Origin of the sequence: Pseudoalteromonas sp. B131b, from assembly GCF_037162545.1 — a bacterium.
Classification (GTDB): Bacteria; Pseudomonadota; Gammaproteobacteria; order Enterobacterales; family Alteromonadaceae; genus Pseudoalteromonas; species Pseudoalteromonas fuliginea.
In genome coordinates this window covers 1,499,458-1,960,830 of record NZ_JARLUZ010000001.1, presented here as the reverse complement: position 1 = coordinate 1,960,830, position 461,373 = coordinate 1,499,458, and the positions used below count along the sequence as shown (strand labels likewise).

The 461,373-nt window shown below is 38.7% G+C and carries 363 protein-coding genes, 1 tRNA gene, 4 rRNA genes, 43 pseudogenes and 1 riboswitch (2 of these 412 cut by a window edge); of the genes and pseudogenes, 138 read left to right on the top strand and 273 right to left on the bottom strand.

All coding sequences use genetic code 11. The features are described from left to right. The 3 genes and pseudogenes from fliE to P4S65_RS08905 all read right to left on the bottom strand — a co-directional run. Positions 1-316: the 5' portion of a flagellar hook-basal body complex protein FliE gene (fliE, locus tag P4S65_RS08915; RefSeq protein ID WP_008136717.1), read on the bottom strand. Its footprint begins 17 nt before the window's first position; only the first 316 of its 333 coding nucleotides appear in the window; it begins with the start codon at positions 314-316; the stop codon falls past the left edge of the window. Positions 317-471: 155 nt separating this feature from the next. Continuing rightward, positions 472-1,911, bottom strand: coding sequence for a sigma-54-dependent transcriptional regulator (locus P4S65_RS08910; RefSeq protein ID WP_337119982.1), 1,440 nt, complete (start codon positions 1,909-1,911; stop codon positions 472-474). Next, positions 1,908-3,019, bottom strand: a pseudogene (locus P4S65_RS08905) (sensor histidine kinase). Before P4S65_RS08905 ends, P4S65_RS08910 begins: the two are co-directional and overlap by 4 nt. Before the next feature lie 130 nt (positions 3,020-3,149). Between P4S65_RS08905 and P4S65_RS08900 the strand changes: the two are divergent. Beyond that, positions 3,150-3,746, top strand: coding sequence for a DNA-3-methyladenine glycosylase I (locus P4S65_RS08900; protein ID WP_337119981.1), 597 nt, complete (start codon positions 3,150-3,152; stop codon positions 3,744-3,746). 246 nt (positions 3,747-3,992) lie between these two features. Here P4S65_RS08900 and P4S65_RS08895 read toward each other — a convergent pair whose 3' ends face one another. Both P4S65_RS08895 and P4S65_RS08890 read right to left on the bottom strand, forming a co-directional pair. Next, complete coding sequence (locus tag P4S65_RS08895; RefSeq protein WP_337119980.1) at positions 3,993-5,429, bottom strand: sigma-54 dependent transcriptional regulator; 1,437 nt, start codon at positions 5,427-5,429, stop codon at positions 3,993-3,995. Between the two features lie 161 nt (positions 5,430-5,590). Further along, positions 5,591-6,376, bottom strand: a pseudogene (locus P4S65_RS08890) (flagellin N-terminal helical domain-containing protein). A gap of 186 nt (positions 6,377-6,562) precedes the next feature. Here P4S65_RS08890 and pseB point away from each other — a divergent pair. The 3 genes from pseB (at position 6,563) to P4S65_RS08875 (ending at position 9,584) form a co-directional block, all read left to right on the top strand. Further along, positions 6,563-7,564: a UDP-N-acetylglucosamine 4,6-dehydratase (inverting) gene (pseB, locus tag P4S65_RS08885; protein ID WP_008135978.1), complete on the top strand. Its 1,002-nt coding sequence runs from the start codon at positions 6,563-6,565 to the stop codon at positions 7,562-7,564. 15 nt (positions 7,565-7,579) lie between these two features. Beyond that, positions 7,580-8,731: a UDP-4-amino-4,6-dideoxy-N-acetyl-beta-L-altrosamine transaminase gene (pseC, locus tag P4S65_RS08880; RefSeq protein ID WP_337119979.1), complete on the top strand. Its 1,152-nt coding sequence runs from the start codon at positions 7,580-7,582 to the stop codon at positions 8,729-8,731. A gap of 85 nt (positions 8,732-8,816) precedes the next feature. After that, positions 8,817-9,584: an aldo/keto reductase gene (locus P4S65_RS08875; RefSeq protein WP_337120748.1), complete on the top strand. Its 768-nt coding sequence runs from the start codon at positions 8,817-8,819 to the stop codon at positions 9,582-9,584. Here the strand turns inward: P4S65_RS08875 and P4S65_RS08870 are convergent. The 31 genes and pseudogenes from P4S65_RS08870 to P4S65_RS08720 all read right to left on the bottom strand — a co-directional run bounded on the left by P4S65_RS08870 (position 9,576) and on the right by P4S65_RS08720 (position 40,074). Beyond that, the gene (locus P4S65_RS08870; RefSeq protein WP_337119978.1) at positions 9,576-10,319 is read right to left on the bottom strand and encodes a WbqC family protein; all 744 of its coding nucleotides are present in this window, start codon (positions 10,317-10,319) and stop codon (positions 9,576-9,578) included. The genes P4S65_RS08875 and P4S65_RS08870 overlap by 9 nt on opposite strands. 121 nt (positions 10,320-10,440) lie before the next feature. Beyond that, positions 10,441-10,953 carry a class I SAM-dependent methyltransferase gene (locus P4S65_RS08865; RefSeq protein WP_337119977.1) on the bottom strand — a complete coding sequence of 171 codons (513 nt, stop codon included), beginning with the start codon at positions 10,951-10,953 and terminating at the stop codon, positions 10,441-10,443. After that, positions 10,934-11,869, bottom strand: coding sequence for a DegT/DnrJ/EryC1/StrS family aminotransferase (locus P4S65_RS08860; protein WP_008135970.1), 936 nt, complete (start codon positions 11,867-11,869; stop codon positions 10,934-10,936). The genes P4S65_RS08865 and P4S65_RS08860 overlap by 20 nt, the downstream gene beginning before the upstream one ends. A 91-nt stretch (positions 11,870-11,960) precedes the next feature. After that, the gene (locus P4S65_RS08855) at positions 11,961-12,527 is read right to left on the bottom strand and encodes a class I SAM-dependent methyltransferase (RefSeq protein ID WP_337119976.1); all 567 of its coding nucleotides are present in this window, start codon (positions 12,525-12,527) and stop codon (positions 11,961-11,963) included. Then, complete coding sequence (locus P4S65_RS08850; RefSeq protein ID WP_337119975.1) at positions 12,520-13,149, bottom strand: glycosyl transferase; 630 nt, start codon at positions 13,147-13,149, stop codon at positions 12,520-12,522. Before P4S65_RS08850 ends, P4S65_RS08855 begins: the two co-directional genes overlap by 8 nt. 323 nt (positions 13,150-13,472) lie before the next feature. Continuing rightward, the gene (locus P4S65_RS08845; protein ID WP_337119974.1) at positions 13,473-14,843 is read right to left on the bottom strand and encodes an NAD(P)-binding protein; all 1,371 of its coding nucleotides are present in this window, start codon (positions 14,841-14,843) and stop codon (positions 13,473-13,475) included. A gap of 2 nt (positions 14,844-14,845) precedes the next feature. After that, positions 14,846-15,901, bottom strand: a complete 1,056-nt coding sequence (pseI, locus tag P4S65_RS08840) for a pseudaminic acid synthase (RefSeq protein WP_008135962.1) — start codon at positions 15,899-15,901, stop codon at positions 14,846-14,848. Positions 15,902-15,918: 17 nt separating this feature from the next. After that, entirely contained in the window at positions 15,919-16,671 is a 753-nt protein-coding gene (locus P4S65_RS08835) for a glycosyltransferase family protein (protein ID WP_306724112.1), read from the bottom strand. Further along, positions 16,671-17,972: an aminotransferase class III-fold pyridoxal phosphate-dependent enzyme gene (locus tag P4S65_RS08830; protein ID WP_337119972.1), complete on the bottom strand. Its 1,302-nt coding sequence runs from the start codon at positions 17,970-17,972 to the stop codon at positions 16,671-16,673. Before P4S65_RS08830 ends, P4S65_RS08835 begins: the two co-directional genes overlap by 1 nt. 141 nt (positions 17,973-18,113) lie before the next feature. Beyond that, positions 18,114-18,593 (bottom strand): GNAT family N-acetyltransferase, encoded by a 480-nt coding sequence (locus tag P4S65_RS08825; RefSeq protein WP_008135957.1) that lies wholly within the window; start codon positions 18,591-18,593, stop codon positions 18,114-18,116. A 5-nt stretch (positions 18,594-18,598) separates the two neighbouring features. Beyond that, positions 18,599-20,794, bottom strand: coding sequence for a motility associated factor glycosyltransferase family protein (locus tag P4S65_RS08820; RefSeq protein ID WP_337119971.1), 2,196 nt, complete (start codon positions 20,792-20,794; stop codon positions 18,599-18,601). Continuing rightward, complete coding sequence (locus P4S65_RS08815) at positions 20,712-20,987, bottom strand: hypothetical protein (protein WP_306724115.1); 276 nt, start codon at positions 20,985-20,987, stop codon at positions 20,712-20,714. The genes P4S65_RS08820 and P4S65_RS08815 overlap by 83 nt, the downstream gene beginning before the upstream one ends. After that, positions 20,977-21,405: a flagellar export chaperone FliS gene (gene fliS / locus P4S65_RS08810; protein ID WP_008135950.1), complete on the bottom strand. Its 429-nt coding sequence runs from the start codon at positions 21,403-21,405 to the stop codon at positions 20,977-20,979. The genes P4S65_RS08815 and fliS overlap by 11 nt, the downstream gene beginning before the upstream one ends. A 44-nt stretch (positions 21,406-21,449) precedes the next feature. Next, positions 21,450-22,856: a flagellar filament capping protein FliD gene (gene fliD, locus P4S65_RS08805; protein ID WP_008135948.1), complete on the bottom strand. Its 1,407-nt coding sequence runs from the start codon at positions 22,854-22,856 to the stop codon at positions 21,450-21,452. A 26-nt stretch (positions 22,857-22,882) separates the two neighbouring features. Then, on the bottom strand, positions 22,883-23,299 hold the full coding sequence (locus P4S65_RS08800) for a flagellar protein FlaG (RefSeq protein WP_008135947.1): 417 nt from the start codon (positions 23,297-23,299) through the stop codon (positions 22,883-22,885). A gap of 85 nt (positions 23,300-23,384) precedes the next feature. After that, positions 23,385-24,353 carry a flagellin N-terminal helical domain-containing protein gene (locus P4S65_RS08795; protein WP_008135945.1) on the bottom strand — a complete coding sequence of 323 codons (969 nt, stop codon included), beginning with the start codon at positions 24,351-24,353 and terminating at the stop codon, positions 23,385-23,387. Between the two features lie 164 nt (positions 24,354-24,517). Further along, positions 24,518-25,489: a flagellin N-terminal helical domain-containing protein gene (locus P4S65_RS08790; protein WP_008135943.1), complete on the bottom strand. Its 972-nt coding sequence runs from the start codon at positions 25,487-25,489 to the stop codon at positions 24,518-24,520. Between the two features lie 505 nt (positions 25,490-25,994). Next, positions 25,995-26,963: a flagellin N-terminal helical domain-containing protein gene (locus tag P4S65_RS08785; RefSeq protein WP_008135941.1), complete on the bottom strand. Its 969-nt coding sequence runs from the start codon at positions 26,961-26,963 to the stop codon at positions 25,995-25,997. 320 nt (positions 26,964-27,283) lie between these two features. Further along, complete coding sequence (flgL, locus tag P4S65_RS08780) at positions 27,284-28,516, bottom strand: flagellar hook-associated protein FlgL (protein ID WP_008135936.1); 1,233 nt, start codon at positions 28,514-28,516, stop codon at positions 27,284-27,286. A 2-nt stretch (positions 28,517-28,518) separates the two neighbouring features. Further along, on the bottom strand, positions 28,519-30,522 hold the full coding sequence (locus P4S65_RS08775; RefSeq protein ID WP_008135934.1) for a FlgK family flagellar hook-associated protein: 2,004 nt from the start codon (positions 30,520-30,522) through the stop codon (positions 28,519-28,521). Between the two features lies 1 nt (position 30,523). After that, positions 30,524-31,519: a flagellar assembly peptidoglycan hydrolase FlgJ gene (gene flgJ, locus P4S65_RS08770; protein ID WP_008135932.1), complete on the bottom strand. Its 996-nt coding sequence runs from the start codon at positions 31,517-31,519 to the stop codon at positions 30,524-30,526. Positions 31,520-31,651: 132 nt separating this feature from the next. Then, positions 31,652-32,746: a flagellar basal body P-ring protein FlgI gene (locus tag P4S65_RS08765; RefSeq protein WP_007378703.1), complete on the bottom strand. Its 1,095-nt coding sequence runs from the start codon at positions 32,744-32,746 to the stop codon at positions 31,652-31,654. 12 nt (positions 32,747-32,758) lie between these two features. Then, on the bottom strand, positions 32,759-33,442 hold the full coding sequence (gene flgH, locus P4S65_RS08760) for a flagellar basal body L-ring protein FlgH (RefSeq protein ID WP_007378704.1): 684 nt from the start codon (positions 33,440-33,442) through the stop codon (positions 32,759-32,761). Between the two features lie 16 nt (positions 33,443-33,458). Beyond that, positions 33,459-34,246: pseudogene (gene flgG / locus P4S65_RS08755) on the bottom strand (flagellar basal-body rod protein FlgG). 21 nt (positions 34,247-34,267) lie between these two features. Then, positions 34,268-35,011 (bottom strand): flagellar basal body rod protein FlgF, encoded by a 744-nt coding sequence (locus P4S65_RS08750; RefSeq protein ID WP_008135926.1) that lies wholly within the window; start codon positions 35,009-35,011, stop codon positions 34,268-34,270. A gap of 176 nt (positions 35,012-35,187) precedes the next feature. Next, positions 35,188-36,549, bottom strand: a complete 1,362-nt coding sequence (flgE, locus tag P4S65_RS08745; RefSeq protein WP_008136000.1) for a flagellar hook protein FlgE — start codon at positions 36,547-36,549, stop codon at positions 35,188-35,190. A gap of 60 nt (positions 36,550-36,609) precedes the next feature. Next, entirely contained in the window at positions 36,610-37,287 is a 678-nt protein-coding gene (locus P4S65_RS08740; protein WP_306724120.1) for a flagellar hook assembly protein FlgD, read from the bottom strand. A gap of 13 nt (positions 37,288-37,300) precedes the next feature. After that, positions 37,301-37,732 (bottom strand): flagellar basal body rod protein FlgC, encoded by a 432-nt coding sequence (gene flgC / locus P4S65_RS08735; RefSeq protein ID WP_306724121.1) that lies wholly within the window; start codon positions 37,730-37,732, stop codon positions 37,301-37,303. Between the two features lie 5 nt (positions 37,733-37,737). Then, a complete protein-coding gene (gene flgB / locus P4S65_RS08730; protein WP_337119969.1) occupies positions 37,738-38,145 on the bottom strand; it encodes a flagellar basal body rod protein FlgB in 408 nt (135 codons plus the stop codon). Between the two features lie 142 nt (positions 38,146-38,287). Then, positions 38,288-39,121 (bottom strand): CheR family methyltransferase, encoded by an 834-nt coding sequence (locus tag P4S65_RS08725; RefSeq protein ID WP_007378711.1) that lies wholly within the window; start codon positions 39,119-39,121, stop codon positions 38,288-38,290. A 20-nt stretch (positions 39,122-39,141) separates the two neighbouring features. Then, a complete protein-coding gene (locus P4S65_RS08720) occupies positions 39,142-40,074 on the bottom strand; it encodes a chemotaxis protein (protein WP_007378712.1) in 933 nt (310 codons plus the stop codon). Between the two features lie 141 nt (positions 40,075-40,215). Between P4S65_RS08720 and flgA the strand changes: the two genes are divergently transcribed. From flgA to P4S65_RS08705, 3 genes are all read left to right on the top strand, one after another. Then, positions 40,216-40,923 (top strand): flagellar basal body P-ring formation chaperone FlgA, encoded by a 708-nt coding sequence (gene flgA / locus P4S65_RS08715; RefSeq protein ID WP_337119968.1) that lies wholly within the window; start codon positions 40,216-40,218, stop codon positions 40,921-40,923. A 76-nt stretch (positions 40,924-40,999) separates the two neighbouring features. Continuing rightward, entirely contained in the window at positions 41,000-41,320 is a 321-nt protein-coding gene (gene flgM / locus P4S65_RS08710; RefSeq protein WP_306724124.1) for a flagellar biosynthesis anti-sigma factor FlgM, read from the top strand. Next, positions 41,313-41,744: a flagellar protein FlgN gene (locus tag P4S65_RS08705; protein WP_337119966.1), complete on the top strand. Its 432-nt coding sequence runs from the start codon at positions 41,313-41,315 to the stop codon at positions 41,742-41,744. The genes flgM and P4S65_RS08705 overlap by 8 nt, the downstream gene beginning before the upstream one ends. A 50-nt stretch (positions 41,745-41,794) precedes the next feature. Here the strand turns inward: P4S65_RS08705 and P4S65_RS08700 are convergent, their stop codons facing one another. Next, a complete protein-coding gene (locus P4S65_RS08700) occupies positions 41,795-42,253 on the bottom strand; it encodes an LPP20 family lipoprotein (RefSeq protein WP_033032085.1) in 459 nt (152 codons plus the stop codon). A gap of 130 nt (positions 42,254-42,383) precedes the next feature. On the opposite strand from P4S65_RS08700, the gene P4S65_RS08695 reads away from it, so the two are divergent. Continuing rightward, positions 42,384-43,577, top strand: coding sequence for a flagellar assembly protein FlgT (locus P4S65_RS08695; RefSeq protein ID WP_337119965.1), 1,194 nt, complete (start codon positions 42,384-42,386; stop codon positions 43,575-43,577). On the opposite strand, the gene P4S65_RS08690 is transcribed toward P4S65_RS08695, so the two are convergent. Further along, complete coding sequence (locus tag P4S65_RS08690) at positions 43,574-44,476, bottom strand: LysR substrate-binding domain-containing protein (RefSeq protein ID WP_007378718.1); 903 nt, start codon at positions 44,474-44,476, stop codon at positions 43,574-43,576. The two genes, P4S65_RS08695 and P4S65_RS08690, sit on opposite strands and share 4 nt — an antisense overlap. 112 nt (positions 44,477-44,588) lie before the next feature. On the opposite strand from P4S65_RS08690, the gene P4S65_RS08685 reads away from it, so the two are divergent. The 3 genes from P4S65_RS08685 to P4S65_RS08675 all read left to right on the top strand — a co-directional run bounded on the left by P4S65_RS08685 (position 44,589) and on the right by P4S65_RS08675 (position 47,900). Then, positions 44,589-45,317, top strand: coding sequence for a glutathione peroxidase (locus P4S65_RS08685; protein ID WP_033040958.1), 729 nt, complete (start codon positions 44,589-44,591; stop codon positions 45,315-45,317). A gap of 54 nt (positions 45,318-45,371) precedes the next feature. Then, the gene (locus P4S65_RS08680; protein ID WP_337119964.1) at positions 45,372-46,820 is read left to right on the top strand and encodes a dihydrolipoyl dehydrogenase; all 1,449 of its coding nucleotides are present in this window, start codon (positions 45,372-45,374) and stop codon (positions 46,818-46,820) included. A gap of 147 nt (positions 46,821-46,967) precedes the next feature. Next, positions 46,968-47,900 (top strand): exopolyphosphatase, encoded by a 933-nt coding sequence (locus tag P4S65_RS08675; RefSeq protein WP_337119963.1) that lies wholly within the window; start codon positions 46,968-46,970, stop codon positions 47,898-47,900. A gap of 358 nt (positions 47,901-48,258) precedes the next feature. Here P4S65_RS08675 and P4S65_RS08670 read toward each other — a convergent pair whose 3' ends face one another. From P4S65_RS08670 to rppH, 14 genes and pseudogenes are all read right to left on the bottom strand, one after another. Beyond that, a complete protein-coding gene (locus P4S65_RS08670) occupies positions 48,259-49,233 on the bottom strand; it encodes a transposase (RefSeq protein WP_007377502.1) in 975 nt (324 codons plus the stop codon). A gap of 561 nt (positions 49,234-49,794) precedes the next feature. Further along, complete coding sequence (locus P4S65_RS08665; RefSeq protein WP_337119962.1) at positions 49,795-50,382, bottom strand: hypothetical protein; 588 nt, start codon at positions 50,380-50,382, stop codon at positions 49,795-49,797. 134 nt (positions 50,383-50,516) lie between these two features. Then, positions 50,517-52,088 carry a P-loop NTPase fold protein gene (locus tag P4S65_RS08660; RefSeq protein WP_337119961.1) on the bottom strand — a complete coding sequence of 524 codons (1,572 nt, stop codon included), beginning with the start codon at positions 52,086-52,088 and terminating at the stop codon, positions 50,517-50,519. A gap of 367 nt (positions 52,089-52,455) precedes the next feature. Continuing rightward, positions 52,456-52,530 (bottom strand) — tRNA-Arg (locus tag P4S65_RS08655). Positions 52,531-52,602: 72 nt separating this feature from the next. Next, positions 52,603-53,274 (bottom strand): FlgO family outer membrane protein, encoded by a 672-nt coding sequence (locus tag P4S65_RS08650; RefSeq protein ID WP_007377505.1) that lies wholly within the window; start codon positions 53,272-53,274, stop codon positions 52,603-52,605. 7 nt (positions 53,275-53,281) lie between these two features. Continuing rightward, positions 53,282-53,975, bottom strand: a pseudogene (locus P4S65_RS08645) (FlgO family outer membrane protein). Positions 53,976-53,988: 13 nt separating this feature from the next. Then, positions 53,989-54,582, bottom strand: coding sequence for a FlgO family outer membrane protein (locus P4S65_RS08640; RefSeq protein WP_007377507.1), 594 nt, complete (start codon positions 54,580-54,582; stop codon positions 53,989-53,991). A 139-nt stretch (positions 54,583-54,721) separates the two neighbouring features. Then, positions 54,722-55,397 (bottom strand): annotated as a pseudogene (locus tag P4S65_RS08635) (SPOR domain-containing protein). A 551-nt stretch (positions 55,398-55,948) separates the two neighbouring features. Continuing rightward, positions 55,949-56,827, bottom strand: a complete 879-nt coding sequence (gene galU / locus P4S65_RS08630; RefSeq protein ID WP_007377510.1) for a UTP--glucose-1-phosphate uridylyltransferase GalU — start codon at positions 56,825-56,827, stop codon at positions 55,949-55,951. Positions 56,828-56,848: 21 nt separating this feature from the next. After that, positions 56,849-57,700, bottom strand: a complete 852-nt coding sequence (locus P4S65_RS08625) for a thymidylate synthase (protein ID WP_007377511.1) — start codon at positions 57,698-57,700, stop codon at positions 56,849-56,851. A 10-nt stretch (positions 57,701-57,710) separates the two neighbouring features. Beyond that, positions 57,711-58,514: a prolipoprotein diacylglyceryl transferase gene (gene lgt, locus P4S65_RS08620; RefSeq protein WP_007377512.1), complete on the bottom strand. Its 804-nt coding sequence runs from the start codon at positions 58,512-58,514 to the stop codon at positions 57,711-57,713. A gap of 12 nt (positions 58,515-58,526) precedes the next feature. Next, positions 58,527-59,336: a sulfite exporter TauE/SafE family protein gene (locus tag P4S65_RS08615; RefSeq protein ID WP_337119960.1), complete on the bottom strand. Its 810-nt coding sequence runs from the start codon at positions 59,334-59,336 to the stop codon at positions 58,527-58,529. 90 nt (positions 59,337-59,426) lie between these two features. After that, positions 59,427-61,690, bottom strand: a pseudogene (ptsP, locus tag P4S65_RS08610) (phosphoenolpyruvate--protein phosphotransferase). 230 nt (positions 61,691-61,920) lie between these two features. After that, positions 61,921-62,439: an RNA pyrophosphohydrolase gene (gene rppH, locus P4S65_RS08605; RefSeq protein WP_002958704.1), complete on the bottom strand. Its 519-nt coding sequence runs from the start codon at positions 62,437-62,439 to the stop codon at positions 61,921-61,923. 426 nt (positions 62,440-62,865) lie between these two features. Between rppH and mutH the strand changes: the two genes are divergently transcribed. Next, positions 62,866-63,537, top strand: a complete 672-nt coding sequence (gene mutH, locus P4S65_RS08600; protein WP_007377516.1) for a DNA mismatch repair endonuclease MutH — start codon at positions 62,866-62,868, stop codon at positions 63,535-63,537. A gap of 534 nt (positions 63,538-64,071) precedes the next feature. Here mutH and eno read toward each other — a convergent pair. The 5 genes and pseudogenes from eno to rlmD all read right to left on the bottom strand — a co-directional run bounded on the left by eno (position 64,072) and on the right by rlmD (position 71,722). Then, positions 64,072-65,370, bottom strand: coding sequence for a phosphopyruvate hydratase (gene eno, locus P4S65_RS08595; RefSeq protein ID WP_007377517.1), 1,299 nt, complete (start codon positions 65,368-65,370; stop codon positions 64,072-64,074). 276 nt (positions 65,371-65,646) lie between these two features. Beyond that, entirely contained in the window at positions 65,647-67,281 is a 1,635-nt protein-coding gene (locus tag P4S65_RS08590; protein ID WP_033015319.1) for a CTP synthase, read from the bottom strand. Between the two features lie 154 nt (positions 67,282-67,435). Then, entirely contained in the window at positions 67,436-68,230 is a 795-nt protein-coding gene (gene mazG / locus P4S65_RS08585; RefSeq protein WP_008134813.1) for a nucleoside triphosphate pyrophosphohydrolase, read from the bottom strand. Positions 68,231-68,232: 2 nt separating this feature from the next. Next, positions 68,233-70,389: a GTP diphosphokinase gene (gene relA, locus P4S65_RS08580; protein ID WP_008134814.1), complete on the bottom strand. Its 2,157-nt coding sequence runs from the start codon at positions 70,387-70,389 to the stop codon at positions 68,233-68,235. An 8-nt stretch (positions 70,390-70,397) separates the two neighbouring features. After that, positions 70,398-71,722: pseudogene (rlmD, locus tag P4S65_RS08575) on the bottom strand (23S rRNA (uracil(1939)-C(5))-methyltransferase RlmD). A gap of 124 nt (positions 71,723-71,846) precedes the next feature. On the opposite strand from rlmD, the pseudogene barA reads away from it, so the two are divergent. Further along, positions 71,847-74,632, top strand: a pseudogene (gene barA / locus P4S65_RS08570) (two-component sensor histidine kinase BarA). A 27-nt stretch (positions 74,633-74,659) separates the two neighbouring features. Here the strand turns inward: barA and pdxJ are convergent. From pdxJ to rpoE, 10 genes and pseudogenes are all read right to left on the bottom strand, one after another. Continuing rightward, the gene (gene pdxJ / locus P4S65_RS08565) at positions 74,660-75,391 is read right to left on the bottom strand and encodes a pyridoxine 5'-phosphate synthase (RefSeq protein WP_007377524.1); all 732 of its coding nucleotides are present in this window, start codon (positions 75,389-75,391) and stop codon (positions 74,660-74,662) included. A 22-nt stretch (positions 75,392-75,413) separates the two neighbouring features. Continuing rightward, positions 75,414-76,105 (bottom strand): annotated as a pseudogene (gene recO, locus P4S65_RS08560) (DNA repair protein RecO). A gap of 20 nt (positions 76,106-76,125) precedes the next feature. Next, positions 76,126-77,058, bottom strand: coding sequence for a GTPase Era (gene era, locus P4S65_RS08555; protein ID WP_007377526.1), 933 nt, complete (start codon positions 77,056-77,058; stop codon positions 76,126-76,128). After that, positions 77,048-77,725 carry a ribonuclease III gene (rnc, locus tag P4S65_RS08550; protein ID WP_007377527.1) on the bottom strand — a complete coding sequence of 226 codons (678 nt, stop codon included), beginning with the start codon at positions 77,723-77,725 and terminating at the stop codon, positions 77,048-77,050. The genes era and rnc overlap by 11 nt, the downstream gene beginning before the upstream one ends. A 2-nt stretch (positions 77,726-77,727) precedes the next feature. Continuing rightward, a pseudogene (lepB, locus tag P4S65_RS08545) lies at positions 77,728-78,664 on the bottom strand (signal peptidase I). 16 nt (positions 78,665-78,680) lie between these two features. Further along, a complete protein-coding gene (lepA, locus tag P4S65_RS08540; RefSeq protein WP_007377529.1) occupies positions 78,681-80,468 on the bottom strand; it encodes a translation elongation factor 4 in 1,788 nt (595 codons plus the stop codon). A 275-nt stretch (positions 80,469-80,743) separates the two neighbouring features. After that, positions 80,744-81,192 (bottom strand): annotated as a pseudogene (locus P4S65_RS08535) (SoxR reducing system RseC family protein). A gap of 20 nt (positions 81,193-81,212) precedes the next feature. Then, positions 81,213-82,163 (bottom strand): MucB/RseB C-terminal domain-containing protein, encoded by a 951-nt coding sequence (locus tag P4S65_RS08530; RefSeq protein ID WP_033040040.1) that lies wholly within the window; start codon positions 82,161-82,163, stop codon positions 81,213-81,215. Positions 82,164-82,167: 4 nt separating this feature from the next. Beyond that, the gene (locus tag P4S65_RS08525) at positions 82,168-82,782 is read right to left on the bottom strand and encodes a sigma-E factor negative regulatory protein (RefSeq protein WP_033028990.1); all 615 of its coding nucleotides are present in this window, start codon (positions 82,780-82,782) and stop codon (positions 82,168-82,170) included. A 1-nt stretch (position 82,783) separates the two neighbouring features. Beyond that, the gene (gene rpoE / locus P4S65_RS08520; RefSeq protein ID WP_007377533.1) at positions 82,784-83,365 is read right to left on the bottom strand and encodes an RNA polymerase sigma factor RpoE; all 582 of its coding nucleotides are present in this window, start codon (positions 83,363-83,365) and stop codon (positions 82,784-82,786) included. A gap of 246 nt (positions 83,366-83,611) precedes the next feature. On the opposite strand from rpoE, the gene nadB reads away from it, so the two are divergent. Next, the gene (nadB, locus tag P4S65_RS08515; RefSeq protein WP_008134820.1) at positions 83,612-85,222 is read left to right on the top strand and encodes an L-aspartate oxidase; all 1,611 of its coding nucleotides are present in this window, start codon (positions 83,612-83,614) and stop codon (positions 85,220-85,222) included. Here the strand turns inward: nadB and P4S65_RS08510 are convergent. Both P4S65_RS08510 and P4S65_RS08505 read right to left on the bottom strand, forming a co-directional pair. Next, positions 85,197-85,553 (bottom strand): hypothetical protein, encoded by a 357-nt coding sequence (locus P4S65_RS08510; RefSeq protein ID WP_007377535.1) that lies wholly within the window; start codon positions 85,551-85,553, stop codon positions 85,197-85,199. The genes nadB and P4S65_RS08510 overlap by 26 nt on opposite strands. A 55-nt stretch (positions 85,554-85,608) precedes the next feature. Continuing rightward, positions 85,609-85,860: an FAD assembly factor SdhE gene (locus P4S65_RS08505; RefSeq protein WP_008134821.1), complete on the bottom strand. Its 252-nt coding sequence runs from the start codon at positions 85,858-85,860 to the stop codon at positions 85,609-85,611. Positions 85,861-86,024: 164 nt separating this feature from the next. Here P4S65_RS08505 and ygfZ point away from each other — a divergent pair, with 164 nt between their 5' ends. Next, positions 86,025-86,936, top strand: coding sequence for a tRNA-modifying protein YgfZ (gene ygfZ, locus P4S65_RS08500; protein WP_337119957.1), 912 nt, complete (start codon positions 86,025-86,027; stop codon positions 86,934-86,936). A gap of 12 nt (positions 86,937-86,948) precedes the next feature. Further along, positions 86,949-87,434: an FKBP-type peptidyl-prolyl cis-trans isomerase gene (locus P4S65_RS08495; RefSeq protein WP_007377538.1), complete on the top strand. Its 486-nt coding sequence runs from the start codon at positions 86,949-86,951 to the stop codon at positions 87,432-87,434. 41 nt (positions 87,435-87,475) lie between these two features. Here P4S65_RS08495 and P4S65_RS08490 read toward each other — a convergent pair. The 3 genes and pseudogenes from P4S65_RS08490 to P4S65_RS08480 form a co-directional block, all read right to left on the bottom strand. Beyond that, positions 87,476-87,963, bottom strand: a pseudogene (locus tag P4S65_RS08490) (hypothetical protein). A gap of 26 nt (positions 87,964-87,989) precedes the next feature. Then, positions 87,990-88,802: a DUF481 domain-containing protein gene (locus tag P4S65_RS08485; protein ID WP_007377540.1), complete on the bottom strand. Its 813-nt coding sequence runs from the start codon at positions 88,800-88,802 to the stop codon at positions 87,990-87,992. A gap of 47 nt (positions 88,803-88,849) precedes the next feature. Next, positions 88,850-89,170 carry an HI1450 family dsDNA-mimic protein gene (locus P4S65_RS08480; RefSeq protein WP_007377541.1) on the bottom strand — a complete coding sequence of 107 codons (321 nt, stop codon included), beginning with the start codon at positions 89,168-89,170 and terminating at the stop codon, positions 88,850-88,852. 254 nt (positions 89,171-89,424) lie between these two features. Between P4S65_RS08480 and P4S65_RS08475 the strand changes: the two are divergent. The 4 genes and pseudogenes from P4S65_RS08475 to P4S65_RS08460 all read left to right on the top strand — a co-directional run bounded on the left by P4S65_RS08475 (position 89,425) and on the right by P4S65_RS08460 (position 92,242). Then, a pseudogene (locus P4S65_RS08475) lies at positions 89,425-90,214 on the top strand (crotonase/enoyl-CoA hydratase family protein). A 63-nt stretch (positions 90,215-90,277) separates the two neighbouring features. Then, the gene (locus tag P4S65_RS08470; RefSeq protein WP_076923569.1) at positions 90,278-90,631 is read left to right on the top strand and encodes a CidA/LrgA family protein; all 354 of its coding nucleotides are present in this window, start codon (positions 90,278-90,280) and stop codon (positions 90,629-90,631) included. Continuing rightward, a complete protein-coding gene (locus P4S65_RS08465) occupies positions 90,624-91,367 on the top strand; it encodes an LrgB family protein (RefSeq protein WP_096792615.1) in 744 nt (247 codons plus the stop codon). The genes P4S65_RS08470 and P4S65_RS08465 overlap by 8 nt, the downstream gene beginning before the upstream one ends. Before the next feature lie 38 nt (positions 91,368-91,405). Continuing rightward, positions 91,406-92,242 (top strand): mechanosensitive ion channel family protein, encoded by an 837-nt coding sequence (locus P4S65_RS08460; protein ID WP_007377545.1) that lies wholly within the window; start codon positions 91,406-91,408, stop codon positions 92,240-92,242. Between the two features lie 54 nt (positions 92,243-92,296). Here P4S65_RS08460 and P4S65_RS08455 read toward each other — a convergent pair whose 3' ends face one another. Continuing rightward, positions 92,297-92,779, bottom strand: a complete 483-nt coding sequence (locus P4S65_RS08455) for a winged helix-turn-helix transcriptional regulator (RefSeq protein ID WP_033015324.1) — start codon at positions 92,777-92,779, stop codon at positions 92,297-92,299. A gap of 170 nt (positions 92,780-92,949) precedes the next feature. Here P4S65_RS08455 and putA point away from each other — a divergent pair, with 170 nt between their 5' ends. Both putA and P4S65_RS08445 read left to right on the top strand, forming a co-directional pair. Continuing rightward, positions 92,950-96,753: a bifunctional proline dehydrogenase/L-glutamate gamma-semialdehyde dehydrogenase PutA gene (putA, locus tag P4S65_RS08450; RefSeq protein ID WP_337119956.1), complete on the top strand. Its 3,804-nt coding sequence runs from the start codon at positions 92,950-92,952 to the stop codon at positions 96,751-96,753. Positions 96,754-96,866: 113 nt separating this feature from the next. After that, on the top strand, positions 96,867-98,060 hold the full coding sequence (locus tag P4S65_RS08445; protein ID WP_337119955.1) for an HD-GYP domain-containing protein: 1,194 nt from the start codon (positions 96,867-96,869) through the stop codon (positions 98,058-98,060). A 9-nt stretch (positions 98,061-98,069) separates the two neighbouring features. Here the strand turns inward: P4S65_RS08445 and P4S65_RS08440 are convergent, their stop codons facing one another. The 6 genes from P4S65_RS08440 to P4S65_RS08415 all read right to left on the bottom strand — a co-directional run bounded on the left by P4S65_RS08440 (position 98,070) and on the right by P4S65_RS08415 (position 103,506). Continuing rightward, positions 98,070-99,107: a general secretion pathway protein GspB gene (locus P4S65_RS08440; RefSeq protein ID WP_337119954.1), complete on the bottom strand. Its 1,038-nt coding sequence runs from the start codon at positions 99,105-99,107 to the stop codon at positions 98,070-98,072. A gap of 11 nt (positions 99,108-99,118) precedes the next feature. Further along, positions 99,119-100,036, bottom strand: a complete 918-nt coding sequence (locus tag P4S65_RS08435; protein ID WP_007377550.1) for an ExeA family protein — start codon at positions 100,034-100,036, stop codon at positions 99,119-99,121. Positions 100,037-100,198: 162 nt separating this feature from the next. Continuing rightward, entirely contained in the window at positions 100,199-100,717 is a 519-nt protein-coding gene (locus tag P4S65_RS08430) for an Lcl C-terminal domain-containing protein (RefSeq protein ID WP_096792612.1), read from the bottom strand. Between the two features lie 9 nt (positions 100,718-100,726). After that, positions 100,727-102,367 carry an Lcl C-terminal domain-containing protein gene (locus tag P4S65_RS08425; RefSeq protein WP_337119953.1) on the bottom strand — a complete coding sequence of 547 codons (1,641 nt, stop codon included), beginning with the start codon at positions 102,365-102,367 and terminating at the stop codon, positions 100,727-100,729. Positions 102,368-102,435: 68 nt separating this feature from the next. Beyond that, positions 102,436-102,768, bottom strand: coding sequence for a hypothetical protein (locus tag P4S65_RS08420; protein WP_007377553.1), 333 nt, complete (start codon positions 102,766-102,768; stop codon positions 102,436-102,438). 33 nt (positions 102,769-102,801) lie between these two features. Beyond that, positions 102,802-103,506, bottom strand: coding sequence for a DUF2982 domain-containing protein (locus P4S65_RS08415; protein ID WP_337119952.1), 705 nt, complete (start codon positions 103,504-103,506; stop codon positions 102,802-102,804). A 247-nt stretch (positions 103,507-103,753) separates the two neighbouring features. Between P4S65_RS08415 and P4S65_RS08410 the strand changes: the two genes are divergently transcribed. The 3 genes from P4S65_RS08410 to msrA all read left to right on the top strand — a co-directional run bounded on the left by P4S65_RS08410 (position 103,754) and on the right by msrA (position 108,531). Then, positions 103,754-104,806 (top strand): efflux RND transporter periplasmic adaptor subunit, encoded by a 1,053-nt coding sequence (locus P4S65_RS08410; protein WP_007377555.1) that lies wholly within the window; start codon positions 103,754-103,756, stop codon positions 104,804-104,806. A 3-nt stretch (positions 104,807-104,809) separates the two neighbouring features. Next, positions 104,810-107,908, top strand: coding sequence for an efflux RND transporter permease subunit (locus tag P4S65_RS08405; protein ID WP_337119951.1), 3,099 nt, complete (start codon positions 104,810-104,812; stop codon positions 107,906-107,908). Positions 107,909-107,994: 86 nt separating this feature from the next. Further along, positions 107,995-108,531: a peptide-methionine (S)-S-oxide reductase MsrA gene (gene msrA / locus P4S65_RS08400; protein WP_337119949.1), complete on the top strand. Its 537-nt coding sequence runs from the start codon at positions 107,995-107,997 to the stop codon at positions 108,529-108,531. A gap of 77 nt (positions 108,532-108,608) precedes the next feature. Here msrA and P4S65_RS08395 read toward each other — a convergent pair whose 3' ends face one another. Together P4S65_RS08395 and P4S65_RS08390 are read right to left on the bottom strand one after the other, a co-directional pair. Next, a complete protein-coding gene (locus tag P4S65_RS08395; RefSeq protein WP_337119948.1) occupies positions 108,609-110,438 on the bottom strand; it encodes a TonB-dependent receptor domain-containing protein in 1,830 nt (609 codons plus the stop codon). 37 nt (positions 110,439-110,475) lie between these two features. Further along, a riboswitch (cobalamin riboswitch) is annotated at positions 110,476-110,658 on the bottom strand. 164 nt (positions 110,659-110,822) lie between these two features. Further along, a complete protein-coding gene (locus tag P4S65_RS08390) occupies positions 110,823-111,305 on the bottom strand; it encodes a YajQ family cyclic di-GMP-binding protein (RefSeq protein WP_007377833.1) in 483 nt (160 codons plus the stop codon). A 151-nt stretch (positions 111,306-111,456) separates the two neighbouring features. Here P4S65_RS08390 and P4S65_RS08385 point away from each other — a divergent pair. Together P4S65_RS08385 and P4S65_RS08380 are read left to right on the top strand one after the other, a co-directional pair. Further along, a pseudogene (locus tag P4S65_RS08385) lies at positions 111,457-111,809 on the top strand (VanZ family protein). Beyond that, complete coding sequence (locus tag P4S65_RS08380; protein ID WP_337119947.1) at positions 111,802-112,788, top strand: ketopantoate reductase family protein; 987 nt, start codon at positions 111,802-111,804, stop codon at positions 112,786-112,788. Before P4S65_RS08385 ends, P4S65_RS08380 begins: the two are co-directional and overlap by 8 nt. Here the strand turns inward: P4S65_RS08380 and thiI are convergent. Together thiI and P4S65_RS08370 are read right to left on the bottom strand one after the other, a co-directional pair. Then, complete coding sequence (thiI, locus tag P4S65_RS08375; protein WP_008134855.1) at positions 112,729-114,186, bottom strand: tRNA uracil 4-sulfurtransferase ThiI; 1,458 nt, start codon at positions 114,184-114,186, stop codon at positions 112,729-112,731. The genes P4S65_RS08380 and thiI overlap by 60 nt on opposite strands. Before the next feature lie 97 nt (positions 114,187-114,283). Next, positions 114,284-114,936 (bottom strand): annotated as a pseudogene (locus P4S65_RS08370) (TetR/AcrR family transcriptional regulator). A 194-nt stretch (positions 114,937-115,130) separates the two neighbouring features. Between P4S65_RS08370 and coaD the strand changes: the two are divergent. Continuing rightward, on the top strand, positions 115,131-115,622 hold the full coding sequence (coaD, locus tag P4S65_RS08365) for a pantetheine-phosphate adenylyltransferase (protein ID WP_007377838.1): 492 nt from the start codon (positions 115,131-115,133) through the stop codon (positions 115,620-115,622). A 33-nt stretch (positions 115,623-115,655) separates the two neighbouring features. Here coaD and P4S65_RS21895 read toward each other — a convergent pair. Then, a pseudogene (locus P4S65_RS21895) lies at positions 115,656-116,152 on the bottom strand (hypothetical protein). A 254-nt stretch (positions 116,153-116,406) separates the two neighbouring features. Next, positions 116,407-117,666 carry an IS4 family transposase gene (locus tag P4S65_RS08350; protein WP_337119945.1) on the bottom strand — a complete coding sequence of 420 codons (1,260 nt, stop codon included), beginning with the start codon at positions 117,664-117,666 and terminating at the stop codon, positions 116,407-116,409. Positions 117,667-118,470: 804 nt separating this feature from the next. Here P4S65_RS08350 and P4S65_RS08345 point away from each other — a divergent pair. Together P4S65_RS08345 and P4S65_RS08340 are read left to right on the top strand one after the other, a co-directional pair. Beyond that, complete coding sequence (locus P4S65_RS08345; protein ID WP_096792602.1) at positions 118,471-119,568, top strand: ISAs1-like element ISPsesp1 family transposase; 1,098 nt, start codon at positions 118,471-118,473, stop codon at positions 119,566-119,568. A gap of 578 nt (positions 119,569-120,146) precedes the next feature. Then, positions 120,147-121,235: pseudogene (locus P4S65_RS08340) on the top strand (ISAs1-like element ISPsesp1 family transposase); the annotation flags it as partial. A gap of 777 nt (positions 121,236-122,012) precedes the next feature. Here the strand turns inward: P4S65_RS08340 and P4S65_RS08335 are convergent. The 7 genes from P4S65_RS08335 to argC all read right to left on the bottom strand — a co-directional run bounded on the left by P4S65_RS08335 (position 122,013) and on the right by argC (position 128,821). Then, positions 122,013-122,546, bottom strand: coding sequence for a hypothetical protein (locus P4S65_RS08335; protein WP_033015339.1), 534 nt, complete (start codon positions 122,544-122,546; stop codon positions 122,013-122,015). A gap of 16 nt (positions 122,547-122,562) precedes the next feature. Beyond that, entirely contained in the window at positions 122,563-122,763 is a 201-nt protein-coding gene (locus tag P4S65_RS08330; RefSeq protein ID WP_096792599.1) for a hypothetical protein, read from the bottom strand. A 229-nt stretch (positions 122,764-122,992) separates the two neighbouring features. Continuing rightward, positions 122,993-124,855 carry an argininosuccinate lyase gene (argH, locus tag P4S65_RS08325; protein ID WP_337119943.1) on the bottom strand — a complete coding sequence of 621 codons (1,863 nt, stop codon included), beginning with the start codon at positions 124,853-124,855 and terminating at the stop codon, positions 122,993-122,995. A 48-nt stretch (positions 124,856-124,903) separates the two neighbouring features. Next, complete coding sequence (locus tag P4S65_RS08320) at positions 124,904-126,106, bottom strand: argininosuccinate synthase (protein ID WP_008166173.1); 1,203 nt, start codon at positions 126,104-126,106, stop codon at positions 124,904-124,906. Further along, on the bottom strand, positions 126,103-127,035 hold the full coding sequence (locus tag P4S65_RS08315; RefSeq protein ID WP_007377845.1) for an ornithine carbamoyltransferase: 933 nt from the start codon (positions 127,033-127,035) through the stop codon (positions 126,103-126,105). Before P4S65_RS08315 ends, P4S65_RS08320 begins: the two co-directional genes overlap by 4 nt. Before the next feature lie 7 nt (positions 127,036-127,042). Continuing rightward, positions 127,043-127,810 (bottom strand): acetylglutamate kinase, encoded by a 768-nt coding sequence (gene argB, locus P4S65_RS08310; protein WP_337119941.1) that lies wholly within the window; start codon positions 127,808-127,810, stop codon positions 127,043-127,045. Further along, positions 127,811-128,821, bottom strand: coding sequence for an N-acetyl-gamma-glutamyl-phosphate reductase (argC, locus tag P4S65_RS08305; protein WP_337119940.1), 1,011 nt, complete (start codon positions 128,819-128,821; stop codon positions 127,811-127,813). A 220-nt stretch (positions 128,822-129,041) separates the two neighbouring features. Here argC and argE point away from each other — a divergent pair, with 220 nt between their 5' ends. Beyond that, positions 129,042-130,196 (top strand): acetylornithine deacetylase, encoded by a 1,155-nt coding sequence (gene argE / locus P4S65_RS08300; protein ID WP_096792597.1) that lies wholly within the window; start codon positions 129,042-129,044, stop codon positions 130,194-130,196. Between the two features lie 276 nt (positions 130,197-130,472). Here the strand turns inward: argE and panP are convergent, their stop codons facing one another. Then, complete coding sequence (gene panP, locus P4S65_RS08295; RefSeq protein ID WP_007377849.1) at positions 130,473-132,098, bottom strand: pyridoxal-dependent aspartate 1-decarboxylase PanP; 1,626 nt, start codon at positions 132,096-132,098, stop codon at positions 130,473-130,475. Between the two features lie 334 nt (positions 132,099-132,432). Continuing rightward, positions 132,433-133,530 carry an ISAs1-like element ISPsesp1 family transposase gene (locus P4S65_RS08290; RefSeq protein ID WP_337119939.1) on the bottom strand — a complete coding sequence of 366 codons (1,098 nt, stop codon included), beginning with the start codon at positions 133,528-133,530 and terminating at the stop codon, positions 132,433-132,435. Positions 133,531-133,617: 87 nt separating this feature from the next. Here P4S65_RS08290 and P4S65_RS08285 point away from each other — a divergent pair. Continuing rightward, positions 133,618-135,467 (top strand): annotated as a pseudogene (locus P4S65_RS08285) (bifunctional diguanylate cyclase/phosphodiesterase). Between the two features lie 13 nt (positions 135,468-135,480). Here the strand turns inward: P4S65_RS08285 and trmB are convergent. The 8 genes from trmB to folB form a co-directional block, all read right to left on the bottom strand. Continuing rightward, complete coding sequence (gene trmB / locus P4S65_RS08280) at positions 135,481-136,149, bottom strand: tRNA (guanine(46)-N(7))-methyltransferase TrmB (RefSeq protein ID WP_149606123.1); 669 nt, start codon at positions 136,147-136,149, stop codon at positions 135,481-135,483. After that, positions 136,149-136,916 (bottom strand): ABC transporter permease, encoded by a 768-nt coding sequence (locus P4S65_RS08275; RefSeq protein ID WP_007377852.1) that lies wholly within the window; start codon positions 136,914-136,916, stop codon positions 136,149-136,151. The genes trmB and P4S65_RS08275 overlap by 1 nt, the downstream gene beginning before the upstream one ends. Continuing rightward, positions 136,917-137,846 (bottom strand): ABC transporter ATP-binding protein, encoded by a 930-nt coding sequence (locus P4S65_RS08270; RefSeq protein WP_024595485.1) that lies wholly within the window; start codon positions 137,844-137,846, stop codon positions 136,917-136,919. It abuts the gene before it with no gap. Then, on the bottom strand, positions 137,846-138,466 hold the full coding sequence (locus P4S65_RS08265) for a flavin prenyltransferase UbiX (RefSeq protein WP_033030926.1): 621 nt from the start codon (positions 138,464-138,466) through the stop codon (positions 137,846-137,848). The genes P4S65_RS08270 and P4S65_RS08265 overlap by 1 nt, the downstream gene beginning before the upstream one ends. Position 138,467: 1 nt before the next feature. Then, complete coding sequence (gene mpl, locus P4S65_RS08260; RefSeq protein WP_096792591.1) at positions 138,468-139,823, bottom strand: UDP-N-acetylmuramate:L-alanyl-gamma-D-glutamyl-meso-diaminopimelate ligase; 1,356 nt, start codon at positions 139,821-139,823, stop codon at positions 138,468-138,470. 179 nt (positions 139,824-140,002) lie between these two features. Then, positions 140,003-140,803: an undecaprenyl-diphosphate phosphatase gene (locus tag P4S65_RS08255; RefSeq protein WP_007377856.1), complete on the bottom strand. Its 801-nt coding sequence runs from the start codon at positions 140,801-140,803 to the stop codon at positions 140,003-140,005. Continuing rightward, positions 140,800-141,288, bottom strand: a complete 489-nt coding sequence (gene folK, locus P4S65_RS08250) for a 2-amino-4-hydroxy-6-hydroxymethyldihydropteridine diphosphokinase (RefSeq protein ID WP_033040089.1) — start codon at positions 141,286-141,288, stop codon at positions 140,800-140,802. Before folK (P4S65_RS08250) ends, P4S65_RS08255 begins: the two co-directional genes overlap by 4 nt. After that, positions 141,289-141,648, bottom strand: a complete 360-nt coding sequence (folB, locus tag P4S65_RS08245) for a dihydroneopterin aldolase (RefSeq protein WP_033030921.1) — start codon at positions 141,646-141,648, stop codon at positions 141,289-141,291. A gap of 247 nt (positions 141,649-141,895) precedes the next feature. Here folB and plsY point away from each other — a divergent pair, with 247 nt between their 5' ends. Next, a complete protein-coding gene (gene plsY, locus P4S65_RS08240; protein WP_337119937.1) occupies positions 141,896-142,498 on the top strand; it encodes a glycerol-3-phosphate 1-O-acyltransferase PlsY in 603 nt (200 codons plus the stop codon). Positions 142,499-142,518: 20 nt separating this feature from the next. On the opposite strand, the gene tsaD is transcribed toward plsY, so the two are convergent. Genes tsaD through P4S65_RS08225 form a run of 3 tightly spaced genes read right to left on the bottom strand, consistent with a single transcriptional unit; the run spans position 142,519 to position 144,509 of the window. After that, on the bottom strand, positions 142,519-143,532 hold the full coding sequence (gene tsaD, locus P4S65_RS08235) for a tRNA (adenosine(37)-N6)-threonylcarbamoyltransferase complex transferase subunit TsaD (protein ID WP_337119935.1): 1,014 nt from the start codon (positions 143,530-143,532) through the stop codon (positions 142,519-142,521). Between the two features lie 40 nt (positions 143,533-143,572). Beyond that, positions 143,573-144,163: a YjaG family protein gene (locus P4S65_RS08230; RefSeq protein WP_008134889.1), complete on the bottom strand. Its 591-nt coding sequence runs from the start codon at positions 144,161-144,163 to the stop codon at positions 143,573-143,575. Beyond that, positions 144,156-144,509 (bottom strand): putative signal transducing protein, encoded by a 354-nt coding sequence (locus P4S65_RS08225; protein ID WP_008134890.1) that lies wholly within the window; start codon positions 144,507-144,509, stop codon positions 144,156-144,158. Before P4S65_RS08225 ends, P4S65_RS08230 begins: the two co-directional genes overlap by 8 nt. 84 nt (positions 144,510-144,593) lie before the next feature. Here P4S65_RS08225 and P4S65_RS08220 point away from each other — a divergent pair, with 84 nt between their 5' ends. The 3 genes from P4S65_RS08220 (at position 144,594) to P4S65_RS08210 (ending at position 147,001) form a co-directional block, all read left to right on the top strand. Next, a complete protein-coding gene (locus P4S65_RS08220) occupies positions 144,594-145,016 on the top strand; it encodes a DUF2721 domain-containing protein (protein WP_007377863.1) in 423 nt (140 codons plus the stop codon). 385 nt (positions 145,017-145,401) lie between these two features. Continuing rightward, positions 145,402-146,286 carry a LysR family transcriptional regulator gene (locus P4S65_RS08215; RefSeq protein ID WP_337119933.1) on the top strand — a complete coding sequence of 295 codons (885 nt, stop codon included), beginning with the start codon at positions 145,402-145,404 and terminating at the stop codon, positions 146,284-146,286. Positions 146,287-146,380: 94 nt separating this feature from the next. After that, positions 146,381-147,001, top strand: coding sequence for a 2OG-Fe(II) oxygenase (locus P4S65_RS08210; protein ID WP_007377865.1), 621 nt, complete (start codon positions 146,381-146,383; stop codon positions 146,999-147,001). A gap of 12 nt (positions 147,002-147,013) precedes the next feature. Here the strand turns inward: P4S65_RS08210 and ubiA are convergent, their stop codons facing one another. The 13 genes from ubiA to P4S65_RS21885 form a co-directional block, all read right to left on the bottom strand. Beyond that, positions 147,014-147,892 carry a 4-hydroxybenzoate octaprenyltransferase gene (gene ubiA / locus P4S65_RS08205; protein WP_007377866.1) on the bottom strand — a complete coding sequence of 293 codons (879 nt, stop codon included), beginning with the start codon at positions 147,890-147,892 and terminating at the stop codon, positions 147,014-147,016. After that, positions 147,889-148,440, bottom strand: coding sequence for a chorismate--pyruvate lyase family protein (locus P4S65_RS08200; protein ID WP_096792587.1), 552 nt, complete (start codon positions 148,438-148,440; stop codon positions 147,889-147,891). Before P4S65_RS08200 ends, ubiA begins: the two co-directional genes overlap by 4 nt. 165 nt (positions 148,441-148,605) lie before the next feature. Beyond that, positions 148,606-148,710: a transposase gene (locus P4S65_RS21890; protein ID WP_096794080.1), complete on the bottom strand. Its 105-nt coding sequence runs from the start codon at positions 148,708-148,710 to the stop codon at positions 148,606-148,608. Between the two features lie 242 nt (positions 148,711-148,952). Next, positions 148,953-151,121: a PKD domain-containing protein gene (locus P4S65_RS08195; RefSeq protein ID WP_337119932.1), complete on the bottom strand. Its 2,169-nt coding sequence runs from the start codon at positions 151,119-151,121 to the stop codon at positions 148,953-148,955. A gap of 294 nt (positions 151,122-151,415) precedes the next feature. Further along, the gene (locus tag P4S65_RS08190) at positions 151,416-151,895 is read right to left on the bottom strand and encodes a hypothetical protein (protein ID WP_337119930.1); all 480 of its coding nucleotides are present in this window, start codon (positions 151,893-151,895) and stop codon (positions 151,416-151,418) included. 82 nt (positions 151,896-151,977) lie between these two features. Then, positions 151,978-152,550, bottom strand: coding sequence for a hypothetical protein (locus P4S65_RS08185; RefSeq protein ID WP_337119929.1), 573 nt, complete (start codon positions 152,548-152,550; stop codon positions 151,978-151,980). Positions 152,551-152,674: 124 nt separating this feature from the next. Beyond that, entirely contained in the window at positions 152,675-153,331 is a 657-nt protein-coding gene (locus tag P4S65_RS08180; protein ID WP_232525507.1) for a hypothetical protein, read from the bottom strand. 85 nt (positions 153,332-153,416) lie between these two features. Continuing rightward, positions 153,417-154,181, bottom strand: a complete 765-nt coding sequence (locus P4S65_RS08175) for a hypothetical protein (protein ID WP_337119928.1) — start codon at positions 154,179-154,181, stop codon at positions 153,417-153,419. Positions 154,182-154,192: 11 nt separating this feature from the next. Beyond that, the gene (locus tag P4S65_RS08170; protein WP_096792585.1) at positions 154,193-155,032 is read right to left on the bottom strand and encodes a GEVED domain-containing protein; all 840 of its coding nucleotides are present in this window, start codon (positions 155,030-155,032) and stop codon (positions 154,193-154,195) included. An 11-nt stretch (positions 155,033-155,043) separates the two neighbouring features. After that, positions 155,044-156,060: an internalin gene (locus tag P4S65_RS08165; RefSeq protein ID WP_337119927.1), complete on the bottom strand. Its 1,017-nt coding sequence runs from the start codon at positions 156,058-156,060 to the stop codon at positions 155,044-155,046. 286 nt (positions 156,061-156,346) lie between these two features. After that, positions 156,347-158,272, bottom strand: coding sequence for a Hint domain-containing protein (locus P4S65_RS08160; RefSeq protein ID WP_232525503.1), 1,926 nt, complete (start codon positions 158,270-158,272; stop codon positions 156,347-156,349). Positions 158,273-158,309: 37 nt separating this feature from the next. Continuing rightward, positions 158,310-161,966: a PKD domain-containing protein gene (locus P4S65_RS08155; protein ID WP_337119926.1), complete on the bottom strand. Its 3,657-nt coding sequence runs from the start codon at positions 161,964-161,966 to the stop codon at positions 158,310-158,312. Positions 161,967-163,192: 1,226 nt separating this feature from the next. After that, complete coding sequence (locus P4S65_RS21885) at positions 163,193-163,420, bottom strand: transposase (RefSeq protein ID WP_420892175.1); 228 nt, start codon at positions 163,418-163,420, stop codon at positions 163,193-163,195. A gap of 206 nt (positions 163,421-163,626) precedes the next feature. On the opposite strand from P4S65_RS21885, the gene P4S65_RS08150 reads away from it, so the two are divergent. After that, entirely contained in the window at positions 163,627-164,025 is a 399-nt protein-coding gene (locus tag P4S65_RS08150) for a flagellar basal body-associated protein FliL (RefSeq protein ID WP_007378947.1), read from the top strand. Between the two features lie 3 nt (positions 164,026-164,028). Here P4S65_RS08150 and glpG read toward each other — a convergent pair whose 3' ends face one another. From glpG to P4S65_RS08120, 6 genes are all read right to left on the bottom strand, one after another. Then, the gene (gene glpG, locus P4S65_RS08145; RefSeq protein WP_096792582.1) at positions 164,029-164,847 is read right to left on the bottom strand and encodes a rhomboid family intramembrane serine protease GlpG; all 819 of its coding nucleotides are present in this window, start codon (positions 164,845-164,847) and stop codon (positions 164,029-164,031) included. Further along, positions 164,844-165,161, bottom strand: a complete 318-nt coding sequence (gene glpE / locus P4S65_RS08140) for a thiosulfate sulfurtransferase GlpE (protein ID WP_002961051.1) — start codon at positions 165,159-165,161, stop codon at positions 164,844-164,846. The genes glpG and glpE overlap by 4 nt, the downstream gene beginning before the upstream one ends. 334 nt (positions 165,162-165,495) lie before the next feature. Beyond that, entirely contained in the window at positions 165,496-166,521 is a 1,026-nt protein-coding gene (gene tdh, locus P4S65_RS08135) for an L-threonine 3-dehydrogenase (protein ID WP_149594112.1), read from the bottom strand. A 50-nt stretch (positions 166,522-166,571) separates the two neighbouring features. Continuing rightward, entirely contained in the window at positions 166,572-167,765 is a 1,194-nt protein-coding gene (locus P4S65_RS08130) for a glycine C-acetyltransferase (RefSeq protein ID WP_337119924.1), read from the bottom strand. Positions 167,766-167,934: 169 nt separating this feature from the next. Continuing rightward, the gene (gene gmhB, locus P4S65_RS08125) at positions 167,935-168,498 is read right to left on the bottom strand and encodes a D-glycero-beta-D-manno-heptose 1,7-bisphosphate 7-phosphatase (RefSeq protein WP_337119923.1); all 564 of its coding nucleotides are present in this window, start codon (positions 168,496-168,498) and stop codon (positions 167,935-167,937) included. Next, positions 168,498-169,556 carry a glycosyltransferase family 9 protein gene (locus P4S65_RS08120; protein ID WP_096792579.1) on the bottom strand — a complete coding sequence of 353 codons (1,059 nt, stop codon included), beginning with the start codon at positions 169,554-169,556 and terminating at the stop codon, positions 168,498-168,500. Before P4S65_RS08120 ends, gmhB begins: the two co-directional genes overlap by 1 nt. 122 nt (positions 169,557-169,678) lie before the next feature. On the opposite strand from P4S65_RS08120, the gene P4S65_RS08115 reads away from it, so the two are divergent. Continuing rightward, on the top strand, positions 169,679-170,407 hold the full coding sequence (locus tag P4S65_RS08115; RefSeq protein WP_149613459.1) for a 3-deoxy-D-manno-octulosonic acid kinase: 729 nt from the start codon (positions 169,679-169,681) through the stop codon (positions 170,405-170,407). A gap of 11 nt (positions 170,408-170,418) precedes the next feature. On the opposite strand, the pseudogene P4S65_RS08110 reads toward P4S65_RS08115, so the two are convergent. Next, positions 170,419-171,503, bottom strand: a pseudogene (locus P4S65_RS08110) (glycosyltransferase). Continuing rightward, on the bottom strand, positions 171,500-172,573 hold the full coding sequence (locus tag P4S65_RS08105; protein WP_337119922.1) for a glycosyltransferase family 1 protein: 1,074 nt from the start codon (positions 172,571-172,573) through the stop codon (positions 171,500-171,502). Before P4S65_RS08105 ends, P4S65_RS08110 begins: the two are co-directional and overlap by 4 nt. Before the next feature lie 211 nt (positions 172,574-172,784). Between P4S65_RS08105 and P4S65_RS08100 the strand changes: the two genes are divergently transcribed. Beyond that, positions 172,785-174,290: a capsule assembly Wzi family protein gene (locus P4S65_RS08100; protein ID WP_337120747.1), complete on the top strand. Its 1,506-nt coding sequence runs from the start codon at positions 172,785-172,787 to the stop codon at positions 174,288-174,290. 263 nt (positions 174,291-174,553) lie between these two features. On the opposite strand, the gene hldE is transcribed toward P4S65_RS08100, so the two are convergent. Beyond that, positions 174,554-175,993 carry a bifunctional D-glycero-beta-D-manno-heptose-7-phosphate kinase/D-glycero-beta-D-manno-heptose 1-phosphate adenylyltransferase HldE gene (gene hldE / locus P4S65_RS08095; RefSeq protein WP_337119921.1) on the bottom strand — a complete coding sequence of 480 codons (1,440 nt, stop codon included), beginning with the start codon at positions 175,991-175,993 and terminating at the stop codon, positions 174,554-174,556. Then, complete coding sequence (locus P4S65_RS08090; protein ID WP_002961065.1) at positions 175,993-176,583, bottom strand: SIS domain-containing protein; 591 nt, start codon at positions 176,581-176,583, stop codon at positions 175,993-175,995. Before P4S65_RS08090 ends, hldE begins: the two co-directional genes overlap by 1 nt. A gap of 182 nt (positions 176,584-176,765) precedes the next feature. Here P4S65_RS08090 and waaA point away from each other — a divergent pair. Then, a pseudogene (gene waaA / locus P4S65_RS08085) lies at positions 176,766-178,047 on the top strand (lipid IV(A) 3-deoxy-D-manno-octulosonic acid transferase). Further along, on the top strand, positions 178,044-178,592 hold the full coding sequence (locus P4S65_RS08080; RefSeq protein ID WP_337119920.1) for a DUF1415 domain-containing protein: 549 nt from the start codon (positions 178,044-178,046) through the stop codon (positions 178,590-178,592). Before waaA ends, P4S65_RS08080 begins: the two are co-directional and overlap by 4 nt. Before the next feature lie 60 nt (positions 178,593-178,652). Here P4S65_RS08080 and P4S65_RS08075 read toward each other — a convergent pair whose 3' ends face one another. The 4 genes and pseudogenes from P4S65_RS08075 to purL form a co-directional block, all read right to left on the bottom strand. Next, positions 178,653-178,931 (bottom strand): YdbL family protein, encoded by a 279-nt coding sequence (locus tag P4S65_RS08075; RefSeq protein ID WP_337120746.1) that lies wholly within the window; start codon positions 178,929-178,931, stop codon positions 178,653-178,655. A 61-nt stretch (positions 178,932-178,992) separates the two neighbouring features. Then, the gene (locus P4S65_RS08070) at positions 178,993-179,190 is read right to left on the bottom strand and encodes a YnbE family lipoprotein (RefSeq protein ID WP_007378800.1); all 198 of its coding nucleotides are present in this window, start codon (positions 179,188-179,190) and stop codon (positions 178,993-178,995) included. A 2-nt stretch (positions 179,191-179,192) separates the two neighbouring features. Further along, positions 179,193-181,643 (bottom strand): YdbH domain-containing protein, encoded by a 2,451-nt coding sequence (locus tag P4S65_RS08065; RefSeq protein WP_337119919.1) that lies wholly within the window; start codon positions 181,641-181,643, stop codon positions 179,193-179,195. Between the two features lie 277 nt (positions 181,644-181,920). Beyond that, positions 181,921-185,810, bottom strand: a pseudogene (purL, locus tag P4S65_RS08060) (phosphoribosylformylglycinamidine synthase). 211 nt (positions 185,811-186,021) lie between these two features. On the opposite strand from purL, the pseudogene mltF reads away from it, so the two are divergent. Next, a pseudogene (mltF, locus tag P4S65_RS08055) lies at positions 186,022-187,523 on the top strand (membrane-bound lytic murein transglycosylase MltF). A 163-nt stretch (positions 187,524-187,686) separates the two neighbouring features. Continuing rightward, positions 187,687-187,854, top strand: coding sequence for a hypothetical protein (locus P4S65_RS08050; protein ID WP_007378795.1), 168 nt, complete (start codon positions 187,687-187,689; stop codon positions 187,852-187,854). Here P4S65_RS08050 and tadA read toward each other — a convergent pair. Continuing rightward, positions 187,851-188,357 carry a tRNA adenosine(34) deaminase TadA gene (gene tadA / locus P4S65_RS08045; protein WP_007378794.1) on the bottom strand — a complete coding sequence of 169 codons (507 nt, stop codon included), beginning with the start codon at positions 188,355-188,357 and terminating at the stop codon, positions 187,851-187,853. The two genes, P4S65_RS08050 and tadA, sit on opposite strands and share 4 nt — an antisense overlap. Before the next feature lie 178 nt (positions 188,358-188,535). Here tadA and P4S65_RS08040 point away from each other — a divergent pair, with 178 nt between their 5' ends. Next, positions 188,536-189,840, top strand: a complete 1,305-nt coding sequence (locus tag P4S65_RS08040) for an inosine/guanosine kinase (RefSeq protein WP_337119918.1) — start codon at positions 188,536-188,538, stop codon at positions 189,838-189,840. A 37-nt stretch (positions 189,841-189,877) separates the two neighbouring features. Here the strand turns inward: P4S65_RS08040 and glsB are convergent, their stop codons facing one another. The 6 genes from glsB to P4S65_RS08010 form a co-directional block, all read right to left on the bottom strand. Beyond that, positions 189,878-190,801 carry a glutaminase B gene (glsB, locus tag P4S65_RS08035; protein WP_096792570.1) on the bottom strand — a complete coding sequence of 308 codons (924 nt, stop codon included), beginning with the start codon at positions 190,799-190,801 and terminating at the stop codon, positions 189,878-189,880. Positions 190,802-190,956: 155 nt separating this feature from the next. Continuing rightward, a 5S ribosomal RNA gene (gene rrf, locus P4S65_RS08030) occupies positions 190,957-191,071 on the bottom strand. A 62-nt stretch (positions 191,072-191,133) separates the two neighbouring features. Then, positions 191,134-191,248, bottom strand: a 5S ribosomal RNA gene (gene rrf, locus P4S65_RS08025). Positions 191,249-191,459: 211 nt separating this feature from the next. Then, positions 191,460-194,350: ribosomal RNA gene (locus tag P4S65_RS08020) — 23S ribosomal RNA — on the bottom strand. A 299-nt stretch (positions 194,351-194,649) separates the two neighbouring features. Next, positions 194,650-196,185 (bottom strand): 16S ribosomal RNA (locus tag P4S65_RS08015). Together the 16S, 23S and 5S rRNA genes form the textbook arrangement of a ribosomal RNA operon. A gap of 621 nt (positions 196,186-196,806) precedes the next feature. Further along, on the bottom strand, positions 196,807-197,664 hold the full coding sequence (locus P4S65_RS08010; protein ID WP_337119916.1) for a tetratricopeptide repeat protein: 858 nt from the start codon (positions 197,662-197,664) through the stop codon (positions 196,807-196,809). A gap of 111 nt (positions 197,665-197,775) precedes the next feature. On the opposite strand from P4S65_RS08010, the gene P4S65_RS08005 reads away from it, so the two are divergent. Further along, entirely contained in the window at positions 197,776-199,086 is a 1,311-nt protein-coding gene (locus P4S65_RS08005) for a M20 metallopeptidase family protein (protein ID WP_337119915.1), read from the top strand. A 67-nt stretch (positions 199,087-199,153) separates the two neighbouring features. Here P4S65_RS08005 and P4S65_RS08000 read toward each other — a convergent pair whose 3' ends face one another. The 4 genes from P4S65_RS08000 to pomA all read right to left on the bottom strand — a co-directional run bounded on the left by P4S65_RS08000 (position 199,154) and on the right by pomA (position 203,486). After that, a complete protein-coding gene (locus P4S65_RS08000; protein WP_337119914.1) occupies positions 199,154-201,094 on the bottom strand; it encodes a DNA topoisomerase III in 1,941 nt (646 codons plus the stop codon). Positions 201,095-201,136: 42 nt separating this feature from the next. After that, complete coding sequence (locus tag P4S65_RS07995; protein WP_337119913.1) at positions 201,137-201,652, bottom strand: hypothetical protein; 516 nt, start codon at positions 201,650-201,652, stop codon at positions 201,137-201,139. 143 nt (positions 201,653-201,795) lie between these two features. Continuing rightward, the gene (locus P4S65_RS07990; protein WP_096792565.1) at positions 201,796-202,716 is read right to left on the bottom strand and encodes a flagellar motor protein MotB; all 921 of its coding nucleotides are present in this window, start codon (positions 202,714-202,716) and stop codon (positions 201,796-201,798) included. Positions 202,717-202,718: 2 nt separating this feature from the next. Next, positions 202,719-203,486: a flagellar motor protein PomA gene (gene pomA / locus P4S65_RS07985; RefSeq protein ID WP_007377461.1), complete on the bottom strand. Its 768-nt coding sequence runs from the start codon at positions 203,484-203,486 to the stop codon at positions 202,719-202,721. A gap of 322 nt (positions 203,487-203,808) precedes the next feature. Between pomA and P4S65_RS07980 the strand changes: the two genes are divergently transcribed. From P4S65_RS07980 to dxs, 3 genes are all read left to right on the top strand, one after another. Continuing rightward, positions 203,809-204,051 (top strand): exodeoxyribonuclease VII small subunit, encoded by a 243-nt coding sequence (locus P4S65_RS07980; RefSeq protein ID WP_008137959.1) that lies wholly within the window; start codon positions 203,809-203,811, stop codon positions 204,049-204,051. Between the two features lie 2 nt (positions 204,052-204,053). After that, complete coding sequence (ispA, locus tag P4S65_RS07975; protein ID WP_096792564.1) at positions 204,054-204,941, top strand: (2E,6E)-farnesyl diphosphate synthase; 888 nt, start codon at positions 204,054-204,056, stop codon at positions 204,939-204,941. A 105-nt stretch (positions 204,942-205,046) separates the two neighbouring features. Beyond that, positions 205,047-206,909, top strand: coding sequence for a 1-deoxy-D-xylulose-5-phosphate synthase (dxs, locus tag P4S65_RS07970; protein WP_096792563.1), 1,863 nt, complete (start codon positions 205,047-205,049; stop codon positions 206,907-206,909). A gap of 81 nt (positions 206,910-206,990) precedes the next feature. Here the strand turns inward: dxs and P4S65_RS07965 are convergent. The 14 genes and pseudogenes from P4S65_RS07965 to P4S65_RS07900 form a co-directional block, all read right to left on the bottom strand. Further along, positions 206,991-210,076 (bottom strand): annotated as a pseudogene (locus P4S65_RS07965) (diguanylate cyclase domain-containing protein). A 37-nt stretch (positions 210,077-210,113) separates the two neighbouring features. After that, positions 210,114-210,599 (bottom strand): phosphatidylglycerophosphatase A family protein, encoded by a 486-nt coding sequence (locus P4S65_RS07960; RefSeq protein ID WP_096792561.1) that lies wholly within the window; start codon positions 210,597-210,599, stop codon positions 210,114-210,116. Then, on the bottom strand, positions 210,596-211,570 hold the full coding sequence (gene thiL / locus P4S65_RS07955) for a thiamine-phosphate kinase (protein ID WP_008137965.1): 975 nt from the start codon (positions 211,568-211,570) through the stop codon (positions 210,596-210,598). The genes P4S65_RS07960 and thiL overlap by 4 nt, the downstream gene beginning before the upstream one ends. Before the next feature lie 87 nt (positions 211,571-211,657). Further along, a complete protein-coding gene (gene nusB / locus P4S65_RS07950; protein ID WP_002961751.1) occupies positions 211,658-212,068 on the bottom strand; it encodes a transcription antitermination factor NusB in 411 nt (136 codons plus the stop codon). A gap of 15 nt (positions 212,069-212,083) precedes the next feature. Continuing rightward, positions 212,084-212,548, bottom strand: a complete 465-nt coding sequence (gene ribH / locus P4S65_RS07945; protein WP_002961753.1) for a 6,7-dimethyl-8-ribityllumazine synthase — start codon at positions 212,546-212,548, stop codon at positions 212,084-212,086. Positions 212,549-212,648: 100 nt separating this feature from the next. Next, positions 212,649-213,761 (bottom strand): bifunctional 3,4-dihydroxy-2-butanone-4-phosphate synthase/GTP cyclohydrolase II, encoded by a 1,113-nt coding sequence (gene ribBA, locus P4S65_RS07940; RefSeq protein WP_306724760.1) that lies wholly within the window; start codon positions 213,759-213,761, stop codon positions 212,649-212,651. A gap of 29 nt (positions 213,762-213,790) precedes the next feature. Beyond that, positions 213,791-214,443 (bottom strand): annotated as a pseudogene (locus P4S65_RS07935) (riboflavin synthase). Between the two features lie 26 nt (positions 214,444-214,469). Beyond that, positions 214,470-215,594 (bottom strand): bifunctional diaminohydroxyphosphoribosylaminopyrimidine deaminase/5-amino-6-(5-phosphoribosylamino)uracil reductase RibD, encoded by a 1,125-nt coding sequence (gene ribD, locus P4S65_RS07930; protein ID WP_033032242.1) that lies wholly within the window; start codon positions 215,592-215,594, stop codon positions 214,470-214,472. Positions 215,595-215,759: 165 nt separating this feature from the next. After that, positions 215,760-216,209, bottom strand: coding sequence for a transcriptional regulator NrdR (gene nrdR, locus P4S65_RS07925; RefSeq protein WP_002961761.1), 450 nt, complete (start codon positions 216,207-216,209; stop codon positions 215,760-215,762). A 368-nt stretch (positions 216,210-216,577) separates the two neighbouring features. Then, complete coding sequence (gene glyA, locus P4S65_RS07920) at positions 216,578-217,834, bottom strand: serine hydroxymethyltransferase (RefSeq protein ID WP_007377471.1); 1,257 nt, start codon at positions 217,832-217,834, stop codon at positions 216,578-216,580. A 268-nt stretch (positions 217,835-218,102) separates the two neighbouring features. After that, on the bottom strand, positions 218,103-219,386 hold the full coding sequence (gene thrC / locus P4S65_RS07915) for a threonine synthase (protein ID WP_096792559.1): 1,284 nt from the start codon (positions 219,384-219,386) through the stop codon (positions 218,103-218,105). A gap of 11 nt (positions 219,387-219,397) precedes the next feature. Further along, complete coding sequence (gene thrB / locus P4S65_RS07910; RefSeq protein WP_096792558.1) at positions 219,398-220,333, bottom strand: homoserine kinase; 936 nt, start codon at positions 220,331-220,333, stop codon at positions 219,398-219,400. Positions 220,334-220,342: 9 nt separating this feature from the next. After that, positions 220,343-222,760 carry a bifunctional aspartate kinase/homoserine dehydrogenase I gene (thrA, locus tag P4S65_RS07905; RefSeq protein WP_337119908.1) on the bottom strand — a complete coding sequence of 806 codons (2,418 nt, stop codon included), beginning with the start codon at positions 222,758-222,760 and terminating at the stop codon, positions 220,343-220,345. A gap of 228 nt (positions 222,761-222,988) precedes the next feature. Beyond that, the gene (locus P4S65_RS07900) at positions 222,989-223,354 is read right to left on the bottom strand and encodes a response regulator (RefSeq protein WP_188085272.1); all 366 of its coding nucleotides are present in this window, start codon (positions 223,352-223,354) and stop codon (positions 222,989-222,991) included. A 512-nt stretch (positions 223,355-223,866) separates the two neighbouring features. Here P4S65_RS07900 and P4S65_RS07895 point away from each other — a divergent pair. Both P4S65_RS07895 and rdgC read left to right on the top strand, forming a co-directional pair. Then, positions 223,867-225,632: pseudogene (locus P4S65_RS07895) on the top strand (ATP-binding protein). Between the two features lie 84 nt (positions 225,633-225,716). Further along, the gene (rdgC, locus tag P4S65_RS07890) at positions 225,717-226,640 is read left to right on the top strand and encodes a recombination-associated protein RdgC (RefSeq protein WP_007377477.1); all 924 of its coding nucleotides are present in this window, start codon (positions 225,717-225,719) and stop codon (positions 226,638-226,640) included. Between the two features lie 286 nt (positions 226,641-226,926). Here rdgC and P4S65_RS07885 read toward each other — a convergent pair whose 3' ends face one another. Both P4S65_RS07885 and pepB read right to left on the bottom strand, forming a co-directional pair. After that, a complete protein-coding gene (locus tag P4S65_RS07885) occupies positions 226,927-227,493 on the bottom strand; it encodes a phosphoribosyltransferase (RefSeq protein WP_007377478.1) in 567 nt (188 codons plus the stop codon). Positions 227,494-227,682: 189 nt separating this feature from the next. After that, positions 227,683-228,978 (bottom strand): aminopeptidase PepB, encoded by a 1,296-nt coding sequence (gene pepB / locus P4S65_RS07880; RefSeq protein WP_007377479.1) that lies wholly within the window; start codon positions 228,976-228,978, stop codon positions 227,683-227,685. Between the two features lie 123 nt (positions 228,979-229,101). Between pepB and sfsA the strand changes: the two genes are divergently transcribed. The 8 genes from sfsA to P4S65_RS07840 all read left to right on the top strand — a co-directional run bounded on the left by sfsA (position 229,102) and on the right by P4S65_RS07840 (position 235,534). Next, positions 229,102-229,821 carry a DNA/RNA nuclease SfsA gene (gene sfsA / locus P4S65_RS07875; RefSeq protein WP_007377480.1) on the top strand — a complete coding sequence of 240 codons (720 nt, stop codon included), beginning with the start codon at positions 229,102-229,104 and terminating at the stop codon, positions 229,819-229,821. A gap of 304 nt (positions 229,822-230,125) precedes the next feature. Beyond that, positions 230,126-230,569 carry an RNA polymerase-binding protein DksA gene (gene dksA / locus P4S65_RS07870; protein ID WP_007377481.1) on the top strand — a complete coding sequence of 148 codons (444 nt, stop codon included), beginning with the start codon at positions 230,126-230,128 and terminating at the stop codon, positions 230,567-230,569. 20 nt (positions 230,570-230,589) lie between these two features. Then, positions 230,590-231,534, top strand: coding sequence for a tRNA glutamyl-Q(34) synthetase GluQRS (gluQRS, locus tag P4S65_RS07865; protein ID WP_337119907.1), 945 nt, complete (start codon positions 230,590-230,592; stop codon positions 231,532-231,534). 146 nt (positions 231,535-231,680) lie between these two features. Continuing rightward, positions 231,681-233,102 (top strand): polynucleotide adenylyltransferase PcnB, encoded by a 1,422-nt coding sequence (pcnB, locus tag P4S65_RS07860; protein WP_007377484.1) that lies wholly within the window; start codon positions 231,681-231,683, stop codon positions 233,100-233,102. 4 nt (positions 233,103-233,106) lie between these two features. After that, a complete protein-coding gene (gene folK / locus P4S65_RS07855; protein WP_033040306.1) occupies positions 233,107-233,592 on the top strand; it encodes a 2-amino-4-hydroxy-6-hydroxymethyldihydropteridine diphosphokinase in 486 nt (161 codons plus the stop codon). Between the two features lie 30 nt (positions 233,593-233,622). Beyond that, complete coding sequence (gene panB / locus P4S65_RS07850; RefSeq protein ID WP_008137984.1) at positions 233,623-234,417, top strand: 3-methyl-2-oxobutanoate hydroxymethyltransferase; 795 nt, start codon at positions 233,623-233,625, stop codon at positions 234,415-234,417. Further along, positions 234,417-235,265: a pantoate--beta-alanine ligase gene (gene panC, locus P4S65_RS07845; RefSeq protein ID WP_096792552.1), complete on the top strand. Its 849-nt coding sequence runs from the start codon at positions 234,417-234,419 to the stop codon at positions 235,263-235,265. The genes panB and panC overlap by 1 nt, the downstream gene beginning before the upstream one ends. A 32-nt stretch (positions 235,266-235,297) precedes the next feature. Next, a complete protein-coding gene (locus tag P4S65_RS07840; protein ID WP_007377488.1) occupies positions 235,298-235,534 on the top strand; it encodes a hypothetical protein in 237 nt (78 codons plus the stop codon). A 96-nt stretch (positions 235,535-235,630) separates the two neighbouring features. Here P4S65_RS07840 and P4S65_RS07835 read toward each other — a convergent pair whose 3' ends face one another. The 6 genes from P4S65_RS07835 to epd form a co-directional block, all read right to left on the bottom strand. Then, positions 235,631-236,599 (bottom strand): PstS family phosphate ABC transporter substrate-binding protein, encoded by a 969-nt coding sequence (locus tag P4S65_RS07835; protein ID WP_007377489.1) that lies wholly within the window; start codon positions 236,597-236,599, stop codon positions 235,631-235,633. Between the two features lie 542 nt (positions 236,600-237,141). Beyond that, on the bottom strand, positions 237,142-238,449 hold the full coding sequence (gene phoR, locus P4S65_RS07830) for a phosphate regulon sensor histidine kinase PhoR (protein WP_337119906.1): 1,308 nt from the start codon (positions 238,447-238,449) through the stop codon (positions 237,142-237,144). A gap of 199 nt (positions 238,450-238,648) precedes the next feature. Beyond that, positions 238,649-239,338 carry a phosphate regulon transcriptional regulator PhoB gene (gene phoB / locus P4S65_RS07825; RefSeq protein WP_006791869.1) on the bottom strand — a complete coding sequence of 230 codons (690 nt, stop codon included), beginning with the start codon at positions 239,336-239,338 and terminating at the stop codon, positions 238,649-238,651. 864 nt (positions 239,339-240,202) lie between these two features. Further along, positions 240,203-241,267, bottom strand: a complete 1,065-nt coding sequence (fba, locus tag P4S65_RS07820; RefSeq protein ID WP_337119905.1) for a class II fructose-bisphosphate aldolase — start codon at positions 241,265-241,267, stop codon at positions 240,203-240,205. Positions 241,268-241,467: 200 nt separating this feature from the next. Continuing rightward, positions 241,468-242,643 (bottom strand): phosphoglycerate kinase, encoded by a 1,176-nt coding sequence (locus tag P4S65_RS07815; protein ID WP_007377492.1) that lies wholly within the window; start codon positions 242,641-242,643, stop codon positions 241,468-241,470. Between the two features lie 64 nt (positions 242,644-242,707). Continuing rightward, positions 242,708-243,724, bottom strand: a complete 1,017-nt coding sequence (gene epd / locus P4S65_RS07810) for an erythrose-4-phosphate dehydrogenase (protein WP_096792549.1) — start codon at positions 243,722-243,724, stop codon at positions 242,708-242,710. A gap of 524 nt (positions 243,725-244,248) precedes the next feature. Between epd and P4S65_RS07805 the strand changes: the two genes are divergently transcribed. The 3 genes from P4S65_RS07805 to P4S65_RS07795 all read left to right on the top strand — a co-directional run bounded on the left by P4S65_RS07805 (position 244,249) and on the right by P4S65_RS07795 (position 247,275). Next, the gene (locus tag P4S65_RS07805; protein ID WP_337119904.1) at positions 244,249-245,520 is read left to right on the top strand and encodes a diguanylate cyclase domain-containing protein; all 1,272 of its coding nucleotides are present in this window, start codon (positions 244,249-244,251) and stop codon (positions 245,518-245,520) included. After that, positions 245,517-246,011 (top strand): EAL domain-containing protein, encoded by a 495-nt coding sequence (locus tag P4S65_RS07800; RefSeq protein WP_337119903.1) that lies wholly within the window; start codon positions 245,517-245,519, stop codon positions 246,009-246,011. Before P4S65_RS07805 ends, P4S65_RS07800 begins: the two co-directional genes overlap by 4 nt. Before the next feature lie 145 nt (positions 246,012-246,156). Further along, on the top strand, positions 246,157-247,275 hold the full coding sequence (locus P4S65_RS07795) for an ISAs1 family transposase (RefSeq protein ID WP_337119902.1): 1,119 nt from the start codon (positions 246,157-246,159) through the stop codon (positions 247,273-247,275). A 45-nt stretch (positions 247,276-247,320) separates the two neighbouring features. Here the strand turns inward: P4S65_RS07795 and P4S65_RS07790 are convergent, their stop codons facing one another. The 5 genes from P4S65_RS07790 to P4S65_RS07770 all read right to left on the bottom strand — a co-directional run bounded on the left by P4S65_RS07790 (position 247,321) and on the right by P4S65_RS07770 (position 252,782). Next, positions 247,321-248,043, bottom strand: coding sequence for an SIMPL domain-containing protein (locus P4S65_RS07790; protein WP_337119901.1), 723 nt, complete (start codon positions 248,041-248,043; stop codon positions 247,321-247,323). 139 nt (positions 248,044-248,182) lie between these two features. Then, complete coding sequence (locus P4S65_RS07785) at positions 248,183-248,806, bottom strand: 3'-5' exonuclease (RefSeq protein ID WP_337119900.1); 624 nt, start codon at positions 248,804-248,806, stop codon at positions 248,183-248,185. A gap of 15 nt (positions 248,807-248,821) precedes the next feature. After that, on the bottom strand, positions 248,822-250,660 hold the full coding sequence (locus P4S65_RS07780; RefSeq protein ID WP_337119899.1) for a DUF294 nucleotidyltransferase-like domain-containing protein: 1,839 nt from the start codon (positions 250,658-250,660) through the stop codon (positions 248,822-248,824). A gap of 123 nt (positions 250,661-250,783) precedes the next feature. Next, the gene (locus tag P4S65_RS07775; protein WP_169045071.1) at positions 250,784-252,508 is read right to left on the bottom strand and encodes a sodium:solute symporter family protein; all 1,725 of its coding nucleotides are present in this window, start codon (positions 252,506-252,508) and stop codon (positions 250,784-250,786) included. A gap of 10 nt (positions 252,509-252,518) precedes the next feature. Beyond that, complete coding sequence (locus P4S65_RS07770; protein ID WP_007377498.1) at positions 252,519-252,782, bottom strand: DUF4212 domain-containing protein; 264 nt, start codon at positions 252,780-252,782, stop codon at positions 252,519-252,521. 414 nt (positions 252,783-253,196) lie between these two features. Between P4S65_RS07770 and P4S65_RS07765 the strand changes: the two genes are divergently transcribed. Continuing rightward, positions 253,197-256,637, top strand: coding sequence for a PAS domain-containing hybrid sensor histidine kinase/response regulator (locus tag P4S65_RS07765; RefSeq protein WP_337119898.1), 3,441 nt, complete (start codon positions 253,197-253,199; stop codon positions 256,635-256,637). Between the two features lie 89 nt (positions 256,638-256,726). On the opposite strand, the gene P4S65_RS07760 is transcribed toward P4S65_RS07765, so the two are convergent. The 6 genes and pseudogenes from P4S65_RS07760 to P4S65_RS07735 form a co-directional block, all read right to left on the bottom strand. Then, a complete protein-coding gene (locus P4S65_RS07760; protein ID WP_442961859.1) occupies positions 256,727-259,282 on the bottom strand; it encodes a DUF2339 domain-containing protein in 2,556 nt (851 codons plus the stop codon). A 439-nt stretch (positions 259,283-259,721) separates the two neighbouring features. After that, positions 259,722-261,013 (bottom strand): annotated as a pseudogene (locus tag P4S65_RS07755) (metallophosphoesterase). A gap of 57 nt (positions 261,014-261,070) precedes the next feature. Then, positions 261,071-263,857, bottom strand: a complete 2,787-nt coding sequence (locus P4S65_RS07750; protein WP_337119897.1) for a TonB-dependent receptor — start codon at positions 263,855-263,857, stop codon at positions 261,071-261,073. 396 nt (positions 263,858-264,253) lie between these two features. Then, the gene (locus P4S65_RS07745; protein WP_337119896.1) at positions 264,254-265,615 is read right to left on the bottom strand and encodes a hypothetical protein; all 1,362 of its coding nucleotides are present in this window, start codon (positions 265,613-265,615) and stop codon (positions 264,254-264,256) included. A 222-nt stretch (positions 265,616-265,837) separates the two neighbouring features. Then, positions 265,838-266,666: pseudogene (locus P4S65_RS07740) on the bottom strand (GGDEF domain-containing protein). Positions 266,667-266,832: 166 nt separating this feature from the next. Continuing rightward, positions 266,833-267,345, bottom strand: coding sequence for a YqaA family protein (locus P4S65_RS07735; protein WP_337119895.1), 513 nt, complete (start codon positions 267,343-267,345; stop codon positions 266,833-266,835). A gap of 725 nt (positions 267,346-268,070) precedes the next feature. Between P4S65_RS07735 and P4S65_RS07730 the strand changes: the two genes are divergently transcribed. The 5 genes from P4S65_RS07730 to P4S65_RS07710 all read left to right on the top strand — a co-directional run bounded on the left by P4S65_RS07730 (position 268,071) and on the right by P4S65_RS07710 (position 275,137). Beyond that, positions 268,071-268,862 (top strand): DUF4198 domain-containing protein, encoded by a 792-nt coding sequence (locus tag P4S65_RS07730; protein ID WP_007378240.1) that lies wholly within the window; start codon positions 268,071-268,073, stop codon positions 268,860-268,862. 12 nt (positions 268,863-268,874) lie between these two features. Next, the gene (locus P4S65_RS07725; protein WP_337119894.1) at positions 268,875-269,768 is read left to right on the top strand and encodes a hypothetical protein; all 894 of its coding nucleotides are present in this window, start codon (positions 268,875-268,877) and stop codon (positions 269,766-269,768) included. Between the two features lie 101 nt (positions 269,769-269,869). Continuing rightward, positions 269,870-271,375, top strand: a complete 1,506-nt coding sequence (locus P4S65_RS07720) for a DUF2271 domain-containing protein (RefSeq protein ID WP_337119893.1) — start codon at positions 269,870-269,872, stop codon at positions 271,373-271,375. 105 nt (positions 271,376-271,480) lie between these two features. Beyond that, positions 271,481-273,733, top strand: a complete 2,253-nt coding sequence (locus P4S65_RS07715) for a TonB-dependent hemoglobin/transferrin/lactoferrin family receptor (RefSeq protein WP_337119892.1) — start codon at positions 271,481-271,483, stop codon at positions 273,731-273,733. 168 nt (positions 273,734-273,901) lie between these two features. After that, positions 273,902-275,137 carry a TMEM143 family protein gene (locus tag P4S65_RS07710; RefSeq protein WP_337119891.1) on the top strand — a complete coding sequence of 412 codons (1,236 nt, stop codon included), beginning with the start codon at positions 273,902-273,904 and terminating at the stop codon, positions 275,135-275,137. Positions 275,138-275,222: 85 nt separating this feature from the next. Here the strand turns inward: P4S65_RS07710 and P4S65_RS07705 are convergent. From P4S65_RS07705 to P4S65_RS07685, 5 genes and pseudogenes are all read right to left on the bottom strand, one after another. Further along, positions 275,223-278,368, bottom strand: a pseudogene (locus tag P4S65_RS07705) (efflux RND transporter permease subunit). Between the two features lie 8 nt (positions 278,369-278,376). Beyond that, a complete protein-coding gene (locus P4S65_RS07700) occupies positions 278,377-279,624 on the bottom strand; it encodes an efflux RND transporter periplasmic adaptor subunit (protein ID WP_337119890.1) in 1,248 nt (415 codons plus the stop codon). After that, complete coding sequence (locus P4S65_RS07695) at positions 279,621-280,874, bottom strand: TolC family protein (protein ID WP_337119889.1); 1,254 nt, start codon at positions 280,872-280,874, stop codon at positions 279,621-279,623. The genes P4S65_RS07700 and P4S65_RS07695 overlap by 4 nt, the downstream gene beginning before the upstream one ends. Positions 280,875-281,024: 150 nt before the next feature. Further along, positions 281,025-281,345, bottom strand: a complete 321-nt coding sequence (locus tag P4S65_RS07690) for a hypothetical protein (RefSeq protein WP_033028709.1) — start codon at positions 281,343-281,345, stop codon at positions 281,025-281,027. A gap of 80 nt (positions 281,346-281,425) precedes the next feature. Then, complete coding sequence (locus tag P4S65_RS07685) at positions 281,426-282,244, bottom strand: AraC family transcriptional regulator (RefSeq protein WP_337120745.1); 819 nt, start codon at positions 282,242-282,244, stop codon at positions 281,426-281,428. A 112-nt stretch (positions 282,245-282,356) separates the two neighbouring features. Between P4S65_RS07685 and P4S65_RS07680 the strand changes: the two genes are divergently transcribed. Further along, positions 282,357-285,443, top strand: a complete 3,087-nt coding sequence (locus P4S65_RS07680) for a beta-galactosidase (protein ID WP_096792531.1) — start codon at positions 282,357-282,359, stop codon at positions 285,441-285,443. A gap of 51 nt (positions 285,444-285,494) precedes the next feature. Here P4S65_RS07680 and P4S65_RS07675 read toward each other — a convergent pair whose 3' ends face one another. Continuing rightward, positions 285,495-285,941 carry a DoxX family protein gene (locus tag P4S65_RS07675; protein WP_007378229.1) on the bottom strand — a complete coding sequence of 149 codons (447 nt, stop codon included), beginning with the start codon at positions 285,939-285,941 and terminating at the stop codon, positions 285,495-285,497. A gap of 218 nt (positions 285,942-286,159) precedes the next feature. Beyond that, entirely contained in the window at positions 286,160-287,305 is a 1,146-nt protein-coding gene (locus P4S65_RS07670; protein WP_337119888.1) for an iron-containing alcohol dehydrogenase, read from the bottom strand. A 181-nt stretch (positions 287,306-287,486) separates the two neighbouring features. Here P4S65_RS07670 and P4S65_RS07665 point away from each other — a divergent pair. Further along, a pseudogene (locus P4S65_RS07665) lies at positions 287,487-288,382 on the top strand (AraC family transcriptional regulator). 51 nt (positions 288,383-288,433) lie between these two features. Here the strand turns inward: P4S65_RS07665 and P4S65_RS07660 are convergent. Next, positions 288,434-288,853 (bottom strand): VOC family protein, encoded by a 420-nt coding sequence (locus tag P4S65_RS07660; RefSeq protein ID WP_007378226.1) that lies wholly within the window; start codon positions 288,851-288,853, stop codon positions 288,434-288,436. A 276-nt stretch (positions 288,854-289,129) separates the two neighbouring features. Here P4S65_RS07660 and P4S65_RS07655 point away from each other — a divergent pair, with 276 nt between their 5' ends. After that, positions 289,130-289,435, top strand: a complete 306-nt coding sequence (locus P4S65_RS07655; RefSeq protein ID WP_007378225.1) for a hypothetical protein — start codon at positions 289,130-289,132, stop codon at positions 289,433-289,435. Beyond that, positions 289,432-289,805, top strand: a pseudogene (locus tag P4S65_RS07650) (hypothetical protein). The gene P4S65_RS07655 and the pseudogene P4S65_RS07650 overlap by 4 nt, the downstream one beginning before the upstream one ends. Here P4S65_RS07650 and P4S65_RS07645 read toward each other — a convergent pair. Further along, positions 289,806-290,624 (bottom strand): sterol desaturase family protein, encoded by an 819-nt coding sequence (locus P4S65_RS07645; protein WP_337119887.1) that lies wholly within the window; start codon positions 290,622-290,624, stop codon positions 289,806-289,808. Beyond that, on the bottom strand, positions 290,621-291,067 hold the full coding sequence (locus P4S65_RS07640) for an SRPBCC family protein (protein ID WP_337119886.1): 447 nt from the start codon (positions 291,065-291,067) through the stop codon (positions 290,621-290,623). The genes P4S65_RS07645 and P4S65_RS07640 overlap by 4 nt, the downstream gene beginning before the upstream one ends. A gap of 398 nt (positions 291,068-291,465) precedes the next feature. On the opposite strand from P4S65_RS07640, the gene P4S65_RS07635 reads away from it, so the two are divergent. From P4S65_RS07635 to P4S65_RS07615, 4 genes and pseudogenes are all read left to right on the top strand, one after another. Next, the gene (locus P4S65_RS07635) at positions 291,466-292,470 is read left to right on the top strand and encodes an AraC family transcriptional regulator (RefSeq protein ID WP_337119885.1); all 1,005 of its coding nucleotides are present in this window, start codon (positions 291,466-291,468) and stop codon (positions 292,468-292,470) included. Between the two features lie 97 nt (positions 292,471-292,567). Next, positions 292,568-293,325 (top strand): annotated as a pseudogene (locus P4S65_RS21880) (substrate-binding periplasmic protein). A 59-nt stretch (positions 293,326-293,384) separates the two neighbouring features. Continuing rightward, positions 293,385-294,342: pseudogene (locus P4S65_RS07620) on the top strand (alpha/beta fold hydrolase). A gap of 116 nt (positions 294,343-294,458) precedes the next feature. Beyond that, a pseudogene (locus P4S65_RS07615) lies at positions 294,459-295,555 on the top strand (polysaccharide lyase family 7 protein). Positions 295,556-295,564: 9 nt separating this feature from the next. Here P4S65_RS07615 and P4S65_RS07610 read toward each other — a convergent pair. After that, positions 295,565-295,960, bottom strand: coding sequence for a nucleotide triphosphate diphosphatase NUDT15 (locus P4S65_RS07610; RefSeq protein ID WP_198403019.1), 396 nt, complete (start codon positions 295,958-295,960; stop codon positions 295,565-295,567). Positions 295,961-296,146: 186 nt separating this feature from the next. On the opposite strand from P4S65_RS07610, the gene P4S65_RS07605 reads away from it, so the two are divergent. The 3 genes from P4S65_RS07605 (at position 296,147) to P4S65_RS07595 (ending at position 300,225) form a co-directional block, all read left to right on the top strand. Continuing rightward, complete coding sequence (locus P4S65_RS07605) at positions 296,147-298,030, top strand: propionyl-CoA synthetase (protein ID WP_337119883.1); 1,884 nt, start codon at positions 296,147-296,149, stop codon at positions 298,028-298,030. 135 nt (positions 298,031-298,165) lie between these two features. Further along, positions 298,166-299,248: a methyl-accepting chemotaxis protein gene (locus tag P4S65_RS07600; RefSeq protein WP_337119882.1), complete on the top strand. Its 1,083-nt coding sequence runs from the start codon at positions 298,166-298,168 to the stop codon at positions 299,246-299,248. A 119-nt stretch (positions 299,249-299,367) separates the two neighbouring features. Next, the gene (locus tag P4S65_RS07595) at positions 299,368-300,225 is read left to right on the top strand and encodes an MBL fold metallo-hydrolase (RefSeq protein ID WP_337119881.1); all 858 of its coding nucleotides are present in this window, start codon (positions 299,368-299,370) and stop codon (positions 300,223-300,225) included. Positions 300,226-300,495: 270 nt separating this feature from the next. On the opposite strand, the gene P4S65_RS07590 is transcribed toward P4S65_RS07595, so the two are convergent. The 5 genes from P4S65_RS07590 to P4S65_RS07570 form a co-directional block, all read right to left on the bottom strand. Then, on the bottom strand, positions 300,496-300,840 hold the full coding sequence (locus tag P4S65_RS07590) for a PDZ domain-containing protein (protein ID WP_337119880.1): 345 nt from the start codon (positions 300,838-300,840) through the stop codon (positions 300,496-300,498). A 157-nt stretch (positions 300,841-300,997) separates the two neighbouring features. Next, positions 300,998-301,192: a hypothetical protein gene (locus tag P4S65_RS07585; protein ID WP_337119879.1), complete on the bottom strand. Its 195-nt coding sequence runs from the start codon at positions 301,190-301,192 to the stop codon at positions 300,998-301,000. Between the two features lie 533 nt (positions 301,193-301,725). Further along, positions 301,726-302,871 carry an ABC transporter permease gene (locus tag P4S65_RS07580; protein ID WP_096792519.1) on the bottom strand — a complete coding sequence of 382 codons (1,146 nt, stop codon included), beginning with the start codon at positions 302,869-302,871 and terminating at the stop codon, positions 301,726-301,728. Continuing rightward, complete coding sequence (locus P4S65_RS07575) at positions 302,868-303,602, bottom strand: ABC transporter ATP-binding protein (protein WP_008135099.1); 735 nt, start codon at positions 303,600-303,602, stop codon at positions 302,868-302,870. The genes P4S65_RS07580 and P4S65_RS07575 overlap by 4 nt, the downstream gene beginning before the upstream one ends. A 4-nt stretch (positions 303,603-303,606) precedes the next feature. Next, entirely contained in the window at positions 303,607-305,112 is a 1,506-nt protein-coding gene (locus P4S65_RS07570; protein ID WP_337119878.1) for an alpha/beta fold hydrolase, read from the bottom strand. A 92-nt stretch (positions 305,113-305,204) separates the two neighbouring features. On the opposite strand from P4S65_RS07570, the gene P4S65_RS07565 reads away from it, so the two are divergent. From P4S65_RS07565 to P4S65_RS07520, 9 genes and pseudogenes are all read left to right on the top strand, one after another. Continuing rightward, positions 305,205-305,576, top strand: coding sequence for a GntR family transcriptional regulator (locus P4S65_RS07565; protein WP_007376926.1), 372 nt, complete (start codon positions 305,205-305,207; stop codon positions 305,574-305,576). A 5-nt stretch (positions 305,577-305,581) separates the two neighbouring features. After that, complete coding sequence (locus P4S65_RS07560) at positions 305,582-306,418, top strand: ABC transporter ATP-binding protein (protein ID WP_337119877.1); 837 nt, start codon at positions 305,582-305,584, stop codon at positions 306,416-306,418. A gap of 151 nt (positions 306,419-306,569) precedes the next feature. Further along, entirely contained in the window at positions 306,570-307,658 is a 1,089-nt protein-coding gene (locus tag P4S65_RS07555; protein ID WP_337119876.1) for an ABC transporter permease, read from the top strand. Positions 307,659-307,889: 231 nt separating this feature from the next. Continuing rightward, entirely contained in the window at positions 307,890-308,147 is a 258-nt protein-coding gene (locus P4S65_RS07550; protein ID WP_337119875.1) for a hypothetical protein, read from the top strand. A 26-nt stretch (positions 308,148-308,173) separates the two neighbouring features. Beyond that, positions 308,174-308,383: a hypothetical protein gene (locus P4S65_RS07545; protein WP_033029946.1), complete on the top strand. Its 210-nt coding sequence runs from the start codon at positions 308,174-308,176 to the stop codon at positions 308,381-308,383. Between the two features lie 201 nt (positions 308,384-308,584). Beyond that, positions 308,585-309,709, top strand: a complete 1,125-nt coding sequence (locus tag P4S65_RS07540; RefSeq protein WP_337119874.1) for an Ig-like domain-containing protein — start codon at positions 308,585-308,587, stop codon at positions 309,707-309,709. Continuing rightward, a complete protein-coding gene (locus tag P4S65_RS07535) occupies positions 309,672-311,327 on the top strand; it encodes a hypothetical protein (protein ID WP_337119873.1) in 1,656 nt (551 codons plus the stop codon). The genes P4S65_RS07540 and P4S65_RS07535 overlap by 38 nt, the downstream gene beginning before the upstream one ends. A gap of 16 nt (positions 311,328-311,343) precedes the next feature. Then, positions 311,344-314,022, top strand: a complete 2,679-nt coding sequence (locus tag P4S65_RS07530) for a porin (RefSeq protein WP_337119872.1) — start codon at positions 311,344-311,346, stop codon at positions 314,020-314,022. Further along, positions 314,015-315,084: pseudogene (locus tag P4S65_RS07520) on the top strand (cytochrome-c peroxidase). Before P4S65_RS07530 ends, P4S65_RS07520 begins: the two are co-directional and overlap by 8 nt. Here P4S65_RS07520 and P4S65_RS07515 read toward each other — a convergent pair. Then, entirely contained in the window at positions 315,079-315,996 is a 918-nt protein-coding gene (locus P4S65_RS07515; RefSeq protein ID WP_337119869.1) for a LysR family transcriptional regulator, read from the bottom strand. The pseudogene P4S65_RS07520 and the gene P4S65_RS07515 overlap by 6 nt on opposite strands. 80 nt (positions 315,997-316,076) lie before the next feature. Between P4S65_RS07515 and P4S65_RS07510 the strand changes: the two genes are divergently transcribed. Both P4S65_RS07510 and P4S65_RS07505 read left to right on the top strand, forming a co-directional pair. Continuing rightward, complete coding sequence (locus tag P4S65_RS07510; RefSeq protein ID WP_033029938.1) at positions 316,077-317,216, top strand: alkene reductase; 1,140 nt, start codon at positions 316,077-316,079, stop codon at positions 317,214-317,216. Between the two features lie 368 nt (positions 317,217-317,584). After that, positions 317,585-318,349, top strand: coding sequence for a DUF6515 family protein (locus tag P4S65_RS07505; RefSeq protein ID WP_096792513.1), 765 nt, complete (start codon positions 317,585-317,587; stop codon positions 318,347-318,349). A 158-nt stretch (positions 318,350-318,507) separates the two neighbouring features. Here P4S65_RS07505 and P4S65_RS07500 read toward each other — a convergent pair whose 3' ends face one another. The 3 genes from P4S65_RS07500 to P4S65_RS07490 form a co-directional block, all read right to left on the bottom strand. Next, positions 318,508-318,978, bottom strand: coding sequence for a GFA family protein (locus P4S65_RS07500; protein WP_096794075.1), 471 nt, complete (start codon positions 318,976-318,978; stop codon positions 318,508-318,510). A gap of 102 nt (positions 318,979-319,080) precedes the next feature. Then, entirely contained in the window at positions 319,081-321,153 is a 2,073-nt protein-coding gene (locus P4S65_RS07495; protein ID WP_337119868.1) for a catalase, read from the bottom strand. Between the two features lie 247 nt (positions 321,154-321,400). Continuing rightward, positions 321,401-322,234, bottom strand: a complete 834-nt coding sequence (locus P4S65_RS07490; RefSeq protein WP_007376939.1) for a mechanosensitive ion channel family protein — start codon at positions 322,232-322,234, stop codon at positions 321,401-321,403. Positions 322,235-322,614: 380 nt separating this feature from the next. Here P4S65_RS07490 and P4S65_RS07485 point away from each other — a divergent pair, with 380 nt between their 5' ends. The 13 genes from P4S65_RS07485 (at position 322,615) to P4S65_RS07430 (ending at position 337,625) form a co-directional block, all read left to right on the top strand. Then, on the top strand, positions 322,615-323,001 hold the full coding sequence (locus tag P4S65_RS07485; protein WP_007376940.1) for a hypothetical protein: 387 nt from the start codon (positions 322,615-322,617) through the stop codon (positions 322,999-323,001). A 330-nt stretch (positions 323,002-323,331) separates the two neighbouring features. After that, positions 323,332-325,200, top strand: a complete 1,869-nt coding sequence (gene gss, locus P4S65_RS07480) for a bifunctional glutathionylspermidine amidase/synthase (protein ID WP_337119867.1) — start codon at positions 323,332-323,334, stop codon at positions 325,198-325,200. A 135-nt stretch (positions 325,201-325,335) separates the two neighbouring features. Then, a complete protein-coding gene (locus P4S65_RS07475) occupies positions 325,336-325,704 on the top strand; it encodes a DUF2237 family protein (RefSeq protein WP_149606479.1) in 369 nt (122 codons plus the stop codon). 234 nt (positions 325,705-325,938) lie between these two features. Next, positions 325,939-326,463 carry a DNA starvation/stationary phase protection protein Dps gene (gene dps / locus P4S65_RS07470; RefSeq protein ID WP_096792511.1) on the top strand — a complete coding sequence of 175 codons (525 nt, stop codon included), beginning with the start codon at positions 325,939-325,941 and terminating at the stop codon, positions 326,461-326,463. A gap of 621 nt (positions 326,464-327,084) precedes the next feature. Further along, positions 327,085-330,024, top strand: a complete 2,940-nt coding sequence (locus P4S65_RS07465; RefSeq protein WP_337119866.1) for a TonB-dependent receptor — start codon at positions 327,085-327,087, stop codon at positions 330,022-330,024. A gap of 288 nt (positions 330,025-330,312) precedes the next feature. Then, positions 330,313-332,031 (top strand): SulP family inorganic anion transporter, encoded by a 1,719-nt coding sequence (locus tag P4S65_RS07460; protein ID WP_337119865.1) that lies wholly within the window; start codon positions 330,313-330,315, stop codon positions 332,029-332,031. 697 nt (positions 332,032-332,728) lie between these two features. Next, positions 332,729-332,908, top strand: a complete 180-nt coding sequence (locus P4S65_RS07455; RefSeq protein WP_337119864.1) for a hypothetical protein — start codon at positions 332,729-332,731, stop codon at positions 332,906-332,908. A 166-nt stretch (positions 332,909-333,074) separates the two neighbouring features. Beyond that, on the top strand, positions 333,075-334,052 hold the full coding sequence (locus tag P4S65_RS07450; protein ID WP_337119863.1) for an MvdC/MvdD family ATP grasp protein: 978 nt from the start codon (positions 333,075-333,077) through the stop codon (positions 334,050-334,052). Between the two features lie 2 nt (positions 334,053-334,054). Continuing rightward, entirely contained in the window at positions 334,055-334,948 is an 894-nt protein-coding gene (locus tag P4S65_RS07445) for an SDH family Clp fold serine proteinase (RefSeq protein ID WP_337120743.1), read from the top strand. Next, positions 334,949-335,449, top strand: coding sequence for a MauE/DoxX family redox-associated membrane protein (locus tag P4S65_RS21875; protein WP_442961858.1), 501 nt, complete (start codon positions 334,949-334,951; stop codon positions 335,447-335,449). A 19-nt stretch (positions 335,450-335,468) separates the two neighbouring features. Then, positions 335,469-336,020, top strand: a complete 552-nt coding sequence (locus P4S65_RS07440; RefSeq protein WP_337119862.1) for a hypothetical protein — start codon at positions 335,469-335,471, stop codon at positions 336,018-336,020. Continuing rightward, complete coding sequence (locus P4S65_RS07435; protein WP_337119861.1) at positions 335,989-336,312, top strand: hypothetical protein; 324 nt, start codon at positions 335,989-335,991, stop codon at positions 336,310-336,312. The genes P4S65_RS07440 and P4S65_RS07435 overlap by 32 nt, the downstream gene beginning before the upstream one ends. Then, on the top strand, positions 336,261-337,625 hold the full coding sequence (locus tag P4S65_RS07430) for an ABC transporter ATP-binding protein (protein ID WP_337120742.1): 1,365 nt from the start codon (positions 336,261-336,263) through the stop codon (positions 337,623-337,625). Before P4S65_RS07435 ends, P4S65_RS07430 begins: the two co-directional genes overlap by 52 nt. A gap of 106 nt (positions 337,626-337,731) precedes the next feature. Here P4S65_RS07430 and P4S65_RS07425 read toward each other — a convergent pair whose 3' ends face one another. Further along, positions 337,732-338,346, bottom strand: coding sequence for a response regulator transcription factor (locus P4S65_RS07425; protein ID WP_337119860.1), 615 nt, complete (start codon positions 338,344-338,346; stop codon positions 337,732-337,734). A 33-nt stretch (positions 338,347-338,379) separates the two neighbouring features. Further along, positions 338,380-339,468, bottom strand: a complete 1,089-nt coding sequence (locus tag P4S65_RS07420) for a sensor histidine kinase (RefSeq protein ID WP_033029928.1) — start codon at positions 339,466-339,468, stop codon at positions 338,380-338,382. A gap of 326 nt (positions 339,469-339,794) precedes the next feature. Here P4S65_RS07420 and P4S65_RS07415 point away from each other — a divergent pair. From P4S65_RS07415 to queG, 4 genes and pseudogenes are all read left to right on the top strand, one after another. Continuing rightward, a pseudogene (locus P4S65_RS07415) lies at positions 339,795-340,659 on the top strand (DMT family transporter). Beyond that, entirely contained in the window at positions 340,656-341,360 is a 705-nt protein-coding gene (locus tag P4S65_RS07410; protein WP_337119859.1) for a glycerophosphodiester phosphodiesterase, read from the top strand. The pseudogene P4S65_RS07415 and the gene P4S65_RS07410 overlap by 4 nt, the downstream one beginning before the upstream one ends. A gap of 60 nt (positions 341,361-341,420) precedes the next feature. Beyond that, complete coding sequence (locus P4S65_RS07405; RefSeq protein WP_007376955.1) at positions 341,421-342,638, top strand: methyl-accepting chemotaxis protein; 1,218 nt, start codon at positions 341,421-341,423, stop codon at positions 342,636-342,638. 239 nt (positions 342,639-342,877) lie between these two features. Further along, positions 342,878-344,010 (top strand): annotated as a pseudogene (gene queG / locus P4S65_RS07400) (tRNA epoxyqueuosine(34) reductase QueG). A 243-nt stretch (positions 344,011-344,253) separates the two neighbouring features. Here queG and P4S65_RS07395 read toward each other — a convergent pair. From P4S65_RS07395 to P4S65_RS07385, 3 genes are all read right to left on the bottom strand, one after another. Next, entirely contained in the window at positions 344,254-345,381 is a 1,128-nt protein-coding gene (locus tag P4S65_RS07395) for a response regulator (RefSeq protein ID WP_337120741.1), read from the bottom strand. 55 nt (positions 345,382-345,436) lie between these two features. Beyond that, positions 345,437-347,416: an ATP-binding protein gene (locus P4S65_RS07390; RefSeq protein WP_337119858.1), complete on the bottom strand. Its 1,980-nt coding sequence runs from the start codon at positions 347,414-347,416 to the stop codon at positions 345,437-345,439. 120 nt (positions 347,417-347,536) lie between these two features. Continuing rightward, positions 347,537-348,025: a GNAT family N-acetyltransferase gene (locus P4S65_RS07385; RefSeq protein WP_337119857.1), complete on the bottom strand. Its 489-nt coding sequence runs from the start codon at positions 348,023-348,025 to the stop codon at positions 347,537-347,539. Positions 348,026-348,146: 121 nt separating this feature from the next. Between P4S65_RS07385 and P4S65_RS07380 the strand changes: the two genes are divergently transcribed. From P4S65_RS07380 to P4S65_RS07360, 5 genes are all read left to right on the top strand, one after another. Continuing rightward, positions 348,147-348,680 (top strand): glutathione peroxidase, encoded by a 534-nt coding sequence (locus tag P4S65_RS07380; protein ID WP_442961875.1) that lies wholly within the window; start codon positions 348,147-348,149, stop codon positions 348,678-348,680. Positions 348,681-348,766: 86 nt separating this feature from the next. After that, the gene (locus P4S65_RS07375) at positions 348,767-349,048 is read left to right on the top strand and encodes a peptidylprolyl isomerase (RefSeq protein ID WP_007376961.1); all 282 of its coding nucleotides are present in this window, start codon (positions 348,767-348,769) and stop codon (positions 349,046-349,048) included. A gap of 851 nt (positions 349,049-349,899) precedes the next feature. After that, a complete protein-coding gene (locus P4S65_RS07370) occupies positions 349,900-350,250 on the top strand; it encodes a DUF2750 domain-containing protein (protein WP_007376962.1) in 351 nt (116 codons plus the stop codon). A gap of 146 nt (positions 350,251-350,396) precedes the next feature. Further along, positions 350,397-351,077: a hypothetical protein gene (locus P4S65_RS07365; protein ID WP_007376963.1), complete on the top strand. Its 681-nt coding sequence runs from the start codon at positions 350,397-350,399 to the stop codon at positions 351,075-351,077. A gap of 148 nt (positions 351,078-351,225) precedes the next feature. Next, entirely contained in the window at positions 351,226-353,799 is a 2,574-nt protein-coding gene (locus P4S65_RS07360; protein ID WP_337119856.1) for a M1 family metallopeptidase, read from the top strand. 94 nt (positions 353,800-353,893) lie between these two features. On the opposite strand, the gene P4S65_RS07355 is transcribed toward P4S65_RS07360, so the two are convergent. Both P4S65_RS07355 and P4S65_RS07350 read right to left on the bottom strand, forming a co-directional pair. Then, positions 353,894-354,259, bottom strand: a complete 366-nt coding sequence (locus P4S65_RS07355) for a hypothetical protein (protein ID WP_007376965.1) — start codon at positions 354,257-354,259, stop codon at positions 353,894-353,896. Between the two features lie 75 nt (positions 354,260-354,334). Continuing rightward, entirely contained in the window at positions 354,335-355,210 is an 876-nt protein-coding gene (locus tag P4S65_RS07350; protein ID WP_337119855.1) for a hypothetical protein, read from the bottom strand. A 157-nt stretch (positions 355,211-355,367) separates the two neighbouring features. On the opposite strand from P4S65_RS07350, the gene P4S65_RS07345 reads away from it, so the two are divergent. The 3 genes from P4S65_RS07345 to yjjG all read left to right on the top strand — a co-directional run bounded on the left by P4S65_RS07345 (position 355,368) and on the right by yjjG (position 357,568). Then, on the top strand, positions 355,368-356,267 hold the full coding sequence (locus P4S65_RS07345) for a phosphoribulokinase (protein WP_007376967.1): 900 nt from the start codon (positions 355,368-355,370) through the stop codon (positions 356,265-356,267). Positions 356,268-356,331: 64 nt separating this feature from the next. Beyond that, positions 356,332-356,877, top strand: a complete 546-nt coding sequence (gene yjjX / locus P4S65_RS07340) for an inosine/xanthosine triphosphatase (RefSeq protein WP_096792501.1) — start codon at positions 356,332-356,334, stop codon at positions 356,875-356,877. 13 nt (positions 356,878-356,890) lie between these two features. Continuing rightward, positions 356,891-357,568, top strand: a complete 678-nt coding sequence (gene yjjG, locus P4S65_RS07335) for a pyrimidine 5'-nucleotidase (RefSeq protein WP_337119854.1) — start codon at positions 356,891-356,893, stop codon at positions 357,566-357,568. Positions 357,569-357,645: 77 nt separating this feature from the next. On the opposite strand, the gene lpxC is transcribed toward yjjG, so the two are convergent. From lpxC to mraZ, 16 genes and pseudogenes are all read right to left on the bottom strand, one after another. Further along, the gene (gene lpxC / locus P4S65_RS07330; protein WP_007376970.1) at positions 357,646-358,557 is read right to left on the bottom strand and encodes a UDP-3-O-acyl-N-acetylglucosamine deacetylase; all 912 of its coding nucleotides are present in this window, start codon (positions 358,555-358,557) and stop codon (positions 357,646-357,648) included. A 106-nt stretch (positions 358,558-358,663) separates the two neighbouring features. Beyond that, positions 358,664-359,908, bottom strand: coding sequence for a cell division protein FtsZ (ftsZ, locus tag P4S65_RS07325; RefSeq protein ID WP_007376971.1), 1,245 nt, complete (start codon positions 359,906-359,908; stop codon positions 358,664-358,666). A gap of 21 nt (positions 359,909-359,929) precedes the next feature. Beyond that, positions 359,930-361,162: a cell division protein FtsA gene (gene ftsA / locus P4S65_RS07320; protein WP_096792498.1), complete on the bottom strand. Its 1,233-nt coding sequence runs from the start codon at positions 361,160-361,162 to the stop codon at positions 359,930-359,932. Next, positions 361,159-361,881: a cell division protein FtsQ/DivIB gene (locus P4S65_RS07315; RefSeq protein WP_442961874.1), complete on the bottom strand. Its 723-nt coding sequence runs from the start codon at positions 361,879-361,881 to the stop codon at positions 361,159-361,161. Before P4S65_RS07315 ends, ftsA begins: the two co-directional genes overlap by 4 nt. 57 nt (positions 361,882-361,938) lie before the next feature. Continuing rightward, on the bottom strand, positions 361,939-362,859 hold the full coding sequence (locus tag P4S65_RS07310; protein ID WP_337119853.1) for a D-alanine--D-alanine ligase: 921 nt from the start codon (positions 362,857-362,859) through the stop codon (positions 361,939-361,941). After that, the gene (gene murC, locus P4S65_RS07305) at positions 362,856-364,307 is read right to left on the bottom strand and encodes a UDP-N-acetylmuramate--L-alanine ligase (RefSeq protein WP_337119852.1); all 1,452 of its coding nucleotides are present in this window, start codon (positions 364,305-364,307) and stop codon (positions 362,856-362,858) included. Before murC ends, P4S65_RS07310 begins: the two co-directional genes overlap by 4 nt. Then, positions 364,308-365,384 carry an undecaprenyldiphospho-muramoylpentapeptide beta-N-acetylglucosaminyltransferase gene (gene murG, locus P4S65_RS07300; protein WP_337119851.1) on the bottom strand — a complete coding sequence of 359 codons (1,077 nt, stop codon included), beginning with the start codon at positions 365,382-365,384 and terminating at the stop codon, positions 364,308-364,310. Beyond that, positions 365,381-366,556, bottom strand: a complete 1,176-nt coding sequence (ftsW, locus tag P4S65_RS07295; RefSeq protein WP_007376977.1) for a cell division protein FtsW — start codon at positions 366,554-366,556, stop codon at positions 365,381-365,383. Before ftsW ends, murG begins: the two co-directional genes overlap by 4 nt. Continuing rightward, positions 366,553-367,885 (bottom strand): annotated as a pseudogene (murD, locus tag P4S65_RS07290) (UDP-N-acetylmuramoyl-L-alanine--D-glutamate ligase). Before murD ends, ftsW begins: the two are co-directional and overlap by 4 nt. Beyond that, a complete protein-coding gene (gene mraY / locus P4S65_RS07285) occupies positions 367,886-368,968 on the bottom strand; it encodes a phospho-N-acetylmuramoyl-pentapeptide-transferase (RefSeq protein ID WP_096792492.1) in 1,083 nt (360 codons plus the stop codon). Continuing rightward, entirely contained in the window at positions 368,968-370,350 is a 1,383-nt protein-coding gene (locus P4S65_RS07280) for a UDP-N-acetylmuramoyl-tripeptide--D-alanyl-D-alanine ligase (RefSeq protein ID WP_096792491.1), read from the bottom strand. The genes mraY and P4S65_RS07280 overlap by 1 nt, the downstream gene beginning before the upstream one ends. Beyond that, positions 370,347-371,825: a UDP-N-acetylmuramoyl-L-alanyl-D-glutamate--2,6-diaminopimelate ligase gene (gene murE / locus P4S65_RS07275; protein WP_337119850.1), complete on the bottom strand. Its 1,479-nt coding sequence runs from the start codon at positions 371,823-371,825 to the stop codon at positions 370,347-370,349. The genes P4S65_RS07280 and murE overlap by 4 nt, the downstream gene beginning before the upstream one ends. Further along, positions 371,818-373,634 (bottom strand): annotated as a pseudogene (locus P4S65_RS07270) (penicillin-binding transpeptidase domain-containing protein). Before P4S65_RS07270 ends, murE begins: the two are co-directional and overlap by 8 nt. Next, positions 373,631-373,960, bottom strand: a complete 330-nt coding sequence (gene ftsL, locus P4S65_RS07265) for a cell division protein FtsL (protein ID WP_007376983.1) — start codon at positions 373,958-373,960, stop codon at positions 373,631-373,633. The pseudogene P4S65_RS07270 and the gene ftsL overlap by 4 nt, the downstream one beginning before the upstream one ends. Beyond that, positions 373,957-374,895 carry a 16S rRNA (cytosine(1402)-N(4))-methyltransferase RsmH gene (rsmH, locus tag P4S65_RS07260; protein WP_007376984.1) on the bottom strand — a complete coding sequence of 313 codons (939 nt, stop codon included), beginning with the start codon at positions 374,893-374,895 and terminating at the stop codon, positions 373,957-373,959. Before rsmH ends, ftsL begins: the two co-directional genes overlap by 4 nt. Positions 374,896-374,923: 28 nt before the next feature. Beyond that, complete coding sequence (gene mraZ / locus P4S65_RS07255; RefSeq protein WP_007376985.1) at positions 374,924-375,382, bottom strand: division/cell wall cluster transcriptional repressor MraZ; 459 nt, start codon at positions 375,380-375,382, stop codon at positions 374,924-374,926. A 491-nt stretch (positions 375,383-375,873) separates the two neighbouring features. On the opposite strand from mraZ, the gene P4S65_RS07250 reads away from it, so the two are divergent. Genes P4S65_RS07250 through P4S65_RS07240 form a run of 3 tightly spaced genes read left to right on the top strand, consistent with a single transcriptional unit; the run spans position 375,874 to position 376,918 of the window. Next, a complete protein-coding gene (locus tag P4S65_RS07250; RefSeq protein WP_007376986.1) occupies positions 375,874-376,212 on the top strand; it encodes a hypothetical protein in 339 nt (112 codons plus the stop codon). A gap of 6 nt (positions 376,213-376,218) precedes the next feature. After that, positions 376,219-376,674 carry a hypothetical protein gene (locus P4S65_RS07245; RefSeq protein ID WP_096792489.1) on the top strand — a complete coding sequence of 152 codons (456 nt, stop codon included), beginning with the start codon at positions 376,219-376,221 and terminating at the stop codon, positions 376,672-376,674. Between the two features lies 1 nt (position 376,675). Then, positions 376,676-376,918, top strand: a complete 243-nt coding sequence (locus P4S65_RS07240) for a hypothetical protein (RefSeq protein ID WP_007376988.1) — start codon at positions 376,676-376,678, stop codon at positions 376,916-376,918. Here the strand turns inward: P4S65_RS07240 and P4S65_RS07235 are convergent. Next, positions 376,915-377,895 carry a glutathione S-transferase family protein gene (locus P4S65_RS07235; protein WP_337119849.1) on the bottom strand — a complete coding sequence of 327 codons (981 nt, stop codon included), beginning with the start codon at positions 377,893-377,895 and terminating at the stop codon, positions 376,915-376,917. The two genes, P4S65_RS07240 and P4S65_RS07235, sit on opposite strands and share 4 nt — an antisense overlap. Positions 377,896-377,916: 21 nt before the next feature. Further along, positions 377,917-378,759 carry a pirin family protein gene (locus tag P4S65_RS07230; RefSeq protein WP_337119848.1) on the bottom strand — a complete coding sequence of 281 codons (843 nt, stop codon included), beginning with the start codon at positions 378,757-378,759 and terminating at the stop codon, positions 377,917-377,919. A 491-nt stretch (positions 378,760-379,250) separates the two neighbouring features. On the opposite strand from P4S65_RS07230, the gene P4S65_RS07225 reads away from it, so the two are divergent. After that, a complete protein-coding gene (locus P4S65_RS07225) occupies positions 379,251-380,132 on the top strand; it encodes a LysR family transcriptional regulator (protein ID WP_337119847.1) in 882 nt (293 codons plus the stop codon). A 39-nt stretch (positions 380,133-380,171) separates the two neighbouring features. Here P4S65_RS07225 and P4S65_RS07220 read toward each other — a convergent pair. Further along, positions 380,172-381,124: pseudogene (locus P4S65_RS07220) on the bottom strand (YihY/virulence factor BrkB family protein). 116 nt (positions 381,125-381,240) lie between these two features. On the opposite strand from P4S65_RS07220, the gene P4S65_RS07215 reads away from it, so the two are divergent. Both P4S65_RS07215 and P4S65_RS07210 read left to right on the top strand, forming a co-directional pair. Next, positions 381,241-382,320: a mechanosensitive ion channel family protein gene (locus tag P4S65_RS07215; RefSeq protein WP_008135008.1), complete on the top strand. Its 1,080-nt coding sequence runs from the start codon at positions 381,241-381,243 to the stop codon at positions 382,318-382,320. Between the two features lie 210 nt (positions 382,321-382,530). Further along, on the top strand, positions 382,531-382,998 hold the full coding sequence (locus P4S65_RS07210) for a YcxB family protein (protein ID WP_058230561.1): 468 nt from the start codon (positions 382,531-382,533) through the stop codon (positions 382,996-382,998). Positions 382,999-383,210: 212 nt separating this feature from the next. Here P4S65_RS07210 and csrA read toward each other — a convergent pair whose 3' ends face one another. The 6 genes from csrA to P4S65_RS07180 all read right to left on the bottom strand — a co-directional run bounded on the left by csrA (position 383,211) and on the right by P4S65_RS07180 (position 389,282). After that, positions 383,211-383,402, bottom strand: a complete 192-nt coding sequence (gene csrA, locus P4S65_RS07205) for a carbon storage regulator CsrA (RefSeq protein WP_011327236.1) — start codon at positions 383,400-383,402, stop codon at positions 383,211-383,213. Positions 383,403-383,493: 91 nt separating this feature from the next. Next, complete coding sequence (locus tag P4S65_RS07200; RefSeq protein ID WP_008138924.1) at positions 383,494-384,711, bottom strand: aspartate kinase; 1,218 nt, start codon at positions 384,709-384,711, stop codon at positions 383,494-383,496. Between the two features lie 6 nt (positions 384,712-384,717). Beyond that, positions 384,718-387,318: an alanine--tRNA ligase gene (gene alaS, locus P4S65_RS07195; protein ID WP_096792485.1), complete on the bottom strand. Its 2,601-nt coding sequence runs from the start codon at positions 387,316-387,318 to the stop codon at positions 384,718-384,720. Between the two features lie 19 nt (positions 387,319-387,337). After that, on the bottom strand, positions 387,338-387,790 hold the full coding sequence (locus tag P4S65_RS07190; protein ID WP_337119846.1) for a regulatory protein RecX: 453 nt from the start codon (positions 387,788-387,790) through the stop codon (positions 387,338-387,340). After that, positions 387,790-388,578, bottom strand: coding sequence for a BPSS1780 family membrane protein (locus P4S65_RS07185; protein WP_337119845.1), 789 nt, complete (start codon positions 388,576-388,578; stop codon positions 387,790-387,792). The genes P4S65_RS07190 and P4S65_RS07185 overlap by 1 nt, the downstream gene beginning before the upstream one ends. Positions 388,579-388,658: 80 nt before the next feature. Beyond that, positions 388,659-389,282: a GTP cyclohydrolase II gene (locus P4S65_RS07180; RefSeq protein ID WP_096792482.1), complete on the bottom strand. Its 624-nt coding sequence runs from the start codon at positions 389,280-389,282 to the stop codon at positions 388,659-388,661. A 248-nt stretch (positions 389,283-389,530) separates the two neighbouring features. Here P4S65_RS07180 and P4S65_RS07175 point away from each other — a divergent pair, with 248 nt between their 5' ends. After that, a complete protein-coding gene (locus tag P4S65_RS07175) occupies positions 389,531-390,646 on the top strand; it encodes an energy transducer TonB (RefSeq protein ID WP_033031911.1) in 1,116 nt (371 codons plus the stop codon). A 67-nt stretch (positions 390,647-390,713) separates the two neighbouring features. Here P4S65_RS07175 and P4S65_RS07170 read toward each other — a convergent pair whose 3' ends face one another. Further along, positions 390,714-391,223, bottom strand: a complete 510-nt coding sequence (locus tag P4S65_RS07170; protein ID WP_337119844.1) for a hypothetical protein — start codon at positions 391,221-391,223, stop codon at positions 390,714-390,716. Between the two features lie 419 nt (positions 391,224-391,642). Here P4S65_RS07170 and galE point away from each other — a divergent pair, with 419 nt between their 5' ends. Then, positions 391,643-392,659, top strand: a complete 1,017-nt coding sequence (gene galE, locus P4S65_RS07165) for a UDP-glucose 4-epimerase GalE (RefSeq protein ID WP_096792479.1) — start codon at positions 391,643-391,645, stop codon at positions 392,657-392,659. Between the two features lie 758 nt (positions 392,660-393,417). Here the strand turns inward: galE and P4S65_RS07160 are convergent. Together P4S65_RS07160 and P4S65_RS07155 are read right to left on the bottom strand one after the other, a co-directional pair. Further along, a complete protein-coding gene (locus tag P4S65_RS07160) occupies positions 393,418-394,098 on the bottom strand; it encodes a Fe2+-dependent dioxygenase (RefSeq protein WP_337119843.1) in 681 nt (226 codons plus the stop codon). Between the two features lie 53 nt (positions 394,099-394,151). Then, positions 394,152-396,353, bottom strand: coding sequence for a TonB-dependent receptor (locus P4S65_RS07155; protein WP_337119842.1), 2,202 nt, complete (start codon positions 396,351-396,353; stop codon positions 394,152-394,154). A gap of 196 nt (positions 396,354-396,549) precedes the next feature. Between P4S65_RS07155 and P4S65_RS07150 the strand changes: the two genes are divergently transcribed. The 7 genes and pseudogenes from P4S65_RS07150 (at position 396,550) to P4S65_RS07120 (ending at position 401,514) form a co-directional block, all read left to right on the top strand. Then, on the top strand, positions 396,550-396,828 hold the full coding sequence (locus tag P4S65_RS07150; protein WP_337119841.1) for a hypothetical protein: 279 nt from the start codon (positions 396,550-396,552) through the stop codon (positions 396,826-396,828). Next, positions 396,740-397,321 (top strand): DUF3450 family protein, encoded by a 582-nt coding sequence (locus P4S65_RS07145; RefSeq protein ID WP_337119840.1) that lies wholly within the window; start codon positions 396,740-396,742, stop codon positions 397,319-397,321. Before P4S65_RS07150 ends, P4S65_RS07145 begins: the two co-directional genes overlap by 89 nt. Beyond that, positions 397,321-398,622, top strand: a pseudogene (locus P4S65_RS07140) (MotA/TolQ/ExbB proton channel family protein); the annotation flags it as partial. The gene P4S65_RS07145 and the pseudogene P4S65_RS07140, both read left to right, overlap by 1 nt. Before the next feature lie 3 nt (positions 398,623-398,625). Further along, a complete protein-coding gene (locus tag P4S65_RS07135) occupies positions 398,626-399,006 on the top strand; it encodes a MotA/TolQ/ExbB proton channel family protein (RefSeq protein WP_007378976.1) in 381 nt (126 codons plus the stop codon). A gap of 5 nt (positions 399,007-399,011) precedes the next feature. Then, on the top strand, positions 399,012-399,416 hold the full coding sequence (locus P4S65_RS07130; protein WP_007378977.1) for an ExbD/TolR family protein: 405 nt from the start codon (positions 399,012-399,014) through the stop codon (positions 399,414-399,416). Between the two features lies 1 nt (position 399,417). Next, positions 399,418-400,074, top strand: a complete 657-nt coding sequence (locus P4S65_RS07125) for an energy transducer TonB (protein ID WP_337119839.1) — start codon at positions 399,418-399,420, stop codon at positions 400,072-400,074. Positions 400,075-400,101: 27 nt separating this feature from the next. Next, positions 400,102-401,514, top strand: coding sequence for a tetratricopeptide repeat protein (locus tag P4S65_RS07120; protein ID WP_337120738.1), 1,413 nt, complete (start codon positions 400,102-400,104; stop codon positions 401,512-401,514). Positions 401,515-402,738: 1,224 nt separating this feature from the next. Here P4S65_RS07120 and zapE read toward each other — a convergent pair. Then, positions 402,739-403,848 (bottom strand): cell division protein ZapE, encoded by a 1,110-nt coding sequence (gene zapE, locus P4S65_RS07115; RefSeq protein ID WP_337119838.1) that lies wholly within the window; start codon positions 403,846-403,848, stop codon positions 402,739-402,741. Between the two features lie 59 nt (positions 403,849-403,907). On the opposite strand from zapE, the gene rsuA reads away from it, so the two are divergent. After that, positions 403,908-404,606, top strand: coding sequence for a 16S rRNA pseudouridine(516) synthase RsuA (rsuA, locus tag P4S65_RS07110; protein ID WP_337119837.1), 699 nt, complete (start codon positions 403,908-403,910; stop codon positions 404,604-404,606). A 607-nt stretch (positions 404,607-405,213) separates the two neighbouring features. Here rsuA and P4S65_RS07105 read toward each other — a convergent pair. Beyond that, on the bottom strand, positions 405,214-405,987 hold the full coding sequence (locus P4S65_RS07105; RefSeq protein ID WP_007376785.1) for a YggN family protein: 774 nt from the start codon (positions 405,985-405,987) through the stop codon (positions 405,214-405,216). 465 nt (positions 405,988-406,452) lie between these two features. Beyond that, positions 406,453-408,882, bottom strand: coding sequence for a zinc-dependent metalloprotease (locus P4S65_RS07100; protein ID WP_337119836.1), 2,430 nt, complete (start codon positions 408,880-408,882; stop codon positions 406,453-406,455). 154 nt (positions 408,883-409,036) lie between these two features. On the opposite strand from P4S65_RS07100, the gene P4S65_RS07095 reads away from it, so the two are divergent. After that, positions 409,037-410,005 carry a class 1 fructose-bisphosphatase gene (locus P4S65_RS07095; RefSeq protein ID WP_033032267.1) on the top strand — a complete coding sequence of 323 codons (969 nt, stop codon included), beginning with the start codon at positions 409,037-409,039 and terminating at the stop codon, positions 410,003-410,005. 542 nt (positions 410,006-410,547) lie between these two features. Here the strand turns inward: P4S65_RS07095 and P4S65_RS07090 are convergent. Continuing rightward, positions 410,548-410,874 carry a hypothetical protein gene (locus tag P4S65_RS07090; protein ID WP_337119835.1) on the bottom strand — a complete coding sequence of 109 codons (327 nt, stop codon included), beginning with the start codon at positions 410,872-410,874 and terminating at the stop codon, positions 410,548-410,550. 43 nt (positions 410,875-410,917) lie between these two features. On the opposite strand from P4S65_RS07090, the pseudogene P4S65_RS07085 reads away from it, so the two are divergent. Then, positions 410,918-411,276 (top strand): annotated as a pseudogene (locus P4S65_RS07085) (DUF5522 domain-containing protein). Positions 411,277-411,566: 290 nt separating this feature from the next. Here the strand turns inward: P4S65_RS07085 and P4S65_RS07080 are convergent. The 8 genes from P4S65_RS07080 to P4S65_RS07045 all read right to left on the bottom strand — a co-directional run bounded on the left by P4S65_RS07080 (position 411,567) and on the right by P4S65_RS07045 (position 419,457). Further along, positions 411,567-412,400: a sulfurtransferase gene (locus tag P4S65_RS07080; protein WP_337119834.1), complete on the bottom strand. Its 834-nt coding sequence runs from the start codon at positions 412,398-412,400 to the stop codon at positions 411,567-411,569. A 3-nt stretch (positions 412,401-412,403) separates the two neighbouring features. Next, on the bottom strand, positions 412,404-412,835 hold the full coding sequence (locus P4S65_RS07075) for an adenylyltransferase/cytidyltransferase family protein (RefSeq protein ID WP_337119833.1): 432 nt from the start codon (positions 412,833-412,835) through the stop codon (positions 412,404-412,406). Positions 412,836-412,898: 63 nt separating this feature from the next. Next, the gene (locus tag P4S65_RS07070) at positions 412,899-413,963 is read right to left on the bottom strand and encodes a CDP-glycerol glycerophosphotransferase family protein (protein ID WP_033038682.1); all 1,065 of its coding nucleotides are present in this window, start codon (positions 413,961-413,963) and stop codon (positions 412,899-412,901) included. 64 nt (positions 413,964-414,027) lie between these two features. Beyond that, on the bottom strand, positions 414,028-414,447 hold the full coding sequence (locus P4S65_RS07065; RefSeq protein ID WP_033031584.1) for a group I truncated hemoglobin: 420 nt from the start codon (positions 414,445-414,447) through the stop codon (positions 414,028-414,030). After that, positions 414,447-415,280: a DUF3034 family protein gene (locus P4S65_RS07060; RefSeq protein WP_337119832.1), complete on the bottom strand. Its 834-nt coding sequence runs from the start codon at positions 415,278-415,280 to the stop codon at positions 414,447-414,449. Before P4S65_RS07060 ends, P4S65_RS07065 begins: the two co-directional genes overlap by 1 nt. Next, positions 415,267-417,582: a bifunctional diguanylate cyclase/phosphodiesterase gene (locus tag P4S65_RS07055; RefSeq protein WP_008137361.1), complete on the bottom strand. Its 2,316-nt coding sequence runs from the start codon at positions 417,580-417,582 to the stop codon at positions 415,267-415,269. The genes P4S65_RS07060 and P4S65_RS07055 overlap by 14 nt, the downstream gene beginning before the upstream one ends. Continuing rightward, positions 417,575-418,231, bottom strand: a complete 657-nt coding sequence (locus P4S65_RS07050) for a methylamine utilization protein (RefSeq protein WP_337119831.1) — start codon at positions 418,229-418,231, stop codon at positions 417,575-417,577. The genes P4S65_RS07055 and P4S65_RS07050 overlap by 8 nt, the downstream gene beginning before the upstream one ends. Positions 418,232-418,353: 122 nt before the next feature. Next, positions 418,354-419,457 (bottom strand): phosphoribosylaminoimidazolesuccinocarboxamide synthase, encoded by a 1,104-nt coding sequence (locus P4S65_RS07045; RefSeq protein WP_096792462.1) that lies wholly within the window; start codon positions 419,455-419,457, stop codon positions 418,354-418,356. A gap of 390 nt (positions 419,458-419,847) precedes the next feature. On the opposite strand from P4S65_RS07045, the gene P4S65_RS07040 reads away from it, so the two are divergent. From P4S65_RS07040 to P4S65_RS07025, 4 genes are all read left to right on the top strand, one after another. Then, complete coding sequence (locus P4S65_RS07040) at positions 419,848-420,534, top strand: ABC transporter ATP-binding protein (protein ID WP_337119830.1); 687 nt, start codon at positions 419,848-419,850, stop codon at positions 420,532-420,534. Beyond that, positions 420,531-421,844 (top strand): ABC transporter permease, encoded by a 1,314-nt coding sequence (locus tag P4S65_RS07035; RefSeq protein WP_337119829.1) that lies wholly within the window; start codon positions 420,531-420,533, stop codon positions 421,842-421,844. Before P4S65_RS07040 ends, P4S65_RS07035 begins: the two co-directional genes overlap by 4 nt. A gap of 14 nt (positions 421,845-421,858) precedes the next feature. Continuing rightward, the gene (locus P4S65_RS07030) at positions 421,859-422,359 is read left to right on the top strand and encodes a DUF3299 domain-containing protein (protein ID WP_096792459.1); all 501 of its coding nucleotides are present in this window, start codon (positions 421,859-421,861) and stop codon (positions 422,357-422,359) included. Positions 422,360-422,768: 409 nt separating this feature from the next. After that, positions 422,769-423,833 (top strand): CDP-glycerol glycerophosphotransferase family protein, encoded by a 1,065-nt coding sequence (locus P4S65_RS07025; protein ID WP_096792458.1) that lies wholly within the window; start codon positions 422,769-422,771, stop codon positions 423,831-423,833. Positions 423,834-424,240: 407 nt separating this feature from the next. Here the strand turns inward: P4S65_RS07025 and P4S65_RS07020 are convergent, their stop codons facing one another. From P4S65_RS07020 to P4S65_RS07010, 3 genes are all read right to left on the bottom strand, one after another. Continuing rightward, positions 424,241-424,654, bottom strand: coding sequence for an adenylyltransferase/cytidyltransferase family protein (locus P4S65_RS07020; protein ID WP_007376768.1), 414 nt, complete (start codon positions 424,652-424,654; stop codon positions 424,241-424,243). 346 nt (positions 424,655-425,000) lie between these two features. Further along, on the bottom strand, positions 425,001-425,474 hold the full coding sequence (locus P4S65_RS07015) for a peroxiredoxin (protein WP_033041057.1): 474 nt from the start codon (positions 425,472-425,474) through the stop codon (positions 425,001-425,003). 75 nt (positions 425,475-425,549) lie between these two features. Then, positions 425,550-427,481, bottom strand: coding sequence for a methyl-accepting chemotaxis protein (locus tag P4S65_RS07010; protein ID WP_337119828.1), 1,932 nt, complete (start codon positions 427,479-427,481; stop codon positions 425,550-425,552). Between the two features lie 326 nt (positions 427,482-427,807). Between P4S65_RS07010 and P4S65_RS07005 the strand changes: the two genes are divergently transcribed. Together P4S65_RS07005 and P4S65_RS07000 are read left to right on the top strand one after the other, a co-directional pair. Then, positions 427,808-429,214, top strand: coding sequence for a capsule assembly Wzi family protein (locus P4S65_RS07005; protein WP_337119827.1), 1,407 nt, complete (start codon positions 427,808-427,810; stop codon positions 429,212-429,214). Positions 429,215-429,861: 647 nt separating this feature from the next. Continuing rightward, positions 429,862-430,314 carry an REP-associated tyrosine transposase gene (locus P4S65_RS07000; RefSeq protein ID WP_337119826.1) on the top strand — a complete coding sequence of 151 codons (453 nt, stop codon included), beginning with the start codon at positions 429,862-429,864 and terminating at the stop codon, positions 430,312-430,314. Between the two features lie 1,005 nt (positions 430,315-431,319). On the opposite strand, the gene galU (P4S65_RS06995) is transcribed toward P4S65_RS07000, so the two are convergent. The 27 genes and pseudogenes from galU (P4S65_RS06995) to P4S65_RS06865 all read right to left on the bottom strand — a co-directional run. Then, complete coding sequence (gene galU, locus P4S65_RS06995; RefSeq protein ID WP_337119825.1) at positions 431,320-432,210, bottom strand: UTP--glucose-1-phosphate uridylyltransferase GalU; 891 nt, start codon at positions 432,208-432,210, stop codon at positions 431,320-431,322. A gap of 289 nt (positions 432,211-432,499) precedes the next feature. Then, positions 432,500-433,666 (bottom strand): nucleotide sugar dehydrogenase, encoded by a 1,167-nt coding sequence (locus tag P4S65_RS06990; protein ID WP_337119824.1) that lies wholly within the window; start codon positions 433,664-433,666, stop codon positions 432,500-432,502. A gap of 287 nt (positions 433,667-433,953) precedes the next feature. Then, positions 433,954-435,909 carry a polysaccharide biosynthesis protein gene (locus tag P4S65_RS06985; protein ID WP_337119823.1) on the bottom strand — a complete coding sequence of 652 codons (1,956 nt, stop codon included), beginning with the start codon at positions 435,907-435,909 and terminating at the stop codon, positions 433,954-433,956. 205 nt (positions 435,910-436,114) lie between these two features. Further along, positions 436,115-437,290, bottom strand: coding sequence for a DegT/DnrJ/EryC1/StrS family aminotransferase (locus P4S65_RS06980; protein ID WP_337119822.1), 1,176 nt, complete (start codon positions 437,288-437,290; stop codon positions 436,115-436,117). Further along, positions 437,284-437,937, bottom strand: a complete 654-nt coding sequence (locus P4S65_RS06975; RefSeq protein WP_337119821.1) for an HAD family hydrolase — start codon at positions 437,935-437,937, stop codon at positions 437,284-437,286. The genes P4S65_RS06980 and P4S65_RS06975 overlap by 7 nt, the downstream gene beginning before the upstream one ends. Continuing rightward, a complete protein-coding gene (locus P4S65_RS06970; RefSeq protein ID WP_337120737.1) occupies positions 437,930-438,892 on the bottom strand; it encodes an ATP-grasp domain-containing protein in 963 nt (320 codons plus the stop codon). Before P4S65_RS06970 ends, P4S65_RS06975 begins: the two co-directional genes overlap by 8 nt. Before the next feature lie 33 nt (positions 438,893-438,925). Next, a pseudogene (locus P4S65_RS06965) lies at positions 438,926-439,501 on the bottom strand (sugar transferase); the annotation flags it as partial. Beyond that, entirely contained in the window at positions 439,494-440,726 is a 1,233-nt protein-coding gene (locus P4S65_RS06960) for a glycosyltransferase family 4 protein (protein WP_337119820.1), read from the bottom strand. The gene P4S65_RS06960 and the pseudogene P4S65_RS06965, both read right to left, overlap by 8 nt. 43 nt (positions 440,727-440,769) lie before the next feature. After that, positions 440,770-441,576, bottom strand: a complete 807-nt coding sequence (locus P4S65_RS06955) for a hypothetical protein (protein ID WP_337119819.1) — start codon at positions 441,574-441,576, stop codon at positions 440,770-440,772. Between the two features lie 309 nt (positions 441,577-441,885). After that, positions 441,886-442,590: a hypothetical protein gene (locus P4S65_RS06950; protein WP_337119818.1), complete on the bottom strand. Its 705-nt coding sequence runs from the start codon at positions 442,588-442,590 to the stop codon at positions 441,886-441,888. Next, positions 442,590-443,450 carry a DUF6492 family protein gene (locus P4S65_RS06945; RefSeq protein WP_337119817.1) on the bottom strand — a complete coding sequence of 287 codons (861 nt, stop codon included), beginning with the start codon at positions 443,448-443,450 and terminating at the stop codon, positions 442,590-442,592. Before P4S65_RS06945 ends, P4S65_RS06950 begins: the two co-directional genes overlap by 1 nt. A gap of 8 nt (positions 443,451-443,458) precedes the next feature. After that, the gene (locus P4S65_RS06940; RefSeq protein ID WP_337119816.1) at positions 443,459-443,842 is read right to left on the bottom strand and encodes an acyltransferase; all 384 of its coding nucleotides are present in this window, start codon (positions 443,840-443,842) and stop codon (positions 443,459-443,461) included. A gap of 144 nt (positions 443,843-443,986) precedes the next feature. Further along, entirely contained in the window at positions 443,987-444,700 is a 714-nt protein-coding gene (locus P4S65_RS06935) for an alpha-1,2-fucosyltransferase (RefSeq protein WP_337119815.1), read from the bottom strand. A 150-nt stretch (positions 444,701-444,850) separates the two neighbouring features. Next, complete coding sequence (gene fcl, locus P4S65_RS06930) at positions 444,851-445,822, bottom strand: GDP-L-fucose synthase (RefSeq protein WP_337119814.1); 972 nt, start codon at positions 445,820-445,822, stop codon at positions 444,851-444,853. A 4-nt stretch (positions 445,823-445,826) separates the two neighbouring features. Next, positions 445,827-446,960 carry a GDP-mannose 4,6-dehydratase gene (gene gmd, locus P4S65_RS06925; protein ID WP_337119813.1) on the bottom strand — a complete coding sequence of 378 codons (1,134 nt, stop codon included), beginning with the start codon at positions 446,958-446,960 and terminating at the stop codon, positions 445,827-445,829. Between the two features lie 63 nt (positions 446,961-447,023). Continuing rightward, a pseudogene (locus tag P4S65_RS06920) lies at positions 447,024-448,435 on the bottom strand (phosphomannomutase). Positions 448,436-448,438: 3 nt separating this feature from the next. Continuing rightward, a complete protein-coding gene (locus P4S65_RS06915) occupies positions 448,439-449,848 on the bottom strand; it encodes a mannose-1-phosphate guanylyltransferase/mannose-6-phosphate isomerase (RefSeq protein WP_337119812.1) in 1,410 nt (469 codons plus the stop codon). A gap of 38 nt (positions 449,849-449,886) precedes the next feature. After that, positions 449,887-450,207, bottom strand: a complete 321-nt coding sequence (locus tag P4S65_RS06910; protein ID WP_337119811.1) for an NUDIX domain-containing protein — start codon at positions 450,205-450,207, stop codon at positions 449,887-449,889. 460 nt (positions 450,208-450,667) lie between these two features. Beyond that, positions 450,668-452,920 carry a polysaccharide biosynthesis tyrosine autokinase gene (locus P4S65_RS06905; protein ID WP_337119810.1) on the bottom strand — a complete coding sequence of 751 codons (2,253 nt, stop codon included), beginning with the start codon at positions 452,918-452,920 and terminating at the stop codon, positions 450,668-450,670. Between the two features lie 15 nt (positions 452,921-452,935). Continuing rightward, complete coding sequence (locus P4S65_RS06900; protein ID WP_033038741.1) at positions 452,936-453,370, bottom strand: low molecular weight protein-tyrosine-phosphatase; 435 nt, start codon at positions 453,368-453,370, stop codon at positions 452,936-452,938. Between the two features lie 12 nt (positions 453,371-453,382). After that, positions 453,383-454,495 (bottom strand): polysaccharide export protein, encoded by a 1,113-nt coding sequence (locus P4S65_RS06895; protein WP_337119809.1) that lies wholly within the window; start codon positions 454,493-454,495, stop codon positions 453,383-453,385. A gap of 753 nt (positions 454,496-455,248) precedes the next feature. After that, positions 455,249-456,661, bottom strand: a complete 1,413-nt coding sequence (locus tag P4S65_RS06890; RefSeq protein WP_306725113.1) for a phosphomannomutase — start codon at positions 456,659-456,661, stop codon at positions 455,249-455,251. Positions 456,662-456,664: 3 nt separating this feature from the next. Then, positions 456,665-458,077, bottom strand: coding sequence for a mannose-1-phosphate guanylyltransferase/mannose-6-phosphate isomerase (locus tag P4S65_RS06885; RefSeq protein ID WP_337119808.1), 1,413 nt, complete (start codon positions 458,075-458,077; stop codon positions 456,665-456,667). 13 nt (positions 458,078-458,090) lie between these two features. After that, positions 458,091-459,092: a hypothetical protein gene (locus P4S65_RS06880; protein ID WP_337119807.1), complete on the bottom strand. Its 1,002-nt coding sequence runs from the start codon at positions 459,090-459,092 to the stop codon at positions 458,091-458,093. 6 nt (positions 459,093-459,098) lie between these two features. Then, positions 459,099-459,683: a DapH/DapD/GlmU-related protein gene (locus P4S65_RS06875; RefSeq protein WP_337119806.1), complete on the bottom strand. Its 585-nt coding sequence runs from the start codon at positions 459,681-459,683 to the stop codon at positions 459,099-459,101. An 11-nt stretch (positions 459,684-459,694) separates the two neighbouring features. Further along, entirely contained in the window at positions 459,695-460,735 is a 1,041-nt protein-coding gene (locus tag P4S65_RS06870; protein WP_337119805.1) for a glycosyltransferase family 4 protein, read from the bottom strand. Next, on the bottom strand, positions 460,719-461,373 hold the 3' portion of the coding sequence (locus P4S65_RS06865) for a hypothetical protein (RefSeq protein ID WP_337119804.1). The gene runs 611 nt beyond the window's last position; 655 of the gene's 1,266 nt are visible here — the last part of the coding sequence; its start codon lies beyond the right edge, outside the window; it ends in the stop codon at positions 460,719-460,721. The genes P4S65_RS06870 and P4S65_RS06865 overlap by 17 nt, the downstream gene beginning before the upstream one ends.

Genomic DNA, 461,373 nt, shown 5'->3' with positions numbered 1-461,373 from the left:
TGATTTCTTTGTAAGCTTCTACAAGTTTATTACGAACCTGTACTGTAGCTTCAAATGCAACCGAAGATTTCTGAGAAGCAATCATCGCCTCAGCAAGCGATACACTTCGGTCACCCATTTCAACTGCTTTTACTTTTTGGCCTGTATCTTGTTGTAACTCATGCACTGTATTTAGTGCATTACTTAGCATATCGCCAAATTGTGCAGTAGAAGTAGACTGTACTTGAGTTGGCAATTTATTAATTTGATTACTACGGCCAGCTTCAAGGGCCATTGATTGCATTTCTTGAAAGACAGCGCTATTTTGAATTTTCATAATTTTTCTCTGACAATGCAGTTAAGCTTATAAATATAACAAAGCACAAAGCATGCCAACTAAAAGTCATTTAAAAACAAATGGTTAAGAATTACTTATGAGTCAGAGTTTTGACAACCCCAAATTAAATTAATTAAATTTGGGGTTTAGAGGGATTATGCAGGAAGTGAAATACCTAAATCGCGCATTTGCGCTAGCTTATAACGTAATGTTCGAGGGCTAATACCTAATGTTTCTGCTACATCTTTGCGCTTACCTTGACAGCGGGCTAATGTTTCTAAAATAATACTATGCTCTTTGTCTTTAAGTTCATCTTTATAGCTCCCCGTGTCAACCGCAAGTAAATCTTGCTTTGGCTCACCAGCCATAGGCACTTTTTCATCGTAATATGCCGTGCTTAAGCTATTTATAGCTTCGTTTGCCGTTACTGTTTCCAACACTTCAGTTGGTGTAATTACAAAATCGCTTGCTACTGAGTTTTCGATAAAAATAGCATGTTCATTTATTGTATTACCACTTCGTAGTATCAGTGCTCGCTGAATTACGTTATCCAGTTCACGAACATTACCAGGCCATGCATGAGCAAGTAGTTTTTGCTCTGCTGCTTTATCTAAGTAGGCCATAGGCTCTTTACTTTTATTTATATGGCGTTCTATTAAATGCTTTGCGAGTATAATTATATCACCAGGGCGCTGGCAAAGAGGTCGCCACATTAATGGAAAAACATTAAGTCGGTAATATAAGTCCTCTCTAAATTGGTTCTTAGCGACCGCTTCTTTTAAGTCACGATTACTCGTTGCTAACACACGAACATCTAGTTGGATTGTCTTACGAGCACCTAAACGCTCTACTTCCCGCTCTTGTAGCACTCGTAGTAGCTTTGCCTGTAATCCTAAATCCATTTCAGTGATTTCATCTAGTAAAATTGTTCCGCCTTGCGCTTGTTCAAATTTACCAGGGCATGCTTGAATAGCACCTGTAAACGCCCCCTTTTCGTAACCAAATAAAGTGGCCTCAAGCATATTTTCAGGGATCGCAGCACAATTTATAGCAACAAAGAGTTCATTGCATCGACTCGATTTATCGTGAATATAACGCGCGAGCACTTCTTTACCTGAACCACTAGGCCCGAGCACCATTACACTCGCATCAGAGCGTGCAACTTTACTTGCAAGTTCGAGTAATTGAATGCTACTAGGGTCGGCAACAATAGGGCCATCTGTCTCTTTCGCTTTTTCAGGCAAATAGCGACTCACCATATTTAGCAGCACTTCAGGTGCAAATGGTTTAGCCATATAATCAATAGCACCTAAACGCATAGCTTCAACAGCATCATCAATCGTGGCATAGGCCGTCATCATCAATACAGGTAAGTCGGGATAATTTAATTTAATACTTCGCAGTAAGTCCAAACCACTCATGGTTCCCATTTGCACATCACTTACGACTAATGAAAATTGCTCTTTTTTAAGCAATAACATCGCTTGCTCTGCGCTATTAGCTGAAACGCATTCAATACCTGACATCTCCAGCGTATCAATTAAAGCTTCACGGAGCCCCGCATCATCTTCTACGACTAAAATAATATTACTCATAATGATTCCTCTAATTTAGATGTCGCGCGTATTGGCAACAGTAAACTAAAACAAGCTCCACCATGAGCATTGTTACTAACGTCAACACGTCCTTGGTGCGCATTAACCACCGAACTTACAACAGCAAGCCCTAGACCAGTGCCTTGGCTTTTTGTAGTAAAAAGGGTTCAAACATTTTATCAGCCTGACTTAAATCAATACCGGGACCATTATCGCTTACACTAATACGCACAAAGTCGTGATCTTCTAAATCAGTCGCGGCACTCAAATGTACTTTAGCCCCAGAACCAATCACTTGAATGCTATTGTGAATAAGGTTTTGAACAGCACTGGCTAGCGCTGTCTTATTCCCCACTATTACAATATCTGGTTCAGGAAGACTTACATCCAGCTCGCTTTCATTAAGTGCGACCATGGCATCAGCACCGGTTTTCACTTCTGTTAATAATTGCTGCATAGAGACTTGTTCAACGACTTGCTGCTCACCGCTTTTAGCAAATAACAGCATGTCATTAACCTGCGTTTCTAAATCTTTTAATCGTGACATCAATTTAGTTTGGAAATTATCGCGAGATGCTTCTGGCAAGCGCTTTGAGCCTAAGTTAGCAGCATAAAGCATTGCTGCAGATAGAGGCGTGCGTACTTGATGCGCAAGAGACGCCACCATTTTACCCAGCGCACTTAATCGCTGCATATGTGCAACACGTTTTTGTAAACGTCGCGTCTCAGTTAAGTCCGTCATTAAAATAAGTTGTCCGGGTTCTGGAGCCAAAGCGGTAATGTCGAGCTTAATTAAACGCCCGTCTTTTAATGATACTTCGTGTCCATCATCTTGATGTGGTTTGAAAGACCGCTGAATAACATAAAACCACTTTTCACCTTCAAGTGGTTCACCAAGCATATCAATCGCAATTTGGTTCGCTTTAGCAACCATGCCTTTACCATCAAGTACAACAACACCTGTGGGCATTGTATCAACCAAGTGCGAAAGCCAACTTGCCTGCTTACGAAGATCACTTAGCTCACCAATGTACTCCTCTTGAAGTAAACATGGGTTATACTTATTTGCAGAAATAAACTGTGGTTTTAGCACGCTTGCAAGGGCCATAATCAAATCTCAAACTAATGTAGATACAGAGTTAAATGCACAATTTGTACCAAAGTTTATTTATATATTTATCATTAAGTTACATAAGAAAAACAAGCGACATAAAAATGACGCACGCTAAGGAATAATAATGAGTGAACAAATAGAATGCCGTTGTCCATGGCTAGACACGACTAAACCTGACTACGTTACTTACCATGATGAAGAATGGGGGGTGCCACTTTATGATGACCAAAAACTATTCGAATTTATAACTCTTGAATCAGCACAGGCGGGGTTGAGTTGGTACACCATATTAAAAAAACGCCAAGGTTATAAAAAGGCATTTGCTAATTTTGATGTAAAAAAAGTAGCTGAATTTACATCAGATGACATTGAGCGTCTAATGTTAAATAAAGAGATTGTTCGTAACCGTTTAAAAATTGCAGCAACTGTTAATAACGCAAAATGTTTTATCGGTATTCAAAAAGAGTTTGGTAGCTTTAGCAATTATCAATGGCAATTTGTGAGTAATAGGCCGCTTGTTAGTCACTTGAATAATATTGAGGACTACCCTGCTATAACTGAACAATCAACTGCATTCGCTAAAGACTTAAAAAAGCGAGGATTTAAGTTTTTAGGCCCAACAACAGTCTATGCACACATGCAAGCCTGCGGTATGGTTAACGATCACAGTAATGACTGTTTTAGAAAAGAAGAAATTATTAAGGCTTTTAGTGGTGAGTAAGCAGGTAAATAGGTAGGTAATTAAAAGCTTCGCTTTTCACGCGAGCAAGCTCAGCGTCTACGCCAAAGTTTTGATTTGAGGTTGCTTTGTAGACGCGCTGCTTACAGGCGTTCAAAAACGTAGTTTTTTGGATGGGTGTTTAAATAACTAAAAGCTTCGCTTTTCACGTGAGCAAGCTAGACGTCTACCGCCAAAGTTTTGATTTGAGGTTGTTTTGTAGACGCGCTGCTTGCAGGCGTTCAAAAACTAATCTCTTGAAAGGTTATACTTTTTCATTTTTTCAACTAGCGTGGTTCTGCGTACACCTAATATTTCTGCCGCGCGAGCCACAACGTAATCAAAGCGCTCTAACGCTTGCGTTATTAAGCTAATTTCAAGCTCGGCTAAGTAATCTTTAAGTTCAATACCATCATCGGGCAACAACCCACTTCTAACTTGGTTAAACTCTGCTTCAGGTTCGTTTTCGTAATCACTGAATCCTGTGCTAAATATATCGTTAAACGCGTCTTTTTCCATTAACTCTTCTGGGTACTCAGGCTCATATGCTTCTACCTCAATATAGCGGTATTTATTAGGTAAATCGGGAATATCGACTACCTTTTCAGGAAACATAATAACCATTCGTTCCACTAAATTAGCTAGCTCACGAATGTTACCAGGCCAAGCATGCTCTTTTAAGCTCTCCACTGCTCGCTCAGTAAACTTAGCGGTAGAACCTGTTTGATCGTTAACACGGCGCATCAGTTCTTTTAAAAGCAGTGGAATATCATCTGCGCGCTCACTTAATGACGGGTTTTCAATAGGAAATACATTTAATCGATAGTACAAATCTTCACGAAAACTACCTTCTTCAATCATATTTTCTAAATTTCGGTGCGTTGCAGCAATAACACGTACATCAGCTTGAATCGCCTTTGTACCGCCAACTCGCTCGTAACTGCGTTCTTGTAATACGCGCAGCAACTTAACCTGCATTTGCAACGGCATATCACCTATTTCATCTAAAAACAGCGTACCACCTTGTGCAAGTTCAAAGCGTCCTTTACGAGCGGATATTGCTCCTGTAAATGCCCCTTTTTCATGGCCAAATAGCTCACTTTCTAATAACTCCGCCGGAATAGCACCACAGTTAACAGGCACAAATGGCCCATTGTTACGCTTAGAAAGCAAGTGTACATTACGAGCAACAACTTCTTTACCGGTTCCTGACTCACCTAAAATTAAAACATTAGCGTCCGTTTTTGCCACTTGCTCAATTAAAAAGCGTACATCTTTTACTGCATCTGTTTCACCCACTAGCCCGTCAAAGGTTTTAAGGGGTCTGGTATGTTTATGTCCATTTGGTAACATTCGCTGATATTGCTGACAATCGTGAAGCAACTGTGTTGTTACTTCATGACTAAACGGTTCGCAAATGAGGCCAACCACATTAGCAATGCTTAGTAATGGTTTAAGGGTTTCGCCTATTAATAAAAAAGGTAAGGTTGGGTAGCGCTTAATTAAACCTTCGTGATCAAGAGACTGCAATGCACCTAAAATGATCATGCATTCTTTTTGTTGGTACTTTTCACACTCTTGTTCAAAATTTGTTTCATTTAACAATTGTACTGCTTCACCAATAAAAGTAAGCGATACATTTAAACCTATTGCGCGATTGTTATTATTATCTAAAATCAAGATCATATTTAGCGAGCCGTACTTTCACTCATTTATTTAATTACCTAAATTGTAAGCCAGTTCGCCATGGATGCAAGCGATAGCGGCATTTTTTTGACATAAACGCCAAAAAACAGACAGCTAGTTAAAATAACAATACTTAAGAATTAATCATTAAGTATCAAAAATTAAAGTAATACTAAAATAGCCTCAGCGGATTGGTTAGCTTGTCCACGAAGCGTAATTGACGCTTGCGTTAGAAAATCGTTAGATATCTGCTAAGAAATTGCCTTTGCGTAGTCAGTATCTTGAATTCGGTTTTTACTAGCGGAAATATTTTCATTTTTCTCATCTAAACCACGGATTGTATTTGATAGCGTATTTTCAAATGCCCCCAGTTCAACACGCTGATTATTTATTTCAGCACCCACTTTATCGCTAATATCAATTGCTGCCCGCGCACCATCTTGAGTCGAAATATTGATGCCAGAAATAACACTTGCAATACTACGATCAATAGCTGTGAGAAACTATGTACTGTATTTACATCTTGTCCAATTTGAAATGACACAGATTGCCCATCAAAAAGAGTTTTGCCGGCGAATGATGCATTCTCAAACGTGTCTGTTATCTGGCTTTGTAATTGCGCTACTTCATCTTGTAAAGCATCACTGTCATTATTAAATGCACCATTACCCGCTTGAATAGACAACTCACGTATACGTGAAACCGCATTATTAACCCCCAATAGATTAGATTCAGTAACCTGCGAATTAAGAAATCCCATCGTGAGCATTGCTTACTGCTTGCCCGTAACCATTTTGTTGGGAGATCAATCTAGCTATAATTTGCAATGTTGCAACGTTATCTGCCCCGGAATTTACTTTTTTACCAGAGGCAAGTTGCTCAGACCGCTTATTACTCGCTTCCAGTGCTTGGTTTAAAAAACTAGCTGTGGGCAATTCAATCCTCATAATAGGCTCCGACAAACTTATTGATTAAAATTATAGCTTAATTTGCGAAATTTTGCGCTTTGTACCATGGTTAGACTAAATTAACTTGGCACTTTGCTTGCTTAGTGGTTAAAGTATTGAAGTGTGTATTAAAAGATCACGTTTGCGTGTCATAAAACGCTAATAATAAATAATTTGGGTAGCACTATGTTCGATAACAAAACAATTTTAATCACCGGTGGTACCGGTTCATTCGGAAAAAAATACGTAAAAACGCTACTTGAGCGTTATAATCCTAAAAAGATTATTATTTTTTCGCGCGATGAACTAAAGCAATTTGAAATGCAACAAGAGTTCGACCAGCCTTGTATGCGTTATTTTATTGGCGATGTAAGAGATAAAGACAGATTAATACGTGCCATGCGAGGGGTGAATTTCGTTATTCACGCTGCGGCATTAAAGCAGGTACCGGCCGCTGAATACAACCCTATGGAATGTATAAAAACAAATATTAACGGCGCTGAAAACGTGATTGATGCAGCCCTTGATAACGACGTAGAAAAAGTGATTGCTTTGTCTACTGATAAAGCCGCGAACCCCATTAACTTGTATGGCGCCACTAAATTGGCGTCAGACAAACTTTTTGTTGCCGCTAATAATATTGCAGGTGGCAACCGCACTACTTTTTCTGTTGTGCGCTATGGTAATGTGGTTTGTTCTCGAGGTTCTGTTGTGCCAGTTTTTCAAAAATTTATTGATGAAGGGCGCGACCATATTCCAATAACACACAATGAAATGACTCGTTTTTGGATAAACCTTCAACAAGGCGTCGATTTTGTACTAACCAATTTTGAACGTATGTTAGGCGGTGAAATTTTCGTTCCTAAAATCCCTTCAATCCGTATTACAGACCTTGCAAAAGCGATGGCTCCTGACTTACCACTAAAAATAATTGGTATTCGTCCTGGTGAAAAACTTCATGAGGTTATGTGTCCTGCCGATTTATGTTTTGAAACCTACGAGTACAACGACCACTTTGTTATTGCTCCTGGCATTAAATTTAGTAGCCGTAGTAATGACTTTACCGTTAACGCAATTGGCGAAAAAGGCAAAAAGGTAGAGCAAGGATTTGAATATAACTCTCTTCATAACTCGCATTACATGACGATTGATGAGATTAAAGAATTTAACACTCAGGCATTAAGTTAAAGCTGAATAAAATAAATGATTCCATATGGTAAACAACTAATAAGCCAAGCAGATATTGATAGCGTTGTGGCTGTTTTACAGTCTGATTGGCTAACTCAAGGGCCAAAAGTACCCGCTTTTGAGGCTGCTATTGCAAAATACTGTAATGCTCAATACGGTATTGCTGTTAATAGCGCGACTTCTGCTCTACATATTGCATGTTTAGCATTAAATGTAAGCGAAGGCGATACTGTTTGGACATCGCCAATTTCATTCGTAGCCTCAGCCAATTGTGCGCTTTACTGTGGTGCTGCAGTGGACTTTGTAGATATTGACTTGGCAACTGGCAATATGTCAGTGTATGCCCTTGCTGATAAGCTTATTAGCGCAAAACAAAATAATTGCTTACCTAAAGTCGTTATCCCTGTTCACTTGGCAGGTCAATCGTGTGATATGGAAGCTATTTACGATTTATCAAAGCAGTATGGTTTTAAAATCATTGAAGATGCATCGCATGCTATTGGCGCACAATATAATGGCAATAAAGTCGGTTGCTGTGAATTTTCAGATATCACTGTATTTAGTTTTCACCCGGTAAAAATAATTACCTCTGCCGAAGGCGGTATGGCGGTTACTAATAATCAACAGCTTGCAAAAAAATTACAACGCTTAAGAAGTCATGGGATCACTAATGATCCAAATGAAATGACTGAGCAAAGCCATGGTCCTTGGTATTACCAGCAAGTAGAGCTTGGCTTTAATTACCGAATGACAGAGCTACAAGCTGCACTTGGCCTCAGCCAACTTGATAAACTTGATGAATTTGTGACTACCAGAAACGCACTCGCTATTTCATATTCTAATGCGTTTGAAACTATGCCTCTTTCGCATTTAACACAACTCACAAAATGCTATTCAAGTTACCATTTATACGTAGTTAAACTTGCTGACGAACATAGCTACCTTCATAGGCATATTATTGAGCAATTGAGAAATAAAGGGATTATTAGTCACCTTCACTATATTCCAATACACACTCAACCTTTTTATAAAAAAATGGGCTTTAAAGACAGCGACTTCCCCAACGCAATGAAATATTATAAAACAGCATTCACTATCCCTTTACATCCTCAACTTACAGAGCAAGAGCAAAGCTATATTATTGATGAGATTGGTAAATTACTGTGAAGCTAGCACTAGGTACTGTTCAATTTGGTGTTGACTACGGAATAAGCAACACACTAGGCAAAACACATCAGAAAGAAATAAAAAAATACTTAACCTTGCCAAAAGCGAAAATATAACGACCATTGATACTGCATCAGCCTATGGTAATGCTGAAAAAGAATTAGGCCAGTGCCCACTAAGTTCATTCAATATAGTTAGTAAAATTCCTCCTATATCTAATTTAAGCAATGTTAATGATTTTATAACAGAAACTGTTAAACAGTCTCTTCGCGACTTAAATTGTGACGCTTTATATGGATTACTACTTCATCGCTTTGAAGATTTTAGTCAATTCCCTATTGCACTTGACTGCTTAAAGCAAATTAAAGCAGATAATAAAGTAAAAAAAGTGGGAGTATCTTTATATTCCCCCGAGCAGATCAATAATGATGTATTAGCATTTGTAGATCTAATTCAGTTACCACTTAATATTCTTGATCAACGCTTCGTTCAATCAAATTCATTAAAACAACTAAAAGCTGCAGGTATAGAGATTCATACTCGTTCAGCCTTTCTTCAGGGATTATTGCTAATGCAAAGTGGCACTTTCCCAGATTATTTTAAACCTATTGCTCCTTTATTAGAAAAGCTTACCACGCTGAGTAATCACTTAAATGTCTCAAAGTTATCGCTAGCATTAAATTACGTGGTTAATATTAATGAAGTAGACAAAGTGGTTGTAGGTGTCAACAACGAACAACAGCTTAATGAAATTTTAAGCTGCTTAACTTCAAGCTTATCCAATATTGATTTATCTGAGTTTAACCTACCTGATGAGCGCTTTATTAATCCAGTACTTTGGCAATCAAACTGATAGAGATTGATAGTGAGTATGTGCTCTCGTGCATGTATTAATTAATTTAACTGTTTCAACAGGCCCAACGTTAAATAAGCAGTCAATCACACTCAAATGAGAGATAAACTCCCCCTTAACTTGTGAGTATTTAGGGTGGATAAAGTTTTGATAAAAAACATCAATGCCATTTTTAACTAATGCCCCGCCTGGGGTCTCTTGTTCAATGTAAGCCTGCGCGCCTACTGGTGATAAATAAGTATTACATTCTAGCTCATTACAAATAGATACTAGCCGAGCATCTTTAACACCAGACACGTCTTTAAGCTGAGAAGCTATAAATGTTGGTGTGGTTATATTCATGAACAGCATCAATACTCTAATGATTTTAATATTCATTTGAGCCAAGCAAGTAATGCTCTCATCTTTATAAATGGAATCTAATAGGGGAAATAACGAACTAAAAAACGGCGCTTTTGCGTAGCTTTCAGCAATGCTTTTAAGGTGCTTTCTTCGCCAAGGATTTTCACTAACAAATTGAGTATTTTCAATTGTTGCTGTCATTCTTCCTTTAGGGGTACTTACCGGACAAGTCAGCATAAGTTCTTGCTTACCCGATTTAATTTTATTTCTAACATGCCAATCACTTTTTTCAAGCTTTACGTTGTCTAAAAATACGAATCTATCGGCGCTATTAATTAACCCAAAATAACCTAACCAAGGTAAGTAAGTAGGCTGCATTATACTCAGTAACATGTTATTTCGCTTTTACTTAATTGCATTGTAAATTCATAAGGGTAACCACCTGGCTTAGTAACGTAGTCATGCTTTAGGGAAACAAAAGGTGTCATTGTTGTTTTGCATAATTCAAATAATTCTAGGGGGAGACATAAAAAAGAGCCTCATTTTTAAATTCTACAAATGTCGATAACGCATTAAAAATAACCGACTGCTTACACTGCTGAATACTTTTTTGTAGGGTAAGTGTTAGAAAGCCCATGTTATCAGTCATTTTATTATTGAACACACCGCTAATAAGCACATGGTCATAGCCTTGTGCTATCTCATCCTCATATATATCAAACACTTTGAACTGAGCTTTTGTATCAGAGCTAAACTTGGCATTTGCGGCGTCTATAAACTCTGGCACAAAGTCATAACCTAAATACTCACCGGTAAAACCGTTATTTCTTAGATACAAAAGCATATCACCCAGCCCACAGCCTAAATCAATAACTCGGCTACTTGATGAAATCATATTCAGAAATATCGCAAATCTTACATTTTGTGATTCTTTTGATACATGCTGTACTGATTTGTGGCTGTCACCATACTCTTTATACAGAGACTGATAATACGACTTTAAAGTATTACTTGTCTTGGAAGTCATTTATAAACATTACCATATTGGTTAATTGCTCTTGAGGTGTTTCGGGACGGACAAATAAATTTATAATTTGATCATCAATCAATGACGCATTTGGATAATGTCCATTGGTTTGTAATTCACCTAACGATTTATAATGCTTAGTAAAAATAATGCCATTCTCTTTTGCCTTAGCTAAAAAGTGAGTTCTATTTTTTATGAGTAAAGGGTAGCGCCAATACGTTACTTCAGCATCAAAACTTGCTTTTACAAAAAGCGAATTAGTGATGTGATTTTGCAGGTAATCTACATTCTCTTTTCGCACTTGCATTTGCTTATTTAAATTTAAAAAGCGCTCATTTAATATTTCTAACTGTTTTACGTCACTAAATTGAGCCATTTTATTCTCGTTTAAAAACCCCTTAGCGCATTCAAATAACCGCTCAGAGTTAGTTAAAATAGCTCCACCATATTGATTATCAATAGGTTTATCATACCCAAAACTTAAAATAGAGAAGTCGCCAAAGCTACCTAACGGTTTGCCTTTGTATTTACTGCCATACGCCAAACATGCATCTTCTATTAGTGTAATGTTGTTGTGTTTTGCAAACTTTGCTATTTCATCAATTTTACAATAGTGTCCGTAACCATGAACGGCCACTATTACTGATACAGAATCATTAAAAACAGCCTCTATATTAGTGACCTCCATAGACAAAGAGCACAACGAAACATCAGCCAAAATAACGTTGTAACCTGCCATTTGAATAGCAAACAAAACAATCGGGCAACAGCTTGCTGGCATTATTACTGAGCTACCCTTTGGAGCCGGTGAGGCGTTGAGTGCAGTTATAAGCGCAAAGCTGCCAGAACTAGTCAATAATGCATGCTGGCGGTCAAATGCAGTAGCAATAAGGCACTGTAATTGAGTTAAACCCATAACCTCAAATCCTTGCGATAACGAGATAAAGGAAAGTCTTCTGGTTGAATAAGTATTTCTACTTTCTTAACACAGTGCTGTAAATCGGTTTTTAATTGCTCAAAAGAAAAAAGCGCCACTGAGAATACCGATGTATTAACGGGATCGTTTTTTCATATTCTAGATCACTTGCACTTTTTATATCATGCTCAAAGTGTTTATCGAGTATATCGCCAATCAAAATTACACCACCTGGCTTGCATACCCGTATCATTTCTTTAATCACATCAAGTGCATATTGATAGCTTGGGAAGTAATGAAAAATACTGTAACTGAGTACTCTTTCAAACTCATTGTTGTCAAACTGAAGAACACTCGCTTGTGATTGATAAAAAACGCCTTGAGGAAGTAATTTTTTTGCTTCATCTATCATTGCTTGAGAGTAGTCAACACCTGCATACTGCGAGCATTTGTGTAATTTTGATAATAGTAAGCCGTTGCCACACCCTACATCTAAAATACTATTACCTTGCGCTGAAAACATGAGTTTTTGCTCAACATCATCGATGAGCGCCTGCCAAAGTGTATCGTCAAAGGGGCGCCCGACCTGTGCTTTAAAATCACTGTTTATACGAGCAATTTCATCCCACTCTACTTGTTTAGAATTAAACTCACTCATTTGATACCTTTATAATTTCTTGTGCGAATTGCTCGGTCGAATCGAGATAATATGATGATAACATTGCGTCTCTTTGCGCTAGAACACCGGTGTGTAAAAACCCCTCAATGTTTAATGTTAAGCTTTCTATCGTTGCATCTTCAGCAAGACCCAAATCAAAGGTTAAATGTGCTCTGGCAAGTTCTAAAGTGTCTGTATGTTGTTCTCTCGTTTGTGAAATAGCACAGTTAGGTATAAGGCAAAAACCAGCTTCATACTTTGTTAATCCCCCACCATTAATGATTAAATCGGCTTGTTTGTAAACAGCAGACATATCATCAACAAACTCTAATGCTTGGTAAGTATTATTTTTTAAACTAATAGAAGGGGCTTTTTGATCTAATAAAATAATTTTCTTACCTACCACTAGCTTATCTAAGGCATTTACAACATGCGTAGCGACATCAAATCGATCATTACCGCCAATAAAAACCAAAATAGTATTAATACTATTTTGAAAGTGCTCCTGTGAGCGACTTCGCCTTAATGATAATAACTCTTGGGCAAATGAAAAGTAACGCAGCCCTAATCTATGTTTGGTTGTTGAGCGAAAAAACGCCTCTGCGTTAAATCTAAAATTCACAATAAGATCTATAAAATTGTAATTGTATTGATCAAAATCGTCGATGATGCATAGCTTCAACCCTATTTTTTTAACTCAAATAATTGCTCACAGGTAAAATGATAGCTATCAGCAAGCACCGTCATATTTGGCTCAAAAATAAAGTCACTGCCTGCTACGGTGAACCCAAAATGATTAATTCGCTGGGTAGAAAATTGGTCAAAGTCGCCAAAAAAACAATATTACTATAAGGCTGTAATGCAAAAGTCGCCCTTGCAACATTTAAACACCTTGATAAATGCCCAAAGCCTGTTTTTATAGTTCCATTGCAATAGAAAATAAAATTAGCCAACAGTGCAATACTCTTTTAATTCTTTATGAGCAAGAACAAGCACATCAGATAACAACCAGCAACGACCACTAAACCTACCCGACACAATAATATTTTTAAAAGAATTTGTTAATGTTTCATAATTAATCTGTGTTGTAGTACAAAAATCATGTGTAGGCACAGGAAAAGTATTATCAATTATTTGTACACATCCACTTTTCATTTTGGTACTAGACGTTATGATTCCCATATTTTTTAGATCAATAACACCCTGCTCTAATGTGTATGTAGGATCTGCTTTGTACCTTAATACCTCTGCTGATACTTGATACTTATCGCTTTGCCTTAAATTGTTATACAGTGTAACCCTGAAAATATCCGAACATGGGTCCCAGTTCCAAAGGTAATGCGATTCTTTATTTAAAGGCTGCTTATCAAACGTAAAATGTAAGATATTTGCGGTCCTAAATATCGGTTTATAATTTGCGATCGGTAAATTAGCGGCCTTTAGTGCAAATACGGGCGGCGCACTCCAAAATAACAAGTCACACTTAATATGTGAGCCATCATTAAGGCTAAACGCAGTAACTAAATCATCTTGATATTCAATATCTAACACTTGACTATTACAGCGAATTTCAATCCCTAAAGACTCAGCTTTTGCCTGTAATTGATCAATCCAAGTCTGCGCGCCTTTAGAGCTATTTGGGTAGTAATAATTAGGAAGGTATGAACCTTGCTCTGCTAGTAATGCTTCAAATTCAGCAGCACTATGATAGCCAAGCTTTTTGTCAAACTCTGGATGTTGCTTTAACACTCGTGACAAAGATGCATTGAATGCTTTTATTCTTGTAGTACCAAAATAATTAATGCTGGTATTTTTAGCTAAATCAGTAAATGCTACATCACTGCCATAAAGCTTATTAATAACCGGTTTTGCAAGGTACTGATAAAACACTACACCTAAAGTTTCACATAAATATTGCTCAATATTATCGGCCTCAGACCCTGATACGAGTGACATAAACTCACCAATACCTTGTTTATAAAGTGCTGAATCTAATTTTCTTGCATCAATTGTTTGTGTTTCTAAATCCCACTTACCTGCAAAGTAATTCCCTGTTTTGAGTTGTTTAAATGTATGCCAATTTTTAGAAAAGTGAGGGTAGTTGAATAGTATCTCGTCTATTTCAGTAATACCGGTGCTAGCTGGAATATGTGTGCCTTGGTCGTAAAAATTACCAGCATCGTCAGTGACTGAGTTCAACAAGCCACCTAACGATTCAGACTGCTCGATTAATACAACGCGATCGTAATGCTTGCGCAACAAAATACTTGCCGTTATACCACAAATTCCACCACCGACCACTGCACATGTTTTCATAGCTAGCCTCTTAACTCATTTGTTAACGCAAAACTAACTCTATCACCCAGCTCTACATCGCTTGTTAAACGCAGCCCTAGAACATCGTCAAAATGCTTAGTGTGTAAGCCAAAGCCTGGCCTAACCGATTTAATATCGTGTTTTGTAATAACATGGCCCTTTGGTAAATCTTTAGCAAAATAGAGTGAGCGCCTAGCTAACATATTTTTTTTCGCTGAATCTGTTATGTCATAGCTCACAGTACCTATCGCTTTTTCTGCGTCTCTTACTGACTTAACGAGTGATGAAAATTCGTATTTATCTAATGAGAAAAAGGCATCTACTGAGTCGTCAGATTTATCAATAATAAAATGTTTTTCAATTATTTTTGCACCCAATGTAACACTTACTATCGGTGAAATAATCCCTTGTGTATGATCAGACAAACCAGAAATACAATTAAATCGTTTAGCTATATCGGAAATTGTTGCTAAGTTGCATTCTTCTAATGGGGTTGGATAGGCTGTCGTACACTTCAAAATTGCAATACTGTCACACCCATTATTGCGCAATGTAGTAACCGCAAGTTCAATGTCAGCTAACTCCGCAATCCCTGTAGAAAGAATCACAGGTTTGCCTGTTGCCGCAACATATTTCAAAAGGGGAATATCTGTTATTTCCGGCGAGGCTATTTTATATACCGGTGTATTTAATGATTCGAGTAAATCAACGGAAGATTCATCAAATGGGGAAGAGAATATATCAATTTCGCAACGTTTGGCCTCTTCGAACAGCGCCTGATGCCATTCCCAAGGTGTAAACGCTTTTTGATAAAGTGAGTGCAAAGACACATGTTCTTGCCAAGGGTTGTCGCTAGGCAAACAAAAATCTGGCTTTGAACAATTTAGTGTAATTGTATCTGCCGTGTAAGTTTGTAGCTTTACAGCATCTGCCCCGGCCAACTTAGCTTCAGCGATTAATTTTTTAGCTTTATTAATGTCTCCACCATGATTAGCAGACATTTCAGCTATGATGTAACACGGACTATTTTCATCGATTGTTTTATTGTTAATTTTCATAATAAGTCCAAAGCTAATTAATGTTGTTCATTTTGTAATGAAATAGCTAACCCTTCGTTACGAATAACTTGGCTATTAATCTGTTTAATGTGAGGATGAGCATCAAGTATATTTTTTATATTTTGATAGTTAATGTTAACAGTATCGTTGGTAAAACGTGCTAATTCTATGATAACTTGCCAATCTTCAGGTGTATCTAATGTAAACCGATAGCTGCTGTCATCTGTTGTGTTTTGCATTTCATAGGTAGAGAATTGGTTTAGTTTATTTTCGTAAAAATGTAACGTCACGTGTTCACGTTCAGACTCTCTGAGTTCAGCCGTGTTTAATGATGATAACGCGCTCGTTTTAAAAACTTCACAATCAACGCCTTCGGCAAATTGTTCACTCAAAAAAGCATAATCAACCTGTTTTTCAAAATATGTCCGCAATAATAAATCACAAACGCCAGCATCCACAAAAGGTGAATCGCCTGTTATTCTCACAATATGGTCTGAGGGATACGCCTGACTAGCTTGCTGAAAACGCGCTAAAACATTTTCCTCTGAACCTCTAAACACGTTGATATTATGGCGTTTGGCTAACTCAACCAACTCATCATTTTCTTCGTTAAAAGAAGTAAGAAGAACAATATTATCAATGTACCTTGATTGTTTTAAACGCATAACAATGTGCAAAATAACGGGGATCCCATTTACTTCTTTTAACACCTTGCCTGGTAATCTAGACGATCCCATTCTTGCTTGAATAAAGGCGGCAACTGATTTCATTAATTTAACCTTTGAAAGCCACTGTGGCATACTGGGCCATTAATTAGGCTTTCTATATCTGCATTGCTGTCTAGCGACTGCTGAAGAAAATAAAAAACATCTCTCATTGCATCAATATATTTATCGCAAAGCTCATCGGTATGGGCGATCGAAAGGTAAATAACATTACTCGCTAAAAACCCTCTTTTAAGCATTTCTTGAGTAAATAGTGTTTTTAATGCCAATGCATGCTCACCTGGAAATATAAATATAGGGACACTATCAATACCTATAATTTTTAGGTTAAAGCCTGTTTGAGTGACAACTTCTTCAATACGAGATTTTAGTCTTGCGCCAGTTTCATTTAAGCGTTTGGGAATATTATCTCGTTGAAATATTTCTAATGTTTTTAACGCAGCTGTAAAGCCAACTCGTTCGGTCCAATAAGAACTACTAATGAAGGATTGCTGCGCTGCATCCATCACTTCAGAGCGACCTATTATAGCCCCTATTGGATGGCCGTTACCCAGTGCCTTTCCTAACACACAAATATCTGGCTCTATCGATGTTAAAAGATGAGACGCCCCTGTGTTAAGTCTAAACCCTGATGATATTTCATCAAAAATTACAACAATGTTATGTTCAACAGCTAAATCTTTCACAGCTTGAAGAAAAGCAACATCCGGCAATCCATGGCGAAAAACTTCCATCATAACAACGCCAAGGTTATCACCGTGAACATCTATGATTGCCTTAAAGCCATCAATATCACCTTCCTTAAATGGCAGCACAGTATTTTGTAATTGCTTAGGTACACCAGCAGGCCTTAAACCAGGTAATAATTGCTCATCTAAATTTTCAGCGTCAGTTATATTTGTTGCTAAGTACCAATCATGCCAACCATGGTAGCCGCAAAAGGCAACAACATCTTTTTTACTATAAGCACGGGCAATTCGCACTGCTAACGCACACGATTCGCCACCAGTACGTGTAAAGCGAACCGCTCCCGCCCAAGGGTGTATTTCAATAAGTTTTTCTGCTAATTCAACTTCTTCATGGCAATTCAAACTACTCATACTTCCGTTAGAAATCGAACTTATCACTGCATCGTTAATTTCATCATTAGCATAACCTAAAGAACTCGTACCAATCCCCATAATAGAGAAGTCATAGTAATGATTATTATCTAAATCCCAAACTTCACAGCCTTTAGACTTTTTATAATATGCAGGCCATTGATCGGGTAAAAACATTTCGGCACGCTTAGAAAGTAGTTGGTTTCCGCCAGGAATAATTTTTTGCTTTTTGCCAAAGCTCAGCACCCGAATTGCTTTTTAATGACATGTAGTATCCTTAGGAATAATAAGTTTAAATTATTTATTAGCCATTATAATGAAATTTTGTTTACGCCCTAGTAACTTATCGGCAATTTTAAAAAAAGACTTAGGAAGAATAGATGTTTTTTATAGAAGTGACTTTTTCATAAGCAAACCTTTATCAGTTTGCTGACTAATTTCAAAACCCAGTTTTTTATATGCAGTAAGTGCTGGGAAATTACCTTTATCTACTCCAAGCAAAATAGATTCAATGCCTTGGCTTTTAACTAAAAACTCAGCGCTAGCAGAAATGACCTCGGCAGCTACGCCTTTCCCACGCCACTGAATTTCTCCCAACAAGATGCCCATGGTTGCAGTTTTATTAACTAAATCGATAGGCTCGTACTTTATATTACCTATATGCTCATCACCAGCAAAAATACCCAACAAAAGACATGTTGAGTCGGCATTTTTGGTTGCTATATAGTCTTTTAATTCACTTAAAGAAGACGATGTATAACTAATAAACTCTTTAGTTTTACTGTCTTTAAACCAACTGAGATAACGGCGCGAAGCGCACTGCTCGGTTAAGAGCCTAAGTGTAAACCTTTCACTCTTAATAATCATAGAAATTAACTTACAGATGGCTTTGAATAATCGAAGCTGTAATCGCTTAGCTCATTCCAGCGTTGTCTATATTGCTGTGGTGCATCAGCAATAAAATCGATCCAAAGTTTTTTAGCTTTTTCGTAGTAAGGGATAATACTTGTTTCATCACCGAAGTTATAAAGTAACGAAATAAGCACAGATGTAACATAAAGTGATTCACCTTCAAGCAGTAAGAACAAATGTGTGTATCGAGGATGATTTTTAAATGAAAACAAATACCTTAAGCTCTCGAGTAACTGCTTCAAAGCCTCTTTTCTATTTGAAGTCGGTTTATTAAGAATATCAGCCATTGTATTACAAAGTTGCTCAAATTCGTCAAAATCCAAATAATCTGTTAAACAGACATTTTCATCTAAACCAGAAAATGCCTGCTGTTTTATATGCCCAATAACTTCGTTTTTAGAAAAGCTAAACTCTTCCAACAAAATATCATCCGATTTCAAAGGCATGCTGCCCTTAATCGCACTACCATCACTGCAGTTAAAACAGTTCATTCCAATATCAGACTTAGACTCTAAAAAACGCTCCATTTGCACTTTACCTGTATGCATAAAGTGGTCAGTAATGATATTTCCACCAAAGTTACCTGGCACTACCAGCTCTCCACCCATTTTTAATGGCGCATGAATAGTTTCGCCTTCACCAGAATAATAATAACTACCTTTTGAATGATGGTGATTCGGATCTTTGTAGCCATTATCTGTACCAAATAAGTAAATGTTTTTAAACTCCATACTGCCAAAAAAGCTAAGCGCTGTATTACCAACTAGCGGGTTGCTGTACCCTATTGTTGTTGTGATACGATTGTTTTTCAAAAATTCTGAAATATGAAATAGCGATGTACCAGCTTCATTACCTTTAAGCGCAACACCGCACCAACCAAATAAATCTAAGACCTTAGGGTACATAACATTCAAAACAAGTAAATTTATTTTCTGTCGTGTTTGTTCGGGTATAAAAGCTGTTAAAAAGTCCTCTGTTGCTTTTGTTCTTTCAAGTGCAACATGGAAGTCAGGGGTTATGCCTTGCTTTAACAATGCTGTAGTCGCCGAATTACACGCAACAATTATAACCTTTTCTTTAAATTTTTTAATATTTTCAATATCATTATCCAAAGAAGGTCCATTTGCGACAATAAAAATAGGATAATGGTTATATTTTTCTACAATTTTTTGCGAGGGTTTTAGAAGATTAATACTCTTTTGAGAGTTGTTTACCGTGTGAGCGATACTGAGCAATGCATCATCAAAAAAACCCCAGCCCATGAAAAACTGATGGAAGTTATCTTTAAATTCAGCAATTAGTTTATTTACTGCTTCAGAAGGATAGTGTTGAAAGAACAATGCACTAGCAACACTGAATGCGCCAATATCATTTGCTCTACTGTAAAGAGCCTCGTACATCTCTTGTTCTGGAACGCCAATTGAAAAATATAAATAACTACCTGCTTCATCAACTTTACTAAGAAAATCAACCCAGTCAAAAGTAAATAAACTAGCAAAAAAGTAATCTTCATTAGGCTCAAATACACTAATGTAAGCTGCATTGAAATTATCAAAAAAATTATCTAAATAATACCCCAAACCAACCCCAAAAATAATAGCACTAGGGACATATTCTGCAAGACTACTTGCTTTCTCTAGACCTCGCTGGGCCTCATTATAAATAGAACCAATACCTGCCATCAAATCGATATGGATAAAGTTTGTCTCGTTTTTTATAAATTCTAACTGGGTATGATCGACTTTCCCTAAAATAGGGTTTTTAAGCATACTTTTAATCTGCTCTTTAGACTGAGTATGGGGGTCATCGCTATATATTGGTACCCCTGTATCATAATCAACAAAGTTAGCTGTACCATTTGGGTTCAGGAACAAATTGAATTTATTATCTGGTTCATGTGAAATAAACTTATCAGCTATCTCAGGAAAGTATTTTCTAAATGCATGAATATTATTTTCAAAAATAACATTCGCTTTTTCTACAAAAGCATCTTCATTTTGCTGTTTTTTAGAAATCGAATTCAGGGTTTCTTCAATCTCGTTTATAGACTTTTGAGCTTTGTGCAGATCATTTTTAGACATGTGTATATTTCTTAAGGTTTTTTTGATTTTTATTAAACTGGGTAATATTTTTATGAACCTGTTTTTTACTGACATCGACTTTATTGACTATAAAACGATGTCTTTCAACAAGAGACTGCAAATAAACTATATTTTCATTTAAAAGAGCTTTATCCATGCTATTCATGTTTTCTAATAACTGTTTATCTAATTTTGTTGCAAGTTCTAAATTTTCATTATCAATCGCAATCTCTAACTGTTTGATTAATGATTCAAACTTATCCTGCATGTGCGTCAATACCATTCTCAGACAACGTTTTTTCTCTTACGTCATATGGAATTTCATCCCATGCTGATTTTATCTCTTTTAATAAGTTAGAAACCTCCGTCACAATCTCAGGATCGTTTTTTATGCTTGCATCTAAGAGGCGATCAACCATGTAGCTATACAAAGAATATAAGTTATCAGAGACATCACCACCTGCGTCAAAATCAAGACAGCCGCGTAAAGCACTAATAATTGCCGACGCCCTTGAAATATGCTCGCTCTTAGCTTCTAAATGTTTTTTTTCAATGGCAACTTTTGCTAAAACCATCTTTTCTATCGCACCAGACATCAACATTTGAATAATTTCATATCTATCTGCACCTGCGACTCTCGTTTTTAGGGCTTCTTTTTGATAGTTTTTTACTTTAGCGTTATACATAATTCACCTATTTTATATGAATGCTTATTCAATTCTTAAAATGTTTAGTTATCTGAACGAGTAAATCCAGGAAGGCTCGCCAATTGAGCACTTAAGTAGGTTTGAGTTGATTGCATTTGAGCAAGTAACACATCTAAGCCAGCATACTGTTCACGTAGCCTTGCCTCCAAAGACTCCATCCTATACTGATGATTCTCAACATCATCTTCTAATTCCGATATTTGCCCGTTCAAACTATCTTCACGCTGCTTCATGATGCCGTCTGAATCTATGTAGTTATTAAGCAACGTTTCAAACTTTGTGGCTATACCGTTCTCACCTGCAAAAGCCTTGCCAATATCATCAAAATTATTATCTAATGCATCATTCAAACTGCGAACTAAAGATGACTTTTCTAAATAACCCTCTTTGTCAACGCCAATGCCTATATCAAAAATACTCTCAAATGGGCCTGCATCGGTCAAATTAGTAGACAAAGCATTAACGAGTTGTGAACTCAAAGATCGAATAGTAGAATCGCTATTTAGTGGTTTACCTACGCGCGACTGAAACCCTAATTGGCCAATAACATTGTTATAATTAGTAATAAGCTCATCAACTAGCGTCGTTGCGCTATCTCTATCAAAATCAACAGATAGCTTAGCTACTTCACCACCAACGCTTGCACGCTTAGCTGTAATAGTCATATCTTGCACAGCATCTTTAAAGGTATTTGTGTCATTCGTTATAGTGATACCGTCAACTTTTATTACCGCATCCTTTGCGGTATTCTCTGCTGCAATGCCAATACCACCTGCACCGCCTGCGTTACCTATAGTTGAAACATTATCAAGTTCAGCGTTATCATTAGTAATAACAAGATCGTTTCCTGTACCCGTTACTGTTGAAGTTAGGACAAGCTTTGCTTCTGTACCGGTGTTAATTATATTCGCAGTAACGCCAAAATTATTATCTGAGTCATTAATCGCATCACGTAAGTCAGAAAGCGTCGCGCCCGCGTCTAGCGTTAAATCAAAGGCTTTATCAGGCCCTGCCGAAAAAGACAATGTCCCGCCAGAAGCACTAACTACTTCTTCATTAGACGCAAATAATCCATCTTCAGATAATGCACGGCTGCCTTGAGCAATCTCAATAACTTCAATTTTAAAATCACCAGGCGTAATGTTTGAAGTAGGTGTGACAGAAATTAAATCTCCATCATCACTGGTTGGTTGAGTTATATTAGCAACTCGCTTATTAAAATTGTCAGGATCTGCTAGTTTTTCTATAGTGTCTTGTAACTGAGACAATGCAGATTTAACTTCACCGATAGCTGATAACTCAACTTGAAGCGCCTCATCCTTTGCAGCAAAGGCATTCATCTTAGGCACATTTTCAGCATCCACCGAAGCTGAAATAATACTTTCTAAATCAAGGCCTGAGCCAATACCCGCAGATGTAATAAGAGGCATAATATAATCCTAAATAGCTGAATGGCTTAGACTGTTTTATTAAACAGTAAACCCTTATTAATTAGTTTATCGGCAAATTCATCTAAAGCTTTAGCTATTTCCCTGAACTCTTCTGTAGGGATTTCTCTTATTATTTCATCGTTACTTTTATCAAGTACTTTGATAATAGGAAAATCCCCTCGTTCATCAAACTCAAATTTTAAATTAGTTGATGTTAAAGGGATATACTCATTTAGCTTTTCTAAATTTTCTTTTACTTCAACAAATAAATCATTATCTTTTTTCTCTTCAAGCTTTTGTGCAGTTTTAATATCAACAGCTTCTCTAGCTGTTAAATCAGTACCTTTTTCAAGCTTTTCTTTCTTTACTGCTTCTTTGGTAACAAAATTACTCGCAGTATGTAATCCATCTGTTGTTTTTTGTGTAGAGTTTAAATCAATCATTTCGGCACCCTCGAAACATTTATAAGTACTATAAGCCACATTTGGACAATTTGCTTAATCTAAAGTGGCCTATAGTTCAAATCAGTTAGCCTAAAAGAGATAGAGCAGCCTGTGGACGCTGATTTGCTTGGCTTAAAATTGTTTGACTAGCTTGTTGTAAGATTTGCATCTTAGTTAAGTTAGCTGTTTCTTGCGCGAAATCTGTATCCTGAATACGTGACTTAGCCGCTGATAAGTTTTCAGAGATATTTGATTGGTTGCGAATCGTTGATTGGAAACGGTTTTGAACCGCACCTAACTCAGCACGCTTTTTATCAACTACAGCGATAAGAGAATCCATACCTGCGAATATTACTTGTGCATTTGCTTGGCTAGATACACTAATAGCTGTTGCTATGAATGACGCGGCAAATGTATCTGTAGCGAGTGCTGCACCACCGATATCAGAAGCACCTTCAGCGAGTCCTGATAAGCGATTACCTGTAACAGCACTTGCCACAACAGCAATACCAGACATTGTAAAACCACCATTAGCTGACACACTGTTTACACCTGCAGTAGCACCTACATTTTGCATACTAAAACCAATAGTTTGCACTGCATCAGCACCAACTTGAAATTGAGCGTCATAGCTACCATCTAACAGGTTTTGACCACCGAACGTTGTATCTTCTGCAACACGGTTAACTTCTGATGATAGTGAACGAATCTCTTCTTGGATAGCTAAACGGTCTTCATCAGTATTCGAGCCATTTGATGCTTGTTGAGCAAGTGTACGGATACGCTGGAACATTGATGTTACTTCGTCAAGCGCTCCCTCAGCAGTTTGCGCAAGTGAAATACCATCGTTAGCATTTCGATTCCCTTGGTCCAAACCATTAACTTGCGATGTTAGACGGTTTGAAATCTGCATACCTGCAGCATCATCTTTTGCACTATTGATACGCATACCAGACGATAAACGTTGAAATGATGTATCTAACGCATTACTAGAGTTACTTAGTTGTCTTTGTGCGTTCAAAGAACTCACATTACTATTTACATATAAAGCCATAATAGCCTCCGCTTCAAAGTTCGATGGATTATAACGGGATACCCCTACCCTGTTATAATCCGAGATTTAGAGTACTGGATTTTTAGTCCTCTAAATCATTTATCGCCCATTAAAGCAAAAGCTTTAGCTTTATTTGTATTTAATTTTTATTTACGCCTATATTGTTAACCTTGAAGTAAACTAAGCGCCGCTTGAGGACGTTGGTTAGCCTGCCCTAAAATAGTTTGACTTGCTTGTTGTAATATTTGGTTTTTGGTTAAATTAGCCGTTTCCATCGCAAAATCAGCATCTTTAATACGCGATTTAGCTGCAGATAAGTTTTCAGAAATATTAGCTTGGTTACGAATAGTTGACTGGAATCTGTTTTGCACAGCACCTAACTCTGAACGTTTTTTATCAACAACTGCAATAAGTGCATCCATACCGGCGAAAACTAATTGCGCGTTAACTTGGCTTGAAACACTTATATTACTTGCGATAAATGTTGCCGCAAAAGTATCTGTTGTTAAAGCGGCCCCACCGATATCAGATACACCTTCAGCTAACCCCGATAAGCGCTGTCCTGAAACCGCACTTGCGATACCTGCGATACCTGACAAAGTAAACCCACCATTAGCTGACACACTATTAACTGCTGCAGTAGCACCAACATTTTGCATGCTAAAACCTATAGTTTGCACTGCATCAGCACCAATTTGAAAGCTTGCTGAGTAACTACCATCAAGTAAACTTTGGCCGCCAAATGTCGTATCTGTAGCAATACGGTTTACTTCATCAGATAATTGACGTATTTCTTCTTGAATTGCTAAGCGGTCTTCATCTGTATTCGAACCATTCGAAGCTTGTTGTGCAAGAGTACGGACACGCTGAAAGGTAGACGTAATTTCATCCATTGCACCTTCTGCCGTTTGGGCTAAAGATATACCATCATTCGCATTTCGGTTCCCTTGATTAAGGCCAAGTATTTGCGATTGTAAACGGTCTGAAATTTGTAATCCAGCAGCATCATCAGCTGCACTATTTATGCGAAGACCCGAAGAAAGGCGTTTAAAAGACGTGTCTAAATCTCCACCGCTTCTATCAAGTTGTCTCTGTGCATTTAGTGCGCTCACATTGGTATTTACATATAAAGCCATAATATACTCTCTTCTTATCTGTCAAAGTTAAGTCACTATCTCATTCGAAAGAAAGTGGATATTTGACAAAGTGACTAGATATGTACGCATAACTCATGCCTAGGGGCAACTATCTGCCACTTTGTAAGTTAATAATAAACTTACAAATACATAAGCAAACATTAGGCCAACTTTAGTTAACTAAAATAAAGAAGTATACAAGCAGCCATTAGACAACGCTTGGTTTGTGATTGGGCAGGCTAAAATAGTAGTATTATAATAAAAAAGAGTAATAAGGCCCTTACGGGCCTTATGATTTGATAAGTTTGAGAGTGGGTTAACTTTCATAAACTAATGGCATAGTTTATGCTTATGTTTATGTGTTCTGCAAATGTAAGAACTGTTGGGATTTAAAGCCTCCGCTTGAGAAATCCTGTAGCGCCTTTGTTAATACCCCATTAAACAAAGGCGCTTTTATTCTTCTTCGTCAATACTTTGACTAATCTTTCTGTTAAACCTTCACCGATTAACCTAGTAAGCTTAATGCAGCCTGTGGACGCTGATTTGCTTGACCTAAAATTGTTTGGCTAGCCTGTTGTAAAATCTGCATCTTGGTTAAATTAGCTGTTTCTGCAGCAAAGTCAGTATCTTTAATACGAGAACGTGCCGCTGATAAGTTTTCTGATATATTCGATTGGTTACGAATCGTTGATTGAAAACGGTTTTGAACCGCACCTAACTCAGCGCGTTTTTTATCTACTACCGCAATTAAAGAATCCATGCCTGCAAATACTACTTGTGCATTTGCTTGGCTAGATACACTAATAGCTGTAGCTACGAATGACGCGGCAAATGTATCTGTAGTTAGTGCTGCACCACCGATATCAGAAGCACCTTCAGCAAGTCCTGATAAGCGATTACCTGTAACAGCACTTGCCACAACAGCAATACCAGACATTGTAAAACCACCATTAGCTGATACACTGTTTACACCTGCAGTAGCACCTACATTTTGCATACTAAAACCAATAGTTTGCACTGCATCAGCACCGACTTGGAAATTAGCATCATAACTACCATCAAGTAAGTTCTGACCACCAAACGTCGTATCTTCTGCAACACGGTTCACCTCTGATGATAAAGAGCGAATCTCTTCTTGTATCGCTAATCTATCTTCATCTGTATTAGAACCATTTGATGCTTGTTGAGCAAGTGTACGAATACGTTGAAACATTGATGTTACTTCATCAAGTGCTCCCTCAGCAGTTTGTGCTAAAGAAATACCATCGTTTGCGTTACGGTTACCTTGATTTAAGCCATTAACTTGTGCGGTTAGACGGTCTGAAATTTGAAGTCCCGCTGCATCATCTTTTGCGCTATTGATGCGCATACCAGATGATAAACGTTGGAATGATGTATCTAATGCGTTACCAGAATTGCTTAATTGTCTTTGTGCGTTTAATGCACTAACATTTGTATTTACATATAAAGCCATAATATCTCTCCCGAAGTAAACTTATCATTTACTCTCAAACTTACTAGATTAAGCAGTAGTTGTTATTTCAACGCTTTGCTTGGTTAATTAAGTTATCGGTCCCTTTAAAAAATCCTTTAGCTTTTTTTAATTTTTTTATTCTTTATTTTTAACTAACTGTAATTTAATGGTTTTACCTATTTCAGTAAATTAAATAACACGATAGAAAACACTTGTTTATTTTTAATAATAAAAACCAAGTAGCTAAATTTAAAGGGGATAATCTTAAAAAGAAGGGAAAGATTCGAATAAGGCAAGTTGTTGCCTTATTCTTTGTAAAATTATAGATAATCAAATAATGAAAGGTTGGCTAAACGGCCAAAGGTTGCCTGAGATGCTTGAAGAGCTGTTTCTTGCTTTGTAAGTTCTGTAATAGCTTCAGTTATATCAATATCAACTAAGCCAGATCTTGACGATTTGTTATTGATATCTAAATCAGTATTTGACTGCTGTACTTTGTCTGCTGTATTAATTCGACCTCCAAGACCTGCTTGAGTAAGCGATACATTGTTCTTTGCATTATTTATCTGTACTAGTGAGTCAGCAAGAACTTCCTTAAATTCTTCTTGTGTTAGGCTAGGGTTCGTTAATCCTGCAATTAATTCATTCATTGAATTTAACACATTCTCTTTTTTAGGAGCTTCTAACGCAAAATCAACTTGTCCGCTGGCAACTGGAGATATACTAATTTCTAGACCTGCAAAACTAATCTTGGAACCACCAAAGTCACCTGCCGCCAATATTGTTCCACTCTGTTCAATTTGATAAGTATTTGGAGTACCCACAGTTGTTATAACATTTATTGTATTTGAGCCAATAGGAGCCGCGGGATCTGGGTCAAAATTAGATTTATGAAATAAGTCAAATTGCCCTTGTTCTGTTACAAAGACTTTAGCACTCGTTATACCACCAATCACAGTTCCGTCATTTGATGTAACATTTAATCGAGCGTCCACTTTTTCAAATGCATCAAAACCATTATCGCTCGATTTTATATCAACACCTTCAGCTATTTTTATCTTGTGTTCACCTTGATCCCCACCATATACATATATACCTGTTGATGACTCAAGTGCATAAGTCTGAGTATTATCTTGATAGCCTGAAAATATATATTTTCCATCTTCTGTTTTAGAATTCATTAAATCTAGCACGCTACTTTGAAGTGCTTTTATTTCTTCAGCTATAGACTCTCTGTCGACATCATCATATGCGCCATTACCTGCTTGAATAGTCAATGTATGTGCTTTTTCAAGTGCACTTTTAATTCCTTTGAGAGCTGCTTCCTCTATATTTAAACGGCTAGTGAGCATTGTAATATTTTTAGTGTATTGCTCATTACTTTGTATACGATCTGTATACTGCAAAGCACGAGCCGAAGCCGACGGATCATCCGAAGCTGTTAAAACTCGCTTTTGTGTATTAACTTGCTCTTGCGCTTTGTTTACGCTTTGTTGATTATTTAAAATTGAATTCAAACTATTTTGATACATTAAATTATTTGATAAGCGCATAACTACCTCGCAGCACTAAGTAAAGTGTCAAAAATGGTACGGGCCGTCGCTAAAACTTGTGCTGAGGCTGCATAAGATTGTTGAAAACGTAATAAATTAGCAGCCTCCTCATCTAGATTCACTCCCGAGAGTGATTCGTACCATGCTTCTGATTGTTGAGCGAGTGCTTCAAACGCCTCACCATTTGTTTTCGCCTGGCTGGTTACCACACCAATATCACTTACTAATCCCGCGTAAGCTTGATTAAATGTTTTATGGTTATCTGCATTCGTACCCGAAACCACATTTTGACGAACTAACTCTCCACTTTGTAATTCAGCAAGCTTTAAACCATTTCGATTATCATCAAAGCCACCTTCGTTAAATTCTAATGTGAAGGTATCACCCGTAGCAGTTGTGCCTTCTAAATCAAAATCGAAACCATATAATTCAAATCCATTACCTGCTTGCTGTAACATATTCTCTGCCGGAGGCGTTATCGTAAATGTACTGGTATTAACTCCATCTGATACTGTATATTCATCCAAGTTGGCTGTTTTAACTATCGAAATAGGCCCATTTGTAAGCCCAACTGGAGAAGAACTAAAACTGCCTGTTGTAACATCCGTAACTTCACCCACAGTAATTGTTGCTGAACCTGTATTATTAATATCGTTGGCGGTTCTAATTGGTGCGGCTAATGCTAAATCTTCACCACGCCCTGTTGTCAAAGACATACTTGCAGCAGCTTCTGAATTAAGCTTTATTTGAAACTGATCACCTGTATTTCCGGTCCCCGACACATTAATCTGTAACCCATATGACTCACCACTGGTAATAGTAGATGAATCTATAACTCCAGCAACTATATTTGCTGTTGAAGGGTTACCCAGCGGTTCACCTTTATTATCAACCGGCTGAATTTCTACTGTTGTGCCACTAGTATATGTAACTATGAAATCACTTGCCGGCAATTCACTACTTTTACCTGGCTCGAGCGTTGCTGTCATGGTTGAACCACCAGTATTGGCTGCATAAGCATAACCGCCGACTGCAGGTATATTAAATATATTGCCACCTAACTCACCATTAGCATCCATACCAAGCTTATTTTGCTCATTAAAAGAATCTGCAATAGCCAATCCCATTTGACCAATTTGATTTTGTGCTGGTACTAAAATATCGTCTCTAAATGCAAGTAAGCCGCCAATTTTTCCTTTCAATTTACTTGTATCAACTTCGAGAGGCACAACTTTACCACCATTAACATCAAGCTTAAGCTCTTTAAAATTAGGATCTGGGTCACCTCGCATGGAAAATAAATTAAAAGACCCATTCTGCATAACTACTGCTTCACCTGTACCCATAAAAACAAGCTTTTCACCGTTGGGGCCATCAAGTGTTTCTATATCTATAAGTTCTGACAGGTCACGAATAGCTTTATCGCGCTCATTATATGTAGAGCTAGCATCAGCTGCATTGTTAGTACCATTTACAGCAGCAATATCTTGATTCAACGTGCTTATTTTCTGAACTAACCCATTAGCTTCATCAGTGAAAATTTCGAGCTGTTCGTTTACTATATTTTTTTGATCGAACACAATTCCTGAAAGCCTATCCATTTGATTTATTAAATTTTCAGCATCAGTCATCACTAGCGAACGCGAAACCGTTGAAGATGGCTGGTTAAGTGCTCCTTGAACATTGTTAAATAAAGAGTTAACGCTTGTAGATAAACTATTCGATTCTTCAGAAAATAAAGTATCAACACGATTAGCTTCTACCACAAATTGCTCAAAGAAAGTTTTATTCGATGTATCTCGGTTTAATTGTTCCTGAGCAAACTGATTCAGTAATCGGTAAGTTTCACCTCGACCAACCTGATTATCAATCATGGTTGAATGCTCCGTTCGTTCACGAACATAACCTTCAGTATTTACATTTGCGATATTTTTGCTTGTCGTCTGCAGTAGCTCTGAGTTAGCCCTAACTCCAGAACTGGCAATACTTAATAAATTAAACGACATATTACTTTACTCCTTGGCGAATAACGTTTGCCGCAATATCTTTTAATTCAGTACTTTTCAGTACTTGTTTTATTTTGCTAGCATAATTTGGATCGGTTGCATAACCCGCTTTTTGTAACGAATCTAAAAAGTCGCTTGGCTTTGCTGTATTTTTTAATGCCTCTTGATAGCGTGGGTTTTGTGTCAAAAAATCAACAAAGTCATTTACACTTTCTTTTATTGAGTCGTACGCCCTAAAGCTTGCTTTCTTTTTGACCGCTGTACCTTGCTCAAATTCGAGTGTGACTTTACTGGCTTTTTCACCTTCCCAGCTTTTATCTGATTTAATATTAAATAAGTTATTTGAACTGTTACCATCACTTTTATTAATGATATGTTTACCCCAACCAGTCTCAAGCGCTGCTTGCGCAACCATTACAGCCGGGTTTAAACCAATTTTCTTTGCTGCCGTTTTAGCGTGTTCCCACACAGAGCTAACAAACTCTTCAGCCGATTCAAATACCGGAGTCTCTATTTTTGATTCTGTAATATCCATGTTCATGTTCGTACTTACAGGCTCTACTGATTTATTATTATTTTCATGAGGAAGTTCTGAACCCACTCGCTTATCACTTAAAAAGTCCGCTGTTGTTCTCAAAACAGATCCGGGCATAAAGTTTTTACCATCAGGGGATAACTGTTGAACGATTAAGTCTGCAAGGCCTAAAGAACCATTTGATGATAGTTCTGTCGATAATTGTTGATCGTGCATTTCTTCAAAGAACTTAACCCCACTAGAATTAAATGGGCTTTCTTTGTCCTCAAATGCTTCGTTTGCCTTGCGCATACTTTTAAGTAACATTTGAGTGAAAATTGCTTCAAATTGTGCAGCGGCTTTTTTTAGCGCAGCCTTTGATGCATCAGTCGATGAATCACCACTGGTTAAGGCTTCTTTACGAAGTGAATCTAAGTTGCCTAAATCAAAAAAGTTTTGCTTATCGAGATGATTTGTTTCCATCAGCTTTTTGACACAATAATGAGTAATGCAATTAAAATGCAAAAATTGAGCCAGTTGACTAACTTTAAATTAGATATATTGCGAGGGGATGATTTTGCCCTAGTAAAAATGTTACTAGGGCGTATTTAAATACTAAATAACAACTAGTTGACCGTTTATTGCACCAGCCTCTTTTAGCGCTTCAAGAATTGCCATCAAATCACCTGGTGCAGCACCAACTTCATTGATCGCTCTGACTAAATCGTCCAAGCTAACACCTGGATTAAATACAAATGCACGTGAATCATCCTGATTCACATCGATAATACTTTGATTAGTAACGGCGGTTTCACCTTCACTTAATGCATTAGGCTGAGATACATTTTGTTGCTCTGTAATCGTCACAGTTAAACCACCATGAGTAATTGCGGCAGGCTGTAGCTTTACATTTTTCCCGATTACAATCGTACCCGTACGAGAGTTAACAATAATTTTTGCTGCGTTATCCGCAGGGGTAAACTCTAAGTTTTCAAGTGTTGATAAATACGATACACGTTGTGATGCATCTCTTGGGGCAATAACACGAATAGATGCAGCATCAATTGCCTGTGCGCTATTGGGACCAACTAAGTCGTTTATCGTACTTTCTAAACGTTTCGCTGTTGTAAAATCTGGGCGATTTAAATTAAAAGTAATATAGTCGCTTTGCATAAATGGACTTTTAACGGCACGTTCAACAGTAGCACCATTGGGAATTCGACCGACGGTGGGTGTATTTATAACAACCTTGCTGCCATCCAACCCCTCAGCTCCTAAGCCGCCAACAATAAGGCTACCTTGTGCTATAGCGTATACATTCCCATCAACACCTTTTAAAAATGTTTGAATTAAAGTACCACCGCGCAAACTACCGGCACTGCCAATAGACGACACGGTAATATCAATTGTTTGTCCTGGTTTTCTGAACGCAGGTAACTCTGCATGCACAGCAACAGCAGCCACATTTTTAATTTTAGGGCTTAAATTAGCCGGCAGTGTAATACCAAAATTACTTAACATGCCCTTGAAACTCTGTTGGGTAAACTTACTTTGCTCGCCAGTCCCAGGTAAGCCAACAACTAACCCGTAACCCACTAATTGGTTAGAACGCACACCTTCAACCATAGAGATATCTTTAATACGCTCTGCATGTGCCGAAAATTGGCATCCCAGCAAAACAATTAAACAAAAAAACTTAAATACATTCATATTGAATGTCCTCTAAAAAGGAAAGAGCGAGCTACTAAAAAAGCGCGTTAACCAACCAGCACTTTGTGCCTCTTGGGTTTGCCCTTTTCCTGAATATTGAATCCGTGCATTGGCTATTCGGTTTGACTCAACCGTATTATCTGAGCCAACATCTTGCGGGCGCACTAACCCTTCTAAGCGAATAAACTCTTCGCCTGTATTAAGAGTTAACCATTTTTCACCTCGAATAACTAAGTTACCGTTTGGTAAAACACGCATCACATTAACCGATATATTGCCAAATAAACTATTTGATTGATTTGATTTAGAGTCACCAGAAAACGATGAATCACTGCCAATTCCAAATTGAATACTGTCGCCACCGATATTAACCGGAAGTCCCCCCAAACCAATTACAGGGTCAAGGCTCGTGTCAGATTGCTTATCTGTTTCTGTTTTTGCCGCTTTTGTAGCTTGGGTAGATTCTTGCAATTTAACCGTAATGATATCGCCGGTACGCAGAGCTTTTCTGTCCGCGTATAAATCGTTCGACACATTCGTGTTAAATAAAGAGCCAGTTGCTACAACAGGTTCTATATTTGGTTCTGGGTACATTGGCGCATAGTAAGGATCGTCTTGCACTATTTCACTATTTTGTGTTGATACACACCCACTTAAAAATAGAGTGCCTGCCGCAAATAACATAATATTACGCATATTCTGCCCCTAAACCTTATAGTTGCTGATTGATATAACTCATCATTTCGTCGACGGCTGAAATTACTTTTGAATTCATTTCATAAATACGTTGAGTTTCGATAAGATTTACCAGCTCTTCTGTGACATTTACGTTTGATGTTTCAAGAGAGCCTTGAATTATAGTACCTAACCCCTCAACCCCAGGGTTACCCTGCACTGGAGCACCACTCACTGCTGTCTCGGTATATAAGTTTTGCCCGATAGGCTCAAGACCCGATGGATTAATAAAGTCACTAATGGTGATCTGACCAATTACTACGTTATCGGCTTGACCTGCAACACGCACAGATACTTCTCCGTCTTGCGAAACAGTAATTGACTGTGCATCATCAGGTACATTCATTTCAGGTTGGACAACATAGCCAGCACCCGATGTAACAACTCGCCCGTCACCGTCCGTAGTAAATTGGCCATTACGTGAGTAAGCAATATTACCATCTGGTTGTAATACTTCAAAAAAACCAGGGCCTGAAATCATCCAGTCAAGTGAATTTTCAGTAGTTAGCATATTACCTTGCGAAAAGTTTTTTGATTCGCTACAACTTTGGCACCCGCCCCTAGCATTAAGCCCGATGGCATTTCGGTATCTTGCGATGAACGACCGCCAGGCTGATTAATATTTTGATAAAGTAAATCTTCAAATATAGCGCGGCTTTTTTTATAGCCCACCGTACTGGCATTTGCTAAATTATTTGAAATAACCGAAATATCAGTTTGTTGGGCATCAAGCCCTGTTTTACTAATCCATAATGCAGGATTCATAATAATGTCCTCATTTTAAAGTTAAACTATGCGTAACAACTGATCTTGACGTTCGTCAATTTCTTCAGCTGTCTTCATCAGTTTGACTTGTAGTTCAAATTGGCGTTGATGACTTATCATATCGACCATTTCATGAACTGGGTTCACATTCGACATTTCTAAGGTTCCACTCAATACTTTTACATTAGCAGAAGTATCAACAACTTGATTTGGTTTTGGTCTAAATAAGCCATCATTACCTTTTTCAAGTTGTGAGTTATTTGCTTCAACTACTTTTAAGCGATCAACCTCTTCTAAAAAATTCGCTGGTGCGCCTTGCGGACGAACCTGGATAGCACCATCTTGGCTAAATTCAATTTTTTCAATCGGTACAGGCAGTATAATCGGACCACCTTCGCCAATAACTTGGCGGCCATGACTTGTTACCAGCATACCTTCTGCCGTGATATTAAGCGTACCTACTTTAGTGTAAGCTTCATTACCCGACGCATCTTGCACACTCAGCCATGCGTTATCGCTCATTGCAATATCTAAATCTCTGCCTGTTTCAACTATGCCACCCGATGTCATATTTGAACCTGGACGTTCTTGCATCGAAAATACACGGGTTGGCAGCCCTTCACCAAACGCTTGCATAGAACGCGCTTGAGCAAAGTCTGATTTAAAGCCTGTAGTATTAGCATTCGCCAAATTATTGGCTTTAAGGGCAAGCCCCTGTAGGCTCTGCTTAGCACCAGAGGCCGCAATGTAGACCATTTTGTCCATAACATCGACTCACATAAAAAATCTATAACTATACAAATGCAAAATAGATGCCAGATCACGATTGACGTAAAATTAAGGTAATAAAATAAACATTTCTTGCAGTAGATGACTCACAGACTAAAAATAAAAAGGCTGCAAAATGCAGCCTTTTTATTTTTAGTTTAATGAATCTTAGCTTATCGAATCTGCAGAATACTTTGCTGAATTGTTGAGTTAACTTCAAGCGCTCGAGAGTTAGCTTGGAAATTACGCTGAGCACTTATTAAATCAACAAGTTCATTTGTTAAATTAACATTTGATTGCTCTAATGCGGATGAATTGATAGAACCTAATGTACCAGAGCCAGGCTCACCAGCAATAGGCTCTCCCGATGTTAAGCTCTTTTTCCAAGCTGTATCACCAACTTGTTGTAAGCCTTGTGAATTTGAAAAACGCACCATAGCAACCTGTCCTAAGAAAGTTGAATCACCATTACTATAAGAAGCAACAACTTTCCCATCAGAACCAATATCAATACCCGCTAAACGACCTACAGTTGCACCATCTTGTTCTAAAGCTTTCACCTCAAAGCGGCTTGCATACTGAGTTGGTACTTTATTTGCTGTACCTGCTTCGTCGCGCCAGTTCAGCTCAACACCTGTATCTGGAAAAGATGCACCATTAGTTAATAACGTAGATAATCCAGTTGTGGCACCTGCTGGTAAAACTAGTTCATCAAAAGTAGTAGCGCTTGTGTTAGCAACTCCATTTGTAGTTTCAGGTAAACCATTTGAACTAAAGCCAATCGTCGTTAAAGCGGTGTACGGGGTTGTAGTTTGCTCTCCACCAGAGGTGGGATCAATAACTTTACCATCTAAGGTAGCATGTATATCCCATTCGTTAGGGTTGGTTGTAGGGTCTTTTTTTACAAAAAAGTATTGCAAAACATGTGCCTCACCTAGCGAATCATACACAGTCGTCGAAGTCGATGAATTATACGTAGCACTTTCTGCTGGATCAAAAGCAAGTGTAGGTGCATCAACACGCGAATCTAAATTAAATGAGCTGTAGACGCTCGAAGTTGCACGAGGCGATCCAGAAGAATCTGGTATTTGCAATGCTGATGAAGTACTCAAACTTACTGAAGTCGTATCACCTGTGGCCTCATCGACTGGAAAACCCTGTAAAAAGTTTCCTTTAGCATCAACGACAAAGTTATCTTTATTTAGCTTGAACGCACCAGCACGTGTGTAAGTAAAATCTTGTGCTCCAAGATCTTGACTCATTGCGAAATAGCCTTCACCTGTAATAGCCAAATCGAGAGAATTATTTGTGAATTGCAATGAGCCTTGGTGAAACTGCTGAGCAACCATGGTAGTTTGCACACCGTCGCCATTCTTAGTTTTCCCCGAACTGAAAACTGATGATGCATATACATCAGCGAACTCTGCTCGCGATTCTTTAAAACCAGTTGTATTTACGTTTGCTATATTATTTGCTGTAACGTCTAAATCTTTTTGAGCGGCAGCTAGGCCGGTTAGTGCAATATTGAAGCTCATAATTCACCTTTAACCTGTTAATCTTTAGCCTGCTGGCAGGCGAAGTATACTTAAAATCTATTACGCGATTTCTGCAACATCTGTCAGCCTAACCGCACCTTCTTTAGTGTTAATTATGATGCCATTTGCACCATTGATATTTACACTCTCAATATTTTTAAAAGTGGCAATTGGTAAGCTAGAGAATTCACCATTAGTACTACCTTCAGCTTTTATAGTGTACTCACCTTCAGGCAAACGCTCACCATCCTCATTTTTTCCATCCCAAGCAAAGCGAACAGCTCCAGCAGATTGTGCACCTAACTCAATACTTCTCACTAATTGCCCTGATTCATCAGTAATTCGGAGCGTTAAATTTTCAACCGCATTTTCGGCAACAACAGAACCTCTCGCATCACCTACTGCATTTAAATCTAACGTATCTGATTCTAATAATGCCTGCTTACCCACCAAAGTAGATGCCTGTAAAGCTGAATTTGAAGTCATTGACGCCGCAAGTGACTCAAAATTACTATTGAGATTCGAAATTCCTTCGGCCATAGTAAAGCTAGTCATTTGCGCAATCATTTGATCATTGTCCGCAGGTTTACTGGGATCTTGAAACGATAATTGCTGAGTTAACAACGAGAAAAAATCTTCTTGTGTTAACTCATCACTTTTTTCTTCTGTTGCAACTTGACTATCTTGCCAGCGCAAAGAATCTAAATAGGATGAAGATGTATTTATATCGTTGTTCATAACCTACCCTCCGTTACCGCTGCCCTAGCAGAAGCGTTTTACTTAACATTTGCTTTGCTGCATCAGCAACTTGCACGTTTGTTTGATAAGAACGAGAAGCAGAAATCATATTAGCCATCTCCTCAACAACATTAACGTTGGGTTTATAAATATAGCCATTTTCATCCGCACTGGGATGATTTGGATTATACTCAATCTGTAATGGAGCACTGCTTTCAACAATGCCTAAAACTTTAACACCAACGGAGGAGCCCTGTGGATTACTTGCTGACGCTGAAGCTTTGGTAAGTTCAGCTGCAAAAACAGGTTGTCGCGCTCGATATGTTTTGTCTTGAGAAGAACTAATCGTATTTGCATTGGAGATATTGCTCGCAGTGGTATTTAAGCGTACATTTTGTGCGCTCATACCTGAACCAGCAATATCAAATACATTGTATAAACTCATAATTTTTATCCTTGACTACCGAGTGCTTTTTTCAGACCTTTAAATCTACCGCTTAAAAACTGCAAGCTGGCCTGATACTCCATAGCATTCTGTGTATACAAGTTTCGTTCCACTTGTATATCAACCGAGTTACCATCACCCGTATCCGCTTGATTTGGTAGGCGAAACAATTCTGAATCACCCATACTACGAGTACCACCACCGATGTGTTTATCGTTAGTTCGTACCATTGTATTGCCGCTTTGCTGGTTTGATCTTGCCGCTTTTAATGCAGAGGCAAAATCAATATCTTTTGCTTTGTAGCCCGGCGTATCAGCATTCGCAATATTAGTTGCAATTACTTCTGCTCGTTGTGAACGGAGCAACATAGCTTGCGGATGCACACCTAATGCCTTATCAAAACTGATAGCCATAACCATCTCCAAAAAATTGACTTACCTTGAATAAAGCAAAAAATACGCCATTAATACTAGAGTGGCGATTATTTATATAAGGTTATGTATTTAAAAGAAAAATGACGCTAGGCGCGTCATTTATATAGGGAAGGAGTTACTATTACAGCTTTTTTTGATAAATAATGCCAGGGTTGCATCGTACCATGTCAAATTCACTGCTTAAGCCTGTCATTGACTCTGATGCACCCAAAAATAAGTAACCTTTAGGATTCAGTGCTTGAGCAAATTGACTAATAATTTTAGCTTTGACTTCTGGGGCAAAATATATAAGTACATTTCGACAAAATATAATATCGAATTTGCCCATAAGTGCGTAAGAATCAAGTAGATTTAAATGCCTAAAGCTAACTTGCTTTTTTATTGAATCATTTACTTGGGCCATACCATTGCCGCTATCTTTAAAAAACTTTTTACGGCGCTCCGCAGAAAGACCTCGTGCTAAAGCCAATGCATCGTATTCACCATTTTTACACATATCAAGCATCGTATTAGAGATATCGGTGCCAATAATTTGCGCCCCCATCCGTAACACATTAGGCTGCTTTGCTTGAAACTCAGCAACAGACATTGAAATAGAGTATGGTTCTTGACCAGAAGAACTCGCTGCCGACCAAATTTTTAGTGGTCTTCTTAGCTCCTTAAATTCCGGGAAAAGCTTATTTTGAAGCAATTCAAACGGGTATTGATCTCTAAACCACAACGTTTCATTCGTAGTCATTGCGTCTACAACCGCAGCTCGAAGCTGTCGCTCATGAGGACCCAGCGTTTTGCTAACCAGCTCTGATAAAGATTCTACATTAAATCGAGTCATTAACGGCGCAAGTCGGCTTTTCACCAAATATTGTTTATTTTCACCTAAAACGATCCCGCATTGCTGCTCCAAAAACGAACGAAACTGATCGTATTCACTTTGCTGCAAATCTTTATTATTCAAATTAGTAACACCTATTTTTATTAATCACAATGAACCCATTTTTTCACAGCAGTTGCTAGTTCATCTGGGTTAAATTTTGCAATAAAGTCATCAGCCCCTACTTTTTCAATCATCGCCTGATTAAAAACACCACTCAATGAAGTATGTAAAATAACATGTAAAGGGGCGAGTTTAGGATCTGCTTTAATTTCTGCCGTTAACGTATAGCCATCCATTTCAGGCATTTCAACATCAGATATAAGTAAAGCGACACGTTCGGTAATATTGTCTTTACAATCTAGTTCAGCTATTTCTTTTAACCTTATTAATGCTTCTTTACCATTTTTAGCTAACTCAGTTTGAACACCAAGTGGCTCTAGCGCACGTTTAACTTGGTTACGCGCAACAGCTGAATCATCAGCAATAAACACAATTCGCTCACCTAAGTCTTTTTGAATATCACCGCTAGCTGCTACATCAGCACTTACTTCTGTGTTTACAGGGCAAATTTCGTTAAGAATTTTTTCTACGTCTAATATTTCGACCAGTTCATTTTCGATTTCGGTTACAGCGGTTAAATATGAATATCGGCCAGCACCTGATGGAGGCGGCATTATTTTTTCCCAATTCATATTAACAATACGCTCTACCCCACCCACTAAAAAACCTTGCACTGAGCGGTTATATTCAGCAATGATAATAAAACTGTCTGTTATGTTTTCTATTGGTCGCCCACCCACGGCCATAGAAAGGTCTATCACCGAAATAGTCTGGCCGCGAATATGTGCAACACCACGAATATAGGCGTTTGATTTTGGCATACTTGTTAGTGGAGGGCATTGCAATACTTCCCTCACCTTAAATACGTTTATACCAAAACGCTGCCGACCCCTGAGCTTAAATAATAGTAATTCTAGGCGGTTCTGCCCAACCAACTGGGTGCGCTGGTTTACTGAGTCTAAAATGCCTGCCATTCAAATCTCCTAAAGAAAACAAAAAATACGGAATGATAATTGCTTTCTATTTATAAAGCTTACATAACATCACGGGAGCGTCTTCTTTTTGACGCAAAATATTTATACCCTGTTTGAAACCATAAGCATAGTCGAAACATTATGAGTTTGTTAAAAAAAGTCAGAAGATACAGTGTTTTTTATTTTGTTGCTAGCCTCAGCTTCGCTTTACCCCTGCACGCAAAAGTCTTTAATAAAGATTTATTACAAGAGATCGCAATAAGTTATGTCGCCGATCAGATTGGTTCTACAGAAAATACTAAAATACAATTAAGTGCTTTACCACTTGATAGTCGTATTCCTGATCGAACCTGTCAAAATGCACTCGAGTTACTAATCCCAAGTGAGCCACCATTTAATCGACAAGTTACATTACAAATAAAATGTAACGATACTCAAAATTGGTCTCAGTACGTGCATGTAAGAATAGTTGAAATGGCACCTGTTGTGATCGCTAACGCAAATTTAGTGCGAGGTGAAGTTATAACAAGTTCTCACTTAAGTATTGAAATGAAACCAACACATTTTGTTAGAATGCAGTATTTAGATAACCCAGAGGTGCTTATTGGTAGTAGGAGCAAACGCAACATAAGAAGCGGGATGCCTATATTACTTAGCCAAATATGTATGGTGTGCAAAGGCGATTCTGTAAATATTTTAGCCAACCTTAGAGGGTTGAAAATAAAGACAACAGGAGTTGCATTGGAGGACGGAACAATTGGAGAACAAATACGCGTTGAAAACAAAAAAACAGGTAAAGTTTTAAATGCACGAGTAGATGGTGTAGAGTCAGTGCAGGTAAACATTTAATTCAAAATTATGCTAAAGTATTCTACGTAGATGCCGATATATTGGTATAAGTTGGGTAATATACAGGTTTATTATTATGGTCAGTCAAGTTAATTCAGGTAATCAACAAACTGCAGCTTTAGCTAATACTAAGCAACAAAAAGTTGATTTACAAAGAGATAATGCTAATACGCAAGCAACTCAGTCGGCTTCACCTAAGGCGGCCAGTGACTCAGTAAGTCTAACGCCGCAAGCGAAGCAATTAAAAACGCTGCAAGAAAAAGCGCAGCAATCATCTGGTTTCGACAGTGATAAAGTTTCAGAACTAAAAAAAGCAATTACTGAAGGTAAGTACCAAATTGACAATGAAAAGTTAGCTCAAAATTTAGCTAACTTTGAGTTTGACGTATATGGCTGATCATAACAGTTTAATTATCGTCAAGCTGAACGAGCAAGAAAAATGCTTAGATTCATTAGACACCTTATTAAACGATGAGCTGACCGCGATTGCGTCTCGACGTGGCGAAGGTTTGAAAGAAATTGCTCAACAAAAAATGTCTTTCTTAATTAAATTAAATTCTCTTGATAAAGAATTAAATAAACTTATTGCTAATAACGACGAACAGTCAGATGAAGTTCCTGATTTAATTTCAGTTGTACGTAGCAAGCTTGAAAAATGTAAAAAACAAAATGATGTAAATGCACATGCTGCGCACCAAGCACAATTGAGCGTTAAACAATTGAAAGAGATTTTAATTGGTGCTCCTTCTTCAATGACATACGATCAAGCCGGTAGCGAAGTAAACACCAACAGCCAACTTGTACGTAACCTAAAAGCCTAAATTGATTGGGTATAATAAAAAGTCATCATCCCTAATTAAATTAAATAAATTTAGTAATACGTTACCTTCTTTACTTCTCGAGGCTTAACTTCACCTATATACAAATCGTGAACACGTTTCATATTTAATTCAAGTTCAGTTACATAAGTATCATCTACAGCATACGTTTTAATTACTTGCGCCCCTTTTATAATCCCCTGCACTTTACTTTGTAAATAGTCATCTTGCGCTATTGAGCCTGCAACACTAGTTCCGGCGGTAATTTTTTGCCCGTAAACTTGTTCTGTTAATTCTCGATAAGCCTCCAGCTTTGACGCTTTAATAGCCATTAGTTGCTTTTGCGAACGGTTAGCGCCCTTTTGCAAGCTGATAGGCGCATAGCCAATCGCTTTTATAATAGGGTAATTATTTGGCGCTACATATTTATATTCAACATGTTTATCAAACACGCTACTGCAACCACTTAGTGCTAAGCACCCCAGTGTGATAGATAATGATATTGCTCGCATTGTACATCGTCCTAATAAACTAATTAAGCAACTATATGCACGTTTAATGCCATTTATAGTATTCAAAACAACGTTGGTATAGTCCTTGCTCTAAACACACTACTAGCTAAAGTTTAATTGGAGTAAGTGTATGAAATCGTTTTTATCATCAGTATTTGTAGGATTAAGCGCAACTGCTTTATTAACGTTTTCACCTTTTACAAAAGCGCAGTGGTATGAATCGACTGGGCACGCACTTGTTCAAAATGGGGATATGAGCGCAGCCAAATCTGCTGCTGTAAAAGACGCAATAACCCAAGCTTTAGTATTTTCAGGCGCAAGAGTAAGCTCAGTGCAAACCTTGGTAGATGGCGTGTTAATGCAAGATCAACTTAAAATTAGCAGTCACGGTGAAATTCAAAAAATTGAGCTTATAAGCGAAAATAAATACGACGATAAATTTGCAATCACACTGCGCTTAGACATTTTCGCTCAAACAGAACAATGCCCGCAAAACAGCTTTAATAAATTTTTAGCTGTAACCCAAAGCCAGCTTAATCATCGCGAGCAAGCAAAAATGGGTCAAATTTTTGACATAGATAAAGCGGTTAGCAAAAATATTTTTTCGGCGCTGCAAAAATCAAAAATGAGTGCAATACCTGTTGCCTATTACAAAAACGCTATCAAAGTTGATAAATATTTTACTCAACAACATGATTACTCCACTGCCCAGTTAGAAGAAATTGCAACTCGCAGCAACGCTCAATATGTTTTATTAAGCCAAATAACAAACCTATCGACCAGTAATAAACTCAATAGTGAATATGCGTTTTGGCAAGATGAAAGCTACCAGCGTAGCTACCAAATAGAATTAACACTGTTTGATGGCACAACGTACGAGCAACTTTGGCAAAATAGCTATCAAAGCCAAGCAATTTGGCCATTCGAAAAAACAGCCATAATTGACGTAAACAGTGATAGGTTTTGGCAATCACCTTTTGGGCAAAGCATAAGTGAAATAAATCACTCTTTAAGTTACGACATACAAGCTGCAATGGCGTGTTTACCAACGCAAGGTAAAATAATGCACATTGAAAACAGCAAAATTGTTATTAATTTAGGTAAAGCACACGGTTTACAAAAAGGCCAACTGCTCAGCATTGCACATCATAATTACTTAACGGATGCAGCGGGTAATGTTATGCCGCATAAAGTAACCACACTTAACACCATTCGCGTTGAACAGCTTTATCAGCAAACCGCAGTAGCAGTCAGTATTGATGACAAACCACTACCTGGCGTGCAAATTAACGATGTAGTAGAAATAATCAGCCAAGATCTTTAATTAACCTTTTTAGTTAATTTAGCTTTTAAATTAGGGTGAGCAGACAACCACTCGCCCAATTGTTCTACACCAGATAAATGCGGATAATGCTTTCGACATGCAAATACCACATTACGCTGCTGATTAGGAAATATAGGCATGTAGTCAATACCCGCCCGCTCTGTGCAAGCAAGCTTTGGTACAAATGTAATACCGTCATCCATGGCCACTAACGCTAATAATGTTTCTAAACTATTACCTTTATACTGATTAGATACATCGACTCCTGCAGAAAAACAAAACTTTTGGGCTTGATCTTTAAAGCAATGGCCATCACTTAACATTAGAAGGCTGCATCCTTGAAGGTCGCTTAACGCCACTTTTTTATGCTTAGAAAGCGCGTTATCTTGTGATACCGCCACTAAAAAATCTTCTTTGTATAGAGCAACCGTATGATAATTAATAAGTTCTGGCACATCGGCTAAAATAGCAAAGTCGAGTTCGCCATTATTTAAAGCTTCTAAAATTGTTGCTGTTTGCATCTCAATAAACGAAAACTGACTATCAATAAATGCCGCTTTCATTGATGTTAATAACGCAGGCAACAAGTAAGGCGCAATGGTAGGAATTATACCAATGGTTAATTTGCCTTGCAGGGGTTCATTTGATGTCGCGGCTAATTCTTTCAGTATTTGTGTTTGCTCTAAAATCAGCTCTATTTGCGCCAATAAACGAGCGCCTTTACTCGTAAGAGTAACTTGCTTGGTGGAACGATCAAATAAAACAACACCCAGCTCTTGTTCAAGTTTTTTTACTTGCCCACTTAATGTAGGCTGGCTAACAAAACAGGCATCGGCAGCTTTACGAAAATGTTTATAGTGCGCGATTGCTTTTACATATTCGAAATCTTTTAAGTTCATATTCAGCTCCACCTGATAGTTTATAGCTATCAGTTTAATACAAACAAACGATTGGAACTATATTTAATTATTCACCATAATGGCTATCAACAAATCAAGAGGAACAAAAACTATGTTAAACAATATCGAAGGTCAAACAATCCCAAGTGTTACATTTGCAACTCGTGAAAATAACGAATGGAAATCAGTAACAACAGATGACATTTTTAAAAGTAAAACGGTTGTAGTGTTTTCACTACCAGGTGCATTTACACCAACATGTTCATCAACTCACTTACCGCGCTACAACGAATTAGCAGGCGTACTTAAGCAAAACGGCGTTGACGAAATTGTATGTTTATCAGTAAACGATACATTTGTAATGAACGCATGGGCTGAACATCAAGAAGCGCAAAACATTACTTTATTACCAGATGGCAACGGCGAATTTACTGACGGCATGGGCATGTTAGTAGACAAAAATGACCTAGGCTTTGGTAAGCGCAGCTGGAGATACTCTATGCTGGTTAAAGATGGTGTAATTGACAAAATGTTCATCGAACCAGATTTACCAGGCGACCCGTTTGAAGTATCTGACGCAGACACAATGCTTGACTACATCAACCCTAAGCAAGCTAAACCAGAACCAGTAAGCATCTTTACTAAACCTGGCTGCCCTTTCTGTAAAAAAGCGAAAGAGCTACTTGCAGAAAAAGGTTTCGCCTATGAAGAGATTGTTATGGGTGCAGGCGCATCACTAACAAGCCTTAAAGCTGTATCTGGTCGTGATACTGTTCCACAAATATTTATTGGTGGTAAACACATTGGCGGCTCAGACGATTTAGAAAAATACTTTGCTTAATTAAGTAAAAATTAACAGGGGCCTATTGCCCCTGTTTAATAAAGGATACCTACTATGAAAGAATTGCAAACCGATGTTGTTGTTATAGGCGCAGGTACAGCTGGTTTAAGTGCTTATCGTAATGCTAAACAGTTCACACAAAATGTATTAATGATTGAATCAGGCCCATATGGCACAACATGCGCACGTGTTGGTTGTATGCCTAGTAAATTATTGATTGCAGCCGCCGAAGCCGCACACGCAATTGAAATGGCACCTGCATTTGGTGTGCATAGCTCAAAGCCAGTCATTGACGGCAAAGCAGTTATGGCACGCGTAAAAAGTGAACGAGATCGTTTTGCAGGATTCGTAGTAGAAGCCGTAGATGAATTACCAGATGGTGATAAAATTCGTGGTTACGCTAAATTTTTAGACGCAAACCGCGTACAAATAGACGACCACACAATTATTACAGCAAAACGCTTTGTAATTGCAACCGGTTCACGCCCTTCATACCCTGGCGTATTTAATAACTTTGGCGACAAACTTATTATAAACGACGACGTATTTGATTGGGATGACCTACCAGAATCAGTCGCTGTATTTGGCCCTGGTGTAATAGGTCTTGAAATTGGCCAAGCACTTAGCCGACTAGGCGTAAATGTAAAACTATTTGGTGTAGGCGGCGCAATTGGTCCACTTACAGACCCAGTCGTAAAAGACTACGCAAATACCGTTTTTGCTGAAGAATTTTTTGTAGATACCGACTCAAACGTATCTGACATGACGCAAGTTGGCGACAAAGCACAGCTAACTTATACCGACAAACAAGGTGAAAAACACACCGAACAGTTTGACTACGTACTTGCAGCCACAGGCCGAGTACCTAACGTAGATAAACTAGGCCTTGAAAACACCGGTATTGAACTTGATGAACGCGGCGTACCGCACGCAGACACACACACAATGCAATGTGGTGAGTCGAACATATTTATAGCAGGCGATGCCAGCAACATGCTACCACTGCTACACGAAGCATCTGACCAAGGTGCTATTGCGGGTCAAAATGCAGGGCGCTTTTCAGATGTGCGTATAGGTCTGCGCAGAGCTAAAATTGCAGCTGTATTTAGCGACCCACAAATAGCCATGGTCGGCGAAAGCTACAAGCAAATTACCGACCGTTTAGGCCCATGTGGTTGCTTTGAAATAGGCGAAGTGAGCTTTGAAAACCAAGGCCGAAGCCGAGTAATGCTTAAAAACAAAGGCTACATGCGTGTATACGCAGAGCAAGGCACAGGCTTATTTTTAGGTGCTGAGTTTATTGGCCCACAAGCCGAACACATCGCTCACTTACTAGCATGGGCTGTTCAAAACAAAATGACCGTACCACAAATGCTTGATATGCCATTTTACCACCCAGTAATTGAAGAAGGGTTACGCACCGCCCTTCGCGACTTAAATGCCAAACTTAAATTTGGCCCAGACATTGTAAACTCATGTATGGAATGTGGCCCAGGCGCATAAACTGCTCATTGCACATACACTTGCTAACAAAGGCCAAAGTATTTACTTTGGCCTTTTTATTTTTATAAATTTTTTAAAGCAGACCTCTCAAATAATATATTTACTGTTACACTCAATTGATAACTCAATTAAAATGATGGAATAGCTATGTCCAATAATAAATTTAGACTTGTTACACGCAGTGATTTTGATGGCCTAGTATGCGCCGTCCTTTTAAAAGACTTAGACCTAATTGACGACATTTTGTTTGTTCATCCAAAAGACATGCAAGATGGCAAAATAGACATTACCGAAAACGACATTACCACCAACCTTCCCTACGTTGCAGGTTGTCATATAGCGTTTGATCATCACCTTAGCGAAACCGTACGTAACTCAAACGACATTAAAAACCATATTATTGATCCGCAAGCCCCTTCGGCTGCACGTGTAGTTTATGACTATCATGGTGGCGCTGAAAAATTTCCGAATATCTCAGTTGAAATGATGGACGCCGTAGACAAAGGTGATGCTGCTCAGTTTTCAAAAGACGAAATATTAAACCCAACAGACTGGGTATTAATGAACTTCATTATGGATGCACGCACAGGGTTAGGCCGTTTCCGTGAGTTTAAAATTTCAAACTACCAATTAATGATGAAACTCATTGACGCCTGTAAAGACCAAAGCATTGAACAAATACTACAAATAGAAGATGTAGCCGAACGTGTTGCTTTATATAACGAGCATAACGAAAAAGCAAAAGAGCAAATTACTCAATGCGCCACTGTCCATAAAAATTTAGTGGTACTTGATTTAACCCAAGAAGAAACTATTTACGCTACCAACCGCTTTGTTATTTACGCCATGTACCCCAACTGCAACATCTCAATTCATAAACTGTGGGGCCTTAAAAAGCAAAACGTAGTGTACGCAATTGGTAAATCAATCACCAACCGTACCTCAAACACCAATGTTGGCGAGCTATGCTTAAAATATAATGGTGGCGGGCACTTAAATGCCGGCACTTGCCAAGTAGAAACAAGCCAAGCTGAAGCCGTACTTAGTGAGTTAATCGATACAATTACAAGTGATGGTTAGACATTAAAATTTAGCGTTTTTTAAACTATTAATAGAGCGAGTAAATTGACGTTTACTCGCTTTTTTTGTGTATAAAAATAATAAAGCATACTTACAAAGCTATTACGATGGAGAACTCATACTCGAAGTAAAAGGCTGATTAAACTGATTAACTGATTAAACAGGACAGCCACTCTATCTAATTGTACAAATAATATTGTGTCATTAAATTTACTTTTTTGACCAAGAATTCATTTCTTTTTATATTATTATTTTTCGGGGGATTACCAAATAAGCCATTATCACTGTTAAACTTAAATTACGCGCATGAAAATAGCTGCATCATTGCAGTTTTAATTTTTATTGAGTTGTTTAAACGTTATGCGAGTAGCTTTTCGCAGTTACTTATATTCGCTCGCCGTTTTCGGTTTAAGTTTTCACAGTAACTCACTTGTGAAGTGGGCCTCCCTACTGCACCGTGAAATACGCGTGTAAATTGTGTGGTGAGTTTTAACCAGTTTTCGGGGGAGATATTTACTCTTTCGAGTAAGGGTAAGCGTGTACTTTCAATATACCCGCGTTTATCTTCTCGCATACAACGCCCTGTTAACTCAACAAGTTCAAGATACGATTTAAGCTCAAACGGGAGTCCTTTTGGCATTATTTGACGTGGCATGCCTGCAAAGCGGAGCAGTTGTTTTGGTTGCTTGCCTTCGTTTGCCCGTGTTAAGCGTTGTTTGATGCTGGTATGGTCTGATTCCTCTGGTGTATTTGCCATTTTGGCTCTGATGGGATTTAAATCGACATACGCCATACAGGCGGCAAGTGCTGCTTCATCTAATAATGCTTGGGATCTAAATCGTCCCTCCCAAAAACGGCCAGTACAGTTATCTTCTTTATTTGCTCTGCGCGCAATGTCTTCATTTAATAACCTCATAAACCAGCTAATACTTGATAAGCGCTCTCGGTATTCCTTTACTGTTTGATTAAAAAAGATAAGTTCAGCTTTACTTAGCTTTTCACCTTGTACATATTTCTGCGTTAACAATGTGCCTTTACAGAGTTTATGCCAGCGAATAACAATCGCTTTATCATTCAGCCTGTTTGCTTTTTTATCATCAACATACAGTACTAAGTGAGTGTGATTACTCATCACTGCATAAGCGCATACATCAATACAAAATACCTTAGCTAATTCAAGCAGCTTATCTTCAACCCAACCTCTACGATGCTCATAAGATTGACCGGTGAAATGGTCTTCGCCACATAAAAAAGCACGGCGAACACAACGTGAAATACAGTGATAATATTTTGTATCGACCAAACTTACTTGGCGCTTTCTTGCGATTGCCATGTAACACCCTGCTTGTTTTTTGCACTAAATAAAGCCTAGTACTTCGTTTCATAAAGTGCAAAATTAGAATGGGTGTCTTTGTTTGTTACAAAAATTAGAATGGGTGCCTTTGTTATTCTTAATAAAGTGCAAAATTAGAATGGGTGTCTTTGTTGTTTCCAAAAATTAGAATGGGTGTCTTTGTTGTTTTGTTGTATCAATCAAACTTACTTGACGCTTTCTTGCGATTGCCATGTAACACCCTGCTTGTTTTTTGCACTAAATAAAGCCTAGTACTTCGTTTTACAAAGTGCAAAAATTAGAATGGGTGTCTTTGTTGTTTTGTTGTATCAATCAAACTTACTTGACGCTTTCTTGCGATTGCCATGTAACACCCTGCTTGTTTTTTGCACTAAATAAAGCCTAGTACTTCGTTTTACAAAGTGCAAAAATTAGAATGGGTGTCTTTGTTGTTTTGTTGATTAAGCAAAAAAATTACCTTTAGCTTACCATTGCCAGAATGGCAAAAAGGGTTTTACTTGGAGTTCTGTAAATAACTGTACCAATACAACTAATCAAACCTTAATTATCAATTATTTTAAAATCTAAAAATTGTTTAAGCACTTCACCATGTTCGCATAAAGACAGTTTCTCTAAATGCATTGTATTTTTACTTGTTAACAGCATTATTGCACCTGAGTCTATTAAATGTTGTTCCGTACTAGTACGCATGATTCCTTCCGATTTTGTTACTGTCGTACCTTTCTTTAATAGTCTCTGGTAAAACTCTGTAGCATCAGAATTACTGGTAATATCAAGAACAAACTCAAAAAGAAGTTTATGTAATTTTTTATTTATATCAACATCTAATTTTTGATGTGAATGATTAACTTCATAACCCCCTTCTGGTTCAGAGTTAATTTGTTCGATAGCTAAGCTAGAAAATAATAAGTCAATATACTCATCGTATCCTTTGGTTAAATTTGTGAACTCAGAAAAGTTAGTCACTTTCTCTAAAAAAGTCTCAGTAAATAAACTCTTAAAGTTATACTCTCTAAAACCTTCTCGATTAATTAAAACCTCACAATATAATAATGAATGTTTAATTGCCCAACTAAAATGCTTTTTAAATACAGGGGCTTTCTTAGGTATATAACTTAAATTATTCAAAAGTGACTCAGCTATCAACCCTATTTGATTAAGGCTCTCCCAATCTGCCTTAGATAATTTTATAAGAGCAGATGATCTTTCTTGATGAGCTAGTAAAACTCTTTGCCAAAAATCATAATTAAAAGAGTCCGCTCTTAAATTATAAAAAAATTTACAAACTCAATAAACTGAGGGTTGCCTACCATCTTATCTATAAATGCTATATTCCCCTCCTCTAACACTTGATCATCAAATTGTTTCATTTGATTGAACAGTACTTGGTCACTAAATTCAATATTTATTTTGGAGCTGCTATTTAAGTATATATTCCAGTAGTTCTTAACTGAACTTTCAGCAATAGATTGTGGTCTTTTGTTTGAAGAGGAGCCTAACATTGGGAATAGGTAGCTAACTAACTTAAAACTGATATCTTTTTTATAGGTCATTTGATTAAAATCAATAGCATCCCAACTTTTTAATAAGTCCTCTTTATAATCAGCCGCCTGAAGAGATTGGATGTTAATATGTATAAAGTCATACGCCAAAGGGCAAGAAATTTTTAAAGTAGTCAAGATTAACAAATCATCAAAATTAAACTCTCCAATTAAAAGCGACCAACTACTAATTACCTCTCTTTTAATTGCTTCAAACTCTCTGGCTGAAGCTATTAACTGATTTAGCATCTTTATAACTTTTATGGTACTTACTGATTTTCTACCGTATAGAGTTCTATAACAACGTTTATTCAGTAACCAATCAGAATTAGTTTTTTCATAAAACAACTCAACCCTTTTTAAATTTGCTAGCTTATGCTGTTCAAATGCTAATATTTTAATCCCTTCTGTAAAATCTATAGGGGGTAAGTCTTCTCTGTAATCTGTTACACGAGATATGATTTGTGTAGCTCCGTCACTGTAACCCAAAGCAAAAATGAAACTGATTTTATTAGTTGACTTAAAGTTATCTAATAGAGGTGCAATAGAGTTAGTGACCTTAATAACGTCATGGTTACGATCCATATCTTCTATAAATATGCAGAGACGGAGATTATTTTCTATTAAGAGCAAATTTAAATCTTTAAGTTGCTGCTCAGCCGAAAATACACCTGAAAGAAAATTGGAAAATAATTTACTGCTTATATGTACATCTTTCATTGCTGATAGATACTGCTTAGGTAACTCTCGAACAGAAGACGTTTCAATAGTTTTACTTAAATTAAATATCACCTCTTCAAGGAGTTGACCTTGAATATCGTTACTGTTATTTGCCTTCCCCCAAGCATCAAAATGAACAAAGAGCCACTTTTCATTAGGTCCTTTTTTATAATATTGCTCTTTATTAATTAGCTCTTCTAACATATTAAGCGTACTAGACTTACCTGTACCGAAATCACCAACTAAAGCAATCCTTCTAAAACTCTTGCCATCATAACCCGTCAATTTATCTTTTAACTTTTGAGCAGTAGCAACTCGATTATATTTATCATGAATAGTAGATTTTATAGGTGTCTCATTAAAACTGGTTTCTTCAGTAGCTCTATGTAATTGAGGATACTTAAAAATTGCCCTCACATAATTTAAGTAGAAAAATAAGTAGTCTTTGTTAGCTATTATCTTTCCTATATAAATAAGTAAAAAAATATGAATAGAAGATAAAAATATAGACCATGTAAAAGTTAAATTTTGATAAAAAATTATCCACATAACGATTGTAACTAATACTGTCACTCTTAAAACAGATATCCCTTTTTGCTGTTTTTTTATCAAGTGAGTAAAGTCAAATTCGACATAGTAAGCTCCCACACTTTTAAAGAGATGTGAAATAGTAAAGCCACAAATGACGATTAGAATATTTCGAATAATTAAAGGTAAAGCAAGATAGGATTCAGACCATGAACTATAGAGTTCTTTGAATGCTCCAAAGGAATAAAGTAAGTTATAAAAGACTAATATAAGTGTGCTATAAAAAATAATACTTATTATTTTTTTATATTTTTAGGCATGAAAATCCATTTAAAATTAAAAGCACACTGCTACATATGTGCTACACAGAAGCAGAAGAACAGAAAGTAAAACCATAACTCATTGATTTAATTGGTAGCCCCTGCAGGAATCGAACCTGCAACTGCCCCTTAGGAGGGGGCCGTTATATCCATTTAACTAAGAGGCCACAAATAAGCTGTGTGCTTAGAGATGTGAATTATAACGGTATCTGGTTTTTTATATCAAGCGACAACTGAACTTAATTGCTTGATAAGTATATATCTTCTTTATTTAGTACGTATAACGGTATTAATTTTCGGCTAGTGGCAACAACTTGCTTGGTGTCTATGTTAATAACACGCGCATTGACCGCAACGCCATTACGTCGATAAATTAAAGTACCTGCAAGTACGTGGCTGGCCATTTGGTCTTCATTAAGTTTTGCTATATCACGCGATAAAACAAAGTCGCCACGGCTATTTACGTCTATGGTTTCTGTGGTTTTAAAATCAACGACACCATAACCAAATTTTTGTAATTGATGGATTAAGGTTTCAGATATTTGATTTCCAAGCTGATTTGTGTTGTTTAGTGTGGCATCTAAATTAACTAAGGTTGTAACCGCAATATTTAAATGCGCATTAGTATCATTACCTGATTCGAGGGTGTCGACTAGATCGAGGGCCATTTGCTCTACATAATTAACCAATGTTTGATGGTGGTTAAGGGGCATAAATTGTTGTGATGAATCGTATTCGTCATGTACATCTACTTTAGCCGACGACAGCATTTCCGGTGTTTGCTCATGCTGTGTGTTTACATCTACGCGGGTATTTGTGTTTTGTTGCTGTTGAGTAATGTGTGTCATAGAACACCCAGCCAATGCTAGCATGCTAAAAGCGCTAAGCACGCTGTTTAATGTATAACGCATAATCACCTCACTCATCCGCTTGCTTAAGCATTATACCATCAGTTCGGTAGCTGCTGTTAAGCGCATCAACAACTGACTGAGGAATAAAGCCTTGTGCACTGCCTACAACCGCTTTACTTTTCAAACCAACAATACGAGCATTTACTAATACCCCCTTGGTGGCTCACTAAGGTACCGGCTAGGACGTAGTTAAAATTTTGATCTTGATTTAACTCTAAATAGTCGCGACTAAATACAAAGTCACCCGCCGGTGTTACTCGCATAAAGTCGGTTGTTTTAAAATCAATGACCGGTATACCAAAACTATGCAGTTCGTGCATAAAACTTTCTGATATCTGATTTCCTAATAAACTGCCATCGTTGTAGTTATCATCTAAAAATACAAAGCTTGAAACAGCAAGTGGTGTTTTATCATTTACGTACTGTAAGTTTTCGACCATGTCTTGCATTATGCCACGCACGTAATGGTTAATATTTTTACGCTTGGCGGGCATTGATTTAGTGTAATTATTTTGCTCAACCAACCCAGACTGAAAAAGTTGATTATTTACAACAGGCGACGCAACTTCGCGTTGCTCACTTACAAGCATTACAGGGCTATTGCTTTGCGGTTCTTCTACTTGTTCTGACTCCATGCCATTAAACATTTGCGAACAGCCAAATCCCAATGGCAAACATAATGTAATTAGTAGGTTTCTCATTTTGTGCTCCAAATTAGTATTCGCTGCGGTATAAAAGGCCGTCGCGCTGCTGAATTTTTTCATTACCCCACATTACATTAATAGGGATCTCGGTACTGCCTGCTGATAAAACTTGTTTGCTGTTTATATTAACTAGTCGCGCATTTACTATATATGCATGCTGCTGACGAGTCACAGTACCGGTAACTATTAAGTCAATTTTTTGACGTTCACGTAATTTATTTAAATCGCGACTTAGTACATTATCGGCATTACTCGATAATGTTATATTATTGTCTAATCTATACTCTACCGTATGGTAACCAAGCTGGGTCATTTGGGTTAATAGACTTTCTTGGATTTGTTGGCTAAGCCCTGAAGCTTGCTCTGTCATTAACTTGGTGTCGAGCCCATCAGCAAAATAAAAGCTACTTACACCAATGCGGGAATTACGACTTAACGGCTCTTTTAAATGACTAAGCTGCACTGTTAGCGTATTTACATAATCATTAACTGTGTAAGGTGCCATAGCCGCTTTAGGAGCGTGTGTGCTTATACTTGGCGCTGGTTGCGGTATCAAACTGCAAGCGGCTAAGTTAACTAATAATAGGGGTAATAAAAGGCGCATAATTGCCATCCTCTTTCAAATATACAAAAGATAAAGCAATTATTATGCCTAAAAGGTGTTTGAATAATTTTGCTAGTTAACCTACACCAATGCTTAACCTAAACCCGATTAACATGCCTACCTCAACTATTTGTTTAAACTATAGTTTAATGGGTTTATCTGTGTAACTACTTACTATGCAATCGAGTTTATAAAGTTTAAATACTTCGCAATCTGCTTTGGCGTTATTTAACTTTTGATATGAACCCAGTTTTAAGCGGTAAAATGTTTTATCGTTAATACGGATTTGCTCTACGTTAGTCTCTATTTTTTTCTAAACAATGGAGCTGCCTTTATGTTCAGGTTTTGCCATACTTTTTTAAGCTTTGCTCAGAGCTAACTGATGCCACTTGTAATGAAAATGAATGCTTAAGCGTATTTAATTTTACAGCCCGTTTTTTACTGTAGCTATGTTTAGGCGCTTTCGAAAGCGCTTTTATGGTATGAGCAGCTGTAGGATTGCGTGTATCAGCACGAGTATAACGTTGGTTGGATTGCGTTATCGCTTTAGTGTTAATAATGTCGATATGGTCAACTAAATAAGTGATCTCTTTTTCGAGCCTTAAAATACGCTCAAGGCCCGCTCTAGCTTGTTGCCATTGCATTGCTGCATCTTTTAACTGAGCAAGCTCTAAGGCTGTGATTGACACATATTCTGGTAAATTATTTGGTTGCTCTAACTGGTTTACTTCTGACGTAGAAGCACAGGCAGTACAAAATACAAACGTTAAAAGACTCAGAATTATATTTTTATTATTATTTTTATGTTTAAACATGTATTCGTTATCCTGAAAGCAGTGTAATTACACTTACATTTCAGCTAAACATTCTTATAAATTATACCAATTCGCTTGATTAAACATTATTGCAAGTTGGTACTAAGCGTTTAACTTTAAATAGGCTATGGGAACAACTCATTTCAGCTTTAATTGTGTTTTAACAAACAATTAATGCGGGTCCCTTTATCCTTAAGAAAACATTTAATACAAATTTAGTGCCAATTAACACAAAAACAACAATATAACTTAAAAACCGCGCATTTAAACACATTCAATCCTTAAAATAACAACAGTTTTTGAGTTGCTGTATTTTTAGATACTACGTTTGCAACAGTGTATTTAACCCAAAATTTCGATAATAACTTCATCCCCAAAAGCTATTGACACGTAAATTCGCCTTGTTTTCACTGAAAACCTCTGGCTAGAGAAAATAAATTTAAATATCACCATAATTCAATATGTTAGTATATCTCTTAACCAGAGCTCTGGTTAAACATTAAAAAAGGCGCCATGTTGGCGCCTTTTTATTATTAACGTTATCTTTTAAATTAAATCAACGCTTTAATAAATGCTTTTAGTTCATCTGCAAATTCATCACGGCGTAGGGCAAATTCAATAGTCGCTTTTAAATAACCAACTTTACTTCCACAGTCGTGGCTACGGCCTTTTATAGCGTATGCATCTACTTTTTCGTGCTCCATAAGCATCGCAATTGCATCTGTTAACTGAATTTCATCGCCTGCTCCTTGCGGAGTTTTTGCAAGTAAAGGCCAGATATTTTCACTTAACACATAACGACCCACTACCGCTAAGTTTGATGGTGCTTCGTCTACAGGTGGTTTTTCTACCATATTCATAATTGGCGAGCTTTCGCCCTGCTTTAACTCAACGTCACCTAAATCAACTACACCAAATTGGTTTACTTGTGCCATTGGTACTGGCTCTACCATAATTTGGCTGTGCTTGGTTTCGTTAAAGTGTGCGATCATTTCTGCTAAGTTATCTTTTTTAAGATCGCTCTCTACATCATCAATAATTACGTCTGGTAAAATAACTACGAATGGTTCGTTACCAATAATCGGGGCCGCGCAGCTAATAGCATGCCCTAGGCCTTTGGCTTCACCTTGGCGTACGTGAATAATGGTTACGTCTTTAGGGCAAATAGCTTGCACTTCGGCAAGTAATTGCCGCTTAACACGCTTCTCTAAAGTAGCTTCTAGTTCAAAACTGGTGTCGAAGTGATTTTCGATTGAGTTTTTACTTGAATGCGTTACTAGCACTATCTCTTTAATACCGGCAGCAACTGCTTCATTAACTACGTATTGAATTAAAGGACGGTCTACCACTGGCAGCATTTCTTTAGGAATTGCTTTTGTTGCTGGTAACATGCGAGTACCAAGGCCCGCTACGGGGATCACTGCTTTCATTATGTTTTCCTTAATCTTTTATTATACTGAAAATGGATATTGAATCGCTTCGTGGCATTGATAGCCTGTTACTTCGAAATCGTCTCGTGTTACCCACGTTTCTATATCTTCTAACGATTTAATTTTTGGATTAATTTTTAATTGAGGCGATGCAAATGGCTGACGTGTTAACTGCACATCTCGCATCAACTCAAGTTGGTTTTCATAAATATGTGCATTGGCAATTTTATGGTATGCCTTACCCGCTTTATGACCAGTAATTTGAGCTACTAGCGCCAATAATACAAAGCATTGTATTTGATTAAAGTTCAAGCCAAGCGGCACATCACAACTGCGCTGATAAGACGTTAAATATAAGGTATCGCCAAGCAACGAAAAGGTGTGCGTATGCATACACGGGCGCAAACAACCAAGCTCAAATTCGCCTGGGTTATAAAACGTGATTATCTCACCACGGTCATCAATGCCATTTTTTAGGTTATTAATAACTTTAGCGAGCTGATCAAGTGTTGAACCATCTGGGCGTTGCCAACCACGCCCTTGTACGCCGTAAACGCGTCCCATGTCGTCCTCACCTTTACGGTTAGGATTATTAAGCCATGCGTTATTATCGTTCGCATTAGCATCCCATGTTTTACAGCCAATATCACGAAACTGCCCAGCACTGTCGTAACCACGTAAGTAACCTAGTAATTCAGCAATCGCTGCTTTGTAGTAACTTTTTCGTGTGGTGATCATCGGAAACTGATTATTAGCTACATCGTATTCTAAATCAGCATTAATTACAGTTAAACAACGCGTGCCTGTACGTTTGTTTTCTACCCACTGCCCTTCGTCAACAATACGCTGACATAACTTTAAATATTGTTTCATGTTTTTTGTATTATGCCTTAGCTGTTGTAACGTGTTGTGGTTGCTTATAAGCCCAAATTAATAACCCTAATCCGCCTACTATCATAGGAAGCGAAAGTATTTGCCCCATTGAAATAAAGTCGGCAAATAAACCGAGTTGTGCATCTGGTTGGCGGAAGTATTCAATACAGAACCTAAACACGCCATAACCTAATAAAAACACACCGGCAACGCTGCCTGCCGGACGAGGCTTTTTAATAAACCATTGCAAGATTAAAAAAAGCACTAAGCCTTCAAAAAATGCTTCGTATAATTGCGATGGGTGACGCGCAAGCGGCCCGCCCGTTGGAAATACCATTGCCCATGGCACGTCGGTAACTCGGCCCCATAACTCACCGTTTATAAAGTTACCAATACGTCCGGCTAAAAGCCCTACAGGAACCAATGGTGCAACAAAGTCGCCTACTTGAAGAAGCGATTTTTTGCGCGTCCACGAAAAAATTGCTACGGCGGTTATAACGCCAAGTGTTCCACCATGAAACGACATGCCGCCCTGATCTATTCTAAATAAATACAGTGGGTTTTCTATAAAGTAACTAAACTGGTAAAACAATACGTAGCCAATACGCCCGCCTAGTATTACCCCTAACATGCCGTAAAACAGTAAATCGCTAACTTGATCTTTAGTCCAACCAGAGTTTGGTTTTGACGCTTGACGATTTGCAAACCACATCGCAAATGCAAAACCTATTAAATACATTAAGCCGTACCAACGTACGCTAAGTGGCCCAACTGAAAAAATTATTGGATCGATTTGAGGAAACTCAAGTGCCATAAAAATAAACCTTTAGCTAAAAACCATTTTAATTGCGATAACTACAAGCAGCACCGCGAAAACTTTCTTAATTGTATTAACAGGTAAATAATGAGTTGCTTTAGCACCAATAGGTGCAACAAACCACGACGTTAATACAATACCAAATAACGCAGGAAGATACACAAATCCTGCAAAACCATGTTCTAAATCAGTCACGTGCCAGCCGGCACTGACATAGCCAACAGAGCCAAATAATGCAATAACAATTCCGCAGGCTGCGGCACAACCAATTGCTTTTTTTATATCAATCGAAAAATAATTAAGCATAGGGACTATTAATGCGCCGCCACCAATACCTATTAAACCTGATAACCCGCCCATTATTGCCGAAATCCCGCCTAAAATAGGGCCTGCTGGTAACGGTTTTTCTGACATTGGTTTATTACGAGTTGAGAGCACCATTCTCCCTGCTATAAATACAACACTTACAGCAAACACAGTGCGCAATATTTGCTCTGGAATAAGGCTTGCTGCAAAGCCGCTAATAAGCGCGCCTAAAGCCACACCCGACATAACCCAAGGCGCAATTGCCCAAGGCACATTATCATTTTTATGATGAGCCAACGCTGAAGAGGTGGAGGTAAATAAAATAGAAGCAAGTGACGTTGCAATAGCAATCACTAATACATGATCTGCTGAGGTTACATTAAATGACAGCAGTAACGCACTGAGTACTGGAACAATAATTAAACCGCCGCCAATGCCTAGTAAACCCGCTAAAAACCCGACAATACAGCCTAGTAGTGCGCAGCTTGCGACTAACAAACCTAAGTCATACATAGTAATCTCAAATACCCTTTGGAGACTTATATATTAAAGGATTATAAAACTAATAGCATCTTCGTATTTAAATTAATTCGACGCACTTAGTTATTTTGGCGTGTAAAACAAGTCACCTAAGTGATGTTCTAACATAAAATTACGTGTTAAACGCAGTACTTGCTTTGCAGTCGACTGCGCCAAACATGCAGTTAGTAATTGTTCCATATCACTTACACTTAAACGTCTAAGTACCCACTTAACTTTATTAAGTGATGATAGATTCATGCTTAAACGTCTGTATCCCATAGCAATAAGGAGTATTGCACCTTCAGGATCGCCGCCTAACTCTCCACATAAACTAAAAGGTAACTCATACTGTTCGCACTCGCAGGCTATTTTATTAAGCACTCTAAGTACGCCAGGGTGATAGGGATTAAACAACTCAGCAACTCGGGCATTTGCTCTATCTACCGCTAATAAATACTGCGTTAAATCGTTACTGCCTACGGAGCAAAAATCAACTTTTTTAGACCACTCTGGCAGCATAAATACGCTTGATGGCACTTCAAGCATAATACCTATATCGGGTCTTTCTATTTGTTGTTCTGGGTATTTTTCACTTAGCTCAAAATAAGCCTGCTCAAACAATGCGAGTGACTCGTCTACTTCTTCGGTTCCGCTGATCATTGGCAGCATTATTTTTAAATTACCTAAACCTATATTGGCTTTAAGCATGGCTTTGAGTTGATCTAAAAACAATTCAGGGTGATCAAGGCTGATACGAATACCACGCCAACCTAAAAATGGGTTTTCTTCGGTTATGTTAAAGTAGTCAAGAACCTTATCGCCACCTATGTCTAATGTTCGCATAACCACAGGATTGGGATGATAGCTAGTTAGTACTTCTCGATACCAATTTTCTTGCTCTGATTGCGAAGGAAACTGACCTTTTTGCATAAACCACGCTTCGGTTCGATAAAGCCCTACACCGTCACAAATATGTGAACTACTTTGCTCGGTATTAAGCTCAAGGCCTGCGTTCAATAATAAGCTAACATGCTCACCGTCAAGCGTAATTGATTCTGAGTCTTGCTCCGCTAAAAAGCGATTATTAAGTAGATTATCTTGATGCTGTAATTCGGTGTATTCATCCATTAACATTTGCGATGGCGATATGTATAAACGCCCTGCAAATGCATCTAAAATCATTGATTTACCGTCAAACTGCAATAAAGGTAAATCCTCTATACCCCAAATAGCAGGAATACCCATTGCACGCGTTAATATAGACGCGTGACTATTTGCAGAGCCATTTACACTTACGACACCGGTTAAATGCCCTTTTGGTACTTCTGCAAGCATTGCTGGTGTTAACGTATTGGCAATCAAAATTGTATTGGGTGGGTAATTTTTAACAGCATGTTCGGTATTTACAAGATGATGCAGTACCCGCAAGCCAATGTCTTTAACATCAACGGCGCGCTCTTTTATGTAAGGGTCTTGCATGGCATTAAATTGAGATATTAAACGCTCTATTACAATTTTTAATGCACTTTTAGCACACCAGCCTTCTTGTAATTGCATTTCTACATTGTGGCCTAAACTTTTTGCATCAAGCAGCTGTTGGTAAACATCAAATACAGCAAGAGCTTCGTGCGGAATAGAATCACTTAGCGTCATCGAAAGGGTACTAAATTCTTTACGTGTTGCAGCTACGGCTTGTGTAAACAAACGGCGCTGCTCTGTTGTATCATGATCTTTTTTGAGTTCAATCGATTTAAAATCAAGTTTAGGCAAAAGTACAAATGCCTGTCCAATACCGATGCCCGGCGCACTCGATACGCCTTTTAATACCGATGTTTGATGAGATGATTCATCTTGGCGCAAAACTTCTTTAATTTCGGCATGTGCTAACTGTGAAGCCAGTTGAGCAGAAAGCGTAATTAAAAATGACTCTTCATCTTGACTGAATACACGCGCCATTTTTTGTTGAACAACAATAACACCCAGTACTTTTTTTGATGAACAACGGGTACAGATAAAAAAGCGTTGTAGCCTTCTTCATTTACTTCAGGGGAGAGCTTAAAACGCGGATGCGATTTAGCAAATGCAATATTAATAGGTTCTTCGCGTTGCGCTACTAGGCCAACTAAACCTTCGGTAAAACCAATTCTAAACTTACCTACCGCATCGGGGTTTAGTCCTTCGGTTGCCATAAGTACAAAATTGTCTTGGCTGTAATCTGCAAAATAAATGGAGCAGCACTGGGTTTTCATGGCATCTTTCACCATTTGCACAAAGCACACTAATGCGCTGTCTAAATTCGCTTGTCGCGATACAGACTCCGCAATAGATCTCAGTGTAGCCAGCATACCCTGCTCCTTTATTTTATACTTAACCTGAACTCTGGTTAAGAGATTTACTAACGTATTGAATCATGGTGATATTTAACTTTATTTTCTCTAGCCAGAGATTTTCAGTGAAAACAAGGCGAACTTAACGCGTCAATAGCTTGCCTATTTTAAGTAAATTCAACGCAGTGAACGCTGAAAATAGCTGCTCGAGATAGATTTATTATCCAGAGTCCAGGTTACTTAGTTAACTACCTTTTACTTCGCCAATGATCTTTATGTTGTTCTCTCTTATTAAAAGGCATGGCGAAAGGAGCAAACTCTTTCATTACTCGTCGATAAACATCCCGTTTAAACGATACAACCTGTCTTACAGGATACCAATAACTTACCCAGCGCCAATCATCAAATTCAGGATGATGGGTTTTAAGTAAATTTACATCTTCGTCTTTACAGCGTAATTTTAGTAAAAACCATTTTTGTTTTTGCCCAATACACACCGGACTAGAGTCTCGGCGGATTAATCGTTTGGGTAATTTATAGCGTAACCAATGTTTTGAGCTTGCGACTATTTCTACATCTTCTGGTCGCAGCCCTACTTCCTCGTGTAACTCGCGGTACATGGTTTGTTCTGCTGTCTCACCATCATCAACACCACCTTGGGGAAATTGCCAAGAATGTTGACCATAGCGTCTGGCCCAAAACACCTGTCCCTGATTATTGCAAATTACAATTCCGACATTGGCACGAAAACCTTCGGCATCAATCACCTTAGTGCCTCATTTGTAAGTCGATTTTTTATGATTGTTCCACATAACCCGCAATACGGCAAATACTATTACGAGTTTTACTCTGCTTACCCACAGCTTGTGCATAACTTTTGTAAAACACGCTCATTTTGCAAACAAATCCACAATATGAGATCTAAAAACTGACTTTCTCCACAGAATCTGTGGATAAACTTGTTCATACATCTGTATTTATCCCTGCAACTCTAATCTCACTTAATTAAAGCTGAACTATAAAACACAAAATTACAAAGCAGTTCAGTTACTTAAGTTAATTCGCTCACTTTTTAGCGTGTGTAAAATTACAGCAAACACCTCATGTACAAAAAACACACAAACGCAAAGATATCCACGGCTTAGCTGATTTGCTATCATGACAAGGTGATTTATTCAACTCAAATTAGTGATATGCGACCAACAAAACCACATTCAATTAATGACCTAATAAAGCGGGTTGATAATATTGCAGGCCTGACACTTGGCCAATTAGCCAATGAGTATAACTTTAAAACGCCTGACGATTTACTGCGAGAAAAAGGCTGGACGGGACAATTAATAGAATACGTTTTAGGTGCAACTGCAGGCTCTAAACCACTACCCGATTTTGAAGATTTAGGCATAGAGCTAAAAACACTCCCTATTTCTTATAAAGGGAAACCACTGGAAACAACATTTGTATCTGTAACGCCACTAATGAACGTGACGGGGATGACGTGGCATACCAGCAGCGTTCGCAAAAAGCTTAATCACGTTTTATGGCTACCTATTTTAAGCGAGCGTGATATTGCTCCATTTGATAGAACAATCGGCAGTGGCTTTTTATGGCAACCCACACCTGAGCAGGACGCTTTATTACAGCGCGACTGGGAAGAGCAAATGGAGTTAATTGCACTTGGCCGAATTGACGAAATATCGGGCCATTTAGGCGATGCAATGCAAATACGCCCAAAAGCGGCCCATAGCAAAATAGTCACTGATGCCATTGGCCCTAATGGGCAAATAATAAAAACCCTGCCCCGTGGCTTTTATCTAAAAACCAGCTTTACTGGCGAGATTTTAAAACAGCAATTTCAGCTTTGAGTGCTCTGTAAAGTAGTAAGATTTAAACAAAGAGTTATTATTTGTGAATCTTCCTTTTCGCACTGCGTGCGCGCGTCAGCAAGCTTAACGTCTACGATTTGTACTCATCTTTTTGAGTAAAAGCTGTAGGTGTTAAAAGATTTCTGCATTTACGAGAGTTTTATAATCTTAAATTAAAAGACAGTAATTTGAGAGTTAAATAAATAGTTTATATTTTTGTGGATATCCCTTTTGCACTGCGTGCGCGTCAGCAAGCTTAACGCCTATAACTTATTTTCATCTCTTTGAAAAAAGTATCAGGCATAAAAAATCCCCGCTTGTGCGAGGATTTTATCATCTAAAATTAAATATTAGATTCTATATAAAATAGAATTATACCAATCTGCTTATATATGGGGTCTATTTAACGTTAAGAAAATTACGCTAGAACTAGGCAAAAATTTTTGTATCTAGTTGTTCTAAATAAAAAATTTTTAACGACGTTATAGTGCAATTTAATTCGTTAAATTGATCAAAGATTTATGCAGGTTGGTATTACTGACCTTTAACTTCTTTAAGACCGTTGTACGGTGCTTTATCGCCTAATTGCTCTTCAATACGTAGCAATTGGTTGTACTTTGCAACACGGTCAGAACGGCTCAATGAACCTGTTTTAATTTGACCTGCAGCAGTACCCACTGCTAAATCAGCAATTGTTGAATCTTCAGTTTCACCAGAACGGTGAGAAATAACAACAGTGAAACCAGCGTCTTTAGCCATTTTAATTGCTGCTAACGTTTCAGTTAAAGAACCGATTTGGTTAAACTTAATTAAGATTGAGTTAGCAATACCGTTGTCGATACCACGTTTTAAAATCTTAGTATTTGTTACGAATAAATCATCACCTACTAATTGGATTTTATCACCCATTAGCTTAGTTTGATGTGCAAAGCCATCCCAATCAGACTCATCGAGACCATCTTCGATAGAAACGATTGGGTACTGTTCAGTAAGATCTTGTAAGAAGAAGTTAAATTCTTCAGAAGTGAATTTTTTACCTTCACCCTTAAGGTCGTAGATGTTTGCTTCTTTGTCGTAAAACTCAGATGCTGCACAATCCATCGCTAAAGTAATATCTTTACCTAGCTCGTAACCTGCGTTTGCGACAGCTACTTTGATTGCAGCAAGAGCCGCTTCGTTAGATGCAAGGTTAGGCGCAAAACCACCTTCATCGCCAACTGCTGTTGAATGGCCATCAGCTTTAAGTACTTTAGCAAGGCTATGAAATACTTCAGCGCCCATACGTAGACCTTCGCGGAAGTTAGTAGCGCCAACAGGTTGGATCATAAACTCTTGGATGTCTACAGAGTTATCTGCATGCTCGCCACCATTGATGATGTTCATCATTGGAAGTGGCATTGAATAAACACCCGGCGTGCCGTTTAAGTCAGCAATATGTTCATAAAGCTCAACCTTTTTAGATTGTGCAGCTGCTTTTGCTGTTGCTAGTGATACAGCTAAGATTGCATTGGCACCTAGTTTTTCTTTATTTTCGGTACCATCTAAATCTAGCATTACTTTATCAACAGTACTTTGCTCTAATGCATTTTGACCAGCTAAAGCGTCAGCAATTTCTTTGTTGATATAACCAACAGCTTTTAATACGCCTTTACCTAAATAACGCGTTTTGTCACCATCACGTAACTCTAATGCTTCGCGAGTACCTGTAGATGCACCAGAAGGTGCTGCAGCACGGCCCCATGAACCATCAGCTAAATGTACATCAGCTTCAACAGTTGGGTTACCACGCGAGTCCATAATTTCGCGACCTATTACTTTTACGATTTTTGACATCTTGATTCCTCTATATTCCCAAAATGGTGAGTTCGACTAACTTTACTACGTTTTATATAGTTTATACCAATTGCATTAAATTAGTGAGCTATTATAGCGCTAAGAAAATAGCTCAATAACAAGGCAGAAATTATGACATATAGTTGTTCTATATGAGTAATTTTTAACGCAGTGAGTGAGTTATTTAATGCGATACAATGCTCATGTTTTTAATAAAATGGGTATTAGTCAGCCCTTAAAACAAAAAAGCCGTGCAATATGCACGGCCTTTTTAAATTACGATGACGCTTTTTGGTGGATATGAGCGGCTGCTACAAACCCTTCAAATAGCGGGTGACCATCACGTGGTGTTGACGTGAATTCCGGGTGGAACTGCGCGGCAATAAACCAAGGGTGATCTTTATTTTCGATAATTTCTACCAGTTTTTTATCTTCTGATAAACCGGTAAAGCTTAAACCTGCTTTTTCTAATTGCTCTACAAAGTTGTTGTTAACTTCGTAGCGATGGCGATGACGCTCAACAATTTCATCACTACCGTATACTTCATGTACTTTAGAGCCCGGTGTTAAATGACATTTTTGAGCGCCTAAACGCATTGTGCCACCTAAATCAGATTCAGCATCACGCGTTTCAACATTACCTTCTGCATCTAGCCATTCAGTAATTAAACCAACAACAGGTGCTGCAGATTTTGCATTAAACTCGGTTGAGTTTGCATCACTAAGGCCTGCAACATTTCGTGCATATTCAATAAGCGCTACTTGCATACCTAAACAAATACCTAAGTAAGGCACTTTATTTTCACGCGCATATTTAGCCGCTAATATTTTACCTTCAACACCACGACCGCCAAAGCCGCCTGGCACTAAAATAGCATCTAAATGCGAGAGTAACTCAACACCTTTACTTTCAAGATCTTGTGAATCTACGTATTCGATATTAATTGTTAAACGGTTTTTAAGGCCCGCATGCTTTAATGCTTCGTTAACCGATTTGTACGCATCTGGTAATTCAATGTATTTACCAACCATACCAATTGTCACTTCACCTGTTGGGTTAGACTCTTGATAAAGTACTTGTTCCCACTCAGCTAAATCAGCTTCTGGTGGATCTAAGTGAAAACGACGACATACAAAATTATCTAATTCTTGCGACTTTAATAATGCTGGAATTTTATAGATGCTGTCTACATCTGGTAGTGAAATAACCGCTTTTTCTTCTACGTTTGTAAATAATGAGATTTTTGCACGCTCATTATTTGGTAGTTTACGGTCAGAACGACAAATAAGAATATCTGGTTGAATACCGACTGAGCGTAACTCTTTAACAGAGTGCTGAGTTGGTTTAGTTTTCACTTCACCGGCAGGGCCTAAGAATGGCACTAACGTTAAGTGAATAAATAGCGCGCGTTCGCGACCAATTTCAGTTCCCATCTGACGAATTGCTTCAATAAACGGTTGTGATTCTATATCACCTACTGTGCCGCCAATTTCTACAATAGCAATATCATAACCTTCAGCACCGTCGTATACACGTTGCTTAATATCGTTAGTGATATGTGGAATAACCTGAATAGTTGCACCTAGGTATTCACCACGGCGCTCACGACGTAATACGTCTTCGTATACACGGCCTTGTGTGAAGTTATTACGACTAGTCATTTTGGTACGAATAAAACGCTCATAGTGACCTAAATCAAGGTCAGTTTCTGCGCCGTCTTCTGTAACGTATACTTCACCGTGTTGAATTGGGCTCATTGTGCCTGGGTCAACGTTGATGTAAGGATCCAGCTTTAAAATGGTAACATTTAAACCACGGGCTTCTAAAATAGCTGCCAACGATGCTGCTGCAATACCTTTACCCAACGAAGAAACAACTCCGCCAGTAACGAAGATAAATTTTGTACTCATGCGAACCCTAGAATATCAGGAATTAAAAGGAATATAACACCCAAAGAAGAGCCTAAGGGTATATCATCAAGACGGGGCGAAATTGTACCAAAACACGGCTTATCAATCCAGCTAAAAATAGCAAATGTGCGCACAAAAAACGTGCATAATTTAATTACAATTTTTTAATCGCATCCCATGCGCGATCCATTTCTTCAAAGGTGGCAGTATCTAAACTTTTGCCTTGTGCGTTTAAATACTCTTGGACTTTTTCAAAGCGCGTTGAAAACTTATCATTGGCACTGCGAAGAAGTTGCTCAGGGTCGCGTTTTACATGGCGTACTACATTCACGGTTGCAAAAAGTAAGTCGCCAAGTTCTTCTGCGGTATGATCCGACAAAGGGTCCTGTTCAATCGCTTCTTTTACTTCAAGCACTTCTTCGCTCACTTTATCAAGAGCACCATGATACGTTGGCCAATCAAAACCAAGAGAAGCCACGCGTTGTTGGATTTTTTTAGCTTTGCTTAAACTTGGCATATTTGCAGGAATATCTTGCCAAAAGGAAGGTGATTCGCTTTTTGCTCTGGTACTGCGTTCTTGCGCTTTTATTGCTTGCCACTGCTGCGATAATTGCTCAGCAGTGAGTACTTTTTTATCGGCAAATACATGTGGATGACGACGGATCAATTTGCTGTTTAATTGCTCAACTACATCATTAAAATCAAATAGGTTTTGCTCTTGAGCTAGTTGGGCATAAAACACGATTTGAAATAACAAATCACCGAGCTCACCTTTAAGCTCACCTAAGTTGCCTGACTCAATACAGTCAGCAACTTCGTATGCTTCTTCTAATGTATGCGGCACAATAGATTTAAAATCTTGCTTGAGATCCCACGGACAACCGCCCTTGGGATCTCGCAGTGTGTTCATTATGCTAAGAAGTTGTGTAAGCGCTGCATTATCATTCATGGTTAATGACCACGCTTGGCATCGTGTACACCTTCAATTTGGTGTAACTTAGAAAGAACACGGTTAGTACCCGATAAGTCATGTACTTCTATTTGCATTGTGAACACTGCTAACTGATTATCTTCAACCGTATTTACATTCATATTAAGTACGTTGACTTTTTCGTTAGCAAGTACTGAGCTTATATCGCGTATTAGCCCTGAACGATCGGTTGCTTCTATTTTAATACTTAGTGCATATGAACCACTAATATCGTCTGACCAACTCACTGCAATAACACGCTCTGGGTGTTGTGCCTTAAGGTGGTTAAATGAGTCACAATCTTCACGATGCACCGCAATACCACGCCCTTGCGTAATATAGCCGATAATTTCATCGCCAGGTACAGGGCGGCAACATTTTGCAACATGGCTCATTAAACTACCAACGCCATCAACTACAATGCCGTTTTTATCACCCGTTACTTTACTGGGTGCTTTAATACGAATTACCGGTTCGTCTTCTGTGCGGTCGGTAACAAAATTTAGCATTTGATTGAGGCGTACATCACCCGCACCAATGGCAACCATTAAATCGTCAAGCTCTTTAAAGTTAAACCGCTTTATTGCTGGCTCTAGAGCTTTATAGCTTAAACCTAATTTTTGCAGTTCATTATCAAGTATTTCTTTACCAGCACTTAAGTTTTTGTCGCGATCAAGTTGCTTAAACCAATGATGTATTTTAGCTCTTGCACGCGATGACTTAATGTAACCTAGTGACGGGTTTAACCAATCTCTACTCGGATTAGGTTGCTTTTGTGTCAGTATTTCTACTTGATCCCCAGTTGTAAGTTGATGCGTAAACGGCACTATTTTGCCAAATACTTTTGCACCAATACAGCGGTGGCCAACGTTCGAATGAATATAATAAGCAAAATCAAGCGGTGTAGCGCCAAGTGGCAAATCAATAATATCACCACTGGGTGTAAATATGTATACGCGGTCTTCAACCACCTGATTTTTAAGCTCTTCAGCTAAATCGCCGCCATCAACTACTTCTTCTTGCCATTGCAGTAATTTACGTAGCCAGCTAATTTTTTGCTCATAACCCGAGCCGCGCCCTGGTAATGCGCCTTCTTTATATATCCAATGCGCTGCCACACCCAGCTCTGCATCTTGGTGCATATCTTGGGTACGTATTTGAATTTCTACAGTTTTACCTTCAGGGCCAAATACCACGGTATGAATAGACTGATAGCCGTTTTGTTTCGGCGTCGCGACGTAATCGTCAAACTCTTTATTAAGATGACGCCAATTGGTATGCACAATACCCAACGCACCGTAGCAGTCTTGCAAGCGCTCAACCACAATACGCATAGCACGAATATCAAACAGTTGATCAAATTCGTAGTTTTTTTGCGCCATTTTTTTATAAATACTGTAAATGTGTTTAGGTCGACCGTAAACTTCAGCCTCTATGCCTGCTTCACTCAAACGGCTTTTGACTTGCTCCACCATATCTTCCATATAAGCTTCGCGTGCTAAACGTTTATCATCGAGTTGCTTAGCAATATTTTTGTAAATATCAGGACGAAGATACCTAAACGATAAATCTTCAAGCTCCCACTTTAATTGCCCAATACCGAGTCGATTAGCTAGTGGGGCAAAAATATCGGCAGTTTCTTTTGCAGCAATAACGCGATCTTCTTCGCCAGCATCTTTTACGTTACGTAAATGGCAAACCTGCTCAGCTAACTTGATAACCACTGCACGGACATCTTCAACCATGGTTAACAGCATTTTTCGAATGTTATCGACTTGCACCGTGCCTTTGCCTTGATGCGATAAAGTGCTAATAGTCGCCATTTGCGCAACGCCTGTTAGCAGTATGGCCACATTGCTACCTAGCTGCTCTTCGATCACTTCTAAAGGCACTAAGCCATCTAAAAAATATGGGGTTAAATACGCCGTCGCTAACGATTCAGCATCAAGATTTAACTCAACTAAAATCTCAACCATTTCAATGGCTGTATTTTGTCGACTCTGACTATTACTGTTAACACACAGTGCTTGCGCTTGATTAAGCATCTCCGCCTTTTCAGCACAAAGTTTGAGTACTTTAAGACGAGTCGCAAAATCACCTGTTTCAACTTGCTGATGTGATTGACGTGTAGCTACCATAATGCGCTTTACCTCCGTTGAAATAACGCCATAGTTTCGATATGTCCTGTATGAGGAAACATATTCATTAGCCCTATTTTATTAAGCTCAAAGCCTGCTTGCGAAATAATAGCGCTGTCACGGGCTAAAGTAACAGGGTCGCAAGAGACATATAAAATTGTTTTAAACTGCTTTAAAGGTAGTTGCTCTAAAACAGCCATTGCACCAGTACGAGATGGGTCTAACACTAATACATCTAAATCTTTACTAAACCACGGCGCATTTTGTATTTTTTGCGTTAAATCAAAGCAATAAAACTCGGCATTGGTAATAGAGTTAGTTTGCGCATTTTGAGCCGCCATTGCAACCGCTGAAGTAACACCTTCTACGCCAATAACTGTTTTTGCTTGTTTTGCCAACACGAGTGAAAAGTTACCAATGCCGCAAAATAAATCTAATACGCTTTCATCGCCATTTAAATTAAGCCAGTCTGCGGATTGCTTTAGCATAGCTTGATTAACTTGCGCGTTTACTTGGATAAAATTACCTAAACCAAATTCAAACTTAAGATCAAATTCTTTTAAATAATAATACGGCATCGCAAAGTGTGAATGTTCAATCACGTCACTTTCACTTTGCCATACAATCTCATATTTATGACTTGCAGTAGCCTGCTCGACTAATATTTTAAACTCGTCGGGGATTGTTTTTGTATGACGAATAACAACAAAGCTGTGCTCGTCGCTTTCACACAATTGCAAATGACTGATACTGTGCAGCGACTTATGTTGATTAATTAAACTATCAAAAAGTGTAAATACATCTGCGAATGCTTCACTCAATACTGCACACTGGTTAATACTAACAATATTTTTAGAACCACTCGCCCTATAACCCACGCGTATTTTTTTAGCCGCTTTATCAAACATAACAGCAATACGGGCGCTGCGCCTGTAATGCGTTGACTTGCTTAATAATGGCGCCTCCCAATTTAAGTTTTTTTGTTTGGCGAACTTTTCAAATAACTGGTTAACCGCCGTTTGTTTTTCAATGACTTGTTGGCTTGTCTCTAAATGCTGTAATTGACAGCCACCGCAGTGATTATAATGTTCACAAAAAGGGGTTACGCGTGCATCACTTGCTTTAATAATCTTTTGCGTTGCCGCGCTACTGTAGCGGGCTTTATCATCGATTATTGTTGCTTTAACTTGTTCGTTAGGTAAAGCACCACTAACAAAACACACTTTATTATTATGCTTAGCTATACCACGCCCTTGATGATCCATTGCTGTTATATCAAGTACCACTGACTTTTTTGTAGCGGCTGTTTTTTAGCTTTAAAAATTTGTGCCATTTGGCATTACCTTAAATAATTATTGGTTAAAACAATTGATCTTCAACGATGGTAGATGCTTTGAGAATAGGTGTTGATCCGTATATACTCAAAGGATACTAATAATGATAAAAATGCTTCCATTATGACCAAATTAGGCTTACGCGATTCTGTTTTAACACTGACCCTGATCCCGACGGTGATCATTGGATTGTTACTTGGTGGGTATTTTACAATAAATCGTTACATTGAGCTTGATGAAATTTTATATCAACAAGGGACTACTATTTCAGAGCCTTTAGCAATTGCGCTTGAACAACCACTACAAGAAAAAAACAAACAACTACTTAATCGACTAATTAGCTATACCCATAATAAGCACTCACCCACAGTAAAATCGATTGCCATTTTTGATGATAATAATCAGCTCATCATGACCAGTAATTATCATCGCTCTTTTGATAAGTTAATTAATCAAAAAGCAATGCAAAACTTAAATACTACTCAAGTGCAAAAGTCAGATGAACTCGTCACGTTTTTTACCCCCATTTTCAATCACACTAGCCAAGATTTGAAATGGGAACCGAGTCAATTACAATCACCTTTAGGCACGGTTATTTTACAGCTAAATAAAGATCAAGCTGTAATAGGCCAACAACGTGCGCTATTAATAAGCGGTATTGTTATTATTCTATCTTTGGTGTTTGCCGCTATTTTAGCATTAAGACTTAGTCGTATGTTTATGACGCCGCTTAATAAACTCGTACTTGCCACCGACAAGTTGGTTGAAGGAAAAAGAAATACGGGACTAACTGATACCATGATCGGTGAGTTTGAACTATTGCGGGAAGGTTTAAATACGATAGCCCATACAATGGTAATGCAAAAAGATGAAATGCAAAAAAACATCGATCAAGCAACCAGTGATTATCGTGAAACATTAGAGCAGTACGAAACTCAAAATATCCAGCTCACGATGGCAAAAAAGAAGCGCAAGATGCCAACAGAGTTAAGTCTGATTTTTTAGCTAAAATGAGTCACGAACTACGTACCCCTTTAAATGGGGTGATTGGTTTTACACGACAACTTTATAAAACACCGCTAAATAAACACCAAAAAGACTATTTAGACACAATTGAACTTTCTGCAAATAGCCTGATGACGATTATTAGTGATATTTTAGATTTTTCTAAATTAGAAGCCGGTGCAATGGAACTTGAATCAATTCAGTTTCAACTTAGGGATGCCATAAACGAAGTAATGACATTGCTCGCTCCGAGTGCTCATGATAAGCAACTTGAATTATCTATTTATATTAATCAACAAGTCCCTGATGACTTAACTGGCGATCCAACTCGTTTTAAACAAATACTTATAAACTTATTAAGTAACGCTATAAAATTTACTGAAAAAGGCTCTATAAAAGTAGATGTAAGTTACCGATTACTTGATGAAGAGCGTGCTTCTCTATTAGTCTCAGTAACTGATACGGGTGTTGGTATTCCTATGAATAAACAAGACTCACTGTTTACCCCATTTGGCCAAGCTGATTCGAGTATTACTCGAAAATTCGGTGGCACGGGCTTGGGGCTTATCATTACCAAACATATTGTTGAAGCAATGAATGGCCGAATAACACTCAACTCAGCACCTGGTAACGGCACGTGCTTCACATTCAACAGTATATTTAGATTACCGAATCACGTATTTACCAACGATTTACCGAGTAAATCTCTCATTGGTAAACGTATTTTATATTTAGAACCGCATGAGCATACTCATCACGCTGTTCTATCGTTATTAACACAGTGGCAAACATCAGTTACAGCCTGCTTTAACGAAACCAGTTTTTTAGACGCTATAACAAATAAAGAGCATAAATACGATATTTGCTTAATAGGTCACATGGCTTCTGTTGATGATATGCAGCAATTAAAAAGCTATGTAAAATCAGTTCGCGAATCGACTGACTACTTATATTTAATGTTAAATACAGTTTCGCACAATATGCGAGAAGCGTTTATAGGCAGTGGTGCTGATGCGTGTTTAAGTAAACCACTTAACCACCGAAAACTGTGTGAAGTACTTGCAGCACCATACAGACTAGACCACCCTGTTCATAATATTGAGCAGAATGAACACCAGTTACTTCCACTTAAAGTACTTGTCGTTGATGATAACGATGCTAATTTAAAGCTTCTCCATACTTTATTAAGTGAACAGATTGAAGTAATAGAAACCGCTCATAATGGCTCACAGGCTTATAGTTTAAGTAAAAGCCATAAATATGATGTCATCTTTATGGATATACAAATGCCAATTATGGACGGTATTACTGCATGTAAACTTATTCAAGAGTCATCTCTAAACGAAGATACACCAATCATTGCAGTGACTGCTCATGCACTGAATAGCGAAAAAGAGCAGCTACTTAAAGATGGCTTTAAAGGTTACCTAACCAAGCCTATTGATGAAGACATGTTGAAACAGATAATCAGCGAACATAGCCCGCAGACACCTGTTAATCGTGATAAAACAAAAAATGAAGTACCACAAAGCCCTGCTCCTTTCGAAAGTAATCGTATAGATTGGGCATTAGCACTGCAACGTGCTGGTGGTAAAAATGAGCTTGCTCTTGAAATGCTCAACATGCTGTTATCAAGCATACCTGAAACACTTAGCTTACTTGCAAAAGCAATTGATGATACCAGTTGTAAACAAGTGCTAAGCATTGTCCACAAGTTCCATGGAGCGTGTTGTTACACAGGTGTACCAAGACTTAAGTCATTGGCAGAGACCATCGAAACATCACTTAAGAGCGAATGTATACTTGAGAGTATAGAACCAGAGCTTTTTGAGCTACAAGATGAACTTGAAAGCTTACTTCTCGATTCAAAATCAGCTGAAAAATCTGAAATTGACACGCTATAATAAGCGTGTCTTTTTAACTAAAATAACTTAAGTTCGTGCTTCAAGCATTAGGCGTTTCATATCGCGGACTGCTTTTTCCAATCCATCAATCGCGGCGCGAGCAATGATAGCATGACCTATATTAAGCTCGTAAATTTCTGGCATTGCTGCAATCGGTTTTACATTATGATAATGAAGTCCATGTCCCGCGTTAACAATCAGCCCCAAACTCGCTGCGTATTTAACACCTTCACGAATGTGCTCTAACTCTTTGTGTAAATCGGTATCATTTGTTGCATCAGCATACGCGCCAGTGTGTATCTCTACATAAGGAGCACCACATTCTTTGGCTGCATCTAATTGCACTTTATCTGCATCAATAAATAACGATACTTTAATGCCTGCGTCAGTAAGCGTTTTTGTTGCGGCTTTAATTTTATCTATATTACCCGCTACATCTAAGCCACCTTCGGTTGTTAATTCTTCGCGCTTTTCAGGTACTAAACACACGTACTCAGGTTTTACTTCAAGCGCTATTTTTATCATTTCATCGGTAACAGCTGTTTCAAGATTCATGCGTGTTTGAATCGTTTTAGCCATCACGTAAACGTCGCGGTCTTGAATATGGCGACGATCTTCACGTAAGTGAATTGTAATGCCGTCGGCGCCTGCGTGCTCAGCAACACTGGCTGCATGAGCAGGGTCTGGATATGTAGTTCCACGCGCTTGGCGAAGCGTTGCAATATGATCAACGTTTACACCCAAAAGAATATCTTTCATTATTTTACCTGTAAAATTACGATTATTGAGAAGCACTAAAAAGCTCACGGCTCTTTAATGGCTTATTACCTAACAAAGGCTTTAATAAATATCGACTTAATTGTTTTGCCATATATAACACATCAGTTTGGCTAAAGTCATGATTTGCTATCGCATTTAGTTGTAAACCGCTAAAGCCAGAACGCGTATCTTCTTGCACTAAAAAACCAAACTCAGGAAAGTAACTATACGTTTGCGTCTCGTCTATTGGTTCACCACTGGCATCAAAACTAAAATCGACGCCATAGCCAAGTAGCTCTAATAATTGAAACTCGTATGAGCGAAGTACAGCTTGTAAATTAGCCCCACTGTTTAGGTTTTCTAAATGCGTTTTATAAAGATGAAAAACCTGTTCTATAGGTTCATTAATAGGCACTATTCGGTTAGTTAATTCATTTAAATAAAAGCCACAATAAAGCTCATCACCTTTTAAAAAAGTGGTGTGCCATGTAGCTCAAACTTATTGATGTATTTTAGATCGTATTTACCACTGTAATGGACAAGTAGTGGTTGAAAAGGTTGTAACTGAGCTTTATGTTTAGTGGCCTGCCGGCCACTAATGCGTGCAATCATTCTAAGTTGCCCAACGCCTTCTACAAGCATATCAAGCATTACTTGTGAGTCACTGTAAGGACGTCGATGCAATAAATAAGCAGTGTAGAAGTCGCTATCCATAGATAATACTAATTATTGGTTTAGTCTTCACCATAACCTAAGCTTCGTAGTGCTCGTTCATCATCAGCCCAACCAGATTTAACTTTCACCCAAAGCTCTAAAAATACTTTGTTATCAAGCATTTCCTCTATGTCTTTACGGGCTTCACGGCCAATGGTTTTTAGCTTTTCGCCTTTATTACCAATAACCATGCGTTTTTGTGTTTCGCGCTCAACAAGAATTAATCCGTTGATATGCCAAATACCGTTGTCTTGCCATTTAAACTGTTCAATTTCAACAGTAACAGAATACGGTAATTCTTCACCCATGAAGCGCATTAATTTTTCACGGATAACTTCAGCCGCCATAAAACGCATTGAGCGGTCTGTGACGTAATCTTCAGGGAAGTAAAACTCACACGGTTGTAAGCGCTTAGTTACTTCAGCTTTGATTAAGTCTATATTTTTTCCCTGTTTTGCAGACACTGGCATAATACCAACAAAATCAAACTTATCGCCTAACCACTTCATATGAGGCAATACAAGATCGCGGTCTTTAACTTGGTCTATTTTATTAATAACCAATAATACCGGCTTACCACTTTGCGATACTTTGTTCAGTACCATGTCGTCATCAGCATTCCAGTGAGTGCCTTCAACTACAAATATAATAAGCTCTACATCACCGATTGAGCTAGACGCTGCACGGTTCATTAAGCGGTTAATAGCACGCTTTTCTTCAACGTGTAGCCCTGGCGTATCGATGTAAACAGCTTGATGTTTACCTTCGGTATGAATACCCATAATACGATGGCGCGTTGTTTGTGGTTTACGTGAGGTAATACTTACTTTTTGCTCAATGATCTCATTGAGTAAAGTCGATTTACCAACATTTGGACGTCCTACAATTGCGACCATGCCACAAAACGTATCTACATCACCTTCACGAGGCTGTATTAGGGTATCAAGATTCATTTTTAATTATCTTCAATGCTTTTTCGGCAGCTTTTTGTTCAGCCTTGCGGCGTGAGCTACCAACAGAAATTATGCTATCCATTCCATCAACAATACATTCAACCGTGAATGTTTGATTATGTGCCTGGCCTTTAGTATCAACCACAGTGTAACCTGGAAGAGGCAACTTACGGCCTTGTAGATGCTCTTGCAGCAGGGTCTTCGGATCTTTTTGATTAAGCCCTGGTGAAATAGCATCCAAGCGAGATTCATACCACGCTAATATAAGCTCGCCACAGCGGTCGATACCTGAATCTAAAAATGCAGCACCAATAATTGCTTCTACTGCATCGGCAAGCGTTGACTCACGACGGAATCCGCCACTTTTAAGCTCACCCGGACCTAAGCGTAAATAATCGCCCAAGCCAAATTCAAGACCAAACTCGGCAAGAGTTTGACCTCGTACAAGTGTTGAGCGCATACGGCTTAAATCACCTTCACGCGCTTTAGGGAATTTGGCATAAAGTGCATTAGCAATCACAAAGCTCAAAATAGAGTCACCTAAAAATTCTAGTCGCTCATTATGTTGACCTTTGTGGCTGCGGTGCGTCATTGCCTGCTCAAGTAAACCTTGATCAGTAAATACATAGCCAATTTTGTCATATAATTCTGTTACATTTTTTTTCATTGTTACTGAATATTACCTAGGCGCTCAAAGCGAACACCAGTTGGAACCCATCCTGGTAAAATATCATCAGGGCCATTCTCAAATTCAAAACTCATCCATATAAAGACAGCTTTACCCACCAAGTTTTCTTTTGGTACAAAGCCCCAAAAGCGACCATCTTGGCTGTTGTCGCGGTTATCACCCATCATAAAATAATGATCAGCAGGAACAGTCCATTCATCAGAAGGCGTGCCCGGTTGCTGGTAATAACGCCCTTTTCTTTCAGGCGCTTGTGGGTTGATTAAAATATCATGCGTAACTGTTGTTAAATTTTCATTTACGCGAGCTAGAGGCATTGGGCCTTGTTTAAATTCGTTATCATTAATTAATTTAAAATCAATTTTATTGAATTCATTACATAAAAGCTCACCCTGCTGGGTTTCGCCTTCTTTACAATTTGGCTGAATATATAAACGTTTATCACGATAAACAACTTTATCGCCAGGTAAACCTATTGTACGTTTAATATAGTCAACTTTTTCATCTAACGGGTATTTAAAAACAACAATATCACCACGTTCAGGTTCACCCATATCAACTAATTGGGTACGCCAAACAGGGTCTTTTATTCCATATGAGTACTTTTGCACTAAAATAAAATCACCAACTAGCAGCGTAGGCATCATTGAACCCGATGGAATTTGAAACGGTTCAAAGATAAATGATCTAAAAATAGTAATCGCAGCAATCATCGGAAAAATCGACTTTGCCGTTTCTGTTATTACTGGCTCTGGTGCTATTAATGCAGCTGTTTCGTCATCTAACGGCGCACCTGCAGACTTTTGCGCTATATCTAAAAACGCCTGCCTTTTAGGTGCATACAGTAAGTGATCTCATTAACCATATTAAGCCTGAGCCCAAAGTTAATAGCACCAATAAAACTGAAAAATAACCAGCCATTTATAATCCTTTGTTTTTATTTACCAACTTTTAAAATAGCTAAAAACGCTTCTTGAGGCACTTCAACATTACCTACTTGCTTCATTCGTTTTTTACCATCTTTTTGCTTTTTAAGTAATTTTTTCTTACGACTCACATCACCGCCATAACACTTAGCGATTACGTTTTTACGTAATTGCTTGACTGTGGTACGTGCAATAACATGCTGTCCAATCGCTGCTTGAATCGCAATATCAAACATTTGACGAGGAATAAGTTCTTTCAATGCATCAGCTAACTGACGACCACGAGATTGTGCACCATCTCTGTGAACAATAATCGCAAGCGCATCAACACGTTCACTGTTGATCAAAATATCAACACGCACCATGTCTGATGTTTGGAAGTGTTTAAAATTATAATCCAGTGATGCAAAACCACGACTTGTAGATTTTAATTTATCAAAAAAGTCCATTACCACTTCAGCCATAGGCAGCTCGTATGTAACAGCTACTTGCTTTCCGTGATAAGTCATTTTTGTTTGGCTACCACGTTTTTCAATACACAAAGTAATAACATTACCTAAGTATTCTTGTGGTACCAAAATATTTGCTTCAACAATCGGCTCACGAATCTCTACAATATCGTTTACAGCAGGTAGATCAGACGGATTATCAATCTGAAATGTACCTTCTTTAGTAACTATCTCATAGATTACCGTCGGTGCAGTTGTTATTAAATCAATATCGTATTCACGCTCTAAACGCTCTTGAATGATTTCCATGTGTAGCATGCCTAAAAAGCCACAGCGGAAACCAAAGCCTAGTGCGGTTGAATTCTCTGGTTCAAAGAATAACGACGCATCGTTTAGGCTTAATTTGTTAAGTGCATCACGGAATGATTCATACTCATCTGATGCAATTGGGAACATACCCGCATAAACCTGAGGCTTAATCTTTTGAAAGCCAGGTAAGCGAAGTGGAGCTGCATTTTTTTGATGAGTAATAGTGTCACCTACTGGCGCACCATGTATCTCTTTAATGCCCGCAATAACAAACCCTACTTCACCTGTTCTTAAAATACCGGTGTTGGTTTGCTTAGGTGTAAACACACCCACTTGGTCGGCAGTATGGATATGCTCGTTCGACATTATTTTTATTTTATCGCCAGTGCGTAATTCACCGTGCTTAATACGCACTAGTGATACAACGCCTTGGTATGGGTCAAACCAAGAATCGATAATAAGTGCTTGTAAAGGTGCATCTTTGTCGCCTACTGGTGGCGGAACATCTTTAACAATCATTTCAAGTACTTCAGCAATACCTACGCCTGTTTTAGCACTACACTGCACAGCATCTAGGGCATCAATACCAATAATCTCTTCAATTTCTTCTGCAACACGTAAAGGGTCTGCTTGCGGTAAATCGATTTTATTAAGTACTGGAATTACTTCTAATTCCATTTCAATAGCGGTGTAACAGTTAGCTAGTGTTTGTGCTTCAACGCCTTGGCCTGCATCAACAACGAGTAGTGCACCTTCACATGCAGCTAAAGAACGCGACACTTCATACGTAAAATCAACGTGTCCTGGAGTATCAATGAAATTAAGTTGGTAGGTTTCGCCGTCGTTCGCTTTGTAATTCAACGTTACACTTTGCGCTTTAATGGTAATACCACGTTCGCGCTCAATATCCATTGAATCCAAAACTTGTTTTTGCATTTCACGGTCGGTTAAACCGCCACAAACTTGGATCAAACGATCTGAAAGGGTCGATTTACCATGGTCAATATGGGCGATGATCGAAAAATTACGGATATGCTTCATAAACTGGATTCTATACTTCTATTTTAATGGACTAAATATGAATACCTAAGTGACTTGAAAATACTTGCTTTAGGATGCCATAAGCTCAGTTTGTAAATTACAGACTTAGCTCACGCTTTTTAAGATGGGTTATAATCATTTTATTTAATGAATAACAATAAGTTATGCTTAATAAACTTAAATAAGTCAGTCAGATAAAATAATTTTAAAAACCACAATTCCCTGTATTTCCAAGTTACTTTGGTATAAAACGGCAATTTTACATTTAATTGGCGTCAATCACCATCTATTTGAGTTAAAGGGATACTAATTGGATGAATTTTTATTACTTTTATATCGTGCTTAAGTGATTTAACACGAGTTTTAGCAATAAAAAATCCAGTAATGCCACCTAAAGCCGCCGCTAAGATTTGCCAACCTTCGGCCATTAAAAGTAACTCAGAAGCAATAAATGCAAACGTTAGACTTAAAAATAAAGGTAACATATATACAGCAAAAGCATGTTTAACAACGAGGCTATCATCAAGTGACAAAGTAACTTTTTGACCGACCTCGACTGGTAAGTCGAATCTATATGGAAAGGTTTTTTTGCGGTGCCGAATAACTTGCCAAACACTTGTGAGCCGCAACGACCATTGCAGCCTTCACAAGCTTGTTTTTGCTGTGCTTCTAAATAAGCAATGTGGCCATCAAGGGCCACAACTGTGAGGGTTTGTTCAATCATAACAATCCTTACGGAATCGCCTATAGTGCGCGGGTAACTGACTCTGCAATTGCTTTTGCGGTCATACTCGGTACATTACCAACAACCGATACATCAAAATTACCGCCATTATGCACATATACCGTCGTTGCACCAGATGTTAATGCACCGCTTAAACGCTTACCAGGTAAAGGTCGCTGTATAAATATAGAGATCTCAACAAAACCATCAGAAAATAAATAATAGTCTGTTAACTCATTATTTAAATCGAGTTTATGCCTGTCAGATTTTAATAATTCAAAGCCATTAGGTAACCAGTTTATATTCCAATTCTTTGCTGTATTCTCTGCACCACCTAAATCACTTTCTGGTAGAGGCGTTGGAAAGTTACGATTGAGTACTTCCAACAGCATACTAGCAGGCTGTTCAGTAACACTAACATGAGTTAGCTGTAGCTGTTCAAGCGCCTCACCTTCGTGGTTCACGTACGCTGCTTTTAAAAGTAAAGACGACTCCATATCAAGCCAAATCCAGTAGTTATATTTGAATTCATCTTTGGATTCAATTCGAACTAATTGAGCCGCACGCCCTGCAATGCGCCCTTTACCACCCATTACAAAATCATAATGTGCGCTCAAACGCTCAATGTCTTTAAATAACACTTCAGGAATGGGGCCAGCAATCGAATCAGTTTTAAGAGAGTATGGCTCTGACTGCGGTTCAAAATAAGTGACTTGATTATTAACACGAACCATTTCAAGGCCTGCGCCATTGAGTAAACTTAAATGCTCAAGCTCTGTGTCGCCTTGTTTGGCATGGACCCAACGATATGGTTCCATTGTTTTACCCTTAACAACCACAAATGAAGCATCAAAATTACGGTTATGTACGGCATTAGCCATTTTAAGTAATAAATCTTTGGCAGGATTTATATCGTTGGCAAATGCAGTAAAGCTAACTACCAACGACAGAATAAAAGTGATTACTTTCATTTAATTAGTTTTTTTCCTCTTGCGCTTTTATACTATTTTGCGCTGTTTGAAGCGAGTTAGCAACACGTGCTTGTCGTTGATGCTCTAAAACTAATGCGCCAATACGTTGTTGCTGCAATTCACGTAAGCCTTGTTCAGCATTTTCAAGCGCTGGCTCAGATGAGTAACTTACTGGCGAAGCCATACCTGTTAAAGGGGTAGTTTGCAGTAAAGGGATTTCGCTTTGCTGCTGATTGTTACTTTGCGGAAGTGTATTAACGCCCACAATAGCAAACATTGCCACACTTGCTGCAATCGCTAGTTGGGCAACAGGTTTGCGCCAATTAAAAGCAACTACATTATTTTTTACAGTTTCAGTGACTGCTTGAGGCTCTGTGTTTGGCTGGTTGAAGTCAGCATAAACAGGCTCGCTTTCTAATGCTAATGCAACGCGATCGCTAATATCAATATGTATGTCATTATTATTTTTTTGAGCACGCATTGCATCACCAATTAACGCATAACGGCCAAACGTGGTTACATCTTGCTCTGCAATTTTTGCATCAGTTAGATGTTGTTCGCCATCAAGTAATGCCGATAACACTTCGTTATCTAACTTGTTAAGGTGTGCTTTCGTCATACTAAGACTCGCCTATTAATGGGTTTAATTTGTTATCAATTGCTTCTCGGGCACGAAAGATACGCGAACGCACCGTCCCGACAGGGCAATCCATGACCACTGCTATTTCTTCATAGCTCATCCCTTCGATTTCTCTTAGGGTTATCGCAGTTTTAAGATCTTCAGGCAAACTATCAATCGTATTAAAAATAACAGCGCGTACTTCTTCGCTTAAAAGTAGATTTTCAGGGGATGCATTTGAACGCATCGAATCCGCACAGTCATAAAATTCAGCTTCTTCAGCGTCGATATCATTTGCTGGCGGTTTACGGCCCTGTGCTACTAAGTAATTTTTAGCACAATTAACGGCAATACGGTATAACCAAGTATAAAAGGCACTATCACCTCTAAAGTTTGGAAGTGCACGATAAGCTTTTATAAATGCTTCTTGTGCTACATCTGCAATATCACCTTGGTTTGATACATAACGTGATATCAAACCTGCAATTTTATTTTGATACTTCTTTACTAATAGATTGAAGGCGTTTTTATCACCCTGCTGAACCCTTTTTACTAGCGCTAAATCTAATTCCTGCTCGCTCATTCGAGCCGGTACTCCTATGTCTGATTTTTGCTTGTTATTCATAGTGTCGCTATTGTTCACAAATACTCTGACCTCTACATGAATAAAAAGTTCTGTTTAATATTATTTTTTTATAAAATAGTTCATAAATAACAGCGTTAGGCTATTAAAATCACTACGTAGTAATATGACAAATATGATACAACTACAGATATTGAAAACAAATATTGCTCTATACGAGCATTGTAACCGCAAAGTACCTCTGACATGAACCAAAATAAACACCACATTGCTGATGTCGCTATTATCGGTAGCGGCGCAGCAGGCTTATCACTAGCTTTATCTTTAGCTAATTTTTGTAACGTTACCGTAATTAGTAAAGGGGCTCTGACAGAAGGCTCTACATTATATGCTCAAGGCGGTATAGCTGCTGTATTTGATAAACAAAATGACAGCATAGAATCCCATGTAGAGGATACACTCGATGCTGGCGGCGGCTTGTGCAACAGAGAAGCCGTCCACTACACTGCAAGCAACGCCCATGATTGCCTGCAATGGTTAATTGATCAAGGCGTGCCTTTTGATATGGAATTTGATAGTAAAGGCAAAGAGCGCTTTCATTTAACGCGCGAAGGCGGTCATAGCCATCGTCGTATTTTGCATGCAGCTGATGCGACTGGCAAAGCAGTACAAACTACATTAATAAGCCAAGTAAAAGCGCATAAAAATATTACACTTTTAGAGCAATACAACGCAATTGATTTAATTACTGATAAAAACACCGAAAAAACAGCTTCGCATATTCACGGTATGTATGTGTGGAACAAAAAAGCTAAAAAGGTAGAAACCATTTCGGCAAAATTTGTTGCTCTGGCGACCGGCGGGGCAAGTAAAGTGTATTTGTACACCTCAAATCCTGACGTATCAAGTGGCGATGGTATTGCAATGGCGTGGCGGGCGGGCTGTAAAGTGGCCAATATGGAATTTAATCAGTTCCATCCAACAAGTTTATATCACCCTGAATTACAAAACTTCTTAATTACTGAAGCTATGCGTGGTGAAGGCGCTTATTTAAAACGCCCTGACGGCACTCGCTTTATGAAAGACTTTGATGAGCGTGAAGAACTTGCTCCACGCGACATTGTTGCACGCGCAATCGATTTTGAAATGAAACGCCTCGGCGCAAACTGTGTTTACCTAGATATTAGCCACAAAGATAAAGATTTTATTATTGAGCACTTTCCTACTATTTATGCGAAATGCTTAAGTGTAGGGCTTGATATAACCAAAGAAGCAATCCCAGTTGTCCCCGCTGCCCACTATACTTGCGGCGGTGTAATGACCGATTTTAACGGAAAAACCGATTTAGATAATTTATACGCTGTGGGTGAAGTAGCTTATACAGGCCTTCACGGTGCAAATCGCATGGCAAGTAACTCATTACTTGAATGTATTGTGTTTGCCCATGCTGCTGCAAAAGATATTTTAAGTAAAATAGAGCATGCGCCAGAGCCTATAGCACTTCCATATTGGGATGAAAGCCGAGTTAGTAACTCCGATGAAGAAATTGTAATTACCCATAACTGGCATGAACTACGATTATTCATGTGGGATTACGTTGGTATTGTTCGATCAACTAAGCGTTTAGAGCGTGCACTGCACCGAGTTGAACTATTACAGCAAGAAATACATGACTACTATGCTAATTTTAGAGTCAGTAATAATTTGTTGGAGCTACGTAATTTAGTGCAAGTAGCTGAATTAATCATTAGAAGTGCAATGGAACGCAAAGAAAGCCGTGGCCTTCATTACACTATTGATTACCCTGAGCAAAACGAAAATCCAACACCAACTATTTTGACCCCGCAGCGCCACTAATAGCGCTAAGTGTTGCACGTTTTAATCGAGCATAGCTTTGTTCGTTAACTCCATTGGCTGAAATAATTAGCCAATGGTTTTTACTAAAGCCTTTAATATAAAGCCATACACTGCTACCAAGTATGCGACTTTGAGTACTTATTTCACCTTGAATTTTTAGCGACTGACTTTCAAATCTAAATAGGTTTGGCTCTAAAATAACAACTCCCCGTATCGGGTGAGCAGCTAAAACTTTTCGCCAAACAAATAATCCAGCCACTGTATTTACTACAACACAAAAAAGCATTGCCAGTACAGAACTTAAAAATAAGCATAATATCAAAGCCAGCATACAAAAAAAGACCACAACTGGTTTATGGTCTGCTTTATTATCTGTAACTGTAAATCTATACACGAACTCTATCTAAAATAAGTGAAACCATTGTATTTAACTGCTCATCTTTACACTCTTGATGCCCCATAAACCATGCAAATAAATCAGGGTCTTCTTCTGTTAGCAAACGCTGAAAGATAGCTTGCTGCTCTGTGCTCAAAGAGTCGTATGCTTCTTCTACAAACGGCATAAACAAAACATCTAGCTCTAACATGCCACGACGGCAAGCCCAACGAATACGTGCTTTACTATGAATTTCAACCATTTTAAACCTCATACTTAATTGACTCGAGTTTAACAAATGCGTGTCAACTTATCAGCTATTAATCGCCGATTAAAATAATAATCCACGCCAATTAGCGCTTGTCTGTACCATACGTAACAACTGCGTTATTATGTCACTTCATTTATATTGCAAAGAAGGTTTTTATGTCGAGCGTTTATGCATGTCCGTTATCTCATCAACTTATTAGCCTTAGCGGTGCTGATAAATTATCTTATTTGCACGGGCAAATTACTCAAGATCTCAATAAATTAACCAGCAGTAACTATTTATGGACTGGCCATTGCAGTGCCAAAGGAAAGCTTTGGGGTGTATTTAAATTATTTTCTCATCAAGATAACTATTACCTTACAGGCAGCGCAGCCGAAGTAGAAAAGTCGTTAGTTGAACTTAAAAAATACGCTGTATTTGCAAAGGTCGATATAAATGTCTCCTCTGAGCGTTTAATTGGCTTAATCGGCGATGACTTAACAGACGTACTTGCTCAGCTTAGTATAACATTTGAAGACGATGCTACTGCGTGCGACTTGAGTTATGGTAAAGCATTAAAGTTAGCAGATAATCGCGTGTTATTGATGGTTGATAGCCAATTTAGTATTCCTGATAATATATCGACTCTTGATAACGATGCGCCCTGGAAACAAGCAGCAATTTTAGCCGGCGAACCACAATTAAGTAGTGAAGCTATTGGGGAATATGTTCCGCAGATGGTTAACCTACAAGCTATTGGTGGCATTAGCTTTAAAAAAGGATGTTATACAGGTCAAGAAACTGTGGCCCGTATGAAATACCTTGGTAAGAATAAACGCGCAATGTATATCGTTTCAGGACAAAGCGAAGGGCTACTTTCAGAGCTTAATCTGGAAACCCAGTTAGGCGAAAACTGGCGCCGTGCGGGTAAACTTATAACGCAAAGTTTTGATGAGCAAACAAGTAAACTAACAGGCCTCGTTGTGTTGCCAAACGATACTGATGTAACTCAGGTACTTCGTGCAAAACACACACCTCAGGTGGAGCTAAGCATTCTGCCTCTACCCTACTCTCTTGAAGATGAATAAATAGGAATGACTATGATCGTTGCGGCAAACAAAGTGGTAAAAATGCATTATTCGGTAATGGATAATGATGGCAATAGCATTGATAACTCGTTCGGTGGTGAGCCACTACACTTTATCATTGGCACAGGCTATTTAATTTCAGGCCTAGAAAATGCTTTGCTGGGCAAGCAACCAGGCGACACGCTTAGCGTAAAGGTTGAACCTGAAGAAGGTTACGGCGAGCGCCACGACAACCTAATGCAAGCGGTACCTAAATCAATGTTTGAAGGTATGGAAATTGAAGTTGGCATGCAATTTCGTGCATCAACAGATGATGGCGACCAATCAGTAATGATCATCGATATTCAAGATGAAGAAGTGATTGTAGATGGTAATAACCCGCTTTCAGGTATAACACTTAACTTTGATGTAGAAATTCTAGAAGTGCGTGATGCAACACAAGACGAATTAACTCACGGCCACGTACATGGCGAAGGTGGGTGTGGCCACGACCACTAATATTGTATACAGCAGATAAAAAAGCGCCTAAGGCGCTTTTTTTATATCATATTGTTGCGCTTAACCACTTCAGTTTCGCTTTTTGTCTTACTAGGAAGTGCTATTGATACTTTCTTTTCTTTCAATGCGGCTAGTAAACCTTTTTGATCGTTTGTACCTACACGATACATAGTGCCATCCTTAAGCGTTAGCTGTATTGCACTAAAACCAGATACTGTATACACCCAACCATCGTGAGTAATACGGATACCTATACCATGGCGATATGAATTTTGTACTGCTTTTACTTCAGTAATCTCGCTAAGCAAAATACTTTGCCCAGCAACACCAGGCCCAAACGCCCAACTTATTTTATTATCATCAACTTTTACTGTTAAGCCATGAAACAAAAAGCCCACCAGCACTAAAATACCAGTAAATATCATTAAGGGTCCATCTGCACCTAATAAGTTCCACGCTAGTGCAACAAATCCGCCTATCCATGCTAATACAAAAAAATGAACACCGCATACTGCTTATGCTGATACATAACACTCTCTAAAATTAAATAAATACTTAAAAGTTATAAACCAAGGTTGCACTAAGCTCTGAATCAAACTTAAGTTTATCATCCTCGGGTTTTGAATTATAACGGTACATATACGCAAACTTAAGTGATACAGCACCAACGACTTGGCTTATTAATGCTGTTTCTGATTTAAAGCGAGAATTAAGACCCGAAAGCGATTGCTCTACACTGACATCTTGATTAAAACGAGTTCGCTTAGAAACCAAACGCTCCCATTGCATTGCAACTCTGACTAAATAACCCGTTTTATTTATATCATCCTCACTTACATCTGACTCTTCATCAGCAACGGAGCGATATAAACCGGGTCCTACATCAATATCAACTTTGTTTTTAACACCTTGATATACACGAGTACCGTAACCGGTTGCGATTGTGCTTTTAAAATCTAAGCCGCTAAATTCATCTTCTTCGTAATCGCCGTAAATAAAAAAGGATGAGTTTTTCACACCCACTTTATAATTACCCTGTGCAGAGACAAACACACGATTAGCTGTTACATCGCTGTCGCCTGTTTCATCGTTTTCATCGCGCTTATAAAGGGAGTCTATTTTGAATTGATTACGCCACTTCTCAAAGTCTTGATATAAATTACCTTTGAGCTTAAAACTGGTCGAATTAGCGTTGCCTTTGCTAAGAATAAAGCCAAACTCAGTATCCCCATAAAGCATTTCACCTTTGTGTAACTCATGGATCTCTTCATCCGAAAGCTGTCCATATTCATGAAAATCTTCAAAAGGATCAACAGCCCAGCTTGGGCTACTAATCAATAAGAGAATTAAAAATAAATACTTACGCACAAATACGCTCTCTTGCACACAATTATAAACAAACAAGCAATATGGGCTTATTCACTTTCTTTCCATAAAATATGACAAAACGGCGCGTCTTTATCACGACTAATTAAAATTTTTGCAAATAAGGCATCTTCATTTTCAAATTCTAAACCGACTAACACTTGAATAAAGTGCTCTGGTTCAATTTCAAGTGCTACAAAATCTTGCCATTGGTCATCTGGCTCATCTTCTTCAATAAAGCCAAGATCTTCTCGGTATTGATTAAAGTCTTCAACATCTTTATCGCTCAAGTTATTTGGCGCTAGCTCTAAAAAAATATCATAGGCTTGATGAGTTGCTTCTTCTATCGTGTGTAAACGTGGGCCAGACATGAGTGATTAACCTCTAAGCTTTTAAGTGACATCATAATAACAAAACTAGCATCTATATAGATAAAAAAACGCTTAAATACCTTACTTTTTTATCATCACTGCACTCATTTCGAAATATTTATATTGTTATTAGCAAGATCAACAATATAAGACTTTGAATTACTCAATTAATTCATTTTTTGTGTAAAAACTTTCTCTCTTTACTTAGTTAACTTAACAACATAAGCTCAAGTAACAGGTCAGAGGAGTGTGTAATGATAAAACTAGAAAAACAACATGGCATTGCTACCGTCACGCTTAGTAGAGCAAAAAGCAAAACGCATTAAGCTTTCAAATGTTTGTAGAGTTAAACAAAGCCATTAAAAGCATAAAAAGAGATCGCAGTATTCGTGCTGTAGTAATAAAAGGCGATGGCGAGCATTTTTGTGCAGGCCTTGATATATCAGCTGTCATGGCGGCACCATTGAATATTATAAAATTATTGCTCAAATGGTTACCTGGCAATCAAAACTTAGCGCAAAAAGTAGTATTAGGCTGGCAGTCACTAAGCGTTCCTGTTATTGCACAAATTGATGGCAACTGTTTAGGAGGGGCTTACAAATAGCACTAGGTGCCGATTACAGAATTGTTCATGTTGACGCCAAGCTTGCCATTATGGAAGCACGCTGGGGGCTGTGCCCCGATATGGGCGCAAATGTAATGATGAGCGGTTTAGTTAAGTGTGACCAAGCACTTTGGCTTGCAAGCCACGCAAACCCAATCACAGCACAACAAGCAAATGAGCTAGGTTTGGTTACTCAGCTTACCGATGATACTCAACAAGCCACGCAAAACATGCTCAATACATTACTCGAGCGCTCACCCGATACGCTTGCTGCTATTAAACGTGTTACACAACTTAGCTATAAACCAAACCAACGAAAAATACTCGCTAAAGAAACCTTCAGCCAAATTCGCTTATTGCTAAACCCAAACACTAAAAAAGCAATTGCTAAAGCAAAAGGAAAAGCGGACATAACCTACGCAGATACAAAGCACTGGTAGACAATGCATAAAAGAGTTTGATTTGTTAAAGTTAAGCTCTTATCTTTTCTGTGAGCCACTTTGATGAAATATCTGCTCAGTAGCGCTATTATTTTACTATGTTTAGCCTGCGCTAAACTCATTATGCACTTTATTGGTGGAAGCTTTCCTGCACCGTTACTCGCTATGGTTATTTTATTAGTTTTACTCTTATCGGGTATTGTAAAAGAGCAACATGTAAAACCATGCGCCTCCCCTATTTTAAATATTATGCCTATATTTTTCATTCCTGCGGGTGTGGGATTTATTGAACATCTCGGCCTTATAAAATCGCACTGGGCATTTTTAGCATCAGTTGTGTTGCTAGTTCCTATAACTACCTTATTGCTTGTTAGCAGTGTAATTGCGTACTTTAAGGGAAGAGAAAATAATGACTGATTTTACTTTTTCCGCTATTTCAGAGCTACAGCCTACTTTATGGTGGCTAAGTATTCCTTTTATAATTGCATTGTTTTTAGCACTAAGGGCCGTAAACCAAAGTATAAAAAACAGCGTATTAAAATCGCTCACCAACCCCGTATTTTTAAGTATTAGTATTATCGCTTTATTCCTCGTTAATCTAAATTTGCCTTATACGCAATTTGCCACGCACAGCAAATTGCTAAGCTGGTTATTAGAGCCCGCAATTGTCGCTTTAGCGCTTCCTTTATATCAGCAGTTTACACACGTACGAAAAAATCTATTACTTATAGTCGCAACATGTAGCTTAGGTATTGTTAACGCAACCGTTGTGGCATTTTTGCTAAGCATATTATTTAATGCGCCAGCGCAGCTAAGTGCATCTGTTGCCGCACTCAGTGTCACTACACCTATATCTTTAATCGTCACTGATTCATTGGGTGGAATCAGTTCACTTGCTGCAGCTTTAGTTATTTTTATTGGTTTACTAGGGGCTTTATTTGGTTTTATGCTTTTTAAACTCGTTAATATTTTTAATCACGAATCTCAAGGCGTTGCCATGGGCACAGCTTGTCATGCAATTGGGACTGCCGCTGCTATTGCCGAGCATCCAAAAGTTGGCGCTTACTCATCGGTTGCAATGGCGCTAAGCGCTTTATTAACAGCGATTATAGTACCGCTGTTATATCCATTTTTAGTCAACATTTTGCTATAGTTGGAAAAATACAACATAGCCCTAACATAGAGCGCTTTATGATCAGTTCTGAAATCGAACAGTTTGAAAAATATTACACCATGCTTACTGAGTATATGGTTACCTACAGTATGCAAATTGTCGGTGCTATTTTTATCGTCCTCATTGGTTTGTGGATAGCGCAAAAGCTTGCCAAATTTGTAGCTGCGTTAATGACCCGCCATAATGTTGACATTACGCTCACTAACTTTGTCAGTAGCGTGGTAAAAGTACTGCTAATTGTAATGGTTATAATTATTGCACTTGGCAAAATAGGTATAAGTGTTACTCCCTTTGTAGCAGCTATTGGTGCTGCGTCTTTAGGTGCAGGTTTAGCACTACAAGGAATGCTCTCTAACTATGGTGCAGGCCTTGCCATTATAGCCACTCGACCTTTTGTTGTTGGTGATACTATTGAAGTTAAAAATGTAAGCGGCCAAGTTAAAACAATTGAGCTTGGCTACACAATTTTAATCAATGAAGAAAAAGTAGAAATTACTATTCCAAATAAACATATTGTGGGCGAAATACTTCACAACTCGTTTAGTTACTCATTGGTCAAAGGTGAGATAGACATAGCTTATAGTGCATGTTCTGATAGCGCCATTAGTCTAATTGAAGAGGTACTTAAAGCGCACAAACTGGTCGCACAAAACCCATTATCGCAGGTCGGTATTGAACGTTTTGCCGATAGCGGTGTTACAATCAGCTACAGATATTGGGTGCCTACTACTAAAATTATCGAAACCAAACTGGCTATTAACGGCGGTGTTTATAAAGCAATTAACAACGCTAAGATTGAAATTCCATTTCCTCAACGCGTTATTACAATTAATAAAAACGGTTTAGAGAGTTAATTTAGTTTTAAGTGTGAGCCTGCTTAGCCGCAAGCTCACACATTTTAGAACAAACTAAATATCAATTAGTAAACCATCGTCTTGTTTAATTTTTTCAATCACCATATAAGTGTGGTGCGTACCGACTCCCGGTATATCAACTAAATCCCCCAATACTTGTCTATACTCTTCCATGTTAGACACGCGTATTTTTAATAAATAATCATAGCCACCAGCAACCATGTCGCATTCAACCACTTGTTTAATTTTTAAAATATGCTCTCTAAACACTTTAAATACGGCTGTATTTGAGGTAACAAGCGAAACTTGCACATGAGCAACTAAGCTTTGATTTAGCTTAGCTTCACTAAGTTTTGCATAATAGCCTTCTATGTAGCCCTCTTGCTCTAAACGTTTAACACGATCAAGGCATGGGCTAGGGCTCAAGTTAACCTGTTTTGCCAGGTTAACATTAGAAATTCTGCCGTTCTTTTGTAGAACGTCTAGTATGGCTAAATCGATACGATCTAGCATGCGTAATCTATTTGGAATTGTCATAACAGAATTTTATGCGGATAAGTTAAATTTATGCCCTGTAAATTATCGTAAATCGCGAAATTTAACCAGCATATTCTGCGGAATTTTAATTAGAATGCACTCACAATATCACTGATAATTTATTGGTAATTAATTTTACTTTAAATCCTAAACACTCCTGAGGGTTGCTTATGTTATTCAACGGCGATTTAACTACTAACTGTCCTATTAGACAGAAAATTCGTGACTTTTACCGCATAGACGAAAATGCGGTTATCGATCATATTTTACCGCTTGCAGAAGTGGGTGTAAAAGCACGAAGCCGTGCATGGGAAAGAGCCCGCCAGATTGTTTTAAACATTCGTAAAGAGCAAGATGGACAAGGCGGTGTTGACGCACTTTTAAATGAATTCTCACTCTCTAGTGAAGAAGGTGTTGTATTAATGTGTTTGGCCGAAGCGCTGCTTCGCGTACCAGACAAAGCAACTCAAGATGTACTTATTCGCGACAAATTGGCCAAAGGTGATTGGAGCTCTCATTTAGGAAGCAGCGATTCTTTATTTGTAAACGCGTCCTCTTGGGGATTGTTAGTTACCGGTAAAATGGTTAACTACACAGACAAAACGAAAGAACAGCAGTTCGGCATGCTTAAAAAGACCATTGGTCGTTTAGGTGAGCCAGTTATTCGTAAATCCGTAAATTTTGCTATGAAAATTATGGGCAAGCAATTCGTTATGGGCCGTACCATTGACGAAGCAATTGAACGTGCTGCCGATACAGAGCAAAAAGGCTATGTATATTCTTACGATATGCTAGGCGAAGGCGCGCGCACAATGAAAGATGCAAAGCGTTACTTTGACAGCTACATGAATGCTATACACTCAATTGGTAAAGCGGCCAATGGTCGTGGTCCAATTAAGAGCCCTGGTATTTCAGTTAAACTTTCGGCTATTCATCCACGCTATGAGTTCACTCATAAAGACCGTGTGATGGAAGAAATAGTCCCTAAGTTAAAAGAACTTGCTCTTGCCGCTAAAAAATACGATATCGGCTTTACCGTTGATGCCGAAGAAGCTGACCGTTTAGATATTTCATTAGATGTAATTGAAGCGGTATTTAGCGATGAAGATCTTGGTGATTGGCAAGGATTTGGCTTAGCGGTTCAAGCGTACCAGAAACGTGCTATTTTTGTAATTGAATGGCTAACCGAGCTTGCGACCCGCGTTGGTCGTAAAATGATGGTCCGTTTAGTTAAGGGTGCTTATTGGGATACAGAGATTAAAACCACACAACAAGATGGTTTGGATCACTACCCCGTATTTACACGTAAAGCCACAACCGATGTTTCCTACAAAGCATGTGCAATTAAAATGCTTGAAGCGCGCGATGTGCTTTATCCGCAATTTGCTACACATAACGCTTACACTGCCGCGACTATTTTAGAAGTAGCCAAAGGCGACAATACAGGTTTTGAATTTCAACGTTTGCACGGTATGGGTGAGTCACTATTCGACCAAATCGTTAACGAAGAAAAAATTCAGTGCCGCGTATATGCCCCTGTTGGTCAACACGAAGATTTACTTGCTTACCTTGTTCGTCGTTTATTAGAAAATGGCGCTAACTCATCATTTGTAAATGCCATTGTAGATACATCTAAACCTGTTGAATCGCTATTACCAGATCCTGTAGAAACACTACAAGGCTTACGTAACAAGTACAATACGCAAATTAAAATGCCAATTAATTTATACGGTGAAGAACGTGCTAACTCTAAAGGCATGGATTTAACCGACATTAACGTTATTACCCCTTTCAAAGAGAATCTTGAAAGCTGGTTTAATGAGCATTTAATTGAGCAAAGCCAAGTACCTGAAGGCTCATTGGCCGTTAAAAACCCAGCGAATCATAAAGAAATCATCGGCCACGTTAAATTACAAACTGGCGAAGAGATGAAAGTATTACTGGCTAACGCTGAAGCAGCTTTTGAATCATGGTCGCAAACATCAGTAAAAGAACGTGCAAATTTACTGCGTCGCGTTGCTGATATTTTAGAGCGTCATCACGACGAACTAGTCGCTATCTGTATTAAAGAAGCGGGTAAAGTAGCACAAGACGGTATTGATGAAGTGCGTGAAGCGGTTGATTTTTGCCGTTACTACGCGGCGCGCGCTGAGGAGCTATCGCAAGATGAACGCTTTGAAGCCCGTGGCGTTATTTTATGTATCAGCCCGTGGAACTTCCCGCTTGCAATATTCTTAGGCCAAGTTGCTGCTGCCATTGTTACAGGTAACACAGTAATAGCAAAACCTGCTGAGCAAACAAGCTTAATTGCCCTTCGTGCAATTGAACTAATGCTGTCTGTTGGCTTACCTGAACATGTTGTTCAACCGGTTATTGCTCGTGGTTCTGAAGTAGGCAAAACAATTGTTCCTGATGAACGCATTCAAGCAATTATGTTTACCGGCTCTACAGAAACAGGCACATTAATTTCTCAAACACTTGCAGCACGTAACGATATTCAAGTACCGTTAATTGCAGAAACTGGCGGCCAAAACTGTATGATTGTTGACTCAACGGCGCTTCCTGAGCAAGTAGTTGACGATGTGATCAGTTCTGGTTTTCAAAGTGCTGGGCAACGTTGTTCGGCTCTTCGTGTTCTATTTATTCAAGAAGACGTAGCTGATGGCATCATCGATATGCTTAAAGGGGCTCTAGCTGAGTTACACATTGGCGACCCATCGTTACTATCAACTGATGTAGGCCCTGTAATTGATGAAAAAGCACTTAAAAACTTAAACGACCATGTTGAGTACTTAAAAGGTAATGCAACACTGCATTACGAGTGCAAAATTCCTGATAATACATTAAATGGTGCATTCTTTTTTGCGCCTCGTTTATATGAAATTAAGGACTTATCAGTACTTAAACGTGAAGTATTTGGCCCATGTGTTCATATTGTGCGTTTTAAATCGAGCGAACTTGATGATGTGATGGATCAAATTAACAACACAGGTTATGGCTTAACAATGGGTGTACATTCACGTATTGAAGAGCGCTGTGAATACCTTGCTAAAATGTCACGTGCGGGTAATGTTTACATTAACCGCAGCATGATTGGTGCTATTGTTGGTGTGCAACCATTTGGTGGCCGTGGTTTATCAGGTACTGGCCCTAAAGCCGGTGGCCCTAACTACCTACAACGTTTAGTAAAAGAAAAGGCATCACCAGATAACGTGCAAATGACAAACCTGACGCCAGACGAACTTGATTTACACCACTACAGTGGTGCAAATGAACAAGTTAAAAAGCTAATGGCTAACTCAATGCGCGATGAAAAGATTTGGCGTGCAACACCGCTAAATGACCGTGTTTCGGCTGTACGTCAGTTGCTTGCTAAAATCGCGACGGTAGAAATTATCGACGATTTAGCAGACGATTTGGCATTAACACTATCAGAAGCTCGTGCACAGCTTAACCGCCTAGAAAAGCACATGCGTAAATTTACTACCCTGCCTGGGCCAACGGGTGAGTCTAATACACTTCATCTAGAAGCGCGTGGTTGTGTCGTGTGTTATGCAGATAAGAGCACATCATTTAACTTCTGGGCATTGTCTATCATTACCGCTATTGCCGCAGGTAATACGGTAATTACTGTAGCGTCTGAGCTGTTTTATGATGAAGCTGTTGCCTTTAAAGATAAATTTATCTCTACAGGTGTTGCTGAAGGTGTTTTCCAAGTTGCTAAACCTAATCAGTTACAAGCTATCTTGGCTCACCCTCATTTAGCAGGTGCAGTAGTTGCTGCTCGCTCGTCTCGCTTAGGCTACTTTAGCCAGCAGCTAGCACAGCGTAAAGGTGCTATTTTACCAGTAATTAGCTCTGAGTATTACGATACGTTAATCAAACGTCTTATTACTGAAAAAACAATCAGTATTGATACAACAGCATCAGGTGGTAACACATCACTAATGACGCTTGTTGAAGATGATGAGTAATTAGAAAACTAATTTCTTAATAGACACGAGAGGCACCTAATGGTGCCTTTTTACTATGTAAATAGCGTAAAGTTTGTTACTTTATAGTTAATCAAACTATATAAGTAAATAAATTGAAAACCATTCTTATTTCACAATTACTTCCAGGTATGTTTGTACAACATGTTACTAAGCAAACAGGTCGCATTAAAGTTAAAAGCCAAGGCTGGGTTAAAACTCAAGCGGATATTGATAAGCTAAAAAAAGCAGGGATCTTAGAAGTAGAAATAGATCCTGATAAAACCCTTGTCAATACAGTTCCTGAAAAAGAGCTAGAAAGCACTTCTGCAGTAAAAATCAAACGAGACCCTTGGCAAAAAGCACACAGTGCAGAACAAGAAATGGGCAAAGCTAAAAAGCTTTATGACGAAGCTAAAACACTTCAACTCAAAGCATTTAAAGAAATAAAAGCTGGCCGAAAAATAGATATAGCCCCTTTTAGAGAGCTTGCAAGTGGCTTTATGGATTCAGTGTTTAGAAATCAAGATGCGTTAGCGTGCCTTACACAAATGCGTCAAAAAGATGCTTATTTACTTGAGCACTCTATTAATGTTTCTATTTTAATGAGTATTTTTGCTAAGCACTTAGAAATAGATAAAGAAATTATCGAACAATTAACAACAGGTGCTTTGTTACATGATATTGGTAAAATAAAAATACCTGACGAAATTCTCAATAAACCGGGTCGTTTTAGCGACGCTGAATTCGAAATAATGAAAAAACATTCCCTTTTTAGTAAAGAAATTTTAGAAGGGTCTGGCTTAAAAGGAATCGCTGTTGATATTGCTGGTATGCATCATGAGCGTTTGGATGGCAAAGGTTATCCGTTTGGTAAAAAAGGCAATGAAATAAGCCAATATGTGCGCATGGCCTCAATTGTTGATGTTTATGATGCATTAACCGCTGAACGCGTTTATAAAGCTGGCATGGAACCTATTAAAGCATTTAAAATATTAAAAGAAGGCTGCCCCGATAGTTTTGACCCTGTGCTGCTTACTAAATTCATTCAATGCATTGGTATTCACCCGGTTGGGACTTTAGTAAGGTTATCAAGCCAAAAAGTCGGACTAGTGACTGAAAGCAACCCTGCATCGCCACTAAAACCGATAGTAAAAACATTTTACAGTGCTAAACACAGCCGTTATACGGAAGTACAAGATATAGATTTAGCCAATAAAAAGACTTTAGATACCCTTGAATCAACTGTTAAACCAAAAGAATATAATATTGATTTAGAACGTTTTTATAAAAATTCAATACTGCCATAGAGTGGTCGCTTATTGCGGCCAATCTTGCAATGCTTTTAAACTAAACTCGTAACCATCAAAATCAAGGACGCTCTGCTCTGGTGTTATTTCTCTAACCGTTAGCGCACCAATACTCTCTCCTTCATGTAGCTCTCGTCCATTTAACTTTATCCAACGTTTATCAGCACTGGATGAATAAATATGCGCTTGGTATTTAATGCTAGGCAACATTGATTGCAAACCATCAGGCAGTAGCTCCACAGGCTCAACACGTGATGACGTTTTTGATGCTTGAGTAACTTCATAATCTTGATTTTTTTCGACATCTTGTATCGCTTGCGCAAATGCATTTTTAAGCGTTGTTGGCACGGCATCAAGTTCAGGATCGCTCACTTGTTGAGATTGATTGCTACCATTAATTGGCTTACCTAGTACTTTATATTTACTCATATCTAGTTGAGCCGATGCGGTATTTTGATTTTTCCCGAATACCGAAGTGTTTTGTGCATTATTTGGATTGTAATTACTTTGTGGGTTAAACGCTGGCTGATTATAATTTTGAACCGGCATTACTTGTTGCATATTTTGCTGATTATAACCTGCTGCGCTCGTGACCTGACTCGATGGCATAGGGATATATTGCCCACTAGGGGTTAATAACATTTGCTGTACACCATTAGGTGTTTGCACATGCACAAGTTGCCCTTCAATCGTTGCAGTATTTGTTGAAGCTACTTTTGCAGGCTCTAACTTAGCTATTTGCTGCTTTTCAACTTCAGTATCTATTTTTTTAGCATCTTCTTTAGGTGCTGATTTTTCGCTTTCAACCACATTAAGTACAGCGGGTCCCGCTGCGTTTAATAAGGTAGAACTTTGAAACCACTTACCGACAGTAAAGCCACCAGCGACAGCAATAAAAGCACCTAAGCTTGTACCAAAAACTAATGCTAATCGCCTATAACGCTTGAGTGCTTGCTGCTGTTTTAACTGTTCTGATTGCAAGTCGTACTGCTCAGCACTCATATCTGATTGCTGCGACTGCTTTAGCGCATCTAATAAATAAGACATAACTTACCTAACTATAAAATAAATGAAAGCCCAATACCTACGGCAAATAAAGTAGCGAAAGCAAAGCTGTATGATACAAATGATGTTCCCTTGTTCGCTTCATTAACTGGCGCTACAAAATCCATTGGTAATGACTCATGTGCTGATTTTTTTATTATATCGCCATCAACTATCAACTGCTGCTTTGCAAATGTGCCCACTAAAGCACGTTCACACACCAAGTTCATTAGGCGCGGCACACCACCCGTTAATTGATGAACTGCTTGCATAGCATCCATCGAAAAAATCCCTTTATCGCACCCTGCAACGTGCAAACGATGCTTTATATAAGCCACGGTTTGGCCTTGCGTAAGCGGCAATAAATGGTAACGAGCTGTTATTCGCTGAGCAAGTTGTCTTAATTCATTGCGCTTTAAAAGCTCTTGGAGTTCAGGTTGGCCCACAAGCACTATTTGTAATAGCTTTTTATGATCGGTTTCTATATTTGTCAGCAAGCGCAATTGCTCAAGCACATTAGGAGCAAGTAACTGTGCCTCATCAATGATAAGTATGGTGTGACCACCCGATTTATTATTAGTCTCTAAATGCTTTTTTATAATATCGGTAAGGCTTTTAAGCGTCGAATTATTAGTATCGTAACTAATATTAAGCTCATCACAAATACTGGCTAATAACTCTAGCTCCGAAAGTGCTGGATTATGGATCATTGCGACTTGGGTATTTTCAGGCAATTGCTCAAGCATACTGCGAGTGATCGTGGTTTTTCCGGTGCCCACTTCGCCCGTTAATAATACAAAGCCGCCATCTTCACCCAATCCATAGGTAAGGTGCGCTAAGGCTTCTTTGTGCCGTTCACTTAAAAACAAGTAATGGGGGTTAGGCGAGATAGAAAAAGGTTTTTCGTTCAGGCCAAAATAGCTTAAATACACCGTGATGTTCCTTCATAATTAAATCACGGCCTATAATGGCAAAAAAAGCCCCTAAGTGACAACACTGTGAGTGCTTTATTATTGAAATAACGTAAATTTATGAAAAACAAAAAAGCGCAGCTGTTTTAAAGTTGCGCTTCATACCTTTAAATTTACACTTTTTTATTTTTCATAGCGCACTAATCGTAAATACACATTACTTGTTTTAGCATGCAAACTATTTAGGCCACTATCAAACTGATAGACCCATGCAGAGCTCATTGTGCTCACACCCGATGTATTTGACCAATAATTTTGAAGCTTAGTGCCAAAAAATACAGTTTCATTAATACTCGGCTCTGTGCAACTGTGCTCTAAAATACTCGCCAATTCTTTAATGTTAGGCATTTGCCAATCATCGTAATCTGCGGTTGTATCATTTTTAGCTCCGCGTAGTGCCTCTTGCCAAGTGAGAGAAGGTGTTGAGCCTTCACAAAGTTGTGTCTCTGTATTGTAAGTCTGCCCATAACTACAGCGTTGCCACATAAGGCCAGTTTCGCTATCAGACACTGTGCCATCTGCATTTATAGTAAATCTATCTGTCGGTGTTGTGGTATCTGCACCGTCGTAGCACGTTTGCGCCGCTGCAATATTAAAGCTCAAACTTATAGTTGTTATTGCATAGAGTAATTTTAATTTCATTATTTTCTCCTAACGACTTCTAACTAAACGTACATAAGCAGTATTTTCTTTTGGATAAGCAAGATCGTTACCATCACTCATATCAATAATATACGCTTGCGATAAACTTGTACCATCAGCTGCTGTTTGTGAGGTCCAGTAACGTAAATGGCTTAATGCACTTTCACTTGGCATATTAGGGAAAAATGCCTCGTCAATTAATACACTTTGACCTTGTTTTCCGTAATCAATTAAGCCTAAAAGCTCTTTGTAACTAGGTAATCGCCAGTTCGTACCGCCACAAAAATCTAAGTCATTTACTTCGTTTATATAGCTTTGTACACCACAACTTGTATTATCAGGGCACGTACTATTAGCTGAACTTGTATCTGTAAAGGTCGTGTTGCCTACATCCCAAAAATAATGATTTTGACCATCACGTAACGAAGTATTTGGTACCGTGCCAGATGCCACACTTTTCACCTCCCAAACCAACCCTGTTACGTTATCGCGAATACAACTAAAACTATTGCTGGTATCAGACACTTCATCGGCAAATTCATTTAACTTCGTATAATCAAACGCTAAATTACCTTTACCTACTTTATCCAAACGATTTGCAAAGCTGTCGCGGCCAAGTTCTGCATCTTGCGCGGGAAAGTCATCGCTTTCACAATTAATACGCTGGGTATTGTTATAACACTCACCCACACCACTATCATTTATAAGCCCGAGAGCTTTTGGCGATACATCTACAAATAAAGAATCTGTGTCTGTACGTCCTTTTGAGTCAGTTACCGTTACTTCAAAGCTCAATGTGGTCTCGGTGTCTACATCTGAGGCAAAAAATGTCGTTGTACACTGATTACTATTACTTAATGTTTCGGTATTACCGGTAAGTTGTTGCCATTTACATTGGTATGTATCTGTTACGGTTTCACTGCTAGTTGCATCAAGTGTTACCTGCTCAAACTCTTCAATATTTTGATCAGCACCCGCATTTGCATCCACTAATTCATTTGTTTTGTTGAGGGTCATTGAATATTGAGTGCTTGCCTCACCGCCTTCATCATCTATAACAGTTAACTGCCAAGATAAATTTACGTTACTTTCAAGCAATGGATGAGAAAAGCTGAGTGTTGACTCATTAAAGCTCGCAATATTTAACTCAGGCCCCGATAGCAATTGCCAAAAATAGCTATCAATTTGGCCATTTTCATCCGGATCGCTTGACTCAAGACCGCTTAAAGTGACCGTGTCTTTGTATACAGAAGGAAGTGTTTCAGGCGATGTTTGTGTAACAGTAACAAGGGGAAGCTGGTTATTAGAACTAACTGAGATGGAAATGTCGTCACTAACGGCGCTAGTGCCGGAGCTTTGATAGCTCACTCTTAAAACTATTTCACTGTCAGTTTTTACATCTGGTGCGGTGAGCGTTTGTTCTGCTCCCTCTAACGGAAAGCCATCTAAGCTTGGACCGCTTACTTGTTGCCAAGTAAAAGTTCCATCAGCAGGAGAACCCTGTGCTGTAATGGAAAAATCGGTTTTTTCAATAATTTGTAAGTCGTTTCCAGCATTAACAGATGATTCTACATCTGCATCATCGCTGCCACCACCGCCTCCACATGCGCAAAGCAAAGCAATAAGAGGAATTAAAGCAAACGCTTTCATACAAAGCACCTTTTATGTCAAATAATTACTATAGTGTAATCATAAGCAATAAAGATGCCATTAAAGTGCTACATATAAGTATCTTGATGAATACGTACAAACAACTTAGTACCTATTTTACTGTAATCTACTTTGTATTCACGCCCATCTAAGGCTTGAATGAATAATAGCTGTTTTTCTTCACCAAACACGTCTGGGCTTCCAACATACACTATTTCTAAATAACGATCTTTTGCATCACGTCGATTTTTTGGCAACTCTTCTTTAAAAGGCTCTAGGCCATTTTGTGTTACTTTAATTCGCGGATGAATTTCAGAGTTAACAATCACTAAATCGTGTTTTTTATCTTTATGTATTATGGTATTTCGCCCACTTTTTAAAAAGGATCTGTCTTGACTCATTACTATTCCTACTACCGCACTAGAGTATTTACGTTATTTACTCTGCGTCGCTATAAACTGACTGGGGCTTTGCTTCCACTTATTTAAGTTAGCACTAAACGCCCAAATATCTCTATCTAATACACTGGCAGGTAACAATAAATCATAACCTGTTAACAGCTGAAGGTGCTTTGTTCTATTTGCAAACATAGCTATAAGCCCATTATAGCTTATTCCCCTTTGAGAGATATACTGTGTATCTTCTATTAACCATTCTGATGGGCAATGACCATTTTTGCAATGTTTTTGAACAGCTTGCATGAATAAATGTCGTTGTTCTATTAGCAGTTTCCCTGCAATTCTAGGTGATAAACTTGCTAAAAACTCATCAATATCATTTACTTTGATACCCACAGTATTTAACTCAATGTATTCAACCCCGTCCTCAACCTTAGGTATACCACTATACCTAAAATTACTTTGAAAAAGGTGCCATGCTCCATACTTATGCTGATATATAAGTTTAGATTCACTTAATATTAAACTATAGAAGGGTTCTTGGGTTTTTAAAAACCCAATAAAAATAGCACCGATACAAGCACTCACTAAAAAAACTTCAACAATACTTATTTTATCTGGACGTAATAAATTAAAACCCATAATAAGCACCAACCCAATGGCACCCACTATTAATATTTCGATGCCATTACGTGCGCCTTGTGCCCTGTATTTCACATGGTTTCTATCGTTTTTATCCATGCTGATAGAACACCATGTAAAATATCAACATAATAATAGCCCATAAAATAACTTTGCGAGCAGTTATACAAGCCTTACAGGACGTTTTAAAATTCATATATTTACCACTTTATATGTAACAAAAGAGGGACACTGCATCAGGATCATTAACTTTTACGCTTAACGCACAAATTTATGAGACACATAACCGCCTTTCTCCGGTCTTATTTCGTACAATACTTACAATTAATTTTCAGGTATGAAAACGATGTACTCAAGACAATCAGGCAAAGCTCTTTTTCCATTTATTATTACGCTACTTTTGATATTTAGCGTTTACTTATATTTACCGTCAAGCCATGGTGAACAAGCCGACTTATCTAAAATGTCTACTCAGGTATCTGCGCATACTGTGACATCACAAGAAAACGCGGTAATGATAGAAGCCATTGGTAGTGCACGTGCTAACCAAGCTGTTTATATTAAAAGTGCCCAAAACGATTATGTCACAGATATTTACTTTAAAGACGGTGATTTAGTTAGTAAAGGCCAAAAATTAGTGCAACTACAAAGTAAGCAAGAACAACTTGCAGTTAAAGAGCTTGGCATTAATTTACAAGAAGAGAAACGTCAACTCAACCGCTTAACCGAACTCTCACGCTCTCAATCAACTGCAAAGTCATTGTTAGAAGAGCAGCTATCTCGCGTTGATGCAACAGAGGCGCAACTAGAAAGCGCTAAAACTAAGTTAAATGAAATGACTATTACAGCCCCTTTTTCTGGCCTGCTAGGTAAACGTGAAATATCAGTCGGTGCATACGTAAACAACGCTACAATAATCACCACACTTGATGATATTAGTATTATTAAAGTTGATTTTAAAGTGCCTGAAAAATATTTAGCACAATTAAACATGGGCATGAAAGTACTTACCCAAAACGATGCCTACCCAGGGCAGACATTTAACGGCAAGGTAACGCATATTAGCTCACGTATTGATTCGGTAACACGCAGTGTTGAAGTAACAGCAAGTTTTGCGAATAAATCAGGATTACTTCGCCCTGGTATGTTACTAAATACAGCACTTGAGCTAAGCAGCAACCAAGCTTTAATGGTGCCAGAAAAAGCGGTTATCCCTTTACAAGACAAACACTTTGTTTTTCAAATTCAAGACGGAGTAGCCAATAAAGTTGAAGTACATGTTGCAAGCAGAAATAATGGCTGGGTTGCTATCGACGAAGGTTTAACTGATGGTCAGCAAATTGTTACTGAAGGGCTAATAAAAATTCGCTCTGGAAGTAAAGTAAGCGTAAAGGGGTAATACGTGAAAATTACTGATACTAGCGTTAAACGCCCCGTTTTTGCCATTGTAATTAATTTACTGCTTCTTACTTTTGGTCTGGTTGCATTTACGATGTTACCGCTTCGTGAATACCCTGATATTGAAACACCGATTGTAAATATCAGCACTGAATACACTGGTGCTTCTGCCAAAATTATAGAAACCAAAATAACGCAAATAATAGAAAACCGTATTTCGGGTATTGAAGGTATTAAAAGTATTAACTCATCAAGTCGTAATGGGCGTTCAAACATTACCATTGAGTTTGATATTAACCGCGACATAGATGCTGCATCTAACGATGTACGTGAACGTGTAGCACGTGCACTTGATAGCTTGCCTGATCAGGTACGCCCACCAGAAGTGTCTAAATCAAATAGTGATGAAAGCCCAATCGCCTGGTTTGTATTAAACAGCGAAACAATGGACTCGTTACAGCTCTCTGATTACGCACAGCGATTTATTGTTGATCGCTTAGCCGTTGTAGACGGTGTATCTAATGTACGTATTGGTGGTGAGCGCCAATACGCCATGAAAATTTGGTTAAACCGCCAAGCAATGGCTGCACGCGGTATTACCTCAAGCGATATTGAAAATACACTGCGTACAGAAAACGTTGAATTACCCGCCGGCGAAATAGAATCAATAGATCGCGACTTTACCGTGCGCACCGCACGTAGTTATAAAGATCAGCGCGATTTTAAAAACCTTGTTATTAAACGAGGTGAAGAAGGTTATTTAGTGCGTTTAGGTGAAGTTGCCGATGTAAAATTAGAAGCTGCCGATGACGAAAGCTTATTTCGTGGTAACGGGCGCAACATGATTGGCCTAGGCATTGTAAAACAAGCTAAAGCAAACACGCTTACCGTAGTAGATAACGCACGCAGTGAACTTGAAAAAATAAAACGTAACCTACCTGAAGGTACAACAATTCAAGACAGCTACGATTCGTCTGTATTTATTAAAGAATCAATTAGTGAAGTTTACAGCACACTTGCCATCTCTATGGGTTTAGTCGTACTCGTTATATTTTTGTTTTTAGGCAATATACGAGCAACGCTTATTCCAGCTGTTACCGTACCGGTTGCACTTGTTGGTAGCTTTATGTTTTTATTAGCAATGGGCTACTCAATCAACTTACTCACTTTACTTGCCTTAGTACTGGCTATTGGTTTGGTAGTAGATGATGCCATTGTAATGCTTGAAAACATTCACCGTCGTATTGAGCTGGGTGAGCCGCCGTTGCTAGCTGCATTTAGAGGCGCGCGTGAAGTTGGTTTTGCCATAGTAGCAACCACGCTTGTACTAATATCTGTTTTTGTGCCATTGGTGTTTATGGATGGCCGTATAGGGGCGTTATTTACTGAGTTTGCAATGGCGGTAAGTGCTGCCGTATTTTTCTCAAGTGTTACAGCGCTTACACTTGCACCAGCCTTGTGTTCTAAAGTACTTAAAGTATCAGACAAACCAAATAAATTTAGCCAATGGATGGACCGCCAGTTTACTAAAATTGAAGTAAGTTACCGTAATTCACTCTCCACTAACATAACCCGTAAATGGGGCTTAATGGTGAGCTTATTATTAGCTGGCTTTGTTAGTTACTCGTTGTTTTTACAAGTTCCTTCTGAACTAACGCCAAAAGAAGACCGTGGCACGTTCTTTATTATGATGAGCGGCCCTGAGGGCGCAAGTTACGAAAATAATGCTGCTAATATGGCTAAAATTGAAGAACGCTTAATGCCTTACTCGCAAGCGGGTGAGCTAAGTCGTGTACTTGTTCGAGTGCCTGGCTGGGGTGGCAGCGGCGGTGTTGCGATTGTTGGTATGGCCGATTGGGATAAGCGCAAACGCTCAACATGGGAAGTAATGGACGAAATAAGCGGTAAAATGCAAGAAGTTACCGATGTACGTGCGTTTGCCATTATGCGCCGTGGTATTGGCGGTGGTGGCTCATCTCGTCCAATTGAGTTTGTATTGCAAGGTAATGATTACGCTCAACTTGCCGACTGGCGTGACCGTATAATTAAGCGTGCCGAACAAAACCCAGGTTTAGTAAGAATCGATCATGATTATAAAGAAACCTTCCCGCAGTTTTTAGTCAGCATAGATAAAAACAAGGCTGCTGATTTAGGCGTTTCGGTATCTGATGTAGGCCGTACACTAGAAACAATGCTTGGCCAGCGCCGTGTTACAACCTTTATTGACCGCGGTGAAGAATACGATGTAATTTTAAAAGGGACTAAAGAAGACTTTACTAACCCTACTGACATTTCAAATATATACCTTAAATCACGAAGCGGTGAACTAGTCCCACTTGATAGCCTTATCAGCTTAAAAGAAGAAGCAACCGCATCGCGCTTAAACCGATATAACCGTATGCGCGCAATTACATTAAGTGCCAACTTAGCCGACGGTTATACGCTTGAGCAAGCGCTTAACTTTTTAAACGAAGTAGCCGCGCAAGAAAACGATATAGATGGCGCCGTAGATTACAAAGGCGAGTCGCAGCTTTATTACGAAGGCGCATCAGCGATGACCTACGTATTTATACTTGCACTCACCGTTACCTTTTTAGTACTGGCAGCGCAGTTTGAAAGCTTTATGCATCCGTTCGTCATTATGCTTACCGTACCACTTGGTTTAATGGGCGCTATGTTCGGACTTTGGGCTACAGGACTTACTTTAAATATTTACAGTCAAATAGGTATTGTCATGCTCATAGGGCTAAGTGCTAAAAACGGTATTTTGATTGTAGAATTTACTAACCAACTGCGCGATAAAGGCGTTGAATTTAGTGAAGCTATTTTGCAAGCAGCAACTCAGCGTTTGCGCCCTATTATTATGACCTCGCTGACTACGGTTATGAGTTCGGTACCTTTAGTACTTGCTTCAGGTCCGGGCGCTGAAAGCCGTATGGTGATAGGTGTAGTCGTGTTTACTGGGGTTATTGTATCGACCCTACTAACTCTTTTTGTTGTACCTGCTGCATATTATGCACTTGCACGTAACACTCAATCACCTGAGTTTTTACAGCAAAAATTAGACAAACAAGCTGCTGAAAAACCTTTCGAAGAGATCTAGCCTCTTAATTGCGCCGTAACCTTGTTGTTGCGGCGCATACAATTTATGCTCGCTTTTAAAACCCCATATACATTTTAGGAATACTTATGAGCTCAACAAAGCAAGTAGCAACATTTGGTGGCGGCTGTTTTTGGTGTATAGATGCTGCATTTAGACGTGTAAATGGCGTACTAACCGTAAGCTCTGGCTACACCGGCGGTGAAACAAATAACCCAACATATGATTCTGTATGCTCAGGCACAACCGGTCACGCTGAGGTTGTTAAAATTGAATTTGACGCGACTGTAGTTAGCTTTGAAACACTCTTAGCAATGTTTTTCATACTGCATGATGCAACACAATTGAATCGCCAAGGTAACGATATAGGCACACAATATAGAAGTGTGGTTTACTATCACGATGAAGCTCAACTTAAGCAAACCAACGAAATGATAGCTCAACTGCAAAGCCATGTTGCTGAGCCAATTGTGACAGAAGTCAGCCCTGCCACTACGTATTACCCAGCAGAGCATTATCACCAAGATTACTATAACGAAAATCCACAGCAGGGTTACTGTAGTATTTTAATAGCACCTAAATTACATAAGTTTGAAACCGTATTTAAAGAGTTCTTAGCTGACTAGCTAATTTTAGTAGTTAAACTTAGCTAAACATTAAAAAGCCCGACATATGTCGGGCTTTTTAATATTAATAAATACCGTTAAAACTGGTAGCTTGCGCCTGCAAAAAAGCGACGCTCTGGCGTGTTGTAGTAATACACTTCACCCGTTGTAAAATCAGCGTTTGAATCAACAGCGTTATACTCTTTATCAAATAAGTTTTCTACACGAAGCGAAACTTCAATATGTTCATTTACTTGATAATTACCCGCCAAGTTCCAAAGTGTATAAGAGCCTAAGCGAGTCACAGCACCTTGTCGGTCGCTACGGTATTGCATGTCTAAGCTTGCGTCAAACGCACCAAACTGTTTTGCAAGTTCCCAGTTAAAAGTACGTTTAGCAACATTACGCAACTCTGCGCCCGTTTCTTCGTCTTCAGCGCTTAAGTAAGCAAAGTTAAGGTTGCTATCAAAACCAAAAAACTGCTGAGATAAGCTAAATTCAACCCCTTCGTAGCGTGCTTCATTTAAGTTGATAGGAAAAAAGTTAGAATCTAAAGATATCTTATCTTCAATATCATTTCTAAAAATAGCAACGTCAATACTTGCTATATCAAAATCTACATTTAACCCAATCTCTTGATTTAATGATTTCTCAGGCTCTAAATCAGGATTAGATGAAGGTGGAAAACCAGGGAAAGCCGGAAAGTATAAATCGTTAAATGTAGGTGCTTTAAAACCAGTGCTTTGGCTTATGCGGAACGTGGCGTCTTCAGATAAATGATAACCCGCAGCAGCTGTATATGTTGTTTCGTCGCCAAATTGTTCATCATCGTCTTGGCGAATTGTTAAATTAGCTAACACTTTTTCAGCATTGTAATAAGCCCCAACAAATACTGCTAATACATCACGCTCTTGCATATCATACTGCGTTGAACTGTGCGATACATCATCGTTGTACCAGTTAACACCACCGCTAATATTAAGCTTTTCAGATAATATATATTGACCGTTATAATCAAATTGCACACGTTTCGTTATAAAATCATTTACACCAAATGCTGAGGTATCGTGAGAATCATCTGTTGAAAGCGCTAAATCAATACTATGCGTTTGGTTAGTGTAGTTTTTACTCCAACCTGCAGAAAGCTGATAGTTTTTAAAATCACCTGTTTCTATAGTACTTGTGGCTGGACTAAAGCGACTGTCGTAATCTGCATAGCCTTCACTGTATTGGCCTAATAACTTAAAGTCGCCGAAATGTGCATCGGTGTAATTTACTTTAAAACCAAGGTTTTTATTTTCATAGCCATCTTCATCTGGTGCTACGCCTTGCAGTGCATCAAAGTTATCTGTTTTTTCAAAGCCTGCGTTAAATGCTGTTGTTATATCATCTGATTTTACAGAGCCTGCCACTTGATAATTTTGATAAGAGTCAGAACCAAATGTAGCGCTTAGGGATAAGTTATCTGACTCACGCGTAATAATATTAATAACACCAGCGAGTGCATCAGAGCCATAAACAGCCGCGCGAGAGCCTTTAATAATTTCTATGCGTTCAATACTATTTAGAGGAACATTATTTAGTGCTTTTTGACCAAGTGTTGCTGAGCCTGTACGTACACCGTCAATTAAAATCAACGTATCGCCAGAGCCCGTACCACGAAGTGACACACCTGTATTTTGACCAAAACCACCGTTTGGATTAACCTGAAAACCCACTCGCGTGCTTAAAAGTGTAGGTAAATCGCGTACATTACTTGCTTCTATTTCAGCACGTTCAATAACATTTACACTCGCTAAAACGTCGTTAATTGATTGCTCAAACTTATTAGCTGTAACGGTTATTTTTTCAATTGATTGCTCTGCACCAGACACAGAAAATGAAAGCACAGCAGAAATTGCAACGCCTAGAGTTGTTTTGTTTAACATGAGGTCCCCTACCTTTGCCCACCGCAAAGATTTAAGTAAGTAAGATTGCATCAAGGCCGGTCTCCGGACTCAGTAAGCATATAAAAACTGCAATACTTTACCGTTGCGGGGGCAGTGTTGGGCTTGTAGTCATCATGAAAACTCACCAACTTCCCGATTATCCTGCTAAAAAAATCATTACATGAAGTGGCTAGCAAGCACCTTGAAAATATGCCGCTATTGTGGGTATTTTGTTTATAAATGTCAATGGACGTCTATACAGCTAAAGATAGATTCATCTATGATAAATACGAAAAATAACCTCACAAAAAAAGCCAAACATTGCTGCTTAGCTTTTATTAATACATTTTACACACTCGTTAGCTAGGTTCTAACTGGTGTACTTTAGTCGCGAAAGTTTTTAAACTGAAAAGGCTGACCTAGCTCAGCGCTACGCACTACTTGCATAGCCTCTTGAAGATCGTCACGCTTTTTACCAGTAACGCGTACTTCTTCGCCTTGAATAGCGGCTTGAACTTTAACTTTAGAGTCTTTAATGGCCTTAACTACTTTTTTAGCCATGTCTTTTTCGATACCTTGCTTTAAGCCAACGTTACGAAATACATTTTTACCTGCACGAGTAATATCTTGAAGCTCTAAGCTTGATACATCCATACCACGCTTAGAGATTTTGTTTGCCAAAATATCAAACAATTGCATAACTTGAGAATCAGCTTCAGCTTTTAATTTAATTGTTTTGTCATTTAATTCAATAGATGCATCAACACCTCTAAAATCAAAACGGGTCTCTAGCTCACGGTTGGCGTTATCAACCGCATTTTTAGCTTCGTTCATTTCTACTTCAGATACAATATCAAATGAAGGCATAGGTTTCTCCTAACTATTTAATCTTAATTTTATGTGGCAATTATAACGCTAAAATTATAATTCTTTACATTTTTCTGCATCTTGTTCAGGTGCGATACTAAATTAGTTTGATATACTGCGGTCTCTTTTTTAAGCGATTTTAGGATTTGTCGTGACAAGGCGTGTTTACCAAGCAATTTTTTTAATTAGCATTGTGGCTTTTACCCTTTTATTTGCTAAAGAAATAAAAGGTGGCGTTGTAAATTTATTCCCTCATGTTGATAAAGTCGCTCATTTTGGGATTTTTTTATACTAGCCATAATAATGGATAAAGCGTTTAAACTTCCTTTATATGCGCAAATACTTTTATTGGCAGGCTATGGCGCATCTATAGAAATAATGCAAGACGCACTCCCGTATAGGCAGGCATCACTCGGTGATTTTTTTGCTGATTTTGCAGGTGCTGCAAGCTACTTTTTACTTAGAGTAATTTTTACATCTCGAAAAAAGAACCCATATGGCTAATATTTTAATCGTTGGCGATGGCGCTATTGGCTTATTACTTAGCCACTTTTTAAGCGCATCGCATAATGTCAGTGTTTTAACTCGTAAAAGCCCAACAAATACCCGCTTTTATAGTCGAGGTAAGGGGACCTCTAAAAAAATTGACGCTCAATTTATTTCATTAAATCAGCTAAATAAAGCGGCTGAATTTGATGTTGTTTTATTTACTGTTAAAGCTTTTCAAGTACTTGATGCGTTTTCACAAATAAAGCCATTTTTACCAATTCATTGCTCTATTGTACTTTCGCATAACGGAATGGGTAATGTTGATGAGGTAAATAGCCAACTAAACACCCATCAAGCACTCTACTTTTTAACGACAAGCATAGCGGGCTTTAAATCAAACCAATATATTGTGCAACACACTGGTGAAGGACAAAGCGTTATTGGTGGCTGTAATGAGCTAGCACTTCAAAATAGTGCGCCAATAGCTGATATTTTTAAAGTAATACCCAACCTAACATTTACTAATAACATTCAGCAGCTTCGTTTTGAAAAACTACTCGTAAATATTGCCATTAACCCATTAAGCGCTTTAAGTAATGTAAGAAATGGCGAATTACGTGCACCTAAGTACAACACAATAATTTTTAATGCACTCACTGAAGCATGTAATATTGCAAAGGCTCAAGGGCTTAATATTCCATTAATTAAAGCACTCAATACCGCTTATAAAATAATGGAGTTAACCGCAGATAATTACTCATCAATGCAGCAAGATCTAACGTATAACAGAGAAACTGAAATCTCAGCTATATGCGGCTATATTAGCCAGCAAGGTAAACTCCACAACATTAAAACACCTTACAACGATGAGTTATTTGTCAAAATTCAGGCAAAAAAAGCGTGGTATAAACCACGCTTACATAAGCTTTTAACTTTACGGGCGATAAACTTTTACAGTTTCGAAGCCCTGTTCGTGCAGCATAAGTGCCTGTAGTTGACTCATTACGCCTCTGTCACAATATAAATAGTAGTCGGTGTCTTTTGGTAAATCACCAAACTTAGTCGCCAGACGAAAGAACGGTAAATGCACCACTTCAACACCGTCGATTTCTAGCGGTGCAGCTTCTTCTTCTTCTGGTGAGCGAATATCAACTACCACAGAGCCTACAGGTAAATCAGCAACCGATTCCGCTTCTTTAAGTTCTTGTTTGGCTTCAACGTCAATATCACGCACATCCATTATACGTGCGTTGTTTACAACGGTATCAAGTACATCAAAGTCGAACTTTTCTTCTTCACCAAGAATAACGTCTATTTTGGCTTTAACCGTTGGCTTTTTAGAAATAACACCACAGTATTCAGGCATTGTTTCTGCCATTTCAGCCGTACCAATTTGGCGAGCAATATTAATAATTTCTTGCTTATCGTGTTGAATGAGCGGACGTAAAATAAGCGTTTCAGTAACACGGTCAATCACGCTTAAATTCGCTAATGTTTGACTAGATACTTGGCCAATACTTTCACCAGTGACAAGTGCCTGAATGTTTAACTTGTCGGCAACTACACTCCCTGCGCGCATCATCATACGTTTAAGTACAACACCCATTTGGCTGTTTTCAACGTTTTCTAAAATTTCAGCAACAACAGGTTCAAAATCAACCGTTACAAATTTAACTTTATGTGTAGAGCTGTATTTTTTCCATAAGTAGTAACTTGCTTGCTTAACACCAATTTCGTGCGCTGCGCCACCTAGATTAAAGAATAAAAAGTGTGTACGTGCACCTTTACGAATCATTTGATAACTTGCTACGCCAGAGTCAAAACCACCTGACATAAGCGACAACACATCTTCTTGAGTTGGCAGCGGAAAACCAGCCATACCAAAATGCGTTTGCGAAACAATGTAAGCTTTGTCGTCTTTTACTTCTAAACGTATTGTTACTTCTGGACGGCTAAGTTTAACGCTTGCGCCTTCAATATGTTGATTCAATCCACCACCAACATAACGCTCTAAATCAGTTGAGGTAAAGTCATGTTGACCTATACGCTTAGCACGAACACAAAAGGTTTTACCTATAATTGTATGCCCAACTAACGCTATTGTTTTTTGGTAAATATCGTCAAGAGTTTCGAATTGTGTTTCGGTTACTTCAATAAATTGAACGATGCCAGGTATGCGTTTAAGGCTATCGATAAAATCTAAACGAACTTGCGCATCTTCAAGCTTTGTAACAACTGAAATATTATCCCAGTTATTTCTAACTTGTACTTTTTCGTCAACACGGCGCAATACAATTTTAATGTTATTTTCTAACACTTTAGTAAAGCGTTTACGGACTGAACGGCTTTTAATGGCTATTTCAGGATGTAGTTTGACGATAAATTTAAGCATAGTTCACTCTTAGACTGCGGGAATTCGCGCTCCCAGGCATTTGGCGCGCGATTATAGCAAAAAATTCAGCGTCTAGGAAACAGCCAATGACTAGCGATTAGGCAACAGTTTGCGCGTGTTGTGCTAATTCAGTGTATTTTTTGCGTAGCAGGTTCATTTTATCGATACTTTTATCAGTACTATACGCTCTAAACAATGTGAGTACTTTTAAAATACCGTGATATATATCTTGCTCAGCAAGGGTACCGCTTGGCCTACGCGCTTTAATATAAGGCGTCCAAAAGCTAACCGTTAACTTAAGCGTATGGGCTAAATCAATGACATCTTGCTCATCAATTGCAATCATTTCACTGTCGCGAAGCCCCAGTATAATTTTTCGCACTTGTTCTAATAATTCGAGTTGGAAATCAATGTAAGCTTGCTTCAAATCAGCGTCTCTGGCGAGTATATCGCCGAGGTTGTCGTAAAAAAATGATAGCGCCACATCAATTCAAACAACGAATCTAAATAAGCTGTTAAGTGGTTAAATGCATCGTCATTTTTGTTGATAGGTTTAAATTGCGTACTTAAATGATCGCGATATAACGCAAATATATGACGAATAATGTCTTCTTTATTTTTAAAATGGTAGTAAAGATTACCGGGGCTCATCCCTAAATGCGACGCTATATGATTGGTTGATATTGCACGCTCACCTTGCTCATTAAATAACGAAATACTGGTGTGTATTATTTTATCCTTGGTATTCATACGCTAATACTCTAATTATCTTATGCACTACATTACACTAAAAATAGACCACGCAGTATAAACAAATATTATCGATTAAAACACACTTACTCCTTAACCATCATTAGGAACTGAATAAATAATCTATTTGGGCAAAGCTGATTTGTGCCCTAAACACTGTTAAACTAACGCTAAAATAATAAATAGTGAATATTATGAACGTTACTGCAATTTACCCAGGCACTTTTGATCCGCTTACCAATGGGCACACAGACTTGATTCATCGTGCTGCAAAAATGTTTGATACCGTATTAGTTGCTGTTGCCCACAACCCAAGTAAAAAACCCTGCTTTACCCTAGAAGAACGTGTTGAACTTGCTAATACCATTTTGAGTCATTTGGGTAATGTCAAAGTTATCGGATTTTCAGGCTTGCTGGCTGACCTTGCGCGCGATCATAATGCTAATGTGCTTATTCGTGGTATTAGGGCTGTATCTGATTTCGATTATGAATTTCAGCTCGCAAATATGAACCGTCGCCTAAACCCCGATTTAGAAAGTGTATTTTTAACGCCCGCAGAGCGAAATTCATTTATTTCATCAACACTCGTTAAAGAAGTAGCACGTCACAATGGTGATGTAAGCGAGTTTGTGGACCCTGTAATTGTCAAAGCGCTAAAAACTAAATTGGGCTGTGGTGCCCAATAGTAATTTACTGCGTTAGCGCATAACTCGTATGCGCTAATTTAGCTTTGATATAGATGATGTCTTTAATTTTTTAATTAACCAAACCAGCTTCAGTAAGTCTTTATTGATAATTAATATTAGTGCCATCGTAATATCAATAACAGGCATAAAGAAACCATACAGCATCCACAGCCACCAAAAGTCCCAATTGCCATAAAGAGTATTATCAATATACATGCCCATAAACAGTGAGGCATTGATACAAAGCCCTACAATAAGATAATAAAATCCGTACGGTATTTTACGTCCTAAAAAATACGCCACATAAGAATAGCGGCAATTGTTAGTACATCAAATATAAACAACTTTAAATGTGGAGCTGCAGTAGTTATGTCCACAAATAAACTAGATGTGTACGAAGCCATCATAATAAAGCAGAGGTGAACTCGGCTTTTATCTTGCTTATTAATAGCAATTGATAGAGTGAACAAAAAAGCAATAACAAAAAGCCATGTAATAAGTATTCCAAAATATTCATTAATTGCCAAAATAGATCCTCCATTCTATTCAACCTTTTTATGAATGCTTTTTGTACTGCCAAATAAATAACGTTTTAATGCAACCAAACCTAAAAAGTCTTTATTAATTAGGAGAGCTAAAAGCATTGTTAAATCAGAAATTATTTGCCCTATTACATACAAGGCCCAAAACCACCAGTAGTCTAAATTTCCTAAAACAATACTGTCGTAGTGCATTCCAAAAAAAACAAATGCGTTAAAGCTAAGTCCAACTCATAGCTTAGTTCTTAAGGAACACAGACCGTGTGACTTCCTATCTTAAAACGGCAAATATCATTGTTTTTCTCAATGCTTTGCCGCTTACAATTTACCGCTAGTAGCTCAAATACACGATGTATCTTATGGCTGCACCGTGTTTGTTCTATGCAATCCAGAATATCATCCAACCAAAGATAACTGCACTTACTCGCTCTAAATGTCGAGATCGCACACTTAAACATACCCGCTGCACTATGGCAGATAAAACGCTTGATAAGTGTTTGCAGTATGCTCAGCCAAACCAATGATTCGGCAATATGAGGATCTCGTGTGATGAACCCTTTAAGATTATTCCATGACTTTAGTTCTTTGAAAAACAACTCAATTTGCCAACGAGTTGCATATATATCGAGTAGTTCGTCAAAGCTAAACTGTGCCTCTTTTAAATTAGTAACAAGGAAAACGGGGCGCTTTTCATTCGGTAAATAGATAAGCCTGTACTCGGGCCCATTTTTCTTCCAACGTACTGTTAATTCAAGTGGTTGGCTTGCGAATTTATCGAGTAACGTTTTGATTTTAATGTTCTTTTCTTTAAGTTCTATACCCGCGCAATAAGCTGATGTAACGATTGGGTTAATGTTTTTATTTGCTCTGATCAAAAAATATCCGCCATCTTGAGCTACTTGCTCAAAGTAATCTAAGTCAAAATACCCAGCATCAGCAAGTAATAACGTATCTTCAAGTGTGTGGCTACCTGGTAAAAAGGCGCGCTCAGTTTCAACATCAGGACGAATATCTATTTCGCAGGGTTGTTCATTAAATAGGTCATAGGTAACGTGCAACTCAATTGCGGCAGGACTTACAGCAGTAAAACGACCAGCAAAAACCTGCGCTAATTCATCATGTAGAGCAAATGAAGAACCATCTTGCAATAACACTCGCTGTATTCCTCGCTGGGTAAAAAAGGTTTTATCCAGCGTGTTTACAGTCAATTTAGACATCGCTTGAATAACGAGCTCACGGACAAGCTCAGTCAAGGCTGGTTTTCGAATTTGATTATGAAAGGGTTTATAACTTATCGTGCAATCAGCCTGCGTTCGCAAGTTTTGATGGATATCTGACAAGTTAGCGTCTTGCAGGCAAGATAAGCTTTTAAATACGGCTTTGAGCAGAGAAACGATCGACAGGCAACGGTGTCGAACTTGAAATCCAGAGGTTTTTGCAAGCTCAATGAGGTGTTTTTCTGAGATAAGGGCTTTTAATTGGTTTGAAACTTGGTTAATCTGCATGTGAACTCTGTTTTTAGTCATGTTTTTATTGGCGTAACTATTTGATCATTAACAGAGTTCAACTTCAAGTTTTCTTAAGATCCAACCTATGAAGTCCAACTAAAAGATAATAAAAGGCTATAGGGAGGCTTTTACTAAAATAGCTCCGCCATATAATCAGAAAAAATATAGTTACGATATCAAATATGAAAAGGGTCAAATGAGGCGTGTTGCTAAAGGGATCCATAAAAATACTTGAGGTGTAAGATACCACCATAATGAATGCAAGCTGTGTGCAGCTTTTGTCATAATTGTTAATGCTCATAGACAAATTATATAAAAAAGCAATAACAAAAGACCATGTAATAAAAATAATTATATAGTCGTATAAACCAGCCAGCCTCCATAGAAAGTCAGGCATGGCGTGACCTGTTAAATTTTTCAGCTAAAAATTTAGTAAACTTAACTAAACCTAAAAAATCTTTGTTAAAGATAAGCGCTAATGGCATTATCAAATCTGTAAAGTACATACCAAATACATAAACGTTCCAAAACCACCAATAATATAGAGTACCTAAAATCTCTATATCGTAATGCATAGCTAAAAATAAAGATGCGTTAATACTCAGAGCAAACACAAGATAATAAAATGCGTTAGGAATTGGGCCACGCCTGTAGTACCTAAACGTAAAAATAATAATTAGAGTTGCAATATCGAAGTAAAAATAGTTTAAGTGAGACACTATAACCCAGGGCGGGATCACACTTTGTAAATAAACAAATTTTATGATCTAATACCATAAATTTAATCACCTTAAACTTATTATGTCACTCTTCTCCCATTTAGAACTCGTCAAAGATAATCGTTCACATATAAATCAACACCATAACTTAGTTGATGTGCTTTTTCTTATTATTACTGCCGTTACATCAGGGTGTGAAAACTGGCAAGATATTGAAGTCTATGGCGAAAGTAAGCTTAATTGGTTAAGAGGATTTCGTTCTTTCAAAAATGGCATACCCACTCGACATAGTATTGCTCGGATTTTTAGAACCGTTGATACTGACTCATTACTACTCGCGATGTATAGCTGGGTCAATCAAAACCGCGTTAAATCAGCGCATCCTGTCATTGCCTTCGATGGCAAAACTATTCGCGGAGCAAGTAAACACATTGCTGATAAATTACACCTCGTCTCAGCATTTGATTGTGAGGCAGGTCTCACATTATTCCACCAAACAGTTGGCAGTAAGACGAATGAAATACCGGCAGTTCGGGATTTATTGAAAATACTCGATATCAATAACACCGTCATTACACTTGATGCTTTGCACTGCCAAAAAGAAACGCTAAAACAGCTAATTAGCAGACATGCAGATTATCTAGTGCAAGCAAAGGGTAATCAAAAGAAACTTTATAGCGCGATTCAAGATGCATTTACACACCAGTATGAATCTGAAAACTCAGAGATACTTAGTCATGTAACACAAGATGCAGGGCATGGGCGAAAAGAAGTACGCACGATAGATTGTCTTGATGCGCGTTTATTACCGAGTGAAATTAAAGAGAGCTGGCCATCAGTTAGGACAATCGTTGCGGTGCAGCGAGAGCGAACGAAGGGTAATAGAACGAGTATTGACACACATTACTACCTAACATCGTTGACAGACAATATATTGATAAGTAAAGCAATAAGACAACATTGGCTGATAGAAAATCAGCAACACTGGATACTGGATGTCGTATTTAAAGAAGATGCCTGTCAAATAAATGAGCCATTAAGTGCGCAACATATGGCACTATTTAGACGCGTCGTTAGGAACATGATAAAGCAGCATACGAAAAGCAAGGGGTCAATAAGAAGTAAGTGTGTAAGAGCTTGTTATGATGATGCTTTTAGAGAAGAACTTCTTTTTGGTTAACATTTTTAACAAAGTATGCTCGCGCCCTGCACTATAACCATATCGAATAGTGTACTTAAGGTGTACGAAATCATCATAATTCCAGAAAGGTACATTGTATTTTTATAGGGACTGTTTATGCTTGCTGATAAATTATAAAGAATGCAATTACAAAGAACCATGTAATAAAGATACCTACATAATCTCTAATCGCTACCAAATCCCACAGTATGTCAGCCACTACTATTATTCCTTTTCATAATACTATTGTGGAACCATTTTTTAATTGCAGCTAAAGCTAAAAAATCTTTGTTTATAAAAAATATAGCTACCATCATAAAGTCGGCTAAATTAACAACAATTGAATAAAATGACCAAAACCACCAAGGCTCGTAATTATCAAAAATATATACATCTAGATGCATACAAAAAAATAAAAATGCATTTATCGTTAGACCTAATAATAAATAAAGAGATATAAAATTTATAGTTAGAAAGTATTTAAAAGCAATGATGAAAAGAATCAGGGCGGGATCACACTTTGTAAATAAACAAATTTTATGATCTAATACCATAAATTTCATAACCTTACACTTATTATGTCACTCTTCTCACATTTAGAACTCGTCAAAGATAATCGTTCACATATAAATCAACACCATAACTTAGTTGATGTGCTTTTTCTTATTATTACTGCCGTTACATCAGGGTGTGAAAACTGGCAAGATATTGAAGTCTATGGCGAAAGTAAGCTTAATTGGTTAAGAGGATTTCGTTCTTTCAAAAATGGCATACCCACTCGACATAGTATTGCTCGGATTTTTAGAACCGTTGATACTGACTCATTACTACTCGCGATGTATAGCTGGGTCAATCAAAACCGCGTTAAATCAGCGCATCCTGTCATTGCCTTCGATGGCAAAACTATTCGCGGAGCAAGTAAACACATTGCTGATAAATTACACCTCGTTTCAGCATTTGATTGTGAGGCAGGTCTCACATTATTCCATCAAACAGTTGGCAGTAAGACGAATGAAATACCGGCAGTTCGGGATTTATTGAAAATACTCGATATCAATAACACCGTCATTACACTTGATGCTTTGCACTGCCAAAAAGAAACGCTAAAACAGCTAATTAGCAGACATGCAGATTATCTAGTGCAAGCAAAGGGTAATCAAAAGAAACTTTATAGCGCGATTCAAGATGCATTTACACACCAGTATGAATCTGAAAACTCAGAGATACTTAGTCATGTAACACAAGATGCAGGGCATGGGCGAAAAGAAGTACGCACGATAGATTGTCTTGATGCGCGTTTATTACCGAGTGAAATTAAAGAGAGCTGGCCATCAGTTAGGACAATCGTTGCGGTGCAGCGAGAGCGAACGAAGGGTAATAGAACGAGTATTGACACACATTACTACCTAACATCGCTGACAGACAATATATTGATAAGTAAAGCAATAAGACAACATTGGCTGATAGAAAATCAGCAACACTGGATACTGGATGTCGTATTTAAAGAAGATGCCTGTCAAATACATGAGCCATTAAGTGCGCAACATATGGCACTATTTAGACGCGTCGTTAGGAACATGATAAAGCAGCATACGAAAAGCAAGGGGTCAATAAGAAGTAAGTGTGTAAGAGCTTGTTATGATGATGCTTTTAGAGAAGAACTTCTTTTGGTTAACATTTTTAACAAAGTATGCTCGCGCCCTGTGAAAAGAATTGTTATCACATCTAAAAAAAGAGTTGAATATATGATATTTTCTCTATATCAATAAAAAGGCTAGGTGAATAAGAAAGCAACATAATCAACGATAACCAAACCGCTGTTTTATCTAATTTATTTATGCTTATAGCAAGCGAGTATAAAAATGCCATTAAGAAACACCATTGTACAAAAGCACCTATGTACAATGAGACAATTGGACTAATCAAAAATTCATCCATTATTCTAAGGCTTTTTTAAATTCAATTTGAATGCTTTAAAATGTAGCATCCGTAGAATTTTTTTATTGAGTATCAGTGAGAGCACCATGAGAATATCTATCGTATTGATCCCTATTGAATAAACACTCCAATACCACCAAGGTTCATAGCTATATAAAACGTATAGGTCATAATATATTATGAGGGTGAGTACAGCATTTATTGTTAACGAAATTATGATTAAGTGAAAAGCAACAGAACGTTGGAGTACTTTGAAGCACTGTAAAGTTAACAAAGCTAAAATTGTAATGAAATCGTAGAGTGCCCAGCTTAAATATAAATTTTCTAATAAATCTATGTAGCCACTAAAAATATATGAGCAGAGCATAAGCGCAGATAAATAAACAGGAGACTTACTTTCCTTATTTATATTAATAGCTAAACAGCATAAGAAAGCCATTAAAAAGACCCCTTTGGGAGAAAGCTCCTACATAATCCGTTAAGGCTTCAGTAACGTACATATTAAACTAGGTTAATTTGTGGGTATCGTTTGATTTGAAGTAACTGAGGGTTTTGTTCTTTAACTTATGAAGACCTAGGAAGTCTCTATCAACAATTAATGCGACTATCATAATTAAGTCCATTAAATTAACTGCGTATGTATAAACATCCCAAAAAAACCATCGTTCCATATTTCCGAATATATACATATCTAAATACATACAAAAAAAGAAAATCGAATTTATAGACAATCCAACAATTAAATACAAAAAAGAAGGTGTTGTTTTTTCGGTTATTTTATATATGCATATTAACGCTAAAATAGTAGAAATATCATACAAAGCCCAATCCAAGTATATTGAGTTTTTAATAGAAAGCCATGTATAGAAGTAGTCAGATAAGGTATAAGATATCATCATAATAAATGAACTGAGCAGAAGAGTTGTACCTCTTTTTAAATCTAATGAGTATACAAACACATTAAAAAAGAAAGTCATCAGAAATCCCCACATCGTAAAAGCAGACAGTGAGAACAACCCAAAAAGCTCAGTTAGAATCATTTAAAACCTTAAATTATTACTTTGGTCTGACAGGCATTACACTGCCCCCGCCACGTTGTAAGCTATCACCACTTGCTGCAGCAATAGCCTCTTGAGAAATGCTTACTGTATCAGATTGCAGGGTTTTAGGGCTAGCAGTTTGTTCCATTGCAGGCTTTAATTGTTGTGTTTTATTATATGCTTGCATTTGTACTTGGTTATTCGCTGAAATTTGCATGTTATTAATCCTTATAAAATTATAGTTTGCGCAACTTTTATCACGCTATTATATAGGTAAACATGTTACCTGTTTTAATCTAGGTAGCCATTTTTGCCACCCACCTATAATAAAGCAACCTGTATGCCAACTTTATTTGACACTTTAAAAATGCAACAGATCAAACCAGTTTGTTTTAGATATAAAAAAACGCACAGGGATAACCGTACGTTTTTTGTATCCAGGGAGTTTAAGCCACGTATTTACACGGGATCTCCACACTTTTACTTGGCTTTAAAATAAATTCCATAGCAACTTCATCGCAATTTTCTTTACGAAGACAAAGCTCACAATCTTTCATTACTTTTTCTGGCAAACTGTCTTTAGTGCAAAAGGTAAAGCGCTGCTTTTCGAAAAAGTCAGGCACACGCGTTAGTACAATAACTCTATTCAACGCCAGTTTTTTAGCTTTAATTAACAAATGCTCAACGAGTTGCCGCCCCTGCCCAGTAACAACGCTTTGAGGATCAATACCTAAAGAGCGAATTTCAGCAAGACCTGTATCATATATATACAGCGAGGCACAGCCCGATACCTTACCGTTAATTTCAGTGACCGCAAATTCATTTATAGAATGCACCATGTCACTTTTAGCTCTAGGTAGATTTTCGCCAACTGTAGCCCAATGCTGAATGAGCTTAGCTATAGATTCAACGTCATCTAGATTTGCATCACGAACCGTTATTTGCTGTTTTTTGGCTTCTTTAATTGCACCAGTTACTTGCTCAATCGATGTGCCGCCAAGAGCTTGGCGCGCTTTTATACACGCATCAATTTCTAATACCGGGTATACATCGTCTTCAAAAACATCATTAACTGATTTGTATTGCTCAAGCGAAAGCTCTTCTAGCGTTTTATTTTCGCTAATAGCAAGCTGAACAAGGACGCCTACAATGTGGTGCCCCTCTCTAAAAGGTACGCCTCTTGCGACGAGATAATCAGCAAGCTCTGTTGCATTAGCATGACCGCCTTTAGCAGCAGCAAGTGTACGATCTCCTCTTACCTTAACGCCCTTAATACAAGCTTGTGCCATATGAATACACGCAAGCCATGTTGGCATAGCGTCAAATATACCTTCTTTATCTTCTTGCATGTCTTTGTTGTAAGCAAGAGGGAGTGCTTTTAAGGTCATCATCATCGCACTAAACGCGCCAAATACACGACCCGTTTTACCACGGATAAGTTCTAATGCATCAGGGTTCTTTTTCTGTGGCATAAGCGATGAGCCCGATGTCACGTTATCTGCAAGCTCTATAAAACCAGCTTCACCCGAGTTATAAAATATTAAATCTTCTGACATACGCGATAAGTGAATCATCGAAATCGATGCACAGCTTAATAACTCTACAACAAAATCGCGATCAGAGACGCCATCAAGACTATTTTTAGTCGCACCAGTAAAACCCAAACCTTGCGCAAGTGCTTGACGATCAATTGGGTAAGCAGTACCGGCTAATGCACCACTTCCTAGTGGGCAAAAATTCATGCGCGCTTTCGCGTCTTGCAAGCGACTTTCATCACGCTCTAGCATTTCTACGTAAGCCATACACCAGTGGCTAAATAATACTGGCTGTGCTCGCTGTAAATGAGTATAACCGGGCAATATAGTACCAAGTTCACGCTCAGCTAAAGATACAAACTCGCCTTTAAGTTGCTCAATTGCTTTTAAAATATGCTCAGCGGTATCACGGCACCATAATCTAAAGTCTGTTGCGACTTGATCATTACGGCTTCGGCCTGTATGTAATTTTTTAGCTAAATCACCTACTTTTTCGATTAATGCAGCTTCAACATGCGAGTGAATATCCTCTGCGCCCGATGTAGCTACAGCGAGTGGATCAGCTTTTACTTCTTCAAGTAACTCATACAATGCTGCAACGAGTTCTTTGTGCTCATCACTCGATAACACATTAACTTGCTCAAGTGCGCCAGCCCATGCCACAGAGCCGATAATATCTTGCTCTGCTAACTGATAATCGAAGGGAAGAGAGTCGTTAAATTGCTTAAACGCCTCATCTGGACCCGTAGAAAAACGTCCGCCCCATAATGCCATGAAATATCTCCAAACCCTGTATTGCCCCTTTTACAGGGGCGTAATAATTTACTTTTTAGCGAGTGCTGAAATTCTGCTTGAAAGCGAGAATAAACGAATAAAGCCTTCAGCGTGTGATTGGTCATACACATCATCTTCACCAAATGTGGCAAATGCTTCGCTATATAAACTATTTGGCGACTGCTTTTGAACCGCAGTTACTTGACCTTTATATAATTTAAGTACGACTTCACCTGTTGCCACTTTAGAAAGCGCTTCTGCACCGGCTAAAATAGAATCTTTAAGTGGTGTAAACCAGCGGCCGTCATATACTAAATGCGAAAATTCACCACCCAGCACTTCTTTCCATTTACGGCTTGCTTTATCAAGCACTAGCTCGTCAATTGCTTGAAGTGCTGCCATGATAACTGTACCGCCGGGCGTTTCGTAGCAACCGCGTGACTTCATGCCTACCAAACGGTTTTCTACAATATCAACACGACCAACACCATGAGGTGATGCAATATCGTTTAATTTAACTAAACAGTCATATGGTTTAAGTTCTTCGCCATTTACAGCAACCACTTCGCCTTCAACAACTTTTAAAGTTACGAGTTCTGATTTATCTGGTGCTTGCTCTGGAGAATTAGTCCATGTCCATACTTGCTCAGTTGGTTGACACCATGGGTCTTCAAGCTCGCCACCTTCGTGTGAAATATGCCATGCGTTAGCATCACGGCTGTAAATTTTTGTCGCTGATGCTGAGCACGGAATGTCACGCTCCGCCAAGTAATCAAGTAATGACTCACGGCTCGATAAGTCCCACTCACGCCATGGCGCAATTACTTTTAAATCAGGTGCGAGTGCTGCAAAGCATGATTCAAAACGAACTTGGTCATTACCTTTACCAGTACAACCATGAGAAAGTGCATCGGCACCTACTTTACGCGCTATTTCAACTTGCGCTTTAGCTATAATTGGGCGCGCCATAGAGGTACCTAATAAATAAGTGCCTTCATAAATTGAGCCCGTTTTAAGTGTTGGGTAAATGTAATCACTTACCATTTCATCTTTTAAGTCAACTACATAACATTCAGATGCACCAGAGGCAATTGCTTTAGCTTCTACGCCTTCAAGTTCTTCTGCGCCTTGACCTACATCTGCAACAAACGCGATTACTTCACAGCCGTAGTTTTCTTTTAACCATGGCACGATAGCCGACGTATCAAGACCACCTGAATAGGCTAAAACGACTTTTTTAATTGAACTCATAGGTGTTCCTTAACAAAATTTGGATTTAATAATGTAACTAGCAGAGCATTTTGCGCGTGCATACGATTCTCTGCTTGTTGAATAATTTTAGATGCTGGACCATCCATTACCTCTGAGGTAATTTCAAATTCACGGTGCGCCGGTTGGCAGTGTAATACCGTCGTAGCACCGGTTTGATCTAGCAATGCCTGATTTAGCTGATATGGCATATACTTGGCTTTAACTTGCTCAATTGGTGTTGTATTACCCATTGATACCCAAGTATCTGCGTAAACAACATTTGCGCCAACAGCAGCTTCAACGCGATCACTCACCATAACTGATGCACCGTTCATTGCTGCAATCTGCTCTGCTTTTTTAAGTATTTGTGAATCTGGTGAGCACCCTTTTGGTGTTACAGCTACAAAATCTGTACCTAGTGTAGCTGCTAACAACATCAATGAATGAGTTACGTTATTACCTTCACCTAAGTAAGCAACTTTAAGCTCACTTACATCGCCATGTACTTCTTGAAGCGTTAAAAAATCAGCGAGTGCTTGGCACGGGTGGTACAAATCACACAAACTATTAACCACCGGTACCGATGAATATTCACCTAATGTAGTTAACGTACTGTGTTGATTAACACGCGCTACAATCCCGTCAGCCCATGTTGAAATATTAAGAGCGAAATCTTTAATTGATTCGCGTGCACCCATAGCGCCATTTTGCTGATCTAAATAAACCGCGTGACCGCCCAGGCGATTAATACCTATATCAAATGATAAACGCGTACGTAAACTTTGTTTTTCAAATAACGTTACAACCGATTTACCAGCTAATACTTGGCTGTATTTCTCTGGTTTTACTTTAATGTCTTGCGCTAACTTTAATAAATTAAGTGCGCCTTCTTGGTCTAATTCTAAACCGGTTAAAAAATTCTTAAACATAATAAACCTATGGTGTAATTTTAGTTCCGACATGCTTGCCTTCAAGCAAGTCAGTTAAATTTTCTGGCTTTTGCCAGCTGGAAATATACACACCGCGTCGTAAATGTTGGGCAGCGTGAAGGCTGGTCTTAACTTTGACCTCCATCCCGCCCACAATTACTCCTTCATCTATTAAAGTATCAATGTGTTTTGTGTCAAGTTGATGTAAGGGCTGCTTATTTGCGTCAAGCACCGCTTCTACATCAGTCATAAAAATAAGTTCTGCGTTTAAATTACTAGCAATAGCCGCTGCAGCTTCATCAGCATTTACGTTATACCAAAGGCCTTGCTCATCAAAACCGATAGAGCTAACGATCGGTAGCCTGCCAATTTTAAGTAAATCGTTAATAATAGAATCATCGTTACTTGTGCATTTACCTACTAAACAAAGTGCTTTTAACTTTTGAGTAGCAGTAACACCCGATTCATACAAACTTAACCCAACCGGTTTATGCCCTGCACTAATAGCCTGAGTCATTAATTGTTTATTGGCACAACCTGCTAGTGCACCTACGATGTAAGGCATTTGCTCTGCAGGGCTGATACGCAAACCTTGGTGCTTGGCACTGGCAAAACCAGCTTCTTTTAGCCAAGTATCAACAAGTGCACCGCCACCGTGTACAATTACAAACTGAGCATTTTGTTGCTCATTAAGTACATCAAACAATGCTTTAGCCGCGTTTTCTGTATTAAGTACAGCACCACCTAGTTTAATAACCCACGTTTTTTTACTCATTTAAAACGTTCCTTTTAAGCCCGTGGTATGCTCTAAATTCATTGATAGATTAATACACTGTAAAGCTTGACCTGCAGCGCCTTTTAATAAATTATCTATTGCTGCAATAACAATTAATTGCGATCCTTGCTGCTGCCAACCAATATCAACATAAGGTTGCTTAGCTACACCTTTTATTGATGGGATTTTATCGCCTAATAAACGAATAAGTGGCTCATCGGCAAGTACCTGATACGCTTGTGTTACTTGCTCACTTGTTACCTCAGGCTTTAACTGCACATAAATAGTTTCTAAAATACCACGAGGAAAATTGCCTAAGTGCGGCGTAAATAAGACTTGGTGACCAAGATGTTGCTCAATTTCAGGACCGTGGCGATGATTAAATAAACCATAGGGAGTAAGCGAAACCTCGCAAAAATGCGTGCCAACACTTGCTTTACGTCCAGCACCGGTAACTCCCGATACCGCATTAATAATAATACTCTGTTCGCTTAATAAACCGGCTTGTTGCAAAGGCTTTAATGCATTTAGTGCGGCCGTTGGGTAGCATCCAGCAACAGCGACTAACTGTGCATTGGCAATAGCTTCACCATTCCACTCAGCTAAACCATAAGCAGCTTTATTTAATAGCTCAGGATGTTGGTGCTCAAAACCATAATATGTAACGTAATCATCATTGCTTGCAAGGCGATAGCCACCAGATAAATCAAATACCTTTTTACCCATTGCTAAAAAACGCGGTGCTAAATCAACACTCACTTTATGGTCTGTACATAAGCACACATAGTCAGCACTAGTTTGAATGTCATCAAAAGCTGATTCACCAAGAGGGAGTAATGGTAAGTCGAGCAAGCCTAGATGTTCAGGATATAAATCACTTAGCAATTTATTTTTATCTAAGCTACCTTCTGATACATAACAACCCGCTAAAGTTAAGTTTGGGTGTTTAGCAACTAAACTTGCTAACTCTGCGCCGCTGTAACCGCTTGCGCCAATAATCACTACATTCATTTGTTACTCGTTATCTTAAAATTAGTTGTTACTTGTCTATCTTGTTCGCTTAAACTAGCCTTGGCGCTAATTTAGCCTTTTATTAATGAATTTTGATTATCGTCGCATTGTTTCCATAACGTTACTTTAATATATTTATGCTTAAAAAGTGAATTGATATTCATCATAAATACTTTTATATTGTTATGCAATTAAATTGAATACTTATTTTGGATTTTTTATGCCTTTGCCATCGTTTATTTCTATGTATCAACAATTGATTGCAGCTCCGTCTATCAGTGCAATTGAAGATAGTCAGTGTATGAGTAATAAAAGCGTAATTGAACTACTTGCGAGGTGGTGCGAAACACTTGGCTTTACATGTGAAATCATTGAATTAGAAGGAGGTAAAGGTCGCTATAACTTATTAGCTAAACGTGGCAAAGGAGATGGTGGATTAATGCTCGCGGGCCACACCGATACTGTCCCGTTTGATGATAGTCGCTGGAATCATAATCCGTTTAAACTTACCGAACTCGACAATAAATTATATGGGCTCGGTAGCATTGATATGAAAGGTTTTTTTGCGTTTGTATTACAAGCAATTAGTGAACTTGATGAAAAGCAGCAAACCCAGCCTATCTTAATACTCGCCACTGCCGACGAAGAAACCACAATGGCAGGTGCACAGCAAATATGTAAGCACCCAAATTTAAAACCTGCGCGATGTATAATTGGTGAACCTACTGATATGACACCGGTATTTACACATAAAGGACATATGAGTACAGCGATTAGAGTAATTGGACGCTCAGGTCATAGCTCTGATCCCGAACGTGGTCTCAACGCCATAGAAATCATGCATAAAGTGACTTCAAAATTATTGTTCTTAAAAGAGCAGTTAAAGCATAAGTATTCATTAAGCCACTTTGAAATACCTTACCCAACATTAAATTTTGGTAATATTCATGGCGGCGACAACGCTAACCGAATTTGTGCTTGCTGCGAAATGCATATAGATATGCGCCCATTACCAGGTTTGAGTGTAAAAGAGTTACAAGCATTAATACTTGATGCAACGAAAGAGATAAATCAACAATACCCCAATGCGGTCAGCGTAATTGATTTACACGAGCCAATACCAGCCTTTACTGGCAACACCGACAGTGCTTTAGTGATATTAGCTGAAAAAATAGCAGGGCAAAAAGCAATAGCTGTTAATTACTGTACTGAAGCACCTTTTATTCAGCAATTAGGGTGTGAAACAATCGTTATGGGGCCGGGCTCAATAAATCAAGCCCATCAGCCTGATGAGTTTTTAGCAATGGAAAAAATAAAACCGTCACAAAAAATTATCAGTAACATTATTAAAGCCAGCTGTTTTAATATCAATTAACTTAATTAAGTGCCCTATTTTGAGATAAAAAAATCTTATCGATTACAACAGAAAATAATTATTTAGAGCAACTAGATACAAAAATTTTTGCCTAGTTCTAGCGTAATTTCCTTAACGTTAAATAGACCCTATATTTAAGCAGATTGGTATTACTCCTGTGTTCATACAGTTGTAAATAAGAAATTAGCGTTAGGTTTAATCCCTCAAGTTTATTAAGTAACCAAGTAAAAAAAGACGCAATTAAGCGTCTTCTTGTTTTAAATTACACCCTATTAGCTACATATACTTACTGAGGTACTTTTTAAATACAGGATCTGTTTTAGCTAGTTCTTTTTGCTCGGCTAAAATATCTTTTAAAATAGCGCCTGATGTAAGTGGGTTTGCAAGGACCACTCTAAATACAACAGTAGGTTGATTATCGTATTTAGATGGCGTTAGGCGTGTACGTGATACAAACGAGCGACCAGACTCCCGCTGACGCTTTTGCATACTCGCAGTAAAACGATTAAGTGATGCAAAAATGTCTAAACGTGTTGTTGCATCAGCATCTTTTATTGCCTGCTTAATCTGTTTAGGTACATAACGATACGTTAGTAAACACAGCTCCGGCTCTGAAATAAGTTCGAAATCTTCATCTGCTTTAATTAAACCAGCAAAATAATGTGCTTTTTTTATACTACGATCGATTAACATCTCGTAGCCTTTACGACCAATAACACGTAAGCAAGCATGTACTAACATCGCCATACCTGGGCGACTACCTTCAAGCGTGTGACTACCTAAGTCTTTTGAACCTTTACGTAATATATACTCAGCATGGTGCTCTATTGCATCAGTTGCAGCAGGATCTTTAAATAAAACTAAACCAGCGCCCATGGGTACATACATTTGTTTGTGTGCATCAATGGTAATTGAATCTGCTCGCTCAATTCCTTTTAATAAAGGACGATGCGTGTTTGATAAAAGCGTCGCTCCTCCCCATGCAGCATCTACATGAAAATGGCAGTTAATATCTTGTGCCAAATCAGCCATTTCGTCCAGTGGGTCAATATTACCGGTTTCGGTTGTCCCCGCGACCCCAATAATGGCCATTACTTTAATGCCTTGCGCTTCAAGCTCACGTGCTTTTTCGCGCATCGCTATTACATCGACTTTATTATTTTCGCAGGTTTTAATACCAATTAAGTTATCGCGACCAATGCCGAGTAAATCAACCGATTTACCTAATGAATAATGTCCACGTTCTGATATTAATACCGCTAAACCTTTATAGCCATAATGCAGCATACCGGCAATTAAGCCTTGTGCGCCTATACCTCTAAAATCGCCATCCGGTTTTAATAAACGGTTTCGCGCAATCCAAAGCGCAGTAATATTAGCAACCGTACCACCAGAGCAAAATGCACCTAATGAGGTTTTAGCACTGTGCATCCATTTAGAATAAAATGAATCTTCTTGCCCATAAGCTAGATGATGCATCATCCCAAGTACTTGACGTTCAAGAGGCGTAAACGCTTTAGATGTTTCTATTTTTACTAGATTTTGATTTAGCCCTACCATCAGTTTTGACAGCGGTAATAAAAAATGCGGCAAAGCAGAGGTCATGTGACCAATAAAGCTAGGCGCAGCTGTATGCACAGAATGCGCAACAAGTTGCTCCATAATGTCTTGGGCATAAGCAGATACAAACGTTGGATCTTCTGGGATCACTGCCGATTGAAAGTCTTTTTCTATTTCATGTAATGGTTTTTCAATTGCCGCAATATTTTCGTTTAAGAAACCTGCTAAATTACTCGAAATTTCAAGCTCGATTTTGCTTAAAGTTGAGTCTGGCGCTTCAGGTACAGTAAATATACGCTTAAGGCTTTCTTTAGAGGCGACGGCACAACGCTTTTGATCCATCTCAATACCTAGTGTGTGTGTAGCTAAAACACGTGTTTGTCTATGAAACACGCCAAACTAAGGCGTTATTTTAAGTAACAGTGTTTTTAATTAATTGCGCTAACTTTACTGCAATATAACTAAAATGTCTCGCTTAAAGCCATAAAAGCAGACAAAGACATGACAAAAAAGTGATAATTTAATTAATATTTAAGCCTTGCCAATAAATAAGAATTAATTATTGGGCATTTATATATTTTGCGTATAATAAAAAAATAACAAAAAAGGGACGCACATGCTAAAAGGAAGAGTAAGGGTAAGTTGGTCAGGGCGCGAGCATACTTTGTTAAAATTGTTAACCAAAAAGAAGTTCTTCTCTAAAAGCATCATCATAACAAGCTCTTACACACTTACTTCTTATTGACCCCTTGCTTTTCGTATGCTGCTTTATCATGTTCCTAACGACGCGTCTAAATAGTGCCATATGTTGCGCACTTAATGGCTCATGTATTTGACAGGCATCTTCTTTAAATACGACATCTAGTATCCAGTGTTGCTGATTTTCTATCAGCCAATGTTGTCTTATTGCTTTATTTATCAATATATTGTCTGTCAACGATGTTAGGTAGTAATGTGTGTCAATACTCGTTCTATTACCCTTCGTTCGCTCTCGTTGCACCGCAACGATTGTCCTAACTGATGGCCAGCTCTCTTTAATTTCACTCGGTAATAAACGCGCATCAAGACAATCTATCGTGTGTACTTCTTTTCGCCCATGCCCTTCATCTTGTGTTACATGACTAAGTATCTCTGAGTTTTCAGATTCATACTGGTGTGTAAATGCATCTTGAATCGCGCTATAAAGTTTCTTTTGATTACCCTTTGCTTGCACTAGATAATCTGCATGTCTGCTAATTAGCTGTTTTAGCGTTTCTTTTTGGCAGTGCAAAGCATCAAGTGTAATGACGGTGTTATTGATATCGAGTATTTTCAATAAATCCCGAACTGCCGGTATTTCATTCGTCTTACTGCCAACTGTTTGGTGGAATAATGTGAGACCTGCTTCACAATCAAATGCTGAGACGAGATGTAATTTATCAGCAATGTGTTTACTTGCTCCGCGAATAGTTTTGCCATCGAAGGCAATGACAGGATGCGCTGACTTAACGCGGTTTTGATTGACCCAGCTATACATCGCGAGTAGTAATGAGTCAGTATCAACGGTTCTAAAAATCCGAGCAATACTATGTCGAGTGGGTATGCCATTTTTGAAAGAACGAAATCCTCTTAACCAATTAAGCTTACTTTCGCCATATATTTCAATATCTTGCCAGTTTTCACACCCTGATGTAACGGCAGTAATAATAAGAAAAAGCACATCAACTAAGTTATGGTGCTGATTTATATGTGAACGATTATCTTTGACGAGTTCTAAATGTGAGAAGAGTGACATAATAAGTTTAAGGTGATGAAATTTATGGTATTAGATCATAAAATTTGTTTATTTACAAAGTGTGATCCCGCCCTGGTAAGTTGGTTAATGGCGGGTTTTAGCCTATTTTTAATCAGTTTACTTACCTACGTTTATTATACTTACCAAACAACACGCGCAGATATAATGCACTCTGTTGATACGCGCTTACTTAACGCAGCCACCAGTGTTAAGCATATACTCGGCGATACGTACCTAAATAAAGTTAATCAGGGAAAAACGATTAGTTTTTCTGATTATCAAAAAAGAGTAAGCAACTTTCTGATTTTGCCCAAGCACTCAACATTGCTTATGTATACGCGATGGTACTTCAAGATAACAAAGTCTACTTTAGTGCATCGAGTTATACAAAAGAAGACCAAAGCAATGGCAAAGTAACCCAGTTTTTAGATCTTTACCCTGAAGCCACTAAGGCGAACATTAGTGCTTTTTATTCGACAGAGCCTGTATTTGAAATATCAGCAGATCAATGGGGACATTTTAAAACTATTTTTATCCCTTATGTTGATAACACTAATGGTAAAACCTACATAACAGGTGCTGATATCACCATTTATGATTTAAACCAAAAACTTAAAGAAAGTGTATCAAAAGCGGCCGCTATGGCGAGCTTCTTTTTCTTTATCGCTATACTTGTTGCAACTATTTATATTTACTTACTCAAACGATCTTTAGCAACAGACTCCAGTACGGGCTTTGCAAATCATATAGCGCTTGAATACTTCCTAAAGCAAAGTAATGCGCACCATATGCAATTAGCTGTTATTTGGATTAACGAAATTGAAGACATAAATAGCTTTTATGGCACTGAAGTGGGCGATAAAGTAATGAAGAACTTGCTCATGCATTTTAAAAGTCGCTGCTCTGCTCGTTGTCATATTTATCGCTTAGCGACCAATAAACTGGTATTACTTGCACCAAAAGAAATTCCGTACGATGAGTTTAACGACTTAATCGAAACCTACAACTTTAATACCCCACTATTAACCGACCCGTTTATTTATATTACGTTGTGTGCCGGTATAGCCAGCGGTAACAAATCTTTGTTATTAGAAAATGCCCATATTGCGGCACTGCAAGCCAAACAAGGTCGCCATACTGTTGTTAATTACTCAAAAGCACTTCACGATGTAAAAGTGCAATATCAATACAATGTAGAAATGGCTAAAGAGGTTCGTGAAGCATTTGATAACAACCGTATTGTCCCTTACTTTCAACCTATTATTGATATAAACACTAAACGCGTAGTGCAGTATGAATGTTTAGCGCGCATGGTTACAGCAAGTGGTGAAATACTCAAGCCAGAGGCTTTTTTAAATGTAGTTACCCGTTCAAGAATGGATGGCTTGTTGACCCGTACTATATTCTCACAATGTATTAGCCGTTTTAGAAAAACAGATATTTGCTGGAGCTTAAATATAACCGCGCAAGATATGCTTGATCCTAGTTTGAGCGAATTTATAGCCGACGAATTAAAACGTTATCCACACCCGAGTAACATCACCTTAGAATTATTAGAAACACAAGCTATAGCTAATTTTTCAGAGGTAAAAGCATTCATAGGAATGGTTAAAACAAAGGGTGTAAAAGTAATCATTGATGATTTTGGCAGTGGTTATTCAAATATTTCTAACGTACTAAAACTTGAAGTCGATGGTATTAAGTTAGATGGGGCCTTAATAAAACAAATTGTTAACGATAAAGATATCTATTTGTTTATTGAACACATAGCAAGCTTTGCAAACCAACTTGGCTTACAACTCACAGCCGGTTCAGTAGAAAATGCAACCATAGTGACCGCACTGAAAAAAGCGAATGTGACGCTGATGCAAGGTATTTATTTTGCTCCCCCAGCGCCACATGTTAATTCTCAAAGTAATGAAGAATTAATGAGCTAAATTGGTCATCACATTAGGTTAAATTAATAATGAGTCGGTGGCTTTGCTGGCCACTGGCCCAATATTTGCGTTCAAAAGGCGTAATTGCATCGTCTGACTCATAAAGCGTTACATCGCAAGGGTTGCCTGTTAATTCAAGTGCCCTAGCAAACTCCTTAACGTAAATATCCCAATTGCTGCGCACTTCTAATTGACCACCTAACTTAACAATAAATGGAAAAATAGCCGCGCCATGCCACCGTCTACGAATATGCTTAGACTTAGGCCATGGATTTGGATACAACAAGTAATGGTGCGTAGGTTGCCAATTAGCAGCAACCGCTAAACGCCAAAAATCATTTAAATCAGCTTGAACTAAAATATATTGCCCGCTGTCGGTTTGCTTGTACTCAACATCGTGCTTATCTAATCGGTGTGATGACTTATCAATACCAATGACAAGTGCATCAGGATGGCGCTTAGCTAAGTTAGCTGAGCTTTCACCCACGCCACAGCACGAGTCTAAAATAAGCGGGCCATTAAAGGCCTGTACTTTAGCGTTTACTTCATCAAATGCGGCCTGAGTATGCGCTGCAATCGGTTTTTTAAACTCAGCCTCTAAGTGCTTATTTACTATTTCATCAAGCTTTTCGTGAATACCCGCTTGATTAGATACAATACTACGTGAATTTGCATCACTCATTAGTGTCTTAGCCCCACACCTTTTTTAATTAATGTAAGCGCTAATGTAAATAACGCTGTTATAAATACTAAAATAACCCCAAGCGCCACGCTTAAATCGACATCCGACACGCCTAAAAAGCCATAACGAAATGCGTTAACCATGTAAATTATAGGATTGATTTGTGATACATTTTGCCAAAATTCAGGCAATAACGATATAGAATAAAACACCCCTCCTAAGTAGGTTAATGGCGTTAGTATGAAGGTGGGGATAATGCTTATATCGTCAAAGCTATTTGCATAAATTGCATTAATTAAACCACCTAAAGCAAATACAGCCGAGGTTAAAATAACGGTCGCCATAATTACAAAAATATTATGAATTTGAATATCAACAAATAACAACGACACACAGGTAACTATAAAGCCCACCATAATACCGCGCGTCATACCACCGCCCATATAACCAAGCACGATAATGTAGTTAGGCACAGGTGCAACTAAAAGCTCTTCAATGCTTTTTTGAAACTTTGTTGAATAAAAACTAGAGGCTACATTGGAATAGGAATTAGTAATAACCGACATCATTATAAGACCAGGTACAATAAACTCCATATAACTAAAGCCGCCCATATCACCAATACGTGAACCAATTAAGTTACCAAAAATAACAAAATATAAGCTCATCGTAATTGCTGGCGGCACTAAGGTTTGTACCCAGATACGTAAAAAACGAATACACTCTTTAATCCATAAACTCTTTAAGGCTACGCCATATTTAAACATTTATTCGCCCCGCCCTTGCTCTAGTAATCCTACAAATAACTCTTCTAGTCTGTTTGCTTTATTTCGCATACTCAATACTGTATTTCCTTGGGTTGTTAATGCGCTAAATACCGCATTTAAGCCCTGTGATTTAGCGACTTCTACTTCAACAGTATGATCGTCCGTCATCGTAAACTTATAACCTTCAAGCGTGACAGGGTTTGCTGGCATTTTTAAATCTAAAATAAAGGTTTCTTTATCAAGTTTTGCAAGCAGTGCTTTAATGGTGGTGTTTTCAACAATTCGACCAGAATCAATAATCGCTATGTTTTTACACAGTAACTCAGCTTCTTCAAGGTAGTGTGTGGTTAAAATAATAGTAACGCCTTGCTCATTTATTTGGCGTAAAAAATCCCACATTGAACGACGAAGTTCTATGTCTACACCCGCTGTTGGCTCATCAAGTATAAGTAATTTTGGCTCGTGCATAAGGGCGCGTGCAATCATTAATCGACGTTTCATTCCGCCTGAAAGCGTACGAGCTTGCTTGTCTTTTTTCTCTAACAACCCCAGCTGCGCTAGGTATTTATCAGCACGTTTATGGGCTTCGCCACGTGGCACACCATAATAACCGGCTTGGTTAACCAGTATTTGGCTAAGCGTTTCAAACTGGCTAAAGTTAAACTCTTGCGGCACTAAGCCTAAATGCGCTTTTGCAGCTTCTAAATCAGTATCAATATCACAGCCAAATACTTCTACTTTGCCTTTTGTTTTATTAACAAGTGACGAAATAACACCAATAGTAGTTGATTTACCAGCTCCATTTGGACCAAGCAAAGCGAAAAAATCGCCCTCTTCAACTTGTAAATCAACGCCTTTAATAGCCTCAACACCATTTTTATAAACCTTGGTAAGGCCTTCTATATTTAAAGCAATATTTTGCTTATTCATTACTTACCCTCACCATAACCCCAACGTTTTGTTAGGTTATGCTCAATATTTAAATGATCTAAAATTCTCGCCACCATAAAATCAACTAAGTCTTCAATACTTTGTGGCTTATGATAAAAACCAGGTGCGGCTGGCATAATTGTTACCCCTAAACGAGATAACTTAAGCATGTTTTCTAAATGAATTTCGTTAAATGGTGTTTCGCGAGGCACTAAAATGAGCTGTCCGCGTTCTTTAATTACCACATCAGCGGCGCGCTCTAATAAATTATCAGACGCCCCCACTGCAATTGCAGAAACCGACCCGGCACTACATGGGCATACTACCATTTTTTTAGGAGCAGCAGAGCCCGAAGCCACAGGGCTAAACCAGTTATCTTTACCGTATACTTTTAGCTGTTCAGGTTTGGCATTAAACAGCGTACTTAACTGCTCAGTGGCTTTATCTTCATTACCAGAGAGCTTGATGTTTGATTCTGTATCAAGCACCACTCGCGCAGCACTTGAGATAAGTACGTAAACTTGAAATTGCTGCTCAAGCAATACTTCAAGTAACCTAAGCCCATAAGGCGCACCTGATGCACCACTAAAAGCGAGCGTAATTTTATCTTTAAATTGCACGTTATTCTCCGCTGTATTTAGCAGCTAAACCATTAACAAGGTGTTGATGAAGGCCATTAAAACCGCCATTGCTCATAATTAAAATGTGTTGATTAGGCTCAATATTTTCAAGCACTGTATCAATAATTGTTTGTGTACTGTTAAAGCACTGCATACCCGCTTTATCTGCTTGTTCTTTTAGCGACCAATTTAGATTCTCTGGTTCAAAAAGTAGTACCTCGTCAGCATCACGCAGTGAATCTAATAATGTATGTTGGTGTACGCCCATTTTCATGGTGTTTGAGCGCGGCTCTAAAATAGCGATAATTTTTTCATAGCCTACTTTTGCGCGCAAGCCCGCAAGCGTTGTTTTAATTGCCGTTGGGTGATGCGCAAAGTCGTCATACACTTTAATATTATTTATATCAGCCTTAAGCTCCATACGCCTTTTAGGGCTAATAAATTCTCCTAACGCATCAATACTATGATCAATGGCTATACCCACATGGCGCGCAGCAGCTATAGCCATTATCGCATTTTTAACATTATGCTCGCCTATTGCTTGCCAGCGAACAACTCCCTGCTTTTCGCCATTAAGTAATACATTAAACTCACTACCATCGGCTTTTATTAGCTCATAATTCCAATCAACACCGAGCGTTTCGCTTTCGCTCCAAAGCCCTTGTGCTATTACGTCATTAAGCGCTACGTCTTGCTTTGGCCAAATTACCTTGCCGCTTTGGGGTAATGTACGCATTAAGTGATGAAATTGTTTTTTTATTGCGTTTAAATCTTCAAAAATATCAGCATGATCAAATTCAAGGTTATTTAAAATAAGCGTACGCGGGAGGTAATGCACAAACTTACTGCGCTTATCAAAAAAAGCTGTGTCGTATTCATCGGCTTCAATAACAAAAAATGGCGTTTCGCCCACTTTCGCTGATATACCAAAGTTTTGTACTATGCCGCCAATTAAAAACCCAGGCTTTAAGCCAGCGTATTCTAATACCCATGCCAACATACTCGCTGTGGTTGTTTTTCCATGGGTCCCTGCTACAGCAAGCACCCATGAGTTTTGCAATAAATTATGTTTAAGCCATTCAGGACCTGAAGTATAAGGCAGACCTTTATCAAGGACATATTCAACACACGGGTTACCACGGCTCATTGCATTACCAATAACCACCATATCAGGCTTTGGATCTAATTGAGATACGTCATAGCCTTGGGTTAATTCAATACCAAGATCTTCAAGTTGCGTACTCATTGGCGGGTAAACGTTTTGATCAGAGCCGGTTACTTTATGACCCAACGATTTAGCTATGGCTGCAATACCACCCATAAACGTGCCACAAATGCCCAAAATATGTATATGCATATACTTTCCTTAAATCGCGTGACCACTTTACAGTAATGTAAAGTTTAATGGCGCTATAATGCCAAAATTAGTGCTGAGTTACCATTGCGAGTAAGCATTTCACTCATGCCAAAAAACAACACTTTAATAACAAAAAAGCCTTCTTAAGTTAGAAGGCTTTTTTGTTCGTCGGTGGTTAACTACATTGTCAAAAATACAATCAAGCCAACACCTAGTAATAAGCGGTATATTACAAACGGCAGCATACCCATTCGCTCTATCACTTTCAAAAACATAAATATACATGCATAAGCTGATAGGAACGATAACCCCACACCTAGTAATAACGTGTTCCAATCTACAACATGATCGCCTAGCGCAAGCTCTACTGTGTAATATAGCCCCATCATAGAAATAATAGGAATTGCCAGTAAAAACGAAAAACGCGCTGCGCTTTGCTTATTCATTCCAAGCATTAAACCAGCAGTCATGGTAATACCTGAGCGAGAAGTTCCCGGGATCATTGCAACAGCTTGTGCAAAACCGATGAGAAGCGCTGTTTTCCAATTAAGTTGGTAAATAGTTTTAATTTGCTTACCTTTTGCATCGGCGTACCAAAGGAGTAAACCAAATACAATGGTCGTTGTGGCAATAACCCATGCACTGCGTAAATACAATTCAACTAAGTCTTTTAGCAGTAAGCCTAAAATAGCCGCTGGAACAGTGCCTAAAATAATCCACCAGCCTAACTTACTATCATCTGTAGTACCTTGTGCGCCAAATGATTTAAACCACCCAGTAAGTATATCGGCCACCTCTTTACGAAAATAAATAACGACCGCAATTAAAGTCCCAACGTGAACAGCGACATCAAATGCAAGTCCCTGATCTTCCCAGCCTAAAACTTGCGATGGTAAAATTAAATGCGCTGAACTCGATATAGGTAGAAACTCAGTAAACCCCTGAATGAGGGCTAAAATAATTATTTCAATAATACTCATGGGTTAGAAAACTCCACCTTCCATAATTTTTGTTGAGGGTTATTATACGCACTCCATAACTGGGCAATTGTTTGTTTAGCTACAGGGTGATAAAAATCAGGAGCAACCTCGCTCAGAGGCTGTAATACAAATGCATTTTTAGTTATTTCGTCACGAGGCAGTTGTGCAGGGCTTTGGCAAATTACATCGTCGTAAAACAGTAAATCTAAATCCAGTGTCCGAGGGCTAAATTTTTTGTCACTGGCAGTACGGCCATTATCACGTTCTATTTGCTTAAGTAGAGCGCATACATCAGCCAATGCCATGCTTGTTGTCGCTGCAACCACTGAGTTATAAAAATTATTACCAGCAAACCCCACCGCTTCACTCTCAAAAACAGACGAGTGAATAATTTTTTTAAAGTGGCTCTCAAGTGCGATTAATGCAGACTGCATGTGATGTACTTTATTTATATTTGACCCAAGGCTGATATAAATCTGCGCCATTTAGTTACTTACCTTAGCGCGTGTAATTTCAACACCTACAGTTTGCGCTTGCGCCACTGCTGCGGGTTTACTTACTTTAATTGTTACTTGTGGAGTATTAAATTCAGTCAAAATAATTTGCGCTAATTGTTCTACTAATGTTTCGAGTAATTCAACTGGTTTTGCAGTGCAGTGCTCAATAACTCGCTCACTTACTTTTGAGTAATCAAGTGCTAAATTAATATCGTCATTCGCAGCTGCGGGTTTAATATCACTCAGCATTTCAATATCAAAATAAAGGCTCTGTTTACTTTCTTTTTCAAAGTCGTACACTCCAATAATAGTGTCGACGTGCAATTGAGATATAAATACCTTGTCCATTGATACTCCAAATAACCAAAACGACTGAACTTGTTATATAAAGCATCAAAAAAATTAATGCTGTATATGCTTTAATCAGTGTTTAAATATGTAAAAAATCCTTCTACAATAACAAAATAGCTAGGTTAGCTAGTAATGAAAGAAGCATAATAATTTTTACGATAAATTTTGCCGCCAATAATAGCCCAAAAGCAATACCAATTGCATTAAATGTGGTTGGTATAACAATAAAAAAGTAAGGAAGCGTGTGTTAGCCATTTTGATATTTGTTTTAGCTTATTTACTCGGGTCAATTTCATCGGCCATATTGGTGTCACGACTATTCACCCTTCCAGATCCTCGAAGCCATGGTTCTAACAACCCAGGCGCAACTAATGTTTATAGATTGGGAGGTGCATTACCTGCTTGCTTAGTGTTAATTTTTGATATTTTAAAAGGGACGATTCCGGTCTGGGGCGCTTATTTTTTAAAGTTTGAGCCATTTGAGTTAGGTTTGATTGCAGTTGCTGCGTGTTTAGGGCATATGTATCCACTGTTTTTTAGTTTCAGAGGCGGTAAAGCAGTCGCTACAGCATTTGGGTCATTATTACCTATTGGTTTATCGCTGGCAGGTTTACTTATTTTTACGTGGTTAGTTATTATTGCAGTTACACGTTATTCATCACTTGCAGCATTAGTTACTGTCTCTTTAGCACCTTTGTATACTTGGCTAATAAAACCACTTTATACATTACCAGTCGCTTTTATTACGATCTTAATTATTTTTCGTCATCGCACTAATATTATTAGATTATTTAGTGGCGATGAACCAAAAGTGGGCACTAAAAAAACACCCACAGATGAAAATTAAAACATTTAATATATCGAGTATCAAATAGCTTCCAAGCTATCTATTGGCCAACGCGGTTTTGTTTTCATATCAAGCGTGGCAAATTGCCCTGCTTTTAAACGCTGCATACCCGCATAAGCAATCATTGCTCCATTGTCGGTACAAAACTCAGTACGAGGATAAAAAACCTCGCCTTTCATGCCCTTCATAACGCGCTCAAGCTGTAAACGAAGCTGTGTATTTGCACTTACTCCGCCTGCAATGACTAAACGTTTAATACCGGTTTGTTTAAGTGCTCGCTTACATTTAATAACAAGCGTATCAATAACTGCAGTTTGAAATGCATGCGCTATATCGGCTTTAGTTTGTTCGTCATCATCATTTTCACGAATAGTGATTGATGCAGCTGTTTTTAAACCACTAAAACTAAAATCAAGGCCTGGCTTATCAGTCATCGGACGAGGAAATACAAAGCGTTTAGCAACACCTTGTTCAGCCATTTTAGCTAAGCGCGGACCACCGGGGTAATCAAGACCAAGCAACTTAGCCGTTTTATCAAAAGCCTCACCTGCAGCATCATCAACCGACTCACCTAGTACTTCGTATTGTCCAATACCTGCTACTTTAACCATCATGGTATGACCGCCAGATACTAATAAAGCAATAAACGGAAACTCAGGGATATTTTCCTCAAGCATAGGGGCAAGTAAATGCCCTTCCATGTGATGAACCGCTACCGCAGGAATATCCCACCCGTATGCTAGAGAGCGGCCAATGGAGGTACCTACAAGTAGTGCGCCAACCAAGCCAGGTCCTGCAGTATAAGCAATACCATCTAAATCTTCGGGGCCACAACCAGCTTGCGCAAAAGCAGCATCTATAAGCGGTAGCGTTTTACGAACATGATCGCGTGATGCAAGTTCCGGCACTACACCGCCATAATCAGCGTGTACTTTTACTTGGCTATATAATTGATGAGCTAACAAGCCTTTTTTATCATCGTATATTGCTATACCCGTTTCATCACACGACGATTCAATGCCTAAAATTCGCACAGTATTTCTCCAGCCTTTTTAAATTATTACTAAACTATTTTTATAACGAAAGACCAATATTTGTTTGGCCATCTTCAAGGGCAAACTTTTTAAGTGCCTTTACGCTATCGGAGGTAATACGCCCCATATTCTCTACAAAATCAATTAGCTCACCCAATACTTCAATCTCGTATTGCATTAATGGATGCTCTCTAACGGCGGTATTATCTGCGATTTCACCTTCAACTGTCATTTGGTATTCAATAAAACGCGCAACGGTCGCTTGCGATATTTTGCTTACACTAATGAACTCTTGCTCGTCTTGCGCCATTAAACCGTGCATTAAGCTAAGTAACGACGTTGCTGCATCAATAGCTGGATACGTACCAAACATATCAAAATCAGCAAGTTCAGGAACATTTGGCTCTATTTTTTCAACTTGTTTCTCGAGATCTATTTTACTTTTAGGTAGTAATATTTTTTCCCAACAAACATTAAGCGAATTTCGTAATAAGGTTTCGTCACCAAACCCTGTTGCTTCGCTAAATAAACCGTAATTTGGCAGCATTCGCTCAATTAAAGCACTCGCTAAAACGGCTTTTTGTAAATAGTTTAGCTCTCTAATACGCTGAAAATTATTTGCTTTAGTCATTCTTTAATGTCTCACATGACCAACAAAAATCAAATGTTGATCCATTATGCTCATTACAGTTAGGGCATACCCAATCTGGAGCGGATTGTTTTACTTGTTGATAGTTTACCAATATTTGTCGCGCATGGCGCTCTTTTATCGCATAAACCTGCACGCTAGCTTGGGTTTGATCAAATGGGATTTCTCCCATTGCGCCTTGCAACATCTCTCCTTTAATTTGGCATTCAATACCACTTGTTTGTATTAAACCTTTAAGAATATTAGCTTCAAGGGTATTTTCGGCATTATAAATTGTTACCCATTGAAAAGAGCCTACTGTTTCGTTTGTATTATTAGTATTTTGCAATTTCCACCTCGTTTATTTTATGTATACAATATCTTGCGTTACGCTGTACAAATTAAAGCTAGTAATACCACTTAAGGATACATTATGACACTCACCACTCCAGGTTTACTTTTTCCTGCAATATCATTGTTATTACTTGCCTACACAAACCGATTTTTAGTATTAGCACAATTAATTCGGGAACTAAATGCACGAGAAGGAGAGTCAATTCGTCCCGTTGTCGTCGCGCAAATAACAAACTTGAGAAAGCGTATTAAGCTAATTAGAACTATGCAAGTATATGGTGTGGCATCATTTTTATTATGCACTTTATCCATGTTTGCACTATTTATTGAATTTAATACAGCGGGCATTATTTTATTTGGTGTTAGCTTAACTTGCTTAAGTTTATCGTTATTAACCTCTTTATTTGAAATCCACATATCATGTGATGCTATTGAAATAGAACTCCAAAGCATAGAAAACAAACCATTAAGCAACCGTGTTAATCGTAACTTTGTTAAATAAAAAGCTGATATGTGTCAATGTTCATTCAACTATTCGTAAATTGTGCTTAATCAATACCCTATTATGTGGCATACTTTTTTCTTAATTTAGAATGTTCGTCTTTACTAGAATATATAAAAAATTGATTACAAAGTCTTTTTTATGATTTACTTATCCCTAAAAAGGATACTAGGTAAGTAATAAATCATGAGTTTTAAGGCTAAAGGATAATACTTTTTAACAATTTACCTCTTTGATAAATATTAAAAGGGGGATATCCTGACCAAAATTTGTCATAAATTTGCAAACGCATTTAGATATTAAATTTTACTATTTTGTTTAGCTAAAAATTAATATAATTGATGTTCGCGGCATCCGCGACTTACTTATAAAAAGGGACTATAAAGTGAGATTTGAACAATTAGAACAATTTGTAGCACTCGGCATACTACGCCATTTCAGACAAGCAGCAGAACAAACCCAAATCAGCACCTCCGCACTTACGCGAAGTATTCAAACACTTGAGGATGAAATGGGATACGAACTAGTTAAACGTTCAACTCGTTCTGTAAAGCTAACTCAGCAAGGTGAGCTATTCCTTGATTACGCAAAAAACACTTTATCTGAGCTAGAGCTTACTAAAAAGCTTATTTTTCAATCCGTAAATGGAAAAACAGGTGAGAGATTAATTATTGGTTACACCAATAAAGCAAGTAATGTTGTACCTATTTCTTGCGGGCAATTTTTAGCACAGTACCCACATGTAAAAATAGAAATGCAACTGCAAGAAGAACACGAACTGAGCCGAAAGCTTCAACTAGGTGAAATTGATATTAGCGTATATTCACAAGCGATTAATAGTATTGGCAGTGATATACATTTACCAGATCAACTCATTTTATTCGTATCTAAAAATCACCCATTAGCTCAAAAAAATGACATTAGTAAGCACGACCTTGATAGCTACCCGATGTATGGTTGCTTTTCGCAATCAAAACAAGTTCAAACAATGCTAAATGAAGCAATTGACTCTTTAAATAAGTCATCAAGCATTAAAGTGGGTAGTATTGAACAGGTCATAGCTGGTTTAGAAAAGTCAGACCACTTTGCTATTGCTAGCATAGAGCATACGAATGCTGTAGCTGAGCACTCTGAGTTAATTCAGCTAAAAACAAATAAGAGTTTAAGCCACGAACAGTTAGTCGTACAAACAAACAAACAGACAGCTGTTAATGAACATATAGATCAACTGTTATCTCTCATTAAAAAAGCCGCAACGACAATCAACTAACCTCGTTTTGTCTTGAGATAAGTGCGACACAAAGTGATAGCTTTTAACTTCTTTTGAGCTACACTGTCGCACCTTCAAAAAATGACCCACTTGAATGATTAACTTTTCAGCCGACGATACTTATTTAAATGATATCGAAGAGCTTGGCTACACTGTTATACCTAATGCTATAAATGAAGAGCTTATTATTGATTTAATGGCTGACTGTTATCGTATAAATCCTCAATTTAGCCTCGCTGGTATTGGCCGTTTAAATAATTTGCAAATTGACGATACTATCCGCAAAGATAAGACCTTTTGGTTTGATGGTACCTCACAAGCGCAATTAACTTATCAAGCGACTATGGAAAGTATTCGTACAACGCTTAACCGTACTTTTTTCATGGGCTTATTTGACTATGAATGTCACTATGCAAAATATACTGAAGGTGATTTTTATAAAAAACACGTTGATGCTTTTAAAGGCCGCTCAAACAGAGTTTTTACCAGTGTGCTTTACCTAAATACTCCTGCACAAGGTGGTGAACTCGTTGTCTACAAAACCAAAAGCAAAGAAATTGAAATAATAATAAAACCTCAAGCCGGTACATTGGTTTTATTTGAAAGTGAGCGTTTTGTACATGAGGTATTGCCAGCCATAGATAATCGTTATTCAATTGCTGGGTGGTTTAGAAAAAACGCATCTATCAGCGGCATTATTGATCCGCCTCGCTAAAGATGACTCAAACTAAATAGCCATTGGATACGAAAACAATAAACCTATAAAAATAGCTAATCCAACATAGTGATTATTTAAAAATGCTTTAAAACATGCCCCGCGCTCACGTTTGTGGATAAGTGTTTGCTGATAAAACAACAAACCAGCAGCGACACTTAATCCAACTCCAAATGCAGTTGATAGTTCATTAATAAAACCTATAAAAGCCACTATAACTACAAAGGTCATATTAAGGAAAAAAATGATGTGACGATCGTATTCACCAAACAAAATAGCCGTCGATTTAACGCCTATTTTTAAATCATCATCTCTGTCTACCATTGCATACATTGTGTCGTAGGCTACCGTCCAGCAAATATTAGCAATAAATAATAACCAAGCCTGTAAAGGAAGTGCATTTATCGAAGCCATATAAGCCATCGGTATTGCCCAGCCAAATGCTGCCCCGAGTACAACTTGAGGTAACTGTGTGTAGCGCTTCATAAACGGATAACAAAAGGCTAATGCCAACGCCCCAAAAGAAAGTAAAATAGTATTAAAACTGAGTATCAACACTAAAATAAATGCTATGACTATTAATAGTAAAAACAAACTAAGTGCTTCACCACTGCTAACCAGCCCCGAAGCCAATGGACGCTGGGCGGTCCGCTTTACTGAGCCATCTATCTCTCTATCAGCAAAATCATTGATTACGCAACCTGCACTTCGCATAACGATAACGCCAAGCGTAAATACAACAAAGTTGACTAAGCTAGGCATTCCATCATTAGCAAGCCATAAAGCCCAATAGGTTGGCCAAAGTAACAATAGTGTACCAATTGGTTTATCTACACGCATAAGTTGTATGTAGTAAGGGAGATGCTGTGACTTTAAGGTTGCTAGCTTCATGAGTAAAGGTACGCTCCAGGTAAAAACACTTCACAGACCAAAAAATTGTAATCTTTAAGCGAAAATACGCTACGTCGGCCTAACAACTTTTGTATTGGTAAGTTTAGTTGTAATGCTAATTGCTGTATCGGGTGCTCTGTATCAAAACGAGCGACTTCTATCTCTTTGCGCACGAGCTCTCGATTTTGAAAAATAACATCGCCTAATGGGCGATCCCCCATATTATGCAGAGGGTTTTTTGGTTGATTTGATAATTGATTATCTGGCAGCCAGCTTTGTGCATATACCATGGGAATATTATCGCACAATAAAAGTACTTCTCGGTTTAATGCCGTTGAGGCTTCGCAGCCAAGCAATGCTTTTTGCTCAAGTGTTAAATCAAAAATTTTTTCACTGAGCACTTTTACGCTAAATACTTGCGCCCTGCTTTTTAATTTAACTGTTAAGGAATGTGGCTCAAAAAGCCACTCACGTTCAGAGGATGATAAATCACTTACTTGTGATGTGCATTGCCAATTGACTAATAACGAAATAGGGAAAGTAATCACGATAACTCTATTAAATAAAATCCAACGCGATAATAACATTGCCAAAGCATTTGAAAAAGTGATCATTCATTATCGTAAATAACGAGGGCGTGTTGACCTTTCAAGATGGAAAATGGTTCGACTTAGGGACGATTTAATCGCAGCGCGAGATAATAAGCGAAACAATTAGTTCAAAATATCTTTTTTAGTCCATAAGTTAAACCGCCTCCATATGGCACTCCATGCACCAAAGTAAGAAGTCAGATCTCGCCATGGAATATCTGTGCACAGATTATAATGCTTTCAAGCGTTTTTCTATGATCAAACTGATTATAAATTAGACCACTTAAGCACATTACTTTTGATAAGATATCCATGACGCCTGTGAACATTAATCTTGGTATGAGGATTCGGTGTATCGTTTTTTAGCGAGTTCAATTATGCCTTTCCTTCATGCTATTTATTTTTCATACCTCAAAGTTCAGCGCGCTCTAGTATAAATAGCTCGACTCAATAGGGTGTATTAACCGAATTTACTGCCAACTCACTCTTAAATCTAGTGCTTCCCCTATACTCGAAGAACAAGGACCAAAAACGGCATAGTCACCAATAATTCTCATAAATTTAGCCTGACTGCTCCTTGGCAGCGTTGATAAATCGAGTATAGTATTAAGGCCATAAGGTTGCCCCTCTTCGACAAATTCATCTACGACAAGCTCATTAACCTCATCGCCATAAATTCCATTATCGTTGAGGTCAATCCAAACTTTCCATGAGGTAGATCGCTCTGTTACTTCAGTATCTCCTTGAATATTAATGATAGTATTGCTGGGATCTATTAGCTCTATAGGCATTTGGGTATAGTCCCATGCTGTTGAACTATAATTAATGTTGTTACCACCAACTAAAACATGAGTGATGTGCTTATCGACGCTAGCTGAGTTTATTGAACAATACTCATCTGTTACTTGAATAAGCCGCTCAAAGGTATCCTGATCATCGGATTGATCAGTTACTGTCAACTTAACTGAGTAGCTTCCAGATTCTGCGAAGATATGCTCGGGGCTTGCTTCTGTTGAAGTTTGGCCGTCTCCAAAATCCCATAACCATTGAACTACTTGACTCGTTGAGCGGCTATCATCGGTAAACTGAGTGCGTAATTTAATTTTCTCTGCATTAAAATAGCTAAGCACGCCTTGGTCAAAAAGTTTTATTTTTACCACCTTAAAAGCTTCAACAACATCTTCTTCAGATAAGCCAGCTACTCCTGCTTGCTGTTTAATACATTCAGCAGCTTCAGTTAGTGTGGTCAACGCACTCCAACAGACCTTCGCTGAATTTAAATACACTTTATAGGTAGGCTCTATTCCCCATTGATTTGATAGTAAATAAAATGGGTAGGTGATCATACCAATGCGTAAATAGAAATTATCACCAGCCTCTTCATAATCAAGAAAGCTATCAATTGCACCATTTTCAGTTTTTATCTGATCGAGATGACGAATAAAGCCGCCATTCTCTTGGCCGTGAATCCAATTATCTGAATGTCCCGTAAACTCGTATTTTGCCATTACACCTGAGATATCGCCAAAGGCTTCATGCAAGGTACGAGCATCAGTACTAATTTCATGATCGAATCGATTTAAATCAGATATTCTATTTAAAACTCCATGGCCTACTTCGTGCGCAATGATGTCAAGTGAAGCCATTGAGTAAAATAATGGATACGCATCACCAAAGTTGGCATATGCGCCATCCCAAAAGGCGCTTTGTTCATATTGTTGACCATAGTGGACACGGATTCTAATTTTGTCCTCCAGTGGCGGCTCCCCTAGGTATTTAACAAAGCTATTGTAAACTAGTGTGCCGTAAAACATGGCGTCATTTAGCGTTGAATACGTCCAAACCCCAGTCTCATCAGAAATCATATCTTCGGAATGTGTTGGCTGCGTACCACATAAAAAGGAATAAGGAGGGAAGGCATTCTCATTAATATCGTTAGGGAGTTCGTTACGATTATAACTCTCCCCAACTTCATCCTTAGTATTATTCATATGCGTAATACTAACTAAACCATTATCAAAAATACATAATCCACCTTGATCTTCTGTGCGTTGAATTGAAATTTTCTTGCGACCAACGCCATAATCCCAAGTGTGAACTTTATTTCCACCAGGCCCCGATAATTCAACATTACCGATGAAATCATGAAAGGGAATAAGGGTACCTTTCGTGGCCTGTCCAATGGTGTTTACCGGCAAAAGAAGTAACGCATTGGTATTTTCAGGTATACTTGTATCCTCTGGAATATTAAGATCGTAAACCGATTTTTTCATAGTTTTTAACCAAGCATCACCCTGTTTATTTCCTTGCTCATCTACCCAATAAGCCCATACAGACTCAACTCTAGCGGGGTCACTATCAATAACTTCAGGCGCGACAATAGTTACGCTGCCAGATAGTTTGCCAATAGAACTATCTTGATCACGAAAAAACGCATGTAATATTTGATTTGTTGGTACTTCAGTAACAGAGTTTAGCGGTTCTTCAATTGGCGGTAGTTTTATCTCAGGAGAGCCAGAGCTGCCGCCGCCACACGAAACGAGGAATAAAGTAATAAATATAGAGGTGAATTGTTTAAATCGAATAAGATTTAATTGGATGAGATTTGTCGGCAATAAAAGTGATTTAAAAAAAGTCATTGGCTATCCTTAGTCGATGGGCATATAAAAAGACATTATAAATCAATGAAATATAAGTTAACTTTAGCTTTTTATCATTAAGTTTACACTCTAGAACAAATACGCTATTTTTTCAATTTATTAGGCTAAATTATAGACTGTAGTGTGTAAGTAACTTGAGGTTTCGATTAGCCTGTTTTTCATCCAAATTCAGGTTAAATAACCCCATTAGTTAAAGAACAATCTAACTAATGTGGCTAGACAACGGGTTAAGACCGTGCAGTATCGCAGATATTCTTCCAAATATTTGTTCAACTAGTCAACGTTCGCTATCGCAGACTCAATACGGCTTTCGCAAAGAGTTGTTCCGGGCAAAATTGCACAATACTCGCCAGCTTGCTCAAGTCCGATACGTTGAGTATTACGTGCAGTAATACGCGCTGCTAGTTGCTCGATTTCAAGCGGCTCTTCAGATACCGCTTTAAACGCACTCAACCTCTCTATCTCGTCATAAACTAAATCTTGATAGCTTCTGAGCCTTGCGGACAGCGCAATATAGCGCTCAGATATTGCAGCTTGACCAGCATAGGCTAAGTCATAATGGCCAGAATCCTCGTAACTTTCGACTTCATACTTTAAAATATTTAAATGTTCGTCTTTAAGATCATCAACATAGTCACCACCATCAAATAAATAGCTAAACAAATTATCGGCATACGTTATACAAGGAGTTAGATTATCGGTTTTACAATGCATAGTGCCATTTTTACTTAGCCCTGCTAGTTCTGGCGTCATACCACCATCGGTGTTCACCTGAATAGTATATACAGCATCTTTGGTAGCTTCTTGAAATACTTTAGTTTTAGTAAAAGTCTTACTAAAAAAGAAACTTCACTTTGATTTTAGTCTGAAACCATTCGTATTTAGCGCGATCTTTAAAATGGAGTTTGGCTGTTACATAGATACGCGAGCCGAGTTTGATATTGTGGATAAAGCTGTCACCACAGCGGCTTCTTACTTGATTTGGATCTGTATTTAGTAGCCCTTGAATAGCCATTTTAGTCGTTCTATTTTCAAAGTTATAACTTCCTTTTTCATAGGTTAATTCTACTGCCGAGGCGGCAGAATTTCTATTTTTTGTTACTTTCCTGCGCATGGAAAATTTGGCTGAACCTCCAAAAATAACCAAGTTGATACCAGCCTTTACGCTGCCTGTGATGGTATTGATCATGGTATCTGAGTCAAAGTCGCCACGATAAGCCAAATCGCCCATACTACCGCCTTGAAATTGCCACTGACCATCGAGGCATGGTTCAAGCGGTATGCCTAATTTCTGCTCAAACCCGTGTCCAAGCTGTTCTTGTTCGGTATTTAAAGAGTAATAGGTATGTCCATTTGCGTAAAAGCTTAACAGGCCACAGAGCACTATTAATATGGTTATTAAGTGCATACATAAATTCCTGTAAATGGTTTGCAGAGGCAAAGGGCGAGGAAGCAATAACTCAATATTCGATTGTTTATTACTTACCACGTCCCAATTTTACTAATTGAATCTTAGCATTTTTTATTACTCGCTAATTTTCAAAAGCAGCTCCATAGGTTGGAAGGGCTGATTTACATGGTAGCCATGCCATCACACCCGCAGCGGGGTCATTAGCATCAACAAATGATGGTGCCCAACCTAATTGTCTAAACCCAAGCGATACATGGTTTTCTTCAATACCAAAGTTCGCGGTTGCCTCTCGAGCATTTTCGCATTTGAAATATTGGCTCATGTTATCCGCTGGTATATTCAGATCAGCAAGCGTGTAGCTTTGTATGCAGCCGACACCGCTACCACCACAGGTGTTGAGGTAATCATTCCATGCATCTGAACATGCTGCCCCATAAGGGTTATCGCGACAAACCCGGGCATATTGCTCATAAATCCAAGCGTTATTGTAAGCGGCTTCCTGCACGCTTTCTGCTTTTTGACGTTGTACATCAGTCATCCAGCTAGCGTATTGTGCAAGCACACCACGAGCACGGTGCTCATGATTAACCGACTTTTTGAATTGATCTTCAAGCCATAAAGTACGGTAGGTAGTTTCAAAGCGAATATCTTTATTACCGGAGTCTAAGCGACGTAAATCCTGTGAACTGATCTCGTAAGGAGTCGCTTTGTAACGCACAACATTATAATCAGAGAGTGCATTAAACTGATTGCCAAAGTCGTTCTTCGCATAGTTCACCGCTTGCTCAAATAAGGTAAAGCAAGGCTCATAGTTATCAAGTGAACAAGTGATAATATTGTTAGGAATTATACTTAGCAGCTGCTTAGGATCCCCCTTTTTGCAATGCTCTGACGGTGATACGCACACTTTTCTTAAGATCTTCGTCAATATAATTAAGCTTACCATCGACGCTAATACCAATATTTCCTGCGCCATAGCTAACGCCTAAATAACCGCCAATTTCACTTTTGTGCTGCTCACTTAAGTACTCAATTTTCATGTTAATAAGTAACTGAGCACCGTATTCAATCTCACTAATAAAGGCATCACCAGCCATGCTCATTAGTTTACTTTGATACTCATTTGCTAGCGTATTACCTGAAGGTGTCAATGTATAACCAATATTGGCATCTGTTGGCATAAGAACACGTTTTTTGGGTGTCAACGATGCTTGGAAGGTATAAGTATTCGAAAACTCAGTAGAGGACATTTCCTTGGCTAAATGACCACCCGCTTTAATACGAATAACAGGAAAGCCAACATCTACATCAACATTACCATTTAGCTGACGAAGAACTGCGTCGTAGCTGCCATTATTTATTAATTCAAATTGCACACGAGTATTACCAAGGGTTTCAATGGTTTCACCTGCGACAGTTTGAACATTCAAAAAGCGTTTTTGATCGCTGTTATAGGCTGTACCCAACACAATGTGATCGTTCACCAATCCAGGTATTTCACTTTGGAAGGTATTCACATTGAGTGCTTTTTGCATTAGCTGTGCTTCATTCACAAAATTTGAATCTGCGAATGCGAAAGGTGTAGTGCAGGCAATAAGTGCCGCGATAGTCTGTTTGTATAAGTTCATGTTGCCACCTATTACTTCACGTAAAGGAGGTAATCTTCTACCTCTCCGGAGTCTACTTCTTTACATGCATCATTGCTGCCACCCAAGTAATCCATGGTAACGCGCATTTTCGTCATGCCCTTTTTTGCACCTGTTGGTGGGGTAATTTCGACCTGAGTTGCTTGCTCAGAAACACCAGCAAACAAGGTTTCTTTTGTATCATTGAAATCACCGTCTTGGTTCCAATCAATAAACACATGCCAAGTTTCAGGGTATGCTTCTGCACTACTAAATCCCGGGGTTAATGTTAACTGGTAGCTTTTATCTGCATATATTTTCGCGGTATCGCCAACATAGTTACTGTAAAAGGTGCTGCTGCTGGTGTTATCAATATTGGAAAATTTCACCGATTGGATGAATTCGTAGGTTCGCTCACGAGACTTTGTCGTACAGTAGTTTGGCATTGTAGGGGTGACCATAACAGCACTGATCCGATAGTCAGACGGGATCTGAAAACAAGAGGTAGTTGGTAATTTACCCGCAAACCAGTTCTTAGGATTCGCATTATCTTCGTCACCAAAGGTGAGATATTTAGCATCTCCCCTAAGGGTATTATTTTCGTATAGCATCACTTTTTTAAGATCCGCTATTTTCTCATCGTTTGGAATGGGGGTTGTGGGGTCGAAAATATTATCAGAGACCTCAACCAATAATCCTGAATAGCACTTTTCCAACCATTGAAAGCGACCTAACGCTTGCTGTGGTGTGAGTACATCTCGAGATTCAAATAAAGTCGTATTCGCTTGTACTGATGGCACTATTATGGCAGCAAACGAGGTAATTAATGTGCTGGTTAGCATGACTTTTAACATAGTCTTATTCCTTATAATTCTAGCCATTTACGGTCATATTGATGAACGCGGCCACGAGTCTGTAGCTCTCTATCACGGCAATAATTGCCTATTGGATTACGCTTACAAAAATCAACGGCGTCCGCCAAAATAAAAGAGTTAAAGAGTGAATTATCGCGAATGGTTTCTAATGCAGTTCGATGTGAGTTATTCAACTCACTGGCGTAGTAATTGAGTACGTTATCCGCACGACGATTATCGAGAATTGCCTGCACCCAATCATCACTCATGTTTTTGAGCGCCAATTTAGTCAAGATGCTTTTAGCTGGGTACACATCATCAGGTACTAAAGGAGATAGACTTGGCCCTGAATCGGTGTAACTTTGTGTCAATACTCTACCGACGTTATATTTATCCAAGGTATCAAACTGAGCAACGTAGTTGGTTTTGATGTAATCGATGCTGTTTTTAAAAACATCAAAGCATGGTGTCGGGTTTTCCATCGTACAGTTGACGAGTTGATTTGGGATCACCTTCAAAAGCTCTATCGGGTCGCCACCAAACTGTAATGCTGAAACCGTAATTTTGATATTACGTTTCACGTCTTCGTCTACTTTTTGCAATTTACCACTGACATTGACTTTACCAGCCCAATCTACACCAAGCTGTCCCCCCCATTTTACTTTGTCTTCGTCATTTTTATATTGGAACTTGAGGTTGATCATCACTTGAGATCCATATTCAATCGCTGACACGAACTCATTACCAATATTATTGAATTTGTCTCCTGGATTAGCATTGGCCAAATCAAGCGCGGCTTGTGTAGGTTTAAACCCTGTTTGAGGATCTGCAACTAACAGCCGTTTTTTTGGCTTTAAGGAGAGAAATAGTGTGTAAGTACCGGTGTAGTTATCTGCAGTATTTTGTTTTGCGTAGCTTGCGCCAACCCCCACTTTTATTACGGGGACATCAAGGGCCGCTCCTAAGTTACCATCAAGCATACTCGATAGTTGGCTATAACTCATGTCAACACCGACAACAAAATCCATTTCAGTATTACCATAGGTTTCATCTACTTGACCAAGTACACTTTGCAGTGCATAAAAACCTTCTTTTTCACTGTGGTAAGCGGTACCTAGCGTGACTGAATCTAAGTCAGAGTTACTTGCTTGAGTAGCAAAGTTAAAATTGCCTATTTGCTCAGCTGCGGTTGAAAAACTACAGGCAAAAAAACCGCTACCCCCATGGCACGTGCCAATGGAGAATATGTAAATTTCATATTTAATTCCTTACAGAGAAGTATGGCCTTTCGAATAGAAAGGCCTAGTGGCCTGATTAATCCAAACTGTTGATATAGTCAGTTTTCCACTTTTCAGGAAGGCGTTGAAGAATCTCTTCTTCTGACATGCGAATATTCTGATCTTTGTAGTTCAATTCGTCTTGAGTAGCCAAATCCCCTACCGCCATGCCGTTTGCAAACATTGCAAAATTACGAGACTCAGCGAATTTCGAATTTTCTGTAGGCGCCAGTTTCAAATTGTAGATTTTGTCTTTGTACTTCTCTTTTGTTACATTAGTAACAAGCACAGAACCTGTTTCCGTAAGAATACGATCACCTATTTGCAGTTCTTTCGCCCAAATAAGACCTTTATTAGAGGTAGAAATTGGGTGGGTTTCAGTTGTTAAGATATCAGAGCCATCAGCGCCTTTTATGCGATACATCTTAATCGCTTCAATTCCTACTGACACATCAATAACTTGCATAGGTTCTTTAACTTGAGTATTCGAAGCTAGTGCACCTAACACCAAATCGCCTTTCGCAATATCTTCAATAGCGCGTTGCTTGCCATCGGCCATAGTGATCATTGTGCCGGTTGCTAAACAACTGTAACCAAGCTTCATCATAGGCAACACTTCACTATAAAAGTTACCAAAACGCGCTGATGTCTCTGACGTTAACGATACTTGGAATGCATTCGCGCCACCACGTCCCTTTTTAAAGTACGGATAACCTTTAACAGCAAATGTCATATACCAGTTTGCTTGGGCGATATTCGAGAAAAGTTTGGCATTGCCAAAACGACCTTCTGAACGCGGGATGTTCCAGCGGATGATCGACTCTTGGTTTGCACTATCAACTTCAAATTCTAAATAGTCAGAAAATTGTTTAACTGCATTTTCGAGTCCTTTGTAGCTTTGCTTTGTCGCGCCACCATAGATACCTTCTTGTAAATAGATATTTGTTGGCTCATCTATACCGTTTGGTAAATCACCTATAGTTGGATAAATATCAGTGATCTCGTGAGGAATGCGTAATTCACCGTTGAATGGGATGTTTACATCCGTAATTTCGTTAGGATCTCCAATTTGATCTGCTGCGTAGTCACAGTCTGCATGACTACGGTTTAGACAGATTTTAATAACAGCATCATTGTTTTTATCGATAGGTGCAGTTGCATTGTATTTTGGACGTGTGTCCAATGATGAACTGATCCCAACGTTAAGTGCAGATACTGGAGCGTCGCCCTTTGCAGCTGGTGAAGCTGAGCCATAAAGTGCTTCAAAATGCTCCCATGAGAAGGGGTATTCAGTATACTTCATCGTTGTACTGATGGTGCCATCTTCTTGCTCAAGTTCCACATATGAACTGGCATAAATGGTATCTAAATTTGGGAAGTTTGCCTTCAATGATTTCAGTGAAATAGTCGAAGTTGCAAGCGTGTCTTTGCCATACAACACATTAAATGTAGAGCCCAAAGGAGCAAGCTGATTGCCGTTTGCATCTTCTAATAATAAGTCGATGTAAGTCGCTTTTGTACCGCCAAAACGTGAGCTTTTTGCACGTACAATAATATATGGCTCGTTTGTATCTGATGAAATGGCTAAGTTCATATCCAAGAAGAAATGCGCTTCTTTGATGATATCGACTTCAGCTTCACTAACCGGTGGCACTTCAGACGTTGTCATGTTCATTTTTGCTGATAAATGCTGTCCTTTAGCTACATCTAGCGTTTTATGTAGTTGCGGATAATCACTCTCAATACGATTTGCTTTTATCAATCGTGACTTTGCCAATTGATAGTGCTGTGGATTTGACATATCTAGCTTGCGGATCCCAAATTGATCCGGCTGTGTTACCGCTGTGCCCTTCGTTGCTGCAGGCCCAGACTTCTGTTTTGACGCGGTGGTAACTTGTTGTTCATTAATATAGTTGCTAGCAGCTACCGCGTTACTGATTGCTAAAGCGATTGCAAGCGGCATGAGCACCTTTTTATTTAGTTTTTTCATGTTATTTTCCTTAATTTTTATAGATTTCGACAAGGTAGTCTTCAATTTCTCCGCTCCCCGAGGTTGCGGCACTGCTATAGTCAGAGCAAGGATTAATACTATTTACTCTGCTAAATCCGTAATACTGCAAAATTCTCATACGAGTCGTCGTGATAGGCTGTGACAACTTATTGCTTAAAATGCTAAATTCCCCTTCAACATAACCTTTACCGTAGTCTTGGTTAGTCTGGTCGAAGTCCATTATTAAAAGCTCTGATTTGTCGTTTCTCCAGTCACCATTACCAAATTGGCCATCACTATTTAAATCAATCCAGACATGGTAATTCTCAGCGAATGTTTCACTGCCTGCATAACCGGCTTCAATACGATAGGTATTACTCTGTGTGGCATATAGTTTGATTGGATTATTCGGGTTAACGACGCCAGATTGCTGCGCATTGCTAAACGGACCATCTTGATTGAAAGTCACTTTACTAATGTGTTCATAGTCTGTGAGATCCACCGCCGTGCAATATTCAACAGATTGTGCTGATTTAAGCTCTAGCAGCATATTTTTGGTGCCAGTAGCTCGGCTTCCCCAATCATCCCACAAAGGTTTGTCGTAACTAATAGTTAAGCTAGCGGTATAGGTTCCAGCGACTTGATATGTATGCTCTGTGTCTTGGCCAAAATTACTGTTTTGTGTAAGTGTTGTGCCGTCTCCAAAATCCCAAACGAGAGTAACATCGGGATCCCAAGCTGCATTTTCAGGTTTTTTGGTAGTGTTATTAAAGCTTACCTTAAACGTACCATCTGCTTGTTCGTTTACCGTATAGCTCACTTCAGGAGTAAAATTGCTCTCGCCAATTTTTACCGTTTCACTGGCCGATTGCGTACCATCGACATGTTCAATTGTGAGTGTAATAGTGTACTCACCATCGGCTTGGTAGGTGTGCTGAGTATCTCTAACCGAAGAGTTATCGCCATCACCAAATTGCCACTGTATCGTACTGTTTTGGGGCATAAGACTTTGATCTGTATTTACAGAAATAGTGTTACCAGATCTTTGTGGTGTAAATTTTGCTGTGATTGTCGTATCAAACTGAACTTGTTTGTTCCAACTTCCTATCTCTTTGCTGAATCTATCATACGCTTTTAGTTCTACCTCATAGTTTCCAGACTGCGCATATCTATAAACAGGAGATTTTTCGCTACTAGTGGTGCCGTCGCCAAATTTCCACTGCCAACGCTTAACACGCGCATCTACCGTGCTGTTATCAAAACTCATTTGATTAACGCCTTGATTAGCGGTAACTCTCAAATCAGCAGGGTCATTGTTTTCGATTAGTTTAACGGTGTAATCTTCAACTTCACCCCAAGACATATCCCCACACGCTGATTTTACTAAACCAAATGACACCATAGTACGAATGCGGTAAGTTTGGTTTAACTCGCCACTCAATGATATCTCGCCAGTCAATTGCGTCTTAGTGCTTCCATAGAGCACGAGCTCTTCAGTCTTGTGGAATAAACCATCATTGTCTTTGTCTAACCAGACATAAAAGTTCTTTGTTTTGTCTTGAGTATCTGGATGTGGTGCTGCGGTTAGCGTTACATTGAGTGCTTTACCGTCCTCCACGTCGACGATATTATATGAGTAGTCACTGTAATTGCTTGAAGTAGAGTCATTTTTGTAGTTATTTAACGAAACTGACGATAAGTAATACTTACTATGATTAATGCCTTGCGCTAGACAATAGTCGTCAAAAACGTCAATAGGCAACATGAAAGTATCTGATTGACCAGAAGGGTCGATAGCCGTAAGTTCAATGTTGTATTCGCCTGCAATAGCAAAGTTATGTTTAGGCTCAAAGACGCTACTTTGCAAACTGCCATCACCAAAATTCCACTGCCATTGCCAGCCCTCGCTGTTGGCAGCCGTAACTTGCTGACCATCTTTACGGGTCAAATTTTTAAAATCAAAGGCCAAAAATTGGCGGTCATAACCAAGTTCGCTTTCGAGCCCATGGTCAACTTTCAGGCCAATACCTACTTGCGCAAACGCCTTACGTACATGGTTTTGTAATTCAATGATTAGCCATTGGCTACCATCTTGCTTTTTAATCCCATCTTGAGTCAACTGATCACGTACCGTGTGGGTTTGTCGCATTACACAATCTGCGCCAGTAAGATAATTACTATTGCTGGTCCAGCAGTTTTTATTTGCGTTAGCAAACAGGATAAAGGAATATTTTGTATTCCAAGGTGAGTATTCATTATCTAAATCAGTTGTAGTGAGGTAGTAAAAAGCTTTGTTAAATACCCCTGCGCCATGATGAGAAGTTACTGAGTCATCATAGTCATCAACATGATCAATTGAATTTCCATCGAGTGTAGGTGTTTTGAAATAACGCAGTGCATCATCGAGGCGAAATGTTTCGTGATTGCTTTTCCAATCATTGGTTCCCAAGTAAAAGTATTTAGCTGCTTCACCCGCCATATCAGAAAAAGCTTCATTAATAGCACGAGCCTGTCCTGTCAGCATTGACTTTGGCGTATTTGAGCCAAATTCCTCAGTAAAACCATGAGCGATTTCATGCGCAACTACATCTAAGGAAACCATAGGATAGAAGAGGTAGTCACCATCACCAAAATATACCTCGCCGTTTTCGTAAAATGCCTGATCCATGTTAAGACCATAATGGACATTTTGAGTTATCTTTTTATTAAAGTAAGGCTTATGCCCAAGGTAAGCTTCAAACATTAAATTCGCTGTTTGTCCATGATGATGGGCATCATTCAAGGCAGAGCGGGCACCGTGATATTCTTTATAATTGTTACGAGTTGAATCTGAGCAGTTGTAGCTATAAGGATTATTAACTTGCGCTGTGCCGTGATTATAATTTCTAGTCTCAACGTTTTTTGCATCGAATAAACAGGTGGTTTGCTGATTGTCAGTTTCCATTGCAACAACAAAAGTCTTTGGTGGATAAGAAACATAATCTACTTGCTTATAATCTGGACGTGAAACCTTGTCATTGCCTGATGGGCCGCTTCCTCCCTCATAAACGATCCGCTGTAATACATCGGATTGGCTGATGAGTTCGTTTGTCGTTAAGTCTATAAAAGAGATAATTCTCTGTGGTTTAAAGGGCCCTGACTCGAAATCGGTGAAAAAGGCAATTTTAGCAGCGTGCCGTGCTTTTCCTTGAGTATCTATATAAATGACTTCCTCTGCTGATTTACGTCTATACACTCTGGGGCGTTCATTATTAAACTGAGAAATTATTGAATCTAGAGCTACGCTTAGCTGTTCTTCTGACGCGGGAGTTAGAGTTGATATATCTTTAGCAACATTAACAATGAGATCGCCATAAACTTGTTCAACTACACCACTCTCGTCAGTCAGTACAACAAGGTCTTGATTCCAAATAGGAATATTTTGGTACTTTTGGGTAATTGTATGGCTTTGCTTGGTTTGACTAATTTGGCTTTGGTGAAATGTAAGCGTGTGACCTGAGTATTGCGCTGCAAATACTTTTAGCGCGAGTAGATAGTTTTGATCTGAAGCATTACTAAATATGGATTGTTTTTTTGTAAAGAAGGCGCAATTTTTTGCGTGTCGTTGAATAAAGATACACGTTCTGTTGCATGGCAATGCGTACTTATCGCTAATGCTAAAACGCAAAGAGACTTTAATCCTTTCATATTAACTCCATAAGTATTTGAAGATACCTTTCCACTTGAACGCAATGACTCAATAATTAAAACAGTCGAGCGAATAAGTGCTGTTAAGAATAAAACCCTAGCCCAGTAACTAATTTAAAACAAGTAAATAACATAAAATAAATAAAAACTTAACGTAAAGTTCACAAATAAAATTAGAGATTAATTTCATTTTTTTTGTTCTGTTTATTTAACCTATTATTATTGTTGAATAAATCTAAATTTTTTGAGAACTAATAAAGATGTGAAAAGGTCTGTACGATGCGAAGCACTGTCATCATTTTGTAATTTACAGTGAATTTGAAAACGGAAGCGTTAGCTAGCCATTTTTGTATTGGGATCATTGACGCAATATTGAGGAAGTAAAATGAGTAATAAACGTCGTTCTAGATTGGATGATTGTAAAATAATTACTCTGGTAAAAAGACTAGAGCCATTTAATCTTTCAGGATTAAGGTTTACTTAACCCAGACGAAACCCTTCAGGCGGCATATATTTGGCATTTATACTATTTTATCGCCTATTTATGGGGAATAACCACATGCAGCTTTACCTAAAAACCAACATACGGGTTATCTTTGTAATACATAACAACCCATATAAGTAAGCACAGCAAAGGCATACCTTCGTAGCTATTTCTCTATATTGCTTAATTCGATCAAATGCATTGCCAACCAAGTGCCTATATTTTTACGTACACCAGTCAATCTTTTCATTACCGACCAAGCTGTTACACTTACGTGGAATAAAAGGTGTAGCGCTGTTATTACAAACGAACGCTCTCAGTTTTTCACTATCGTAGCCTTTATACCAACCTGCATAAATCTTTGATCAATTTAACGAATTAAATTGCACTATAACGTCGTTAAAAATTTTTTATTTAGAACAACTAGATACAAAAATTTTTGCCTAGTTCTAGCGTAATTTTCTTAACGTTAAATAGACCCCATATATAAGCAGATTGGTATTGCACTGTTTACTGGGAAGTTAGCTTCGAGTGACTCTGCATGGAAGGTATCTGCGTATTTACACAGGATAATTCATAGTAAACAGGTAACTCTCTGCTATCTACTGCAAGGTGAATTTTTGTAGACTTTCCACCTCGACTTTTCCGATTGATTCATTCTCTGCGATTCTTACACCGCAATTATACTGCTGAGCCATAACAATACTGCCATAAATAAAGACCTAATCCATACCAGTATCGCGAGATAACATGCGAAACAATTCGTTCAAAATATCTTTTTTAGACCATAAGCTAAACCGACTCCATATGGCACTCCATGCACTAAAATAAGAAGTCAGATCTCGCCATTGAATACCTGTGCACATATTATATAATTTGCTTTCAAGCGTTTTTCTATGATCAAGCTGATTATAAATTCGACCGCTTAAGCACATTACTTTTGATAAGATATTCCATGACGCCTATAAACATTAATCTTGGTATGAGGATTCGGTGTATCGTTTTTTAGCGAGTTCAATTATGCCTTTCCTTCATGCTATTTATTTTTCATACCGCAAAAATCAACATACCCTAATATAAATAATTGTTTGGCGCTGTTTATTACCTATTATTAAGTATAAACTATTTACAACAGGTTTTAGGAAACGCTTAAAATATGAAAAAAATAGTATACGCAGGTCTTTTTACATTCTTGGTAAGCGTAATAAGCTTTACGGCACGTGCGGAATCAACCGTCGGTTATTTTGGCTTTGAGCCAGATATAATCACTAATTATATAGGTGCATCAAGTAAAAAAATGGGCTATGTGCGTGTCACTGTCGATTTAATGCTTAATGATACTTCAGATATTGCTGTAGTCGAACATCACACACCATTACTGCGTGACGCTTTAGTAGAGATTTTATCTAAAGAGCCAGAAGAAAAAGTAAAATCCCTCACTGGTCGTGAAGAAATACGCGCAAAGTGTGTAGAAAAACTTAAGAGCCTGTTAAAAGAAGAAACAGGACAAGAGATCATCCGTGAAGTCTTGTTCACTAAATATTTATATCATTAGTGTTTAACGTTTTGCGTTAAATATTTTGGCGGTGTAGGCAAAAGCCATACCGCTAACTAACCCACCTAAATGCGCCCAATTAGCCATACCTACAAACAAAACATCTGCAAAGCCAAGTACTAACCAAATCAACATAAAACCAACAATTGCCGTACTGACTAGCGCTGGCTTGTTAGGGTTTAAAAAGCTGTGTATCCAACAAAAACCGAGCAATCCATACACCACGCCGCTTAGCCCACCAAAATTAGGACCAACCATTAAATATTGTGCCCAATTACTAATCAGTGCAGTCACTAAAAACAAACCTATTAAGCTTAGTTTTCCGCATTGCTTTTCGATATTATCACCAAGCGACATCCACCAAATTAAATTAAACACTATATGCATCGCGCTAAAGTGAACGAGCGCGGGGGTTAGCCAACTAAGTGGTTGTGATGGGTTAAATTGCAGAGCGGTATAAATTTCATTAAATCCACCTAATAAAAAAGCAACATAAATAACAATACTCAATATGCTAACCGTTTGATTAAGCCAGCTTAGCGCTTTAAATCGCGCCATTAAATTAAGTGATTGCCCTTGATATTTAAGCGGCGATTGAGTGCTACCTACATCCCAAGACGCTTGTTGATAGCGTTCATGATTAGGGTTTTGTGTAAATTCAGCCCATAAAGGTTGTATTTGATGAAAATGCTCAGGCGCAACACTAATAATGACATTGCTACCATCTGAGGAGCTTAATTGCCCTTGTAAACCTTGGCTTTTTAAATAATCTATAAAGCCCTGTGCGGCGCGCGGGTTATTTAAACTGCCAAGCTCTATCATCGCTCTACTTTCTCGCTGTAAGCAGCTTCCCAAGCTGTAAAGCCGCCATCCATACTGTAAACGTCTTCAAAACCTTGCTCAACTAAATAGCTAGCTGCGCCTTGAGAGCTCATACCGTGGTAGCAGACAATAATAATTGGCTGATCGAATTCTTTTTCCATCATAAATTGTGCGATATTACCGTTAGAAAGTGCTTCTGAGCCTGGAATGCGACCGGCTTGATACGAATTAGGATCGCGAATATCTGCAATTACCACGTCTTCTTTATCTAAAAGATCTAACGTTTGCGCTATAGAAATATGTTTAAATGCCATTGAAATCTCTTTAATTAATAGTATAAAAAAGGCGGCTAGGGCCTGTTTATCTTTCGAGGTTGAATTTGCAGCAGTATGTTTGGTATTTAGGCAAGGCAGAGCCTATGTAGTGTGGTTATTCCCCATAAATAGGCGATAACGTAGCACAAATGCCAAACATACGCTGCCCGAAGGGTTCTGCCTAGGGGCAATTTACTCTTTGTTGCTCGGTTTTTACTTAGCCCACTAGGTCACAAACCTCGCGCTGCGATTAAATAGCCCCTAGATTGAACAAATTTTAATCCTGAAAGGTCAACAGGCCCTAGAGCCGCCCTTCTCGTAAAATAAGTTTAAACTAGTCCCAGTTTAAAATCACTTTACCTGACTGACCTGAAATCATCATATCAAAGCCAGCTTGGAAGTCATCCACAGAATACTGATGTGTAATGATTGGGTTTAAATCAAGACCAGATTGAATCAAGCTTGCCATTTTGTACCACGTTTCGAACATTTCGCGACCGTAAATACCTTTAATCACTAAACCTTTAAAAATAACTTGGTTCCAATCAACTGCCATATCAGATGGTGGAATACCTAGCATGGCAATTTTACCGCCGTGGTTCATGTTATTAAGCATTGAATTAAACGCGCTTGGCACACCTGACATTTCAAGACCAATATCAAAGCCCTCTGTCATACCTAGCTCTTTCATTACATCTTCAAGCTTTTCGCTTGCCACGTTTACAGCACGTGATGCACCCATTTTGCGAGCTAAGTCTAGACGATATTCGTTTACGTCGGTAATTACAACGTGGCGAGCACCAACATGTTTTGCAACAGCTGCAGCCATAATACCAATTGGGCCGGCACCAGTAATAAGTACATCTTCGCCAACTAAGTCAAACGATAATGCAGTATGAACGGCATTGCCAAACGGGTCAAAAATTGAAGCCAGCTCATCAGAAATATTATCTGGAATTTTAAATGCATTAAATGCAGGAATAACTAAATATTCGGCAAACGCACCTTCACGGTTTACACCTACACCCGTTGTATTACGGCATAAATGTACACGCCCTGCACGACAATTTCGACAGTGACCACACGTAATATGCCCTTCGCCAGATACGCGGTCGCCAACCTGAAAGCCACGAACTTCTTGACCCATATCAACAACTTCACCAACATATTCATGGCCAACAACCATAGGCGTTGGAATGGTTTTACTTGCCCATTCGTCCCACTTGTAAATATGTACGTCGGTACCACAAATAGCTGTTTTGCGAATTTTAATCAGTAAGTCGTTATGACCTACTTCTGGCTTTGGTGCATCTGTCATCCAAATGCCCGGTTCTGCTTTTAATTTAGATAATGCTTTCATAATCCACACTCAACTATAAAACCGAAGCGAGGCTTCGGTTTAAAATAAAATTAAATAACGCCCATTTCTTTACCAATACGGGTAAATGCATCGATAGCTGTATCGAGTTGCTCAATACTATGTGCCGCTGAAATTTGTGTACGAATACGCGCTTGCCCTTTTGGTACTACAGGGAATGAAAAACCGGTTACGTAAATGCCTTCAGCAAGTAATTTATCAGCCATTAACGAGGCTACTTTGGCATCTCCTAGCATTACAGGGATAATTGCATGATCTTTACCTGCACACGTAAAACCAGCAGCTTCCATTTGCTCACGGAAATATTTAGCATTTGACCAAAGTTTAGCGCGAAGCTCGCCGCCATTTTCAAGCATTTCAAGTACTTTAATTGATGCAGTAACAATTGAAGGCGCTAATGAGTTTGAGAACAAGTATGGGCGTGAACGCTGACGTAACCATTCAACAATTTCTTTTTTACCTGATGTATAACCACCTGATGCACCGCCCAGCGCTTTACCTAATGTACCGGTGATAATATCTACACGGTCTAATACATTACAGTACTCAGGTGTACCCTTACCGTTTTCGCCAACAAAGCCAACTGCGTGAGAGTCATCAACCATCACAAGCGCATCATATTTATCAGCTAAGTCGCACACAGCTTCTAAATTACAAATAACGCCGTCCATAGAAAACACGCCATCGGTAGCAATTAGTTTAGTTTTAGCGCCTGCTTCATCTGCTGCAATAAGTTGTTTCTCAAGATCAGCCATGTCGTTATTTGCATAACGAAAACGCTTAGCTTTACATAAACGTACACCGTCGATAATTGATGCATGATTTAATGAATCAGAAATAATAGCGTCTTCTGCGCCTAAAATAGTTTCAAACAAACCTGTATTTGCGTCAAAACATGAAGAATATAAAATAGTATCCTCTGTTTCTAAAAACGCACTGATTTTTTGCTCTAGTGTTTTATGGATATCTTGAGTGCCACAAATAAAACGTACTGAAGCCACACCAAAACCATGATTATTTAAACCATTTTGCGCCGCTTCAATTAACTCTGGGCTATTAGCTAAACCTAAGTAGTTATTAGCACAAAAGTTGATTACTTTACCTGATGCAACTTCAATTTGAGCTTGCTGCTGGGACTTAATAATACGTTCGCTTTTATACAAACCTTCGGTTTTTACGTCTTCAATTTGCTGTTGTAACTGGCTAAAAAAAGCAGATGCTCTCATCTAGGTTCTCCATCTATTTGAACGGGTAAACAACCGCACTTTCGCGGCTGTTTATTATGCGGGGTATTGTAAAAGTTTAATGGGTAAAATGCACGGTTTGCAGTTCGTCGCAAACGCCCTAAACTGGAAGGAATTCCTGCCAGTTTACAGCTAAGTCTATTTAGTTTATTTATGTGTTTAAAAGTGCAGGTAAACTGCTTATAGAATCGATAATTAAATCAGCTTCTTGCTTAGCGCTTTCGTCAAAGCTTTGCCCTGAACGCACTAAAACGCGTGTAGTGATGCCCGCTTTTTTCGCAGCCTGCATATCACTGAGTTTATCGCCCACCATAATACTGCAAGCAGGGTCGATGTTATGCTCTTGTATGCCTTGTAATAACATACCTGGCGCAGGCTTTCTGCAACTGCACTCTTTCAAATATTCAGAGTGCGCTTTTTTAGGGTGATGCGGGCAAAAATACACATCGGTAACTGCAATGCTGTGGGCACTAAATTGGTCTTTCATCCACTCGGTCAGTGCTAAAAAATCAGCTTCGCTGTAATAACCTCGACCAATTCCAGATTGATTAGTGACGATTATGATTTTATAGCCTGCATCGTAAAATGTTTTACAGGTGCTAAAAACACCGTCAATAAATTCAAATTTATCGCTTTGATACACATAACCATGATCAACATTTACCACGCCATCTCGGTCTAAAAAAAGCGCTTTATTTTTTTGTTGTGCATTCATTACAAAGACTCTTTTTGTACAACATGGTCAAACATCGCTTTTACATCATCAACTGTAATTTGGCTCATTAAATCATCGCCTTTTACGCGTGTACCCCACGGTACTTGCTCAGCCGTTTTACCTGTTTGCTTAAACAAGTTCTGATGATAAACCTCTACCACGTAGTCTTGATATAAATAAGGACCTGTGCGTGCTGGATTTGAATGTGCATATAAACCAATAACCGGCGTACCAACAGTTACTGCCATATGCGCAGGACCCGTATCGGGCGCGAGCACTAAGCTGCCACGCTTTAACACGCACAACAACTCTTTGAGTTTTGTTTTACCGACTAAATTTAAAATAGGCGTGTTACTGTGCTCAATAATGCTATTTGCTAGGTTAATTTCAAGCTCTGTTGGGCCACCCGTCAATACCACCTTAAAGCCTTGCTCGCTTGCATAATCAGCCAATGTGGCATAACGATCAGCGAGCCAATTACGCTGCGCTTTACTAGCTGCAGGCGATATTACTAATAGTTTATTAGTTAGGTATTCTGATGTTAATAACTCATCTGCAACCGCTTGGTCTTGCTCGGTATATGGCATGTCCCAACTCGGTTTATAATCAGCTACACCAATGGCTTTTGCAAAACCTTTAAAGCCTTCAAGCACATGCGCCTGGGCTTGTGGGTCTATTCGTTTATTAATAAATAAGCTGTGCAATTCTTTTGAACGTGCCCAATCGAACCCTATTTTTACTTTTGCAGGAATACAGCGCGCTACAAACCCAGCCCTTAATGCAACTTGCATGTTAAGTAACACATCAAATTTTTGGTTTTTGAAGCGTTGCTTTAAGCTTTTCAGCGCTGCTTTGCCTTGCTTTTTATCAAATACCACCAGCTCAACACCCGGTAAGTCGGCAAGTAGCATGGCTTCTACTTTGCCAATAACCCAGGTGATTTTTGCATTAGGGTGTGCTTTTTGAATAGCTTGTACAGCACTCACACCATGACATACGTCACCAATGGCTGAGAGTCTTAATATACAAATAGATGAATAATTAGGAGCTTGAGTCACACATTCCCTTAGGTATTAAATACAAAAGCCGATCTTAAATTATAATCACGCTATTGCAAGCACTTATCCTGCGCTTTAAAACGCGCTAATATAGGCCCATTATTTAGCAATTACACAGAGCTATGTTTAAACAACACGTGCAAGGCAACCACACTGTATTAAGCCACCCTAAATACACAAGCCAAATTACCCTCGATTGGTTTGATGCAAATTATTGGCAACAACAAAATAAAATTGTGGGCGCTAAAAAAGGCAGAGCAACAGCATGGTTTTTTAAACAAGACGAATTAACAGCCGTACTTAGGCATTATTGGCGCGGTGGTTTAGTGGGTAAATTGCTAAGCGATCAATATTTATACCCAGGGCTTGAACAAACCCGTGTGTATAAAGAGTTTAGTTTAATGAGTAAACTTATAGAGCTTGGTTTAAACGTACCCACCCCTGTTGCAGCTAAAGTAACCCACAGCGGATTAATTTACCGTGGTGATATTATTACCGAGGCTGTTAAAGGCGCTAAAAGTGTACTCGATATATTAATTGAACGCCCATTGACTGAAGATGAGTTGGAGCGCATTGCTAAAACAATCGCGCTATTTCATTCAAAAGGCGTTTATCACGCCGATTTAAACATTAATAACATTTTATTTAATGATACTGGTGATGTGTATATTATCGACTTTGATAGAGGTGAAATAAGAGCGCCTAACCCACAGTGGCAACAAAGTAATATGGCACGCCTTGAGCGCTCATTTTTAAAGGAACAAGGTCGAAACAAGCCATTCAATTGGCAAGCGAGTGACTGGCAAACTCTGCACAGCAACTACCTCAAAGCGCTCGCCAATATCAGTTAACCTAATATAAGTTAATTAGCCAATGCTAAATACTGCAGAGCAACCTGCTCTGCCTGTACTTGTTTTAAAATATCTGCGTTTTCTACATTTGGCTTATCTGCTAGCACCTGCTTAACGGCATTGGCTAATGCCTCACTTTGTTGAACGGGTACTAAATATTTACTCAGCTCGCCTGTTAATATCTCGCTTGGTCCAAATGTACAATTAGTACTAACTACCGGAGTAGCCACTGCTAAAGCCTCAATTAATACCGTTGGCAGCCCTTCAAAATCAGAGCTCAAAACCAAAGCTTTGGCATGCTGAATCCAGTTGTACGGGTTTTGTTGAAATCCAGGCACTACTAACTGTTTATCTATGCCATATTGCTGTGCAAGCTTTAACGCTTTTGCAGGTTTATTACATAAAAGGACTAACTTGTATTTTTTATCAAGCTTTGCAAATGCTGCAAATAATATATCGTGGCGTTTTTGTTTGGCCAGCCTTCCTACATGAATTAAGTAAGGCTCATTTGGGATGTCGTTATTTTTCTCATTTGCTTGCTGTCTTATTTTTTCAAAATCGAACGGGTTATAAATAGTCGCGATTGCACTTGGGTTAATTAAATCCCCTTGTGTTATTTCTTTTTCAACACCCTTTGATACGCAAATAAGTGATTTACCATTTAAGTTTTGCTTACTTTTTTTAAGGTATAAATATGAAAATGGACCTAACTTTTTTTGACGGGCAAGTTCTGCATTGACGGAGTTATGAATAACAAAGTGAACATTTTTGATATTACTAAGCGCGAGCAAGTTATTACTTCTATCAAGGTTAGAAAGCACTAGATCAATATTGCCAATCTCGCTTTGTTTTTTTCAAACCACGCTTCTAATTGCAAAATACTATTTTTTCGCTGCCAGAATCTATCTACTTTAGATGCTCTATCAGGAAAAAGGCTATCAACTTTAACTATATCAGGAATGTCATACTCAGCGTTGCTCGCAAGAGATAATATAGTGACGTTGTGCTGTAGTTTCGCCATTTTTTCAGCCAAAGTAAGCATTACTTTTTCAGCACCACCACCTACTAGTGAATCAATTACAATAATGATATTCATAAAGAGGATCCATCAAGCATATTTTTCACACCATTAGTAATAACATCATAACTGTGTATATTTTCAAGCTGAGCATATTTACTAGTTGTCTCATTATAAAAAGCCACCCCTATAACTTTCTCTACTTTGGTCACTATGTCATCAATATTAAGATTTGCTTTTAATACAACCCCCGTATTAATGCAGTGGTCTAAACGTGCATTTTGATCCTTAGATATTGCACATGCAACAGCAGGTGTGTGCACGGCAATTGCTTGTAATAAGGTGTCACCACCACTTAGCAATGCAACTTTGGCTTGGCTCATTAATGCTAAAAACTCAGTATTTTGCAAACTTTTGATACAAAGAATGCTATCAGAACTTGGGATCGTTTTACTATAATTTTGGCCAAATACAACAACGCCCCTCAAACCCGTTTGTTTAGCAATTTTAAGCGCAGCTTCAAAGTAAATATCGGCGCAATTTTGACCATTTAGTGTGTGACCGCCAGATCCTGCATTAACTATAAAATAATTTTTTAGTTCTAAACTGTATCGGCTCAACATCTGTTGCTTTTGCTCATTGGATGCAAAAGCAACAAATGGGCCCACATTACGTGGACGCACTAAAGGAAATATATCTAACTTAGCATTTTCAGCCCAAGTTAATGGCTCTATACAATAGTCTGGCTGGACAACCCAATGTACATCAATCAAATTGATTCTATTAAGCTTTAAGCCTTTTGCTCGTTTTTTAGCATGTTGAGAAATAAAGACTACTTTTGCGCCTACCTTTTTAGCCGCTTTCATATGCCCTGCTCGTCCGGCACAATCAAAAATAACAACGTTAGGCTTAAATTTTTCAATGACATCGCACACATAATCCAGCTCTTTGGTCGCTGAATGATCAAGTAGTGTCGTTTCGAATGGGCAGCTTTTTGCATAAGCAGCATGCTTATTTAATATAAAATGAATATCGATAGAAGCGTGAAGTTCATCCTGTAAACTTTGAGCTAACAGCAACGAGCGCATATACTCACCAATGCCTTCTGGTGATGATACTGGAATAAATAAAAGTCGTTTGTTGCTCATTGCATTCTCAATTTCCTATTTAACCCGCAGTATATCAACCACATCGTTATTACGATAGACAGGTTACATTTTTATACATTAAATACCCCCTATTTTGTCTATTATTTGCTGCAATAGACGCCTGAGGTTGATAAACTTAGCCGCAATCTAAATCACAAGGATCTGAACTTTGCGAAACAGAATTTTTCTTCTTTCTTCTCTTTTTTGCGCAATGAGCGTATCGATTAACGCTGAACCATGGGTAAAACCAGATGACTACGGATTAAGAGCTGACATTCAACAATTAGCCGATGCCGGCGTTATTTTAGCTCCTGTAACCACTTACCCACTTATGTGGAAAAGTTTTATAAGCGATGTTGATAGTATGCCGCTTGAGCAATTAACACCAAGCCTACAAGATGCATTGTTACGTGTTAAACATCGATATAAATCCGAAAATAGTAGCTCGCATAGTCTTCAATTATCAGCTTTTGCAGCCACAGATCCAATTGTAGCAACAAGCTTTGGTGCAACAAATACACAAGAAACAGAGCTTTCAGCAGCTTACGCTTATTTAGGCGATAACTTTGCAGCTAAAGTAGCCGTAAATTATAGAAAAGACGGTAAAAAATGTTTAGCTGATGGAAAAACGGCTGACGATATAGTTACTGATCAGCAAGCTTTAACCGATTGTAACGACACTTCACTTGACGATAGTTACTTAGCTTATCGTTTAGGCAATTGGATTTTTAGAGCGGGTGCTGTTGAACAATTTTGGGGACCTGGTGTTGATAACAGCTTAATTATATCTGGTAATGCGAAACCTTTACCTGCACTAAGTGTAACCAGAGAAAAAAGTACTGCTTTTGAAACACCGTGGCTAAGCTGGATTGGTCAATGGGGCTTTACCGCACAAATGGCTAAACTTGAGTCTACACGTGTAATTCCTGATGCTTTACTTTGGAGCAGTAGATTAAATATACGCCCAATACAACAATTAGAAATTGCCGTTAGCTGGTCTGCACAATGGGCAGGAGACGGACAACCAGGATCTGCTGGTGACTTTATTGATGTAGTTACAGGACAAACAAGCTGTATTGATGGAAGCGATAGTTGTGATAGCCAATTAGAGTCAAAAATAGGTAATCAATTAGCAGGCATAGATATTCGCTGGTCAGATACACTTTTCAACCAACCTTATGCTGTATATGCCAGTACGATTGGAGAAGATGCCAGTTCACAATTTAAACCCGCTGATAGAGCCTACTTATTTGGTGTACAGACAACACAGCGTGTATATGATCAAAACTTATTAATAAATGTAGAGTACATAGATACAGGTGTTTCATGCCAAGCTGAATCAATAGTTGAAAATTGCTACTATGAGCATTCAGATTACAAATCGGGTTACCGTTACCACGGTCGCACTATTGGCTCTACTTATGATAACGATGCACAGTCAGTTGTTTTAACCCTATTAGGTCAGTTATCTAATGGAGACGATTGGCAGGTAAAATTGCGCAGTGTTGATTACAATAGCGATAACCGAGATAGTTACCCAAATAATCCTGACTTAGGTAACACCATTACTAAAATAGGGTTTAACTCTAAGCAGCTAGAAATGCGTTACAGAATGCTTTCTATGGGCGGCCGCGTCACTTTAGGTGCTTTTGCATCTAACAACGACGGTGCTGAAAACGATACTTCTGCATTTGCCAAGTACGAATATAACTTTTAATACGTTACTATTAATAAAGTAACGTATTAAATGTAAAAAAGGGATGAAAACACTGTTTTCATCCCTTTTTTGTATTTTTTAAGCAAACTTAAATCAGTAATTATACCAATTGCATTAAATTATTGTTCTATTATAGCGATAAGAAAACAGCTCAATAACAAGGCTAAAATTATGATACATAGTTGTTCTATATAAATAATTTTTAACGTAGTTAGTGAGTTATTTAATACGCTAGAATGCTCATGTTTTTAATAAAATTGGTATTACTGTTTAATTTTACTAATTACTCTTGATGTTGAGCACCCATCTAAAAATTCAAGCACTTCAACTTTTCCGCCATGGCGAAGTACATGTTCAGCACCTGCTATTTGCTCTACGGTGTAGTCGCCACCTTTAACTAAAATATCAGGGCTTATTTGCTCAATTAATTTAGCGGGAGTATCGTTTTCATCTAAGCTACCAAACGGAATAACCCAATCAACTGATGAAAGTGCGCTAAGTACCATTGCACGTTCACCTAATGGGTTAATAGGACGATCTGCCCCTTTTAAACGCGTAATAGATTCATCATTATTTAATCCAACAACGAGTCTATCGCCTCGTGCTTTAGCTTGCGCTAAATAACGTACATGCCCGGCATGTAAAATATCAAAACAGCCATTAGTGAATACAATGGTTTCGCCGTTTTGTTTTGCAAATTCAATATGCTGAAGTACATCATCAAATGGTGTTTGGTAATGCTCACCCGTAGTATGTAAATACTGACCAAGCTTGCGGCTTAGCTCTTCTGGCGAGACCGTTGCTGCACCAAACTTACTCACAACGATACCTGCGGCTAAATTAGCAATTTCGACAGCATCTTTAGGTTCCATGCCCGCGCCAAGCATAACCGCGAGTGTAGCTATAACCGTATCACCAGCCCCGGTTACATCGCTTACTTCAAGCTCTTGCGCTGCAAAATCAAACTTTTCATCTGCACTAATAAGCGACATACCTTGCTCAGAACGCGTAAGTAACATGGCTTTAATGCCATTTTTGCTTATTAAATCACGCGCACTTGCTGCTAAAGCTGCTTCTGAATCGGTTTGACCACCCGCTAATTTAAACTCATGTAAATTAGGCGTAATGTAATCAGCACCTTCATATAAATGTAAATCTGGCGATTTAGGGTCAATTAAAACGGTTTTTCCGGCGCCCTTAGCAAGGCTTACCATCTCTTTAATTAAGCTTAAAGATCCTTTGCTGTAATCAGAGAACACTATAAAGTCGTATTCATCAAGTACAAGCTCTAAGCGATTTAATAAAAGCTGGCTATGCTGCTCGGTAAACGTTTCTTCTAAATCAAGTCGGACTAGTTGTTGATGGCGGCTAATAACACGCATTTTTGAAATAGTTGGTAAATCACATACACTGACTAATTGTGAGCTTATTTTTTCACCTTTTAGGATGGTCTCTAAAATTTGCCCGCTTTCGTCCTCACCAATTAAACCCAATAAACCAACTTTTGCATCTAACCGCGCTATATTTTTTGCAACGTTAGCTGCGCCGCCCGCTTTGTCTTCAAATTTACTTACTTTAACAACCGGTACTGGCGCTTCTGGCGAAATGCGACCAGTATCGCCATACCAATAACGGTCTAGCATTACATCGCCAACAACTAATATTCGTGCCGCTGATAAGTTTTTTAATAACGATAAATCCATTACTGCTGCTCCGCAACAACCATATCCATGGCTTCACATAACCAGTGACCTATAAACATGTGAGCTTCTTGGATACGTGCTGTTTCGTCATTTTTTATAATAATAGGTAACTTAGCAATATCTTTTACTTTACCGCCATCACGCCCAGTTAATGCCACTGTAAAAGCGCCTAGTTTATTTGCAGCTTCTAATGCTAAATTAATATTATTACTAGTACCTGATGTGGTTAAACCAATAACTAAATCTTCTGGCTTACATAGCGCTTGAACTTGGCGCTCAAACACCGTATCAAAGTGATAATCGTTGCTGTGCGCTGTTAAAATAGAGGTGTCAGTCGTCAATGCCATAGAGGCAAGCGGACCACGTTCCAATTTATAACGCACTACAAATTCTGCTGCTAAATGCTGCGCATCGGCTGCACTACCACCGTTACCAAACCAAACAATCTTGCCACCAGCTTGTAATGCACTATGGCATGCCTCTAACAATTGCATAGATTCTTGATGATAAGCTTCCATCGTTTCAAATAATGCCTGATGACGGTTTAATGTTTCAACGTAGCTAGTTGCCACTGAATCGATAATTGACATGAAAAAATTCCTCTTGGAACTGAAATGGCAGGAAAAATTAAATTCATTATTCCATAATTTTATTTAATTGTGTGTATTTTATCGGGTTATAACTGAACCCAGACCATATTTTATAACGAGTATGTTTAGAAAACGGCTATTTCACGGTAAACTAACGCCACTTCCCTTTAAGAAAGATCAGTATGGCACGCATTTTTTACTCATTCGCATTAATTATTATTAGCCCACTGATTGTATTTTATCTCTATATTTTACGAGGTAAAAAAACCAAGGCTATCGTACACACTTTAAAGAGCGCTTTGGGTTTGTCAGTAAGTCTTTATTTACGGTTAAAACTAAACCTTTAGTTTTTCATTGTGCTTCTGTTGGTGAGGTACTTGCCGCAACGCCACTTATTAAAGCTTTGCAAAAAGCGCATCCAAACTTAAATATACTTATAACCTGTAATACTCCAACAGGCAGAGAGCAAATACTTAGCCAGTTTAAAAATACTGTAGCGTGTAGCTATTTACCAATCGATTTTCCGTTTGCGACGGCTCGATTTTTGAAGCGTATAAAGCCACAAGCATTATGTATCTTAGAAACCGAGCTATGGCCAAATTTAATGGCGATAAGCCACAAAAAAACATACCAGTACTTGTCATCAATGCAAGACTCTCTGAAAAGTCGCAGCAGGGCTATCAAAAGGTCGCTAAATTAACGCATATTATTATGCGCTCAATTACGGTACTTGCGAGTCACAATAAAACAGATGCTAAACGCTTTATTGAACTTGGTCTTGAAGCTTCAAAAAGCCATGTAACAGGCTCAATAAAATTTGATATAACACCAAGTGAAGAGCAACTAGCTAAAGTACTCAACCTTAAACAGCTTTATAGTAGTAATGAACGCTTTGTGTGGGTGGCAGGCTCAACACATCCTGTTGAGCATGAGCTGGTACTTTCAGCCCATCAAGAGTTACTAAAAAAACAACCGAACGCATTACTTATAATTGCCCCGCGCCATCCAGAGCAATTTGACAAAGTGGCAGAGCTTTTAACGCAAAGCCCACTTAGCTTTAGCCGTCGTAGCCAAAATAACTATAATAATGAGCAAGTACTTCTTGCTGATACGCTTGGTGAATTACAGTGTTTATATGGCGCTGCAAATGTTAGCTTTATTGGTGGCAGCTTAATTCGCAGAGGTGGGCATAACCCACTGGAATCAGCAGCGTTTTCGGTAGGTGTAATAACAGGTCCACACACATACAATTTTGACCATGTTTATCCCGAGCTAACAAAGCTCAAAGGTGCTGTAGTGGTTGATAGTAACGACAAACTCGCAAAGCAGCTTATAACGTTTAGCCAAAACACAAAAGCGTGCCAAACCTTAGGTATTAAAGCTGCGCAATGCGTAACTAAAAACCAAGGTGCTATACAAAAAACACTTACCATTATTAATCAATATTTAGAGCCAAAACCGTGACCAACATAGCTATAAGCCAAACCCGCGAATGGGTATCATCTGTTATTGTTAAATATAACTTTTGCCCGTTTGCTCGAAAAGAAGTAGAAAATAACTGTATTCATTACATCGTAAGTCCAGCAACGAGTATGGATGATGCTGTAATGGATATGCTTGAGCAATGTGTTGAGCTTGACCGTGAACCAGAGCGCGAAACAACCCTTATCATGTTTGACAACGGCTTTAGTGACTTTGAAGACTTTTTAGACTTGGTCGATTTAGCTAATGCACTTTTAGTCGCGCAAGGCTTTGGAGGTAAGTATCAAATCGCTAGTTTTCATCCTGATTACGTATTTGCTGACAGTGATGAAACCGATGCCGCAAACTACACAAATAGAGCGCCCTTTCCTACATTGCATTTAATCCGCGAAGCAAGTATGAGCGAAGCACTTGATAGTTATAACGAGCCTGAATCTATTCCTGAGCATAATATAAATCTAGCAAGGCGTAAGGGGATTGATTTTTGGCAGCAGTTACTTGAAGGCTGTAAAAAACCGAGCGCTTAAATGCTCGGTTTTATTTTGGTTTGTACAAAACTTTGTGCAAAATAAAGCAATAACAAACGCTTATTTTTTAACCCAGTTACCATTTACTTCAACGTAATGACCACTTTGGGTTTTTTCAATTGTTTTAGCGGCAGCAAGCGCTTCTACTTGTGAAAGTGACAAGTTATTCTTTTTAGCCAACTTTAAGTACTGCGCTTTACGCTTTGCATTTATATCATCAACAACGGCTTTTGCTTCTGCGTTTTGTACAACAAGCCCTAAATAACCAGAGCTATCTTCACCTACTAAACCTTGGTTTTTAGCGTCATCAAGGCTAATAGCCCACGCAGAGAACGACATACATACTGCACTAACTAACGTAATAATGTTTAATTTTTCTTCGTATTCATGTTCTAGCTCCTTAAAATAACTCACTGTCGTCACTAAATAAATTGTCGAGTTCTTTATCTACTTTTACGCGAATTTCGTGATCGACCTTCACATTTAAATTAATAGTAATGGGCTCTTTAGCAGACACCTCAACACGATGCGTGCAGGCACTGAGTGCACTAATAGCACTCAGCGCGAGCAGTACTTTTATCAATAACGACTGTCTCATTATTAGTTTCCTTTTTGTGAGTATTGTTGCTCAACTTTTTGTGTAATTTCGTCACTTAAACGTAGTGCGCGTAAAAGTGTAAATACGTTTTCTTCGTGGTTATAATTAAAGTTAACCTGCTGCTGCTCTGCTTTATTATAGCCTTGCAAATTAACCCCTAGTTTTAACCAACCATCATTTTTTAGTGCCACACTGCTATTAAGTTTTTGAATATCTAAATTAGTTAATAGCCCTAACACAGGTTGTAACTCTTGCTGTTGCTGCATTACTGAATCAAACGCGGCATTATTGGTAATTTTTAAATTACCTGTTCCTTGGCTAAATAAGCTACCGTCAATTATTTCAATTTTTCCACTATCAAAGTGAACCGGTAAAGACCCCGCCAAGCGTCCCGTTAATACAATGCCCGACTTATCGTCGAGTGTAACAAGTTTACTCGCATCAATATTTTCAAACTTAACATTAGCAACTTGGTTTGGCTTCCCTACTGTGTAGCTATCTAATGAAAACTCGCCACCAAACACACTTCCTTTTACATCATTTATAAGCGCGGTATTGCTATTAACTTGCCATTGCCCTTCAATCGCTTTAACTACGGCACCCGCCCTAAACTCATTTAAATTAAAGGTAGTTGGTTTTACATTAAGCTTACCTGAATTATATTCCCCGCTAAATGTACTGTTTAAATCGCTCGCAAGGTAATCGTTATACAGTGCACTTGCATGACTAATCCCTATATTGAACAGTGCATTTTGTAAGTTTATATCGCCACTAATATAGCCATTAAATTCGCCCTCTGTTAACTGTGCAAGTGGCTCAAATTGACTAATAACAGTATTTAATGGCAGTACATTTTGCTCAGGAATAATCACTTCAAATGGATGAGCTTGCGACGACATATGATGATTTATCACTAACTCAACATCGTTTATAAATGCGTGATGCGTGGCTTTTAGTGCACGGCTTTGCAAGCCCGTAGACTCTACTTTTATATTATTAAGTTTTATGTCGGGGCTATTAACAGCCTTTATATTCGTTTTTGCTGTTAGATCAGCAAATAACTCACCTACGCCTAAATTAGCATTTGCTGTTAATGTGTTACTTATATCTGTGACTTTAAATTCTTTATATTCTGCGCTTTTTAATTGCTGAGTTAACGCTACCTCTGCGTTTAACTGTTTATCCATTTTTGCTATTAAATCACCTTGGTATTGCACTGCACTTATATTAAACGCATCTACACTATTAAGCGTTAATTTAGCATTTATAAGCCCAATTGGTTTTGAGTCTATAAACTCACTTATATTAAAGTGACCACTAAGGCTAAGCCCATCCGCTGTTGCGGGTACAAACTCAGGTAAATTTTCAAGCATAACGGCGTAATCGCCTTTAATCGCAGCGCCAGATAACTGAGCATTAACGTTAATATTATTTATATTTGGTGTATTTATTTGAGCTGATAAAGTTGACTGTAAGTCTTTAAATGGAGATGTAATATTTAGTGTTGTATCTGTTATTAAAATATCAAATTGCTTATCGCCCACGCTTACCAAATTAATTGCAGGTACCCTCAACTCACTAGCCTCTAAGCGAATTGATTGAGGGAGTTTAAGTTGCCAATTTAAAGGAACTTGTTTGCTAATAAAGCCTGCATATTCACTTGGTGAAATTAACTCAGTACAGCTTGGTGTTAAATTAATTTTGTTATTAAGCAAATCGGTATTAAACATTAACGCTTGGCTATTTAAATTAAAACGCGTCGCCAATTTACCAGTGGTTAATACGTTAACTTTGCACTGCTCATACGTGTGAGCAAACTGGGAGCTAATATCGCCATTTAACTCAAGTTCTATACCATCAAAGCTAAATGCTTGCTGAGTATTAAAGTTAAAATCTGCTATTAATGTATTTTTAGTGTTTATAACGTGCTTTAAAAAAGTGTCATTAATTTCAAACTGACCCCTTACTTTATTAGCAGTCAAAATTGCACTTGCGTTTATATCACCTGAGACATTAAATTTATTTAGTTCGGGTTCTAATATGCTTATTTTAAGTGGCTTATTGAGCTCATCACTTTTTACTACAAGCTGTTTAATATTGATTAATGGGCGATTTAAGGGAAGTGCTAAATCGAGATTTTTAGCAAGCTGATTAGCATTATCACTTTTAGGGAGTGGATTAACTGTTAGCACTGCATTTTCAATATCTACACGCTTTGTATTTGCAGTAATACCAGTAAGTTGTAATTGTTGATTTTGATAATTTACACACACTTTATCAGCATGAATATTTAGTTCAGACGTGATTGAAAAATCAAGGCAGTTTAATGTGACACCCGCTTTTTCGAGCTCAGGCGCTATAGCCCACTGTAATAACGGCAAGCGAAATACATAACTAAGCAGCAAGGTACTTAGCAATAAAACGCCAACAATTAAACCAATTCGCTTAAACATACTATCCTTAAATGCTTTGTGCTTTTAGTTATACTAATACCAACCTGCATAAATCTTTGATCAATTTAACGAATTAAATTGCACTATAACGTCGTTAAAAGTTTTTTATTTAGAACAACTAGATATAAAAACTTTTGCCTAGTTCTAGCGTAATTTTCTTAACGTTAAATAGACCCCATATATAAGCAGATTGGTATAATCAAAAAAGGCTGCACAATGCAGCCTTTTTAATTTTACAGTAAGATTATGAATCTAACTTGTATAAACGTAAATATAATTAACCTACGTTTTTACGTGCGTTACGGAACATACGCATCCACGGGCTATCCTCGAGCCACTCATCTGGGTGCCAAGAGTTGGCAACGCTTCTGAATACACGTTCTGGATGCGGCATCATTACAGTGGCGCGACCATCTGTTGACGTAATACCGGTAATACCTTCTGGAGAACCATTAGGGTTAGCTGGGTACTGCGTTGTAGGGTTACCGTAGTTATCTACAAACTTAACCGCTACAGTGCCGCTATCAAGCGCCGCTTTGGTGGCTGCATCGTTTGCAAACTCAGCATGACCTTCACCATGAGAAACCGCTATAGGCATACGCGAGCCAGCCATTCCGTTAAAGAACACAGACGGATTCTCTTGTATTTCTACTAAACTAAAGCGTGCTTCAAAACGCTCTGATTTATTAGTTACAAAGCGCGGCCAATGTTCAGTACCAGGGATCAACTCTTTTAACGTTGATAACATTTGGCAACCGTTACATACACCTAAGCTGAAAGTATCTTCACGGTGGAAGAAGTTTTGGAACTGATCGCGTGCCATGTCGTTAAACAAAATAGACTTAGCCCAACCTTCACCCGCACCAAGTACGTCACCGTATGAGAAACCACCACAGGCCACTAAACCTTTAAATTGCTCTAGTGTTAAACGACCTTCTAAAATGTCGCTCATGTGCACATCAACGGCTGCAAAACCTGCGCGATTAAACGCTGCCGCCATTTCTAAATGAGAGTTAACACCCTGCTCACGTAAAATAGCCATTTGCGGTTTAGCACCGGTTGCAATGTATGGTGCAGCTATATCTTCATTTAAATCAAAGTTAAGTTTTACGTTTAAGCCTGGATCTTTTGCATCAAACTTAGCATCAAACTCCTGCTTAGCACACTCAGGGTTGTCACGGCGTGCTTGCATTTGATACGTTGTTTCAGCCCAAATAGTACGAAGCTCAGTACGCGTATGATTAAGTACCGTATTTTCGCCACGGTTAAATATAATCGTATCGTCACTGTTAAGCGTGCCAATGTTGTGGCTAATTGCTGCTATACCATGTTGTTCAAACACCGCATTCACTGCATCTAAATCAGCATTTGCAACTTGAATTACTGCACCTAGCTCTTCGTTATAAAGCGCTTCAATGTCTGAACCTGTTAAAGCTGCTAAATCAACCGTTACACCGGTATGACCCGTAAACGCCATTTCAGCAACCGTGGTAAATAAACCACCGTCTGAGCGGTCATGATAAGCAAGTAACTTACTATCAGCCACAAGCGCTTGCATTGCGTTATAAAAGCCTTTTAATAACTCTGGGCTATCAACATCAGGGGTTACATCACCCAATTGCTTATAAACTTGCGCAAGGCTTGATGCGCCCATGCGGTTTTACCCGCACCTAAATCAATTAATATAAGCGATGTATCGCCTTTATCTGTGCGCAGTTGTGGTGTTACTGTTTTACGTACGTCGTCAACACGACCAAACGCAGTTATAACCAGTGAAAGCGGCGATGTTACTGACTTCTCTTGTGAGTCACCTTCATCTTTCCATGTCGTTTTCATCGACATAGAATCTTTACCTACTGGAATCGTTAAACCAAGCGCAGGGCAAAGCTCTTCGCCTACGGCTTTAACAGCTTCATATAAACCTGCATCTTCACCCGGGTGACCCGCTGCTGCCATCCAGTTTGCCGATAACTTAATGTTTTCAAGGCTACCGATGTTTGCACAGGCAATATTAGTTAACGACTCCGCCACAGCTAAACGAGCAGATGCACCGTAATTAAGTAATGCTGCAGGAGTACGCTCACCGAGTGACATAGCTTCACCGTGGTAAGTATCATACGTTGCCGCAGTTACTGCACAGTTAGCAACAGGTACTTGCCAAGGACCGACCATTTGATCGCGCGCTACTAAACCCGTAACTGAACGATCGCCGATTGTTATTAAGAATGTTTTTTCTGCAATGGTAGGTAAACGCATTAAGCGCTGCGCTGCATCTGCTGCATTTATTGATGTGATATCAAGCGCTTTGCCAACAACTTGCTTTGACGTTACATCGCGGTGCATTTTAGGTGCTTTACCTAATAATACGTCCAGCGGCAAATCAACAGGGTTATTTTCAAAATGGCTGTCTGACACCGTTAAGTGAGGTTCAGCGGTTGCTTCACCAATAACAGCGTACTGGGCACGTTCACGCTTACAAATTGCTTCAAAGCGGTCAAAGTCCTCTACGCCAACAGCGAGTACATAACGCTCTTGTGATTCATTACACCAAATTTCGTGTGGTGCCATGCCTGGCTCATCGTTAGGGATGCTGCGTAATTGGAATTTACCGCCACGTCCGCCATCATTAACAAGCTCAGGAAACGCATTAGATAAACCACCGGCACCTACATCGTGGATGAATGCAATTGGGTTTTCGTCACCTAGCTGCCAACATTTATCGATAACTTCTTGGCAACGACGTTCCATTTCTGGGTTTTCGCGCTGTACTGAAGCAAAGTCTAAATTTTCGTTTGATTGACCAGAGGCCATGCTTGATGCAGCACCACCGCCTAAACCAATGTTCATTGCAGGTCCGCCTAGCGCAATTAACTTAGCGCCAACAGGAATATCACCTTTTTGAACATGATCAGAGCGAATATTACCTAAACCACCGGCAAGCATAATTGGTTTATGGTAACCACGTACTTCTTCACCGTTATGGCTTGTTACTTTTTCTTCGTAAGTACGGAAGTAGCCTAACAAGTTAGGACGACCAAACTCATTATTAAATGCAGCGCCACCTAGTGGACCTTCTGTCATTATATCAAGTGCGTTTACAATACGACCCGGCTTACCAAAATCGCTTTCCCACGGTTGCTCGTAACCTGGAATACGTAAATTTGATACAGTAAAGCCAACTAAGCCTGCTTTTGGCTTAGAGCCACGACCCGTTGCGCCTTCATCGCGAATCTCACCACCAGAACCTGTAGCAGCACCTGAGAATGGCGCAATAGCGGTTGGGTGGTTATGAGTTTCAACCTTCATTAGTATTTCAATGTCTTCTTGATGATACGCATATTCACCTTGCGCATTGGGGAAGAAGCGACCCGCTTTTGAGCCTTTCATTACTGCCGCGTTATCTTTATACGCCGACAATACATTTTCAGGATTTAGCTCAAACGTATTTTTAATCATTTTAAACAGCGATTTTGGCTGCTCTTTACCATCGATTGTCCAGTCAGCATTAAATATTTTATGGCGACAATGCTCTGAGTTCGCTTGTGCAAACATAAACAATTCGATGTCATTAGGGTTACGTCCTAACTTTGTAAAATTTTCTACTAAGTAGTCTATTTCATCATCAGCAAGCGCAAAGCCTTGCTCAACATTGGCTGTTGCTAGTGCTTCACGTCCACCACCTAAAATATCGACAGACGACATTTGGCGTGGGGCATCACTGCGAAACAGCTGAGCCGCATCTTCAAGTTCATTGTGTGTGGCTTCAGTCATGCGGTCGTGCAATAACGCAGTTACTTGTGCAAGTTGTTCTGCGTTTAAATCACCTTCAACATAATAAGCAATACCGCGTTCAACACGGTGAACCTGCTTTAAACCACAGTTGTGGGCGATGTCGGTAGCTTTAGATGCCCAAGGTGAAATGGTACCTGGGCGAGGTGTAACAAGTACAAGTTTGCCAGCTGGGGTATGCTCTGCAATAGTTGGACCGTAAGTTAATAGTTTTTCAAGCTTGGTTTGCTCAGAGCTACTCAACGGCGATGTTAAATCGGCAAAGTGAGCATACTCGGCGTATACGTTAGTGACTGGAAGTTGCGATTGTTGGCAACGCGCTAAAATTTTATTAACTCTGAACTCTGAAAGTGCTGGTGCACCACGAAGGATCAACATAGGTAATTTCATCCGGGGTTAGGGATTGAACGATATTTTAGGCACGCATTATAGTCCAATTAGCATTCAGATTTAACTCAAAATTACGCTTTTCATAAAATTAACTTTTTAGCTTTATTTATAGCCTCTTTTAGTTAATAAAATAAAAGGTAAAGTGACGTGATGGCTTAGTTTTGCTATAACGGTGGCTGGCGAGTTTAAGGGGCACTCAATGTTCAAAGAAAAACTAATAATAATCATTACTTTAGTTATGCTGTTATGCGCATGTGATATGCAAGAACAGCCAACTCAACTCGCCCAAATAAAAGAGCAAAACAAAATACGTGTGGGTACGCTTGCGAGTGCCAGTAATTATTATCAAGCAGTACAAGGAGAGCAAGGTTTTGAATATGAGTTATCTCAAGCCTTTGCTGATTATTTAGGTGTAGAGCTTGAAATAGTCCCTTTCTTTAACTTATCTGACATGTTTGAACGCCTTGAAAAGGGGGATTTAGACTTAATTGCCTCAGGACTTACCTACAATAAAACCCGTGCAGAGCAATATCGCTATGGCCCAACTTATCGCACAATTAGCCAAAAGCTAGTTTATAAACAAGGGCGCGTTCGCCCACGTGATTTTGATGATTTAGATGGTAACTTTACCGTTATAGCTAAAAGTAGCCATTCGCTTACTTTACAAAAAATGAAAAAAACAATCCTGAACTCACTTGGACCGAAAGCGAAGAGTTTGACGAAGAAGAGTTACTTCAAGCAGTTATTGACGGTGAGATAGATTACACCCTTGCCGATACACATACCTTGTCGCTGTTTCGTCGGTATCACCCTAATTTAAGTATTGGCTTTTCAGTTACCCATAACGACCCAATCGCATGGATACTCAACAAATCTAAAGACGACTCTTTATATGCTCTACTTGTACCTTTTTTTGGTGATATAAAACAAAGTAATCAACTTTACGTACTTGAAGAAAAATACTTTGGGCATGTACGCCAATTTAACTATGTAAATACCCTAGCTTATATAGAAGCGATAAAAGAAACTCTACCAACATACCAACCGTGGTTTGAACAATATGCAGGTAGTCTTGATTGGCGTTTACTAGCAGCGCTTAGTTATCAAGAATCTATGTGGAATCCTCGCGCTAAATCGCCAACAGGCGTTCGCGGTATTATGATGTTAACCCGCAGTACAGCAAAACAAGTGGGTGTTACTAACCGATTAGAGCCAGAGCAAAACATTCGCGGTGGCGGTAAGTATCTAAGTAAGCTTATTAAGCGTATTCCCGACAGAATCCCGCAACCCGATAGAACATGGCTTGCATTAGCGGCCTACAATGTAGGTTGGGGACACGTTAATGACGCACGTATAATTACCGAACAGCAAGGCGCAAGCCCTGATAAATGGGCTGATGTAAAAAAACGCTTACCACTGTTAATTAAAAAGCGCTATTACCGTAAAACCCGCTATGGTTATGCGCGTGGCGATGTAGCGGTTAAATATGTTGATAATATTCGTCGCTATTACGATGCACTTGTTTGGCTAGATGAAAATAATGCTATTACAGAAAAACCTGAATCAATCGTAGAGCTAAGCACTGTAATCGAGCCAAAGCTAAACGTAACAAGTGAGATAAAAATTGAGGCAAGTGAAGCTCAAATACAAAAGCAACTACCTATAATTGAGCCCGAGCTGTCAAGTGAAAAAAATAACTAAGATTAATTTAGGTGTTTATTTTTGACCATATCTATAAGCGAAATTTAAGTAAATTAAATATCTGTTTACTTGTCATCAAATGATCACTAATGTGTGTTAATTGTATATCATTAATTTATAAGATATACCTCGTGCCTTTCTCACTCTTGCATTAGGAGAAAACATGCTAAAACGTAGACGCACACAAAGATTAAAACGTAATGTAATTTATTCAACGGCCACACGTCGTCGTGTTATGTTGCGCAAACTGCACAAAAAGATTATCTGGCGTCGCCGAATGTTTGCTATGCAGCAAATGGTAGAGTCAGAAATATCCCCTGCGACTAATTAAAGATTAGTCGCATCACGAGCAGCTTTTTTAGCTGCTTTAATTTGTGCTCTTCTACGTTTAAAAAAATCTGAAATAGTATTGCCACACTGCTGTGCTAAAACACCACCACACACTTCAACTTGATGGTTTAACCTCGGTTCTTGTAATAAGTTCATAATTGAACCAGCAGACCCTGTTTTTTCGTCGGCTGCACCAAATACTAAACGCTTTATTCTGCTATGCACCAACATTCCTGCACACATAGAACAAGGCTCTAATGTTACGTACAGTGTACAATCTATTAAACGATAGTTGTTAAGCACTTTTCCTGCTTCTCGTACTGCGATCATTTCGGCATGGGCAGATGGGTCGTTATCGGTTATTGAACGGTTGTACCCTACTGAAATTAGCTGGTTATCTTTTACTACAATCGCTCCTACAGGGATTTCATCAAGCAACTCTGCCTGCTTTGCATACAAAAGCGCTTGCTCCATCCAGTAGGAATCATCAAATGGCTCGTTCATTCTTTCTACTTAAATAACTTTTTATGCTGTGATTATACCTAGTTAGCACTCTAAAGTGCGTCATTCATTACTTTATTGCAAAAATAAAACAATATTTACCCGTTTGTAATGGCTCACTCGTGCTGATTTACGCTATAATCTCACGCTTTTTTTATTTAGCTCACAACACGGGTAGCAAATGAAATTTCCTGGACGCCGCAGGCATAAACATTATTTTCCAGTGGAAGCCAAAGATCCACTTACCAATCAACTTAACGCAACAGAGCGATTACAACGTAGTTATATTACGGGTATCGATCAGATCGTTGTTGATATAGAGGCAAAAGTTGATCAAGCTTTCCTTGACGAATTTCAACTACGTAGAGGTATGTCGCAAGTTATTGATAGCGACATAACAAACGCCTTATACGATCGTTTAAAATTAAACGATATGGTTGATTTTGAGTTTGCCGGTGGGACCATTGGTAACACTATGCACAACTACTCTGTACTTGCAGATGATCGCTCAGTTTTATTAGGCGTAATGAGCGAAAATATAAAAATAGGTAGCTATGCTTACCGCTTTTTATGTAATACCTCAAGCCGTGTAGATTTAAACTATCTTCAACCAGTAGATGGGCCTATAGGTCGTTGTTTTACATTAATTGATGAAACCGGTGAGCGTACTTTTGCAATAAGTGCGGGCCTAATGAATCACTTACGTCCTGAATCTATCGATAAAAACCTTATTGAAAATTCATCAGCATTAGTGATCAGTGCCTACCTCATGCGTACGCAAGGTAGTGAAACAATGACTGAAGCGACTATGCAAGCGGTAAAATACGCTAATGATGCAGGTGTGCCAGTTGTTCTTACACTCGGAACTAAATTCTTAATTGAACAAGACCCGACCTGGTGGGCAAACTTTGTTGAAAAGCATGTTGATATTCTTGCCATGAACGAAGAAGAAGGGTTAGCTATTACGGGCTTTGAAGACCCACTACTAGCTGCTGATAAAGCACTTGATTGGGTTGACTTAGTCATTTGTACTGCTGGCGAAAAAGGCTTATTTATGGCCGGCTACGTTGACGAAAATTTAAAGCGCGAAACCGAATACCCGTTATTACCAGGTGCAATACCTGATTTTAACCGATATGAATTTTCACGTGCTATGCGCAAAACAGAATGCGATGAGCCTATCAGAGCATATAGCCATACAGCCCCATTTATGGGTGGACCTGACTCAATCAAAAACACCAATGGTGCAGGCGATTGTGCGTTAGCCGCTGTGCTACATGATTTATCAGCGAATGTTTACCATAAACTTAACGTGGCAAACTCTGCTAAGCATCAGCAACAAGCGATTACTTACTCATCATTATCGCAAATTAGTAAATATGCTAACCGAGCTAGCTATGAAGTATTAGTTCAGCACTCTCCACGTTTATCTCGTGGTTTACCAGAACGCGAAGACTGCTTAGAACAAGTTTATTGGGAACAATAGATAACGGTGGGAGCAATTATTGCTCCCTTTCGTTTAGCTAAAAAATAGAAATATCGAGCTTTTTAGATAGTAGTTCCAGCGCCGCAACTCCTGCAACCGAATTACCAAACGAATTAAGCCCCGGAGAATAAACAGCCACAGTAAACTTATTTGGTAACACGGCTAAAATAGTTCCCGATACCCCTGACTTACCAGGCATACCAACTCTGTAACCAAAATCCCCCGCAGCATCATATAAACCACTCGTAAATAAAAGCGAATTTAGCTGCTTGTTTTGACGGCTACTTAAAACACGATGACCTGAACTATTATCAACACCTTTATTTGCTAAAAAATTATAAGCTTTAGCCAATTCAATACAGTTAAGCTCAATAGAACAAAAATTAAAGTAAGCCCACAAAACATCATCAACTTCATTTTCAAAATTACCAAACGACTTCATTAAATGTGCCATAGCAGCATTACGATGCCTAAATTCATACTCAGAATTAGCAACTTTTTTATCAATCACTATCCCTCTATTACCAGCTAACAACCTAAAGGTCTCGAGCATAGAGTGCATTGGTGCAGATAAGCGGCTGTACAACGCATCACACGTTACAATTGCGCCTGCATTTATGAAAGGGTTACGAGGAATCCCTTTTTCAAACTCAAGCTGTGTAAGCGAGTTAAAGGCAGTCCCTGAAGGTTCCTTTCCAACTCGATGCCAAAGCTCATCACCATAACGTTGCAGTGCCATAGTAAGTGTCATAACTTTAGAAACTGATTGAATAGTAAAACGTTGGGAGCAATCCCCCGCACACACAGTCTCACCATCAGCTGTATAAATAGCAATAGAAAATTGCTCAGGATCGACCTCTGCTAGGGCCGGTATATAATCAGCTACTTTTCCTTGTGATAATAAAGGGCGTACTTCATGTGCTATTTCATCAAGCACCTTTTGATAATCAGCTGTAGGCAAACTAGACCTCTATATCATCATTCATAAAAATTGGATTTTAGCACGCGCGAATAGACGCAACTAGTTTTGTTGTTGAATTTAAAGGGGGATGTTTTTCTTAATTTTAAAAAGCAAAAAACCCGTCACATTACTGTAACGGGTTTCTCTTAATTAAATCCTGGTAATGTCCTACTTTCACATAGCAAATGCTACACTATCATCGGCGCTGTTTCGTTTCACTACTGAGTTCGGCATGGAATCAGGTGGGTCCAAAACGCTATTGTCACCAAGAAAATTCTTTTCAATTTTCTTATTTTAATTATTAAGGTTAAAGTCCTTCGACTGAATTTGAAGCCTGGTAATGTCCTACTTTCACATAGCAAATGCTACACTATCATCGGCGCTGTTTCGTTTCACTACTGAGTTCGGCATGGAGTCAGGTGGGTCCAAAACGCTATTGTCACCAAGCAAATATGGTGCAAAGAATTAATGACAAGCACGTAGTGCTACCATTTTCTTTGCGCAAGGTGCCTAAAATTTAACGCTACGCGCTAAGAGTCACCTCTTGAATTTGGAAAATATCTGATAATATTTTTTAAGTCTTTCTAAGTAATGTCTACTTTAGTCATATTAACTTCTTCGCTTGCTTCACTATCACATAAAACGCGTTTGGCGTTGTATGGTTAAGCCTCACGGGTAATTAGTACAAGTTAGCTTAATGGCTCACACCACTTCCACATCTTGCCTATCAACGTTGTAGTCTTCAACGGCCCTTCAGAGACTTTAAAAGTCTAGTGAGAACTCATCTCGAGGCCTGCTTCGCGCTTAGATGCTTTCAGCGCTTATCAGTTCCGAACGTAGCTACCGGGCAATGCCATTGGCATGACAACCCGAACACCAGCGGTTCGTTCACTCCGGTCCTCTCGTACTAGGAGCAACCCCTCTCAATTCTCAAACGCCCACGGCAGATAGGGACCGAACTGTCTCACGACGTTCTAAACCCAGCTCGCGTACCACTTTAAATGGCGAACAGCCATACCCTTGGGACCGACTTCAGCCCCAGGATGTGATGAGCCGACATCGAGGTGCCAAACACCGCCGTCGATATGAACTCTTGGGCGGTATCAGCCTGTTATCCCCGGAGTACCTTTTATCCGTTGAGCGATGGCCCTTCCATTCAGAACCACCGGATCACTATGACCTACTTTCGTACCTGCTCGACGTGTCTGTCTCGCAGTTAAGCTGGCTTCTACCATTACACTAACCGTACGATGTCCGACCGTACTTAGCCAACCTTCGTGCTCCTCCGTTACTCTTTAGGAGGAGACCGCCCCAGTCAAACTACCCACCAGGCACTGTCCGTAACCCCGATTCAGGGGCCAACGTTAGAACATCAAAACTACAAGGGTGGTATTTCAAGGTTGACTCCACAACAACTAGCGTCGCTGCTTCAAAGTCTCCCACCTATCCTACACATGTAGGTTCAATGTTCAGTGCCAAGCTGTAGTAAAGGTTCACGGGGTCTTTCCGTCTAGCCGCGGGTACACAGCATCTTCACTGCGATTTCAATTTCACTGAGTCTCGGGTGGAGACAGCGTGGCCATGGTTACACCATTCGTGCAGGTCGGAACTTACCCGACAAGGAATTTCGCTACCTTAGGACCGTTATAGTTACGGCCGCCGTTTACCGGGGCTTCGATCAAGAGCTTCTCCCTAAGGATAACCCCATCAATTAACCTTCCGGCACCGGGCAGGTGTCACACCGTATACGTCATCTTGCGATTTTGCACAGTGCTGTGTTTTTAATAAACAGTCCCAGCCACCTGGTCACTGCGGCTCCCGTCCGCTTAGAGAGCAAGTCTCATCACAGATAGGAGCGTACCTTCTCCCGAAGTTACGGTACGATTTTGCCTAGTTCCTTCACCCGAGTTCTCTCAAGCGCCTTAGTATTCTCTACCTGACCACCTGTGTCGGTTTGGGGTACGATTCCATATAATCTGAAGCTTAGAGGCTTTTCCTGGAAGTATGGCATCAGCAACTTCATCACCGTAGTGACTCGTCTCGTGTCTCAGGTTTAGTGTTCGTCCGGATTTACCTAAACAAACGCCCTACTCACTTTCACATAGACTACCAACGCTATGCTTGCTTAGCCTGCTCCGTCCCCCCATCGCAATTATATCGAGTACAGAAATATTAATCTGTTTCCCATCGACTACGCCTTTCGGCCTCGCCTTAGGGGTCGACTTACCCTACCCTGATTAACATGGGATAGGAACCCTTGGTCTTCCGGCGTGGGAGTTTTTCACTCCCATTATCGTTACTCATGTCAGCATTCGCACTTCTGATACCTCCAGCATACCTCCCGGTACACCTTCAACGGCTTACAGAACGCTCCCCTACCACTCAGAATAAATTCTGAATCCGCAGCTTCGGTGCATAGTTTAGCCCCGTTACATCTTCCGCGCAGACCGACTCGACCAGTGAGCTATTACGCTTTCTTTAAAGGATGGCTGCTTCTAAGCCAACCTCCTGGCTGTCTGGGCCTTTCCACATCGTTTCCCACTTAACTATGACTTTGGGACCTTAGCTGGCGGTCTGGGTTGTTTCCCTCTTCACGACGGACGTTAGCACCCGCCGTGTGTCTCCCGGATATTACTTTACGGTATTCGGAGTTTGCAAAGGGTTGGTAAGTCGGGATGACCCCCTAGCCTTAACAGTGCTCTACCCCCGTAAGTATTCGTCCGAGGCTCTACCTAAATAGATTTCGGGGAGAACCAGCTATCTCCCGGTTTGATTAGCCTTTCACTCCTAGCCACAGGTCATCCCCTAACTTTTCAACGTTAGTGGGTTCGGTCCTCCAGTTGATGTTACTCAACCTTCAACCTGCCCATGGCTAGATCACCGGGTTTCGGGTCTATACCTTGCAACTAATCGCCCAGTTAAGACTCGGTTTCCCTACGGCTACCCTATTCGGTTAACCTCGCTACAAAATATAAGTCGCTGACCCATTATACAAAAGGTACGCAGTCACCCAACAAGTGGGCTCCTACTGCTTGTACGTACACGGTTTCAGGTTCTATTTCACTCCCCTCACAGGGGTTCTTTTCGCCTTTCCCTCACGGTACTGGTTCACTATCGGTCAGTTGGGAGTATTTAGCCTTAGATGATGGTCCACCTATATTCAGTCAAAGTTTCACGTGCTCCGACCTACTCGATTTCACTTAAAATGTCTTTTCATGTACGGGACTATCACCCTGTATCGTGGCGCTTTCCAGCAGCCTTCCATTAACACATAATAAGCTTAAGGGCTGTTCCGATTTCGCTCGCCGCTACTTTCGGAATCTCGGTTGATTTCTTTTCCTACGGGTACTTAGATGTTTCAGTTCTCCGCGTTCGCCTCGTTAACCTATGTATTCAGTTAACGATACCTGCAAGCAGGTGGGTTTCCCCATTCGGAAATCTTAGTCTCAAGCGCTTTTTACTAGCTTGACTAAGCTTATCGCAAGTTAATACGTCCTTCATCGCCTCCAACTGCCAAGGCATCCACCGTGTACGCTTAGTCACTTAACCATACAACCCAAACGGGTCTTTGTTTTGTGACAGTTTAACTTCGCCAGAAGTCAATATTGAATACTAAAGTAGATACCAATCAATTAACTCATAGGAGTTAACTAAATGGCACTCAATGGTACTGCTACCATTGTTTTTTTACTTTTGAAAACTCTTGATAAATACAATGTATTCATCAGAATTTTATTATCAGCTTTTCCAAATTTTTAAAGAGCATATTAATTAGTTATCCCAAAGGGACACGCACTAATTAACAATCATCTGTGTGGACACTACGAACAAATAAGTTCTAAATCGTATAAGGAGGTGATCCAGCCCCAGGTTCCCCTAGGGCTACCTTGTTACGACTTCACCCCAGTCATGAATCACTCCGTGGTAAACGTCCTCCCGAGGGTTAGACTATCTACTTCTGGAGCAACCCACTCCCATGGTGTGACGGGCGGTGTGTACAAGGCCCGGGAACGTATTCACCGCGTCATTCTGATACGCGATTACTAGCGATTCCGACTTCATGGAGTCGAGTTGCAGACTCCAATCCGGACTACGACGCACTTTAAGTGATTCGCTTACCTTCGCAGGTTCGCAGCACTCTGTATGCGCCATTGTAGCACGTGTGTAGCCCTACACGTAAGGGCCATGATGACTTGACGTCGTCCCCACCTTCCTCCGGTTTATCACCGGCAGTCTCCTTAGAGTTCTCAGCATTACCTGCTAGCAACTAAGGATAGGGGTTGCGCTCGTTGCGGGACTTAACCCAACATCTCACAACACGAGCTGACGACAGCCATGCAGCACCTGTATCAGAGTTCCCGAAGGCACCAAACCATCTCTGGTAAGTTCTCTGTATGTCAAGTGTAGGTAAGGTTCTTCGCGTTGCATCGAATTAAACCACATGCTCCACCGCTTGTGCGGGCCCCCGTCAATTCATTTGAGTTTTAACCTTGCGGCCGTACTCCCCAGGCGGTCTACTTAATGCGTTAGCTTTGAAAAACAGAACCGAGGCTCCGAGCTTCTAGTAGACATCGTTTACGGCGTGGACTACCGGGGTATCTAATCCCGTTTGCTCCCCACGCTTTCGTACATGAGCGTCAGTGTTGACCCAGGTGGCTGCCTTCGCCATCGGTATTCCTTCAGATCTCTACGCATTTCACCGCTACACCTGAAATTCTACCACCCTCTATCACACTCTAGTTTGCCAGTTCGAAATGCAGTTCCCAGGTTGAGCCCGGGGCTTTCACATCTCGCTTAACAAACCGCCTGCGTACGCTTTACGCCCAGTAATTCCGATTAACGCTCGCACCCTCCGTATTACCGCGGCTGCTGGCACGGAGTTAGCCGGTGCTTCTTCTGTCAGTAACGTCACAGCTAACGGGTATTAACCGTTAACCTTTCCTCCTGACTGAAAGTGCTTTACAACCCGAAGGCCTTCTTCACACACGCGGCATGGCTGCATCAGGCTTGCGCCCATTGTGCAATATTCCCCACTGCTGCCTCCCGTAGGAGTCTGGGCCGTGTCTCAGTCCCAGTGTGGCTGATCATCCTCTCAAACCAGCTAGGGATCGTCGCCTTGGTGAGCCATTACCTCACCAACTAGCTAATCCCACTTGGGCCAATCTAAAGGCGAGAGCCGAAGCCCCCTTTGGTCCGTAGACATTATGCGGTATTAGCAGTCGTTTCCAACTGTTGTCCCCCACCTCAAGGCATGTTCCCAAGCATTACTCACCCGTCCGCCGCTCGTCAGCAAAGTAGCAAGCTACTCTCTGTTACCGCTCGACTTGCATGTGTTAGGCCTGCCGCCAGCGTTCAATCTGAGCCATGATCAAACTCTTCAATTAAAAAGTTTTATGTCTTTCGACAGCTCAATGAATTCTGAATTTTTTAATATCTTTCGATATTGAATTGACTGTGCCGAAGCAACTTATAAATAAGTTACTTCTGTTGGTCACTCAGTTTTCAATTGAGACTCTAATTTGTTTGCCTTACTTAGCGAACTAAGCTTGGCTGTTAGAACTCAATCTGTACGAGTGCCCACACAGATGATTGCTTTATATTGTTAAAGAACGTTTTGAGTCGCTTTAGCGTCTCAAGGGATGCGAATAATACACCCTTTATTTTTCGAGTCAATACTTTGTTTTAAACTTTCTTTTGGAAGATTTAAAACCGAAGTTTTATTTAACTCTCTGATTAGTTCGTGCCTTGCTATGCTTCGGCGTTTCCCGTCTCAGTGGGGTCGCATTATAGGGAGCGGCGGATTTTACGCAAGCGTTATTTGCATAAAATAGTAATTAAAATTAAGCCCCAAGCAAGCGCACACGATAAACACAAGTTACCCACAAAACCCTGTTGATAACTCTTGTTTTTACATAGCTAAACCATACTAAAGCTATTAATTAAAACCTTAAAAATGCAAAAAGCACCTTATGTAGGTGCTTCTTAAAAGTAATAGTTATTAGAATCTAGTATAAAATACTATATAACTTGCGGCGATACTTAGCTGCGAGTGCGTCGCCATCAGGTAAAGAGGCAATAATGGCTAAAAAGCTTGGTTTTGCTTCGTTGAAGTTCAGATCTTTTTGTAGAACTGTAAACAGTACATCCAATGCTTCTTCTTTTCTGCCTGCTTCATTAAGTAAAATACTGAGCTCTTCTTTTAATTCTAAGTCATTTGGATACTTTTCTACTTGTTGTTGCTTTTCTTTAATCTCTGGTGAATCTTTTGCTTCAAGCGCGGCTTCGCATTTTGCTTTTATATTATTAAAGTAAGCATCTTGCTCTTGTGCATCTATTGTATTTATAAGCGCTTGCGCTTCATCTACCTTGTGAATTTGAATACATATGTCTGCTAGCACTAACTTGATACGTGCATTACCGCTGTCTATTTCATAAGCTTGCTTTGCATAATTAAATGCAGCATTTAAATCTGACTTTAATAACGCTTGCTTTGCTTGTTCTAACAGTAAGTCTTGTTGCGCAGGTAAATGCTTTGCTAGGGCTTCGCGTATTTGTACTTCGCTTTGAACACCTGCAAGTAAATCTACTGGTGCAGAGTCTTTTAATAATACAAGCGTAGGCAGTGTTTGAAGACCAACTTGTTGCGCAAGTTGAGAAGCGAGTGCTTGCTCTGCATCGCAATCTAGGTTTGCTACTACTATATGGCTTGCATATTCAGCCGCTACTTTATCTAAAATCGCAGCTTGTCCAATGCAGTCAGGACTTTGAGGAGAGAAAAAGTTAAGCAACACTAATTTTTGCTGTGATGTTTCACCGAGTACTTGTTGAAGGTTTTGCGCATTAATACTAACTATGTTGCTCATTGAATTGATTGCCATATTCATCTATTTAGGTTTTTATATGGTGGTGAACATAATAATTACAAGTCTTATACCTAAATCACTCGGTATACATATTCAACAATGAGGGAAAACATGAAATTAACTTACCTAAGTGCAGCACTTTTATTAGCAAGTCCATTTGTACAGGCAAATGGACTCGATTTGAATTTAAGCAAAGCCATGCCAGCTATAGAAAAGTTTTACCTCGATTTACACCAATCGCCAGAGCTTTCTTATCACGAACAAAAAACGGGTAATAAAATAGCGGATAAATTAACTCAGCTGGGTTTTAAAGTAACAAGTAATGTAGGTGGCTTTGGTGTTGTCGGCATTTACAAAAACGGAAACGGTCCAACCGTGATGATCCGCACTGACACCGATGGCTTACCTATTATAGAGCAGACAGGAAAGTCCTATGCCTCAAAAGTTAAAGTAATAGACGAGCATGGTGCGAAAGTAGGTGTAATGCACGGTTGTGGCCACGATATTCACATGAGCTCTTTTATTGGTACTGCTGAGCAATTAATAGTACACAAAGATCAATGGAAAGGCACTTTGATGATGGTTGCACAGCCTGCCGAAGAAGTTGGTGGGGGTGCTAAAGCCATGTTAAGCGAAGGACTATTTAGTAAATATGCAAAACCTGATCATATAATTGCTTTACATGTAAGCGCTAGCGTCCCCGCTGGTAAGGTATCAATGAAAAATGAATACACTATGGCAAGTGTAGATTCTGTCGATATTACAATAAAAGGTAAAGGTGGTCATGGTGCTTATCCGCATACAACTATTGACCCAGTGGTTATAGCTGCACGCACTGTACTTGCTCTACAAACAATCACAAGCCGAGAGCTTTCACCGCTTGAGCCTTCTGTTATTACAGTGGGGTCTATTCATGGCGGTTCAAAACATAATGTGATTTCGGATGAAGTAAAACTACAACTCACCCTCAGAAGCTATAACCCAAATGTAAGAAGCGCTCAAATAGCTGCTATCAAACGTATTACAGCTGGGATAGCACAAAGTGCTGGATTGGATGAATCAAACTACCCTGTAGTATATGTACATGAAGATGAATCTATTCCATCTACTTATAATAACCCTGCACAAACAGATATTGTTAGAAACTCTATTGCCAGCGCAATTGGCGATACTAATGTACTTGAAACACAAGCTGTAATGGCGGGTGAAGATTTTGGCCTATACGGACGCACCGATGAAAATATCCCTATTACCCTTTTTTGGCTAGGAGGCGTAAACCAAGCACAATATGCAGATTCGATAAAAACAGGTGAGGTACTCCCTTCCCTACACTCTAGTAAATTTGCACCAGATTATAAAATTGCTATCCCTACCGGAATAAAAGCAATGAGTAACGCTGCTGTTGCCTTATTTAATAAGTAACCTGAGTTTAGGTTAAGTAATACCAATTCAACATTAAGCAATATGGTTTAATAAAATGGCTCTGTTGCTAACTAGCAACAGAGCTTTTTTTATAACTCGACTTTTTAAAGGTCGCTTTTCCACCTCGTTTAGCAAAACGTTTTTTAGGTGAGGTTTTTGGTAACTTCGCAAATGCATTGCTATCGCAGCTTGCTGCTAATTGAACAAACCCATTTAGGTCAGCAAGTAAAGGCTGTAAAAATTGCTGATAACTCATTGCCTGCTGTGCAATATCACCTAAGCTCGACTCCCACTTTGCGGTTAAATCAGGACTCGCTAAACCTTGTGGTAATACGCTAATTAGAGCAAGTCCCGTTTCGGTCGCTCTAATTGACTTACCTTCACGTTTTAAAAAGCGCCGCTTGAATAGCAACTCGATTATTCCCGCACGTGTTGCCTCCGTACCTAAACCATCGGTGTCTTTTAATACTTTTTTAATTTGTGGATCTTTAACATAACGACTAATACCGGTCATCGCAGCCAATAATGTAGCATCGGTAAAATAAGTAGGGGGTGATGTATGCTTTTCGACTACTTCGCCTTTATCGCAAAAAAGAGGTATACCTTTTGTTAAAGGAGGTAGCGAGGCTTCATCTTTTAATTCAGATTTACCCATTAACACCTTAAAACCCAAGCTTACATCTTGCTTTGCATTTGCCTTAAAAAGCCCACCAGCAATAATTACCTCAGCTTTAGTTTCGTTATATATATAGTCGGGATAAAACTGAATTAAGTAATGACGGCTTATTAATTGATATACCTTTGCTTCGTCACCGCTCAAACTCGCTGACTTTAACTGCTTAGCCGTAGGCACAATGGCATGATGGGCTGCTACTTTTGAATCGTTAAAACATTTACTACGCTTTTTTACATCAGCCCCGTTTACTAATTCACTGCTTTGCCCCCCATTAGCACTTATTGCCTTAAAAATAGCAGATGCTTCTTGATGGTGATCTTTGGGTAAATAACGATTATCTGAGCGTGGGTAAGTTATTAATTTATGACGTTCGTAAAGTATTTGGCAAATATCCAATACTTTTTGAGCTGGCATTCCAAATGCTTTAGCTGCATCTATTTGCAGAGCAGATAAATTATAAGGCAATGGAGCACTTTGCTTTTTTTGTTTTTGGTCGAGTGAAGTAAGCTCAGCACTTTGCTTTGTAATGCGTGAAGCAACATTTTCTGCAAGAGCTTTGTTAAGTATTCGCCCTTCTTCATCTTGATGTGGCTCACATGCTTTGCTTGGAACCCACTTAGCTATGAATGGTTGATTATCTGGAGTAAACAAATGCGCCAATACATCGTAAAAAGGCTTAGATACAAAATTAGCTATTTCGTTATCTCTATTAACAACAAGACCTAAAATAGGGGTTTGAACCCGCCCTACCGAAAGCACATTACCAAATCCTGCTTTTTGCCCAGCTAATGTATATGCACGCGTTAAATTCATACCAAATAACCAATCCGCACGAGAGCGCGCTAAAGCAGATACACTTAACGGAATAAAATCTCGATTAGAACGCATTGCGCCCAATGATTTCTTTACCGCCGACAAGTTTAAATCACTAATGAGTAAACGTTGCGTACTTTGCTTTTTAGCCTGACTTATTTTAGCTTCTTCTATTACTTGGTCGACCAGAAGCTGGCCTTCGCGGTCTGGATCGCCAGCGTGAATAAGTTGCGAAGCTTGTTTAATTAATTTTTTTAAAACAGTGAGCTGTTTGCGAGTTTTGGTTTTGGCTTTTAACTTCCACTGCTCAGGTATTATAGGTAAGTGATCAAACTGCCACTTTTTAAAGCGCTCATCATAATCATCAGGCTCTGCTTGTTCTAGTAAATGCCCAATACACCACGAGACACAATCACCGTTAGCAACTTCTATATAGCCATCGTGTTTTTTATGTGGTTTTGGTAACGCATCAGCAATAGCGCGTCCAAGTGAAGGTTTTTCTGCAATGTAGAGTTTCATAGCTCGCTCACCACTGTTCATATGAACAGTAGTTTAGCACAGCTATTTTAAAGGAGGGGCTTTTTTATAACCATTACTGGTTATAACTTTATTATTTTTTATCACTAAATAAATCAGCGGAAGATAGCACACCACTATGGTGCCCGTATTAATTAAAGGTAAAAGCGTTTTATACATTAGCGTGCTATAAGATAAATCCCAAAGGTGGCGATCAACAACGCGAAAAAGTTGTAAAATTGGCGCTGTGATAACAACCAACTGACCTAACACACATTGCCATAAGTAAACCTTGTCTTTTATCCCAAGATAAGCAATTAAAGCCATCCAAGCAACGTCATTAAATGCCCAGACAAGATATCTATATACATAAATATCTTTATCAAACTCTCTTAAAGAATCGTATATAAGTGCACCAAATAAGAAAAATACACCTGTAACACATACAAATCGTAATGCTAAAAAATCTTTACGCAAATAGAAAATAAAAATAGCTGGGATTAAAAATAAAACCCAGCTAAGTTCAAGAAGTGCAATTACCTTATCAACCCATAAAGGCATTGTTATTCTTTCGTCTTATCATCATCTCCGCCACTACCATTTCCTGGCATATCGCTATACTTATATTTTTTATTCATGGGTACTCCATTACATTTGTTAAGATTTATTATCTTAAGTTAAAAAAACTGCTTTGCCAAGCGGTACTACCTAACATCAATAGGTGCTGACTCTTTTGCTTTACCTTGCAAAATAGAAATCTCGACACGACGATTTCTTCGGCGGTCTTCATCTGTATCATTTGGTACAAGTGGTCTTGTTTCAGCTCGCCCAACAACCATCATCCGAGTTTTGTCAAAGCCTTGTACTTTTTGTAATTCACTTGCAACAGCCACAGCACGTTTAGATGATAAATCCCAATTATTAACATACAGTTCATTCGATACCTGAAAATCATCGGTATGCCCTGAAACTGTAATCTCTCCTGGCACATCTTTTAAAAGAACACCGATATCTTGAATTATAGGTTTAAACTTAGGTTGTAAAAATGCACTACCTGAAGGAAAGGAACCGTTTTCTCTAATACGAATAATTATTTGCTGCCCTAAAGACTCAAGCTCTATTGCACCATCAATAATTTGCTTTTCAAGCTGCTGCGCGATTTTTTTAACAAGCTCGTTTGTTTGTTCTTGATCCGCTGCTGAAATAGCCTGCTCTGATGATTTTTCTTGCGAAGTGCTCCGAGATTCGCCACCACGTTTGTCCCCGCGTTGTTCTTGCCTGCCACCAGCTGAGCTTTCTTCTCCAGCCTGAAACTCTAACATTTGTTGAGTCATTTCTACTGTTTGTTGTTGAATAGTTTCTATTGGAGTGGGTTCTGGTTTGCCTGGGGTAAACTCCATAGCAATAACAGAGGTACCTTTAGGGATATCTTTTACTTCAATTTTATTCTGCACACCAAAAGCAAACTTCATCGAGCCTGCTATTTGTTTAAATTTAAGTACATCCATTTCAGAAAATGCAAGCAAGAGTACAAAAAAGCACATCAGTAAAGACATTAAGTCGGCAAAGGTTCCCATCCAAGCAGGTAAACCAGGAGGTGGACATTTACACTCTTGCTCAGACATGGTTACTCCTCAGTATCAACTTTACGTTTTGATTCAGCTAAGTAGTTCTTCAAAATACCTTCAATCACTTTTGGATTTTGACCATCTTGGATACCTAAAACTGCATCTAAAATCAAACGTTGATTCATCGCCTCTTCGTCTTTACGAAGTTCCAATTTAACTTGAATAGGGATAGCCACTACGTTTGCTAAAAAGGCACCGTATAAGGTAGTTAATAGTGCAACAGCCATTGAAGGACCAATTGATTTTGGATCGTCCATATTCGATAACATAGCAACTAAACCAATAAGCGTACCAATCATACCCATTGCAGGAGCAATATCGGCCATCGCTTTAAATAAGCCTGCGCCCATTTCATGTCGTGTTGAAGTTAAAGTGATATCTTTTTGTAAGGTCGCTCTAACAACGTCAGCATCGTGACCATCAACTAGCATATCTACACCTTTACGCATAAATTGATTTGGTATTTCAGCTTCCTCAAGCGCCAGAAAACCGCCCTTTCGAGCTGAATCTGCAAGTTCAACCGCTTTTTCAATTAACTCTTCCGGCGATTCAATTTTAAACATAAAAGCTTTAGCGGCAACTTTACCTATCCCAAAAAATTGTCCCATGGTGTAATTAGATAAAACTATAAATATAGAGCCACCAAATACAATTACCACTGAAGGGGTATTGTAAAACATGGCCATTTCACCACTACTACTCATAAACATGGACATGACAATTAAGCCAATTGCGCCAAGGATCCCTATTATGGTTGCTAAATCCACATTACCTCCAGAGGTTTCATGCACTAAGGCCTTATTGTAAAACTTTTATTATTAACTGCTTATCGGCAACATGCTAAATTGCTTGAGTCATATATGAAAATAAACATAAAAAACAATTTCAGGATTATTTTTAAACAAAGTTACAATGTTAATATAACGATTAATCATTTAAATGATATCAGTATGACCGTAATTAAGGCTTTATTAATCCACATAAAGTAACATTTAGCCGTAATAGAAGAAAAAAACATATCATTCTTTGACCTAGTTTAGCATTCCCCCTAAAATTGGCTCCTAAATTTATCAAGTAAGCTGAAATAAGATGGCGACTAAAAAACCTGAAAACTTAAGTTTCGAACAAGCACTAGAAGAATTATCAATAATTGTTAGTGATATGGAACAAGGTGATTTATCGCTTGAGCAGTCATTGAAGCAGTTTGAACGCGGTATTGCTCTAGCTAACGCTTCATCTGGTAAACTCAAGCAAGCAGAACAAAAGGTATCTATTTTAATGGGTAATGGCGATAAATCAGTACTTACAAACTTTGATAATGATATGGAATAGCGGTGAGCATTAAAGAACATATTGAGCGTGCTCAAATAGACGTTGCATCAGCACTAAACCTTTATTTTGAACAAGCACTTGATAGTGATAGAGCAATAAAAGAAGCAACTCATTACAGTTTGTTTAATGGTGGAAAAAGGCTGCGCCCATTTTTAGTCTACGCAACAGGCAAAATATTAGGGGCAGACAAAAAAGATTTAGATATATTAGCAGCAGCTATTGAATGCATACACAGTTACTCGCTAGTACATGATGACTTACCTGCTATGGATGACGACGATCTGCGTCGTGGTCGACCAACTTGTCATATAGTTTATGGTGAAGCCCAAGCAATTTTAGCCGGCGATGCTCTTCAAACTTTAGCTTTTGAACTAATTGCTAAACATAGTTTTAACTGCTCTGCTCAAACACAGGTAAAAATGATAGCGACACTCGCCCACGCATCAGGCCTTGAAGGAATGGTTTCAGGTCAAGGTTTAGATATTGCAGCCACTGATAAAATCATTACAGTACAAGAACTTGAGCGAATACATAAGCTAAAAACTGGCGCACTTATTAATTGCGCAATTACACTTGGTGCACTGTGCAGCGAAAATGTTGATGAACAAACCTTAGAAAACTTAAGCGTTTTTGGGTATGCTATAGGGCTTGCATTTCAAGTACACGACGACATTTTAGATGTTGAAGGCGATACGTTTACTTTAGGTAAACCACAAGGCTCCGATATTGCCGCGAATAAAGCGACATACCCTGCGTTATTAGGTATGCTAGGCGCTAAAGAAAAGGCACAAAACTTAATACAACAAGCCCATGAAGCGTTGGCAAATATAGATGCAGACACCACACTTCTCGCATCGCTGGCAAATTACCTAATTGAGCGTGACCACTAATTATTACTCATACGTATTGCAATTAACACTGACATTATTACTCAACATTAATTATTCGTAAAAGCTTTGGATTAATTAATGTTAGCGAAGGATATATATAAAACCATGACACTTGATAGTAGCAAGTATCCATTACTTAATTTGGTTGACGAGCCAGCCCAATTGCGTGATTTAGCGCAAGATAAACTCCCTGCATTTAGCAATGAGCTGCGCGATTATTTACTCAACTCAGTATCGCAAAGTAGCGGTCATCTAGCGTCTGGTTTAGGGACGGTTGAACTAACCGTTGCGCTACATTATGTTTATAACACTCCAGACGATCGCCTAGTTTGGGATGTGGGTCATCAAGCTTATCCGCATAAAATCCTTACAGGTCGCCGCGACCAAATGCACACTATTCGCCAAAAAGACGGTTTACACCCTTTTCCTTTTCGCGATGAAAGCCAATACGATACGTTTAGCGTAGGTCATTCAAGCACCTCTATTTCAGCTGCCTTAGGTATGTCTATTGCCGCCCAAAAAGAAGGCAAAGGTCGAAAATCTGTAGCCATTATTGGTGACGGAGCAATAACCGCAGGCATGGCATTTGAAGCGATGAATCATTTAGGTGATGTAAAATCAGACATGCTTATTATTTTAAATGATAACGAAATGTCGATTTCTGAAAATGTTGGCGCCTTAACAAATCACTTTGCCCGAATTTTATCTGGTAGCTTTTACACTAACATTCGTGAAGGTAGTAAAAAGTTACTCTCAGGCGTGCCTCCGGTAAAGCAACTTGCCAGTAAAATGGAAGAGCATATTAAAGGCATGATGATCCCAGGGACCTTCTTTGAAGAATTAGGCCTAAATTACATCGGCCCAATTGATGGTCACGATGTAAACATGCTTGTAGATACATTACGTAATATGCGTAATTTAAAAGGTCCGCAACTTTTACATATAAAAACGCAAAAAGGTAAGGGTTATAAACCAGCTGAAGCCGATCCGATTGGCTATCATGGCGTACCAAAATTTGACCCAAGCACAACTAGCTTACCTAAATCTAAACCTAGTGCAGCTACTTTTTCAAAAGTATTTGGCGATTGGTTATGCGATATGGCAGAGCAAGACAGTAATTTAATGGCGATTACGCCAGCAATGCGCGAAGGCTCAGGTATGGTGCGTTTTTCTAAAGAATTCCCTGACCAGTATTTTGATGTGGCCATTGCAGAGCAGCATGCTGTTACTTTAGCTGCTGGTTTTGCCTGTGAAGGTTTAAAGCCTGTTGTGGCTATTTACTCAAGCTTTTTACAACGTGCATATGACCAATTAATACATGATGTTGCACTGCAAAACTTACCTGTATTATTTGCCATTGACCGGGCAGGCATTGTTGGAGCCGATGGTGAAACTCACCAAGGTGCGTACGATTTAAGCTTTATGCGCTGTATTCCAAATATGGTCATTATGGCACCAAGCGATACTAACGAGTGTCGCCAAATGCTATACACCGGTTATAAAGCAAACTGCCCTGTTGCAGTTCGTTACCCTCGAGGTAGCGCAGGTACTGCAGACATTGAAAGCACTATGCAATTGCTTGAAATAGGCAAAGCAAATACGGTTAAAGAAGGCAGAAAGATTGCCATTTTATCATTCGGTACATTACTTGAAAACGCACAGCTTGCCGCAAATGAATTAGATGCAACGCTTGTTAATATGCGTTTTATTAAACCACTTGATACTGCACTTTTAAATGAGCTTGCTACTAGCCACGATACCTTTGTTACGCTTGAAGATAACGCGATTGCTGGCGGTGCCGGCTCTGCAGTTAACGAATACCTCGCAACGCAAAAAGCTGATATTAATATCCTTAACTTAGGTATTCCTGATGAGTTTATTAAACACGGCACGCAAAATGAAATGCACGATGAAATGGGATTAGGCGAGCAAGGAATACTAACCGCGATTAAAACGTTTATTAATTAACTTCTATACATTTAAATGTAGAGCACATTAAAAAAGGAGCCTAGGCTCCTTTTTTAATGTCAAATATTACCCATCAGCTGATCAGCGCATCCACACTTTAATATCAGCTAGGCCATTACTTTGTAAAATACCTAATTGTTGGTCAACGTTAGAATTTTGCTCAAACTCAAATGCATCAAGCTGATCATCAAACGTAATGTTTGCAACACCATCGCCACCACGCTTTTTAACTTGGTGCAGTGCAATATCAGCTAAGTTAATAGATGTCTCCCAACTGATGACTTGCCCACCTAAAAGTGGTAACGGGTAGAAAGACCAACCAATTGACGCCATAATATTAGTACTTTTTCCATTCGGAAGCTGGAATGAATACTCTGCAACAGCTTGGCACAGCTCCGAAGCATAGCTATCTATTTTATTACATTTAAAATCACGCAGTAGGAGTAAAAATTCATCGCCACTCCAACGCGCTACGTAGTCGGATCCTTGTGTGCGAGAGTTAAGTAATGCTGCCATTTGCTGCAAACAGCTATCACCCGCTATTGGGCCATATGCATCGTTAATTCGACTAAAGTTATCAAAGTTGATTATTAGTAAAACAAGTGACTTACCCTGAGCTTGCAGCGATTGAGAATTACGTTGAAAGTGTTCGATATCTTTAGGCAATTGATCGAACAAAAATCGACGACTACGAAGCCCCGTAAGCTCGTCTGAATGACTTACTAGCTTGAGCTGTGAATTCACTTGATTAAGCTTATCATTAGCTTGACGTAACTCTAATGTACGTTCGGTGATCAATCCCTCGAGTGCTTCTTGCTTTCTGCGCTCTTGTGCTCTAAATACCCAAAAACCAAGTAAAAAAACAAAATGAAGCCACTGGTGATCAACAATCTAAAATAAATAGTTTCATCAAAGCGCTCTGGCACAATAAAGCCGTATTCAGCTTCTTGTGCTTTACTCCAATCTTCACCTTGTCGCTTTGCTTCAAGCTGAAATAAAAACGACCCTGCCGGTAAGTTAGTATAAATAGCTTCTCTACGTGTATTTGCATAACGCCAATCGCTATCTAAGCCACTTAGCTTATACCTAAATTCAATGCTGTTTGGTGCATAATAATCTATAGCCGTGTAGGTAAGCGTTATATCTCGCTCATCAGTTTCTAATGATGGTTTTTGACCTAAGGCTGCAGTTGTTAAATTACGCAATGGTGTGGTAATTGTTTCTACTTTTGGCTTCAATGACAACACGCCAAATAGCTCTACGTTTTTAGGGATCTCTACAATCCCTTGCAAACTAGGATACCAAATTGAACTGCCAATATTAGCAACTGCGTCATGGCCTAACCCACTACAACACTGATTAGCTTTACCATCGAGTTGACGATCAAATGAAGAAATAACTTCCTCTACTTTTAAGCTTTTAATATCTGCTTTGAATTGATCTACAGGCATCCTATAAACGCCTTTCATGGTGCTAACCCAAACATGTTTTAGCTTTTCATCATATTCGAGGCTAAAAATTGATCCATATGGTAGACCATTAGCCGCATCAAGTTGACGCCATTGCCCTTGGGTACTTCTATAAAAAAGCCCGTCGTTAAGAGAACCAATTAAAATACCTACACCATCAATATGCAGTACACTTGTTACATAAGCACTTTCTAAAGACGTTTGATCACCAATTTTTTCAATGCCACGCTCGGTAAAGTAATAGGCGCCTTTACTTGTACCTATCACTCCAAAATTAGTTTTATCCAATACGTAAGTAATAAACTTACTACCTAAAAATGCATTATACGCAAACGGCGTTAGTCCCGCATAACCAAGACGATATAACCCCCGTCCAGTGCCAATCCAAAAACCACCTTTGCTTGAACGGCTTATAGCAAATACAGGGTTATCACGTAGCGCACGCCCTGGAACGGTATAAAGTGTATTATTCTCATAAACAAATAAACCTCTTCCTGTAGCTATATAGAGTCGCTCACCATCAAACTGTAAGTCATGGACTGACGATCGACTGTATTTACTACTAGGGATCAGATTTATAAAGCTTTTACTTAAATCAAAGTAACCAATACCACTTTTGTTAGCGACCCATAATTTACCATCAGGTGCTTGGCTTATTGCCATAACGGCCTCAGTCATCTCAGATACAGCTGAATGTCGTTCAACCCGCCCTTCATGCGCAAGCCATAAGCCTTCACTAAAGCTTGCTAGCCATACATTATTTTTATCATCACGAAAAATATCTGCAAACCAAATACTTTGATCTAGTTGGCTTGGCTCAACCCATTGCCATTCGCCTGACTTATCTCTAAATAATAAACGCCCGTAAGTTGAAACCCATAATCCACCATTGGTATCACTCATAAACTTATAAACAGCTGAATTATTAGCATTGGGTAAAGGAAATGGCCTTAGTTCATCATCTAAATCTAGAAAATATGCACCTAGTTCTGAAGCCAAGTATAAATTGCCGTTCAAAAATGATAAATCATGCACAATAGTTTGCGCTAAACGCTCTGGTAGCGATATTTTTGCAGTGAGCTCTAAACGTAATTTAGAAAAATCGGAGGCGTTTTTAGTAAGGCGTAATAAATGACGGTCATTAACCAGCCAAATACCTTCCGGAGAAAGTGCCATTTGGCTAACAGAGCCAACAATTTGGGTAATTACGGTAGCATTAACAATAGGTAGAGGCCCATTTACTTCAGTGCGTAAATCAACTTGCCCTCTATCAACATAATACAAACCATTTGCTGCAATCCAGATACTGCCTTTAGCATCTTCTAAAATATCCCTTACAGGGCCTTTAATATTAAATTCTTGTGCTGCAAATGTTGCCGGGTTAATTACAACTAATCCGCTTTTAGTACCTATCCACAATAACCCGTTCGAATCGATTAAAAGTTTATTAATACCATTACTTGGTAAAAAATAACTATTTTGGGTACTATAGTTAGTAAATGTTGTTCCATCAAAACGGCTTAACCCAAACTGAGTACCCAGCCACATATAACCTTGCTGATCTTGCACTACACTTTTGAGTGATTGTGACGGCAAACCGTCTTTTATATTCCATTGCTTAACGACATAATCAGTAATTGAGGCCCAGCTTGGCGTCGCGCACAACATCAGTACACAAACCAGTAAAAATCGCATCATATTGCTGCCACCTAGTTAAACAATTCAAATATAAAAATTAAAAGGGTAGTAAACCCACTTTTATTAACGCTTGCAAACAAATAAGCGAAAAAATACCAGCCAATATATCATCAGCCATAATACCTAAACCGCCATGTACTCGTTTATCTAGCATACGTATTGGGCCTGGTTTTGCTATATCAAAAAAGCGAAATAACAAAAAGCCAACTAATAAACTCTGCCAGCTAAGCGCTGCGCCAATCATGGTAATGTAATAGCCAGCCACTTCATCCCATACAATTGCAGGATGGTCGTGCACGCCTAAATCATCAGCCGTTTTACCACATGCCCAAATACCAAATATACTGATCACTACAGCAAACACAATTTGTAACCATAATGGATAGTACATTGTCATAAAAATAAATGGCAGTGCAGCAAAAGTACCAAATGTACCAGGCGCTGTAGGCGCAAGGCCTGTGCCAAACCCTAAACCAAAAAATTGGTGCGGACGCTTTAAATTAAACTTGCGGTTATTATTCAAACCTGCTCCTTTGCAAAATGCTCAAAGCCATGCTGCTCAAAATTAAACTCTTCACCATTGTATAAAAGCTCAATTTGGCCATCACCACTTTTAACTTGTCCTATACATACGGCATCTACACCATATTGACGTAGTTTTAAATCCAACATCCCTTTATTACTATCAGGAACAGTAAATAACAATTCGTAGTCATCGCCGTAGCTAAGAATAAACGGTAATTGCTGATCAAAATCAAGGCTCGATTTCATCGCATCTGATGTAGGAATACTTTCAACATTAATAACAGCACTTACTTGCGACATATCTAGAATATGGCCTAAATCAGCAATAAGACCGTCAGATACATCAATAGCCGATGATGCAAGTCCGCGTAAAACTTGGCCAGCTGCTACGCGAGGTGTTGGATAATCGAAACGTTTATTAACATATTTTAAATGTTCAGGCTCTATTTTAAAACCTTGCTTGCGCGATTCAATAGCTAAACCTGCATCCCCTAAAGGACCTGTAACATAAATCCAATCCCCCACTTTAGCACCACTTCTGCGCAGAGCTTTCCCCTCAGGTACCGTTCCTTTTGCACAAATAGTAATAGTTAATGGCCCTTGAGTCGTATCGCCACCAATAATTTGTACATTAAAGTATTCTGCAATTTCATGCATGCCTTCAGTAAATTCTTCAATCCACTGCGGATCTATACTTGGCAATGTGAGTGCAACCGAAACCCATGTTGGTTCAGCGCCCATTGCAGCTAAATCACTTAAATTCACAGCGAGTGCTCTATGACCGAGTGCACGAGGGGAAATATCATCAAAAAAGTGCACGCCAGCAACAAGAGTATCTGTTGTAACGGCAAGTTGGCAATTTTGTGGAACAGAGACCAATGCGCAATCATCCCCTATTCCTAGGTTTACATCACGACGAGTGATACCGCGACCTTTAAAGTAGCGATTAATTAATTCAAATTCCTTCATACACAAAAAAGCCGACCTATGCCGGCTCTCCTTTTAACGGTTGTTTAACCAATCAATCTGAAATTTAAAATTCAGAGTGAATTGTTATTACTTGCGTAAATGCTTAACAGCTTTATCAAGTACACCGTTTACAAATTTATGGCTATCTTCAGCGCCAAAAATTTTGGCAAGCTCAATACCTTCGTTAATAGCAACTTTATAAGGTACGTCTTCACGGAACTTAAGCTCATAGCTGCTTAAACGTAAAATTGCACGCTCAACCATATCTAAGTCATCAAACGGACGTGTTAAATGTGGTGATACAGCTTCGTCTAGTTGCTTGTAATTTACAGCAACACCCGTCGCTAAATCTTTAAAGTATTCAACATCAATTTTAGTAACGTCTGTTTCGATCAACATTTGTTGTTCGATATCGGCAATTAGATTGCCACTTATTTGCCAAGAATAAACGGCTTGGAGTGCTAAGATACGTGCTTTACGTCTTGCTGCTGGTTTCACAAAAATTCCTTAAACTTAAATTTTATCTAACACATTAACCATTTCAAGCGCGCCTAAAGCAGCTTCGCCGCCTTTATTGCCCATTTTGGTGCCAGCACGCTCAATTGCTTGTTCAATGCTTTCTGTGGTTAATACGCCAAATGCAACCGGGATATCATACTCAAGTGATACTTGCGCAAGACCTTTGTTTGATTCGCCAGCAACTAGGTCAAAGTGTGGTGTACCACCTCTGATCACTACGCCTAATGCGATGATTGCATCATACTCTTTTTTTGCTGCAACGCGTTTAGCCGCTAAAGGTAATTCTACCGCGCCTGGTACATAAATAACGGTAATGTCGTCATCAGATACGCCACCAGTGCGTTTTAGCTCATCAACAGCACCTGCAAGGAGGCTGCTACCAATAAAGTCATTAAAACGAGAAATGACAATGGCAAACTTTTTGCCTGGAGCGTACTTATTACCTTCAATAATTTTCATTTGATAACCCTAAAAATAAGTTCAAGCGGTTGCGATTGCGCAAAAATTGCTGCGCATCATACCATAAAAATAAAATAATAGCCTAGTTTAAGCGTGATGCTTATTGTGGCTCAATGTAATCAACAACTTCTAAATGAAAGCCCGAAAGTGCATGGTACTTTTTAGGACGACTCATTAATCGCATTTGTTTAATTCCAAGATCGGCAAGTATTTGCGAGCCTACGCCAACAGTACGAGATGTACCTTTGAATTTACGTGGTGTAACGCTTTCGCCAGCATCAGCTGCCGCGAATGCTTTTACTGTTGCTTCTAATTCTTCAGTGCTTTCTTGCTTACCTAAAATAACTAAAGCACCTTCATTTTTAGCAATATAGGCCATTGCTTCAGAAAGACCCCAGCTACGGTCAGCACTTCTGTCTGAAAGTAGAATATCGTTAAAGGTACTTTGTAAATGTACACGTACATTTGTCGGCTCTTGATCTTTTATATCGCCTTTGAGCAATACGTAATGTAATTGGCCGTCAATTGTGTCTTTGTAAGTCACCAAATCAAACTCACCATGCTCTGTTGGTAACTTACATTTTGCTACTTGCTCAATTGTTGTTTCGTTTAAGTTGCGGTATTCGATTAAATCAGCAATGGTGCCAATTTTAATACCGTGCTCTTTCGCAAAGACTTCTAAATCAGGGCGACGCGCCATGGTGCCATCAGCATTAAGTATTTCAACAATAACAGATGATGCTTCAAGCCCAGCCAAACGCGCTAAATCACAGCCAGCTTCGGTGTGTCCTGCGCGAGTTAATACGCCACCAGGTTGTGCCATAATAGGAAAAATATGCCCCGGCTGCACAATATCACTTGGTATTGCACCTTTAGCTATAGCCGCTTGCACTGTGCGCGCTCTATCTGCTGCTGAAATACCGGTTGTAACACCTTTAGATGCTTCTATCGACATTGTAAAGTTAGTCGAAAATGCTGCACCATTGTTTTTAACCATTAACGGTAAATCAAGTTGCTCGCAACGCTCTTGCGTCATGGTTAAACAAATTAAACCACGGCCATGGGTAGCCATGAAATTAATCGCTTCTGCGCTAATATGCTCAGCAGCTATTATTAAATCGCCTTCATTTTCTCTATCTTCATCATCCATTAAAATAACCATTTTACCGGCTTTAATATCGTCGATGATTTCTTGTGCGCTGTGTAAATTCATAAATTTGCTCGTGTAAGTTATCAGTTTCGTTATTTAATAAAACCCGCTTTAGCGAGTAAGCTCATCGAAATATCAGAGCCCGTTGGTTGCTCTGCACCTTTTATAAGGCGCTCTAAATAACGTGCAATTTGATCGACTTCTAAATTAACTTGAGTGCCTACTTTAAAATGAGCAATTGTGGTTTGCTCACTCGTATGTGGGACAATTGTTAATTTGAATTTATTACCTTCTACAGCGTTTACTGTCAGGCTTATACCATCAATACATACCGAACCTTTGTAAGGAATGTATTTCATTAAATTTTCTTCGGTTGTAAGCCAATACTCTGTTGCTCGAGCGTTTGCTGTAATGCTTGTAATCGTTGCTATGCCATCAACATGGCCAGATACTAAATGACCGCCTAAACGCGAAACAGGTTGCATGGCTTTTTCAAGATTCACCGTTTGCCCTAAAGCATAGTGAGCAAAACCGGTTAAACCAATCGTCTCGTTAGATAAATCAGCACTAAAACCGTCAATATGTTTATCAACTACGGTTAAGCAAACGCCATTGGTTGCAATGCTGTCGCCTAGCTTTACGTCTTTCATATCAAGGTCAGCACTTTGGATACGAATGGCTAAGTCGCCTTGTTTTTTTGTAATAAAGCAATTTTGCCTGTGGCTTCTATTATCCCAGTAAACATAGCGCTACTCTTTTTATTAAGTGATTTTAATGAGTTTTTAACGCGGTGATACGTAAGTCGTCACCAATGCGCGCACATTCATTAAATGTTAAATCAACGGTGTTTTGCATACTCGTCAATTCAGGAAAATTAACTAAACTTTTTGCATCATGGCCCATTAGTTTAGGCGCTAAATAAAAAACAAACTCGTCAACTAAATTAAGCTCTGTCATTTTACCAGCAAGTGTTGCGCCAGCTTCAAGCCAAACATTATTAAACTGCAGTTGCCCAAGTTTTTCTAAAACGGCTTGTAAATCAACTTTACCGTTACTTTCACTGACTTCAATATGCTTTACAAAATGCGGCCATTGCAATGATTTATCAACCTTAATGGTAAATATAATTACATCACTTTGGATTTCAAATAAAGCAAGGTCAGGTGTTAAACGGTTTTGAGAGTCAATTATAACACGCACGGGCTGGCGAAGCGGCAAATCAGTAGGCAGTGTGCAAGGCAGCTCACTTAGTCGCACATTAAGTTTAGCATCATCGACTAACACGGTATCGGCACCGGTTAAAATAGCGCAGCTTTTCGCTCGGTATAATTGTACGTCTTGTCGAGCAGCAGGACTTGTGATCCACTTACTTTGCCCATTTTTAAGCGCTGTTTTACCATCAATACTTGCTGCCATTTTACAGGTCACATAAGGTAAGCCTTGTTCCATACGCTTAAAAAAGCCAACGTTAAGTGCCCGCGCTTGTGATTCAAGTAACCCATAAGCAACGTCAATACCGGCGTCGCTCAATATTTTAAGGCCTTTGCCTGCAACTTGTGGGTTTGTATCAACCATAGCGGCAATTACTTTTACTACGCCCGCCTTTTTTAAGCCTTCAGCGCACGGTGGCGTACGCCCATAATGACTACACGGTTCAAGCGTTACATAAGCCGTTGCACCTTGTGCATTTTTTCCAGCGATTGCCAGTGCATTTACTTCAGCATGACCTTGACCTGCTAATTGATGAAAACCCTCACCAATTATTTGATTATTTTTAACTAATACACAGCCAACATTAGGGTTAGGCGTGGTAGTAAACCGGCCTTTTTTGGCAAGTTCTATGGCACGTGCCATATACATTTCGTCATGTTCAGTAAAAGTAGTTTGGCTTTGCATTGTTATACCAATTGCGTTAAATAAGTGTTCTATTATAGCGCTAAGAAAATAGCGTAATAACAAGGCGAAAATTATGACATATAGTTATTCTATATAAATAATTTTTAACGCAGTGAGTGCGCTATTTAATGCGATAGAATGATCATGTTTTTAATAAAATTGGTATTACTCCCCTAAACGGGCAATTTCTTCGCCAAATTCGCGTATGTCTTCAAACGAACGATAAACAGAGGCAAATCTTACGTAAGCTACTTTATCGAGCTTTTTGAGGGCTTCCATAATGCATTCACCCACCAAATGGCTTGAAATTTCTCGCTCGCCTGTAGCACGCAACTGCGATTTTATTATATTCACTACTTCGTCTACTTGCTCTGTGCTCACTGGGCGTTTTTCGAGTGCGCGATTTAAGCCATTTAATAATTTATCTTCGTTAAATGGTTCGCGGCTACCGTCTTGTTTAATAACACGAGGCATAACCAGTTCAGCGCCTTCAAATGTAGTAAAGCGCTCGTGGCAGTCGTTACACTCACGACGCCTGCGAACTTGATGGCCGCCGCCAACAAGGCGTGAGTCAATAACTTTAGTATCTTTTGCGGTACAAAATGGACAATGCATAGCTCGGTACTTCCGTTTTAAAACAAAAAAGACCGCTAAATAGCGGTCTTTTATCTTAGCAAAAAAATAGGGCCTGTTGACCTTTCAGGATTAAATTTGTTCTATCTAGGGGCGATTTAATCGCGGCGCGAGGTTTGTAACCTAGTGGGCTAAGTAAAAACCGAGCAACAAAGAGTAAATCGCCCCTAGGACGAACCCGAGGGCAGTGCATGTTTGCCATTTATGCTGCGTTATCGCCTATTTGTGTGGAGTAACCACACTACATAGACTCTGCCTTGCCTAAAAACCAAACATACTACTGCAAATTAAACCTCGAAAGATAAACAGGCCCCTAGCCTATGTGCTCTAAATTACTGCTGCTTATGCAATTAAGCGTAAACAGGTAATTTTGCACAAATTGCTTTAACTTTTTCTTTAACTTGCACCTGTACAGATTCATCAGTGATGTTATCTAGTACGTCACAAATCCAGCCAGCAAGCTCTTTTGATTCTTCTTCTTTGAAACCACGACGAGTGATTGCAGGAGAACCAATACGCAAACCAGATGTTACAAATGGAGAACGTGGATCGTTTGGCACTGAGTTTTTATTAACTGTGATGTTAGCGTTACCAAGGGCTGCGTCTGCATCTTTACCAGTAATATCTTTATCGATCAAATCGAGTAGGAATAAGTGGTTTTCAGTTTTGTCAGATACGATTTTGTAGCCGCGCTCTTGCATTACAGCAACCATTGCTTTTGCGTTTTTAACAACTTGTGTTTGGTATACTTTAAATTCTGGTTGAAGCGCTTCTTTAAATGCCACTGCTTTTGCTGCAATAACGTGACATAAAGGGCCACCTTGGCCACCAGGGAAAACTGCGCTGTTAAGCTTTTTATAGATTGCTTCGTCGCCACATGCAGAAATAATTAAACCACCACGAGGACCAGCAAGTGTTTTATGCGTAGTTGTAGTTACAACATGTGCATGAGGAACTGGGCTTGGGTAAACCCCTGCCGCAATTAAACCTGCAACGTGAGCCATATCAACAAACAGGTAAGCACCTACTTTGTCAGCAATTTCACGGAATTTAGCCCAATCAACAATACCTGAGTACGCTGAGAAACCACCAATAATCATTTTTGGTTTGTGCTCAAGTGCTAGTGCTTCAACTTGTGCGTAATCAATTTCGCCCGTTGCTTCATCTAGTCCGTATTGTATTGCATTGTAAAGCTTACCAGAGAAGCTTACGTGAGAACCGTGAGTTAAGTGACCACCATGAGCTAAGCTCATACCAAGTACAGTGTCGCCTGCTTCTAATAGCGCTAGAAAAACAGCAGCATTTGCTTGCGAACCGGCATGTGGCTGTACGTTTGCGTAGTCAGAACCAAATAATTCGTTAGCACGGTCAATTGCTAATTGCTCAACAACATCTACATGCTCACAACCGCCATAATAACGTTTGCCTGGGTAACCTTCTGCGTATTTGTTAGTAAGCTGTGAACCCTGTGCTTCTAGTACACGTGGGCTACAGTAGTTTTCAGATGCAATTAGTTCAATGTGCTCTTCTTGGCGAGCAGTTTCTTTAGTGATTGCGTCAAATAACTCTGGATCAAAATCCGAAATATTCATGCTACGTTCTAACATTGGGGTCTCCTAGGGCAACGTGTATGGTGTTTTTTAGAGGCTTTATTGTACGCTTTAAACGACTCTTTGCCTACGCTCTTAAGTTGAGGATATTTAAACAGGGATTGAAACTATTTCACAGACTTTTTAAGATGATATTTTTTAATAAGTACATAACTATTTTAAATGCATTTCATTTTTCACATTTAATTAGCTAATGAAAGCCTCTCTTTTTTGAATTATAATTTATAAAAAAAGCGGCCATAGCCGCTTTAATTGTTATTTTTTATTATCCTAGCTTTGCAAGTATTTCTGTACGTAATGCGTCGTAATCGGCGTTTATATCGCTTGCTAGACATGGTTTTGCTAATGCATCGCTAAGTGGTTTTGGCATATCCAATTCAATATTTAAAATATCCTCCACGCTTTCTTTAAACTTAGCAGGGTGAGCGGTCGCTAAAAAGATACCCGCTGCACCAGGCGCTCGATTTTCAACAAGACCTTGGTACGCAATAGCAGTGTGAGGCTCTGCAACATAACCCGTTTGTTGAATTTTTTTCATCACCGATTGCGTGTCTTGCTCGTTTACGCTAGTTGAATAAAAGTTATCGTAGCTAAACCAGTTATTATCTAACATTGTTTGCACACGTGGCCAGTTGTTTGGCTTACTTACATCCATTGCATTTGAAAGCGACTCAAGTGTTGCGCTTGGCGTCCACGTTTTATCAAGCATAAAGCGCGGCACAGTATCATTTTGGTTGGTTGTTGCACTTAATTTACCTACAGGTAAGCCAATAACCGCACCAATCATTGCAGCACATACATTACCAAAGTTGCCACTTGGCACTGATATATGCGCTGTTGCGCGTTTTTCTTTTGGTAGTTGTGCAATGGCCTCAAAGTAATAACAAACCTGAGCAACTAAACGGCTAATATTAATTGAATTAGCAGAATTAAGCCCAAGTGTTGATTTAACTTCTTCATCTAAAAAGGCATTTTTAACTAACTCTTGGCAATCATCAAAGCTGCCCTCAACTGCATAACAATGAATATTGTTACCTAGCGTAGTAAATAGCTTTTGCTGAGCAAGTGAAATTTTGCCTTTAGGATATAAAATTACAACATCAATATTTGGCTTGTTATAAAAAGCATGTGCAACGGCTGCACCAGTATCGCCCGATGTTGCGGTTAAAATAGTTACTTTTTCATCTTTATTAAATTGCGCCAAACACTCTGCCATAAAGCGACCACCAAAGTCTTTAAACGCAAGCGTAGGACCATGAAACAACTCTAAGCAGTATGTATTCTCTTCAACTTCCACCAGCTTAACTGGAAAATTAAATGCATTTTTAACCATTTGTGCCACAGTGTCGCTTGGTAGCTCATCACCAATTAGGTGAGATAATATTTTGCCACTGCGTGTAACAAAGTCCATATCAAGCAATGCATCAACATCGGACAGTGGGGCAAGGGTTTCAGGAAAAAACACACCTTGATTACGACCCAAACCTGTTTTTACGGCTTCAACGAACGACACTTTTTGTGAGCTATCTTTTAAATTATGTAATTGCATGACTACCTATCCTATAAAACTGTTAATTGACGCGTGCCGTCGTTATCTAATTTACAAATGTGGCAAAAGCCTTGCTCGTTAATGTAATTTGCCTCTAACCACTGCGCGCATTGCTGTGCAGCTTCAAGTGTTTTACATACACTAAACAAGGTGGGTCCTGCGCCCGAAATACTCACTATTTCAGCGCCCAGCGCTGGTAAGCTTGCTTTGGCTTCACTAAAGCCTTTAATAAGCGGTGCGCGGTAAGGTTCTGCTATTTCATCTTTCATTATGCTCAGCGCATCGTCAAAACGATTAGTTAACAGTAAGCTACTAAATGCCGATAAACGCTGTGCAAACTCAACACTTGCATGCATGCTCAACTCTTTTGGTAAAACCGAGCGCGCTTTTGCAGTGTTGAGTGAAAAACCAGGGAACGCAGCAACGTAGTACCAATTTTCATCAACAGGCAGTGCAATCGATTTATCAGGGATTAAACCACCTGTTAATTGCAAACCACCTAAATAACATGGCGTGATGTTGTCGTAATGACGGCCACCGCTCACTACAGCTTCGAAGTCAGCCATAAGCTCAATAAGCTCAACCTGACTTAAGTTAGTTTGTGCAAATTGATCAAGAGCAGCAAAGGTAGCCACGACCGAGCATGCACTAGATCCAAGTCCAGATCCAATTGGTAAATTCTTTTTAAGCTCGAGCTTTACGCTTGGCATAGTAGGCGCAACATGCGCTCTAAAATGCACTAAACACTGGTACGCTAAATTATCCTGCGCATCACTTGGTAACTTATGAGCGTACTCGCCTGTGCAAATAAATTCGTCGCTTGGTGCTGCGCTGACAACGGCTACATCGCCTAATAAACTGCCATCAATTGGCGCAAGGGCTGCGCCAAGGGCATCAAAACCCACTGCAAAATTACCAATAGACGCCGGCGCATATACTTCAATCATAATGTGCTCCTAGCGCGATAGCGTTTTTAAAATATCAGCAAATACACCCGCTGCTGTTACTTCAGAGCCTGCACCATAACCACGAATTACAAACGGACGCGGCTGGTAGTATTGGCTTAAAATAGCAAGTGCATTTTCGCCATCGCGAATTACATTAAGCGCATGTTTTTCATCTACCGCTTCAATACCTACTTTACAGTGACCTTCTTTAATTGTACCTACATAACGAAGTACCTTACCTTCGCTCGCAGCGCTTTGAATGCGGTCATTAAAATCAGCATCTAGGCTTGGTAGTTTTGCCATAAACTCATCAACGCTATCGCCTTGTGCAAAACCAACTGGTAATACCGATTCAACTTCGATATCGCTCAGCTCCAACTTCATGCCGGCTTCGCGTGCAATGATCAGTAACTTACGTGCTACATCGGTACCCGATAAATCATCACGAGGGTCTGGCTCTGTAAAGCCGCTTTCTTTGGCTTTAATGGTTGCCTCAGAAAGTGATAAACCATCTTGAAGTGCGCCAAACATATACGAAAGTGAACCTGATAAAATACCGCTAAACTCTAACAATTCATCACCAGCACCAAATAACGATTGTAAGTTATCGATTACTGGTAAGCCTGCACCAACGTTTGTTTCGTATAAGAATTTCCGATTATTCTTTTGCGTTGCCGCAATTAAATCTTGGTAATACGTGTATGAGCTTGTTGTCGCTTTTTTATTAGCAGCAACTACATGAAAGCCTGCATTTAAAAAGTCTACATACTGCGCAGCAAGTGCATCTGAAGATGTACAATCTACTAATACCGGATTCACTAAGTGGTTTTGCTTAACAAATTGCTCTACTACCTTTAAATCAAATGCTTGCTCAGATGAGGCCAATTTTTGCTGCCAATCACTAAAAGCAATGCCTTCGTTATCAAGGTGTAATTGACGAGAGTTAGCAACACCGTACAAGTTGAGTTTAATATTACGCTTTTCAAGCCAAGCTTGTTGACGTTCAAGCTGATTAATAAGCTCTAGCCCTACTAAGCCACAACCTAGTAAAAACACATCAATTGACGGCACATGCGTGAAAAAGTTTTCATGGCATATTTTTACGGCGTCATTACATAACTCACCATCAATTACCGCAGAAATAGCACTTTCTGTAGAATCCTGTGCAATTGCCACAATATTTACTTGCGCTTGTGCAAGCGATGCAAAAAACTTAGCTGCTAAACCACGGTGTGCGCGCATGTTATCGCCCACTAAAGTAACAATGGCTAAATTGCGCTGCACTTGTACAGGCTCAATAAGCCCTGCTTGTAATTCAAGCTCAAATGCAGTTTGTAGCGCATCGAGTGCAAGTGCTAGGTCTGTTTCGTGCACACAAAAACTAATGCTAAATTCACATGATGATTGCGTGATCAATACAATTGATACATTATCGTGAGCAAGCGCGTTAAATACCTTAGACGCCATCCCTACTTTACCTTTCATGCCAGGGCCTGAAACAGTTAACATTGCAAGGTCTTGTAAGCTCGAAAGCGCTTTTACGGGCTCATCAGATGAATAATCATTACCAATTAATGAGCCTTGTGCGTCTGGGTTATGCGTATTTTTAATTTCACATGGCACGCCTGCTTTAGCACACGGTAAAATTGTTTTAGGGTGAAGTACTTTTGCACCAAAGTAAGAAAGCTCCATCGCTTCTTTATAAGATAAAAAATCTACTTTAGTGGCTTTTTTAATATAACGAGGATCAGCGCTATATACGCCATCAACGTCAGTCCAAATTTGGCAAATCTCAGCTTCTAAACATGCCGCAGCAATAGCTGCTGAGTAATCTGAACCATTACGGCCAAGCGTTGTAAGCTCACCTTTATCATTACTCGCCGTAAAACCAGGCATGATATAAATAGTGGCAGGGTTTTCTTTAAGCACAGCTTGAAAGCGAGCTTTACTTGCCACTAAATCCGCTTCTGCATCAATGTAGCCACCCGTTGAAGCTATACAGCTTGTTGCTTCTAAGTATCTTGCATCTTGCGAGTCCAATAAAGCCTGCATTAAAGAAACACTAACGCGCTCTCCAAAGCTAATTACAAATGCGCGAACTTGATCGGGGCAACATTGTATAAGCGACACGCCATCTAATTTATTTTTAAGTTCCCTTAGGTCTGGCCAGCTTGTAACTACTACGCCACTCTTTTCAACGTCAGCTTTTAAGCCTTCACAACGACTCGCTAATGTTTGCCATTGCTGCGAAAAATCTAAGCCTTGCTCTGCCTCATTTGCTAACGCAACTAATGAATCGGTCATTCCACCTGGAGCAGAAAGCACCAATAACATTTCATCTTTTAGCTGTGCTTTAACTAATTGAGCTACCTGCTGAAGGCAAGTAAAGTCGGCAAGCGACGAGCCTCCAAATTTTAAAACGCGCATTGTTTATGTTCCTCATCCCATAAAACGAAAAAAGGCCTGTGTTCTAAGTGAACACAGGCCTTTAAATTTGTTGCACCGACCTATGCCACTATCCAGTAAGAATGGTGGTTGTAATAATAATGGTCAGTACGCGATTAATTATTTTCATAAGTTAAGACTGCCTTAACAAAGGCTATGCTGTCAACCCCAAATTAAAAGATAAAACAGCCTTTTTGAACATAAAAAAACCTAATGAATGCCAAATTTATGCAAAATATTATTCATGCGGGTTTTATCTATTGGTTTATTTATAAAGTCGATAGCGCCTAATTGAGTAACTCGTAACTTCATTTTGTCTTGAATATCTGCCGATATGACGAGCACAAAACACTCTATTTTATTAGCTTTGATATACTCAAGCACTTGAACTCCATCAACTTCAGGCATAGTTAAATCCAAACATAACAAATCAAAATTATGAGTATTTAATAGCTCAATAGCTTGTGCGCCATTTATTGCTTGCTGAATATCTGCATCAAGACATTGCTGCAAACATCGAATAACTTGCTTACGAGCCACGGTTGAGTCATCACATACTAAAATAGAAAAATTCATAATATTTACTACTGTATTAAGCATAATTAAATTTGTTAAAAAACAGCTATCCATAGCAACTTTATTTTATCTTATCACGGTCTCTTTATAAGCAAACAAAGTAATGGTAATTATTTACTCTTAAATTTTCACCCTACGATAAACTATAGTACTAGGCGTATTGATCTTACATAACTAAACGTGCTCATTTTTGTAGCTAATCAGGTACAAAGTTTGTAACCTAACCGCTTAGTAAAAATGTCGGGCTCTGGTTATGCATTCCTTGCTTAAAATCAAACATGCCGAAGTAAAATAAAGCTAAAGACTCAATGTAATCAGAAAATAAATTTTGATTACATTAACAGAAATCATTATTTAACTAAGGGGGAAAGTTAAATATCTGAGATACACTTCCGACTTTTAACACTTTTTAATAAGTAAAAATTAATTTTTATTTATTTTTACGCCTTTATTGACTAGCTTTTATATAAACCGCAGTTATTTAACTCAACCCAAGGAACCATAAATCACTTATGTTACAACAAAGCCTTTCTAAAAAGTTGCTGACCAGTGTGCTATCGGTCTATTTTTTGCTTACCTTTGTGGTCACTTGCGGACAAGTTATTGCCGAATATGTAAACACTAAGGACTATATAAGAGACGAGCTAACTACTTTACAAAAACCTTTAGCCGAAGCCTAACCCGCGCTATTTGGGAGCTGAATATAAAGCAAACCATAACAACTGCAGAAGGTCTGTTAGCTATTCCTATGATTGAAGGTATTATTGTCCGTGATGATAGTGGTGAAGTAATTTCGCAACTCGGCCGTTCTCTCGATATACATAAACTTTACAGCCAACAGCTAGTACAAGAAGAAGTCATGTTAGAGGACTCTAAGTCTGGTTTGTTTGGTTATACTTTTCCGCTTATTTTTGAGTTTTCAGGCAGAGCAACGCAAGTTGGCGATGTGACGTTATTTTCTAGTCGTGAAGTCGTTTTTAGTCGAATCATGGTTTCAATCTACTTTTTGATTGGTAACGCAATGATTAAAACTACTTTTTTAATCATTCTATTTCTAATGGCATTTAGAAAGTTACTCACAGACCCTTTATCTCAGCTAACAGATCAATTAGAAAACCTCGAACTAGACGAACTTGAAGGGCAACATATCGAAATCGAAACGGAGGAACATAATGAACTTAACGTTATGGAACAATCGTTTAATAAATTAATAGATAAAGTAGTCCAATACCGTCTAGAGCTCGAGCAAGCACAAAAAGAACTCATTATTAGTAATGAGAAGCTAGATCAACATAACATTCAATTAGAACAAGATGTAGCACGTAAAACATCAAATTTAAGCCAAGCAATGATGGATCTACAGCAGCAAAAATATGAATTAGAAAAACAAAAAATTGTACTTACTGAGGAAGTTGATCTTCGTAGAAGTACAGAGCAAGAGCTGCTAACAAAACAAACTGAACTAGAACGCTATGTTGAAGAATTAAGTCTTGCACAAGAGCGCTTACTTGGCACTGAAAAAATGGCTGCATTAGGGGGACTCGTTGCTGGGATAACTCATGATATAAATACCCCTATAGGAATTGGGGTGACTGCAATTTCGTTTTTACAAGAACGCTTAAATCAGCTTGAAGCCGCCTATAAAGAAAAAACGCTTTCGCCGAAAGCCCTTGAAGAGTTCATTAATGACGCAAAGCAAAGTACGAGTTTGCTTACAACTAACCTTGATAGAGCCTCAGAACTAATTGCAAGTTTTAAACAAATAGCCGTAGATCAGGCAAGTGATGCAGTAAGAACGATCAATTTTAAAGACTACGTGAACGAGGTGATCCGTTCACTTCATCCCAAGCTCAAAAAAACATCTCATAAACTTCAGCTAGAATGTCCTGATGACTTAGTTTTAAATTTACCTGCGGGGGCAATAAGCCAAATTTTCACTAACCTAATAATGAACTCGCTAATTCATGGTTTTGAAAATATAAACAACGGCATTATAGATATAAAAATAGCCAGCGACGAAACATTTTTAACTATTGATTATAAAGATAATGGGAGCGGTGTTACAGAGCAACAACTTAAAAAGCTGTTTGACCCTTTTTTCACAACAAAACGAGATCAAGGCGGTAGTGGGCTTGGTACACATATAATGTTCAATTTAGTAAAACAAACTTTAAGTGGTTCAATTGAAGCGATTAGCGAACCAGGTGAGGGTTTGCACTACCATATACAATTCCCTAAAAACATGCCTAAACCCCTGCCTATTTTTAATCAGAATTAAATTGGCAGGAATAAAATCAAGCATTTCGAGATAGTGATTTTATTGTTATGATTGTGCAAATTTTTCAAATGGATCAGTACCCCTATGTGGTTTAGTAACCTTATATGTTATCGCTTTAAACAAGACGTTTCATACACGCAAGAAGATTTCGACAAAGCATTAGAGCAAGATTTATTTCGTCCATGTACAGGCCAGGAGCTTTCTACATTTGGTTGGACAAAAGCATTTGGAAAGCACGGTGAAACACTATCGCATTTTTCTCAAAAAAGTATTTTAGTCTGCGCTAAACGTGAAGAAAAGGTACTACCAGCATCAGTTATTAATGAACTTGTCGCTGAAAAAATTGACTTAATTGAAGCTGAAGAAAACCGTCCAGTTAAGAAAAAAGAAAAAGACGAATTAAAAGAAAACATTCTTCATGCTCTTCTACCTCAAGCATTTAAAAAATCGAGCTTACAATTTGCGTTTATTGACCAAGAAAATGGCTGGGTAGTTGTTAATAGTGGCAGCTTTAATAAAGCCGAAGAGCTACTTGCATTGCTTCGTAAGTCACTTGGTACGTTACCAGTAGTACCTGCATTTGCAAACTACGACTTGGATGTATTTTTAACTGATTGGTTAACTAACTTTAGTACACCAGAAGGCTTTGCTATAGGCTCAGACGCTGAGCTTGAAGAAGCAGATGACAGCGGAGCACAGGTAAAGCTTAAAGGTCATGACTTGTCGTGTGACGAAGTTAAATCACATCTTGAAAGTGGCAAACGCGTAACCAAACTTGCTCTAGATTGGCAAGAACGCGTTAAGTTCATGCTACAAAATGATGGCTCTATTAAGCGCTTAAGTTACTCCGAAACATTAAAAGAAGAAAATGCGGATATCCCAAAAGAAGATATGGCTGTAAAACTAGATGCTGACTTTATTTTGTCATCAGAAGAGATTAAGCAACTTCTTGAAGAACTTACTCTTGGCTTAGGTGATTCTGACGATTTAGCTAAACCTGAACTCTAACTTAGAACTCTTTAATATTCTAAGAGCAAAGGCAAACTTTCGTATTAATAGCTAATTGCCAGAAATAAATACGCCGTTCATTTAAAATGAACGGCGTATTTATTTTATCTTTTTATACCAATCTGCTTATATATGGGGTCTATTTAACGTTAAGTAAATTACGCTAGAACTAGGCAAAAATTTTTGTATCTAGTTGTTCTAAATAAAAAATTTTCACGACGTTATAGTGCAATTTAATTCGTTAAATTGATCAAAGATTTATGCAGGTTGGTATTACTTATGAATCTTACTTTTCTAGCAAAATATCATGTATTTTTGCAAGGTCAGATTTACCTGCAATAATTTCATCTGGTGTTAAACCCGATAGTTCATGCGGAAACACCAACCACTCTTCAGACTCATGAATATAGTAATCTGGCACTGTATCTACTTTTGAGTTTTTTGGTTTGTAATATGGGCATGCGATACGAATATCACGTGGCAAGTTTAAACGCATAAGCTCTGAAAGTTTTTCTTTTAATGCAACAATACTACGACCAGAATCAAATACATCATCAACAATTAATAATGAATCGCCTGCATTCGCGTTTTCAACTATGTAATGTAAACCATGTACTTTAATTTCTTTCGATTGTTTACCAATACCGTAATAAGACGAAGTACGTACTGCAATGTGGTCAGTCTCAATGCCTTTGTAATCGTAATATTCTTGAACAGCAATACCGATCGGTGCACCACCTCGCCAAATACCAATAATAAAATCAGGACGAAAGCCATCTTGGTATACTTGTGCCGCTACGCGGAACGAATCTTCAAGCAGTTGTTGAGCTGTGATGTAGCACTTATCTGACATAATTAGAAACCCCAGTGGTGGTTATAACGCTTGAGCGCAGCTTAGAGTTAAGCATAAATTAAACTCAAACAGGTATTGGCGACGGATTTTACCGCAAATGAAATAAAATTGCTTGCTTCACGTACAAAAAAATAGGCACCAAGTGGTGCCTATTCATTCAAAGTATAAAAAGCATAAATTTAGTAAATACTATGCTTTTTCTAGTAAAGTTCGCGCAACTGTACGCATACCTTGAGTAGTTGCACCCGCTGCCCACTGGCTTGTGCTGCCCATGTTAAACGCAGCGGCTAAATCTATGTGTACCCAACCTTTGCCGTCGTTTGGCACAAAGCGTGATAAGAAGCCAGCCGCATTTGATGCACCGCCGTAACCGCCACCCTTTTGTGCACGGCTATTTGCCGTATCAGCATAAGGAGACGGGCAGTTTTGTTGATGCCATTTTTCAAGAGGCAGTGGCCAAGCAGCTTCCATTTCTTGAGATGCAAAACTTTCAACTTCGCGTGCAAGTTCTTTATCAAGTGCAAATAAAGCATTGTACTCTTGGCCAACAGCAACAAGCGCTGCTCCAGTTAGTGTTGCTGCATCAATGATAAGTGGAGCGCCAGTCTCTCCTGCGGCCATTAAGCCATCAGCAAGTACTAAGCGACCTTCAGCATCAGTGTTTACAATTTCAACTGTCGTGCCATTTTTATAAGTAAGAATGTCACCTAATTTGTATGCATGGCCCGAAATTAAGTTCTCAGCACAACATAAAAACAGTTTAATGCGCTTTTCAATACCACGGTTAATAGCCAATGCTAAACCTGCGGTTACAGTTGCAGCGCCGCCCATGTCGCACTTCATACCAAGCATACCTTCGCTTGATTTAATTGAGTAACCACCTGAGTCAAACGTAATACCTTTACCTACAAGCGCAGCACTTACTGGTGCATTTTCATCGCCTGTTGGGTTGTAATCAAGCTCAAGCAATACTGGTGGGCGTTCACTGCCACGACCAACAGCATGGATACCAATCCATTGTTGCTCTAGTAAGGCATCACCTTTAATAATTTGGTAACTTACATGCTCAGGCGCTAATGATTGAATAAACTCAGCCGCTTTTTCTGCAAGGCTTTCAGGATAAATGTCATCGGCAGTGCCGTTAACCATTTCACGAGCCCAAATTGCTGACGTTTTTAAGTGAGCAAGTTCTTTAATATCTGATTGTGCGTTATCAACAAACTCAACACCGTTTAACGATTTTGGTGTTACAAAACCTTGATAAAAAGCCCACTGACTTTCTGTACACCAGGTATCGCCTGCTAGTTCAACGTTTTTAACGCCTTGGCTTGCAATAGTACGGCCTGCTTTTTGAACATTTTTTAATGTGTCTTGCTCAGATAAATGAACAGTTGCACCGCGCTCGTTAAAAGACAATGACGCATTATCGCCCCAATGACTCGCTGCTGCTTGTTCGCTTAGTTGAACAACAAATTTTTCACTCATGTTAGAATACCCTTGCACTTAAATGTGCCACCGAGTTTACTATAGAGCGCTTAAGTTCCCAACAGCTTGAGATAAATAACATAAACCACACTGCTGTGCAGTATTTACGCTTTGGAATTTATCATGAAGTACACGCCAACTCTGCAACCTGCCACCTTATTAAAGCGCTACAAACGTTTTTTAGCCGACCTACAATTAAGTGATGGCAGCGAATTTACCGCTCATTGTGCTAATACAGGTAAAATGACCGGATGCGCAGAGCCGGGTTTTACTGCTTTTTATTCAACGAGCGATAACGCAAAACGAAAATACCCACATTCATTAGAGCTGACGCAAAATAATTTATCGCAGCTTATTTGTGTAAATACAGCGGTGGCCAATAAAGTAGTAGAAGAAGCAATAAACAATAATGTGATAAGCGAGCTACTCGACTACAGTCAATTGCAAAGCGAAGTAAAGTACGGCAGTGAAAATAGCCGCATAGACTTTTTACTCACAGACGAAAATAAACCTGATTGCTACGTAGAAGTTAAATCAGTCACATTACTAAGCCAAGATGCACCACAAAGTGGGCAAGGCTACTTCCCAGATGCGCAAACACTGCGCGGACAAAAACATATTCGCGAACTAATAGAAATGATCGAACAAGGTCACCGAGCAGTATTACTGTTTGCTGTTTTGCATGAAGGAATAAATACAGTAAGTGCAGCTGCGCATATTGATGAAAAGTACGCCATGCTATTAAGCCAAGCAATTGTGGCGGGGGTTGAAGTATTAGCATACAAAGCAAAGATTTCAGCAAATGAGGTTTTGCTTCATAAAAAAATAGCATTTGTAAAATAATGTATAAATACAAACAATTAAACTAGTCTTACTGTTGAAATGACAAAGACTCGAAAATAGTCCTTGTTAAATTGTACAAATCAGCTTGTTTTTAAAACTTTTGCCCACATAACTAGGCAAGTTTTAAAGAGTGAATACATGAATTAATAAAAGTGTAAATAGACTATTAATACACTTTTTGATCAGTGAACATGGTTGAAGCTAATTCGATTAATTAAAAATAAATTTGCCTAGGGTATAAGATTCTGTTATTTATACCGCCGGCTAATGCTGAGGCATTAAATTAAGGATTTAGGAGAGAGTTATGCCAGACCAAAAGAAACATGGTTTATTGGCTCAAGCCGGTTTAGAACCATACCAAGAAAAACCAGGTGAAGAGTACATGAATGATGCACAACGTGCACATTTTAGAGCGATTTTAGAAGCTTGGCGTAATGATTTACGCAATGAAGTCGACCGTACTAAATCGCACATGCAAGACGAAGCTGCTAACTTTCCTGACCCAGTTGACCGCGCTGCACAAGAAGAAGAGTTCTCTTTAGAACTTCGTACTCGTGACCGCGAACGTAAATTAATCAAAAAAATTGAAAAAACAATTAACCTGATTAAAGAAGATGATTTTGGCTTTTGTGAGTCTTGTGGCATCGAAATTGGCATACGCCGCTTAGAAGCGCGTCCTACTGCCGATTTATGCGTAGACTGTAAAACACTTGCAGAAATCAAAGAAAAACAATCTGGACGCGGCTAATTAACCTCTATTAATTAGTTATGTCTCCTACAGCCGTTACTGCGCCAGTGCGTAAATATCGCGGTCGTTTTGCACCGTCTCCTTCTGGGCCATTACATTTTGGCTCACTTGTGGCGGCTGTGGGTAGTTACCTTGATGCAAAAGCAAACAAAGGTAAATGGTTAGTCCGTATCGAAGATATAGACACTACGCGCGTTGTAAAAAATGCCGACTCCGATATTCTAAATACCTTACACGCTTACGCCCTTTACTGGGACGAACCGGTTGTTTATCAAACACAGCGCTTGCCTTTATATCAAGATATTACCCACTCACTTTTAAAACAAAAGCTTATTTATGGTTGCACCTGTACTCGCAAACAAATAAAAACCATTGGTGGTATTTATCAGGGGCATTGCAAAGTACTTGATCACAGCACTGAATCCGGTGCACTTCGCTTAGTTCAACAACATCCAACGACTCAATTTAGTGACTTAATCCAAGGTGATATAACGGTAAATAGTCCCCTTGCCCATGAAGATTACTTAATTAAACGTAGCGATGGTTTATTTGCTTATCAGCTTGTAGTGGTTGTTGATGATATTGATCAAGGGATTAATCGAATTGTAAGAGGTGCAGATTTAATTGAACCTACTGCTCGGCAAATTAGTTTGTTTAAACAACTCAACAGCCCTGTACCTGAATTTGCTCATTTACCTTTAGCGGTTGCCAAACCTGGCTTTAAACTGTCTAAACAAAATTATGCACCCGCAATTAGTAAAAACAATCCAAAACATGCATTAATCAGTGCATTTGAGTTTTTAGGACTACCTGTAATTGCTGATCTAATCGATTTAAATATTGAACAATTAGTCGCTTGGGGAGTTAAAAACTTTAGCTTAAAACAGGTGCCACACGTTCCCGAAATACAGATTTCTCAGCATCCGACGAGTCAAGCCATCCAATTTACTCAACTAAGTAAATAAAAATCGCTAAAAACGGCTTAATTTCAACACATCAACTTAATTTTTAAACCCTGCTGGTATATGATAGCCGCCTAAATATATGCTATTTACGTTAAACAGCTTGTACTGGGTTATAACTTCCCTATTTGCTGTAATTTTTGATTGCGATGACAAGTCAATCAACACCTTCTAGGAGACAGACTATTATTTCCAAGCTTTTTCAATTTTGCCGACAAATAATCGGCCCGAATACCAGTGCAAAAAGCGCTTCGGTAAGCAGTGAACCTATTGTTGTCACTCGTGGTGAGCATGGTATTTCGCGCAAACAATTTAGCCCAAATGCAATCAAAGTACTGTACCGTTTAAAAGATGGTGGTTACGACGCCTACCTAGTTGGTGGTTGCATTCGCGATATATTGTTGGGCCAACAACCAAAAGATTTTGATGTAGTAACCAATGCAACGCCAGATCAAGTAAAGAAACTTTTTAGAAACTGTCGCTTAATTGGTCGTCGCTTTCGCTTAGCACATATCGTATTTGGTCGTGAAATTATAGAAGTCGCAACGATGCGCGGACATCACGAAGCGCCAGAAGATAAAAACCAAATAAGCCAATCGAGCGATCAAGGTCAATTACTACGTGATAACGTATTTGGCAGTATTGAAGAAGATGCAGAGCGCCGCGACTTTTCAATCAATGCACTTTATTACTCAATCAATGATTTTAGTATTCATGATTACGCAAACGGCTTAGCTGCAATTAAAGCTAAACAAATTGAGCTCATTGGTGACCCAGAAACTCGCTACCGTGAAGACCCTGTTCGTATGTTACGTGCAGTCCGTTTTGCCACTAAACTTGATATGAGCATCGCACCGAAAAGCGAAAAACCAATTACAGAACTAGCAAGTTTGCTTGATAACATTCCGCCAGCTCGCTTGTTTGAAGAAGTACTTAAACTGTTTTTAAACGGTAAAGCTGAAGCTAACTTTTTAATGCTGCGTAAATACGGTTTATTTAAATCGCTATTTCCAGACCTTGATAGCATTTTAAATAAAAAGCCTGGTGGGCTAGAGCACACACTTGTTCAGCAAATGTTTCAAAATACCGATGAACGTATAAATGCCGATAAAAAAGTAACACCTGCATTTATTTTTGCAGCGCTACTTTGGTTTCCATTATTAGCACGAACTAAAGAAATTCAAGAACAAGAGCAACTCGTTGAATACGATGCATTTGCTCAAGCAATGAATAAAGTATTGAGCGATAGCGCTCAGCACATTGCAGTTCCAAAACGCTTTACACTAGGTGCTCGCGACATTTGGCATATTCAGCACCGTTTAGATAAACGAGCAGGGCAACGCGCTTACAGACTAACGCAGCAACCTCGCTTTAAAGCCGCTTATGACTTTTTGTTATTACGTGTTGATGCAGGTGAAACACAGCACACAGAATTAGCACAATGGTGGACACAGTATCTAGGCCAAGACATTAACGGCCAAAAAGAGATGGTTAAGAACCTAGGTCATCCTGGTGGTCCTAAACCACGAAAGCGCACACGCCGTCGTGCACCTAAAAAGCCTGCTGAGTAATACCATGCATTGTGTTTATTTGGGTTTAGGTGCAAATCTAAACTCACCAAAAGAGCAGCTTGATAACGCCGTTATTGCGCTTAAAAAGCTGCCTCACTGTGAATTTATGAGCGTATCGCATTATTACGCCAGCAAACCTATGGGCCCACAAGATCAACCCGACTACATAAATGCCGTTGCATGTATTAAAACAAGCCTTGAGCCAGAGCAATTACTTGATTTAACACAAAGTATAGAGCTTGAGCACGGTCGAGTTAGAAAAGCAGAGCGTTGGGGGCCACGCACTCTTGATATAGACACCCTATTATTTGATGATCAAATCATAAATACACAGCGCTTAACAGTGCCTCATTATGGTTTGAATAATCGCGAGTTTGTAGTGTATCCACTATTAGAGCTTGCACCTGAACTTATTTTACCTAGCGGCGTTGCATTAAAAACCATTGCAAAAAATTTACCGCTCAACGACTTACAACAATTACCTCTGTAATTAACCTAGGCTCAGCCTGCGAGGAATATTATGTCTAAAATAACTGTTTCTACTTTAAATAAAATGAAAGCAGAGAATAACAAAATTACTGCGTTAACGGCATACGACGCCAGTTTTGCAAAGTTATTTCATGATAACGGCGTTGAAGTTATTTTAGTGGGCGACTCTTTGGGCATGGTACTTCAAGGTGGCGATGACACGCTTGGCGTAACCAATCAAGATATCGCATACCATACACGTTGTGTACGCGCTGGTAGTCGTGAATTATTTGTAATTGCCGACCTGCCTTTCATGACCTATTCAAGCGTAAGTGATACCTGTAAAAATGCAGCTGAGCTTATGCGCGCTGGCGCAAACATGATTAAGCTTGAAGGCGGAGAATGGCTTTACGAGAGTATTAAAACGCTTACTCAACAAGGTATTCCAGTTTGCGGGCATTTAGGCCTTACACCGCAGTCAGTGCATGTATTTGGTGGTTTTAAAATACAAGGTCGCGAAGAAGACAAAGCACAAAAAATGATTGATGACGCAAAAGCACTAGAAGCTGCTGGCGCACAATTATTAGTACTTGAATGTATTCCTAGTGCATTGGCAAAACGCATTACAGACGCTCTAAGTATCCCAACTATTGGTATTGGTGCTGGTAGCCTAACTGACGGCCAAATACTGGTAATGCACGATCTAGTCGGTATTTCAGCTGGGTATATTCCTAAATTTTCTAAAAACTTTTTGCTCGAAACAGGCAATATGCCTGCAGCCGTTCAAAAATATTGTACAGACGTTAAAAGCGGTGCATTTCCTTGCGCTGAACACGAGTTTAAATAATGCAGTCAATCACTGAAATAAAATCATTACGCAGCCAAATTAAAGCATGGCGACAAGCAGGTCTTAGCGTGGCATTAGTACCAACCATGGGAAACTTACACCGAGGGCATTTTTCGCTAGTCGAAAAAGCAAAAACACTGGCCGACAAAGTGGTTGTGAGCATTTTCGTAAACCCTATGCAGTTTGGTGCTAACGAAGATTTAGATAACTACCCTCGTACACTTAACGAAGACAAACAAGGTCTTGCTGAGCTTGAAACCGATATTGTATTTACTCCAAGCGTAGAAACAATCTATCCTAACGGACTTGGTGCACAAAGCTTTGTCGATGTGCCTGACATTTCATTAGGCTATTGCGGTGGTTCACGCCCAGGGCATTTTAGAGGCGTTGCAACAATCGTTACTAAGTTATTTAATCTAGTACAACCTGATTATGCCTGCTTTGGTGAAAAAGATTTTCAACAGCTGCAAGTCATTAAAACCATGGCACGCGACTTATCAATTCCGGTTGAAGTGATTGGTGTCCCTACAATGCGAGAAGTTTCTGGCCTTGCTATGAGTTCACGTAATGGTTATTTATCTGAAGAGCAAAAAACGACTGCAACCGTATTATTTAAAACGCTTAATACATGCGCAGAACAGCTAAAAAGTGGCGAGAAAGACTTCGTAAAACTTGAAAGCTTAGCTAAACAGAGCTTAGAGCAAGCTGGTCTAAAGCCAGACTATTTTGAGATAGCTCAACGAGATACATTAAAAACTGCTACACTCAAAGACACCAAGTTTGTTATTTTAGCTGCTGCCTATTTTGGTAATGTTAGATTAATCGACAATATTCAGGTCGAAATTTAATATTATTGCGACTCCATTTTTAAGGATTAAACATGCACAATTTAATAAAAACAAGCGTAGTTGCCCTTACTTTTGCATTTTTAGCTGGTTGTCAAAACCAAATACAAAGCCCTGAACTTAACCAGTGTGCTCAACAAAACTATCAATGTGAAACTACCTGTGAACAGCAGTCAAGTGGCGAAGGCTTAAAGCAACAAGTATGCTCTGGCAAATGTGTTGAAAGCTACAATCAGTGTAAAGTACAAGCCGAAAAATTAGGTGGTATATAAGCGTTTAAAATACTTGGAGCTGTTTATCTTTCAGGCCCTTAATTTTAGGCACAAAAAAACCGCTCAATGAGCGGTTTTTTTATTGCTTATAGTTTATTAATTTAAACCTAGCTTTTTAAGCTCTACTTCTACGAGCTTTGCCGAAAGTGGTACATAACCATCTTTTTCTACAATTTGTTGACCATCTTGCGAAAGCACCATTTTTAAAAATTGTGCTTCGATAGGCGCTAATGGTTTATTTGGGTGTTTATTCACGTAAACGTATAAGAAACGAGATAGCGGGTATTTACCTTGAGCAACGTTATCAAGAGTCGCATCAACAAAATTACTGCCTTTTTTAGCCAATGGAACAGTACGTACACCCGACGTTTTGTAACCAATGCCTGAGTAACCAATTGCATTCAATGATGATGAAATTGACTGTACTACCGATGCAGAGCCTGGTTGTTCATTTACGTTGTTACGAAAGTCACCTTTACACAATGCTTTCTTTTTAAAGTAACCGTAAGTACCTGATACCGAGTTACGTCCGTAAAGTTGAATATCTCTTGCTGCCCAGCTACCAGTTAGGCCAACTTCACTCCAGCGGTTAACTTGCTCTGGCGCACCACATTTACGAGTCGATGAAAAAATAGCATCTACTTGGTCAATGCGAAGACCTTCAATTGGGTTATCTTTATGAACATAAACCGCTAGCGCATCAATAGCAACGCGCACTTCTGTTGGTTTATAACCGTAACGTTTTTCGAACGCTTCGATTTCTTTTGATTTCATTTTTCGGCTCATTGGGCCTAAGTTAGCTGTACCTTCAGTCAATGCAGGTGGTGCAGTAGAAGAACCTGCGGCCTGAATTTGGATATTTACATTTGGGTAAATACGTTTGTACTCTTCAGCCCAAAACGTCATCATGTTGGCTAAAGTATCAGAACCTACCGATGAAAAGTTGCCTGAAACACCACTAATTTTTTGATATTCAGGAATGTTTTTATCTAGTGCAACTGCTTGCGCAGATACGAAAGTTGTAACAGCCACACCCATTGCGGCAACTAAATTTTTAAATTTCATGTCGGGTTCCCCGGTTTGTTCGTCTCATTTACTAACTGTTGCCCACTCTAAAGTGAGTAGATGACAGTTAGATTGCTATTAAGTGACACTTTTATGACTTTGCTTTTTATACCAATTCGCTTAATTCGTTGTTCTACTTTGAGATAAGAAAGTTGTGTTGATAACAAGCCAAAAAATTCATTATTTAGTTGTTATATATAAGAAATTTTTAACGCAGCTAGCACCAGGTTTAATCCCTCAAATTGATTAAGTATTATTGCGAATTAGTATTAGGGCATGTTGTTCTTTATGGATTGAAATTTGTTCAATCTAGGGGCGATTAAATCGCGGCGCGAGGTTTGTAACCTAGTGAGCTAAGTAAAAACCGAGCAACTAAGCGTTAATCCTCCCTAGAAAGAACCCTTTGGGCAGCGCATGTTTGGTATTTATGCTGCGTTATCGCCTATTTATGGGGAATGACCACACTACATAGGCTCTGGCTTGCCTAAAAACCAAACATACTTGCAAACTCAACCACTAAATATCAGCACGCCCTAGTATAATTACTTAGCCAACGGAACTATCTTATCGATTGAAAAATCAAAAGAAAAACATGAACCTTTGCCTATTTCACTGCGAATATTTAATTTGCTATCGTGGCGCGTTAGTACATGTTTTGTGATCGCAAGGCCTAAACCCGATCCCCCTGTTGTTCTGCTTCGTGCTTTATCTACCCGATAGAAGCGCTCCGTTAAACGATTAATATGCTCTGGCGCAATACCATCACCATTATCGGTAACACTAAAACAAGCACGATCACCTTTATGCTGCCAGCATACCTGTACTTTGCCGCCAGCTTTGGTGTAATGAATAGCGTTAAAAACGAGATTAGAAAACGCGCTGCGTAGTTCATCCTCAGAGCCTTTAATATCTAAAGTCGCATCAATATCAAAAACAAGTTCATGACCTTTATCCTGATTAATTGATTGTGCTTCGGTTTGAATGTAACCAAGCAACTTCGGAACATTAATTGCTTTATCGTTATCTTGACGCCTAGCACCTTCTATTCGCGAAAGTGATAATAACTGGCTAACCAAGCTATCCATGCGCTTACATTGCTCAAGCATCGTTTTTTGTGCCTTGCCCCACATTGCTGGCGGCGGCATCATATCGCCATCCATCATTTCAAGATAGCCAGATATCACTGTAAGCGGCGTACGTAGTTCATGTGATACATTGGCTACAAAGTCTTTACGCATTTGTTCAAGCTGCTTTAAACGTGTTACATCACGCACAACGACCATTAGCTGTGTACTTGCATATGGCATAACCCTAAATTCAAGTACTTGCTCAACCGCATGTCCATTATCAAGCTCAAGGGCATCATCAAATTCACCTTTGTGCATGTATTTAGCAAACTTAGGTTCGCGAATTAAGTTATCAAGGCGCTGACCGTGATCAGTTGGCCACTGTAGGCCAAGCACCTTAAGTGCTAGTTGATTACACCACACAATACTTAAATCATTTTGCAGTACCACAACAGCATCAGGTACAGCTTCTGCCCCATCGCGAAAGCGCCGAATTAAATCAGCAAGCTCATTACGCTTTTTACGATTGCGGTGCTGTAGATGATAAATGCCTTCGAATACTTGTTCCCACGCACCTTCGCCCTCGGGTGGATTAAAGCTGCGTTGATTAAGTAGCCAATCGCTCAAGCGATAAAGCTGATGATAGTGCCAAATAAGGAGGGAAAAAGATCCTAAAAATAAAAGCAAAAATGGCGCGCCAACCAGCACACCAATTAATAGTAAAGGTAAAAAATAGATAAACAGACGTTTTACTAACGCCTGCTTATTAACAACTCGATACATATACTCACTTTACCTTAGAGTAGTAATACACACGCACGTTATACCAACTGGCTTATAAATGGGGTCTATTTAACGATAAGGAAATTGCGCTATAACTAAGCAAAAATTTTATTTCTAGTTGTGTTCTAAATAAAATTTTTAACAACGTTATAGAGTTATTTAACTCGTTAAATTGTTCAAATATTTATGCAATTTGGTATTACAGCTTACTTGAAAAACGATACCCAGCACCACGTACAGTTTGCACCAAACGGTCATGTCCAAGTGGGCCAATTGCTTTACGCAGGCGACGAATATGCACATCAACCGTACGATCTTCGACGTAAACGTTAGTTCCCCATACATGATCAAGCAGTTGTTCACGGCTATAAACACGCTCTGGGTGGGTCATAAAAAAGTGTAGCAATCTAAATTCGGTTGGCCCCATATCAAGCTCGTTACCTTCAGAGGTAACACGGTGAGAAATTGGATCTAAGCGCAGGCCATGTACTTCAATAGCTTCCTCTAATGAGGTTGGCGATACACGGCGAATAACTGCTTTAATACGCGCCATAAGCTCTTTAGGGGAAAACGGCTTAGTGACGTAATCGTCAGCCCCTACTTCAAGACCGCGTACTTTGTCTTCTTCTTCGCCACGGGCTGTAAGCATAATAATTGGGATTTGGCGGGTATGTTCATTTTGCTTAAACTTTTTCGCAATTTGAATACCGCTGCCACCTGGCAACATCCAATCAAGTAAAACCATGTCTGGATAAGGTTCAACCATAGCTGCAATTGCAGAGTCATAATCTTCTGCTTCAATCGCCTGAAATCCATTTTGCTCTAAAACAAAAACCAGCATCTCCCTGATAGGAGCTTCGTCATCTACGACTAGTACTTTACGTGACATTCCAATTTATCTCTTACGCTATCGAATTAGTTTTCATTATTATGACTAAGTATGACATTTTTATGAAAGTGTAACGTGTAAATTAAAATGGTGGTAAAAAAATACAAATTAGTGACAAATAACCTCATTAACGTCATATTTTTAAAACCTTTTTAATATTTAACGCAATAAAAAGAGGTTTACGATAAATTTATAAAATATTTAACTTTGACACTACCTGCTTTTTTGTGATTATTTAAATAACACCTAACTAACTGGGATCATTATTTTACTAACCAATGTTTTTTTCAGATCAGCGACTTAAAAGTAACCTTAAAGCCATTTCAAAATCAGCAAACCCGCCTGTGCAACCATCAATACGTTTAAAAATAGATCTAAATTTTACTAAGCCTTAAATAAAGGATCAGATTTTTACCAAGCCGATCTACCCTCAGATCAGAGTTGTACTTAGTCAAAGCTATAAGTTGTTGATTGTTTATACAAATAAATAACGATCAGATTATTTCAAAGCCTAAAACAGCGTCAAAGTGTACTTTTCTTAGTAAAATAATGATCCAAAAATAGCTGTGTTAGTAAATGCGTGATCCCAAAGTACGGTGTTGGTAATACAGTGATCTGATCAATAAACCGTAATCTGCAATATAAAAAGGGCTAATACCAACCTGCATAAATCTTTGATCAATTTAACGAATTAAATTGCACTATAACGTCGTTAAAATTTTTATTTAGAACATAGATACAAAAATTTTTGCCTAGTTCTAGCGTAATTTTCTTAACGTTAAATAGACCCCATATATAAGCAGATTGGTATAACATTAAAAAAGCCAGTAACAAAGTTACTGGCTTAGTAATAAAGCTAATCTATTATCTAATTTTAGGGTCTAGCTCACCGCTTAAATATTTAAGGTGCATTTCATCAAGTGAAATTGGCTTAATTTTACTCGCCTGACCAGAGGTGCCAAACGAGTTATAGCGTGCAACACAAATCTCTGTCATTGCTTTAGTTGCTTCAGCTAAGTATTTACGAGGATCAAAGTTAGATGGGTTTAACGCCATGTGACGGCGAATTGCACCGGTAGAAGCTAAACGTAAATCAGTATCAATATTTACCTTACGAACACCAAACTTAATACCTTCGACAATTTGCTCAACAGGCACACCATAAGTTTCTGGAATTTCGCCACCATACTGATTAATAATTTCTAACCACTCTTGTGGAACCGAAGATGAACCATGCATCACTAAGTGCGTGTTAGGAATACGTGCATGAATCGCTTTAATGCGGTCAATCGCTAAAATGTCATCTGTTGGTGGGCGCGTAAATTTATAGGCACCGTGCGAAGTACCACATGCAATTGCAAGTGCGTCAACGTGTGTTTTATTTACAAAGTCAGCCGCTTCTTCAGGATCTGTTAGCATTTGCTCAGTGGTTAATATGCCTTCTGCGCCAACGCCATCTTCTTCGCCAGCTTCACCTGTTTCAAGTGAACCAAGTACACCTAGCTCGCCTTCAACCGATACGCCACAGGCATGCGCCATAGCAACAGTTTCACGCGTTACTTCTACATTGTATTCGTAGCTTGAAGGAGTTTTACCGTCGCTCATTAACGAGCCATCCATCATTACTGATGAAAAACCAAGCTGAATTGAACGCTGACATACACCTGGCGATGTGCCGTGATCTTGGTGCATAACAACGGGGATATGTGGCCATTCTTCAACAGCTGCTAAAATCATATGACGAATAAATGGAGCACCAGCATAAGCACGTGCGCCCGCTGATCCTTGCACGATTACTGGGCTGTTTGTTTTGTTAGCCGCTTCCATTATTGCGCGCATTTGCTCTTGGTTATTAACGTTAAAAGCTGGAACGCCGTAACCATGCTCTGCTGCATGATCTAAAAGTTGTCGCATACTGATTAAAGCCATTGGGTATTCTCCAATTTATCGACAGTAGTTCCCTACCATCTAGTTTGAACGGATTTGTTAGTTTGGCGTTATAACAACGCCACGAAAAACCACTGCTTTGCAGTAAAATTCCGTCTAAATTAACTATTAAATTAGGGTGAGAGGTATTTAATAATTAATTGTCGGTGAGGGCTATTACCCCTCACCTTACGCGACTAAAATTACTTAGCGCGCGACTCTAGCATTTCAACTGCTGGCAGTTTTTTGCCCTCTAAAAACTCTAAGAACGCACCACCACCAGTAGAAATATAAGAAACTTTATCGGCAATGCCGTATTTATCAATGGCGGCTAAGGTATCACCGCCACCCGCAATTGAAAACGCATTTGAGTTAGCAATTGCTTGTGCAATAGCACGAGTGCCATTACCAAACTGGTCAAACTCAAACACGCCTACTGGACCATTCCATACAACAGTGCCTGCATTTGCAATAATTTTTGCAAGCTTGCTCGCTGTATCAGGGCCAATATCAAAAATCATATCGTCGCTTGTTACTTCGCTTACATCTTTAAGCGTAGCTACAGCAGATTCAGAAAACTCATTACCAACAACTACGTCAGTCGGTACCGGAATTTCACCATTATTAGCAATCGCTGCTGCACATAAACGGTTCGCTTCATCCATTAAATCAGGTTCGTAAAGCGATTTACCAACTGGGCTACCTGATGCCGCAATGAAGGTATTTGCAATACCACCACCGGTAACTAACTGATCAACAATTTTAGAAAGTGAATCTAAAACGGTTAATTTAGTTGAAACTTTAGAACCACCAACAATCGCCACTAATGGACGAGCTGGGTTATCAAGTGCCTTGCCTAATGCTTCAAGTTCAGCCGATAACAGCGGACCTGCACATGCAACATCGGCAAATAAGCCAACGCCATGGGTAGATGCTTGTGCACGGTGAGCCGTACCAAATGCATCCATTACATATACATCACACAGTGCTGCTAGTTGCTTAGATAGCGCTTCGTCGTTTTTCTTCTCGCCTTTGTTAAAGCGCACGTTTTCAAAAACAACCACTTCGTTATCAGCAATATCAACACCATTTAGGTAATCTTTTTCTAAACGCACAGTTTGCTCAAGGGCATCGTTTAAGTAATCAGCTACAGGTGCAAGCGAAAACGCTTCATCGTATTCCCCTTCCGTAGGACGGCCGAGGTGTGACATAACCATTACTTTAGCGCCTTTCTCAAGGGCTAGTTTAATAGTAGGTAGTGCTGCACGAATACGCGCATCTGACGTCACTTTACCTGCTTTAACTGGTACATTTAAATCTTCACGAATTAATACGCGTTTGCCGTTTAAATCTAAATCTACCATTTTTATGACCGACATGAACATCTCCTTAGTTAACGATACTGAACCTGAAAAATACGTTTAAAATTATTATATTAATAAATTACTTATTCACTGCCATCATAGCACGCGCTGTGTCGAGCATACGATTAGCAAAACCCCATTCATTATCACACCATACTAATAACTTTATCAGTCGTTTGTGACTAACACGTGTTTGTGTGCCATCAATAATACAAGAATGTGGGTCGTGATTAAAATCAATCGATACAAGCGGCTCTTCGGTATAACTTAAAATACCTTCTAAGCGATCTTTTGCTTGTGCTTTAAGTGCATTATTTACTGCGTTCAAATCTACATCGGTATTAACCGTTACACTTAAATCCATTGCCGTTACATTTATAGTCGGAACTCGTACGGCAATGGCCTCAAAACGACCTTTAAACTTAGGTAAAATACGGTCTATACCACGGGCAAGCTTTGTATCAACTGGAATAATTGATTGGCTTGCAGCGCGAGTACGGCGTAAATCATGATGATAACCATCAATCACTTGTTGATCGTTCATCGACGCATGAATCGTTGTAATAGCGCCCGACTCAATACCAAATGCATCATCTAATACTTTAATAACCGGCACAACACAGTTAGTTGTACACGAGCCGTTAGACACAATTGTATGTTCGCTTTTAAGCTCATCGTCGTTAATACCATACACAATAGTGGCATCAACATCGTTGTCGGCCGGATGTGAAAACAACACCTTTTTAGCACCTGCTGTAATATGTAACTGCGCATGTTCGCGCGAGTGATAAACACCTGTACATTCAAGTACAACGTCTACATCGAGCGTTTGCCAAGGTAATTCAATTGGGTTTTCTTCACAAAAAAGTGCAATGGTATCGCCTGCAACACTAATGGTGTCTTCACCAAGTTTTACAGGAAAAGAAAAACGACCGTGGGATGTGTCGTATTTTAATAAATGAGCAATAGCTTCAGGATCAGCAAGTTCGTTAATCGCAACAATTTTTATATCGTCGCTCAAACCAGACTCGTATAACGCGCGGACAATATTTCGACCAATACGACCAAAACCATTAATTGCAAGTTTGATTGCCATGAAATATAAAATCCACTCTTTTAGCGTGCAGATAAAGGCAATATGCCTTTTAGATGGCTGTATTGTAATCGACCTTGCATCTGATTATAAGAGGGAAGCATTAGAAACTTTAAATTAAGAGTAAAGTACAAATATATTTCAAAACATTTAAGTTACGTAATCATCTAGCAGCTATGACTTAGATACCTATTTAAAACAACCTGCCATCCTACTACCACCATAGTATTTGACCGCTGATATTGGTTTATCGTGTATACGATTAAAGTTGCCAAACCAATTGCTGTAAACAAGCCTACTAACAAAACTAAATGACCAGAGCTGTTTTTCGAGAAAATCTAATCCATTTATCTTAGCAAAAGGAAATCTATGAGGCTCAAATAATATGCTATAAATAATGAGTTCTATTAAATCACATTATTTTACAAAATGTATCACCCTCTCTGTGTTCCCCGGCTGTATCTCCTACTCTTGTTCGTGTTAATATTAGGCACAAATAACAACATTGTTTATTTTCAGGGTTATTAATGGCTACAAATAAAAATTCAAATAGAGTATACATTATACTCATGTTTTTAGGCATGGTCCCTTGGGCATCTTATACATACTATCACTCTATGTATGGTGCATCAGAGATGGCTTGGTTTTGTCTTATTAATCTAATATTTCTTTTATACTGTGCAATAACAGCTGTTCGTTATGGTTTGAAAAGTTATCATAAGAAGCTTTTAACTTATATTTTAGGGCTTGGTATTATATATACATCTTATTATTTTGATGTGCGGGGAATTGTTTACCTCTATCCTTTTATTATCGTGATGTACTATACGAATACGACAAACAAAGCTCTCTTAATTAGCTTGATTTTCGCTATAGCTTCGTTATACGCAGTTAGTTTCCAACAAGTTATCCGAGTAGTCATTGGTTTATCTATTAGTATTTCGATAACTATAATTATCTCATATTTATATTCGAAAAACTTGAAAAGAAATGAATTGAAATTAATTAAAGAAGCTAACAAAGACTATCTAACAGGTATTAATAATAGGAGAAGTATTACTTTTTGGATTAAGCATCAGTTTAAAAATTTAGAGCCCACTACACAGCTTGTTTTCTACTACATAGATATCGATAATTTTAAACGGGTAAACGATACTTATGGCCATACTGTCGGTGACTTATTGCTTAAAGAAATTAGCCAAAAACTTATTACATTTATAGATGAAGTAAAAACAAATAAAAATGTCCTCGATGGTACGGTATCAAGAGTCGCAGGTGATGAGTTTATAGTTGTATTGAAAGTCTCGAATAATAATTTTCATATTACCGAAACAGCCAATGAGTTATTAAAAAAAATTAATTTATCAATGTATATAGAGCGTGTAAAGTTCAAATTAGATGCTTGTATTGGAGTATCAACAACTAACGATCTCAAATTAACACCTTTACAGGCAATTAGCGATGCTGATCAAGCTATGTTCAAAGCTAAAAAAACGGGGAAAAATAGAATAGAGTTTTTTAATGAAAAATTATCAAATGAACTAGTCGTCAAAAACGAAATTATTATAGCACTGGACCGCGCGATAGAAATAAAGTCCTTTTTTCTAAATTTCATGCCTATTTATAATTCTAATGAAATGATTGGTGTAGAAATACTAATTAGAAATGACGACGAAATTTTAAAAAAACATGGGCCAGATAAATATATTCCTATAGCGGAGGAAGCAGGCCTAATATCAAGAATTGACTTTATAGTAATTGAAAAAGCATTTAATGAAATAAAAAAATATTACCAATGATTAAAAATAAAAAATTCTTTTTTGCTATAAACATTTCAGCTTTGGAGCTAAATTCAGAGTCTTTCATTGGGAAAATACTTAAATTAATAACAAAGTATAATATTCCCCCCGAAATAATCGAGTTTGAAATAACAGAAACAAGCTTAATAACTAGAGAAGAAAATGCAACTCGAACTCTAGAACAATTAAAAAATGAAGGCTTTAAGTTATCCTTGGATGACTTTGGCACTGGATATACAGCCTTTAATCAGTTGCAAAACTATCCGATTAACACTTTAAAAATAGATCGTAGTTTCATTAATAACATTAATGAAACTACGATAAGTAATAAAAATAAGAACTCTATGGTTGAAGTGATTTTGTCTTTAGCTAATTTATATGATTTAAATGTAGTGGCTGAAGGTGTTGAAACTGAATTTCAGTTAGATTATTTAAAGTCATTAGGATGCAATTTTTTCAAGGATATTTATTATCAAAACCTATCGATATAGATGAATTTAAATCCAAATTGTTTTTATAAAAAAGCTAAAAATTAAACAAAAAAAATTCGTTAAAGAGTTCCCCGCAGGGCAAGATCACGAACTTTACCTTGACTTAAAAGTATGATCTTATACTCCTTTTTTAAGGAGCATCCCCATGTCTAACATTCAGCTATTTAAATATTTCGAATCAATCGACGACCCTCGCCAACAAGGTAAAGTTGTTCATAAACTATTTGATATCATATTCTTAGCTGTTAGCGCTGTTGTTTCAGGCTGTCAGGGCTGGGAAGAGATTGAAGATTTTGGTCATGATAGACTAGATTGGCTCAGAAAATATGTTCTTCTTGAACAAGGGATCCCTCGCCATGACACAATTGCTCGTGTAATGAGCCGTATTGACATGACGCAATTCCAAGATTCCTTTTCTTCTTGGATGAAAGCCTGCTCCAAATTAACTCAAGGCGGTGTAGTTGCTATTGACGGTAAACGATTGAAAGGTTCATTTAATCAGTCAGATAGACGCGATGCGCTTTATATGATCAGTGCATTTGCATGCGAAAATGGTGTTGTTTTGGCACAATGCCCAGTTGATAAAAAGTCGAATGAAATAAAAGCGTTGCCAGAGCTGCTTGAATTATTAGAGATAAAAGGCTGCTTAGTAACGATTGACGCTATGGGGTGTCAAAAATCAATTGCAAAAAAAATAGTTGGTAAAGAAGCCGATTACTTACTTGCGGTAAAAGCAAACCATAAAAAGCTACTGTCACAAATAGAAGATGTGTTATTACCTGAGGTAGCACGACAAGCATCTGATGGGCTCTTGTTTAACGAAGCCGATTATCAAAAAAATAGAGAAGAATTTAGGTGCTGTGCAGTGAGCCATAACGTGAGCGGTTTATCAGAAACGATACACTGGGAAGGTGTAAAAACAGTGGGTGTTATTGTTTCTTATAGAAAAGAAAAAGGTAAATTAAGCAATGAGTTATGCTATAGATACTATATTAGTTCAGCGAATTTAACAGCGGAAGAACTCGCGAGAGGAGCACGACAACATTGGCAAATAGAAAATGGATTACATTGGCGTTTAGATGTAGGATTTAAAGAAGATGAGTGTCGAATTAGGCGCGAAGGTGCAGCACCTGTATTTGCGGGGCTGAGACACATCGCATTTAATCAGCTAAAAGCAGAAAAAAGCTTTAGTAAAGGCATGCCCGCAAAACAGAAAAAAGCTATGCGCAGTACAGCCTACCTTGAAAAGGTACTGAACGCATAGACTTTTTTCATGCTCTTGCCCTGGAGTTCCCCGTACTTACTGTTATTATTTTACGTCTAAATCAAACACCACGTTTATTGATGATGTAAAAATGATTGTTTCATCCACATACCGCACCTGTTCGAATGGATTTGAGTTAGCACCCGAACCTGAAAAAATAAAACTCTTAACGTTATTTGTAGGGTATCTTTGATGATTAGCAGTTGAATTAATACTATAAATTTTTCCAAGTTCAGCGCCAAATGCTTTAGCAAGCATGCTTCCTTTAGCTATTGCGTCATCTACTGCTGCTTGTGTTGCCTGCGCCTCTAACAACTTTGCTTTTGAAGATAAACTCTCGATTGCTATAACATTATTTATTTTTAGACTTTGTGCAAATTCAATAAAACCATCTATTTTTTTAATATCGTTTATTGTTACTTTAACCGTTTTTAGCGCTAAGTATTTATCGCCTGAAACAGTCCCCGTTTCTGTACCAATAATATTGTATACATTGCTTTTTAAACCAGATACAAAAATATCGTCTTGCTCAAAACCGTATTTATCGACTCCTTCAAGTAACAAGTTAATCTGGGTATCAAGATCTCGTTTAGCCTCAAGCAACGTATCTTTAATGCTCGTTACTTCAAAAGAAACTTGAGCCATGTCAGGCTCAACTAATATCTCAGCAGTCCCTTGAACCGTAATATGACGATTTGTAGCTAAGCTTGAATTAGCAAAAGTGATGAGTGGGAATAATGTTAGAAAAATAGTGAGAATGAGTTTCATATTCGTTCCTTGAAGTAATTAGTTAGATAATGATTACGCAACTGTACCTATAGTCATACGGATAACAATAAAAGTAAACTGTCCTTTATTGTAGGCGGGAGTTTATCTCGCGCGGCATAAAGCCCCACCTACAGCCAACCTACGCCAACTCGCCTACTTTTAACTCTTTGCCACGGCTTATTTGATGGCACTGGGCTAGCAGTAACTCGGCGGTCGCTTGTGCATCGGTTAACGCATGATGGCAATGATAGCTTGGTAACTCATAACGTGTGCGGCATGCATTAAGAGTTAAATCATCTTGTTTTATTTCAGTTGACTGGTTGAGTAAGCGCTTTTTCTCGATGTGAAGGGTGTCGAGTATCAGTTTAGGCCGCGTTGTTATATTGGCATTTTTTAAGGCTATTTTTAAAAAGCCCCAATCGAGCATGGCATTATGAAACACTAAAATACAATTACTAAAGTGGCTGCTTAGTTGCGTTAATATACAGCACAAGCTCTGTCCCTTTGTTATAGCATCGTCGCTGATCCCATGAAAAACAGGGCTTTGTTCGAGGCTTATAACGTCTTTATTGATAATATGCTGCGACTCACTCATTTTTATACATTGATTATCTATTACCACCCACGCTACCGATACAATTTCGTGCTGTTTTGCATCAAGGCCAGTGAGCTCTAAATCAATCACTAAGTAACGCTGTTGCAAGGCATTTTTGCCTAGTAATTTACGGCGCTTTAAGTACCGAGTGAGCAGCTTTTTTACCATGTTAGTAATCCATCATTATAAACTGCCGCGAGCAAACTTAAACGCAGCAGCTTGCTGCGCTTGTTTAACAAGGTAAAACGCTTCTTTTAGTTGATGGCGCTCTAGTGAGTTTAATTTATTAGGATTAATACAATTACTTGGTAAACCTTCTTCGTTTATTTGTGTACTCAAACGAAGCTGCGTTAAAAACCGCCAGCAATCTTTTAGGTTGTATATATCTTCTTTGCTAAGCAATTTATGTTTGAGCAGTGCCTCTAGTCGCTCTTGGGTATTAGCTCGCTTAATACCCGCTTTTAAAGCGTATAACCGCACTATGTCATTTATAATTACGACACCGCGTTTTTTTAAATCTATGTATTTATTATTTTCATCGGTTTTTTCGGTTTTAAATTTATTAAATAAACCAATTGGCACGCTGTTACTACTTATGTCGGTTGCCATTGCAGCATAGAATAAGTCGTTACGCGATATACGAATTAGCTGCTCGCAAAAAGCGGTGTATAAAGCGTTTGAACCTTCAATAAAGCGCAGGTCAAAAAATATTTTACAATTAAGCATCGCATCTGGTGTGGGGCTTTTTATCCATTTAAAAAAGCGCTCGCTCCAGTCGTTTACGCTCATTCGGCACTCATCGCTGCTTGCCATAATATTACCTGGGCAACGCCTAATGCCGCATTCAACTAAGTTCTCACATACAAATTCCCCCATGCTTTTAAAGTAAGCTTGCTGATCAGTGCTTAAGTCGTTAGGAAGTAATAAGCCGTTATCTTGATCTGAGTGCAGAGTTTGCTCTTCGCGTGCTTGCGAGCCAAAGCAAATAAAACTAAAGCTGGTTGGCGCTGCGCCATGCTCTTCTTGAAATAAGTGAATAAGTCGTGATGTAAGCGCATCGGTTAATCCACTTAGTAATTTACCAATTAGCGATATGTCGTCAATGTTGTACGAAAAACCACGCAATAACTCAGGGATTTCTTTTGCATAGCGTTTTAAGTCAGTAATAGTGTGCGCTTTATAAATGCGCCCAATAAGCTGCACGGGGTCACTTTTTTGTTGGCGTAATAAGTCGGTGCTGGTTATCATTCCTATCGGTTTATGGTTTTCATCAAGAACCGGTAAGTGATGAATATTATGCTTAAGCATTAAGTGCAGCGCTGAAAACACTCGATTATTTTCAAATATAAACTTGGGCTTAGCGGTCATAATGCTACTTACTGCATCTTGGGGGTTTACCTCGTCGGCGAGTACGCGGTTACGTAAATCACGATCGGTAACCACGCCAACTAAATGTGCATGCTGCGTTATCATTATTGACGACACACCCTGCTGTTTCATTTTTTTAGCGCTTTGCCTAATGCTTGCATCAGGCGCAAGCGTAATCGCTGTGCGTGCCATCAACTCTGATATTTTACGCTCAGACCAGCTATCGTTTTTACTTTTATAATGCGATGACAACAACCGGTTAGCATGAGCGCGTACAAAGTATTGCTCAAACGATTTGTATTCTCGGCGTAAATAATCAAAATGCGTTTGAGAGAGCATATACACTATGCCTTCTTTTTGTACCTCTAACCTATTTTGAATTGCTTCGCCGGTTAACAGCGACGGAAAACCAAAATAATCACCTTGCGCTAAGCGTGTAACAACATCCCCCTTGCCATCAACTAGGTCGTACAAACCAGAGCGAATTAAAAATAGTTTAGGGTTTTCACTTTGTAACCACTGCGTTTGGTTTTCGCGGGTGAGGTAAATAATATCAAGATGATTTACAAAATATTCGTATGCGCTGCTATCAAGCAGTGTAAAAGGCGCTTGCAAACAAACGTATTGGGCTATTTCTTGTTGCTCTACACTCATTGTTGTACTCATTAAAAAGTATACACAACACCAATGTACTTATTTATTAAACAAATAAAAAGCCCGACTAAAGTCGGGCTTTTGGTGCTTTATGTTTTCTAAACTGTAACTTATAAATTGTGGCTAATGGTCATGCGCTTCAGCCGATCCTTTAGGGTTACGAATACCTTCAACCATTAGTTGAATTTCAACTGGTGTAGGTTTAGTAAACTTAAGAACAATTGCAGCTACTGCAAAGTTAATAATCATACCAATTAAGCCAATACCTTCAGGTGAAATACCTAAGAACCAGTTTTCAGGGCTGTTTAGCTCTGGGCTAACAAACTTGAAGAAAATGATATACGCAGCGGTAAAGCCAATACCCGTTACCATGCCTGCAATTGCGCCTTCGCGGTTCATTGTTTTAGAGAATATACCCATAATAATTGCTGGGAAGAAACTCGCTGCCGCCAAGCCGAATGCAAATGCCACTACCGATGCCACAAATCCAGGCGGGTTAATACCAAAGTACGCGGAGATAACAATAGCGACCATGGCTGCCAACCTCGCTGCAAGTAACTCTTGCTTGTCGGTAATATCGGGCTTGAGAGTTCGCTTGAGTAAATCGTGCGAAACAGAGGTCGAAATAACCAGTAGCAAACCTGCTGTTGTAGACAGTGCAGCGGCAATACCACCCGCAGCTACAAGTGCGATTACCCACGCTGGTAAGTTAGCAATCTCTGGATTAGCTAATACCATAATGTCGCGGTCTACGTTTACTTCGTTAGCACTGTTCGGATCGGTGATTTTACCCGCCGTGTAGAACATTTTTCCATCGCCGTTTTTGTCATCAAATGTAATTAAACCTGTGCGTTCCCAGTTTTTAATCCATCCTGGTGCTTCTGCGTAAGCTGTACCACTACCGTCTTTACCATTAATAGTATCAACCATGTTTACGCGAGCAAAGGCTGCAACCGCAGGTGCTGTAGTATAAACAATCGCAATGAACACAAGTGTCCATGCTGCAGAAATACGCGTGTCTTTTACGCGAGGTACAGTGAAAAAGCGAACAATTACATGTGGTAAACCAGCAGTACCTACCATTAATGCACCAGTAATAGCGAACACGTCAATCATGCTCTTAGAGCCTTCGGTGTACTGTGCAAAACCAAGCTCAGCGCTTAGACCGTCCAGTTTATCAAGTACGTACACGCCATCGCTGCCAATTAATGTGGCACCAAAACCTGTTTGTGGGAAGAAGTGACCCGTCATCATCATCGAGATAAAAATGGCTGGTACAAGGTATGCAAATACAAGTACACAGTACTGCGCTACTTGCGTGTAGGTAATGCCTTTCATACCGCCAAGTACGGCGTAGAAAAATACAATCACCATACCAATGTAAACACCGGTTTCAATTTCTACTTCTAAAAAGCGTGAAAATACCACGCCTACACCACGCATTTGCCCTGCAATGTAAGTGAAACAAATGAATATGGCACATACAATTGCCACTAAACGCGCGGTGCGTGAATAGTAACGGTCGCCAATAAAGTCAGGCACGGTAAACTTGCCGAATTTACGTAAGTAAGGCGCTAAACACATAGCTAATAGTACATAACCACCAGTCCACCCCATTAAGTAAACGCTGCCATCGTAACCTGCAAACGAAATAATACCCGCCATTGAAATAAACGACGCGGCGCTCATCCAATCCGCGGCTGTTGCCATACCATTAGCAAGAGGAGGTACGCCGCCGCCTGCTACATAAAACTCTTTAGTTGAACCCGCTCGGGCCCAAATTGCTATGCCGATATAAAGCGCAAAGCTTAAACCAACAATTATAAACGTGAGTGTTTGAACATCCATTGCTTAGCTCCTATTCGTCTACGCCGTATTTTTTATCTAACGTATTCATTTTGAAAACGTACACAAAAATCAAAGCAACAAAGGTATAAATCGCGCCTTGCTGGGCGAACCAGAAGCCAAGTTTAAACCCAAAAAAACGCACTTCATTAAGTACATCAACCAGTAATATGCCAAAGCCGAAAGACACGATAAACCACACTGCTAATAGTTTAAATAACAGTGAAATGTTTTCTGCCCAATAAGCTTTTGCTTGTTCTTCATCTTTAAAAGCCATTTTTGTTTTCCCCTTTAAGCACCGCAATATCGCGATGAGTGGTTTTTTATCTTCACTTACCAATTTAGCAATGCTGTCTCAAGATTGAATTGCGACCATAGTCGTAACAGCTTATTAACGTTTACGTAAACTGTATAAAAACAACTAAACCTAAATAGCTATTTTTGTTATTTTTCAGCCTGTTAAGGTTTTTAAGTTGAGTTTTAGGGTTATAAAGAAGCTAAGTACTAAATTAATGCGACATTAGTCTAATGCTATAAGTTATTTTATTTTTATCTTTAATATTCAAAAAGATAAAAACAAAACTAAAATTATGATTTAAATTCAACCCTCACACTTAACCTGAGTTCTGGTATTGTGTTAATCCCTCATAGGGTTGGGGGGCTATTTTAAATAATAAGGTTTAATAACAACATGACTGCCGTACTCATTATTGTTGCTTTAGGATATATAGGTGTGCTGTTTTGGCTGGCTAACTGGGGTGATAAAACGACGCCTTTAGCAAAACGCATTAGCCACCACCCTTTTGTTTACTCATTTTCATTAGGTATTTATTGTACTTCATGGACCTACTATGGGTCAGTAGGAACTGCGGCGACTAGTAGCTGGAGCTACTTACCTATTTTGCTTGGTCCTGCATTGTTGTTTTTTTTCGGACAAGGCTTTTTACGTAAATTAGTGTTGGTGAGTAAAAAACAAAACATAACCACTATTGCCGATTTCATCTCTGCTCGTTACGGTAAGCGCCAAACTACTGCAATTATGGTAACAGTTATCGCGTTACTGGCGACTATTCCTTATATCGCACTACAACTAAAAGCACTCAGTACCAGCTTTTTACTTTTGCAAAACAGTAATAAAATATCCGGCGATATGCTCGCGCTTTCTGCCACATTAATTATGGCTTTATTTGCTATATTTTTTGGTACGCGCAAAGTCGATGTGACCGAATATCGCTCAGGCTTAATGCTTGCTGTTGCCTTTGAATCAATGATTAAACTTATTGCACTTATGGCTGTGGCAGGACTTGCCATATTTACACTATTTAATTTGCCCGAATCAACCTCAAGTAAAATCACCGAATCAATTTGGGATCACTGGAGCGATTTTAACTTTTTCAGTTTTAACTTTATTGGTCAGTCGTTAATGGCTGCAGCTGCCATTATATGCTTACCACGCCAATTTCATGTCACCGTTGTAGACAACCAAAATAAACGTCATTTATTTACTGCTCGCTGGGCTTTTCCTCTGTATTTGTTATTGACTGCTGCGATGATTTTACCCATTGCAACTGCCGCAATCCATCCTGAAATCGGCAGTGGTTATTCCCCCGACAGCTTTGTACTTGCCCTACCGTTAATTAACGACAATGCATTTTTAACCACTTTTGTATTTATAGGCGGGTTGTCTGCCGCCACCGCAATGATAGTGGTCGCAACACTTACATTAAGTACTATGATCTCAAATGATGTTGTATTGCCATTAATATTACGCCGTAAATTTAAACGTAACTTAATTACCACCAGCTACAAATCGCAAATTTTATTGGTAAGACGTTTTACCATTGCCGGTATTCTAATCTTGGCTTATTTTTATCAACAATGGTTTGGCCACAGCAGTGCATTGGCGAGTATGGGGCTAGTGGCATTTTCACTCGTTACGCAATTATTGCCCGCTATTGTTGGCGGTTTATACTGGCGAAAAGGTCATGCTTACGGTGTTTATGCTGGTTTAATAGCTGGCATTATTTGTTGGGTGCTATTTTTAATGCTACCTATTTTAGATGCAGGCAACACCTTAAATAGTGAATTACAACAAACACTCATAACACGCGGGACGCTCATTGCCTTATTTGCCAATATTGGTTGTTATATTAGCTTTTCATTAGGCGCAGAAGAGCGTCTAATCGATAAAATTCAAGCGGCTGCATTTGTTAACCCAAAAGATCAGGCTATTTTAGCAAGGCGTTTAAATAAAGATGTAAAAGCCACGGTTTACGATTTTAAAATATTACTGCAAACTTTTTTGGGTATTCAGCGTAGCCAACAAGTCCTCGCGCATTACGCATTGGCACATCATTTAAGTGACAACAACGCTCACCCTGAACCTGAATTTATTGCTTATTGTGAGCGTGCTCTTACGGGTGTGTTAGGCGCCTCATCGGCACAAGCATTAATACATACGGTATCGTCGGGTAAGCGTATGGCGTTTGAAGAGGTTGTAAACTTTTTTGACGAAACGACACAAGCACTGCAGTTTAATCAAAATTTATTGTTTACCTCGCTCGAAAATTTAAGTCATGGTATTTCAGTAGTCGATAAAGACTTAAAACTTGTTGCATGGAACAAACGCTATGGTGAAATGTTTGGCTACCCAGAGGGCTTTTTAGAAGTAGGCCAACATATTGAAGATATTATTAGGTACAACGCCAACCGTGGTGAATGTGGCCCTGGCGAAATAGAACGCCAAGTAGAAAAACGTGTGCAGCACTTAAAAAATGGCAGTTCCCATCATTTTATTCGCCACCGCCGTAACGGCCAAGTATTTGAGATGATTGGTAACCCGCTGCCTGATGGCGGTTTTGTTACTAGCTTTTCGGATATTACAAATCATATAAGCACACAAAATGCCCTTGAAGAAGTAAACATGGATCTTGAAAATCGCATAGAAGCACGCACCCAAGAAGTACAAACAATTAATAAAGACTTACAAGCACAAATAGACAGTCGCGTACAAACAGAGCAAGCACTTACTTTAGCCAAGCGTGAAGCAGAGAAAGCTAACGACAGTAAAACGCGATTTTTAGCGTTGGCAAGCCACGATATTTTACAGCCGCTTAATGCAGCGCGTTTATACCTTGCTGCTATTGACGAAAAGCAGCTCGATAGCACCAACCAAAATAACTTTGATAAATTGGGCGACAGCCTCGACTCAACCGTGCATTTAATGTCAGCTTTGCTCGAAATAGCCAAACTAGAACAAGGCGCGATGACCCCAACGCCTCGCCATTTTTGCATTGATGAAATTTTAGCGCCATTACAAAGCGAATACGCAATATTATCTAGTGATAAAGGGCTTAAACTAACGGTGCGTTCAAATCAACAAATCGTACACAGCGACATAACCTATTTACGCCGAATTATTCAAAACTTAGTATCTAATGCCGTCAAGTACACTGACAAAGGCCGTGTATTAATTGCTTGTAGAAACCGTAAACACAACCTACTGATAGAAGTATGGGACACCGGCCCAGGTATTAGCGAAGTTGAGCAAGCCAAAATATTTAACGACTTTTACCGTGTTGAATCGGGTGATAACAAAGGCGTTGGCTTAGGCCTTGGCGTAGTGAAGCGAATGGCTGACTTACTTAGCTTGCCATTGCATGTACGCTCAGAGCCCAATAAAGGCAGTCGCTTTAGTGTTGAAGTACCTTATGGCGATAAGCTGTTCGTACAGCAAAAAAACACTGCAAGTAGCCTAATAGAAAACCGCGCAGCAATTAATATAATAGCCGTAGACGACGACCCCGAAAATTTAGCCGCCATGGCGAGTTTACTTAAAAAATGGCAAGCTAATTACACACTATTTGATAATGTAGATAGTGTACTCACTTATGCTAAACAAAATGGCGCACCCGATGTTATTTTAATGGATTATCAACTAGGCAGTGACTGCGATGGAATAACACTAATTAAAACCTTGCGCGAAATTTGGCAAAGCCAAGTACCTGCTATTTTAATTACCGCAGTACGCGACACAGAGCTTAAACAAGAAACCAAAGCGGCTAATATTCATTACTTAAGTAAGCCAATTAAACCAGGAAAACTAAAAGCACTGCTTAATCACAGCACATAATAAGCGAGCAAAAGGTGTTTAAGTAAAAATAGCGTAAAACAAAAAGCCCAGTATCTTCACTGGGCTTTGCTTTATAAAGTGTTCAAAAGTTAAACTGGATTTACTCGGCTTCTAAGCTTTTGGAATAACCAACTTAACCCCACCAACGAAAGTCCTAATCCAATAAACGAAAGCGCTTTAAGTAAGCCCTCCAAGTTAGCCATATCAATTAAAAACACTTTAACAATAACAGCAGCTAGTAAGCCTAAGCCTATTTTTTGTATTAATAACTGGTTTTTTAAATGACCAAAAATAACAGTACCCGCCCCCATTACTAACCAAATAACAGAGTAGCTATAAAGCTCTGCATTACTTGCGCCTTTTGATAAGTAAATATAAGGCCCTTGCCAGTATTGGCGAATAAAGCTGTTTATTGCCAATAATATAAACCCACCCGCAACGGCCAATATAAATGGCGTAGCTTTAGCGTTTATTGGTTTTACAAGCTTGGCCAGCCAAAGCGTTAATCCTGCAGGTACTAACCACAATAGTAATAACCAGTTAAATATTGGCAGCTCACCTATGTAAAGTGATTCAAATAATGGGTTGTCGTCAAGCAGTGTTTTAATAGCAAAAAGCCCCGCTAACCCTGCAAGTGCAAAACCCGCCACTTTATATAACTTAGCTAAAGTACCGGTAAGTTTTGCTCTATGTAAGTACACGCACCCTAATGCCAGCCAGTTACAGGTAAGGAGTATTTGTTCGTAAAAGTTAAGTGAATCAAATTGCGGATAATGCCCTACTAGCTGATAACTTGTTTCGGTGGTAATAAAAAGTGCTAAACAATGAAGCGCCGCACCCTCTAACCATACTTTTAATTGAGATGTGTTAAAGCACCTAGCTGCGGCAAAAAATAACGCAATACATAACGGATAAACCACAATACTCCAATGCAAACCAAATACCGTTAACGCATCGTAGCTTGGTGTCCAAGGTGAAAGCGTAAGGCGCAGTAACAACGCAGCAACCAAGGCTTTTATAGGCCAATGCGGCATAGGCACGCTATAGCGCTTAATAAGCACGCTTATAAGTAATACTTGTACAGCAAGTGCAATGGTTAAGCCGCTGTCACTGAGTAGCATGGTAATTGCTAACGTAATATTGGCATTAGCGCCTACCCAATAAGTAAAACGCTGAAATAGCGTTGTATTATGCTGCGCGAGCTTTATTAAAACAGCCGCCACTACAAACAATACAACGGCCCAAAGTGGATATGCAGTACTTAACGCAGAGTTAGGAATAAGCGTATATAAAGCCGCTATCATTACAAATACACTAAATGCCCCCGTTATATGAAACGCTAAACGCTTAGATTGCTTTTTACCGTAATAAAGCCCGTAAACTGTAAGTAACAACCCGAGTAATAAACCCAAACCGTATTCATTTTTGAATATAAAGAGTGCGTCATCAAATAGGTTTGGCGACAAATGCGTGCGCTCAGCACTTATAACTAATAGCGTTGAAATAACTAACACTACGCCCTGCCAAATATCCCAGCGGCTATTTTTAAGGACTAAAAATAGCACCAAACCAATACTTAACACGCCGACTGTTTGCCACTGCATATCAAAGTGACTTATCAACATGGTAAATATTAAGGGCGCTATAAAAGCGAGTAATAAGAGATGATCTGGGAGCACTTTAATTAAGCGCTTTAAACTGTGCGGGCGATGTTCAATAACATTCAGTTTTAGACCTAAGCGTGGTATAGCAATTAGCCCTATAATACTAAGTAAAGCAAACGTCCCCATTAACCAAACGGTATTAATTTTAAGTAATGTAAAACCAACTAAATACCAGCCAATGTGCCCTGCCCATAATAAATACCACAACCAAGCTCGCTGTACTTTATGTGCAACTAACGCAGCCGACAAACTTACAAAACCAACATACATAAATAATGCAAACAAGTTACCACTGCCTGTACTAACCCATATTGGTACACTATAGGCGCCAATAATACCTAATACAGCCAATAATGGGCCTAGCCTAAGCGCCATTGCACTTGCACTAATCGCAATAACAGCCAGTGCAAAAAATGCCACGGTAGGGCTAAGCATAGCGTAGCTACTGTAAGCTAAAAGCGTTAAAGCAAAACAGGTAATAAACCCGCCGCTGGCAAGCGCTGCGGGAATGTAATTATTAAAGCCTTCAAATACAATGCGTTTATGGTGTAAATAAGCCGCAGCTGCAATTAAGCTAAGCCCAAATAAGCCACCTAAACTCAGCCTCATTACAGGCGATAGTAATCCCGCTTCTAGGCTGTATTTAGCTAAAAATATGCCACCAAACGCAAGCGCTATTGCGCCAATCCAGGTCATCCAATTCTCTTCAAACCCTGTACGTAGTTTATTAAGTAATAATTCGATAGGAGATGGTGTTTTGCGTTTTGTTTTAGCTGTGCTGTTAATACTGGATTTAACCGCTATTTGGGGTTCAGTGGCTAGATTTGTGCATATGGGTTCTGGTTTATATACTTTGGCTGAAGCAATCACAGGCTGGTTATGTGCAATATTTGCATCGACACATTGAGTTTGTTTTTGCACTACGGCATTTGATTGTAACTCATTCACTTTTGCTTTTAAAAAAGCAATATCTTGCTTCAAACTCTTTAATTGTATAAGCGCAATTAATCCACAAATAGCGCCCCCACAACTACCAATATAAGTATTACTGCTAAACCGATTAAATCATCCATGGCACACTCTGTAGTTATTCATTTACAGCGGCTATAGTACCTATTTTTTATATTATCTACATTAATAATGTGTTTTACACTATTAATTAACCAGAACTCGGGTTAAGAGATTTATTAACGTATTGAATCATGGTGATATTTAAATTTATTTCTCTAGGCAGAGGTTTTCAGTGAGAACAAGGCGAATTTACGCGTCAATAGCGGCCCATTGCAAGTAAATTCAACGCAGTTAGCGCTAAAAATAGCGGCTCATGATAGATTTATTATCCAGAGTTCAGCTTAATTAGCATCAATAAATAATACAAAAGCCAAGCACAGCTTGGCTTTTGTTGTATTAAGCTTTTATATTATTGTGTGCGTTTTTTAAACCTAAATTGCCCCTCATCTATCAACCCACCACTTAAGTTTCGCGGCGTTGTATAAAAACTAACTTTAAGTTGATCTTGTTGATTATCAATATTTATGTGACTAAAGCCCCAAACAAAGCTCTTTGACCACACTAAATCATACTCCGGATATTTTTGGGCTTGAAACTGTGCAAATGGGGAATGTTTGCCACGCATTTTTGAAGCTGCACCAGATATTATAAGCGGTAATTTGCCATGACTACTGCCGCTATCAAACTCAGAGCAATCATCAGTTAACAGTTCTAAATCATGTTCATGACCCGCAATATAGCCATCAGCATATTTACATAGTGTTGGCATTAGTAAACGCCGTAACACATGTCCTTCTGTGTATTTTGTACCACCAATTGACCATAAAATATGATGCCCATACACTAACTTCCACTTAGCCGTTGAGTTAGCAATTTCTTTTTTAACCATGCTAGTTGCTTAATATCTTCGCCATTTTTCGGTCCTTCGTGCTTATCATGAACTTCAAGCTTGGCTGCACCACTTTTAATTGCTTGTTGTTCATTACCTTCACTGCCATCAGGGTTAAGCGGCACTTTATAGTATGTTTGCCCCGCCAACAGCATATTTGTATCTAAAACGAAAAATTCTACGTCGTTACCTGGCGTCCCTTTTTTATAACTGTAGTACCCTTGTTCACCCATAAAAAAATTAGGTTGTTGCGCCATCCACTCAGTTTGTAATGCCACCCCTTTTCGAGAGCTGCGCCAGTCATGGTTACCTAAAGCAGAATATACAATCAAAGATGGATCAGCATCGAACAAAGGTTTCAAAGGGGCATAAATTAAATCATGTAAACGTTTTTGATCATCTTTACCATCATTAGCATCTGCGCCATCGGGGTAAACATTATCGCCTAATTGAATAGCAAACTGACACTCTTTGCTTTCACATAATTTAGCCATAGCTAGGCCAACCGCTTGTGCACCACCTTGTTCGGTTGCTATATCTGTCCCCGGATACACATAAATAGGAGCATGATCAAACTCTTTACGTGGTCGATAATCTTCAAGCCAATCTTGTAATTCTTTGGCTATAAATTCAGTTTTGTTTTTGGGGTTTTTAATCTGTTTCTTTTTGGGGTAGTCAACGTGATAGCCGCCATCCCCAAAAGCGATAAAATTTATATTTTTACTAGGTGTTTTTTCAGCCTGCGCACTGCACGCACTAAGTAACATACAACAAGCAAATGCAAGTGGTGAAAGAAGTAATTTGTTCATCATTTTATATTCCACAAAAAAGGCCTACTTATATCAAGTAGGCCTTTTTAGTTATGTAAATTAAAGAGAGTTAATAGTAAACCCTAGCTCATAAGTACGACCGTATGATTCATATTGGTAGTTGTATTTACGCTCACCATGATAAAGATACAAAGGCTCATCGGTTAAGTTTTTCGCATTAAAGTAAACATTAACAGAATCATTTATAAAGTACTTACCGCTGAAATCTAATTGCGTGTGACTATCTTCATATACATTCATGTCAGCATCTTCAAATTGGAAGCTTTCACTCTTATAAGATGCGCTCAAACGAGTGCTAATTACATTGTTTTCATAACCAACAATAAAGTTACCTATTTTATCTGCTTGATTTGGTAAGTCATCGTCAGCATTAATAAATGTGCCATTTGCACTGATTAAAAAACCAGAATCAAACGTTTTACTCCAGTTAAGTTCAAGCCCTGTTAGTGATGCAGAGCCACCATTAACCATTTGCACAACTTCTTGGTAACCATTCCATTGGCCGTTATCTTGTACTTCTTGCTGAACAATATAGTTGTCGATATCTTTGTAGAACAGCCCCGCTGAAAGTACCCCAATACTACCTGGGTAGTATTCAATAGAGGCATCGAGATTCATTGATTCATAAGGGTCTAAATCGGGGTTCCCCACTTCAGCTTTACGCTCAACGGAAATTACGCCGTCATCTTCACTGCTTTCAGATTCAATTAACTGAAACGCCGCAGAATCTTTAAATGAAGGACGTGCAATTGTATTTGTATAGGCAAAACGAGAGACTAATTTATCACTGTGCTCATAGCGCATATTTAAACTAGGTAAAAAATGATCATAATCTTTTGTGGCTTTCCAAGGTGTGCTTGTAACTACTTCCGTATCGTTTACATCGTCAGTTAATAGCGCGACCTGATTACCTTCAGTATCAAATTGAGTTCCTTCATAACGAAGGCCTGCGACAATTTGTAACTTATCAATATCTAACGTTACCATTGCATAAGCTGCAACAATATCTTCATTACTGGTATAACTTGCACCATCGGACTCAACTTGTGAGTCGTTTTCGTTCAGTTCAAATGCACCACGATTATTATTCACAAATTGACGGATAGCTGAACGATTTAGACCTGGACCAAATTCTCCTAAATCATAGTCGGGGGCAGACGCAGCGAAGTCACTCGCGAGTGCTCCTTGTAAGTCATCCTTATAAATCCAAACATTTACATCGTTACGTTTTTCACGGCTTTGATATTTAGCGCCAAACTTGAATTCACCATTGTTATTATTCCAAACAAAATCACGACTGAAATCAACCTTAAAGGTCATTGCTTCATCTTCACTAAGATTGTCGTTAGCCTCGACTTTATCTAAAACAAAATTGCTCATGTCGTTAGTATTAGATGATTGAGATAAGCTTGGTATTTCACTTTGTGCAATATAACCCAAATCAAGCCCTTCACCCGCAAAGCTTACATCTAAGCGATCTGGCTCTTTTTCGTCTGACTTTGAGTAACCGACGCTGTATTGAACAAACCAATTGTTTAATTGATGCTCGCCACCTGCGACCAATGACAAAATGCTTTGTTCTTCATAACGATCTTTCGTATCTCGGTCCATTTCAGCGTCAGAAAAAGAAGCGCTGTTATTATCATGTGTATTAACTTGGCCATCGCTAAACTTAAACTCTTTACGCTGGCGGTATTCATCATCCGAGAAATCACTGTAAAGTGTGCGTAAATAGTATCGATTTGCTACACCACTGTGTAAATCAAAGTTAAGCGCAGCACCTAAACGCTCACGTGTAATTTGATATTGGCGTTGCTCAATCTCTTCTGCTCCAAAGATTTTTATATCTTCACCCGTAGCGTCATCTTCAACTTTAAATTCGCTCCAGCCACCATCAGTTTCAACATTACGAGAACCAAAGTCACGTTTAAACCATGAAATAGCTGTCGCTACCCCTAAATCCAAACCGTTATTGAGTTCATAAACATCTGTAAAACTTGCCGAAAGTTTAGGGCTAGTGTCCGACTCAAGTTCATTATATGAACCTTGTGCGGTGAAGCTATAACTCTGCCCTGATTTATCAAAAGCACTTAAACTTTTAACTTCAATAGAGCCACCAATCGCACTTGCATCCATGTCGGGTGTGACCGTTTTACTTACTTCTAAACTTTGAATTAATTCACTTGGAATAACATCCATTGCCACACTGCGAACCCCAGCCTCGGGAGAAGGTACATTAAGGCCATTCACGGTCACATTATTTAAATTAGGATCGATACCACGAATACCAACAAAACGTCCTTCACCTTGGTCTCGCGCTATAAAAACCCCCGGCAGGCGTTGTAAAGCTTCCGCTGCATTTTGATCTGGGAGCTGACCAATTGAATCAGCACTTACCACTGACTTTAGGTTACTGGCATTTTTTTGTCTGTTAATTGCGCCAGCTTGCCCTGCACTTTGACCATAGACAATAATATTATCAATCGCATCCTCTTGCTCACCTATTATTATTTGTTGCGTGAACACGTTTTCATCAACAATTTTTATTTTTTTCTCTACCGAGGATGCACCAATATAATCAACCATTAAGGTGTAATCCCCTGCTGGTAGATTATTAAATGAGAAAGTACCATCACGCCCGCTGACTGTTTTTAGGTTTAGTTCTTTTAAAGTAATTTTTGCACCACCAAAGTAAACACTTTGACTTGAATCGGTAATGCGTCCTTTAACGGCGCCATCAGCTAAAACTGGGGTTGTATATAAAATGCCACAACATGCTAATGCGAGACTCGACTTAATAAAAGGTGATGATTTAAAAGGGTTCATAATGTTTCTCTTAATTGCTGCTTATGATTAATAGGCCATACTGGCTCGGCACGGACATCCTAATTACAGAAGATGAATTAAATATGTCAGTGTTTTTTATCCCCTATTTAAACCATGTGTTTATGTTGTTTTTTTTACAAAAAAACGACAACGTGAGCTAATTTGACTCCCCTTAATTTACCTATAATTACGGTTTGATAATAAAAACTACAAACAAAATAGAGCTAAAATAATAAACGATTAAATATGTTGAGCTGTTCAGACTCTAACTTAACTAAGACATCTGTTTACGACCAAAATACAACCTGTCTCAATCAACAAACAAACCTGTTATTTTTAATCAAAAAAAGCCCCAAGTAAAAAATACTCAGGGCATGTAACTATTTTTAAAACTAACTATTCAACACTATCGGTGATCGTACGTTCTAAGGTCATTTTATAACCTGAACTCGTTGTTGTATCGTGCTCTAAGATAAGTATGTAGTTTCCTTCTTGCGTAAAGTCCATATCGCTTTGTTGGATAAGCACGATTTGCTGCCCGTTATCCTCAAATACTGCATAAACAGTATAAATCTCGTTGTCTACGACTTGCTCTTCTTGATCGTATTTATCAAGCCCATCAACAACATTACTTGTGTCTTCTACTGTTTCACCGTTAAGTGTAAAGTACACGTCAACTTCAGAGACTGATTGACCTGCATAATTTTCAATTAAATTTACAACTGATACCGTATGACTATAACTGCTAGGCGTAAGGTTTTCTTCTACGCTCATCATACGAGGACCATTTTCTTCGTCGTTATAAAAAATCCCCACCGCACTTTGTTCACGCTCTAACGTCATTAAAAAGTTATCAGCAAGCTTGGTGCCTTCTTCGTCATACATAGCAACACTGTAGCTATTAGGCGATAATTCAACATAGTTAGTATAAGTATCGTTGACTACTGTATCGGTTGTTAACTCTGTAGTACCACGAGTAATTGAGAAGCTAACAGGTGAATAGCTATCCATTGTATTAATGAATCGTAATTGGCCTTGTGCATCTTGATGATTTAGCTCCGTGACATAGTTATTATCAGTCACTATATCAAGCGTAATACCGTTTTTTTCGGTTGCATAGCTTGGACGGATCATAGCAACGTAGCTTGCTTCGTCGTAGTAATAAACTGAAGGTGATTCAAAAATAACATCCGAACTACCTGCCGCTGTCACATAAATTGTATAATACCCTTCTTCAAGTGTTTGCAGCTCGGGCTCAGCCAAATACTGCGCAGAGGCAAATAATGTTGCGCTTTCAAATACACCATCATCCGTAGCTATATAAATATCATAGTTATTGTTTTCATTCGTGGTATTAAAAAAACCTAAGTTAAATTCATCAGTGTCACTAGAGATAGGCACGCTAAGCTCTGTGAATATAGGCTCAGCAAAATCGCCACTCATCACAATTAATTGCGTTTTATCACCTTTAATCGACACTTCTTGTTCACTAATGGTTATGTAGCTGTCGTTAGCATCAAGGTACTCAAAACTTACATCATAAGTGTCAGTACTGTAGTTGTGACGAGTAGTTACATCAGCAAAGTCAGTACCTGAACGCTCTGTTTCATCAATAAATAGTCGAGTGTATGGGCTGTTATAAGAGCCATTGTATAATTGAATATAACCGGTATCACTTGAGCTATCATCGGAGCCACAACCGGCTAAGATAGAGATTAAACTAAGTGCTAAAGCAGCTTTAAACAGGGAGTTGGTCATTAGAGTTATTCCTTATTATTAAAATCTCTTTTATGACTCGAATACCCTATTTTAATTTCATAATTTACAAAGCATTACTCGCACTGACACTTCCTGACGTAAACGTTAAAAAGTGTATGAAAGTGTCTTTAATATTGATAATAGATTACAAAAGGAAAAGTTTGAGGGACAACCACAGCAAATTCTTAGCGTTTTAACGTCTGAGTTTACAGGTTGAAAAGATCAGCTCACTACATACCTATTACGGCCAGTTTCTTTTGCTTTATACAAAGCAAGATCAGCTCGCTTCATTACCTCATCAAACAACTCTCGTTCAATGCGTTGTGCAATACCTATGCTTACAGTTATAAAGCGGTCGTTTTTCACATTAATTGTATGGGCGAGTTCTAAAATAGTTTGGGAAAAATCAGTCACATCATTAATATTACTTGGGGAAATAACCGGCAAACTCTTCACCACCAATTCGAGCAAAAACACTCGAGTCATCAAATAAAGCATTCACTTTATAGGCAAACTCTTTAAGTATTTTGTCTCCCATATCGTGACCGAAGTCATCATTTATAGATTTAAAATGATCTATATCAATAATTAAAAGAGTGTATGCGGGTGTCGTCACATTTTTCACATATCGATAAAAACAACGCCGGTTATGCACATTAGTCAAATCATCCATAATGAGCTCTTTAGCTAACCGATTATGCATTTTTTGCATAAATAACATAGTTTTAAACAAGCCAAAAGCGGTTATTGCCATGCCTATAGTTCGGCATAAATCTTCAACATACAAACTTACCCAGTAAGGTGGTATAACTACCTCATCAAGCACATCCGCCGTAATACCGACAATCCATAATAACAATCCAGTGCTTACGTAAAAATATGCTTTTTTAGCTAACTTTGAGCACTGTACAACCCAAAAAATAGCAACAATGACTATTAAATTAATAACATCCGTCGTAAAACCATAAATATTATTTTTAAAATCTAAAAAAGGGAAATTCATTAAAGAATAAGCAGAAAACACCAGAATATAGGAAAGAAGTATAAACATTAAAAGCTTATTCAGCTTAGTGAGATGGACAAAGCGACTTAACTTTATACTGACTATTTCGGGATTCATTATCGTCCAATTTTACGTTAGGCTATATGAGCAACACGTAAAATTATAACACACGTTCAAAATTCAGATACAAAACCACTGCATTAAATGAGTGTACTTACCCCCATGTCCCTAGTATTAAAACACTTAAACCAATCATAGCTTTAGTTTTATGTTTACTAATTATCCATTCAGCTTGATTACCCGCGTAATACACAATAATAGCCAAACTAAAATAACGAATAGAACGTGCAATAGCACTGGCTAACAAAAATAACCAAATTGAATATTTAGTTGCACCAGCAGCAAGCATCGCTATTTGAAAAGGGATTGGTACAATACCAAGCGTTATAACAAACCAAAAACCTTGTTCTTGCATTTGTTGCTGAACATTTTTAAATTGCTCAGGTGTTGAAAACGTATTAATGATCCAATCACCAACGGCGTCAAATAGGTAATAACCCAAAGCATAGCCAAACAGAGCTCCCACAACACATCCCAAAGTAGCCATAAATGCAATAAGCCAAAGTTTTTCACGTCGAGCTTGCATTAATGGCACTAAAACAGCCTCAAGTGGAATAGGGACTATAGTCGACTCTAAAAAAGACGCAACGGTAATACCACTTAACATATGCTTAGAATCTATAAATTGACGTGTTTTTTGTTTAAGCTTTTTTGAATAGCCATTATAATTCCCTTCTATAATTTAAACTCTCGACAATATAAAGCAGAGGACTTTATTTCTATTTATCAGACACTTAAAAAACAAATATAAAGTCTATTTCACCTAAAAAACCACTACTGTAAATTTAACCTACAGAGATAAACCCACCAAAATCGAATGCTAATAAAGTTAAATTAACCTGAGATCTGGTTAAGATATTTACCAACGTATTGAATTATAGTGATATGTAAATTTATATTCTCTAGCCAGAGATTTTCAGTGAAAACAAGACGAACTTACGCGTCAATAGCTGGCCTGTTGCAAGTAAATTCAACACAGTGAGCGCTGAAAATAGCTGCTTGAGATAGATTTATTATCCACAGTTCAGGTTAAATTAACCTCCCTACAATCCAAGTAACAATATAACTAACTTGCGAAGTATCATCGCATATTCAGCTTAATACAGGATGAAAATACATATTTATGAGCAAGTCGCTATTTACTACATATGTTTCGCCTTATAAGCAATAAACGTTACAAGCTAAGTCCAAGGTTTTTACTGAAAACATATTCATGTAAAAAACACACCAATTAAATAAAAATGATATTGCGAATTATTCGTATTTATATATAATATGGCGAAATTATTCCCGCTCAACTGTATTATTTGTTTACTTAATTAGGAATTCATTATGCGTTTAAAAAAACTATTAACAGGTGTGATGCTACTCACAGTCTGTGCAACAAGTTATGCCCACACTCCTTATTTAGCGCCCTACTCTTTTGATGAATCAAGTCAAGATAACGTTACTTTAGACGCAGCTTTTGCAGAGAAATTTTTTGTTCCTGAGCTTGCGTTTAATAACAGTATTTTTACTGTAATTACTCCTAATGGTGAAACCATAAATCCTGATAATGTTGTTAAATTACATTTACGTATGGTTGTAGAGCATCAGCTAAAAGAAGAAGGTACTTATCGCTTTAGCACAGGTAAACGCTTAGGCCGTGTGTTTAAAATGTATGAAATAAACGGTGAAAGAAAATCGCTAGAAAACCCAATGGATGCAATCCCTGAGGGAGGAAAGTTACTCGCCTTTTTCCAATCACTCACCTTAGCTGAAAGTTATGTAACCAAAGGTGCCCCAAGTGAAACAGCCCTAAAACCTTACGGTCAAGGCTTAGAGTTTGTTGCTAAAAGCCACCCTAATGAACTTTTTGTTGGTGAACGTTTATCAATGGTTAGCGTGTTTAATGGAAAACCACTGGCTGACTTAACTGTTGATGTTTTTCAGGCGAACGATCAATTTAGCAATGATAAACCTTCCATCTCATTAAAAAGTAACGATAAAGGCGAATTTAGCTTTATGCCACAAAAACAAGGCGTATACCTTTTACGTGCACGTTATAAAAGTGATGCACCTAAAGGCTCTCCGGCTCCTCAAATCAGTAATACCTACACCCTTGTTGTTGAAGCGACAGAATAAACGAGAAATAAAATGAACAAAATAATAACGATTACTTTTACTACTGTTTTAGCACTACTAAGTACAGTCACAAATGCAGCATCGCATAGCAAGTCGATTTACATAAACCAATACGATACCAACAATGACGGCAATGTGCACTTAGCTGAATTTGACAATGCCCGACAGAATAACTTTAACAACACTGACGAAAATAAGGATGGCGCAGTAAGCGAAAACGAATATGTTTTTGAATACCAAGACCGTATGGATAAACAACTTACCCTTGATAGGTTAGTGCAAGTTAAACAAACCACAGTACGCTTCAAAGCACTCGATAAAAATGAAAATGCTAAAATGGAATGGCAAGAATACCAAGCATCTGGTGTACGGAGTTTTACAAAATATGATGTAAATAAAGACGGCACAATTAACGACCTAGATCCTGAGCCAAAAAGAAAAACAGAAAAGAAAACGGTTGAAAAAACTGAGCAGCAATTAGCACAAGAAAAACAAAACAAATTAAACAGAGCAAAACGCCTACTTCGTATGCCAACAACGCACGATCGGAAAGGTTTTTTTATTAAATACGACCTAAATCAAGATAACATTATTACCCAAGAAGAATTTAACCAACGCCGCCGACAAGACTTTGATCGTGCCGACGAAGATGCTAATAATTGGCTAACAGAGCAAGAGTATATTTTTGAATATGAAAACCGTTTAGATAAAAAGATAGCCAGTACACGCAAAGCTGCATTAAAACAAACACACATTCGTTTTAATGTTTTAGATAAAGATGAAGATGGTGCAATGACCTTTGCTGAATACCAGCTGTCAGGGCATCGTAGTTTTACACGTTGGGATACTGACAAAGACGGTATCGTCAACAACCTAGATCCAGCGCCTAAAAAAATGAATATGTGAGCAACAATAAAACGGCAAAATCATCAAACACTAATTACTGAATATTAAACGCCTCCCTGCCAATAAATTTACAGGCAGGGAGAACAATATTGAATTAAGGAATGTTGATAAATCATGTTAAAAAAATATTCGGTGCTGCTTTATTACTTATTTTTAACACACAGCCAGCTCTTGCAATGGTAAATGCCCATTACGATAATGTATTAGGTACATCAATGGATATAAGCATTGCAGGTGTACCTCAACTGCAAGCCGAAAAAGCGATAGGTAGTACATTAAATGAAATAACACGCTTAGAAGGGATTCTTTCAACGTGGCAAAAAGAGAGCCAGATTAGCTTGCTAAACAAATTAGGAAGTAAACAAAACCTTCCTAGTGAATTAATTGAAATTGTTGAATTATGTGAAAAATGGCATGCCGCTTCGCATAAAAAATTCAGTTGCAAAATGGGCAAATTAAAAGAGCTTTGGTTAGCCGCTGAACGCACTGATAGCGTACCAGATAGGATTGCCGTACGTTATAAAGCTCGCGACATCCAACGCTCAACCATTAACATTGATGCTGTAAAAAGCAGTGTAATATTAGATGAAAAAATAGCACTTGATCCTGCGGGGTTAGCAAAAGGGTTTATTATTGACTTAGCTTATGCGCATTTGCATTCGTTATTGCCTGATGCAACGGGATTAAAATTAGATATTGGCGGTGATGCATATTATTGGGGAAAACCAAATAATAATGCTAAATGGCATGTTGCAATAGCCGATCCGACAAATCTAAACGATGCTCAATCAGCAGCGCCATATTATGTGAATTTATCAAATATGGCCATTGCATCAAGTAGTCACCATAATCGCTTTAGACAGATTCAAAGAAGAAAATTTAGTCATATTTTAGATCCACAAGATGGCTGGCCAATGGACTATGCGCCATCTGCAACGGTTATAGCTAAAGACGCCGTCACTGCAGATGCCATCGCAACGGCATTAAGCACTCAATCAATATCACAAGGAATAGATTGGGTTAATCAACTAGAAAATGTTGAAGCATTAATAGTATCGCCTCAAGGTTTAAAAGTGGCATCAGCTGGATGGCATACTTTTGTAGGCTCTGAAACTGAAGCCATTGATGAGCTTTCTGCTAACTCACTGCAAATAGAATATCAAATACCTAATTTACAAGTAGCTAAATATGAAAAACCTTATGTTGCTATTTGGATAAGCGATCGCCAAAACCGTAGTGTTTATAATTTACTATTACTGGGTGAAAGTAATCGATGGGCTAAAGAAAACAGTCGTTGGTGGCGACGTGTCGGTCGTAAAAATCCAGATTTATTAGATGGTATAGCTCGTCCAACTCGCCGACCAGGAGAATATAAAGTTCTTTGGAGTGGCCTAAATAACAATGGTGAATTTGATAGAAAAGCTAAATACTATCTAAATATAGAAGCGGCAAGAGAAGGTGGAGGCCACAACTATAAACGGATTGAATTTGAGTTTAACCCTCATACTGAATCAGCCTTACTACCTAAAAAATTAGTCATTCCTGCTAAAGGTGAACTGGGAATTGTAAGCATAACTTATAAAACAACAAATAATAATCGCCTCTAACGCTCACTCATTTAAAGGTATTATGAAAAAATAAATATGTAAATCGCAATCATTTGCTTTTGCTTTTGCTTTTGCATTTAAATTAACATTAAATTAGGGATCATCATGAAATATAAAAAATCCATTTTAACCAGTGCAATAACCATTGCACTTAGTGGGCAAGCTTTCGGACAGACCATACAAACACTAGAAAAAACGGTTGTTAAATCTCAAAGCATTGAGCGTGATGCGGTAGTAGAAGTACTGAGTAGTGAAGAATTAGCACTTCGCCAAGTTGATAACTTTGAAGATTTAGTAAAATTAGTACCTGGTGTATCTGTATCAAAAGGTGATGATCGCTGGGGTGCAAGTGGCTTTAATATTAGAGGATTAGATGAAGACCGAGTTGCTATTAATGTTGATGGCGTGCCACAGGGCGAAACACTAAAGTACGAAAGCGGACAAGCTTACGGATATTTTAAAGGTTCACGTAATGGTGTCGATATTGAAGCACTAAAATCAGTTGAAATTGTTAAAGGTGCTGATGCTATTTTATCGGGTAACGGTTCGCTTGCTGGTGCCGTTAATATGACAACGAAAGATCCTGACGATTTTCTTTCTTATCAAGGCGATGACTCAGGTTTTGCCATAAAAGCAGGCTACAGTGGTGAAAATAGCGAAACAATGACCTCACTCACTGCGGCTAATAGAACTGGTGCTCTAGAATCACTCATTATTTATACCTATCGCGATGGTAATGAATTTGAAAACTATGATATGAATGGCGCTGATATAGAAGGCTCTGCCAGAGAAATTCCTGACCCTCAAGATACCAAGTTAAATAGTGTACTAGCTAAGCTTATTTATGAAATTAGTCCTGACAATGAAATTGGATTTGTTGGTACTTATTATAAAACAAAAGTAATTACTGATACGCAATCATTTAATGGGGGTTGGTATTCAAACCGAGTAGGCAACGATATAAGTAAAACAACCCGAGTTGGTGTTTTTCATAAATACGAAGGTGAAACAGCTCTTTTTGATAAAATAACCACTGCATTAAATAAACAAAGTATCGACTTTGCGGCTAATACGAGCCAACACGCTAGACTTGGTTTTGGTGGTGGAATAACTACCGATGAAGACCGTGTTGATACACGTGCTTTTAATCAAGACCTATTCCAAGTAACAGTTGATCTAGAAAAGTCATTTAAGTTTGCGCAACAAAAACATAAATTAGTTTATGGTGCTGAAATATTAAATAAAGACTATGAAAACTCACAAGTACGAAAGTCTAACAGCATTTTAAACGACAAGGGTTGGGTAGAATCAAGCAGCCAAGCTTTGATCCCAAAATCAGAAGCCGACATTTATACTTTATACGCCTTAGATACGTTTAATCTTGGAAAAACAACTCAGGCGCGTCTTGGCGCACGATATGACCACTATACATATAATGCTAAAGCAGATGAAAACTATTCAGATGAATCAGAAACATTAGGAGAAATTTCGTTCTCTATGGCAACATGGACAGCTGGCATTGAACAAGCACTCAATGATTCATTTAGTATTGAAATGGGTGTATCAACTGGCTTCAGAGCACCTACCATTGAAGATATGTACACAACAAGTGGCACTCTCGATGATTGGAATGAAGTACCCAATGCCGATCTAAAAGCGGAATACAGCACTAACTATGACGTTGCATTAGTTGGTGAGTTTTCTAAAGATAGTTTTCGTTTAGGTACTTTTTTCAGTAAGTATAAAGACTTTATTGATAGCGAAAAACGTCAAGGCATAAATACTAATACAGGTGAAACAGACCCTGATGGATTTTTTGTCAACTTTAATTCAGATACCGTTGAAATTAAAGGTATTGAGTTCTCGGCCGACCTTAACCTAAGCCGCACATTTGATTTAACACCCGGTTTAAAAACGCGTGTACAAGCGGCTTATACAAGTGGTGAAAATAGCGAAGATACGCCTATCTACTCTATTCAGCCGTTTAATTTAACGTGGGGAATAAGCTACGACCAGCCTGAAGGTAATTGGGGCGTTCACACATATGCTTCTTACACTGCAGGTAAAGAAGATAAAGACTCCTTTACAATCGATGAAAATGGCGAAAAAACATACCCTCTTTATTCTAGTAATGCAGCAACAATTATTGACCTAACTGGGTATTACAATATTACTGAGTCTTTACGCTTGGTTGCAGGCGTATACAACGTAACAGATAAAGAATATTACCGTTGGGATAGTGTCCGCTTTGTTGACCAAGGTGATATGAGACCTGGGATCGGAGTGACTGATAACGGCATTAAACGCTACAGCGAAGCAGGCCGTAATTTAGGTGTAAATGTAAGTTATAAATTTTAAAGGTACACAAAATAATTAATATTTAGGCCGAGTTATGACTATAACTCGGCTTTTTTCCTTCTAGCCAAGATAAATAGTGCTTAAACAAAAAGCACGTTAGAAATAGCAGACAAATTAACTTACAATTAAAAGTAGTGAGTATTTTAATTGTAAGTAGTTATTAAATTTATGCAAAGTGCGCGTTTTATTCCCTTTAGAAAGCAAGATATTGTTGATATGTGTAGCGAAGAGCTTAGAAGCAGTACACAAAAAACATCGTTTAAACAATTTTGCGATTTACTAGCCAGCCTTATTCATTACGATTACCACGCAACACTTGAATCACTTAAAAATAACTACGCCCCGTTTGATCCTAATAGTGACACGCGATCATTAGCGCCAGTATCGGCGGATCAAAAAGCGCAGTGCCAACGTGATTTTGCTAAAGATTTTGCCAAAGTGCTCAATGCTGCTAATTTTGAAGTGATCACCAATGAAGACTTACAAGAGGCATTAAACGAAGAATCACTATTTAAAGTGCGCCTTGAGGTTGAATTTGACGACTTTGAAGAAGTGGTATTTTATCGCCGTGGCGAGTCGCAACTCACTGAAACTATCACCAGCTTTTGGGGCTTGCGTAAAAAACCGCTGCACTTTACTAATTACGACCGTGTTGCGGTGTTTATTCGCTTTAAAGATAGCGCTTATTTTGCAGCTAAAAATAAAACGCCAATGGGATTTGAGCCAAGCTCAACCATAGTAAAGTTGTTTCAAAATGTGCCAAAGGCCGATCTCGAAATGCTATTTCCTAATAGCGAAGTACGCATGCGCCCTATTGATAAAGCAATTATTGGCTCATCGGCTTTAGTTGGCGGTGCAGTAGTGCTTATAACCAAACTTGGTGCATCAATCGTATTATTGCTTGCTCTGTTTGCTTTTTGGGGTGGTTTTAGAAGTGAAGCTGTAGAAATGACCCAACAACACTTTATTACCTTTGCTATTGGCATGGGAGTATTTGGCAGCTTTATTTTTAAAGAATGGAGTAAGTTTAAAAACCGTAAAATTAAATTTATGAAAGCGCTTAGCGATAATCTCTACTTTAAAAACCTTGATAACAACGCGGGTGTTTTTCACACTCTTATTGACGCCGCCGAAGAAGAAGACATAAAAGAAGCGCTGCTTGCGTATACCTTTTTACTAAAATCAGAAAGCGGCTTAACCGCACAAACGCTTGATGAACAAATAGAGCATTGGTTTAAAAGTAAATACCAGTGCGATCTTGATTTTGAAATTAGCGACGCACTTGAAAAGCTGGTGCGTATGCGTTTGGTAACGTGCACTAGTGATGTGTATAGCGCAATAAATTTAGATCACGCAAAAACGATACTGGATGAGCGCTGGGATAATCTTTTTCAATATAATTAATGTCGTATTTTTGCTAAATAATACCCAAATAAAAAAGCAGCTGTAAGTACAGCTGCTTTTTTATTACATTATCAGTAGCTAGTATTTAAGCTAATTCAGCTTCTGCTTTTTTAGTAAATTTAGAATGTACTAACTTATAAAGCGCAGGCAATATTAACAGTGTCAGTAAAGTTGATGAAATAATCCCGCCAACCACTACCGTTGCAAGTGGCCTTTGCACCTCAGAACCCGTTCCCGAATTAAGCGCCATAGGTATAAAGCCTAAACTTGCCACCAGCGCCGTCATCAGTACTGGGCGCAGGCGCTGTAGTGCACCGCTGTGAATTGCATCAAACAAACTTAAACCATCGCTTCGTAACTGCTTAATAAACGACAGCATAACTACGCCGTTTAATACCGCTACACCGCTTAGGGCAATAAAGCCGACACCTGCTGATATTGAAAGCGGCATATCGCGCAGCAATAACGCAAGCACACCCCCGTTAATGCCAGTGGCACACCACTAAATATAATCAATGAATCACGAAGCGATCCAAAGGCGCTATACAGTAAGCCAAATATAAGCAGTAAAGTGACCGGCACAACCAACGACAATCGCTTACTTGCCGATTGTAGCTGCTCAAACGTGCCGCCGTATTCAAGCCAATAGCCACTTGGTAAGTTAAGTGATTCATTCATGCTCGCTTGCGCATCACTTACAAAGCTTGCTAAATCGCGCCCCTCTACATTGGCAGTTACCACGACGTTGCGCTTACCACTTTCGCGGTTTATTTGATTAGGCCCTTTATCAATACTAATATTTGCTACTTCGCCAAGCGGTACAAATGCAAGGTCGGGGTTAGCACTTTTAGGCACGGCCACTGGCAAACGCGCAAGCTGTGATACATCGCTTGACCAACGTTCATCTAAACGCACTAATAACGAAAAACGTTTATCGCCCTCGTAAATTAGTCCGGTTTGCACACCACCAACAGCGGCGGCAAGTGTTTGTTGAATATCGTTTACGCTTAAACCCAATAACGCCATGTGGTCGCGCATTGGTGTTACCGAAAGTGTTGGCAATCCTTCCATTTGCTCCAAACGTACATCGGTAGCGCCTGCAATATTACACATTAGCCCTGTGGCTTTTTCGCCAAACTCTTTAAGTACGCTTAAGTCGTCACCATAAATACGCAGTGCCACATCGGCGCGCACGCCAGCAATTAACTCGTTAAAGCGCATTTCTATTGGTTGTGTAAATTCGTAATTATTACCAGGTACATCGTTAACACGGGTACGAATTTGCTGAACCAATTCTGCTTTAGTGAGTGCTGGATTAGGCCACTCTTCTTGCGGTTTAAGTATTAAAAAAGTATCGGCAACATTGGGCGGCATAGGATCGCTTGCTACATCAGCAGTACCAATTTTTGAAAATACGTTAGCAACCTCAGGCTGATCTAATATGGCTTGCTCAAGTTCTTTTTGCATTTGCACAGATTGCTCAATACCGGTGCCAGTAATGCGCAGCGCGTGCATAGCAATATCACCCTCATCAAGTTTCGGTAAAAATTCTGCGCCCATGTTTTTAACTTTAAAACCAAGTACTAATACTAATGCAGTGGCAATACCCACCATCAGCCACGGTAATTTAAGCGATATACCAAGTAATGGCTTATACACTTTTTTAACGCCGCGCATGACTGCGTTTTCGGTTTCATCAACCTTACCGCGAACAAACACTGCAATAGCAGCCGGTACAAAGGTAACGCCAAATATAAGCGCGCCAATTAACGCCACAACTACAGTAAATGCCATTGGCTGAAACATTTTGCCTTCAACGCCGCTTAGTGCAAATAAAGGTAAATAAACTAGCATAATAATAACAATGCCAAATACAGCCGGTGTAAATACTTCTTTGGTGGCTGCGGTCACTACATTTAAACGCTCGTTTAAGGTAAGTAGCCTGCCATGTTTATGCTGAGCCATACCTAATTGGCGCAGGCAGTTTTCAACTACAATTACAGCACCATCAACAATTAAACCAAAATCGATTGCGCCTAGGCTCATTAGGTTACCCGATACGCGATTACCCACCATACCTGTAACGGCAAACAACATACTCAACGGAATAACCATTGCCGTAATAAGCGCGCCCGTTACATTACCCAGCAGTAATAGCAAAATTACTATCACTAAAACGGCACCTTCAAATAAGTTGGTTTGCACGGTTGCTATGGTTTTATCAACAAGAGTTGTACGGTCGTAAACCGCTTCAACAATAACGCCAGCGGGTAAGCTTTTTTGCACATCAACTAACTTATCAGCCATAGCTTTTGCCACTACGCGGCTGTTTTCGCCAATTAGCATCATGGCGGTGCCGAGCACGGTTTCCTCGCCGTTATAAGTGGCCGCGCCAGTTCTAAGCTCTTTGCCTAAAAGCACGTTAGCCACATCTTTAATGCGTACAGGTGCATCGTCGCGCTTAGCTATAACGGTATTGGCTATGTCATCAATGGTTTTTAACTGCCCTGGTGAGCGTACTAAATATTGCCCATCAAAACGCTCAATATAGCCTGCGCCTCGGTTACTGTTATTAACCTCAAGTGCACTAATTACATCGCTAATAGTAAGCTTATAGGCAATGAGTTTTTCGGGCACTGGCGCTACTTGATATTGACGCTCAAAACCACCTTGGCTGTTTATTTCGGTTACGCCTTTTACTTTTAAAAGCTGCGGACGAATAACCCAATCTTGCAAAGTACGTAAGTCTTCGGCGTTGTAGGCAGTGCCATCTTCTTTTAACGCATTAGGCGCGGCGTGCACACTATAAGTAAATATTTCGCCTAAACCACTGGCAATAGGACCCAAGTTTGGCTCTACGTTATTAGGTAAGTCGGATCGAATACTTTGAATGCGCTCACCAATTTGCTGACGCGCCCAATAAATATCGGTGCCTTCATCAAAAATAACCGTTACTTGCGAAAGCCCATAACGCGAAAGCGAACGGGTGTAATCAAGCTTAGGTATGCCCGCCATGGCGGTTTCTACCAAATAAGTAATGCGTTGCTCTACCTCTAATGGCGTAAAACCCTGTGCTTTGGTATTAATTTGCACTTGTACGTTAGTTATATCGGGTACTGCGTCTACCGCTAAATTTTGAATGTTGTATACACCAAATCCAGCAAATAAAAATGTAAGCGCAAGCACCAGAATGCGGCGTTTAACCGCAAAAGAAACTATCCAATTAATCATGGTGCCTCCTAGTGAGCGTGGCTTGCGCCGCTTTTTAAAATATCAGCTTTAATGACATAACTATTGTCTGTTACGTATTCGCTACCCGCGTTTAAACCTGCAAGTACTTCTACCCACTCGCTATTTTTTGCGCCTAAGGTAACGGGGCGCACTTCAAATACATTATTTTTACGAACAAACACACTGGGTTGACCGTTAAACTCTTGAATGGCTTGTGGCTTTACACGCACGCTGGCATTTATTTTAGCCACACTTACATCGCTATTTATATGCATGCCTGGGCGCCAATGCCCGTCTGGGTTATTAAGCTCTATACGGGCACGCGCTATGTGCCCGCCTGTCATCATTGGGGCTATAAAAAACACTTTGCCTTGCGTATTTAAATGATGATGCAAGTCGTACACTTTAGCGCTTTGACCAATGGCGAGTTTTTCAATGTTTTCAGGAAAAGCCGATAACTCAACCCACACTTTATCAAGGTTAACTACCTGCATCAGTGCGCTGGTGCTTGCAAGCTCGCCACGCTTTAAGTATTGCTCGGTTACAACGCCGCTAATTGGGCTTTTAATGGCGTAATTTTGCAGTGTTTCGCGGTTGGTTACATTGGCAAGTACTTCGCCTTTTTTAACGTTTTGACCAATGCTTACAAAAATATCGCTGATCAATCCTGTATACGGCGCCATTACTTCTACCGTGCCGTGCTGCGTTGGTGCAATAACGCCAAAAAGCGTATCGGTAATATCCACTTTACCACTTTGCGCTATCTCAGTTTTAATACCTGCGCGCTCAATAGCTCGCTCTGTTAGCGTGGTACGGCCTTCGTGTTGGTCGTATTCATAGCTAATGCTCTCGCCTTTATAATTAGCAGTAACGGTAAGTGCAAACGAATGTGGTTCGTTAATTGATTGTGTGCTAACAAGGTAGTCGCCCTCAGCTGCAAACTGTATATTTTGCGACCCTTCAACTAAGCGCTTTAAACTCATTGTTATGTTTAAGTCGTTTATATTAATTGGCTTATTTTGTTTATAGCCGTATACGCGCAGCTCAACATTACCTGCAAATTCTTGCAATTTAAGCTCAAGGGTTAATTTAGGATCAGTTAATAAAAAGCCGCCGTGTGGACCTTGTTTTTTCTCGTGTTGCTCTGTTTCTTTATGACCTGACTCGCCATGTTCAGCAGAGGCAAATACATCAGTGCTTACAAAGCTGCAGGCAAACGAAAGTGATACTAGTAATGCGATTATATTTTTGTTCATGATTGATGAGTCTCAATTAAAGATTGGCCTGTTAAACGCTCAAGAGTAAGTAACACTTGGTACAGCTCTGCGTGAGTGGTAATAAGTGTGCGTTTAGAATCAAAAAGTGCTTGTTGAGCATCAAGTAATTGCAACACCGAAATTTGTCCGCGTTGATAACTTTTTAAGCTTTGCTCAATCAATGTTTGTGCCTGAGGAATAATTTGATCAGATAATAGCTTTGCCTGATTAGCTCGACCTTGATAATAAGCGTACAAAGTACGTACTTGCTGGCGCAGCTGGATGCGCAATTGCCCTTGCTGCTCATTTAAAAGCATGAGCTGACTATTTGCAGCTGCAATATTTCCGCTATTAGAGTTACTTAATTGCAGTGGCATAGAAAACGAAAACACTAATGAGCTGGAGTCGCTTTGTTGGTTATAGCGCACGCCTCCCCCTATATTAATATCGATTTGTCCGTTTGCTTTTTGCAGTGTTAAGTTAGCTGTTTGCTGTAAATATTGCTGCTGTAATAATGCAAATTCAGGGGCTTGGTTAACCGCATCTAAAAGTGCTTGCGCTGATTTAAGCGCAGTAATTGCATTAATATTGCCAGCAAAAGTATTGTAGGGTTGCTCCTCACTCCACAGCTCGTTAAGCGATAAACTTGCTCGCTCAAATTCACTATTAAGCATGGCTTTATCAAGCTCTACTTGGCTAAGTGCATAACGCATGCGCGTTACATCAGCTTGCGACGCAGCACCCGCATTGGCTCTTTGTTCAATCGCTTTAAGCGCCTGGGTAACTACCTGTTTACGTTCACTATTTAAACTTAATAATGTTTGAAATTTAAGCCCTTGATAGTATCGCTCAGCAGTGGTTGCCAATAACACTAAACGGGTATTTTGATACTGTATTGCTTGGGCTTTTATATTGGCGGTTGCGTAATTAATACGACTTTGGCGCTTATCGCCCAGCTCTATTAGTTGGCTAAGCCCAAGTGTTATTTCAGCGCCTTGAATGCCACGCGCCTTGTTAGTACCCAGTAAGTTTTCGGCTTCAACATTCAATACAGGATTAGGCGAAAGAGCTGCTTGAGTTTTAAGCGCACTCAATATTTTTTGATGATAAGGGTAGCGTTTTAATACCGGGTTTTGTTGTTCGGTATTACTCAGCGCTTGCTTAAGGGTTAATGTTTTAACATTCGCCAAAGTACTAAAAGCAGGTAACGCGCACATTAGCGCCACCAGTATAATTGGTTTTTTATTCATATAGCGTGTCCGTTTTTTAATAAACAGAGTTAACTTAATCACTACGCCTACTTTAAAAACAAGCGCGATCAAGTAACCTAAATATGCATATAACTAGCCTAATAGCGCATAAACGCAGGCTCTAATATACAAAGTATTTAAAGTTAGAAACTAGCTATAAAAATTTGGTGGCGGTACATCTGGCGGGTAATTTAACCCGTTATAGCACGCAGGCGAAGTTGCTTTACTTTGCTCAGGGCTTATTGAATGGCTAGAGGTGCTGTTATAGCCACAATGGCAATGTTGGTGAGCATGAATCTCGGTAGTTGATGTTTTATCGCTTTGGTTATCATCGGCTATGGAGTCGCCTTGCGATAACGAACTGGTTACGTGATCAACATCTTCTTGTAAATGATACGCAGCGCCATCACAGCTAATAAAGCTGTGTACAAGCACTAATAATATCACTATTAAAAAACGGTTTGAGCGCATTACCTACCTAAAACTCTAAAATGCAATTTAAGAAATCGCACAATACCTTAAATTTATTCAAATGTAGAGAGCCGCTAACGTTATTTTCTAAATTCGCTTGGCGACACACCTACCGACTTCTTAAAACGTTTGGAAAAATTAAAAATATTAGAGTACCCCACATAATTTGCCACATGCGATATTGGCCAAGCCGTGTTTAACAATAAGTTTTTAGCTCGCTCAATGCGTAAATAAATAAGTTGTTGTATTGGGCTTTTACCAAATTGCGCTTGGCATAACCGATGTAAATGCGGCGATGAGTAATGCACATGTTCGCACATTGCCTCTATTGTCCAATCAAACTGCAAGCGCTTGTCTACCTCTTCAAACAAACTAATTAAACGGTTATGCGCCGCACCTTGTGAGTTATTTTGCAGCGTAGCATTTAAGTAATGACTTAAAATAGGCGTTACGCTTTCGCGTAAATTAGCATTGGGCTCGCTGTATAAAAGCTCCATAGCAAGGTGTAACGGCTCAAGTTTTTGCTCGGTTAATACCAATGCTTGCGCTAAATTTAAATGCTGCCAACGTTTAGTATTTGCAAGGTTTAACCAAATAACATCCCAATGATCAGCATCAATTTTCACTTCAAAGCTTTGCTTTGCTGGTAGCACAATAAGTGTATTGGCATTAAGTGTGTACTGCTCATTTTGTGTTGTTAATTTACCCTGCCCTGCAAGCGTATAAAAAAGTGTGTGTTCTAGCGGTGCTGAGCGTGCTACGCAATAACGACCCGATAGGTTTGAGCAACCCGCAAGTGCTATTTCAAGGTTTGGCATTTGCGCGAGCGTTTGCGAATCAATAAAGCGCTCTGTGCAGTGCGGGCCAATATCGAGTATGTCTTTAATGTTATGGCGCATAATTACAATGATAGTTTTGGATAAATAAAGGAGAGCTTTAAGCATAACCCCTGCGATTATTTTTAGCTATATTTAGCACATTATAATTGCCCGCTTATGCAATAGGATAAACATGACTTCTTTACAGCACATAATTAATCGCCGCGATTGGGAAAACCCAATTTCAGTACAAGTTAATCAAGTAAAAGCGCACAGCCCACTCAATGGTTTTAAAAGCGTTGAACATGCCCGTACTAACACACAATCGCAAAAACAAAGTTTAAATGGGCAATGGGACTTTAAATTATTTGATAAACCCGAAGCGGTTGATGAATCGTTGCTAAGTGAAACACTAAACAGCGACTGGCAAAGCATTACAGTGCCTTCTAACTGGCAATTACACGGCTTTGATAAACCTATTTACTGTAATGTTAAGTACCCATTTGCAGTTAACCCGCCTTTTGTACCAAGCGACAACCCTACAGGCTGTTACCGCACTGAATTTAATATAAGCGAAAGTAAGCTAACTCAACGTAATCATATTATTTTTGAAGGCGTTAACTCGGCGTTTCACCTGTGGTGTAACGGACAATGGGTGGGTTATTCACAAGATAGCCGTTTACCGAGCGAGTTTGATTTAAGCGAACTATTAGTTGCAGGCACTAACCGTATTGCCGTTATGGTTATTCGTTGGAGCGATGGCAGTTATTTAGAAGATCAGGACATGTGGTGGCTAAGCGGTATTTTTCGCGATGTTAACTTACTTACAAAACCACAAAACAAAATACGTGATGTGTTTATAACCCCCGATTTAGACGCTTGCTATCGCGATGCAACGCTACAGATAAAAACGGCGATTAATGCGCCAAATAACTATCAAATAGCAGTGCAAGTTTTTGATGGCGAACAGGCGCTATGTGAGCCACAAATTCAAAGTACTAACAATAAACGTGTTGATGAAAAAGGTGGCTGGAGCGATGTTGTATTTCAAACAATTGATATACAAAGCCCTAAAAAATGGACCGCCGAAACCCCGTACTTATACCGCTGCGTTGTGAGTCTGCTTGATGATCAAGGCAATACTATAGACGCAGAAGCCTACAACATTGGCTTTAGAAAAGTAGAAATGCTGAACGGGCAGCTTTGCTTAAACGGCAAACCGCTACTTATTCGCGGTGTTAACCGCCACGAACACCACCCAGAAAACGGCCATACAGTTACTACCGCCGATATGATTGAAGATATTAAGCTGATGAAGCAAAATAACTTTAATGCCGTGCGTACTGCTCATTACCCTAACCACCCTCGTTTTTACGAACTATGTGACGAGCTAGGTTTATACGTAGTTGATGAAGCAAATATAGAAACCCATGGCATGTTTCCTATGGGGCGTTTAGCTAGCGATCCGCAGTGGGCTGGTGCATTTATGTCGCGTTATACACAAATGGTTGAGCGCGATAAAAACCACACCTCAATTATTATTTGGTCACTAGGAAACGAATGCGGACACGGCGCAAATCATGATGCCATGTACGGCTGGTCAAAAAGCTTTGACCCTTCGCGCCCTGTGCAATACGAAGGCGGCGGCGCAAATACAACGGCTACCGACATTATTTGCCCTATGTATGCCCGTGTAGATACACATGTTGCCGATGACGCCGTACCAAAATATTCAATAAAAAAATGGCTAAGCCTACCGGGTGAAACGCGCCCGCTTATTTTATGTGAGTACGCCCATGCAATGGGTAACAGCCTAGGTAGCTTTGACGACTACTGGCAAGCATTTAGAGAATACCCTCGCCTACAAGGCGGCTTTATTTGGGATTGGGTAGACCAAGGTTTATCTAAAACTGACGAAAACGGTGAGCATTATTGGGCTTACGGTGGCGATTTTGGTGATGAGCTAAATGACCGCCAATTTTGTATAAACGGGTTATTATTTCCAGACCGTACGCCGCACCCTAGCCTGTTTGAAGCTAAATACAGCCAACAGCATTTACAATTTACATTGCGCGAGCAAACTAAAAATCAATACACTATTGATGTATTTAGCGATTACGTATTTAGACACACAGATAACGAAAAGCTCGTTTGGCAGTTAATGCAAAATGGCATCTGTGTTGAACAAGGCGAGCAAATTATTAATATTGCTCCGCAAAGTACGCACACGTTAACAATTAAAACTAAAACAGCGTTTGAGCAAGGTGCGCAATATTACCTTAATTTAGATGTAGCACTAATTAACGACTCACACTTTGCAAATGCTAATCACGTTATGGATTCAGAGCAGTTTAAGCTTATAAATAGTAACAATTTAAGCAGTAAGTCATTTACATCAACTACAGAGCAAAACGCTATAAGTGTTAGAGAAACCGACTCTCAACTAAGTATTGAAAACGATAAATTTAAACTTATTTTTAGCAAGCAATCAGGGCTTATAGAGCAGTGGTTACAAAACGATACTCAGGTTATTAGTAGCCCACTGGTTGATAACTTTTATCGTGCCCCACTTGATAACGACATTGGTGTAAGCGAAGTAGACAACCTAGACCCTAATGCATGGGAGGCTCGTTGGTTACGTGCAGGTATAGGGCAATGGCAGCGCACATGTAGCTCAATTCACGCCGTGAAATCAAGTGTTGATGTACGTATTACTTGTGTATTTAAGTACGAGTTTAATGGCGTGCTACAGGCTCAAACACAGTGGCTATATACACTAAATAATACCGGTAAGATTAGCTTAAATATTGATGTGCACTTAAACGATACACTTCCGCCAATGCCGCGCATAGGGCTAAGTACAACGCTTAACAAACAAAGCGATACAAAAGTAAACTGGCTAGGTTTAGGGCCTTTTGAAAACTACCCAGATCGCAAAGCCGCAGCTCGTTTAGGTTATTACAGCTTGAGCTTAAATGAGCTACATACACCGTATATATTCCCAACTGATAATGGCCTGCGTAGCGATTGCCAATTACTGCGTATTAATAACTTAACTGTGACTGGCGCGTTTTTGTTTGCCGCCAGCGAGTATTCGCAAAGTATGTTAACGCAAGCGAAACACACTAACGAACTCATTGCTGATGATTGCGTACATGTACACATTGATCATCAACATATGGGGGTTGGTGGCGATGATTCATGGAGCCCAAGTACCCATAAAGAATATTTACTCGAACAAAAACAGTACAGCTATTCTTTAACATTATCTGCTAAATAATTTAAACAAAAATAGCGGCCAAATTGGCCGCTATTTTTTAATTTAAAAACTCTATTTATTAGCTAGTTTTTTAACTAATACGTTATCAAGCGAAAAACTTCCCGCTCCCTGAATTGCTAAAACCACAGTTACAACAAGTAACGTTAATGCATATTCATAACCATTGTTTGCCATAAATAAGCCATTACTAATATGTACGCTAAAAATAGCAATCAGCATAGTAAAGCCAGAAACTACAGCAGCAGGGCGCGTTAACAAACCAATTGCTAATGCAATGCCACCAAAAAACTCAGCGCTACCAGCCATCATTGCTAACCAATAGCCAGGCTCTAAACCAATACTCGCCATCCACTGCCCAGTGCCTTCAAGCCCGTAACCGCCAAACCAAGCAAATAGCTTTTGTGCTCCATGCGCCGCTAAAATAAGGCCAACTGGCACTCGTAAAATTAATGCTGCTACGCCTGCTTTTGAGCTAAGTAATGTGTTTAGTAATTTCATGAGTTTTAGTCCTGTTTTAATTTATTTAATCGTTAGGTTTTTCCTAACCGTTGAACACAGTTTACTATCATCATTAAAAAACATTAACATGGAATTTATTGGTTAATTAGCAACGCATTATTTATAATAATCCATAAAAAAAACCGCCAACCTAAAGGTTGACGGTTTTTTATTAACGTATTACTTAGTATATTTAAGTAAGCGCTTGGCTTTGAAAATTAAACGACTGCTTGCTCTAAAATTTCGCGGCTTTCTTTAAGCGTAATAGCTTGGTTTTCACCAAGTGCTAACATGCCGTGCGCTTCAAGTTTGCCAATAATATTGTCAATAGCTGCAGCTTTATCATCGCCATGCTCAGTAAGCTGGGTCGCTACGTCAAGGCTGTGGTAAAACGCTTCAATCGCTAGAATTGTTTTCTCAGCCAGGTCGTCAGATTGATCAAGACCAAACACATTTTTACCCATTTGCTCAAGCTTTGCTTTTTTAACTGCAAATTGGTTGCGCAGTAAAGAAGGCTGAACAATAGCAAGTGAACGTGCATGATCAACGCCGTAAGCGGCTGTAAGCTCGTGACCAATCATGTGCGTAGCCCAATCTTGCGATACACCAGAACCAATTAAACCATTAAGTGCTTGGTTAGCAGACCACATAAGGTTTGCGCGCCATGCGTCGTCTTGGTTTTCAAAGTTATCGCCCAGTGTTTTAAGCGTTTTTAATAGTGCTTCTGCGTAGCCATCTTGTACAAGTGCGCCTGCTGGGAATGTTAAGTATTGCTCACAGGTATGTACCCACGCGTCTACTAAACCATTTACAAGTTGACGCTGTGGTAATGTTTTCATTACATCAGGGTCCATAATTGCAAACTTAGGTTGTACCGCAGGAGACATAAACGGAAGTTTTTGTTTAGTCGCAGCTTTGCTCACAACAGAACCTTGATTAGACTCAGAACCTGTAGCAGGAAGAGTAAGTACTGCCCCAATAGGTAATGCGCTAGTTACTTTATGTTTACCAGTAGGAATATCCCAACCTTCGCCATCATAAACTGCAGATGCTGCGATGTATTTAACGCCGTCGATTACTGAGCCGCCGCCTACACCTAGTACAAAGTCGATACCTTGTTCTTTACAAATTTTTACTGCCTGGTCTAGTACTTCAATTGTTGGGTTAGCGCCAACGCCCGAAAACTCTACCCAATCAAAGCCTTCAAGTGCTGCAGCAACTTGGTCGTACACGCCGTTCTTTTTAATTGAACCGCCGCCGTACACTACAAGTACTTTTTGATCCTTTGCGATCAAATCAGTTAGTGAGGCAATTTGTTCTTGGCCGAACTGGATAAGTGTTGGATTTACGTAGCTAAATTTCATTATTTTGCTCCTAGGTGACGGTTAATTGCTGAGTACTTTACTTAGTTACCTAATAAAGTATCGATATGTGCATATTAATGGCAAAACAAACATAAAAAAAGCCCAATAACTCGCAAAAGCTTGCCTAAAACTATCAACGTTGTTATTTTACGCAGAATACACTCAATTAAAGATGCCTTTTATGCCCACCATAGCCAATATGTTGCAACAATACGCCGAGCATAATCAATTACTCAGCTTTGAAGGCACCATGGAAACTATTATTCCAGGCGTGTATTTTCATCGAGCAACTAAAAGCTCGCCGCGTCAGCCGCTTATATATAACTCAGGTATTATTATTGTTGGGCAAGGCCATAAAATAATTCACTTTCCTGAACATCAAATAAAATACGGCGCAGGCGACTACTTAGTCCTTGGCGTACCGGTGCCATTAGAATGTGAAGCATTTACCGATAACGACTTACCCGTTATGGGCATTGCCATAGATATAAACCCTGCAATGCTACACAAACTCGTTAATCAAATAATGCAGCATAAGCCTCTTTCAGCGTCATCGTCGTCAGCACAAATTGGCGCAGTGCAGTCGGCAACTCTAGATACAGCAATGGAGCTCATTACCCATCGGCTATTGACTGTTTTAAATAATCCACTTGAGGCAGAGATATTTGGCGAAGATATAGTAAAAGAATTGGTATATCACGTACTTTGCGGCCCTCAAGGCAACACTTTAATAGGCCTTGCGATGCATGATGGGCATTATGCTCGCATAGCACGTACGCTCTCCACTATGCACAGTAGTTATGCAAACCAAATAACTGTTGAAGGTTTGGCGGAAGATGTAAACATGAGTGTATCGTCGTTTCATCGCGCCTTTAAGCAAATTACCTTTGAATCCCCTCTACAGTACTTAAAAAAGTACGCTTGGCTAAAGCAAAAGAACTCATTACTGCCAGCGGCAGTAAAGCCAATGAAGCCGCATTAAGAGTAGGTTATACCAGTCCATCGCAGTTTAGCCGTGAGTTTAAACGCCACTTTAATAAAACACCTAGCGAAGTATTAACTCAGCTACATAGCTAGCCCACAAAAAAGCCACTATAAAAAGTGGCTTTAAATAGCACGAGTGAAAAACTATACTTTTTTAAATAAAACCTCTGGGTTAACCATGGTTTTCATTTCAAGTACATTGCCATTTGGATCTTCAATAAAAAATGTTTCTTGCTCAAACTCATCACCAATAAAGCGACGGTAAGGTTTATCAAGATACTCTATACCCGCACTTTGTATTCGTACTTTTAACGCGTTAAAGTCGGTTTCTGATAAATGAATACCAAAATGCGGTACAGCTACAGCGCCCATATCTACGTCGTGGCGCACTGTAGGAAGACGCTCAACACTTTGATGCAATGTTAACTCGTTACCCCAAAAGTCGATATCAACCCAGCGACCCTCTTCACTATTACCGGTTTTACAACCAAGTACGTCACAATAAAATGCTTTAGTGACTTTTAAATCGCCAGCTGGAATAGCTAAATGCAAACAGTTAGACATAAATTACCCTTGGTTAACTCTTTTAATATACTAAATTACCCGCATTATACATAAATCTTAATTTATAGAACATTAACAACCATATAATTAAGCATATTTAATACTTTTAAAATGATTAATAAACAACCTTATTAAAGTTAGTGAATACTTATGCAATTATATTTTCAGGCAGTGCTTTAAAAGCAAAAAGGGTTACTTTAAAATGCGTGGACTATGATTAAATTCTTATCTTTAAAATTCATCACTTTTTTTATGGGTTTTATATCCTGCTTTGTGATGCATACAACATTTAATGTTCCATTAGTGATTTCGGCCGCATTAACTGGGCTCATTGGCTCGTTTATACCGTTTCCTAAAAACGTTAAAAATCACCCTTATGCTGCTATTTATGCCGGTAGTTTTGCTGGCATGTGCTCGACTAATTTAATTACTAGTTATTGGGAGATTGTAATTATCTCGCTTATAGGTGCTAGTTTGTATGTGCTTACTATGAACTTATTTACTGGTTTTGGCGGCAAGTTAGGTGGTGTTGCTTTTGCAAGTGTTGCAATATTTGTATTAGCTAAAGGGATTGTATTATGAGCCTTGAATATCCGTTAATTGCGCTGCTAGGGGCATTTTTAACGTTTTTTTAGCAAAACATAATCGCTTTGATGCCATAAGAGCATCAGCTGCGCTTTCAATTGTTGCCTATCTACTTCTTAGCGTGCTTAACTTAAACCCTGAGCTTTACAGCATTGTGTTTTTTGGCGGCACATTTATAGGCATGAGCGCCCCACATCGCTTTGGTATATATACTATAACTAACTCAGCCATTATTTTTTCAATACTCTTTGAGTATTTAGTTCCAAGGCTCGATGGCTATGGCGGCGCACTTGGCATTAGCGCGTTTTTGTCTGTATGTATTTGCCATACTTTTATTTTACTAGGCGCACCAAGAAGTAAAAAATAGTTAGGGTTTACGAGAGCATGTGGGGTAACCAAATAAAACGTTTAGCTTTGCTTTAATACCTTTTACTCTATAGATGCTTTTTATCAAATAGTCCCATTGGTGAAATGTTATTTTAAATGGGTTGTTAGTCTTTAACTGTCCTACGATGCCATATTTACAGGTTTTATTTGGGTCTTCCTCAACAAAGGTGCCAAATAATTTATCCCAAATAATTAATACACCCGCAAAATTTTTATCCAGGTAGCCTGCATTAATTGCATGATGCACTCTGTGATGAGAAGGTGTATTAAACACCTTTTCAAACCAACCAAGCTTATTCACTATTTGTGTATGCACAAAAAACTGATACGCCAAGTTGAGCGCCACAACAGTTAGGACTATCATTGGGTCAAACCCGATCAACATCATAGGTAACCAAAATATCCACATGCCCACCAAGGGATACATTAAGCTTTGCCTAAACGCGGTAGTAAAATTCATTTTAGTAGAACTATGGTGTACGACATGCGCCGCCCATAACCAATGAATATGATGTGATGCTTTATGAAACCAATAGTACAAAAAGTCTTGCAGTAAAAAAGCACATAAAATAGAAAATACAGAAAGCTCTATATCAAACAAGCGGTATCCGTAAAGCCAATAAAAAAACGGCATGAGTATAATTAATGAAAGCGCATCTGCTCCTTGATGCATTAAAGCCAAAACCGTATTAGCTAGGCTATCTTTTATACTGTAATAACGCCTAAACGCTATAAATTCAAATACTACAAAGGTTAAAAATACAGGGCTTAAGGCAAGTAAAATAATTTCAACACTCATGTTGTGCACTCCTTAAAATAGCGCTCTAATTTTGTAAGTGCGTTTTTAATATCTTTTTTAATGAAAAATTTAAGTATAAAACTGGGCATCCACCAAGGTGAAATACACTGTATAGAATAAGTAAGCTCAGTAGAGATCAATGCCTGCTTTTCGATAACAGTTAAATAAATATCACCTTGATGAGCAGCCACAGGCTTATTGCCCACAATTTGATAGCAAATGTGATTACCGCTAGCACTTATAACTTGCTCAGTAAAAGTATACCCTGATGTTCTAACTTGCCTCACGGCTCCTTTTCCGCCGCTTATCTGCCCGCAATTTTGCGGTTTCAATAATAAAAATCGAGCGTTAAAAAACCTATTTAAACGTTCATGATCAAGCAACACATTAATTATTTCAGTGGGAGGAGCCGCAAGGTTTTGTTTTAAATTTATTAATATCACTGCTATAACCTTAAAAATTATTCACCTAGGGCCCGTTTATCTTTCTAAGTTAAATTTGCAGCCGTATGCTTGGTTTTTAGGCAAGGCTGCGCCCATGTTGTGTGGTTACTTCCCATAAATAGACGATAACGCAGTATAAATACCAAACATGATCTCCCTTTGAGTTCGTCCTAGGAGCGGTAGCAGGATACGGAACTTTGCTCAGCTTTTAGGATGTAAGCCAAATCGGTAACACATAAGTAGGTACTTAGCCTTTTAGGTTACAAACCTCGCGCTGCGATTAAATTCCCCCTAAATAGAACAAACTTTAATCCCCAAAGGTCAATAGGTCCTAGCATAATAAAATTTTACATGGCAGACTTGCTCATACACGACCATTTTTTAGCTTTAGACGACAAATGTACTCACTTGCTGATCATTACTTTTCAAGTACTCTTGATTACTTACAAAGCCAAGGTATAGCCAATGAAGTGGCTTTGAAGGCCATCAAGTTTAATGAGTACAGTGATAATAAAGCACGGCAATTCGCACCTCGTATTACCTTAACAAGTTACAACGCATTACTTGAATATTCACAAAAAACACTTAACGATCCCCTGTTCGGCTTTAAGCTTGGGCAGCATATTCGCACAGCAAATTTTGGAATTTTAGGTTACTTAATAGAATCAAGCGATAGTTTAGCCAGTGCTATACAGGTACTTTTAAATTATGACAGTTTGGTCGCTGACATAGGTAAATCACAATTTGAGCAGCTCGACGATATTGCAATTATTCGCTGGCTACCGCATCCAAGTTGCAACGAACAGGTTATTTTGCGTAATATGACTGCTTGGGTATGTGTAATACGTCAATTACTTAACTCCAAGCTATCTCCTAGTTCAATATGTTTCACGCATCACTACTCAAAAGAACATTTAAATACATTGGCTACGTGGTTTAATTGCCCTGTAAGCATAAACGCTAAGTACAATGAAATTTCATTCCCGAGTAGTTATTTAACCCTGCCATTTAAAACCGATAACGCAGCAGTTCACTTAGCACTTAGGCAAATATCAGAGCAGCAGCTTTCTAACTTTAAAAGCCAGCAACATGTAAGCGAAAAAATTAACCATATGCTTATGGCAAAAACCGACTTGCAAGAGTGCGACTTAATACGTACTGCAAATGCGCTAAATATCACGCCAAGGACTCTTCAACGGCATTTAAAGCTAGAGCAAACATCCTTTGCAATATTACTCGAACAAGAGCGTAAAAGACGTATTCCCTTATTAATAGGAACACAATCCTTAGCCAATTTAGCTTTATCACTCGGCTTTAAAGATCAGAGTTCGTTTAATCGGGCATTTAAACGCTGGTACTCATATAGCCCTATTAAATATTTTAAAATGCAAATAGGTAAATAAACCTCCAATATAAAATTTACTTATTTCATATATTTGAGTATATATTTCAGACAAGAGTCTTTAAACTCAAGACATTGTAGTTAAAAAGATTATTGCTATGTATTTGCGTATTGTAGTTAATGCCCTTGTATTTATGTTTTGTAGTACGGTAAACGCAACTAGTCCACTTACCTTTATTGCCGAAGATTTACACCCTTATCATTTTCAAAACGAAAACGGTGAAGCAGACGGAGCCTCGGTAGATATAGCTAAAGCAGTATTAAGAGAAGCTAAGCTAAACGCGAAGTTTGAAATAATGCCTATGGCGCGTGCTTCCCATGAATTAAAAACCAACCCTAATACTATTATGCTCTCTTTTTAAAAACCCCTGTTAGGCAAAATCAATTTAAATGGTTAGGTGCGATATACTTTACAGATGCGTACTTAGTTAGTTTAAAAGATCATAAAGATAATATTAGCCATTTAAATCACGCCAAATTTTACAAAGTAGCAACCATTCGCGGTTATACGAGCGCCAAATATTTAAAAGATATGGGTTTCGAAGAAGACAAAAATTTAATCTTAGTTAGTTATTATCAGCAGCTATGGCAAATGCTCTACAAAAAACGTATCGATTTTGTTGTAGTGAATACACTTACTTTAAATAATGAATTAAAAATGTCCGGGCTTGATCCTAGCTTAATAGCTAAACGAGTTCATTTAACTGATTTTCCTTCAACCCTCTATCTTGCTACTAATAACCAGTTTGATGAACAAACAGCCATCGCAATATCAAAAGGGCTAAAAACGCTAAAGGTAAATGGCAAGTACCAAGCTATTTTAAAAAAATGGCAACTCCCCTCCCACCTACCATAAATTAAATGTAATAAAGCTGCCCTATACTCCTCACAAAGCTTGCTAACTCTCACTTTGCCATGGCTATTATTAAGACTAAAAAAGGTATTAAACTCAGCTACCAAGATGAAGGCGATAAAACAGCACCAGCTATTATTTTAATTATGGGGCTTGGGGCGCAAATGATAGTTTGGCCAGACTCGCTCTATTATGGTTTAGTAAAAAAAGGCTTTAGAGCGATTAGATTTGATAACCGTGATGTCGGGTTATCTAGCCATTTAGATGATTACAAAAATCCTAGTTTATTTAAAACATGGTTAAGTAAGTACTTACCTATACGCTCGAATATTCCTTACCTGCTTGATGATATGGCTGATGATGTACTCGCCTTAATGGCTGCACTTAAAATAAAAAAACGCATTTAGTTGGCGCATCAATGGGTGGGATGATTGCCCAAATTATTGCAGCAAAACATAAAAAGAAAGTACTAAGCTTAACCACAATAATGTCGAGTAGCTCTACTTTTAAGCCAACAATAAAAAGTTTAAAGGTATTTTTAAAAGTATCTAAACTGCAACCAAAAACACTAACGCGCAGCGCCGCTATAAACTACAACATTCAGTTAAACCAACTTATTGGTAGCCCAGCTTACCCACAAAGTGAAGAATTATTAAAAGAGCATGCAATTAAAATAATTGACCGCTCATATAATCAAAATGGCTATAAACGCCAACTAATAGCCATAGCAGCCAGTAAAAACAGAGCCCAGTTAATAAAAAAATAAAAGCGCCTACGTTAATTATTCATGGTAATGCCGATATAGTTTTTCCATCTATTGAAGGTGAAAAAACGGCTAAACTCATTAAAAAATCGAAGTTAAAAATTATAGATGGTATGGGTCATAACTTTGTACCAGAGCTTACGCCTAAAATGACAAAGTGGATTGCTAAGCATATAAAAAAGTCTCAACGAAAGTATTTAGAAAAATTACGCAATAAAAAACACCAACTGGTTAACCAAAATAAATTTTCAAAATAAGATTTAATTATAAAAAACACAAAATTGGTAAGTTTTAATTTTTAAATTGGTATGTTAGATTGAAGTTAAGCGATGTCTTTACCGCACAATTTTTACTTCATCACACAGAGACAATAATGATAAAAAATACATCCACATTTAAACTTACGGCTTTAGCCGTTATCACACCTCTACTTTTTACGGCTTGTTCAAGTACCCAAAGCACTAATCAGCAAAGCGATGCGCCGGTACCTGCAACAAAGTTTGATTTATCACACTGGAAAATAAATGTACCAGTTGATTTAAACAACGACGGTAAAATTGATGAAATAGATGTAGAAGAAATTCAGACTTACGCACACCCTGATTTTTTCTATCTTGATGATAAAGGCTACATGGTATTTACCTCGCCTAATAAAGCGCTTACAAGTGCTAACTCTACTAATACTCGTAGTGAACTTAGACAAATGATCCGTGGATCAAATACTAAAATTAAAACTAAACACTCTAAAAACAACTTTGCTTTAGCTGTACATCCGTTATCTGACCGATTTGGTTCTGTTGGTGGAAAAATGGAAGCAACGTTAAAGGTAGATCATGTTGCGCTACGTGCAACTGATCCTGATAAAAAAGCAGCTTACTCGGTTGTTGTAGGACAAATTCACGCAGGTAAAGATCAGGCACTTATTGATACCAAGCTTGGTTATGGCTGGGGCAATGAGCCACTTAAAATATATTACAAAAAATGGCCAGGGCACAAAACAGGCTCAGTTTTTGGAACTACGAACGTAACTTAGCTAAAACAAATCCTGACCGAACAGACATTACTTACCCAGTTTGGGGTAATACATGGGAAAACCCTAACGAGCCTGGCAGTGCCGGTATTGCGCTAGGTGAAGAATTTAGCTACACAGTAAATGTGTATAAAAATGTTATGCACCTTACATTTAGCGCACAAGGCAAAGAAGACGTTAACTACTCTATTAACTTAGGTAATAACGTAGATGCTTATGGCAAAGTGGACGAAAAAGATCACCCACATGGCTACGCCGCAGATTGGCATTACTTTAAAGCCGGTGCTTATAACCAATGTAGTACTAAAAGCGCGAAAGGTATTTGGTACCCAGGTTGTTTAGGTACTGGCGATTGGACTACAGATAAACAAAATGGTGATTACGCTCAAGTAAGCTTTAGTAAACTAGCGTTAAGCCCAGCGACACCGCCAACAAAATAACTTATTAGCTTAGGCAGTCTCAGATAAGTAATTTTTTAGTGATGTAAACAGTGGCGTTGGTAGATTATTAATATCGCACCAGCGCCACTTTAAACATTTATTAGGCTCTTTAAGCTCAGGCTCTCCGCCTTCAAAATCAGCTTTTACATACAGCGTAATATAGTGTTTGTTCTCTGCTGTAAAAATATCATTGGTAAAATCAAGCTTAGTAATTTTACTTACCTTTAAACCTGTTTCTTCAAACACTTCTCGTATTGCACATTGCTCAACACTTTCACCAAACTCTAAATGCCCACCAGGTGTTGCCCATGTATTAGCACCATGCGCGCCAATGCGTTCACCTAGTAAAATTGTGTTTTGATGCTTTATGATAACCGCAACCCCTACTCTTACTACGTTACTCATATCGTGTTTTCTCTTATTTTTACTGCCTGCCATGCTGAACCACACGCTTTGTATTGTCAATTTTGTATTTTTAAAACCAGTGTGTTGATTAACTTTCAACCGACCAAGGTCGAATAGCTTGCTTGCTAAAAAAAGCCTACATTTTGTAAGGTCTCTTACACACAAATTTAGCTTTAGGAGCCTTACATGTCAGGCGAATATAAACAGCAATATAATGGCTTTAAACAAAACCCAGCCCAATTTTGGCTCGAACAAAGTAAAAATATTCCATGGTATAAAACCCCCACAACAGCATACACACAAGACGACGACGGGCTTTATCATTGGTTTAGCGACGGGCAATTAAACACCAGTTTTTTAGCGCTAGACCAACATGTTATTGCCGGATTTGGTAAGCAAACTGCACTGATTTACGACTCTCCAGTCACTAACACAAAGCAAACTTATAACTACTCACAACTACAACAAGAAGTTGCTAAATTTGCAGGCGTAATGCAATCGTTAGGTGTTACAAAAGGCGATCGCGTTGTTATTTATATGCCCATGATCCCACAAGCTGTTATTGGTATGTTGGCGTGCGCTCGCCTTGGTGCTATTCATTCTGTGGTATTTGGTGGGTTTGCTGCACATGAATTAGCTGTACGCATTGACGATGCCAAGCCCAAACTTATACTTAGCGCCTCATGCGGTGTTGAAATAAACAGCATTATTGAATACAAACCACTTATTGATAACGCAATAGACTTAGCTACGCACAAAGTAGAACACTGCGTTATTTATCAGCGCCCACAAGTAACCGCCACTCTTAAGCCTGAACGAGACATAGATTGGACTCAGGCAATGCAAACTGCTGCAAGCGCAGATCCGGTGCCTGTAAATGGAGATGATCCACTTTATATTTTATATACCTCAGGCACGACAGGCACACCCAAAGGCGTAGTGCGCGAAAATGGCGGTCACGCAGTGGCAATGCAATACAGCATGGCAACCGTTTATGGTATGAAGCCCGGCGACGTATTTTGGGCAGCGTCTGACATTGGCTGGATAGTTGGGCACTCTTATATAGTTTACGCGCCGCTAATGTATCGCTGCGCAACTGTATTATATGAAGGTAAACCCGTTAAAACACCCGACGCCAGTGCATTTTGGCGCGTGGTTGAAGAATATAAAGTAAATGCATTATTTAGTGCCCCCACCGCATTTAGAGCAATCAAAAAAGAAGATCCAAATGCTGATGGTTTTAATCAATACGATACCTCTAGCTTAAAACGTTTGTTTTTAGCAGGCGAGCGATTAGACCCTCCCACTTACGAGTGGCTTAAAGAAAAAACCAAACTGCCAGTGCTCGATCATTGGTGGCAAACAGAAACCGGCTGGGCTATTGCTTGTAACCCTGTAGGGCTTGAGTACTTAACAACAAAACCGGGCAGCTCTACCGTGCCTACTCCAGGTTTTGACGTGCGAATATTAGATATGGATGGCAATGAATGCGCAGCTAACGAGCAAGGCGCCGTGGTAATCAAACTGCCACTACCACCGGGTTGCCTACCAACAATTTGGCAAGATACCCCGCGTTTTAAAGCAAGCTACCTAAATGAATACGAAGGTTATTATTTATCTGGCGATGGCGGCTATATTGATGAAGACGGCTACCTATTTATTATGGGCAGAACCGACGACGTTATAAATGTAGCAGGGCATAGGCTTTCTACCGGCGAAATGGAAGAGATAGTAGCCGCGCACCCTGCTGTTGCTGAATGCGCTGTTTTTGGTGTAAACGATCCTCTAAAAGGGCAGCTTCCTATGGGAATGATCGTGCTTAAAAATGATTTTATGGGCTCAAGTACCGATGTAGAGCAAGAACTTATACAAACCGTAAGAAACCAAATAGGCGCTATAGCGTGCCTTAAAACCATTATTAGCGTAGAGCGATTACCCAAAACACGCTCAGGTAAAATACTGCGTAAAAATTTACGCCAACTAATTGATGGCGACAAACTGCAAATTCCTTCAACCATAGACGATGCAGGTATTTTTGAAGAAATAAACCAACAAATTTCACTACGTTGATCCAACAAGCTCTCATAAAGCCATTTTTAAAAATGGCTTTTTTTTGTATAAAAATAAGATAATTACAAATATTTAAAGTAAAGTATTAATAGCAACTATAATAAAAATATACCCATAACATTTTAGGAACTATGAATGTTTGTTTTAAGTAAAAAGTATCTATCTGCTAAAAATGATAATGAAACACTTTCCAAAAAAATTGAAGAGTTAATCACTCAGAACGAACAGCTAACACAAAAGAATAACTCTTTAGAGCAACAAATAAGCCTCACAAAAGGCGAACCTGAAAGTCAATTTACCGAAAGCTTACTCGCAAGCTCAATAGACTGTATTAATCAAATTGAAGGTGTACGCCAAACAGTACTCGAGTCTTACTCAACCATCGAACAAGAAAGCCAAGTTAGCTACAAAATAAACGATCTTTTAAACAACTCAAACAACTCGTTAAATCATATTGTTAGTGAAATGAGTTTAATGACCCAGAGAATGGGCAGCATGAGCGAAAATATTTCGGGCCTTTCAAACTTAGCAGGTAATATTAATACGTTTGTTTCTACTATTACTAAAATATCTGATCAAACAAATTTATTAGCATTAAATGCAGCTATTGAAGCAGCCCGAGCAGGCGAAGCTGGTAGAGGCTTTAGCGTTGTAGCTGATGAAGTACGAGTGCTGGCAACTAACACCAATAAATCAGCTCAAGAAGTTGCAGATCTTGTTAAAGAAATAATAGAAAAAACAGACGAAACCGTTAATTCAGCCGACGATATACAAAAAAACAATGCACAGCTTTCAACTAATTTTGAATCACTAAATAGCGACTACGCATCCATTATTAATTTTTGCACAAACATGAAAAACACCATATCGCAGGCTTCTATTCGCTCATTTATTCAAACCGTTAAGTTAGATCATATTGTATGGAAAGGTGAAGTTTATGCGGTTGCCAATGGCAAAAGTAATAAATCGATAGACGATTTTACCAATCACACTATGTGCCGTTTAGGTAAGTGGTATAAGTCTGATGATTCTAGTGAATATAAATCGTTAAATGCATTCAAACAAATAGATAAGCCTCACAGCGAAGTACACAAAAACGGCGTACAAGCTTTGCAATTAATTGAGCAAGGGAAAAAAGCAGAAGCTATTAAACACATACACTTAATGGAATCTGCCAGTGAGCAAGTAATACAATTACTCGATCAGCTAGTTAGTTAAAACCGTTAGTGGGATAAGTTAGCCTTAGCCCACAACCTTTCCTATAAAAAATTGAAATTTTTTACTTATTTGCACTTTCTTACTTAACTAACCTATATAAATGTTAAACAGGAATGTGTATGCCTCGCTTGCTACAAAAACTATTAACCACAACCTTATTATTTATAGGCTTTGCCACACAAGCCTATGAAATAGAAGACTTGGGGGACGGCTTACACCGCTTTATAGACGACAGACACCGCTCAGTATTTTTAATCACTTCTGAGGGCGCGATTGTTACCGACCCACTTAATAAAAAAGCCGCCACCTGGTTAAGCGAGCAAATTAAAACTCGCTATAACGTGCCTGTAAAATATGTAATTTATAGCCATAATCACAGCGATCATATTTACGGCGCCGAGGTATTTAAAAGCCCGCACACCACGTTTATAGCGCATAAACTCGCTGCGCAAGATATTAAAAATACACAAATGAAAACGGTAGCGCCCAGCCTTATTTTTGATGACGAGCTACTACTTACCCTTGGTGAGTCAACAGTAAAACTTAACTATCATGGTCCAAACGATGGTCGTGGTTCGGTTAGTATATTATTCGAAAAGCAAAAAACGTTATTTGTGGTTGATTGGATTGTTATTGGCAGAATGCCATGGCAGAAACTGTGGAGTTACGATATTCAAGGCATGATTAACTCAACCCAAGCGGTACTCAAATATGACTTTGATACTTTTGTAGGTGGTCATGCCGATATTGGCAGCAAGGCAGATGTAGCGCGTTACTTAAGTTATTTAGATCTTTTATATAGGCAAGTAACAGCAGGCGTTTTAGCCGGTAATACGCTTGACGAAATTAAACAAAATGTAAAGTTAGACCAATTTAGTGACTTTAAACAGTTTGATGCATGGTTACCGCTTAACATAGAAGGCGTGTACGAGCGTTTAATGGAAGAGTCAGGCATGGGCTGGCGCAGCGATCTATAAGCTTTAGTCTAATAATCATTGGTATTGCCGTATTTAACGCAATACCAATGTATTCATTAATTAAATAAGGTTATTACTGATCAAACCTTTTTAATCTATCCCAATCACTTTAATCAGTAACCTACATATAAACCGAGTAAGTAGTACTCCAAAAGCTCGCTAACGTTGCCAACATTTACTGCGCCTAGTTCATTTACACAAACCCACGCTTTGGGAATAACCATGCTTTATAGGCTGGGGATATTTAGGTATTTTAAAAACTTCTTAGGTTTACCAAGCATTCATAAGGATTTTTAAAGGTACTTGGCTACCATCTTCATTCTCTAAAAGTAACTGTAAAATCTCTCCAGACTCCTTGCGCATTAATTCTTTTGCTTCACTGGCAGGGCAGCCTGGAATTTTACAATTTTCTATAGAAATTATTTTTTGCCCTGCAACAATCCCTGCTTTTTCAGCAGGTGAATTAGGTTCTACTTTTTGAATAATAAATGATGTGACCGTCGGGCTAAAAAAACCATCAGTTCCAACGTTCCCTAAAACTCCAAGTTTAACCTTCTCTGCAGCCAAGGCATTGAAAGAAGTAATTGAGATTAAAATAATTATGAATTTGAACATATGAATTAACACTCCATGTAAGTCTAACGTTAATATTTTTTACTATTTATAGTTTTAACAAATTACTTAACACATTGCTATCACTAAGTTTTTTTATATTCTCAGCGTTACATTAAATATTTTAGATATAAAAAACTCAAGGATTAAAAAAAGCGTATTAACTAAAATCGACCACCACTTCATAACGCTCGGGCATATCGTTTACTTCGTATACCCAACCGTGTCGTTTTATTATTTTTTCGCTTAACTCCAGCCCTAAACCGTAGCCAACATTAGCGGGCTTATTTGTGTTATTAGTCGCGTGCCGTATTAGTTTGTACGCTTTATTTACTATAGAGATCTCGCTGCGCAATATACCATTACCTTGATAGCTTGACTGGCTGCTTCATGCAGCAAGCGTACAACTAAGCGCAAGTAACAAACTGGTTGAGTGCTTTTTAAAATAAACCATTAATTATGCTTAATTCATACCATTACGAGCAGTTTATTAGGGCGAGAGTTAAAGATGGGTTAAATGGGCACACTTTATGAGAGTAAATACAAAAATTATTGTTACGCCATATTTAGCTATTTCTAGATTTTCCCTAAATACCATCTCAACAGGTGTTTTTAAGATTGTAACTACGTTACTGCGTTTTTATGACTCCTTACTACATCACTTCTACTTTATACCTCCCATATTTATGTTTGAGTACGTCCTCAGCCTCAGAAAAACATACAACACAGGTATTTTCTACTCTTAAGCGTAGCTTCTCTGCCCCCTTTGTGAGCACCTCTTTTTAATTTCAAAAAATATAAACTATAGCCATTATTTATCGTCGGATATAAAAACGCCCATGTTAGTTAAACTATGGGCATTGCTTGAAATACATTTTAAGCGTGGGGTTACAAACCAAACACAACCTTTTCACTTTTCAGCATTCGGCTGCTTAAAAAACTAAACACGCTAAATAATATTAATGTAATCAAGGTAGAAAGTACTAATTGTGGTACTGGCAATGGGTTACCTTTGATAAACTCAATAAGTGCATATTGCTGAGCTGCAATAGGAACCCACTGTATAATATCGGTGGCAATGTCATAGGTAGTTATCATACTTAGCGACATAGGAATAAATAACACCATAGTTACATATGACTGTGCCTCTTTGAACGACTTTGCCATAAACGAAACAAATACCTGCAAGCTTGCCGACATTAATGCAATAGGTAAGCATACTGCAAAACAAAATAGCATAAATGCTGGGGTAATAGTGATACTAAAGCCGAGCTGTTGCCAAGGTACTAAGCCGTATGTAATTTTAGATACAATTAAAATGATTACGAGTCCTAGCATCGAAAAGCTGGCAATAGCGGCCGATTTAGCAAGTACAATTTGTAAGCTACTCAACGGATGGCTTAATAATAACGACAGCGAATTACGTTCGCGTTCACCGGCGCTAGTATCTATAGCTAGGTTCATCGCAGCGTAAAATACCGTTAAAATTATAGACAACGTAGCAATGCCTAAAAACATACCGCCTTTAGAGTCTGGAGTCGCCTCATCATGCGTCTCTACCGCTAAGGTACGCATAATGCTTGGATCAATGCCACGCGATATTAAACGTAAACTAGCCACTTCAGCGTTATAACTTGCAAGAGCTTTTTCAATACGATTTATATGCTTACCAAGTTTATCATTTGATTTATCAGCAATTAATGTAACTGTTGCAGGGCGACCTTCACGCATATTTTTTTGATAGTCATCACTAATATTTAATGTAATAGACTTGAGTAGTTCGTCATTTTTATCGTTTGTACTCTGTATTTCATTGGCATTTAAATGCGCAACTAAACTAGGGGCTTGCTCCGCATTTACTATGGTGATTTTGAGCCCTTCGGGCGATGTAAGCTGTTGCAGTAATACACTTAATAGTAAACACATTGCAATGGGAGTACCTATTGCGTAATACAAGCCCGCCATCACTGAACGTTTGTCTCGGCTGGCATCAATGATTTCTTTTTTATAGAGTACTTTTAATAAATTAATCATGCTGCTATTCCTTCATCGCTACCAATTAGCTCAATAAATGCTTCTTCTAGCGTGGCTTTTCCTGCTTTTTCACACAGTTCATCTACCGAACCTTGCGCTATTACTTGGCCGTTAGCCATGATCACTACGTGGTCACATAATGCGGCAACTTCTTGCATCACATGCGATGAAAAAAGCACGCAATGTCCTTGTTCCTTTAGCTGTATAAGTAGATCTCTTAAAATACGTGTGCTCATTACATCTAAGCCGCGTGTAGGTTCATCTAAAATAACGTTAGACGGATTATGTACCACAGCCTGTGCTAAAGCGGTTTTCATGCGTTGGCCTTGTGAAAAACCTTGGCAGCGGCGATCCGCAATATCGTCCATATTTAATTTTTTTATTACCTCACTGGTTGCTGCTTTCGCTTTTACAGACGAAAGCCCGCTTAATTGTGCAAAAAAGGTAATATATTCTCTAGGTGTTAATCGCTCATACAGACCACACGGATCAGGAAATAATCCTAAATTTTTCTTAGCTTCCATAGGATTTTTTGCTACATCTATGCCGTCTATTTCGGTTTCACCGCTGTCGGCTTTTAATAACCCGAACACGGTACGTAAACAGGTTGTTTTGCCTGCACCATTAGGTCCAAGCAAACCTGTAATTTGGCCATTTTTCGCATCAAAGCTTAGGCCGTTAAGGGCGTTAACATCGCCAATTTTTTTAGTTAGATTAGTTACCTTAATCATACCTTTACTCCATACTTTGAATTGTTGAACTGGCTGCGCCATTTATATTCATAAAAAACTTTTTATCGTTATTGTTATTGATACATTTTGTATCTATATCTTGCATATTTTGTTGATTAATAAACTGAGCAATTATTTTGGGCGCGCATGTTTGTGAGCCAATACCATGAGTTGCCGAAGGTGACACCAAATGAGTGGCATTTTTCATATTTACCATTGCCAACTCAGCCCAACTTGCAGGGGTTGCAGGGTCTCGCCCACCAGAAAGTAATAGAATAGGCACTTCAGTGGTCACGGGCTTATAAAAGCTCTTATTTACTGGGGTTACATCCCAAATTGGGCACATTACATCAAACCCTTCAATCATCATTTTTCCCATGTAGCTTTTATTATATTTTGAACGCTTTTGCTCATTAAGCTGCGGCCAATCTTCACCACATACAATGGCATTGTGCATGCCCATTGCGAGCTGTTCAGTTATATCAACGCCCGACATCAATCCAACCCATGGCGAAAAATTACCATTAGCGGCTTGGCTAATTGCCAAAGGCAAAATTGCTCGCATTGAGTGGCTATAAAGTGCCATACGTATTGCGCCAAAAAACTTAGTTTTAGTCACCACTAGCGTTATGTTTTTGTATGTACGCGGGTGTTTCACTGTTGTTTCAATTGGCTGGCTATCTAACTGCGTCATTAAGGTATTAAATTGATTTTTTAACTGTGGATACTGTGAATTACAAAGCGTATTACTTTCACAACGTGCAAATAAAGCCGCTAACGAATCATCAATAGCTGCGCCTATTGCAGCCAAGCTTTGCTGCATAGGTACAACCCCATCCAATGTACTCGTTAATACTGAATTTGGAAATTGGCGGGTATATTCTTGCGCAATACGTGTACCATACGATACCCCGTACAAATGCAGCCCTTTATAACCTAAAGCTTTACGCACAGCTTCAAAGTCTTTTGCAGCAACAGGTGTTGAAAAGTGACTTAAATCAATATTCAGCTGCGCTTTACATTTTTGTGTTTCTTGAGCGCCCAGTAATGCGAGATCAGTCATTGAATCGTTAAATGCAAACTGTGTTTGCAGGTCATTACTTTCACATTGCAACTTATTTGAGTAGCCAGTGCCGCGTTGATCAACCAATAAAATATCACGCGTTTCGCGGACAAATCGTAAATTACGATTAAAAATAGCAGCTAGCTCTATTGCGCCCTGCCCTGGGCCACCAGCAAAAGCAAGCGCTGCTTCATCAGGGTGGCTAGGTTTAATAGCAGGAATAATCGCAAAGTTAATGTCGATTTCGCCATCAGCGCTGCTATCTGAGAGAGGGCGCTTAATACTGCCACACATTAATCTATCGGCTAACCCTTCCATATAACATGGGGTTAAAGCTGTATGTATTTGATCATTACTTTGAGCAAATACACTACTGCCACTTCCCGCTAATATTAATAAAAGCGTTAGCTTAGTTAGTTTTTTACGTAAATTAAACATGGTTTCCATTACTTTTCCCTTGTTGCTTTTTACACTCAATATGATAACTTTAACTACAGTGTATCGGTGTATTAATGTATTAATACAGTAGAGAAAGAATAATGTTAGAATTTATTAATGTCAACCCTAATAGTGGCGATCCAATTTATAAACAATTGCATGAACAAATTGTGCGGTTGATTGTGGGCGGGCAATTATCGATAGGCGAGCAATTACCTTCAGTAAGAAAAATAGCTGAGCACTTTTCGGTTAACCCTATGACTGTGTCGCGTGCGATAAGTCAATTGGTTGAACAAGGTTGGTTAGAACGAAGGCGTGGGCAACCAACCTGTGTTGCGCAAAAATCACAGCAGCAAACACAACAACAAGATACGCTATTATTTAATGGTGCCGATCAACTTATTCAGCAAGCCAAACAACTCGATGTATCGCAAGCTGTTTTAATAGAATTAATTAAAAAGCGATGGAAATAACCCCTATGGAACAACCACTCCTTAGCTACAAAAATGTATATAAAACAATTAACTCAAAAAATATTCTTAAAAATATTAATTTAGATGTGTATTCAGGTATGGTAATTGGCTTACTCGGTAAAAATGGCGCAGGTAAAACGACTTTACTACGCTGTGCACTTGGATTAGTAACTCCCGATATGGGTGATATTAGTGTTTTTTCAGAGCCAAGTTTACAAATTAATGCTGAAAACAAAGCTAAAATTGGCTATGTTGCTCAACAGTCATTTGGTTATGAGGGGTTTAAAATAGCCGATGCATTGGCACTACATCGTAGTTTTTACCCTAACTGGGATACCGAGCTTGAAACCAAATGGCTAGGTCGGTTTGAACTTTCAAGCACCGCTGCAATTAGCAACTTATCAATAGGTCAAAGACAAACACTTGCGTTAATTATGGTAATGGCATATCGCCCTAAATTACTTATTTTAGATGAACCAGTTGCAAGCCTAGACCCTATTGCCAGACGCGAGTTTATGAGCGATTTGTTCGATCTCGCACTCGATTCCGGTTCGGGGATTTTGTTTTCATCACATATCACTTCCGACATAGAGCGCGTTGCAAGCCATATTGCCCTTATAAAAGAAGGTGAACTGCTGTTATTTGATGAACAAGATGAGATTCGCGAAACTATCCGAAAAGTTAATTTTACCGATAACACCATTAACTTAACTGCTTACACTGTATTAGCTCAAAACAAAAATTCGGCCATTATTTATGGTTATAACAACGAAACAATTGATGGCGCATTGAGTATTAATCCGCTTTCTTTAGAGCAACTGTTTGTGGAGCTACATGCATGAGTTCGCCACAAAGCCGTAAGTGGTACCAAGGTTGGAGCGGTTTATGGTTAAAAGAAGCCGGTCCCGCTAGTTATTTTGTGCCATCAATATTCGCGACTATTTTTTCCCTCTATTTATTGGTAGTGAACCTGTTATTCTTAATCTGCTCGCAATGTTTGCGATTATTTGCATGTACGCATCACTTGCTTTACAAAGTATTCGCTTACAAGCCACAGAGTGGCAGGCGCTAGTTGTTGATTATTGCCAACATGTAACGCAACAAGGCAAAGTGTTTATTGCAATAATAAATGGTTTTATGCTGATAAATGCAGCTATTGAGCAGAGTATTCATCTTTTATCTACTATCTTTGTAGCGAATACACTTGGTTTAGGGCTATGGCTTTTATGTAGAGTGAGCAGTCACTTATTTACCCTTGGATGTTACATAATATTCACCACAGGCATTATAAGTTGTGTGTTATTAGAAAAAACACCTGTTTTTTTAATCCCTATAGCTATTGTTACTTACTTAGTCCTATTAGTATTTAAAGATAAATTTGGCCAACCATATCACTTTAGCAGTCATGCCTTTGCTAATTATCGTCATGGTGTGCAATCGGGGTGGTCGCCTGTTCCTGTTGGTTTTTTATCAAGTTACTCTAAGTATTTAAATAAACAGCTCTTTCCTTTGAGTTATTTTGTAGGACCTTCACTATCTCAATTTACTATTTTGCTAGTAGGATTGAGTGCCAGCGCAATAATCATTAACTTTTTTTACGATATATCTAAGCACTCAATGTTTAGTTTAACAAATGTCTTGCTTGCGCTATTCACGCTTTGCCAATGGAGTCGATCACAAAGGACGCAGTCATGGGAATTGCTTTACACTCTCCCTATTTACAATAGCACTGCACAAGCAAAAAGCGCTTTTATCCAAAGTGCATTAAAATTTACAATTTACGTAGGAATATTTTGTTTTATTGTTACTTTGCCATTAATTGGACAACAACAATGGCAGTTTGTATATGCAGCTAATTTTTCACTTACAGCATGCGCAGCTTTTTTAGCTAGTTTTATAATTGGTAACATTGTTAAAAACACCAGTATTATGGGTATACTTTTATGTTTTTCATATGGCGGCCACATGGCTTTAAGTACTTACATCATTCAAAGCGATAACGGCTTTACAGACCTTGTTTTGGTAAGCTTATATGTATGTTCATTAGCATTATTAAATCGTTTCTCTGCAAAATATTTATAGCTTGAATTAAATAGGAATAAACCAAGTAATGATAAAATTAGTGCTTATTTACATATCGTTATTATGCTGTAGCTTTTCAACAAGCGCGCTGGTGCTCGTTAAAAAAACACCCTGTATTACAGTGGCCAAATTACTGAGGTTCAAAATAATAAAGCTTCTGAACTTTTAAAAAGCAATTCCTCGATAAACGCATTAACGATTACCAGCGGTGGCGGTAACATCGATTTTGGTATGGATTTAGCTGACTTGATCGCCGCTCATAAACTTAGCGTGAGCATAAAAGACTTTTGCTTTTCATCTTGTGCTAACTACATACTACTCGTAGGGCAACCGACAACCATTGAGAAAAATGCAATAGTTGGCTGGCATGGCGATGCCGCCTCTGCAAAATGGCTCGACAGTGATATAGACACTATGGTCAAAAATTTAGATGAACCAAAAAAAGTAAAAAATGGCAAGTACTCCGTGCGCATTATGATCAGGTTATAGCCAAAGCAAGTAAGCGAGAACGAGCAATGTATAAACGCTTTAATGTAAATCATGACCTACTTACTGTTGGTCTTGAGCCAAGTTTACGCAAAGCAGCAATAAAAAAACATGCGCGAGGCTGGACATACTCACCCAAGGCACTTGCGTCTTTAGGTGTTAAAAATATAATTTTTAATCAGTGGCAACCTCGTTCCGTTAAGCACTTCCCTTTATTAATAATAAAAGACGTTAATTAAAGCTTAATCTATTGTTTGCTAAGGAATAACCATTCAGCCTTAGCAAACTACCATTCTATTTTTTAGTTTATTTAAACCCCTTAAACTTTATTTCATTCAATAAATCACCTTAATTTATCATATAAATTACTTTTTCCGTATAAAATACAATTGATATGCGTTATCATTTGCAACATCATTAACCTTTACTGTTCAATAATCATGAATAAGCTAATTCAACTCACACCTATATTATGCACTTTAATTTTAACTGGTTGCGGTGGTGGCTCTAGTAATAAAGCACCTTTATTTAATGAGCCAAACCTAAGCTTCACTTTAAACGAAGACACCTCTTTTACTGCTCAAGTAACAGCCACCGACGATGACGTCCTAAGCTATACACTTGCTAACGCGCCAAGTAATGGCATCATAGCAGTAGAGGCTAACGGTGAGTTTACTTACACACCATTTAGTAATTATTTTGGTGAAGATACGGCAACCATAAGTGCAAACGATGGCAGTTTAACGGCAAATGTAGTAATACGCTTTGCTATTGAAAATGTTAATGATGCTCCTCAACTTCTCGCCACTAACGTGTTTGTTACTTCTTCAACCACCACCGAAGGGGTTATAACCACACAGGACTTAGATGGCGACACCGTAACTATTAGCCTAATTACCCCACCAAGCAATGGCGTAATGAGCATAAATAGCACCACAGGTGAATTTACCTATAAGGCACAAACTCTAAGCAGCATTGATGAACAATTTGAAATTAGCTACACAGATGGCTTAATTAGCGAGCCATTAACGGCTATTATTTCGCTAAGCCCTTCTTATGTAACTAACGAAGATAAACTTAATTATTACTACAGCTCTAGCTTATCTCACTTAAAACAAGCAGATGAGTTAAGCGTAAATATTGCTGATGAACTTTCTCGATATGACGTATACGCAACACAAGCTGCTGCCTATGCGCGTGCAGGTTTTTTAGATACTGCTAACGACTATTTAGCGCTTATAAACGAGCAAACTGCACGTTCTTCGGCATTAAAAGAGGTAGCGCAAGCACTTGATGAAATAGGCCAAACAGAAAAAGCAAACGATTACCGCGACCAAGCAGTAGCAGCCTACAACCAATACTTAGCTGATAAAGGCTTTGATAACATTGCCTCATCAGACGCATCAGCGCTTTATTCTTTAGTAAAAAGCTATTTAGCTGCGGATCAAGTTTCGCAAGCAAGTAATTTGTTAAATACTATTTCGTTATACGCTGAACAAGTACGTGAAGAAGAATACACATCGAGCTATGGCTTTTTTAAATGGTGTACGCTTATCAATAGATGACGCTCTAGAAAGCTATGCGCAAAGCCTAGATGAAAGCGATTTAACTCAAGCTAAATTACTTGCAAACAACTACGCGCAACTTGCGGTAAAAGCGGGTTACAGACTAGTACGTAGCGGCGAATACAAAGGCCAACCATACGAGCAATACAAAACGTTGCACGGGGCATGGGCTGCGCAATACCTTTATAGAGCTGGCGAGTTTGAGGCCGCAAAAGATTACACTAACCAAGTACTTGCTATGTATGGCTCAACGGGTTTTGATAGTAACTATAACTATAGTACGTCGGCTTATAGCGCCGCTACATTAGATAACTACACCTACCCTATTCAATTTTTAGCAGGCTTAATTGAAGGCTTATACCAAAGCGACGAAAACCCAGCAATAATGCTATCAGACAGCGAAACCGATATAAACAACGCGCAAGAACAAGTGTACGGCTTTAATATAGCTAACCGCCTACTTGCCGGTGAAGATATAAACAGTGCCGCAGCACAAGCTCGCAGCTTTTTTACTGAAAACGGCGATTACAGCGAATTTTTTAGAGCGCTAACCTCACTTGATAACGTCCCTGGCACAGGCCTAATTTTAAGTGAAGCCGGCAGAAACGACTTAGCACAGCAAGTATTTACCTATGCTGGCGACTTTTTAGTCTCTGATGAATACATTAGCAAAGAGTTATCAACCACAGTTTTAACGGGTTACAAGGGCTGTAAATCGTTAGTTGATTTAACAGCGCGAGTTGGTGGCGATGCAGCAAGTGCAGCGAATAAATGTTTAACTATGCTTAATACGCTCAATGCAGGCGATGTACGTACGCTAAGTAATAGCTCATCAATTACAGCTCATAATCAAGTAATGGTATCGCTTATTAAAGGCGGCTTATCGGAGCAAGTAGCTGGTGTACACAATCAACTACTTAGCTACATTGCACTAGATGAAGATACCGAAGACAGGTTTGAAGCCCGCCTAGAAACATTAGGTTATTTAGTTAATGCCAACCAAACATCACTGGCAAGCACCACCTTAAATGATGCCATTGCCGAAATAACGCCTGCGTTAAATGAGTTAACAAGCGATCAGCTAGAAACTATATTAGCCGCTGTTAAAGCTGAAGTCATTGGTTTAGAAGCGGCTACAGGCGGGGAATTTGAACGTTACTCTATGCTTTCAAGCATGGGCACAAACGCGGCCAATATAAGTGATTTTTCAGCAAATTATAGTAATGCAAAAAATCAAGCAAGCACGCTTTTAAATACGCTTGAGCCTCTTATTTTGGGTTTTGCCAATACAATTATTGCCGACAACATGGAAGATTTAGTTAACAGCTTTACGTTAATTAACGATATTACCAAAGCACAAAGCCTAATAACTAATGGCGTTAATGGCGAGGCTGATCAGCTTGAGCTTTACATAGGCATGACCAACTTAGTTGCTTCACGCGATGACTTTAGAGGCATAGCTATTGCGAGCGTAGACACCGACCACGACGGCTTACCTAACTTCTTTTTACCTAATAGCAGTGATGAAGACATAGCCTTAGCTGGATTAATAGCCGACCAAGACGCTGATAATGATGGCGTAATTGATAGCGAAGACACAACCCCACTAGGTATTTAACAAAGAGCCGAAATATATGCAGACACCGACTACCCTCGCGTGTCTGCTTTTGCTTTCTCAGGGTGTATACGCCGAAGAACAGCAACAGCAGACAGAGTCAAAACCACAGCCATGTAACGAACTTAAAAATGAGCAAAAAGAGCGCTGTGAAGCACTTGAGCACATTGAAGTAAAAGGCCAGTACATAGGCATAGAAGTACCCGAAGTTATTGGACGTTCTTACTTAAATCGTGACTTTATAAACGCCACACCTAAAGGCAACGGCGATATAAATGAACTAATTGCCCTGCTCCCTGGCGTACAGCTAAGCAACGAGGCCTACTCTATTGGTAGCCTCGCAGAAATTAGCGCACCAGAAATTTCTATATCAGGTGCGCAACCTTGGCAAACGGGGTTTTCGTTAGATGGATTGAACTACAATAACCGCATAGACCCTGGCAGTTCATCTCGGTTGAGCTCATCGTCAAACGATGTGTCGGGCGGCGTACAAAGCATGAATGTAAACTCAGATGTAGTTGAATCAATCACAGTGTACGACCATAACATTCCGGCAGAGTTTGGTGGTTTTTCGGGTGGTATTGTTGATAGTAAAACTAAAAGTGTATTTACGAACGACAGCTATAGTTTTGGCGTACGTGGCAATCAAAGCAGCTGGGGGAGTTATCACTTTATAGAAGCCGAGCAAGACAGCTCTCAGCAAAGTGTTGACCAAAGCACACTTGAAGAACCTAAATACGAAAAAATAAGCTACAACTTACGTGCTAATAAACAAATTAATGAGCGCCATGGCTTAATGATGAGCGTTAATTACTTAACTAGCGATATTAGTGATTTGTCGTTAGGAGAAGTCAAAACGCAAAGCCGTAAAAACATTAATGCCATTGTAAAATATGGTTACCGTAATGGCTGGATAGACGCATTAGATTTAATTTTAATGTATTCACCTTACGAAGTAGATGACTTTATAACCGACGCCAAAGACAGTGACTTTCATTTAGAAGGTGGTGCAATTGGCGCCGTGGCGGCACTAACTGAACACTTTGATTTAGCAACGTGGCACAGTAATCTTAATTTTAGTATGAGCGACAGCAGCCGAGAAGGCCCTGCTCACTTTTATAACTGGCTACAAGCAAAAGGAAAAGATTGGGGGCAATACGCCGACCAAGGCGATGCGCAAACACGTTACTCTCGCCAAGGGGGTTATGGCGCGCTCGATAACACCCAATATACCACCAGCTGGAAAAATACCCTCGACTTTAAGACGTTTGAATTTGCTGGCACAGAGCACCGTATTAAAGCCGGTATTGAGCTTATTCGCCAAGAAGTAGAACGCGAACGTATACAAAATAGCTACGGCTATGACTCGCCAATTATATGGTCTAGCGCTAGCACGCCACTTAATTGCAGTGGCTATACACTTGACTGCCAAGCAATTGAAACAACTATATCGATTGACGAACTTGCAGCGCAGTTAGGCGGAGAAATTGATTTTAATAATAAAGATCACAATAAAGCGTACAGTAATAATGTAACAGCCACCGCGCAGTATTTTAATGGCCGTTTAGTAACTCCTGCAGAGTATATAAATGCAACCTTAAATCGAGCCTCATTTTATGCAACAGATAGCATTACATTAGGGCAATTAAATCTAAACTTAGGTATGCGCTACGAATATGATGACTTTTTAGCTAATCATAATATCGCACCGCGTATATCGCTTGGTTACGATGTATTTAACGACAACCGCACAATTATTAGCGCAGGCGTTAACCGCTATTACGACTCAGCTATTATTGGTTATAAAGTAAAAGAACAGCAGCGTTTTTCATACCGAGAGTACCGTCCTATCGAAAATGGCTACCTTCAAGGTTGGCTGCCATCTAACTACACGGGCGCATTTAAATACCGCTTTGATGATGTAAATACCCCCTACGATGACGAGCTAGCATTAGGCATAGCCCACTCCTTTGAGAAAGCAGGAAATATATCGCTTAAGTATGTAAAGCGTAAAAAGCATCAGCAGTTTTCTCAAGTTACCGACGAGGAAGCAGGCAGTGATGGTTATAAATATATTTATATGACTAACGAAGGTGATGGCAGCTCAGAGCGCTACTCAATATCGTGGAGCGCGCAGTTTGGTAGCCACTCATTATGGGCTAACGCCTCATACGCTGAAAACAAAATTTCAAACGACGAATACAGTGCTAGCGCTGAAAATACCCCGCTTGACGAACTTGTTTATTATGTAAATGCAAGTGGCAGCGGCAAGCTTGTAACGCTTGGGCAGCTTGCTCAAATACGTACCAACTTTGGTACCCCTGTTACAGGCGCACTTGGCTGGAATGTTGATTGGAGCGGCTCGTTTAGTACAGGCTTAAACGTTACCTATAGTGGCAGCTACACCAGCGCTGTAAGCACCGGCGCAAGTCAAAGCATTGGGCTTGAAAAAAGCTGTGCAAGTTGCCCCGTAGAATCAAGTTTAGTTGATGAATACGAAGAGCGAGAAATGCGCGCCAGAACCATGCTAGGGCTAAGTTTACGCTATAGCCATAACCTAACAAAAACTCAATCTATTGACATTAGAGCGGATATTTCTAACTTATTAAATGCCCGTACTTACACAGTAAACGAAGGTGCATCAGGCATTGAGCCTGGGCGTATGTTTTGGCTTGGAGTAACTTATAAATATGATTAAGCAACTTTGTGTAATTACATTATTACTCTCCTTTAGTATGCACGCTCAACAATACAGCAACAAAGAGTTACGTGGTTTGTATAGTAAGAGCCAAGTAAACTGGCCGGCCATTCAAACCAGTGATGAGCGTATAGTTGAGCCTCTTTCGTTATTGCCAATAGCTACTCCATTGCCAGAGCACGTTGCACTTGGTAATAAGCTTTTTCATGATCCACAGCTTTCGCGCGATAAAACCGTAAGCTGCGCGAGTTGTCATGAACGAGATAAGGGTTTTCATGATGGTCGTGCCACTGCTATAGGCATAAATGATCAAGTAGGCACTCGCAATACCCCTGCTATTTTTGGTATAGATCAGTGGCAAAGCTTTTTTGGGATGGTCGCGCTAAAACAGCTGAGCAACAAGCACTTATGCCTATTAGCAATCCAATTGAAATGGACTTAGATCCACAAGAAGCCTTAATACGGGTCAATAAAGATAAAAGCTATACGGCATTTAATAAAAGTGCCTTTAATTCAGACACGCTTTCTATGGCACAAATGGCAGAAGCCCTCGTTGCATTTGAGCGAACACTCATTGCACCTAATACTCGCTTTAAATCATTTATTAATGAGGTTCAGAGTAATCCAAAAAAAGCGCTTAGACGCTTATCAGATAATGAATTAAACGGATTACATTTATTTAGAACTAAAGCAAAGTGTATGACTTGCCACAATGGCGCGCTATTAAGTGACAACCAATTTCATGGCACTGGCCTTCATTACTACGGCCGTAGTTTTGAAGATAAAGGCCGGTTTAATTTTACAAATAATCCAAGTGATATAGGGTTATTTAGAACCCCTTCTCTACTTGGTTTAACTGAAACATTTCCATGGATGCACAATGGACTTTTTGATGATCTACTAGGCATAGTAAATATGTATAACCATGGTGGAGCAAGACCTAAGCCTAGGAAAAACCAATTAAACGATCCACACTTTCCTAAGACGACGAAACTGTTAAAACCATTAAAACTCACCAAGCAAGAGCGTTTAGATCTTGTTGCATTTTTACGGATTTTATAAGTTTTGTAATTGCTCTATCAACCATTTATGAATTGGGCTGTTATTAGTACGTGGATGCCATGCTGCTATCACTTTAAAAGTAGGTGGAAGTGCCTCAACTTCTAGCAGTCTAACTTTACTATTTGGTAATAATCTTGAAGGGTAAAACGCGAGCATATCAGTAGTATGTAAAATGTCGGGCACCGCTGAAAAACTCGGTACCGACATAACAATATTACGTTTTAGCCCTTGGCTTTCAAACCATTGATCGTGCGATCCGCGTAAATTAGCGCGTGAAGGCGACACCACCAGCTGCGGGTGCGCTGCAATTTCCGGCAGTGTTAAGGGCTCATCTTCAAACTCATTTTTACAGCCTGTAATACACAAGTGCTGCTCTTCTAGTAAAGTGACATACGCTAAGTTGTCAGGTATGAACTCTGGAAAGCTTATCAGTAAATCAAGCTCGCCTGCCGTTATAAGTTGATTAACGTTGTCAGACGCAAAGTCGCGCACTATCAGCTTTAAACCTGGCGCTTCACGGCGGGTAATATTAAATAATTGCGGCAATAAAGCCTGCGTGGCGTAGTCGGTTGCGCTTATGGTAAACACACCTTTATAAGTTTGCGGGCTAAACTGCTCAGGCTCTAGTAACGACTCTAATTGCTTTAAAATATGGTTAACAGGCGCCTTTAGCCCTTGCGCTTTAGGAGTAGCAACCATGTTATTGCCTTGGCGAATAAACAAACGATCGTCAAATAAATCTCGTAGCTTTCGTAGTTGCTCACTAATGGCTTGTTGCGTTAACCCCATTTTTTTGGCTACTTGTGAAAGATTTTGCAGTTCTAATAAGCTACTGAGTACTCTTAACTGCTTTATATCAAGCCGACCAATACCATTCATAATTGTATGCTGTACAAAAAAGTGTTGTTTCAAATTGTATCTTTAAATCTCTATGCTGCCAATGTCGCTTAACCACTATTTAAGCCTTTGTTTGCTTTATAAGAGAATTTAAAATGAAATCAGAATTAATTAACACCGCCCCTTTATTCTCATCAATTGAGCTTGGCCCTTTTACACTTAAAAACCGTATTGTGATGCCTCCTCTTACTCGCTCTCGCAGCACTCAGCCTGGCAATATCCCTAATGAATTAATGGCTGAGTATTACTCGCAGCGCGCATCGGCTGGTTTTATGGTTACTGAAGGCACACAAATAGAACCTCGTGGACAAGGTTACGCTTGGACCCCAGGTATTCACTCGCAAGCACAAATTGAAGGCTGGAAAAAAGTAACACATGCAGTACACGCTAAAGGCGGCGTTATTTTTGCTCAGCTTTGGCATGTAGGGCGCGTATCGCACACCACACTACAACCAAATTCAGGTAAACCGGTTGGCCCTTCAGATATTATTGCTGACAATGTAAAAGTATTTATTGAAACCGCACCTGGTGAAGGAGTGTTGGCTGACCCAAGTGAGCCCCGCGCACTAACTACAACTGAAGTTGGTGAACTGGTAAACATGTACGCTCAAGCTGCACGCAATGCTTTAGAAGCAGGCTTTGATGGTGTGGAGCTTCATTGTGCTAACGGGTATTTAGTTAATCAGTTTATTTCTGAGCATACAAATAACCGTGATGATCAATACGGTGGGACACTTACTAATCGCCTGCGATTTTTAAAAGAAATAGTTGAAGCGGTAAGTGACGTTGTAGGCGCAAACCGTTTAGGTGTACGCTTTGCTCCTTTATTTGAAAGCACAGACGAAACACGAGTGTATTTAGGACTTGTTGAATCAAACCCTCACCATACTTATATACAAGCCGTTAAAGTGCTTGAGCAAGCTGGTATTGCTTACTTATCGATTGCAGAGGCTGATTGGGATAACGCTCCCGATTTACCACTAGAGTTTTATAAAGCAGTACGAGCTGAATTTTCAGGTCGCATTATTTATGCTGGTAAATACACAGTAGAAAAAGCGGTGCGTATTTTAGGTGAAGGTTACGGTGACTTATTTGCATTTGGTCGCCCATTTATAGCTAACCCTGATTTACCAGAGCGTATAGCGAATAATTGGACGTTTAACGAAGCCGATGCAGCCACTATGTATGGCGGTACTGAAGTGGGTTATAGCGATTATCCTTTTTATCAAAAGTAATTAAGCTGTACTCTGGACAATAAATCTATCTCTAGCAGCTATTTTCAGCGCTAGAGAAAGTAAATTTAAATATCACCATGATTCAATAAGTTAGTAAATATCTAAACCAAAGTTCAGGTTAGTTAATAAACAAAGCCAAGGAAGGCTTAATTACTAATTTTATATCCATTTTTTATGACACGACTAATCGTTTGGGGTGCATTAAAACGTTCCTAAAATCGTCAAAAACTAGGTATTATGTCAAGAACCGTCAGTAAAATGTAAAAAGCTGTAAGCATAGCTCTGTTTACTGTTGTATGTCAGTTAACATTCAGTTTGAGACGCTAGTATTGAACCCAGTTATGTAAAAACATAAACGAGGCAACACTATGAAACTTACTTTTTTACTACCTGCCCTGCTCGCCATTGGCGCAGTATCAGGCTCTGCGCTTGGAGCACAAAACGAGCGAGAGAATGATAAAAGCTTTAAACGTGATCACGACAAACGTGTTGAATATAAACGCGTTGAACGCCGCCATGAAAAAAAGCAGCGTATTGAGCATAAAAAAGAAAAACGAGAAGACCGTAAGCAAGAAAAACGTAGACTCGCTAAGTACAAGCAGGAAAAGCGTGAACAACACCGCTACAACCAGAGAAAATATAACTACTTAACAAACCATCATAATTCAGTCGCTTACAGACAAAATCGATTTATAAACCATTTACCACGCAATAGCGCATCAATCAGATTTAATGGTATTTCGTTTACGTTTAACGACGGCCTTTATTACCGTAAAGCTAAAAGAGGCTACCATGTTGTTAAACCACCTAGAGGCCTGCGTATAAATACGCTACCAAGAAATTACAGGCATTTTAAACACCATAATACGACTTACTACACTTATCAAAATGTATACTACATGGCGGATAATGATGGTTATACGGTTGTTGATGAGCCATCAACTCGCCTTAATCAGGCAATAAAAGTGGGTAATGTAAAGGACTATCGCTTGGGTCAAACATACGACTCACTGCCTATGGCTGCACAGGCCGTAATAATTAACTCACAGCAGTATTTTAAATACGGCGATATTTATTTTTTACCGCAAATAAGTGACGATGAAATAAAATACCTCGCTATAAAGCTGGGATGAATTAATTTATGTATATTGCTATTTAAACATTAAACCTACCACTCTCTCATTGAGCTCAATGAGAGAGTGGTAATAGCCCGTATACGCTAAATGGCTCTGATCAATAAAAGCAACAACGTCATTTTCGCCATTATTTTATAGTGTTAAAAAATACATTTTTATTGTTCTAACTTTAAACGTTGATGCCATTGAGCAATACTTTCGCTTGGGTATTGATCAAACTGCAGATCACCGTTTTTTATAGGCGCATCAACCCAATGGGCTTTACTGCCTAACATTAAATGAGTGCGCTCTGGCGGTATGGGTAACTCACTATCAATTGCACCAGCAAATGGGTGAACTTGATCTGGCCAACTCGCGTCGTACAGCCATAAATTAGCACTACAATGTTTGCAAAAATGACGCTCAGCGGGGCTGATTTTATTGTCTATTTTAGCGTGATAAATCGTTATATGCTCCGCACCTGTCACTTTTAATGTTTTATATTCTGCACTTAAATTAATAACAAAGCCCCCGCTTCCTGCGGTTTTTCTGCATATAGAGCAATAACATAAATTGTAAGGATAAGGGTGTTTTGAGTTGACCGTAAATACCACTTTGCCACAGTGGCAAGCGCCATTTAACTTCATAATAAATCCAATTTTAATGTTGGCTTGAACTAGTACCTTAACTAGATGAGCATAAAAAAACCACAACAATTACACGCTGTGGTTTTTAAATTAATGAGCTTACTAACGTTTCCAAAATCTTAAATTACGCAATGTACTTATAAATTTATTGGCAGAGTCTACCTTTAAATCTATCCAACCATCATCTACTTTTCCATCAAGGCCTGCCGCTTTAAATAAAGGCTTGGCCTCATTTGTAAAGCCTATAAATTTCATATGTGCGTACGCATCACTTACAAAGTCTTTAGCTTCTGCTATGGCAGCTAGTTTTTCAGCTCCTTCTTCAGTGGTGAGTATAAGTACCGCATCGTATAAAACCGATGGACCACCATTAATAACCTGATCAGCTTTAAAGTGCTTACCTTTACTGCATTTAGCACCGCCAACTTGTGGGGCAATAATTTCAAAGTTTGCGCCTTCACTTTTAAGTGCATTAGTAACCGATTCAAAAATTTCTGCATTAAAGCCATCACTTATTAAAATACCTAATTTGCGGTCTTTAAATGTATTTGGCGCATTTTTCAAAATACTTAACGCATCAGATACAGGTAAGTCTTTACGTGTTGGCATAGCAGCTTCAGCTGGGTCTGGCATTTCTTGCAAGCCAAGTCCTTCGGCAACTTTATTTGCGAGGGTTTCGTCAATATTCAATAAATGCGATACCAAACGCTCTCGTATTGGTAAATGCTCAACTTTAGAAAGCTCAAACACAAATGCTGATTGAATATGTGCTTGCTCTACCTCTGTTTGACTTAAATAAAATTGACGAGCTTGACTGTAATGATCGCTGAATGTTTCTGAGCGATAACGCAGTTTATCACCGTCGCTTACTTCAGGTTCCTTTGAGCTTTTAAAGCCGTGTACTGGGCATTCACGAGGGTTATTTTCGCCTGCGCTCCATGAGTTTGGCTCGTAGTTAACACGTCCTTTTGGATTTTGCATCGCCATGTGGCCATCTTGCTGAAAATGACGCATTGGGCATTTAGGCGCGTTTACCGGAATGTGCGTAAAGTTAGGGCCACCTAAACGTTTAGTTTGAGTATCAAGGTATGAAAAGTTACGACCTTGCAGTAGCGGGTCGGGTGTAAAATCGAGCCCCGGTACAATGTTTTGAGTACAAAATGCTACTTGCTCTGTTTCTGCAAAAAAGTTATCGACTACGCGATTAAGCACCATTCGCCCAACTATTCTAACGGGCACTTGTTCCTCTGGTATTAGTTTAGTGGCATCAAAAATATCAAATTCAAATTCATCAGCAAATTGCTGATCAAACACCTGCACACCTAGCTCCCACTCTGGGAAGTCTCCGTTGCCAATAGATTCCCACATGTCTCTGCGATGAAAATCAGGGTCTGCGCCATTTAACTTAAGTGCTTCATTCCATACTACAGATTGCATGCCGCCTTTTGGTTTCCAATGAAATTTAACGTATTTTTCATCTCCTTTGGCATTAATAAACTTAAATGTATGAACGCCAAAACCTTCCATAAATCGCAATGAACGCGGAATAGCCCTATCAGACATTGCCCACATAACCATGTGCATTGACTCAGGCGACAAGCTTACAAAATCCCAAAAGTTATCGTGTGCGGTTTGCGCTTGAGGAAAACCTCGGTCGGGCTCTGCTTTAGCTGAATGAACTAAGTCTGGGAATTTCATCGCATCTTGAATAAAAAACACCGGTATATTGTTACCGACTAAATCCCAATTACCTTCTTGAGTATAAAATTTAACGGCAAAACCACGTACATCGCGTGCTAAATCCGGAGAGCCCTTGTTACCTGCAACCGTAGAAAAGCGCGTAAACACAGGTGTTTTTTCACCTTTGCGTTTAAAAATATCAGCACAGGTTAAATCTTCAAGCGTGTCGTAAGTTTCAAAGTACCCATGTGCCCCGTAACCACGAGCATGTACTACTCGCTCAGGAATACGCTCGTGGTCAAAATGAAAAAGCTTTTCGCGCAGTACCTGATCTTCCATTAAGCCAGGACCGCGTTTGCCTGCTTTTAACGAGTTTTGATCGTCGCTCACAGGGCAGCCTTGCGCTGTGGTCATTGTTGGGTAGCCATCAGATGCACTTTGGCGCAGCTCGCCGCCATTCCCTTTCTTACCTGCGTATTTAAATGATTCAGCCATGTCTAATCCTTCATTACAATTTAAGTGATTGGGGTCGTTTTTTTAAGTTTGCTTAACAGCAAAAACAACTGAGCTAAATGCAAAATAAAGACCAAACAGTAAGAGCAATAAAAGCGCGGGATACAGAGTGAAAATGATGCTTTAAGTGGTATTAAAAATAGAAAAACTTACAGAGCCCTGTAAGTTTTTCAAGATCAAAAAAAGGGCACTTTAAAGTGCCCTTGCGTTTAAATCGTTATAAATTTAGTTAATCTTTACTTTCGTTAACTAAAATTACTTTACGATGAGGGAAAGGTATTTCGATGTTGTTTTCATCTAGTGCTTTTTTAATTAACTCTGGCACAGTGTAAAGAATATCGAAGTAATGCTCACCCTTACAAAAAGGTCTTACTAAAAAGTCTACTGAACTGTTGTTAAGTGTTTCTACTTCAACAAAAGGCGCTGGATCTTTTAGTATGTGTGGGTGCGCTGCAAGTACGGCATCTATAACTTTACGTACAGCCGTTGTATCTTCACCGTATGCAACACCAAAATGCATATCAACACCACGAATTGGATGATGTGAATGGTTAATAATTTGCGCGCCCCAAATTTGACTATTTGGAATAATAACCTGTTGGTTATCGAACGTTTGTAAAATAGTAGTAAACATATCTACTTCTGTTACTTTACCAAAACGCCCTGCCGCCTCAATAAAATCATTCACTTTATAAGGTCTAAAAACAAGTAACATAACGCCTGCTGCAAGGTTCGACATTGCACCTTGTAACGCCAAGCCTATAGCAAGTCCTGCAGCACCGAGTAAAGCAATAATAGAGGCTGTTTGTACACCAAAGCGATTTAACACAGCAATAATAACGAACGCTAATATTATGTAGCGAGCCATGCTGCCTAAAAAGCGAAAAAGCGTATCATCAAGATGAGTGTATTTGTGGCATAAGCCAATAATTAAATTGCGTACTTTGCCCGCTAACCATAAGCCTACAAGTAAAATTGCAATTGCCAGTAATATGTTGGTTGCCCACGTAACTGCAGCGGGTAAATATTGATTAACATCTATTTGATTTATTATATCTTCCATTTCATTTCCTGTTTATAAAATCATTAAATTACTGTATCCCATACCAAGCACAGTACTTTAACAAAAAATTAACGAACATACGAATATAGGAGTAAGTTAAAGCAGATTGAAAAATATAGATTCAATGGATATACACAACCAAAGTAAGCCTTTAATGCATAATCTCACTAGCTTTCCCCCTCACCGTTATTTTAAGTAAGTAACATAATATTCTTAACTGATTAAATTCTCGACCAATCTATAACTCTGGTTAGGGTTCGATCAAGTGCCTTTATTTTAAATTATTACTGGCACTCACCTATAAATTTACCGATAATCTCACCTAAGCGCATATATTGGCGACACAACGCAATTGGATGAAATTAAAACAAAGGATTATTATGAAAAAGTACTCAATTTTACTTACAGCGGCAGCTCTTACTGTACTTGCTGGTTGTTCAACATCTGTCGCAGTAAGAGACTTCGAACAAAACCCTATTCCGCAAACATCAACAATTACCAACAGTGAAGCTGACGTAGCAAAAGGTATTCTAAAAGCATGTATTCAGCTTGGTTGGAAGTGCACACCTATGAGTGAAGGTAAAATAAAAGGTGTGCTGGATATTCGCACACACCAATTAACAGTCGATATTACATATGATAAAACGGCATACTCAATCAACTATAAAAACTCTATTAACTTAAACTACAATGGCAAAAAAATTCACCGCCAGTATGTTAATTGGGTATCAAACCTTATACGCCATATAGATGCTGAAATGATTTAGTAACGTGTAACCTGCTTAACAAATTATAAAAAGCACTAACTATGAATAATAAAAGTGGAGAAGCTACCTATAGCTTCTCCATTTTTTAGTTAAGATTTAAAAAGTAATTATTACGTCAAAAACATTACTAATTTTCAACCAACTACAAGTTCAAATAATCACCAAACCTAATGCTATTAATAAAGGTTCTCCCCCGCATTTTCACTCTTTAATGAATGAGTAATTTTTTACTCATTTTCCTTCGTAAAAACATATTTTATATCTTGCTATAACGCAGTTTCGCTCATATAGTCAGCAAATTATTACACCTTATTTTGAACACCTTTGTTTATGAAATCTTCTGCTCCTGCTAGCGTTTTTGGTACCTTATTAGGTTATGCACCAGGTAATGTTGCTGTTTACTCATCTGATTATGATACGGCTGATGAAAGCATTTATCCTAATCGTAGCGCCTATCGTAGTTACCTAGACGGTATTTACATGGGCTATAAATGGCAATGCGTTGAGTTTGCCCGTAGATGGATGTACCTCAACCATGGTTATATTTTTGATGACATAGCCATGGCTTACAATATTTTTGAGCTGCGTTCAGTGCGCGATGTAAATAGCCAAAATAGACTGCCACTAAACGCGTTTAAAAATGGTGCTAAACATCACCCTCAAGTAGGTAGTTTACTTATATGGGAAGAAGGCGGCGAGTTTGAAGAAACAGGCCATGTCGCTGTCATTGTTGAAGTGCATGAAGATAAAATACGTCTTGCTGAGCAAAATGTAGGGCATCAAATATGGCCAACAAATCAAAACTGGTGCCGTGAACTAAAAGCAAAAGTAACTAAAGATGGCGACTATTGGATTGAGTGCTCTTACAGCGACGCCACTATTTTAGGCTGGATGACACAAACTGATGAAACAGAATATGCTGAGCCAACGTCTGAGCTAAACACTGATTTATTTATTATAGAAGCCTATAAAGCAGTAGATACAGGCCAAGCAAACAAGTCATGGTTAAATATTGCGAATGACGATGAAGCTGCCTACGTAGAAATGATGCAAGGCCATAAACTCACATCAGTAGATGAAGATCAGCATAATTACTTTGCAATATCTCAAACGGCGCAGCAAAGCATTGAGCATGCAACAAATGAGCTGCATGGCTTATTTATGCATGCAACCGATTATGTACTGCAGCACCCTGAGTTATTAAAAAAGTTTAATTTACCCGATGTTGTGCTTAATAAAATTCGCCAATCGTGGGATAACCGCTTAAACCAATTAATTACCAGCCGGTTTGACTTTGCCTTAACAGCAGCAGGTTTAAAAGTTTACGAATACAATTGCGATTCGGCATCGTGTTATATGGAAAGCGGCAAAGTTCAGGGCAAGTGGGCAAAACACTTTGGTGTTAAAGCAGGTGTAGATGCAGGTCAAAACTTATTTAAAGACCTCGTAAAAGCATGGCGTAAAAGTGAAGTGAAAGGTCTTGTTCATATTTTACAAGACGATGAACCAGAAGAACATTACCACGCATTATTTATGAAAGAAGCTATTGAAGCCGCGGGCTTTGAGTGTAAGTTAGTAATTGGCTTAAGCACACTTCGCTGGAATGAATCAGGCAACATAGTAGATGCAGATGGCGCACAACTTAGTTACGTATGGAAAACCTGGTCGTGGGAAACCGCACTTGATCAAATTCGTGAAGAATGCGAAGCCGACCAATCACTAACTGATAACTTTGAACCACAATTTCAAGCTGGTGAAACACCACGCTTAGTCGATGTACTACTGCGTAAAAACGTGATGGTATTTGAACCACTGTGGACATTAATCCCAAGTAATAAAGCCATTTTACCAATACTTTGGAGCTTGTTCCCTAATCATAAGTATTTACTTAATACCGCGTTTGGGCTTAACGACGAGTTATTACAAACCGGTTATGTAGTTAAACCAATAGTAGGACGCTGTGGCGCTAATATTCAACTTGTTGATGAACAGCAGCAAGTTATAGAAAAAACAATGGGGCACTTTGCCGAGCAAGACCAAATATACCAACAACTATTTGCACTGCCCAAAGTAGATGACTACTTTGTACAAATATGTAGTTTTACAGCCGCCGGAAAATACTCTGGTGGTGGCGTACGTGTTGATAAAAGCATGATCATAAACGGTCATAGCGATTGTATGGCGCTGCGTATTAAATAATAAACAATACTAAGCCCGCAATTTGCTGCGGGCTTAAGTTTGTGTAGCCCTTCCCTCTTTTAAGTTTTATAGCTATCTCAAGCGAGTTACTCCTGATAGAGTAAATTTATTAAACACCACAAATTAAGGTATTTCATGGCGAATCAATTTAATGTACTCGGCACACGCTTAAAACTATGTTGCGGTAATGGTGGCTACACACGTGAAGGGTTTTGTTATGTACCAGAATCAGATCTTGGCAATCACAGTGTGTGTGCAATTATGACTGATGAGTTTTTACAATTTTCAAAATCACAAGGTAACGATTTAATAACCCCGAACCCTCTTTACGATTTCGAAGGTTTAAAAGCCGGTGATAAATGGTGCTTGTGTGCAGTAAGATGGCTTCATGCTATTTCAGCAAACGTTGCGCCACCGGTGGTACTTGAAGCCACAAATAAAAAATCATTAGAAATAGTGCCGCTCGATGTTTTGAAAGCGCACGAATATATAGCCAACGTTTAAATACACCTAAGAGTAACTAAATCGAAGTCTGCATATTTTACAAATATATGCAGGCTTTTCAAAAATCCAATCTCCTCTTCAGCCTTAAAAACCTTAAATTAAAATATAACCATTTGTTTTTAAATTACTTTTCAAAAAAATCAACTTACGGCATAGCAGTTGCTTTATTAAGCTTAAGTCACGCTCATCACGCAACATATATATGAGCAACACATTAGTTAAGTAGGAGAAATTATGAGTAACAATAACGAATCAAACAAAACAACTAAATTTACCGCGCCAGGTATGAGTGACGAATCAGCTCAAAAAACAATAGCTACCCTCGATAACCGCATGGTTGCATTGATAGACTTACAACTAACTTTAAAACATATTCATTGGAATGTAGTCGGACCTAACTTTATTGGCGTACACGAAATGATAGACCCACAGGTAGACATTGTGCGCGAAATGACAGACACCATCGCTGAGCGAATTGCGACTCTTGGTGGAGTACCAGTGGGCACTCCAAAATCAATTGTAGATCGCCGAACATGGAGCGAATACTCAATTGGTAAAGGGCTAGTGACCGAGCATTTAGCTGCACTTGATAAAGTATATAACGGCGTTAATGCCGATCACCGCAAAGCAATTGAGACTCTTTCTGAACTAGATCCGGTCTCTGAAGATATGGTCACCAGCCAACTGGCTGATCTAGAACAATTTCAGTGGTTTATTCGAGCCCACTTAGAATCATCTACAGGCGAACTAAAAAGCTAATATATTTAAGCTAAGAAAGCCCAGCATTTATATGCTGGGCTTTTTTTTGCGTAAAAATCACTCTATTTATAATTACATATAGACGTGTATCAGTAAGCTCTAATACAAAATCCATATAAAAACAATAGAAAATTGGTATTACCAAAAAAAATAACCAAAATAAAATTGAATGATTTTATACTCCTCATTATTTCGCAAGTTTATAAGCCGTACTCAACCTTTAATGAACACCTCATTATTTTAACATCACTTAAAAAACAAACTAAATACATATAAAAGTGCCGCTAAAAGTTCAAAAAAACGCTAAAAATGATATTAAATAGTACAAAAAATATAAAAAATGCCCCTGGTAAACATACTTTAATAAAACTCACTCAAAATATAAAAAACAAAAGTAAACCATAAGCCGTTAAATTTATTAAATATAAAAAAATAAATGAACACTTTGTAATACATTTTGTGAATTTTTGGTAAACAAAGGTTGTAATAAAAGCTGAATTGGACTAATTTCAACCATACCACCTGTATGACACAGTACAGGGAAAAGCAGTTAAATTGGTTAACCAAACCAAGTAACAACACACACAATGACGTTAAGTCGTACCCAAACGGGAGAGATACATGAAACTCAATCAAATTACTTCAACATTAACTAATAAACATAAAAGAAGTAGCTCTACAACAATCAGTGCCGCAGCCCTTTTATTAATGGCTTCTTCTAATATTGCAGCGCAAGAGGCTCCAACTGCTTCAGAAACCGCATCTGATGATATTGAAGTTATTGAAGTAAAAGGCATGCTAGGTAGCATGAAAGCTGCGGCAATGCTCAAACGTACTGATGGGCGTATTGTTGATGCTATTGTTGCTGAAGATATAGGTAAATTACCAGACAATAACATTGCAGAAGCACTGCAACGTATTACTGGCGTATCTATTAATACCGACTTTGGTGTGGGTGACAGTGTTTCTATTCGTGGCTTACCTCAAAACCGTGTTGAATTAAATGGCCGCTCTACAATTGGTGACTCTCGTGACGGTATTAGTTTGCAAGATTACCCATCAAGCTTCTTAAAAACAGTAGAAGTAGTTAAATCGCCTACTGCCGATATGATTGAAGGTGCATTAGGCGGAACAGTGAGTTTAAAGACAGTTCGCCCACTAGAGCTGGATAAGCTAACCGGCGCAATCTCTCTTGATGGCGAATACGCTGATAAAACAGAGAATATTGCACCTATTTTTAGCGGCTCAATTGGTAACAATTGGGACTTTGACGAAATGGGTACTTTTGGTGCCATTGCTATGTTTTCATATCAAGATCGTGAAATTCGTCAAGATGAAACATCTAGCCGAGTTAAACCTCAAGATATCGAAATTAACGGTCAAGAAGGTAATACACCTAGTGGTAATGCCATTGTTAGAGATGAGCACAGTGTTGAACAATACGTAGAAAAACGTGAACGTACTGCTGTAAATTTATCTCTTCAGTGGGCACCAACATCTGGTAACGGCATGGTGTACCTTGATTTAAGCGGTACTAAGCGCTCTGGCGAGCAAGCTGGTAATTCTATTTTAGGTGTCGTTGGCTCATTATCAACAGATGCAAACACAACTCAAGGTGCTAACGGCGTAAACAACTACACACTAACAAACGAATTTGGTATCCCAAAAACATACAGTGACTTTCGTGAAACCGACTCGTTTTCAAATGCACTTGGTGCAGAGTGGAACCTTACTGACAGCATAAAAATCTCTGGTGAAATTGCGGTAGCATCATCAGAAAGCGTAAGGCCTGATTCTGAATTTACACTTCGTCCAATCGAAAAGTCGACCTTTGAAGCTAGCGGAGGGGTTGATTTAGTAAATCATTTATATGATGGTGCATTTTCGCAAAACGGTAATAAATTACCAAGCATCATTCATTCAGATCCAAATGCATTTACCGACCCACAAAACTTAGCATTACGTACTTTTAAAAGTGAAGATAAAAGAACAAACAATGATGAAACAGCGGTTCGTTTTGATATTGAAATGTTCGAACCTCTCAGCAGCTTAAGTTGGGTATCTAAAGTAAAAGCAGGTGTACGTGTTACTAACCGTGATTACGAATACGAACAATACAAAGTAGAAATTAAAGACATTTATAAAAATGCATTTAATGACTCAGATGGTTCATTAGCTACTTTATGGGTTGATGATTTCAATGCTGCATTTCCTGATAGCTTTACTACCGTTAGCCACGACAACTCTTTTGACCAACTAGGACACTCGGGGCAAAATGACCTACTAACTTTTTTAAGCTATAACGGTTTATCTAACCCAGCAAATACTTATGCTCAACTTCAACAATTGCTTGTAGGCACTAACCTAGCTTCAACGGGCAGCCTTTCAGACAACCAAAAGTTTCAAGATAGCGCATACCGCAATGTGGTTGAAGATACAGCCGCAGTGTATGTATCTGCATATTTAGATTTTGATGATATCACCGCTATTGTAGGTGGTCGTTATGTAACTACAGATCTTGAATCAAGCGTGTTCCTCAATGGCGAAAAAGTAACTGGCGACAATGACTACAGTGACTTTTTACCAAGCTTAAACGTTACTTATAACTACTCAGATGAAACACTATTTCGTTTTGCTGCAGCAAAAGTTATGCGCCGCGCTGACTTTAGCGAGCTAAGCCCTGCGTTTGACGTTAACAACGACATTACGGGTGCAACGCAAGGCTCTATTGATTTAGAACCATACCGTGCAACACAATACGACTTATCTGTAGAGCATTACTTTGATGAAGGAAACGTACTATCTTTCGCAGTATTTTATAAAGATGTTGAATCTTTCTTAAGCAACGAAAGTAGTTGTGTCGCTTCATCAAGCACTACTGCTGGTCAAAACGTGACTCAGTGGAACCAAGTATGTCAACTTGATGCAGCGGGTGTATCTCAAGACAATTTAGTTTACTCTGATGCAACTGACTTTCCAGTAGATGCTGACGGCTTTAACCATGTTGCAGGCTTACGCGACGCAGGACTAACGGGTATCGATACTGTTAAAAATGTAAATGGTGAAAACGGTTCAGTTCAAGGTTTTGAAGTGGGCTACCAGCAGTTCTTTACAAGCCTACCAGGTGCATTTTCTGGCTTAGGCATCAATGCAAACTACACATATGCAGATAGTGAGCAACCAAATGGCAATCCGTTATTAGATATCTCTAAAAACACTTACAACTTACAAGTATTTTGGGAGTACGAAGGGTTCTCTACTCGTATCGCTTATAACTATCGTGACAGTTTCTTAGATACTGAAAACGAAAAACGTGTAGAAAATATTAACTCCAATGGCAGCATTTCTGAAGATGGCACTGTTTATGGTAATAACTACCGTGACGATAGAGGTCAGTTAGACTTCTCTGCAAGTTGGGACATTAACGAAAACATTACGCTTGTTGGTAATGCAACGAACTTAACAGGTGAACCTTCAATCTATCTATCTGAACTAGGTGGTGCTTGGAAGTACACTGAAGCGGATCGTCGTTACAGCTTTGGTATTCGCGCAAAATTTTAATATCCCCCTAAAGTTTAGCCTGCTCCTTATTTTTATGAGCAGGCACTTTTTAAAACTATAAAATGGCGCGCGTGTTATCACAACGCAAGCGTCATTTTTTATATCTGTAATTTAACTGTTTTTCAGCATAACAATCCCACATTAATTATCAGCTCGTGTTTTAAAGTAATTTAAAATCATTATTAATTTAAATCATCCCCATTTATTAAAATAACCCCGTGCCCGCTATACTTATTTGAATATTAAATTTACTATCAAAACGTTGTAACTATTAGCAGGAAAACTAAAGTGCTGTCGCGTTTATATAATTTTATGCCCGGTTTAAATACATTGCTGCACTATGAACGCCAATGGTTTGCTGATGATGTAAGGGCGGCGCTATCGGTAGCTGCCGTAGCTTTACCTGTTGCCATTGCTTACGCACAATTAACCGGTGTTAACGCCGCCGTCGGGTTATATTCTTGCATACTGCCAATGATGCTATATGCTCTTTTTGGCACTTCTAAACAACTAATAGTCGGCCCTGATGCCGCAACCTGCGCCGTTATTGCAGCAGTAGTAACACCTCTTGCTGCAGGTGACAGCTTTAAGCATTGGCAACTTGTTGTCACCATGACCGCCATGACCGGCTTTTGGTGCTTTATAGCCAGTAAATTTAAGTTAGGTGTATTAGCCGACTTTTTATCTAAACCTATTTTAATAGGCTTACTAAACGGCGTAGCTATCACTATTATTGTTGGTCAATTTTCCAAAGTATTCGGTTTTACCTTTGACGAGCGCTACTTACTTGAACGCCTAGGTGGCGTAACCACATACCTAGCACAAACACATGTTCCCACCTTATTAATGGCCTTGTTTACACTTGCTGTTTATTTTGCCATGAAGCGGATAAAGTCCACTTGGCCTTCGTCTATGTTCGCCATTACATTCGGTGCGCTTTTGGTATGGATTTTTGATTTAAAACAGCTTGATATAAAAACTATTGGCACCGTAACTGGCGGGCTTCCCGTTTTTAATACGCCAGTTTTTGATTTAGGAATTATTCGTGAGCTGGTGGTACCCGCACTTAACTTAGCCATTGTGAGCTTTGTAAGTATGATGCTAACTGCCCGCAGCTTTGCAGCTAAAAATGGCTACGACATAGACGCCGATAAAGAATTTAGAGCGTTAGGTATTGCCAATATAGCGTCAGCTCTTTCGCAAGGTTTTGCCGTCAGTGGCGCCGACTCACGCACCGCTGTTAACGATGCAACAGGTGGTAAAACGCAGTTAGTATCAATGATAGCAGCGGCCATTATTGCTGTCATAGCTGTATTTTTAACAGCCCCACTTGAATTTATTCCAAGCGCAGCGCTAGGTATTGTACTTATTATTGCCTCTGTTCATTTACTCGATTTAAAAGCTGTTTGGCAATTAAAACAAAAAGATAAACAGGCATTTTATCTAGCCTCGGCCACCTTACTTGCGGTGTTATTTATTGGTGTTATCCCTGGCATCACGCTTGCTGTATTACTGGGACTATTTCAGTTTATCCGCACAGTAATGCGTCCAACTGACAATATACTAGGCGTAGATATAAACGGAGTTGTAAGAAGTTTAGATGCAACAGATAAAGCAAAAGCAGTGCAAGGTGTGTTTATTTATCGTTTTAATTCCCCTCTAACTTACTTTAATGCCAGCTACTTTAAACGCAGATTACTTGAGCAATACGCAAGACAAAAAGACGACACTCAGTGCGTAATAATTGATGCTGTACCCTGCTTTACTCACTTAGATTTAAGTGTAATGGCCATGCTTGCCGACTTAGACATTATATTTAAAAAGCGTGATATAAGGCTTGAACTAGCAGGTAGAAAACGCCAACTGCTTTCATGGTTTGAAATTGCAGGAATGACATCAGATAAAGAAGGTATATACATTCACTCCGACTTATATATCGCCTTAAAAAGGAACAGCGTAAGCCAGCACTCTTTAGAAGTTAGTTTATTCGAATCAGCTCAAAACTAACGTACTACATAAATTTATTAGGAAAAAACACTGTCACCAACCGCTCCTAGACATATAAAATGAAGGGCATGAGGGAAATACATAACTATTATAATTAGTCTGTTTTTTTGCTTTAAAATATAGGGCTATGTTCAGCCCTATTTTATAGCCACCCCTTTACTTCGTTATTTACTAACTTTAAGACCGCCGCTTGCAAGTTTAAATACTCTTTACTGAGAAGGTTCGATTTATCACTGCTCTCTCTTTATTACTTTTATTAAAATAAAAACACTAGGGCGTGTTGACCTTTGTGGGTTGAAATTCGTTCAATCTAGGGGCTATTTAATCGCGGCGCGAGGTTTGTAAACTAGTGGGCTAAGTAAAAACCGAGAAACAAAGAGTTAATCGTCCCTAGAAAGAACTCAAAGGGCAGCGCATATTTGGCATTTATGCTGCGTTATCACCTATTTATGGGGAATAACCACACCACATAGACTCTGCCTTGCCTAAATACCAAACAGTCTGCTGTAAAATCAATCACGAAAGGTCAACACGCCCTAGTCATTAAGTATATCGCGTACCGGCTGTACACAAAATCAAACACAACCCCATATTAACAAAAAAACAATAAAATAACATATTGACCTAAATGAGAAACGGGTGTAGTGTTTTTTTTGACCTAAACAAGGTCAATCATAACTAACAAAAGGAAATAATTATGAAAAATACAAAACCGTTTGCATTTGCTGCAGCAAATAAAAATGCTGTAAAACAGGAAAAAAATGGCAAGCTGAAAATAAAGCAGCTACAGCAGGTTGCTCTGGACCATGGGCTCGAGCTGACGATCGCTGGCATGGGAAAGACAATGGTATCTGGTGTTAAACTAGCACTTATTTAAAACGACAATCAGCGGTTTTATTGTCGTTTCATTCAAATCGACATTAATTTATAGAACTCTTTAACTAATATATACATTATAAATCTCTATAAATAAGAATAATAACATTTAACTAACCCTCCAAAATCCTACTGTTGGTTACCTCTCAAAATGCATCGGAGTGCACATGAAATCAATATTGATTATAAGCCACAGTGAAGACTATCACGTAGAAAAAGCGATTGAAGTGTTAAAAAGTAAGAATTCAAATTACTTTTTACTCGAATTAGACCAATTCCCAAAAAGCTACCTGATAAAACAATCAGTTGGAAACAACGAGTTCTCAACCACCCTTGAAAATATACACACAGGACAAAATATCAACTTTTCAAATATAGGTTCTATTTGGTTGCGAAAACCAGCTAATTTTTCTTACCTAGTCAGTGATATGGAACAATCTATTGAGCAATTTTCTAATCAAGAAACAGAACATGCTTTATTTAGCGCTTTATACGGCATCAACTGCTTTTGGGTAAGTCACCCTAAATATTTACGTGCATCGATGTGGAAGGGAGAGCAATTACAAAGAGCCTTAACATTAGGCTTTAAGATCCCTGACACTATAATTAGCAATGATCCGAATGAAATTAGATCATTTTTCTTAAAGCACAAAAAAGTCGTATATAAAGTAATGTCAGACCCTGTAATTACAAGCCAAAAAATGCAAAGCCAAGGGGTTGCGACAACACTAATCGACGAAAATATGCTTAATGATTCTGACTCATTACGCTTGCTACCTAATCAATTTCAGGCATATATTGAAAAAGCATATGAGTTAAGAGTAACTATTATTGCTGGTAAAGTGTTCGCAGCAAAACTTGACTCACAATTACACCCCGAAAGCCAAGTAGACTGTAGAAATTTAAATGTGCAAGTGCCAATGTCAGCCTATCAACTCCCTGAAGAAATTGAACAAGCTTGTTTAGAATTCGTAAACAGTTATCAACTTACTTACTCAGCATTAGATCTAATTGTCACCCCTCAAGGTGAATATGTTTTTTTGGAAAACAATCCAAATGGACAATACCGTTTCGTAGAAGAAAATGTACCAGAGCTAAAAATAACGAAATCATTGATTGAAGCATTAGAGGAAGCTTGTAAGTGAATATGCCTGAGTTTAGTCAAAAATTACAAGATGTAGCGTCCCCAGTAATAGCAAAATTAAGTGAGCAACTAGGCAAAGAACAGCAAATTTTAGTCATTGCTGCATCACACCTTGATATGGACCTTTTACCTCAGTTATATAATCATTTAAATATATTGGGCTTTACTAACACCCTAAATGTTTTACTTTATACTCGAGGCGGAGATGTTAATGCGACGCGAAGAATTGCTTTATTACTAAATGATTACTGCCATAATCTCAATATTATTGCACCTCATTACTGCCAATCATCAGGGACTTTATTAGCGCTAAGTGCTAATGCGGTTTACTTTTCTCCTTTATCTATTTTTTCTGCTATTGATCCACATCTTCATGGTGGGCAAGGAGAGCAAAATACAGCTTTATCCAGTGCTGATATAAAACTGTTTAGTGATATGTCTAAAGACTGGTTTAATACTGAAGTTGCAGATAAAAGTAATATGCTAAGTATGCTCTGTGAACACATATTCCCACCAACTTTAACGACATTCTATCGCACAGTACTTGAAGTTAAAGAAATAGCACAAGAGCTGTTAAAGCTAGCAGGTCAACACTGCAAAACCACACAAAGCAAAATAATTGATACATTAATGTTCAGTTATCACAGTCATGATTATGCGATAACTGGTACGCAATTAGCTAAACTCGATTTACCTTTTAAAACCGATCTAAGGATAAACGCAGCCACTTGGCCTTTAGTAGAATTTTTTATTTTGTACCTCGGTGGTGGAAACCGTAATGAACTAAATGAATCTTGGTGTGATTCAATCATAGTTTGCGAAAAGAGCAGCAGTAGTCGCTGGAAAGATATGTCTGGACTAAACCCCAAATGGTCTATCTATGAGGAAGATAAGTAAATGTCTTTGTTGAGTACATTCGGCGCAATGTTATTAGCCCTTACTTTTTTATTTGCAGGAATTAAAAAGTCTATTATTTTTAAAGAGTTTCAGTCTACGTTAGAGCTGTCTTTTAAGGTACCTAGAGCTTTTAGTAAATTCGCCGCATTTACTATTATCACATGTGAATTAGCCATTCTCCCGACATTACTACTCCCGACTAAGCCTCTGATAATATATCAATTAATCAGTTTTATAATGCTCATTTTTGTTTTCATTCCACTATACACTTTGATGACAGGAAAAGTTATTCAGTGCAATTGTTTTGGTGAAAGCAGTGTATTAGATTGGCAAGACCTTCTTCGTAACACAATTCTATTTTTGGCAAGCTTACTATTGTGTATAGCACCGCCATTACAAATCTTTAATCTACAAATACTAACTTTATTTTTTTTAGCTTTAACCCTAGTTAATCTCATAATCAATCTTAAATCTATCAGCACTTTTTTACATTCGGAATAAACATGCAACTTACTGAAGAATGGCAATACATTATTATACTTTTAGCTTTTTTTACCTTTGTAAATATTTCATTAAACATAGTAATGCTAAAAAATTTGTCAAAGCTAAAGAGCAGTTAGACGCTCCCTCTTTTAATATTGAAACATTTCCATCGCTTCAAGCTATGGAGCTGCATACTAAAAAGCATATTTATACAGATATTAATATACCAAGTGCATTAATTTTTCTTGCTACAAATTGTCCCAAATGTAAAAGTAAAATCACTATGCTGGAGAAGCTTGCTGTTCATGCACAATTAAATGGTGTTTCTCTTCATATTCTTTTGCATGAACAAATGGAAAACATTGGATCTTTTTTTGCCCAATCAACTTTAACTCGCTTAATTTGGCAGCTTAATTACTCTGATTATAAATCAGTTAACCCTCATGAAATTTCGCCTGCCTATTTATTTATCAATGAAAATAGTGAAGTAGAGGGTCAAGGAATGATAGATGATGAAAATTGGCGTTATTTCAAACAACAAATTTTGGGTGAAAAAATTGAACAATCCACATTATTTGCAACGAATTAAGCTTCTCGCCCCTTTTAAACTTCAAGCATTTTTTGCTTTTTTAATTATGCTAATTACAGCTTTTATCCAGCTTACATTACCTAAGCTAGTCAATTATTATGTTGATGGAAGGGCTCCATCATCGTTGTTAGAACCTTTTCACTTTTATGTATTGATTACCGTCATCCTGTTTTCATTATTAAGTGCTGTTCGTTTCTATTTATTTGAGCGCCTTGGTATCGAGGTAATTACTCATTTTAGATTAAAGTTACATCAAGTGCTGATAAAAAAACTGCCAGTTACTATGATGTAAACAATACGGCTGAGCTCGCCAGTAGAATTAATTCAGACACCCAAAGTTTAAAAGATGTCCTCACAACTAGTGCTGCGCAAGCAATGCGCTCTATAGTTGTAGCTATAGGTTGTATTGTGATGATGTTCACTCTCTCTGCAATACTTTCTTCAGTATTATTCTTCTGCATTCCTACATTTATTATTGCAACTAAGTTGTTAAGTAAAAAGGTAGAGGCTTTATCTGATCAAGAGCAAACAGCCTTAGCTAAAACAAATAAAGTGGCATTTGACAACTTAAATGGGCATACATTAATAAAATTATATAACTGGTTTCAAGCAAGCCAAAATAGATATGCTCAAAGTAATCAACATTATGTGTCGTGTGCTAAAAAAACCGTTTCAGCTATTGCTATTTTCCAAGGTTTTTTTAATTTTTTAATCTTTAGTAGCCTAATTTTAATGCTAATTTTAGGTAGTCATCTTATTCAAAAAAATACATTAACCGTAGGTGAGCTCGCTTCATATGTGCTGTATTTGGGAATGGCATTTACAAGTTTAAATATGTTAGCTGGGTTTTGGGCGCAATGGGTTCATTCATTGGGAGCCACTCGCTATTTATTTGAACTATTAACTAATAATTCAGACGCCGAACAACAAGACGGTCAACAAGCAATTGAAATGGGAAATATTAGCTTTAATAATGTTGTTTTTTCTTATCCTAACAACCCTGAAAAGAAAGTATTTAATATGCTTAATATCCATATTAAGCAAGGAGAGAAAACAGTTATTAGAGGTCCTTCTGGTAATGGTAAATCGACCTTAGCCAAACTTTTATTAGGGTATTATTTACCAACAAGCGGGGAAATAACAATTGGGGAAAAATTGTTAAATAAGCATACTATTGCTAGTTTTCGCAGCAACATTGCTTATGTAGAACAGGAACCTATTTTATTCTCTTCATCGATAATTGAAAACCTACTCCCAGATGTAGGGGAAGAACCAACACAAGAGCAAATGAACAAAGTTATAAATGCATGTAAAAAGGCTAATGCCCATGAATTTATCGAACTTTTACCTAATGGTTATTTTACGCCAATTAGTGATCGGGGAAATCAATTATCTGGAGGTCAAAAGCAACGTATTGCCATTGCCAGAGCAATACTGCAAGAACCAGAACTGGTTATTCTAGATGAATTCACAAGCGCACTCGATTCTAAAAATCGACATTGTATAGAGCAAGCAATGGAACAGTTATTACTAAATAAAACAGTAATCATTATTACCCATAAAGAGTCGCAGTTCGAAAGGGCTGACAACTTAATTATGCTTTAGGATAAATCATAGTATTCGATTCACATGGGTAATATACTTCAGATGTTGATGAAGTATATTACTGTAATGATCAGCTATAAAGTCGCCCACCTTAAAAAGTTATTCTCTATAGCCATCCTTTTTGTTTCGCTATACGTGCTGCATCTATTCGGTTTGTGGCATTTAATTTAGCTATAGCATCCGAGAGATAATTACGTGTAGTTCCCTCGCTTATAAACAACTGCTTGGCTATTTCACTCGTTTTAAGGCCATCGCTTGCGAGTTTTAGTGCTTTGCGCTCTTTATCTGTAAGTGGATCGGAGTCATCCAATGCATTAATAGCAAGTTCTGGGTCTATCACTTTTTGCCCCAACATTACTTTTTTAAGTGCATTTACCAAATCTTCACTTGGTGCTTCTTTTAAAATAAAGCCTGTAACACCAGCCGAAAGTGAACGTCTGATGTAACCCGCGCGGGAAAACGTAGTCATTATTACTACTTTAATTGATGGGTGTTTTGCAGCTATTTGTTCACTTAGTTCAATGCCATTTATATTTGGCATTTCAATATCGCTAAGTACAATATCTGGTAGTAATACGTTTGATAAACTAGATAGGTGATCAAGTGCAGCTTGTCCGTCGCACGCCTGGCCTATTACTTCTATATTAAAGTCGAGACTTAGTAATGCTGATATAGCATCGCGAACTAACCCTTGGTCTTCTACTAAAAATACTTTGATCATACTTTTTCCTTTACTTGGTATTTTTAACTTTGCTTATGGCAAAGGAATGTGTGCTGTCAGTTTAAATCCATTTTGAATTTCAAATTTCACTTGGCCATTTAACTTTTCTACGCGCTGTTTAATACCCGTTAAACCATTGCCAGGAGTGATATTTTCACAATCACCGTTATTAAATAAATTTAGCGTTATGCTTTGTTTAGTTGATGTGAGATTAATATCGCATTGATTGGCTTTACTATGACGTAAAATATTCGTCACGCTTTCTTTAATAATTAAACACAGCTCGCTTTCTATTACTGCAGGTAACACCGGTAAATTAAGCGTTACATTAGTGATAATGTTTTGCTCCTCTAAGCGCTGTTTTAGTTGCTCAACTTGCCCTGTCAGTTGCTGCTGTTTTAAATCGGTTACAGCGTGACGAACATCTGATAAAAGCGCACGGGCTAAATCGGCTACTTGGGTAATTTCATTTCCAGCTTGTTCAAACCGCTCAGCGTTATGTAATTTGTTGGCAAGCTCGGCTTTTAGAGCTATTGATGAAAGTGAATGGCCTAAAATATCATGTAAATCACGAGCTATTCGCTCTCGCTCTGCAATTGCTGCTAATTGCTCTAGTTGGTTTGCATTTTCTTGTTCACGCTTTTTATATTGACGCTCCCTTCTTGCTGCAATGCCGTAGCTAAATAACGCAGCGCATAAAATTAAAGCAATCGCTAAAAAGTACTGAACCTTTCCTATATCACCAATATATGCGCTTAATAAAACCGAGAATATAATCGCTAGTGCAGCATAAACTCTTTGACGCTTGCTGTATGCATAGCCTGCTATATAGGCTGCAAAGCCAAACAAGGTAGGAGTGCCAGTGCTGTAAAAAGTAGCACTGAAGCAAATTAATAGCATTGCTAAAAATAACTTAGTTACACCAGTACCTTTACAATTTATTGCTTTTACATATAAAAGAATAAAAGCAATATAAAAAGCTAAGGAAATAACGATTTGCTCACTCGTGAAATGAGCAAAATCGATTATCATCGGAAGTAAGTAAAAGCCAGTAAAAATTAGATGTCCATATTTCCAAAAACCTTTATCGCTTTGCTTAGAAAAGACACTAAGTGAACTCATGCTAATACCTCTGGTATATTATTTTTATTTATAATTTTGTTTTTATTACTAAATATAAATAACACGAAAATACATATCAGCATAAAGCAATATGCGTCACTAATAGTAAAATTTAATGTTTCTAGCGCTTCACTAAGAGTCAAACTAAATAAAATTAAGGAATTCATAACTACCTCCAATTAAGTAGAGTAATTATGCCAGTGTGCAAAAATAATGTGAGTGTTGAATGTCATTAACTTTACTGACATTTGTCATGTATTAAAAAAATCATCTCAAGAATTTTTAACCGATGCTAATATGCTAAAAAAGCATAACAAGGAAACTCAATGCAACCCCAACAGCAAAGCCTGCTTTATTTACATATTGCCGTATTACTTTTTGGCGGAACCGCTCTATTTGCAAAGCTCATTGGCTTAAATGCACTTGATATAACCGTCTATAGAACCGCAGTTGCTGGCATTGCGATTTGGTTTTTGCTAAGTATGCAAAAAAACCTATTAAGCTTAATAAACCTAAAGATTATTTAATGGCTATATTGCTCGGTGTGGCGGTAGGTATACATTGGGTTACCTACTTTGCTGGTATGCAAATGGCGGGTATAACAATTGGGATGCTCGCATTTTTTAGTTATCCAGTAATTACTGTATTTTTAGAGCCTTTATTTAATAAGAGTAAACCCAAAGCTAAAGATATACTTAGTGCAGCGGTGGTTATATTAGGTATTTACCTTCTTGTCCCTACTGCCAGTTTAGGTGACGACGTAACTCTTGGAGTGATAACAGGCGTAGTGTCAGCATTCTTTTTTCAATAAGAAACATCACTCACAAACGTTACTTTAGCCAATACGGTGGCCCACAAACTATGTTTTATCAAACCTTGGTTGCAAGCCTTATGCTATGTGCATTTATAAAAGTACCTGTGTATGAAATAAGTAACCATGATTTGTTATTAATTTTGATTGCAGGGGTAATATTTACAGCTACGCCTCATTCACTATTTGCAGCCAGTTTAAAACATTTATCTGCTGCTACTGCTGGGCTCATTTCTTGCCTTCAACCTCTTTATGGCACACTATTAGCGATTATTATAATACATGAACGCCCATCAGCAATGACACTAATAGGTGGCACATTAATTGTTAGCGCCGCCTGCTTTGAAACTTGGTCAATCACAAAAAAGGCACGTAAATGAAAGTATTTGCACACAGAGGCGCAAGCGGACATTTCCCAGAAAACACCAAAAGTGCTATTTTAGAAGCGCTAAAAATAGGTGTAGATGGCATTGAAGTAGATATACAAAGTGCTATTGATGATTACATGTTAATCCACGATTCATGGCTTGATAGAACGACTAATGGCACAGGTAAGGTCAATGAATTTGACGCTGTAACAATAGCCAAGCTTGACGCGGGAAATGGTGAGTATGTACCTAACTTACAGCAGTTATTAGATTGGAATAACGATAAAACATTACTCAACCTAGAGCTTAAGCATACTTTTGAACTTGAAAAACTTGCGATTCAACTTGAATACAATATAAGTATGGGAAAAATATCACGTACCAATATTTTAGTATCATCGTTTGATCACCATCAATTACTGTGGCTTAAAAACCGTTTACCATGGTTAAAAATAGGCGTACTGACGTCTTCTATACCTATAAGCTATGCAAAATTTGCTGAAGATTTAAATGCCTATAGTGTGCATGTAGATAAAAATTTTGTTAATAAAGCATTTGCTAATGATGCAAAGCAACGCGGACTAAAAATTTATGCCTACACGGTAGACAAAGAGCAAGATATAGCACAAATGCTCGAATATGGTTTAGATGGGATTTTTACCAACTACCCAGCACAAACTAAAGCATACTTACAATCGTTAGATCATAGTTAAACACATCTATACTCCTTACATAGAACGTAAGAGCACTAATACCATAAAGGTTTCAGTAAAATGAGTAGCTACATGAAAATTTATAATTACATCGAGCAGACCTTCTTTTTCACATTAACACGTAAAATTGTAGGCAATCTAAGTTTTGTATTTCTATTTCAAGCCATCACTCTGTTTTGGTTGTACCAAAGCCTTAGCGAACAACAAAGTACAGAGCTATTTTGGCTTTTAACACTAGTAATTGTTATGGGGTTTGGTTTTACACTTTCGTATATGCGTTTTTTAATCGTGCGTCCTATTACCGCGATGCGCGATACACTAATAAAAATAAACCAACAAGATGCTAATTTAGCCGCAAAACTTCCGCATTTTTCGTATGATGAATTTAGAGATTTAAGTACCCAATACAATACTTTCACCACTCACTTAGGCGAACTACTAAATACAACTTACAGTAGCGCTGAAGCCAGTGCCAATAGTAATAAAGCCGTTACCGAGTCAATGAAAAATACGGATAACTCAAGCGAGCAACAAATACATTTAAGCCACAGTATAATTAATGCGAGTATGCAAATAACGCAAAGCTTACAAAACATAGTCATTAATACCGACAGTGTCCATAACGTTAATAATGAACATCTAAACTTTGTAAAACTCTCAGCTAAAGAGCTTTCAGCGCTTGTCGAACAAGTTAAATTAATCACTAATATGCTAGGTAGTTTTTCAAATACGGTCGCAGGTTTAAAAGAAAACAGTGAAAATATACGTAGTATTTTAAAAATGGTTGAAGAGTTTTCAGATCAAACCAACTTATTAGCACTAAACGCTGCAATAGAAGCAGCCCGAGCAGGTGAAGCTGGACGAGGCTTTGCTGTAGTTGCCGATGAAGTCCGTACGCTTTCTATAAAGGTAAGTGGCGCAACAAGACAAATTAGTGATTTTATTACCCAAATGAATGAACTAGTAAACGAAACAAATAAAGAGTCAGAGCAACTGATCACCCACTCTAATAGTGCACAAAGTGCAATTAGTGCAACGTCTGACGGGTTTAGCAAGATGCTTAATGAATTTGAGCAAAATCAGCAACAATTGAAGCAAATAGCCAGTGCCGTGCATCTGCTTGAGCAAACACAAACTCAAACTCATCAATCTGTTGAGCAAATTGTAGAGCTAGGTGAGCAAGCTAAGCAATTAATCGACACTGCTGTGGCCGATAGCGAAAACTCTCAGCAGCTAAGCTTACAAACTCAACAACAGTTAAAACGTTTTGTACTGTAGCAAAACGTTTTAACTTATTAGAGCCTGTTGGCCTTTTAGGATTAAAATTTTTTCTACCTAAAGACAGCGCATGACAGGCATCTATGCAGCGTTATCGACTATTTATGGGGAACAACCATACAACATAGCTTTGCCTTACTTAAAAACCAAACTCACTGCTTTAAATTCAACCCGAAAGATAAACAAGCCCTAGTAAATATGGTAAATTACGCAGCTATTAATTTAAGTGTGTAAAGTGTGTGAGCAACCCAACCCCAGACTATGAAAAATTAGCCCTGCAAATAAAAACTTGGGGACAAGAGCTTGGCTTTAGCGAAGTGGGTATTACCGATATTGACCTAAGTAAGCACGAGGCTCAACTGCAACGTTGGCTTGATGGTGGCTTTCATGGTTCAATGGACTACATGGCTTCACACGGCATGAAACGCGCTCGCCCAGCTGAATTAGTACCTGGCACACAACGTGTAATATCAGTAAAAATGAATTACCTCCCACCCGATGCTGGCTTTGCAAAAACCTTAAAAAATAAAGGAAAAGCATATATAAGCCGCTACGCACTGGGTCGTGATTATCATAAATTAATGCGTAATCGATTAAAAAAACTCGGCCAAAAAATAGAACAAGAAATTGGTGAATATGGCTTTAGACCCTTTGTAGATTCAGCCCCAGTACTTGAACGTCAACTCGCCGAGAAAGCGGGTTTAGGTTGGCGTGGTAAGCATTCTTTATTAATTAATCAAGAAGCAGGATCGTGGTTTTTTTAGGCGAGCTATTTATTGATTTACCACTACCAATAGACGCCGAAAACACCTTTGAAGGCTGCGGTAAATGCGTTGCCTGCATCACTCTTTGCCCAACAGGCGCAATTGTAGAGCCTTATGTCGTTGACGCACGTAAATGCATATCGTACTTAACAATAGAGCACCAAGGGCCCATTCCAGAGCAATACAGGACTTTATTGGGTAATAGAATTTATGGCTGCGATGATTGTCAGTTAGTATGCCCTTGGAATCGTTATGGCCAAATTACTGACGAAAACGATTTTCACCCGCGCACTCAATTAAAAGACAAAGATTTACTTGAGTTGTTTGCTTGGGATGAAGCTACTTTTTTAAAAAATACCGAAGGCAGTCCTATTCGCCGTATTGGTCACGAACGTTGGTTACGTAACTTAGCAATAGGGTTAGGTAATGCACAATTTAGTCCCGCTATTATTTATGCCTTAGAAGACAAAAGCCAAATATGCAGTGAACTTGTTTTAGAGCATATTGAATGGGCACTTTCCCAACAAAATGATAAACAACGAGTAGCGCTTCGTAAAACAGCTAGGTTAATCAGAATTGTAGAAAAAGGCTTACCCAGAGATGCATAATGCAGTTGGTGTAAGCCTTTAAAGTAACATTATTTAGTTAAGTATATTTAACCTGAACTCTGGTTAAGAGATTCACTAACGTTTTGAATAATAACTATATTTAAACTTATTCCCTCTAGCCAGAGACTTCCAGTAAAACAGGCGAACTTGCATGTCAATCGCGGGCCTATTGCAAGAAAATTCAACGCAGTCAGTGCTGAAAGAACTGCTTAAGATAGATTTATTATCCAGTTATCAAGTTACTTAGCTCTTTAAAAGTAATGACAGGTCTTGTTCAATCTCAGCAAAAGAGGCTTTAACTTCTTGAACTGACTCCTCTCTTGAAATTGAATTTTGAATTGTTTCATCTACTTTTTTGTAAATAAAAACCTCTTGGTCCTCATCTAATCCCATTGTTGGTATTCGCACTTCAAGATCTTCTTGTAGTTGCTTAAAAACTCTTTCGTTATTTTTACGATTATCGTTAAGTAAGCCAATTAAACTATGAAATTTACTATGTACGGAATTTGCGACCGTATTTAGTCGTTCTTGTTGGGATACAAGTATTCTTTTGGTCATTATTGCTCGTAATTGCTGCTCTGTGACACTGACAATAAAACATACGTGGTCACGAATTCGTCCATGCTTATCTGGATCATGATCCGGCATATTTAAAACCAGTAAGCTTATGTATTCGTAGTTAACCAAAATTCGATGTGAAAATTCGTGCAACCGACCTTTACTTTTAAGCATTTCAAATAGTTCAATAACAATCGGTGAACAAACCCCATGTAATGCAAAATGATCTATAACATTCGCATATCGAAACTCTACGTTACTTTGCAAATTAAAAGACTGTAGACAATCTATGAGCGCTTTTCCTAAACTTTGGGGATCATTTATAAAACCAATATTTTCAACATAATTAACTATTTGCCCCATTTCACTACTGTTAGCCATCGCATTAAATGCTGTAGAAGTTGCATCTTCAACTTGTTTTTCAAGACTCTCTTTCTCTACCAACACTTGATTCAAATTATTTAATTTAGACTTGAGTTCGTCATGTCCAAACGGTTTAACAATATAATCTTCTGCACCAACAGAGTAACCTTCCATACGTTCCTCAACCGTCCCCCTTGCTGATACAAACATCACAATTATATGCGCGGTATTTGGGTTGGATTTAAGGCTCTTACAGACTTCGTAACCATTCATTTGTGGCATACTCACATCCAGCAATATAACCTGAGGCATATAGTCCTCTACCATACTCAAGCACTCTGGACCGCTAACGGCTACCTTTAATTCAAAATCGAGGTCCTCCAGAATCTCTTCTATAATTTCAAGATTAAAGGGTTCGTCATCCACTGCGAGTATTTTTGTTAAAGCCATCGTTTCATCATCCATTTAAATTCTAAATATGCTACTTCAAACACTTGTTTAAAAATTAACTGCTTTGCAGTGCTAAGTGTTCGTCTAGGTTTATTTTAAGTGGTATTTGTATACAAATAGTAGCGCCGCCATTAGTGTTATTTAAGGCTGTAATATTACCTTGATGCAAAGAAACAAACTCCCTACATAATGCAAGGCCTAACCCTGTTCCACCAGCTCCGCTATTGGTTTTACTGCTTTGTACAAATTTAGTGAAAATGTCTTCAAGTTCATCCTCAGGTATACCAATACCATTATCGATAACGGCTATTACTGCAAACTCGTTCTCAGATGCCAATTCCACTTTAATTTTACTTTTTGGCTCACTAAACTTTAATGCGTTACCTAATAAATTACACATTAATTGATTAATTTGTTCCTCATCACACAGAGCGACTACCGGGTTAGACTGCACTGAAAAAATGATTTCAATCTCTTTTTCCATTGCAGTTCCAGCGACATCATCAATACTCGTTCTAATGATATTAGCTAAATTATGTGTTCTAGGATTGAAAGGAAATTTACCCACATCAAGCTTGGATAGATCCAGTAAATTATTAAGTAATGAAAGTAACCGTTCTCCACTGGATTCAATTCGAGACAAGTACTTAAATAATTTTTCTTCCGCAAAATCACCAACCTCTAATTTATTTAAGCCAAAACGAGAAAAGCTTAAAATTGAATGCATTGGTGTACGAAGTTCGTGAGACATGTTTGCTAAAAATTCTGATTTACTTAAATTGGCGGCTTCAGCCACATTTTTAGCGTGCTCTAACTGTGAGGTACGCGCTCTAACTTGTTCTTCTAAAATATCTTTTGCTTCAAGTAGCAACTCTTCTTTTTGTTTTAAGTGCGTTACATTTTTAAAAATAACTGCCAGCGCAATTTCACCATGGTGATCTATTTCATTAAAAGATCCCACAAGAGGTATATAACCCCCTAGTGTTTTTGTTAAACGTAAATCGCAACTAAACTGTCGATTACTATTTAAAGTCAAAATTTTATCTTTAATTCCTGCGCTTGAATCAACATCTAAAAAATCAAAAAGAGACTTACTTTCTAATTCATTAAACGGTAAATCAAATAGCTTTAAGCAAGCATCATTCGCTTCGATAACTTTACCACCGCGCTCAAATAACATAATTGCATCGGGTGTATGCTTATAAATAACTTGTAATAAGCTATCCTTTTCAATAAGCGCATCTACGGTGTCTTGAAGCCTTTCTACTAACTCTGCATTATGTCGTTTCAATAATTCGGTTTGCCATAGCTTATGGACCGACTGCAAAAGAATACTATCGTTAAGGGGTTTAATAAGTACATCTTCAACTCCCTCACGAATAGCCTCAATCATGGACACTTGATCAGGGCGTGACGTAAAAAGTAAACACCTACAATGTGGCTGCTTTAATTTTAGGCTAGAAAATATACCTAACCCAGTTACATCACCAAAACTAAAATCACTAATTAATATATCAATTTTAGTATCAACGGATATTGCCAATACTTCATCTAAATTTGTCGCGGTATGGGTGTTTATATGAGCGCCTACTAAGCTGTTTTTCATTTTTTCAAGACGCTCAGGTATATGATCAACCAGTAAAATAGTAGGTAATTGAAGAATATGGTTAGAGCCAAGCTCTAATAAACTCTCAAGTAGAGAAGTTATCTCCTTATTAGAAAAAAATGGGTAAACTACAGTTGCATTAGCAACAGCATGATTAAGCTCACTAAATGCGTTTAGTTGTTCACCATTTTCAGCTTTTGGAGCAAGCAACATAAACCGTGATTGTGAGACCTTAGCAATCAACGGTTCAATAGAAATAACAGGTACTCCATGCGCCACTATAATTAAATCATACGCATCAAGATTTATATGCATATCGAGCATAGAAAAATGAATTAATTCAACCTCACATCCAATTAACTCTAAAAGTACTTTTACTCGCATTGCGATAATAGTGCTGCTGTCTACTATTAATATTTTTCGAATCATCAAGCTACACTTTAAAAATAATTAACTTAATATATTAATAGCGTAGTCTATTATTGTTTAGTTAGCATAGGTTCTTAGCGTTATTTCATAAGAATTTTTTACCTAAAAGAGATACGAACTTTATTCTACATGTTTTCCGAAAATAGTAAGGCTATAAAGCTTACTATCCATCATAGCGACATTGGGTAACTCTCCCCAAACATCGAAGCCAAAATGTTTAAATAGATTTACACTTGGTAAGTTGTGGCTAAAAATAAATCCTAGCAATACGCGTATATTGAGTTGTTTAGCTTGGGTTTGTGCAAATTCCATCAACTTTTTGCCAAGCCCTTTACCTTGTGCTTTTGCGGTAATATATATGCTCATTTCAACAGTGCCATCGTAAGCTGGGCGACCATAAAATGATTTATAACTAAGCCATGCGAGTATTTTGTTATTTTCACAGTAAACATAAATAGGTCTTTTTTGTGTATGGCTATTAAACCACTCACGCTTTTCTTCAACGGTGACTTCTTCAGTGTCAGCAGTCACCATTCGACCAGCTATAGTCTCGTTGTAAATTGCTACGATTTCGCTAAGATCATTTATAGTTGCTAAACGGGTTGTCATAATAGATTGCATGGTTGATCAATTTTCTCCATATTAGCGTATGATCATCTACTCAAACAATCGTAAAGTTTAGGTCGTTAGCTATGCTAAAAAAATATTACTCGGGTTAGGGGTTTTATTAATAAATACACCACTTCATGCTCAAATAGAATCAATTGATAAGCACGTGGCCACAACATGCCAAGATTTTACTAACGTCAATATACGTAAGTTACGTTCTGAAGAGTCAATCAACTTATGTCAGTTTAAAAATAAGCCTTTATTGATCGTTAATACAGCCAGTAACTGCGGTTTCACACCTCAATTTAAAGGCTTAGAAGCACTTTATAAACAATATAAAAGTCAGGGGTTAGTTGTCTTAGGGTTTCCTTCTGACGATTTCTTTCAAGAAGAAAATGATGAAAAAGCGACAGCTAAAGTCTGCTTTATTAATTATGGGGTTACTTTTCCTATGTTTGCTACCAGTGAAGTACGAGGCAGTGATGCCAATCCTATTTTTAAACACCTAAATGAGCAAACTAGTTCCCCTAATTGGAATTTTTATAAATACCTAGTATCTGCAGATCGCAAAACAATTTTACGGTTTAACAGCAAAGTGTCACCTGACTCAGAAAAGATGATTACGGCAATTGAAAATACACTTTCTAATAATTAAGTTTATACTGGTACAATTAGTTGAAACTAACTAGAATGACATTTCATTAGGTTAAAAAAACACCACATAAATAAGCGGGAGATTTTATGACAGTGGCAAGCGCACGACACATATTAGTAGATAGCGAAGCACAATGCTTAGACTTAAAAACAAAAATTGAACAAGGTGAAGATTTTGCTGAATTAGCAAAAAACCACTCTAACTGTCCTTCAGGTCAAGATGGCGGCGCCCTTGGCGAGTTTGGACCGGGCATGATGGTACCAGAATTTGATAAAGTGGTGTTTTCTGCGCCTATTAACCAAGTACAAGGCCCAGTACAAACACAATTTGGTTATCATTTACTTGAAGTTACTAGCCGTTCAGAATAAATTTTTGTATTGTAAGTAAAACTTCTAAAAGCCGCTTTTGCGGCTTTTTTAATGAGCAATTAATACCAACTTTCTTATACCAACCCGCAATAATACTTAATCAATCTGAGATATTAAATCTGACGCTAACTACGTTAAAAACTTCTGACATAGAACAAATAACGAAATTTTTTCCTTGTTATCGACACGATTTTCTTACTTCAAAATAGATTATTTAATTAAGCGAATTGGTATTATATATTGAGTCTATTTAACGATAAGGAAACTGCGCTAGAACTAGGCAAAAATTTTTACTAATATATTGAACCATAATGGTATTTAAATTTATTGTTCTCTAAGAGCTATTTAATCGCGGCGTGAGTTTTATAACCTAGTGGGCTAAGTAAAAAAACCGAGCAATAAAGAGTAAATAGCTCTAGACAGAACCTTACGGGCAGCTCATGTTTAACCTCGAAAGATAAACAGGCCATAGCCAGAGGTTTTCAGTGAAAACCAGGCAAGTTTACGCGTTAATAGCGGGCCTATTACAAGTAAGTTCAACGCAGTTAGCGTTAAAAAATAACTGCTTGGGGTAGATTTATTATCCAGAACTCAGGTTACTTACGCTTTAATTTCATAAAACGAACATATTGTTGAAACATTAAACTATTTAACTGCCCATTTAACTGATGGTGAATTTAAAGGCTGTGAATGCTTCAACATCAGTTTATACTGCCCGCTTGATTGGATTTGCTTTCGTTTGTTGACTCATTTTTGCCAACATTCGTAATTTATTGCTTTTCATAAGTAATATAACCAACGCCAAGCAGCTATAGATACTAATCCTAGTCACTAATTAAAAAGGTAAACACATGAGCGATATCGAAATTGAATCACAACTAGTTAACTTTGTAGAAAAAGTACGTGTTAGCGAAGTAATTTGGGCGCTAGGTGCAGAAGATAATGGCTTTGTAGTATGTGATTCAAATCAATTTGACGAAACTGACGTATTACTACTTTGGGAAAGCGAAGAAGCTGCCAAGGCACAATGTAAAGAAGAATGGAAAGACTACAGCCCTGTAGAAATTAATCTTGACGAGTTTTTAGATGCTTGGGTTGAAGATTTAAGCGAAGATAACGCACTAGTTGGTATTAATTGGAATGATGACCAAGTATGTGTGGAAATTGAACCTGTTGGTCTAGCTCGCGCATTAAGCGAATAAACAGATAGCGTAGCTTATTATAAAGTTACTAAAACCCAACAAGTCCGCTGCTCGTTGGGTTTAATTGATTTTAATCTCAACGACACTCGCATCTTACTGTGGTTTGAGTATAAAATATAACACGTCTTTATTTTCAAGGTATTGCGTTGAAAACCCATCTTGGCCGTCGTCCTTTTTCAGCTATGGAGCTGCATACACTTTATAATGGATATATATACGGTGATGTTAAAGTTATGCGCGAGCAACCAAAACATTGGCACTTTTGGCTGCCCTTAATTTCATATTATAGTGGTGCTTACAGTGACGAAATTGGTTACTTAACACTTGATGATCTAATCTTTAAACAAAATATTTTATGTTTTAGTTTTCATACTCACGGAAAAATAAAGCCCCGCTTAGTCCCTGTACACAAAGCGCTTATAAATTATGGTCTTAATGAATATATAGCGTTTATTAAATCGCAAAATCAACACCGATTGATGTTCGACTTGCCCGCAAAAACTGGCAGGTACAGTGAAAAAGTGCGTATTTGGTTTTCAGGTGAAGGTGAGCGAGCCGGCTATTTACAAAAGTGTGATATACCAAATGTTGATCAACTCGGCATGAAAACAGCAATAAGCAGCTTACGCCTCAACTTTGAGCAACAAGTTCGTATACATGCTCTGCAGGCTAACTCGAAAGACGCCTTTAATTACCTCATGGGATTTAACGAATATTCACATAATGAATTTAACAACGTGCTTTTATTAAATAACGTGATCCAAAAAATACGTGTTATTAACTCACACTTGCATTGGCAACGTTTTATAACACGTGAAAGTCACTGACAAACTTTGTTACTATTTCCCCTTAAAGTCACTGTTATAATCAATTACTCTATTTAAAAAAGCTGTTAGGATATCCACATCCCTAATTATATACGCATAAAAAAGCCTATTTAGGGTAATTTCTAACAACAACAATCTAGGGATCATTATGTTTCTCAAAAGCCTCTTAACTGTGAGCGTTGCGCTGGCAATGAATGCTGCAAACGCTAACGAATTTGTTATCGAAAAACTCGCAAAACCAAGCTCACAAAAAGTATCGCTAACACTCGACCCAAGCCAAGATACATTCACAGGGATGACAGAGATTTCCCTAGAAGTACTAAAACCAACAAAATACATTGAGCTAAATGGCGTTGCTTACGCTGTTAAAATGGCGCAACTGCTTGGCGACGAAAACTGTGATTTAAACAACGAAATGCTTAAAACAGGCAAAGTTAAATTTAGTTGTGATGAGCAAATTCAACCAGGTAAATACACGCTTAAAGTTGATTTTTCAGCGCCATATAATCGCCAAAGCGTAGGCTTGTACAAAACGCTAGACCAAGGTACGCCTTATTTATTTACTCAGTTTGAAATGAGCGACGCGCGTCGTGCGTTTCCTGTTTTTGACGAACCTAGCTATAAAATTCCATTTCAGTTAACGATTACTGCGCCTACATCACAAAAAGTATATTCAAATACGCCTGAGCTTAAAGCAATCGTTAATGGCGATATGACCACACACTACTTTGATAAAACGCCGCCAATTCCTTCATACTTAGTCGCTATGGCTGTTGGCCCGTTTGAAGAATTAGAAATAAAAGGTATGCCAATTCCTGGTCGTGTAATTACCCCACAAGGTAAGATTCACTTAGCCCAATACGCAAAAGAAAACATGCCAAAAGTACTGGGCGCACTTGAAGCGTATTTTGGTATTCCTTACGTTTACAAAAAATTAGACTCAGTAGCGGTACCAGAGTTTCCATTTGGCGCAATGGAAAACTCCGGCTTAGTAACCTACCGAGAAGATATTTTATTAGTTGATTTAGCTGCAGCAACACGCAGTAAAAAACAGCGTAATGTATCAATTATAGCTCACGAACTTGCTCACCAATGGTACGGTAACTTAGTAACCATGAAGTGGTGGAACGACTTATGGTTAAACGAAGCGTTTGCTAGCTGGATGGCTGCAAAAATTACTAAGCAGCTTAACCCTGAGTTTGAATCGCACTTAGACCTGCCACAAAACAACGTAATGGCACTTGATGCACGCCTAAGCACTAAGCCTATTCGTAAGCCAATTAAAACTGAAGCCGACATTATGGACGGTTTAGGTCTTGCTTACAGTAAAGGCAGCTCAGTACTTGCAATGGTTGAAAACTGGATTGGCGAAGACGCATTTCAAAAAGGTATTCAAAGCTACTTAAAAGAGTTTTCATATAAAAATGCAGAAGCGGCCGACTTATGGGAAGCACTTGGTAAAGCATCAAATAAAGACGTAGCGAGTGTTTTAAAATCGTTTATTGAGCAATCTTCTTTCCCACTAGTTAAAGTAACTCAACAAGGTAGCAAAGTAACTATTTCACAAAGCCGCTTTGTAAACGCAGGCGTTGATGCGCCAGAGCAGCTATGGAATGTACCGGTTGCAATTAAATATGGTGCTGGCGATAAAGTAAAAACTGCAAACGTATTACTTAATAAACAAAGCCAAACACTAGATTTAGACTTTGAACCAGAGTGGATTTATCCTGACCAAGGTGCACTAGGCTACTACCGCTGGGTAATGGATGATGCACAATTTAGCGCACTTGTTAAAAAGGCGCCAAGCGTACTGAGTGACCGTGAACGCTTAGCGTTACTATCGGCTACTGATGCGCTACTTGATGCTGGTGTTATATCTGCAGCTAAGTTAATGCAAACACTTGAAGTGTTCGTAAGCGATAGCCACCCTCGCGTAGCAAATACCGCACTAGGTTACTTAGTATCGCAACAGCGCACTTTTAAAGACGATAGCAATAAAGACTTATGGCCTGAATTTATTCGCGGTGCAGTAACGCCTGCTGCTAAAAAATATGGTTTAGAAGCAAAAGCGGGTGAAGATGGTGCTATTGCACAACTTCGTGCAGCCGTTGTATCACGCTTAGGTTTTGATGGTGAAGATCAAAACGTCATCAATAAAGCCAAAGAACAAACGCAAGTTTATTTAAATGATCCACAAAAAGTAGACCCATACTTAGCGGGTACGTACTTAACTCTTGCTGCTTTTCATGGTGACAAAGCGCTGCTTGATCAATTCATGACAACGTTCAAAACGACTAAAGATCCGCAAGTACGCACAAACATGCTTGCAGCTATGGGCTTTTTTGGTAAACCTGAGTTACAAAAAGCAGTATTAGCTTATAGCTTAACGGATGAAGTAACGGCATCTGACATGCGTACTATTTTGTCAGGTCAAAGTTATACAGATGAGCGCCAAGCGTTATTTATTGATTGGGTTTACAGTAACTACGATAAAGTAACAGCAAGCTTACCGCCTTTCTTTATTCCTAACTTGCCGTACTTTACAACTGCAAGCTGTGATGCAGAAAGCTTAGCGACAACAAAAACCTTCTTTAACGAAAAAGTAGCTGATGTAGCAGGCTACGCGCGCACATTAAGTAAGCTTGAAGAAAGCACAAACGATTGTATCGCGCTTAAAACACGTGAACTTGAATCGGTTAATAGCTTCTTAAAAAGTAAGTAATTATTAGGTTTATTGAGCTATAAAAATACAAAAGCCGCTGAATATAAATTCAGCGGCTTTTTACGTTTATGTTTACGTTTATATTTTTGCTTTATTAATTACCAATAATCATCGTAAGTTTAGCTATAAAATCTTTGGCTGCTTGCTCAGAGTTTATTTTAAACGCAACACCATAATGAATAGGTTGAGCGCTTTTAAAAATGCGCGTAGGAAAGCGTGTCATCTCACTGCTATGAAAATACCCTTGCGCACGTGTTACGCCATCAATATCATTAAAGTCATCGCTAAATACTTCAAATGCGGGCCGAATTACTATTTTACCCTTGCCGCTTTCGCTGTGGGTATAAAATGCTTCTTTAGAGTTTACTAACATGTACTCTGCAATATTTTTAATCTTAAAATTACTTCTGCACTGTAATTTAATAAGCTGTTCTGTCAGCTCGTCTGCACTATAAGCCACGTGTAATCCCTATTAGTTAATTTGCGTATTAGATTAACGCATACACACAATAAAATCTGAATTTATTTGTCTATTTTACTTTGTTATATCACATACAAAAGCGAGTTTTTCATTGTTGTAACTCATTCTTGTGATATTTTTTTCGCAGTAGGTGCTTAAATTAAGCCATTGCGATACTTCATCACTTCCATCAAGTTTACGCTGATAAACGCGGTTTTTAATAGCATAAGCAATGGTCGTATTATCTTTTAAAATAAAATCTTGAACTTGAGCCGGTAACCTTAATAGGTCTTCAACTTGTTTATCTTGTGGATTGAAACTCGCTAAAATGTGTTGCTCGTTTTTAGTGTAACTAAATAAAAATGCAGCCATTGAGTTGTTATAAATAAGCGTTCGCCCAATATTACTGGCTGCTATTTCCCCCTTCGCTTGTGCAACTGAAGTATATTGAAGAGTATGAGGCTTTCCTAAAATGAACATCACTAAATCATTTTGAACACCCCATGCATGGTACCCAACAGGTTCAATCCAATCAAAAATACGACTTGGCGCATCTTCATTTTTGAGTAGGTATTGCCACAATTTTTGCTTACCGTCAGCTTCTACAACAATCGCTGATATCGCATCACCACTTGGCATAACCGTTGGTGAATATTCGCTTACTGGAGAATTAGTTATATTGCTGATTTGTTTTGATGTTAAGTCATAATAAGCAATATCGGTTTGGCTTTGCTCATCAGTAATTACTTCATGAGTAAAGTATAAACCTGTATTTGTTAAATGTGGCTGGTTGTTATAACTGTTTTTATCACTCACAATACTAACTTGTAAGCCATAAGGCGTATTTAAATCAGCAAGTAATACTTGGCTTTTTGGCATGCTAGCCTGCACCACAATTGGGCTAAGCGCTGCTATAGAAAATAATCCAAGTAATGGTTTAATAAGTTTCATGCTTTCTCTCGTTTTAATTTTAAGCACCTCATGATAACGTTATTTGCTGATGGCGTCACTTGAGCTAAGTCAGTCAACTCTTAAGATACCCAAACGACTTAAAATAATGTTAAGTTTAGTCTGGTTATAAAATCGGCTCCTAAAAAAGAGAATTAACATGTCAGCTAAAAATCCTATTATTGCGATTACGGGTTCGTCTGGTGCAGGCACAACCACCACAACCAATGCAATTAAACATATTTTTCGTAGCCTTAATATTGAAGCGGCTTTTATCGAAGGGGATAGCTTTCATCGTTACACTCGCCCTGAAATGGATAAAAAAGTACGCGAAGCACAGCAAGAAGGTAAGCACATAAGTTACTTTGGCCGAGAAGCCAATGATTTTGGTGCCCTCGAAACTTTATTTAATCATTATGGTGAAACTGGGCAAGGTAAATTACGCCGCTATTTACATACATTTGATGAAGCAGTTCCGTACAATCAGTTACCGGGCACCTTTACTCCTTGGCAAGAGCTTGAGCATAATACTGATATTTTATTTTATGAAGGTTTACACGGTGGTGTAGTCGATCAAGATGTAGACGTTGCTAAGCATGTTGATTTATTAATAGGCATGGTGCCTATTATTAACCTTGAGTGGATTCAAAAACTGATACGCGATACCTCTGAGAGAGGTCATTCACGTGAGGCTGTTATGGACTCAATTGTCCGTAGTATGGATGATTACATTAATCACATCACGCCACAGTTTTCTCGAACTCATATAAATTTCCAACGAGTGCCGACCGTTGATACTTCAAATCCATTTAGCGCTAAAGATATTCCATCGCTTGATGAAAGCTTTGTAGTTATTCGCTTTAGAGGTATTGATGATGTTGATTTTCCTTATTATTTACGCATGATCGAAGGCAGTTTTATGTCTCGTATAAATACGCTTGTAGTACCTGGTGGCAAAATGGGCTTAGCAATGGAGCTGGTGCTTACTCCACTAATTAAAGATATTATTTTGAAAAAGCGTGCACTGGAAAACTTAGCACCTCTGGATATACCTATTTAACTCCTCTTCTAAGGTTGAGCTCTCTCACGTACACTGTTGATTTTTAGTAACAATAAGGGACATTGTGTTGTACTCATTAAAAATTATTGTGGGTTCTAAAAACCCTGTAAAAATTAACGCGGCTAAATATATTTTTGCAATGTATTTCCCTGATCATGAAATTGATTGCCAAGGTGTTGATGCACCATCCAATGTGCCCGATCAACCTATTGGCGAAGACGAAACACGCATTGGCGCGCAAAACCGCGTTGATTACTGCAAAGAACATCACCAAGCTCACTATTACGTGGCAATGGAAGGCGGTGCAGAGCAGTTTAGCTATGGCCCAGCAACCTTTGCCTATGTAATTATTGATAATGCCTTAAATCAAGTTGTAGGGCGCAGCAGTAACCTACCCTTGCCTCAAGTACTTTATAATGCATTACTTAAAGGTGAAGAGCTTGGCGATGTAATGGACAAGGCATTCAATACCACCAATATTAAGCAAAAAGGGGGCGCTATTGGACTACTTACAAACAATCATGCCACGCGTGAAAGTACATATACACAAGCACTCACTTTAGCTATGGCGCCATTTTTACACTCTGAGCTATACAGCCAAACAAATTAATTTAGGAAGTTTAATGAAATACAGCTATGTATTGTTTGACGCAGACGAAACCTTATTTAGGTTTGATATTTTAGCGGGCATGACTCGCATGTTTAAAGCTTACAACGTAGATTTTAGCCAAGACGATTATATTCATTATCAAAAAACCAATAAGCAGCTGTGGGTTGATTATCAAAACGGTTCTATAACTGCTGATTACTTACAAGTAACTCGCTTTAATGAATGGGCTGCAAAGCTAAATGTGCCAGCAAAAGAGCTGAACGATGCTTTTTTAGATGCTATGGCGCAAATTTGCGAGCCATTACCTGGCGCTATAGAACTTTTAAATAAGCTTAAGCCAAATGCTCGATTAGGTATTATTACTAACGGATTTGCCCGCCTACAAACAGTACGTTTAGAACACACTGGTTTAAAAGATATGTTTGAATGGTTGGTTATATCTGAGCTTGTTGGCATAGCAAAACCGAATAAAGCGATTTTTGAACACACATTTGAGCTAATGGGTAACCCAAATAAAAGCGAGATACTTATGGTCGGTGACACCGCAGCAAGTGACATACTTGGCGGCAACAATGCAGGTATTGATACTTGCTGGTTACAACACCCTGGTGAGCAATTACCCGACGGAATAAAACCAACCTATACCGTAACTCATTTAAATCAGTTACAAGCTATTTTAGAATTGCAATAAAGTAAATTTTACGCAAAAAAATGACGCTAATTAGCGTCATTTTTTATAACTGTTTGCGAACTGTACTTTTATTGCTTTTAGGCTGGAGCTAACTCAAGACCGGGTGCAGGCATCGTCACGGGCGTTTCAAATGTTGCCCATTCCCATGCTGACTCTGTAGCCATAATTTTACGAAGTAATTTATTATTTAAATCATGACCCGATTTAAATGCGGTTACTTTACCTAAAAGGTTATGACCTGTCATAAACATGTCACCAACACAGTCTAATATCTTATGCTTAACAAACTCGTCGCTATAACGTAAACCATTAGGATTTAAAACTTTGAATTCATCAAGTACCACAGCACTATCCATACTACCACCTAGTGCTAGGTTGTTTGCATGCATGTATTCAATATCTTTCATAAATCCAAAAGTACGCGCACGGCTAATTTCTTCAATAAAGCTTTGCGTTGTTATATCTAACCCTATACGTTGGCGACTTTCGTTGATAGCTGGGTGGTTAAATGCAATCTCAAAGTCGATATGAAAACCATCATAAGGTTCAACTTCAGCCCATTTATCGCCTTCTTCAATACGTACTTTTTCTTTAATACGAATAAAGCGTTTAGCAACATTTTGCTCTTCAATTCCGCCTTTTTGTAACAGATATATGAATGGTAATGCACTACCATCCATAATCGGCACTTCTGAGCTGTCTAATTCTACAATTAGATTATCAATGCCCATTGCAGCAACGGCTGCAATAAGGTGCTCAGTAGTCGATAAGCGAACGCCATCTTTGTTAATTAAACAAGTACACAATTGCGTATCACCAACGGCTTCAGGTGTTGTTTCAAAATCAACAACCGGATCAAGGTCGACACGACGAAATACAATCCCAGTATTTGCGCTCGCAGGTCGGAGAGTTATTGTGACCTTCTCACCTTTATGAAGTCCAATTCCTATGGCTTTGACTATTTCTGCAATCGTACGCTGTTTAATCATAGGTTCGCTCACTTTTAAATCAGTTACAGTTAGACGGCGGAGTTTAACATAAATCCTTTTGCCTTTCAATATTTGTACATATTTCAAACAAAAGTATTATTAAATGTTAATCTGCCTGCTTACGTAAAAAAGCTGGAATATCAAAATAATCACCGCCTTCTGATTTATCCGCTTTTTTACCGCTTTGCGCTGAAGAGCTCGAACTACTTGAACTCGTTGAAGGCGCTTTTTCTTTGCTTTGCGTTTGTGCTTTAGCAGCATTTTCTTCAGTGTTTGTGTCTTGGCTTGCAAAGCTTGGTACGTACATACTACTTGCTTGGTTTGATGTGCTTGCAACATCAGATCCTGATGCCTTTTTAAAGCCATTATCAACAATACCAAACTGTGGACGACGATCACCGCCTAAACCTGTTGCAACAACCGTTACACGTAGCTCATCAGTCATTTCTGGGTCGATTACCGCACCAACAACAACCGTTGCGTTTTCTGACGCAAGTGCTTTAACGTGATTGCCAACAATTTCAAATTCTTCAATCGCAATGTCCATACCGGCGGTAATATTAACCAAGATGCCTTTAGCACCTGTTAAATCAACGTCTTCTAGTAGTGGGCTTGAGATAGCCGCTTCTGCAGCCTCCTGTGCACGATCAGGACCTGACGCAGACGCCGTTCCCATCATTGCAGTACCCATTGCAGACATTACTGTACGTACATCGGCGAAATCCACGTTAATTAAACCAGAACGTGTAATTAGCTCTGCTATACCCTGTACCGCACCAAATAATACGTCATTAGCTTTAGCGAAGGCATCTAGAAGAGTAGTCCCTTTTCCTAAAACCTTAAGTAATTTATTGTTCGGAATTGTAATAAGCGAATCTACAATTTCTGACAATTCATTAATGCCTTGATCGGCGGCTGCTGCACGTTTTTTACCTTCAAAATCAAAAGGACGTGTTACAACTGCAACTGTTAAAATACCGAGCTCTTTAGCAATTTTAGCAACAACCGGTGCTGCACCTGTACCTGTACCACCGCCCATACCTGCAGCTATGAATACCATGTCGGCGCCTTCAAGGCTGGCACGAATTGTATCGGCGTCTTCTTCAGCCGATTTACGGCCTACTTCAGGATTTGCGCCCGCACCTAACCCTGAGGTTATTTGCGTGCCTAATTGAACTGTAATATCGGCAGCAGAGTTACGTAATGCCTGTGCATCCGTATTAGCAGCAATAAAGCGTACACCTTCAATCTGTTGTTTTACCATGTGCTCAACAGCGTTACCGCCGCCGCCGCCCACGCCTATCACTTTTATGACAGCTTCTTCGCTGTGTTGTTCCATTATATCAAACATATTTACTCTCCGACTTGAGCATTAAAACTCGCCTTGAAACCATTTTGTAACACGGTTCCATAAATTATTGTTCCCTTCTGCTTTCGACTTTTGTGCATTCATCGATTGCATTGTACGTCCGTATTGTAACAAACCAACAGCAGTTGCGTACGAGGGATCATCTACATAGTCTGTCAAACCAACTATCCCTATTGGTTTTCCTATTCTAACTGGCATTTGGAAAATGTCTTCTGCCACTTCCATTGCACCAGTCATTTTAGCAGTGCCACCTGTAACAACGAGGCCTGCAGCAATTTGATCTTCCAAACCAGAACGACGAATCTCATCCATCGCAAGCTCAAATAATTCTCTAAAACGAGGTTCTACTACCTCTGACAATGTATGGCGTGACATCAATCTTGCTGGTCGTCCGCCAACACTTGGTACTTCAATTGTGTCTTCGCTACTTGCCATTTGGCTGCTAGCACATGCGTATTGTACTTTGAGTGACTCTGCATGTGATATAGGTGTACGAAATATTTTTGCAATATCACCTGTAACCTGATTACCAGCAACAGGAATAACGGCAGAATGGCGAAGTGCACCATTAATATAAATGGTGATATCCATAGTACCGCCACCAATATCAAGTACTGCAACACCTAGCTCTTTTTCGTCATCTGTTAATACAGAATAACATGATGCTAGTGCGGTAAAGATAAGTTGATCGACTTCAAGACCACAACGTTCTACACATTTTTCAATGTTTTTTGCCATGTCGTTTGAGCAAGTAATGATATGTGCTCGCGCTTCCATACGAACACCACTCATACCAAGTGGGTTTTTAATGCCCTCTTGCATGTCGATACTGTATTCTTGCGGCAATGCATGCAGCATTTTACGCTCTGCCGAAATAGGCACAGAGCGTGCAATATGAATGACATTTTCAATATCTTCATCGGTCACTTCAGTGTTGTTAATAGCAACTACACCACTCTCGTTTTGACACTGAATATGTTTACCAGAGATACCAAGGTACACAGAACTAATACGACAATCAGCCATTAACTCAGCTTCGTCTATAGCTCGGCGAATAGACTCAGATACCAAGTTTAAATCGTTAACGCCGCCTTTATCCATACCACGAGACACTTGGCTGCCCACACCAACAATACTGAGTTTGTTATCTGCGGTGATTTCACCTACCGTGGCAACCACTTTCGAGGTACCAACATCTAATCCAATCACGAGGTTTCTTTCTGCTGACTTAGTCATGCCTTACTCTTATTTTGTAATTGTTCTTCTTGCATTGGCTTAAAGCTTACTGCAAGGCCGGTATCATACCGTAAATCGATTGTATCTATCTGTGCATTTTCAGGATGTTCCATTCTCGGGTAAACATCTATAAAGCGCTGAACTCGCTTAGCTTTATCTTTACGCCCTAAATTTAAACGTACACCATTATCTAACCACAGTTGCCATGAAAAGCGCTCAGACAACGCTAAACTATTTAATGTTAACGCATTTACTTTAAGCATTTCATCAAACTGTTTAAAAGCTAACCATGCTTCTTGTTCACTGCCTTCTGGCCCGAATAACTGCGGTAAATCTACATTTAGTTTATCGCTACTAGCCTGAAAAGCTTCACCTTTTTGATTTAGTAATAAATCACTATTCCAATGTGCCACAGCATCATGCTCAACAACATATACTTGCAAAGTATCTGGCCATTGTTTACGTACTGATACTGTCGCAACCCAAGGTAAATCTTGCACCAGTTGTTGCACATGTTTTACATCAAGTTCAAAAAAACTACTTAAATCGGCTCTTTTTATTGCTTTTATTATTGCCGTTTCATCAGTGTACTTAGGATGCCCTTGCACTGTTAAATGCTTAATTTGAGCATCTTTGTTTTCAACTAACCAATGCGAAACCCCCGCCGTGATCTGTATTAAGCCAATCACAACAATTAGAAAAAAGCTCACACCAAAAATTAGCGACCAATTTAGTTGCTGTTTGATTTTCTGAGCTTTTTCTAAAAGGGGTGCATATTAAAGTGTTTGCTCCAAAATGCGAACAACTAATTGCTCAAAACTTGCCCCATTCGCTTTTGCAGCCATTGGTACTAGTGATTTTTCAGTCATGCCAGGCACTGTATTTACCTCTAGTAGGTAAAAGTGTCCTTGCTCATCTTGCATTGCATCCACACGTCCCCAGCCACTTGCACCTACAAGGTCAAATGCATCAAGTGAAATTTCTTGTAAGTGCTCTGTATCGTGCTTTGATAAATTTGCAGGGCAATGATATTGCGTCGTGCTTAATTGATACTTAGCTTGGTAATCGTAAAAACCATTAGGCGTGGTCATCTCAATTACAGGCTGTACTTCATCACCCAATACAGTAACCGTGAACTCTCGTCCTGTAATCCACTGTTCGACAAGTACTTGGCTATCAAACTTAAATGCATTAGCGAGTGCTTCTTCTAACTCTTGCGCATTGCTTGCTTGTGCCATACCTATGCTTGAGCCTTCGTGCGATGGCTTAACCATTACCTTTTTAAATTCATCCATAATGGCAACTGCATCAAAGCCTTTTTTAGCATCGACAACAGCATAAGGGGCCGTACTTAGACCCGCCGATTTAAACAAGTGTTTACAGCGAATTTTATCCATAGCGAGGGCTGAGCCCAATACATTACTATCTGTGTAAGGCAGGTTCATAAATTCAAGCGCACCTTGTACGGTGCCATCTTCACCACCACGACCATGTAACGCAATAAAAACGCGCTCTACATTTAATTCTTTTAATTCCCACAAAGAACGACTTTGTGGGTCAAATGCAATTGCATCAATGCCACTACTTTGCAGTGCATTTAAAACAGCTTGACCAGATTTTAATGACACTTCACGCTCTGCTGAATTGCCACCTAACAGCACCGCTACTTTACCAAATTGTGTGTTTACCTGGGTCATACTTCACCTTGCTTAAGTTTTTCTATCGACATACCCGTTGCAGCTAAGGTTTTTACTAATTGGCCTATATTACCTGCGCCTTGGGTTAATACTAAATCGTTATTTTTTAGGCATTCACCGAGGACACCTGCAAGCTCTGAACTTGAAGCAACATGAAGTGGCTCTTTGCCACGTTGGCGTAAACTTCTACAGAGGCTTTTACTATCAGCACCGACAATAGGATCTTCACCTGCGCTATACACATCAAGTAATAGTAACTGATCTACATCAGCAAGTACTTTTACAAAATCTTCGTACAAGTCGCGTGTACGAGAAAACCTATGTGGTTGATATACCATTACTAAGCGCTTATCAGGCCAACCTTCACGCACTGCAGCAATTGTTGCTGCAACTTCTGAAGGGTGATGCCCATAATCATCAACTAACATCACATTACCACGCTCGTTTTCAAATTCACCATAGTGTTGAAAACGACGACCAATGCCTTCAAACTTCTGCAGCGCTTCTAAAATTGCATGGTTAGCAATGCTTTGATCTTTTGCCACAGCAATCGCAGCGGTTGCATTAAGTGCGTTGTGTCTACCTGGCATATTCAACGTGGCAGTTAAACATTCACCTTGTTTGTTAGTTACTGTAAATGTGCACGTATTAGCTGATTGGCTAAAGTCGCTCATGCGGTAATCAGCATCCTTCGATTCGCCATACGTGATAACTGGGCGACCAAAGCGCGGGATAAGTTCAGCAGCAACTTCAGAATCAATACATACAACAGCTAAACCATAAAACGGCAAGTTATGAATGAAATCTACATACGTGTCTTTCATTTTTTCAAGACTGCCGCCGTAAGTATCCATGTGATCTTCTTCAATATTTGTGATCACCGAAACCATTGGCTGCAAGTGTAAAAACGACGCGTCGCTTTCATCCGCTTCTGCTATTAAAAAATCACTTTTTCCTACTTTTGCGTTACTACCTGCGCTATTTAACAAGCCACCAATAATAAAAGTTGGATCAAGCCCCGCCTGTCCATAAATACTCGCAATTAGGCTCGTTGTCGTTGTTTTACCATGCGTACCCGCAATCGCTATACCATGGCGAAAACGCATTAGCTCTGCGAGCATTTCTGCGCGGCGCACAACCGGAACTCTTGCTGCTTTTGCTGCAATAATCTCAGGGTTTGTTTCATCAATAGCACTTGAAACAACGACTACGTTAGCATCTTTTACGTTATTTTCGTGATGACCAATAAATACCTCAGCACCGGCTTTAATTAAGCGATCTGTCATAGCGCTATGAGCAATGTCAGAACCTGTAATACGGTAGCCTTCAAAAGCGAGTACTTCAGCAATACCGCCCATACCGGCTCCACCAATACCAATAAAATGGATAGTATCAATTCGACGCATAGCAGGTCGTGTGTGTTTTTCTTGTACTGATGCTTCTTTCACTTACACTCTCTTATTTGTTACTTGCTCACAGTGTGCTGCAACGCTTACTGTGGCATCTAAAATGGCTTGCTTTTGAGCATTTGCTGCCATTTGTTTAATTAATATAGGCTTAGCTAAATAAGGATTTAAAAGCTCAACAATTGAATGTTGATTAAACTGTGCTTGAGGCATTAACAAAGCCCCATTTGCCTTTACTAAATACTGTGCATTCGCTGTTTGATGGTCGTCCACTGCATGAGGAAACGGAACAAATATAGCCATTTTTCCAGCCGCAGCAATTTCACTAACCGTTAACGCACCCGCGCGGCAAATGACAATATCAGCCCAAGCATAAGCCGTATCCATATCATCAATAAATTCAGCAACGTTTAAGTTATTACTATCAAAACCGTGTGCTTTATAAGCCTCTTTAACGCTGTGTAAATGGCCTTTACCTGTTTGATGCCACACACTAATTGCGGTGGTATTACTCAATACTTTAAATGCTTCAGGTAATGTTTGGTTAAGTACTTGTGCCCCAAGTGAACCACCCACTACCAACATATTTATTGGGCTTGATACATCACGCTTTGGTATATCAATAACACTTTGACGTACCGGATTGCCAACAAGTTCAGCTTGGCCATGCGCAAATGCACTTGGAAATGCCACTAATACACGATTAGCACACTTAGCTAGCAATTTGTTACTCATGCCCGCTACCGCATTTTGCTCATGAATAACCAGCGGAATACCTAAACTTTTGGCAGCAATACCTGTTGGTCCAGTTACATACCCGCCCATAGCAAGTACGACATCTGGACGCTGTTTTTTTAAAACTTTACGTGCTTGCAATATGGCGTTAAGCACCATAAATGGCGCTTTAACAAGACGTTTTATACCGTTACCACGCACACCCTTAACATCAATAAAATCAATGTCTATGTTATGCTTTGGAACAACGTCAGCTTCCATTCTATCAGGTGTTCCTATCCAGCTAACTTGCCAGCCTTGTTGTTTTAAATAGTCAGCTACAGCGATACCAGGGAAAATATGCCCGCCAGTTCCACCAGCTACAACGACTAATTTTTTACTCATCGCTTACCTCCGCGTGAAGTGGCTTGTTTTGTTGCCATCTTAGTCTCAAAATCTACGCGTAATAAAATGCCCGTGGCTATCGTCATAATCATTAAGCTTGATCCACCGTAAGAAATAAACGGCAGTGTTAACCCTTTTGTCGGTAAAATACCCGCACTCGCACCTACATTAACCATGGTTTGAAACGCAAACCAAATACCAATAGCAAACGAAAAATAGCCTTCATATTCTTTGCCACACTTTAATGCTTGCTGACCAATTAATAGCGCTCTAAATACCAAGGTAGCTAATACCATTAAAATACTTACAACGCCGATTAAACCAAGTTCTTCACCTATAACAGCAAAAATAAAATCGTTATGCGCTTCAGGTAAATATTGTAGCTTTTGTACACTGTTGCCAAGGCCTTGGCCAAACCAACCACCTTGGCTATATGCCATTAGCGATTGCACTAACTGATAACCTTTACCAAAAGGATCATCCCAGGGATCTAAAAAGCCAACAACACGTGCCATACGATATGGCTCAACAATTATAAGTAAAACAACGAGGCCAACCCCCGTTAAAATAAGTACAAAAAACTGCCATAACTTAGCACCGGCTAAAAATAGCAGACCAACCGTAGTTACAAACATAACAACTACGGTGCCCAAATCGGGTTGCAGCAAAATAAGCAGAGCATATACCGCAAATACAGCAATAGGCTTTGCAAAGCCTTTAATATTTTCTTGTACCTCTTCGCGTTTTCTTACTAAATAGCCCGCAATATAACTAAAAAAATACAGCTTTGCAGCCTCAGCCACCTGAAAACCAACCGGGCCAATAGGGATCCATCGCCTAGCTCCATTAACTTCACGACCAATAATTAATACGGCTATTAACAGCACCATGCCTAGTATTAATAAATAAGGGTTTGATCTTTTCCACCAATCCATTGGTACACAAACCGTTATCCAAAAAAGAACAAAAGCCATAGCTAAAAACATACTGTGACGAATAGTAATATGATACGAGTTATCAAATAATCGTTCAGCGGTCGGCATTGATGCGCTGGTTACCATGATAAAACCAACACCTATTAGCATTATTACGCAGTACAATAGCGGTACATCGTATAACTGCGCCGAAGGCTTAGGTGTTAATGCGTCTTTTATATCGGCAAAGGCAATCATACTTTCTCCGCTATAACGCACTCAACAAAGTCATCACCGCGTTGCATATAGTTGTTATACATATCAATACTGGCGCATGCAGGGGCCAATAAAACAATATTACCAGCACGACTGAGTACATTGGCCAAAGCAACGGCTTCTTCCATATTATTAGTTAAATAGCTCTTATTGGTAATCGCAGCTAAGTCACTTGCATCTTTGCCGAAACAAATTAATGCTTTAACATGCCGTTGAATATAAGGTTTAAGGGCATTTAAATCAGCGCCTTTAGCATCACCACCTGCAATAACAATCAGGTTTTCACCATCACTAGCTAAGCTATCTATTGCTGCAATAGTTGCCCCAACATTAGTCGCCTTTGAATCGTTAAAATATTTTACACCATTAAATTCAGCTACAAATTGGCAGCGATGAGCCAATCCATTAAATTGACCTAACGCGTTCTTATATTGCGCTTTACTTACTTCAAACGGACTTAAAAGCGCCATTACTGCAAGCGTATTTAAATAATTGTGCTTACCCACTACCGCAAGCGTATCAACAGGTAAAAAGGCATCGCCTTTAACCATAAAGTGAGTTTCGTTATTGTATTGCGCTAAATGGTAATCACCTTGTTGAGCACCAAAGCTGATTAGGGGTTGTACCGCGCTCAACTGGATGCGTTTGACTATCGTCAGTATTAACTACAATAAGCTCTGCACCGTCATAAATACTTAGCTTTGAGTCTATATAAGCTTGGTAACTGTCGTAGCGGTCAAGGTGATCTTCTGACACATTTAATACCGTTGCACTTATTGGCTTTAAGCTCTTTGTGGTGTCTAGCTGAAAACTAGATAGCTCAAGTACATACACATCAAAATCATCATTGAGTAAATCCAGCACCGCGGTGCCAATATTCCCACCCAAAGCAACTTTATAGCCGGCTTCTTTTAATACTTCATAAGCGAGCGTAACCACGGTTGATTTACCGTTCGAGCCAGTTACTGCAACAACCGGTTTTGTATTAATACGTGCAAATAACTCAACGTCGCCAATCACTTCAACACCTGCGTTAATTGCATCTGCAACAGCTGGTATTTTTAAGCTGAGCCCTGGACTTATAATAATTATATCGCTTGTACGAAGCTCTGCGTCATCCAAATTACCAAAGTGTGTATCTAGATTTGGTGCATGCTCTTTAAGCCAATCAATCCCTGGAGGGCTTGTACGGCTATCAACAACTTTTGGCATAAGGCTATGAGATAATAAAAAACGCACAATGCCCAGACCGGTAACACCGAGTCCGAGCACTGTTATTTGTTTATTTTTTATCTCGTTTAAATACTGCATTTATCGAATCTTTAATGTCGCTAGACCAGCGAGGACTAGCACAATAGAAATAATCCAAAAGCGTACGATAACACGTGGCTCCGGCCAACCTTTTAATTCGTAATGATGATGAATTGGCGCCATTCTAAAAATGCGTTGCCCACGTAATTTATACGATCCCACTTGTAATATGACCGAGAGTGCTTCCATAACAAATACGCCGCCCATAATAATAAGCAGTAACTCTTGGCGTACTAAAACAGCAATAATACCTAATGCACCACCAAGTGCTAATGAGCCTACATCACCCATAAATACTTGTGCTGGGTAAGTGTTAAACCACAAAAAGCCAAGCCCTGCACCGACAATGGCAGTACACACAACCACAAGCTCACTTGCTAGCGGTAAATGCGGAATATGTAAGTAAGCCGAAAAGTTAATATTACCTGTTAAGTAAGCAATAATTGCCAATGCTGCGGCGACTAAAATAGTGGGTACGATGGCTAAGCCATCAAGCCCATCAGTCAGGTTTACTGCATTTGATGTCCCTACTATTGCAAAATACGTAAGCACAATATAAAACAAGCCAAGTTGCGGTAATACGTCTTTAAAAAATGGAACAACAAGAGATGTCTCAGATGCTTGTGCACTGGTAAAGTACAAAGCAGTAGCTACAACTAACGCAATTACTGACTGCCAAAAATATTTCCATTTAGCAATTAAACCTTTTGGATCTTTACGGATAACTTTACGGTAGTCATCAACAAAGCCAACAATACCTAATGAGCCAATTACAAACAGCGTTGCCCATACATACTTATTCGATAATTCAGCCCATAGTAGCGTACTGGTAAAAATAGCCGCTAAAATAAGTAAGCCACCCATAGTCGGCGTACCCGACTTAGATAGATGCGATTGCGGACCATCGTCTCGAACCGTTTGACCTATTTGCATACGTTGCAAACCACGAATTAACTTAGGTCCTAAATAAAGAGACATAATTAGCGCAGTTAAAATACCTAAAATGGCACGTAGCGTTAAATACGAAAAAACATGAAAACCACTAAAATACTGGGTTAAATACTCTGCCAGCCAAACTAACATTATGATACTCCATTGATGGCTTGTTGCTGGCCATTAACTAAATCGGTTACTAATAATTCCATGCGAGAACTGCGCGATCCTTTCACTACTATTGTTGTTTTTGTATTCACTTTATTAATACTTTCTTGAATTTTTTGCTGCATTTGTTCACGGCTCGAGAAGTGGCGATTAGGGAGTTCAAACACATCACTTGCGCATTTACTTAATACACCTAATGTAAATAACTCATCAATCCCTTGCTCAAGTGCATACTCACCAACTTCTTGGTGATATTTACGTGCATCTTCACCTAGCTCCCCCATGTCTCCCAGCGCTAAAATGCGGTGACCTTGCATATCACTTAACAAGTCAATCGCAGCCTTTACCGACTTAACATTGGCATTATAGGTATCATCAACCACGGTGAGTAAATCAGACACTTCAATTAGATTAACGCGCCCTTTTACATCACCCATAGTGGCAAGTGCATTGGCTATTTCTTCAAGAGTTACATCAAATTCACTAGTAAGTGCAGCCGCAATAAGTGCGTTACTAATATTGTGCTTGCCAGGTAGCGCCAAAGTAACAGGGACTTGCTTGTCTTTAGTACAAAGCGTAAAGCTTGCACGCGCATTGGCATCAAGCGTGATATTCTCTGCCCAAATGTCGAGTTTTTCGGTTGTAGAAAAACGTTTAACATTACGCCCTTCAAGTTTATCTAACCAATACTGGCTAAATTCACTATCGCAATTAACAATGGCAACGCCGTCATCTTTTAGGCCATCAAAAATCTCACCTTTAGCTTTTGCAACCCCCATTAAGCTACCAAAACCTTCTAAGTGAGCGGCTGCAACATTACATACAACGGCCACATCTGGTTTGGTCATTGCAGTTGTGTAGGCAATTTCACCTAAGTGATTTGCACCTAGTTCAATTACTGCAAAACGATGTTGAGGCTCTAAGCGCAATAACGTAAGTGGGACGCCAATATCGTTATTAAAATTACCTTTAGTAGCTAATACATCACCGTGAACCGACAAAATTGCTGCACACATTTCTTTTACGGTGGTTTTACCTACACTCCCTGTAATTGCAATTGTTTTAGGCGCCACTTGCGCCATAACAGCAGTGCCAATTGCACCTAGTGCAATACGTGTATCGCTTACTATAAATTGTGGAATATCTACATCTACTTTGTGCTGAACAATAACGCCAATAGCGCCTTTTTGTTTAGCTTCTGCTATAAATTTATGGCCATCAAAATTGGGCCCTTTAAGTGCTAAAAACACTTCGCCATCGCACACTGTACGAGTATCAGTATTTATATTAAGCACTTGTTGATTATCACCTTGATAATCGGTTGTTAGTACATTGGCTAACCAATCAAAATCCATTGGGATCATTGTGTTATCCCTCTTACTGCTTTTTTTAGTTGTTCTTGTACATAACGGCGATCGCAAAAGTCGATGCGCTTATCGCCTATAATTTGATAATCTTCGTGGCCTTTACCTGCAATCAAAATAACATCATCAGCTGTAGCATTTTCTATAGCAAAACGAATTGCAGTTGCTCTATCAGCCTCTAAATGTGCGTCTTGAGGGTTCACTAAACCGCCAGCCACATCAGCAATAATGTCATCAAGATTTTCAGATCGCGGGTTATCGCTGGTAATAATAACTTTATTAGCATTTTGCTCAGCTGCTTGCGCCATTAATACTCGCTTACCTTTATCTCTGTCACCACCGCAACCAAATACACAACTCACACCACCTGGTACATGCTGTTGCAATGCTTGCAATGCAAGTGCAAGTGCATCGGGCGTATGTGCATAATCAACAACACACGTTGGCATGCCTGCTTGACTAAATGCTTGCATTCGCCCAGCGACTGGCTGTAACTGCGCACAACCTGTAATTAATTGCTCAAGCGGATAACCAAGCCCTAGCAATGTAGCGAGCGCTGCCGTTAAGTTATATAAATTAAATTCGCCAAACAGAGGTGATTTAATTGATATATCACCCCAACTCGTCGATAACTGCGCCGAAATACCTACACTTGAATATTCAACATCAGAAAAATAGACGTATCGAGTATTCTTAGGAGCTAAGTTTTTGCGGCCATAACAAATTAGATTATTAAAATCATACTTTTCAAGCCATTGCTCCGCTTGAAAATCATCTTGATTAAGCACCACAACTTGCGGTTCAAAATCACGAAAAAGCATTAATTTTGCATCACCGTAACTTGCCATATCACCATGATAATCTAAGTGATCACGCGAAAGATTAGTAAACACAGCTGCTTTAAATTCACATTTAGCAACACGCTGTTGCACTAACCCATGCGATGACACTTCCATGGCGACTAGCTTTTTATGCTGTAAATTTAGATCACTCAAAATATGCTGTAAATCAACCGTTGAAGGCGTAGTATTCATCAGTGGAGTTAAGTTATTAGGATGTCCATAACCTAGCGTGCCAATAATCGCTGACTCAGTACTACAAAATTGCGCTAAGTGAGCAATCATTGCTGTGGTGGTTGATTTACCATTTGTGCCAGTCACACCAATTAAATCCAAAGCCTGACTTGGTTGGTTATAAAAGCGACTTGCTAATTCTGGAAGCTTTTTATCAAGCTCTGAAACTAAATATAGTGGTTCGAAACTTGTTTCAAATTCGCATAATCTGTCAGCAATAATCGCTGTTGCGCCATTTTCAATTGCTTTAGCAATAAATTGTCCGCCATCAAGTGAATGGCCTTTAATAGCAACAAATACATCACCTGGTGTTACCTCACGACTATCAATGCGTAAATGTTTTACCAGTTGCGAGGGCGCATCAATTTCGATGTATTTTAAAGTATCTCTTAAATCACGCATCGTTCTTTTTACCTTCCACGTAGGCAACATCTTCCTTGTCCGGTGCTACATTTAATATTCTTAATGAATTCGAAATTATTTCAGCAAATGCAGGCCCAGCGGTGGCCCCTCCGTAGTACACATCCCCGCCGGGTTCATTAATCATAACAACAACGGCTAATCGAGGATTACTTGCAGGTGCGACACCTGCAAAATAGCCAACATATTCGTCACCATAACCACCAACAGCTGCTTTTTTAGATGTACCTGTTTTACCTGCTGCCCGATAGCCATCAACTTTAACGCGACTGGCTGTGCCGCCCTCTTCAAATATACTTTCCATCATATGGACCACGGCTTCTACGTCTTTTTGTTTAAAAATACGTTCGCCTTCTGGTACATTATCTTGTTTTAAAATCGTTAATGGGCGGTTGACTCCCCCAGCGCCTAACATGGCATAAAATCGTGCCATTTGGGCTGTACTTACTGCAATATTGTAACCAAATGAAAGCGCAGCAATTTCATGATCCGACCAACGGCGATTAGGGTAAAACAAACCACTGCTTTCCCCCACCATACCGGTGCCTGAATCTGAGCCAAACCCTACCTTTTGAAACAATCCCACTAAATAATCTTTAGGTACTAACTGCGTTACTTTCGTAACTCCCATATTTGAAGAGTATTTTAAAATTTCGCGCAGTGTCATCTCACCATGATTGCGAGTATCTTGAACTAAGCTACCGCCTAAACGCATCCAACCAGGGTAAGTATCAATTTTGTCATCTGCTTTAATTGCGCCGTAGTCTAGCCCAGCTAAAATGGCTAGAGGCTTAACAGTTGAGCCTGGTTCAAACAAATCGGTAATTGCGCGGTTACGGCGCTTATGCGGGGCTGCATCGCTTAAGTTGTTTGGATTAAACGAAGGGCTATTAACCATCGCTAATACTTCGCCTGTTTTTATATCAACAACCATCGCTGAACCCGATGTCGCTTTATAAGTAAGTACAGCAGATTTAATCGCTTTATAAGCGATGCCTTGAATACGTTGATCAATACTTAATTGAATACTTTCAGGTTCTACGCGTTCGCGCTCATCAAGCACTTCTACTTCGCGTCCTTGTGCATCTTTGCGTATAGTACGACGGCCTTCTTCGCCCGTTAATGCATTCTCATACAGCTTTTCAATACCTTCAATACCTTTGCCATCTATATTGGTGAAACCAATAATATGTGCAGTTACTTCACCGGCAGGGTAATAACGCTTAGATTCATCTAATAAATGAATGCCAGGCAAACGTAAGTCGCCAATATAATTTGCAACGGCAGGAGTTACTTGGCGTTTTAAGTAAACAAAGCGACGAGAAGGATCGTTAAGAAGGCGTGAATTAATTTTTTCGGATCGGTACGCAGAACGTCAGCGAGTTCACGCCAGCGCATATCATTTTTGTAATACTGCACTGTACGTTTATCTAGTTCGACCGCATTGTCTGCAAGTGATTGTTGATCCTCGCCATTTTTACGCGCTTGCTTAATCACTTTAGAAACAAGTGATTTGTGAAGTGCTTTAGGATCTGCATACACACTCACTACCGGTACACTCACCGCGAGCTCTTTGCCATTACGATCAAAAATCATCCCACGCTGGACATGAAGTTTTTCGACACGTACGGTACGTTTATCACTTTCAGAACGGGCTTTGTCAGGTTCAATTACTTGTAAATAAGCAGCACGAGATACCAGTGTTACAAACACCATAAACACAACGCCACACACCAGCATAAAGCGCCATGTAATTAAGTTATTTACTGGTTTTTTGCCTCGATTTCTCATTGCAGTATTATTACCTGTTCATCTTGACTCGTTGGTCGTTTCATTTTTAGCTGTGATTTCGCAATTTCTTCGATACGTGCATGCTGTGAATAAAATTCCTCTTCAACTAATAAATAACGCCATTCTAAATCAAGTTCATCACGCTCTTGGAGTAACGAATCTTGTTCAATAAGTTGCCCTCGAGCAAGATGTGTTACTTGTACCACAGTTAAACTTGACGCGAATATCACAACCAACAAGGCCGAGGTAAGCTTATTAGCTCCTAGGCCTTTAACAATTTCAAAAAATAAATTAGGTGGTTGACGATGATTCGCTTTTATATTCATTCCAGCCTCTGAGCAATCCTAAGTACAGAGCTACGAGAACGCGGATTACGCTCAACTTCAGCGGCACTTGGCTTAATCGCTTTACCCACTGCCTTTAACGTCAGATTTTTATTTATTTGTGCGTCAGTTAAAGGCAGACCTCTGGGTAATACTTCTCCCCGACTCTGTTTTCTAATAAACTGTTTTACAATACGATCTTCTAATGAATGAAACGAAATAACAACCAAACGACCACCGGGTTTAAGGACCTTAATTGCAGACTGCAATGCCGTTTGAATCTCTTCAAGTTCGCTATTAATATAAATACGGATCGCCTGAAAAGTACGAGTAGCAGGGTGTTTAAACTTATCTTTTACAGGTACTGCTTCATCGACTAAATCAGCTAACTGCTTAGTCGTAGTAATTGGCGTGTGCTCTCTAATCTCAAGTATTTTATGCGCAATACGCTTACCAAATTTCTCTTCACCCAGCTTTTTAATTACATGGGTAATATCATCCAATTCAGCTTCAGCTAACCATTGGGCTGCACTGCGACCACTTGTTGGATCCATACGCATATCTAGTGGGCCGTCTTTCATGAAACTAAAACCACGCCCAGCATCATCTAACTGTGGCGACGACACACCTATATCTAATAAAATCCCGTCGACTTTACCAATGAGATCGTTTTGCTCTGCTACTTCGTAAAGTTTTGAAAAGCGAGTATGTGCAATTGCAAATCGCGGATCATCAGCAAACTTTTCAGCTGATTGTATTGCCTGCGGATCTTGGTCAATCGCTTGCAAACGACCTTCATTACCAAGGCGTGCTAATATTTGCCCTGAATGACCGCCACGTCCAAAAGTGCCGTCCATGTATATGCCGTCTGGCTTAATTGCAAGGGCATCTATGGTTTCGTCCATTAAAACGGATACGTGTTCAAATTGCGCTGTCATTAGCTATTATTTGCCTTTTATTGTGCTGTTAGAGAGTGAAATTATCTAAATCAGGGTGAGGTTCAAAATCACCAAGCCTCTCAAGCTCAGTATCTTGGCGCATTTGTTCGTTCCAACGCGCCTCATCCCAAATTTCAAACTTATTCATCAAACCAACCAACATTATTTTTTTGCCTAGATCTGCATGTGCACGCAATGAAGGCGCTAACAAAATCCGACCATTTTTATCAAGTTGATATTCTGTGGCATTCCCTAGCAACATACGCTGCATACGTCGAGCTCGTGGATTCATATTTGAAATTTTAGCTAAACGATTTTCTATTTCTTGCCACTCAGCAAGCGGATATAACCATAAGCACGGCTCATTTAGCGCAACAGTACAAATAACAGTTCCTTGGTCTTCAGATAGCAGAGATTCTCGGTACTTGGTTGGTACCGCAAAGCGTCCTTTATCATCCAAACTCAGTGAACTTGCGCCACGAAACATAAACAGCCTGCTTTAAATTATTTTAATCACCTAGCGATTACTTTGATCCAGTTTGATCCACTAAAAACCACTTTTTACCACAGTCCTCCAGTTTAGGGCTTGACAAGCCTTTTTGTCAAGTAAGCTGACCAGCTTTAACGAGTCTCAAAGCTAGAAAAAATAAGGGTTCAAGCAAAGCGATTGAATTACGTGGGAAAAAGTGGAATAACAGCGAAAAAAATTTACTTAGTTTTAATATGCTTATTTCTACACGTTCTGCTTACTGAATAAACAATGAATATTTACAGTTTTTTAAGCATTTTCACCTTCTTTGTAAAATTTACCTAACCGTGTAGTAATAGTTACTGTTTTTTTTAATTACCAACCATGATAAAACCAGGAGGAACAAAAAAATAACTAAAATTCAATAAGTTAAAATAAAAATTAAATTTGGTTTAATCATTGCATCGTCTAAATCACTATTTAAATTTTTAACTTATTAAGGATTGATTATGGCTACTGCAACAAATACGAAACCAAACACAACTTCAGATGTTAAGCCTGACGTTAAACTAAAAAATACTGACTCACCACTTACAGAGAAAGCCACATCAGCGGCGCACGATGCTGTAGATGCACTTTCTAGCAAAGCAGCAACAGCTGAAAGCAGTGTTCGTAAAGGCGCTTCTAGTTCAGCAGAAGCACTAAGCGAAAAACAACTTATTGCACGCGAAAAGCTGAGCGAATGCACTGCAAAAACACGTGCTTTCGCTTCTGAAAATCCATTAGCAACTGCGGGCATTGCTTTTGCTGCTGGTATGTTAATTACATCATTATTTCGTCGTAAGTAATCAGTGATGAATAACCCACAAACAACCGCAACCAAGGATGGTAACGCGCAAAACCAAGCTACTGAGCAGCCAAGCCAAAAGGACGATTGGCAAGATCATATTGCAAAGCTTTTAGAGTACTCTAAGCAGCTCAAGGATGATTACCAGACCCAAGGAGAGATCACCCATCAGCTTGCTAAAGCTGAATGGCGGTTGTCGCTTAGAGCGCTTGCATTGATCACTATATTTTTAGGCTGTTTTGCCAGTGGTTTGGTTTTGTTGTGGGCAGGATTTCTAGGTGCTGTTGGATACGGTGTATACGATCTCTTTGGGTCGGTATGGCTGAGTATTGTAACAGCTACTTCACTGCAAGTTGCTTGTTTGGTATGGCTTTGGAAAAACACAGTTTACCTAAGCAATAAAATTGGCTTTAGTAAAACACTTAAAAGTTTAAAGCAGCTATTAAATTTACATGGGAATTAGTATGTTAGTAGATAATTTAATTAAGGCCCCAAACAAAAACGTTCAAGCTCTTAGTAAGCAAATGGATATGCGCAGTGAATTAAAACGCCAACACCATGCGGCGTTTCAATATCGGTTAAAACGTTTTGCAGCAACTAAAGTAGGACTAACAAGTGCTTTTTTAGCCGGTGCTGCTGTACAAGCAGGGAAAAGCGAAACCAGCTTGGTTAGAAAATATGGCTGGCTTGTTAGGCTACTCGCTTAAAGATAAATACCTCTACCGTGATCAGATAAGTAATCAATACTTGGACCACTTGGCACAACTTGTGTCGGGTTGATCATTGTATGGCTAAAATAGTAATGACGTTTAATATGATAAAAATCAACTGTTTCGGCCACTCCTCTAACTTGATATAGATCTCTAAGATATCCGCTCAGTGCAGGGTAGCTTTCAATTGTGCGTAAATTACATTTAAAGTGACCAACGTACACACTATCAAACCGAATCAGCGTAGTGAATAAGCGCCAATCAGCCTCGGTGAGTCTGTTTGTGGCTAAATAACGCTGCTTGCTCAGAATCCCCTCTACTGTATCGAGTGCTTTAAATAAATCGTTAAACGCCTCTTCATACGCATCCTGAGTTGTTGCGAAACCCGTACGATAAACACCATTATTTATATTTGGATAAATCAACGCGTTTAATTCGTCAATTTTTGGTTGCAATTCTTCAGGATAAAAGTCATCGGTATTGCCAGTCAATTCATTAAATGCACTATTAAACATACGTATAATATCGGCAGACTCATTGCTGACAATTTTATTTAGCTTTTTATCCCACAATACGGGAACGGTTACCCGCCCGGAGTACTTTGGGTTATTTTTTGTATACACTTGATGTAAGTAGTTACTATTAAATAAAGCATCACCAGTACTGTTTTTTTGCGTATCAAAAGCCCAACCACTATCAAGCATATCAGGGCTAACAACCGACACAGTAATTAAATTTTCCAACCCTTTTAACGCTCTAAATATAAGCGTTCGATGCGCCCAAGGGCACGCAAGTGATACATATAAATGATACCGATTAGATTGGGCTTTAAAACCTGCGTCGCCCGTTATTCCAGCGCTACCATCAGCAGTTATCCAATGACGTAACTGCGCAGCTTCACGCTCAAACTTTCCGTTACTTGAATCAGTGTCGTACCACTTATCTTGCCATTGACCATCAACTAATAATCCCATGAAATTCTCCTAAAAATAGGGTTAAATTTTGCCGAACTCGCCGTTTTGATAATCACGCACTGCTTGCTGTACTTCAGCTTGCGTCGTCATTACAAACGGCCCCATGTGAGCAATCGGTTGATTAAGTGGATCGCCAGCTAAAACCAAAACACCAGCGCCTTGCTCTGAGGTAATATTAATATCACTGTCTGGCTCTAAAATAAGTAACTTACCGGCTGGGATTGTTTGATCGTCGCTTGTTATTATTGAGCCGCTATGAATATAGATCATTACTTTTTGTTGGCTAAGAGGCTCCAAATGAACGCTTTTACCAGCGGGTAATGTAATGTCAGCAAGTAAAGCATTAGCAGCTAAACCCTGCAAACTACTTGTAAGCGTTTCACTTTCGAACTGCCACGACCCCGCAAGTGCTTTTAACGTCACACCGTGCGTATTTGTAAAACTCGGAGCTGAATTTTGCGTAGTATCTTGATAACGTGGGTCGCGCATCTTATCCAAACTTGGCATGTTGATCCAAATTTGAAAGCCATGCAATCCATCAACGGTATCAGCGAGTGGCATTTCACTGTGCATGACGCCGCGCCCTGTACTCATCCATTGCACATCACCTGCTTTAATTGCTTTTTTGTTACCCATTTGGTCACGATGTTCAAAGCCTCCTTTTAAAATATAAGTAAACGTTTCAATTCCTCGATGGGGATGCTCTGGAAAACCTCCCATATAATCTTTTTTGTCGTCTGACTTAAGTTCGTCAATCATTAAAAATGGATCTAAATATTTACCATCAAATCCTGGGATACGACTAATACTTACGCCATCGCCATCTTGAGTTGCATAAGCTGTAAGCACTTTTGATATTTTCATTTTTTAATTCGCTTTAAAAAAGAAGTTGATGAAGGTATTAAATCATTCATTAAATAAAACAACTATGTCTTTAAATTGGCCATAACATTCTAAAAAATAGAAAACTATGCTTTATTGTTCATATTTTAAACCTTGTATTACCGTGGTTATTTTTACTTATTTTTTAAATATCCGCTTTATCAATTACTTAAATTACTTAAATTGCTGAGTAATTGATTGTTAATCCTGAAGTACTAATGCAAAGTTGTTTAATAATGATTAGAAAAATTAGAATGCAGCTTGCTTTCGACGGCTTTGGTACAGGCTCCTCATCACTTACTTACAATAAATGGATACGACTACTTAAAAATAGAAATGATTTTATGGCGTTTCGAAAAATAAAAAATCATTCTATCTAAATAATCCAACAAAAAATTTAACTGTTACGCAATAAATAATGAGTCTATGCGGTCAAGTTATGCAATCAGATAAAAGTGGTAGTAGGATAAAATATGGCGAAAGCAACACTAGAGCAGTGGAAAATGTTTAAGGCTGTTGTTGACCATGGTGGATTTGCTGGTGCAAGTGCAGCTGTTCATAAAAGCCAGTCAACGGTACATCACGCAGTGCAAAAACTAGAAGTCGCTTTGCAAATTAAATTACTTGAAGTAAAGGGTCGCAAAGCCTTTTTAACAGACAGCGGGAAACTTATTTTACGCCGCGCAGAGTTTTTAATTGAAGAAGCGAGTAAAATAGAATCTGTCGCCAATACGCTCAGCGAAGGTGTGGAGAGCACATTAAAAATTGCAGTTGATGAAGTATTCCCCCACCCCATTTTGTATCAAGCACTGGCCAGAACCAGTGAACTTTATCCGCTTTTAAAAATCGATTTAATAGAAAGCGTGTTAACGGGCGCTAACGAGTTATTAAATAATGCCGTTGTTGATTTAGCTATTTCTTCAATTCCTATTTACGGTATTAGTTGTAACCAGCTTTGTAATATAGAATTTGTCGCTGTAGCACACCCAAATCATCCGCTGCATCAGCGCACAGAGACTTTGTCATTTCGTGATTTAAAATTGTATAGGCAAATTGTAGTTCGTGATTCTGGCACGCAAACTAGCCATGATGAAGGTTGGCTAGGCGCAGATATGCGCTGGACGGTTAGTCATTTACGAAACTCTATTGATATGGTTAGCCAAAATTTAGGTTATGCATGGCTTCCTCGTACACAAGTATCTCACCTAATTGAAGAGGAAAAATTAAAGGTACTAAATCTAGAGCAAGGGACAACCCGTGCCCTTAAGTTATATTTAATGTGTAATGACACAGACAGACTAGGGCCTGCTGCACAAGAGTTTAAAGAGCAATTAATTAACCTGAGTTTAGATTAACAATCTTTAACTCATCGCCCTAAGTTATAGTAAATTAAATCACTTGTTTTTCACATCGAGGTGGTCGGCTACATATGCGCCTCGATTGCCTCTTTTTTTGCGGGGCCAATTGTGCTGTCTATCGCCGTTTGTTGTTCCGTTGCGGCGTTAGTCGAAGCGCCTAAAATAACAATATAGGCACTTATATAAAGCCACATTAACATAATAACTACCCCACCTAACGAGCCATAGGTTTCGTTATAGCTCGAAAAACGCGACACATAAAATGAAAAACCAATAGATGCCAAAATCCAAAGCACGGTAGCAATGGAGGATCCTATTGTGATCCAACGCCATTTAGCTGGCTTTCGGTGCGGGGCGTAGCGATATAAGAGCACTAATGTAAAATTAAATATTAAAGCCAATAATGGCCAAGAAATAAGCTTGATCAGTAAATCTATGCCTTCTTTAAGTCCAACTAAGTTAAGTACAATTGGCAAGATACCAATAATTATAAGTGAAAAAATAGCAACGATAATCGCACCCATAGAAAATAAAAAGCGCACTAGTAACGCTTTAAAAAATGAGCGTTTTTCGTATTCTCGATAACTAATATTACACGCAGTAATAAGCGCCTGACTCCCTTTAGAACTACTCCAAATAGTAAGTACTAAAGTTCCCAATGCACTGATACTTAAACTAGCGTTTGAACTTTGAGCAAGACTTGAAACTTGAGACAAAATGAGTTCTCGTGAGCTGTCAGGTAATAACGTAACAAACAAACTCAAATGTTCACTAATATCAGTAGGAGAGGAAAAATAAGCATAAATAGAAACAACGGCGGCAATAGCCGGAAAAATAGCAAGCAGTGCATAAAACGCAACTCCTGCAGCAACAAGCGATAAATTGTCCTCGTTCATTTGCTTAAAAATACGCTTAACAATATCCCACCAACCTACTACAGGAATATGCACAGGTTGAGCTGCTTGCTGCCCTCGTTTAGTCTCTTTCATTCTAAATCCCAAAATTTGTGTTACGTTATCTCAGCAAAATGTTTGCCAAGTTATATTGAACATTTGGTACTAAACTTGCTGCTAACAATTATAAAAACTAAACACGGATGACAGCCATGCCCAGTAGCCAAGCAAACAACATAGTACAAAATAATGCCCCTCTCATAACACATAGTTTTGAAGGTGATATACTTTCATGGCATTTTTTCCACGAACAAAGTCTGCAATTACTGCACGCAACAGCGCAAATATTACCCACTCTATTACTTGGCACAGTCCTTTTAGTACTAAGCTATTTAATCGCAGGGCCGCTTTCGCGACTACTTATAAAACCCATCGATTATATGACCGACAGTAAACTCGTTCACTTGGTCGCAAGGCGCAGTATTAGCACCTTAATTATTTTATTAGGCGTGTACTTATTTTTACGTTTAGCTGGGCTTACTGAGTTTGCAGTCGCTATTATGAGTGGAACAGGATTAATAGGCTTAATATTAGGTTTCGCTTTTAGAGACATAGCAGAAAATTTCATCGCCAGTTTATTACTAAGCATACAAAGACCTTTTAAAATTGATGATGTAATAGAGGTAGATAATCGCTTAGGGATCGTTAAAAAAGTAACCGCACGGGCAACAACACTAGTGGATTACGATGGTAATCATATTCAAATACCAAATGCGACTGTGTACAAAAACACCATTAAAAATCTCACCGCCAATCCCAAAATGCGCGGTAAAGTAGAAATAGGTATTGGCTATGATAACGATATACGCAATGCACAAACTCTCGCACTCGACATTGCCAATCAGCAAAGTGCCGTACTAAGCGACCCACCAGCGCAAGTATTAATAAAAAACCTTGGCTCATCCACTATTAACTTTACCTTGTTCTTTTGGGTTAATAGCGAGCAGCACAGCCCATTAAAAGTAGGCTCACAACTTATGCGAGAACTTGTAAACGAATTTACAAAGCACAATATCAGCATGCCTGACGACGCAAGAGAGCGTATTTTACTTACACCTGCTAACGAAACTATTTTTGGTTCAGAGCAAAAACAATCACCAAAAGTAAAAAACATAGTTAACGAAACAGACGATAAAACTAAAACACTCGATGATGTGAGCAGTGATACTGACGAAATACGTGAACAAGCAGATAAATCAAGAGATCCTGAACAAGGAAAAAATATTATTTAACCTGAGCTCTGATTAAGAGATTTTCAGTGAAAACAAGGCTAATTTACGCGTTAATAGCTGGCCTACTGCAAATAAATTTAATGCAGTTAGCGCTGACAATAACTGCTTGAGATAGATTTATTATCCAGAGTTCAGGTTCTTTATATAAACACTGCGCATTTGCAGCTTAGCTTGCTAAAATAGGAAAAAATATGTTTTAAGTAAAACAATATGGCATTAACTACTACCTATACACTTGATAGACCTTACTTTTATGAATGCTTCGATGAGTCGCTTCCTTATAGTAAACGTGCGCAACCTAAATATTTTCTACTCGTGCTATTAACAGCACTGGGTTTGTTTGGTATTTATGGTTTAAATGATCATTACTTAGGTTCTTTTTTAATCATGCTGGCTATTCTTGAATGCGTTGCCTTTTACTATCGCCGTCCTTGGTGGGTAACCAGACAAATGCTCAGCAGAGCATCTGGCTCAGAAGTCACCCTTACTTTTGATGACGAAGGCATTAAATCGGTTAATCATTACAAAAACTATCAATTAGTATGGCAAGATATAAACGAAGTTATAGATACAGAGCGCGGATTATTATTAAAAAATAAACGTGGTATGCAATATATTTCAAAACAAATTTTAAGCCCCGAAATTATTAATTATATAAACAAAAAAGCCACTCGATGAGTGGCTTTTTTGTTTAGCTAAGTAAATTACTCAGCTATTTTATACCAATCTGCTTATATATGAGGTCTATTTAACGTTGAGAAAATTACGCTAGAACTAGGCAAAAATTTTTGTATCTAGTTGTTCTAAATAAAAAATTTTTAACGACGTTATAGTGCAATTTAATTCGTTAAATTGATCAAGGATTTATGCAGTTTGGTATTACATGTTGATTAAGCATTGCCCGGCTCAGGGTTAGACTTTTCAGCTTGTATACGCATGTAAATTTCTTCACGATGCACTGATACGTCTTTTGGTGCGTTAACACCGATTCGAACTTGATTTCCTTTAACACCTAGAACGGTAACTGTTACTTCGTCACCAATCATTAGGGTTTCACCTACTCTACGAGTTAGTATTAGCATTCTATTGCTCCCATGTTCCAATAAAAATTATAAGATTCCGCTTAAACATACTAATAAAAATTAGACTGAAAAGTAAGTAAAAACTCCCAATCTATTCATTTTCTGTTAAAAATACTTTGTGTAATGCACGAACAGCCAACTCTAAGTACTTTTCATCTATTAAAACTGAAATTTTAATCTCGGATGTTGAAACTAAAACTACATTAATGTTTTCTTGCGCTAATGCTTCAAAAAATAGACTCGCGACACCAGAATGCGATTTCATACCCATACCAACAGCAGACACTTTTGCCACTGTGGTTAATCCGCATATATTTTGAACACTTAATTGAACTTGCTGCTCAGTGAGCAATTCAAGTGTTTGCAGATAATCATTCGAGTGCACAGTAAAAGCATAGTCTATTTTTTCAAAGTTATGATTAACTTGATTAATCATATCTATTTCGATGCCATTTTCGGCAAAAAGTTTCAATATTTTTGAAAGATATTGCGTACCCGTTGGCACACCTTGTACCTTAATTAAACATTCGTCACGATTAAACGCAATCCCCGATACAACCTTGCTTGGCATATCGTTCTCCTCAAAACTTATTAATGTACCTTCATCGGGATTAAAGCTCGAAAGCACCCTAAGTGGCACATTATGTTTGCCTGCGGCTTCTACTGAGCGAATATGCAAAACTTTCGCCCCTAAACTTGCCAGTTCTAGCATTTCGGCAAAGGTAACTTGGCTCATTCTGCGCGCGTTAGGTTCAACACGAGGATCTGTAGTATATACGCCGTCAACGTCTGTATAGATCTGGCATTCGTCAGCTTTTATAGCCGCAGCTATTTCCACAGCCGATGTATCGGTGCCACCGCGCCCAAGCGTTGTAATGTTGCCCTCAACATCACGCCCCTGAAACCCAGCAATAATAGCAATACGATTATGCTCAAGCTCATGCTTCAAACGCGTAGCAGCAACCTCTGCAATACGAGCTTTACCAAACATGTTATCGGTTAAAATATTGACTTGATCGGCTAATAAGCTCACAGCAGAGTGGCCACGTTTTATAATAGCCATAGCAAGTAGTGATACAGAAACCTGCTCTCCGGTGCTAATAAGTACATCTAGTTCACGGCTACTCGGGCGAGTATCAATTTGTTTGGCGAGATTAATTAAGCGGTTGGTTTCTCCCGACATAGCAGAGAGCACCACAACCACTTGATGTCCTTGTTGTCTGGTTTTAACAACAAGGTCGGCGACTGCTTCAATTCGCTCTATTGAGCCGACCGAAGTGCCACCGAATTTTTGAACAATAAGCGCCACTTAGGCTTAAGTACGCTCAGTTAACCAAGCTGTAACGCTATCTAGTGCAGCAGCAAGGTTTTGTGGCTCACTACCACCGGCTTGTGCCATATCTGGACGACCGCCACCTTTACCACCTACTTGGCCTGCCATGTGATTAACTAATTCACCGGCTTTTACTTTGCCTGTTAAATCTTTAGTTACACCGGCAATTAGGCTTACTTTGTCACCACTGGCAACACCGAGGGCAATAACACCTGAGCCAATCTTGTTTTTAAGGTCATCAACCATACCGCGAAGCGCTTTAGATTCAGTACCTTCAACGTTTGCTACAAGTAGCTTAACACCATTAATTTCAACAATCGAATCAAGTAAAGACGCACCCGCTGCACTTGCTAACTTATCGTTAAGTTGCGCAATTTGCTTTTCAAGACCTTTAGACTTTTCAAGTAACGCGGTTACTTTTTCAAGTACCGATGCGCTATCGCCTTTAACTAAAGCTGCAACATCGCTAAGTTGTTGCTCTTGCTCGCTAACGTACGCTACAGCCTCTGCACCAGTTACCGCTTCAATTCGGCGAACACCTGCGGCAATACCGCTTTCAGATACAATTTTGAATAAACCAATATCGCCAGCGCGCTCAACGTGAGTACCACCACAAAGCTCAATAGAGTAGTCGCCAATAGTAACTACACGTACTTCGTCATCGTACTTTTCGCCAAATAATGCCATAGCGCCTTTCGCTTTAGCATCATCAATAGCCATAAGCTCAGTATTAAGTGCAAAGTTACGACGAATTTCGTCATTAACTACACGCTCAATTTCACGTAGCTCATCTTTAGTAACTGCTTCAAAATGCGAAAAGTCAAAACGTAAACGATCTGGCTGAACAAGTGAGCCTTTTTGGCCTACATGGTCACCTAATAGTTGGCGTAGTGCTTCGTGTAAAATATGCGTAGCTGTGTGGTTTTTCTTAATGCTGTCGCGGCGCGTATCATCAATAGTTGCATCCACTTTATCGTTAACACCAATGCGGCCTTGCACAGTACCGTGGTGAGCAAAAGCATTACCAAGCTTAGTGGTATTAGTAACATTAAATTCGCCACCAGCAACTGTAATAGTACCCGTGTCACCCGTTTGACCGCCTGATTCAGCGTAAAACGGTGTGCGGTCTAGTACTACAATACCTTGTTGACCATCTTCTAATAACTGAACAGCTTCGCCACCGGCAAAAATTTCAATAACGGTCGCGCTGTAATGTGTGCTGTCGTAACCTTTAAAGTCAGTGTGTTTATCTGATTTTAATTGGTCATTGTAATCAGCGCCAAACTTACCCGCTTGTTGCGCTGTTTTACGTTGTACAGCCATGCATTCTTCAAAGCCTTGATGATCAATTGTCATCTGGCGCTCACGCGCAACATCGGCCGTTAAATCAGCTGGAAAACCGTACGTATCGTAAAGTTTAAATACTAAGTCGCCCGGTATTATATCGCCTTTAAGGTCGCTTAAGCTTTCTTCTAAAATAGCTAAGCCACGCTCAAGTGTTTTACCAAACTGTTCTTCTTCAATGCGTAATACTTTTTCAATAATTTCTTGTTGCTTAGCAAGCTCAGGGTACGCTTGACCCATTTGCTCAATTAGCGCAGCAACTAATTTATAGAAAAACGAACCTTGTGCACCTAATTTGTTACCGTGGCGCACAGCACGACGAATAATACGGCGCAGTACATAACCACGGCCTTCGTTAGATGGCATAACACCGTCTGAGATTAAAAACGCACACGAACGAATGTGATCGGCCACTACGCGTAGTGACTTGTCGTCCATGTCTTGTGCATTAGTAACACTTGCAGCAGCAGCAATTAAGCCTTGGAATAAATCGATTTCGTAGTTTGAATGCACGCCCTGCAAAATAGCAGAAATACGCTCAAGGCCCATTCCCGTATCAACAGATTGCTTAGGTAGAGGCAACATTGTACCGTCGCTTTGACGGTTGTATTGCATAAATACAAGGTTCCAAATTTCGATGAAACGGTCGCCGTCTTCCTCTGGAGAGCCCGGAGGTCCGCCCCAAATATGCTCGCCATGGTCATAAAATATTTCAGAACACGGACCACACGGACCCGTATCGCCCATAGACCAAAAGTTGTCTGAGGTCGCAATACGAATAATACGATCCTCTGGTAAGCCAATTTCGTTAGCCCAGTAACCAAACGCTTCTTCATCATCGTGATAAATAGTTACTAAAAGTTTTTCTTTAGGTAGGCTTACTACCTCAGTTAAAAACTCCCATGCAAACTTAATCGCGTCTTGCTTAAAGTAATCACCAAAGCTGAAGTTACCTAACATTTCAAAAAATGTATGGTGGCGAGCAGTGTAGCCTACATTTTCTAAATCGTTATGCTTACCGCCAGCACGTACACAGCGCTGCGAGCTTGTCGCACGTGTATAAGGGCGGCTTTCTGCGCCTAAAAATACATCTTTAAATTGCACCATGCCGGCATTGTTAAATAACAACGTGGCATCGTTACCCGGTATAAGCGAGCTAGAAGGTACTATTTGATGTTGCTTGCTGGCAAAAAAGTCTAAAAACTGTTGCCTAATTTGTGCGGTAGTCATGTGCTGCATTTGAAAGTCTCACCTGTATTTACTGTGCTTGCATTGCAAAATTAATTTCATCGTAGCTAAAACCCCGATACATTAAGTAGCGCACGCGCTTAGCTTTATCTTTGTAATCGAGGTTTGGCGGTGTATTCGAATATTTTTTATTGTACGCATCCTGCGCAAGCTCAAACCAATCTATTTCAAGCTCTTCAACTACCAATTCAAGTAGCGAACGATCAATCCCTTTGCCCATAGCTTCGCTTTGTATTCGCTTAAGCCCGTGGCATTTAAATATGTGTTTTCTTACAAAGCCTTCACAGTATCGCTGCTCGTTAATAAAATTATGCTTTTCGCACCAATCAAGCAGCGTTTCAATAAACTCTTCTGTCGCTTCTTTTTGCTGTAATTTGAGCGTTAACTCACGACGCGAATATTCTTGGCGCCCTAGTAACCAAAGTACATAGTTTTTTAGTTTTTGCTTTAATTTATCATCCATTAAGCGTCAAAACGCCCGCTTGTTTCACTACTAAGTGGCTTAACATTAATGTCGTCACTCGGTGGTACAACAGGCATAAAAATGGCTTGATAAGATACAAAAAAGCTAATGTAGCAAATCGGCATTAAAATCAACAGTGGTAAGAACGATAAGAACATCGAAAGCGCCATAAATAATGCGCAAATAAGACCAAAAGCGCCAAGTGGCAAAATATTATGATAAAACACCATTAACGACTTTTTCAGCGCCGTTAAAATGCGTGTTTCTTTACTAAAATAAACAAGCGGTACAGCGTAAGCAAACGCCGTTAAATAAATTAGCATTGCCATAAAAAATAAAATTACATTCGCGCCCGAAATACTCTCAAGCATTTGTTCAAGTGCTACGTTTGGATCAAGTCCTGGTTGGCTCATAACAGCCACTGCATCGGCAAATAAGCCATTAGCAAGTAACGCCATTAAAATACCCGCACCCATTTGATAAAGTGCTAAACGTAATAACCCTAAACGATTTCCCTTAGCCGCAAATGGCTTGAGAATATCGGCTAGCATAATTTTTCCGCCCTGCTGCTTACTAAGCACCGCTTGGTAAAACCCTGCGGTTAAAAATGGCGTAGCTAGTGCTGCTACGACTTGCAGTAAAGGTAAAAATAAAGACAGCAGCCCTACAATGCCAATAAATAAATGCATAAAAATAAAGGTTGCTGGCTGGGTTTTAAAAATAAGCCATCCGGCTTTTAACCACTTTAGCCCTGCATCGGCTTTAAAAATTCGTAATTGTGTAGACATACTTGCTCTTAATTTAAAACGAAACACGCCAAGTATAACTTGGCGTGAGGGGGATTAATAGACGAAACGTAATTAAATGATTAAGGTTTTTTAATTTTCTTAATATCTAACATATGCGCGCCATGCTTAATTTTTGTTTCTAGGTACGATTTATTACCCGCAACACCCGCTTTAATGTGTGCATGCGTGCCCACAACCGAGTCAACATTAATACCGGCATCTTTTAATGCGTTAAGCTTTTTAGGATTATTGGTCATTAATTTAACGTGGCTTAAATTAAGCGCATTAAGCATTAATACCGCATCCGAAAAGTCACGTAAATCATCAGCAAAGCCTAAGTGATTATTAGCTTCGTAGGTGTTCATCCCTTGCGATTGCAGTACATAAGCGTCAATTTTGTTGTATAAACCAATGCCACGGCCTTCTTGGCGTAAATACAATAAAATACCGCCTTGCTCGTGCATCATTTCAATACATTCATTTAGCTGCTCGCCACAATCACAACGCGATGAGTAAAACACATCACCCGTTAAACACTCAGAATGCATACGAATAAGCGGTACATCTTGCTCTTTATCAGCGTTGTTAAACACCATAGCAATATGTTCTTTACCATCTTTTAAATCAGTAAATGAGATTATTTCTGCAGGGATATCACTATTTCTGCCAACATTAAGCTGGACTCTTGCTCTTACTTGCGCCACGACAAATCCAAATATTTAAATAACTACGACACGACAATAAAGTGATAATATCACAAAACAGGATAAATACACCGTAGTACAAGACTTTTTATGGCAAATATATGGCGACGACATAGGTTATTTTCAATGACTATTAGCAATAAATTAATACAAATAACAGCCAATGTTATTTACGTTGATTTACCTTAATCAGTGACACTTACGGGCGCGTTTGGTATTTTGTATTTTAAACAACGATAGGGATTATTATGAAACGTCAGCAACTCGCTTTATTTATGGGCTTAAGTTTATCTGCTTTAAGCGCAACAACTTTAAGTACTACAGTACTCGCCAGCCAAGTAAGCGATCCTCAAGCGGTATTTAGCCAAGCATATCAAAGCTATTTAGCGGCAGTTAAAGCAGACGAAAATGTACAACAAACAGCCAAACTTGCTTACACATCAGGTAAAGCCGTTTATGGTGAAAGCTCAGATAACACCGCTAACTTAGCTATTAACTACGCTAAAGCCATTAAAGGCTACGGCAATGAGCTAAACGAACAGCGTTTTTCACTTTATAATAAAGCACATGCTATTTTAGCTGCAAATCACGGCAAACAATCAATAGAAACAGTTGATGCACTGCTCGGTCAAGCTAACTACACAACATCGGCTTACAAAGCAGCTAACTTTTTAGAACAAATAATAGATATAGCTAAAACACAAAATAAACCTAAATTTGTAGCCGACATGAAACTAGAAGCGGCATCACTGCTTGCTAAAAAGTTTAGCTCTAAAAAATATCGCGAAGCGAAAAACTACCTAGAAGAAGCCGACGAGTACTACCAAGAAAACTTACCAGAAAACTCACTAGAGCGCATAAAAGCCGATTTTTTAATGGCCTCATTCGCAGAAGGTCGTAAAAAATACAATCAAGCAATTGAAAGGCTAAACCGTATAGTGAATGTATTCGATAGTAACTTAAACTTTGATCACAGCGCAGAGCTAAGCGCTCACTCTAAGCTTATTGGCCTGTACGAAAAACAAGGTAAAAGCGAAGAAGCAACCAAACACTGTCTAGCAATTGCTAAAATGGTGCCATGGAAAGAATCGCAAGAGCAAACGCCACTCTATCGTGTTAACCCTAAATACCCAGTTAACAAAGCCAGATTTAGTACCGATGGTAGCGTTGTTATGGAGTTTGAGGTAGACGCAGCTGGCTTTGTAAAAAACCCAAAAGTACTTAGCTCTGAAGGGGGCAGCGCATTTGAAAAATCAGCCAAAGCAGCGCTTGAGCAATGGCGTTACGCGCCAAAGTTTGAAAATGGCAAACCCGTTAGCGCTATTTCTCAGGTACAACTCGACTTTAAAATTAATCGCCATTAAAAGCGGCTCATTAAAAAAGGCGCTTTAAGCGCCTTTTTTAATACTAACTAATACAAATCCTACGTAGTTAAAATTCGTAACTTACGCTAATACCGCCATCGGCTCTTTTTTCATTGCTGTCACTTGTTTTACCGTAGCCTACATCTAATTCCAGTCTAAAACCGGCATTGTTTAATCCATTAAAGTTATAGCTGTAAGTAAGCCCTATGCCGTTAGTTGTTTCCTCATCAAAAATACTGCCAATTGTGCAGCCTAGCGTATTAGCAAAGTCAGTTGCTATATCATTTGTTGAACTTTCACATTCTTGGTCTGTATCTCTTGCGCCAATAGCGCCCACAAGCGCGCCAAATGCATGCTTTTTATTATCGCTTACTGCTTGTTCAAAACCTGCTGAAAATCCATCATCAAGGCCTATTTTATAGTTTACATACCAGCGTTGTTGATTCTCATTAGCCGATAAAGACACTTCAGGAATAACTAAGTAAGGATAGCCACCCCCAATCGAAAAACTAACATCGTTAGCAAAAGTAGAACAAGAAGCGATAGATAAAGTGAGTAGTAATACTTTTATTTTCATAAAATTCCCTTTGAGTAAGCACCAAATGTACCTAGTTTAGTTCCTTTTCACAATGCAACAAAAGTCCTAACCGTGCTTTTTGTGATTTTAAAACTTCCTGTTGCGATTAAAGCCTGCTTTTCTTCCTAGCTAGAAGTTTCAGTAGTACGCTGATTTTAATATGGTTATTCTCCATACATAGGCGATAACGCAAGAGCAGTTGCCGAACCGACTAGGTTACACACCTCTCGCCGCGATTAAATACTCCTTAGATAGAACAAATTTTAATCCTGAAAGACCAATAAGCTCTAAACCACATTAACTGTATTTAATTTAAAAAAGACTTTAGTAGAGCAATAATAAATACAGATAATGCATGTAAATAATCATAATTTATGGTGAAATTAGCTTAATTGATAAAAGGTAACCACGGAGCTTTCATGACTATTTTAGTAACCGGTGGCGCAGGCTATATTGGCTCGCACACTGTTTTAGAACTTTTACAGCAAGGTAATGATGTTGTTGTTATTGATAATTTGAGCAATTCATCGCAAGAATCTCTTGCTCGTGTTAAAAAAATCACAGGTAAAGATACTACCTTTTACCAAGGTGATATTCTCGATAAAGCTTTTTTAGATTCAGTGTTTGCTAAACATACTATTGATAGCGTTATACATTTTGCAGGCTTGAAATCGGTTGGTGAATCAGTGGCTAAACCAATTGAATACTACCAAAATAATGTACAAGGTACGTTAACGCTTGTTGATGCAATGCGCGAAGCTGGTGTATTTAAATTAGTATTTAGCTCATCAGCTACCGTTTATGGTGATCCGGCTAGTTTACCAATTAAAGAAGACTTCCCTGTAGGCGGTACTACTAACCCTTACGGCACATCTAAGCTGATGGTTGAAATGATGCTGCAAGATATCGCTAAATCAGACGAGCGTTTTGCGTTTGCTATTTTGCGTTACTTTAACCCTGTTGGCGCACATGAATCGGGCCTAATTGGTGAAGATCCTAACGGTATCCCAAATAATCTTTTACCGTTTATTGCACAGGTTGCTGTGGGTAAATTAAAGCAACTTGCTGTATTTGGCGATGACTACGACACAGTTGACGGTACAGGTGTGCGCGACTATATACACGTTGTAGATTTAGCAATTGGTCATTTAAAAGCGCTTGATAAAATTGCCAGCAGCACGGGTGCATTAGTTTACAACCTGGGTACTGGTAACGGGTATTCTGTACTACAAATGGTTAATGCATTTATTAAAGCCAGCGATCAGGCTGTGCCATATCAGGTTTCACCTCGCCGCCCAGGCGATATAGCCGCCTGTTATGCAGCACCAGAAAAAGCACTTAATGAACTTGGTTGGGAAGCGGTGCGTGGCATTGATGAAATGATGCAAGATACATGGCGTTGGCAGTCAAATAACCCCAACGGTTATAAAGGTTAAGTAAAAAGTAATTTATAAGCTTTGCCTGTTGCACCAGCAGGTAAAGCGCCCTTTAAACTCTATGTAAATAAATTATCTAAAACGTTATTGCACAAAAAGAAGAGAATAAAGGTAAGTGAGAAGACACCAAAGCATGAGGTTACGAGCGTTGCTCGTCACGCCAGCAAGCTGCGCGTCTACACGTAAATCAAACCACACTGTAAAACTTTGCCGGTAGGCGTAGAGCTTGCTCACGCGAAAAGCGCGGCTTTTAATACCTACAACTGATCGCTAAGCTACTCTTTATGAATAAATCATTTAAATAAATTACGAGCGTTGCTCGTCACGCCAGCAAGCTGCGCGTCTACACGTAAATCAAACCACACTGTAAAACTTTGCCTGTAGGCGTAGAGCTTGCTCACGCGAAAAGCGCAGCTTTTAATATCTACAACTGATTGCTAAGCTACTCTTTATGAATAAATCATTTAAATAAATTACGAGCGTTGCTCGTCACGCCAGCAAGCTGTGCGTCTACACGTAAATCAAACCACACTGTAAAACTTTGGCTGTAGGCGTAGAGCTTGCTCACGCGAAAAGCGCGGCTTTTAATACCTACAACTGATCGCTAAGTTAGCTCGTCACGCCAGCAAGCTGCGCGTCTACACGTAAATCAAACCACACTGTAAAACTTTGCCGGTAGGCGTAGAGCTTGCTCACGCGAAAAGCGCGGCTTTTAATTACTTATATCTAAATCTAACACTTAATAACGAGTATCTTCGTTATGTCTGTGCCCACTGCCTAAGCAAATTATGATAAACCCCCGTTAACTGAATAATCTCAGGGCTATCTTCTACTTTGCTGCGCAAACTTTGAATCGACATATCTAAATCAAAGAGTAAACCACGTTTTTCGTCGCTATTAACCATGCTTTGCAACCAAAAAAATGAGGCTAACCTTCGCCCACTTGTAACTGGCATTACACGGTGCAGGCTGGTTGATGGGTACAACACCATACTCCCAGCTGGTAATTTTACGCTGTGCGATCCATACGTATCTTCAATAACTAATTCTCCACCCTCATAATCTTCAGGCTCATTAATAAAAAGCGTCATTGATACATCTGTTCGTACTTTTACAGGCGTACCAGGAACCTGCCTAATGGCATTATCTACATGCACACCAAACGATTGTCCGCCTTGATAACAGTTAAATAATGGAGGAAATATTTTTGCAGGAAGTGCTGCCGACATAAACAAATTGCTACGAGCGAGAGCAGCCATAATAATGTTGCCAAGCTCTTGGCATTCAGGACTATTTTCAGGTAACTGTAAGTTATTTTTAGCTTTCGTTGATTGATGCCCAGCCGTAATACTACCATCTGCCCACTGTGCTTTTAGTAAAACCTCATGACAATAAGCAACTTCTTCTTTAGTTAACAACTCTGGTATTTTAACTAACATGTGCGCCCTCTCACATAATAAAAAGAAAGGGCAGAAATTTCTGCCCTTAATGATTATGTACTCTTAAAGTAAAGTTTAAAAGAGTAACTTGCCGTTAAGCTAAACTTACGACCTTCACCAGGAACAAAGTGTCCGCCACCTAACTGGTTAACGTAATCTTTATCACCTAAGTTTTCAGCATTAAGCTGCAAGCTCAAATCTTTTGATACATCATACGCAACCATTAAATCAAAAATAGTATAGCTTGGAGCACGAGCGCGAGTAGACGATGAGCTACTGTAACGCTCACCTAAATACTGCATACCTGCACCAAATGATAATTGCTCAGATATTTCGTATGTTGTCCATATGCTCGCACTATTTTTAGGCGTACGTGGTAACTCATTACCTATTTGAATAATATCTTCACCTGATGCTTTAGTTACTTCGCTATCTTGATAAGTATACGATGCAATAACGGTCCACTCTTTGGTGATTAAACCTGTAGCTGATAACTCTAAACCCTGAACTCGTTGTTCGCCATTTAATAAATCAGCTCGTGTATCTTCTGCAAATGGATCATCGGTACGAGCATTTGTTTTTTCAGTACGAAAAAGAGCTGCATTAGTTTGTAAGCGACCATCCATTAAGTTCCATTTCGTACCTAATTCATAGCTATTACTTTCTTCTGGATCAAGATCTGCTGTATTTCCGCGAGTAGATACCGTAATACCTTCGGCTGAAGGATTAAACGAATTACCCGCCCCAAAATAAATACTGCCGTTTTCTGTAGGTTTATAAACTACAGCTGCATTCCAGCTAAATAAGTCGTCACTTGTAGAAATTAAAGCACTTGGGTTCGCGTAATCGTAATGGTAATCCGTAGTAAAGCTATCAAAACGAATTCCGCCTGTAACTTCCCATTGCTTATTAAGGGTTACTGTATCAAATGCATAAATAGCTTGGTTTTTAGCTTTAGCTTCAATGCTTGTACCGTTACGACCGTACACACCCGTAAATGCAATTGTTGCATCAGGATTGTATAAGTTGTTACGGATTCCATCTTCAATTAGATTATCAGCCGTAGTTGCAACAAAGTTATGGCGTGTAAACGTTTCGTTTGCAAGTTCAATACCCACTACAACATCGTGAGTAAAACCAGCAAACTCGTAGTTACCAATTAAATCAACTTGTAATGCAGCCAATGAATTTTCTGTATCACGTGTTTTTTCATCTGCAAAGGTAATATCTGTATCGGTTGTAACTGAAAAGAAACGTGGTGCAGTTGTTACCGATTCACGCTTAACTTTACCTAAACGGACTTGTGTACGTAACGTAGTATTTTTAGAAAAATCATACTCATGACGAGCAGTTGTTGAATAAGCTTCTATGTCTTCATAATCACGGTAAACGTTACCATAAAAGTTATCAAAATCGACTGGTGGTGGAGCGTATTCATTGCCAACTAGTTCAGTAACTGGGGTATCACTTCTAACCCATGCAATACCGTAATCTGGTAAATTATCTTGTCGTTGGTATTCAAAATTAAGATCAAATCGACTGTTGGTTCCAAGCCCTGTAGCCAAAGCGACAGCAATTGCATTTTTTTCATTTTCAACATAATCACGGCCAGCAACATCACCTGAATCAGACAATAAATTAACACGTAATGCGCTTGTTTCGTTTACTTGAATATTAGTATCAAGACGACCACGGTAATCGTTTTCTGTGCCTAAACGTAACGAAACATCATTAAAGTTGTCTAATTTCGCCTTTTTAGTTTCTAGATTAACGCTGCCGCCTGTTGCACCACGACCAGAGACTGCAGAACCAGGGCCTTTAGCTACTTCAACGGCTTCAATGTTATAAACATCGCGAGTGTATCCTGCAACATCACGAATACCATCAACAAAAATATCACTTGCGGCACTAAAACCACGAATAGACATGCTATCGCCAGTAGGAGAACCACCTTCGCCTGCAGCTAAAGAAATACCTGATACATTGCGTAATGCATCTTGTAAGCTATCTACGTTTCTATCTTTCATTACCGCTTGGTTAATTACAGTAACTGTTTTAGCCGTATCGAGTAGCGGTTGAGTATATTTATGCGATGTTGATTTTTCTACAACATAGCTAGACTCGGTTTTAGTTTGCGCTTTCGTTACCGATAACTCTTGAACATCCTGTGCACTCGCCCAAGTTGAAAGAGTGGCTGTAACAACCGCCGCAATTGGTTTTGCGTAGGTATTCCCTTTATTCGATGGCTTACTCATGGTTACTCCGAGGTTTAAACTAATTAGGTACATGTTGAATTTCGGCAAAATCCTACCACCACCACAAATAAATGTAAACGCTAATTATTATCAGTTGCGTTGTTATACCTGTTGTTATATTGTATGCGCACTTAAAAATTAACAGTAATTGCTCCATGTAATTACTCGTCGTAACTTTCAGGGTCTTTGTTGAACAATGCGAAGTTTAATTAAACCAATCAGTATGATTATCGCGCTTTGTTGCGCTATGACAGTGCAAGCCGATACCGTTAGCGAATTAGAACAACTCATCAACAAATGGCTGAAAATAGAAAATCAAAACAATAAATTAAATACTCATTGGCTTGAACAAAAAAGCAGTATGGAGCAAACATTAACGCTTTTAGATGCTGAGCAGCAGCAACTTAGCGAGCTTAATCAGCGTAGAAAAAAGCACCAGCGAGCTTACTCAAAAACGCGAACAGCTTGTTACTAAACAATCGGAACTTGAAAACGATCAACAACAATTAAACGAACAACTTACACGCATTTCCCAGCAATTACTTTCATTACAAGTTCAATTACCTCCGCCACTTTTAAGTAGTTGGAAAAACACAGGTGATTTAACTAACTCACAACTAAATACCACAGATAAATTGCAAACAGCACTCAAGATGCTGGGGTTATTACGTGATTTTCAGCAACGGATTTCTATACACGAAATGGCAATTCTGCACCCTGACGGCCAAGAAGTATGGGTAAAACAGCTTTACTTAGGTGCAGCCCAAGCTTGGTTTGTAAGTGAAGATTTAAGTTATGTAGGCATTGGCTTTCCAAGTGATTTAGGCTGGCAGTGGGAGTTCGATCCGAGTATTAACGCTGAGCAAGTTGCATTAGGAATAGCTGTTCAACAAAAAAAGCGCGCTGCTGACTGGGTAACACTACCTATCTTAAGTTATGCAAAAAACACACAAAAAGGGGCTAAATAATGATTTTCGCCCGCATCCTTACAATAGCTAATATTTTAGCTTTACTCTTTAGTGCAAACATCGTTTTTGCAGCAAGCAGTGATGACGCGCAACAAAGTATTTTAAGTGACATTAAAACAGCTCAACGCGCGTTGAATAAAACTCAAAATAACATTGCCAAAGAGCAAGCTGCTCTTGCTAACAATATATTTAACAAGCAGCAATCACTGAGTAAATTACGTGAGCAGGCTGCCGTTAACCGCCGCCTTGCTGATGAAGATACTTTGAGTTTAAATCAGCTGCAAACACGCCTAGATACATGGCAACAGCAGCAACAATATCAGCTAAATTTGTTAAATCGATTTGTACGCCAAAATAGTAAAAACCAACACATTACTAATGATCAAAACGAATTGTTGAAACAAGTAGTATCGCTTATTAATGGCCAAAAACAGGCACTTTATCCACAATTTAAAAAGCAATCGGTTGTGCTAAGTAATGGCGAATTAAGCCAAGCGAATACCCTTAAAATAGGCCCAGTTGCTTGGTTTAGTACACAAACCCCAAAACTAGCTGGATTACTCGATTTAGACGACAAATCTAACGCGTTAAAGGTAGCGCTAGTGCAATCTACAAGTGACGATAACCCACTCGATAATACCTTAAAACAAAATGGCGTAGGATCTACACTCCTCACTTTTGATCCGAGTTTAACGCATTTAGTAACGAGTCAGTCTCAACAAGAAAGTCCGCTGGAGCATTTAGAAAAAGGCGGTTTATGGGCTATTCCTATTATTTTATTTGCCTGCTTTGCACTAACTATCGCATTACTGAAAGCAGCTCAGTTACTGCGTTTAAATAAAATAAAAATGCACTCGCAATTGCAATTACAGAAATTGTTTATAAGTAAAAATAGCAGCGAATTTAATGGCATGCAGCAACAGCTATTTAACCTAACCTTGCAAAGCGAAAAAGGCCAAGTACGAGATGATCAGTTATTTAACCAACTTATCCACGATAAACACAAGCTCGATAACTTTATTGGTGCAATAGCCGTTACTGCAGCAGTAGCACCACTACTTGGCTTACTGGGTACTGTAAGCGGTATGATCGAAACATTCAAAATGATGACCTTGTTCGGATCAGGCGATCCTGAGGTCGTATCAGGTGGCATTGCACAAGCACTCATAACCACAGAACTTGGTTTAGTCGTTGCTATACCAGCTCTGGTACTAAACGCCTTGTTATCGCGTAAAGCTAAAGCCTATTACAGCCAATTAGAAGGCTTTGCATTACAGCTAAGTCAGCTAGATGAAGGAAAAACAATGTTTGATCAAATCATTAGTAACCCTATTTGTTGGTGCATTATTTTACTGGCTTTATTTGTGTATCAATTGATTTTTCATGACTTACTACATCTGAAACATTATCAAACACAACGCAAAGGTTATTGGCAAGAAGTAAGCTCTATTTTAACTGCGGCTTTGCCACTACTTGGTTTACTAGGCACAATTGTTGGCTTACTCGATACCTTTAAAGTTATGGCTCAGGGTCATAATGAGTTAATGAGTGATGCAATTGGCCATGCATTACTAACCACTCAACTTGGTCTGGTGTGCGCTATTCCTGCTTGGTTAATGCAAGCCTATTTAGCATATTCGCAGCGCAACCCTAAATTACATGCACTAAGTAAACAATTAGGGTAATAAGCATGCAATCACGTTTAAAACATCGCTTAGAACAAGAATCTGGCCAACATATTGATATGTCGCCGCTACTTGATGTGGTATTTATATTGTTAATATTTTTTATTGTGACTACGGTATTCGTACGCGAGAGTGGCGTTGAGGTTGATAAACCACAAGCCGTATCGGCCAGCCGTCTAGAACAACAAGTTATATTTTTAGCCATAACAGACACCCAACAAGTATTTTTTGATGGCAGCCAAATTGGTGTTGCTGGCGTGCGTAGCAGCGTTGAACAAATGCTAAAGCAACAACAGCGCCCTGTGGTTATTCAAGCCGATAAAACAGTACCTACCGAGTTGCTTGTTCAAGTGATTGACGAGGCAAAGCTTGCCGGTGCTGCACAAGTTAATTTAGCGACCAAACAATAATATGTACGCAATTACGCCGGCCCAAAAATCACGAAATATTCGTCATCCATTGTTTGCATTTGCGCTAAGCCTAATAGTACTTACTGCTGCATTGTTACTTTTATGGCTCGCTCAACTAGCTGAACATATAGTGCAAGATAAAGTTATTGTACGCGAGGTAGCTATGGTGGCATTACCGCCACCACCTCCGCCTTCAATACAACAGCAACAAGCAAATAAGCCTGCGCAAAGCTTAATGGTGGAAGGTGCTGGCGCTTCTATTCAAGCAGTTAAAATTAAAATAAAGAGTAAACTAAAAATTGTAAGACCCGATACGCCAAGTGTAAAAGTAAGTACGCCACAATGGCAATCGGTCAATGTAAATTGGGATGCACTTAGCCTAAACCAGCTCGACGGCCTACCCACTTTACTCACACCAGTAAAAGCATTACTCCCAAAAAGCTTAACTCGCCAAGGTATTGATACATTTACCGTAAAGCTCGATGTACTAATTGATGAGGGTGGCAATGTAAGTTTGATTGAAGTGGTGCAAAATCCGTATCCGTCGCTTAAACCTGCAATCGATAAAATAATTAAACAGAGTCGCTTTAGCGCACCTAAAAAAGAAGGCGAAGCCGTACGCGCTCGCTTTATTTGGCCCATCGAATTTAAACCTTAAGCTTTAAGCCTTATTAAAATGAAAAATATGAACGTAATTAAAACGCTAAAACCTTTCACTCACGCATTACTAACAACTTTAATGTGCTCATTGCCTTTATTAGCTGTTGGTAATGTGAATGCAAACACAGTTAGTACTCCACTGAAAGTAATTTTATCTCCTAGCGATCCAACATGGCAATTGGCCATAAATAATAAATTACTTAGTCCTACTGAAATGCTTATTGAACCGACTGAACGTGGCTTTGCACGCCAAGTGCAACCATTACTACAAGCAGGTAATTATAACGAAGTAGCCGCGCTATTTAAAAACCGCGACCTCACGCAAGATAGCACCGCACTCAATTTATTGCGTGCTCAGGTTTTACTCACCTTAAAAGAGTTCGATAACGCCGAAAATGCATATTTAGCATGTTTAAAAGCCGCACCTAACTTAGTAAAAGCACACCAAGGCTTGAGTCTTTTATACATGCAACAAGCAAATTACAACAAGGCACAAACACACCTAGTACACAGTATTGAACAGGGCCAAGCAGATGCACAAAGTTATGCGCAACTTGCTTATATTCATGTACAACACAGCCAGCCTTGGAGCGCAGTAGCCGCTTATCGTCAAGCACTGATGCTTGCCCCTGAAACGCCTCAGTACCAACAAGGGCTATTGTTTGCCTTAATTGAATCGGGCGATTTAAATCAAGCAAATGCATTATTAAAAGAGTTACTTAATAAAACACCTGATAATGCTCAATTGTGGTTACAACGTGCACAAATAGCACTGCAATTAGAGCAAAATAAAAAAGCACTTGCCGCCATTGAAGTGGCCTTAAAACTCAACCCTAAAGATACCAGTAACCAGCTTTTAGCAGCCCAGCTGCATTTAAGTGAAGGCAGCACTGAACGCGCTGTTAGTTTATTAAAGCAAGGTTTAAAACACGCCACTAAACAGCAGCAAGTTGAGGTTATTAATACCACGATGCAAACGCTAGCTTGGCTTGTATCTCAACAAAAATGGGATTTAGCTAAAGAGCTAATAGGCAGCGCAAAAAGATTAACTAAGCAGCTACCCCGTGATGAACAAGCGCAGTTTTCTGTATACAGCGCACAAATTGCTATGCAACAAGGTAATACTAAGCGCGCACTTAAAAGTTTAAACAACGCACTTAAAATAAACCCGAATTTAGGTGATGCTTTACTTAGTTTAGCAAGTATATATCGCAGTAAAGGCCAACTCACCCAAGCTAAACTTATGTATGTTCGTGCACAGGCACTTCCTGATTACCAACTATCGGCATGGCTTGGATTATCGCAAATAGCAATTGATTCTAAAGACTACTCTAGTGCGCTGAAGCATCTTAGAAAAGCATTGCAAGCTAACCCGCAACGCCAGGATTTAATTACCAATATTCGTGCACTTGAAAATATTGTGCGCCAAGAAGGGTAAGTTTATAGCTTCTCACGTGAGCAAGCTCTACGTCTACAGATAAAATTTAGCGCTGTGGTTAAACTCACTTGTAGACGCACAGCTTGCTGGCGTGTAAAAACGCAGTTTTTAAAATGGCTTAATAACTAGAAGCTCACGCTTCTCACGTGAGCAAGCTCAACGTCTACAGATAAAATTTAACGCTGTGGTTAAACTCACTTGTAGACGCACAACTTGCTGGCGTGTAAAAACGCAGTTTTTAAAATAGCTTAATAATTAGAAGCTACGCTTCTCGCGTGAGCAAGCTCTACGCCTACAGATAAAATTTAACGCCGTGGTTAAACTCACTTGTAGACGCACAGCTTGCTGGCGTGTAAAAACGCAGTTTTAAAAATGGCTTAATAACTAGAAGCTCACGCTTCTAACGTGAGCAAGCTCTACGTCTACAAATAAAATTTAACGCTGTGGTTAAACTCACTTGTAGACGCACAGCTTGCTGGCGTGTAAAAACGCCGTTTTTAAAATAGCTTTATAACTAGAAGCTCACGCTTCTCACGTGAGCAAGCTCTACGTCTACAGATAAAATTTAGCGCTGTGGTTAAACTCACTTGTAGACGCACAGCTTGCTGGCGTGTAAAAACGCAGTTTTTATAAAATAGCTTAATAACTAGAAGCTATGCTTCTCGCGTGAGCAAGCTCTACGTCTACAAATAAAATTTAACGCTGTGGTTAAACTCACTTGTAGCCACACAGCTTGCTGGCGTGTAAAAACGCAGTTTTTAAAATGGCTTAATAACTAGAAACTACGCTTCTCGCGTGAGCAAGCTCTACGCCTACAGATAAAATTTAACGCTGTGGTTAAACTCACTTGTAGACGCACAGCTTGCTGGCGTGTAAAAACGCAGTTTTTATAAAATAGCTTAATAACTAGAAGCTATGCTTCTCGCGTGAGCAAGCTCTACGTCTACAAATAAAATTTAACGCTGTGGTTAAACTCACTTGTAGCCACACAGCTTGCTGGCGTGTAAAAACGCAGTTTTTAAAATGGCTTAATAACTAGAAACTACGCTTCTCGCGTGAGCAAGCTCTACGCCTACAGATAAAATTTAACGCTGTGGTTAAACTCACTTGTAGACGCACAGCTTGCTGGCGTGTAAAAACGCAGTTTTTAAAATTGCTTAATAATTAGAAGCTATGCTTCTCGCGTGAGCAAGCTCTACGCCTACTATATATCAAACCAAAGCGTTACAAATTTTGCATTTCGACTATGCGTGATTGTGTGCGTGCATATTCAAAGCGCAATTTTTTACCTTTATACAAATGTTCAATGTCGGTTTGCGCATTTATTACCAGCAATTTATGGCAATCGTAAAATTCATCTACTAAGGCAATAAAGCGACGCGCTTCGTCGTCAAATGTGTGCTCATCAAGTGTTTGTTTTTCGCGCTGATAACTATCTTCTATACCGTGAACTATAACTTTACCCGTCGCCTTAACACCCATTTGTGGCACATTCGATACATATAACACATCAAATTGCGTTGCTAAATACATATAATCGTTAGCACTACGCGGGCCGGAGCATAGCGCCATAAAATCAATCATTAAGGCATTATCGGCTTTTAATAAATAAGGTAAATCACGGCCATGCACGCTAATTGTATTGCTGTATGTTGCAGCAGGATAAGAAACTAAAAACTCATTTTGAAAATCATGTTTAGGTAAATTAATAAAATAGTGCCGGCTGTTTTTACCATATCTAAAGCGGTGATCGTCCTCCCCTGCCACGTTAATTATATGGCAATGGTTATTAATTAAATCGATAGTAGGTAAAAATCGCACTCGTTGTAGGCCGTTGTAATAAAGCTGCTCTGGCTTTGCGTTCGATGTGGCCACCAGCACAACACCTTGTTCAAACAACGCATTGAACAATCTGGCCATAATCATGGCATCGCCGATGTCGCTCACAAAAAACTCGTCAAAACACAGTAAACGGATGTTTTTAGCCCACTGTTTTGCAATTAAGATTAATGGATTTTTTTGACCTTGTAGCTGCGAAAGTTGGGTATGCACTTGTGCTATAAAATGATGAAAATGCAGTCGCTGCTTTTGCTCAATCGGTAGGTTTTTATAAAATAAATCCATCAGCATAGATTTACCGCGCCCTACTGGTCCATATAAATAAACACCTTTTGTTAAGGGCGCTTTTTGCCACCATAATGTGTGAACTTGAAGTTGCTCGCTTAGCGTATTTAAAGCTTCCACCGCATTTTGCTGCGCAGCATCAAAACACAATTCACCCGTGTCTATTTTTGCTTGGTAAAGGCTTAATATTTGTGTGCTGTGCACTGTCATGGTATTTCACAATCGGCTATAATCGCGCCCATTGTAGCCGACTAAAAATGTGAACCAAAATGAAATTCCCTTGCCGCTTAGATAAATTTATTAGCCACTTAGCTGAAATGCCACGCACGCAAGCCCGCGCTAGTATTAAGCGAAAAGAAGTAAGCGTTAATGGCGAAATAATTACCTCACATAATTTTCAGTTAGCCCAGCAAGACGAAGTACTGCACCAAGGTACGCCTTTGGTATTTTTAGGTAAGCGCTATTACATGCTAAATAAACCGGTTGGTTATGTGTGTGCTAACAGTGACGAGCTACATAAAACCGTTTTTGACTTACTTGATGAGCCAAATATGAGCGACTTTCACGTTGCAGGTCGCTTAGATATAGACACCACAGGGTTAGTTATTATTACTAATGATGGCGATTGGTCACATAAAATTACGTCACCTAAAAGCAATAAATTTAAAACTTACTTAGTAGAAACTCAAGAACCTATAACCGACGAAGCGCTTGAGCAATTACGCACAGGTGTGATGCTGCATAACGAAAAAGATTTAACCCGCCCAGCTATTGCCGATCGTCTTGCTAATTACGGACTGCGTTTATCAATAAGTGAAGGTAAATTTCATCAGGTTAAACGTATGCTTTACGCAGTAGATAACAAAGTGGTTGAATTGCACCGTGAAAAAATTGCAGGTATTAAATTAGATGAAAACTTAGCAAGTGGTAAGTATAGATTGCTAACAGCTGATGAGATTAAGGTATAAAACCTCACCTACATTATGTGCAACCCTGTAGGTGCGAATTTACTTCGCGCTCATGTAACGTAGCTTTGGTGTTTAAAAAGCGAGGTGTAAAACCTCACCTACAACATACACAGCCCTGTAGGTGCGAATTTACTTCGCGCTCATGTAACGTGGCTTTGGTGTTTAAAAAGCGAGGTATAAAACCTCACCTACAATATGTGCAACCCTGTAGGTGCGAATTTACTTCGCGCTCATGTAACGTGGCTTGGGTGTTTAAAAAGCGAGGTATAAACCTCACCTACAATATGTGCAGCTCTGTAGGTGCGAATTTACTTCGCGCTCATGTAACGTGGCTTGGGTGTTTAAAAAGCGAGGTATAAACCTCACCTACAATATGTAAAACCCTGTAGGTGCGAATTTACTTCGCGCTCATGTAACGTGGCTTGGGTGTTTAAAAAGCGAGGTATAAACCTCACCTACAATATGTAAAACCCTGTAGGTGCGAATTTACTTCGCGCTCATGTAACGTGGCTTGGGTGTTTAAAAAGCGAGGTATAAAACCTCACCTACGATATGTGCAACCCAGTAGGTGCGAATTTACTTCGCGCTTTTATAGTTAATATTTAAATTACGATTTTATCTGTACTAAATCAAAGTCAGCCATGCCTGGTACAATTGCCTGCAGGCGAGACTCAGTAACATCGAGCGCGTTCAAGCATTCGCAATATTCTGAAGCTTTTAGCTCAAGTTGATGTGCTTTTTTTTGCAATGATTTATCAATTTCTTTTGAAATGATATCCATCCGTTGTCCCATATCGTTAATACGATCTTCTATATTACCTTCTCGGGACTTAAACGCATCACCTAGTGACACTAAAATGGCACCGAGAGACCCATGAACTGCGGAATGAATTTTTTGGCTGATCTCTTTAGTAAAAAAATCATCTATTTGAGAAAGTGATTGTGGGGCTATAAAAAAGAAATCATCGCCGCGCTTAAATTTATCCATTAGCGCACGCTCTACATATTGCAGTTGGGTTTTAAGCACCTCAGGCTCTTTATCTGACATACCTTCAACCACGTGCTCAATAGCACTTAAACCTAAATTAACACCATCGGTGGCTAAATTAACTAGTTCAGGGACTGTATGGCGAATACCATTACTAAACTGCTCGAGCACTTTACTTTCGTCATCACTTAAATCAACCCAATAACCGCGAATAAACAGTTGGTTATTGTTGTTAATTTGCACACGTGTTTGGCCTTTATCAACAATTCGAATTACATCGTCGGTGATGATTAACCCATGCCTGAGTTCTACATCACATTGCTTTTGAGCAAATACACTGGTGCTTGAAAGTGCTATGGACAACGCCAATATCGAACGAGATAGAAACGCCATAAACACCTCAAAAAGACTAAAATGGAAGGCGAGTAGGTTAACAAAAAACCAACTTTATGCAAGTAAAAGAACATGCACAATACACAGCTAATTAAGCGAGGTGTAAAACCTCACCTACGATATATTCAACCCTGTAGGTACGAATTTACTTCGCGCTCATGTAACGTGGCTTTGGTGTTTAAAAGCGAGGTGTAAAACCTCACCTACAATATGTGTAACCCTGTAGGTGCGAATTTACTTCGCGCTCATGTAACGTGGCTTGGGTGTTTAAAAAGCGAGGTGTAAAACCTCACCTACAATAAGTATAACCCTGTAGGTGCGAATTTACTCCGCGCTCATGTAACGTGGCTTGGGTGTTTAAAAAGCAAGGTGTAAAACCTCACCTACAATATATACAACCCTGTAGGTGCGGATTTACTTCGCGCTCTTAAACATGCTATTGGCGCTCAAGAGCGAGGTTTATAATTAAATTGGCGATCCAGGTGGTATTGGTAACACTTTAAAATTATTTGGCCATTGCCCTTTAATTAAAAACTGATTTACTTGTTCGGCTAAATATTGCTTAAACGCACTCTCGCCAGTACTGGTATGGCTCAATATTGAGTTTTGGTTAAAGTCTTCACTCAACTTAACTAAGTAGTAACGTAACTGCGCCTGCACTTCAGGGCTTGCACTATCGCTTGCTACTAAGTCAGCCATGGTTTTTGCTGTTAAAAATTGTACGCGCTGAGTTATTTTACCTGTCATTGTATTAGGCGACGATACGTTAAACACGTGGCTATAAAGCGTCTTTAATAGTTCATCTAAACTATAAAAGTCATTACTACGTGCTTGTTGCTGCGCTAGGCGGTTTAAACGTTGTGCATTTAATAAAAGCGACAAGCTGTGCTGCACTGCAACCTCGGGTAATGCCATTGCATCGAGCGTTAACCCTGTGCGCCCAACTATGCTCTCGCGCGACTTAGACTCGCCATACGCTTTTGGCGGAATTAGCGATAGTACAGATTCAGGAAGTAATAAGTTACTTGGCTTAAGCGTTGCAAAAATAGCGTTTACCGCTTCTTGCTGTGTTTTTTTATTAACGACTTGTGCGCCTTTTGCGGGTGAGTCACTGCGTGTTTCGTATTCGTAATCAACACCGGCTATAAGTTTCACTGCAGCCTCAACCTGAAAACGGTGAAACAGATAAAGCGGAACTAGTTTTTCCTCTAATTGCGATAATGCATCGCCCGTTTTAATATTATTAATACCAAACTGCGAAAGCGCTTTTTTGCGTACGTCGAGTACTCTTAAAAGTTCCTGCGAAGGATTAGTGCCGTTATCCCATAAATGAGCGGTTGGATGCGCGCCACCTTTAGCACGAGCGTCGCTATCTGATATAAACTCAAGGCCTTTAGTTTTATTCTCCTTTAAAATAGCAGCGAGTTCTGCGCTTTCATCTTGGTTAGTAAAATCGCTATAACCATATTTAACTACTTGGGTATCCCACACGCCCATGCCTGTTGCATAGCCGCGCGTTACATCAAGCTTACCTTGTTCATTAAAACTAAGTAGCGGGTGTGGGTAATCCATTACAGAAGCTCTATCCCCTACCGATGCCGCAAAGTTATGAGCAATACCTAATGTGTGACCAATTTCATGCGCGCTTAATTGGCGAATACGATCAAGCGCCATTGCTTGCAAGTTTTTAGCAACTTCATTGCCTTTTAAATAAGGAGCAGCGAGTGCTTCAGCTATTAAAATATCTTGGCGAACACGCAATGAGCCAAGTGTTACGTGCCCTTTAAGTATTTCACCTGTACGTGGGTCAATTACAGAACTACCGTATGACCAGCCACGCGTTGCGCGGTGTACCCACTGAATGACGTTGTAACGAATATCCATAGGGTCGGCATTACTTGGCAGTACTTTTACTATAAATGCATTTTTATATCCTGCAGCAGTAAATGCGTCGTTCCACCACTTTCCACCTTCAAGCAAAGCGCTTTTTACAGGCTCTGGAACGCCAGGATCCAGGTAATAAACAATTGGTTTAACAGGTTCACTAATTGGTAAACTTGAGTCCTTTTTAGTTAGACGATGACGCGGTATATAACGCACGTACATAGAGTCACCAAGCGGCGCTGCGTAATCTTTATGTTCTATACTCCAAAAACCTGATTGCGGATTAAACTTACGAGGCGTGTAGTTATCATCTGGTAATTGAATAAGTGAATGATGCATATGAACAGTAAGCGCATAAGGGGCGGCACTTACTTGGCGAACAAATTCACCTGGTTTTGTGCCCTTAAATGTAAGTACGGCTTCAAGCTCGGTGTTTTTTACAAATGCTTTTGAGCGATTTATATAAACGGCGCTGCGTGATTCATCAAGGCTAAAGTTCCCTTGCTTACGTGCAGCAAGCGTGCGGCTTACGCCATGTACATCACTTAATAAGTAAGGTGTGTAATCAATAAGTGCTGTGGCTTTATCTTCTGCGACTACTTTAAAACCAGCAAGTATACTTGATGCAAACGCTTCTTTAATGCTTTGCTGTTCAGCCTTATTACTTGTGTTGGCACGATAGTAAGTATTTACAGCCCGCAGCATTACTTTGTCGCCAAAACGCTCAAACTGCACAAGGTGAGTATTACCAAGCTGACCTCTATCAAGGCCTATATCGTTAGAGCCAATACCGTAAGGCAAGCTTTGCTGCAGTAAAAATTGTTGTTCAAACTTATCAACTTTTAAATATACTTTTGCGTTTTGGGTATCGTAAAAAAACGAATAATAGCCCGGAAAATGATTCATTTGCGTAGTAAATTCATCAATTGACTTAATTGCTGCGTGCGCTTGAGTTATGATAGAGCACAGCACAGTAAAGAATATGTAACTTAGTAGTGGTATTTTTTTCATAATCTTATCTTTGTTATTTGTGTTTTAAGTACGATTAGGTGGTCCCATTATAGGGTGCTATTTAAACAATACAGTTATTTAAGACGAATTTCAGCGCTCTAAGCTAATCTCTCTCACATTATGATTGGTTTTAACACGTTATCAGGAAAATAGAATGCGTAGACTCCCTCCAGTATTACTTGAAGATGGTTGTTCAAGAGAACTTTTATCATTAATTCGAACAATTTTAGCAGCATGTAAAGAAATTTCGTTTCGCGTTGGTCAAGGCGCGCTTTCTGGCGTATTAGGCTCAACCCTTGATGAAAACATTCAGGGGGAAACTCAAAAAAAGCTCGATGTATTATCTAATCAGCTGTTAAAAGATATTTTACTGGAATCTGGTACGGTTAAAGCAATCGCCTCTGAAGAAGAAGACTACACAGTAGCAGGCAACCCAGATGCTAAATTCATAGTGGCATTTGACCCACTCGATGGCTCGTCAAATACCGATATTAACTCACTTGTGGGTACTATATTTTCTATTATGGAAGCGCCTGAAGGTTCTGACGCAGCTGATCAAAGCATTTTTATGCAGCCAGGTCATAAGCAAGTTGCAGCAGGTTACGTACTTTACGGCCCGTCAACAATGCTTGCGCTGACTACAGGTAAAGGCACGCGCATGTTTACTCTTGATAAAACACAAGGCAGCTTTTTACTTACACAAGATTTTGCTGATATTCCTGCTGATACAAACGAATTTGCCATTAATACGTCTAACCAACGCCATTGGCAACCAGCTATGCAAAACTACATCGATGATTTGCTAGCAGGTGATACAGGCCCGCGCGCTAAAAACTTTAATATGCGCTGGATTGCAGCAATGGTGGGCGATGTACATCGCGTGCTTAGCCGTGGCGGTTTATTTACTTACCCTACCGACACCAAAGATCCTAAAAAGCCTAATAAATTACGCCTACTTTACGAAGCAAATCCAATGGCTATGTTAGTAGAGCAAGCTGGCGGTATCGCATCGACCGGTACTGAGCGTATTATGGATATTCAGCCTGATGCAATCCACCAGCGAGTAGCCGTTATTTTAGGTTCTAAAAACGAAGTTGAAACGTGCTTGGGATATCATAAATAATCGCTTAAAACGATTGTTCTCAATTTAAAAACCGCATTCAATTGAAGTGCGGTTTTTTTGTAGGTGAGGTTTTACACCTCGCTTTTAAACTCCAAAACAACATTACATGAGCGCGAAGTAAATTCGCACCTACGGGGTTGGTGTATGTTGTAGGTGAGGTTTTATACCTCGCTTTTTAAACACCAAAGCCACGTTACATGAGCGCGAAGTAAATTCGCACCTACGGTTTGGTGTATGTTGTAGGTGAGGTTTTATACCTCGCTTTTTGGCACCCAAGCCACGTTACATGAGCGCGAAGTAAATTCGCACCTACGGTTTGGTGTATGTTGTAGGTGAGGTTTTATACCTCGCTTTTTAAACACCAAAGCCACGTTACATGAGCGCGAAGTAAATTCGCACCTACGGTTTGGTGTATGTTGTAGGTGAGGTTTTATACCTCGCTTTTTAAACACCCAAGCTACGTTACATGAGCGGACGTAAATTCGCACCTACGAGTTGGTGTATGTTGTAGGTGAGGTTTTACACCTCGCTTTTTAAATAAATCAAACTTTTACTAACGCAACTATTTGAGCAAGCTTTTGATGATTAAGCTCTCCCATTTGCTCGCTATTACTGAGCGCATAAATAACACCTTCATGCTCAGCACAATCAATATCATCTCGTGATTCAATTACGTTTGCCCAAAGCTCTAAATCATCCAAGTCTATTTCGTTACTTAGACAACGTTTAAGTACATCAATTAAAACCTCGGTTGAGAGAGTACAGTGAGTTTTATTACTATCAGCAGGGCTTGAAACGATAACCGATATAGCTTCGTCCCTTTGCTCACCAAACGTAATAAATTCAGCTAATGCTTTTTGTGTATTCATAATATTTGTTATTCTTGGCTCACTGTTACTAAAAAGAATTATAATGACTCAACTTAACTGCACTCAATGCCACAGTACTCTAACGTGTAATGTAGACGATATATCAGCGTGTTGGTGCAATGAGCTGCCAGCTATTTTACCGCTTGATATCACAGCAACAAGTTGTTTATGCCGCAAGTGCACGCTTAATAAAATAAATACTTTTTTAGAGGGTGTTTATACACAACCTATTAAAACCCAAATAAACTTTGCAAAACAATTTAGAGGTAACGACAATTTAATTGAAGGGCTCGATTACACCATGCAAAGTGGTTACATGATATTTAGTAAGTGGTTTTTTTAAAGCGCGGTTCGTGTTGTAAAAACGGTTGTAAAAATTGCCCGTACGGTTATAAAAAATAAAGCGAAAAGCTGCGCTTTTAACGTGAGCAAGCTCTACGTCTACAGCTAATCTTTACTCGGTGTTAAATTTATCTGTAGATGAGCAGGTTGCAGGCGGGACTAACGAAGCTTGTAAATTAAACCGCAAAGCTGCGCTTTTAACGTGAGTAAGCTCTACGTCTACAACTAATCTTTACTCGGTGTTAAATTTATCTGTAAATACGCAGAGTGCAGGCGAACTAGTGGAGCTTGTAAATTAAACCGCAAAAGCTGCGCTTTTAACGTGAGCAAGCTCTACGTCTACAGCTGTTTTATGTCTCGTTCGTAGCAATTGGAAACGAATCACTTGCGCCCCATTCACTCCACGAGCCATCATAAACACTTAAATTACTGTAACCACATTCAGTAGCCAATAACGCTAAAACACACGCCGTAATACCTGAGCCACAGCTAAATTGTAACTGCTGCGCATCACCGACTACGTCATTAAATATCGCTTTAATTTCAGTAAGTGGTTTGGCTTCACCTTTATTAAGTAAATCCATAAAAGGTAACGAGCGACTATTTGGGATATGCCCGCTACGCATACCTTTACGAGGTTCACTTTCTTCACCACTAAAACGCTTATAAGCACGTGCATCAAGCAATAAAGTATTAGGATCATCTATTGCGTTAAGCACTTGTTGACTATTAATAAAATACTCACAATTATAGCTTGCCGCAAAATCACCAGCACTTACAGCCTCGCTATAACTTTGTTGTACGTCGTAGCCGTACTCCAACCACTTTTTAAGACCACCGCTGAGTATTTTAACATTGTGATGCCCCATAACTTTAAACATCCACCATGCTCTTGCTGCGCTAAATAAACCGCCATCTTCGTATACAACTATAAACGCATCTTTATTTACGCCTGCATTTTGCATAACGCTGGTAAATTGCTGTGCGCTGCACATTGTACTTGGTAGCGGGTTTGACCTATCAGCCAACTCGTTTTTTATGTCAAAACGTTTAGCGTTAGGCAGCACTACTTGCGGCGAATAAGTACCCAAAACACCTGGGCGCAGCATACCTGCATCAAATATCACTAATGCAGGGTCATTAAGTTGTGTTTGTAATTGCTGGCAGGAGATAAGGTTTTTCATGATTTATTTCGTGTTATTTATTTTATCTAATACGTTTCTTAACATTGTACTCGACGTATGAGATGTATACGAAAAGTAACATATCTCTACATTAAACTTTGCAAAGTCAGCTTCAATCTTTTGCCACTTTTCAGTGCCCTTCCAGTCATCACCAACAAACATTTTATCAAACTTTAAATTGTTCCACGCTTCTTCTTTATCATAATTAACCTGCGGGACAACTTCGTCAACAAACTTAATTGCTTCAACTATTTCCATGCGCTCTTGAAAGGGAATTACTGGCTTTTTATTTTTAGCTGACTGGCTCAACTCATCCGTTGTTATACCTACAATTAGGTAATCACACTCTAATTTTGCTCTTTTAAGAATATTTAAATGACCAATATGAAATAAGTCAAAAACACCCGTTGTATATCCAATTTTTTCATTTAACAAACCTAGTTTATTATTTTTAAGTTTAAGAAATCCTTTTATAAAATATAGTAACGTCCAGTTAGCTTAGTTATTTTCAATTATGTACTCAACAATTCTTTGGCTCGCTTTGCCGTCTAACTTGCCCGCGAGTTTTTCCGATAAAGCTAACCTAGTATTAGCTAGCTTTTCTGGTTTAGCTAATTGTTCTACAACTAGTTTTTTTAGATTTTTATATTTACTAGCATGTACCGCAATATTTGCGTATTCCCCGTAATCTCGGTCCATACGTTTTTTAAAACGAAAAGAAAAAATTCCTTTATAGCTCCATCTCAACTTTAAAAAATCACACCAAATAACCGGCTTATTTAATAGTGCGAATTCAAATAAAGCTGACGATGCATCACTAATCAACAAGTCGGCTTTATCTAAAAAAGGCACCAGAGAATAATCCTCAACCTTAGCCAAATAAACATTTGGGAAAGTAGACCAGTGATTTAGCAGCGCTAAATGGCATTTATACTTTTCTTTACTAATCGAAAAATAATGAGGCTTTATTAAAATATTGTAATCACTAAAATGTTCAGGCCAGTTTTCAGGAAACAGTTCTAAGCTACTTGGATAAAATGTTGGCGCATACAAAATGGTCTGCTTTTTATCACTAAAGCCTTCTAATGAGAGTGCTCCATCAATTTCTTCATTATTAAAAATAGGATCTAATTTACAAAAACCTACATCAATAAACGTATCATCAGGGTACATACTCTGTAAGCGGCTTAATCTGTATTCACCTTCCACAAAACGTGCAGTCATAGCTTGGCTAGATTTAGTGTAATAACTTGATTTAGGGCCGATCCCATGTCCAAGCTGAGCACTTTTAGATACCTTATGTAAACGTTCTAGATGGCAAAATGAGTTAGCAAAAAATACCCAATCAGATTTTTCTTGCTCGTAGTAATCAATAGCTTGTAGCTGATTTTCAACCCATATATGTTCTAAATTGTAGTTATCTATAACACCTTGAATCAAATCCTGATGACTATTTTTATAAAAAACAAACTGACTTTTAATGCCTTTTTCGCATAACTTTTTAAATACTGGAATGTACTGAGGAAGGTAATAAAGGCTTTGAGTGTCAAAAATTATATTCATAGTATCGCCACAGTTGTTTTCTTTATATTCTACATTGAAAGCCACATAACAAAAACCAAGGTACCTATATTTTTATTATTCCACCACGTAGTGGTGCCATTTTTGAAAGTATTTTATTTTGCACGTTATAACTAATATTTTGCTCATTCATTGCGTTAACAAGTAAATCAACCACATGATTAAAGTCTTTTTCCGATATATTCATACCCGTATGAATAGCAATCATAGAATCGCCTCTGTACTCACATGGGCCTTCAAATAACATACACATATGGGAAATAAAACCATCACGAAAATGCGTAATATTAGCGTGTTCAAAGTAATGAAATACTTGCTCGTCGTTACCTATTTGATAGATAAAACTATCAACAAGCTTAGCTATACCTGCTTTTCCATCTAACTGCTGATAAAGCGACAGTGCAGGTTTATTTGCACAGCCTACTAATAACCCTGCGCATAATAAAAATAAGGCTATATTTTGCATCACCAATACCCTGTTACCGAAAAATACCAACCAGTTTGATCATTAGCACCGGCAATGCGTCCTAAGTCTAAATAAGCCGCTGTTATACTCACGTACTTATTTGGTATCCAAGCCACAAATACATCTTTCCAATCTTGTTCGCCTAAATTAAGGTTATTCGCTTTTTGACGATACTCAACACCTACGGCCAATTCACGGCTTAAAAAAAGTGCAGTACTGCCTTCAAACAACACCCTAGTACTGTCGCTTTCACCACCATAGCCTAGCAAGCCTAATTCATTTGCTTCGCTGTAGCGTGTCGTTAAGTTCCAAAACCAGTTGTAACCTGCAATCGCGCCTAAATGTAATTTACTGGCCGCTAAATAAAAATCGGTTCCACTGATACTTTTCGCGCCAACTAACTGTGCAATAGAACCATCATCCAGTGATTTATGTAAAATGCCTGCACTTAATTGTGGCCACTCACTGTAAACAATATCCCCATATAAACGAACTTTAACGCCGCTAATATTTTGCTCTATCTGCGCATTGAATGCCGGTACATCAAATTGCTGTATTGCGTAACTAAATTCAACACGATTAAACAAGTTTAACTGGGCACCGCATACATCAAGAGTGTAATCGGTTACATCTGCCCGGCTACAAAAGCCATTTATCGAAAACTCATCATCACTGGCATAACCAGCTAGTTGCGCCCAAGGTACAATGCCTCCACCCGCATTGCCTTCAATTTGAGACACACCAGGAGTAGCAAGCAGTTTTCCACTGCTGGCTACACACGGTAAACTCATTAAACAAAAGGCAACTACGCTCCAATATTTAATGTGATACATAATGATCTAGAAGCCATTCTTCAAGTAATTCAGCTTTTAACGGTCTACTTAAATAATAGCCTTGTGCATGATCGCATTGCATATTTTTAAGCAACTCTAAAGACCCCAATGTTTCGACCCCTTCAGCAACAACAGAAAATCCTAATTGATGACCTAACGTAATCGAAGACTGCACAATAAACTGATCTTTTTGTGACTCATCAAGTTTTAAAATAAAACACTTATCTAATTTTAACTCATCAATAGGTAGCATTTTTAAGCGCCCAAGTGACGTTTGCCCTACGCCGTAATCGTCTAGTGATATTTTAACGCCAATTGCCTTTAAATTTTCGAGTGCTTTAATACCTTTCTCTTCATTTTCGATCATATCGCGCTCGGTAAGTTCAATCGTAATCAACTTAGGGTCTACTTTATGTTTTTCAAGCGTACTGACCAAAGCTGAATGAAATCCCGAAAATGCAATATCTTGCGCCGATACATTAATAGCGGCTTGTAACTCAATGCCTTTTGATTGCCAGTTAGCTACCTGTGCAACAACGGTATTAACCACCCACGCGGTTAGCTCAACAATAAGCCCCGACTGCTCAGCTAAATCAATAAATAGCTCTGGATTAACCCAGCTACCATCTTTTCGTTGCCAACGTATAAGCGACTCAACTTTATCGATTTTTTGCGTTTTCATATGCAACTTAGGCTGATAGGTCATAAATAATTGGCCATCATCGTCAATAATTGCTTGTTTTAACTCATCAAGCATTATTAAGCGTTCTAAATGCGCCTCATCTTCGCCACTTTGATAATAATGAATACTTTCATGATCGCTCGCAGCACTGTCGACAGCAATCAATACACGGCGCATTAAATCATCGCTAGTAATACCTTGCGCTGGGTATTGCACAATACCGGCACTAAACCGTAAATTAATTTTTAACTTTTGAATGGTATAGCAAGCCTGTAATTGCATCATTAAGCCGTCAATGCCACTTTTTAGCTCTTGTGCTGCAGTTGCTGGGAATACCGTTAAAAATTCATCGCCGCCAATTCGCGCATGAAAACCACCTAGCTCATCAGAAAACTCACTTATACGACTTGCTACCGCTTTTAAACAGTCATCCCCAACACGAGGGCCTAACTTATCGTTTATGTGTCGCAAACCCTTAATATCAATAGCAACAAGTGTGTATTCATTCGTTGCATCTAATTCATCCCCCAACACATCTAGCATTGCTGAACGATTATAAAACCCTGTAAGGGAGTCATGGCGAGCCTGAAAACTAATTTGTTTCTCACGTTCATTAATATCGTTACCCATGCTATTAAATGCATCAACTAGGGTCGTTATTTCTGTACTTTGTTTTTTTCCTTTAAATTCGAAACTATAGTTACCTTGTGCAAATTGCCTAGCAATAACAGCGAGTTGAGATAAAGGAGTAGTAAGGTTGTTTGCTAATAAGCTACTTGTTATAACACCTACAAACATGGTTAAAATAGCCAATATCATTAATGTAAAAAATAGCTTTTCAAAATCACTGTAACTTTGCGTTAAATCGGCACTGAGTAAAATAACTATTGGGTGAGAAAGTAGCGACGGTAAATCAATATCACGATTGCGATACACTAAATATTCACCAAAAAAGCGTGATGTGGTTAACGTATTAAAATAGTTCACAGGTTCAAAAGGGGTTGGGCGTTTAACTAAAGAGCTAATAACTAAATTATCCGCACTGCCTATAAAGCTTACATCCATACCTGTTAAGCTTTTAAGCTCGGCGGCCACTTCGTTATTTATTTTAAATCCAACTAAACTATAAGCAACTGTACGTGGCGCCTTAACAGGAAGTAAAATCACTTGGTAAAGTTCGTTATTTAAAACAACAAAACTAGATTGCTCCGAAGTACTTAATAATTCCTTCATTAGCGGCTGTAAATCGTGCCCGTAAATATCTTCGCTGGTATTAGCCGAAATTAATTTACCCGACAAATCAATTAACAACATTAGCTCGGCGTTTATACGCTGACTGTGGTTAAATAATACGCTACTTATTGTACCGGCGTCTCGTGTAGCAACAGCTTGTTTAAAGCCAAAGTCAGAGGTAAGTACTTTAGCGGCGGTTAATAATAGGCTCTCTTTTGACTTTAAGTATTGCTTGTATACACTTTGGGCAACGCTTATATCTTGGTTAACTTTTTCTTCTTGGAATTTACTCGTAGACCACCAAAAACTAAATAAGCTAACCACAGTGGTTAATAGCACTAAGCCAACGCAGAGTATGGTTATACGGTTTTTTAAACTATTAGTCATTTTGGGCCTTAAATTTACTGCCAAATGTATTTCGAAGCTCTGGGACCGAAGTATTTATGGTTATTAAAAGCTGAGTTTGAGAATTAATAGTAATTATTTTTTTATTCTCCAATGCGGCACGCTGAAGAGGATGCCATACAGTCACCTCAGAAGAAGTGGCTGGCAAAGTAACACGCCCTCTTTCATCTGTTTTATAAACAAGATGATTATCTGCCACATAAATATAGCCAATCATAGAGTCATGAATATTGCATCCTAAAACAACCACACCGGGCTTATCAAATACAATAGGGTCTTTTGGTTGCCCTGAATATAATTTTAGCTGAAAAGGCTTGGCTTGTGAAAAAGAATACACATGATGGCGAATATTATCGCTATTAGGAAAATTTACTTGCTGCCCCTTTTGAACAATTAATAATTCAGGTGAAAATTGCTTATTAACTTGATCCATTGTCGCAACCGTCTTTGATGTAAAAGCAGACTTTATATTATTTTGATTTAGCTCAACCACCGCATCTGGTAATGCTTGACCATGTTGGTCTTGTATAACTAAATCAATATTTGCGCTCAAAGCAAAATGGCTAAAAAACAAACCTATCGCTAAAAAACAACGATTTTTTGCAATTTTTTGCAATGCTCGCTCTAACATAACAACACCAAACTATTAACGTTAAGCTAAGTTAATTAGAGACGAGCACTAATTGCAAGAATTATAGCCCAGTAACCACAAATAAAGACCGAGTAACTAGGTTAAGTCATCCTTTAGTCGTGTTATTTTACAATCAATCCGTATTCAGCATCTAAAATAGCAATTACTTCTTGGCGAGGATCGCTAGGTATAACAATATCTTTGCCAACAATTTTACTCGCAATACCTACATAGGTATTTGACACTTCAAGCATGACTGATTCTGGTAAAATATAATCTTTAGCAAGTTGTTCACGTTCATTCATACGGTCTTTATTTAATAATACATCGCTTTCTGGCACATTATTAATTAGTAACTGGCGAAAGCCTTCTTTAGAGTTTTCAACAATTTTGCCATCGCGATAAGCGGCTTCATCCCAAATACGTGACGAATCAGGCGTGCCTACTTCATCAATATAAATAAGTTGCTGTGCGCCATTTAAATCTTCCACATAACCAAACTCAAATTTTGTATCCACAAAAATTTGATCAAGCTTTGCAAGCTCATCGCTAATTAACCTAAAGCCTTCAACTAGCAGTTTTTCGTACTTAGTTACATCATCTGCCGACTTAAAGTTAAATACATCTAAGTTATTAGTAATGTTAGCACGCGTGATATTTACATCATCAACAGGTGGGATGTCGGTAACACCTTCAATAATACCTTTTGTTGAGGGCGTAATTAAAACGTTATCAAGCTTTTGGTTTGCTTTTAAGCCTTCTGGTAAATCAATACCACAAAAATTACGCACGCCTTTTGCGTAATCACGCCACATGCTGCCTGTAATGTATTGGCGTGCAATCGCTTCTACTTTTACTGTACTGGCTTTGCGCACAATCCATACGTAAGGATGCGGAATATCAACAATATGGTTACCTGCAAGGCCTGCTTGATCAAATAATTTAAACCAATGCGATGCAACCGAGTTAAGGGCGATCCCTTTACCTGGCACGCCATTTAACCCGTTTTCGCCTTGCCAAATACAATCAAACGCCGAAATTCGGTCTGAAATAACCATAATTGCAAGCTCAGTGCCTGCAGGTACTTTATAGCCTTTGTCGCTAATTAATCGCGCGCTGTCTTCATCTGTTAGCCAATAAACTGAACGAACCTTACCGCTGTGTACTTCACCTTTGGTACGAATGGGTAAATCATCGTTTACATCTAAAACTTTATAGCTAGTCATGCTATCTCCGGGGTTAGGGATGCTCTTTGAGCAAAGTATGGTATGGGGTTATGTGGGCTGTATAATAATCTAGCCAACCCTAAAGCTCAATCGGATGCTTAAAACAAATAAAGGCACATATTTATATGCTTGTTGGGATAAGGTAAACTTTACGGGTAAGCTAAATAACCTGAACTCTGGGTAGTAAATCTATTTTAAGCAGTAATTTTCAACGCTAACTGCGTTGAATTCACTTGCAATAGGCCCACTATTGACGCGTAAATTCGCCTTGTTTGCATTTAAAAATTTTAACTAACAAAAAGCAACTTTAATTATATTTACAGGTCAACCTCTTAGTTAGTTTCTTGACCCGAGTTTTATCTTCGTCAGATTTATACAGGTATACATTTAATGATCAGCCTAAAAAACGTTACTTTTAAATGGCATAAAAACGATAAAAAACCGACTCTAAGGATTGCAGAGCTGGCTGTAGAAAAAGGCGAACGTATTTTTTTATATGGCCCAAGCGGTTCAGGAAAATCTACTTTATTAGCGTTACTTACGGGAATTAATACAGCCACCAGCGGTGATGTGTATATTTTAAATCAATGCCTAAACACACAAAGTAATACCAAGCGCGATGCATTTAGAGCCGACCATATTGGCACCATTTTTCAAAATTTTAATTTATTACCTTATTTAACACCTATCGAAAATGTCATTTTAGGGTGTCAATTTTCTAAAGTACGGCAAAGCCAAGCACTTAAATACGCCACAACATTACACAAAGAAGCTGAGCGCTTATTAAACGCACTTGGCTTAATTGAGCAATACCATCATAAAAACGTAGCACAGCTCAGTATTGGCCAACAACAACGTGTTGCAGCAGCCCGTGCTTTTATTGGTAACCCTGAGCTAATAATAGCTGACGAGCCAACATCAGCACTTGATGCAAATAACCGCGAAAGCTTTATAACGTTATTATTTGAACAGGCATTGCATTTAAACAGCACCTTAATATTTGTAAGTCATGACGAAAGCTTAAAACCGTTATTCGATCGCTCAATAGATTTAACCCATTTGCAGGAGCAAATATGATCCTTGCTAAACTGGCTTATAAAAGCTTATTAAATCGTCGTGCCAGCGTATTTTTAACACTGTTCACTATTGCAATTAGCGTTATGTTATTGCTAAGTATTGAGCGTGTAAGAGTTGATGCAAAAAGTAGCTTTAGTAATACTATTTCGAGCACTGATTTAATTGTGGGCGCACGCACTGGTGATATTCAATTATTACTTGCGTCGGTATTTAGAATTGGCCATACCAACAACGGCGTAAGCTGGCAAAGTTATGAATATATAACCAATCAGCGAGGCGTAAAATGGAGCATACCTATAAGCCTAGGCGACAGCCATAAAGGCCAAGCTGTACTTGGCACTACTCTTGACTACTTTGAACATTACCGCTTTGCTAAAAAACAAAACTTAAGCTTTAACCAAGGCCATCCATTTTTAAATATTAACGAGGTTGTACTGGGGAGCAGCGTAGCTAACAAATTAGGTTATAAACTTGGCGATCATATCGTTATATCCCACGGTATGGGCAATACTAGCTTTCATCATCATGACGACAACCCATTTAAAGTTGTCGGTATTTTAAACCCCACCGGCACACCTGTTGATAAAACGTTACACATACCGCTTGCCTCTATCGATTTAATACATGCCAGAGCTAGCACTAAACATGACGAACATGACGAACATGACGAACATGACGAACATGACGAACATGACGAACATGACGAACATGACGAACATGACGAACATGACGAACATGACGATCTTATAGGACATCCAAAACAAATCACTGCATTTTTAATGGGTTTTAAATCACCGCTATACACATTGCAAATTAGGCGCAATATAAATCAATATAAGCAAGAAGCATTGCTTGGTATTATGCCCACCGTAACACTGAAAGAATTATGGCAAATGCTCGCCATAGTAGAAAAAACACTGCAACTATTTTCCGCAATCGTCGTACTTGTTAGCTTACTAGGCATGCTAACCACACTGCTTGCAAACCTAAGTCAACGTCGCCGTGAGCTTGCTATATTACGTTCGGTAGGTGCCCGCCCTTGGCAATTATTCACACTTATAAGCATAGAGTCACTGTTAACTACTTTATTAGGTTGCTTAGTTGGCTGTGCATTATTTTATTTAGTTATGTATTTAGGTGCCGGCTACCTACAAAGCCATGCAGGTATTAGCGTAAATATAGCGATGCTCTCTTACTATGAACTCACATTAATAGGCGTTATTATGGTAGCTGGTTTTATTATTGGTTTAGTGCCTGCCACACGCGCTTACTTTTATTCTCTCAGCGATGGCATGAGTATAAAAACATAATTTTTAGGTATCCCATGACGTTTTATAAAACAGCTTTTCAATATATTACTATTATTAATTTACTACTCGTAAGTTTTGCAAGTAATGCAAATCCACCAAAAGAGATTTTTTGGGAAGACTTAATCCCTAAAAATCACGTGCAAATAGACACACAAGCACAAGCCAATCACGAAGGCAGCGATCAAAATTGGGTGCAACCCGATCTAGACGCACCTGTAGTTAAAGCGTTAAACGGTCAGTCTGTAAGCTTACCTGGCTTTGTAGTACCACTTGAAGGTGACAGTGAAATTATTACTGAGTTTTTACTCGTCCCATATTTTGGTGCATGTATACACGTACCGCCACCGCCGCCAAATCAAATTGTGCATGTCACTATTAAAGGTGGCGTACCTATAGACAGCCTGTATGACGCAATCGTTGTAACCGGTGTTATAAGTACAGAAACGTGGTCAGGCGAAATAGCCCAAGTAGGCTATAAAATGAAGGCAGTTGGCGTTGCGCCATTTGAACTTTAATTAACTAATCTGAACGGCTGATAAATTTAAACGCAATATGTTATTAGGGCGTGTTGTTCTTTGGTGGTTTAATTTGCAGTAGTATATTTGGTTATTAGGCAAGGCAGAACCTACGTTGTGTGGTGTTCTTGTGTGGTGTTCCCCATAAATAGGCGATACGCAGCATAAATGCCAAACATGCGCCACCCTTGGGTTCGTCCTAGGGGCGATTGACTCTTTATTGTTCGGCTTTGACTTATTCTTACATGGATGTAAGCCAGTAGGGTAAAGCAGGAGCCGTTATCAGGTTACAAATCTCGAGCCGAGATTAAATTACCCCTAGATTGAACAAATTTCAACATGCCCTAAACCGCTTAGTCAAAGTTTAGGTTAAATACTTTTACTTTTTCAGTTAAAAAAGGAACCACCAGTGCTAAATAAAGATCTGCCTTCTCTAAACAAAACAAGCGAATTTAAATATTTGTTTTTTGTAAATTTATCGTACTCGTTTAACGTTTTAAGACCCATAGAGCACGAAATAAAAAAGCGAGGAGGCAGCGTTGCTTGGTTTATTCCTACTGGAAGTGAGGCAGAGGGCTTTTTACAGCCTGATGATTACCAGCTACTCAACATAAAAGAAGTTAAAAAATATAACGCCAATGCCACACTTGCGCCTGGTAACGTGATCCCTCATTTTTTTCCTGGGATTAAAGTGCAGGTTTTTCATGGCTTTGATTCGGGCAAAAAGAACAAATTTAATATTAGAGGATTTTTTGACTTATATTGCACACAAGGTCCAAATATTACTCAAGGGTTTAATGATATTAACGATGGCACTTGCGACGTAGTCGAAACCGGCTGGTCAAAGTTAGATCCTTTATTTACTGAGCATAAAGACATAGCGCTATATCAATCTGATAAGCCTACCATATTATATGCCCCCACTTTTTCGCCAAAGCTAACAAGTACCTACAAGCTTTACCCTTATATTAAAGCGCTATTAAAAACACAAAACTGGCAGTGGATAGTAAAGCTTCATCCAAAAGCGACAAGCGAAGAAATTGAAATGTATAAATCACTCGCCTGCGAAAACCTCACCTTTATTACCACCGGTGATGTGATTCCAATTCTACAGGCTACCGACATTATACTGTCTGACACATCATCAATTATTACCGAATTTGCATTACAAGAAAAAGTAGCCGTTGCGTTTAACAACCGCAAACCTAAAGACTGGATGATTAACTTTAGTAACGAAGCCGACCTAGAAAGTACTTTAATAAGCGCTTTTCAAAAAGATGAGCACACATTAGAAAAGGTAAAACAATACTGCGACAGTGTTCATCCATACAGAGATGGCAAGTCGAGTGTGAGGGTATTAGGCGCTATTAATAATTTAATTTGTTCTGGTACATCTCACCTAAAAAGAAAACCTTTAAACTTACTTCGTAAATTTAAAATTAGAAAAAGCCTAAATTACTATTGGTGGTCATAACTTTAAAGCCAAACAATCACATACAAAACAAAGGATTATTGGATTTTTAGGGTTGAAACTTGTTTTAGCTAGGCTTTTATATCAATTAGCTTAATTAATACCAATTACTTAATTAAGTGAGCTATTTTGAGGTAAGAAAATCGTGTCGATAACAAGGCAAAAATTTCGTTATTTAGTTATTTAGTTATTCTATATCAGAAATTTTTAACGCAGTTAACGTCAGATTTGATCCCTCAAATTGATTAAGTATTATTGCGGATTGGTATAAGTAACCTGAACTTTGGATAATAAATCTATCTCAAGCAAAGTTCAGGTTAAGTATTATTGCGGATTGGTATTTATGCGCCGTTATAACCTATGTATGGGAAGTAAACACACTCTAAACTAGATACGATTTTAATCAGGTTTTATATTTTACTAAGTACTTCACGTAAAATAGTGCTCGAAGTATGCGTAGTGTAAGGGAAATACATTATTTCAACTCCCCGCTTAGCAAAGTCTTCTTCTATTGCGTTCCACTTATCAGTGCCTTTCCAATCGTCTCCGACAAACATTTTGTCAAATTTTAAATTATTCCACGCTTCTAGTTTGTCATAATTAACTTGAGGAACAACCTCATCCACAAACTTAATCGCTTCGACAATTTCTAGCCTTTCTTGAAAAGGGATTACCGGCTTTTTGTTTTTAACCGATATAGATAACTCATCGCTTGTTACCCCAACAATAAGGTAATCACACTCTAGCTTTGCGCGTTTAAGTACATTGAGATGACCAATATGAAACAGATCAAAAACCCCAGTGGTATAGCCTATTTTTTTCATTTCAAAACCTACGACTAAAAGTAACACCCTAATAATTTAGTACGTAGGATAACATAAGCATAAACATGAATAAAAATCAGAAACAAACCAATACAAACCTGCACTAAAGCTAACATAGTATAATTAACCTAAACTCTGGATAATAAATCTATCTCAAGCAGTTCTTTTTAGCGCTAACTGCATTAAATTCACTTGCAATAGGCCAGATATCAATGCGTAATTTCGCTTTATTTTCACTGAAACTTTCTGACTAGAGGAAATAAATTTAAATACCATTATGGTTAAATAAAGTTGTAAAAAGCCTGAATTTTATCCACGTTTAAAATGTAACTCTACTTTTTATACTTTACAGCTTTTCTAAAACGTATTCTGCGCGGCTTACTGCAAATTCTTTATCTTGTTCTACAAACAAACCGGTTACTACCGAGTTATCAACAATCATTGCGTAACGTGAAGAACGTATACCGCCAAAGCCAGCGGTGTCTTTATCAAGGCCTAATGCCTTAGTAAAGCTTGCATCACCATCGGCAAGCATAGCAATTTCTTGTGCGTTTTGTGAATCGCCCCATGCTTTCATAACAAATGCATCGTTAACTGACACACAGTAAATAGCGTCAATACCTTTTGCTTTAATTTTATCAGCGAGGGTAATAAATTCTGGTAAATGAGCATTTGAACAGGTTGGTGTAAACGCGCCTGGCACAGCAAACAGCACAACTTTCTTACCTTCAAATAACTCACTGTTCGTCAATGTTTGCATGCCGTCGTTAGTTAATTGCGTAAGTGTTACAGCCGGTAACGTTTGGCCTTGTTCAATCATAATAAATCCTTAAAAAATATTGAAACGTAATGAATTTTTAGCTTATCGCTTAATGCGACTAACATACAGCTTTGTTTATTTTTTAAGGCCCAAGCTACCTTTTATTGTCTGCATTTGCTGCTGTAGCTGATTACGAATATCATCAACAAGTAAACTGGATTCACTCACTTGCCCTTTCATGCTTTGCATTGATTTACTAAAATTGTCGAGTAAGCTACTCTGCTGCTTTGCCAGTTCCATTGCCTCAAAAGCAACGCTGTTTGCACTTTGAGCATTGCTGGCTACCCCTTCGGAGTTTAGTTTTAGCTCTTGAGCATTTTGTGTTTGCGACTGTGCACCGTTGGCCAATGCTGATATTTGCGTAGACACCACTCGCGAGTTTTCAGTTAGCAAGCTTAGTTGATCGTTTATATCGCTAAGCGATCCTTGTGTTTGCCGCGCTAACTGCCTTACTTCATCAGCCACCACAGCAAAGCCACGTCCGTGCTCTCCTGCACGTGCTGATTCAATCGCTGCATTTAGGGCTAAAAGGTTAGTTTGATCGGCAATATTACGAATAACCTCAATAATTTTACCCACCCCATCAACACCTGTTAGTAACTCTTGTATGCTTTGCATTCCTTGCTCTACACGCACTTGCGTATCAGAACTGGCATCTAACATATTTGCTGAAAAGCCCAAGCTTTGCTCCATTGCAGTAAATGTACTTTGTGCGTTATCGGCCACCTGTGCATTTATATCATTTACCTGCTCACCAATACGTTGAATATCGCTTAATAAGTTTTGATTTTGTTCTACTTGCCCATGGCTAAGCGATGCTTGTTGACTAATAGTGTATAAGTTTTCGCTCATTTGCTGCATAAAACTGTTAACCACCTTTAGCATTTGTGCCCGCTCTTGCGCTTCAGTTCGCTGCCTATCGATGAGTTGATTAAAAAACTGCGCAATCTCACCAATCTCAGTTTTTGAATTTTTACTTTCAATACTCTTAAGCTCATTACTTTCAATTAAAAAAGCAAAGCCATCTCGTAATTGCCTAAGCGGGTTTAGTACTTTATTACGTTGTACAAAATAAACGCTTGCAGCCAATATAACCAACGTACCTATTGCAACACAAAATACCCAAAGTACTTGCTGCTTTAAATTATCTTGCTCCGCCTTAAGCGCCTGCTCTGCATTAATAACCGTATTTGAAAGTGCACTAATTTGTGAGCGTAACGCATTAGAGCCATTTTCTCGTAACTGAGTTTGCTTAAGGGTACTTGCTAAATCACGTGGATAACGATTAGGCCAACTGACAAGCTCTGACTTTATTTCGTCGCCAAGGTCCTCAGCTTCTTCATCAATAAATAGAGCGTCTTCGTCAACGGCACTCATAACACCTAAATTAGGAAGCTGCTCAATAGCTTGTCCTAATTTATTTAAATTTACGATGCTTTGTTGCAAGCTTTGTTCTGTGTTTTTATCGTACTGAACAATAAGTTGATAGGTAAATAAAGATAAATTAATTACTTCAGTGTAATAATCACTCGCCAGAGAGTAATACATTAGCGCATGGTTATTTTGCTCAGGTGCTTTTTTAGCATAGCTAATTAATGTTGATGCTGAGCCTGCCATTTGCCTAAGCGCGTTATCAAGTAGTGCGGTTTCGTTACCCGAAAGCTTACCAAGTGCACGGTATTTGCCATTTATGTCATTGTTGAGGGTCGTTAATTGCTGTTCAAGCGTTGTGCTTAACTCACTTGGCAATATAGATAATTGATTAACTTTAACATTGTTAATTAAAGTAGAGGCTTGATTTAAATATTGGCTGTCACCTTGGTCTAAGTAACGCCCTAAATAACCGGCTAAATCAACTAAAATAGTATTTTTTAGTTGGCTGTATGCGGTATTTTGCTGCTCTAGCTTAAGTAAAGTTTGGCTTGCCCAAAATAAGGTAGAGCCTAATAAAATACTCGCCAAGGCCAATAATATAGCCAGTAACCGGGTAATAGATGACACGCGCATAAATATTAGCTCCAATAGTGAATGCACGCTTAGAGTATTAACTATTTATGACACTTTTATGTAAACCATCTTTAAAGGCCGAGTTATTCAACAATTTTTAATGTAACCAATACAAAAGAACTGCTTATAACAATATGATAAGGCTGCGCCTAATAACCATAAATACCCTCAATGATTGAAAGCTCAAAGCGGTAAACTTTTCGTTTAGCCTTTGCTTTTCTTCTTTCTTACTCAAGCGTTTATTGTTAACCTCGCATTTACGTTTTTACTTGAACTAATTTTGCTAACGGAATAATTATGCTAAAAAAATATCGCTGCTCGTCGGGTTGGCAATCAGTGCAAATGCGATAGCTAAAGGTGGCGTATCTCCTTATTTACCTTTAAATCAAGCACCCGAACTTGAGCACCAAATACAACGTCTTTTAGCGGTTAGTAAAAATACGCATATAATGAGCAAGCCTTATAAAGCGCACGATATTTACAAGGTTTTGCAAACTGTAAGACACTCCTACCCTGAGCTTTACCAAACATTGTCGTATCAAATTAGTCCTTACGTGCAAAGCGATGCCGGCACTTTTGCCAAAGTAACACTCGCTGCGGGCACAAAAGATAAAACTCTCCCTAATCAACGCGGCCAAACCACTAAAACTAATTTAATAGTTGAAGGCGGTGCGTATGCTAATTTTGGCCGTTACTTTGGTGTAAGTGTTGCTGGTATAGCTAACGAAAACGAAATACTCCCAACACAAAGCTTTGTTTACCTTGGTTATAAATATGCTCAGCTAGATATTGGCTACCGCGAGCATTGGTACTCACCATTTAACGACAGTGCCATGTTATTAAGCACGCAAGCTAAAACCACACCTTCTATCACGCTGAGCAATGTAGAGCCAATTACCAGCTTTAATATTCGTTATGATATGTTTATTAGTAAAATGACAGAGCAAAGCGGGATATTAAAAACGGCTAAAATTACAGGAACTAAAAGACTGTATGAACAAGGAGAACCTTATTTATTTGGTTTACATACCAGTTTCGCAGCAACCGATAATTTAACAATAGGTTTAAGCCGTTTAATGCAGTTTGGTGGAGGAACTCGCAAAGTTAGCTTAAAAGACTTCCTTGAAGGCTTTTACCAACCAGGTACAAAAGATAATGTGGGAATAGGTGACTCAAGTGATGCCAACTTTGAACTTGGTGATCAATTAGGCTCAATAACCTTTGCCTATAATAATAGTATTTATGCACTTCCTTATGAGCTTTACGGTGAGGTAGCGCTTGAAGATACATTGGGTGGTGGTAGAAATAACTCTTATAGCTTTGGACTATATTTACCATTTATTACAAATAATCACAGCTTGCGTATTGAACACAGCAACTGGCAAGATGGTTGGTACTTTAATGGTATATATTTAGATGGCAACCGAAACTCAGGTAATGTAATTGGCCACTGGGCAGGTGATGAACACGATTACAACGACTATACACCAGCTAAATCGATAAGCATAAACTGGAATTGGCAATTAAGCAAAATAGAGAGCTTAAATACCACAATTCGTATGCTTAAAAATAAAAATGAAGCTTATAAAACAAGCTACGAATTACAAACAGCGTACACGCGTAAATTAAGCAAACCTATTATGGGCGCAAAAAGTTGGGGCGCGGAGCTATATCAAGGGAAAGATGTATACGGAGAAACATTTGCTAGGTTAGGCTTATTTGCTAATTTTTAACACCTTGTAGGTGCGAATTTACATCCGCCCATGTAACGTGGCTTTAATGTTTAAAAAGCGAGGTGTGAAACCTCACCTACAACATACGCCAAACCGTAGGTGCGAATTTACTTCGCGCTCATATCACTTAAGCTTTAATGCTTAAAAAGCGAGGTGTAAAACCTCACCTACAACATACACCAAACTATAGGTGCGAATTTACTTCGCGCTCATATCACTCATATTACTCATATCACTTAAGCTTTAATGCTTAAAAAGCGAGGTGTAAAACCTCACCTACAACATACACCAATCCGTAGGTGCGAATTTACTTCGCGCTCATACACCATAGCTTTAATTTTAAAAAGCGAGGTGTAAAACCTCACCTACAATATACGCCAACCCGTAGGTGAGAATTTACTTCGCGCTCATATCACGTGGCTTTAATATTTAAAAAGCGAGGTGTAAAACCTCACCTACAACATACGCCAAACCGTAGGTGCGAATTTACTTCGCGCTCATATCACTTAAGCTTTAATGCTTAAAAAGCGAGGTGTAAAACCTCACCTACAACATACACCACCCAAGAGGTACGAATTTACTTCGCGCTCACTCATCTTAAAAATTTCTATATTTCTGCTACCTTTAAATAAAAAGGATCAATAAAAATGCATCGTTCCGATTTATTAAGAAAAGGCAGAGTATCGTTAATAAATCGATTTTACTCTATTACATTGGTAGCACATAAAAGAGAAAATAAGTTTATCTCTATAGATATTAATCGTTTAATTACTAAAGAAATGAAAAATATAGAAGATCAAAAAGCAGCTAAAACAATAGCGTTTGTAATTATGCCAAATCATGTGCATTGGTTAATTCAATTGGGAAATGAAAAATCCCTATCGGATGTAATTAAATCTTTTAAAGGCCGCTGCTCCAAAACTATACGCGATCGTTTAGGGGTACAAAAACTATGGCAACGTAACTACTACGACCATATGATTAGAAATGAGGATGATTTACTTAATAACGCTAGGTATATAATTGCAAACCCTTTAAGGGCTAAAATCGTCGATAAAGTTGCTTTGTATCCCTACTGGGACTGTATTTACATAAAGTAAAAAGCGAGGTGTAAAACCTCACCTACAATATACGCCAAACCGTAGGTGCGAATTTACATCCGCTCATACACCGTAGCTTTAATGTTAAAAAGCGAGGTGTAAAACCTCACCTACAACATACGCCAAACCGTAGGTACAAATTTACTTCGCGCTCATATCACTCATATCACTCATATCACTTAAGCTTTAATGCTTAAAAAGCGAGGTGTAAAACCTCACCTACAACATACACCAACCCGTAGGTGCGAATTTACATCCGCCCATGTAATGTGGCTTTAATGTCAAAAAGCAAGGTGTAAAACCTCACCTACAACATACGCTAAACCGTAGGTACAAATTTACATCCGCCCATACACCATAGCTTTAATGTTAAAAAGCGAGGTGTAAAACCTCACCTACAACATGCACCAAACCGTAGGTGCGAATTTACTTCGCGCTCATATCACTCATATCACTAAAGCTTTAATGCTTAAAAAGCGAGGTGTAAAACCTCACCTACAACATACACCAACCCGTAGGTGCGAATTTACATCCGCCCATGTAATGTGGCTTTAATGTCAAAAAGCGAGGTGTAAAACCTCACCTACAACATACGCCAAACCGTAGGTGCGAATTTACATCCGCCCATACACCGTAGCTTTAATGTTAAAAAGCGAGGTGTAAAACCTCACCTACAACATACGCCAATCCGTAGGTGCGAATTTACTTCGCGCTTTGTAACGTGGCTTAGGTTTTTAAAAAGCGAGGTGTAAAACCTCACCTACAACATACGCCAAACCGTAGGTACAAATTTACTTCGCGCTCATATCACTCATATCACTTAAGCTTTAATGCTTAAAAAGCGAGGTGTAAAACCTCACCTACAACATACACCAACCCGTAGGTGCGAATTTACATCCGCCCATGTAATGTGGCTTTAATGTCAAAAAGCAAGGTGTAAAACCTCACCTACAACATATGCCAAACCGTAGGTACGAATTTACATCCGCCCATGTAACTAGATTATTAATTTTCTCCGTTCATAAGTATATTTAAATGCTGAGTAAACTCTTTTCCTAGCTTTGCGTCACGCATACCGTACTCAACAATCGCTTTTAAATAACCTAACTTATCGCCACAGTCGTGTGAGCGCCCGCTCATATGAAATGCTTCAACCGTTTCTTGTGTCATTAATGCATCAATAGCGTCAGTTAATTGAATTTCGTCGCCTGCGCCTACAGGTGTTTTAGCCAGTAATGGCCAAATATTTTTACTTAATACATAACGCCCAACTACCGCAAGGTTTGAAGGCGCTATATCTGCCGGCGGTTTTTCAACCATGGTTTTAATTGCTGCGCTCACCCCTGGGGTAAGTTGAACGCCATTAATATCAGCAATACCGTACTTGCTTACATCTTCCTCTGCCACAGGTTCTAGCATAATCTGGCTTGCTTGAGTTTCGTTAAAGCGCTTAATCATCGCGGCTAAGTTTTCAGTTTTTTGATTCGCCGTGTAGGCATCGAGTATTACATCAGGGAGTAGCACAACAAAATCGTTATTACCTACAATTGGCTTTGCACATAAAATTGCATGCCCTAGCCCTTTAGCCTCACCTTGGCGTACACTCATAACCGTAACGTCTGTTGGGCAAATTGAGCGGATTTCGTCAAGCAGTGCGCGTTTAACGCGCTTTTCGAGGGTGGCTTCTAGCTCGTAGCTTGTATCAAAGTGGTTTTCAATCGCATTTTTTGAGCTGTGTGTAACTAACACTATATCTTTAATACCTGCGGCTACACATTCACTAACAATATATTGAATCAGGGGTTTATCAACTATTGGTAGCATTTCTTTCGGAATTGCTTTTGTCATGGGTAACATACGAGTGCCAAGGCCGGCAACAGGAATAACAGCTTTCATGGGTAATCCTTTATTTATAAATTAATTATTTTTAAGTTAACAGGTAAAAAGTAGATGAGGGCTGAATAAAACAAAATGAGTAAGGATTCATAATTACTAACTTGGAAGTGATTTTTGAATGAAATTTGTCTTGCAAAGAGGTTTATATAAAATAGGAGTATTACTTATTAGCCATGTATTTAAATTTAATTATATTAAAAGGTAAAGCGCAAGCTTTACCTAAAAACTATTAATTCCAAGCTAATTGGAGCTTTCACTTGGAATCCATTTTATTTTACGCCTTTATAGATTAATCGCTACCAAACAAATCTCGCGTATATACTTTATCTTTAATATCAATAAGTTCTGCAACCATACGGTTAGATACAACAACGTCAGATATTTGTTTAAATTCATTTAAATCTTTAATAACACGAGAGTTAAAAAATTCACTTTCTTGTAATACAGGTTCGTAAACTACAACCTCAATACCTTTGGCTTTAATGCGTTTCATAATGCCTTGAATCGATGAAGCCCTAAAGTTATCAGACCCTGTTTTCATGACTAAACGATACACACCAACCACTTTAGGGCTGCGCTTAATGATTGAATCTGCAATAAAGTCTTTGCGTGTCGTGTTCGCGTCAACAATGGCACCAATAATGTTGTTTGGTACATTTGCATAGTTTGCTCTAAGTTGTTTGGTGTCTTTTGGTAAACAGTAACCACCGTAACCAAACGAAGGATTATTATAATGGTTACCGATACGTGGGTCTAAACTAACACCTTGTATAATTTGTTTACTGTTTAAACCATGTGCTTCAGCGTAGCTATCTAGCTCATTAAAATAAGCCACACGCATTGCTAAGTAAGTGTTTGAGAATAACTTAATAGCTTCGGCTTCAGTTGAATCAGTAAACAACACTTCAATATCTTTTTTTATAGCCCCTTGCTGAAGTAAGTTAGCAAACACACTTGCACGCTCACTTTGCTCACCCACTACAATACGCGATGGGTATAGGTTATCGTGTAGTGCTTTACCTTCACGTAAAAATTCAGGCGAAAATATTAAATTATCAACACCTAATTGTTCTTTAATGCTTTGAGTAAAACCAACTGGTATGGTTGACTTAATAATCATTACAGCAGTTTTATTGTGCGCCATTGCATCTTTAATCACAGCTTCTACTGAGCTAGTATTAAAGTAGTTATTTTCAACGTCGTAATCGGTAGGCGTTGCAATAATTACAAAATCTGCGTTTTTATATGCCTCTACTTTGTTGGTAGTGGCTGTAAAATCTAAGTCACTACGCGTTAAAAATTCACTAATTTCGGTATCAACAATAGGCGATTTTTTATTATTTAATAGTGCTATTTTTTGCTCATCAATATCTAGCGCCACCACTTCATTGTGCTGTGCTAATAACATCGCATTGGAAAGACCTACATAGCCTGTACCTACTACGGCAATTTTCATGTTAATCCTTTAAGATTATTCATAATTAATGAAATGATTTTATCAGAGTTATGAATCACGCTCTAGGCAAAAAGGCTCTAGCTAAAATATAGTGTCGAATATATTGATAATTTTTTTGAAGAATAATAAAAGGGAGTTGAGGGCATTAAAGTGTGCGCCAATTTGTAGGTGCGAATTTACTTCGCGCTCAAGTAATTTAACTTTACCAAAAGCGAGGTATAAAACCTCACCTACAAATAAGTATCCTTGTTAAGGTTGCTTATTTCTCGCTTGTATAATTTATATTATTAACTGCTTAAGTTAACAATATTATTTATAACAGCATCGTCAGCCAAGCTTTTAGCTTTAGCATTCCAAACTAAATCGCATATGCCATCAGTTGGATTAAAACCTGTTGGCGCATCTAACAATAATTGGCGAATTGTTTCGTGATCAAAATTATGGCATGCAATATCTAATGCTTCTATAAATACATTAAGCTCAGCTAATGGCAGCATGACTTCATTGGCGGTCATTATGCGCTCATGGGTTGTTTCACCCACGTTATCGCCAATTAATAGTTCTTCATAAAGCTTTTCGCCTGGGCGCAGGCCTGTGCACTTTATTTCAATGTCGCCATGTGGATTAGTGTCGCTTTTAACCTCAAAGCCAGAAAGGCGCACCATTTTTGTAGCAAGGTCTTTAATTTTAACAGAGTCACCCATATCGAGTACAAATACGTCGCCTCCTTTTCCCATTGCGCCAGCTTGTATTACTAATTGGGCGGCTTCTGGTATGGTCATAAAAAAACGAGTTATGTCGGGGTGAGTCAATGTTATTGGCCCACCTTCTTTAATTTGCCTGCGAAATAATGGTACAACCGAGCCACTAGAACCAAGTACATTACCAAAGCGGACCATACAAAAACGTGTTTTATGCTTAACGCCTTGTTCTTGCGCTAACCCTTGTAAAACAAGTTCTGCCATACGCTTAGTTGCGCCCATAACATTAGTTGGCCGTACCGCTTTGTCGGTAGAAATAAGTACAAAATTTTCAACTTTAGCATTTACAGCAGCTTTTGCGGAGTAATAAGTACCAAACACATTATTGCGAACACCTTCCACCACGTTGTGCTCAACTAAAGGCACATGCTTATAAGCTGCGGCATGGTAAACTGTTTGAACTCCAAAGGCTTTCATTACCGTTTCAAGGCGGTTAATTCGCTGCACAGAGCCCATAATAGGTATTAGTTCTAGTTCTAGGGCATTATTGCAAATGTATTCGTTGAGCTCTTTTTCAATTGAATATAAGGCAAATTCACTTTGCTCAAATAAAATTAATTTAGTTGGTTTTTGCTTAACTATTTGCCTACAAAGCTCTGACCCAATAGAGCCACCCGCGCCAGTTACCATAACCACTTTTTTAGCTATATTGGCGGTCATTAAATCTATTTTTGGTGATACAGGGTCTCGGCCTAATAAATCTTCAACGCCGACATCTGTAATTTCGGCAAGTTTAGCCTTACCTTCAACTATATCGGTCATACCGGGGATTGAAAGTACTTTAATTGTTAATGGCTCTAATTGGGCGAGTATTTCTTTTCGGCGGGCACGGGTAGCACTCGGTAATGCTAGTAATACCTTACTAACTTTACGTTTAGTGCTTAACTCATAAATACCTTTAAACGCAATAACAGGTATTCCCTGAATTATTGATCCATGCTTTGTTACATCATCGTCAATAAATGCACTAACAAAATACTCAGGGCCAGCGCCTAAAGCAGTGGCTAACTGACGCCCAGCAGCGCCCGCACCATAAATAATAATGGACTCTTTTTTACTTGTGGTCATTTTACCAATAATTGCACGTACCAATACACGTGCCCCACCCACTGTTAGTAAACACAGCCAAGCAAATATAAACGGCATAGTACGTGGTATATTTATACCCATAAAAAAAGCAATTAACACTAGGCTAACTGTTGTTATTACTGTACCTAGTACGATTGCCCAAATGGCTTGAGAGTTCATGTACCTAAGCACAGCTCGGTACAAACCTAAACTTATAAACGTATATAAACTAACCGGTGTTAGTAGCGCTAAAAGGAGCCAATTATCTAAACGTTGCAGTGGTTCAAAGCTATCAAGCCTAACAATAAGAGCCAACCAAAAAGCAATTACAATAAATAACGTATCGATGAACAAAGTAATAATGCGTTTTTTACCGCGTGAAGCATTTAAAATAGAGTGTATAAAACTATCCACTGACAGTTCCTTTTATAATTAGGTTTCTACAAACAATAGTTATCACGAGTACTTTTTAGCGATTAGCCAAAACAATATATAACATAAAGAGCAGTGAACAAGAGTAAATCAAAGGTCGCTAAAACTCTATACTGCTTTCATTTTTAAAGCGTAGCGACCTCTTTACCTATTTATGGGCATTTTATTTAACTAATTATATACAAACCTATTTTGTAGCGAGACTAAAGACATCTTTAATAACTTGGATTGTTTTGGCTATTTCGGTTTCAGTCAGCGTTGGATGCACTAAAAACATCAGTGATGTTTCGCCTAGCTTAACTGCATTAGGCAAGCGTTTTTCTGGGCGCCATGGTGTGTTGCCAAACGCTTTTTCAAGATAAACCTCAGAACAACTGCCTTGAAAACACGGTACGCCGCGCTCCACAATCGCATTAACTATACGGTCACGATCCCAACCTTCTGCTAATTGCTCAGGCTTAATAAACATATAATGCTTATATTCTGCGTGCTCGCTGTGCTCTGGCACTGTAACTAAACGCACACAACTAAAGTCGCTTGCAGCACGATCGAGCAACGCACCATGTGCTTGGCGTTTTGCAGTCCAGTCGCTCATACGCGTTAATTGAATGCGACCAAGTACAGCTTGCATTTCGGTCATACGCCAGTTGGTACCAAAGCTTTCGTGCAGCCATCTAAATCCTGGTGGGTGCTCACGGTTATAAATAGCATCAAAGCTTTTACCGTGATCTTTATAGCTCCACATAGTTGACCATAACTCTTTTGAGTTAGTGGTTACCATGCCGCCCTCGCCGCCGGTTGTCATTATTTTATCTTGGCAAAAGCTCCATGCACCAACATGCCCAATACTACCAACTGACTTACCTTTGTATTTAGCGCCATGCGCTTGCGCGCAATCTTCAATTACAAAAAAGCCATGCTCTTTACTCAGCGCCATTATTTCATCCATTTCCGCTGGCATACCCGCTAAATGAACAACAATAACTGCTTTAGTTTTTGGTGTAAGTACTGCTTTTATAGATTCTGCGGTAATAGCTTGACTATTTAGATCGACATCAGCAAATACGGGTGCAGCACCAGATGTAACAATACTTGAAGCAGATGCTAAAAAGGTGCGTGGTGTAGTTATTACTTCATCACCCGCGCCCACATTTAATGCTTTAAGTGCAAGATCAAGTGCTAATGTGCCATTACCTAAGGCTATTGCGTATTTGCTATCAGCCCAGCTTGCAAATTCTTTTTCAAATTCACGACCTTCAGTGCCCGTCCAATAATTTACTTTATTAGATAAAACTACACGACTAACAGCATCAGCTTCTTCTTGAGTGAAGCAAGGCCAAGGAGAAAATGGGGTATTTAACATGTTAAGCCTTTAAATTGATCTAACCAAATGTTAGCTGCTTGAGTATAATCGCTAGTCAAAGGATGAACTCGTGTATTTATATTAATTATACCTATAGAGTCCCATCCTAATTGATTAGGGGCAATAAAATCTTTTGTGGGGTTATCTGCAACGTACACTATAGATTTATCAGGATGCAAACGTTGAATGGCAATAAATGAATCTGGCTGAGGTTTTCCTACACCAACCTCTTCAGATATATAAATCGATTCAAAGAAAGTTTCAATTTCTAAAGACGATATTTTTAATCGTTGAGTTATACCTCTACCATCGGTAATCAAATACATCGGGATATTTTTACTCCTTAATTGCTCAAGGATTAAGATTACGCCTTCATGTAATTTAATATTAGGGGTGTGGTACCTATAAGCTAAGATTAAATGTTCCTTAAGTGTTTTTGGTAAACGATGCTCTTCAATAACGTAAGAAAAAACATCTGGAACTTTCGTTTTTAGAGCTTCTATAAATGTTTTATAGGTAACTTTTGAGTATAATCTTTCAATTAACTCTGATAAAAAGTGATATCCAGATAAAACGTAATCCAATTCAGAATAAAGAGTATCGTCTAGGTCAAATACGACCACATCAAAATTTGAAAGATCAGCCATTCGAAACTAGAACCTCAGCATCATAACGAAGCATCACCAATTGGTCTTCCCAATCATCTGTATAATTTAGTTTTTCGTTTAAAAAAACTTCTCTTAATAGAAACTCAGGGTATCTTGCGCCAGCTGCATTACTAAGAGGAAACCCACCACCAAACCTAGGGTTAATTTCTATACCATAGATTTGATCTGTTGTTTTTGACTTAAAAACTTGGAGAGTTAAACAACCAAAAGCTGTTTTTAGTTTCGACATCGGTTCTTTAAGTAAATTTATCAGTGCTTTATTAGTGCGCCCTTTACTGATTTCTCCACCTCTAACTTCAACTCTTTCTCTGGGTACCATACAAATAAGCTCACTACTTTGAGTAAAATAGACATCAACTGTATATTCATCAAAAGCTTTATCAGAAACTATTTCCATGTACATCATTTCTGATTTTGGAACATCCCAGGCATCAAGTTCATCTTGTGATTGTAAAATACGAATATTTTGACTTAAACTTCCCGATATTGGCTTTGAAAAGCATGGAAATATTATGTTGCTTAGTGAATAGGTAACAGGAACAGGAAAGCCAATTTCATTAAACAAATCATGGGTTAGTCTTTTATCCCTACAAGGGACAACTAGCTCACTATCAGATACAACGATTGTAATCCCTAGGTCTTTAAACTCCTGCTTATGTCTAGCAAGTTTTAATAGTTCAGTATCTATTGTTGGTACAACTAGTCTTATTGATTCTTCCAAGCAAAGACTTTTTAATTCACCGATGTACTCATCGTTAAGTACGTGTGGCAACACAAAGCTTTTACACAAAACATTACAAGCTGCAGACATATTCGGGTTCATATCAGCACCAAAAACTTCACCATCAACACCAAGGTCTTCAATAGCCTTATCAAAGGCTCGTACTAGTGACACTCTCCTTCCAGCTGAAAGTACAAGCACATTATTTTTCATCTTTTTTTCCTGTATTATTAACACTGCCAGTAAAAAAGGCATAGTGACATGATCACTCGCTGAAATGCCTTCTTTGATAAATACTTTTTTAACCGTCAGTAATAATATTTTAAGATCTAACCAAAAGCTTTGGTTATCTACATACCAAACATCAAATTTGAACTTATCTTCCCAACTAATAGCGTTTCGCCCATTAACTTGAGCCCAGCCTGTTATACCCGGTCGAACATTATGACGACGAGCTTGTTTTTCATTATAGAGAGGTAAATATCGAACAAGTAATGGGCGAGGACCAACTAAGCTCATATCACCTTTTAATACATTAAATAAGCCAGGTAATTCATCTAAACTAGTAGAGCGAAGGATAGCACCAAATTTTGTCATACGCTTATCGTCTGATAACAAGTTACCTTGCTTATCAGTAGCATCTAGCATGCTGCGGAATTTCATCATTTTGAAAACTTGACCATAAAGGCCAGGGCGATCTTGAGTAAATAAAATAGGAGAGCCTAATTTAAACTTTATGAGCACAGCAACAATAATGATTACAGGAAGTAAAATGAGTAAAACATTCAAAGCCACGATAAAATCAAAAACACGTTTAATCATTGATTGCATCCTGAAGCGTTGACTCTATTCTTTTTGCCATAATACCCCGAGAAAAGTGTTCATACGATAAAATATGGCAACTTTCTACAGCCTTTGTATATTTAGAATCATCGTTTAGAAAGTTAACAAGCCTATTTGCTGACACATTATAATCTTCGATATCCAACACAACACCACAATGATGTTCTACAATAAAATCTTTTTGCCAACCGCCATAATTTATACCTATAGGTGTTTGAGAAGCTAAAGCATCAAACAATTTATTTGCTGAGTTGTGCCACATTTCTTTTACAGGTCCAAACAAAGACAAGGATAAATGCGCAGCAGAAAGTAATTTAACGATCTCCGTTTTTGGAACTGGATCTAAAAAGTATAAGTTTTTATCTAAAACCCCTAGATCTTTAGCCCTACTAATGACTCCTTGCTTTTCCATACCATCACCTACAGCAACAAAGCAAATATCTGATGACATATTTTTTACAGCTTTTGCCAGCTCTGGTAAATAACCAACTTTATTAATTAACCCGAAAGTTCCTGTATACACCACCAATTTCCGCCCATTGAGAAAAGGTAAACTTTTTTCTACATATTCTTGACCTACCACTTTGTCTACATCAAATAAAGCCGTATCGCAGCTATTAGTTGCTAACGTAACGTAGTTTGGGTTAATGCCTTGGCGAATAATACCATCACACATACCAGGAGATAAACCAATTAAGCGAGTAGCGTTTTTATAAGTGTAACGTTCTAACCATTGAGCAAACCAAATTACAATAGGGCTTTTAATAGCTCCGACAGCAATAGGGAGCTCAGGCCATAGATCCCTTACTTCAAAAACCATAGGCACTTTTTTAATTTTTGAATAAATAAGACCAGGTATTGCAATAGTTAAAGGGGTACTTGTTGCTAATAAAACATCTGATTTCAGCTGTAATGTTTTAAAAGTTGCTTTCCACGAGAACTGCAAAAATTTAAATATGCGCTTAATAAATGAATTTTTATTAGAATACTCTTGATGGAGTATATGTAATTTAATCCCTTCTAATTCTAAATAGTTCCATCCAGGATTAAGCTCATAGTTTTTTGCAAGAAAAGCAGAGCTGGTAACAAAAGTTACTTCATGCCCATTAGTAATCAATCTTTTCGCCATTTCATATGAACGAGTACCTGCATTTGACTCAGGGGTTGCAAAGTATTGATGCAAATATAGTATATTAATTTTCATGCTCCAAAGCTAAGTTAAATATGTAAAAAGATGAAAGAATTATTTAAATGTTTTTGGGTTTGCAAAATTTAAGCACAACAATAGTAAAATAAATTGTAAAAATAATTAGTGGCATTTTATAAAACATCAATATATCCTCTGTTAATATAGAGAAACAAAAGTAAGTGATGAAAATATTTATTACGGCACTCGCCATATTATCTGTTTGAATAGATTTTTGGAGAGAAAGTAGAAATAAAACAATAATAAATATTACAAAATTAATTGCCGTCCAAGAAAAACTATTAAATAAAATTATAGTTATAGGCAACGCTATTCCAGTAAATAACCCTATATTCGGTTTATTATAAATTAAATCTGGTATATGCCCTGCAAATATTTCCTTAAATTGCCCTACATCTACACCATAAAAAGGCAGAAAGCCTAATGCAACCTTAGCTTCAAGTGAATATGCGTCATCATGAACTAAGCTGCTGTAGTCATTTCGCCCTAGAATATGCATAAAAATATCTAACAATGCACTTTGTGATAAATCCTCAGCCAATACCAATTTAAAACCTATGAATAATAAAATCAATAATGTGACAGATACTATAGAAGAAACGGATATCTTCCCAGATAGCACTCTAATCAATAAAAACAGATAAATAGGCATTAAAAAAATTCTTAAACCTAATAGCGAAGATGTAACGAAAACTATTATCAGCATAAAGAAATAATATTTGTTCAATACTTTTAATTTCACGGTCAAAAAAACAACAAGAAATGCAGAAACCTGTGTAATGCCAAGAGTATATAAACCGCTTCCTTTATAAAATCCATTCCTATATTTTTCTGCGAATATAACCACTTCAGTAATTTGGCTAACATTCTGCAGATAAAAGATAATAAACAATCCAAAAAAACAATTGTTATATAAAAAAATAATTTACTAACATTATTTGCATATTCTCCTTCGATATATAACTCCTGTTTCTTCATTGGTGATTTAAAAACGACAATAAAAATGAAAAGCCCCATAATTAGTGCAAAAAACTGACAGAAGATAAACATTAACAAAGAGTTATTGTCTTCATTATTATAAATATATTCTGATGTTGGAAAAAAACATGAATATAAAAATAAATAAGAAGCCAATGTAGATTTTTTTACTCATCATTTAACCCAAGAAAAATATTGATAAGGCTAATATAAAAAAAGAAATAAGTGATGCAACAAACCGTAACAAAATCAAGTCATCATACAAATTAATTATCAATCGTTTTTGCTTCCCTATTTGCACTAACTTAGGGTCTACAAATATTGTAAGTATTATAGTATTAAACCCATTTAAAACAGATGACATACCTAATAAAAAGCCTCTATTTTCTGGGTAAATATCTATAAGCACCATGATTGATGGCCAGGCAAGATAATATGGTATGTAAGCTATAATGACTAACATATATAATGATATAAACTTTTTATAGATAGGTTTGTTTTTTTTAATTTTTAATGATGTTGCTACCTTATCTAATTTTACTGATTTAAAAAAGGAACCATTACTTAACATCCTTGTCGTCAATATATAATATAGGGTTAATATTTTAACTCTACAAATATAAATTGCTAATAAAAAGAAAGGTATAATTAGATAACCGAATAATAATTCAGAGATATTCTCATATACCGAACCTTTGTCAGATAAAGCACCTATTAATGGCATGAACATAAAAATCAACAACCGCGACATTAAGCTCAGTGATGATTGTAAAATCAAACCACTCTCAGGTTTCTCCATCAAATAACCAGCTTTTCTAGCTAGTGCTGTACTAGCTTCAATAGCAAAAAGCAATGCCATAATTATAAAAAGGTATGTAACCATTATGATTTGCGACCTAGAAAATAGCTCAATATAAACTTTGAATACATTAGTAAACCTTTACATTTACGGGTGAATCTAATGTCAAACTTTTCTAAAGCGATGAAATCAGCCATATAAAAAAACCTCTTTAATGTTTTATCGCTTGGTGTATACCCCACTATTGCTGCAGCATTTCTAAACCAAACACGCTCTTTTATAACATGAGGTAGTTTTTGCTCGATTGCGTAATTAACATATGTTTCATATTCGCTAAATAAACTTTTACCTGAGCCTATGCAGTTTTCAAGAATAGAAAAATAAAAGGGTTGATTATACTTATCGGTAATTTCATCAATTAAGGCTACCATGATTTTTTTATTTACAAATAAGTGCTGGCTAATCATCGAGCTTTTAACTTTAGGTTCATTCCCCAATAACCTTTCATAAGTTATATGATAATCCTTATTCAGTTTTTCTTTTCCTACTGTAAAAATATATTTACCCTCTTCGATTAAATCAAGAGGTTTTAATAATACTGTGTCGGCATCCCAAATTAAATAATCGCCTTGGCAATAGGTAGACTTGGCAAATTGCATTTTTAAAAATTGTTGGTAATACCATCCAAATCTTGTAGGGAAGTATGCAACAGGAATATTCTTCATTTTGTTGATATCACTTGTAGAGATTAATTCTTTTTCATCTATAACAACAACTGATTCTGATCTAGGTACTTTCTCAACGGCATTAGTTATTACAAACACTTTATTAACATTTAACCTATTAGTTAAACTATCAAGTACTAATTGAATATTTTTCAAATCTATGCCTGCTACTACTGTCACAACATCAATAGTATTCATTTTAACTATTTCTCCCTGCATCTAGTTTCCTAATTAATTTTATTGGAACCCCCATATATACCGCTAACCTTAATCGGCTTTACGACTACTGAATTTGCAGCAATAAGACAACCTCCTGGTATGGAAGCTCCTGCGACTATAGTACAATTAGCTCCAATCCATGTCCCAAAAGATATATGGACCTTCTTTAATTCACTAGGTCCAAATCTGTATGAACCTCCTACGCAAGTATGATTACCTGCGACTATAATACTACCAAACCCGAGCATAACTTCACTCTCTAATACAACCCCGCCACCAGCACTAATAATAGAGTTAGGAGCGATGTAAACATCATGACCGACAGAAATCTTTTCTAAGCTCCGAATAATTGCATTAGCTGAAACTTGAAAGTTTCGTCCTACTTCTTCCATAAAAAAGCCATAAAGACACCCTCTAATTTTCATTATTAAAGGTTGATCTGGCAGCCATATTAGAAGCAATCTAATAAACCAGCTATATAAAAGTATAAAGTTATGTTTTATCGATTTCATTTTCAAATTTACATGCTAGTGATATTAATTTTTTATTGCTAAAAGGCAAAAAAATGATTTGTATGCTGAAATTCTATCCGGATGCACTATTAAATCTGCTTCACTCAATACACTAGCCCAAAAACAAAATGTTGAATTAGATGAGATAATTACTGACGAATTAACTATAGTCATAAAGTCTTGCTTCATCGTTCCACTACCACTTAAATATAATTTACGGCCTAATTCTTGCTCTAGCTCAGGTAATATATCTGGGTCATCCGATATAAAATAAATTTTCACATCCTCAGGAATAAACTTTAATGACTTTTTATAATAACTGTTATCTAATCGGCTGTGTGCTAAAAAATCCCCTTTTCGGACATGTATTACAGCATACTTGTTCTCACAATTGACAGAATCTATTTCTAAAACCTCATGGCAATGTTTTCTAAATGACTCAATATTCTCTTGATTCATATGCAATCCAATTGCAGCATAATTCCACAATCTTATAGTTTTATTAGATTCCTTTCGATGTATATATATATAAGAGTTTCGATTTAATAACTTATTTAAAAGGTATTCTCGCATTAAAAATAAAGAATCGATTAAACTTAGTCCTGTACTAACATTTTTATTTTGCAGTAACTTGTTTATAAAGTCATTTTTATGAACCGTCCAACCCAAAAGTTTTGTTAAAACATTTTTTTTAGTTAGTGTGTCATTATAAGTTACCTCAAAGCCTTGGCTTGTCAAAAACTCACCTAGACACAGTTGAAACATGTTATTGCCTAAACCACCACATAAATAGATTATATACACATTGAATACCTGATATTTAAAGTAAGATAAGAAGTCTTTTTTATTAATAAGGTTGAATTTAATTTCAAGACCTCGTAAATAAAGTTATTTTCTAAAACCTTCTTGATTATTTAGAAACCACTTATAAGCTTTAGTAAGACCAACTTCTAACGGTATTTCAAAAACCCAACCTAACCGTTTAAGTCTATCTACGTTCAGTTGCTTACGTGGTGCACCGTCAGGCTTACTAGTATCGAACTTTATTTGACCTTCAAAACCAACCACTTTAGCCACTGTCTCAACTAATTCGCGGATAGTACAATCAACTCCTGTACCCACATTAATGTGGCTCAACATAGGTTCAGTATTTTCATCATATGTTTTTTTAGCTAGGTTCATTATATGAATTGATGCATCCGCCATGTCGTCAACGTATAAAAACTCACGCATAGGTTTACCACTGCCCCATGCAACGACTTCTGTGTCCCCGTTTAATTTTGCTTCATGAAAGCGGCGTAATAATGCGGGAATAACATGGCTATTTTCAGGGTGGAAATTATCATTTGCACCATATAAGTTAGTTGGCATTACACTGCGGTAATCTCTACCATATTGTCGCTTATAACTCTCACACAACTTAATACCGGCTATTTTAGCAATAGCATAGGGTTCGTTGGTTTCTTCTAATGTGCCTGTAAGTAATGCAGTTTCCTGCATTGGTTGCGCTGCCAATTTAGGATAAATACATGATGAGCCTAAAAATAGTAATTGCTGAATATTAGCTAAATGTGCGCTATGAATAATATTGCATTGAATCATTAAATTTTCATAAATAAAATCAGCTGGGTAAGTATTATTGGCAACAATACCGCCAACCTTCGCTGCAGCTAAATAAACTTGTTCAATTTTTTCAGTTTGAAAAAAATCAGCAACTGCTTGCTGATTAGTTAAATCTAATTCAGATCGCGTACGCGTTATGATATTTGTATGACCATTTGCTTCTAGCTGACGAACAATTGCCGATCCAACCATGCCGCGATGACCCGCGACAAATATTTTACAATTTAAGCCTGACATATTGTTAACCTTGATTTTCTATAGAAATAGCTACGTTATGACCATGTGCTTTTAAGATCGCATGTTGTTTAGCTTTATTTAAATCATTTTCAACCATTTCCGCACACATCTTTTCAACTGTGATTTGTGGTACCCAACCCAATTTTTCTTTTGCTTTAGTAGGGTCACCTAATAAAGTTTCAACTTCTGCAGGGCGGAAATAGCGAGGATCAACTTTAACAATAACATCACCTACGCTTAAAGCTGGAGCATTATCACCAGTGATAGCGGTTATAGTCGCTATTTCTTCAAGACCTTCACCTGTAAACTCAAGTTCTATACCTGCTTCTTTAGCTGATAGCTTTACAAATTCGCGAACAGAAATTTGCTTACCTGTTGCAATGACAAAATCGTCTGCAGTTTCTTGCTGTAACATCATCCATTGCATACGGACATAGTCTTTGGCATGACCCCAGTCACGTAAGGCATCCATGTTACCCAAATATAAGCAACTTTCTAAACCTTGTGAAATATTAGCAATAGCGCGAGTGATTTTACGTGTTACGAAGGTTTCACCGCGACGAGGTGATTCGTGATTAAACAAAATACCATTACAAGCATACATACCATAAGATTCACGATAATTTACCACTATCCAATAGGCATACATTTTAGCTACTGCATAAGGTGAGCGAGGGTGAAACGGCGTTGTTTCTTTTTGCGGTATCTCTTGTACTTCTCCATACAGTTCAGATGTTGAAGCTTGATAAAACTTTGTCTTTTTCTCTAGGCCTAAAAAGCGAATTGCTTCTAATAAACGTAAAGTCCCCATAGCATCAACATCAGCTGTGTATTCTGGACATTCAAATGAAACGGCTACATGGGATTGTGCACCTAAGTTGTAAACTTCATCAGGCTGCACATCTTTTATTATACGTGTTAGGTTTGATGAGTCAGTCAAATCACCGTAATGTAAGAAGAACTTTTGATTTTTTTCATGGCTATCTTGATAAATATGATCCACACGCTCAGTATTCAACGATGATGCTCTGCGTTTTATACCATGAACTTCATAGCCTTTTTCTAACAATAATTCTGCAAGGTATGAACCATCTTGCCCTGTTACACCGGTTATTAAAGCTACTTTATTCTCTTTCATTGCTTAATTCCTTTATCGACGGCTAAATTTTAAAATCTAGCCACTTTATATGCTTATATTAAATTATAAATGCTGAACTTTTTCTAAACTATTTGAAACTAATTGAGTCGCTTTTAAGTATGTATCAGCTTCAGCATAACAGCGTAATTCAGGTGCGTTCCCTGATGGACGGAGGTGAATAATTTGACCATCGAGGAATGTTATTCTTAGACCATCAATAGTGTTCACATTTTCAATTGTAAAATCCTTAAAGCCTATTGCTGCTAATAGTTTTTCTGGTTCTTCCGTCGCTTCAATTATAATTTTATTGCTTTTATTGGTTGAGAAATTTTTGATTCGATCACTCGCCGTAAAGCGCTTTGGTAATTTTAACTGGATAGTCGCTATGCTATCTGGTTGAGCTAGCAATGTTAATACTGGCAATAAAGCATCTCGCGTTGGCAGTGCAGTTAGTAATTTACCATTAACTTCTATATTTGAACCCAGTAAATAACCACCGTTAGCTTCAAAACCCGCAACACGGGTGAAACTTTCTCTCAATTTAGAGAACTCTGCGATTACATATGGCGAACCTATTTTTGTTCGCGTTACATACTTAAAACTTTCGGACTTCTCAATTGCAGTATTACAGCTAACTGGTACAGCCAACGCTTCGATATTAAGTAACTGACTTGTGAGTAACCCGAGCGTATCACCACTTAACCAACACCCATTCTCATCAGCTAGAAGCGGGCGGTCCCCATCACCATCAGTTGAGAATATTGCGTCAAAGTTATATTTTTTTGACCAATCCAATGCTTTTTTCGGTCTTCTGCCGAAACTGCCTCAGTATCTATTGGTACGAATATATCACTTCGTTCTAAGCTTTTAACTTCAGCTCCTAAACTTTCAAATAGCACTTTATAAATATCACGACCCGCGCTTGAGTGCTCATAAATGCCTATCTTTTTTCCAGCAAGTACATCGTGTCTAAAAAGCTCGCTGTAGCGTTGTATGTAGGCATTTTTGGCTGCATCACTTTTATTTAGATCTTTTAGGTTTTCATTTAACCTTGTAAATTCTATCGTGGCACCTAGAATAGCTTGCTCATCGGTTTTGCTTATTTCCCCATCAGGTCGGTAAAACTTTAAGCCGTTTCGGTCAAAGGGTATATGACTTCCTGTAACCATTATAGATGGAATATTACCCTTCATTGCTTGATGAGCGAGTGCTGGTGTAGGTATGACTCCGTAGTAGACAACATTTAAATCAAGTTGTTTCAAACCTTCTGCACACGCTTGTGCCATTGCGTAACTGCTTGGACGGTTGTCAATAGCGATAGCAACAGTATCAAAATCAAATTCCATATCAATTGACTTTATAAACGCGATTGAAAAAGCTGCGCAAACGTCAGGAGTAAAGTCCGCAACTAACCCACGCGCTCCACTTGTACCAAAAGCAATACCACTTTGTTCAATTACGATATTAGTATTCATAATTTACCCTTCCACTCTGCCATAGCGATCTTCAAAACGTACGATATCGTCTTCACCAAGGTATGAACCAGACTGTACTTCAATCAATTCCAAATCAACTTTCCCAGGATTTTCAAGGGCATGTACTGCGGTAATAGGAATATAAACCGACTCATTTTCTGTTACAAATTGCTCTGTGTCGTCGATTTGTACTTTAGCGGTGCCTGATACAACAATCCAATGCTCTGCGCGATGATGATGCATTTGTACACTTAGCTTAGCGCCAGGCTTTACCGTTATACGTTTAACTTGAAAACGTTCACCATTATCAACCGAATCATACTTACCCCAAGGGCGATATACTTCACGATGCATGGTTGCTTCTGAACGATTTTCAGCTTTTAATTGCTGTACGATCGATTTTACATGTTGTGATTGGTCTTTGTGCGCTACAAGTACGGCATCTTTGGTGTTTACTATGACTAAGTTTTCAACACCTACGGTGGCAACAAGTTTGTCTTCGCCAAACACAAGGGTATTTTTAGTATCAACGGCTTTAACATCACCAGTAAATGCATTGCCATTTTCGTCTTTAGTTGATACTTCCCACAACGCAGCAAAACCACCTACATCACTCCAACCTGCATCCATAGGCACAACAACCGCATCTTGGGTGTGTTCCATTACGGCGTAATCTACTGATTCATCAGGGCAAGCTTCAAATGCAGCTCTATCTACACGAATAAAATCTAGGTCGTTAGACTGTATTTCAATTGCTTTTTTACAAGCATTATAAATATCAGGACGAAACGCTTTTAACTCGGCTAGATAACGGCTCGCTTTAAATAAAAACATACCGCTATTCCAGTAATAATCACCACTGGCAATATAGTGTTTTGCAGTTTCTAAATCTGGTTTTTCAACAAAGCTGTCTACTACAAAACCTGTACTAAACTCTTCGCCACGTTTTATATAGCCGTAACCTGTTTCTGGTTTATTGCCAACAATACCAAATGTGACTAACTTACCTTGCTTTGCAAGCTCTGAGGCTTTGTTAACGCTTTGATGAAACGAAACGATATCATCTATTATATGATCGGCAGCAAGTACAAGCAGTAATGGGTCTTCACCTTTTTCAATTGCTTTGAAGGCAGCGAGTGCTATTGCAGGGGCTGTATTACGCCCTACTGGCTCTAGAAATATACCAGAGTGCTCAGCACCTAACTGGCGAAGCTGTTCCGCTGCAATAAAACGATGTTCTTCATTACAGATCAACATTGCTGGACTATGGTTTAAACCATTTAAGCGATTTAAGGTATTTTGCAGCATTGTATGCTGGCCGCTTAACTTTAAAAACTGTTTTGGGTAGTTGCTACGTGAAAGTGGCCATAAGCGTGTACCCGAACCGCCAGCCATAATTACTGGTGTGATCATAAATATTCCATATAAAAATTAATTAAACTTGATTAGGTCTAGCAAAATGCTTTATCGGCTTCTTTCTCTTTTTGAAAGTACCATTTAGAGTGAAGGTGCACATTTTTATCCTGCAACAGTTTATCCTCTTCAAACCATTTATAATTCGAATGTTGTTCAGTAGGTAATGAGCCCAAGTCGCAGTCCAATAATATTTCATAAGCTAGTACTATATAATGTGTTCCAAAACTTTCACCTGATACGTTATCATCGTAAAAATGTTGGTATACACCTTTAAAGCTAGAGCGAATCAGAGCAGAGTTAAGTTCCGCTTTAATTAATCGAGCAAAAGCTACTTCAAGTGCTTCACCTTTTAACACTCGCCCCCTGGGACAAACCAAAAGCCTTGTGCAGGTTTATTCAATCTCTCACCTAACAGGATATTACCATCGCGATTTCTAACGATTAAATCTATCGAAATTAGAGGCGTTAACTCTACTATTTTTTTAAAGTCGTTTAACGGGAGCATAGATTCAGTTCACTTATTCTTTAGTCAGCTTAATGCTGATTTTGATACAACCAAAAGGTCAAACTTTATATCGAAATCCGCATATTTAAGAAGGTAGAAATAACGAATAAGACTATAATAATGGAATAATACAAGGATTGAAAAATGCATCTTTTCAACTTAGTATCTTAGTGAACATTTGACCCACTGAGACACTTTTTTCTAAATTGAGACAGTCAATTTTGACTATCTTATTGTAATACCTTGTTTTTATACTTTTTATAAAAAGTGCCCAATAGGCCCTTTATATTTTAATAATAAAGAGTTAAAAATTATTTATCACTTTTGTATTCGTAGTTGTAGTAGCCATAATACCCATAGGCATTACTGGCTTTTTTAACTACGCCGTTAAACACCAAGCCTTTCACGTCTATGCCATTTTGTTCAAAGCGATTACGCGTTAGTTCTATTTCACGCAAATGGTTTTGACCAAAACGCGCTACAAGCAAGGTTGTACCGGTATGGGCACTTACAATAGCAGGATCGGTTACTGCCAATATCGGCGGTGTATCTATAATTACTATGTCGTAAGCGGCACTAACTTCTGCAACTAGTTTACTAAAGTTACTATGCATTAATAACTCAGAAGGATTAGGTGGTACTTGCCCGCGCGTAATTACACTTAAGCCATCAACCTTGGTCGGTTTAGTAACTTGCTCTAGGTTTAAACGGCCCGATAGATAGTCACTTAGGCCATTATCCCACTTTAAGCCAAATTGAGTTTGTAAGTAGCCTTTACGCATATCGGCATCTATAACCAATACCTTTTTACCACTTTGAGCCAGTACAGCCGCTAAATTTACTGATACAAACGATTTACCTACGCTTGGGCTTGGACCCGAAATTGCAATAATGTTATTTTTAGATTCCATCATCGCAAAGTGTAAGCTAGTACGCAGGCTGCGTAGTGCCTCAATAGCTAAATCGGCGGGGTTATCGAGTGCAAGTATCGACTTAGGTTTATTTACTTTGTTTTTGCGTACCTTTGCGGTAAAGCCGCTTAGTTTATCTTGGTAATCTGAGTGCGGTACACTTGCGTAAACAGGTATACCCAAGGCTTCTATTTCAGCAGGGTCTTCTACCCCTTTATGTATGGCTTTTTGTATAAGTACAATAGCTATAGCCAACATGCCACCTAGCATAGTTGCCATTACAACAATTAATGCTTTTTTAGGTTTTACGGGTTTGCTGGTATTTACCTCGGCGTAGTCAATTACTCGTACATTACCCACAGTGCCTGCACGTACTATATCAAGCTCTTGTGTTTTACTAAGTAATAGTGTGTAAATTTGGTTACTTACTTCAACATCACGCTTTAAGCGCAGTAGCTCTTGTTGAGTTTCGGGTAGGTTACCTACTTCACCAATTAGCTCGTCTTTTTGCTTATTTACAGCCGCTACTTGCTCAATAATACTTTGATATGCGGGATGGTCCTTTTTAAATTTGCGCCCTAGTTCTAAGCGTTTTAAGTTAAGCTCTTGTAGTTTAGTTTCAAGCTTTACAACTTGCTCAAGCACGCCTTGGGTCTCTAATGTTATATTTATTGATTGGCGTTTTATTTGGTAATCGTTAAAGCGTTGCTCGGCAAACTCAAGTTGTTTTTTTATCTCTGGTAATTGCACTTCTAAAAATTCGAGTGACTTTTGCGCCTCTGCGCTGCTACGCTCAACATTACGGCGTACATAAATAGCTGCCACTTTATCTAGCACTTTTTCGGCATAGCTTGGTTTAGTACTTTGTAAGCTTAAGTTAATGATGCCTGAGTCTTTGCCTTTTTCACTTGCACCTATTTCTGCTTGAAGGTCTAAAATAGTATTCAGGCGATCTTTACGGGTAATTATAAACTCGGTACCTGGGCGTGCATTTAAACTGCGTATGGTTAAGTTAAATTTACCATTAGTGAGTTCTTCACCTACTTTGCCACTTAATATTTGTTCGCCATTATCATTTATTAGCACAACACCGTTGTTATTTTGCACTATAAGCGTAAATTCTTGCTCTATAGCGGTACGTGGTACATCAAACCTAAATACGTTTATGCTCTCTCCGCCCCAGGCGTAGCTGTTAGCGCCAAAACTTGGCTGGGCTAAATCGCCCTCTTCCATTGGGGTATATTTACGGTAAGCGCGGCTACCTATGAACGGGAATAACTTAGGCTCTGCTGTTACATCAAGTTTTAATATATCTACCGCTTCACCTATAATACTGCGCGACTTTAATAGCTCGATTTCGGTCACTGCTGCCGATGTACTTTCAAACATGCCTGCCATGTCGTCAAAGCCCGGGACTGAGCCACCGCCATCTTCAACTTGTATCATAGCTGTTGCTTGGTACACTGGCGTGCTTAACACGGCATATACAACACCTATAAACATAAATAGTGCGGTAATTCCCACAATAAAGTATTTTCGGTCGAGCAATGTACCTAATAATGCCATTAAATCAATTTCTTGCGATGGCTGTGCTGTGTTATTGGTGTTTTTATTATTCGCGCCATTAGCGCTGTTATTCGGCTGAGCATTCATTAAATTAGCCATTCCTTATAAATACTTTTGCCAAGCGCTACACGCGCTATCGATTAATGTATAAACGTGCTCAAAAGCCTCTTGGCTTTGGCGGTATGGGTCGGGTATTTCGGCGTTATTAATCCATTTCCCTAGTAAAAAGGTTTTACCGCGAGCTTCAGGATAACGCGCATGTACGTCGTTTAAATGGCGCTCTTCCATCACTAGTATTACGCTGTTTTGCGCTACTAAGCTTGATGTAAGCTGCTGCCCTTGGTGAGCATCCATATTAACGCCGTGTGCGAGTGCTATTTGTTTGGCTTTTGCATCTGCTGGTTTGCCTTCAAGCGCTGTTAAACCCGCTGATGATACTTTAATATTTTTACCTTCGAGTTTTGCTTTTAATACATACTCACCTGTTGGGCTACGGCAAATATTACCGGCACACACAACTAAAACAGAATCAAACATCTTAATAAATCCTTAGTTGTTAATGTCGTTTAAATTATCAACAGTCGCTACCGATGGTAATAATAAACTAATTACACGGTTCCAACGCGCAAGTGGCGCTGATGTTACATAAACTATATCGTGCGGTTGTAGTTCAAATTGCTCAGCCAATACCATTGCGGCTATATTTTTTGCATGCAACTGGTAAACATTAGCAATAATACCTGTTTGCTCAACATTACTTTTACGCAGTACAAATACACCATTAGCATCGGCTGTATTTTCGTTCAAACCGCCCGAGTCGCTTAGCGCTTCGGCCAAGTTTAAGCCATAACGATTAAGGGTTACTGAACCCGCTCTTTTTACATCACCTAATACAAACACTTTTTGCGCGTCGTTACGACTAACATGCACTATATCGCCGTTTTGTAATAATCTGTTTTGCGAAATGTCGCCATGGGCATAAAAATCATCAAGTTTAATAACTTCTGTTGTATTGCCACGGGTAAACGTTACTGTTCGCCAATCTGCTTCTTCTGTTAAGCCTCCGGCTTGGCTTAGAGCATCTATTAAGGTAAGTGGAATTTCGGTTACTGGGTATACACCAGGCTGTTTTATTTCACCAGTTACATACGCTTTTTGGCTTCTAAAACCAACTACTTTTACGTCTACTTGAGGATCTTCTATTACGCGGCTTAAACGTTTTACCAGCTCGTTACGAACCTCACCAACCGTTTTACCTGCGGCAGGAATATTGGGTGCGTATGCGTAGGTTATTGTGCCATCTTTTTGTACTCTAAAGCCGTCAAATTCGGCTGTTCGTTGTACAGCTGCTGGTATTGTTAGCTCAGGATGATCCCATACACCAATGGTTAGTACGTCACCAACACCTAGTTTATATTCGTAGTTATTTACATTTAAACCCGCTGTACTCGAAAATGGTTTAGCTGCTATACGCGCTTGATTTTGTTTATTTATTAGTAGCGAGTCAATTATTTGAATATTTACTTTTTCGAGATCTTGTTCAAGGTTTTGTGTTTGCTCGCCTGAGTCTATACCTTCAAAGTGGCTGCCAGGTACTATTGTACAGCCGGTCATGCTTAGTATTGCGAGTATTGATGCGAGTGATTTACAGCTTAACGCCATTGTAGAATCCCAATTTTTTTAATATTGCACTTACTCACCGACCTTGGTGAGTACTTGTATTTTTAACTGGCTAATTAAAGCATGGCTATAGGAGCGGCGCAAGATACGACTGTTCAGTAAACACGCAACCAGTTAAATAAATGTGAAAAGCATACCCGCAAAAAGCCTCACTAGTATATTACTCCTAGGTTTTCACTTTCGGTTAACCTTTCTATCTGTAGTTAAGAGTGTGCGTACTGATTTATTTTAAACCTACAATCTCAGTGCTGCGTTTACCTTTTAACTAATATATTTACTGGTACTGTTAAATGAGCTGGTATACATAATTTTAAAATAAAATAGCTTTTTTAGCGCCACAAGCTTTAACCAGTACTTTAGTGAACAACTTAAAAACACTTTAACCTATTGATTATAAAAGCCGATTATTATTATTTCTTATTAATCAGGGTTACATAAAACAAAGTGCTAACTTTCTATAGTAAAGATTTAATTTGGTGAGGGCAGATTGTACTTGGTTGGGTCAAACTGCGCAAATAACACAGAGAGTTAAGTTTGGGGGTTTATGTGTAGGCAAGCTAAGCTTTTGTAAAAACTCTATCTCAACAGGCTACTTTCACACTAATTTACCTGAACTCTGGTTAATAAATTTGCTAAAACACTGAGTTAAAAGTATTTAAATTCATTTATTTCTAACCAGAGATTTTCAGTGAAAACAAGGCTGCATATATTTGCAGCCCTATATACTATATTGGTTTAAATATAATACTCATTAGAAAATTTCAATGCAGCTACAACTAATTTTTTTGCTACCGTTAATGACGATGCTTCTGCGTAACAACGAAGTTCGGGGGCATTACCTGAAGGTCTAAGGTGCACTATTTCATCATTAATTAACGTTACTCTTAAACCATCGGTTGTATCAATTGCTGAGTGTACTTGCAATCCTAATCCAGAAGTCAGTACTTCAACATTTTGTGTTAACACACTAATCAGCTCACGACTTTTATCGGTAGGGAAGTTTTGTAACCTATCACTTGCAACAAATCGATTTGGTAATGCTAATAGCTGATTTGATATACATTTGTTTTGAGCCAAAACTAACAACGCTGGTAGTAATGCATCTCGCGTTGGCAATGCCGTTAATCTTTTACCATTAACCTCAATATCAGAACCAAGTAGGTAACCACCATTTGCTTCAAAACCAGCAATACGAGTAAAATGTGCTTTTAATTCATTAAACTCTGCTATTACATAAGGCGAGCCTATTTTTGTGCGCGTAACCTGTTTAAAACTATTTGATTTTTCTATCGCAGTATTACAGCTTACGGGTACTGCCAGTGCTTCTATATTTAATAGTTGGCTTGTAAGCAACCCTAGAGTATCACCACTTAGCCAGTGACCTTTTTCATCAGCTAATAATGGACGGTCTCCATCTCCATCGGTAGAAAATATTGCATCAAAGCTGTGCTCTTTTGACCAGTTGAGCGCTTTTTCTCTATCCTCATCCGACACAGCTTCTGTATCAATAGGTACAAAAACATCACTTCGCTCTAAACTAATTACATTGGCACCGAGGCTTTCAAACAATGGTTTATAAATATCGCGCCCCGCACTTGAATGCTCATATATACCTATTTTTTTACCTGCCAATGCGTCGCTATTAAATAATTCGCTGTAACGCTGTATGTAAGCACTTCTTGCTGCCTGACTTTCACATAGCTCTGTTAAGTCTTGACTCAGTGTAATAAATTCTACCGATGCACTTAAAATACTTTGTTCATCTATTTTAGTAATTTCACCATCTGGGCGATAAAACTTTAAGCCATTTCTGTCAAATGGTATATGGCTGCCTGTTACCATTATGCATGGTATATCATCCAGCATTGCTTTATATGCTAAAGCTGGTGTAGGTATTACGCCGTAATATATTACGTTTACATTAAGTTGTTTTAATCCTTCAGCACAAGCTTGTGCTATGGCGTAGCTACTTGGACGGTTATCAATTGCTAGCGCGACTGTATTAAAGCTAAATTTTGTTTCAATCGATTTAATAAATGCGATTGAAAAAGCTGCACATACATCTGGAGTAAAGTTAGTAACCAGCCCACGTGCGCCACTTGTGCCAAAAGCAATATCACTTTGCTCAATTATGATTTTTGTATCCATAATTTATCCTTTTACTCGCCCGTAACGATCTTCAAAGCGCACTATATCATCTTCACCTAGATACGAGCCTGATTGAACTTCAATAAGCTCTAAATCAACTTTCCCTGGGTTTTCGAGTGCATGCACCGCTGTAATGGGAATATAAACCGACTCATTTTCTGTTACAAATTGCTCTGTGTCGTCGATTTGTACTTTAGCGGTGCCTGATACAACAATCCAATGCTCTGCGCGATGATGATGCATTTGTACACTTAGCTTAGCGCCAGGCTTTACCGTTATACGTTTAACTTGAAAACGTTCACCATTATCAACCGAATCATACTTACCCCAAGGGCGATATACTTCACGATGCATGGTTGCTTCTGAACGATTTTCAGCTTTTAATTGCTGTACGATCGATTTTACATGTTGTGATTGGTCTTTGTGCGCTACAAGTACGGCATCTTTGGTGTTTACTATGACTAAGTTTTCAACACCTACGGTGGCAACAAGTTTGTCTTCGCCAAACACAAGGGTATTTTTAGTATCAACGGCTTTAACATCACCAGTAAATGCATTGCCATTTTCGTCTTTAGTTGATACTTCCCACAACGCAGCAAAACCACCTACATCACTCCAACCTGCATCCATAGGCACAACAACCGCATCTTGGGTGTGTTCCATTACGGCGTAATCTACTGATTCATCAGGGCAAGCTTCAAATGCAGCTCTATCTACACGAATAAAATCTAGGTCGTTAGACTGTATTTCAATTGCTTTTTTACAAGCATTATAAATATCAGGACGAAACGCTTTTAACTCGGCTAGATAACGGCTCGCTTTAAATAAAAACATACCGCTATTCCAGTAATAATCACCACTGGCAATATAGTGTTTTGCAGTTTCTAAATCTGGTTTTTCAACAAAGCTGTCTACTACAAAACCTGTACTAAACTCTTCGCCACGTTTTATATAGCCGTAACCTGTTTCTGGTTTATTGCCAACAATACCAAATGTGACTAACTTACCTTGCTTTGCAAGCTCTGAGGCTTTGTTAACGCTTTGATGGAACGAAACGATATCATCTATTATATGATCGGCAGCAAGTACAAGCAGTAATGGGTCTTCGCCTTTTTCAATTGCTTTGAAGGCAGCGAGTGCTATTGCAGGGGCTGTATTACGCCCTACTGGCTCTAAAAATATACCGCTATGCTTTACACCTAATTGACGTACTTGCTCTGCGGCAATAAAACGATGCTCTTCGTTACAAATTAGCATAGCTGGACTATGCACAAGACCATTCAATCGGCTTAATGTATCTTGCAGCATCGTATGTTCGCCGCTTAGCGATAAAAACTGTTTTGGGTAATTGCCACGAGAAAGCGGCCATAAGCGCGTGCCTGAGCCACCCGCCATTATAATAGGTGTAATAGTCATAATGCTGCCTATATTATTTAAAAAGTTCGTCCAACCAAAGGGACAAGGTAAGAGGTACTGTGGAAATATTGCCATTCGATAATTGCTTAACAAACGCGCTTTTTTTATTTGTACTCCACAAATTACAATGGGTTCTATCTAGAATATCAACGGCTGTAATAGGTTGATGTAATAATATATAAGGGTTAGTAGTTAATAAATTATAATTTAAGCTTAGAGTCTCCCAAGTCCTCATTGTTAGACCTGATTGTCCTTTATGATGTATGTCTATAATAAAACAACTATTAGAAAAAACATCACTCATCTTATCTCTAGCAATAATATCAAATGTAAACCACTCTTTAGGGCACTTCCTTATGTAAGGGTCAAGCAAATAAAATACAATAAATTGTATTTTGCTCTGAAAGTAAATTTTAATAAAGGATGTAGTTAGAGCGTTTTTTTCATTTTTTAACAGATTGTATAGTAACTTTGCTCTATCACCATGGTAGCTACCGATGAAACTAAACTGATAAGTATAGCTAGATTTTTCACATGAAGGTGCTTGCGTATTATCATCCGAATAAAATAACGGCACGTAATCTAACCTATATTGCTGGCAATCAGCAAAATCGAACGACATAGCTTTATCTGCTAATTCAGCCAATTTAACAAAGCCTTTCGAGTTAGCAATAGAATCCCAACAATACACTATGACACGAATATTAGGATTCAAACTCTTTATACTCTGTATAAAAAATGGAGAAATAGAAGTACCTTTAATAATAAAGATAGTAGTAATATCATGTATTAAAGAAGTTAATTGGTCGAGTAATTGTTGACTATAGCGACGTGAAATATAATCGTTATAGTTAGCTACGTTATATTTAATTAATGCTTTTTCAATAGAAGAGCATAACGGCCTGTCCGAAAAAGAATGAACCTTAGCAAAACGTTTTTCAAGTTGGTTTTCTATTAATGCTTTATAATCAAAAAAATCAGGGCAAATTAATACTACATGACTATTTTTATTCATGAATTGCTAACCATTTTTTTGTTCAAAGTTATAAGTTTTAATAACTTTTGCAGGGTTACCTACTGCAATTGAAAAAGCTGGAATGTTTTTAGATACCACTGCATTAGCGCCAATTATTGCATTTTCTCCAATAGTAACACCAGGCAAAACAACAACACCTTCTCCTAACCATACATTTTGCTCTATCACTACTGGTGTACTCGTTAGTGGTCTATCTTTGCATATGACTAAAGGATCTGAGTGTAAGTTACCACTGTAACCACCATGATTAAGATCAGTAATAAACACTCGACTAGCTATTAAAACGTTGTTGCTAATTATCACACTTTTTAGAGCGGCTATATGTACCGAGTCATTAACTTGGCAATTATCACCAATAGTAATGTTAATTTCACCATGCTTCCCATGTGCTTCAAAGCGACAATAGCGACCAGTCGTAAATTCTTTACCAACAATAATATTTTGTTTACCACGGCACTCAAATGGACGCCGAATTATTTTTGCTTGCTTAAATAAAAAATAAGTTAATACTTTCTCATAAATTAATGACAAAACACCAAAAACACCATAGTGTTTAATTAAATCAACCAAAACCTGCTCCTTTACAAAGGTAGTGTATTAAGTTCGTTATAAACAGCAAGAGTGTCTTGATAGCATTTCTCCCACGAAAAACGATTAGCCTGCTCAAGCCCTCGGAGAATAATATCCTTGCGTGTATGTTCATTGTTCAATGTACAAAATGCTTGGTTAAAACTCGCTAGCTCGGCTTGCTTAGTTAGTATAGCGGCAGAGCCTGCAACTTCAGGGATAGAAGAAACATTGACTGCAATAACAGGACAACCTGAACGCATAGCTTCGATAACTGGAATGCCAAAACCTTCATAACTAGATGGATAAAAGAGGCAATGAGCGCGATTGTATACTTGATTAAGCTCTTCATCGGTTAAACGACCAAGCCATTTATAGCGTCCTGGAATTTTTGATTCGAGCAACTGAACTTCCTCGTCCGATAACTTTCCCCCACCAACAATAGATAGCATTAATTCAGGTTGGTGTTTTAAGGTTTCTACGGCTAAGGTAAAATTTTTATACCACCCACGAGCACCAATAAACACTACTTCATTAGTTTTTTCTACACTACTTAGACGATGGTAATCAGGAGAAACCCCATTGTAAACTACTCTAATTTTTTTGGGGTCAATAGGGCAAAATTTCATTAGATCATCGGCGGTGTTTTGTGACACACAAATAACTAAATCACTATTACGTATAGCCCTGAATTTTTGCCAAGAGTGCATCCATTTAGCAGGACCTTTTCTATAAAGCTCGTAAGTAAAATCGTGTACCGTGGTCACTGTTTTCACTTTTTGTTTGGCTAAACGATAGTGAGTAGAGTGAAAAACCGTATCACTAGTAACATCCTTAAGTACTACATCTCGCCATCGTTCCTGCCATTTAGGAATATGACAACTCACTTTAGTATTTTCACCAAATAACGGGATATTACCTTCTTTATCTTTAAATTTAATATAGTTAAGATTGATTTTATTTTTTTGCAACAAAGTCAGTATTTGAGCGAAATAAACCGTACAACCTCCATTATCTTGTAAGTTTTCGATTATGCCATCAACAATTACTTTCATTTTTTTCCAACTTAATTTTTGATTTTTGAACGGTGAAATAAAATATACTTATCAAAAAAATATACATCAAAGGACTAAAGTAGCCTACGCCACGAATAAAAAACTCAAGAAAACTAGCTAAAAAAATGGCATAAAAAAATATAGCCATTTTATCAAACGATTTTTTCTTTCTCAGCCTTAAGAATATTCTTAAATAAAACACTAAATAACAACATAAGAATGCTATACCAAATACACCAAACTCCCCAACAAGTTTAGGTGCAGTTGCCCCTCCATCAAACTGGTTAATGTTAAAACCAAGCAATGAATAAAGTTTGTCTGATACAGACCCCGAAACGGTTGTAACGCCAAATTGCTGAAAGCCTCCACCAAGATATGACTGAGTAGTTAATGTTTCAATTGCATTTTGCCAACCCTGAAATAAAACCAATACAGACAAATTATCGTTATCACCAGAAAGCACAAGCCGGTCAGTAAAATAACTCAAACTATCAATACCAAATATGGCAATTAAAGCAGCCAAAAACAGAATGAATAACGAGATTGCAAATATCAGATTGTGTCGTGTCGAAATAGTAAAAGCTAACATTACCCCTATAAGGAGAGTTAAATTTTGAATATATGCAGCCCATCCACCT

Coding starts and splice junctions, on each gene's coding strand:
- P4S65_RS08270 (WP_024595485.1), bottom strand. CDS start 137,846: ATGAATAAGCAAAATATTGCTTTAAATATAGAAGGCCTTACCAAGGTT.
- P4S65_RS07730 (WP_007378240.1), top strand. CDS start 268,071: ATGCGTTTAAAAAAACTATTAACAGGTGTGATGCTACTCACAGTCTGT.
- panP (WP_007377849.1), bottom strand. CDS start 132,098: ATGGATCAAAAGCGTTGTGCCGTCGCCTCTAAAGAAAGCCTTAAGCGT.
- gmd (WP_337119813.1), bottom strand. CDS start 446,960: ATGAAAGAGAATAAAGTAGCTTTAATAACCGGTGTAACAGGGCAAGAT.
- P4S65_RS07835 (WP_007377489.1), bottom strand. CDS start 236,599: ATGAAATTTAAAAATTTAGTTGCCGCAATGGGTGTGGCTGTTACAACT.
- P4S65_RS07715 (WP_337119892.1), top strand. CDS start 271,481: ATGAAATATAAAAAATCCATTTTAACCAGTGCAATAACCATTGCACTT.
- P4S65_RS07030 (WP_096792459.1), top strand. CDS start 421,859: ATGACGTTTTATAAAACAGCTTTTCAATATATTACTATTATTAATTTA.
- lgt (WP_007377512.1), bottom strand. CDS start 58,514: ATGGCACTTGAGTTTCCTCAAATCGATCCAATAATTTTTTCAGTTGGG.
- folB (WP_033030921.1), bottom strand. CDS start 141,648: ATGGACAAGGTATTTATATCTCAATTGCACGTCGACACTATTATTGGA.
- flgL (WP_008135936.1), bottom strand. CDS start 28,516: ATGCGCTTATCAAATAATTTAATGTATCAAAATAGTTTGAATTCAATT.
- phoR (WP_337119906.1), bottom strand. CDS start 238,449: ATGTATCGAGTTGTTAATAAGCAGGCGTTAGTAAAACGTCTGTTTATC.
- dksA (WP_007377481.1), top strand. CDS start 230,126: ATGCCAGACCAAAAGAAACATGGTTTATTGGCTCAAGCCGGTTTAGAA.
- flgJ (WP_008135932.1), bottom strand. CDS start 31,519: ATGGAAACAAATCATCTCGATAAGCAAAACTTTTTTGATTTAGGCAAC.
- P4S65_RS08090 (WP_002961065.1), bottom strand. CDS start 176,583: ATGTCAATTATCGATTCAGTGGCAACTAGCTACGTTGAAACATTAAAC.
- P4S65_RS08480 (WP_007377541.1), bottom strand. CDS start 89,170: ATGTCTGGCCCACGTTTACACACGATAGAAGAAGCAACTCATCAAGCC.
- P4S65_RS07375 (WP_007376961.1), top strand. CDS start 348,767: ATGACAGTGGCAAGCGCACGACACATATTAGTAGATAGCGAAGCACAA.
- P4S65_RS07535 (WP_337119873.1), top strand. CDS start 309,672: ATGGCTTTTTTAAATGGTGTACGCTTATCAATAGATGACGCTCTAGAA.
- P4S65_RS07675 (WP_007378229.1), bottom strand. CDS start 285,941: ATGAAATTACTAAACACATTACTTAGCTCAAAAGCAGGCGTAGCAGCA.
- P4S65_RS07685 (WP_337120745.1), bottom strand. CDS start 282,244: ATGCGCCATAACATTAAAGACATACTCGATATTGGCCCGCACTGCACA.
- P4S65_RS07215 (WP_008135008.1), top strand. CDS start 381,241: ATGCCCAGTAGCCAAGCAAACAACATAGTACAAAATAATGCCCCTCTC.
- P4S65_RS08800 (WP_008135947.1), bottom strand. CDS start 23,299: ATGATTGATTTAAACTCTACACAAAAAACAACAGATGGATTACATACT.
- P4S65_RS07645 (WP_337119887.1), bottom strand. CDS start 290,624: ATGAGTGTTGAAATTATTTTACTTGCCTTAAGCCCTGTATTTTTAACC.
- P4S65_RS08335 (WP_033015339.1), bottom strand. CDS start 122,546: ATGATTCTAACTGAGCTTTTTGGGTTGTTCTCACTGTCTGCTTTTACG.
- ygfZ (WP_337119957.1), top strand. CDS start 86,025: ATGTCGAGCGTTTATGCATGTCCGTTATCTCATCAACTTATTAGCCTT.
- P4S65_RS07385 (WP_337119857.1), bottom strand. CDS start 348,025: ATGACAACCCGTTTAGCAACTATAAATGATCTTAGCGAAATCGTAGCA.
- ribBA (WP_306724760.1), bottom strand. CDS start 213,761: ATGAATTTACACAGCGCACAAGAAATCATCGACGATATTAAAGCCGGT.
- argC (WP_337119940.1), bottom strand. CDS start 128,821: ATGAATGTAGTGATTATTGGCGCAAGCGGTTACAGCGGCGCAGAGTTA.
- P4S65_RS08785 (WP_008135941.1), bottom strand. CDS start 26,963: ATGGCTTTATATGTAAATACAAATGTTAGTGCATTAAACGCACAAAGA.
- P4S65_RS08845 (WP_337119974.1), bottom strand. CDS start 14,843: ATGAAAACATGTGCAGTGGTCGGTGGTGGAATTTGTGGTATAACGGCA.
- fba (WP_337119905.1), bottom strand. CDS start 241,267: ATGGCTTTAATCAGTATGCGACAACTTTTAGATCATGCAGCAGAGCAT.
- gluQRS (WP_337119907.1), top strand. CDS start 230,590: ATGTCTCCTACAGCCGTTACTGCGCCAGTGCGTAAATATCGCGGTCGT.
- nrdR (WP_002961761.1), bottom strand. CDS start 216,209: ATGCATTGTCCATTTTGTACCGCAAAAGATACTAAAGTTATTGACTCA.
- flgE (WP_008136000.1), bottom strand. CDS start 36,549: ATGAGCTTCAATATTGCACTAACCGGCCTAGCTGCCGCTCAAAAAGAT.
- P4S65_RS07780 (WP_337119899.1), bottom strand. CDS start 250,660: ATGAGTGTAGAGCAACAAGAAATAGCCCAATACGTTTGTTTGCAAGCG.
- P4S65_RS07595 (WP_337119881.1), top strand. CDS start 299,368: ATGCCTCGCTTGCTACAAAAACTATTAACCACAACCTTATTATTTATA.
- P4S65_RS07990 (WP_096792565.1), bottom strand. CDS start 202,716: ATGTCTGAGCAAGAGTGTAAATGTCCACCTCCTGGTTTACCTGCTTGG.
- P4S65_RS07725 (WP_337119894.1), top strand. CDS start 268,875: ATGAACAAAATAATAACGATTACTTTTACTACTGTTTTAGCACTACTA.
- fliD (WP_008135948.1), bottom strand. CDS start 22,856: ATGCCTCTTATTACATCTGCGGGTATTGGCTCAGGCCTTGATTTAGAA.
- P4S65_RS08160 (WP_232525503.1), bottom strand. CDS start 158,272: ATGCCGCTTGCAATCGCTTTAGCAATCAGTAACGCGGTAGCTGCTAGC.
- P4S65_RS07175 (WP_033031911.1), top strand. CDS start 389,531: ATGAAACGTCAGCAACTCGCTTTATTTATGGGCTTAAGTTTATCTGCT.
- P4S65_RS08790 (WP_008135943.1), bottom strand. CDS start 25,489: ATGGCTTTATATGTAAATACCAATGTGAGCGCACTAAATGCACAGAGA.
- P4S65_RS07545 (WP_033029946.1), top strand. CDS start 308,174: ATGTATAAACGCTTTAATGTAAATCATGACCTACTTACTGTTGGTCTT.
- P4S65_RS07765 (WP_337119898.1), top strand. CDS start 253,197: ATGACTGCCGTACTCATTATTGTTGCTTTAGGATATATAGGTGTGCTG.
- P4S65_RS07610 (WP_198403019.1), bottom strand. CDS start 295,960: ATGAGTAACGTAGTAAGAGTAGGGGTTGCGGTTATCATAAAGCATCAA.
- P4S65_RS08010 (WP_337119916.1), bottom strand. CDS start 197,664: ATGAGCAACATAGTTAGTATTAATGCGCAAAACCTTCAACAAGTACTC.
- P4S65_RS07440 (WP_337119862.1), top strand. CDS start 335,469: ATGGCAATACATTATTATACTTTTAGCTTTTTTTACCTTTGTAAATAT.
- P4S65_RS06905 (WP_337119810.1), bottom strand. CDS start 452,920: ATGAATGCTCAGCCGAATAACAGCGCTAATGGCGCGAATAATAAAAAC.
- P4S65_RS07770 (WP_007377498.1), bottom strand. CDS start 252,782: ATGGCTTTTAAAGATGAAGAACAAGCAAAAGCTTATTGGGCAGAAAAC.
- P4S65_RS08525 (WP_033028990.1), bottom strand. CDS start 82,782: ATGACGAAAGCACACCTTAACAAGTTAGATAACGAAGTGTTATCGGCA.
- P4S65_RS07600 (WP_337119882.1), top strand. CDS start 298,166: ATGTTTGTTTTAAGTAAAAAGTATCTATCTGCTAAAAATGATAATGAA.
- pcnB (WP_007377484.1), top strand. CDS start 231,681: ATGACAAGTCAATCAACACCTTCTAGGAGACAGACTATTATTTCCAAG.
- P4S65_RS08820 (WP_337119971.1), bottom strand. CDS start 20,794: ATGTCAGTAAAAAACAGGTTCATAAAAATATTACCCAGTTTAATAAAA.
- lepA (WP_007377529.1), bottom strand. CDS start 80,468: ATGAAGCATATCCGTAATTTTTCGATCATCGCCCATATTGACCATGGT.
- dps (WP_096792511.1), top strand. CDS start 325,939: ATGAGTAACAATAACGAATCAAACAAAACAACTAAATTTACCGCGCCA.
- P4S65_RS08465 (WP_096792615.1), top strand. CDS start 90,624: ATGACTGATTTTACTTTTTCCGCTATTTCAGAGCTACAGCCTACTTTA.
- P4S65_RS07710 (WP_337119891.1), top strand. CDS start 273,902: ATGCAAAGTGCGCGTTTTATTCCCTTTAGAAAGCAAGATATTGTTGAT.
- galU (WP_007377510.1), bottom strand. CDS start 56,827: ATGAAAGCAGTGATCCCCGTAGCGGGCCTTGGTACTCGCATGTTACCA.
- ribD (WP_033032242.1), bottom strand. CDS start 215,594: ATGCAAAGCCAAACTACTTTTACTGAACATGACGAAATGTATATGGCA.
- P4S65_RS07395 (WP_337120741.1), bottom strand. CDS start 345,381: ATGGCTTTAACAAAAATACTCGCAGTGGATGACGAACCCTTTAATCTT.
- P4S65_RS07250 (WP_007376986.1), top strand. CDS start 375,874: ATGGCTACTGCAACAAATACGAAACCAAACACAACTTCAGATGTTAAG.
- epd (WP_096792549.1), bottom strand. CDS start 243,724: ATGGCAATCAAACTTGCAATTAATGGTTTTGGTCGTATTGGTCGAAAT.
- msrA (WP_337119949.1), top strand. CDS start 107,995: ATGAGCTCAACAAAGCAAGTAGCAACATTTGGTGGCGGCTGTTTTTGG.
- panC (WP_096792552.1), top strand. CDS start 234,417: ATGCAGTCAATCACTGAAATAAAATCATTACGCAGCCAAATTAAAGCA.
- P4S65_RS07575 (WP_008135099.1), bottom strand. CDS start 303,602: ATGATTAAGGTAACTAATCTAACTAAAAAAATTGGCGATGTTAACGCC.
- P4S65_RS07225 (WP_337119847.1), top strand. CDS start 379,251: ATGGCGAAAGCAACACTAGAGCAGTGGAAAATGTTTAAGGCTGTTGTT.
- murE (WP_337119850.1), bottom strand. CDS start 371,825: ATGCGTGATTTAAGAGATACTTTAAAATACATCGAAATTGATGCGCCC.
- P4S65_RS07245 (WP_096792489.1), top strand. CDS start 376,219: ATGAATAACCCACAAACAACCGCAACCAAGGATGGTAACGCGCAAAAC.
- P4S65_RS08075 (WP_337120746.1), bottom strand. CDS start 178,931: ATGTCGTTCTCTGCGTGGGCTATTAGCCTTGATGACGCTAAAAACCAA.
- P4S65_RS07070 (WP_033038682.1), bottom strand. CDS start 413,963: ATGAATATAATTTTTGACACTCAAAGCCTTTATTACCTTCCTCAGTAC.
- P4S65_RS08680 (WP_337119964.1), top strand. CDS start 45,372: ATGAAAGAATTGCAAACCGATGTTGTTGTTATAGGCGCAGGTACAGCT.
- gmhB (WP_337119923.1), bottom strand. CDS start 168,498: ATGAATGCACAACAAAAAAATAAAGCGCTTTTTTTAGACCGAGATGGC.
- pdxJ (WP_007377524.1), bottom strand. CDS start 75,391: ATGAAAGATATTCTTTTGGGTGTAAACGTTGATCATATTGCAACGCTT.
- flgH (WP_007378704.1), bottom strand. CDS start 33,442: ATGCGTAATATTATGTTATTTGCGGCAGGCACTCTATTTTTAAGTGGG.
- P4S65_RS08690 (WP_007378718.1), bottom strand. CDS start 44,476: ATGAACTTAAAAGATTTCGAATATGTAAAAGCAATCGCGCACTATAAA.
- P4S65_RS08290 (WP_337119939.1), bottom strand. CDS start 133,530: ATGTCACTCTTCTCACATTTAGAACTCGTCAAAGATAATCGTTCACAT.
- P4S65_RS08855 (WP_337119976.1), bottom strand. CDS start 12,527: ATGAGTGAGTTTAATTCTAAACAAGTAGAGTGGGATGAAATTGCTCGT.
- P4S65_RS08070 (WP_007378800.1), bottom strand. CDS start 179,190: ATGAGACAGTCGTTATTGATAAAAGTACTGCTCGCGCTGAGTGCTATT.
- mpl (WP_096792591.1), bottom strand. CDS start 139,823: ATGCATATACATATTTTGGGCATTTGTGGCACGTTTATGGGTGGTATT.
- P4S65_RS08740 (WP_306724120.1), bottom strand. CDS start 37,287: ATGAACAACGATATAAATACATCTTCATCCTATTTAGATTCTTTGCGC.
- ftsZ (WP_007376971.1), bottom strand. CDS start 359,908: ATGTTTGATATAATGGAACAACACAGCGAAGAAGCTGTCATAAAAGTG.
- P4S65_RS08185 (WP_337119929.1), bottom strand. CDS start 152,550: ATGCACTTAATAACCATATTAATAGTGCTCTGTGGCCTGTTAAGCTTT.
- P4S65_RS08410 (WP_007377555.1), top strand. CDS start 103,754: ATGTACTCAAGACAATCAGGCAAAGCTCTTTTTCCATTTATTATTACG.
- P4S65_RS08505 (WP_008134821.1), bottom strand. CDS start 85,860: ATGGTTGAAATTCATAGTAAAGCACGTATTCGTTGGGCTTGCCGTCGT.
- P4S65_RS08865 (WP_337119977.1), bottom strand. CDS start 10,953: ATGACTTCCAAGACAAGTAATACTTTAAAGTCGTATTATCAGTCTCTG.
- thrB (WP_096792558.1), bottom strand. CDS start 220,333: ATGATTGAAGTATATGCGCCGGCGTCTATTGGTAATTTTGCAGTGGGT.
- mraY (WP_096792492.1), bottom strand. CDS start 368,968: ATGTTAGTTTGGCTGGCAGAGTATTTAACCCAGTATTTTAGTGGTTTT.
- flgM (WP_306724124.1), top strand. CDS start 41,000: ATGGTCAGTCAAGTTAATTCAGGTAATCAACAAACTGCAGCTTTAGCT.
- P4S65_RS08420 (WP_007377553.1), bottom strand. CDS start 102,768: ATGAGTCAAGACAGATCCTTTTTAAAAAGTGGGCGAAATACCATAATA.
- P4S65_RS08040 (WP_337119918.1), top strand. CDS start 188,536: ATGAAATTTCCTGGACGCCGCAGGCATAAACATTATTTTCCAGTGGAA.
- trmB (WP_149606123.1), bottom strand. CDS start 136,149: ATGAGTGATGCAAATTCACGTAGTATTGTATCTAATCAAGCGGGTATT.
- galE (WP_096792479.1), top strand. CDS start 391,643: ATGACTATTTTAGTAACCGGTGGCGCAGGCTATATTGGCTCGCACACT.
- P4S65_RS07695 (WP_337119889.1), bottom strand. CDS start 280,874: ATGAATAAAAAACCAATTATACTGGTGGCGCTAATGTGCGCGTTACCT.
- ribH (WP_002961753.1), bottom strand. CDS start 212,548: ATGAAAATTATTGAAGGTAATAAGTACGCTCCAGGCAAAAAGTTTGCC.
- P4S65_RS07805 (WP_337119904.1), top strand. CDS start 244,249: ATGGCTACAAATAAAAATTCAAATAGAGTATACATTATACTCATGTTT.
- P4S65_RS07060 (WP_337119832.1), bottom strand. CDS start 415,280: ATGTATCACATTAAATATTGGAGCGTAGTTGCCTTTTGTTTAATGAGT.
- P4S65_RS08350 (WP_337119945.1), bottom strand. CDS start 117,666: ATGCAGATTAACCAAGTTTCAAACCAATTAAAAGCCCTTATCTCAGAA.
- P4S65_RS07510 (WP_033029938.1), top strand. CDS start 316,077: ATGAAATCAGAATTAATTAACACCGCCCCTTTATTCTCATCAATTGAG.
- P4S65_RS07815 (WP_007377492.1), bottom strand. CDS start 242,643: ATGTCGGTCATAAAAATGGTAGATTTAGATTTAAACGGCAAACGCGTA.
- relA (WP_008134814.1), bottom strand. CDS start 70,389: ATGGTAGCTACACGTCAATCACATCAGCAAGTTGAAACAGGTGATTTT.
- P4S65_RS07745 (WP_337119896.1), bottom strand. CDS start 265,615: ATGACCAACTCCCTGTTTAAAGCTGCTTTAGCACTTAGTTTAATCTCT.
- P4S65_RS08380 (WP_337119947.1), top strand. CDS start 111,802: ATGGCTAATATTTTAATCGTTGGCGATGGCGCTATTGGCTTATTACTT.
- ftsA (WP_096792498.1), bottom strand. CDS start 361,162: ATGACTAAGTCAGCAGAAAGAAACCTCGTGATTGGATTAGATGTTGGT.
- rsmH (WP_007376984.1), bottom strand. CDS start 374,895: ATGACAGCGCAATTTGAACACGTATCCGTTTTAATGGACGAAACCATA.
- phoB (WP_006791869.1), bottom strand. CDS start 239,338: ATGTCACGTAAAGTACTAGTCGTAGATGACGAAGCTCCTATCAGGGAG.
- P4S65_RS08430 (WP_096792612.1), bottom strand. CDS start 100,717: ATGAAATTAAAATTACTCTATGCAATAACAACTATAAGTTTGAGCTTT.
- P4S65_RS07040 (WP_337119830.1), top strand. CDS start 419,848: ATGATCAGCCTAAAAAACGTTACTTTTAAATGGCATAAAAACGATAAA.
- mazG (WP_008134813.1), bottom strand. CDS start 68,230: ATGAATGATAATGCAGCGCTTACACAACTTCTTAGCATAATGAACACA.
- P4S65_RS07900 (WP_188085272.1), bottom strand. CDS start 223,354: ATGAATTTTTCTATTTTAGTATGTGATGACTCAACCGTGGCTCGTAAG.
- folK (WP_033040089.1), bottom strand. CDS start 141,288: ATGGCGCAGATTTATATCAGCCTTGGGTCAAATATAAATAAAGTACAT.
- P4S65_RS07750 (WP_337119897.1), bottom strand. CDS start 263,857: ATGAACCCTTTTAAATCATCACCTTTTATTAAGTCGAGTCTCGCATTA.
- tadA (WP_007378794.1), bottom strand. CDS start 188,357: ATGAACGAGCCATTTGATGATTCCTACTGGATGGAGCAAGCGCTTTTG.
- P4S65_RS08455 (WP_033015324.1), bottom strand. CDS start 92,779: ATGACAATTCCAAATAGATTACGCATGCTAGATCGTATCGATTTAGCC.
- P4S65_RS06885 (WP_337119808.1), bottom strand. CDS start 458,077: ATGACTATTACACCTATTATAATGGCGGGTGGCTCAGGCACGCGCTTA.
- P4S65_RS07125 (WP_337119839.1), top strand. CDS start 399,418: ATGTACGCAATTACGCCGGCCCAAAAATCACGAAATATTCGTCATCCA.
- P4S65_RS08910 (WP_337119982.1), bottom strand. CDS start 1,911: ATGAGTAATATTATTTTAGTCGTAGAAGATGATGCGGGGCTCCGTGAA.
- glyA (WP_007377471.1), bottom strand. CDS start 217,834: ATGTTAGAACGTAGCATGAATATTTCGGATTTTGATCCAGAGTTATTT.
- P4S65_RS08825 (WP_008135957.1), bottom strand. CDS start 18,593: ATGATTATTAAGAGTGAAAGGTTTACACTTAGGCTCTTAACCGAGCAG.
- P4S65_RS07885 (WP_007377478.1), bottom strand. CDS start 227,493: ATGTCAGATAAGTGCTACATCACAGCTCAACAACTGCTTGAAGATTCG.
- P4S65_RS07020 (WP_007376768.1), bottom strand. CDS start 424,654: ATGAAAAAAATAGGCTATACCACTGGGGTTTTTGATCTGTTTCATATT.
- P4S65_RS07135 (WP_007378976.1), top strand. CDS start 398,626: ATGTTTGATCAAATCATTAGTAACCCTATTTGTTGGTGCATTATTTTA.
- galU (WP_337119825.1), bottom strand. CDS start 432,210: ATGAAAGCTGTTATTCCTGTTGCCGGCCTTGGCACTCGTATGTTACCC.
- P4S65_RS07095 (WP_033032267.1), top strand. CDS start 409,037: ATGCGTAGACTCCCTCCAGTATTACTTGAAGATGGTTGTTCAAGAGAA.
- P4S65_RS07370 (WP_007376962.1), top strand. CDS start 349,900: ATGAGCGATATCGAAATTGAATCACAACTAGTTAACTTTGTAGAAAAA.
- folK (WP_033040306.1), top strand. CDS start 233,107: ATGCATTGTGTTTATTTGGGTTTAGGTGCAAATCTAAACTCACCAAAA.
- P4S65_RS08100 (WP_337120747.1), top strand. CDS start 172,785: ATGAGCGTATCGATTAACGCTGAACCATGGGTAAAACCAGATGACTAC.
- P4S65_RS06900 (WP_033038741.1), bottom strand. CDS start 453,370: ATGTTTGATTCTGTTTTAGTTGTGTGTGCCGGTAATATTTGCCGTAGC.
- P4S65_RS08000 (WP_337119914.1), bottom strand. CDS start 201,094: ATGAAACTCTACATTGCAGAAAAACCTTCACTTGGACGCGCTATTGCT.
- P4S65_RS06915 (WP_337119812.1), bottom strand. CDS start 449,848: ATGATCACACCAGTAATTATGGCTGGCGGTTCGGGTACACGCTTATGG.
- pseC (WP_337119979.1), top strand. CDS start 7,580: ATGATTCCATATGGTAAACAACTAATAAGCCAAGCAGATATTGATAGC.
- P4S65_RS07155 (WP_337119842.1), bottom strand. CDS start 396,353: ATGAGTAAGCCATCGAATAAAGGGAATACCTACGCAAAACCAATTGCG.
- P4S65_RS07240 (WP_007376988.1), top strand. CDS start 376,676: ATGTTAGTAGATAATTTAATTAAGGCCCCAAACAAAAACGTTCAAGCT.
- P4S65_RS07635 (WP_337119885.1), top strand. CDS start 291,466: ATGTACTCACTTGCTGATCATTACTTTTCAAGTACTCTTGATTACTTA.
- P4S65_RS07660 (WP_007378226.1), bottom strand. CDS start 288,853: ATGTCTAACTGTTTGCATTTAGCTATTCCAGCTGGCGATTTAAAAGTC.
- P4S65_RS07235 (WP_337119849.1), bottom strand. CDS start 377,895: ATGGGATTATTAGTTGATGGTCAATGGCAAGATAAGTGGTACGACACT.
- P4S65_RS07055 (WP_008137361.1), bottom strand. CDS start 417,582: ATGACTAATAGTTTAAAAAACCGTATAACCATACTCTGCGTTGGCTTA.
- P4S65_RS07560 (WP_337119877.1), top strand. CDS start 305,582: ATGGAACAACCACTCCTTAGCTACAAAAATGTATATAAAACAATTAAC.
- ubiA (WP_007377866.1), bottom strand. CDS start 147,892: ATGAAGCTAGCAACCTTAAAGTCACAGCATCTCCCTTACTACATACAA.
- P4S65_RS08750 (WP_008135926.1), bottom strand. CDS start 35,011: ATGGACAAAATGGTCTACATTGCGGCCTCTGGTGCTAAGCAGAGCCTA.
- P4S65_RS07735 (WP_337119895.1), bottom strand. CDS start 267,345: ATGTTAAGTGGTATTACCGTTGCGTCTTTTTTAGAGTCGACTATAGTC.
- P4S65_RS08705 (WP_337119966.1), top strand. CDS start 41,313: ATGGCTGATCATAACAGTTTAATTATCGTCAAGCTGAACGAGCAAGAA.
- argB (WP_337119941.1), bottom strand. CDS start 127,810: ATGAGTAAAAAAACGTGGGTTATTAAACTAGGTGGTGCTGTACTTAAT.
- P4S65_RS08150 (WP_007378947.1), top strand. CDS start 163,627: ATGAAAAAAATAGTATACGCAGGTCTTTTTACATTCTTGGTAAGCGTA.
- rsuA (WP_337119837.1), top strand. CDS start 403,908: ATGAAATTCCCTTGCCGCTTAGATAAATTTATTAGCCACTTAGCTGAA.
- P4S65_RS06980 (WP_337119822.1), bottom strand. CDS start 437,290: ATGTTAAATACCCCATTTTCTCCTTGGCCTTGCTTCACTCAAGAAGAA.
- coaD (WP_007377838.1), top strand. CDS start 115,131: ATGAACGTTACTGCAATTTACCCAGGCACTTTTGATCCGCTTACCAAT.
- P4S65_RS06970 (WP_337120737.1), bottom strand. CDS start 438,892: ATGAAAAATAATGTGCTTGTACTTTCAGCTGGAAGGAGAGTGTCACTA.
- P4S65_RS08700 (WP_033032085.1), bottom strand. CDS start 42,253: ATGCGAGCAATATCATTATCTATCACACTGGGGTGCTTAGCACTAAGT.
- flgC (WP_306724121.1), bottom strand. CDS start 37,732: ATGAGTTTATACAATGTATTTGATATTGCTGGTTCAGGTATGAGCGCA.
- P4S65_RS08065 (WP_337119919.1), bottom strand. CDS start 181,643: ATGTTTAAGCGAATTGGTTTAATTGTTGGCGTTTTATTGCTAAGTACC.
- rpoE (WP_007377533.1), bottom strand. CDS start 83,365: ATGAGCGAGCAGGAATTAGATTTAGCGCTAGTAAAAAGGGTTCAGCAG.
- P4S65_RS08440 (WP_337119954.1), bottom strand. CDS start 99,107: ATGTCTTATTTATTAGATGCGCTAAAGCAGTCGCAGCAATCAGATATG.
- P4S65_RS07280 (WP_096792491.1), bottom strand. CDS start 370,350: ATGATCCCAATGGATTTTGATTGGTTAGCCAATGTACTAACAACCGAT.
- P4S65_RS07580 (WP_096792519.1), bottom strand. CDS start 302,871: ATGATTAATTTATTAAAAGTACTCTATAAAAAAGAAATCATTGATGCC.
- P4S65_RS06880 (WP_337119807.1), bottom strand. CDS start 459,092: ATGAATAAAAATAGTCATGTAGTATTAATTTGCCCTGATTTTTTTGAT.
- P4S65_RS07105 (WP_007376785.1), bottom strand. CDS start 405,987: ATGGCGTTTCTATCTCGTTCGATATTGGCGTTGTCCATAGCACTTTCA.
- P4S65_RS07420 (WP_033029928.1), bottom strand. CDS start 339,468: ATGAGTTCACTTAGTGTCTTTTCTAAGCAAAGCGATAAAGGTTTTTGG.
- P4S65_RS08390 (WP_007377833.1), bottom strand. CDS start 111,305: ATGCCTTCATTTGATATTGTATCTGAAGTAGAAATGAACGAAGCTAAA.
- P4S65_RS07050 (WP_337119831.1), bottom strand. CDS start 418,231: ATGTTAGAGCGAGCATTGCAAAAAATTGCAAAAAATCGTTGTTTTTTA.
- pepB (WP_007377479.1), bottom strand. CDS start 228,978: ATGAGTGAAAAATTTGTTGTTCAACTAAGCGAACAAGCAGCAGCGAGT.
- thrC (WP_096792559.1), bottom strand. CDS start 219,386: ATGCAATTACATAATTTAAAAGATAGCTCACAAAAAGTGTCGTTCGTT.
- rdgC (WP_007377477.1), top strand. CDS start 225,717: ATGTGGTTTAGTAACCTTATATGTTATCGCTTTAAACAAGACGTTTCA.
- pseB (WP_008135978.1), top strand. CDS start 6,563: ATGTTCGATAACAAAACAATTTTAATCACCGGTGGTACCGGTTCATTC.
- P4S65_RS08320 (WP_008166173.1), bottom strand. CDS start 126,106: ATGAGTTCAATTAAAAAAGTCGTTTTAGCCTATTCAGGTGGTCTTGAT.
- P4S65_RS07995 (WP_337119913.1), bottom strand. CDS start 201,652: ATGCCTTTATGGGTTGATAAGGTAATTGCACTTCTTGAACTTAGCTGG.
- P4S65_RS08670 (WP_007377502.1), bottom strand. CDS start 49,233: ATGGCAATCGCAAGAAAGCGCCAAGTAAGTTTGGTCGATACAAAATAT.
- ftsL (WP_007376983.1), bottom strand. CDS start 373,960: ATGAATATAAAAGCGAATCATCGTCAACCACCTAATTTATTTTTTGAA.
- P4S65_RS06975 (WP_337119821.1), bottom strand. CDS start 437,937: ATGGCTGATCTTTCAAATTTTGATGTGGTCGTATTTGACCTAGACGAT.
- P4S65_RS07655 (WP_007378225.1), top strand. CDS start 289,130: ATGCATACAACATTTAATGTTCCATTAGTGATTTCGGCCGCATTAACT.
- pseI (WP_008135962.1), bottom strand. CDS start 15,901: ATGAAAATTAACAATAAAACAATCGATGAAAATAGTCCGTGTTACATC.
- P4S65_RS07790 (WP_337119901.1), bottom strand. CDS start 248,043: ATGAAACTCATTCTCACTATTTTTCTAACATTATTCCCACTCATCACT.
- P4S65_RS21875 (WP_442961858.1), top strand. CDS start 334,949: ATGTCTTTGTTGAGTACATTCGGCGCAATGTTATTAGCCCTTACTTTT.
- P4S65_RS08165 (WP_337119927.1), bottom strand. CDS start 156,060: ATGGATTTTGTTGTCGGTGTTGACATGAGTTATAGCCAACTATCGAGT.
- P4S65_RS07505 (WP_096792513.1), top strand. CDS start 317,585: ATGAAACTTACTTTTTTACTACCTGCCCTGCTCGCCATTGGCGCAGTA.
- P4S65_RS07540 (WP_337119874.1), top strand. CDS start 308,585: ATGAATAAGCTAATTCAACTCACACCTATATTATGCACTTTAATTTTA.
- P4S65_RS07080 (WP_337119834.1), bottom strand. CDS start 412,400: ATGAAAAACCTTATCTCCTGCCAGCAATTACAAACACAACTTAATGAC.
- P4S65_RS07550 (WP_337119875.1), top strand. CDS start 307,890: ATGGATTTAGCTGACTTGATCGCCGCTCATAAACTTAGCGTGAGCATA.
- P4S65_RS07445 (WP_337120743.1), top strand. CDS start 334,055: ATGCCTGAGTTTAGTCAAAAATTACAAGATGTAGCGTCCCCAGTAATA.
- thiI (WP_008134855.1), bottom strand. CDS start 114,186: ATGCTTAAATTTATCGTCAAACTACATCCTGAAATAGCCATTAAAAGC.
- P4S65_RS08315 (WP_007377845.1), bottom strand. CDS start 127,035: ATGTTTAAGAATTTTTTAACCGGTTTAGAATTAGACCAAGAAGGCGCA.
- P4S65_RS06870 (WP_337119805.1), bottom strand. CDS start 460,735: ATGAAAGTAATTGTTGATGGCATAATCGAAAACTTACAAGATAATGGA.
- P4S65_RS07345 (WP_007376967.1), top strand. CDS start 355,368: ATGTCAGCTAAAAATCCTATTATTGCGATTACGGGTTCGTCTGGTGCA.
- P4S65_RS08115 (WP_149613459.1), top strand. CDS start 169,679: ATGTTTAAACAACACGTGCAAGGCAACCACACTGTATTAAGCCACCCT.
- P4S65_RS07035 (WP_337119829.1), top strand. CDS start 420,531: ATGATCCTTGCTAAACTGGCTTATAAAAGCTTATTAAATCGTCGTGCC.
- lpxC (WP_007376970.1), bottom strand. CDS start 358,557: ATGATTAAACAGCGTACGATTGCAGAAATAGTCAAAGCCATAGGAATT.
- putA (WP_337119956.1), top strand. CDS start 92,950: ATGTTATTCAACGGCGATTTAACTACTAACTGTCCTATTAGACAGAAA.
- P4S65_RS08835 (WP_306724112.1), bottom strand. CDS start 16,671: ATGAAATCAGTTGCCGCCTTTATTCAAGCAAGAATGGGATCGTCTAGA.
- P4S65_RS07465 (WP_337119866.1), top strand. CDS start 327,085: ATGAAACTCAATCAAATTACTTCAACATTAACTAATAAACATAAAAGA.
- csrA (WP_011327236.1), bottom strand. CDS start 383,402: ATGCTAATACTAACTCGTAGAGTAGGTGAAACCCTAATGATTGGTGAC.
- P4S65_RS08130 (WP_337119924.1), bottom strand. CDS start 167,765: ATGAGAGCATCTGCTTTTTTTAGCCAGTTACAACAGCAAATTGAAGAC.
- P4S65_RS07450 (WP_337119863.1), top strand. CDS start 333,075: ATGAAATCAATATTGATTATAAGCCACAGTGAAGACTATCACGTAGAA.
- mutH (WP_007377516.1), top strand. CDS start 62,866: ATGCGACCAACAAAACCACATTCAATTAATGACCTAATAAAGCGGGTT.
- P4S65_RS08685 (WP_033040958.1), top strand. CDS start 44,589: ATGTTAAACAATATCGAAGGTCAAACAATCCCAAGTGTTACATTTGCA.
- alaS (WP_096792485.1), bottom strand. CDS start 387,318: ATGCAGCACATGACTACCGCACAAATTAGGCAACAGTTTTTAGACTTT.
- P4S65_RS08425 (WP_337119953.1), bottom strand. CDS start 102,367: ATGAAAGCGTTTGCTTTAATTCCTCTTATTGCTTTGCTTTGCGCATGT.
- P4S65_RS07800 (WP_337119903.1), top strand. CDS start 245,517: ATGATTAAAAATAAAAAATTCTTTTTTGCTATAAACATTTCAGCTTTG.
- P4S65_RS08590 (WP_033015319.1), bottom strand. CDS start 67,281: ATGAGTACAAAATTTATCTTCGTTACTGGCGGAGTTGTTTCTTCGTTG.
- P4S65_RS07090 (WP_337119835.1), bottom strand. CDS start 410,874: ATGAATACACAAAAAGCATTAGCTGAATTTATTACGTTTGGTGAGCAA.
- fcl (WP_337119814.1), bottom strand. CDS start 445,822: ATGTCAGGCTTAAATTGTAAAATATTTGTCGCGGGTCATCGCGGCATG.
- P4S65_RS07390 (WP_337119858.1), bottom strand. CDS start 347,416: ATGATTCGAAAAATATTAATAGTAGACAGCAGCACTATTATCGCAATG.
- P4S65_RS07605 (WP_337119883.1), top strand. CDS start 296,147: ATGTCAGGCGAATATAAACAGCAATATAATGGCTTTAAACAAAACCCA.
- era (WP_007377526.1), bottom strand. CDS start 77,058: ATGAATCTTGATACCCTAATACAGCCTCGTGAAGGTGATGTAGATACG.
- P4S65_RS08105 (WP_337119922.1), bottom strand. CDS start 172,573: ATGAGCAACAAACGACTTTTATTTATTCCAGTATCATCACCAGAAGGC.
- P4S65_RS07170 (WP_337119844.1), bottom strand. CDS start 391,223: ATGAAAATAAAAGTATTACTACTCACTTTATCTATCGCTTCTTGTTCT.
- P4S65_RS07680 (WP_096792531.1), top strand. CDS start 282,357: ATGACTTCTTTACAGCACATAATTAATCGCCGCGATTGGGAAAACCCA.
- P4S65_RS08765 (WP_007378703.1), bottom strand. CDS start 32,746: ATGAATGTATTTAAGTTTTTTTGTTTAATTGTTTTGCTGGGATGCCAA.
- flgA (WP_337119968.1), top strand. CDS start 40,216: ATGAGTTTGTTAAAAAAAGTCAGAAGATACAGTGTTTTTTATTTTGTT.
- P4S65_RS07500 (WP_096794075.1), bottom strand. CDS start 318,978: ATGAAGTTAAATGGCGCTTGCCACTGTGGCAAAGTGGTATTTACGGTC.
- P4S65_RS07065 (WP_033031584.1), bottom strand. CDS start 414,447: ATGCAAAATATAGCCTTATTTTTATTATGCGCAGGGTTATTAGTAGGC.
- nadB (WP_008134820.1), top strand. CDS start 83,612: ATGAACCAAAATAAACACCACATTGCTGATGTCGCTATTATCGGTAGC.
- P4S65_RS06950 (WP_337119818.1), bottom strand. CDS start 442,590: ATGGTTACATACCTTTTTATAATTATGGCATTGCTTTTTGCTATTGAA.
- P4S65_RS07410 (WP_337119859.1), top strand. CDS start 340,656: ATGAAAGTATTTGCACACAGAGGCGCAAGCGGACATTTCCCAGAAAAC.
- P4S65_RS08510 (WP_007377535.1), bottom strand. CDS start 85,553: ATGCTGGCTTTGATATTATGCTTATTTTTAAGTTCTGTACTGGCAATG.
- mraZ (WP_007376985.1), bottom strand. CDS start 375,382: ATGTTTCGTGGCGCAAGTTCACTGAGTTTGGATGATAAAGGACGCTTT.
- P4S65_RS07010 (WP_337119828.1), bottom strand. CDS start 427,481: ATGCGCGTGTCATCTATTACCCGGTTACTGGCTATATTATTGGCCTTG.
- P4S65_RS08345 (WP_096792602.1), top strand. CDS start 118,471: ATGTCACTCTTCTCCCATTTAGAACTCGTCAAAGATAATCGTTCACAT.
- P4S65_RS08415 (WP_337119952.1), bottom strand. CDS start 103,506: ATGGATAAAAACGATAGAAACCATGTGAAATACAGGGCACAAGGCGCA.
- P4S65_RS08675 (WP_337119963.1), top strand. CDS start 46,968: ATGTCCAATAATAAATTTAGACTTGTTACACGCAGTGATTTTGATGGC.
- P4S65_RS07795 (WP_337119902.1), top strand. CDS start 246,157: ATGTCTAACATTCAGCTATTTAAATATTTCGAATCAATCGACGACCCT.
- P4S65_RS08495 (WP_007377538.1), top strand. CDS start 86,949: ATGATCGTTGCGGCAAACAAAGTGGTAAAAATGCATTATTCGGTAATG.
- P4S65_RS08775 (WP_008135934.1), bottom strand. CDS start 30,522: ATGTCGTTTAATTTATTAAGTATTGCCAGTTCTGGAGTTAGGGCTAAC.
- tdh (WP_149594112.1), bottom strand. CDS start 166,521: ATGAAAGCATTATCTAAATTAAAAGCAGAACCGGGCATTTGGATGACA.
- panB (WP_008137984.1), top strand. CDS start 233,623: ATGTCTAAAATAACTGTTTCTACTTTAAATAAAATGAAAGCAGAGAAT.
- P4S65_RS08330 (WP_096792599.1), bottom strand. CDS start 122,763: ATGCAAATTTCAGCGAATAACCAAGTACAAATGCAAGCATATAATAAA.
- P4S65_RS07495 (WP_337119868.1), bottom strand. CDS start 321,153: ATGGCTGAATCATTTAAATACGCAGGTAAGAAAGGGAATGGCGGCGAG.
- P4S65_RS07840 (WP_007377488.1), top strand. CDS start 235,298: ATGCACAATTTAATAAAAACAAGCGTAGTTGCCCTTACTTTTGCATTT.
- P4S65_RS08195 (WP_337119932.1), bottom strand. CDS start 151,121: ATGACTTTTTTTAAATCACTTTTATTGCCGACAAATCTCATCCAATTA.
- P4S65_RS07720 (WP_337119893.1), top strand. CDS start 269,870: ATGTTGATAAATCATGTTAAAAAAATATTCGGTGCTGCTTTATTACTT.
- P4S65_RS08220 (WP_007377863.1), top strand. CDS start 144,594: ATGACACTCACCACTCCAGGTTTACTTTTTCCTGCAATATCATTGTTA.
- P4S65_RS08255 (WP_007377856.1), bottom strand. CDS start 140,803: ATGAGTATTATTGAAATAATTATTTTAGCCCTCATTCAGGGGTTTACT.
- P4S65_RS06890 (WP_306725113.1), bottom strand. CDS start 456,661: ATGGATACAAAAATCATAATTGAGCAAAGTGATATTGCTTTTGGCACA.
- P4S65_RS07405 (WP_007376955.1), top strand. CDS start 341,421: ATGAGTAGCTACATGAAAATTTATAATTACATCGAGCAGACCTTCTTT.
- P4S65_RS08460 (WP_007377545.1), top strand. CDS start 91,406: ATGATCAGTTCTGAAATCGAACAGTTTGAAAAATATTACACCATGCTT.
- P4S65_RS08175 (WP_337119928.1), bottom strand. CDS start 154,181: ATGAACTTATACAAACAGACTATCGCGGCACTTATTGCCTGCACTACA.
- P4S65_RS07100 (WP_337119836.1), bottom strand. CDS start 408,882: ATGAAAAAAATACCACTACTAAGTTACATATTCTTTACTGTGCTGTGC.
- P4S65_RS07160 (WP_337119843.1), bottom strand. CDS start 394,098: ATGTTAGTTAAAATACCAGAGTTGTTAACTAAAGAAGAAGTTGCTTAT.
- P4S65_RS07350 (WP_337119855.1), bottom strand. CDS start 355,210: ATGAAACTTATTAAACCATTACTTGGATTATTTTCTATAGCAGCGCTT.
- P4S65_RS07530 (WP_337119872.1), top strand. CDS start 311,344: ATGCAGACACCGACTACCCTCGCGTGTCTGCTTTTGCTTTCTCAGGGT.
- P4S65_RS07455 (WP_337119864.1), top strand. CDS start 332,729: ATGAAAAATACAAAACCGTTTGCATTTGCTGCAGCAAATAAAAATGCT.
- P4S65_RS07980 (WP_008137959.1), top strand. CDS start 203,809: ATGGCGACTAAAAAACCTGAAAACTTAAGTTTCGAACAAGCACTAGAA.
- P4S65_RS07475 (WP_149606479.1), top strand. CDS start 325,336: ATGGCGAATCAATTTAATGTACTCGGCACACGCTTAAAACTATGTTGC.
- P4S65_RS07185 (WP_337119845.1), bottom strand. CDS start 388,578: ATGTCTACACAATTACGAATTTTTAAAGCCGATGCAGGGCTAAAGTGG.
- P4S65_RS07190 (WP_337119846.1), bottom strand. CDS start 387,790: ATGGATGATAAATTAAAGCAAAAACTAAAAAACTATGTACTTTGGTTA.
- P4S65_RS07590 (WP_337119880.1), bottom strand. CDS start 300,840: ATGTTCAAATTCATAATTATTTTAATCTCAATTACTTCTTTCAATGCC.
- P4S65_RS06940 (WP_337119816.1), bottom strand. CDS start 443,842: ATGGAAGAAGTAGGACGAAACTTTCAAGTTTCAGCTAATGCAATTATT.
- P4S65_RS06895 (WP_337119809.1), bottom strand. CDS start 454,495: ATGGCGTTAAGCTGTAAATCACTCGCATCAATACTCGCAATACTAAGC.
- P4S65_RS06945 (WP_337119817.1), bottom strand. CDS start 443,450: ATGCAGGGAGAAATAGTTAAAATGAATACTATTGATGTTGTGACAGTA.
- P4S65_RS08860 (WP_008135970.1), bottom strand. CDS start 11,869: ATGGGTTTAACTCAATTACAGTGCCTTATTGCTACTGCATTTGACCGC.
- eno (WP_007377517.1), bottom strand. CDS start 65,370: ATGTCAAAAATCGTAAAAGTAATAGGTCGCGAAATTATGGACTCGCGT.
- P4S65_RS07690 (WP_033028709.1), bottom strand. CDS start 281,345: ATGCGCTCAAACCGTTTTTTAATAGTGATATTATTAGTGCTTGTACAC.
- P4S65_RS08530 (WP_033040040.1), bottom strand. CDS start 82,163: ATGAAAGTAATCACTTTTATTCTGTCGTTGGTAGTTAGCTTTACTGCA.
- P4S65_RS08895 (WP_337119980.1), bottom strand. CDS start 5,429: ATGATCTTGATTTTAGATAATAATAACAATCGCGCAATAGGTTTAAAT.
- murG (WP_337119851.1), bottom strand. CDS start 365,384: ATGAGTAAAAAATTAGTCGTTGTAGCTGGTGGAACTGGCGGGCATATT.
- gss (WP_337119867.1), top strand. CDS start 323,332: ATGAAATCTTCTGCTCCTGCTAGCGTTTTTGGTACCTTATTAGGTTAT.
- P4S65_RS08795 (WP_008135945.1), bottom strand. CDS start 24,353: ATGGCTTTATATGTAAATAGTAATGTGAGTTCTTTGAACGCACAAAGA.
- P4S65_RS08190 (WP_337119930.1), bottom strand. CDS start 151,895: ATGACGCCAGAACTAGCAGGGCTAAGTAAAAATGGCACTATGCATTGT.
- P4S65_RS07425 (WP_337119860.1), bottom strand. CDS start 338,346: ATGATCAAAGTATTTTTAGTAGAAGACCAAGGGTTAGTTCGCGATGCT.
- zapE (WP_337119838.1), bottom strand. CDS start 403,848: ATGACAGTGCACAGCACACAAATATTAAGCCTTTACCAAGCAAAAATA.
- P4S65_RS07015 (WP_033041057.1), bottom strand. CDS start 425,474: ATGATTGAACAAGGCCAAACGTTACCGGCTGTAACACTTACGCAATTA.
- P4S65_RS07310 (WP_337119853.1), bottom strand. CDS start 362,859: ATGACCCAGGTAAACACACAATTTGGTAAAGTAGCGGTGCTGTTAGGT.
- P4S65_RS08650 (WP_007377505.1), bottom strand. CDS start 53,274: ATGCGTTATACATTAAACAGCGTGCTTAGCGCTTTTAGCATGCTAGCA.
- P4S65_RS07485 (WP_007376940.1), top strand. CDS start 322,615: ATGAAAAAGTACTCAATTTTACTTACAGCGGCAGCTCTTACTGTACTT.
- P4S65_RS07145 (WP_337119840.1), top strand. CDS start 396,740: ATGCTGAGCAGCAGCAACTTAGCGAGCTTAATCAGCGTAGAAAAAAGC.
- P4S65_RS06990 (WP_337119824.1), bottom strand. CDS start 433,666: ATGAAAATTGCCGTAGTAGGTACAGGCTATGTAGGTCTTTCCAATGCG.
- P4S65_RS07775 (WP_169045071.1), bottom strand. CDS start 252,508: ATGGATGTTCAAACACTCACGTTTATAATTGTTGGTTTAAGCTTTGCG.
- hldE (WP_337119921.1), bottom strand. CDS start 175,993: ATGGATTTATCGTTATTAAAAAACTTATCAGCGGCACGAATATTAGTT.
- P4S65_RS07565 (WP_007376926.1), top strand. CDS start 305,205: ATGTTAGAATTTATTAATGTCAACCCTAATAGTGGCGATCCAATTTAT.
- argE (WP_096792597.1), top strand. CDS start 129,042: ATGCCTTTGCCATCGTTTATTTCTATGTATCAACAATTGATTGCAGCT.
- P4S65_RS08050 (WP_007378795.1), top strand. CDS start 187,687: ATGCTAAAACGTAGACGCACACAAAGATTAAAACGTAATGTAATTTAT.
- P4S65_RS07045 (WP_096792462.1), bottom strand. CDS start 419,457: ATGACTAGCTATAAAGTTTTAGATGTAAACGATGATTTACCCATTCGT.
- thrA (WP_337119908.1), bottom strand. CDS start 222,760: ATGCGCGTTTTAAAATTTGGAGGCTCGTCGCTTGCCGACTTTACTTGC.
- P4S65_RS08230 (WP_008134889.1), bottom strand. CDS start 144,163: ATGACTAAAGCAAATAATTTTCAGCGTATTAGAGAGCTAAACTATTTA.
- P4S65_RS08275 (WP_007377852.1), bottom strand. CDS start 136,916: ATGTTTAAATATGGCGTAGCCTTAAAGAGTTTATGGATTAAAGAGTGT.
- P4S65_RS07120 (WP_337120738.1), top strand. CDS start 400,102: ATGAACGTAATTAAAACGCTAAAACCTTTCACTCACGCATTACTAACA.
- rnc (WP_007377527.1), bottom strand. CDS start 77,725: ATGAAAAAAAATGTAACAGAATTATATGACAAAATTGGCTATGTATTT.
- P4S65_RS07000 (WP_337119826.1), top strand. CDS start 429,862: ATGCATCGTTCCGATTTATTAAGAAAAGGCAGAGTATCGTTAATAAAT.
- yjjG (WP_337119854.1), top strand. CDS start 356,891: ATGAAATACAGCTATGTATTGTTTGACGCAGACGAAACCTTATTTAGG.
- P4S65_RS07130 (WP_007378977.1), top strand. CDS start 399,012: ATGCAATCACGTTTAAAACATCGCTTAGAACAAGAATCTGGCCAACAT.
- thiL (WP_008137965.1), bottom strand. CDS start 211,570: ATGAAGGAATTTGAATTAATTAATCGCTACTTTAAAGGTCGCGGTATC.
- P4S65_RS08210 (WP_007377865.1), top strand. CDS start 146,381: ATGATTAACTTTTCAGCCGACGATACTTATTTAAATGATATCGAAGAG.
- P4S65_RS06960 (WP_337119820.1), bottom strand. CDS start 440,726: ATGAAAATTAATATACTATATTTGCATCAATACTTTGCAACCCCTGAG.
- P4S65_RS08470 (WP_076923569.1), top strand. CDS start 90,278: ATGAAATATCTGCTCAGTAGCGCTATTATTTTACTATGTTTAGCCTGC.
- P4S65_RS07150 (WP_337119841.1), top strand. CDS start 396,550: ATGCGAAGTTTAATTAAACCAATCAGTATGATTATCGCGCTTTGTTGC.
- P4S65_RS07670 (WP_337119888.1), bottom strand. CDS start 287,305: ATGAAATTTAGCTACGTAAATCCAACACTTATCCAGTTCGGCCAAGAA.
- argH (WP_337119943.1), bottom strand. CDS start 124,855: ATGGCATTATGGGGCGGACGTTTTTCTACGGGTCCAGATGAGGCGTTT.
- P4S65_RS07570 (WP_337119878.1), bottom strand. CDS start 305,112: ATGGAAACCATGTTTAATTTACGTAAAAAACTAACTAAGCTAACGCTT.
- P4S65_RS08870 (WP_337119978.1), bottom strand. CDS start 10,319: ATGTTACTGAGTATAATGCAGCCTACTTACTTACCTTGGTTAGGTTAT.
- P4S65_RS08815 (WP_306724115.1), bottom strand. CDS start 20,987: ATGCAGGATAAGTTTGAATCATTAATCAAACAGTTAGAGATTGCGATT.
- P4S65_RS08640 (WP_007377507.1), bottom strand. CDS start 54,582: ATGCGCCTTTTATTACCCCTATTATTAGTTAACTTAGCCGCTTGCAGT.
- P4S65_RS07230 (WP_337119848.1), bottom strand. CDS start 378,759: ATGAAAATATCAAAAGTGCTTACAGCTTATGCAACTCAAGATGGCGAT.
- sfsA (WP_007377480.1), top strand. CDS start 229,102: ATGAAGTACACGCCAACTCTGCAACCTGCCACCTTATTAAAGCGCTAC.
- P4S65_RS07700 (WP_337119890.1), bottom strand. CDS start 279,624: ATGAACAAAAATATAATCGCATTACTAGTATCACTTTCGTTTGCCTGC.
- P4S65_RS08625 (WP_007377511.1), bottom strand. CDS start 57,700: ATGAAACAATATTTAAAGTTATGTCAGCGTATTGTTGACGAAGGGCAG.
- P4S65_RS07210 (WP_058230561.1), top strand. CDS start 382,531: ATGGCATTAACTACTACCTATACACTTGATAGACCTTACTTTTATGAA.
- fliS (WP_008135950.1), bottom strand. CDS start 21,405: ATGTATAACGCTAAAGTAAAAAACTATCAAAAAGAAGCCCTAAAAACG.
- ftsW (WP_007376977.1), bottom strand. CDS start 366,556: ATGATTGCCTTTGCCGATATAAAAGACGCATTAACACCTAAGCCTTCG.
- P4S65_RS07785 (WP_337119900.1), bottom strand. CDS start 248,806: ATGGTAAAAAAGCTGCTCACTCGGTACTTAAAGCGCCGTAAATTACTA.
- P4S65_RS07360 (WP_337119856.1), top strand. CDS start 351,226: ATGTTTCTCAAAAGCCTCTTAACTGTGAGCGTTGCGCTGGCAATGAAT.
- flgB (WP_337119969.1), bottom strand. CDS start 38,145: ATGGCTATCAGTTTTGATAAGGCATTAGGTGTGCATCCGCAAGCTATG.
- P4S65_RS08720 (WP_007378712.1), bottom strand. CDS start 40,074: ATGGCAGGCATTTTAGACTCAGTAAACCAGCGCACCCAGTTGGTTGGG.
- P4S65_RS08170 (WP_096792585.1), bottom strand. CDS start 155,032: ATGTTAAAAGTCATGCTAACCAGCACATTAATTACCTCGTTTGCTGCC.
- P4S65_RS08615 (WP_337119960.1), bottom strand. CDS start 59,336: ATGTATGACTTAGGTTTGTTAGTCGCAAGCTGCGCACTACTAGGCTGT.
- P4S65_RS07555 (WP_337119876.1), top strand. CDS start 306,570: ATGTTTGCGATTATTTGCATGTACGCATCACTTGCTTTACAAAGTATT.
- dxs (WP_096792563.1), top strand. CDS start 205,047: ATGACACTTGATAGTAGCAAGTATCCATTACTTAATTTGGTTGACGAG.
- P4S65_RS08395 (WP_337119948.1), bottom strand. CDS start 110,438: ATGTTAAACAAAACAACTCTAGGCGTTGCAATTTCTGCTGTGCTTTCA.
- P4S65_RS08695 (WP_337119965.1), top strand. CDS start 42,384: ATGAAATCGTTTTTATCATCAGTATTTGTAGGATTAAGCGCAACTGCT.
- glpE (WP_002961051.1), bottom strand. CDS start 165,161: ATGGCATTTAAACATATTTCTATAGCGCAAACGTTAGATCTTTTAGAT.
- P4S65_RS08900 (WP_337119981.1), top strand. CDS start 3,150: ATGAGTGAACAAATAGAATGCCGTTGTCCATGGCTAGACACGACTAAA.
- P4S65_RS08005 (WP_337119915.1), top strand. CDS start 197,776: ATGAAATTAACTTACCTAAGTGCAGCACTTTTATTAGCAAGTCCATTT.
- P4S65_RS07490 (WP_007376939.1), bottom strand. CDS start 322,234: ATGGAAGATATAATAAATCAAATAGATGTTAATCAATATTTACCCGCT.
- glpG (WP_096792582.1), bottom strand. CDS start 164,847: ATGATAGAGCTTGGCAGTTTAAATAACCCGCGCGCCGCACAGGGCTTT.